The 379183-nt window shown below is 71.1% G+C and carries 367 protein-coding genes, 5 tRNA genes, 1 rRNA gene, 2 pseudogenes and 1 riboswitch; of the genes and pseudogenes, 157 read left to right on the forward strand and 218 right to left on the reverse strand.

The window, feature by feature from the left end:
* Both rrf and EUA06_RS09790 read left to right on the forward strand, forming a co-directional pair.
* Positions 1-76 (forward strand): 5S ribosomal RNA (gene rrf / locus EUA06_RS09785); the annotation flags it as partial.
* Between the two features lie 187 nt (positions 77-263).
* Positions 264-665: a single-stranded DNA-binding protein gene (locus tag EUA06_RS09790; protein WP_242498076.1), complete on the forward strand. Its 402-nt coding sequence runs from the start codon at positions 264-266 to the stop codon at positions 663-665.
* Here EUA06_RS09790 and EUA06_RS09795 read toward each other — a convergent pair.
* Positions 640-1758 carry a DUF1015 family protein gene (locus EUA06_RS09795; protein ID WP_129475091.1) on the reverse strand — a complete coding sequence of 373 codons (1119 nt, stop codon included), beginning with the start codon at positions 1756-1758 and terminating at the stop codon, positions 640-642. The two genes, EUA06_RS09790 and EUA06_RS09795, sit on opposite strands and share 26 nt — an antisense overlap.
* A 48-nt stretch (positions 1759-1806) precedes the next feature.
* On the opposite strand from EUA06_RS09795, the gene EUA06_RS09800 reads away from it, so the two are divergent.
* Genes EUA06_RS09800 through EUA06_RS09835 form a run of 8 tightly spaced genes read left to right on the forward strand, consistent with a single transcriptional unit; the run spans position 1807 to position 10461 of the window.
* On the forward strand, positions 1807-2829 hold the full coding sequence (locus EUA06_RS09800; RefSeq protein ID WP_242498077.1) for an HAD-IIA family hydrolase: 1023 nt from the start codon (positions 1807-1809) through the stop codon (positions 2827-2829).
* 10 nt (positions 2830-2839) lie between these two features.
* Positions 2840-3061: a hypothetical protein gene (locus EUA06_RS09805; RefSeq protein WP_129475093.1), complete on the forward strand. Its 222-nt coding sequence runs from the start codon at positions 2840-2842 to the stop codon at positions 3059-3061.
* Between the two features lie 7 nt (positions 3062-3068).
* Positions 3069-3908 carry a TlyA family RNA methyltransferase gene (locus EUA06_RS09810; RefSeq protein ID WP_129475094.1) on the forward strand — a complete coding sequence of 280 codons (840 nt, stop codon included), beginning with the start codon at positions 3069-3071 and terminating at the stop codon, positions 3906-3908.
* Complete coding sequence (locus EUA06_RS09815; protein ID WP_207208293.1) at positions 3905-4888, forward strand: NAD kinase; 984 nt, start codon at positions 3905-3907, stop codon at positions 4886-4888. Before EUA06_RS09810 ends, EUA06_RS09815 begins: the two co-directional genes overlap by 4 nt.
* A complete protein-coding gene (gene recN / locus EUA06_RS09820) occupies positions 4881-6653 on the forward strand; it encodes a DNA repair protein RecN (RefSeq protein WP_129475096.1) in 1773 nt (590 codons plus the stop codon). Before EUA06_RS09815 ends, recN begins: the two co-directional genes overlap by 8 nt.
* 15 nt (positions 6654-6668) lie before the next feature.
* Positions 6669-7868: a putative cytokinetic ring protein SteA gene (gene steA / locus EUA06_RS09825; protein WP_129475098.1), complete on the forward strand. Its 1200-nt coding sequence runs from the start codon at positions 6669-6671 to the stop codon at positions 7866-7868.
* Positions 7865-8758: a copper transporter gene (locus EUA06_RS09830; RefSeq protein WP_165354327.1), complete on the forward strand. Its 894-nt coding sequence runs from the start codon at positions 7865-7867 to the stop codon at positions 8756-8758. Before steA ends, EUA06_RS09830 begins: the two co-directional genes overlap by 4 nt.
* An 11-nt stretch (positions 8759-8769) precedes the next feature.
* Positions 8770-10461 (forward strand): CTP synthase, encoded by a 1692-nt coding sequence (locus tag EUA06_RS09835; RefSeq protein ID WP_129475102.1) that lies wholly within the window; start codon positions 8770-8772, stop codon positions 10459-10461.
* An 83-nt stretch (positions 10462-10544) separates the two neighbouring features.
* Here the strand turns inward: EUA06_RS09835 and pepN are convergent, their stop codons facing one another.
* A complete protein-coding gene (gene pepN / locus EUA06_RS09840) occupies positions 10545-12992 on the reverse strand; it encodes an aminopeptidase N (protein ID WP_129475104.1) in 2448 nt (815 codons plus the stop codon).
* 57 nt (positions 12993-13049) lie between these two features.
* Between pepN and EUA06_RS09845 the strand changes: the two genes are divergently transcribed.
* From EUA06_RS09845 to EUA06_RS09860, 4 genes are all read left to right on the forward strand, one after another.
* Positions 13050-13670, forward strand: coding sequence for an NUDIX domain-containing protein (locus tag EUA06_RS09845; RefSeq protein WP_129475106.1), 621 nt, complete (start codon positions 13050-13052; stop codon positions 13668-13670).
* 78 nt (positions 13671-13748) lie between these two features.
* A complete protein-coding gene (gene ald / locus EUA06_RS09850) occupies positions 13749-14864 on the forward strand; it encodes an alanine dehydrogenase (protein ID WP_129475108.1) in 1116 nt (371 codons plus the stop codon).
* Between the two features lie 18 nt (positions 14865-14882).
* On the forward strand, positions 14883-15803 hold the full coding sequence (gene xerD / locus EUA06_RS09855; RefSeq protein ID WP_207208294.1) for a site-specific tyrosine recombinase XerD: 921 nt from the start codon (positions 14883-14885) through the stop codon (positions 15801-15803).
* Between the two features lie 52 nt (positions 15804-15855).
* Positions 15856-18987 carry an AfsR/SARP family transcriptional regulator gene (locus EUA06_RS09860; RefSeq protein ID WP_129475112.1) on the forward strand — a complete coding sequence of 1044 codons (3132 nt, stop codon included), beginning with the start codon at positions 15856-15858 and terminating at the stop codon, positions 18985-18987.
* Here EUA06_RS09860 and EUA06_RS09865 read toward each other — a convergent pair.
* A complete protein-coding gene (locus EUA06_RS09865) occupies positions 18974-19777 on the reverse strand; it encodes an ABC transporter permease (protein WP_129475113.1) in 804 nt (267 codons plus the stop codon). The genes EUA06_RS09860 and EUA06_RS09865 overlap by 14 nt on opposite strands.
* Positions 19774-20781, reverse strand: a complete 1008-nt coding sequence (locus EUA06_RS09870; RefSeq protein WP_129475115.1) for an ATP-binding cassette domain-containing protein — start codon at positions 20779-20781, stop codon at positions 19774-19776. The genes EUA06_RS09865 and EUA06_RS09870 overlap by 4 nt, the downstream gene beginning before the upstream one ends.
* A gap of 94 nt (positions 20782-20875) precedes the next feature.
* On the opposite strand from EUA06_RS09870, the gene EUA06_RS09875 reads away from it, so the two are divergent.
* The 11 genes from EUA06_RS09875 to der all read left to right on the forward strand — a co-directional run bounded on the left by EUA06_RS09875 (position 20876) and on the right by der (position 31821).
* Complete coding sequence (locus EUA06_RS09875; protein ID WP_129475117.1) at positions 20876-23491, forward strand: DEAD/DEAH box helicase; 2616 nt, start codon at positions 20876-20878, stop codon at positions 23489-23491.
* 421 nt (positions 23492-23912) lie between these two features.
* Entirely contained in the window at positions 23913-24749 is an 837-nt protein-coding gene (locus EUA06_RS09880) for a ParA family protein (protein WP_242498101.1), read from the forward strand.
* Positions 24750-24751: 2 nt separating this feature from the next.
* Positions 24752-25090: a hypothetical protein gene (locus EUA06_RS09885; protein ID WP_422879749.1), complete on the forward strand. Its 339-nt coding sequence runs from the start codon at positions 24752-24754 to the stop codon at positions 25088-25090.
* A complete protein-coding gene (locus EUA06_RS09890) occupies positions 25087-25956 on the forward strand; it encodes a segregation and condensation protein A (RefSeq protein WP_129475123.1) in 870 nt (289 codons plus the stop codon). The genes EUA06_RS09885 and EUA06_RS09890 overlap by 4 nt, the downstream gene beginning before the upstream one ends.
* The gene (gene scpB / locus EUA06_RS09895) at positions 25953-26726 is read left to right on the forward strand and encodes an SMC-Scp complex subunit ScpB (protein ID WP_242498078.1); all 774 of its coding nucleotides are present in this window, start codon (positions 25953-25955) and stop codon (positions 26724-26726) included. The genes EUA06_RS09890 and scpB overlap by 4 nt, the downstream gene beginning before the upstream one ends.
* Complete coding sequence (locus tag EUA06_RS09900) at positions 26723-27526, forward strand: pseudouridine synthase (RefSeq protein ID WP_129475125.1); 804 nt, start codon at positions 26723-26725, stop codon at positions 27524-27526. Before scpB ends, EUA06_RS09900 begins: the two co-directional genes overlap by 4 nt.
* A gap of 25 nt (positions 27527-27551) precedes the next feature.
* Entirely contained in the window at positions 27552-27929 is a 378-nt protein-coding gene (gene aroH, locus EUA06_RS09905) for a chorismate mutase (RefSeq protein ID WP_129475127.1), read from the forward strand.
* The gene (locus tag EUA06_RS09910) at positions 27922-29031 is read left to right on the forward strand and encodes a prephenate dehydrogenase (RefSeq protein WP_129475129.1); all 1110 of its coding nucleotides are present in this window, start codon (positions 27922-27924) and stop codon (positions 29029-29031) included. Before aroH ends, EUA06_RS09910 begins: the two co-directional genes overlap by 8 nt.
* A gap of 11 nt (positions 29032-29042) precedes the next feature.
* A complete protein-coding gene (cmk, locus tag EUA06_RS09915) occupies positions 29043-29705 on the forward strand; it encodes a (d)CMP kinase (protein ID WP_242498079.1) in 663 nt (220 codons plus the stop codon).
* A complete protein-coding gene (locus EUA06_RS09920) occupies positions 29702-30436 on the forward strand; it encodes a lysophospholipid acyltransferase family protein (protein ID WP_207208296.1) in 735 nt (244 codons plus the stop codon). Before cmk ends, EUA06_RS09920 begins: the two co-directional genes overlap by 4 nt.
* A gap of 17 nt (positions 30437-30453) precedes the next feature.
* Positions 30454-31821 carry a ribosome biogenesis GTPase Der gene (gene der / locus EUA06_RS09925; RefSeq protein WP_129475131.1) on the forward strand — a complete coding sequence of 456 codons (1368 nt, stop codon included), beginning with the start codon at positions 30454-30456 and terminating at the stop codon, positions 31819-31821.
* Here the strand turns inward: der and EUA06_RS09930 are convergent.
* Positions 31818-32459: a M23 family metallopeptidase gene (locus EUA06_RS09930; protein WP_165354328.1), complete on the reverse strand. Its 642-nt coding sequence runs from the start codon at positions 32457-32459 to the stop codon at positions 31818-31820. The genes der and EUA06_RS09930 overlap by 4 nt on opposite strands.
* Before the next feature lie 222 nt (positions 32460-32681).
* On the opposite strand from EUA06_RS09930, the gene EUA06_RS09935 reads away from it, so the two are divergent.
* Positions 32682-32755, forward strand: a tRNA-Pro gene (locus EUA06_RS09935).
* A 99-nt stretch (positions 32756-32854) separates the two neighbouring features.
* Here EUA06_RS09935 and EUA06_RS09940 read toward each other — a convergent pair.
* Positions 32855-33220 (reverse strand): DUF5130 family protein, encoded by a 366-nt coding sequence (locus EUA06_RS09940; protein ID WP_129475135.1) that lies wholly within the window; start codon positions 33218-33220, stop codon positions 32855-32857.
* Between the two features lie 75 nt (positions 33221-33295).
* Positions 33296-33448 carry a hypothetical protein gene (locus EUA06_RS22375; protein ID WP_165354329.1) on the reverse strand — a complete coding sequence of 51 codons (153 nt, stop codon included), beginning with the start codon at positions 33446-33448 and terminating at the stop codon, positions 33296-33298.
* Positions 33449-33712: 264 nt separating this feature from the next.
* Here EUA06_RS22375 and EUA06_RS22380 point away from each other — a divergent pair, with 264 nt between their 5' ends.
* Together EUA06_RS22380 and EUA06_RS09945 are read left to right on the forward strand one after the other, a co-directional pair.
* Positions 33713-33889, forward strand: coding sequence for a hypothetical protein (locus tag EUA06_RS22380; RefSeq protein WP_165354330.1), 177 nt, complete (start codon positions 33713-33715; stop codon positions 33887-33889).
* Positions 33886-34113 (forward strand): hypothetical protein, encoded by a 228-nt coding sequence (locus tag EUA06_RS09945; protein WP_129475137.1) that lies wholly within the window; start codon positions 33886-33888, stop codon positions 34111-34113. Before EUA06_RS22380 ends, EUA06_RS09945 begins: the two co-directional genes overlap by 4 nt.
* 124 nt (positions 34114-34237) lie before the next feature.
* Here the strand turns inward: EUA06_RS09945 and EUA06_RS09950 are convergent, their stop codons facing one another.
* The 3 genes from EUA06_RS09950 to EUA06_RS09960 all read right to left on the reverse strand — a co-directional run bounded on the left by EUA06_RS09950 (position 34238) and on the right by EUA06_RS09960 (position 36551).
* On the reverse strand, positions 34238-35407 hold the full coding sequence (locus EUA06_RS09950; RefSeq protein WP_129475139.1) for a luciferase domain-containing protein: 1170 nt from the start codon (positions 35405-35407) through the stop codon (positions 34238-34240).
* Positions 35404-35913 carry a VOC family protein gene (locus EUA06_RS09955; protein WP_129475141.1) on the reverse strand — a complete coding sequence of 170 codons (510 nt, stop codon included), beginning with the start codon at positions 35911-35913 and terminating at the stop codon, positions 35404-35406. The genes EUA06_RS09950 and EUA06_RS09955 overlap by 4 nt, the downstream gene beginning before the upstream one ends.
* Positions 35914-35975: 62 nt before the next feature.
* Positions 35976-36551 carry an NADPH-dependent F420 reductase gene (locus EUA06_RS09960; protein ID WP_129475143.1) on the reverse strand — a complete coding sequence of 192 codons (576 nt, stop codon included), beginning with the start codon at positions 36549-36551 and terminating at the stop codon, positions 35976-35978.
* Positions 36552-36655: 104 nt separating this feature from the next.
* Between EUA06_RS09960 and EUA06_RS09965 the strand changes: the two genes are divergently transcribed.
* Entirely contained in the window at positions 36656-37192 is a 537-nt protein-coding gene (locus EUA06_RS09965; RefSeq protein ID WP_129475145.1) for a MarR family winged helix-turn-helix transcriptional regulator, read from the forward strand.
* Here EUA06_RS09965 and mnhG read toward each other — a convergent pair.
* The 7 genes from mnhG to EUA06_RS10000 all read right to left on the reverse strand — a co-directional run bounded on the left by mnhG (position 37168) and on the right by EUA06_RS10000 (position 44096).
* Positions 37168-37536, reverse strand: a complete 369-nt coding sequence (gene mnhG, locus EUA06_RS09970; RefSeq protein ID WP_129475147.1) for a monovalent cation/H(+) antiporter subunit G — start codon at positions 37534-37536, stop codon at positions 37168-37170. The two genes, EUA06_RS09965 and mnhG, sit on opposite strands and share 25 nt — an antisense overlap.
* Positions 37533-37811 (reverse strand): MrpF/PhaF family protein, encoded by a 279-nt coding sequence (locus tag EUA06_RS09975; RefSeq protein WP_129475149.1) that lies wholly within the window; start codon positions 37809-37811, stop codon positions 37533-37535. Before EUA06_RS09975 ends, mnhG begins: the two co-directional genes overlap by 4 nt.
* Complete coding sequence (locus tag EUA06_RS09980) at positions 37808-38398, reverse strand: Na+/H+ antiporter subunit E (protein ID WP_129475151.1); 591 nt, start codon at positions 38396-38398, stop codon at positions 37808-37810. Before EUA06_RS09980 ends, EUA06_RS09975 begins: the two co-directional genes overlap by 4 nt.
* Positions 38395-40101: a Na+/H+ antiporter subunit D gene (locus EUA06_RS09985; protein WP_242498080.1), complete on the reverse strand. Its 1707-nt coding sequence runs from the start codon at positions 40099-40101 to the stop codon at positions 38395-38397. Before EUA06_RS09985 ends, EUA06_RS09980 begins: the two co-directional genes overlap by 4 nt.
* Positions 40098-40532 (reverse strand): Na(+)/H(+) antiporter subunit C, encoded by a 435-nt coding sequence (locus tag EUA06_RS09990; RefSeq protein WP_129475153.1) that lies wholly within the window; start codon positions 40530-40532, stop codon positions 40098-40100. Before EUA06_RS09990 ends, EUA06_RS09985 begins: the two co-directional genes overlap by 4 nt.
* A complete protein-coding gene (locus EUA06_RS09995; RefSeq protein WP_129475155.1) occupies positions 40529-43411 on the reverse strand; it encodes a Na+/H+ antiporter subunit A in 2883 nt (960 codons plus the stop codon). The genes EUA06_RS09990 and EUA06_RS09995 overlap by 4 nt, the downstream gene beginning before the upstream one ends.
* An 82-nt stretch (positions 43412-43493) precedes the next feature.
* A complete protein-coding gene (locus EUA06_RS10000; RefSeq protein ID WP_129475157.1) occupies positions 43494-44096 on the reverse strand; it encodes a TetR/AcrR family transcriptional regulator in 603 nt (200 codons plus the stop codon).
* A gap of 72 nt (positions 44097-44168) precedes the next feature.
* Between EUA06_RS10000 and EUA06_RS22385 the strand changes: the two genes are divergently transcribed.
* Positions 44169-44324: a hypothetical protein gene (locus tag EUA06_RS22385; protein WP_165354331.1), complete on the forward strand. Its 156-nt coding sequence runs from the start codon at positions 44169-44171 to the stop codon at positions 44322-44324.
* Positions 44312-45010 (forward strand): DUF981 domain-containing protein, encoded by a 699-nt coding sequence (locus tag EUA06_RS10005; protein WP_207208298.1) that lies wholly within the window; start codon positions 44312-44314, stop codon positions 45008-45010. The genes EUA06_RS22385 and EUA06_RS10005 overlap by 13 nt, the downstream gene beginning before the upstream one ends.
* A gap of 472 nt (positions 45011-45482) precedes the next feature.
* Here EUA06_RS10005 and EUA06_RS10010 read toward each other — a convergent pair whose 3' ends face one another.
* From EUA06_RS10010 to EUA06_RS10030, 6 genes are all read right to left on the reverse strand, one after another.
* On the reverse strand, positions 45483-46739 hold the full coding sequence (locus EUA06_RS10010; protein ID WP_129475161.1) for an NAD(P)/FAD-dependent oxidoreductase: 1257 nt from the start codon (positions 46737-46739) through the stop codon (positions 45483-45485).
* A 29-nt stretch (positions 46740-46768) separates the two neighbouring features.
* A complete protein-coding gene (locus EUA06_RS10015) occupies positions 46769-47197 on the reverse strand; it encodes a hypothetical protein (protein WP_129475163.1) in 429 nt (142 codons plus the stop codon).
* 89 nt (positions 47198-47286) lie between these two features.
* A complete protein-coding gene (locus tag EUA06_RS22390; RefSeq protein ID WP_165354332.1) occupies positions 47287-47460 on the reverse strand; it encodes a hypothetical protein in 174 nt (57 codons plus the stop codon).
* 91 nt (positions 47461-47551) lie between these two features.
* Positions 47552-48475: a threonine/serine dehydratase gene (locus EUA06_RS10020; RefSeq protein ID WP_129475165.1), complete on the reverse strand. Its 924-nt coding sequence runs from the start codon at positions 48473-48475 to the stop codon at positions 47552-47554.
* A gap of 17 nt (positions 48476-48492) precedes the next feature.
* A complete protein-coding gene (locus EUA06_RS10025) occupies positions 48493-49590 on the reverse strand; it encodes an ArsB/NhaD family transporter (RefSeq protein WP_340640788.1) in 1098 nt (365 codons plus the stop codon).
* Between the two features lie 19 nt (positions 49591-49609).
* Positions 49610-51115 (reverse strand): sulfatase family protein, encoded by a 1506-nt coding sequence (locus EUA06_RS10030; RefSeq protein ID WP_129475169.1) that lies wholly within the window; start codon positions 51113-51115, stop codon positions 49610-49612.
* A 234-nt stretch (positions 51116-51349) separates the two neighbouring features.
* On the opposite strand from EUA06_RS10030, the gene EUA06_RS10035 reads away from it, so the two are divergent.
* The 17 genes from EUA06_RS10035 to EUA06_RS10115 all read left to right on the forward strand — a co-directional run bounded on the left by EUA06_RS10035 (position 51350) and on the right by EUA06_RS10115 (position 68256).
* Entirely contained in the window at positions 51350-52729 is a 1380-nt protein-coding gene (locus EUA06_RS10035) for a hemolysin family protein (RefSeq protein ID WP_129475171.1), read from the forward strand.
* Positions 52726-53790 carry a hemolysin family protein gene (locus tag EUA06_RS10040; RefSeq protein ID WP_129475172.1) on the forward strand — a complete coding sequence of 355 codons (1065 nt, stop codon included), beginning with the start codon at positions 52726-52728 and terminating at the stop codon, positions 53788-53790. Before EUA06_RS10035 ends, EUA06_RS10040 begins: the two co-directional genes overlap by 4 nt.
* A gap of 28 nt (positions 53791-53818) precedes the next feature.
* Positions 53819-54418, forward strand: a complete 600-nt coding sequence (clsA, locus tag EUA06_RS10045; protein ID WP_242498081.1) for a cardiolipin synthase ClsA — start codon at positions 53819-53821, stop codon at positions 54416-54418.
* A complete protein-coding gene (locus tag EUA06_RS10050; RefSeq protein ID WP_129475176.1) occupies positions 54411-55316 on the forward strand; it encodes a DUF881 domain-containing protein in 906 nt (301 codons plus the stop codon). The genes clsA and EUA06_RS10050 overlap by 8 nt, the downstream gene beginning before the upstream one ends.
* The gene (locus tag EUA06_RS10055) at positions 55313-55645 is read left to right on the forward strand and encodes a small basic family protein (protein ID WP_129475178.1); all 333 of its coding nucleotides are present in this window, start codon (positions 55313-55315) and stop codon (positions 55643-55645) included. The genes EUA06_RS10050 and EUA06_RS10055 overlap by 4 nt, the downstream gene beginning before the upstream one ends.
* Positions 55638-56423 (forward strand): DUF881 domain-containing protein, encoded by a 786-nt coding sequence (locus tag EUA06_RS10060; protein ID WP_129475180.1) that lies wholly within the window; start codon positions 55638-55640, stop codon positions 56421-56423. The genes EUA06_RS10055 and EUA06_RS10060 overlap by 8 nt, the downstream gene beginning before the upstream one ends.
* A gap of 57 nt (positions 56424-56480) precedes the next feature.
* A complete protein-coding gene (gcvH, locus tag EUA06_RS10065) occupies positions 56481-56867 on the forward strand; it encodes a glycine cleavage system protein GcvH (RefSeq protein WP_129475182.1) in 387 nt (128 codons plus the stop codon).
* 131 nt (positions 56868-56998) lie between these two features.
* The gene (locus EUA06_RS10070; RefSeq protein WP_129475184.1) at positions 56999-57526 is read left to right on the forward strand and encodes an FHA domain-containing protein; all 528 of its coding nucleotides are present in this window, start codon (positions 56999-57001) and stop codon (positions 57524-57526) included.
* Between the two features lie 4 nt (positions 57527-57530).
* Positions 57531-58271 carry a transcriptional regulator FtsR gene (ftsR, locus tag EUA06_RS10075; RefSeq protein WP_129475186.1) on the forward strand — a complete coding sequence of 247 codons (741 nt, stop codon included), beginning with the start codon at positions 57531-57533 and terminating at the stop codon, positions 58269-58271.
* A gap of 54 nt (positions 58272-58325) precedes the next feature.
* On the forward strand, positions 58326-58793 hold the full coding sequence (locus EUA06_RS10080; RefSeq protein ID WP_129475188.1) for a bifunctional nuclease family protein: 468 nt from the start codon (positions 58326-58328) through the stop codon (positions 58791-58793).
* A gap of 239 nt (positions 58794-59032) precedes the next feature.
* Positions 59033-59617 carry a MerR family transcriptional regulator gene (locus EUA06_RS10085; protein WP_129475700.1) on the forward strand — a complete coding sequence of 195 codons (585 nt, stop codon included), beginning with the start codon at positions 59033-59035 and terminating at the stop codon, positions 59615-59617.
* A 94-nt stretch (positions 59618-59711) separates the two neighbouring features.
* Positions 59712-59818: riboswitch (glycine riboswitch) on the forward strand.
* A gap of 124 nt (positions 59819-59942) precedes the next feature.
* The gene (gene gcvP, locus EUA06_RS10090) at positions 59943-62765 is read left to right on the forward strand and encodes an aminomethyl-transferring glycine dehydrogenase (protein WP_129475702.1); all 2823 of its coding nucleotides are present in this window, start codon (positions 59943-59945) and stop codon (positions 62763-62765) included.
* 19 nt (positions 62766-62784) lie between these two features.
* Positions 62785-64074, forward strand: a complete 1290-nt coding sequence (locus tag EUA06_RS10095) for a serine hydrolase domain-containing protein (protein ID WP_129475190.1) — start codon at positions 62785-62787, stop codon at positions 64072-64074.
* A gap of 35 nt (positions 64075-64109) precedes the next feature.
* A complete protein-coding gene (locus tag EUA06_RS10100; protein ID WP_129475192.1) occupies positions 64110-65435 on the forward strand; it encodes a glycoside hydrolase domain-containing protein in 1326 nt (441 codons plus the stop codon).
* 97 nt (positions 65436-65532) lie between these two features.
* On the forward strand, positions 65533-66726 hold the full coding sequence (locus EUA06_RS10105) for an SHOCT domain-containing protein (protein ID WP_129475194.1): 1194 nt from the start codon (positions 65533-65535) through the stop codon (positions 66724-66726).
* The gene (locus tag EUA06_RS10110; protein ID WP_129475196.1) at positions 66716-67987 is read left to right on the forward strand and encodes a TFIIB-type zinc ribbon-containing protein; all 1272 of its coding nucleotides are present in this window, start codon (positions 66716-66718) and stop codon (positions 67985-67987) included. Before EUA06_RS10105 ends, EUA06_RS10110 begins: the two co-directional genes overlap by 11 nt.
* The gene (locus tag EUA06_RS10115; protein ID WP_207208301.1) at positions 67984-68256 is read left to right on the forward strand and encodes a hypothetical protein; all 273 of its coding nucleotides are present in this window, start codon (positions 67984-67986) and stop codon (positions 68254-68256) included. Before EUA06_RS10110 ends, EUA06_RS10115 begins: the two co-directional genes overlap by 4 nt.
* A gap of 17 nt (positions 68257-68273) precedes the next feature.
* Here EUA06_RS10115 and EUA06_RS10120 read toward each other — a convergent pair whose 3' ends face one another.
* From EUA06_RS10120 to EUA06_RS10140, 5 genes are all read right to left on the reverse strand, one after another.
* Complete coding sequence (locus EUA06_RS10120; RefSeq protein ID WP_129475198.1) at positions 68274-69671, reverse strand: metallopeptidase TldD-related protein; 1398 nt, start codon at positions 69669-69671, stop codon at positions 68274-68276.
* Positions 69671-71188, reverse strand: coding sequence for a TldD/PmbA family protein (locus tag EUA06_RS10125; protein WP_129475200.1), 1518 nt, complete (start codon positions 71186-71188; stop codon positions 69671-69673). Before EUA06_RS10125 ends, EUA06_RS10120 begins: the two co-directional genes overlap by 1 nt.
* A 22-nt stretch (positions 71189-71210) precedes the next feature.
* Entirely contained in the window at positions 71211-74213 is a 3003-nt protein-coding gene (locus EUA06_RS10130; protein WP_129475202.1) for an AAA family ATPase, read from the reverse strand.
* Positions 74210-75403, reverse strand: a complete 1194-nt coding sequence (locus EUA06_RS10135) for an exonuclease SbcCD subunit D (protein ID WP_129475204.1) — start codon at positions 75401-75403, stop codon at positions 74210-74212. The genes EUA06_RS10130 and EUA06_RS10135 overlap by 4 nt, the downstream gene beginning before the upstream one ends.
* Before the next feature lie 75 nt (positions 75404-75478).
* Complete coding sequence (locus EUA06_RS10140) at positions 75479-76321, reverse strand: formate dehydrogenase accessory sulfurtransferase FdhD (protein WP_207208302.1); 843 nt, start codon at positions 76319-76321, stop codon at positions 75479-75481.
* Positions 76322-76492: 171 nt separating this feature from the next.
* On the opposite strand from EUA06_RS10140, the gene EUA06_RS22395 reads away from it, so the two are divergent.
* Both EUA06_RS22395 and EUA06_RS10145 read left to right on the forward strand, forming a co-directional pair.
* Positions 76493-76636, forward strand: coding sequence for a hypothetical protein (locus EUA06_RS22395; protein WP_165354333.1), 144 nt, complete (start codon positions 76493-76495; stop codon positions 76634-76636).
* A gap of 93 nt (positions 76637-76729) precedes the next feature.
* Positions 76730-77188 (forward strand): OsmC family protein, encoded by a 459-nt coding sequence (locus tag EUA06_RS10145; RefSeq protein WP_129475206.1) that lies wholly within the window; start codon positions 76730-76732, stop codon positions 77186-77188.
* 12 nt (positions 77189-77200) lie between these two features.
* On the opposite strand, the gene EUA06_RS23210 is transcribed toward EUA06_RS10145, so the two are convergent.
* Positions 77201-77923, reverse strand: a complete 723-nt coding sequence (locus tag EUA06_RS23210; protein WP_129475208.1) for a peptidylprolyl isomerase — start codon at positions 77921-77923, stop codon at positions 77201-77203.
* A gap of 25 nt (positions 77924-77948) precedes the next feature.
* Positions 77949-78788, reverse strand: coding sequence for an aldo/keto reductase (locus EUA06_RS10155; RefSeq protein WP_129475210.1), 840 nt, complete (start codon positions 78786-78788; stop codon positions 77949-77951).
* Positions 78789-78887: 99 nt separating this feature from the next.
* Between EUA06_RS10155 and EUA06_RS10160 the strand changes: the two genes are divergently transcribed.
* Genes EUA06_RS10160 through EUA06_RS10170 form a run of 3 tightly spaced genes read left to right on the forward strand, consistent with a single transcriptional unit; the run spans position 78888 to position 81081 of the window.
* Positions 78888-80165 (forward strand): calcium-binding protein, encoded by a 1278-nt coding sequence (locus EUA06_RS10160; protein WP_129475212.1) that lies wholly within the window; start codon positions 78888-78890, stop codon positions 80163-80165.
* A 59-nt stretch (positions 80166-80224) separates the two neighbouring features.
* A complete protein-coding gene (locus EUA06_RS10165; protein WP_129475214.1) occupies positions 80225-80560 on the forward strand; it encodes an ArsR/SmtB family transcription factor in 336 nt (111 codons plus the stop codon).
* Positions 80557-81081 (forward strand): SRPBCC family protein, encoded by a 525-nt coding sequence (locus EUA06_RS10170; protein ID WP_129475215.1) that lies wholly within the window; start codon positions 80557-80559, stop codon positions 81079-81081. The genes EUA06_RS10165 and EUA06_RS10170 overlap by 4 nt, the downstream gene beginning before the upstream one ends.
* 4 nt (positions 81082-81085) lie before the next feature.
* On the opposite strand, the gene EUA06_RS10175 is transcribed toward EUA06_RS10170, so the two are convergent.
* A complete protein-coding gene (locus EUA06_RS10175; protein ID WP_165354334.1) occupies positions 81086-82012 on the reverse strand; it encodes a phytanoyl-CoA dioxygenase family protein in 927 nt (308 codons plus the stop codon).
* 69 nt (positions 82013-82081) lie between these two features.
* Here EUA06_RS10175 and EUA06_RS10180 point away from each other — a divergent pair, with 69 nt between their 5' ends.
* On the forward strand, positions 82082-82840 hold the full coding sequence (locus tag EUA06_RS10180; protein ID WP_129475219.1) for a class I SAM-dependent methyltransferase: 759 nt from the start codon (positions 82082-82084) through the stop codon (positions 82838-82840).
* 129 nt (positions 82841-82969) lie between these two features.
* On the forward strand, positions 82970-83671 hold the full coding sequence (locus EUA06_RS10185; protein ID WP_129475221.1) for a VOC family protein: 702 nt from the start codon (positions 82970-82972) through the stop codon (positions 83669-83671).
* 8 nt (positions 83672-83679) lie between these two features.
* Here EUA06_RS10185 and EUA06_RS10190 read toward each other — a convergent pair whose 3' ends face one another.
* The gene (locus tag EUA06_RS10190; RefSeq protein ID WP_129475223.1) at positions 83680-84912 is read right to left on the reverse strand and encodes an MFS transporter; all 1233 of its coding nucleotides are present in this window, start codon (positions 84910-84912) and stop codon (positions 83680-83682) included.
* Between the two features lie 23 nt (positions 84913-84935).
* On the opposite strand from EUA06_RS10190, the gene EUA06_RS10195 reads away from it, so the two are divergent.
* A complete protein-coding gene (locus EUA06_RS10195; RefSeq protein ID WP_129475225.1) occupies positions 84936-85742 on the forward strand; it encodes an alpha/beta hydrolase in 807 nt (268 codons plus the stop codon).
* Positions 85743-85745: 3 nt separating this feature from the next.
* On the opposite strand, the gene EUA06_RS10200 is transcribed toward EUA06_RS10195, so the two are convergent.
* Positions 85746-86180: a PaaI family thioesterase gene (locus EUA06_RS10200; RefSeq protein ID WP_207208303.1), complete on the reverse strand. Its 435-nt coding sequence runs from the start codon at positions 86178-86180 to the stop codon at positions 85746-85748.
* Between the two features lie 67 nt (positions 86181-86247).
* Between EUA06_RS10200 and helR the strand changes: the two genes are divergently transcribed.
* Complete coding sequence (helR, locus tag EUA06_RS10205) at positions 86248-88422, forward strand: RNA polymerase recycling motor ATPase HelR (protein ID WP_129475707.1); 2175 nt, start codon at positions 86248-86250, stop codon at positions 88420-88422.
* Here the strand turns inward: helR and EUA06_RS10210 are convergent.
* Both EUA06_RS10210 and mmuM read right to left on the reverse strand, forming a co-directional pair.
* Positions 88411-88911 carry a hypothetical protein gene (locus EUA06_RS10210; protein WP_129475229.1) on the reverse strand — a complete coding sequence of 167 codons (501 nt, stop codon included), beginning with the start codon at positions 88909-88911 and terminating at the stop codon, positions 88411-88413. The two genes, helR and EUA06_RS10210, sit on opposite strands and share 12 nt — an antisense overlap.
* Positions 88912-88954: 43 nt before the next feature.
* A complete protein-coding gene (gene mmuM, locus EUA06_RS10215; protein ID WP_129475231.1) occupies positions 88955-89860 on the reverse strand; it encodes a homocysteine S-methyltransferase in 906 nt (301 codons plus the stop codon).
* A gap of 62 nt (positions 89861-89922) precedes the next feature.
* Between mmuM and EUA06_RS10220 the strand changes: the two genes are divergently transcribed.
* Positions 89923-90714, forward strand: coding sequence for an Fpg/Nei family DNA glycosylase (locus EUA06_RS10220; RefSeq protein WP_129475232.1), 792 nt, complete (start codon positions 89923-89925; stop codon positions 90712-90714).
* Between the two features lie 3 nt (positions 90715-90717).
* On the opposite strand, the gene EUA06_RS10225 is transcribed toward EUA06_RS10220, so the two are convergent.
* On the reverse strand, positions 90718-93081 hold the full coding sequence (locus tag EUA06_RS10225; RefSeq protein ID WP_129475234.1) for an ATP-binding cassette domain-containing protein: 2364 nt from the start codon (positions 93079-93081) through the stop codon (positions 90718-90720).
* Between the two features lie 153 nt (positions 93082-93234).
* On the opposite strand from EUA06_RS10225, the gene EUA06_RS10230 reads away from it, so the two are divergent.
* Together EUA06_RS10230 and EUA06_RS10235 are read left to right on the forward strand one after the other, a co-directional pair.
* Positions 93235-93714, forward strand: a complete 480-nt coding sequence (locus EUA06_RS10230; protein ID WP_129475236.1) for a pyridoxamine 5'-phosphate oxidase family protein — start codon at positions 93235-93237, stop codon at positions 93712-93714.
* Between the two features lie 10 nt (positions 93715-93724).
* The gene (locus EUA06_RS10235; protein WP_129475238.1) at positions 93725-94528 is read left to right on the forward strand and encodes an SRPBCC family protein; all 804 of its coding nucleotides are present in this window, start codon (positions 93725-93727) and stop codon (positions 94526-94528) included.
* Between the two features lie 16 nt (positions 94529-94544).
* On the opposite strand, the gene EUA06_RS10240 is transcribed toward EUA06_RS10235, so the two are convergent.
* The gene (locus tag EUA06_RS10240; RefSeq protein WP_129475240.1) at positions 94545-95138 is read right to left on the reverse strand and encodes a GNAT family N-acetyltransferase; all 594 of its coding nucleotides are present in this window, start codon (positions 95136-95138) and stop codon (positions 94545-94547) included.
* A gap of 51 nt (positions 95139-95189) precedes the next feature.
* On the opposite strand from EUA06_RS10240, the gene EUA06_RS10245 reads away from it, so the two are divergent.
* Positions 95190-95705 (forward strand): SGNH/GDSL hydrolase family protein, encoded by a 516-nt coding sequence (locus EUA06_RS10245; protein ID WP_129475242.1) that lies wholly within the window; start codon positions 95190-95192, stop codon positions 95703-95705.
* Here the strand turns inward: EUA06_RS10245 and EUA06_RS10250 are convergent.
* Complete coding sequence (locus EUA06_RS10250) at positions 95702-96829, reverse strand: DNA glycosylase AlkZ-like family protein (RefSeq protein WP_129475243.1); 1128 nt, start codon at positions 96827-96829, stop codon at positions 95702-95704. The two genes, EUA06_RS10245 and EUA06_RS10250, sit on opposite strands and share 4 nt — an antisense overlap.
* A gap of 187 nt (positions 96830-97016) precedes the next feature.
* Between EUA06_RS10250 and EUA06_RS22400 the strand changes: the two genes are divergently transcribed.
* Positions 97017-97184 (forward strand): hypothetical protein, encoded by a 168-nt coding sequence (locus EUA06_RS22400; protein ID WP_165354326.1) that lies wholly within the window; start codon positions 97017-97019, stop codon positions 97182-97184.
* Here EUA06_RS22400 and EUA06_RS10255 read toward each other — a convergent pair.
* The gene (locus EUA06_RS10255; protein ID WP_207208304.1) at positions 97171-98976 is read right to left on the reverse strand and encodes an alkaline phosphatase D family protein; all 1806 of its coding nucleotides are present in this window, start codon (positions 98974-98976) and stop codon (positions 97171-97173) included. The genes EUA06_RS22400 and EUA06_RS10255 overlap by 14 nt on opposite strands.
* Positions 98973-99989, reverse strand: a complete 1017-nt coding sequence (locus EUA06_RS10260; RefSeq protein WP_129475245.1) for a zinc-dependent alcohol dehydrogenase family protein — start codon at positions 99987-99989, stop codon at positions 98973-98975. The genes EUA06_RS10255 and EUA06_RS10260 overlap by 4 nt, the downstream gene beginning before the upstream one ends.
* Before the next feature lie 88 nt (positions 99990-100077).
* Between EUA06_RS10260 and EUA06_RS10265 the strand changes: the two genes are divergently transcribed.
* Entirely contained in the window at positions 100078-101499 is a 1422-nt protein-coding gene (locus tag EUA06_RS10265; protein WP_129475247.1) for an SGNH/GDSL hydrolase family protein, read from the forward strand.
* A 36-nt stretch (positions 101500-101535) separates the two neighbouring features.
* Positions 101536-103059: a helix-turn-helix domain-containing protein gene (locus EUA06_RS10270; RefSeq protein ID WP_129475249.1), complete on the forward strand. Its 1524-nt coding sequence runs from the start codon at positions 101536-101538 to the stop codon at positions 103057-103059.
* A gap of 6 nt (positions 103060-103065) precedes the next feature.
* Here the strand turns inward: EUA06_RS10270 and EUA06_RS10275 are convergent, their stop codons facing one another.
* Positions 103066-103326: a zf-TFIIB domain-containing protein gene (locus tag EUA06_RS10275; RefSeq protein WP_129475251.1), complete on the reverse strand. Its 261-nt coding sequence runs from the start codon at positions 103324-103326 to the stop codon at positions 103066-103068.
* A gap of 35 nt (positions 103327-103361) precedes the next feature.
* Here EUA06_RS10275 and EUA06_RS10280 point away from each other — a divergent pair, with 35 nt between their 5' ends.
* From EUA06_RS10280 to EUA06_RS10290, 3 genes are all read left to right on the forward strand, one after another.
* The gene (locus tag EUA06_RS10280) at positions 103362-104147 is read left to right on the forward strand and encodes a glycerophosphodiester phosphodiesterase family protein (protein ID WP_129475253.1); all 786 of its coding nucleotides are present in this window, start codon (positions 103362-103364) and stop codon (positions 104145-104147) included.
* A complete protein-coding gene (locus EUA06_RS10285) occupies positions 104144-105505 on the forward strand; it encodes an MFS transporter (RefSeq protein ID WP_129475255.1) in 1362 nt (453 codons plus the stop codon). The genes EUA06_RS10280 and EUA06_RS10285 overlap by 4 nt, the downstream gene beginning before the upstream one ends.
* A gap of 252 nt (positions 105506-105757) precedes the next feature.
* Entirely contained in the window at positions 105758-106138 is a 381-nt protein-coding gene (locus EUA06_RS10290; protein WP_129475257.1) for an RNA polymerase-binding protein RbpA, read from the forward strand.
* A 35-nt stretch (positions 106139-106173) separates the two neighbouring features.
* On the opposite strand, the gene EUA06_RS10295 is transcribed toward EUA06_RS10290, so the two are convergent.
* The 7 genes from EUA06_RS10295 to kdd form a co-directional block, all read right to left on the reverse strand.
* A complete protein-coding gene (locus EUA06_RS10295; protein ID WP_129475259.1) occupies positions 106174-106695 on the reverse strand; it encodes an FxsA family protein in 522 nt (173 codons plus the stop codon).
* A complete protein-coding gene (locus tag EUA06_RS10300; RefSeq protein WP_129475711.1) occupies positions 106692-107414 on the reverse strand; it encodes a polyprenol monophosphomannose synthase in 723 nt (240 codons plus the stop codon). Before EUA06_RS10300 ends, EUA06_RS10295 begins: the two co-directional genes overlap by 4 nt.
* A 26-nt stretch (positions 107415-107440) precedes the next feature.
* A complete protein-coding gene (gene lnt / locus EUA06_RS10305; protein ID WP_129475261.1) occupies positions 107441-108976 on the reverse strand; it encodes an apolipoprotein N-acyltransferase in 1536 nt (511 codons plus the stop codon).
* 442 nt (positions 108977-109418) lie between these two features.
* On the reverse strand, positions 109419-109823 hold the full coding sequence (gene kal / locus EUA06_RS10310; protein WP_129475263.1) for a 3-aminobutyryl-CoA ammonia lyase: 405 nt from the start codon (positions 109821-109823) through the stop codon (positions 109419-109421).
* Complete coding sequence (gene kamE, locus EUA06_RS10315; protein ID WP_129475265.1) at positions 109820-110575, reverse strand: lysine 5,6-aminomutase subunit beta; 756 nt, start codon at positions 110573-110575, stop codon at positions 109820-109822. Before kamE ends, kal begins: the two co-directional genes overlap by 4 nt.
* The gene (gene kamD, locus EUA06_RS10320) at positions 110572-112167 is read right to left on the reverse strand and encodes a lysine 5,6-aminomutase subunit alpha (RefSeq protein ID WP_129475267.1); all 1596 of its coding nucleotides are present in this window, start codon (positions 112165-112167) and stop codon (positions 110572-110574) included. The genes kamE and kamD overlap by 4 nt, the downstream gene beginning before the upstream one ends.
* A complete protein-coding gene (kdd, locus tag EUA06_RS10325; protein WP_129475269.1) occupies positions 112167-113249 on the reverse strand; it encodes an L-erythro-3,5-diaminohexanoate dehydrogenase in 1083 nt (360 codons plus the stop codon). The genes kamD and kdd overlap by 1 nt, the downstream gene beginning before the upstream one ends.
* A gap of 146 nt (positions 113250-113395) precedes the next feature.
* On the opposite strand from kdd, the gene EUA06_RS10330 reads away from it, so the two are divergent.
* Together EUA06_RS10330 and EUA06_RS10335 are read left to right on the forward strand one after the other, a co-directional pair.
* Entirely contained in the window at positions 113396-114862 is a 1467-nt protein-coding gene (locus tag EUA06_RS10330) for a KamA family radical SAM protein (protein WP_129475271.1), read from the forward strand.
* Between the two features lie 214 nt (positions 114863-115076).
* The gene (locus tag EUA06_RS10335; RefSeq protein ID WP_165354336.1) at positions 115077-116024 is read left to right on the forward strand and encodes a type IV toxin-antitoxin system AbiEi family antitoxin domain-containing protein; all 948 of its coding nucleotides are present in this window, start codon (positions 115077-115079) and stop codon (positions 116022-116024) included.
* A gap of 111 nt (positions 116025-116135) precedes the next feature.
* Here EUA06_RS10335 and EUA06_RS10340 read toward each other — a convergent pair whose 3' ends face one another.
* The 11 genes from EUA06_RS10340 to pafA form a co-directional block, all read right to left on the reverse strand.
* On the reverse strand, positions 116136-116588 hold the full coding sequence (locus EUA06_RS10340) for an Lrp/AsnC family transcriptional regulator (RefSeq protein WP_129475274.1): 453 nt from the start codon (positions 116586-116588) through the stop codon (positions 116136-116138).
* A 9-nt stretch (positions 116589-116597) separates the two neighbouring features.
* On the reverse strand, positions 116598-117536 hold the full coding sequence (locus EUA06_RS10345) for a 5'-3' exonuclease (RefSeq protein WP_340640789.1): 939 nt from the start codon (positions 117534-117536) through the stop codon (positions 116598-116600).
* Between the two features lie 24 nt (positions 117537-117560).
* Positions 117561-120356, reverse strand: a complete 2796-nt coding sequence (locus EUA06_RS10350) for a DEAD/DEAH box helicase (protein WP_129475276.1) — start codon at positions 120354-120356, stop codon at positions 117561-117563.
* Positions 120353-121270 (reverse strand): diacylglycerol kinase family protein, encoded by a 918-nt coding sequence (locus EUA06_RS10355; protein WP_129475277.1) that lies wholly within the window; start codon positions 121268-121270, stop codon positions 120353-120355. The genes EUA06_RS10350 and EUA06_RS10355 overlap by 4 nt, the downstream gene beginning before the upstream one ends.
* A gap of 23 nt (positions 121271-121293) precedes the next feature.
* The gene (locus EUA06_RS10360) at positions 121294-121710 is read right to left on the reverse strand and encodes a hypothetical protein (protein WP_129475279.1); all 417 of its coding nucleotides are present in this window, start codon (positions 121708-121710) and stop codon (positions 121294-121296) included.
* A gap of 34 nt (positions 121711-121744) precedes the next feature.
* A complete protein-coding gene (gene tatC / locus EUA06_RS10365) occupies positions 121745-122581 on the reverse strand; it encodes a twin-arginine translocase subunit TatC (protein WP_129475281.1) in 837 nt (278 codons plus the stop codon).
* 5 nt (positions 122582-122586) lie between these two features.
* Positions 122587-122907 (reverse strand): twin-arginine translocase TatA/TatE family subunit, encoded by a 321-nt coding sequence (tatA, locus tag EUA06_RS10370; RefSeq protein WP_129475282.1) that lies wholly within the window; start codon positions 122905-122907, stop codon positions 122587-122589.
* A 49-nt stretch (positions 122908-122956) separates the two neighbouring features.
* Positions 122957-123949, reverse strand: a complete 993-nt coding sequence (locus EUA06_RS10375; RefSeq protein WP_129475284.1) for a helix-turn-helix transcriptional regulator — start codon at positions 123947-123949, stop codon at positions 122957-122959.
* A complete protein-coding gene (locus tag EUA06_RS10380; protein ID WP_129475286.1) occupies positions 123946-124950 on the reverse strand; it encodes a helix-turn-helix transcriptional regulator in 1005 nt (334 codons plus the stop codon). Before EUA06_RS10380 ends, EUA06_RS10375 begins: the two co-directional genes overlap by 4 nt.
* 36 nt (positions 124951-124986) lie before the next feature.
* The gene (locus tag EUA06_RS10385; protein WP_129475288.1) at positions 124987-125952 is read right to left on the reverse strand and encodes an FKBP-type peptidyl-prolyl cis-trans isomerase; all 966 of its coding nucleotides are present in this window, start codon (positions 125950-125952) and stop codon (positions 124987-124989) included.
* 68 nt (positions 125953-126020) lie between these two features.
* The gene (gene pafA, locus EUA06_RS10390) at positions 126021-127382 is read right to left on the reverse strand and encodes a Pup--protein ligase (RefSeq protein ID WP_129475290.1); all 1362 of its coding nucleotides are present in this window, start codon (positions 127380-127382) and stop codon (positions 126021-126023) included.
* 96 nt (positions 127383-127478) lie between these two features.
* On the opposite strand from pafA, the gene EUA06_RS10395 reads away from it, so the two are divergent.
* Complete coding sequence (locus tag EUA06_RS10395; RefSeq protein ID WP_129475292.1) at positions 127479-127958, forward strand: alpha/beta-hydrolase N-terminal domain-containing protein; 480 nt, start codon at positions 127479-127481, stop codon at positions 127956-127958.
* 67 nt (positions 127959-128025) lie between these two features.
* Here EUA06_RS10395 and EUA06_RS10400 read toward each other — a convergent pair whose 3' ends face one another.
* A complete protein-coding gene (locus tag EUA06_RS10400; protein ID WP_129475294.1) occupies positions 128026-128619 on the reverse strand; it encodes a hypothetical protein in 594 nt (197 codons plus the stop codon).
* A 134-nt stretch (positions 128620-128753) separates the two neighbouring features.
* Here EUA06_RS10400 and EUA06_RS10405 point away from each other — a divergent pair, with 134 nt between their 5' ends.
* Positions 128754-129164, forward strand: a complete 411-nt coding sequence (locus EUA06_RS10405) for a hypothetical protein (protein ID WP_129475296.1) — start codon at positions 128754-128756, stop codon at positions 129162-129164.
* On the opposite strand, the gene prcA is transcribed toward EUA06_RS10405, so the two are convergent.
* The 4 genes from prcA to dop form a co-directional block, all read right to left on the reverse strand.
* The gene (prcA, locus tag EUA06_RS10410; RefSeq protein WP_129475297.1) at positions 129151-130140 is read right to left on the reverse strand and encodes a proteasome subunit alpha; all 990 of its coding nucleotides are present in this window, start codon (positions 130138-130140) and stop codon (positions 129151-129153) included. The genes EUA06_RS10405 and prcA overlap by 14 nt on opposite strands.
* A gap of 23 nt (positions 130141-130163) precedes the next feature.
* Positions 130164-130994: a proteasome subunit beta gene (gene prcB, locus EUA06_RS10415; protein ID WP_129475299.1), complete on the reverse strand. Its 831-nt coding sequence runs from the start codon at positions 130992-130994 to the stop codon at positions 130164-130166.
* 52 nt (positions 130995-131046) lie between these two features.
* Complete coding sequence (locus EUA06_RS10420) at positions 131047-131244, reverse strand: ubiquitin-like protein Pup (protein WP_129475301.1); 198 nt, start codon at positions 131242-131244, stop codon at positions 131047-131049.
* Between the two features lie 65 nt (positions 131245-131309).
* Complete coding sequence (dop, locus tag EUA06_RS10425) at positions 131310-132830, reverse strand: depupylase/deamidase Dop (RefSeq protein WP_129475303.1); 1521 nt, start codon at positions 132828-132830, stop codon at positions 131310-131312.
* Positions 132831-132833: 3 nt separating this feature from the next.
* Here dop and EUA06_RS10430 point away from each other — a divergent pair, with 3 nt between their 5' ends.
* Complete coding sequence (locus EUA06_RS10430; RefSeq protein WP_207208305.1) at positions 132834-133457, forward strand: class I SAM-dependent methyltransferase; 624 nt, start codon at positions 132834-132836, stop codon at positions 133455-133457.
* 157 nt (positions 133458-133614) lie between these two features.
* Here EUA06_RS10430 and EUA06_RS10435 read toward each other — a convergent pair whose 3' ends face one another.
* The 5 genes from EUA06_RS10435 to EUA06_RS10455 all read right to left on the reverse strand — a co-directional run bounded on the left by EUA06_RS10435 (position 133615) and on the right by EUA06_RS10455 (position 138581).
* A complete protein-coding gene (locus EUA06_RS10435) occupies positions 133615-133977 on the reverse strand; it encodes a hypothetical protein (protein WP_129475305.1) in 363 nt (120 codons plus the stop codon).
* Positions 133978-133982: 5 nt separating this feature from the next.
* Positions 133983-135728, reverse strand: a complete 1746-nt coding sequence (gene arc / locus EUA06_RS10440) for a proteasome ATPase (protein WP_129475307.1) — start codon at positions 135726-135728, stop codon at positions 133983-133985.
* A gap of 94 nt (positions 135729-135822) precedes the next feature.
* Positions 135823-136371, reverse strand: coding sequence for a GrpB family protein (locus tag EUA06_RS10445; RefSeq protein WP_129475308.1), 549 nt, complete (start codon positions 136369-136371; stop codon positions 135823-135825).
* On the reverse strand, positions 136371-137354 hold the full coding sequence (locus EUA06_RS10450) for a tRNA (adenine-N1)-methyltransferase (protein WP_129475310.1): 984 nt from the start codon (positions 137352-137354) through the stop codon (positions 136371-136373). The genes EUA06_RS10445 and EUA06_RS10450 overlap by 1 nt, the downstream gene beginning before the upstream one ends.
* A gap of 57 nt (positions 137355-137411) precedes the next feature.
* The gene (locus tag EUA06_RS10455; protein ID WP_242498082.1) at positions 137412-138581 is read right to left on the reverse strand and encodes a site-2 protease family protein; all 1170 of its coding nucleotides are present in this window, start codon (positions 138579-138581) and stop codon (positions 137412-137414) included.
* A 94-nt stretch (positions 138582-138675) separates the two neighbouring features.
* On the opposite strand from EUA06_RS10455, the gene EUA06_RS22995 reads away from it, so the two are divergent.
* Positions 138676-140727, forward strand: a complete 2052-nt coding sequence (locus tag EUA06_RS22995) for a PD-(D/E)XK nuclease family protein (RefSeq protein WP_242498083.1) — start codon at positions 138676-138678, stop codon at positions 140725-140727.
* A gap of 12 nt (positions 140728-140739) precedes the next feature.
* On the opposite strand, the gene EUA06_RS10475 is transcribed toward EUA06_RS22995, so the two are convergent.
* The 7 genes from EUA06_RS10475 to EUA06_RS10505 all read right to left on the reverse strand — a co-directional run bounded on the left by EUA06_RS10475 (position 140740) and on the right by EUA06_RS10505 (position 148273).
* Complete coding sequence (locus EUA06_RS10475) at positions 140740-141870, reverse strand: ABC transporter ATP-binding protein (protein WP_129475312.1); 1131 nt, start codon at positions 141868-141870, stop codon at positions 140740-140742.
* Positions 141867-142889 (reverse strand): ABC transporter ATP-binding protein, encoded by a 1023-nt coding sequence (locus EUA06_RS10480; protein ID WP_129475314.1) that lies wholly within the window; start codon positions 142887-142889, stop codon positions 141867-141869. Before EUA06_RS10480 ends, EUA06_RS10475 begins: the two co-directional genes overlap by 4 nt.
* A gap of 4 nt (positions 142890-142893) precedes the next feature.
* Entirely contained in the window at positions 142894-143865 is a 972-nt protein-coding gene (locus EUA06_RS10485; protein WP_129475316.1) for an ABC transporter permease, read from the reverse strand.
* 4 nt (positions 143866-143869) lie between these two features.
* Positions 143870-144880 carry an ABC transporter permease gene (locus EUA06_RS10490; protein ID WP_129475318.1) on the reverse strand — a complete coding sequence of 337 codons (1011 nt, stop codon included), beginning with the start codon at positions 144878-144880 and terminating at the stop codon, positions 143870-143872.
* An 88-nt stretch (positions 144881-144968) separates the two neighbouring features.
* Positions 144969-146639 (reverse strand): ABC transporter substrate-binding protein, encoded by a 1671-nt coding sequence (locus EUA06_RS10495; protein ID WP_129475320.1) that lies wholly within the window; start codon positions 146637-146639, stop codon positions 144969-144971.
* A gap of 102 nt (positions 146640-146741) precedes the next feature.
* On the reverse strand, positions 146742-147413 hold the full coding sequence (locus EUA06_RS10500; RefSeq protein ID WP_242498084.1) for an HAD family hydrolase: 672 nt from the start codon (positions 147411-147413) through the stop codon (positions 146742-146744).
* Between the two features lie 50 nt (positions 147414-147463).
* Positions 147464-148273 (reverse strand): SGNH/GDSL hydrolase family protein, encoded by an 810-nt coding sequence (locus EUA06_RS10505; protein WP_129475322.1) that lies wholly within the window; start codon positions 148271-148273, stop codon positions 147464-147466.
* Positions 148274-148504: 231 nt separating this feature from the next.
* On the opposite strand from EUA06_RS10505, the gene EUA06_RS10510 reads away from it, so the two are divergent.
* The 6 genes from EUA06_RS10510 to EUA06_RS10535 are packed head-to-tail and all read left to right on the forward strand — an operon-like array spanning position 148505 to position 154378.
* On the forward strand, positions 148505-148774 hold the full coding sequence (locus EUA06_RS10510) for an acyl carrier protein (protein WP_129475324.1): 270 nt from the start codon (positions 148505-148507) through the stop codon (positions 148772-148774).
* Positions 148771-148977, forward strand: coding sequence for a hypothetical protein (locus EUA06_RS10515; RefSeq protein WP_129475325.1), 207 nt, complete (start codon positions 148771-148773; stop codon positions 148975-148977). Before EUA06_RS10510 ends, EUA06_RS10515 begins: the two co-directional genes overlap by 4 nt.
* Entirely contained in the window at positions 148977-150962 is a 1986-nt protein-coding gene (gene asnB, locus EUA06_RS10520) for an asparagine synthase (glutamine-hydrolyzing) (RefSeq protein ID WP_129475327.1), read from the forward strand. Before EUA06_RS10515 ends, asnB begins: the two co-directional genes overlap by 1 nt.
* The gene (gene nadE / locus EUA06_RS10525; protein ID WP_129475329.1) at positions 150959-151963 is read left to right on the forward strand and encodes an NAD(+) synthase; all 1005 of its coding nucleotides are present in this window, start codon (positions 150959-150961) and stop codon (positions 151961-151963) included. Before asnB ends, nadE begins: the two co-directional genes overlap by 4 nt.
* 1 nt (position 151964) lies before the next feature.
* Positions 151965-153437: an oligosaccharide flippase family protein gene (locus EUA06_RS10530; RefSeq protein ID WP_129475331.1), complete on the forward strand. Its 1473-nt coding sequence runs from the start codon at positions 151965-151967 to the stop codon at positions 153435-153437.
* The gene (locus EUA06_RS10535) at positions 153434-154378 is read left to right on the forward strand and encodes a glycosyltransferase family 2 protein (protein WP_165354337.1); all 945 of its coding nucleotides are present in this window, start codon (positions 153434-153436) and stop codon (positions 154376-154378) included. The genes EUA06_RS10530 and EUA06_RS10535 overlap by 4 nt, the downstream gene beginning before the upstream one ends.
* Here the strand turns inward: EUA06_RS10535 and EUA06_RS10540 are convergent.
* A complete protein-coding gene (locus EUA06_RS10540) occupies positions 154375-155385 on the reverse strand; it encodes a GNAT family N-acetyltransferase (protein WP_129475335.1) in 1011 nt (336 codons plus the stop codon). The genes EUA06_RS10535 and EUA06_RS10540 overlap by 4 nt on opposite strands.
* A gap of 104 nt (positions 155386-155489) precedes the next feature.
* Here EUA06_RS10540 and EUA06_RS10545 point away from each other — a divergent pair, with 104 nt between their 5' ends.
* The 7 genes from EUA06_RS10545 (at position 155490) to EUA06_RS10575 (ending at position 165285) form a co-directional block, all read left to right on the forward strand.
* Positions 155490-157301, forward strand: a complete 1812-nt coding sequence (locus tag EUA06_RS10545) for an asparagine synthase-related protein (protein WP_129475337.1) — start codon at positions 155490-155492, stop codon at positions 157299-157301.
* The gene (locus tag EUA06_RS10550; RefSeq protein WP_165354338.1) at positions 157298-158548 is read left to right on the forward strand and encodes a Coenzyme F420 hydrogenase/dehydrogenase, beta subunit C-terminal domain; all 1251 of its coding nucleotides are present in this window, start codon (positions 157298-157300) and stop codon (positions 158546-158548) included. The genes EUA06_RS10545 and EUA06_RS10550 overlap by 4 nt, the downstream gene beginning before the upstream one ends.
* Positions 158548-159204, forward strand: coding sequence for a CatB-related O-acetyltransferase (locus tag EUA06_RS23215; RefSeq protein ID WP_129475341.1), 657 nt, complete (start codon positions 158548-158550; stop codon positions 159202-159204). Before EUA06_RS10550 ends, EUA06_RS23215 begins: the two co-directional genes overlap by 1 nt.
* Before the next feature lie 109 nt (positions 159205-159313).
* Positions 159314-160774 carry a DUF4082 domain-containing protein gene (locus EUA06_RS10560; RefSeq protein ID WP_129475343.1) on the forward strand — a complete coding sequence of 487 codons (1461 nt, stop codon included), beginning with the start codon at positions 159314-159316 and terminating at the stop codon, positions 160772-160774.
* A 100-nt stretch (positions 160775-160874) separates the two neighbouring features.
* The gene (locus EUA06_RS22405; protein ID WP_165354339.1) at positions 160875-162905 is read left to right on the forward strand and encodes a polysaccharide pyruvyl transferase family protein; all 2031 of its coding nucleotides are present in this window, start codon (positions 160875-160877) and stop codon (positions 162903-162905) included.
* 32 nt (positions 162906-162937) lie between these two features.
* A complete protein-coding gene (locus EUA06_RS10570) occupies positions 162938-163870 on the forward strand; it encodes a YveK family protein (protein WP_129475345.1) in 933 nt (310 codons plus the stop codon).
* Complete coding sequence (locus EUA06_RS10575; RefSeq protein WP_129475347.1) at positions 163867-165285, forward strand: O-antigen ligase family protein; 1419 nt, start codon at positions 163867-163869, stop codon at positions 165283-165285. The genes EUA06_RS10570 and EUA06_RS10575 overlap by 4 nt, the downstream gene beginning before the upstream one ends.
* On the opposite strand, the gene EUA06_RS10580 is transcribed toward EUA06_RS10575, so the two are convergent.
* Positions 165203-165886, reverse strand: coding sequence for a polysaccharide deacetylase family protein (locus tag EUA06_RS10580; RefSeq protein ID WP_165354340.1), 684 nt, complete (start codon positions 165884-165886; stop codon positions 165203-165205). The genes EUA06_RS10575 and EUA06_RS10580 overlap by 83 nt on opposite strands.
* A 42-nt stretch (positions 165887-165928) precedes the next feature.
* Here EUA06_RS10580 and acpS point away from each other — a divergent pair, with 42 nt between their 5' ends.
* Positions 165929-166309: a holo-ACP synthase gene (gene acpS, locus EUA06_RS22410; protein WP_165354341.1), complete on the forward strand. Its 381-nt coding sequence runs from the start codon at positions 165929-165931 to the stop codon at positions 166307-166309.
* A gap of 29 nt (positions 166310-166338) precedes the next feature.
* On the opposite strand, the gene EUA06_RS10590 is transcribed toward acpS, so the two are convergent.
* Positions 166339-167766 carry a fibronectin type III domain-containing protein gene (locus tag EUA06_RS10590; RefSeq protein WP_129475351.1) on the reverse strand — a complete coding sequence of 476 codons (1428 nt, stop codon included), beginning with the start codon at positions 167764-167766 and terminating at the stop codon, positions 166339-166341.
* A 238-nt stretch (positions 167767-168004) separates the two neighbouring features.
* On the opposite strand from EUA06_RS10590, the gene EUA06_RS10595 reads away from it, so the two are divergent.
* Positions 168005-168673, forward strand: a complete 669-nt coding sequence (locus EUA06_RS10595) for a single stranded DNA-binding domain-containing protein (protein WP_129475353.1) — start codon at positions 168005-168007, stop codon at positions 168671-168673.
* Between the two features lie 396 nt (positions 168674-169069).
* Entirely contained in the window at positions 169070-170086 is a 1017-nt protein-coding gene (locus EUA06_RS10600) for a PQQ-dependent sugar dehydrogenase (RefSeq protein ID WP_277985665.1), read from the forward strand.
* A 117-nt stretch (positions 170087-170203) separates the two neighbouring features.
* Here EUA06_RS10600 and metH read toward each other — a convergent pair whose 3' ends face one another.
* Positions 170204-173917 (reverse strand): methionine synthase, encoded by a 3714-nt coding sequence (gene metH / locus EUA06_RS10605; RefSeq protein ID WP_207208319.1) that lies wholly within the window; start codon positions 173915-173917, stop codon positions 170204-170206.
* Between the two features lie 202 nt (positions 173918-174119).
* Here metH and EUA06_RS10610 point away from each other — a divergent pair, with 202 nt between their 5' ends.
* Positions 174120-174965 carry a PAC2 family protein gene (locus EUA06_RS10610; RefSeq protein ID WP_129475357.1) on the forward strand — a complete coding sequence of 282 codons (846 nt, stop codon included), beginning with the start codon at positions 174120-174122 and terminating at the stop codon, positions 174963-174965.
* 10 nt (positions 174966-174975) lie between these two features.
* On the opposite strand, the gene mshC is transcribed toward EUA06_RS10610, so the two are convergent.
* From mshC to EUA06_RS10630, 4 genes are all read right to left on the reverse strand, one after another.
* Positions 174976-176214, reverse strand: coding sequence for a cysteine--1-D-myo-inosityl 2-amino-2-deoxy-alpha-D-glucopyranoside ligase (gene mshC, locus EUA06_RS10615; RefSeq protein WP_129475359.1), 1239 nt, complete (start codon positions 176212-176214; stop codon positions 174976-174978).
* Between the two features lie 144 nt (positions 176215-176358).
* On the reverse strand, positions 176359-177153 hold the full coding sequence (locus tag EUA06_RS10620) for an SCO1664 family protein (protein ID WP_129475361.1): 795 nt from the start codon (positions 177151-177153) through the stop codon (positions 176359-176361).
* A complete protein-coding gene (locus EUA06_RS10625) occupies positions 177143-177727 on the reverse strand; it encodes a DUF3090 domain-containing protein (protein ID WP_129475363.1) in 585 nt (194 codons plus the stop codon). The genes EUA06_RS10620 and EUA06_RS10625 overlap by 11 nt, the downstream gene beginning before the upstream one ends.
* A gap of 10 nt (positions 177728-177737) precedes the next feature.
* A complete protein-coding gene (locus EUA06_RS10630; RefSeq protein ID WP_129475364.1) occupies positions 177738-178463 on the reverse strand; it encodes a histidine phosphatase family protein in 726 nt (241 codons plus the stop codon).
* A 43-nt stretch (positions 178464-178506) separates the two neighbouring features.
* Here EUA06_RS10630 and corA point away from each other — a divergent pair, with 43 nt between their 5' ends.
* Together corA and EUA06_RS10640 are read left to right on the forward strand one after the other, a co-directional pair.
* Positions 178507-179511, forward strand: a complete 1005-nt coding sequence (gene corA / locus EUA06_RS10635; protein WP_129475366.1) for a magnesium/cobalt transporter CorA — start codon at positions 178507-178509, stop codon at positions 179509-179511.
* Positions 179508-180758 (forward strand): MFS transporter, encoded by a 1251-nt coding sequence (locus EUA06_RS10640; RefSeq protein ID WP_242498086.1) that lies wholly within the window; start codon positions 179508-179510, stop codon positions 180756-180758. Before corA ends, EUA06_RS10640 begins: the two co-directional genes overlap by 4 nt.
* Here EUA06_RS10640 and EUA06_RS10645 read toward each other — a convergent pair.
* Positions 180724-181548, reverse strand: coding sequence for an undecaprenyl-diphosphate phosphatase (locus tag EUA06_RS10645; RefSeq protein WP_129475367.1), 825 nt, complete (start codon positions 181546-181548; stop codon positions 180724-180726). The two genes, EUA06_RS10640 and EUA06_RS10645, sit on opposite strands and share 35 nt — an antisense overlap.
* A 65-nt stretch (positions 181549-181613) precedes the next feature.
* Here EUA06_RS10645 and EUA06_RS10650 point away from each other — a divergent pair, with 65 nt between their 5' ends.
* From EUA06_RS10650 to EUA06_RS10660, 3 genes are all read left to right on the forward strand, one after another.
* Positions 181614-182561, forward strand: a complete 948-nt coding sequence (locus EUA06_RS10650) for an aldo/keto reductase (RefSeq protein WP_129475369.1) — start codon at positions 181614-181616, stop codon at positions 182559-182561.
* A 17-nt stretch (positions 182562-182578) separates the two neighbouring features.
* Complete coding sequence (locus EUA06_RS10655; RefSeq protein WP_129475371.1) at positions 182579-182806, forward strand: DUF5703 family protein; 228 nt, start codon at positions 182579-182581, stop codon at positions 182804-182806.
* A gap of 95 nt (positions 182807-182901) precedes the next feature.
* Positions 182902-183276: a hypothetical protein gene (locus EUA06_RS10660; protein WP_129475373.1), complete on the forward strand. Its 375-nt coding sequence runs from the start codon at positions 182902-182904 to the stop codon at positions 183274-183276.
* Between the two features lie 16 nt (positions 183277-183292).
* On the opposite strand, the gene EUA06_RS10665 is transcribed toward EUA06_RS10660, so the two are convergent.
* From EUA06_RS10665 to EUA06_RS10690, 6 genes are all read right to left on the reverse strand, one after another.
* Positions 183293-183760 carry a DUF427 domain-containing protein gene (locus EUA06_RS10665; RefSeq protein ID WP_129475375.1) on the reverse strand — a complete coding sequence of 156 codons (468 nt, stop codon included), beginning with the start codon at positions 183758-183760 and terminating at the stop codon, positions 183293-183295.
* Positions 183761-183778: 18 nt separating this feature from the next.
* A complete protein-coding gene (locus EUA06_RS10670) occupies positions 183779-184195 on the reverse strand; it encodes an MmcQ/YjbR family DNA-binding protein (protein ID WP_129475377.1) in 417 nt (138 codons plus the stop codon).
* Positions 184192-184854, reverse strand: coding sequence for a ribulose-phosphate 3-epimerase (gene rpe / locus EUA06_RS10675; protein WP_129475379.1), 663 nt, complete (start codon positions 184852-184854; stop codon positions 184192-184194). Before rpe ends, EUA06_RS10670 begins: the two co-directional genes overlap by 4 nt.
* A gap of 9 nt (positions 184855-184863) precedes the next feature.
* The gene (locus EUA06_RS10680) at positions 184864-185808 is read right to left on the reverse strand and encodes a lipid kinase (RefSeq protein WP_129475381.1); all 945 of its coding nucleotides are present in this window, start codon (positions 185806-185808) and stop codon (positions 184864-184866) included.
* A 226-nt stretch (positions 185809-186034) separates the two neighbouring features.
* The gene (locus EUA06_RS10685) at positions 186035-187003 is read right to left on the reverse strand and encodes a DNA polymerase domain-containing protein (protein WP_129475383.1); all 969 of its coding nucleotides are present in this window, start codon (positions 187001-187003) and stop codon (positions 186035-186037) included.
* A gap of 24 nt (positions 187004-187027) precedes the next feature.
* Complete coding sequence (locus tag EUA06_RS10690; protein WP_129475385.1) at positions 187028-188014, reverse strand: hypothetical protein; 987 nt, start codon at positions 188012-188014, stop codon at positions 187028-187030.
* A 164-nt stretch (positions 188015-188178) separates the two neighbouring features.
* Here EUA06_RS10690 and EUA06_RS10695 point away from each other — a divergent pair, with 164 nt between their 5' ends.
* Positions 188179-188916, forward strand: a complete 738-nt coding sequence (locus tag EUA06_RS10695) for an AAA family ATPase (RefSeq protein ID WP_129475387.1) — start codon at positions 188179-188181, stop codon at positions 188914-188916.
* A gap of 1 nt (position 188917) precedes the next feature.
* On the opposite strand, the gene EUA06_RS10700 is transcribed toward EUA06_RS10695, so the two are convergent.
* From EUA06_RS10700 to EUA06_RS10785, 18 genes are all read right to left on the reverse strand, one after another.
* Positions 188918-190249 (reverse strand): RsmB/NOP family class I SAM-dependent RNA methyltransferase, encoded by a 1332-nt coding sequence (locus tag EUA06_RS10700; protein WP_129475389.1) that lies wholly within the window; start codon positions 190247-190249, stop codon positions 188918-188920.
* The gene (locus EUA06_RS10705) at positions 190242-190664 is read right to left on the reverse strand and encodes an MmcQ/YjbR family DNA-binding protein (protein WP_129475391.1); all 423 of its coding nucleotides are present in this window, start codon (positions 190662-190664) and stop codon (positions 190242-190244) included. The genes EUA06_RS10700 and EUA06_RS10705 overlap by 8 nt, the downstream gene beginning before the upstream one ends.
* Before the next feature lie 10 nt (positions 190665-190674).
* The gene (fmt, locus tag EUA06_RS10710; protein WP_129475393.1) at positions 190675-191601 is read right to left on the reverse strand and encodes a methionyl-tRNA formyltransferase; all 927 of its coding nucleotides are present in this window, start codon (positions 191599-191601) and stop codon (positions 190675-190677) included.
* 13 nt (positions 191602-191614) lie between these two features.
* Positions 191615-192160: a peptide deformylase gene (gene def / locus EUA06_RS10715; protein ID WP_129475395.1), complete on the reverse strand. Its 546-nt coding sequence runs from the start codon at positions 192158-192160 to the stop codon at positions 191615-191617.
* Between the two features lie 28 nt (positions 192161-192188).
* Entirely contained in the window at positions 192189-194195 is a 2007-nt protein-coding gene (locus tag EUA06_RS10720; RefSeq protein ID WP_165354342.1) for a primosomal protein N', read from the reverse strand.
* Positions 194196-194348: 153 nt separating this feature from the next.
* The gene (metK, locus tag EUA06_RS10725) at positions 194349-195551 is read right to left on the reverse strand and encodes a methionine adenosyltransferase (protein WP_129475396.1); all 1203 of its coding nucleotides are present in this window, start codon (positions 195549-195551) and stop codon (positions 194349-194351) included.
* Positions 195552-195622: 71 nt separating this feature from the next.
* A complete protein-coding gene (coaBC, locus tag EUA06_RS10730) occupies positions 195623-196840 on the reverse strand; it encodes a bifunctional phosphopantothenoylcysteine decarboxylase/phosphopantothenate--cysteine ligase CoaBC (protein ID WP_129475398.1) in 1218 nt (405 codons plus the stop codon).
* A 13-nt stretch (positions 196841-196853) separates the two neighbouring features.
* Positions 196854-197165 carry a DNA-directed RNA polymerase subunit omega gene (gene rpoZ / locus EUA06_RS10735; protein ID WP_056600245.1) on the reverse strand — a complete coding sequence of 104 codons (312 nt, stop codon included), beginning with the start codon at positions 197163-197165 and terminating at the stop codon, positions 196854-196856.
* Between the two features lie 23 nt (positions 197166-197188).
* Positions 197189-197782, reverse strand: coding sequence for a guanylate kinase (gmk, locus tag EUA06_RS10740; RefSeq protein ID WP_242498087.1), 594 nt, complete (start codon positions 197780-197782; stop codon positions 197189-197191).
* A complete protein-coding gene (mihF, locus tag EUA06_RS10745; protein WP_129475400.1) occupies positions 197779-198102 on the reverse strand; it encodes an integration host factor, actinobacterial type in 324 nt (107 codons plus the stop codon). The genes gmk and mihF overlap by 4 nt, the downstream gene beginning before the upstream one ends.
* 112 nt (positions 198103-198214) lie before the next feature.
* Positions 198215-198652, reverse strand: a complete 438-nt coding sequence (locus EUA06_RS10750; RefSeq protein ID WP_129475402.1) for a hypothetical protein — start codon at positions 198650-198652, stop codon at positions 198215-198217.
* Positions 198649-199473: an orotidine-5'-phosphate decarboxylase gene (pyrF, locus tag EUA06_RS10755; protein ID WP_129475404.1), complete on the reverse strand. Its 825-nt coding sequence runs from the start codon at positions 199471-199473 to the stop codon at positions 198649-198651. Before pyrF ends, EUA06_RS10750 begins: the two co-directional genes overlap by 4 nt.
* On the reverse strand, positions 199470-200318 hold the full coding sequence (locus EUA06_RS10760) for a nitronate monooxygenase (RefSeq protein ID WP_129475406.1): 849 nt from the start codon (positions 200316-200318) through the stop codon (positions 199470-199472). The genes pyrF and EUA06_RS10760 overlap by 4 nt, the downstream gene beginning before the upstream one ends.
* Positions 200315-201124: an iron-sulfur cluster-binding protein gene (locus EUA06_RS10765; protein ID WP_129475408.1), complete on the reverse strand. Its 810-nt coding sequence runs from the start codon at positions 201122-201124 to the stop codon at positions 200315-200317. Before EUA06_RS10765 ends, EUA06_RS10760 begins: the two co-directional genes overlap by 4 nt.
* The gene (locus EUA06_RS10770) at positions 201124-202200 is read right to left on the reverse strand and encodes a quinone-dependent dihydroorotate dehydrogenase (protein WP_129475410.1); all 1077 of its coding nucleotides are present in this window, start codon (positions 202198-202200) and stop codon (positions 201124-201126) included. The genes EUA06_RS10765 and EUA06_RS10770 overlap by 1 nt, the downstream gene beginning before the upstream one ends.
* Positions 202197-205520 (reverse strand): carbamoyl-phosphate synthase large subunit, encoded by a 3324-nt coding sequence (carB, locus tag EUA06_RS10775; protein WP_129475412.1) that lies wholly within the window; start codon positions 205518-205520, stop codon positions 202197-202199. The genes EUA06_RS10770 and carB overlap by 4 nt, the downstream gene beginning before the upstream one ends.
* A complete protein-coding gene (gene carA, locus EUA06_RS10780) occupies positions 205520-206671 on the reverse strand; it encodes a glutamine-hydrolyzing carbamoyl-phosphate synthase small subunit (RefSeq protein WP_129475414.1) in 1152 nt (383 codons plus the stop codon). The genes carB and carA overlap by 1 nt, the downstream gene beginning before the upstream one ends.
* A gap of 106 nt (positions 206672-206777) precedes the next feature.
* The gene (locus EUA06_RS10785) at positions 206778-208400 is read right to left on the reverse strand and encodes an ABC-F family ATP-binding cassette domain-containing protein (protein ID WP_129475416.1); all 1623 of its coding nucleotides are present in this window, start codon (positions 208398-208400) and stop codon (positions 206778-206780) included.
* Positions 208401-208625: 225 nt separating this feature from the next.
* Here EUA06_RS10785 and EUA06_RS10790 point away from each other — a divergent pair, with 225 nt between their 5' ends.
* Positions 208626-209810: an acetyl-CoA hydrolase/transferase family protein gene (locus tag EUA06_RS10790; protein ID WP_129475731.1), complete on the forward strand. Its 1185-nt coding sequence runs from the start codon at positions 208626-208628 to the stop codon at positions 209808-209810.
* A gap of 13 nt (positions 209811-209823) precedes the next feature.
* On the opposite strand, the gene EUA06_RS10795 is transcribed toward EUA06_RS10790, so the two are convergent.
* Positions 209824-210246, reverse strand: coding sequence for a VOC family protein (locus EUA06_RS10795; RefSeq protein WP_129475417.1), 423 nt, complete (start codon positions 210244-210246; stop codon positions 209824-209826).
* A gap of 32 nt (positions 210247-210278) precedes the next feature.
* On the opposite strand from EUA06_RS10795, the gene EUA06_RS10800 reads away from it, so the two are divergent.
* Both EUA06_RS10800 and EUA06_RS10805 read left to right on the forward strand, forming a co-directional pair.
* Positions 210279-211022 (forward strand): VOC family protein, encoded by a 744-nt coding sequence (locus tag EUA06_RS10800; protein ID WP_165354343.1) that lies wholly within the window; start codon positions 210279-210281, stop codon positions 211020-211022.
* Between the two features lie 46 nt (positions 211023-211068).
* Complete coding sequence (locus EUA06_RS10805; RefSeq protein ID WP_165354344.1) at positions 211069-211713, forward strand: DUF3060 domain-containing protein; 645 nt, start codon at positions 211069-211071, stop codon at positions 211711-211713.
* A gap of 10 nt (positions 211714-211723) precedes the next feature.
* Here EUA06_RS10805 and EUA06_RS10810 read toward each other — a convergent pair whose 3' ends face one another.
* The 3 genes from EUA06_RS10810 to pyrR all read right to left on the reverse strand — a co-directional run bounded on the left by EUA06_RS10810 (position 211724) and on the right by pyrR (position 214555).
* On the reverse strand, positions 211724-212992 hold the full coding sequence (locus tag EUA06_RS10810) for a dihydroorotase (protein WP_129475421.1): 1269 nt from the start codon (positions 212990-212992) through the stop codon (positions 211724-211726).
* Positions 212992-213918 carry an aspartate carbamoyltransferase catalytic subunit gene (locus tag EUA06_RS10815; RefSeq protein WP_129475423.1) on the reverse strand — a complete coding sequence of 309 codons (927 nt, stop codon included), beginning with the start codon at positions 213916-213918 and terminating at the stop codon, positions 212992-212994. The genes EUA06_RS10810 and EUA06_RS10815 overlap by 1 nt, the downstream gene beginning before the upstream one ends.
* An 82-nt stretch (positions 213919-214000) precedes the next feature.
* On the reverse strand, positions 214001-214555 hold the full coding sequence (pyrR, locus tag EUA06_RS10820) for a bifunctional pyr operon transcriptional regulator/uracil phosphoribosyltransferase PyrR (protein ID WP_129475424.1): 555 nt from the start codon (positions 214553-214555) through the stop codon (positions 214001-214003).
* 139 nt (positions 214556-214694) lie between these two features.
* Here pyrR and EUA06_RS10825 point away from each other — a divergent pair, with 139 nt between their 5' ends.
* Positions 214695-215306 carry a class I SAM-dependent methyltransferase gene (locus EUA06_RS10825; protein ID WP_165354345.1) on the forward strand — a complete coding sequence of 204 codons (612 nt, stop codon included), beginning with the start codon at positions 214695-214697 and terminating at the stop codon, positions 215304-215306.
* A 9-nt stretch (positions 215307-215315) separates the two neighbouring features.
* Here EUA06_RS10825 and EUA06_RS10830 read toward each other — a convergent pair whose 3' ends face one another.
* Positions 215316-216596: an acetyl-CoA C-acetyltransferase gene (locus tag EUA06_RS10830; RefSeq protein ID WP_129475428.1), complete on the reverse strand. Its 1281-nt coding sequence runs from the start codon at positions 216594-216596 to the stop codon at positions 215316-215318.
* Positions 216597-216725: 129 nt separating this feature from the next.
* Between EUA06_RS10830 and EUA06_RS10835 the strand changes: the two genes are divergently transcribed.
* A complete protein-coding gene (locus tag EUA06_RS10835; protein ID WP_129475430.1) occupies positions 216726-218066 on the forward strand; it encodes a 3-oxoacyl-ACP reductase in 1341 nt (446 codons plus the stop codon).
* Positions 218066-218941 (forward strand): MaoC/PaaZ C-terminal domain-containing protein, encoded by an 876-nt coding sequence (locus EUA06_RS10840; RefSeq protein ID WP_129475432.1) that lies wholly within the window; start codon positions 218066-218068, stop codon positions 218939-218941. Before EUA06_RS10835 ends, EUA06_RS10840 begins: the two co-directional genes overlap by 1 nt.
* Here EUA06_RS10840 and EUA06_RS10845 read toward each other — a convergent pair.
* Together EUA06_RS10845 and EUA06_RS10850 are read right to left on the reverse strand one after the other, a co-directional pair.
* On the reverse strand, positions 218938-219804 hold the full coding sequence (locus EUA06_RS10845) for an acyl-CoA thioesterase (RefSeq protein WP_129475434.1): 867 nt from the start codon (positions 219802-219804) through the stop codon (positions 218938-218940). The two genes, EUA06_RS10840 and EUA06_RS10845, sit on opposite strands and share 4 nt — an antisense overlap.
* Positions 219804-220754 carry a PAC2 family protein gene (locus tag EUA06_RS10850; RefSeq protein WP_129475436.1) on the reverse strand — a complete coding sequence of 317 codons (951 nt, stop codon included), beginning with the start codon at positions 220752-220754 and terminating at the stop codon, positions 219804-219806. Before EUA06_RS10850 ends, EUA06_RS10845 begins: the two co-directional genes overlap by 1 nt.
* A gap of 116 nt (positions 220755-220870) precedes the next feature.
* Between EUA06_RS10850 and EUA06_RS10855 the strand changes: the two genes are divergently transcribed.
* Together EUA06_RS10855 and EUA06_RS10860 are read left to right on the forward strand one after the other, a co-directional pair.
* The gene (locus EUA06_RS10855) at positions 220871-222085 is read left to right on the forward strand and encodes a thiolase family protein (RefSeq protein ID WP_129475438.1); all 1215 of its coding nucleotides are present in this window, start codon (positions 220871-220873) and stop codon (positions 222083-222085) included.
* A complete protein-coding gene (locus EUA06_RS10860) occupies positions 222082-224151 on the forward strand; it encodes a 3-hydroxyacyl-CoA dehydrogenase NAD-binding domain-containing protein (RefSeq protein ID WP_129475440.1) in 2070 nt (689 codons plus the stop codon). Before EUA06_RS10855 ends, EUA06_RS10860 begins: the two co-directional genes overlap by 4 nt.
* A 107-nt stretch (positions 224152-224258) precedes the next feature.
* Here the strand turns inward: EUA06_RS10860 and EUA06_RS10865 are convergent, their stop codons facing one another.
* The 9 genes from EUA06_RS10865 to EUA06_RS10905 all read right to left on the reverse strand — a co-directional run bounded on the left by EUA06_RS10865 (position 224259) and on the right by EUA06_RS10905 (position 231891).
* Positions 224259-225770, reverse strand: a complete 1512-nt coding sequence (locus EUA06_RS10865) for an amino acid permease (RefSeq protein WP_129475442.1) — start codon at positions 225768-225770, stop codon at positions 224259-224261.
* 68 nt (positions 225771-225838) lie between these two features.
* Complete coding sequence (gene dxs, locus EUA06_RS10870) at positions 225839-227734, reverse strand: 1-deoxy-D-xylulose-5-phosphate synthase (RefSeq protein WP_129475444.1); 1896 nt, start codon at positions 227732-227734, stop codon at positions 225839-225841.
* 16 nt (positions 227735-227750) lie between these two features.
* Positions 227751-228677, reverse strand: coding sequence for an SMP-30/gluconolactonase/LRE family protein (locus EUA06_RS10875; protein ID WP_129475446.1), 927 nt, complete (start codon positions 228675-228677; stop codon positions 227751-227753).
* Positions 228674-229552, reverse strand: a complete 879-nt coding sequence (locus EUA06_RS23005) for an NUDIX domain-containing protein (RefSeq protein ID WP_129475448.1) — start codon at positions 229550-229552, stop codon at positions 228674-228676. The genes EUA06_RS10875 and EUA06_RS23005 overlap by 4 nt, the downstream gene beginning before the upstream one ends.
* A gap of 20 nt (positions 229553-229572) precedes the next feature.
* On the reverse strand, positions 229573-229989 hold the full coding sequence (locus EUA06_RS10885) for a hypothetical protein (protein WP_207208307.1): 417 nt from the start codon (positions 229987-229989) through the stop codon (positions 229573-229575).
* Positions 229990-230017: 28 nt separating this feature from the next.
* On the reverse strand, positions 230018-230611 hold the full coding sequence (locus EUA06_RS10890) for a GNAT family N-acetyltransferase (RefSeq protein WP_165354346.1): 594 nt from the start codon (positions 230609-230611) through the stop codon (positions 230018-230020).
* Positions 230612-230621: 10 nt separating this feature from the next.
* On the reverse strand, positions 230622-231149 hold the full coding sequence (locus EUA06_RS10895; RefSeq protein WP_129475452.1) for a hypothetical protein: 528 nt from the start codon (positions 231147-231149) through the stop codon (positions 230622-230624).
* A 5-nt stretch (positions 231150-231154) separates the two neighbouring features.
* Positions 231155-231559, reverse strand: coding sequence for a YjbQ family protein (locus tag EUA06_RS10900; RefSeq protein ID WP_207208308.1), 405 nt, complete (start codon positions 231557-231559; stop codon positions 231155-231157).
* Positions 231560-231588: 29 nt separating this feature from the next.
* Entirely contained in the window at positions 231589-231891 is a 303-nt protein-coding gene (locus tag EUA06_RS10905; protein WP_129475456.1) for a thiamine-binding protein, read from the reverse strand.
* Positions 231892-232010: 119 nt separating this feature from the next.
* Between EUA06_RS10905 and EUA06_RS10910 the strand changes: the two genes are divergently transcribed.
* Entirely contained in the window at positions 232011-232847 is an 837-nt protein-coding gene (locus EUA06_RS10910; protein ID WP_129475458.1) for an alpha/beta fold hydrolase, read from the forward strand.
* Between the two features lie 60 nt (positions 232848-232907).
* Here EUA06_RS10910 and EUA06_RS10915 read toward each other — a convergent pair whose 3' ends face one another.
* The 3 genes from EUA06_RS10915 to EUA06_RS10925 are packed head-to-tail and all read right to left on the reverse strand — an operon-like array spanning position 232908 to position 237054.
* Complete coding sequence (locus tag EUA06_RS10915; protein WP_129475459.1) at positions 232908-233618, reverse strand: DUF3105 domain-containing protein; 711 nt, start codon at positions 233616-233618, stop codon at positions 232908-232910.
* Between the two features lie 24 nt (positions 233619-233642).
* Positions 233643-234215 (reverse strand): hypothetical protein, encoded by a 573-nt coding sequence (locus EUA06_RS10920; RefSeq protein ID WP_129475461.1) that lies wholly within the window; start codon positions 234213-234215, stop codon positions 233643-233645.
* A 4-nt stretch (positions 234216-234219) separates the two neighbouring features.
* On the reverse strand, positions 234220-237054 hold the full coding sequence (locus EUA06_RS10925) for an aconitate hydratase (RefSeq protein WP_129475463.1): 2835 nt from the start codon (positions 237052-237054) through the stop codon (positions 234220-234222).
* 152 nt (positions 237055-237206) lie between these two features.
* Here EUA06_RS10925 and EUA06_RS10930 point away from each other — a divergent pair, with 152 nt between their 5' ends.
* Positions 237207-237740, forward strand: coding sequence for an AAA family ATPase (locus tag EUA06_RS10930; RefSeq protein WP_165354347.1), 534 nt, complete (start codon positions 237207-237209; stop codon positions 237738-237740).
* Positions 237741-237794: 54 nt separating this feature from the next.
* Positions 237795-237962 (forward strand): hypothetical protein, encoded by a 168-nt coding sequence (locus EUA06_RS22425; protein ID WP_165354348.1) that lies wholly within the window; start codon positions 237795-237797, stop codon positions 237960-237962.
* A gap of 9 nt (positions 237963-237971) precedes the next feature.
* Here the strand turns inward: EUA06_RS22425 and EUA06_RS10935 are convergent, their stop codons facing one another.
* The 4 genes from EUA06_RS10935 to EUA06_RS10950 are packed head-to-tail and all read right to left on the reverse strand — an operon-like array spanning position 237972 to position 243147.
* Positions 237972-238328: a hypothetical protein gene (locus EUA06_RS10935; RefSeq protein WP_129475467.1), complete on the reverse strand. Its 357-nt coding sequence runs from the start codon at positions 238326-238328 to the stop codon at positions 237972-237974.
* A gap of 18 nt (positions 238329-238346) precedes the next feature.
* A complete protein-coding gene (locus EUA06_RS10940; protein ID WP_129475469.1) occupies positions 238347-239846 on the reverse strand; it encodes a hypothetical protein in 1500 nt (499 codons plus the stop codon).
* Positions 239847-239867: 21 nt separating this feature from the next.
* Complete coding sequence (locus EUA06_RS10945; RefSeq protein ID WP_129475471.1) at positions 239868-241085, reverse strand: class I SAM-dependent RNA methyltransferase; 1218 nt, start codon at positions 241083-241085, stop codon at positions 239868-239870.
* A 7-nt stretch (positions 241086-241092) separates the two neighbouring features.
* On the reverse strand, positions 241093-243147 hold the full coding sequence (locus tag EUA06_RS10950; RefSeq protein ID WP_129475473.1) for an APC family permease: 2055 nt from the start codon (positions 243145-243147) through the stop codon (positions 241093-241095).
* A gap of 56 nt (positions 243148-243203) precedes the next feature.
* Here EUA06_RS10950 and EUA06_RS10955 point away from each other — a divergent pair, with 56 nt between their 5' ends.
* Positions 243204-243866 (forward strand): potassium channel family protein, encoded by a 663-nt coding sequence (locus EUA06_RS10955; RefSeq protein WP_129475475.1) that lies wholly within the window; start codon positions 243204-243206, stop codon positions 243864-243866.
* A gap of 42 nt (positions 243867-243908) precedes the next feature.
* Positions 243909-244580: a potassium channel family protein gene (locus EUA06_RS10960; RefSeq protein WP_129475477.1), complete on the forward strand. Its 672-nt coding sequence runs from the start codon at positions 243909-243911 to the stop codon at positions 244578-244580.
* Between the two features lie 6 nt (positions 244581-244586).
* Here the strand turns inward: EUA06_RS10960 and EUA06_RS10965 are convergent, their stop codons facing one another.
* Genes EUA06_RS10965 through dut form a run of 4 tightly spaced genes read right to left on the reverse strand, consistent with a single transcriptional unit; the run spans position 244587 to position 246797 of the window.
* The gene (locus EUA06_RS10965; RefSeq protein WP_242498089.1) at positions 244587-245321 is read right to left on the reverse strand and encodes a DUF3159 domain-containing protein; all 735 of its coding nucleotides are present in this window, start codon (positions 245319-245321) and stop codon (positions 244587-244589) included.
* Positions 245318-245680, reverse strand: a complete 363-nt coding sequence (locus tag EUA06_RS10970; RefSeq protein WP_129475479.1) for an OB-fold nucleic acid binding domain-containing protein — start codon at positions 245678-245680, stop codon at positions 245318-245320. Before EUA06_RS10970 ends, EUA06_RS10965 begins: the two co-directional genes overlap by 4 nt.
* A gap of 3 nt (positions 245681-245683) precedes the next feature.
* Positions 245684-246331, reverse strand: coding sequence for a DUF3710 domain-containing protein (locus EUA06_RS10975; protein WP_129475481.1), 648 nt, complete (start codon positions 246329-246331; stop codon positions 245684-245686).
* A gap of 28 nt (positions 246332-246359) precedes the next feature.
* Positions 246360-246797 carry a dUTP diphosphatase gene (dut, locus tag EUA06_RS10980; RefSeq protein ID WP_422879750.1) on the reverse strand — a complete coding sequence of 146 codons (438 nt, stop codon included), beginning with the start codon at positions 246795-246797 and terminating at the stop codon, positions 246360-246362.
* Positions 246798-246892: 95 nt separating this feature from the next.
* On the opposite strand from dut, the gene EUA06_RS10985 reads away from it, so the two are divergent.
* The 3 genes from EUA06_RS10985 (at position 246893) to EUA06_RS10995 (ending at position 248652) form a co-directional block, all read left to right on the forward strand.
* Positions 246893-247351 (forward strand): DUF3093 domain-containing protein, encoded by a 459-nt coding sequence (locus EUA06_RS10985; RefSeq protein WP_242498090.1) that lies wholly within the window; start codon positions 246893-246895, stop codon positions 247349-247351.
* Between the two features lie 10 nt (positions 247352-247361).
* A complete protein-coding gene (locus EUA06_RS10990) occupies positions 247362-247691 on the forward strand; it encodes a DUF4235 domain-containing protein (protein WP_129475486.1) in 330 nt (109 codons plus the stop codon).
* 358 nt (positions 247692-248049) lie between these two features.
* Positions 248050-248652: a helix-turn-helix domain-containing protein gene (locus EUA06_RS10995; protein ID WP_129475488.1), complete on the forward strand. Its 603-nt coding sequence runs from the start codon at positions 248050-248052 to the stop codon at positions 248650-248652.
* A gap of 49 nt (positions 248653-248701) precedes the next feature.
* Here EUA06_RS10995 and EUA06_RS11000 read toward each other — a convergent pair whose 3' ends face one another.
* From EUA06_RS11000 to EUA06_RS11010, 3 genes are all read right to left on the reverse strand, one after another.
* Complete coding sequence (locus EUA06_RS11000) at positions 248702-248992, reverse strand: DUF4193 domain-containing protein (RefSeq protein ID WP_056600397.1); 291 nt, start codon at positions 248990-248992, stop codon at positions 248702-248704.
* A 217-nt stretch (positions 248993-249209) separates the two neighbouring features.
* The gene (locus EUA06_RS11005; RefSeq protein WP_242498091.1) at positions 249210-250022 is read right to left on the reverse strand and encodes an inositol monophosphatase family protein; all 813 of its coding nucleotides are present in this window, start codon (positions 250020-250022) and stop codon (positions 249210-249212) included.
* Entirely contained in the window at positions 250019-251143 is a 1125-nt protein-coding gene (locus tag EUA06_RS11010; RefSeq protein ID WP_129475490.1) for a ferrochelatase, read from the reverse strand. The genes EUA06_RS11005 and EUA06_RS11010 overlap by 4 nt, the downstream gene beginning before the upstream one ends.
* Before the next feature lie 33 nt (positions 251144-251176).
* On the opposite strand from EUA06_RS11010, the gene EUA06_RS11015 reads away from it, so the two are divergent.
* Together EUA06_RS11015 and EUA06_RS11020 are read left to right on the forward strand one after the other, a co-directional pair.
* A complete protein-coding gene (locus EUA06_RS11015) occupies positions 251177-252388 on the forward strand; it encodes an MFS transporter (protein WP_129475492.1) in 1212 nt (403 codons plus the stop codon).
* The gene (locus EUA06_RS11020; protein WP_129475494.1) at positions 252385-253689 is read left to right on the forward strand and encodes a D-arabinono-1,4-lactone oxidase; all 1305 of its coding nucleotides are present in this window, start codon (positions 252385-252387) and stop codon (positions 253687-253689) included. The genes EUA06_RS11015 and EUA06_RS11020 overlap by 4 nt, the downstream gene beginning before the upstream one ends.
* Positions 253690-253705: 16 nt before the next feature.
* Here EUA06_RS11020 and EUA06_RS11025 read toward each other — a convergent pair whose 3' ends face one another.
* On the reverse strand, positions 253706-254341 hold the full coding sequence (locus EUA06_RS11025; protein WP_129475496.1) for a trimeric intracellular cation channel family protein: 636 nt from the start codon (positions 254339-254341) through the stop codon (positions 253706-253708).
* Positions 254342-254516: 175 nt separating this feature from the next.
* On the opposite strand from EUA06_RS11025, the gene sepH reads away from it, so the two are divergent.
* A complete protein-coding gene (gene sepH / locus EUA06_RS11030; protein WP_165354349.1) occupies positions 254517-255497 on the forward strand; it encodes a septation protein SepH in 981 nt (326 codons plus the stop codon).
* A gap of 9 nt (positions 255498-255506) precedes the next feature.
* Positions 255507-256352, forward strand: coding sequence for an MOSC domain-containing protein (locus tag EUA06_RS11035; RefSeq protein ID WP_129475500.1), 846 nt, complete (start codon positions 255507-255509; stop codon positions 256350-256352).
* Between the two features lie 3 nt (positions 256353-256355).
* On the opposite strand, the gene EUA06_RS11040 is transcribed toward EUA06_RS11035, so the two are convergent.
* Positions 256356-257171: a sulfurtransferase gene (locus EUA06_RS11040; RefSeq protein ID WP_129475502.1), complete on the reverse strand. Its 816-nt coding sequence runs from the start codon at positions 257169-257171 to the stop codon at positions 256356-256358.
* Positions 257172-257206: 35 nt separating this feature from the next.
* Between EUA06_RS11040 and EUA06_RS11045 the strand changes: the two genes are divergently transcribed.
* Positions 257207-257668, forward strand: a complete 462-nt coding sequence (locus EUA06_RS11045; protein ID WP_129475504.1) for a hypothetical protein — start codon at positions 257207-257209, stop codon at positions 257666-257668.
* Here the strand turns inward: EUA06_RS11045 and EUA06_RS11050 are convergent.
* Positions 257648-258007: a hypothetical protein gene (locus EUA06_RS11050; RefSeq protein ID WP_207208309.1), complete on the reverse strand. Its 360-nt coding sequence runs from the start codon at positions 258005-258007 to the stop codon at positions 257648-257650. The genes EUA06_RS11045 and EUA06_RS11050 overlap by 21 nt on opposite strands.
* Positions 258008-258061: 54 nt before the next feature.
* Between EUA06_RS11050 and EUA06_RS11055 the strand changes: the two genes are divergently transcribed.
* On the forward strand, positions 258062-258715 hold the full coding sequence (locus EUA06_RS11055) for a thymidine kinase (RefSeq protein WP_129475506.1): 654 nt from the start codon (positions 258062-258064) through the stop codon (positions 258713-258715).
* Positions 258716-258831: 116 nt separating this feature from the next.
* On the forward strand, positions 258832-259086 hold the full coding sequence (locus EUA06_RS11060) for a hypothetical protein (RefSeq protein ID WP_129475508.1): 255 nt from the start codon (positions 258832-258834) through the stop codon (positions 259084-259086).
* 144 nt (positions 259087-259230) lie between these two features.
* Here EUA06_RS11060 and EUA06_RS11065 read toward each other — a convergent pair whose 3' ends face one another.
* The 4 genes from EUA06_RS11065 to EUA06_RS11080 all read right to left on the reverse strand — a co-directional run bounded on the left by EUA06_RS11065 (position 259231) and on the right by EUA06_RS11080 (position 264098).
* Positions 259231-260346 carry an alkaline phosphatase family protein gene (locus EUA06_RS11065; RefSeq protein ID WP_129475510.1) on the reverse strand — a complete coding sequence of 372 codons (1116 nt, stop codon included), beginning with the start codon at positions 260344-260346 and terminating at the stop codon, positions 259231-259233.
* A gap of 7 nt (positions 260347-260353) precedes the next feature.
* A complete protein-coding gene (locus tag EUA06_RS11070) occupies positions 260354-260935 on the reverse strand; it encodes a DUF5998 family protein (protein ID WP_129475512.1) in 582 nt (193 codons plus the stop codon).
* Positions 260936-260989: 54 nt separating this feature from the next.
* Positions 260990-263710: a bifunctional acetate--CoA ligase family protein/GNAT family N-acetyltransferase gene (locus EUA06_RS11075; protein WP_242498092.1), complete on the reverse strand. Its 2721-nt coding sequence runs from the start codon at positions 263708-263710 to the stop codon at positions 260990-260992.
* A 79-nt stretch (positions 263711-263789) separates the two neighbouring features.
* The gene (locus EUA06_RS11080; RefSeq protein ID WP_129475514.1) at positions 263790-264098 is read right to left on the reverse strand and encodes a GIY-YIG nuclease family protein; all 309 of its coding nucleotides are present in this window, start codon (positions 264096-264098) and stop codon (positions 263790-263792) included.
* A 311-nt stretch (positions 264099-264409) separates the two neighbouring features.
* Between EUA06_RS11080 and EUA06_RS11085 the strand changes: the two genes are divergently transcribed.
* Genes EUA06_RS11085 through EUA06_RS11095 form a run of 3 tightly spaced genes read left to right on the forward strand, consistent with a single transcriptional unit; the run spans position 264410 to position 269449 of the window.
* Positions 264410-266923 carry a DNA gyrase/topoisomerase IV subunit A gene (locus tag EUA06_RS11085; protein WP_129475516.1) on the forward strand — a complete coding sequence of 838 codons (2514 nt, stop codon included), beginning with the start codon at positions 264410-264412 and terminating at the stop codon, positions 266921-266923.
* A gap of 4 nt (positions 266924-266927) precedes the next feature.
* Positions 266928-267647, forward strand: coding sequence for an LppX_LprAFG lipoprotein (locus EUA06_RS11090; protein WP_129475517.1), 720 nt, complete (start codon positions 266928-266930; stop codon positions 267645-267647).
* 8 nt (positions 267648-267655) lie between these two features.
* Positions 267656-269449, forward strand: a complete 1794-nt coding sequence (locus tag EUA06_RS11095; protein ID WP_340640790.1) for an MFS transporter — start codon at positions 267656-267658, stop codon at positions 269447-269449.
* A 36-nt stretch (positions 269450-269485) separates the two neighbouring features.
* On the opposite strand, the gene EUA06_RS11100 is transcribed toward EUA06_RS11095, so the two are convergent.
* On the reverse strand, positions 269486-271321 hold the full coding sequence (locus EUA06_RS11100; RefSeq protein WP_129475519.1) for an NAD(P)-binding domain-containing protein: 1836 nt from the start codon (positions 271319-271321) through the stop codon (positions 269486-269488).
* An 88-nt stretch (positions 271322-271409) separates the two neighbouring features.
* Between EUA06_RS11100 and EUA06_RS11105 the strand changes: the two genes are divergently transcribed.
* On the forward strand, positions 271410-272639 hold the full coding sequence (locus tag EUA06_RS11105; protein ID WP_165354350.1) for a GAF domain-containing protein: 1230 nt from the start codon (positions 271410-271412) through the stop codon (positions 272637-272639).
* Positions 272640-272670: 31 nt separating this feature from the next.
* Positions 272671-273165 (forward strand): beta-class carbonic anhydrase, encoded by a 495-nt coding sequence (locus EUA06_RS11110; RefSeq protein ID WP_129475522.1) that lies wholly within the window; start codon positions 272671-272673, stop codon positions 273163-273165.
* Between the two features lie 6 nt (positions 273166-273171).
* Here EUA06_RS11110 and EUA06_RS11115 read toward each other — a convergent pair whose 3' ends face one another.
* From EUA06_RS11115 to EUA06_RS11130, 4 genes are all read right to left on the reverse strand, one after another.
* The gene (locus tag EUA06_RS11115; protein ID WP_129475524.1) at positions 273172-274662 is read right to left on the reverse strand and encodes a fused MFS/spermidine synthase; all 1491 of its coding nucleotides are present in this window, start codon (positions 274660-274662) and stop codon (positions 273172-273174) included.
* Positions 274663-274698: 36 nt separating this feature from the next.
* Complete coding sequence (locus tag EUA06_RS11120; RefSeq protein WP_129475526.1) at positions 274699-276207, reverse strand: aldehyde dehydrogenase family protein; 1509 nt, start codon at positions 276205-276207, stop codon at positions 274699-274701.
* Positions 276204-277787: a GMC family oxidoreductase gene (locus EUA06_RS11125; protein ID WP_129475528.1), complete on the reverse strand. Its 1584-nt coding sequence runs from the start codon at positions 277785-277787 to the stop codon at positions 276204-276206. The genes EUA06_RS11120 and EUA06_RS11125 overlap by 4 nt, the downstream gene beginning before the upstream one ends.
* A 223-nt stretch (positions 277788-278010) precedes the next feature.
* Positions 278011-280083: a DNA gyrase/topoisomerase IV subunit B gene (locus EUA06_RS11130; protein WP_479724671.1), complete on the reverse strand. Its 2073-nt coding sequence runs from the start codon at positions 280081-280083 to the stop codon at positions 278011-278013.
* A 295-nt stretch (positions 280084-280378) separates the two neighbouring features.
* Between EUA06_RS11130 and EUA06_RS11135 the strand changes: the two genes are divergently transcribed.
* From EUA06_RS11135 to EUA06_RS11145, 3 genes are all read left to right on the forward strand, one after another.
* Complete coding sequence (locus EUA06_RS11135) at positions 280379-280630, forward strand: DUF7455 domain-containing protein (RefSeq protein WP_207208310.1); 252 nt, start codon at positions 280379-280381, stop codon at positions 280628-280630.
* Positions 280631-280738: 108 nt separating this feature from the next.
* Positions 280739-281215, forward strand: coding sequence for a DUF456 domain-containing protein (locus EUA06_RS11140; RefSeq protein WP_242498093.1), 477 nt, complete (start codon positions 280739-280741; stop codon positions 281213-281215).
* Positions 281215-282042 carry a DMT family transporter gene (locus EUA06_RS11145; protein WP_129475533.1) on the forward strand — a complete coding sequence of 276 codons (828 nt, stop codon included), beginning with the start codon at positions 281215-281217 and terminating at the stop codon, positions 282040-282042. Before EUA06_RS11140 ends, EUA06_RS11145 begins: the two co-directional genes overlap by 1 nt.
* Here EUA06_RS11145 and EUA06_RS11150 read toward each other — a convergent pair.
* Complete coding sequence (locus EUA06_RS11150; RefSeq protein ID WP_129475535.1) at positions 282039-282593, reverse strand: hypothetical protein; 555 nt, start codon at positions 282591-282593, stop codon at positions 282039-282041. The two genes, EUA06_RS11145 and EUA06_RS11150, sit on opposite strands and share 4 nt — an antisense overlap.
* A gap of 82 nt (positions 282594-282675) precedes the next feature.
* Between EUA06_RS11150 and EUA06_RS11155 the strand changes: the two genes are divergently transcribed.
* The gene (locus tag EUA06_RS11155; protein ID WP_165354351.1) at positions 282676-283818 is read left to right on the forward strand and encodes a CapA family protein; all 1143 of its coding nucleotides are present in this window, start codon (positions 282676-282678) and stop codon (positions 283816-283818) included.
* 4 nt (positions 283819-283822) lie between these two features.
* On the opposite strand, the gene EUA06_RS11160 is transcribed toward EUA06_RS11155, so the two are convergent.
* Positions 283823-285196, reverse strand: a complete 1374-nt coding sequence (locus EUA06_RS11160) for a M28 family metallopeptidase (RefSeq protein ID WP_242498094.1) — start codon at positions 285194-285196, stop codon at positions 283823-283825.
* 208 nt (positions 285197-285404) lie between these two features.
* On the opposite strand from EUA06_RS11160, the gene EUA06_RS11165 reads away from it, so the two are divergent.
* Complete coding sequence (locus tag EUA06_RS11165; RefSeq protein ID WP_129475539.1) at positions 285405-285761, forward strand: hypothetical protein; 357 nt, start codon at positions 285405-285407, stop codon at positions 285759-285761.
* On the forward strand, positions 285758-286111 hold the full coding sequence (locus tag EUA06_RS11170; protein ID WP_129475541.1) for a hypothetical protein: 354 nt from the start codon (positions 285758-285760) through the stop codon (positions 286109-286111). The genes EUA06_RS11165 and EUA06_RS11170 overlap by 4 nt, the downstream gene beginning before the upstream one ends.
* Before the next feature lie 743 nt (positions 286112-286854).
* Here the strand turns inward: EUA06_RS11170 and EUA06_RS11175 are convergent.
* Together EUA06_RS11175 and EUA06_RS11180 are read right to left on the reverse strand one after the other, a co-directional pair.
* Entirely contained in the window at positions 286855-287859 is a 1005-nt protein-coding gene (locus tag EUA06_RS11175) for a hypothetical protein (protein WP_129475543.1), read from the reverse strand.
* The gene (locus EUA06_RS11180; RefSeq protein WP_129475545.1) at positions 287859-289550 is read right to left on the reverse strand and encodes a hypothetical protein; all 1692 of its coding nucleotides are present in this window, start codon (positions 289548-289550) and stop codon (positions 287859-287861) included. The genes EUA06_RS11175 and EUA06_RS11180 overlap by 1 nt, the downstream gene beginning before the upstream one ends.
* A gap of 60 nt (positions 289551-289610) precedes the next feature.
* Here EUA06_RS11180 and EUA06_RS11185 point away from each other — a divergent pair, with 60 nt between their 5' ends.
* A complete protein-coding gene (locus tag EUA06_RS11185) occupies positions 289611-289874 on the forward strand; it encodes a hypothetical protein (protein WP_129475546.1) in 264 nt (87 codons plus the stop codon).
* 227 nt (positions 289875-290101) lie between these two features.
* Here the strand turns inward: EUA06_RS11185 and EUA06_RS11190 are convergent, their stop codons facing one another.
* The 14 genes from EUA06_RS11190 to EUA06_RS11250 form a co-directional block, all read right to left on the reverse strand.
* Positions 290102-290311 carry a hypothetical protein gene (locus tag EUA06_RS11190; protein ID WP_129475548.1) on the reverse strand — a complete coding sequence of 70 codons (210 nt, stop codon included), beginning with the start codon at positions 290309-290311 and terminating at the stop codon, positions 290102-290104.
* Positions 290311-290646, reverse strand: coding sequence for a hypothetical protein (locus EUA06_RS11195; protein ID WP_129475550.1), 336 nt, complete (start codon positions 290644-290646; stop codon positions 290311-290313). Before EUA06_RS11195 ends, EUA06_RS11190 begins: the two co-directional genes overlap by 1 nt.
* Positions 290643-290918 (reverse strand): hypothetical protein, encoded by a 276-nt coding sequence (locus tag EUA06_RS11200; protein WP_129475552.1) that lies wholly within the window; start codon positions 290916-290918, stop codon positions 290643-290645. The genes EUA06_RS11195 and EUA06_RS11200 overlap by 4 nt, the downstream gene beginning before the upstream one ends.
* Positions 290919-291078: 160 nt before the next feature.
* A complete protein-coding gene (locus EUA06_RS22430) occupies positions 291079-291222 on the reverse strand; it encodes a hypothetical protein (RefSeq protein ID WP_165354352.1) in 144 nt (47 codons plus the stop codon).
* On the reverse strand, positions 291219-291515 hold the full coding sequence (locus EUA06_RS11205) for a WhiB family transcriptional regulator (RefSeq protein ID WP_129475554.1): 297 nt from the start codon (positions 291513-291515) through the stop codon (positions 291219-291221). Before EUA06_RS11205 ends, EUA06_RS22430 begins: the two co-directional genes overlap by 4 nt.
* On the reverse strand, positions 291512-291739 hold the full coding sequence (locus tag EUA06_RS11210; RefSeq protein WP_129475556.1) for a hypothetical protein: 228 nt from the start codon (positions 291737-291739) through the stop codon (positions 291512-291514). Before EUA06_RS11210 ends, EUA06_RS11205 begins: the two co-directional genes overlap by 4 nt.
* A 577-nt stretch (positions 291740-292316) precedes the next feature.
* Complete coding sequence (locus EUA06_RS11215; RefSeq protein WP_129475558.1) at positions 292317-292595, reverse strand: hypothetical protein; 279 nt, start codon at positions 292593-292595, stop codon at positions 292317-292319.
* Entirely contained in the window at positions 292592-292858 is a 267-nt protein-coding gene (locus EUA06_RS11220) for a hypothetical protein (protein ID WP_129475560.1), read from the reverse strand. The genes EUA06_RS11215 and EUA06_RS11220 overlap by 4 nt, the downstream gene beginning before the upstream one ends.
* 261 nt (positions 292859-293119) lie before the next feature.
* Positions 293120-293311, reverse strand: a complete 192-nt coding sequence (locus EUA06_RS11225) for a hypothetical protein (protein ID WP_129475562.1) — start codon at positions 293309-293311, stop codon at positions 293120-293122.
* A gap of 109 nt (positions 293312-293420) precedes the next feature.
* Positions 293421-293714: a hypothetical protein gene (locus EUA06_RS11230; RefSeq protein WP_129475564.1), complete on the reverse strand. Its 294-nt coding sequence runs from the start codon at positions 293712-293714 to the stop codon at positions 293421-293423.
* A 330-nt stretch (positions 293715-294044) separates the two neighbouring features.
* The gene (locus tag EUA06_RS11235; RefSeq protein WP_207208311.1) at positions 294045-294956 is read right to left on the reverse strand and encodes a tyrosine-type recombinase/integrase; all 912 of its coding nucleotides are present in this window, start codon (positions 294954-294956) and stop codon (positions 294045-294047) included.
* 122 nt (positions 294957-295078) lie between these two features.
* The gene (locus EUA06_RS11240) at positions 295079-296605 is read right to left on the reverse strand and encodes an RNA polymerase sigma factor (RefSeq protein ID WP_129475566.1); all 1527 of its coding nucleotides are present in this window, start codon (positions 296603-296605) and stop codon (positions 295079-295081) included.
* A 94-nt stretch (positions 296606-296699) separates the two neighbouring features.
* Positions 296700-297266: an HhH-GPD-type base excision DNA repair protein gene (locus EUA06_RS11245; RefSeq protein WP_129475568.1), complete on the reverse strand. Its 567-nt coding sequence runs from the start codon at positions 297264-297266 to the stop codon at positions 296700-296702.
* Positions 297267-297353: 87 nt separating this feature from the next.
* On the reverse strand, positions 297354-297752 hold the full coding sequence (locus EUA06_RS11250) for a universal stress protein (RefSeq protein WP_129475569.1): 399 nt from the start codon (positions 297750-297752) through the stop codon (positions 297354-297356).
* A 125-nt stretch (positions 297753-297877) separates the two neighbouring features.
* Between EUA06_RS11250 and EUA06_RS11255 the strand changes: the two genes are divergently transcribed.
* On the forward strand, positions 297878-298330 hold the full coding sequence (locus tag EUA06_RS11255) for a hypothetical protein (RefSeq protein WP_129475571.1): 453 nt from the start codon (positions 297878-297880) through the stop codon (positions 298328-298330).
* 6 nt (positions 298331-298336) lie between these two features.
* Here EUA06_RS11255 and EUA06_RS11260 read toward each other — a convergent pair whose 3' ends face one another.
* Positions 298337-299800 carry a glutamate-cysteine ligase family protein gene (locus EUA06_RS11260; RefSeq protein WP_129475573.1) on the reverse strand — a complete coding sequence of 488 codons (1464 nt, stop codon included), beginning with the start codon at positions 299798-299800 and terminating at the stop codon, positions 298337-298339.
* A 53-nt stretch (positions 299801-299853) separates the two neighbouring features.
* Positions 299854-300870: a DUF4192 domain-containing protein gene (locus tag EUA06_RS11265; protein ID WP_129475575.1), complete on the reverse strand. Its 1017-nt coding sequence runs from the start codon at positions 300868-300870 to the stop codon at positions 299854-299856.
* Positions 300871-301020: 150 nt separating this feature from the next.
* Here EUA06_RS11265 and EUA06_RS11270 point away from each other — a divergent pair, with 150 nt between their 5' ends.
* Both EUA06_RS11270 and EUA06_RS11275 read left to right on the forward strand, forming a co-directional pair.
* The gene (locus EUA06_RS11270; protein WP_129475577.1) at positions 301021-302322 is read left to right on the forward strand and encodes a DNA polymerase IV; all 1302 of its coding nucleotides are present in this window, start codon (positions 301021-301023) and stop codon (positions 302320-302322) included.
* 670 nt (positions 302323-302992) lie between these two features.
* Complete coding sequence (locus EUA06_RS11275; protein WP_129475579.1) at positions 302993-303955, forward strand: sigma-70 family RNA polymerase sigma factor; 963 nt, start codon at positions 302993-302995, stop codon at positions 303953-303955.
* Between the two features lie 113 nt (positions 303956-304068).
* On the opposite strand, the gene EUA06_RS11280 is transcribed toward EUA06_RS11275, so the two are convergent.
* From EUA06_RS11280 to EUA06_RS11290, 3 genes are read right to left on the reverse strand one after another with little or no spacing between them, the layout of a single operon-like run.
* Positions 304069-305388 (reverse strand): glycoside hydrolase family 3 N-terminal domain-containing protein, encoded by a 1320-nt coding sequence (locus tag EUA06_RS11280; protein WP_129475581.1) that lies wholly within the window; start codon positions 305386-305388, stop codon positions 304069-304071.
* Positions 305389-305429: 41 nt separating this feature from the next.
* A complete protein-coding gene (coaE, locus tag EUA06_RS11285; protein WP_129475583.1) occupies positions 305430-306026 on the reverse strand; it encodes a dephospho-CoA kinase in 597 nt (198 codons plus the stop codon).
* Positions 306023-306442: a MarR family winged helix-turn-helix transcriptional regulator gene (locus EUA06_RS11290; RefSeq protein ID WP_207208312.1), complete on the reverse strand. Its 420-nt coding sequence runs from the start codon at positions 306440-306442 to the stop codon at positions 306023-306025. Before EUA06_RS11290 ends, coaE begins: the two co-directional genes overlap by 4 nt.
* A gap of 87 nt (positions 306443-306529) precedes the next feature.
* Here EUA06_RS11290 and EUA06_RS11295 point away from each other — a divergent pair, with 87 nt between their 5' ends.
* Positions 306530-308377, forward strand: coding sequence for an ABC transporter ATP-binding protein (locus EUA06_RS11295; protein ID WP_129475585.1), 1848 nt, complete (start codon positions 306530-306532; stop codon positions 308375-308377).
* A gap of 7 nt (positions 308378-308384) precedes the next feature.
* On the opposite strand, the gene EUA06_RS11300 is transcribed toward EUA06_RS11295, so the two are convergent.
* Positions 308385-309659: an aspartate aminotransferase type Ic gene (locus EUA06_RS11300; protein ID WP_129475587.1), complete on the reverse strand. Its 1275-nt coding sequence runs from the start codon at positions 309657-309659 to the stop codon at positions 308385-308387.
* A 63-nt stretch (positions 309660-309722) separates the two neighbouring features.
* Positions 309723-310673 (reverse strand): GlxA family transcriptional regulator, encoded by a 951-nt coding sequence (locus EUA06_RS11305; RefSeq protein WP_129475589.1) that lies wholly within the window; start codon positions 310671-310673, stop codon positions 309723-309725.
* A 93-nt stretch (positions 310674-310766) separates the two neighbouring features.
* On the opposite strand from EUA06_RS11305, the gene EUA06_RS22435 reads away from it, so the two are divergent.
* Positions 310767-310925 (forward strand): hypothetical protein, encoded by a 159-nt coding sequence (locus tag EUA06_RS22435; RefSeq protein ID WP_165354353.1) that lies wholly within the window; start codon positions 310767-310769, stop codon positions 310923-310925.
* Positions 310926-310955: 30 nt separating this feature from the next.
* Here the strand turns inward: EUA06_RS22435 and EUA06_RS11310 are convergent, their stop codons facing one another.
* The 3 genes from EUA06_RS11310 to rpsA all read right to left on the reverse strand — a co-directional run bounded on the left by EUA06_RS11310 (position 310956) and on the right by rpsA (position 316536).
* On the reverse strand, positions 310956-314042 hold the full coding sequence (locus EUA06_RS11310) for a PQQ-dependent sugar dehydrogenase (RefSeq protein ID WP_165354354.1): 3087 nt from the start codon (positions 314040-314042) through the stop codon (positions 310956-310958).
* A gap of 37 nt (positions 314043-314079) precedes the next feature.
* Positions 314080-314922: a patatin-like phospholipase family protein gene (locus tag EUA06_RS11320; RefSeq protein WP_129475595.1), complete on the reverse strand. Its 843-nt coding sequence runs from the start codon at positions 314920-314922 to the stop codon at positions 314080-314082.
* A 123-nt stretch (positions 314923-315045) separates the two neighbouring features.
* Positions 315046-316536, reverse strand: coding sequence for a 30S ribosomal protein S1 (gene rpsA, locus EUA06_RS11325; protein WP_129475597.1), 1491 nt, complete (start codon positions 316534-316536; stop codon positions 315046-315048).
* A gap of 293 nt (positions 316537-316829) precedes the next feature.
* On the opposite strand from rpsA, the gene EUA06_RS11330 reads away from it, so the two are divergent.
* Positions 316830-317825 carry an Ig-like domain-containing protein gene (locus EUA06_RS11330; protein ID WP_165354355.1) on the forward strand — a complete coding sequence of 332 codons (996 nt, stop codon included), beginning with the start codon at positions 316830-316832 and terminating at the stop codon, positions 317823-317825.
* An 89-nt stretch (positions 317826-317914) separates the two neighbouring features.
* On the opposite strand, the gene EUA06_RS11335 is transcribed toward EUA06_RS11330, so the two are convergent.
* Entirely contained in the window at positions 317915-318799 is an 885-nt protein-coding gene (locus tag EUA06_RS11335) for a phosphotransferase family protein (RefSeq protein ID WP_129475601.1), read from the reverse strand.
* A 273-nt stretch (positions 318800-319072) separates the two neighbouring features.
* Here EUA06_RS11335 and EUA06_RS11340 point away from each other — a divergent pair, with 273 nt between their 5' ends.
* The 4 genes from EUA06_RS11340 to dprE2 all read left to right on the forward strand — a co-directional run bounded on the left by EUA06_RS11340 (position 319073) and on the right by dprE2 (position 324127).
* Complete coding sequence (locus EUA06_RS11340) at positions 319073-321004, forward strand: Ig-like domain-containing protein (RefSeq protein ID WP_129475603.1); 1932 nt, start codon at positions 319073-319075, stop codon at positions 321002-321004.
* 108 nt (positions 321005-321112) lie between these two features.
* Positions 321113-321973, forward strand: a complete 861-nt coding sequence (locus EUA06_RS11345; protein WP_242498095.1) for a class I SAM-dependent methyltransferase — start codon at positions 321113-321115, stop codon at positions 321971-321973.
* A gap of 9 nt (positions 321974-321982) precedes the next feature.
* Positions 321983-323356: a decaprenylphosphoryl-beta-D-ribose oxidase gene (dprE1, locus tag EUA06_RS11350; protein ID WP_242498096.1), complete on the forward strand. Its 1374-nt coding sequence runs from the start codon at positions 321983-321985 to the stop codon at positions 323354-323356.
* A 15-nt stretch (positions 323357-323371) separates the two neighbouring features.
* Positions 323372-324127, forward strand: a complete 756-nt coding sequence (gene dprE2, locus EUA06_RS11355) for a decaprenylphospho-beta-D-erythro-pentofuranosid-2-ulose 2-reductase (RefSeq protein WP_129475607.1) — start codon at positions 323372-323374, stop codon at positions 324125-324127.
* On the opposite strand, the gene EUA06_RS11360 is transcribed toward dprE2, so the two are convergent.
* The 4 genes from EUA06_RS11360 to pgfA are packed head-to-tail and all read right to left on the reverse strand — an operon-like array spanning position 324108 to position 329462.
* Positions 324108-326366 carry a transglutaminase TgpA family protein gene (locus EUA06_RS11360; protein ID WP_129475609.1) on the reverse strand — a complete coding sequence of 753 codons (2259 nt, stop codon included), beginning with the start codon at positions 326364-326366 and terminating at the stop codon, positions 324108-324110. The genes dprE2 and EUA06_RS11360 overlap by 20 nt on opposite strands.
* Entirely contained in the window at positions 326363-327598 is a 1236-nt protein-coding gene (locus tag EUA06_RS11365; RefSeq protein ID WP_129475611.1) for a DUF58 domain-containing protein, read from the reverse strand. Before EUA06_RS11365 ends, EUA06_RS11360 begins: the two co-directional genes overlap by 4 nt.
* Entirely contained in the window at positions 327595-328572 is a 978-nt protein-coding gene (locus tag EUA06_RS11370; RefSeq protein ID WP_129475613.1) for an AAA family ATPase, read from the reverse strand. The genes EUA06_RS11365 and EUA06_RS11370 overlap by 4 nt, the downstream gene beginning before the upstream one ends.
* A gap of 5 nt (positions 328573-328577) precedes the next feature.
* Complete coding sequence (gene pgfA, locus EUA06_RS11375; RefSeq protein ID WP_165354356.1) at positions 328578-329462, reverse strand: cell envelope lipid trafficking protein PgfA; 885 nt, start codon at positions 329460-329462, stop codon at positions 328578-328580.
* 281 nt (positions 329463-329743) lie between these two features.
* Between pgfA and EUA06_RS22440 the strand changes: the two genes are divergently transcribed.
* Both EUA06_RS22440 and EUA06_RS11385 read left to right on the forward strand, forming a co-directional pair.
* Positions 329744-331501 carry a hypothetical protein gene (locus EUA06_RS22440; protein ID WP_165354357.1) on the forward strand — a complete coding sequence of 586 codons (1758 nt, stop codon included), beginning with the start codon at positions 329744-329746 and terminating at the stop codon, positions 331499-331501.
* Positions 331498-332775, forward strand: coding sequence for an acyltransferase family protein (locus EUA06_RS11385; protein ID WP_129475616.1), 1278 nt, complete (start codon positions 331498-331500; stop codon positions 332773-332775). The genes EUA06_RS22440 and EUA06_RS11385 overlap by 4 nt, the downstream gene beginning before the upstream one ends.
* Here the strand turns inward: EUA06_RS11385 and EUA06_RS11390 are convergent.
* Positions 332679-336797, reverse strand: coding sequence for an alpha-(1->3)-arabinofuranosyltransferase domain-containing protein (locus EUA06_RS11390; RefSeq protein WP_165354358.1), 4119 nt, complete (start codon positions 336795-336797; stop codon positions 332679-332681). The two genes, EUA06_RS11385 and EUA06_RS11390, sit on opposite strands and share 97 nt — an antisense overlap.
* Complete coding sequence (locus tag EUA06_RS11395) at positions 336764-337453, reverse strand: class I SAM-dependent methyltransferase (protein WP_242498097.1); 690 nt, start codon at positions 337451-337453, stop codon at positions 336764-336766. Before EUA06_RS11395 ends, EUA06_RS11390 begins: the two co-directional genes overlap by 34 nt.
* A gap of 110 nt (positions 337454-337563) precedes the next feature.
* Here EUA06_RS11395 and EUA06_RS11400 point away from each other — a divergent pair, with 110 nt between their 5' ends.
* The gene (locus tag EUA06_RS11400) at positions 337564-338736 is read left to right on the forward strand and encodes a glycosyltransferase family 4 protein (protein ID WP_129475619.1); all 1173 of its coding nucleotides are present in this window, start codon (positions 337564-337566) and stop codon (positions 338734-338736) included.
* 34 nt (positions 338737-338770) lie between these two features.
* On the opposite strand, the gene EUA06_RS11405 is transcribed toward EUA06_RS11400, so the two are convergent.
* The 3 genes from EUA06_RS11405 to EUA06_RS11415 form a co-directional block, all read right to left on the reverse strand.
* Positions 338771-339643: a decaprenyl-phosphate phosphoribosyltransferase gene (locus EUA06_RS11405; RefSeq protein WP_129475621.1), complete on the reverse strand. Its 873-nt coding sequence runs from the start codon at positions 339641-339643 to the stop codon at positions 338771-338773.
* Positions 339644-339704: 61 nt separating this feature from the next.
* Positions 339705-339863 carry a DUF2613 family protein gene (locus tag EUA06_RS11410; protein ID WP_129475623.1) on the reverse strand — a complete coding sequence of 53 codons (159 nt, stop codon included), beginning with the start codon at positions 339861-339863 and terminating at the stop codon, positions 339705-339707.
* 36 nt (positions 339864-339899) lie between these two features.
* Positions 339900-341663, reverse strand: coding sequence for an MmpA family trehalose lipid delivery protein (locus tag EUA06_RS11415; protein WP_129475625.1), 1764 nt, complete (start codon positions 341661-341663; stop codon positions 339900-339902).
* Between the two features lie 37 nt (positions 341664-341700).
* Between EUA06_RS11415 and EUA06_RS11420 the strand changes: the two genes are divergently transcribed.
* Entirely contained in the window at positions 341701-343023 is a 1323-nt protein-coding gene (locus tag EUA06_RS11420) for a lipopolysaccharide biosynthesis protein (protein ID WP_129475627.1), read from the forward strand.
* Between the two features lie 25 nt (positions 343024-343048).
* Here the strand turns inward: EUA06_RS11420 and polA are convergent, their stop codons facing one another.
* Entirely contained in the window at positions 343049-345751 is a 2703-nt protein-coding gene (gene polA, locus EUA06_RS11425; protein WP_129475629.1) for a DNA polymerase I, read from the reverse strand.
* 42 nt (positions 345752-345793) lie between these two features.
* Here polA and EUA06_RS11430 point away from each other — a divergent pair, with 42 nt between their 5' ends.
* Entirely contained in the window at positions 345794-346249 is a 456-nt protein-coding gene (locus tag EUA06_RS11430; protein WP_129475631.1) for a hotdog fold thioesterase, read from the forward strand.
* On the opposite strand, the gene EUA06_RS11435 is transcribed toward EUA06_RS11430, so the two are convergent.
* From EUA06_RS11435 to EUA06_RS11465, 7 genes are all read right to left on the reverse strand, one after another.
* A complete protein-coding gene (locus tag EUA06_RS11435; protein ID WP_129475633.1) occupies positions 346246-346815 on the reverse strand; it encodes a GNAT family N-acetyltransferase in 570 nt (189 codons plus the stop codon). The genes EUA06_RS11430 and EUA06_RS11435 overlap by 4 nt on opposite strands.
* Before the next feature lie 90 nt (positions 346816-346905).
* Complete coding sequence (locus EUA06_RS11440) at positions 346906-347604, reverse strand: ABC transporter ATP-binding protein (protein WP_242498098.1); 699 nt, start codon at positions 347602-347604, stop codon at positions 346906-346908.
* 1 nt (position 347605) lies between these two features.
* Complete coding sequence (locus EUA06_RS11445; protein WP_242498099.1) at positions 347606-348547, reverse strand: ABC transporter ATP-binding protein; 942 nt, start codon at positions 348545-348547, stop codon at positions 347606-347608.
* Positions 348540-349679 (reverse strand): branched-chain amino acid ABC transporter permease, encoded by a 1140-nt coding sequence (locus tag EUA06_RS11450; RefSeq protein WP_129475637.1) that lies wholly within the window; start codon positions 349677-349679, stop codon positions 348540-348542. The genes EUA06_RS11445 and EUA06_RS11450 overlap by 8 nt, the downstream gene beginning before the upstream one ends.
* On the reverse strand, positions 349676-350647 hold the full coding sequence (locus tag EUA06_RS11455; protein WP_129475639.1) for a branched-chain amino acid ABC transporter permease: 972 nt from the start codon (positions 350645-350647) through the stop codon (positions 349676-349678). The genes EUA06_RS11450 and EUA06_RS11455 overlap by 4 nt, the downstream gene beginning before the upstream one ends.
* A 94-nt stretch (positions 350648-350741) precedes the next feature.
* On the reverse strand, positions 350742-351905 hold the full coding sequence (locus tag EUA06_RS11460; protein WP_129475641.1) for a branched-chain amino acid ABC transporter substrate-binding protein: 1164 nt from the start codon (positions 351903-351905) through the stop codon (positions 350742-350744).
* A gap of 170 nt (positions 351906-352075) precedes the next feature.
* The gene (locus EUA06_RS11465) at positions 352076-352744 is read right to left on the reverse strand and encodes an ANTAR domain-containing response regulator (RefSeq protein WP_129475643.1); all 669 of its coding nucleotides are present in this window, start codon (positions 352742-352744) and stop codon (positions 352076-352078) included.
* A 34-nt stretch (positions 352745-352778) separates the two neighbouring features.
* Here EUA06_RS11465 and EUA06_RS11470 point away from each other — a divergent pair.
* Positions 352779-352851: transfer RNA gene (locus EUA06_RS11470), tRNA-Leu, on the forward strand.
* Between the two features lie 171 nt (positions 352852-353022).
* On the opposite strand, the gene pyk is transcribed toward EUA06_RS11470, so the two are convergent.
* The 12 genes from pyk to EUA06_RS11530 form a co-directional block, all read right to left on the reverse strand.
* Entirely contained in the window at positions 353023-354468 is a 1446-nt protein-coding gene (gene pyk / locus EUA06_RS11475; RefSeq protein ID WP_129475645.1) for a pyruvate kinase, read from the reverse strand.
* Positions 354469-354616: 148 nt separating this feature from the next.
* A complete protein-coding gene (locus EUA06_RS11480; protein WP_129475647.1) occupies positions 354617-356077 on the reverse strand; it encodes a glutamate synthase subunit beta in 1461 nt (486 codons plus the stop codon).
* Positions 356070-360632 (reverse strand): glutamate synthase large subunit, encoded by a 4563-nt coding sequence (gltB, locus tag EUA06_RS11485; RefSeq protein ID WP_129475649.1) that lies wholly within the window; start codon positions 360630-360632, stop codon positions 356070-356072. Before gltB ends, EUA06_RS11480 begins: the two co-directional genes overlap by 8 nt.
* Positions 360633-360781: 149 nt before the next feature.
* A complete protein-coding gene (gene lgt, locus EUA06_RS11490) occupies positions 360782-361744 on the reverse strand; it encodes a prolipoprotein diacylglyceryl transferase (protein ID WP_242498100.1) in 963 nt (320 codons plus the stop codon).
* An 8-nt stretch (positions 361745-361752) separates the two neighbouring features.
* Complete coding sequence (locus EUA06_RS11495) at positions 361753-362385, reverse strand: SCO family protein (protein WP_165354360.1); 633 nt, start codon at positions 362383-362385, stop codon at positions 361753-361755.
* Entirely contained in the window at positions 362372-363178 is an 807-nt protein-coding gene (gene trpA, locus EUA06_RS11500) for a tryptophan synthase subunit alpha (protein WP_129475653.1), read from the reverse strand. The genes EUA06_RS11495 and trpA overlap by 14 nt, the downstream gene beginning before the upstream one ends.
* Entirely contained in the window at positions 363175-364458 is a 1284-nt protein-coding gene (gene trpB, locus EUA06_RS11505; protein WP_129475655.1) for a tryptophan synthase subunit beta, read from the reverse strand. Before trpB ends, trpA begins: the two co-directional genes overlap by 4 nt.
* A complete protein-coding gene (trpC, locus tag EUA06_RS11510) occupies positions 364455-365252 on the reverse strand; it encodes an indole-3-glycerol phosphate synthase TrpC (protein WP_129475657.1) in 798 nt (265 codons plus the stop codon). The genes trpB and trpC overlap by 4 nt, the downstream gene beginning before the upstream one ends.
* A gap of 78 nt (positions 365253-365330) precedes the next feature.
* Positions 365331-365531: an HGxxPAAW family protein gene (locus tag EUA06_RS11515; protein ID WP_129475658.1), complete on the reverse strand. Its 201-nt coding sequence runs from the start codon at positions 365529-365531 to the stop codon at positions 365331-365333.
* Between the two features lie 55 nt (positions 365532-365586).
* Complete coding sequence (locus EUA06_RS11520; RefSeq protein WP_129475660.1) at positions 365587-366204, reverse strand: Trp biosynthesis-associated membrane protein; 618 nt, start codon at positions 366202-366204, stop codon at positions 365587-365589.
* Entirely contained in the window at positions 366197-366547 is a 351-nt protein-coding gene (gene hisI / locus EUA06_RS11525; RefSeq protein WP_129475662.1) for a phosphoribosyl-AMP cyclohydrolase, read from the reverse strand. The genes EUA06_RS11520 and hisI overlap by 8 nt, the downstream gene beginning before the upstream one ends.
* Positions 366544-367362 carry an aminotransferase class IV gene (locus EUA06_RS11530; protein WP_129475664.1) on the reverse strand — a complete coding sequence of 273 codons (819 nt, stop codon included), beginning with the start codon at positions 367360-367362 and terminating at the stop codon, positions 366544-366546. The genes hisI and EUA06_RS11530 overlap by 4 nt, the downstream gene beginning before the upstream one ends.
* 117 nt (positions 367363-367479) lie before the next feature.
* Between EUA06_RS11530 and EUA06_RS11535 the strand changes: the two genes are divergently transcribed.
* From EUA06_RS11535 to EUA06_RS11545, 3 genes are all read left to right on the forward strand, one after another.
* Positions 367480-367552: transfer RNA gene (locus EUA06_RS11535), tRNA-Gly, on the forward strand.
* Positions 367553-367586: 34 nt separating this feature from the next.
* Positions 367587-367657 (forward strand) — tRNA-Cys (locus EUA06_RS11540).
* Between the two features lie 36 nt (positions 367658-367693).
* A tRNA-Val gene (locus EUA06_RS11545) sits at positions 367694-367765 on the forward strand.
* Between the two features lie 101 nt (positions 367766-367866).
* On the opposite strand, the gene EUA06_RS11550 is transcribed toward EUA06_RS11545, so the two are convergent.
* Together EUA06_RS11550 and EUA06_RS11555 are read right to left on the reverse strand one after the other, a co-directional pair.
* A complete protein-coding gene (locus EUA06_RS11550; RefSeq protein WP_129475666.1) occupies positions 367867-368064 on the reverse strand; it encodes a helix-turn-helix domain-containing protein in 198 nt (65 codons plus the stop codon).
* A gap of 288 nt (positions 368065-368352) precedes the next feature.
* On the reverse strand, positions 368353-369189 hold the full coding sequence (locus EUA06_RS11555; RefSeq protein ID WP_129475668.1) for an HAD family hydrolase: 837 nt from the start codon (positions 369187-369189) through the stop codon (positions 368353-368355).
* A 186-nt stretch (positions 369190-369375) separates the two neighbouring features.
* On the opposite strand from EUA06_RS11555, the gene EUA06_RS11560 reads away from it, so the two are divergent.
* From EUA06_RS11560 to gdhA, 3 genes and pseudogenes are all read left to right on the forward strand, one after another.
* Positions 369376-369672 carry an antibiotic biosynthesis monooxygenase family protein gene (locus EUA06_RS11560; RefSeq protein ID WP_129475670.1) on the forward strand — a complete coding sequence of 99 codons (297 nt, stop codon included), beginning with the start codon at positions 369376-369378 and terminating at the stop codon, positions 369670-369672.
* A gap of 34 nt (positions 369673-369706) precedes the next feature.
* A pseudogene (locus EUA06_RS23010) lies at positions 369707-369930 on the forward strand (IS481 family transposase); the annotation flags it as partial.
* A 64-nt stretch (positions 369931-369994) separates the two neighbouring features.
* On the forward strand, positions 369995-371335 hold the full coding sequence (gene gdhA, locus EUA06_RS11570) for an NADP-specific glutamate dehydrogenase (RefSeq protein ID WP_479724672.1): 1341 nt from the start codon (positions 369995-369997) through the stop codon (positions 371333-371335).
* A gap of 405 nt (positions 371336-371740) precedes the next feature.
* Here the strand turns inward: gdhA and EUA06_RS11575 are convergent, their stop codons facing one another.
* Positions 371741-372241 carry a recombinase family protein gene (locus tag EUA06_RS11575; RefSeq protein ID WP_207208313.1) on the reverse strand — a complete coding sequence of 167 codons (501 nt, stop codon included), beginning with the start codon at positions 372239-372241 and terminating at the stop codon, positions 371741-371743.
* Positions 372242-372280: 39 nt separating this feature from the next.
* Here EUA06_RS11575 and EUA06_RS11580 point away from each other — a divergent pair, with 39 nt between their 5' ends.
* The gene (locus EUA06_RS11580) at positions 372281-373492 is read left to right on the forward strand and encodes an IS4 family transposase (protein WP_129475674.1); all 1212 of its coding nucleotides are present in this window, start codon (positions 372281-372283) and stop codon (positions 373490-373492) included.
* A 180-nt stretch (positions 373493-373672) separates the two neighbouring features.
* On the opposite strand, the gene EUA06_RS23310 is transcribed toward EUA06_RS11580, so the two are convergent.
* The 5 genes from EUA06_RS23310 to EUA06_RS11605 form a co-directional block, all read right to left on the reverse strand.
* Positions 373673-373945, reverse strand: a complete 273-nt coding sequence (locus EUA06_RS23310; protein ID WP_340640791.1) for a recombinase family protein — start codon at positions 373943-373945, stop codon at positions 373673-373675.
* Between the two features lie 86 nt (positions 373946-374031).
* Positions 374032-374460 (reverse strand): type II toxin-antitoxin system VapC family toxin, encoded by a 429-nt coding sequence (locus EUA06_RS11590; RefSeq protein ID WP_129475676.1) that lies wholly within the window; start codon positions 374458-374460, stop codon positions 374032-374034.
* On the reverse strand, positions 374457-374684 hold the full coding sequence (locus tag EUA06_RS11595; RefSeq protein ID WP_129475763.1) for a FitA-like ribbon-helix-helix domain-containing protein: 228 nt from the start codon (positions 374682-374684) through the stop codon (positions 374457-374459). Before EUA06_RS11595 ends, EUA06_RS11590 begins: the two co-directional genes overlap by 4 nt.
* A 189-nt stretch (positions 374685-374873) precedes the next feature.
* Positions 374874-375380: a dihydrofolate reductase family protein gene (locus tag EUA06_RS23365; RefSeq protein ID WP_129475678.1), complete on the reverse strand. Its 507-nt coding sequence runs from the start codon at positions 375378-375380 to the stop codon at positions 374874-374876.
* 66 nt (positions 375381-375446) lie between these two features.
* On the reverse strand, positions 375447-375920 hold the full coding sequence (locus tag EUA06_RS11605; protein ID WP_129475680.1) for a MarR family winged helix-turn-helix transcriptional regulator: 474 nt from the start codon (positions 375918-375920) through the stop codon (positions 375447-375449).
* Positions 375921-375979: 59 nt separating this feature from the next.
* Between EUA06_RS11605 and EUA06_RS11610 the strand changes: the two genes are divergently transcribed.
* The 3 genes and pseudogenes from EUA06_RS11610 to EUA06_RS23370 all read left to right on the forward strand — a co-directional run.
* Positions 375980-376813, forward strand: coding sequence for a sulfurtransferase (locus EUA06_RS11610; RefSeq protein ID WP_129475681.1), 834 nt, complete (start codon positions 375980-375982; stop codon positions 376811-376813).
* Positions 376814-376851: 38 nt separating this feature from the next.
* On the forward strand, positions 376852-377217 hold the full coding sequence (locus EUA06_RS11615) for a hypothetical protein (RefSeq protein ID WP_129475683.1): 366 nt from the start codon (positions 376852-376854) through the stop codon (positions 377215-377217).
* 283 nt (positions 377218-377500) lie between these two features.
* Positions 377501-378223, forward strand: a pseudogene (locus EUA06_RS23370) (helix-turn-helix domain-containing protein); the annotation flags it as partial.
* Here the strand turns inward: EUA06_RS23370 and EUA06_RS11625 are convergent.
* Complete coding sequence (locus EUA06_RS11625; RefSeq protein ID WP_165354362.1) at positions 378196-378939, reverse strand: glycoside hydrolase family 16 protein; 744 nt, start codon at positions 378937-378939, stop codon at positions 378196-378198. The pseudogene EUA06_RS23370 and the gene EUA06_RS11625 overlap by 28 nt on opposite strands.
* Positions 378940-379183: the final 244 nt, after the last annotated feature.

Raw genomic sequence — 379183 nt, forward strand, 5'->3', positions numbered from 1 at the left:
GAACCCGGAAGTTAAGCCTTTCAGCGCCGATGGTACTGCAACCGAGAGGTTGTGGGAGAGTAGGACGCCGCCGGACATACATTGTGGAAGTGGGGTCACCTTTTGGTGGCCCCACTTCTGCATTTCCTCATGCTTCTCCACGCGCCCAGCGTGCGCCACGAATTGTCCACACGGCCGTGGATATGGGCGATCTCCACAGGCTCGGTGCCACTGACACCAGCTGTGTCGGTCGGCGTCCGCAGAGTGGTCGCAGGAGGTGCACTGTGACCACTGCACAGAAGAACAAGCCGAGCGACACCGACTCGGGCGACCTCGAGGTCGCGACCAACGACGTACGCCTGGTGGGCCGGCTGACAGGCGAGCCCGCCGTCGTGGAGCTCCCGAGCGGGGATGCGCTCGTGACGTTCCGGATCTCGGTGCCGCGTGCGGCGCCGAGGCGCGGCGCAGCGTCCGGGACGGCGAAGGGCCAACGAGTGGACTCGGTGCCGTGCACGGCCTGGAGCCCACGCGTGCGGCGGAGCATCCTCGGGTGGCGCCCCGGCGACCTGGTGGAGGTGTCGGGAGCGGTGCGGTGCCGGTTCTACCAGGCGGGTGGAGCCACCCGCTCGCGCGTGGAGGTCGAGGCGACCTCCGCGAAGATCATCCGTCGGTCATCGGCCGCATGAGAGCGCCCAGACTCGGCTTCGGCTGGAAGGAGGTCGCCTTCTCCGGCAGGAGCCCGCCGGACTCGACTAGCGCGCGGACCTGCTCGAAGTCGGGGTTCGGCAGCAGGACGGCTGGTGACGACGCGCCGGTGGCGGCGAGGGCGTCCTCGACGTTGTGGTGGTGCTCGATCCGGTGCGCCTGGCTCGGGAGGCGGGGGAGCACGCGTTGGTGCAGCCAGGACACGGCGGCATCGCGGTCCAGGTCGACGGGGCTGACGGTGTGCCACGATGCGCCGTCCGTCAGCACGAGGTGGGTGCTGTCGAGGGCACCCAGTGCTCGGAGCCGATCGTGCGCAGTCACTTGGGCCCCCGCGTCGCGAGCAGCCTGGACCAGGTCGTCGAGCGTCGCCCCGGGCAGTGTGCGGTGGATCGCACCGAGGAACAGGGGAGTGTCGACCTGGTCGACCAGCATCGCGAGCCCCGCGTCCCACGCGGTGCCCGGGTGCTCCTGCTGGAGGCGGAGGTAGGCGGCGTACCGGTGGTGTCCGTCGGCCAGGAGGCAGCGGGTGGTGCTCAGGAGAGTGCCGATCCGCGCGACCGTGTCGGCGTCCCGGATCGCCCAGATGCGCTGACGCTGCTCGCTGCGGTCGAGGTAGCGCCAGTCGGGTTGCGCACGGGTCACGTCGGAGAGCACCGCGCGCAGCTCCGGCTCGCCGTGGTGGACGAGCAGGATCGGTGCCGGGTTGAGGTCCATCTGGTGCATCCGGTCGGCGAGCTCACCTGCCTGCTCGGGATGGATCTCCTCGTGGGGCCAGACCGCGCGGTCGGCACGCGACGACGTACGCCTCGACATCCCGAGCGCGCCGACGAGCCCGCGGACGGTGAGTCCGGCTGCGGTGTACTCGTGGACGTAGAGGGCCGGCGAGGTGTCCGCGGCGGCCCGTCCCTGCTCGATCCAGGTCGTCAGGCGGGCGGTGACGTCGCGATAGGGTCGCGCGAGCGCTCGGGCGGATGCAGGGTCGCCGACCCGCCCCGGCGCGAGCATCAGTGCACGGAAGGGCAGCAGCTCGAGGGGCTTCGCGACGTACGGAGGTACGTCGGTGGCGAAGTCCATCGAAGCATCGTAGGGGGACGCTCGTCCCCAACCGGAGAGGGGTGGAGCATGCTCGAGGAGTCGACGACTCCCGTGGCGGAGGCACACGACCTGGTCATGTTCGACCTGGACGGCGTGGTCTACGTCGGGGACGCCGCGATCGACGGTGTCGCGGGCCGGATCGACCGCCTCCGGGAGACCGGCACCCACGTCGCGTTCGTCACCAACAACGCCTCTCGGACCCCCGACAAGGTCGCCGAGAAGCTGGCCAAGGTCGGCGTCACCGCGACGGCCGAGGACGTCGTGACGTCGGCGCAGGCAGCGGCGAGGGTGCTGGCCGAGGAGCACGGCGAGGGATCGCGGATCCTGCTGCTCGGGGGTGAGGGACTGCGGGTCGCGCTCGTCGAGGCCGGGCTCGAGCCCGTCGAGGACCCGGAGGGCGCGGTGGCGGTGGTGAGCGGCTACGGACCGGACGTGCGCTGGCGCGACATCATGCGGGTCTCGACGCTGGTGCGCGACGGACTTCCCTACGTCGCCAGCAACACCGACATGACCATCCCGACGCCCTACGGACTCGCGCCCGGCCACGGCGTGCTCGTGAAGACCATCTCGGGGTTCGCCGGCGTCGAGCCGACGGTGGCGGGCAAGCCGGAGAAGCCGCTGATGGAGGAGACCGTCAGGCGGGTCGGCGGGGACCGTCCGCTGATGGTCGGCGACCGCCTCGACACCGACATCGAGGGTGCGCACGCGATCGACGTACCGTCGCTGCTCGTCCTCACCGGCGTGAGCTGGCTCGAGGACCTCGCTGCGGCGACGCCCGAGCTGCGTCCCACGTACATCTCGCCGACGCTCGAGGGGCTCTTCGAACCACACCCGGTTCCCCGTCGGACCGACGGCGGCGAGGTCGAGCTCGGCGGCTGGACCGCGGCCGTCGACGACGGTCGGCTGGCTGTCAGCGGGACGGGCAGGGACGCCGACTGGTGGCGGGTGGTCGCGACCGCGTGCTGGCTCCACCTCGACGCGTCCGGGACACCCGTCGACCTCGGCGACACGACGCCGCCCGGGCCGGATCACCGGCTCGGCGCCGAGTAGGGTCGAGGCCATGGACGAGCGGCCCACGCACATCGAGGGGGACCAGGACGGCACGGCGGACGACGGTTCGACCGGCGTCGCCGCCGTCGACCAGGTCCTGGCCGACGTCGCAGCGGTGTCGGGTACGCCGGTGGCCGGGCACGTGGCCGTCTTCGAGCGCGCCCACGACCAGCTGCGGCGCGCCCTCGACGCCGTGCCGGAGCCACGCCCGGATCTCCAGCAGGGCGCCTGACCCGACCGTGCCACCTCGACGACTTCGACTCGACCAGGAGCTCGTCCGGCGCGGACTGGCCCGGTCGCGCGAGCACGCGAGCGAGCTCGTCGCCGCCGGCCGGGTGACCGTCTCGGGCGCGCCTGCGACCAAGCCCGCGACCGGGGTGACCACCGATGTGGCGATCGTCGTGCGGGAGGACCCGACCTCGGTCGACTACGTCTCGCGTGGCGGCCACAAGCTCGCCGGCGCCCTCGCGGCATTCGCCGCCCACGGGGTGAGCGTCGAGGGCAAGCGGTGCCTCGACGCGGGTGCCTCGACCGGCGGCTTCACCGACGTCCTGCTGCGTGCGGGGGCGCGAGAGGTCGTCGCCGTGGACGTCGGCTACGGCCAGCTCGCGTGGTCGCTGCAGAGCGACGACCGCGTCGAGGTGCACGACCGGACCAACATCCGCGAGCTGACGCCCGAGATCGTCGGCGAGCCGGTCGACCTCGTGGTCGGCGACCTGTCCTTCATCTCGCTCGCGCTGGTGCTCGACCCGCTGCTGTCGGTGACCCGCGAGGACGGCGAGCTGGCGCTGATGGTGAAGCCGCAGTTCGAGGTGGGCAAGGACCGGGTCGGCAAGGGCGGGGTCGTGCGCGACCTCGCGTTGCGGGCCGAGGCGGTCACGGCGATCGCGGACCTGGCGGCTGCCCGCGGGTGGGGAGCGGTGGCGGTCACCGTCAGCCCCCTGCCCGGGCCGTCGGGCAACGTCGAGTTCTTCCTGCTCCTGCGACGCGGCGCGGCCGCGATCGACGCCGAGGACATCCGCGCCGAGGTGGAGAGGGCGGCCCCACTGGGGGTGGCGTCTGACAAGGTGGAACCGTGACCACCGAGACCCCGCCACCAGCTCGTCGCCGCGTGCTGGTGCTGGCGCACACCGGCCGTGCGGAGGTGCGCGAGGTGGCCCGCACGTGCGTGCAGCGACTCACCGAGCACGGGATCGCCGTGCGTCTCCTGGCCGACGAGGCAGCCGACCTCGGGCTCGCCGCCGGACTCGGCGCCGAGGGCCTGGTCGAGACGACCCAGCCCGACGACGTACCGGGGGAGGGTTGCGAGCTGGTGCTGGTGATCGGCGGTGACGGCTCGATCCTGCGCGCCGCCGAGCTCACCCACGAGACCAGCACGCCCCTGCTCGGTGTGAACCTCGGGCACGTCGGGTTCCTCGCCGAGGCCGAGCCGGAGGACCTCGAGCTCACCATCACCGCGATCGTGGACCGCGACTACACCGCCGAGGACCGGCTGACCCTGGGTGTGCGGGTGCTGGTGGGCAAGGAGGTCCTGTTCACGACCTTCGCGCTCAACGAGGCCAGCGTCGAGAAGGCCGCCCGCGAGCGGATGCTCGAGGTCGTCGTCGAGGTCGACGGGCGACCGCTGTCGAGGTGGGGATGTGACGGCGTCGTGTGCGCCACCCCCACCGGGTCGACCGCCTACAACTTCAGCGCCGGCGGACCGGTGGTGTGGCCCGAGGTCGAGGCCCTGCTGATGGTGCCGCTCAGCGCGCACGCGCTCTTCGCACGTCCGATGGTGGTTGCGCCGACCTCGGTGCTCGCCGTGGAGGTGCTCTCCAACACCGAGGGCTCCGGCGTGCTGTGGTGCGACGGGCGCCGCACGGTCGACCTGCCGCCCGGAGCCCGCATCGAGGTCCGCCGCGGCGACCGGCCGGTGCGGCTGGTCCGCCTGCACCAGGCGCCGTTCACCGACCGGCTGGTCGCGAAGTTCGGTCTCCCGGTCGAGGGCTGGCGCGGTGCGGCCGAGCGCCGGCGACGCGACGGCGGCGACGCCGACGGGAGCGACCGGCATGCTTGAGGAGCTACGGATCAGCCAGCTCGGCGTGATCGACTCCTCCACCCTCGAACTCGGCCCCGGACTGACCGTCATCACGGGTGAGACCGGAGCGGGCAAGACCATGGTCGTCACCGCGCTGGGGCTGCTGCTCGGCGGTCGCTCCGACTCCGGAGCCGTGCGGACGGGCGCCAAGCAGGCGCGCGTCGAGGGCGTCGTGTCCACCGCCGCGCTCCCCGGCTTCCGCGAGGCCGTCGAGGACTCCGGCGGCGAGGTCGAGGACGACCTGGTCGTGCTGGCCCGCAACGTGACCGCGCAGGGCCGCTCGCGGGCCTGGATCGGCGGCGCGTCCGTCCCCGTGACCTCGCTCGCCGAGATCGCCGAGCCGCTGGTCGCGGTGCACGGCCAGTCCGACCAGCACCGGCTGCTGCGCGCGAGCGCCCAGCGGCAGTCGCTCGACCGCTTCGGTGGCGACGAGCTCGCCGCCACCGCGGAGTCGTACGCCTCCCTGTGGGCCGAGCTCGCGGCGACCGAGCGCACCCTGGCGGACGTGATCGGCTCCGCTCGCGAGCGTGCCCGCGAGGCCGACCAGCTCCGGTTCGGGCTCGGCGAGGTCGAGTCGGTCGACCCGAAGCCGGGGGAGGACCTCGAGCTCGCCGCGGAGGAGACCCGGCTCGGGTTCGCCGACACCCTGCGCACCGCCGCGGAGACCGCGCGTGAGGCCCTCTCCAGCGAGGAGGGCGCGCCTGATGCGCTGGGCACCAGCAGCGCCGCGCGGCAGGCCCTCGACGGTGTCCGCGAGCACGACGCGACGGCAGGCGAGCTCGCCGACCGGCTCGCCGAGCTCGGCCACCTGCTCGTCGACGTGGCCGGCGACGTGGCGTCGTACGCCTCGAGCCTGGAGACCGACCCGGCGCGTCTGGCCAACGTCTCCGAGCGGCGGGCGGCCCTGACGGCACTGACCAGGAAGTACGGCGAGACCATCGACGAGGTGCTCGCCTGGGCCGAGGACGGCGCCAAGCGGCTGCTCGACCTCGAGGACACCGACGGCCAGGTGGGTGAGCTCGAGGCACGGCGCGACCGCCTTCGCGGCGAGCTGGGCGGCCTCGCCGCGAGGCTCACCGCTCAGCGCAGCAAGGCCGCGACCCGGCTGGGCAAGGCGGTGAGTGCCGAGCTGACCTCGCTGGCGATGCCGCACGCCACCGTGTCGATCGCGCTCACCCAGAACCCGACACCCACGCCCGAGGTCCCCGCCGGCCCCCAGCTCCTGGTCGACGGCCGCTGGCTGCGGGCCACCTCGCACGGCGTCGACGACGTGGAGTTCCTGCTGGCGGCCAACACCGGTGCCGAGGCCCGTCCGCTGCACAAGGGCGCGTCCGGCGGCGAGCTGTCCCGCGTGATGCTCGCCCTCGAGGTGTCGCTGGCCGAGACCGGCTCGGTGCCGACCTTCGTCTTCGACGAGGTGGACGCCGGGGTGGGCGGCAAGGCGGCGATCGAGGTCGGGCGCCGGCTCGCCGTGCTGGCCCGCGGCTCGCAGGTCCTGGTCGTCACGCACCTGCCACAGGTGGCGGCCTACGCAGACCGTCACGTGGTGGTGCACAAGTCGAGCGACGGGTCGGTCACGACCTCCGGCCTGGTCACCCTCGACGAGGCCGAGCGGGAGCGCGAGCTGTCGCGGATGCTGGCCGGCGTCGAGGACTCCGACAGCGCCCGGGCGCACGCCCGCGAGCTCCTCGCGGCCGCCGCGCCCGAGCGGGCGTGCCTCCCGGAGGGGCACCCGACCGGCTGACACCATGGCGCGGTCATGAAGTTCGCAGTCCGCTCCCGCCCAGCCCCCACGCTCCCCGGTGTCCACGGCCCCGCCCGGCCCCACCGGCGCACGACCAGCCTGCTCGGCCGGCTCCAGCCCGGCGATGTCGTGGTGCTCGACCACCTCGACATGGACCGCGGCACGGCGCAGGCCCTCATCGACGCGGGCGTCGCCGCCGTGGTCAACGCGAGCCCGATGATCTCCGGCCGCTATCCCAACCTCGGTCCGGAGCTGTTGGTGCAGGCAGGCGTCACGGTCGTCGACAGCGCGGGCATCGAGGTCTTCGACCGGGTCAAGGACGGCACCGAGGTGCGCATCGATGCCGGAGTCGTACACGCCGGCGCCACCCTGGTCGCCACGGCCCGCGAGGTCACGGCCGATGTCGTCCGGCGCGAGATGGGCCAGGCGCGCAGCGGTCTCACCGCCCAGCTCGAGAGCTTCACCCACAACACCACCGAGTTCCTGCGGCGCGAGCAGGACCTGCTGCTGCACGGCCACGGCATCCCGGAGACGGCCACCGAGATCGCGGGTCGTCCGGTCGTCGTGGTGGTGAGGTCGCACGGCTGGGAGGACGAGCTGCGCGGGATCCGGGCGTTCGTCCGCGAGCAGCGCCCGGTGCTGATCGGGGTCGACCGGGGCGCGGACGCGCTCGTCGAGGCCGGCCACCGGCCCGACGTGGTCGTGCTGACGAGCGGGGGCGACGACCTGCCGAGCGCGGCGGTGCTGCGCAAGGCCCGCGACGTCGTGGTGCTCGTCGAGCAGGGGTCGCCGCGCAGCGCGATCGAGCACCTCGAACGGATGAGCATCCGGCCGCTGCGCTTCGAGACCACCGCCACCACCGAGGACGCCGCCCTCCTCCTCGCCTCGACCCACGACGCGGCGCTCATCGTCGGGGTCGGCCTGCACGCGACGCTCGCCGAGTTCCTCGACCGGCGTCGCACCGGGCTGGCGAGCACGTTCCTGACCCGCCTCAAGGTCGGGCCCGACCTCGTCGACGCGGCGGCGCTGCCGCGGCTGTACGACGGCGCGGTGCGCCCGCGACACCTGCTGGGCGCGCTCCTCGCCGGGGTGATCGCGGTAGGTGCGGCGATCAGCGTGACCCCCGTCGGCCAGCAGTGGGTCGACGAGCTCGCACCTGGCATCTCGAGCACCACCACCGACCTGATCGACGACGTCCGAGGAATCCTCCCGTGATCACCCTGCGCCACCACCTCCTGACCATCGTCGCCGTGTTCCTGGCACTGGCGGCGGGCATCGTCCTCGGCGGCGGTCCGCTGTCGGACGTCGGACCGGCCGTCACGGCAGCAAGCAAGGAGCGCGCCGAGGAGCCGGTGACGAGCAGCGCGCAGGGCGACTACAACGAGGCGTGGATCTCGACCCTGACGGCGCCGATCCTCGGCGGCAGGCTCGTGGACCGCTCGGTCGTGCTGGTGACTGTCCCGGGCGCCGACGAGCAGGTGGTCACCGACCTCGCGAGCCAGGTCGAGGCGGCAGGCGGCACCGTCGCCGGTCGGTACGCGCTGGGTGCCGACCTCGTCGACCCCGCCCAGAAGTCGCTGGTCGACACGCTCGGCAGCCAGCTGCTCACCCAGCAGGCGGAGGGCGTCGTGCCGGCGGAAGCGTCGACGTACGACCGGATCGGCCAGCTGATCGGGCTGGCCGTCGCGAGCAAGGAGGCCGACGGCGAGGACCCGACGCGCAGGACGCGCGCGATCGCCGACGCCGTCAGCGGCGCCGGCCTGATGGAGCTGCCGGACGAGGTCGACCGACGCGCCCCGTTGGTGCTGCTGGTGCTGGGCACCGACGCCGACGACGAGGGGTCCGACGCGATCCTCGCCGGCCTGGTCGACGGCCTGGCGGCCCAGGCGACGGGCGTCGTGGTCGCCGGCACGCTGGCGGACGGCGGCACCGGACAGCTCGGACGGCTCCGTGCCACGCCCACCGCGACGAGCGTCGCGACCCTCGACGGCGTCGACACCCTGGCCGGCCGGGCGGCCGCTGTGATGACCCTGGCACGCTCGCTGACGACGCCGGGCGGATCATTCGGTGCGTCGGGTGCCGACGGCCCGGTCCCTCTCGGGTAGGATCGAAGCCCGTGAAGAACCCCACGCCGACCAAGCACGTATTCGTGACCGGAGGCGTCGCCTCCTCCCTCGGCAAGGGGCTCACCGCCTCCAGCCTGGGCAACCTGCTCAAGGCGCGCGGTCTGCGCGTCACGATGCAGAAGCTCGACCCCTATCTCAACGTGGACCCGGGCACGATGAACCCGTTCCAGCACGGCGAGGTCTTCGTGACCAACGACGGGGCCGAGACCGACCTCGACATCGGTCACTACGAGCGGTTCCTCGACACCGACCTCAACCAGATCGCCAACGTGACGACCGGGCAGGTCTACTCGACCGTGATCGCCAAGGAGCGTCGCGGTGACTACCTCGGCGACACCGTGCAGGTCATCCCGCACATCACCAACGAGATCAAGGACCGCATCCTCGCGATGGGCGGCCCGGACATCGATGTGGTCATCACCGAGGTCGGCGGCACCGTCGGCGACATCGAGTCGCTGCCGTTCCTCGAGGCCGCGCGCCAGACACGGCACCAGATCGGTCGAGACAACTGCTTCTTCATTCACGTCTCGCTGGTGCCCTACATCGGTCCGTCGGGTGAGCTGAAGACCAAGCCGACCCAGCACTCGGTGGCCGCGCTGCGCTCGATCGGCATCCAGCCCGACGCGATCGTGTGTCGCGCGGACCGCGACCTGCCCGAGGGCATCAAGCGCAAGATCGCGCTGATGTGCGACGTCGACGACGAGGCCGTGGTCACCGCGGCCGACGCGCCGTCGATCTACGACATCCCGAAGGTGCTGCACCGCGAGGGCCTCGACGCCTACGTCGTACGCCGTCTCGACCTGCCGTTCCGCGACGTGGACTGGACCAACTGGGACGACCTGCTCCGCCGCGTGCACCACCCGTCCGAGGAGGTCACCGTCGCGCTGGTCGGCAAGTACATCGACCTCCCCGACGCCTACCTGTCCGTCAGCGAGGCGCTGCGGGCCGGCGGGTTCGCCCACGAGGCCAAGGTCAACATCCGCTGGGTCGCCTCCGACGAGTGCGAGACCGAGGCGGGCGCCGCGAAGCACCTCGCCGACGTCGACGCGGTGCTGGTGCCGGGCGGCTTCGGCGTCCGCGGCATCGAGGGCAAGCTCGGCGCGCTGCGCTACACCCGCACCCACGGCATCCCGACCCTCGGGCTGTGCCTGGGCCTGCAGTGCATGGTCATCGAGTACGCCCGCAACGTCGCCGGGCTCGGCAAGGCCGGGTCGACCGAGTTCGATCCCGACACGGTCGAGCCGGTCATCTCCACGATCGAGGAGCAGAAGAAGTTCGTCGACGGTGCCGGTGACCTCGGCGGCACCATGCGCCTGGGCCTGCAGAAGGCCACGCTCGCCGAGGGCAGTGTCGTGCGGGCGGCGTACGGCTCCGAGGTGGTCGAGGAGCGGCACCGCCACCGCTACGAGTTCAACGACGCCTACCGCGAGACGCTGTCGGAGGCTGGCCTGGTCTTCTCGGGGATCAACCCCGAGCTCGGGCTGGTGGAGTTCGTCGAGCTGCCGGCCGACGTGCACCCCTACTACGTCGCCACCCAGGCACACCCCGAGCTGCGCTCGCGCCCCACCCGCCCGCACCCGCTCTTCGCGGGTCTCGTCGGTGCGGCCATCGAGCGGCAGCGCTCGGAGCGGTTCCCGATCGACGAGACCGGGCTGCGCCGCAAGGACGACGCCGAGGACTGACGACCGCGAGGAACTGCCCGGTCAGCGCCTTGCAGCGCGAGGAACTGCCCGGTCAGCGCCTCCCAGCGCGAGGAACTGCCCGGTCAGAGCTGGCGGGCCTGCAGGATCCGGCGGAGGACGAAGGAGTTCGCCCCGAGCTGGTTGCGGGCGTACGAGCTGAGGTTGGTGTCCTCGACGGCCTTCTCCGCGGCGGCGAGGAAGGACGCGTCGCCGGCGCCGAGGGGGTACATCGCGCGGATCGTCAGGCCCTGGTTGAGCAGGCCGCCCTTGAGCGTGTGGAGCTCGTCGAGGTAGCGGTGGGTGAACGGTGCGAGCAGCTCGGCCTGGCCGGGGCGCCAGAAGGTCGAGCCGAGGACGAGGGTCTCGCGGCTCGCCGGCACGGAGTAGTCGACGAAGAACGCACGCCAGACCTCCTCCTTGGCCTCGACGTCGGGACGGGCGGCGAGGACCGCGAGGCGACGCATGCCGGCGTCGGGGTCGGGGTCGGACTCGAGGAGCCGCCGGACCCGGTCGTCGTCGTAGTCGCCGAGCTCGGAGCGGCGCGTGGTCATCCGCCACGCCAGGTCGAGATCGGTCGCCCGGTCGGCAGCGGCCTCCAGCACCTTCCAGTGCTCGTCGGTCGACGCCGACGCGGCCAGCGTGCGCAGCGCCGCCTGTTGCGCGTCGGGGAGCTCCACGAGCCCGAGGACCGCGTCGGCGAGTCCGCGCAGCAGGTCGGGGGACTCGGCAGCCGGCGCCCAGCGGTCGGCGACCACGAGCGCCTGCGCGAGGAACGGCTCGATGAGTGCCGGGCTGGTCTCGGACGCCAGCGCACGGGTGAGCGCCGCAGCGACGTCGCGGGGCGCCGCGTGGCCGAGCAGGAGCAGCTGGCCGGCCGTCGCGGCGACGAGCGCCCGGTCGAGCGGGTCGACGAGCTGGTCGATGCGGCTGAGCATCTGCTCCAAGGAGACGGCGTCCGGCTTCACGGCGGCGAACGTGTAGTCGCCGGCGTTGACCAGGCGCAGGTCACCGGCCGGGAGCTCGACGGGCGTGCGCGGTCCGGTGACCTCGTGCGAGGAACGTCCCACGGCGACCAGCTCGTCGCCCGAGGTGTCGAACACCGCGATGTCGAGGTTGTGCGGCCGGGGGGCGTCGCCGTTGGTCGTCTCGACGACCAGCTCGTCGCCGTCGAGCGAGATCACGTCGGTGCCCGCCTCGTCGAGCCACGCGCTCGTCCACGCCGACAGGTCGCGGCCGCTCGCGCGGGAGTAGCAGTCCATCAGGTCGTCGAGCCGGGTGTTGGAGAACGCGTAGCGGCTGAAGTAGTCGCGCAGCCCCGCCACGAAGGCCTCCTCGCCGATGTAGGCGACGAGCTGGTGCAGCACGCTCTGGCCCTTGACGTAGGTGATCGCGTCGAAGTTGGCCATCGCGGACGAGACGTCCGCGACGTCGCTGCGGATCGGGTGGCGGGCCGGGCTCATGTCCATCTCGTAGGCCGTCCGCTTCGACACGGCGAGGAACGTGGCCCACTGGTCGGTGAACTCGGAGGCGCCGGCCATGCCCCAGTTGGCCGCCCACGACGCGAAGGCCTCGTTGAGCCAGAGGTCGTCCCACCACTGCATCGTGACGAGGTCGCCGAACCACATGTGAGCCATCTCGTGGAAGACGAACTCGGCGCGGACGCTGCGCTGCGCGTGGGTCGGGGGAGTGCGGAAGAGCTGGCCGTCGCCGTAGGTCACGCAGCCCCAGTTCTCCATCGCGCCTCCGAGGTTCGGCACGAAGACCTGGTCGTAGCGCTCCTGCGGGAAGGGGTAGCCGAACTGCTCGCCGAAGAAGGCGAGGCCCTGGCGGGTCAAGGTGACCAGCTCGTCGAGGTCGCGCTCGAGGATCGGCACGAGCGACTGGCGGCAGTAGAACCCGAGGTCGTAGCCGTCGTGCTGGCGCCGCACCTCGTGGAACGGGCCGGCGTTGACCACGACGACGTAGGTCGACAGGCGCGGGGTGTCGGGGTAGGTCCAGACCCGGGCGTCGGAGCCCTCGGCGTCCTCGATCGACTCCGGCGCGCCGTTGGAGGTGACGAGCCACGACGACGGCGCGGTCACCACGAAGCGGTGCGGCGCCTTGAGGTCGGGCTGGTCGAAGCACGCCCACACGCGTCGGGCCTCGTCGGGCTCGAGGCTGGTCCAGACGTAGACGAGCTTGTCCGTGGGGTCGACGGTGCGCAGGATGCCCTCGCCCGTGCCGGTGTTGGTCGTGCTGGCCTCGACGACCAGGACGTTGTCGGCTGCCAGGGCGGGCAGCGGGAGCCGGCCGTCCGCGGCCTGCGAGACGTCGACCTCCTCGCCGTTGAGCGTGGCGCGGGCGACGTCCATCGCGACGTCGACGAACGTGGTCGCGCCGGGCTGGCTGCAGGTGAACGTGATGGTGCTGACGGAGGAGAAGATCTCGCCCTCGAGCAGTCCGGTCATGTCGACCGCGATGTCGTAGCGCTGCACCTCGAGGAGGTCGGAGCGGGTCGCGGCTTCGTGCTGGGTGAGGGTCGACAACGTCATGCGCCCGACCCTAAACGTCCCGTCCACCCGCAGTCAGTGCTGGGTTAGCGTGCGGGCATGGCCACCTCTACCGGAGATGATTCCGCCGACCTGCTCGCCGACCGGCCGATGTCCTGGCCCGTGGTCTCGAGCCACGACCTGCACCGCGACGACTGGGTGGTCGTGCTGCGCGAGGACGTGATCACCCGTCCCGGACACCCCGAGCAGTTCAGCCGGATCAGCCTGGAGCACCCGGGTGCGGTCATCGTGCTGGCCGTCGACGACGACGAGCGGGTGATGTGCCTGCGGCAGTACCGCCACACCAGCGGGCACGAGTTCGTCGAGCTGCCGGCCGGGCTCAAGGACGCCGGTGACGAGCCGCCCGTGGAGACCGCGAAGCGCGAGCTGCGCGAGGAGGTCGAGCTCGAGGCCTCGGACTGGCGGCTCCTGCTGAGCACCTACGGCAGTGCGGGGATCAGCGACGAGGTCCACGACATCTTCCTGGCGCGCGGGCTGTCGCACGCGCCGCGCGGCGACTTCGAGATGCGCCACGAGGAGGCCGAGATGGAGCACTTCTGGGTGCCCATGGCCGACCTGCTCGACGCGGTGCTCGAGCGGCGCGTGCGACAGGGCCCGCTGGCCCAGGCCGTGCTGGCGTACGCCGTGCTCCAGCAGCGCGGGACCCTCGACGGCGCCTAGGGCCTCTCGGGAGTAGTCTCGCTCCCGCTGTGAGGCGAGCCACATCCGTGGCCCCTCTTTCATCACGAGGAGCAAGGCATGAAGATCGGCGTACCCAAGGAAGTCAAGAACCGCGAGTACCGCGTGGCCCTGACCCCCATCGGCGTGCACGAGCTGGTCCAGCACGGTCACGACGTCGTGATCCAGAGGACCGCGGGCGAGGGCTCGCAGATCCCGGACGAGGAGTACGTCGCCGCCGGCGCCACGATGCTCGACACGGCCGACGACGTGTGGGGCTCGGCCGACATGATCCTCAAGGTCAAGGAGCCCGTCGCCGAGGAGTACCACCGGATGCGGGAGGGCCAGACCCTCTTCACCTACCTCCACCTCGCTGCCGACAAGCCCCTCACCGAGGAGCTGATGGCGCGCAAGGTCACCGCGATCGCGTACGAGACCGTGCAGCTGCCCTCCGGCGGCCTGCCGCTGCTCTACCCGATGTCGGAGGTCGCCGGCTGCCTGGCGCCCCAGGTCGGTGCGTACTCCCTGATGAAGGCCAACGGCGGCCGCGGCGTCCTGATGGGCGGCGTCGGTGGCGTGGCCAACGCCAAGGTCGTCATCATCGGTGCCGGCGTCTCGGGCCAGAACGCGGCGAACATCGCGCTCGGGATGGGCGCCGACGTGACGCTGCTCGACACCGACCTCGACAAGCTGCGGATGTCGTTCTGGCGCTACAACAACCGCGTCCACGGCCTCGCCTCCTCCAAGCTGGCGATCGAGCAGCAGGTGATGGAGGCCGACATGGTCATCGGCGCCGTGCTGATCCCCGGTGCGGCTGCGCCCAAGCTGGTCACGAACGACCTGGTGTCGCGGATGAAGCCCGGCTCGGTGCTCGTCGACATCGCCATCGACCAGGGCGGCTGCTTCGAGGACTCCCACGCCACGACCCACGACGACCCGACCTACCAGGTCCACGACTCGGTGTTCTACTGCGTGGCCAACATGCCCGGCGCGGTGCCGAACACGTCGACGTACGCCCTCACCAACGCGACGCTGCCCTACGCGGTGGCGCTGGCGGACAAGGGCTGGCAGCAGGCGCTCCGCGACGACGCGAGCCTGGCGCTGGGCCTCAACACCCACGCCGGCCAGCTCACCAACGGTCCGGTCGGCGACGCCGTCGGCATCGACGCGGTGGGACTCGACAGCGTCCTGGCGTGAGCTGAGGTGAGCCCTGGGGTGAGCCTGCGCCGGGCCGTCCGCACCTACCTCGACCACCTCACGGTCGAGCGTGGCCTGGCCGCCAACACCCTGAGCTCCTACCGACGCGACCTGGGCCGGTACGACGAGTTCCTCTCCGCCCAGGGGATCGACGACCTGGACGTGGTCACCGAGCAGACGGTGGCCGCGTTCCTGGTCAGCCTGCGGGAGGGGAGCGAGGGGCACCCGCCGCTCAGCGCGACGTCGGCCGCGCGCACCGTCGTGGCGGTGCGCGGCTTCCACAAGTTCGCCGTCGCCGACGGGCTGGCCGTCGCGGACCCGGCAGCCGCGGTGAAGCCTCCGACGCCGGCGAAGCGGCTGCCCAAGGCGCTGCCGCTCTCCGACGTGGAGGCGATCCTCGAGGCGGCCGGTGCGCCGGACACGGTGCTGGCGCTGCGCGACCGGGCCCTGCTCGAGCTGCTCTACGGCACCGGCGCCCGGATCTCCGAGGCGGTCGGGCTCGACGTCGACGACCTCGACGCGGTCGACGGCACGGTGCTGCTGCGGGGCAAGGGCGGCAAGGAGCGGCTCGTTCCGGTCGGTGCCTACGCCCGTGAGGCGGTGGCGGCCTACCTCGCCCGCGCCCGTCCGGAGATCGTCGGCGCCGGACGTGGCGGACCCGCGATGTTCCTCAACTCCCGCGGCGGGCGGCTGTCCCGACAGAGCGCGTGGGCGGTGCTGGTCAAGGCGGCCGAGCGCGCCGGGGTGACGGCCTCGGTGTCACCGCACACGCTCCGCCACTCCTTCGCCACACACCTCCTCGATGGCGGCGCCGACGTCCGCGTCGTGCAGGAGCTGCTCGGCCACGCGTCCGTCACGACGACGCAGGTCTACACGCTCGTCACCGTCGACAACCTGCGTGAGGTGTTCGCCACCGCGCACCCGCGAGCACGCGAATGATCAACACCCCCTTCGAATGCTCACTTCGTTCCGCTCCGAACGGGGACCCCGAATGACCATCCGCCTGCGGCTGCTCGGGCCGCCCAGCTGGGACGGCGCTCCCGTGATCGGAGCACGACCGCAGGCGTTGCTCGCGGCGCTGGTCCTCGAGCCGCGCGGACTCTCCGTGGCGCACCTGGTCGAGCAGGTCTGGGAGGACACGCCGCCGGCGAACCCCGGTAAGGCGCTGCAGGTGCTGGTGTCGCGGCTGCGCTCGGCCACGTCGCCCGACGTGATCGAGCTGACCGAGACCGGGTACCGCCTCGGGCTCCGGCCCGAGGAGGTGGACGCGCTCGCGCTCGGGCTCCACGTCACGGAGGCGCGCGACCTGCTTCGCACGGGCGACGCCGTGGGTGCGGCCGCACTCGCCGAGTCCGCCCGTGACCTGCCCGAGGCCGCTCAGGACGAGCCGTCCGGCCCGCTGGCCCGGCTCCGCGCCATGTCTGCCCGGACGCTCGCCGCCGCGGACGACGTCCTCGGTCGCGCGCTCGCGCGCCAGGGCCGGCACACCGAGGCCCTGCCGCTGCTCGAGGCGGCAGCGGCGCGCTGGGTCGACGACTCCGGCGTGCTCGTCGACCTGCTGCGCACGATGGCGGCGATCGGCGGACCGGCGGTCGCGCTCGGCCGCTACGAGGACTACCGCTCGGACCTCGCGGAGCGGCTCGGCGTGGACCCGGCACCCGAGCTCCAGCACCTGCACCGCGAGCTCCTCGCGGCCGACGACCCGGTGCGGACCGGACTGAGGTACGACGGCGGGCTGCTGCTCGGACGCGACGACGACCTCGCCCGGCTTCGGTCGGCCCTCGCCTCCTCGCGGCTGGTGACTGTCCTCGGTCCGGGCGGCATCGGCAAGACCAGCGTCGCCCAGGCGCTCGCCCGCGAGTCGGTGCTGCCCCACGTGCGGGTGGTCGAGCTCGTCGGCGTGGGGGCGGGCGACGACGTGGTGGCGGCCGTCGGCGCCGGCCTCGGCGTGCGCGGCTCGGTGACCACCCGCGCGATCCTCACGCCTGCCCAGCAGGCCGACGTACGCAGTCGCATCGCTGCCGAGCTGGACGCCGGCCCGACCCTGCTGGTGCTCGACAACTGCGAGCACGTCCTCGAGCCGGTCGCGACGCTCGTCGCCTTCCTCCTGGCCACCACGCGCGACCTCCAGGTCCTCGCGACCAGCCGGGCGCCGCTGCGGCTGGCTGCCGAGCGTGCGGTGCCGCTCACGCAGCTCTCCCCGGCCGACGCCGCGGACCTGTTCGAGCGACGGGCCACGGCGACGCGCCCCGACGCCGTCCTCGACCCCGCGGCGGTGCGTCAGGTGGTCGAGCGGCTCGACGGGCTGCCGCTGGCCGTCGAGCTCGCCGCGGCACGCATCCGCACGATGACCGTGGCCGAGGTGGCCGCGGCGCTCGAGGACCGGTTCGCCGCGCTGCGCAGCAGCGACCGCAGCACACCCGACCGGCACCGCACCCTCGAGGCCGTGATCGCGTGGTCGTGGGACCTGCTGGCGCCCGACGAGCAGCGGGCGCTCGCGTGGCTGTCGGTCTTCCAGGACGGCTTCGACCGGGCAACCGCGACCAGCGTGCTGGGCGTCCACGGCCCCGACCTGGTCGGCGTGCTGGTCGAGCAGTCGCTGATCGTGATGGTGGAGGACCGCGGTGGTGCCCGCTTCCGTGCGCTCGAGACGATCCGCGAGTACGCCGCCACCCGCCTGGCCACCGCCGACGAGCAGGACGACGCGGGTGCGGCCCAGCGCCGTTGGGCGCTCGAGCTCGCCGATCGCTCGCAGGACCTCGTCGTGGCCGCGCACCAGGTCGAGCTGCTCGACGCGCTGGTCCGCGAGCAGAACAACCTCACCGACGTGCTGCGGCACGCGCTGTCCGTCGGGGACCGCGAGGTCGTCGCCCGGCTGGTGTCGCTGCTCGGCAGCCTCTGGACGATCACCGGGGACCAGCCGCGGGTCTTCGCGGTCTGCGACCCGGCCGCCGAGCTGCTCACCGGGTGGGAGGTCCCCGCCGACCTGGTCCGCGACGCCCAGGAGGCGGCGGGCGTGCTGATGATGCACCTCAGCTGGATGCCGGGCGTCGACCTCAGCGGGCTGCGCGGCCTGCTCCTGCAGGACGAGCGGCCGGTCGGTGCCTGGGGCCTGATCGGGCACACCGTGCACGTGGCCACCGAGCCGGCCGACGTCTCCGTGCGGCTCGCGGAGGTCGCCGCCGGGCAACGGCCCGCCATGGCGGGCGCGCTCCTGATGTGGGCGGCCATCGTGGGGGAGAACGTCGGTGACGTGGCGACGGCCCGCGCCCGTGCCGAGCAGGCGCTCGCCCTCGGCCCGCTGCCGCCCTACCTCACCGCGTCGCTGCACGCCGAGCTGAGCCAGCTGGCGATGGCCGTCGGCGACCACCACCGCGCCGCCCGCCACGCCGAGATCGCGTGGCCCATGCTCGAGCGCGTCCACTCGGTGACCGACGCCTACAGCCTGCGGATGGCGACCGCGATCTCCCCACTGCTCGACGGCGACGTCGACCGGGCCGCCGCGATGCTGGAGGAGTTCGGGGAGCCCGACGGCGAGACCGCGCAGATGGGCGCCCGGCTGACGTGGCTCACCGCGCAGGCCGAGCTCGCCCTCGCGCGCGGCGACCACGCGGGCGCGATCCGGCGCTACGACGACATCGTCGAGATGGTGGTCGAGTCCGATCCCGCGTCCGGCATCAACCCGTGGCTGATGCTGGCGGCGTCGGCCGCGCTGGTGGCGCGTGCGCGGCACGGGGGGCTCGACGTCGACCCGCGGGCGAGCGAGCTGCGCGACCTGCTGCTGGGCTCGACGGCTGCGATCGACGACGGGTCGCTGTGGTTCGCCGACCTGCCGCTCAACGGCGTCATGCTGGTCGCGCTGGCCACGTGGGTGCTGCGCTTCGGGCCGCCCGACCAGCACGAGGACGGCGTACGCCTGCTCGCGGTCGCACACCGCTGGGCCTACAACCGGAGCATCCCGGTGATGGCCTGGGAGCCGATGGTCGCGCTCGCGGACGCAGCGCTGCCGGGACGGATCGATCAGCTCGTCGAGGAGCTGGCCGACCGCCCCGGCCCGGAGCTGCAGCCAGGGGCCGCAGAGGTCGTGGACCGGCTGCGGCACCTGTGGCTCACATCTTCTTGAAGCGGCGCACGGACAGCGGGGCGAAGATCGCGACGACGACCGCGCAGCCGAGGAGCGCCCAGGCCACCGCGCCGGTCACCTGGCCGTGGTTGGCGAGGTCGCGCAGCGCGGTGATCACCAGCGACACCGGGTTGACCTCGGCGAAGGCCTCGAGCGGGCGCGGCATCGTGTCGGTCGGGACGAACGCGTTGGACAGGAACGTCAGCGGGAACATCACCAGCAGGGAGATGCCCTGCACGCCCTGGGCGTTGCGGCCGACGAGGCCGAAGAAGGTGAAGATCCACGCGAGTGACCAGCCGGCGACGACCGCGAGCAGGATCGCTCCGCCGACGCCGGCGAACCCGCCGCCGGGCCGGTAGCCGATCAGGATGCCGACGCCGAAGGTGAGCACCGCTGCGATGAAGTAGCGCAGCATGTCGGCGACCATCGGCCCCGCCAGCGGCGCGATGCGCGCGATGGGCAGCACCTTGAACCGGTCGAAGACGCCGGAGTCCAGGTCGGTCCGCAGCTGTACGCCGGTCGCGACGCACGCCGTGAGCACGGTCTGGCCGATGAGGCCGGGGATGATGAGCGGCAGGTAGCTGCTGACGTCGCCGGAGATGGCGCCGCCGAAGATGTAGGCGAACATCGCGGTGAAGATCAGCGGCTGGATGGTGACGTCGAACATCACCTCCAGGCTGCGGCGCATCTTGACGGTCGCCCGCCAGGCGAGGGTCATCGTCTGGGAGACGGTGTCGGCCAGGCTCACGCGGGGAGCGAGGTCGGGGGTCTCGGGGGCGAGGGTGGTCATCGGGAGGCCTCCATGTGGGTGGGCTGGTTGTCGTCCTGGTCGGCGGCGTCCGCGCCGGTGTCGTGACCGGTCAGGGCGAGGAAGACCTCATCGAGGGACGGCTTCTGCACGGTCACCGACTCGATCGCGACGCCGCGGTCACGGAGCGCGACGAGCAGGTCGACGGACTGGTCGGTGCGCTGGAGAGCGACGGTCATGCGACGCGCCTCCGGCGTGACGGTGGGTTCCTCACCGAGGAGCTGCTCGGCGAGGGCCGTGGCCGTCGGCAGGTCGGAGGCGTCGACGAGCTGCAGCTGCAGCGTCGAGCGACCCACCGAGGTCTTGAGCTCGTCGGCGGTGCCCTCGGCGACCTTGCGGCCGTGGTCGATCACCGCGATCCGGTCGGCGAGCTGGTCGGCCTCGTCGAGGTACTGCGTGGTGAGCAGCACGGTGCTGCCCTCGGCGACGAGCTCGCGGATGGTGTCCCACATCTGGCCGCGGGTGCGGGGGTCGAGGCCGGTGGTCGGCTCGTCGAGGAAGATCAGCGGGGGACGGGTGATCAGGCTGGCCGCGAGGTCCAACCGCCGGCGCATGCCGCCCGAGAACGCGGAGATCGGCTTGGACGCCGCTTCGGTCAGGTCGAACTGCTCGAGCAGGTGGGCGCCCCGCTGCCTGGCCTCGGTGCGGCCGAGGCCCTGGAGGCGGGCGAAGAGCCAGAGGTTCTCGGTCGCGGTGAGGTTCTCGTCGACGGAGGCGAACTGCCCGGTGACGCCGATGAGCTGGCGGACCAGGTGCGGCTCGGCGCTGACGTCGTGGCCGAAGACCTGTCCGGTCCCGCCGTCGATCGGCAGGAGGGTGGCGAGCATCTTCAGCATGGTCGTCTTGCCGGCGCCGTTGGGACCGAGGACGCCGAAGACCTCGCCGCGCTGGACCTCGAGGTCGACGCCGTCGACGGCGCGCTGGTCGCCGAAGTTCTTCACGAGCCCGGTCGCCCTGACGGCGGGCTGCTGGTGGTGTGAGTTCATGGGGAGAGCGTGGGCCCGCGCGGTTTCACCGCGGTTGCGCGCCGGGTCCCACGGTGAAACTGCTGAATGGTCGGCCGGATGGTTGGATCGAGCCATGCCGGATGCCGCTGCGAGACTCGACACCCGGATCTCCACCGGCGCCGACCCGGATGCGGTGTACGACGCCTTCTCCGGCTGGGTCTCCGACCAGGGCCTCGGGCTCTACCCGCACCAGGACGAGGCGGTGATCGAGCTGCTCGGCGGCAACCACGTCATCCTCGCGACGCCGACCGGGTCCGGGAAGTCGCTGGTCGCCGTCGGCGCGCACGCCGCCGCGCTCGCCCGGGACGAGGTGAGCTTCTACACCGCCCCCATCAAGGCGCTGGTGAGCGAGAAGTTCTTCTCCCTGATCGAGGTCTTCGGCGCCGACAACGTCGGCATGCTCACCGGGGACGCGGCGGTGAACCCGGACGCGCCGATCATCTGCTGCACGGCCGAGGTGCTGGCCAACATCGCCCTGCGCGAGGGACGCGGCGCCGACGTCGGCCTCGTCGTGATGGACGAGTTCCACTTCTACGCAGAGCACGACCGCGGCTGGGCCTGGCAGGTCCCGCTGCTGGAGCTGCTCGACGCGCAGTTCCTCCTGATGTCGGCGACGCTCGGCGACGTCTCCTTCTTCGTCGACGACCTCAAGGCGCGCACCGGGCGCGACACCGCCGTCGTCGACGACGCGGAGCGCCCGGTCCCGCTCAGCTTCCGCTGGTCGATGGAGCCGCTCGACGACACCCTCGATGAGCTGGTGACGACCGGCCAGGACCCGGTGTACGTCGTCCACTTCACGCAGGCGGCAGCCGTCGAGCACGCCACCAACCTGCTGAAGTCACGGCTCGGCGCGACCGGGATCAAGGTCGACAAGGAGGCGATCGCCGACCGGATCGGGTCCTTCCGCTTCGGTGCCGGCTTCGGCAAGACGTTGTCGCGCCTGGTGCGCAACGGCATCGGCGTGCACCACGCCGGCATGCTGCCGAAGTACCGGCGCCTCGTGGAGACGCTCGCCCAGTCCGGGCTGCTCCGCGTCATCTGCGGCACCGACACCCTGGGGGTCGGGATCAACGTGCCGATCCGCACGGTCCTGTTCACCGGCCTGGCCAAGTTCGACGGGACCAAGCAGCGGGTGCTCCGGACGCGGGAGTTCCAGCAGATCGCCGGCCGGGCCGGCCGGGCGGGCTACGACACGGCCGGCTACGTCGTCGTACAGGCTCCGGAGCACGTCATCGACAACGAGCAGCAGAAGGCGAAGATCGCCGCCCGCGTGGCTGCGGGGAAGAAGAAGTCCAAGGCACAGCTGAAGAAGGCGCCCGAGGGCACGGTGGTGTGGACCGAGCAGACCTTCGACAAGCTGGTCGCGGGCGTGCCGGAGCGGCTCAGCAGCCGGATGAAGGTCGACAACGCGATGCTGGTCAACGTCGTCGCGCGCGAGGAGGACGCCTTCGCGGTGATGCGCCGGCTCCTCATGGACGGCCACGAGGAGCAGCGCGGTCGGCTCCGGCTCGCCCGACGGGCGCTGCGGCTCTCGCGCTCGCTCGTGCGTACCGGCATCGTCACCCGGCTCGACGCGCCGGACCGCTTCGGGCGCCGCTACGTCCTGGCCGTCGACCTGCCCGAGGACTTCGCGATCAACCAGCCGCTCGCGCACTTCGCGCTGGCGGCCTTCGACGTGCTGGACCCGGAGTCGGAGACCTACGGCCTCGACGTCGTGTCGATCGTCGAGTCCGTGCTCGAGGCGCCGCGCCAGATCCTGATGGCGCAGCAGCACGCCGCCCGCGGCGACGCGATCGGGGAGATGAAGGCCGACGGCCTCGAGTACGACGAGCGGATGGCGCTGCTGGAGGAGATCACCTGGCCGCAGCCGCTCCGCGAGCTCCTCGAGGCGCTCTACGAGACCTACCGCCAGACCCACCCCTGGCTCCCCGACGACGCGCTCGGGCCGAAGTCGGTCGTGCGGGAGATGTGGGAGAACGGGATGGGGTTCACCGACTTCGTCGGCCGCTACCAGCTCGCCCGGTCCGAAGGCCTGGTCCTGCGCTACCTCACCGACGCCTACAAGACCCTGCGGCACTCGGTGCCCGAGGCGCACCGGGCGCCCGAGGTCGAGGACGTCATCGAGTGGCTGGGGGAGACGGTGCGGCAGACCGACTCGTCGCTGCTCGACGAGTGGGAGGCGCTGTCGGACCCCGACCACGTCTCCAGCGCGGTCGCCCACCACGAGCCGCCACCCCCGCCGCGGCCCCTGTCGAAGCAGGAGCGGCCGTTCCGGGTGATGCTGCGCAACGCGATGTGGGCGCGCGTCGACGCGGTGGCCCGCGACGACCTCGACGTGCTCGTACGCCTCGAGCGCGCCGCCGCCGACCGCACCGATCCGCCACGCCAGGTCGTCGTCGGCCGCTCGGTGTGGGACGCGGCGATCGAGGCCTACTACGCCGAGCACGACACCGTCCTCACCGACGGCGACGCCCGCGGCCCCGACCTGCTGGTGGTGGGCGGTGAGCGCACCGGCGAGCCGGTCGGCGCCGAGGACGGTACGACGTCCCGGCTGCGCGACGTACGCCAGACGATCCACGACCCCGAGGGCCACCACGACTGGGTGATCGAGGCGGTCGTCGACTGCGACGCGACCGACGAGGCGGGCGAGCTGGTGCTCGCGACGACGGCGATGCGACGGCTCGACTGACTGCACAGAGTTGTGCACAGCGAGCGCGGTGCCTGTGCACGGGACCGGGGCGTCGTACACAGATCCAGACGGTTGCCTGTGGGACTGGCGCCAGGTCTTGGTGCGCCCCCTCCGGCGGTCCTAGAGTCCGCGCGGAGCCGGTCGGAGAACTGTCGACGTGTCGACAAAGTTCGGGGCCTCCGGCGTGATGCAATCAAGGCCAAGGTCGTCGAGCAGAGGAGCGGACATGAGTGGTGCAGGGTTCAGTGGTCCCGGGTTCGGCAGCAGTGCCTCGGAGATGCCGCCGATGTACCGACCTCGCAACTCGCCCGCACCGTCGACCTTTCCCCGTCACGATCCCTCCGCGACCCTGCCCTTCGAGCGCAGCACCGTCGAGGAACCGATCGTGACCGCGACCGACGCGACGGCGCTGGACGCCCCGATGGGTCCGACCGGCCGGCCGATGCCGCACTTCCCGGAGCCGGCCCCGGTGAAGAGCCACGGCAACGCGCGTGTGATCTCGATGTGCAACCAGAAGGGCGGCGTCGGCAAGACCACGTCGACGATCAACCTCGGCGCCTCGCTCGCCGAGCTCGGTCGCAAGGTGCTGCTCGTCGACTTCGACCCGCAGGGCTCGCTGTCGGTCGGCCTGGGGCTCAACCCCCACGAGATGGACTCGACCATCTACAACCTGCTGATGGACCGCGAGACGACGCTGGGCGACGTGATCGTCGGGTCCGGCATCGAGGGCATGGACCTGCTGCCCTCCAACATCGACCTGTCCGCAGCGGAGGTGCAGCTGGTGCACGAGGTGGCCCGCGAGCAGACCCTCCAGCGGGTGCTCGCCCCGGCGCTCGAGCACTACGACATCATCCTCATCGACTGCCAGCCCTCGCTCGGCCTGCTGACCGTCAACGCCCTGACCGCTTCCCACAGCGTGATCGTGCCGCTCGAGTGCGAGTACTTCGCGCTGCGCGGGGTGGCCCTGCTCAAGACCACGATCGACAAGGTCCGCGAGCGGCTCAACCCCAAGCTCGAGATCGACGGTGTGCTCGGGACCATGTTCGACGGGCGCACGCTCCACAGCCGTGAGGTGATGGAGCGCCTGGTCTCGGCCTGGGGGGACACCGTCTTCCACACCGTCATCCGCCGCACCGTGAAGTTCTCCGACGCCACTGTCGCCGGCGAACCGATCACGTCGTACGCCACCTCGTCGACCGGCGCCAGTGCCTACCGCCAGCTGGCCAAGGAGGTGCTCACCCGGTGGCCCGCCGAGTGAGCATGCCGGCCGCGGACGACCTGTTCCGGCCGACCTCCGACACCGAGCCGCCTGCTCCGGAGCAGCGTCCGCGCCGCGTCCGGGCCGTGGCTGACGAGACCGAGACGACCGAGCCGGGCCCCAAGCGTCCGAGTGGTCGGGTGCGCCATGACGAGAAGATGACGGTGTACGTCACCGCGGACGAGCTGCTCGACATCGAGCACGCCCGGCTGACGCTGCGCCGCCACGGCCTGGCCGTGGACCGCGGCCGCCTCGTGCGTGAGGCGCTGGCACTCGTGCTGGCCGACCTCGAGGCGCAGGGTGCCGACAGCGCCCTGGTGCAGCGGCTGCTCGACGAGTGAGCTCCGAGCCCACCGTCCTGGAGCCGGGCAGCGAGGCGCCGGCCTTCGGCGTGCACCTCGACAACTTCGAGGGCCCGTTCGACCTGCTGCTCGGCCTGATCGCCAAGCACAAGCTCGACATCACCGAGGTCGCGCTCTCGCAGGTGACCGACGAGTTCATCGCGCACGTCAAGAACCTCGGCGGCATCTACGACCTCGAGGTGACGACGTCGTTCCTCGTCGTGGCGGCGACGCTGCTCGACCTCAAGGCGGCGCGGCTGCTGCCGCAGGGCGACGTCGAGGACGAGGAGGACCTCGCCCTGCTCGAGGCCCGCGACCTGCTCTTCGCGCGCCTCATGCAGTACCGCGCGTTCAAGCAGGTGGCAGCGGTCTTCGAGGAGCGACTGGCGTCCGAGTCGCGGCGCCATCCGCGCGCGGTGGGCCTGGAGGAGCGCTTCGCGACGCTCCTGCCGGAGGTGCTGATCGGGATCGGGTTGGAGCAGTTCGCCCAGCTCGCGGCGCGGGCCATGGAGCCCAAGCCGGTGCTCGAGGTCTCGCTGCAACACATCCACGCGGCCAGGGTCAGCGTGCGCGAGCAGGCCCAGCTCGTCGCCGACCGGCTCCGGCGCAGCGGGACGATGACCTTCCGCGCGCTCTGCGGCGACTCACCCGACCGCCTCACCACGGTCGCACGGTTCCTGTCCCTGCTCGAGCTGTTCCGCGAGGGAGCGGTGTCGTTCGACCAGGTGAGCCCGCTGGGCGAGCTGACCGTCCGGTGGACGGGCGCCGAGGAGGGCGACATCGAGATCACCGACGAATTCGACGGCGCGGACCCGGCCGACGATGATGCTGCGGTGCCCACAGAAGACGGGGGAGCGGACGAGTGACCGACCAGACCCAGGTGCCTGAGGCACCCGCCGCACCCGAGACCGCCCCAGAATCCATCGACGACGTCGACACGCTGTCCGTCGCGGTGGCCGAGCTGCGCCCGGCGCTCGAGGCGATCCTCATGGTCACCGACGAGCCGCTCGACAAGGTGCGGCTGGCCTCGGTCGTCGGCCACCCGGTGAGCGACGTCGAGGCGGCGCTCGAGTCGCTCGCAGCCGAGTACGCCGAGCAGGGCCGCGGCTTCGACCTGCGCCCCGTCGCCGGAGGCTGGCGTTTCTACTCGCGTCCGGAGTTCGCCGGGGTCGTCGAGTCGTTCGTCCTCGACGGCCAGCAGGCGCGCCTGACGCAGGCGGCACTGGAGACCCTCTCGGTCGTCGCCTACAAGCAGCCCGTCTCGCGGGCACGCGTGTCCGCGATCCGCGGCGTCAACGTCGACGGCGTGATGCGCACCCTCCTGACCCGTGGGCTGGTCGAGGAGGCGGGCCAGGACGAGCAGAGCGGCGCGAACCTCTACCGGACGACCTCCTACTTCCTGGAGCGCATCGGCATCACCTCGCTCGACGAGCTGCCCGAGCTCGCGCCCTACCTGCCCGACATGGACGACCTCGAGGACGAGCTCGCGAGCGTGGCGGGCACCGAGGCGCCGCCCGCCGAGCCCGCTCCCACCGGGCAGGCCGACGACGAAGAGCCGGCTCACGCCCCCTCGCCCCACCCGTCGCCCCACAGCGGTGCGGGCACCGAGCCCCACGGCGGGACCGAGACCGCATGAGGCCGCACGACCAGCCCGACAACCCGCAGCCCGCCTCGCACCGCCCCGAGGTCGACGAGGACGGGCTGATCCGGCTCCAGAAGCTGCTCGCGCAGTCCGGCGTCGCCAGCCGCCGCAAGTGCGAGGAGCTCATGCTCGACGGCCTGGTCGAGGTGGACGGCGAGGTCGTCACGCGGCTCGGCACCAAGGTCGACCCCCGCACTGCCGTCGTACGCGTCGAGGGAAAGCGGCTGCCGCCCATCAGCGACAAGGTCTACCTCGTCCTCAACAAGCCCCGTGGGGTCGTCTCGACGATGTCGGACCCCGAGGGCCGGCGCACGCTGGGCGACCTCGTCGCGGACCGGCCGGAGCGGCTCTTCCACGTCGGTCGGCTCGACACCGACACCGAGGGCCTGATCATCCTCACCAACGACGGCGACTTCGCCCAGCACCTGGCCCACCCCTCCCACGAGGTCGACAAGACCTACGTCGCGGAGGTCGACGGCGAGGTGCACGTGCGCACGGTCCGCGAGCTGCTGGCGGGCGTGACGCTCGACGACGGCCCGGTCACCGTCAGCAAGGCGCGGGTGGTCGGCGGCGACCCGCGACGCGAGGGCAGCAACCGCTCGATCGTCGAGCTCACGATCCACGAGGGGCGCAACCGCATCGTGCGCCGGCTGCTCGACCATGTCGGCCACCCGGTCCGCCGGCTGACCCGCACCCAGATCGGTCCGGTGACCCTCGCGCGGCTGCGCTCGGGCGAGATGCGCGAGCTGACGATGGCCGAGCTGGGCGAGCTGATGGACAGCGCGCAGCTCTGACCGCTCCCGACGTTAGGGTCTCCCCGTGGCAGTGAGGGCAGTACGCGGGGCGACGCAGCTGGACCGGGACACCCGTGAGCACATGCTCGATCGGGTGGCCGAGCTCGTCACCGACGTGATGGAGGCCAACAGCCTCGACGTCGACGACTTCATCTCGATCATCTTCACCGCGACCAGCGACCTGGTCAGCGAGTTCCCGGCGTACGCCGCCCGCCAGCTCGGCTTCTCCGACGTCCCCCTGGTGTGCGCGCGCGAGCTGGAGATCGAGGGCTCGATGCCGCGGGTCGTGCGCCTGATGGCCCACGTCGAGACCGACCTCCCGCGCGCCGACATCACCCACGTCTACCTGCACGGGGCGGCCAACCTGCGGCGCGACCTCAGCCGGACCACGAGCCATGACTGACACCACAGCCGACGACGCGCTGCCGCCCCTCGTCGGCCCCGTCGAGGTCGTCGGCACCGGACTGATCGGCACCTCCATCGCCCTGGTGTGCCGTCGCCTCGGCATCGACGTCGTGCTGCGCGACACCTCGGCCAAGCACGTGCGTACGGCGACCGGGCTCGGCGCCGGCCGCGTCGCGACGGGCGTCGACCGCCCGCAGCTCGTCGTGGTGGCGGTGCCCCCGGCGGCGATCGCCGAGACGGTCGTCGAGGCGCTGCAGCGCACCGACGCGGTCGTCACCGACGTCGGTAGCGTGAAGTCGGCACCGCTGGCCGCGGTGGCCCGGCAGGTGTCCTCGGCCGACCTGGCTCGCTACGTCGGCTCGCACCCGATGGCGGGCAGCGAGCGCTCCGGCCCGCTGGCCGCGAGCGCGGCACTCTTCGACGGCCGCCCATGGGCGATCACGCCCCATGCGGGAGCGGGCGCCGCTGCGGTCGGGCTGGTGGAGTCGCTGGTCGTCGAGTGCGGTGCGGCGCCGCTGCGGATGGACCCCGCCGAGCACGACCGCGCCGTCGCGCGGATCTCGCACCTGCCCCACCTCGCCGCGGTCCTCGTCGCCGGGCGCCTCGCCGCCGCGCCGGCCGAGCACCTCGCGCTGTCGGGGCAGGGCGTCCGCGACGTCACCCGCGTCGCCGCGAGTGACCCGGCGCTCTGGCAGCAGATCCTCGAGGCCAACTCCGACGCCGTGCTCGACCTCCTGGGCGAGGTGCGCGCCGACCTCGACGCCCTCATGGCCGCGGTCTCGGCCGCCCCGTCCGGTCACGGTGGACCCGACCTGGTCGACATCCTCGCTCGCGGCAACGCGGGCACCGCAGCCATCCCCGGCAAGCACGGTGGCCCGGCCCGTCCGACGCGGTCGGTCTTCGTCTCGGTGCCCGACCACCCGGGCGAGCTGGCCCGACTGTTCGGCGACGCGGGCGAGATCGGCGTGAACATCGAGGACGTCCACATCGACCACGACCCGGGCCGCCCCGTGGGACTCACCGAGCTCGTGGTGGAGAAGGGGCGGGCCGAGCACCTGCTCGCCGCTCTCGAATCCCGCGGGTGGACGACCCACCGGTAATCTTCTCGCCCGTGAGCAGCTCCCTCGTGATCGCCGTCGACGGCACGTCAGGCTCGGGCAAGTCGAGCACCTCGCGCGGTGTCGCCGAGCGGCTGGGGCTGCGCTACCTCGACACCGGCGCGATGTTCCGGGCGATGACCTGGTGGCTGCTGAGCGAGGGCGTCGACGTCCACGACGCCGAGGCCGTGGCGGCCGTCGCAGGGCGGCCCCGCATCGAGTCGGGCACCGACCCGCTCGCCCCCACGATCACCGTCGACGGGGTCGACGTGTCGGTCGAGATCCGCAGCGCCGAGGTCAACGCCGCCGTGAGCCCGGTCAGTGCCGTGCCCGCCGTGCGCACCCGCCTGCTCGACCTGCAGCGCGAGGTCATCGGCGAGGGCGGCATCGTCGTCGAGGGCCGTGACATCGGCTCGGTCGTGTGGCCGCAGGCCGAGGTCAAGGTCTACCTGAGCGCCGACCCCGACGCCCGTGCCGAGCGCCGTGCGGCGGAGGAGGGCGGCGCCGACCTGGCGAGCACGCAGCAGTCGCTCCTCGAGCGCGACCGCATCGACTCCGGCCGCGCCACGGCGCCGCTGACCATGGCCGACGGCGCCGTGCACGTGGACAGCACGCACCTCACCCTCGACGAGGTCGTCGAGACCATCCTGGCCCTGGCCGGATCCGCGCGACCGTGACCCGGACGGACCTCCCCGCCAGCAGCGACGAGCACCCGCGCACGCGCCTGCTGGGCATCATGCGGCCGATCGCGGTCCAGGTGATGGGTCGGCGCTGGCCCGTCACCGTCCACGGTGCCGAGCACGTCCCGGCGAGCGGCGGCGTGATCCTCGCGTCCAACCACATCGGCCTGCTCGACGGCCCCCTGCTGGCGACGTACGCCCCGCGTCCGGTGCACGCGTTGACCAAGCGGGAGATGTTCGACGGCAGGTTGCGCGGCTTCCTCCGCGGCACCGGGCAGATCCCGCTCGACCGCTACGCCACCGACCCCGGCGCGATCCGGACCGGCCTCCGGGTGGTGCGCGACGGGGGAGTGCTGGGCATCTTCCCCGAGGGCACGCGGGGTGGCGGCGACTTCCGCCGCTTCCACCACGGCGCGGCCTACTTCGCGCTGGTCACGGGCGCTCCGGTCGTCCCAGTGACCCTGATCGGCACGCGGGCTCCCGGCAGCGCGCGGTCGATCCCGGAGTCGGGTGACGCGATCGACATCGTGTTCGGACGACCGTGGCACACGACACAGCAGCAGTGGCCGCGCACGCGGGAACACGTGGCGGCCACGTCGGTGTTGTTAAGGGGACACCTGCTGTCCGAGCTGGACAGCGCCCTCTCGCAGACGCGCCGATCCTTGCCCGGGCCCCTTCCTGCGGGACAATCCGAGGACGACCCCGACACCGGGCTCGTCGAGCAGTGAAATGAGCAGTGAGCAGCATGAGTGAGTACGACGCCCTCAGCGTGGAGCCGGGTGCCGACGAGCCGACCGGCCCGACCCCCGTCCTGGCCGTGGTGGGTCGCCCCAACGTCGGCAAGTCGACCCTCGTGAACCGCATCATCGGCCGCCGCGAGGCCGTGGTCGAGGACCGTCCCGGCGTCACCCGCGACCGGGTCTACTACGACGCCCACTGGGCCGGTCGTGCCTTCACCGTCGTCGACACCGGCGGCTGGGACCCCGACGCGCGCGGCATGGCCGAGGCGATCCGCGCCCAGGCCGAGGTGGCGGTGACGCTGGCCGACGCCGTGCTCTTCGTCGTCGACGCGATGGTCGGCATCACCGACGCCGACGAGGCCGTCGTACGCATCCTGCGGGCGTCGGGCAAGCCCGTCGTCCTCGCGGCCAACAAGGTCGACGACCAGCGCACCGAGGCCGAGGCCTATGGTCTCTGGAACCTCGGCCTGGGCGAGCCCTTCTGCGTCTCCGCCCTCCACGGACGCGGCTCGGGCGACATGCTCGACGCGATCCTCGCCGCGCTGCCCGAGACCCCGCAGCAGTCGTTCGAGGAGGTCGGCGGCCCGCGGCGCATCGCGATCGTGGGCAAGCCCAACGTCGGCAAGTCCTCGCTGCTCAACATGCTGGCCAAGGAGGACCGGGTCGTCGTCGACAACGCCGCCGGCACCACCGTGGACCCGGTCGACGAGCTGATCACGCTGGGCGACACGACCTGGCGCTTCATCGACACCGCCGGCATCCGCAAGCGGGTCAACCAGGCCTCCGGCCACGAGTACTACGCCTCGCTCCGCACCTCGACCGCGATCGACCGCGCGGAGGTGGCTGTCCTCGTGCTCGACGGCAGCGAGACCGTCTCCGAGCAGGACATGCGCATCATCCAGACGATCCGCGACGCGGGCCGCGCGATGGTCATCGCGTTCAACAAGTGGGACCTCGTCGACGAGGAGCGCCGCTACTACCTCGAGCGCGAGGTCGAGCGGGACCTCGTGCAGCTGAAGTGGGCGCCGCGGATCAACTTCACCGCGCGCACGGGCTGGCACGTCGACCGGCTGGTGCCGGCGATCGAGAAGGCCCTCGAGGGCTGGGAGACCCGCATCGGGACCGGCGCGCTCAACACGTTCCTCGGCCGCCTGGTGGCCGAGCACCCCCACCCCGTGCGCAGCGGCAAGCAGGCGAAGATCCTCTTCGCCACGCAGCCGTCGGTCGCGCCGCCGACCTTCGTGCTGTTCACCAGCGGCAAGCTGGACGCGTCCTACGAGCGCTTCATCGAGCGGCGCCTGCGCGAGGAGTTCGGCTTCGTCGGCACCCCGATCGTGATCGAGCAGAAGCCGCGCGAGAAGCGCAAGCGCTAAGGGGCGAGGCCGCTCGCCCGGAGCCAGTCCATCGGATCGATGGGGCTGCCGGCGGCCGGGCGCACCTCGAGGTGGAGGTGCGGGCCGGTGGAGTTGCCGGTCGAGCCGACGGTGCCGATCGGGTCGGCCACGTCGACGGCCTGGCCGGTGTAGACCGACACGTCGTCCTGGTGGCAGTACCAGACCTCGGTGCCGTCGGGCAGCGTGACGATGGTGCGCAGTCCGTAGGGGCCGGCGTACGCGATCTCGGTGACCACACCGGCGGCCACGGCGACGATCTGGTCACCGACGTACGACCCGAAGTCCTGGCCACCGTGCTCGGCCTCCCACAGCGGACCGGTGAGCCCGAAGCCTGCGGAGACGGAGTACGACGCCAGCGGCAGCACGGCGACGACCTCGGCGGGATCGCCGTGGTAGCCGTACTGCGCCAGGACCGCCTTGCGGCCGACGAGGGCGCGGTCGCGCGCGTCGGCCCGGCGGAAGAGCGAGCTGAGGCTCTGCTGGCGCTCGTGCACCTGGCGCGCGAGCTCGACGGCGTCGGCCGGGCGGCTGGTCTCGCGGACCACCGTGTCGCGCACGGCTGCATCGGCGCGCGGCGCAGCCAGGTTGAGGCTGGCGGCGACAGCAACGACTGCCACCGCCACTCCGGCACGGCGCGGTAGGAACACGGAACTAGCCCCCCACAGGTTGAGGTTTCGATCCTCCGTGGGAGTGCCGTTCGGTGCATGCGCTTTGCGGGCAAATGGCCCACTCGGGCCAGACGAGGTGACCGTTCGGCGGGTGGGGTGGGTCGATTCCATGGCCACGATGGGGCTGCGGTAGTGTTCCCCTCGCTCCACTGGCCTCGCGCCGGGGGCATTCGGGCTGTGGCGCAGCTTGGTAGCGCACTTGACTGGGGGTCAAGGGGTCGCAGGTTCAAATCCTGTCAGCCCGACCGAGCAACCGCCCCTGATCTGCGGAGACGCAGATCAGGGGCGGTTGTGCTCAACGGCTCGACTCAGAGCGCAGGCTCGCTGACTGTTCGTGCAGCGACTCAGGGGCGCCGGGCCTGTCCGGCAAGCTGGTGCAGGCCACGGACGATCGCGCTGGTGAAGCCACCGACCTCGACGTCGGTCTGCATGGCCAGCACAGCGAGACCGGCTTCGTTGTCCGTCAACGCCCGCCGCGCCGCCCGTCCGGTGACGACCTCGACTCGTCGGTCGGGAGCGTCGACCGCGATCAGGACGCTGTTGTCAGGATCGACCAACGCCGAGTGCAGTCGGTTGGCGAACTGGCGAGGATCACCGTCGGACGCCCCGACGAAGACGGAGAACGTGAATCCGGAGACAGCCTCGGCGTCGTGGATCGCGCGCTCGACGTGCTGTCGCTCTGCATCGTGGATGAGCTCACCGGCGGACATGTGTCTGACTTCCTGCTCGGGGGTGGACAAAGCGTTCCGGGCCGCTGTGTGTATGTGGGTGGTCCGGGCGGACGATCAGCCGCGCCGCCCGATCACGGGGGAGTAGCGGTAGCCGAGCTCGTCGTGGGGCTGGCTGCGGAGTGAGGCGCCGGCGAACGAGTCGCGACTGGCGAATCGGGCCAACGCAAGCAGGACGAGGAAGACGAGGAAGACGGCGACGAGGGTCATGGCAGGTCCTTCGGTGCGAGTCCCCGCCGGGAAGCGGGAAGTGGTCTCGCAATACAAAACGTTATGCGTAGCGGTTCTATTCCGACGGCGCCCGCTCTGGGACGCGAGCTTCGCGTGAGTGCGGTGGCCGCCAGGCGCAGGGCGTGGGGCGCCCCGTTGCAGCTGTCTGCTGCTGCTTTGGAACTGTCAGGAGACATGCGATACGCTGTACGTATCGAAATCAAGGACAAGGCGGTTCTACCGTCTTGGAGAGGAGTGGGTGACATGCCCAGCGGGGAGATCGTGGCGTTCATCGTGTTCGCGCTGGTGGCAGGCGGGCTGTCGATGGGAGGCGTGACCCTGGTCTACTTCCTGGACAAGTGGCGGAACGATTCGCACGAGCGCCCCGGAGTCGCCGACCACGAGAGTCGCAGGGCCAGCCCGTTCGACCAGGCAGCGTGATCGACATGCACCCCGTGATGGTTCTGGTGGCCTTTGCCATTGCAGCGGTCACCACCTACGGCCTGGTGCTGGCCGCGCTCACCGCCACGTCGGTCCTGCCGCGCGAGAGTCGGGACGACGTCCCGGACGATCCGCGTGACGAACCGGTTCCTGTTCCGGACGTGGACGCTGGCTCGCCGCTGCCGCCTTGGGTGTCCGCGAGGAACGACCTCATCCGCCACTAGGAGTGCTCCCGTCGACGTCCGCTTGCGGCCGGACGTCGCGTGCACCCTGGGGCGCTCCAGGTGACGCCCACATTCGTCCGGCCCGAGTGTGTCGCACCCGCGGATCCCGAGGCTCCACCGATGCCTATCGCACGGACGCGTCTGTGCCGGAGGCATAGGCATGGCTGGCGGTGACGATGCCCAGAACGGTGACGAACTCGTCCTCGTCCCGTGGGCCGTAGACCATCATGAAGCCGGGGGAGAGCCGGGTCCCTGCCCACATGTGGGGTCTGCCCCAGCCCTTGGCCGACACGTCGGCGGCCATGTCGGGTGGCAGCGCCACGTGCAAGGAGCCGTCGTGGTCCGGGTGCAGGTGGGCGAACTCCCCGACCTGTGGCACGAGGAAGGCCTGCTGGTCGTCGGACCCCTCGTGCAGGGCGAAGCCGCGCGCACCCGGCACCGAAATGCGAGATGGCCCCACCTCGACGCCGGCGAGGGCGCGGATCGCCTCCATGAGGCGCTCCTGCAGATGGGCGGGGGAGCTCTGGGTCTCCTGCTGCTGCGGGATCGTCCAGCTCACCTCGGGCCGCGGTCCGGACCGCTCCGGCAGCTCGCCGTCGTGCAGCGTCGGCCATGTCACCTGCGCCGTTGGTGCGGCGGGCGCAGCGCCGTGGTGGTCGATGAAGGCGAGCCGGTGGGCGATCCACTCGCCGAGGTGGCGGATGCTGGAGCGGGTGAGCTGGTGGCCGCCGGGCTGGCGCTGGACGACCGCGGGGGCGCCGGACTCGGACAGCAGGTAGTCCCAGGTCCGGTCGAGGAGCTCACGAGGGATGACGTGGTCGCCGTCGCCCTGGGCCACGAAGACGGGCAGGTGTGCAAGTCGCCCGGGACCGACGACGAGTCCGGCGTCGAAGGGAAGGGTGCCGTACAGGATGGCGGCTCCGGAGTACCGGATGGGGTCGTCGAGCACGAGGCCGCCGGCGAAGGCAGCGCCTCCGCTGAAGCCGACGAGAATCACCGGCCGCCCGGCCGGAGCGACCTCGTCGAGCCAGGTGCGGAACCAGTCCATGGTGCTGCGGAGCGATCCCGCGATCGGGCGACCGATGCCGCGGTTGGCGAACCACGCGAAGCCGCCGCCCTCGGCGATCGGCGCCCGGACCGCCGCGTACGCGGGCCCGGACGGCAGGTGCGGAGCGAGGCCGAGGATCTCGCGCTCGTCCGACCCGCGGCCGTGCAGCAGCACGACGAGCGGAGCCGTCGGGTCGGTGGAGCCGTACGTCGCGGTGATGGGCGCCGCGACGGCGGCGATCGTCATGACGCGTCCACCGGGACGAGCTCAGCCGCGGTCCGGACGCCGCCCCATCGGGCGACGTCGCCCGGGAGGTCGAGCCGGTCGATCGGAGCGGCGTTCTCGTAGTCGCCCCAGTGGGCCTTGGGCAGCATCCACATCACCTCGAACTCGTTGCCGTCGGGGTCCTTGCCGTAGATGCTCTTGGTGGCGCCGTGGCTGGACTCGCCGGTGTAGGCGTCGAGATCGGCCAGGGTGAGTCGCGCCTGTTCGAGCTCGTCGATGGTGTCGACCTGCCAGGCCAGGTGGTAGAGACCGAGGCCACCGCGGGGTCGCGGCGGCTGGTCGCCGACGCCGAAGAGGCCGAGGTCGTGGTGGTTTCCCGAGCGCGGCAACCGGAGGAATGCGGCGTTCGCACGAGGCTCACGCGCCATGACCGTCATGCCGAACGCCTGGGAGTAGAACGTGATGCTCTGCTCGAGGTCGGCAACGAACAGCACGGCATGGTTGAGACGGACGGCATTGACGGTCATGGTGCGCTTCCTTCTTCTTGGTGGGGCGGTGCAGGGGGTGGTCGGTCCGGTGGCGACGAGAGTCAGGCGATGACGCCGAAACCGCCGGTCCAGGAGACCTTCTCGTTGGCGGCGAGGGTGAGCTGCAGGAAGCCGAGGGCCTCGAGCTCGCGGGCGCGCTTGAGGGCGCCGGCGTCGATGGCGTTCAGGCCGCCGGAGGTCACGATGCCGGCCAGGACGGACTTGGCGTCGCTGTCGTCGCCGGCGATCAGGACGGTGGTGGTCAGGGGGCCGACCGTGCCGGCAGCGAGGGTTCCGGCGAACGTGGTGTTGAACGCCTTCAGCACGCGCGACTGCGGAAGAGCGGCGGCGATCTCGGCGGCGGCGGAGCTGTCGGCGGGCACGACGAGGGAGTCGAAGGTCTCGAAGTTCAGCGGGTTGGTGATGTCGACGACGATCTTGCCGGCAAGCTGGTCGCCACGCAGCGCGACGACGGCGCTGACGGCGGGGTAGGGGACTGCGAGGACGACGACGTCGCCTCTCACCGCGGTGTCGAGGTCGTTCTCGCCGAGCTGCTGGACGCTGTGGCCGCCCTTGGCCGCGACTGCGGCGATGGCCTGGCCCATGTTGCCGGTGCCGAGGATCGAGAGGTTCGTCATGGAGTGCTCCTAGGAGTTCTGTGGATCGTACGGATTGGTTGTTGCTACAAGTAACACCCTACACGGTGTAGTTGTCGCGTCAACTATTCGGCTACGCTGTGCCCATGGAAACAAGATGGCTCGACCCGACCGAGCGTGAGGCGTGGCTGCGGTTGGTGGCCGTGGTCGAGCTGTTGCCCGGTGTCCTGGACGGACAGCTGCGCTCGTCAGCCGGGTTGACGCACTTCGAGTACTTCGTGCTCGCGATGTTGTCGGAGGCGCCCGAGCGCACGATGCGGATGACGTCGCTGGCGCAGCGCACGAACGCGACCCTTCCTCGGCTGTCGCACGTCGTTCGACGGCTCGAGGAACGCCGCCTCGTCGAGCGGGTGCCGTGTCCTGAGGACGGCCGGGCTACCAACGCGCTGCTCACGGAGGCAGGATGGGATGTCGTGGTCGGCGCGGCTCCCGGGCATGTGGACACCGTGCGGGCCTCTGTCGTGGACGCCCTCTCTCGCTCGCAGCTCGAGCAGCTCCGTGACATCGGCGATGCGCTGCTGGCCAGGCTCGACCCCGACGGGCGGATGTCCGCGCTGTACGACCCCGAGCGCGACACTGAGCGCCCCGTCCCGGACCGTCACGGGGCGCCGCGCGGCTCCTGATGGTCTGACGCCACACGGTCGAGGTCGTTGACGACGAGCAGCTCTTCACGGACCTGCCCGGCACGGATCGACGCGCGCCCCATCATGTGGTTGGCGACCGGGGTGGTGAGCAGCTGGAAGAGAGCTACCAGCACGAGGATGCCGATCGCCCCAGGCTCCCGGAGTCGGAAGCCCAGTCCGATCAGGACGAGCCACAGCCCGAGCACCTGAGGCTTGGTGGCAGCGTGCATCCGGCTGAGCAGGTCGGGGAGCCGAAGGATGCCGATCGCGGCGATCAGTGCCAGGAACGCGCCGACGAGGAAGCAGGCGCCAGCGATGGCGTCGGCCGCCTGTGCCCAGCTCATGGCCGCTCCGCGTCGATGTCGTCACTGCCATGGGTGAAGCGCGCGACGCCCACGGAGCCGACGAACCCGAGGAGCGTGAGCACCAACAGGACAGGCAAGGTGTGGATGTGCCGGTTCAGTGCAGCCTCGAGCGCAAGAGCGCAGATGGCGATGGCTACGAGCATGTCGAGCGCAACTGCTCGGTCCAGCAACGTCGGACCCTTGGTCATCCGCGCGACGGTGCACACCGCCGCGACCGTCAGGATCACCGCGCAGACGAGGAGTACGACGGTCATGGATGCTCGCCTTCGCTCGAGGGGAGTGTGTGGCCGAGGTGGTCCACTCGGCTACCGAGGGCCTTGACCACTCGGGCCTCCTGGTCGAGAACGCCCTGACGGAAGCGCTCCACCCCGGCGGCGTCGCCGACGTCGAGCACGTGCAGGAACAGGGTGTGGGTGGAACGCCTGGCCTCCACGACCAGGCTGCCGGGAATCAGGCACGTCATCTCCGCCACCAGGGTCAGGACGAAGTCGGACGGTGTGCGCAGCTTCACCTCCACGACCGCGTTGCGGAGCGGACGTCCCGGGCGGAGCACCACCCACGCGACCTGGACGCTCGACGTGACGACGTCGGCGACGAACCGTGCGACCAGCCAGGAGAGGGGCAGGAGGCGGATGCGGACGTCTAGTCGCAGCGGCGGAAGCGGGAACACGAGGGAGGAGATGCAGGCGACGACGAAACCTCCCGTGATCGTCACCAGCGAGACCTGGCCCCAGAGCACGACCCAGACCACGGTGAGCCAGACCAGCATGGGTGGCTGGAGCGCTCGGTGACGCGTCGGCCGGACCTGACCGTCGCGACGTGTCCTCAGCCGGGGGCTCATCGCCTGCCTCCGTCGAGGACTGCGTCCAGGTACGGCGATCGTCGCACGAGGTCCTCGGCGGTGCGGTCGGTGTAGTCGAACAGCGGACCGGCTACGAGGGTGAACACCAGGCTGAACGCGACCAGGGCAGCTGTGGGCAGCACCATCGAGGGAGGCAGACTGTCAGGGAGCTTGTCGTCGCGCAGCAGCTGGTAGAGGTCGCGGTCGGGTTCGTCGTCGTCGCGCACGCGTCGTGCTTCCTCGAGGTCGAGGGGGGCGTACGCCGTGCCGCCGACGTGCACGTGGCCACGGTGGCCCACCATCGCGACCGAGGGGTGCTGGGTGTCGGCCTTCTCGCCCGGGTTGGGCAGCGCCTGCGCGGTCTCGTGGGCCTGTTCCGGGGTGCGCCAGAAGGCGATGGTCCACGTCTTTGCGACGGCGTAGAGGGTGAGGAGGCTGGTGACGACGCCTCCGACGACGAGGGTGACGGACAGGGGAGTGCCGACGTCGAGGCCTGCCTGCAGCAGGCCCACCTTGCCCAGGAACCCGGACATGGGTGGGATTCCTGCAAGGTTCATCGCTGGCACGAAGAACAGGATGCCGAGGACGGGCGCGAGTCGTGCCAGACCACCGAGGCGGAGCAGTGCGGTGCTGCCGGCGCGGCGCTCGACCAGGCCCACGACCAGGAAGAGCGCGGTCTGGATCGTGATGTGGTGGGCGACGTAGAAGACGGCTCCGGAGATGCCGGCCTGTGTGGCGAGACCGATGCCGAAGATCATGTAGCCGATGTGGCTGACCAGGGTGAAGGAGAGCATTCGCTTGATGTCGGACTGGGCGATGGCCCCCAGGATGCCGATGACCATCGTGATCAGGGCAGCCCACAGCAGGAGGTCGGTGAGCGGGCTGTCGGGAAACAGCAGCGTCTGCATGCGCAGGATGGCGTAGACCCCCACCTTCGTGAGCAGGCCTGCGAACACGGCCGTCACCGGTGCGGGGGCCGTCGGGTAGCTGTCGGGGAGCCACAAGGAAAGTGGGAACAGAGCCGCCTTGACCGAGAAGGTCACCAGGAGGAGGAGCTGCAGGGTCAGGCTCACGGCATCGGGAAGACCCTCGATGCGCTCGGCGAGCTGTGCGAGGTTGAGGCTCCCGGTGGCGGCGTAGACCGCTGCGATGGAGATCAGGAACAGCGACGACGACAGCATGTTCACGACGACGTAGATCGTCCCGGCCCGAATCCTCGTCGCGGTGCCGCCCAGGGTGAGCAGCACGTAGCTGGCGAAGAGCAGCATCTCGAAGCTGACGAAGAGGTTGAAGAGGTCGCCGGCGAGGAATGCGTTGGAGACGCCGGCGACCAGCACGAGGAACGTGGGGTGGTAGATCGAGACGGGGGCCTCGCTTTCGTCGCCGGTCATGTTCTGGCCGACCGAGTATGCGAACACCACGAGCGTGACCACGGCCGACACCAGCAGCATCAGGGCGGAGAGGCGGTCGGCGACCAGGCTGATGCCCAGCGGCGGGGTCCACGCCCCCAGCCACGCGACCTGGACGCCGCGGCGGTCGGCCCGGACCAGCAGGACCGCGGCAACCGTGACCACGCCGATGAGCACGGAGAAGCTGACGAGCCGCTGGGCCCGTGGACGCCCTGACAGCATGAGTGCTGCGCCGGCCCCCAGGAGGGGAAGGATCACCGGGAGCGGGACGAGGAGGCTCATCGAGCTGCTCACGCTTCCTCCTCGACGCGGGGGTCGTCGTCCCCGCCGCCGGTGGCGAGGTCGTGGCTGTCGGAGGCCTCGTCGGCCGCCGCCAGGCGGCGGATCGATGCGTCCTCCACGTCGTCCTGCACGTCGTCGTTCGAGTTGAGCTGCCAGCTGCGGTGAGCCATGGCCAGCAGGAACGCCGTCGTGCCGAGCGCGATGACGATGGCGGTCAGGACGAGGGCCTGGGGGAGGGGGTCCGACATGGTGGAAGGGGGCGTGGTCCCCTCGATCGGGGCGTTGCCGGCGCGTCCGCCGGCGATGAGGAAGAGGAGGTTGATGCCGTTGCCCATGACCAGGAGCCCGACAAGAACCCGGGTCAGGCTGCGCTCGAGGACGAGGTACACCCCGCAGCCGATCAGTGTGGAGGCAGTGACGATGAGCGTGAGGTTCGTGCTCACAGGGCGGCCGCCTGCTCTGCATCCCGCTCGTCGCGGAGGATCTGCCGGTCGATCCTGGAGCCGAGGGCGCGCAGCAGGTCCAGCACGAGTCCGACGACCACGAGGTAGACGCCGATGTCGAAGATGGTCGAGGTGACCAGGTGCAGGTTGCCCAGCAGCGGGAGAGCCACGTCGACCTGTGCGCTCTGGAAGACCGTGCCGCCGAAGGCGAGGGGAGCCAGGCCGGACAGTGCTGCGATGAACAGCCCGGTGCCCATGAGCACACCGGCGTCGATCGGCGCGGCCTCGTCGAGCTCGTAGCGGCCGCCGGCGAGGTAGCGGACCATGAGTGCCAGCCCGGTGACCATCCCTGCGGCGAACCCGCCACCGGGGTTGTTGTGCCCGGCGAGGAGCAGGTAAAGAGCGAAGACGATGAGCACGGGGAACAACAGCCTGGCCACGACCTCGAAGATGATCGATCGTCGGTCGGGTGGCAGCGTCCGGGGGCCGGGCAGCCAGACCCGTCGTCCCGCATCGGTGGAGATCTTGACCACCGACGGCGGGAGCGGAATCTCGTGGACCCGTCTGATCCCTGCGCTGCGGGTGTCGAGGAACAGCAGGCTCGCCACGCCGGTCGCGGCCGCGACGAGCACCGAGATCTCGCCGAAGGTGTCCCACGCCCTGATGTCGACCAGGATCACGTTGACGATGTTGTGGCCGCCGCCGAGCTCCACGGCTTGCTCGGGGTAGGGCGTCGAGACGGGTTCCGCCGTTCGAGCCCCGGTCGTGACCAGCATGACCAGGCCGACGACAGACCCGACGGCCGCGCCCAGCGCCATCCTCAGGTAGCGCCGGGGCGACAGCGGCCGGTCGGTGAAGTAGTCCGGGAGCCTGCGCAGCACCAGCACGAAGACGACCAGGCTGGTCGTCTCCACCAGGACCTGGGTCAGGGCCAGGTCCGGTGCGCCGTGGAGGGCGAACAACATGGCCGTCCCGTAGCCGGTGACACCGGCGAGCATCACGGCGCGCAGCCGCCTCCGTGAGCGGGTGGTGAACACGGCGGCCGCGATGATGACGGCCCCTGCTGCTGCCTGGGCCGGCGTGTCCCACAGCACGACGTCGAGAGGGCCGTCGAGTGCGGTGAACACGGCCGCGCCGGGCAGGAGCAGCACGATCGCAAGGATGACGACGAGGTAGGCGGCAACCGATCCGCGCTGGGTGAGGCCGGTCGTCTCCACCGCCAGCCGGTCGACGGTCCGCATGACCAGTCGGTAGCCGGCGTCTGCCGTCCAGGACCAGGAGGCTGCACCTTGGAGGCCAGCGACGTCCTTGCGTCGCACGAACATTCCCGAGCCGAGCAGCAGGGCAACGGCCGAGAACGCGAGCGGCAGCTCAAAGCCGTGCCACAGGGCAAGCTCGACGTCGTGCACCCCGCGCGGGAACTGAGCGGCATGCGGGGCAAGGGCGACGCTCAGCGCGCGCCCCGCGAAGCCCAGCCCCACGGTGAACACCGTCAGGACGACCGGGGCGAGCAGGAAGCCGGCCGGTGCCTGCGCGTACGGCGTGGGCTCCAGGTCGGGCTTCGAGCCGAAGGTCCCCCACAGGAAGCGCGCGGTGTAGGCGACGGTCAGCACCGAGCCGAGGATCACTCCGGCGAGGACCAGCCAGCCGACGAGGGAGGAGATGTCGGGGCGATCGCCGTCGCGAGCGACGTCGAGGAGGGACGCGAAGACACTCTCCTTGGCGACGAAGCCGAGCAGCGGCGGGAGCCCTGCCATCGACGCCCCGGCGACGAGGGCGGTGGCGAGCACCACGGGGGAGGCCCTGCCGATCCCGGAGAGGGCGCGGATGTCACGGGTGCCGGACTGGTGCTCGACGATGCCTACGACGAGGAACAGGGTCGCCTTGAACAGTGCGTGCCCGAGCAGCAGTGCCAGACCGGCGAGGGCCGTCGCCCTGGTGCCGATGCTGAACACGATGAGAAGGAATCCGAGCTGGCTCACCGTTCCGTAGGCGAGCAGCAGCTTCGCGTCGTACTGGCGCAGCGCCCGCCAGCCGCCGAGCAGCATGGTGCACACGCCGAGCGACAGCACGACCTCGTGCCAGCCCGGCGTTGCGGCGAACGCCGGTGCCAGGAGTGCGACCAGGTAGACGCCGGCCTTCACCATCGATGCCGCGTGCAGGTAGGCGCTGACCGGGGTAGGAGCCGCCATCGCACCCGGGAGCCAGAAGTGGAAGGGGACCAGGGCCGACTTGGAGAGCGCACCGACCAGGAGCAGGGCGATCGCCACCGTGACAGCCGGGCCCGCGGGCGGGTCCGCGAGCAGCTCGCTGATGCGGTACGTGCCTGCGACGTCACCGAGCACCAGCATTCCCACCAGCATGGCCAGCCCACCCAGGGTGGTCACGATCAACGCCTGCATGGCCGCCTGCCGGCTCGCGCGCCTGGTGGGATCACTGCCGATGAGGAGATAGGAGAAGACCGTGGTCAGCTCCCAGAACACATAGAGCACCAGCAGGTCGTCGCACAGCACGAGGCCGAGCATGGAGCCCGCAAAGGCGACGAAGGTCGCGGCGAAGGATGACAGGCCCACGTGGTCGTCCGGGAAGTACCAGGCGCAGTACGCCAGCACTACTGCCCCGACGCCGGTCACGATGAGTGCCATCAACCACTGCAGGGCTCCCAGCCGGAAAGCCAGATCCATGCCCAGGCTGGGAACCCACTCAACCGCCTCGACAACCGCGCTGCCCGCTCGCACCTCACCGGTGTGCCAGAGCATCCACGAGAAGCTGCCCAGGGGCACCAGCGCCAGCGCCAGGAACGCTCGCCGCCCCAGTCGCGTGACCATCGGCGCGGCCAGCAGGGCTGCGCCGACGTGCGCAGCGACGAGCGTGACCACGGGGCGCTCCTCCTCCCGGCTGTCGTACGAACCCACACTCTAGAGACATCGGGGTGTTGGCCCCCGGCGCGTCCGGCCCAGCTCAGCGTCGGGCTCTCGACCGTGCCTCGTCCTCGGTCATGGCAGCCCACATGAGGTCCACGCACCTGTCGATGAATCCGTCCGCGACGGCACCGCGTCGGACCAGCTCGCCCACGTAGGCCCCGATCAGCAGGCTGACCACCGTGTCCGGCTCCAGCCCCGGTCGGAGTGCGCCTGCGGCGATGTCGGAGCGGATCAGCTCGACCAACGCATCGGTGTAGGGAGTCAGGACGCCTCGGAACAGCTCGCTGAACTGCGGGTCGTCCTCCCTCAGGATCGTTGCCAGGCCTCCGGGGCCGAGCACGTCGGACATCTGGTGCCACGTCTGGTCCAGCGCCCACCGGATCCTGTCCCGCGGCGTCTCGCCGACCGGGTTCTCAGGAGGGACGATGACTGCCGACAGCGCCGCACGCAACACGTCCTCCCGGTCGGAGTAGCGGCGGTAGATGGTCGTCTTGGCGACGCCGGATGCCGCAGCGACGGCCTCGACGGTGACGCCGCGCGATCCTCCTGTGCGCAGGAGTCGCAGGGCAGCCTCGTGGATGCTGGCGTCCGTCTCCGCGCGACGGGGTCGCCCGGGTGCACCAGGGGTGGTGGGGGTCATGTGGCCTCTCCGTCGGAATAACTACGCTACGCGTAGCGTTATTCTACCAAACGACGGACTGAGGAGGGTGCTGTGAACGAGTTCCTGGCGTGGACGCTGCTGATCTCGCTCGTCGTCACGGTGACGGCTTTCCTGGTCGCCGGCGTCATCCACCTTGCGGTGGCGGCCGACCGATCCGACAACGAGACAGTGCCCGCGGAGGGCAGAGAAGGAGGGTGGACGACGTGATCGTCTACAACGAGCTGGTCGCACTCACAGCAGGGGCGGGCCTCCTGGGCTTCGCGGCCTTCCTGGCGCAGCTCATCAAGAACACGCGCATCGAGAGCGAGGGCTGGGCGGGATTCTTCGGGGTCACGGGTGTCCTGCTGCTCGCCCTGGGCATCCACACCACCGTGACGTGGCCGTTCGGAGGTGGCGGATTCGAGTACGCCAACATCGCCTTCGGCCAGCCCGCCGCGGCATTCGGAGCACTGCTGCTCTTCGCCGCCGTCTACCTGTGGCGCCACCGCGCGCTTTACGCGGGCGAGGTGGCGGAGGCCAACGCGGCGACCCTGGCAGCGTTCAAGCCGGTCGGGATCTTCGTCGGGGCACTCGGCTTGGCGATGGGAGTCCTGGCCATCACGTTCGTACGCTTCCAGCTCGGTGCGGCTCCGCCGGAAGAGCCGATCAGCGGTCGCTTCGGTCACCTTCCCCTCCTCGAGGCGCTGTTCCTCGGAGGCCTGTGGGGCATCGTCGCTGTCGGGGCGCTGCTGTTCGCGGGTGCACTCTGGACCGACCGGCCCCGGCTGCTCCGCTGGGCCGTGTGGGCCTGGATCATCGGCGGCACGGTGTTCCTGCTCTTCGGCGCGATGAACTTCTACACGCACATCGGCATGTACTACAACATCGAGCACGGCACCATGCACAAGTGGTGATCCGCCGGTGGCCCCGCAGCGGGTCGAGCCCCCCACCTGCACGTCAGGTGGGGGGCTCGTGGGCGTGTCGGTGCATGGCTACCGGGTACGGCGGCGAGGGAGGTTGCCGGAGGCCGCGAACGTGTACACAGCCGCGCCAGCGAGCAGTGCGATGAGCCACGTGAGCAGCACCCGAGCGGGACCGTCTTCTGTGAACCGGGCGACGACCGCGACCACGAGCGGGACGAGGATCGCGCAGGTGGCTGAGAGACGTAGGCGCCGTACCAGGGTCCGGCGACGGTCCGGTGCTCTACGGGCACGCACCTCCTGCGGCTCAGGTGCTGGGGAGCGCGTACCGCGGGGAATGAGCATGCTTGCGATGACGGTGGCTGGGTGCAGCGGACTGCTGGACATGTGTGTCTCCTTCTGTGTCCTTGCGGGTGGAACGCCGGCCTGCGCGAGGCAGGGACGCGCGGCCCGGCGCGTCGGGTGGTCAGCGCAGCGGGTCGAAGGCCAGCAGCTCCGGGGGCGTCGTGCCGGAGGCAATGCGGTGCGCGAGGAGCTTCCCGGTGAGCGGGCCGAGGGCGATGCCCCACATGCCGTGACCACCGGCAACGAACACAGCTGGGGCGTTGGTGCGCCCGATGAGGGGAAGACCATCTGCGGTGCACGGCCGAGATCCCACCCACTCGTCGCGGCGCTGATCGAGGTCGACCCCACTCAGGAGGGGTCGGGTGGCGTTGACGATCGCGTCGATGCGCCGCTGGTCGAGGGCGGCGTCCGGGGCACGGAACTCCATCATCCCGGCAACGCGCAGCCGTGGGCCCTCGGGCGACGAGATGGGAGTACAGGCCACGCGTTGGGTCGGGAAGTAGACCGGCGTCTGTGGGAGCTGGTCGCCGGTGACGCTGAACGAGTAGCCGCGGCCTGCCTGGACCGGTTGGCGTACTCCGAACCGGCGTGCCAGGTGTCCCACCCAGGCGCCGTTCGCGAGGACCACGTAGTCGAACCCGCTCTGGCCGTCGAGCGGCTCGCGGGTGGTGACGTAGGCGCCGCGGGCGGTCTCGCTGACGCGGTCGACGGTCGCGCCCTCGATGAGCCTTCCGCCGCGCGTGACGAACGAGGCGGCAAGCGCTGCGAGGAATGCGGGTGGGTCCAGGTAGCGCTGGTCGTGCAGGAGCACAGCCGAACCGACGGCATCCGACAGGGACGGCTCCACCACGCGCGCTTCGTCCCCGGACAGGAGGTCGTACTTCACGTCCTGTCCAGCGTCTCGGATGTGCTCGAGCTCCTGGACGATCGGTGCACGATCCTCGAGAGTGCGGAAACCAGCGACGAACGGGTGGGCCTCGTGGGTGGCGGACTCGACGCCGCCGGCGCTGAGCTCGTCGAATGCGGCCAGAGCGCCTCGATTCATCGGCGCGTAGGCCCGCATCCCGAGGCCCCATCGGCGGGAGGTGCTGTTGCGCGCGAACCCGGCGAGGAAGCGGAGCAGGCGCGGGTCGGGTCGCACCGGCAGGTAGACCGGTGACGAGGGGCGGCCGACCGCGCGGACGCCGTAGCCGAGGACTGCCGGCTCGGGCAGCGGGGCGGTCAGGGCGGGAGTGAGCCAGCCGGCGTTGCCCCAGGAGGACCCGGAGGCGACACGGTGGCGCTCGTAGACGGTGACGTGGAAGCCGTGCTCCTGCAGGAACCAGGCGGTGGACAGGCCCACCATTCCGGCTCCGACGACGGCGACGCGCTGAGACATGGGATCAACTTCCTGACTGGAGGGCGTGCTCAACGAGCACTGGGGTCGCAGGCCGGACAGGCCGCCTGCCAGGGCTCGCGCTGGAGGACGCCGCGGTGGATGGGCGTGCCGCAGTGGGTGCAGCGCCCGTAGGTGCCGTGGCGCACTCGGACGCGCGCGTCCCGGACCTGCTCGAGGATCCGCGCAACGATCCGTCGGTGCGCCTCGGCGACGACGTTGCTCGAGGCAACCGGAAGAGAGTCCAGCTGCGCCTGGCGTGCGTGCTCGATGCGCGCCAAGTGGTCGTCCACGCCAGCGGGAGTCGACGGCAGTCCGGAGTCGAGCTGCGGGAGTGCCACGAGCTGGGCGGTCGGGCCGGCGGCCCGGACGTCCCGGCCCGGTGCGGTCCTGGTCGCCACGGATGCGGTGGTTGCGGTGTGCGGTGGAGTCGTGAGGAGTGCAGAGATGTCAGTGGTCACGGTGCGGTCCTTGAGCGGCGCCACGCAGCCCGACGTCGGGCGCGTGAAGGAGCGGGCGCCGCTACGCGGTTCGCCCGGGGAGGGTCAGCTCAGTGGACGGGCGGGGCGCGGTCGACGCTGCGACGCAGGACGTCAAGACCACTCATGCCGCGGGCTTCCTCGCTCAGCTCGATGGCGAGCAGCGCGGCACCGGAGGGCACGTGGGAAGGCAGGTAGGAACAGTCAGCGGTCATCGCCGACCCGACCTCCATGAGTGCCTCCACGACTTTGACCCTAGCAACGTTCCTACGGAAAGCCAGTCGGCGAAGAGCTAGCCGGAACGCCGAGATCGTGCGCTGGTCCTCCGTCGTTGCGTCAGCCCATAGTCGTCGGGTCGGTGTTGGCCCCGCAGACGACGACGCACACCCGCTCGCCGTCGGCGGGTGACCAGGCACCGGACAGGAGGGCGGCGTACGCCGTCGCGGCACCGTGCTCGGAGGCGATGCGGTAGTCGGCCCAGAGCCGGCTCCGGGCCTCGAGGATCGCGTCCTCGCTGACCAGCACCGAGACCGGCGGCTCGGCCTGCTGCGCGGCGAAGGCGAGGTCGCCGACGCGGCGTGCTCCCAGCGAGTCCGCCGCGACGCCGGAGACCTCCACGTCGACGGGGTGCCCAGCCGCCATCGCGCGGTGGAGCGTCGGGCACGCCTCGGGCTCGACCGCGACGACGCGAGCGCGACCGTGTACGGCCGCAGCGACGCCCGCGTAGAGCCCACCGCCACCCACGGCGACGACGATCGTGTCGATCGACGGCTCGTCCTCGAGCACCTCCTCGGCCAGCGTCCCGGCGCCGGCCGCGACCTCGGGCTGGTCGTAGGCGTGCGCGAAGGCGGCTCCCTGCGCGTGCCCGAAGTCGACGGCGGCAGCGAGCGCCTCGGCGTACTCCGCACCCGCCCGCACGACCTCGGCACCGTAGGCGCGGATCCGCTGCACCTTGACCTCCGGTGCCGGCTCCGGCACGAAGACCGTGGCCCGGACGCCGAGTGCGCGGGCCGCGAAGGCGTGGGCGAGCCCGGCGTTGCCGCCCGACGCCACGACGATGCCGGCGACGCCCAGCTCACCGCGCTCGAGGGCCGCGAGCTGTCGGTTGAAGGCGCCGCGGGTCTTGAACACGCCGCAGTGCTGGAGGTGCTCCAGCTTGAGCCACACGTCGTCGGCTCCGAACGGGGCGAGCAGAGGAGTACGCCGGACGCGACCCTCGATGCGGTCGCGGGCGGCCAGCACGTCGTCGCGGGTGATCACGCGACCAGTATCGCCAGTCAGCGGATGGTCAGCGTCGCCGCGGTCACGCAGACGACCGCGCACATCGAGCCCCAGCCGGCGAGCTTGAGCAGGGGCACCTGCAGCCCGGCCGAGCGGCAGCGCTGGAGCCAGAGCAGGGTGGCGAGGGAGGCCCACGGCGTGACCAGGGCGCCGGTATTGACGCCGACCAGCGTCGCCACGAGGCGGCGTACGTCCCCGGCGGCGGACGGCTCGACGAGGAGGTAGGCCGGCAGGTTGTTGACGAGGTTGGCCGCCACCGCGGACGCGCCGGACAGGTGCAGCAGGTCGAGCGGACGGGTCCCGGTCCCGACGGCCGGTGCCAGCCAGTCGAGCAGTCCCTCGGCCTGGGCGGCGCGCAGCAGTCCGGCGACGAGCACGAAGGCGCCCGCCATCAGCCACGGTGGTCGCACCTCGCGCAGCAGGCCCGGCGCTCGCCACAGCGTCGCGGCGAGCAGCACCGCCGCCGCCGCCACGGACACGACGGCCGGCTCCAGCCCGACGGCGAACAGCGGACCGATTGCCAGCGACACGACGCCGGCGATGATCAGGAGCGTCCGATCGTGCGGGTCGGCGGGCGGGTCGACGGCGTACGTCCCGCGCAGCGACCTGCGCTGGAGGATCGCGATCAGCACGAGCGTCGCGACGATGGCTGTCACCGCGGGCAGGGCCGCGGTGCGGACGTAGTCGCCGTGACCGGCGCCGAGGTCCTCGAAGCGGTGCACGGCCAGGAGGTTGGTCAGGTTCGAGACGGGAAGCAGGAGCGACCCGGTGTTGGCGATCCAGAGCGTCGTGAGTGCGAAGGGCATCGGCGCGATCCCGGTCTGCTGCGCGATCGCAAGGCCGACCGGCGTGAGGAGCACGGCCGTCGTGTCGAGGCTCATCACGATCGTGCTGACGACGGCGAGGGCCGCGAAGAGCAGCCAGAGCAGCACCACGCGGTGCCGTGCCCGGCGTGCCATCGCGTGCGCGGCGACGTCGAAGACGCCGGCCAGCTGGGCGATCTCGGCCGTCACCGTGATCGCCAGCAGGAACACCGCGACCGGCAGGACCTGGACGACGACAGGGTGGAGGACCTCGGACACGCCGGACATCATGGCAAGGCAGGGCGGCGGGTCAGGGAGCGGTGTCGGTCACCGGCTCGGGCAGGGGGCCGAACTCCTGGTTGCAGGTCCAGCCGGCGCAGGTGACCAGCTCGGTCCGGCGCAGCTCGAGGGAGGAGCGCACGGCGGCGTAGGCCGGGTCGTCGATGAGGTTGAACTGCTCGTCGGGGTCGAGGAGCCGGTCGTAGAGGAAGCCGTCGGCGCCGTCGGTGCCGTAGAGGTAGCGATCGGTGCGTACGCCGCGGTGCGACCACCCGTCGCCGAGGGTCCGGCCGGTCTGGATCAGCGTCGTGTCGCGGAAGACCTGGTCCTCGCCGAACAGCGTCGGCATCAGCGACGTCCCGTCGACCTGCCACTGCGGCGAGACGCCGGTCAGCTCGGCGAACGTCACGGGGAGGTCGACCAGCGTGACCGGCAGGTCCGAGGTCGAGCCGGGCGCGATGCCGGGGCCGCGCACGAGGAGCGGGACCTGGAGGGCCTCGTCGGTCAGCACGTCCTTGCCCACGAAGCGGTGCTCGCCGAGGGAGTAGCCGTTGTCGGAGGAGAAGACGATGTAGGTGTCGTCGAGCACGCCCTGCTCGTCGAGGGTCTCGACCAGCGAGCCGACCGCCCGGTCGACCGCCTGCAGCGACTGGAGCCGCGCGGTGTTCTCCGCAGCGATCTCGCTGCGGGAGGCGGGGGAGAGGTGGCGCAGGTAGGCCGGCTGGTCGCTGACGTCGGCCTCGTTGAACGCCGGGTCGTCGAACGACGACGGCGTCTCGTCGAGAAACTTTCCCTCGTCCTGCGTGGCGGCCAGCGGAAGGCTGCGCCCACCCTCCGGCGTGATCCGGTAGTGCGGCGCGAGGTGCCAGGCGTACAGCACGAAGGGGTCGCCCGATGCGGCGAAGTCGCGCACGGCGCGGTTGGCGTGGTCCTCGATGACCGACGTGACGTAGCTGTCCGTGTAGCGCTGCGGATCGCCGTCGCCCGTCATCGAGAAGTTCACGTAGTCGTAGACGCCGTGGGTCAGGGCGTCCCAGCGCGACCAGCCGGCCGGGCGGACGTCACGCGGGCCGTAGCCGTTGAGGAACTTCCCGACGAAGCCGGTGCGGTAGCCGTTGTCACGGAACCACGCGCTGGCCTCCTCGGCGGGGTCGAGTGCCTCGAAGCCGCCGTGGACGCCACGGTTGTGCTGGACGCCGTTGTTCTGGGCGTACTGCCCGGTCGCGAGCTGGGCGCGGGCGGGGCAGCAGAGCGGGTGTGGCGAGATCGCGTCGGTGAACTCCATGCCCTGGTCGGCCAGCAGGGCCCGGGTGATCGGCATGTGGTCGAGGTCGTCGTCGCGCATGTCGTCGGTGAGGACGAAGACGAGGTTGGGACGCGTCTCCTGCGGGGCCGAGCCCGGCTGCTGCGTGCCCTGCACCATCCGCACGGAGCCCGCACCGGAGGCGATCGAGCCGCCGTCGGCGGTGACCGTGGCGAGTGCGGCCACGAGGACCACGAGCAGTGCAGCCGTGATCGACTGTGCCCACACTCGCATCTGGTGAAATTCCTCGCCCCGGGGGACCGGAGCGGCCCGGATGACTCACCCCGATGTGTGGGTCACAGTAGGTGGCCGGGGGGCCCCTTCCCAAAGCGACACGACGACTGGGGCCAACGGGGCGCCGACCGGTACGCTGTGCCTTCGCCGACCTCCAGACAAAGGAACCCCCAGCAGCGCCATGGACGGTAGTCAAAGTCCCCGCACGACCGCACTGAACACCTGGTGCGCGTCGTGACCCCCCTCCTCCTGCTGCTCGTCTCGCTGGCCCTCGTGGCCGCCTGCGGCCTCTTCGTGGCCGCCGAGTTCTCCCTCGTCACGGTCGACCGCCCGAGCGTCGAGCGTGCCGCCGCCGACGGCGACGAGGGCGCGCGCGGCGTGCAGCTCGCGCTGCGGTCGCTGTCCACCCAGCTCTCCGGCGCCCAGGTCGGCATCACCGTGACCAACCTGGCGATCGGTTTCCTCGCCGAGCCCGCGATCTCCGACCTCATCGACGGCCCGCTGGCCTCGGCGGGCGTGCCGGACGGCGTGGTCACGCCCCTGTCCCTGGCGATCGGCCTGGCCCTGGGCACCGTCGTCACGATGATCTTCGGCGAGATGGTCCCCAAGAACCTCGCCATCGCCCGCCCGCTCGAGACCGCCCGCGCGACGCAGGGCTTCATGCGCGGCTTCACAGCGCTCACCCGAGGCCCGATCCGGGCGCTCAACGGCTCGGCCAACGCGATCGTGCGGCGCCTCGGCATCGAGCCCCAGGAGGAGCTGCGCTCGGCGCGCAGCTCGCAGGAGCTCGCCTCGCTGGTGCAACGGTCCGCCGACCAGGGCACCCTCGACGCCGACACCGCGGAGCTCGTCGAGCGCTCGGTCGAGTTCGGCACCCACACCGCCGGCGAGATCATGACGCCGCGCGTGCGGACCACGACCGTCGAGGAGGCCGACCGCGTCTCGTCGGTGATCGACCTCGCCCGCCAGACCGGCCACTCCCGCTTCCCGGTGCTCGACGCCGAGGACACCGTCGTCGGCACGGTCCACGTCAAGCACGCTGTCGCGGTGCCCGTCCACGAGCGCGCGACGACCCGCATCAAGCACGTGATGGTGCGCCCCGTCGTCGTGCCCGACAGCCTCCGGCTCGACCCGCTGCTCGCGCTGCTGCGCCAGGACGGCTTCCAGATGGCCATCGTCCTCGACGAGTACGGCGGCCACGCCGGGATCGTGACCCTCGAGGACGTCGTCGAGGAGATCGTGGGCGACATCTCCGACGAGCACGACCGCCTCGGGGCACGCATCCGGCAGCGCCGCGACGGCAGCTGGACGCTCTCGGGCCTGCTGCGCCCCGACGAGGTCGAGGACGCCACCGACATCGAGCTGCCCGACCACGAGGACTACGACACCGTCGCCGGCCTGGTCATGCGCGAGCTCGGCAAGATCCCCGAGCCGGGGGACCGCGTCGAGGTCCCGGTGCCCGACCGCGCCGACCCCCACGAGGTGCGCGAGCGGCTGGTGATGCTGACCGTCGAGCGGATGGACGGCCTGCGCATCGACCGGATCGACCTGCGTCTCGTCGCACCGGGCCCCGACGCCGACGCGACCGTCACGGCAGAGGGGGCCGGCCGATGAACGGCGACCTCCTCGGCGTCGGCCTCGCGGTCGTCCTGCTCGCCCTCAACGCGTTCTTCGTCGGCTCCGAGTTCGCCCTGCTCGCGGCCCGCCGCAGCCAGATCGAGCCGCGGGCCCAGGAGGGCTCGCGCGCCGCCCGGACCACCCTGCGGGCGATGGAGAACATCTCGCTCGTGATGGCGGGCGCCCAGCTCGGCATCACCGTCTGCTCGCTCGGCCTCGGCGCCATCGGCGAGCCTGCCGTGGCGCACCTGCTCGAGCCGGTCTTCCACGCCGCGCGTCTCCCCGAGGACCTGCTCCACCCGGTCTCGTTCGTGGTCGCGATGTCGATCGTGGTCTACCTCCACGTGGTCCTCGGCGAGATGGTCCCCAAGAACATCGCCCTCGCCGGCGCGGACCGCGCGGCACTGGTGCTGAGCCCGCCGATGATGGTCATCGTCACCGTGCTGCGCCCGGTCATCGCCGGGATGAACATGGCCGCCAACGGCGTCCTGCGACTGCTGCGGATCGAGCCCAAGGACGAGGTCCACTCGAGCTTCACGCGCGAGGAGGTCGCCGCCCTGGTCGAGGAGTCGCGCGGCGAGGGACTGATCGAGGCCGACGAGTACGACCGCCTCGCAGGCGCCCTCGGCTTCACCGAGAAGTCCGTCGAGTCGATCCTGATGACGCCCGACACCCTCGCGACCGTCGCGCCCGGCTCGACCGTGGCCGACGTCGAGGCGGTGTGCGCCGCGACCGGGTTCAGCCGGTTCCCGGTCGCAGCACCCGACGGCGAGCTCCTCGGCTACCTCCACATCAAGGACGCCCTCGAGTCCGACGACGACAAGCGCTCGCGAGTCATCGAGGACAAGTGGATCCGCCCGTTCGCGACCGTCCACCCCGGTGACCTGCTCCACGACGCCCTCGAGAGCCTGCAGGTCAAGGGCGCCCACATGGCCCGGGTCGTACGCCGCGACGGTGAGGTCGTCGGTCTCGTCACCCTCGAGGACGTGCTCGAGGAGCTGGTGGGCGAGATCCGCGACGCGGCGCACCATGACGTGCCGAGCGTCGACGCACGTTGATCCCACCGGTGCTGGATAGGGTCTGGTCGTGACCGAGGAAGAGTCGCGCGTCTGGACCGTGCCCAACATCATCAGTGTGGTGCGGCTGGCCGGCGTCCCCCTCTTCCTGTGGCTGGTGCTGGGACCCGAGGCGGACGCCTGGGCCCTCGTGGTCCTGATGGTCGCCGGGTTCACCGACTACCTCGACGGCTGGCTCGCCCGACGCCTCGACCAGTTCTCCAAGCTCGGCGAGATCCTCGACCCGGTCGCCGACCGGCTCTACATCCTCGCGGTCGTCATCGGGCTCTACCTCCGCGACATCATCCCGTGGTGGGTGGCGCTCGCACTGCCGTTGCGCGACCTGCTGCTGTGGGGTCTCGTGCCCATCCTGCGCACCCGCGGGTTCTCCGCACTGCCGGTCCACTTCCTCGGCAAGGCCGCGACGTTCAACCTCCTCTACGCCTTCCCGCTCCTGCTGCTGGGCGAGGGCGACGGCATCGTCGCGAACCTGGCCCGCACCTTCGGCTGGGCCTTCGCCTGGTGGGGGATCGGGCTCTACTGGTGGGCCGGCGTGCTCTACGCCTGGCAGGTCCGCACGCTGCTGCGCGACACCCCCAGGCGTACGTCGTCCGCGGCCGACCATGGTTGAGGGCGGTGACCGGCGGGCCGGCTCGGGGACGGACACGCGCGAGCGCGAGCTGCCCGAGCACGTCACCACCCCGTTGCTGACGCTCATCACGACGCGGTCGATGGACGAGGACTACGCCCACGTCGCCCGCAAGCGTGCGGCGGCGGGCGAGGCGCCCGCGGTGCGGACGCGGCCGCACTGGGCGAGCCTCGTCGCGGTCGTGGTCCTCGGCGTGATGGCCGCCGTCGTCGCTGCGCAGACCGACCGCGAGGCGGAGGTCAACGAGCTCAGCCGGGCGGCGCTGGTGGAGCGGATCGAGGTCCAGAGCGACCGGCTCGGCGACCTGCAGCGCACCGTCGCCGAGCTCACCAGCGCCAACCAGGACGTCGCGAGCAACAGCACCACGGTGCAGGGCCAGCTGGACGGCATCGCCGCCCGCGTCGACCGGGCCGAGCTCAACACCGGGTTCGCCGCCGTGCGCGGTCCGGGCGTGCGGATCACTGTCTCCAACCGGGAGAACACCGACGTCGACAACGAGATCCGCGACGAGGACCTGGCGACCCTGGTCGACGGCCTGTGGGCCGCCGGCGCCGAGGCGGTGGCGATCAACGACCAGCGGATCAACGCCCTCGGTGGGATCCGCAACACGGGTCGTGCCGTGCACGTGAACGGACGTCCCGTCCTCGCGCCCTACGTCGTGCAGGCGATCGGGGACACCCGGTCGCTCCAGGCGAGGCTGCTGCAGACCAGCCAGGGCCGGACGTGGTTCCTGCTGGTCGACGGTCTCGACCTCCTCTACAGCGCCGAGAATGTCGAGAACATGCGCCTGCCTGCTGCCCCCGGGCCGTCGCTGCGTGATGTGATCGAGCTCAACGCCGATCCCGAAGGCGTACCGGAAGGGGAGGGGAGCGCGCCATGATCGCTGCGCTGGGTCTGCTGCTCGGCATCGTCGCCGGGCTGCTCTTCGCCCCCGACGTGCCGCTGGGCCTGCAGAACTACCTGCCGATCGCCGTGGTGGCCGCCCTCGACGCCGTGTTCGGCGGTCTCCGCGCCTATCTCGACGGCATCTTCGACGACAAGGTCTTCGTCGTCTCCTTCGTCAGCAACGTCGTGATCGCCGCCGCGATCGTCTACCTCGGCGACCAGCTCGGTGTCGGTGCCCAGCTGACGACCGGCGTGGTCGTCGTGCTCGGCATCCGGATCTTCTCCAACGTCGCAGCGATCCGCAGGCACGTGTTCCATGCCTGACCTCACGCCCGACCCCACGCCCGACCCCACGCCGGAGCACCGCGAGCCCGACCCTGAGCCGCAGGACGACAGGCTGCGCAACGCGATCACCCGCCCCTCGCGACGCCAGGCGGTGGTGGCGGTGCTGCTGGCCGTCCTGGGCTTCGCCTTCGTCGTGCAGGTGCGCGGCACCGCCGCCAACGACACCTACGCGGGGCTGCGCGAGAGGGACCTGATCCAGGTCCTCGACGGACTGACCGGCACCGCCGAGCGCGCCCGGCGCGAGGTCGACCGGCTCGACGCGCGCCGCGAGGAGCTGCTCGACGAGAGCCAGGCCCGCGCGGCGGCGCTCGACGAGGCCGAGCAGCGGGTCCGGACACTCAACATCGTCGCCGGCCTGGTGCCGGTCTCCGGCGAGGGGCTGCGCATCACGATCACCGAGTCCACCAGCCGGGTGGCGGTCGGCTCGCTCCTCGACACCATCCAGGAGCTGCGCACCGCTGGAGCCGAGGCGATGGAGTTCAACGACTCGATCCGCCTGGGCGCCGACAGCCACTTCGAGGACGCCGTCGGCGGCATCGAGCTCGACGGCCAGCTCCTCGAGTCGCCCTACGTCCTGGAGGTCATCGGTGACCGCCACCTGCTCCAGACGGCCCTGGCCTTCTCCAGCGGCCCCATCGAGACGCTGCAGACCGAGGACGGTGCCACCGTCGAGGTCGAGGAGCTCGAGACGGTGGAGATCACCAGCGTCCGGGAGTCCTCGCGACCTGAGTATGCGGAGCTCGACGACGGCCAGTAGCCTGCCGCACACCAGCTGTCACCAGAGCTGTCCCCAGCCATCTCAGGAGGAGCCACCGTGTATCCGGAGAACCTGAAGTACACCAGTGAGCACGAGTGGGTCCGCACCCCCGGCGACGCCGAGGGGTCGGTGCGCGTCGGCATCACCGACTTCGCCCAGGACGCCCTCGGCGACATCGTGTACGTCTCCCTGCCGCAGGTCGGCGACGGCGTCACGGCGGGCGACACCTGCGGCGAGCTGGAGTCGACCAAGTCGGTCAGCGACATCTACGCCCCGGTCACGGGTGAGGTCGTGGCGACCAACGCCGCCCTCGACTCGACGCCCGAGCTGGTCAACAGCGACCCCTACGAGGCCGGCTGGCTCTTCGAGGTCAGCGTCTCCGACGCCTCCCAGGTCGACGGCCTCATGGACGCCACCGCCTACCAGGCCAGCATCGCCGGCTGAACCCGCGCCCACACCGGGGTGCCTCGCGGACCGTTCGTCGCGACGCCACCTTGCGCGGCTGATAGGTTCGCTACAACCGTCAACCTCAACTCTCGGCTGAGGGTTGGGCGTCGATCCGTCGAGGAGTTTCCATGCCGTTCTGCACCGCCTGTGGCAAGCAGAACCCTGACGATGCGCGCTTCTGTGCCCAGTGCGGCACCAAGCTGCTCGCCGGGGAAGACACCGGCGCCACCCCTGTCGGGGCCAGCCAGGTCGAGTCCACTGCGACGATCACCTTCGGGGTCCCCGACCAGCGTGAGTCGTCCGACCGCCAGCTCAGCCCGGTCGACGCGGCCGCCGTGGACGCCCTCCCGGAGGGCCATGCCCTCCTGGTCGTGCAGCGCGGTCCGAGCGCGGGCAGCCGGTTCCTGCTCGACACCGACGTCGTCGGCGCGGGCCGGCACCCGGACAGCGAGATCTTCCTCGACGACGTGACGGTGTCCCGCCGCCACGCCGAGTTCCGCCGCTCGGACGGGGGCTACACGGTGGGCGACGTCGGCAGCCTCAACGGCACCTACGTCAACCGCGACCGCATCGACTCCGTCGCCCTCAACGACGGCGACGAGGTGCAGATCGGCAAGTACCGCCTGGTGTTCTTCTCCTCCCACCCGGTCAGCTGAGCCGTTGAGTGCCTCGACGCCCGCTGGCGCGAGTCGTGGCGCCCGCTACAACATCGGGCAGGTCCTCGACCAGCTGCGTCCCGATTTCCCCGGGGTGACGATCCCCAAGATCCGCTTCCTGGAGGACCAGGGCCTCGTCAAGCCCGAGCGCACTGCCGCGGGCTATCGCAAGTTCTCCGGGGACGACGTCTCCCGGCTCCGCTACATCCTGCTGATGCAGCGCGACCACTACCTCCCGCTCAAGGTGATCGGCGAGCACCTCGATGCGATCGACCGCGGGCACGAGCCTCCCGCCATCGAGTCGGTCGTGCCCACCGTTCCCAAGGTGGCGCTGAGCGCCGACGGGCTGCCCAGCCCCGAGTCGTTCCGCCGGACGAGCGACCTGCGGCTCTCGCGCCGCGAGCTGCTGAAGGTGGCGGACATCTCCGAGGAGCTCCTCACGCAGCTCGAGCAGTTCGGCCTGGTCAGCGCCCGCACCGGCACCGGTCACTTCGACAGCGACGCCCTGGTGGTCGCCCAGACCGCCCGCGAGCTCGCCGACTTCGGGTTCGAGCCGCGGCACCTGCGTGCCTTCAAGACCTCCGCCGACCGCGAGGTCGGACTCGTCCAGCAGGTTGTCGCGCCGCTCGCGCGGGGCCGTGACGCCGCCGCACGCGGCCGCGCCGAGGACGCCACCTCGGAGATCGCCGCGCTGTCCGTACGTCTCCACGCGACGCTGGTGAAGGTCGGGCTCGACCGCGGCTAGCGCCGGTAGAGGAGCGCCGCCGGCCACCTCACGCCACGTGAGTAGGGTGGAGGCATGCGCGAAATGGACGTCGTCGGAGTCCGCGTCGAGATGCCCTCGAACCAGCCGATCGTGCTGCTGCGAGAGGTGACGGGGGAGCGTTACCTCCCCATCTGGATCGGGGCCGTGGAGGCGACAGCGATCGCCTTCGCGCAGCAGGGCGTGACGCCGCCGAGGCCGCTGACCCACGACCTGATGCGCGACGTGCTGGAAGCCACCGGCCAGCGGCTCGTCGAGGTCCGCATCGTCGACATGCAGGACAGCATCTTCTTCGCCCAGCTCGTCTTCGACGGCGGCGCCGAGGTCGGCGCACGACCGTCCGACTCGATCGCCCTGGCGCTGCGCACGGGCACCCGCATCGTGTGCGCAGAGGCCGTGCTGGACGAGGCCGGCCTCGCCGTGCCGGCCGAGCAGGAGGACGAGGTCGAGCGGTTCCGGGAGTTCCTCGACCATGTCTCACCCGACGACTTCGAGTCCCCGTGAGCCTCAGCGGCCCCACGAGAAACACTCACCCTCAACCTTAGGTTGAGGGTTGCGACACGCCGTGGCGTGGATGGACAACCCGAACTCTCGGGCTTACCTTGAGATGTCTTCGTTGTAACTCCACCGTTGTCGTTGCCGGTTCGACCGGCGCCGCTCGGATCCTTCCCCCAGGAGTTGCTGCTCAGCGGAGGAACCGACGTGGAGGCTTGGCTGTGGCTAGCAACGAGAACGACCCGGGCGTGGACGCCGCCGCGGCACAGGCTGCGGCCGAGGCCGCCGGCCTCGCCGAGGAGCAGGGGCTCCTCTTCGCCGACGACGTCTCCCCGCTCCCCAGCGACACCGGCTACCGCGGGCCGACCGCGTGCAACGCCGCCGGCATCACCTACCGCCAGCTCGACTACTGGGCCCGCACCGGGCTCGTCGAGCCGAGCGTGCGTGGCGCTGCCGGGTCGGGCTCGCAGCGGCTCTACTCCTTCCGCGACATCCTGATCCTCAAGGTCGTCAAGCGTCTCCTCGACGCGGGCATCTCGCTCCAGCAGATCCGTACGGCCACCGCCCACCTGCGCGAGCGCGGCACCGACGACCTGACGCGCGTCACCCTGATGTCTGACGGCGCGTCGGTCTACGAGTGCACCAGCAACGACGAGGTGATCGACCTCCTCCAGGGCGGTCAGGGCGTCTTCGGCATCGCCATCGGCGGTGTCTGGCGCGAGATCGAGGGCACGCTCGCCGAGCTCCCCAGCGAGCGTGCGGCCGAGGAGCCGGCCGGAACGGTCGCGGGCGACGAGCTCGCCGCCCGTCGCGCCGCCCGCCAGACCGGCTGAACACTCCGGCGCACCACACGAACCTCCGACGAAGCCGCCCCGGCGAGGGCGGCTTCGTCCATTTCTGTTGCGTATCGCTAAACTGGGGGAGCCGACATCCCGTGCGGGAGAGTCGTTGCGGCAGGCCCCCGGGCAGGTCGCAGTGCGCCGAAGGGGCAAATCCTCCCGGAACCTCTCAGGCACCAGGACCGCACGGGTTGGCACTCTGGAGGCCACCTGGCCGACAGAGGGGAGGTCATCGAAGTGACCTCAAGGAGTGCCCGTGCCGGACGCCACCCCGACCCCCTCGAACGACCTCTCCACCTCGTCCGGGGCCAGCGCCACGTTGGGCGAGTTCGTCGCCCGCCACATCGGGCCTGACGACGCGGCCGTAGCCCACATGCTGGAGGCGATCGGGCACGACTCGCTCGAGGGCCTGATGACGGCAGCCGTCCCCGGCGGCATCCGCACCGCGGCGGCGCTCGACCTGCCCGAGCCGCTCGACGAGGAGGCGACGGCCCGCGCACTGCGTACGCTCGCGTCCCAGAACCGGCCGGCCGAGGCGATGATCGGGCTGGGCTACCACGCGACGATCACGCCGGCGGTCATCCGCCGCAACGTGCTCGAGGACCCGTCCTGGTACACCGCGTACACGCCCTACCAGCCCGAGATCTCGCAGGGCCGGCTCGAGGCGCTCCTCAACTTCCAGACCGTCGTCGCCGACCTCACCGGCCTGCCGACCGCCAACGCGTCGCTGCTCGACGAGGGCACCGCGGCGGCTGAGGCGATGACGCTCGTACGCCGCGCGCAGCGCAACGCCGCAGGCCCCTTCGTCATCGACTCCGACGCCCTCCCGCAGACCATCGACGTGGTCCGCACCCGCGCCGAGGGGATGGGCATCGAGGTCGTCGTCGCCGACCTTGCCGACGGATTGCCCGACGGTGACGTCAGCGGCGTCCTCGTGCAGTACCCGGGCGCCTCGGGCGCCGTGCGCGACCCGCGCCCGGTGATCGACGCGGTCCACGAGCGCGGCGGCCTCGCGGTCGTCGCCGCCGACATCCTCGCGCTCACCCTGCTCGAGGCGCCGGGCACGTTCGGCGCCGACGTGGTCGTCGGGTCGTCCCAGCGGTTCGGCGTGCCCCTCTTCTACGGCGGCCCGCACGCCGGCTTCATGTCGGTGTCCGCCGGCCTCGAGCGCCACCTGCCCGGCCGGCTCGTCGGTGTCTCGGTCGATGCGGAGGGCAAGCCGGCCTACCGACTGGCCCTCCAGACCCGCGAGCAGCACATCCGTCGCGACAAGGCGACCTCCAACATCTGCACCGCGCAGGTGCTGCTGGCCGTGGTGGCGTCGATGTACGCCGTCTACCACGGTCCCGAGGGCCTGCGCCGGATCGCACGGCGCACCCACGACCACGCCAGCCGGATCGCGGCGGCCCTGCGGGCGGGCGGGATCGACGTCGTCAACGACACCTGGTTCGACACGCTCACCGTGTCGGTGCCCGGCCGCGCCGGCGAGGTCGTCGCTGCCGCGCGCACCGTCGGCCTGCACCTCCGGGTGATCGACGAGGACCTCGTCGGGGTCTCCACCTCAGAGCGCACCAGCCCCTCGACGGTCGTCGCGGTGCTGCGCGCCTTCGGCGTGGCCACGGGCGACGACGAGGCGGCTTCGGGCCTGCCCGAGGCGCTCGGTCGCACCACGGAGTTCCTGACCCACGAGGTCTTCAACTCCCACCACAGCGAGACGCAGATGCTGCGCTACCTGCACAAGCTCTCCTCGCGCGACTACGCGCTCGACCGCGGGATGATCCCGCTCGGCTCGTGCACGATGAAGCTCAACGCGACGACCGAGATGGAGCCGGTGAGCCTGCCCGGCTTCGCCGACCTGCACCCGTTCGCGCCCGCCCAGGACGCCACCGGCTATCGCGAGCTCGTCGACGACGTCGAGCGCTGGCTCGCCGAGGTCACCGGCTACGACAAGGTCTCGGTGCAGCCCAACGCCGGCTCGCAGGGCGAGCTCGCCGGGCTGCTCGCGATCCGCGGCTACCACCGGGCCAACGGCGACACCGGCCGCAACGTGTGCCTGATCCCGTCGTCGGCCCACGGCACCAACGCCGCCTCCGCGGTGATGGCCGGCATGAAGGTCGTCGTCGTGCAGGCGTCCGACGACGGGTCGGTCGACCTCGACGACCTGCTCGCCAAGTGCGACCAGCACGCCGACACCCTCGCGGCGATCATGGTGACCTACCCCTCGACCCACGGGGCCTACGAGGACACGATCACCGACCTCTGCAAGATCGTCCACGACCACGGCGGCCAGGTCTACGTCGACGGCGCGAACCTCAACGCGCTCCTCGGCTACGCCCGGCCCGGTGAGTTCGGCGGCGACGTGTCGCACCTCAACCTGCACAAGACGTTCTGCATCCCGCACGGTGGCGGTGGCCCCGGCGTCGGTCCGGTCGCGGTCCGCGAGCACCTGGCGCCGTACCTCCCCTCCCACGCGTGGCACCCCGAGGCCGAGAAGCGCGAGGGCATCGGCCCGATCAGCGCGGCGCCCTACGGCTCCGCGGGCATCCTGCCGATCACGTGGGCCTACATGCGGATGATGGGCGGCCCCGGTCTGACCCGCGCGACAGCGATCGCGGTGCTGTCCGCCAACTACATCGCGCACCGCCTCGAGGAGCACTTCCCGGTGCTCTACCGCGGGCACGGCGACCTCGTCGCCCACGAGTGCATCCTCGACCTGCGGGGCATCTCCAAGGCGAGCGGCGTGAGCGTCGACGACGTGGCCAAGCGCCTCGTCGACTACGGCTTCCACGCGCCGACCATGTCGTTCCCGGTGGCCGGCACGCTCATGGTCGAGCCCACCGAGTCCGAGGACCTGGGCGAGATCGACCGCTTCTGCGACGCGATGATCGCCATCCGCGGCGAGATCGCCCGGGTGGAGGCGGGGGAGTGGACCCCGGAGGACTCGCCGCTGCGCCACGCGCCGCACACCGCTCGTGCGCTCGTCGGCGAGTGGGACCGCACGTACTCGCGCGAGGTCGCGGTCTTCCCGCTCGGCATCGACCCCGACAAGTACTGGCCGCCCGTGGCTCGGATCGACCAGGCCTACGGCGACCGCAACCTCGTGTGCGCCTGCCCGCCGCCGGAGGCCTTCGCCGACAGCTGACCGAGGCTAGGGTTCGTCCGTGAGTGACCAGCGCCAGCGACTGCTGGACGTCGCGCAGGCCGAGGGCCGGCTGACGTCCGTGGTCGGTGCCGTCTTCGACCGCTACGGCGCGGTCTGGGCGGGCGGCGCGGGTGACGCGCCCGGGCTCGACGGGCAGTACCGCATCGGGTCGATCACCAAGTCGGTGACCGCGGTGCTGGTCATGCAGGCGCGCGACGCGGGACTGCTCGACCTGGACGACCCGCTGTCGGCGCACCTCGGCGAGATCGGCGGCTACGGCGAGGTCACCGTGCGCGACGCGCTCGCGCACACCTCGGGCATGCAGAGTGAGCCGCGTGGTCCGTGGTGGGAGCGCACCCGCGGCAGCGACGTCGCGGCGCTGCTCGCCGCCAACGACGGGTCGGGCCGTGTCGCCGGGCCGGGGGAGTGGTTCCACTACTCGAACCTCGGCTACGGCCTGCTCGGCGAGGTCGTCGCCCGGAGGTTCGGCGGCCGGTGGCGCGACCTCGCCCACGACCGGCTGTTCCGGCCGCTCGGCATGCGCACGACGTCGTACCTCCCGCGCCCGGGCGCGCAGGCGGGCTGGAGCGTCGACCACTTCACCGGGATCCGGGTGCACGAGCCGCTGACCGAGACCGGGGCCATGGCGCCTGCCGGACAGCTGTGGTCGACGCTGGCGGACCTGGTGACGTGGGGCCAGGTGCTGGCCGGAGTGCACCCGCAGGTGATCTCGGCGGCGACGCTCGGCGAGATGGGCCGACCGGTGACGCCGACCTACGGCCTGGGGCTGATGCTCGACGTGCACCCCGGCGGCCGGCTCGTCGGGCACGACGGGTCGATGCCGGGCTTCATGGCCTCGCTGCAGGTCGACCCCGACAGCGGCATCGGCGCAGTGGTCCTCACCAACGCGACCACCGGCATCGTGCCGCGGGCGCTCGCGGTCTCGCTCATCGAGGGCGACCCGGATGCCTCGGACGAGCGCCCCGCTCCGTGGCGGCCGACGATCGCGCTGCCCACGCCCGTGCTGGGGGTGCCGGGGGTGTGGTTCTGGGGCAACACGGCCTACGAGATGCGCTGGCACAACGACGGCCTGGAGCTGCGACCGCTCGCTCTGGGCGGGACCCTGTGGGAGCGGTTCGAGATCGTCGACGGCGCACTGGTCGGCGTTCTTGGCTACCACCGCGGTGAGCGGCTCGACGTCGTACGACGGCCGGGCGGGTCGATCAGCCACCTCGAGTGCGCCACCTTCGTCTACACCCGCACGCCCTACGACCCCTACGTCGAGATCCCCGGTGGCCACCCGCGCTAGGGTCTGCGCGAACCACTCGTCTCGGGGGAGAACACATGCCTGTCGCACCCGCGCGCGCTGCCGTCGTGGCCGTCGCGCTCGCCATCGTCGCCACGCTGCTCGCAGCCGGCACCGCTCACGCAGCCGACCGTCGTCCGGACGGACTGACCGGCTATGCCTTCGACGCGCGCTGCGCGCCCACCCAGGCCGAGATGGATGCGTGGCTCACCTCGTCGCCCTTCTGGGGCGCGGGCGTCTACATCGGCGGCTCGACGGTCTCGTGCAGCACGACGGCCACCGACCCCGGTCAACCGCACCTCGACGCCACCTGGGTCGCGCGGCAGCGAGCCGCCGGCTGGCGGCTGCTGCCCATCTGGGTCGGCCCGCAGGCCGCGTGCCATCCCTCCTACAGCGACCTGATCGACCCGAACCCGGCCGGCGACTACGCCGCCGCCGACGCTCGGGGTCGCGCCGAGGCCGCTGCGGCGGTGGCCCGGGCCGGAGAGCTCGGCCTCCCGGCCTCCACGACGCTCTGGTACGACCTCGAGGGCGGGTGGGACGTGACCAGTGACGACTGCCGCCGGTCGGCGCTGCGCTTCCTCAGCGGCTGGACCTCCCAGCTCCACGCCCTCGGTCGTCGCTCCGGCGTCTACTCCAGCGTCTCGGCCGGGATCCACGCGCTCGACAACGCCGACAGCTTGTCGCCGGGGTCCTACGAGATGCCCGACCAGGTCTGGTACGCCTGGTACAACGGCCGTGCCGACGTCGACATCGCCTCGCAGTGGGTGCGTGCCGGCAGCTGGCGCGGCGAGCGCGTCCACCAGTACGAGGCACAGACGACCGTCGTCCACGGCGGCGTGCCGCTCACCATCGACCGCAACTTCCTCGAGCTCGACGGCGGCTCGCAGGCCCCTCGGAGGACGCTGGCGTGCGGCAGGACGCGGATGGACTTTCCGGCCTACCCCCGCCTCAGGCCCGGCAGCCGCGGGGACCGGGTGACCGCCCTGCAGTGCCTCCTGCGCACCAACGCGCGCTATCGCGGCAAGCTCGACGGCCACCTCGACCGTGACGTCGTGCGCGCGGTGGCAACGTTCCAGCGTCGCCACGACCTGCGGGCGACGGGCAAGCCGGACGCAGCGACCTGGACCGCGCTCTTCGCCCGCGGCTCCTCGCCGCTGATGAAGGTGGGCTCGTCGGGGAAGTCGGCGTTGCGACTGCAGCGCGCGCTCGTGGCGGCCGGCCAGCGCTTTGCCAGGCCGACGGGGATCGTCACCGACCGCACCGCGAAGGCGGTGGTCCGCTACCAGCGCCGCGTCGGGCTCGCTCCGACCGGCGTGGTCACGCCGGAGACCTGGGCGGCGCTCCAGACCGGTGCCCGCTGACCTCTCGGAGTACGTGCCCGTGCGTCGCGCCGGGCGCTAGTGTTGCCGCCGTCGGGGGCGGCTGCACCCGCATGGAGCTTTGCGGAGGGAAATCGGTATGGGACTCTTCCAGGCAGTGAGCGGTGCGATCGGCGGCACGCTGGCCGACCAGTGGCTCGACTTCTACACGGTGCCCGACGGGCTGCCCGCCACGGCAGCGGTCTTCCCGGCCGTGCGCCGGGACCAGAACGCCGGCCGCGGCGAGAACGCCGGCGCCTCCGACGGCGTGATCACCAACGGCTCCAAGATCGTCGTGCCCGAGGGCTACGGCCTGGTGCTGATCGAGGACGGCGCGTTCACCGGCTTCGCGGCGCAGCCCGGTGGCTACGTCTGGGACTCCGACGAGACGGCCTCGCAGTCGGTCTTTTCCGGCGGTGGACTCGTGGACTCGCTCATCAAGCAGAGCTGGGAGCGCTTCAAGTTCGGTGGCCGCCCGGGCAGCCAGCAGACCGCGATTTTCGTGACGCTGAAGGAGCTGCCCAACAACAAGTTCGGCACGCAGTCGGAGATCTACTGGGACGACGCGTTCCTCAACACCCAGGTCGGCGCGATCACCCGCGGCACCTACACCCTCAAGATCAGCGACCCGCTGACCTTCATCCGCAACTTCGTGTCCGCGAGCGTGATCACCGGCCGGGGAGTCTTCGACTTCACCGACATCGACAACCCCGCCGGCGAGCAGCTCTTCAACGAGGTCGTCGGCTCGCTCGCGCCGGCCTTCTCGATGTACACCAACGACCCCGCCAAGGGGAACCGGATCGCCCGCCTCCAGCAGGACTCGATCGGCTTCGCGCAGTCGCTGTCGGCCGCCGTCGAGGAGAACTACCAGTGGCGCACCGACCGCGGCCTGGAGATCGTGAAAACCGCGATCATCTCGATCGAGTACGACGAGAACACCCGCGAGCTGCTGAAGAACGTCCAGCGCGCCGACGCCCTGTCGGGCTCGCGCGGCAACTCGAACCTGCAGGCGTCGGTCGCGGCGGGCATCGAGTCGGCCGGTGAGAACGCCGGGCCCGGCGGGCTGATCGGGATGGGCATGGCTACCGGCGGCATGGGCCTCGGGGGTCTGCAGCAGCCGACCCAGCAGGCGCCCCAGCAGCCGGCCGCGCCGGCAGCCGCACCGGCGGCGCCGGCCGAGCCGGCCGCGGAGGACCCCGTCGCCGTGCTCAAGCGCGCCAAGGAGATGCTCGACGCCGGCCTGATCACGCAGGAGGACTACGACGCGGCGAAGGCCAAGGCTCTTGGCATCTGAGCCCCCGCCGGGTCCGTCGGAACGCGACCCCGACGCGCCCGTCTTCGACGGACCGCCGCTGTCCCTCGAGGAGGAGCTGGCGGCGGCCCGCGCCGAGCCCGAGCCGGGCCCGAGCATCGACATGGTCAACGAGTCGCTGGCCGACGGCGTCAACCGGTGCCCGAAGTGCGGATCGACGGACGTCCGCCAGCGGGCGTCGACCGGGCAGCTGATCTGCCTGTTCTGCCGCCACGAGTGGCAGGAGTCGCGGGTCGAGGAGGAGTTCGGCCTCGGGGTGGGCATCGACGAGCTCGAGGGCACCGTCATCGCCGGCGGCGCGGAGGAGATCTCCTCCGACGACGACGTCATCACGATGACGTGCACCGGCTGCGGCGCGGACGTCGTGGTGGACACCGCGCACGCGATGAACGCGCGCTGCCACTGGTGCCGCCACACCCTCAACGTCAACCAGCGCACGCCGAACGGCGCGGTGCCCGACGCGGTGCTGCCGTTCCGGCTGACGCACGCCGAGGCGGTCGAGAAGATCCGCGAGTTCGCCTCCAAGCGCCGGCTCTTCGCGCACCCGCGCTTCAAGAAGGAGTTCGTCCCCGAGAACGTCCTCGGCGTCTACCTGCCCTACCTCGTGATCGACGCCCGCGCCGAGGCGTCGTACGCCGGTGTGGGCGAGGTGCAGACACGGCGCTGGACCGAGAAGAGCGGTGACAACACGACGACCTACTACGCCGCCGACGTCTACCGCGTCGACAGGTCGGTCGCCTTCACGGTCGACGACCTGACGGTCGAGGGCGCTGCCGACCGCGCGAACTTCGACGGCTCGACCACCAACAACATCGTCAACACTGTCCTGCCGTTCGACACCAAGAACGCCGTGAAGTGGAACTCCAGCTACCTCGTGGGGTTCACCAGCGAGAAGCGCGACCTCGACGTCGTGGAGCTCGAGCCGGTCCTCGAGGACCAGCTGCTGTCGATCGGCCGCTCACAGGTCGAGGGATCGCTGTCGCAGTTCGACCGCGGCGTGCGGTGGGAGGGCGAGAAGGTCGACGTGGGCGGATCGCGCTGGGTGTCGATGTACCTGCCCGTGTGGCTCTACTCCTACTACCAGGAGAACACGAAGATGCTGCACTACATCGCGGTCAATGCCCGGACGGGCGAGACGATGGGCAGCGTGCCGGTCTCGCAGCCGCGGCTGATCTTCGCCGCCCTCACCGTCGGCACCTTCCTCGAGGGGATCGCCGGCTGGATCCTGGTGGCGTCCGCATGATCGCCGACATCGTGGTGATGGCCAGCGAAGGCGTGCCGGCATGGATCCTCGCCGCCGGCCCGGCCGGGGGAGCGGCGACCTACTGGGCGCTCTACCGCTACTACCGCAACACCGACAAGTCCCACGCCTACGAGCGCGACACCCTGATCACCGCCCAGCCGGTGTCGGGCAGCCAGGAGAAGGTCGACCACATCTCCCGGACCCGTGACTCCGACATCGACGGCGACAACAGCAGCAACTACCGACAACGCGTCCGGCGGATGGGCTGACGCCGGCCCAGTGAGGCTCAGACGCCCTGCGACACGCTCGACATGTTGAAGTCGGGGATCCGCAGGGCCGGGGTGGCGGTGCGGGAGAAGTAGTCGTCACCCCACTCGCGGCTGAAGCTCGGCACCGACGTGGTGGCCGCGCTGAACCGGTTGAGCAGGTCGATCGGGCTCTCGTTCCACCGGAAGTTGTTGGCCGCGCCGACGATCTCGCCGTCCTCGACGACGTACACGCCGTCGCGGGTGAGGCCGGTGAGCAGCATGGTCTGCGGGTCCACCTCGCGGATGTACCAGAGGCAGGTCAGGAGGAGGCCGCGCTGGGTGCCGGCGACCATCTCGTCGATCGTGCCGGCGCCGTCGCCGACCTCGAGGACGAGGTTGTCGATCATCGGGGTCACGGGCTGGCCGGTCATGCCGGCCGAGTGGCGGGTCTGGAGCAGGCCGGTCAGCAGGCCGTCCTGGATCCAGTCCGTGCGCTCGAGCGCCAGGCCGTTGTCGAAGACCGAGTCGGTGTTGTCCGACGCGCCCGCGATGACGAACGGCGCGCACTCGAGTCCGGCGTAGGCCGGGTCGGAGAACAGGCTGACGCCCGGGGCGGCGACCTTGTCGCCGATCCGGGTGCCGCCACCGCGGCGGCTGTAGACCGACTCGCCCTCGTGGGCGACGCGGGCGCCCGCGCCCCAGTAGGCGTCGATCATCAGGTCGGCGACCGACGACGGCGGGAGGATGGTGTCGTAGCGGCCTGCTGCCAGGTCGATGCGCCGCTCGGCCCAGCCCAGCCGCTGCTTCACCGTCGCCGCCATCGCGGCCGCGTCGACGTCGCGGAAGTCGCGGGTCGCGCCACCGGTCCAGGCGCTGCGGGTGAGGGAGGTGTCCTTGCCGGTGCACGCGTAGTGGCCGGTCGGCTGCACGTGGCGCAGCCGCAGCCCGCGTGAGGAGCCGAGGTAGACGGTGGTGACCTCGTGGTTCACGAACCCGTAGAGCAGCCGGTCCTCGGCCGTCGCCTCGCGGAACGCCTCTCCGAGCACCGGTGCGAAGGCGTCGTACACCCCGATGTCGGTGGTCTCCGGCTCGGTGTCCCAGTCGGCCGACGCCCGGTCGGCGACCAGCTCGGCGGCGTCCTCGGCGGGCGAGCCGGCACGCGCCGCCGCGTCAGCGGCCTGGACGAGTGCGGCGACCTGGTCGGTCGTCGACGCACTGCCGGAGACCGAGCCGGTGGCGGTGCCTCCGTCGACGGACGCGAAGCTGACGACGGTCATCGTGACCTCGGTCATCACGCCGTTGGTCGTGAGGGTGTTGTTGGCCCACCGGAGGTTGGCGCTGGTGGCGTCGCGGACGATCGCGATGCAGTCGTCCGCCGTCGAGGTCGCGAGGGCGTGCTCGACGAGCTGCTGGGGAGTGGTGCGGAGCGTGGTCATCAGTGTCCCGCCTCGTCGATGGTGTTGAGGATGTTGACCTCGCGGAAGAGGGCGCTCGGACAGCCGTGGCTGACGGCTGCGACCTGACCGGGTTGGGCCTTGCCGCAGTTGAACGCGCCGCCGAGCACCCAGGTGTCCGGGCCGCCGACGGCTTCCATCGACCCCCAGAAGTCCGTCGTGGTGGCCTGGTAGGCGACGTCGCGCAGCATCCCGCCGAGCCTGCCGTCCTCGATCGTGCAGAACCGCTGGCCGGTGAACTGGAAGTTGAACCGCTGCATGTCGATCGACCACGACTTGTCGCCGACCACGTAGATGCCGCGCTCGACCCGGGAGATCAGGTCGTCGGTCGACAGATCGTCGGTGCCGGGCATCAGCGACACGTTGGCCATCCGCTGGATCGGGATGTGGCCGGGGGAGTCGGCGTACGCACAGCCGTTGGAGCGAGCATCGTTGAGCTCGGGCTTGAGGTGGCCCATCGAACGGTCGAGCTGGTAGCCGACGAGCACCCCGTCGCGGACGATGTCCCACGTCTGCGTCTGCACGCCCTCGTCGTCGTAGCCGACGGTGGCCAGGCCGTGCTCCTGGGTGCGGTCGCCCTGGACGTTCATCACGGGGGAGCCGTACTGAAGGGTGCCGAGCTTGTCGTAGGTCGCGAAGGACGTGCCGGCGTAGTTGGCCTCGTAGCCGAGCGCGCGGTCGAGCTCGGTGGCGTGCCCGATGGACTCGTGGATGGTGAGCCAGAGGTTCGACGGGTCGACGACCAGGTCGTAGGACCCCGCCTCGACGCTCGGTGCCTTCAGCTTCTCGGCGAGGAGCTCGGGCACCTCGGCGATCTCGGCGTCCCAGTCCCAGTGCGACCCGTCGAGGTACTCCCAGCCGCGGCCCACCGGCGGCGCGATCGAGGCCATCGAGTCGAAGATCCCGGTGTCGGCGTCCTCGCCGGTCGCCTCGAACCCCGGCTGGAGCCGTACGCGCTGCTGCGTCGTCCGCGTGCCGGCGAGGTCGGCGTAGTACTTGTTCTCCTGCACCTGCTGCAGGAACGCCGTGGCGTGCGCGACGGCGCCGGTGCGCAGCCGCTCGGTCCAGTCGACGAGCAGCGCGGCCTTCTCGCGCGTCGGCACCTCGAGCGGGTTGACGTCGTAGCCCGAGACCCACGTGACGTCGTCGTGCACCGGCTCCGCGGCCAGCTCGACGGGTGTCGTGGTCATCGCGGCGGCGACCTTCGCCACGGCGACGGCGGTCTCCGCGATGCGACGCGCCTCGTCGTCGGTGAGGACGACGCCGGAGGCGAAGCCCCAGGCGCCGTCGTGCACGACCCGGACGGCGAAGCCGAGGTCCTCGGCGTCGCTCGCGGTCTGGAGGATGCCGTCACGCGCCCCGAGGTACTGGTACCGGTTGCGCTCGAACCGGAAGTCGGCGTGGGTCGCACCGAGCTCCTGGGCCCGGGCCAGTGCCACGTCACCGAGCCGACGGTGTGGCAGGTCGCTGAAGGTCGGGTCGAGCCCTGGCGCACTCATGCGCCCGAACCTACTGGACGCCCTAGCCGAGGCTCAGCGAGGTGTGGCTGCCGTTGCGCCCGCGGTGCACCCGGAGCTGGGTGGGGATCCGGGTCTGGAGCTCGGGGACGTGGCTGACCACGCCCACGACCCGGCCGCCGTCGCGCAGGGTGTCGAGGGTGTCCATCACGTCCTCGAGGGTCTCGGAGTCGAGGGACCCGAAGCCCTCGTCGACGAAGAGCGTGTCGAGGTCGGTGCCGCCCGCCTCGTCGGTGATCACGTCGGCCAGGCCCAGCGCCAGGGCGAGGGACACCACGAAGGTCTCGCCGCCGGACAGGGTCGCGGGGTCGCGCGTGTCACCCGTCCAGTCGTCGCGCACCAGCAGGCTGAGCCCGCCGCGGGTCTCGCCGGCGCCGCGCTGGCCGGTGTGGACCAGCGAGTAGCGCTGGCCGCTCATCGTGGCCAGCCGCACGTTGGCCGCGTCGACGACCTGGCTGAGGCGGTGGGCCAGGACGTAGGCCGACAACCGCATCTGGAAGCGGTTGTCGGGGTGCTTGCCCTCGACGAGGGCGGCGAGGTCGGCCGCGAGGTCGAAGTCGGTCCGGACGGGCGCCCACGACGACAGGGCGGCGTCGAGCTCGTCGGAGAGCCCGCGCAGGCGTCGGCCACGGTCACGCAGCCGCATGTCGGTCTGCCGGGCGAGGGCGGCGTGCTCCTTGGCCCGGTGGTGCGCCTGGGCGAGCGCCTCGAGGTCGGGCGGGTCACTGGTCGAGGAGAGCACGAGCGACTCGTCGGCCAGGAGGTCGTCGACGCGGGCGGTCTCGCGCTCGTGGCGCTCGATCTGCTGCTGGAGGTCGGCGAGCTCCTCGTCGGAGAGCCACGCGGCCGCGGCCCAGGCGGAGGAGTCGAACCCGGCCGCTGCGGCGACACCGTCGGCGGCCTCCTGCGTGCTGGCCGCGGTGGCGCGGGCGCGGGCGAGCTCGGCGGTCTGGGCGAGGCAGTCGCGCGCGAGCTCCTCGGCCCGCTGGTGGTGGGCGGTGAGGTCGTCGAGGTCGGCGTCGTCGGGGACCACCGCTCCGACCTGCTCGCGGAGCCCGTCGATGCGCGAGGTCAGCACGGCGATCTCGGTGTCGAGACCGGTGGTGGTGGCCGTGAGCTCGTCGTGCTCCTGGGTGAGGGCAGCCTGCTCGGCGTGCAGCGCCTCCACCCGGACCACCCAGGCATCCACGGTCGACGCCTCGCTGCGGGCCCGCTCGAGGTTGCCGAGGGCGGCCTCCTCCTCGACCAGCAGGTGCTCCACGGAGTCCCCGGACTCGGCCAGCGCGGCTGCGCGCTGGGTCTCCAGCCCGCGGACCTGCTGGGAGTGGGCCTCCACCACCACCTCGAGGTCGTCGACCTCGCGCCGTGCCTCGCGCTCGGTCGCGTCGTCGGGGGCGCCGGGAGCCGGTTTGGCCGGGTGGGGGTGGTCGGCCGACCCGCAGACGGGGCAGTCGGCGCCGACGGCGAGCTTGCCCGCGATCTCCGCGGCCATCCCGTCGAGCCGCTGCTCGCGGATCTCGACGAGCGTCTCGCGCGCCAGCAGCCGCGCCTGCGTCGCTTCCGCGAGCTCCTGCGAGGCGCTCATCAGCTGGGTGGTGAGCGCCTCCGCGGTGCGGGCGGCGCGGGTGCGCGAGCGCAGCACCTCGAGGTCGGCGGTCAGGGCCTCGGCGAGTGCCTTGGACTCACGTGCTGCCTGGAGGCGGGGATCGAGCGCGCCGAGGACCTGCGGGATCTCCTCCGCGCGTGCCTGCACGCGCAGCAGCTCCGCGCCGGCCTCGTCGCGCGAGCGGGTCAACCGGCCGAGCTGGCGCTCGAGGTCGGAGGCCTGCCTGCGGAAGGGCCGCACCCGGGCGATCTCGGTGAGGGTGCTCGTCGCGGTGCGCTGGTGCTCGGCGATCTCTTGGTCGTCGAGCGAGGTGACGCCGAGCATCTCGGCAAGGGACTCGCGTGCGGCGCGGCTCAGCTGGTCGAGCTCGCGGACCTCGGCGCGGGCGCTGACGGCGAGCTCGTGGAGGGGGCGTACGCCGGCGGCGCGGTGGGCCTGGGCGACCCGGTCGACGCGCGTGTCGTGCGCGGGCGTGGCGGCGTCGAGCCCGGCGCGAGCCCGGCGGGCCGCGGCGTAGGTCGATCGACGTCCGGCGAGCTCGATGCCGGCCGCGGAGTCCTCGGAGGCCGCGATCTCGGCCGACGAGGCGGCGTCGACGAGGAGGGTCTGGGCGACGGAGGCGTTGACCGCGGACGTGGTCACCTCACCGATCCAGGCGCGCAGCCCCTCGGGGTCGGCCGGCCAGTCCTCGGGAGCGGTGCCCCCGGCGACCTCGCTCACCCGGCTCACGAGGTCGGCGACCACCCCCTCGTGCTGCTGCGACGTCCGGCGCAGCTCGACCCTTCGCTCGCGCAGCCACCGCTCGATGTCGTCGAAGCGACCGGTCTGGAAGACCTGCTGGAGGAGCGCGTGCCGGTCCTCGGAGCGCGCCCGGAGGAAGGCCTGGAACCTGCCCTGCGGCAGCATCGCCACCTGGCAGAACTGGGTCAGTGTCATCCCGACCAGGCGGGTGACGAGGTGCCCGGTCTCGTCGAGGCGGGTGCTGAGGGGCTGCCACTCGCCGCCGTCGTCCTCGGCTCCACCCGCGTCGTCGCCGGAGCGCCGCTCCGCGATGACGACGCGCGCCTGCTCGGTCGTCGTGCCGGATCCGCGCTTCTTGGCGCGGGTCCAGGCCGGTGAGCGGTCGATCCGGAAGCGCCTGCCCGACAGCGTCGCCTCGAGCACGACCCGGGGCACGACGTCGTCAGCAGCGTGGTCGGAGCGGAGCCGCTTGGCGACCGCCCGGTCGCCCGGGACGTCGCCGTAGAGCGCGAAGCAGACGGCGTCGAGGACGCTCGACTTGCCGGCGCCGGTCGGCCCGCTCAGCAGGAAGAGGCCCGCGTCGGAGAGCGCGTCGAAGTCGATCTCGGTGGTCCCGGCGAAGGGCCCGAAGCCGGTGACCTCGAGGTGGTGCAGTCTCATCCGGCCCCACCGTCCGAGAGGTCGGAGCCGGTCGAGGCGCCGATGAGCACGTCCTGGTCGGGATCGTGGCAGCAGCCGTCGACGGCCTCCTGGAGGAGCGCGGTCTCGGCCTTGGTCGCCTTGCTGCCGCGCACGTGGCGCACGAAGTCGAGGGCGATCGCGTGGTCGCTGGTGCCCGACGCCGGGCGCGCGGGCGCCTTGGGGTCGACGACCGAGGGCGGGAACTGCAGCACCAAGGTGTGCGGGAACCGCCGCCGCAGCTGCTCCATGGCGCGCGCCGGTCGCGGGACGTCGGTCAGGGTGACCTGCACCCAGTCGTCCTCGCGCTCGGCCAGGGCCGGGTCCTTGAGCAGCTCCGACAGCTTGCCGGTGATCCGCGAGAGCCTCCGGGGCACCGGTGCGTCGATCCAGCTCGCGCTGCCGAAGCCCTTGGCGGTGAGCTCGACCACCCACGAACCCTTGACCTGGTCGGCCTCGGAGAAGGAGTACGCCAGGGGCGAGCCGGAGTAGCGCAGGCCGGGGGAGAGGACGTGCGATCCGTGGAGATGGCCCAGGGCGGTGTAGTCGATCCCGTCGAAGACACCGGTCGCGACGCGGGAGACGCCTCCGACGCTGATGTCGCGCTCGGACTCCGACGGCTCGGCGCCCGCGACGAAGGCGTGCGCGAGCACCACCGAGCGGGTCCTGGGGCCGCGGGCTGCGAGGTCACGGCGGACGCGGGTCATCGCCTCGGTCAGGGCCGCCTCGTGGCTGCGGTGGCCGAGCTTCCACGGGTCGAGGAGCGCGGACGGGTCGAGGTAGGGGATCGCGTGGATGGCCACGTCGCCGTGGCGGTCCTTGAGCACGACCGGGGTGCCGACCGACGCGGCGTCGGTGCGGACGTGGACGCCGGCGAAGTCCATGAGGCGCGCGCCGAAGCCGAGCCGCTGGGCACTGTCGTGGTTGCCGCTGCTGACGACGACCTTGGCGCGCGACGAGGCGAGCCGGGCGAACGTCTCGTCGGCCAGCGCGACCGCGTCGACGTGGGGCAGCGCGCGGTCGTAGACGTCTCCGGAGACGACCACCACGTCGATCTTCTCCGACTCCACGACCTCGAGCAGGTGGTCGATGAACGCACCCTGGTGGCCCAGGAGGTCCTCACGGTGGAAGGACCTCCCCAGGTGCCAGTCGGAGGTGTGGAGGATGCGCACGATGCGACCGTATGACGGCGCACCGACAGTCTCGGGCCACCACGCCGCCAGCCCGGGTCAAGCCTCGTTCAAGGCTCAGCAGTAGTTCACCGAACGACCCGGCGACGTGAAGCCCCACAGCGCGATCCCGGCCTCGCCGGCGAGCCGGGCGGCGAGGCTCGTCGGAGCCCCCACGGCGACGATCGAGCCGATCCCGCTGGCCGCGGCCTTCTGCACCAGCTCGAACCCCACCCGCCCGCTCAGCACCAGGCAGGCCGCGGCGGGGGAGTCGCCCGCCAGCACCCGCGCACCGACGACCTTGTCCACGGCGTTGTGGCGCCCGACGTCCTCGCGCACGACGAGCAGCTCGCCGGCGGCGGTCGCGAGCCCGGCCGCATGGACGCCGCCGGTGCGGGCGAAGAGGTCCTGGTGCTCGCGCAGCGCCTCCGGCAGGCGGCGTACGACGTCCGCGTCGGGGCGCTCGCCCGACCACGGTGCGGCGGACCGGACCTGCAGGGCCTCCGTGACGCTGTCCTTGCCGCACACGCCGCACGCCGAGGACCCGGCCGACGCGGCGGCGTGCCGGTGGGGCACCTCGGCCGCGCCGGCGCCCAGGGTCACCGTGACGACGTTGAACTCCTGCTCGGGGTCGAGGTCGGCGTCGGTGCAGTAGGCGACCTGGTCGAGCGAACCCGGTGTCGCGAGGCCCTCGTTGACCAGCCAGCCGGCCGCGAGCTCGAAGTCGTGCCCGGGGGTGCGCATCGTCACCCACGCGCGACGTGGCTCGAGCCCGCGCACGCGCACGCGGATCTCGAGCGGCTCCTCGGTCACGAGTCGGTCCTCGCGGGCGATCTCGGCAGCGTCCTCGTCATGCCCCTTGTGCTCCACGACCCGGGTCCGGACGGAGGGTCCGGGTCGCCTCGCGCGCTCGATCGTCACGTCCCGACCCTAGCCCGCGACGCGGCATCCCCGGTGGCCGAGATCACGTCGCCGGGAATGTCAGGGAGGGCCTTGCGGTTCACTAAGATGTAAGAGCCGCACAGGAGCGGCTATGTCTTACACATCCACCACCATCGCTGAGGGCAGGCGCCCTCGGAAGGACAGATCTCCATGACCACGCAGCTCCACCTCGCCAACAGCCTCGTCCACGCGCGGGCTCACTCGGTCGAGGACCGCGCGCTCCTGCGCAACGTGGAGATCGCCCGCAGCGAGGAGCGCCGCGCCCGCCGCGCCGCTCGTCGCGCCGTCCGCTGACGCCGCCCCGACTGCGTCCGAACCCCGCTCGCCGTCTGCGGCGCCGCAGCACTCCGACACCCTGCCAGGGGACGCTCTGGCAGGGTGTTCTGCATGAGCACCCCCATCCCAGACGACCTGCGCAGCGTCGAGCTCACCCGGATCGGACCGGCCCGCTTCAAGGCCACCAACGCCCGCGGCGGTGAGACCTTCATGGGCACCGGGGGAGAGGACCCCGACTTCACGCCGGTGGAGCTCCTCCTCGCCGCCATCGCGGGGTGCAGCGCCCTCGACGTCGAGGCGATCACGCACAAGCGCACCACCAGCACGACGTACGACGTCCACGCGGAGGGCACCAAGGTGCGCGACGAGAACGGCAACCACCTGACGGGGATGCGGGTGAGCTTCGACATCGCGTTCCCCGACGGGCCCGAGGGCGACGCCGCCCGCGAGCGCGTCCGGGGCGCGATCGAGATGTCGCGCGACCGGCTCTGCACGGTCTCGCGGACCGTGCAGCTCGGCGAGGGCGTCACCTACGTCGACGAGTCCGGCCAGGACTCGACGGCGAGCTAGCCGGCACGTGAGCTAGCCGACCGTGACCTTCTCGATGGTGACCGCCTTGTTGGGCGTGCCGCCGCCGGCGGGGTTGGCGCCGTCGTTGCCCTCAGCAGCGATGGCGTCGATCGTCGCCAGGCCGGTCTCGTCGATCGTGCCGAACACGGTGTAGCTCGGCGGGAACTGCGAGTCGCGGAAGACCAGGAAGAACTGCGAGCCGTTGGTGTCGGGGCCGGCGTTGGCCATCGCGAGCGTGCCCGCGGGGTAGGTCTCGTCGCCGGCGAGCTCGTCGGCGAAGGAGTAGCCGGCGCCGCCCGAGCCGGTGCCGGTCGGGTCGCCGCACTGGAGGATGCCGAAGCCGTCCTGGTCACCGATGCGCGGGCACGGGGTGTCGTCGTAGAAGCCCTGCTCGGCGAGGGAGACGAACGAGTTCACGGTGCACGGCGCCGCGTCGGCGTCGAGGGTGAGGCCGATGTCGCCGAAGTTGGTCGTCATCGTGGCGCTGACCTGGCCCGACGGCGCCTCGGCGTCGGGAGCCTCGACCTCGCGGGCGGGCTCCTGGCCGTCGGAGGGGTACTCACAGGTCGTCGCGCCGGCGGCGGGCTCGCTCGACTCGGAGGCCGACGGGGTCTCGCTCGAGGTGTCCGTCGCGGTCTCCGTGCCGTCGCTCTCGTTGCCGCAGCCGGCGAGCGCGAGGACGGACAGGCAGGCGGCGACGGCAGCGCCGCGCTTGAGTGCGGTGGTCTTCAGCATGCCGACGACTCTAACCAGCGCGCCGTCACCTCTCCTCGTGGGTGTCGGGGTCGCCCCCGAAGAGCCGGCCGTCGTCCTCGGCCAGGCCGCTGATGGCGTCCACCTCCTCGTCGGACAGCTCGAAGCCGAAGACGTCGAGGTTCTCCCGCTGCCGCTGCGGGTCGGCGGACTTCGGGATCGGCAGCGAGCCGAGCTGCACGTGCCACCGCAGGATCACCTGGCCGGGGGAGACGCCGTGGGCGTCCGCCGCGTCGGCGACGGCGCGCTCCTCGAGCGGTGCGCGTCGCTTGCCCATCGGGCTCCACGCCTCGGTGCGTACGCCCAGGCGCGCGTGCACCTCGCGCATCCCGGCCTGCGGGAATCGGGGGTGGAGCTCGACCTGGTTGACGGCCGGCACGACGCCGGTGTCGTCGATGATCCGGGTGAGGTGCTCCTCGGTGAAGTTGGAGACGCCGATCGAGCGGACCAGCCCGTCGCGCTGGAGCTGGACGAGCGCGCGCCACGCCTCTACGTACGTCCCCTGCGACGGGTTCGGCCAGTGGATGAGGTGGAGGTCGGTGCGCTCCACGCCGAGGCGCTCGAGGGAGCCACGCACCGACGCGATCGCGGCGTCGTACGCGTGGTGGCGTCCGGGGATCTTGCTCGCGACCACGACCTCGTCGCGCGGCAGGCTGGAGCGGCGCAGCGCCTCGCCGACCTCGGCCTCGTTCTCGTAGTTCACGGCTGTGTCGAGCATCCGGTAGCCCGCCTCGAGGGCGGAGACCATCGCGGCCGTGCCGTCCTCGCCGCGCAGGGGATAGGTGCCGAACCCGATCGCGGGGAGCGTGGTGCCGTCGTTGAGGTCGTACGTAGGGATGCGCGCCATGTGCCCAACCTAGGACGCGTCGCCACACAACTTCCGTCCCGGTCGGTGCGTCAGACTGTCACGGCCCGCCCTCGGCGGCCGACCACCTGGAGGAGAGCCATGCGACGCATCACTGCAACCGTCTCGTTGATCGTCCTGGCGCCGCTCGGCGTCGTGTGGCTGGGTGCCGGCCCGGCGACGGCCGAGACGACCTGCGACGGGAAGGTGCCCACGATCGTCGTGGTGCCCGGCGAGGCGACCACGGGTACGCCGGGTGACGACGTCATCCTCGGATCGTTCGCCGGCGACCGGATCGACGGCGGCGCGGGCAACGACACGATCTGCGGCTTCGGCAACGCCGACACGCTCGTCGGCGGACCCGGCAACGATCGTCTCTTCGGCGGCCTCGACGGCTTCTACGTCCCGGACGACGGTTATGGCGGCGACATCATCGTGCCCGGGCCCGGCAACGACCACATCGACCTGGGCGATGACCCGGCGTCCGCGTCCGTCGACGAGATCGACCGGCCGGCCAGGTACGACACGGTGTGGTTCGACGGCGCGCCGGGTCCGGTCACCGTCGACCTCTCGGCCGGCACTGCGACCGGCGAGGGGACCGACACGATCGCGGTGCCCGCCTTCTCGGGCGGGATCGTGGGCTCGGCCTTCGACGACGAGCTGACCGGCTCGAACGGCCCGGACCGCTTCGACGCAGGCACGGGCGACGACCTGATCCGAGCGCTGGGTGGCGACGACGAGATCCAGCCGGGGAAGGGAGACGACGTCGTGCGCGGCGGTGACGGCGACGACTTCATCATGTCCCCGGACAAGGGCCGTGACCGGCTCTACGGCGACGGCGGCGATGACGGCGTGGAGGCGCGCGGGCTGGGGAGCGCGATCGGCGGCGGTGCCGGCGACGACTTCCTCTACGCCCGCGACGGTGCCGACGTCCACGGCGGCGACGGCAACGACGAGATCGACGCCGACCTGGTGCGTGGGACCCGCACCGAGGTGGACGGCGGCGGCGGGCGCGACATCGTCCGGCTACGGGCGCCGAAGTCGGAGTTCCCGCGCGGTTCGACGTACGTCGTCGACGTGCGGCGCAAGCGGGTGACGGTCGGTGCCAGGTGGGCGCGCTACGAGGGCGTCGAGGACCTCCGGTTCTCGGGGCGTCCGGGCTTCCTGCGCTACATCGGCGGCGCAGGGCGCGACCGCCTGTCGGTGACCGGGGGCATGCAGGTGACGGCGTACGGCCGCCGCGGGTCCGACATCCTCGTAGGAGGTGGGCGCAACGACCTCCTCGTCGGCGGTCCGGGTCGCGACCAGCTCGTCGGCGGTGCCGGTCGCGACCGCTGCCTCAGCGGCGAGCAGCTGCGGCAGTGCGAGGTGCGTCGCTGAGGCGACGCACCGTCATGCGTACCCTTGCGGGTACGTAACAGATCGGGTACGTTCGATCCATGGATGCAGTTCTGCAGGCACTGGGGGACGGGAGCCGGCGCGCGATGCTGGAGATGCTCCGCGACCACCCGGCCACCGTCACCGAGCTGGCCGACGCGCTGCCGATCGCGCGCCCGGGCGTCTCGCGGCACCTGAGGGTGCTGCGGGAGGCAGGCCTGGTGACGGTCGAGCAGGACGCGCAGCGACGCATCTACAGCCTCCGGCCGGAGGCGTTGGTCGAGGTCGACGAGTGGCTGGAGTCCTACCGGGACCTCTGGCAGCACCGCCTCGATGCGCTGCACACCGAGGTCGCGCGCGGCAAGCGTGCGCGGCGGGACACGAAGGACAGGTCATGAACCTCCTGGGGACGCTCCACCAGCTCGACGACTCGCGCGGCGCGGTCCGCGTCGAGAACGTCTACGACACCGACATCGACGACCTGTGGGAGTCGTGCACCGATCCCGACCGTCTGGCGCGGTGGATCGCCGAGGGGTCGGGGGACCTGCGCGAGGGTGGGACCGTGGAGGTCGTCTTCACCAGCACGTGGGCCGGTCCCGCACGGATCGACGCCTGCGACGCACCGCGCCACCTGCTGATGACCATGCAGCCTGGCACGGACGAGGAGACCCAGGTCGAGGCCTGGCTCACTGCCGAGGGTTCGCGGTGCCGGCTCGTGGTGGAGGAGCGAGGTCTTCCGGTCGGTCAGCTGCACTTCTACGGGTCGGGTTGGCAGGCCCACCTCGAGGACCTCCGCGCCTCCCTGGCGGGGGAGGACCCGGTCCACCCCGACGGGTTCAGCGCCGAGCGCGCGGCCACTGCGTGGCACGCACGGTGGACCGAGCTCACAGCGACGTACGAGCACGCGCCGGTGGCGTGAGCCGTCAGTGGGCCGCTCGCCAGGGAGACATGTCGAGCCCGGGGTAGCGCTGAGCGACGCCGGCCAGGGTCTGCTCGGTCCAGTACGCGTGGCCCGGGGGAGGGAAGCCGAACAGCTCGAGCTGTCGAGGTCCTGCCTGCTCGACGAAGCGGTACCAGTGGGGGTCGTGGCTGCGGTCGGCCCAGGCGTGGCGGTGCGCCCACTCGGCGGCGGCAGTCCGGTAGTTCAGGTGCATCGTGAAGCGCGCGCCACGTGGCTCGGTCATGGCCGCGCCGCGGTGCACGGTCTGTGGCTGGAAGGCGACCACGCTGCCGGCCGGTCCGGTCGCGGGCGCTTCCGTCTCGAAGAGGTCGGGCCGTCCCTCGGCTGCGATGAAGCTGTCGTCGTCATCGATCGCGCGACGCGGGAAGAAGTTGGGCCTGGCCGGCAGGGCGTCGGTGACAGGGGAGCGACGCACCATCCGTGGCGCGCCCAGCTCGGCGGTGACGTCGCAGAGGAACACGAACATCTCGACCTGACCGAAGGCCGGATCGCTCGACGGCACGAGGATCGTGTGGTTGAGGTAGTCGCGGTGGAGGTCCTGGTCGTAGTCGGCCGCTCCCGCGTACTTCGCCCAGGCCTCGGCGGAGTAGAGGCGTACGTCGGTCGTCCCCAGCAGCGTCGTCGCCAGCGTCACCAGCGCGTCGGACACCGGTACGCGGTTCAGGGCGAGGCTGGCGAACGGGAAGCCATCGATGCCGTCGAACTCGTCACCGATGAACCGCGCGTTGCGGCCGGGATCGACGTCGTCGTGGAAGTCGTCGGCCGACGGGAACATCTCGCCGAGCTCGCGCTGCGCCGCTACGAGGTCGTCTGCCGGCAGGTAGCCCGGCAGCACGACGTACCCGTCCTCGAGCCAGGTGGTGCGCGCAGCGGCCAGATCAGGGTCCATGCAGGGGAGTATTGCGGTCCGGCACGAGTCGCTCACCTGACTTTCTGTCGGGTCCGGCATCATCGACCCATGGACGAGGCGGGGTCGGACGCGAGCCAGCCGTGGCCCCAGCTCGCGTCGGGCTTCGAGCAGGCCCGGGCTCGCGAGGACTCGCTGGACCGGCTCGTGGAGTGGCCGGCGCAGCGGGAGCTGCTGGGGGACGTCACCGGGCTCGCCGTCCTGGACGCGGGCTGTGGCAACGGGTCGAAGGTCGCCCAGCTGGCCGCGGAGGGTGCCGTGGAGGCAGTCGGCGTGGACATCAGCGGGAACTTCATCGAGGCCCCGCCGGGCGTCGAGCTCGTCGAGGGTGACCTCTCGGACCTGGCGGCGGTGCCGGGGCTCGCGGGCCGGCGGTTCGACCGGATCCTGTTCCTCCAGTCCTTCGGCTATGCCGCGGACGGCGTCCGGGCGCTGCAGGTCGCGCGCGACATGCTCAGCGAGGACGGCTTCATCCTGCTGACCCGCACGCAGCCCGTGCGCTACGCGATCGAGCGGGCCGAGCAGAACGGGACCTCGCTGGGACAGGAGTACTTCGCCACGGAGTCGTTCGACTACCGCCACAGCAACTGGGACGACCGGGTGACGCTGACGAAGCGGCCGTACACGATGTCGGACCTGCTGAACACGTTCAGCGCCGCCGGTCTGTGGATCGAGGCGACGCGGGAGCCGCAGATGCCCGCAGAGGCGCGGGTGCGCTATCCCCACAAGCAGGCGGTGATGGACGCCTACCTCGGGATCCTGATGTTCCGGCTGCGCCCGCTGGGGAGTGGTTCCGCCCACACTATCTGACATAATGTCAGTTATCGGCGGTTTATCCACGTTCACGGAGCCCCGCTCGAGCGTTGTGCGGTGATCTCGGTGCGAGTGGCGCACCACGGTCACCACACACTGTCACCCCTGGGCATTAGGTTGCGACGCATGGACATGTTGCGGGGGAACAAGATCGCCGAGGCCGACCTGACCGAGTGGCGCAAGCTCGCCCAGGGAATCCACGCGAGGTACGTCGTCGACGACTTCGGCGGTGCCGCCAGGTTCGTGGCGGCGATCGGTGAGGCCGGCGACGAGATCAGCCACCATCCGAAGGTCTCGATCGGCACCGGGCACGTGGACCTCAAGCTGAGCAGCGACGATGCGATCTACCGCGAGGACGACGGCACCGAGCACGTCGTCGAGTGGGTCACCCAGCAGGACGTCGACCTCGCTCGCCGGATCACCGCGATCGCCGCCGACCACGGGCTGACCGCAGATCCGGCTGCCGTCAGCGTCGTCGAGCTCGGGCTCGACACACCCGACCCGGCCACCATCGCTCCCGTGTGGGCGGCGCTGCTGACCGGCAACCCCGAGGACCAGGGCCGCGGCACGCCCGGTGACGAGATCCGCGACGGCGGCGGACGCGTGCCGAACCTGTGGTTCGGCGACGCCGAGCGGGACGATCGCAGGCGACAGCTGTTCCACGTCGAGGTCTACGTCGCGCCCGAGGTCGCCGAGGCGCGCATCGCCGCTGTCGTCGCGGCCGGTGGCACGGTCGTCGAGAGCAACGACGGGCTCACCGTGGTCGCCGACCAGGACGGCAACAAGGGCGTGCTCTGCGTCGACATGAGCGCCCTGGCACAGGGCTGAACGACTGGTCAGACCGGGGCGCGCACGTTGCGGAACGACGTCGCGGCGAGCCCGGACGCCACCAGGGCGAAGGTGACGGCGGCGACGACCAGCATCGGACGTATGCCGACGGCATCGGCCAGCAGGCCCGCGATCGGTGCGACCACGACGATGACGGCGCGGTTGATCGCCCGCAGCGTCGTGTTGGTGCGCGCCTGGAGCTCGTCGGGCGTGACCAGCTGTCGATAGCTCATCTCGTGGGAGTTGCTCATGCCCATCGCGAGGCCGTACAGCCCCTGGCCGAGCATCAGCAGCGCGATGGCACCAGCGAACGACGCGGGCTCCCCCGCCACCACCATCGCCACGACGCCGCAGGTGATGATCGAGTGGCACAGGATGATCGTGCGGCCGGTGCCGAGCCGCCTGCCCACCGCAGTGGTGATCGTGGCTCCCACCACGGCCCCCACTCCCCCGACCGCCCCGACCAGGCCGAACTGGTAGGGCGACAGCTCGAGCGCGCGGGCGTACGGCGCCAGCACGACGCCGACGACGGCATTGCCGACGAACCAGCCGTGCGTCGCGATCGCGAGGGTCCGCAGCCCTGATCGGCCGTAGGCCCAGCGCACTCCCTCGATGATGTCGCCGAGGAGCCCGCGGACGGTGACCCCGGTCCTGGCCGGCGGTTCGTCGGTGTCGATCCGCCGGAGGGTGAGCGCGGAGTAGAGGTAGGTCAGCGAGTCGACGAGGACGGCGAGGGGCGCACCGATGGTGCTGGCCAGGACGCCGCCGATGGCCGGTCCGGCCATCGAGCCGACAGCGTCCGCGCCGTCGATGCGGGCGTGCGCCGGCTGCAGCTGGTCGCGCGGGACGAGCCGCGGCAGGAACGACATCGTCGCCGCCATGTTCACGACCGCGGCCGTGCCGTAGAGGAAGACGATGACCAGCAGCGGGCCCAGCGACAGCGCGTCGAGCCACCAGAGCAGTGGCACGCTCAGCAGCAGCACGGCCTGCACGAGGTCGGTGCCGATCATCAGCGGCAGCCGTCGTCGACCGTCCACGAGGGCGCCGATGACCAGGCCGAACACCAGGTAGGGCAGCCACCTCGACGCGTTGAGCCAGCCGACGTCGGACGGGGTCCCCTCGAGGGTGAACACGACCAGCGCCTGCAGCGAGAAGAGGGTGACGTAGGTCCCCAGCACCGACACCGCATCGGCACGCCAGTAGTGGGAGAACGACCGGGAGATGAAGAAGCCGTCGCTCACGCGCGCAGTCTAGGTTCGACGGCATGACTCACCGCGTGCCGCACTCGCCGTTGCCCATCGACCAGTCGGAGGTGACCTACGAGCACGGGCCGGACTCGACGGCCGTGGCTTCCGTCGCGGGTGGTCGTACGACCCGGCTCGAGATCGCGGACTCGCAGGCGTTCCCCGGCACCACCCGCACCGTCTGGGTGCACGAGCCCGCTGAACCGTCCGACGCACCGCTGCCGGTGGTCGTGTTCCAGGACGGCGCCGGGTTCCTCGACCCCGACGACGAGATGCGGGCCGCCGTGGTGCTCGACAACCTCGTCGCCTCCGGCGCGATCCCGGCGACGGTCGGGGTGTTCGTCGACCCCGGTGAAGATCACCGCAACGCCGAGTACGACGCCGCGGACGCGACGTACGCCGGCTTTCTCGTCGATGAGGTCCTCCCCCGCGTCTCGGAGGTCGTCCGGGTCAGCGAGCGGCCGGAGGACCGCGCTCTCTGCGGCTTCAGCAGCGGCGGCAACGCGTCCTTCACCGCCGCGTGGCACCGGCCGGACGCGTTCGGCAGGGTCATCGGGCTCTCGTCGAGCTTCCCGCAGGTCGCGGCCGACTACCCGAGGCTGATCGCCGAGGAGGACGCCCGGCCGCTGCGGATCCTCCTCCAGGTCGGCCACCGCGACCTCGGCTGGGACGAGGCGGAGGACAACTGGGTGGCCGCGAACCTCGAGGTCGGTGCGGCCCTGCTGCGCCGCGGCTACGACGTACGCCTCGTGGTCGGCGACGGCGGGCACGACGGCAACCACGGCGGGGTCCTGCTCCCGGATGCGCTCCGCTGGCTGTGGCGCTGAACGTCAGCCGAGGCGACGGACCTGGTAGGTCCCGACGGTCGACGCGACCACCTCACCGCCCGCGTCGGTGAGCGTCGCCTCCAGCACGAACTCGCCCTTGCCCGTTGCGAGCGCGTCGTCACGCACCCGTGCGACCTCGTCGTGGCTCATCGACGCCTCGGCGCGTACGACGCCCATCGCTGGTCGCCGGAACCGGATCGTCGACTCCTTGACGAGCGGCACGAAACCCGCGAGCTCGCCCTCCAGGTCGAAGGTCGCGAGGCACAGCACGCCACCGAGCATCTCGGCCACGCTGAACAGCGAGCCTGCGTAGGTGACGCCGAAGTGGTTGACGTTGGGCTCGGGCGGGAGCTCCGCGACGGCGCGCCCCGGGACGACCTCGACGACGCGGATGCCCATGGCAGCGAGGATCGGCACCGACCCCACCAATGCCTCCACTCTCAACGTATAGGCCATCCGGGGGCTTGCCGCAAGGCCCCCTGGGTCCCTCACACTGCACGGCGTGATGCAGCCCGACCCCTCACCGGACACCCATCCCTTCGCCCTTCCCGACGCCCTGTCCGCCAAGAACGACCCCATCCTCATCGACACCGACCGCGTCCACTTCGCCGCCATCGCGACCAGCCTCGAGCGCGCGATCGCCGACCTCGAGCACAGCCTCGCCGAGACGAGGAAGGGCACCGCGCGCTACGGCACCGCCGCCCTCGAGCGTGACCAGGAGGTGCACCGGCTGACCGCCCGCCTGCGTGCCCTGCGCCGCTTCGACCTCGACCTCTGCCTCGGCAGGATCGTCCACGAGGACCGTGCAGAGCCCACCTACATCGGACGCTTCGGCCTCGCCGACCCCGACGGTCGCCGCCTGCTGGTCGACTGGCGCTCGCCCGCCGCCGAGCCGTTCTTCGCCGCCACGCACGCGCATCCGCAGGGCCTCGTCAGCCGCCGTCGCTATCGCTGGAACAACGGCCGGGTCGTCGACTACTGGGACGAGGCCTTCACCGAGGAGGGGCTCACCCACACGGCCGCGCTCGACGACCAGTCCGCCTTCGTCGCCACCCTCGGCGGCAGCCGCACCGAGCGGATGCGCGACGTGCTCGGCACCATCCAGTCCGACCAGGACGCGATCGTCCGCGCGGGGTCGCGTGGCGCGCTCGTCGTCGACGGAGGCCCCGGCACCGGCAAGACCGTCGTCGCGCTGCACCGCACCGCCTACCTGCTGTACGCCGACCCACGGCTCGGCCACCGCCGCGGCGGCGTCCTCTTCGTCGGCCCCCACCAGCCCTACCTCGCCTACGTCGGCGACGTCCTGCCGAGCCTGGGTGAGGAGGGCGTGCAGACCTGCACGATCCGCGACCTGGTGCCGGAGACGGCCGTCGCGGTCGAGGACGACCGGATCGCCGCGCTCAAGGCAGACGTCCGGATGGTCGCCGCGATCGAGCCGGCGGTCGCGCTCTACGAGGAGCCGCCGACCGAGCCCCTGCTGGTCGAGACGCCGTGGGGCGACGTCCTGATCACGACGGCCGAGTGGGCCGAGGCGTTCGACTCCCCCGACCCCGGCACGCCCCACAATCTCGCGCGCGACGACGTGTGGGACGAGGTCCTGACGATCCTCGCCGACAAGCTCGACTCCGACGAGCTGACCAGCGACGACTGCAGGCGGGTGCTCGACCGGCACCGCGACCTGCGCGACACGTTCGACCGCGCGTGGCCGCTCATCGAGCACACCGACCTCGTCGGCGACCTCTGGACGGTCCCGGCCTACCTGCGCCGCTGCGCGCCCTGGCTCGAGCCCGACGAGGTGCAGGCGCTGCGCCGGTCGGACGCCGAGGCATGGACGGACGCAGACCTGCCGCTGCTCGACGCCGCGCGCCTGCGGCTCGGCGATCCGGAGGAGTCGCGGCGCCGTCGTCGTACGCAGGCAGCGGAGGCGCGCGAACGGGCGCGGATGTCCGAGGTGATCGACGACCTCCGCACGACGGCGCGCGAGTCGGGTGCCGACGGGCTCGGCGACGGCCTCGTGTCGATGCTGGTGCACGACGACCTGCAGACCGCGCTGGTCGACGACGGCGCGCTGCCGACGGCGGACGCCGACCTGCTGGCGGGACCCTTCGCGCACGTCGTGGTCGACGAGGCGCAGGAGCTCACCGACGCCGAGTGGCAGATGCTGCTGCGCCGTTGCCCGTCGCGCAGCCTGACGATCGTCGGCGACCGGGCCCAGGCCCGGCACGGCTTCACCGAGTCGTGGACCGAGCGGCTGGTGCGCATCGGCCTCCCGGGCGCGACCGTCGCACCGCTGACGGTGAACTACCGCACGCCCGCCGAGGTGATGGCCGAGGCCGAGCCCGTCATCCGCGCGGTGCTGCCCGAGGCCAACGTGCCGACCTCGATCCGCGAGAGCGGCATCCCGGTGCTCCACTCCCCCACCTCCGAGCGCGACGCGATCATCGAGGGCTGGCTGGACGAGCACGCCGAAGGCACCGCGGTGGTGATCGGTGACGTGTCGTACGCCGGGAGGGAACGGGTCCGCTCGCTGACGCCGGAGCTGGCGAAGGGCCTGGAGTTCGACCTCGTCGTGCTCGTCGATCCGGACCGCTTCGGCGAGGGCGTCACCGGCGCGGTCGACCGCTACGTCGCGATGACGAGGGCGACCCAGCGGCTGGTCGTGCTCACCTCAGGCCGGTGACTCGTCCTCGTCGGCGGCGGAGACCATGAACTCCCAGACCAGTCCGTGCGCGATCAGCACCAGCAGGATCAGCAGGACCGCCTCCGCCTGGATCGGGGTGACCTGCAGCGGTGTGGCGAGCTCGGGGACCGCGCCGATGACGGCCACGAGCGCGTACACCACGACCACGACCCACTGGTGGCGCATCAGCGGCCCCTGCGGTGCCGTTCCGTTGCGCGAGCGGCGCAGCAGCCGCATCGTCGACACACCGCCGACGACGGCGATCGCCACGAAGCTCACCCGCCAGATCGCCGGTGTCTCGGTGCCGCCGACCTGGGCGAAGAGGCCCATCAGGGCGGGCAGGAGGAAGGAGAGGTAGACGCCGCCCACGACCGCGCGCTGGTCGGGGTTGCGCAGCCACTCCTCGTGGCGCTGCACGACCGACCACCAGAGTCCGAGCAGCGTGAAGCACGTGGCGGAGAACAGTGCGTAGAAGGTCGAGACATCCATGGCGCTCCCAGGGTCGAGACCATGCTAGGGCCAGGACGACGCGTCAGGAGCGGGTGATTTCGCGCAGTGCGGTGATGTCCTCCGGCCCGACGCGGCAGCACCCGCCGACCAGTCGGGCGCCCGAGGTGACCCACGCGGCCACGTCTTCGGCGTGAAAGGCGGACTGCCCCTCCCACTCGCGGGTCGCGGCGTTCCACGCCTGACCGGAGTTGGGGTAGACGACGGCGGTGCCGAAGGCCGCACCTGCAGTGGGTACGGCGTCGCGCGCGTCCACCGGGGTCGTGCAGTTGATCCCGACGGCGATCACCTCCGCCACGTCCGCGGCCATCGCGAACGCCTCCCACAGGTGCTCGCCCTGGCGCGTACGCCCGTCGGCCGCGGTCAGCGACAGCCAGGCCGGCACGCCGGTGCCGTCGAGCTCGGCGAGCACCGCCTCGACCTCGGCGAGGCACGGGATCGTCTCGATCGCCAGCACGTCGGCGCCCTCGCCGACCGTCGAGGCGAGGACGTCGAGACGTGGGCGGTGGAAGGCGCGCAGGCCGGCGACGTCGAGGTCGTAGTCGCCGCGGTACTCCGAGCCGTCGGCCAGCACCGCGCCGTACGGCCCCACCGACGCCGCCACCCAGCCGTCAGGGGCGGCCGCGTCGCGTGCTGCGGCAGCGAGCGACACGCTGCGACGCAGCAGCTGCTCGACCTCGTCCCGGTCGACGCCGGTGGCCCCGAAGCCCTCGAAGGAGACCTGGTACGACGCCGTGGTGGCGACCTCGGCGCCGGCCTCGAAGAACTCGCGGTGCGCGCGCTCGATCGCGGCGGGGTCGTCGCGCAGGAGGCGGGCGGACCAGAGGTCGGAGGAGAGGTCGTGGCCGTGCCGCTCGAGGAGGGTGGCGAGGCCGCCGTCGAGGACGACGGGACGCGAGGCGACGGTGTCTCTGAGGCTGGTGCGGGTCACGGCACGAGTCTGGCACCCGAGGGGTGTGCCCGCCGCTTGGTCTCGTCGGCGACGATCGCCGCGTGCCAGAGGGACACACGATCCACCGACTCGCGCGCCGCCATGCCCGACTGCTGGTGGGCCAGCACGTCTCGGCCGACAGCCCGCAGGGTCGGTTCGAGGACGGCGCCCGGCTGCTCGACGGCCGCGTGCTCGGCGCGACGGACGCATGGGGCAAGCACCTCTTGCACCGCTACGACGACCTGTGGCTGCACGTCCACCTCGGGCTCTACGGCAAGTTCCGCGACGGCGTCCTCCCCGCACCTCCGGCCCGCGGGGCGCTCCGGCTGCGGCTGGTCGGTGCCGGTCACTGGCTCGAGCTGCGCGGCCCGACGGCCTGCGAGGTGCTCACCGCGGCCGAGCGGACGACCGTCCTCGCGCGCCTCGGCCCCGACCCGCTGCGTCGCCGGCCCGACGTCGAGGCGTTCGTCGGCCGGGTGCTGCGCAGCCGTGCGCCGATCGCGACGCTCCTGATGGACCAGTCGGTCGTCGCAGGGGTCGGCAACGTCTACCGGGCCGAGGTGCTGTTCCGGCACCGCCTCGACCCCTACCGCGCCGGTCGCGACCACGACGCGGCCGTCCTCCACGCGCTCTGGGACGACCTGGTCGTGCTGCTGCGCGCGGGCGTCCGCGCCGGGCGGATCATCACGACCCGCCCCGAGGACCGCGAGCGCCCGGCCGGGCGGCCGCGGCGCGTCGACGCCCACTACGTCTACGGTCGCGCCGGACTGCCCTGCCGGGTCTGCGGCACGCCGGTCCTCGACGCGGCGATCGCCGCGCGCCGGCTCTTCTGGTGCCCGGTCTGCCAGGTGTGAGGCTCAGCGACCGACGTACGCCGCGAGGTGCTTGGCGGTGAGCGTCGGCTTCTTCGCCGCGACCATGTCGGCCGGTGGACCCTCGAACACGATCGTGCCGCCGTCGTGGCCGGCGCCCGGGCCGATGTCGATGATCCAGTCGGCGTGGGCCATCACGGCCTGGTGGTGCTCGATCACGATGACGGACTTGCCGGAGTCGACGAGGCGGTCGAGCAGTCCCAGGAGGTTCTCGACGTCGGCGAGGTGGAGGCCCGTCGTGGGCTCGTCGAGGATGTAGACGTCGCCCTTGTCCCCCATCTGCGTCGCCAGCTTGAGCCGCTGGCGCTCGCCGCCCGACAGCGTCGTGAGCGGCTGACCGATCGACAGGTAGCCGAGGCCGACGTCGACGAGCCGCTCGAGGATCTTCGCCGCGGCCGGGATCTTGGCCGCGCCGTCGCTGAAGTGCTCGAGCGCGCCGACCACCGACATCTCGTGCACCTCGGCGATGTCCTTGCCGCCCAGGGTGTAGTCGAGCACCTCCGCCTTGAAGCGGCGTCCCTCGCACTCCTCGCAGGGCGACTCGACGGTGGCCATCGGGCCGAGCTCGGTGAAGATCACGCCCGCGCCGTTGCAGGTCGAGCAGGCGCCCTCGGAGTTCGCGCTGAAGAGCGCGGGCTTGACGCCGTTGGCCTTCGCGAACGCCTTGCGGATCGGCTCGAGCAGACCGGTGTAGGTCGCAGGGTTGCTGCGTCGCGAACCCTTGATCGCGCCCTGGTCGATCACGATCACCTCGTCGCGACCGGCCAGCGAGCCGTGGATCAGTGAGCTCTTGCCCGAGCCGGCCACACCGGTGACGACGGTCAGCAGGCCGAGCGGGACGTCGACGTCGACGTCCTTGAGGTTGTGCGTGGACGCGCCGCGCACCTCCATCTTCCCGGTCGACTCGCGCACGGACTCCTTGAGCCGGGCCCGGTCGTCGAGGTGCGTGCCGGTGATCGTCCCGCTCGCGCGGAGGCCGTCGATGTCGCCCTCGAAGCAGATCGTGCCACCGGCGGCACCCGCGCCCGGGCCGATGTCGACGACGTGGTCGGCGATCGCGATGGTCTCCGGCTTGTGCTCCACGACGAGCACCGTGTTGCCCTTGTCGCGCAGCTGGAGGAGCAGGTTGTTCATCCGCTCGATGTCGTGCGGGTGGAGCCCGATGGTGGGCTCGTCGAAGACGTACGTGACGTCGGTCAGCGACGACCCGAGGTGCCGGATCATCTTGGTCCGCTGGGCCTCCCCGCCCGACAGCGTGCCCGCCGGTCGGTCGAGGGAGAGGTAGCCCAGGCCGATCTCGGAGAACGCGTCGAGCAGGTGCTGCAGGCCCTTGAGGAGCGGCGCCACCGAGGGCTCCTCGAGGTCACGCACCCAGTCGGCGAGGTCGCTGATCTGCATCTCGCACAGGTCTGCGATCGACTTGCCGCCGATCTTGGACTTCCGCGCCTCGGGCGTGAGGCGTGTGCCGTCGCACTCGGGACAGGTCTGGAAGGTCACCGCCCGGTCCACGAAGCGCCGGATGTGCGGCTGCATCGCCTCGGGGTCCTTGGACAGGATGGACTTCTGGATCTGCGGGATCATCCCGGTGAAGGTGAGGTTGATGCCCTCGACCTTGAGCTTGGTCGGCTCGGACCACAGCATCGTCTCGAGCTGCTTCTTGGTGAAGCTCTTGATGGGCTTGTCCATCGGCAGGCCCATGCCCTCGAAGAGCCGGCCGTACCACCCGTCCATGGAGTAGCCGGGGACCGTCAGCGCGCCGTCGTTCAGCGACTTCTCGTCGTCGTAGAGCGCGGTCAGGTCGATGTCGTTGACCTTGCCCATGCCCTCGCAGCGCGGGCACATGCCGCCGAGGTAGACCTCCTGCTTGACGGTCTTCCGCTCGGTGTGACCAGCTTTCTCGGTGGTCATTATCCCGCTGGCCTTGCGGGTCGGGACGTTGAAGGAGTACGCCGTCGGCGGCCCGACGAACGGGTCGCCGAGCCGGCTGAAGAGGATCCGCAGCATCGCGTTGGCGTCGGTCGCGGTGCCGACGGTCGAGCGCGGGTTGGCGCCCATCCGCTCCTGGTCGACGATGATCGCCGTCGTCAGGCCCTCCAGGTGATCCACGTTGGGGCGGGCCAGCGACGGCATGAACCCCTGCACGAAGGCGCTGTAGGTCTCGTTGATCATCCGCTGCGACTCCGCGGCGATCGTGGCGAACACCAGCGAGCTCTTCCCCGAGCCGGACACGCCGGTGAAGACCGTGAGCCGACGCTTCGGCAGGTCGACGGAGACGTCCTTGAGGTTGTTCTCGCGGGCCCCCTCGACCCGGATCAGCGCGTGGTCGTCGGCTGGGTGTGTGGTCGTCATGCTGCGCTCTCCCCTGTGCTGTGGCGACTGTCCCGTCCGTGTCCGTGGCGGTGCCTGTCGCATCCTGCCAGTACGACGTACGACAGCGCGCGGATGTGACCGACCGCCTTCGGGATGGGGTGGAGGGTTTGTCCAGCGTGCGACTGTCGAGCCATGACGACCAACGACGACCGCGGGACCGTTGCCGAGATCATGAAGGAGACACGCATCGCCGTGCTGACCTACCAGTCGCTCGCCGGTGCCCTGGTCTCGACGCCAATGGGGATGCAGGACTTCGAGGACCCGGGCACGACGTGGTTCATCACCGAGCGCAGCAGCGACAAGGTGCAGGCCCTCGAGGCCGACCCGCGGGTCAACGTCTCCTACAGCAGCAAGGCGGGCTGGGTCTCGCTCGCCGGCACGGCCCACGTCAGCGACGACACGGCCAAGCTCAAGGAGCTGTGGGACGCCTCTGCCGGCGCCTTCATGTCGGGCGGTCCCGAGGACCCCGACAACGTGCTGCTGCGCATCGACGGCGACACCGCGGAGTTCTGGGAGTCGCCCGGCAAGGTCGGCGTCGCCATCCAGATGGCCAAGGGGCTGATCACGGACAGCGAGCCCGACCTGGGCGACAACGACACCGTGACGCTCTAGGTTCGTCACTGTGCTCGTCGAAGCTCGCGGGATCGCCTCTGCCGATGAGGCCTGGCTCCGCTTCACCACGCCTGCCACCTGGTCCGTCTGGGCGCCGCTGATCCGCTCGGTCGAGTCCTCCGACGACGAGCTGGTCGTCGGCACCACGGGTCGCGTGCACGGCCCGCCGGGCGTGGCCGTCGACTTCGAGGTGACCGCCGTCGACCCCGCGCAGCGCACGTGGTCGTGGCGCGCCGGCCGTGGTCCGGCCGAGGTCGAGATGGACCACCACGTCGTACCCGCCGCCGGTGGCGGCAGCCGCGCCTTCCTCCGCGTGCCCGGACGCTCCGCTCCCCTGCTCCAGCCCTATCGCGTCCCGGCAGGCGCTGCGCTCCGCGGGCTCGTCCGCGACCGCAGCGGGCTCGGCGGCGAGGCGGAGCCCGTGGAGGTGTTCGACTTCGCGTTCGCGCGGTCGTACGCCCTCGCGGCCCGCCCCTTCGGCATCACGCCGAAGACCACCTCGGTCGAGCTCGGCCCGCAGTGGCTCTACGTCCGCTACGGCCCGTGGCGGCTGCTCACCCCGCGCAGCAACATCGCCTCGGCCCAGGCCACGGGCGGCTTCTCGTTCGTGAAGACCGCCGGACCGCCCCACCTGTCCTTCAGCGACCGGGGCGTCTCCTTCACCACCAACGGTGACCGCGCGCTGTGCCTGAGGTTCCACGAGCCGGTCCCCGGCATCGACCCGACTGCCACGATCACGCACCCGGGAGCGACGCTGTCGGTGGCGGACCCTGAAGCTCTGGCAGCCGCGCTCGACCTCTCGTACGACGTCTAGCCGACCTGTACGACGCCTACGCCCCGTCGGCCAGCACCCGGCGCACGACCCGCCGGCGCAGCGTCGGCGAGGCGACGACCTCGTAGCCCGCCTCGAGGAACACCTGCAGCAGGCCGACCGAGGCCTCGTCCCAGATCACGGTCTTCCCGGGCGCGGGCTCCATCGGATAACCCTCCAGCACCCGCGCACCCACCCGGTCGCCGTACTCGACCGTGGCCTGGGCGAGCTCGTAGGTGAGCCCTGCCTTGCGGTGCCCGGTGCGCACCACGAAGCACGTGACCGACCAGACGCCCTCGAGCTCGGGGTCCTGGCGCATCCACGGCTGCTTGCGGTTCCAGATCCGCCAGTAGTTCTCGCGAGGCTCGACCGCGACCCAGCCCGCGGCCTCCCCGTCGACGTACCCGATCAACCCGGACGTCGGCCCCGCGGTGCCACACGCGGTCTGCTCGACCAGCGCTGCCTCACGTTCGCCCTGCGTGCTGTCGGTCCAGATCCAGCCCTCGACCTTCAACGCCTGACAGCGACACTTCCGCGCGCCACCCGCTCCGAAGACGGCCTCGACGTCCTCGATCGACGCCTCGTTGGCCGGGAGCCAGGTGAAGTCGGGCATGGGCCGACAGTAGGCGAACCTCACGCCACCCGTCGCCGCTAGCGTGACGTCGTGCGCATCGTGCTTCTCGGGGACAGCCACCTCGCGCGGGTCCGGCGCGACCTGGCCGCCATCGGGCCGGACGTCACCAACGCGGCCGGGGGCGGTGCCTCGTCGCTGGACCTCCTCCAGCAGGCGCGACGCGCGGGCGTCCGCGGGCAGGACGTGGTCGTGGTGTCGGTGGGCACCAACGACGCGGCGCCGTGGTCGCAGGTCCCGCTCGACGAGTTCGCAGCCGCCCTCACCGACTGCCTCGGCTCCGTCCCCGCCGGGAGCGGGGTGTACGTCGCCCCGCCGGGCGTCGACGAGTCCCGCCTGGCAGGGACCGGCGATCGCACCAACGCGGTCCTCGACCGCTATCGCGACGCTGCGCTGGCTGTCTGCGAGCAGGCCGGCGCACGCATCGTGCGCGCGGACCACGTCATCGCACCCCTCGGACCGGGCGCCTTCGCCGACGACGGCCTCCACCTCGGCGGTCGCGCCTACGACCTGCTCCTCCCCGCCATCGCCGAGGCTGTCCGCACCTAGGACGACCTGACGACCTCGAGTCCCAGCCACTCGCCCAGTGCGCCGAGCTCGGCGTCGACGCGCCTGCGGCGGGCGGCCGACCAGTCGCCGTCCTCGTGGACCGCGTCGACGATCAGCATGCCGCCCTCGCGGTCGGCGGTCGCGTCGACCTTGCCCACCAGCTCGTCGCCGTCGAGGACGGGCATCGCCCAGTATCCCCACTGCCGCTTCGCGACCGGCTTGTACATCTCCAGCTGGTAGTCGAAGCCGAAGACGTCCTCCATCCGCTTGCGGTCGAAGATCAGCCGGTCGAGCGGCGACAGGATCGCGGTCCGCCCCTCGAAGTCGTCGTCGAGGCTGGCGTCGTCGAGGTAGGCAGGGTCGACGCGCCACACTCCGCGCACGCCCTCGATGCGGGCCGCCTCGCCGACACCGCGCACGTCGTGCTTCTCCTCCCAGGCCTCCAGCGCCCGCGGCCGGGCGATGCCGAGCGCGCGCAGCCGTCGCGCCGCCAGCTGGAGGTGGGCCTCGGCGACCGGCACGGGAGCATCGCCGGGGTGGATCCGCTCGGCCAGGTCCCAGCGCCGCTCGCGGCCCTCGCGGGAGGCGACCGCGACCTCGCCGCGTGACTCCATGCACTCGAGCAGCTTCATCACGTTCTTGTCGTTGGTCCACCCGCTCGAGCGCCACGGCACGTCGCACGTGTCCGGGATGTCGCGCGCTGCGGTCGGACCCTCGGCGCGCAGCAGCGCCAGCACGTCACGCCGGCAGCCGTCGTTGGCCGCCACCCAGTCGCGTACGTCCTCCTGCCACTCCTTGAGCGGCGGCTCCCCCGGCCAGAGCGCCATGTCGGCGGCGAAGAGGGCGATGTCCTCGCTGGGGACCAGGTGCGCCTTGTGCTCGACGAGGGCGCCGTCGCCGACGAGCTCCTCGAGGTCTTCGGGGTCGTAGGAGCCGCCAAGCCGGGTCCACAGGACCAGGTCGCCGTGCTCGGCGACCACTCGCGTGAGGTCGACCTGCAGGAAGCCGAGGTGCCGCACCACGTCGAGCACGTCGGTCGGACGCCCTGCAGAGAGCAGCTGCGCACGTACGGCGATGCGGCGGGCCTGTCGCGGCGTGAGCTCGTGCGCCGTCCCCGATGCCATGCCGCGATCCTAGGTGGCGCGGTCTGGACAGGCAGTGGCGATCGGGCCATGCCGGGCGTGGTCCGATCGGGTCATTCCTCACCGATATCGGCCAGATCTCGTCAATCCGCCCGATTCCGCCGTCATGCGGTGTCACCGTCGACGTCTCAGCATGCGTGGGGCGACCGCCCCGCCGAGACGACAGCAAGTGGGGAGCACGATCATGTGGGACACCGTCGAGACCAACACCGGTCGGGGCTCGGTGCACCTGTCGCACGACCTTCCGTGCACGGACTGCGGGCACGCCCGGCACACCTACCTGCCGTGCTCCGACACGTGCGCCTGCGCGCACGAGCGCATGCTCAGCGCTGTCTGACCCGGTCCTTCACCTTGTCGCGGTAGCGCCGCCGGATCCCGCGGACGAACCGCTCCCGCACCCGCTCATGGGCCGGTGGGTTCCCGTGCTCGTCCAGCTCGTAGCTGGCGACCTTGGCCAGTCGCGGCCGTTCGTGGTCGTCGATCACCTCGCCGGTGACCCACCACATCTTGAGGCTCGGTCCGTCGACCTGCAGGCAGGCCAGGTTGTTGTCGAACCACGGCCCCTCCGCGTAGCGCCAGGTGAGCGGGGCGTCCGCCACGTGCACCGACTTCGACGCCAGCCGCCCGACTGGCCCGGCCACCCCGTAGGACAGGACGGCCGTCGCGAACCGCATGTTGCGCGAGAGCGGGTTGCGGATCGGGGAGCACACGGCCTGCAGCACCGTGGACCGGAGCGGGCGGCCACCCTCGGCGGGCTCCGCCTCGCTGACGTAGCTGTGGTGGACGTCGCCGGACAGGAAGGTCACCGTCGAGGGTGCCCGTCCACGCTCCCCCGCCGCCACCTCCATCGCCTGGCGTGCGACCGCCTGGAAGCTGCTCTGGAAGGCACCCCAGTGCTCGAGGTCGACGAGCGTGCGCAGCCGCTCGCCGACGCGACCGCCGCGCTCGCCCCACGCGCCCCCGGCGAGGGCCTCGCTGAAGGCCTCGAGGTGGTGCAGCCCGCGGGCCAGCAGGAAGGGCAGCGACGTGCCGACGAGGAGGTGGTCGACGTCGCCGCGCAGCTGCTCGTCGAGCCACGCCGCCTCGTCGGGGTCGAGCAGCGCCCGGTCGTCGGGGTCGAGCTGTCGGGCCGCGCGCGAGTCGACGACCACCAGCCGCACCTGGGTGTCGTACTCGCGCGTGTAGCTCCATCGGTACGTCTGGGGGTGCTGGTCGACGCGCTCGGCGAAGGCGTCGATGGTCGGACCGAAGTCGTGCTCGTCGTCGCCCTCGTGGGCGAGCACGGTGGCGTACAGCTCGTCGGCCCGACGCTCGGCCGGCGACATGTTGCCGAGGTGCTGGTAGACCCAGTAGGAGCCCAGTCCCGCGACGATGCGGCCGTGCCACCACGAGGTCGCCTCCATCTCGCGGCGCCAGTCGTCTGAGGTGTTCCAGTCGTCGCGGATGTCGTGGTCGTCGAAGATCATCGCGCTCGGCACCGTCGACAGCAGCCAGCGGTTCGCAGGGTCCGACCAGGCGAGGGCGTAGAGGTGGGCGTACTCCTCGTAGTCCTGGAGCTCGGTCCACGGCGCCTGCTCGATGTCGCGACGCGACTCGATGAAGGCGCGCATCTCGTCGGTGGTCTCGTCGGCGTAGACCTGGTCGCCGAGGAACAGCATGAGGTCGGGCAGCCGGTCGGGCGCGAGGTCTGGGTCGTCCGCGTCCGCGGGGTCGACCTGGTCGGCGAGCCGCAGCGCCCACGCGCGTAGCGCGTCCACCCCGTGCGTCTTGTTGCCTGCCTCGTCGTGGCTGACCGACGTGCGGCACGAGCCGAAGGCCATGCTCAGCGGCCGGCCTTCCTCGAGCGTTGCGATGACGGGGACCGGGAAGGGTGAGCCGACCTCCGGCCACACCTGCTCGCCGTCCACCGAGACCGTGTAGGTGTCGGTGCTTCCCGGCTCGAGCCCGTCGAGCTCGACGAGGGCGTAGTGGTGACCGTGCACGACGAACGTGCGGGCGCTCGCCGACGCGTCGCCCCGGCGTACGTCGACCGTTGCCGCACCGCGGGTCTCGACCCAGACGGATGCGGAGGTCGTGTCGACGTAGCGGAGCAGCGGGCCCAGGACCAGGAGGTCGTCAGTGGCGCTCACGGCTGGAGCAGCACCTTGATCGCGCGGCGCTCGTCCATCGCCCGGTAGCCCTCGGGCGACTCCGACATCGGCAGGGTGAGGTCGAAGACCTTCCCCGGGTCGATGGCTCCCGACAGCACCCGGTCGAGGAGGTCGGGGAGGTAGCGGCGCACGGGTGCCATCCCGCCGGCCAGGCCGACGTTCTTCTGGAACATCCGCCGCACCGGCAGCTCGACGCCATGGGGAACGCCGACGAAGCCCACCGTCGAGCCGGGCCGGGCGATCGCGAAGGCGGTCTTCATCGACTCGTCGGTCCCCACGCACTCGAGCACCGCATCTGCGCCGATCCCCTTCGTCAGCTCGGCGATCCGCTCGCCGCCCTCCTTGCCGCGCTCGGCGACGATGTCGGTCGCACCGAACGCGCGGGCGATCTCCTGGCGCGGCTCGTGGCGCGACATCGCGATCACGCGCTCGGCGCCGAGCTGGGCAGCGGCGAGCACGCCGCACAGGCCGACCGCGCCGTCACCGATGACGACGGCGGTGCCGCCCTGCTTCACGCCGGCGGCGACGGCGGCGTGCCACCCGGTGGCCATCACGTCCGACAGCGTCAGCAGCGACGGGATCAGCGAGTCGTCGGGCATGCCGTCGGTCTTCACCAGGCTGCCGTCGGCCTGGGTGACGCGGGAGTACTCCCCCTGCCCGCTCGCGGTGAAGCCGAGGTTGTCGCACACCGACTGGACGCCGGCCGCGCAGTGCGCGCACGTGTTGTCGCAGTGGCAGAACGGCACGATGACGAAGTCGCCGGGCGCGAAGTCCTTGACGGCGCTGCCGACCTCCTCGACCACGCCGACGCACTCGTGGCCGATCGTCGAGCCGGCGTCGATGTCGTTGGCACCGCGGTAGGGCCAGAGGTCGGAGCCGCAGATGCAGCCCGCGACCACCTTGACGATGGCGTCGGTCGGCTCCTCGATCACGGGATCGGGGACCTCCTCGAAGCGGATGTCGCCCGGCGCGTGGATCGTCGTTGCTCGCATGATCGCGATCCTGCCACGCGACCCGAAGGCCGCGAACCCACCCCTGCGGGGTCGTGACGGGGAGGCTCGGGCGTCGTTGACTGTCGATGTGACCCGCTTCCTCACCGCGCTCGCCCTGGCCGTCGCCGCCCTGTCCGTCCCGGCCGCCCCCGCGGCGCCGGCCGCAGCCGGCCAGACACTCGACGTGCTGGTGGTCGGCGACTCCTACTCCGCCGGCAACGGCGCCACCGGGACGACCTACGGCCCGGCCGACTGCTACCGCAACACCACGCACTGGAGCGAGAGGTACGCCGCGGGGATGCGCACCCAGGGCGTGACGGTCAACCTGGCCAACCACGCCTGCAGCGGCGGTCGTACGCCGGACGTGCACACGCCGCGTGCGATGGACACCCAGACGGGCCGGATCACTCCGACGCCCGCGGGCGTCACCACCACGGACCAGGCCGATGCCCACCTCCGCAGCGCGGACCCCTGCAACACCGGGACGTTCCCGGCCGAGGAGTTCTGGACCTACCGGGCCACAGCGGTCAACGTCGCGACCATCACCTACGACTGCACGCGCACCCTGCGGCCCCAGGCGGACTTCGTCACCGCCGACACCGACCTCGTCGTCTTCACCATGGGTGGCAACGACGCGGGCTTCAGCACGATCGTCCAGGGCTGCTTCGTCCTCGGGACCCGCTCCGCCGCCACGTGCCGGGCAGCCGTGGACACCGCCCGCGCCCGGATCCCGGCCATCAAGCAGGGCCTGCTCGCCGACGTCGCCGCACTGCGCGCCCGCGGCCTGCGCGAGGACTCGAAGATCGTCCAGCTGGGCTACCCCTGGCTCCAGGTCGACAACGGCTTCACCCTCACCGACCTGTCGGGCTCCTACCCCGCGGGCGACGCCGTCCGCAGCCTCATCAACGACGCCACCGCCGAGCTCGCGACGGTCCCGGCGGCGGCCAACGTCGGCCACCCGGGGCAGATGAGCTTCGTCGGCGGCGTCACCACGAAGTTCTCCGGCCACGAGCCCGATGCCCAGCTGACGAACCCGCAGACCTGGATCCACCAGGCGTTCAGCGGTCCCGACACCAACATCTGGTACCACCCCAACGACCTCGGACAGATCGCCTACTCCGAGCTCCTGCTCGCCGGCGGCACCTACGGCGCGGGCACGGGCACTCCCCCGACGACGACCCCGACGACGCCGACGACCCCGGCGGCGTTGAGGGCGACCCTGCGGGTCCGTCCGACCGAGCGCCGGTTCGAGCGGTCCGAGCCGGTGACGCTCCGCGTCCGGGTCCGCCGCTCGGACGGCACGACCCCCCGCGGCAAGGTCGTCGTGCGTCGTGCGCAGCGCGGCAAGGTCCTCGAGGCCAAGCGCCTGCGTGAGTCGGCCGACGGCCGGCTGCGGCTGCGGGTGCGCGGCCTCGGAGGTGGTCGCAGCCGGCTCGTCGTGACCTACCGCGACCGCCTCGCGCCGACGGTCAAGCAGCGCGTCGTGGTGCGGGTCTCACGATCGGCCTGAGTGGCTTTATCTCATATCTGAGATACCGTTGTCGGCATGGCTGACTACAAGGGTCGTATCGGGAACCTGATCCGCGACGCACGCAAGCACCGCGGCCTCACCCAGCACCAGCTCGCGGAGCTGCTCGGCACCAGCCAGAGCGCGATCAACCGCATCGAGAAGGGCCACCAGAACCTCTCCCTCGAGATGCTCGCCCGCATCGGCGCGGCCCTCGACTCCGAGATCGTCGCCCTCGGCGCCGGCCCGACGCACCTGCGCGTCGACGGCCCCACCACGCTGTCGGGCTCCATCGACGTGAAGACCTCCAAGAACGCCGGCGTCGCGCTGCTGTGCGCCTCGCTGCTCAACAAGGGGCGTACGACGCTGCGCAAGGTCGCGCGCATCGAGGAGGTCAACCGACTGCTCGAGGTGCTCAACTCCCTCGGCGTCGCGACCCGCTGGGTGGGCGACGAGAACGACCTCGAGATCATCCCGCCCGCCGAGCTCGACCTCTCGCAGATCGACGAGGGCGCCGCCCGCCGCACCCGTTCGGTCATCATGTTCCTCGGGCCACTGCTGCACCGGGTCGACGAGTTCGAGCTCCCCTACGCCGGCGGCTGCAACCTCGGCGAGCGCACGGTGGAGCCGCACATGTCGGCCCTGCGGCCCTTCGGCCTGGAGGTCAAGGCCACCGACGGCGCCTACCACGCGAGCGTCAACCGGACCATCGAGCCGACGCGCCCGATCGTGCTGACCGAGCGCGGCGACACCGTCACCGAGAACGCGCTGATGGCGGCTGCCCTGCACCCGGGCACCACGGTGATCCGCAACGCCTCGTCCAACTACATGGTCCAGGACCTCTGCTTCTACCTGCAGAAGCTGGGCGTCGAGGTCGAGGGCATCGGCACGACCACCCTCAAGGTCACCGGCAGGTCCTCGATCGACGTCGACGTCGACTACTCGCCGTCCGAGGACCCGATCGAGGCGATGTCGCTGCTGGCCGCGGCGATCGTGACGAAGTCCGAGATCACCATCCGCCGGGTGCCGATCGAGTTCCTCGAGATCGAGCTGGCGACGCTGGAGGAGATGGGCTTCCGCTACGACCGCTCCGACGAGTACGTCGCCAACAACGGCGAGACGCGGCTCGTGGACATCACCACGCACCCCTCCGACCTGCGGGCCCCCCTCGACAAGATCCACCCGATGCCGTTCCCCGGCCTCAACATCGACAACCTGCCGTTCTTCGCAGTCATCGCGGCGGTCGCCGAGGGGCAGACCCTGCTCCACGACTGGGTCTACGAGAACCGCGCCATCTACCTCACCGAGCTCAACAAGCTCGGCGCCCAGGTCAAGCTGCTCGACCCGCACCGCGTGCTCGTCGAGGGACCGACGCACTTCTCCGGCGCGGAGATCGTCTGCCCGCCGGCGCTGCGCCCGGCCGTCGTCCTGCTGATCGCGATGCTCGCCTCGAAGGGCCGCAGCGTGCTGCGGTCGACGTACGTCATCCACCGTGGCTACGAGGACCTCGCCGAGCGCCTCAACGAGCTCGGCGCCAACATCGAGACCTTCCGGGACATCTAGTCCGAGTCAGCTGAACAGCGTCTCCACCCAGGCGCGGGACACCTTGCCGGTGGACGGCGGCGCCGTCATGTCGGCGGTGATCCGCGGCATCGGGGCAGTGTGCTGGCCGGCGTTGCGGTGCCAGTCGGTCTCGGCCTCGATCAGCACGCCGAGGTCGGCGCGCGAGAGGAAGACGCCATGGCCCTCGGGGCACTGGTTGACGGTGGCCTCACCCAGGTTGCGCTCGTCCATCTCGGCACGGCATTGGGGACACGTCATGCTCTCCATCCCCTGAAGGTACTCCTCAGCCCCATACTTCTCGCGTGAACGCACCGGGATACCTCGACCACCCCCTCCCGCTCGCCTTCGCCCACCGGGGAGGCGCCTACCACCCGGAGATCGAGGGCCTCGAGAACACGATGGCTGCGTTCGCGCACGCCGTCGAGCTCGGCTACCGCTACCTCGAGACCGACGTGCACGTCACCAGCGACGGCGTGCTGCTCGCCTTCCACGACACCGTCCTGGACCGCGTGACCGACCGCACCGGGAGCATCGCGGAGACGACGTACGCCGAGGTGCAGCAGGCCTCGATCGGTGGCCGTGAGCCGGTGCCGACGCTGGCGGAGCTGTTCGACGCCTTCCCGGGCGCGAGGTTCAACATCGACCTGAAGTCCGAGGGCTCGGTCGAGGCGCTCGCCGCCTTCATCGAGGAGCGAGGAGCCTGGGACCGGGTGCTCGTCGGGTCGTTCTCACGGCGCCGGATGGGCGCCTTCCGGCGGCGTACGGCCGGCCGGGTCGCGACGTCCGCCCACCCGCTCGAGGTAGTGGCGTACCGCGTCCTCGGCAGCGGCCGGCTGGCGCGGTGGCTGACCCGCGGCAGGCCGCTCGCGCTCCAGGTGCCGCACCGGCAGGGCCGCCTGGTGGTGGTCACGCCCGGTCTCGTACGCCGGGCGCACGCCGCCGGTGTCCAGGTTCACGTCTGGACCATCGACGACCCAATCGAGATGAACACCCTCCTCGACCGTGGTGTCGACGGCATCATGACCGATCGCACGGACATACTCAGGGACGTGCTCCGCGCGCGCGGGCAGTGGAGGGATGACGCATGAGCCACGTGGACAGTGGGATCGCGAACCTGGCGCCGTTGGAGCAGGCCCGGGAGCAGAAGGCCTGGTACTGGTACGACTGGGCCAACAGCGCCTACACGACCACCATCGGCACCGTCTTCTTCGGTCCCTACTTCATCAACCTGGCCGAGAACGCCGTCGGCGGCGAGGACGGCAGGTTCGAGGTCGCCGGGTTCTCGCTGCCGCCCGACTCGCTCTTCTTCTGGCTCATCACGCTGTCGACGATCCTGTCCGCGCTGGTCCTCCCGCCCCTCGGTGCGTACGCCGACCGCGTGGCGAACAAGAAGCGCCTCCTGGCCATCCTGGCGTGGACCGGCTCGTTCTTCGCGGCACTCATCTTCTTCGCCACGGGCGACAACTGGCTGCTCGCCGCCGTCGGCATCGTCCTGGGCAACCTGTTCTTCGGCGCGGCCGGCGTCGTCAACGACTCGATCCTCCCGCTGATCTCGGACGAGGACGACCGGGATCGCGTGTCCTCGCGCGGCTGGGCCTTCGGCTACCTCGGCGGCGGCCTGCTGCTCGTGCTCAACCTCGGGGTCTACCTCGGGCACGAGGCGATCGGCCTCGACGAAGGCCTCGCGGCGCGGCTGTGCATGCTCTCCGCGGCCGTCTGGTGGGCCGGCTTCACCTTCATCCCCTACCTCCGGCTCAACGATCACCCGCCGGTCGAGGTCGCGCACGTCGAGGGCAACGCCCTGCGACGCAGCTTCGGCCAGCTGGCGGAGACCCTGCGCGACATGCGCAAGTACCCGATGGCGCTGACCTTCCTCATCGCCTACCTCTTCTTCAACGACGGCATCCAGACGGTCATCGCGTCCGCGTCGGTGTTCGGCGCCGAAGAGCTCGGGCACTCGCAGACGGTCCTGATCGCAACGATCCTGATGGTGCAGTTCGTCGCCTTCGGCGGCGCGCTGGTCTTCGGGCGGCTCGCCGGCAGGCTGGGCGCCAAGCGGACGATCCTCATCGGCCTGGTCATCTGGATGGTCATCGTGACCGTCGGCCTGGTCATCCCGGCCGGCAACGTGCCGTTCTTCCTGGCCCTGGGTGCCGCCATCGGCGTCGTCCTGGGTGGCACCCAGGCGCTGGCCCGGTCGTACTTCTCCCTGCTGATCCCGCGGGGCAAGGAGGCGGAGTACTTCAGCTTCTACCACGCGATGGATCGCGGCACGTCCTGGTTCGGCACGGCGACGTTCGGCATCGTCCTCGCCGTGACGGACTCCTACCGGCCGGCGATCTTCGCGTTGATCGCGTTCTTCGTCATCGGCGGCCTCCTCCTGACGCGGGTCGACACCGAGCGCGGCATCCGCGAGGCCGGGAACGACGTCCCCCGCGTGATCTGACCCATGTGATCCGCGTCACCCTTGTGACGGGCCATAACCACAGGAGGCTGCACCCCTAGGGGTGCAGCCTTCCTCGCCTGAGCGCCCGATCCACGCTCAGCGAATCAGCGGAATGTGGGCTCCCCCGCTACGGTTGAAAGATCACGGAGGCGGGCCGCGCCGTCACGAGCGGCGTCACGGACCACGAGTTCGCCCGTCTCATTCACAACCCGGACAAAAACGGGGTCAGCAACTCATTTGGAGGTGGGCACGGTGGCGGAGCGCACACTGCGTGGCGCGAGGCTCGGTGGCCAGAGCTTTGAGGACGAGCGCGGCATCGAGTTCGCAGCTCGTCAGCAGGTCGGCTATCAGTGCAAGCAGGGACACGAGTTCGAGGTGACGATGTCGGTCGAGGCCGACATCCCGGCGGTCTGGGAGTGTCCCCGTTGTGGGGCGGAGGCACTCAGCACGGCGGGCATCCTGCCCGAGGCCAAGGTCGAGAAGCCCGCTCGTACGCACTGGGACATGCTCCTGGAGCGCCGCTCGGAGAAGGAGCTCGAGGACATCCTCAAGGAGCGCCTCGAGCTGTTGCGCGGCGGAGAGATCGGTCCCGCGCACCTGCACCGGGCGAACCGCAAGAAGCGGGTCAGCTGAGGACTGGGCCTGACAGGTCTCGACCTGGACCAGGGTCAGTCGACCACGTCGCCCCGGACGACCGGGCCCTCGGGCCCGGCTCCGGGGCGTCGGCCATTTCCCGGTCCGAACGGACCGCCGAGGCCGGGGCCGAAGGTGGTCCCGACGACGAGGCGGCGCTCGAAGAACCTCGTGAGGATCCGCCGCGCGACGGGTCGGGTGACGGGCAGGAGCAGCAGCAGCCCGACGAGGTCGAGCACGAACCCGGGGCTCAGCATCAGGGTGCCTGCGATGAGGATCAGCGCGCCGTCGGCGATCTCCTTCGCCGGCATCCGGCCGCCGTGGAGGGCGTCCCGCAGTGCCTTCCACGCCCGGCCGCCCTCGCGCTTGATGAGCCAGGCGCCGACCATCGAGTCGAGGACGAGCAGCGCGATGGTCCACCACGGCCCGACGAGCTGGCCGACCTGGAGGATCGCCCAGATCTCCACGAGCGGCACGACCACGAAGGCGAGCACGAGGACGGGACGCAGCCACCGGCGTCGGCTGGCCGGCGTACGAGGTGCCGAGGGGTGGCTCATGACCGACCCCGACGGCTGCGGAGCTGCGCGAGCCGCTCGGACAGTCCCCAGCGGGTGATGAGCTTGAGGGACTCGCTCGCGACCTGTCCGCTCATCTTGGAGTCGCCGCGCACGCGCTCGATGAACTCGATCGGCACCTCGGTGACACGCATGCCACGGGTGACGGTGCGGTAGGCGAGATCGGTCTGGAACACGTACCCAGTAGACAGCACCGAGGCAAGGTCGATCGCCTCCAGGGTCGTGCGGCGGAAGAGGCGGAATCCGGCGGTGGCGTCCTTGACCTTGATCCCGAGCAGCAGCCGGACGTAGAGGTTCCCGCCGCGGGACAGCGCGAGGCGCTGCAGCGGCCAGTTGACCACCGAGCCGCCCGGCACGTAGCGCGAGCCGATCACCAGGTCGGCGCTGTGGAGGGCGTCGAGGAGCCGGTGCAGCTGCTCGGGCTGGTGGGAGCCGTCGGCGTCCATCTCCCCGATCACGTCGTAGCCGGCCTCGAGCGCGACTGCGAACCCGTTGAGGTACGCCGCGCCGAGCCCGGCCTTCTCGGTGCGGTGCACCACCGAGACCGCCGGGTCCTGCGAGGCCATCCGGTCCGCGATCTCGCCGGTGCCGTCAGGGCTGTTGTCGTCGACGACCATCACGTCGACACCCGGCTGGGCCTCGCGGAGCCGGCCCACGATCCACTCCAGGTTCTCCGACTCGTTGTAGGTCGGGACCACCATCACGACTCGCCCGAGCCCGTCCACGCTCACGTCGCGGCACTCCGCTCCTCGACCGGGCCGACAGCGTGGTCGCCTCGGCGGCGACGACGATAGGTGATCGCGACGAGTGCCGTGTGCAGGACCAGGAATCCGAGCACCAGCCGCCCCGGCCAGACGCCGATGCGGACAGCTGGCGTGATGGTCGTGCTGAGCCCCACCGTCTCCACCAGCACACCCGCCTCGCGCGCCCCGACGGAGTCCGCGACCGTCCCGTCGGGGCGGACCACCCCGGACACGCCGTTGATCGCCGCGACCACGACCCAGCGCCCGGTCTCGAGTGCACGCAGCCGGCTGATCTCGAACTGCTGCTCCAGCTGCGCGGTCTTGCTGAAGAGGACGTTGCTGGTCTGCACGGTGACGAGCTCGGCGCCGCGGGCGACCTGGCCGCCGATCCCCTCGTCGTAGGCCACGTCGAAGCAGATGGCGTCCGCGACCAGGACATCGGCGATCCGGATCGGCTCGAGACCGGTCCCGCGGACCATGTCACGAGGGATCATGCGGAGCTGGCCGTAGGTGTCCGGGATCAGGCTGCCCCGGAACGGGATGTACTCGCCGTAGGGCACCGGGTGCCGCTTGGTGTAGCGGTCACCACCGCCCAGGCCGGGCTCGTGGACGATCCCCTGGTTGAGCACCTGACTGTCGTCGCCGGGGACGTCGGCGATGGCGCCGACGAGGATCGGCACGCCGATGGCGTCGGAGGCTGCCTCGATGCCTGTGCGCGCGCGGGCGTCGAGGAAGGGGTCGACCGCCGTGGAGTTCTCGGGCCACACGACGAAGTCGGGACCCGGGACCAGGCCGGCAGCCACGTCAGCGGCGAGCTGCTCGGTGGCGCGGACGTGGTTGTCGGTGACCTCGCGGTGCACCGCGACGATGTCGGTCCCGTCTCCCGGGATGTTGCCCTGGATCGCCGCGACCGTCGTAGTCCCCGTCTCGTCCAGCTGGAAGGGCACGAGGACCGGAGCCACGGTGACGACCGCCAGACCCGCCACCACGGCGAGGGACAGTCGTCGAGCGTCGCGCAGGTGCAGCACCACCCAGGCCAGCGACGTACCGGTGAGGGCGACGAGGAGGCTCACGCCCGTCACCCCGATCCACGGCAGCGCGTCCGCCCACGGCGTGTCCGCGGTGGCGAAGGCGAGACGGCCGAAGGGCATCCCGCTGAAGGGGAAGCCACTGCGCCAGACCTCGATGCCGACCCACCACAGGGCCGCCCAGACCGGCCATGCGCGGAGCCGGGTGGCCCACGCGAGCCCGATGCCGAGCGGCACGAAGAACGACGCCTCGAGCGCGCACATCGCGATCCAGGCGTCGGTGCCGACCGAGCGCATCCACACCATCACCGCATAGGAGAAGGTGATGCCGAAGAGCAGGGTCGGGAGCCACGCCCGGCCGGGCCGCAGGCCGCGCACCGAGAGGACCAGCGCTGCGATCGCCGGCGGCATCAACCACGCGTACCCGACGGGCTCGAAGGCCGCCGCGAGCACGAGTCCGCCGACGAGGGCGACGAGGCAGCGGAGCGGCACGTCCCAGACCGTAGCCGACGCGCCTCGACGGCCCGTCGGCCAGTGGGACCTGCAGGGTGCGGGAGGAGCGCCGCGGCTTCGGACCGACACGCGACCACCTGGCTGGTGATCACGCGAAGTTGTCTACGGCCGCGTGGCTCCTCCCGCATCCGGCTCCCGCGGAGCGCAGACGACCAGAAGCGAGACGGTGGGCATCGCTGGCTTCGCGTACCCCACGTCTGACCTCTCACTGCCGACGGCGCCACCCACGAGCTGCACAGGCGGACCTCGGAACGATCCCTCCACGCGGCGATGCTGTCAACACGCGTCTGACCTGCGACGACGCGCGAAACCGCAGGTCAGCGCGTCGTGCTCGGCACCGGATTGTTTCGTTCAAATCTGGCCGCCATCGGCGTGTCGCCGAGGACACGCCGAGGCCGTGTGCATCGGCGGCGAAAGCGGTCTAGGACGACGGCGGTACGACGACCGTGCCGGTCGCCGTGGTCGCCACGACCGGCGGGTCGAGGACCTCCGCCGCGCCCGGAGCGGCGTCGGTCGGAGCACCTCGGCTGACGACGTGGACGGCGAAGTCCATCACTCGGCTCCGGGTGCCCTCCTTGACCAGGGTCGCCGTGATCTCGAGGACGTCGCCGGCCCGCACCGGGGCCCTGAACTGGACGTCGGAGTAGGACGCGAACAGTCCCTCGTCGCCGTCCAGGACGATGCACATCTCGGTGGCGACGTCGCCGAAGAGACCGAGGCTGTAGGCCCCGTCGACCAGGTTGCCGGCGTAGTGCGCGTGGGAGTAGGGCACGTAGCGGCGATGGGTGACGACGGTTCCGACGCGGGCTTGATCGGTCGCGCTCATGAGGCCTTCTCTCCGCTGGTGGGTCTGGTGAGTCGGTGCACGATGAAGGACGCGACCTCGCCCGGCGTCGTACCCCTCGTGAAGACGCGGTCCACGCCGAGCTCGCCTGCCATGGTCTCGTCGAAGCGGGGCCCACCGACGACGAGCAGCGGCCGCTTGGCCGCGGGGTAGGCCTCGCGGAACGCTGCCGACATCTCCCGGGTGTTGAGCAGGTGCGCGTCGCGCTGGGTGACGACCTGGGAGACGAGGACGGCGTCGGCCTTCTCCTCGCGTGCGGCCTCGACGAGCTGCGGCACGGACACCTGGGCCCCGAGGTTGACCACCTTGAGCTCGCGGTAGTACTCCAGGCCCTTCTCGCCGGCGAAGCCCTTGATGTTGAGGATCGCGTCGATGCCGACGGTGTGGGCGTCGGTGCCGATGCACCCGCCCACGACGACCAGCCGGCGGCGCAGCGAGCTCTTGATGGCGGCGTTGGCCTCCTTGGGCGTGAGCAGCGGGTAGTCGCGCTCGACGACCTCGACGGTGCTGGGGTCGACGAGGTGGTTGACCCGGCCGTAGACCACGAAGAAGGTGAAGCCCTCCCCCATCGGCTTGGCGTGCACGACGAGCGCGGGGTCCATGCCCATCTTGTTGGCGAGCTGCGCCGCGGCGCCCTCGGCCACCTTGGAGTGCGCGATCGGGAGGGTGAAGGACAGCTGCACCATCCCGTCGCCGGTGGTGTCGCCGTAGGGCCGGATGAGGCCGGTGCTCATGGGGTCTCCAGGATCTCGGTCGCCGGGTTGTAGTAGTCGGCCGCCTTCTTCGCGACCCCGTCGAGACCGCGGCCCTTGTCGGCCGGCCGCTTCATCAGGCCGAACGTGCCGTCGGCGATGGCGGCGAGCAACGGCGGGTCGCCGGCGGCGTCGCGGTCGTCCTTGATGTCCTGCAGCAAGGTGATGGCCTCCCCCAGCACCTCGCGGGCGCGGCTGGCGATGAAGCCGTCGGGAGACGGGTGGAAGTCCTCGTGCAGGTTGCCGGCGGCGTTCATGACGTAGCGGACGTTCTGCAGGGCGAGGTCGCGGTCGGAGATCCACGGGGTCACGACGGCCTCGGTCATCATCCCGACGAGGAGGATGCCCTGCCCGGTCATCGCTCCGACGAGGTTGAAGAACCCGTCGAGGAGGTAGCCCTTGAAGATGTCGCCGGTCATGTGGCGCGTCGGCGGCATCCACTTGAGCGGCGCGTCGGGGAAGAGCTCCCGGGCGAGCATCGCGTGGGCTAGCTCGAGGCGGAACGAGTCCGGCACTTCTGGGTCGATCTCGAACGCGTGGCCCAGGCCGAGCTGCCAGTCCTCGAGGCCGGCCTCCTTGGCGAAGTACTCGTTGAGCAGCTGGCTCGTCGTCACCGTGTGCGCGGCCTCGACCGCGTCGGCAGTGGTGAGGTAGTTGTCCTCGCCGGTGTTGATGATGATGCCGGCGCGGGCGTGGACCTGGCGGCTGAAGCGCTGGTCCACGAACGTGCGGATCGGGTTGATGTCGCGGAAGAGGATCCCGTACATCGAGTCGTTGAGCATCATGTCGAGCCGCTCGAGACCGGCCAGCGCCGCGATCTCCGGCATGCAGAGGCCGGAGGCGTAGTTGGTGAGCCGGACGTATCGGCCGAGCTCCCGCGACGTCTCGTCGAGGGCCGCGCGCATCAGGCGGAAGTTCTCCTGGGTGGCGTAGGTGCCGGCGAAACCCTCGCGCGTGGCGCCCTCGGGCACGAAGTCGAGCAGCGACTGCCCGGTGGAGCGGATCACCGCGATCACGTCGGCGCCCTCGCGAGCGGCGGCCTGGGCCTGCGGGATGTCCTCCATGATGTCGCCGGTCGCGACGATGAGGTAGATCCAGGGCTTGCTCGGGGCGTCGCCGACCTTCGCGATCATCCTTTCGCGGGCGGTGCGCTGCCGGTCGATCTGCTTGATGCCGGCGGCGACCGCCTTGCGCGAGGCCGCGCGGGCGCGCGTCGCGTCCTTGCCCGCCGGGATCCGGAACGTGACCGAACCGGCGGCTGCCTTCTGGGCCAGGGTGAGCAGGTCGTCGCCCTCCCCGCGCAGCAGGGCGTCCCAGACCGGGAGGCTGACGCCGTGCTCGAGCTCGACGTCGGCGCGTACGGCGTCGGCGAGACGGTTGACCCACGGTGTGCCGTCGGGGTCCGCGCCACCGAGGCCGGCCAGGCGCAGCGTGGCCCGCTCGACACTCACCGTCGTGTGCTGCGTCGCGAGGTCGACGATCGGCTTGCCGACCTGGCGGGCGAGCGTCCTCGCCTTGCGGACGTCGGCCTTGTCGATGCCGAGCTGGCTGGTCCTCTTCTTCGTGAGCGCCATCAGAGCCTCCGCTCGAAGAGTCCGCGGACGCCGGCATCGGCCCGCAACAGCTCCATGGCGTACGCCGCGTGGCCGGGGACGTAGCCGTTGCCGACGAGCATGCGCACGTCGGCCGCGAGGCCCTCGGCGCCGAGCGCGGCCGCACTGAAGCTCGTGGCCATCGAGAAGAAGATCACGGTGCCGCCCTCGGCGGTCGCGAGGATCGCGCCGCCCTCGCAGCCGGGCACGTCGACGCAGACGACCGTCACGTCGGCGGGACCACCGGCCTCGGTGACCGCGTCGCGCAGGGCGATCGGGTCGCGGGCGTCGGCGATCGCGACCACGTCGGCGACACCTGCCCCGGTGAGGAGCTCGTGCTCACCGGCGTGCGGGACGACGCCGATCGTGCGCGCCGCGCCTGCGGCGCGCGCAGCCGCGAGGCTCAGGGAGCCGGACTTGCCCGCTCCACCGATGACCGCGATGGTCGGCGCGCTGGCCCCGTCCTGCTGGGCGCGGTCGACGTACTCCCCCACGACGCGGGCGGTGAGGGCCGGTGCGCCGCAGACGTCCATCACGCTGAGCGACAGGGCGGGGTCGAGGTCGTCGGGGATGACGGCGGCGATCGAGCGGCCGAAGAGCACGGCGTAGCCGTCGCACGGCACCTGCTCGCTGCGGCCGTCCCAGGCGGCGAGGCCGTCCTCGATGACCAGCGGGGTGAGGGTGAGGCTGACGAGGGTGGCGACCCGGTCGCCCACCGCCAGGCCGAGGGGCGACTCCGGGCCGACCTCTTCGACGGTGCCGACGAGCATGCCGCCGGAGCCGGTCACGGGGTTCTGCATCTTGCCCCGCGTGGCGACGATGTCGAGCACCTCCGCGCGGACGGCGTCACCGTCGGTCTCGCCGTACTTCGTGTGGGCCCGCTCGAGCTGGCGGAAGGACGCGGCGTCGAGGTTGAGCCGCTCGACGCGCACGCGGACCTCGTCGGGCCACAGCTCGGCGCGGGGGTCGAGGCGTTGGGCGGCCTGCGGGAGCACGACGCCGTCGTCGAGGACGCGGTGCAGGCCGGTGGGATCGCCGGTGCGGATGCCCGTCGACGCATTCATAACAGGTAGTCCTTCTCGTCAAGCACCAAGTACACAGCAAATCTTGCGGCGCGGCATTGGACTGGCCGCAGGAACTCCGCGTAGCATTCCAGATGTGTCGCCGCACACACAACCGGCGCGCCGTCATGCCCTTGCAAGGAGACCCCATGAGCATCGAGACCGCCACCCAGCTGGACGGCGCCCTCTCCACCGGACAGCCCTACCCCTACCAGCGGGTGGAGCTCGTCGAGCCCGACTGGAGGCGCTTCCCGGGCTGGAAGGACGTCACCGCCGAGGAGTGGGCCTCCGTGCAGTGGCAGCGTGCCCACTGCATCAAGAACGTCAAGCAGCTGCGCGAGCTGATGGGTGATCTCCTCGACGAGCGGTTCTACGCCGACCTCGAGCGCGACCAGGCCGAGCGTGCCACCATGTCGATGCTCGTGCCGCCGCAGATGATGAACACCATGGCGCCGGCCGTCGAGCCGCACGGGCCGGGCTCGCTCACCGACGACTTCTACGTCGACCCGATCCGGCACTACATGATCCCCGTGTTCTCCGACCGCCGCACCGACTGGTCCTCCCACCCGCACGCCGCGCGCGACTCGCTCCACGAGCACGACATGTGGGCGACGGAAGGGCTGACGCACCGCTACCCGACGAAGGTGCTCGCCGAGCTCCTGCCGACCTGCCCGCAGTACTGCGGCCACTGCACCCGGATGGACCTCGTCGGCAACTCGACGCCGGTGATCGAGAAGCTGAAGTTCGGCGGCAAGCCCAACGACCGCATCGGCGACATGCTCGACTACCTCCGTCGTACGCCCTCGGTGCGCGACGTCGTGGTCTCCGGCGGCGACGTGGCCAACATGCCGTGGCCGCGCCTCGAGGCCTTCCTCACCGAGGTGATGGAGATCGAGAACATCCGCGACATCCGGCTCGCGACCAAGGCGCTCATCGGCCTCCCGCAGCACTGGCTGCAGCCCGACGTCGTCGAGGGCGTCAACCGCGTCGCCACGATCGCCCGCTCGCGCGGCGTCTCGCTCGCGATGCACACCCACACCAACCACGCGAACTCCGTGACGCCGATCGTCGCCGAGGCGACCCGGGCGATGCTCGACGCCGGCCTGCGCGACGTACGCAACCAGGGGGTGCTGCTCGACGGCGTCAACGCCGACCCGCACGCCCTCCTCGACCTGTGCTTCCGCCTGCTCGACGGCGCGCAGATCATGCCCTACTACTTCTACATGTGCGACATGATCCCGTTCTCGGAGCACTGGCGAGTCTCGGTCGCCGACGCGCAGCGGCTGCAGCACCACATCATGGGCTACCTGCCCGGTTTCGCCACGCCGCGCATCGTGTGCGACGTGCCGTTCGTCGGCAAGCGCTGGGTGCACCAGCTCGCCGACTACGACACCGAGCGCGGCATCTCCTACTGGACGAAGAACTACCGCACGTCCATCGAGGCCACCGACGACGAGGCCCTCTCGCGCTACTACGAGTACTACGACCCGATCCACACGCTGCCCGAGTCCGGCCAGCAGTGGTGGGAGCAGCACGGCCGCCTCGACGAGGCCTCGCTCAAGGCCGCGGAGATGGCCGAGGCCTCCCGGCGTACTGCCGCCCTCCAGGCCTACTGAGGCGGGGCTTTTCAGTGATCCCCGGTCAGCCGGGGATCACTGAACATGTCGGCCCGTGCACGGCCTGACAAGTTCAGCGGACCCCTATCAAGTAGGCCGCGGCCACGCCTCAAGGTAGCCATTCGGTGTCCACAGGCGCATGGCCGCGGCACTTGTCCCCAGGGCGCCGCTATGTCGCTCGCACGCTCGGATTGCACCGGCCATGGTCAGTTCCATGGAGGCACGACTGCGAGCACTGGTGGCGGAGCACGGGGTGTTCACGCGCAAAGAGGCCCTGGCCGCCGGCTACCACGACCACGCGATCCAAGGATTGGTCCGGAATGGCGCGTGGGTGCGCGTGCGGCGTGGAGCGTACGTCTTCGGTGACGGCTGGGCAGGGCTGAGCGACAACCAGAGGTACGCGATCCTGTGCCGCGCCGCCGTACGACAGGCGCGGACTCACGTGATCCTCAGCCACACGAGCTCAGCCGGCGAGTACGACGCTCCGCTGTGGGAGTGCGACCTGTCCACGGTGCACCTGACGCGGTCCGACGAGCGTGCCGGGCGAGCGGAGGCCGGCATCGTCCAGCACCGGGGCGTCCTGGAAGAGGGCGACACGGTCCAGCGCAACGGACGGGAGGTGATGAGCGCGACGCGCACAGCGCTCGAGCTCACTCTGGTGCTCGACGTCGAGCACGCCCTGGTCGAGATCGACCACCTGCTCCACCGTGGTCTGACGACCATCGAAGAGCTGAGGACGCGCTACGAGTCGATGACGCACTGGCCGCGGAGCCTTGCCACTGACCTCGTCCTTCGTCTTGCCGACGGGCGTTCGGAGTCCGTGGGCGAGACCCGAGCGCGCTTCCTGTGCTGGGCGCAACACCTCCCGGCGCCGATCCCCAACTATCCGATCCATGACGAGCGCGGTGTGGAGATCGCGCGGGTCGACCTGGCGTGGCCGCACCTGGGCGTGTTCCTCGAGTTCGACGGCAAGGTGAAGTACCTGGCGTACCGGCGCGAGGGAGAGTCCGTCGTGGACTGCGTTCTTCGCGAGAAGCAGCGCGAGTCACGAATCTGCGAGATCACCGGGTGGAGGTGCATCCGCATCGTCTGGGCTGACCTCTACAAGCCGGCCGCCACCGCGTCGCGCATCCGCACGTTGTTCCTGCGCCCGGCCGCGTGAGGCCACCTGTCGGCCGCTCGCTGAACCTGTCGGCCCGTGCACGGCCTGACAAGTTCAGCGATCCCCGGTCAGCCGGGGATCACTAAGTAGGTCTGCGGAGGGCAGACACGGCTATTCCACCGGGCGGTTCTCGTAGGGCGTCGAGAGCACGATCGTCGTCCGGGTCGAGACACCGGCGGCACCGCGGATGCGGGCGAGCAGGTCCTCGAGGTCGCGAGGGGTGGCGACGCGGATCTTGAGGATGTAGGACTCGTCCCCCGCCACCGACCAGCAGGACTCGATCTCCGGGATGCTCCGCAGCCGGTCGGGATAGTCGTCGGGCTGCGAGGGATCGATCGGGGTGATCGAGATGAACGCCGTCAGCGGACGGCCGAGCTGGTCGTGGTCGACGGTGGCGCCGTAACCCGTGATGAGGCCGCGCTGCTCGAGCCGCTTGACCCGCTGGTGCACGGCCGAGGTGGACAGGTCGGTCGCCTTGCCGAGGTCGGTGTAGGACATGCGGCCGTCGACCGCCAGCAGGGACAGGATCTGCCGGTCCTTGGACTCGACCTCGGAAGCACTCACCTCGCCAGACTAGTGCGAGCCCGACAGTGCCTGCACCAGCCGCACGGCTGACGAACCGAGGTCCCACTTCTCGTCCAGGGCCATGACAGCGTCGTGGTCGGCGGGCGTCCGCGGCCGGGTGGTGTCCGGCGAGCCGAGGTCCAGGTCGCGGCGTACGGCGACCACCTCGGGTGCGACGTCGAGGTAGTCGAGCGCCTCCTTGATCTTCCCGCGCGGACCGGGCCCCATGTCCGAGTCGGGATCGCTGGCGGCGGCGACCACCGCGTCGATCGTCCCGAACCGGTTGAGCAGGGTCGCGGCGGTCTTGTCGCCCACGCCCGCGACGCCGGGCAGGCCGTCGGACGCGTCGCCGCGCAGCGTCGCGAGGTCGGCGTACTGGCGGGCGTCTACGCCGTACTTGTTGCGCACCCAGGCGTTGTCGACGCGCTCGTGCTTGCTGACGCCGCGGGCGACGTAGAGCACCCGCACCTCGGCCTCGTCGTCGACGAGCTGGAACAGGTCGCGGTCGCCGGTGACGATGTCGACGGGCATCCCGGCGCCGGTGGCCAGGGTGCCGATCACGTCGTCGGCCTCCATCTCGGGGTGGCCGACGACGGCGATGCCGTAGGCCTCGAGCACCGACAGGATGATCGGGATCTGGGTCTCGAGGGGATCCGGCACCTCCTCGACGTCGGGTGTCGAGCCCGGCCGCGCGGCCACCACGCGGTGCGACTTGTAGGACGGGATCAGGTCGACGCGCCACTGCGGACGCCAGTCGTCGTCCCAGCAGCAGACCAGATGGGTCGGGTCGTACTCCCCCACCAGCCGGCTGATGAAGTCCATCAGCCCGCGCACCGCGTTGACGGGTGTGCCGTCGGGCGCCTTCATCGAGTCGGGCACGCCGAAGAACGCGCGGAAGTAGAGCGAGGCGGTGTCGAGCAGCATCAGGCGGCCAGATGGAGTGGTCACGTCAGGGAGCCTGCCACAGCGCGATCACTCCGCCAGCACGCTGTAGGCGATCACGCCACGCTTGAGCGACTTCGCCGCGGCCCTTGCCGTGGTGCGCACGGCGCTGTCACCGGCCGCGTCGGCGACCTGGCCGCAGAGGTCGAGCAGCTGCTTCATCCAGCGCACAAAGTCACCGGCGGACAAACCCGTCACCATCAGCACGTCGTCGAGGTCGTCGCCCTCGGCCCAGCGCCACGCCGCCCAGGCGAATCCCATGTCGGGCTCGCGGAGGAAGTCGAGCTTGTGGTCGCGCTCGAGTGCGTCGAGCTGTGCCCACACGCGGACCAGCTCCGCGAGCACCGGACGCACCTGGCCGCCGGGGATCTTCGGCGACGACGCGTCGTCGGCGCGCCGTGCCTCGAAGACGAGCGCCGACAGGACCGCGGCGAGCTCGGAGGACGTGAGGTCCTCGAACAGCCCGGCCCGGATCGCCTCGGCCGCGACGAGGTCCATGTCGGTGTAGATGCGCCGCAGGTGGGACCCCTCCTCGGTGACCTTGTCTCCGTCGAGGTAGCCGAGCGCGGTCAGCACGTCGCAGACCCGGTCGAACGTGCGCGCGACGGTGTTGGTGCGCGTCTCGACACGGCGCCTGAGCGTCTCGGTGTCGCGCTCGAGCTTGAAGTAGCGCTCGGCCCACCGCGCGTGGTCCTCGCGCTCGGGGCACTGGTGGCAGGGGTGCGCCTTGAGGTCGGCGCGCAGCCGCCCGATCTCGCGGTCGGCCGGTGTGTCCGCGAAGGAGTCCTGCTTCGTACGACGCGGGGCTGGGGCGTCGTCGTCGCGGGCCCGGGCACGCAGCTGGGTCGCCAGGTCGCGCCGCATGGCCGGGTTGCGGCCGTTGAAGCTCTTCGGGATCCGCATCCGCCCGATGGCCTCGACCGGGACCGGGAAGTCCATCGCCGCCAGCCGTCGGGCCTGGCGGTCCGCCGTCACGACGTAGGGACGCGGCTCGTCCCCGGAGTGACCCGGGTCGATCACGACCGCGAGGCCGCTGAACTTGCCGGCCGGGACCTTGATCACGTCACCGGGTCGCAGCCGCCCCAGGGACGCCACGGCCTCGGCCCGTCGGTCCTGACGGCGGTCGCGGGCCGCGCCCTTCTCGAGGTCGGTGATCCTGCGGCGCATGGCGGCGTACTCCATGAAGTCGCCGACGTGGCAGTGCGCCGCGTCCCGGTAGCCCTCGAGGGCCTCCTCCGCCTTGTGCACCTGGCGGGCGAGGCCGACGACGGCCTTGTCGGCCTGGTACTGCGCGAACGACTGCTCCAGCAGCTCGCGCGAGCGGGCACGGCCGAACTGGTGCACGAGGTTGACCGCCATGTTGTAGGACGGCCGGAACGACGAGCGGAGCGGATACGTACGTGTCGAGGCCAGGCCGGCGACCTCGCGGGGGTTCATCCCGGGCTGGTAGAGCACGACGCCGTGGCCCTCGATGTCCAGGCCGCGACGACCGGCCCGACCCGTGAGCTGGGTGTACTCCCCCGGGGTCAGGTCGGCGTGCGTCTCGCCGTTCCACTTCGACAGCTTCTCGATGACCACCGTGCGGGCGGGCATGTTGATGCCGAGGGCGAGGGTCTCGGTCGCGAAGACGACCTTGACCATCCCTTCCTGGAACAGCTCCTCCACCACGTGCTTGAAGGCGGGCAGGATGCCGGCGTGGTGCGCCGCGATGCCGCGCGTCAGCCCGTCGAGGAACTCGTGGTAGCCGAGAACCTGGAGGTCCTCCTCGGGCAGGGTGCGCGAAGCCTCCTCGACGCGCGCAAAGATCTCGTCCCGCTCGGCGGCAGTCGTCAGCCGCACGTTGGCACCGACGAGCTGGCTGACGGCGGCGTCGCACCCGGCCCGGCTGAAGATGAACATGATCGCGGGCAGGAGGCCCTCGCGGTCGAGCCGCTCGACGACCTCGACCCGGCTCGGGATCCACACGCGGCGGCCGTTGCCGACGGCGCGCGGGTTCTTCGACGAGCCCGGCTTGCCCTTGCGCGGTGACTTGCGGTCCCGCATCAGCCGGGTGCTGGCCCAGTCGTCGCGCGCGATGCGGGTGAGCTCGTCGTTGACCGGCGCGCCCTCCTTCACGAACCCCGCACTCGCATCGACGTCGGAGGAAGCGAACAGGTCGAGCAGCCGGCGACCGACCATGACGTGCTGGAAGAGCGGGACGGGCCGCTTCTCCTCGAGGATCGTGGTGGTCTCGCCCCGGACGGTCGCCAGCCACTCGCCGAACTCCTCGGCGTTGGAGACGGTGGCCGACAGCGACACCAGCGTGACCGACTCCGGGAGGTGGATGATGACCTCCTCCCAGACCGCACCGCGCATCCGGTCGGCGAGGTAGTGCACCTCGTCCATCACGACGTAGCCCAGGCCGAGCAGCGTGCGCGAGCTGGCGTAGAGCATGTTGCGCAGCACCTCGGTGGTCATCACGACGACCGGTGCCTCGCCGTTGACGACGTTGTCGCCGGTGAGCAGGCCGACGTTGTCCGCGCCGTAGCGCTTCACCAGGTCGTGGTACTTCTGGTTCGACAGTGCCTTGATCGGCGTCGTGTAGAACGCCTTGCGCCCGGTCTGCAGCGCGAGGTGGATCGCGAACTCGCCGACGATCGTCTTGCCGGAGCCGGTGGGCGCGGCGACGAGCACGCCCCGGCCCTCCTCGATCTCCTGGCACGCGCGCACCTGGAAGTCGTCGAGCTCGAAGCCGTAGAGGCCGGAGAACTCCTTGAGCATCGGGTAGGGCTTCTCGCGCTGGAACGCGGCATAGCGCTCGGCGGGCGTCAGGTCCTGGTCACTCATGCGATGACCTCCAGTGCGCCGGGGTCGCACGTCACGGTGAGGGGCAGCGGGCCGAAGCGCTCGCCGTCGGCGTACGCCACGATGCCGGGCGCGGCGACGGTGACCGAGCGCACCCGCCGGTGGACGTACTCCGCGACGCCACCGATCTTGCCGGTGAACAGGCGGGGATAGGACCGCACCAGCTTGGGCTTGCTCATCCGGGTGATCACCACGACGTCGAGCAGGCCGTCGTCGAGCAGGGCACCCTCGGTGATCCGCAGGCCGCCGCCGAACGACGGGCCGTTGCCGACGGCGACGAGCATGGCCTCGTGCTCGACCGTCTCGACCCCCTCGTCGCTCTCGAGCTGGAGGACATAGGGCAGCGGCCGGAACGTGCGCAGCTCGGCGAGCGTGGCGAGGTTGTAGCGCATCTGTCCCCTGGGCCAGGTCATCGCGTTCGCGCGCTCGTTGACGATCGCGTCGAATCCCGCGGCCAGCACGGTGACGAACCAGCGGTCGCCACTGCGGGCCAGGTCGATGGTGCGCCGCCGCGAGGCGATCACCCGGTCGGCGGCAGCAAGCGGGTCGGTGCGCGGCAGGCCGAGGTAGCGGGCGACGTCGTTGCCCGTGCCGCTGGGGATCAGGCCGAGGGGTACGCCGGTGCCGGCGACTGCCTGCACGCCGAGGTGCACGAGGCCGTCGCCACCACAGAGCACGAGCGCCTCGACACCGTCGGCGACGCAACCGCGGGCGAGGTCGAGCGCCTCGTCGCCGTCGCGGCCCTGGAGGTTGCGCACCACGAACCCGCTCTCCCGCAGCCGGGCCAGGGCCACGTCACGGTTGCGCGCGCCCTTCCCCTTGCCGGACGTCGGATTGGTCAACAGGGCGATCTCGCGACCCCGGACGGAGCCGTCCGAACGTGACGGATCGAGCATGAGCGCGACCCTATCCCCCAGTCCTAGGTGCTCAGCCGCAGCAACGCGGCGTAGCGCTCGGCGCGTGCGCCCACGGCTCGCGCGAGCCGTCCGAGGGCGTCCAGGACGAGGTCCGGACCGAAGCCCGTGCCGGGCACCGCGAGCACCAGGCGGGGACCGTCGGCGGTGCCGAGGCTGCCGATCACGACCTGTCCGTGCCGCCAGGCCTGGTGCACCCGCAGGCGGGTCGCGTCGTCGACCACCGGCTCCGGGTACGCCTCGTCGACCGCCAGGAGGTCGCACACGATCTCGGCCGCCTCGCCTGCGTCGTCGCCGGTGGTCAACCGCCCGCGCACGTGGTGGCCGGTGCGCAGACCGGCCTCGGCGCGCCAGACGACGTCACGGGTGCCGAGCCACTCGGGCAGGTCGAACGGATCGATGTCGGTCATCGCGGCCTGCATGCGCCCCACCCTGTCAGAGGCGGCCGTGCTGTCGTCAGAGTGGGGACAGCTCGTCAGGCCCGAGCCCGGCGTTCGGCGCCCTGCTGGCGCGGCGCCGGTCATTGATCCGGGCGATCGCCTCGGAGGCGAAGAAGAGCAGCACCATGGGCCCGGCCATGAGGGTCATCGTGAACGGATCGGCGGACGGCGTCGCGACGGCCGCGAAGACGAAGGTGCCGATGATGATCCAGGGCCGGTAGGCCTTGAGCGAAGCGCCCTTCACCACGCCCGCGAAGTTGAGCAGGACCACGAACACGGGGATGTTGAACGACAGACCGAACACGAAGAGCGTGCGCGTGAAGAACTGCAGGTAGTCGTTGAAATCGATCAGGTTCGTCACGTTGTCGGGGTTGAAGCCGATCAGCACCTTGAGCGCCACCGGCAACGTCACGTAGCCCAGGACGACCCCGCCCAGGAAGAGGGGGCCGGCGACGCCGGCGAAGATCCGGCTCATCTTGCGCTCCTGCGCATAGAGCCCGGGCAGCACGAAGGCCCAGATCTGGTAGAGCCAGTAGGGAGCGGTGACGGTCGCTGAGGTGAAGCCGCAGAGGGTGAGCCACAGCAGCAGGCCGGCACCCGCCCCGCTCGTGGTCGCCTCGGTCGTGCCGTCCGGGAGCTGCTCCTGCGCATCTAGGTAGGGGCCGTAGACGAGGTCGATGAGGGTGTGGCGGAACACCAGCGCCACAACGAGCACCACGACGAAGGCCACCAGGCAGCGCATGAGCCGCGCGCGGAACTCGCGGAAGTGGTCGGAGAGCGCCATCCGCCCGTCCGGGCCGACAGGATGCTGGGGTCCGCCGCGGAACAGGCCGGCGAGGCCGGCGATTCTCACCCGGGTCAGGCGGTGGTGTCGTCGCGCCGCTCGCGGACCACGTCACCGGCGGCGTCCGGGCGGGTCTCGGGGCGCGCGTCGAGGTTGCGGGCCTCGAGCTCGCGGGCCTCGATCTCGCGCTGCTCCGGCGTCGCCTTGGGGTCGGGACCGGTCCCGTCCTTGTCGCCGTCGCGCAGGTCCTTGGTCTCGGTCTTGAAGATCCGCAGCGCCTGGCCCGAGCTGCGGGCGAGGTCGGGCAGCTTGGCGGCACCGAACACGAGGACGACGATCGCGAGAATCACCAGCCACTCCAGCCCCTGGGGCATGCCGACCAGTGGGTTGATCATGAGGTCTCTCCAAGCGTGGGATTGCGGAATGAGGGCCCTGCAGTGTGCGTCACGAGTCTACGCCGTCCACCTGATAGAGGCGGAGGGTTGCCCGCGCTGTGGCGGTGAACGTTTCGGCGTAGTCGTCGGGGGCGAGCAGGGTCGCGTGCGGCGCGAGGCGCAGCAGGAGCGTGCGGACCCACTGCTCGCTGGCGACCTGGAGGTCGACGTCGACCGTGCCGTCGGGGCCGGGGCGCTGGTCGCTCACCTGGTAGTACTCGGTGACCCACCGCGCCGGCGGGGCGAGCCGCAGCGTGACGGTGCGCGTCTCGGAGTCGGTGAACCAGCCGCCGGTGAGGTCACGGGCGCGGGCACCCGGGTCGGCGACCGCCGACTCCAGCTCGGTCGCGGCGACGATGCGGTCGACCCGGAACGCCCGGTCGCCCTGTGCCGTGTGGCACCACGCGTCGAGGTAGAGCAGGTCCTCGACGCGGGCGAGTCCCCGCGGGTCGACGACCCGGCGGGACTCCTCGTCGCGCGACGGCACGTGGTAGGTGATCTCGGCCTGGTGGCCGTGCGCGATGGCGGACTCCAGGACGGGTACGACGGCGCTCGCCTCCAGCGCGGTCGGGTCGACGTGCAGCTTGAGCAGCCCCTCACCGTCCTGTCCGGCCGCCTCCTCGAGCTTGGCCAGTGTCCGCTGGATGACGTCGCGGGCCTCCTCCGGCGCGGCCTCGACCATCGTCCGGAGCGCCACGACGAGCGAGGTCGCCTCCGCGGGCGAGAAGCGCACGGGGCGCGCGAGGTAGTCGGCGTTGTCGACACGGATGATCCGGTCGCCCTCGAGCGCCTCGAGGTCCACCTCGATCAGGTCGCCCGGCAGCCCGGGCGAGACGCCGGTCATGAAGAGCAGGCGCAGGTCGCGCTCGATCTGGTCGGCATCGGTGCCGAAGTGAGCAGCGGCGTCGTCGAGGCGCACCTCTCCGCGGGCGAGCAGGTAGGGCACCAGCGCCAGGAGGCGCGCGACCTGGTCGGGTGCGGTGTCGGCGGGCTGCGTCGTCACCGGGCGCTCCCATCAACATCGGATCCCACGTCGGCTCCCACGCCGGCCACGGCACGCAGCCGCGCCACCACCTCGTCGCGCAGCGCGTCCGGGCCTTCGACGACGACGTCGGTGCCGTAGGTCAGCACCTCGTCGGACAGCTCGTGCACCGGACCTGACACCACCACGGCGTCCCAGCCGGGCTCGTCGTGCGGCTCGACCGACTCGGCCCGTCGGCGCAGTGCCACGCCTGTCCCGCGGCGCACCCGGAGCTCGGCCCGCACCGACGGGAACGACGGCGACAGGCGGCGCGCCACGGCTCGTACGTCGGTGCCGGCCGGCACGTCGTACGCACCGGACTTGCCGCTCGCCCGCACCGGGCCGACGATCCGCGAGAGCCGGAACACGCGCTCGGCGCCGCGGTCGACGTCGAACCCGACGACGTACCAGCGACCCGAGGAGCGGGCCAGGCCCCACGGCTGCACGCGCCGGGTGGTCGGCTCGGACTCGCTGGCGCGCTGGTAGGGGAAGCTGACCTGGCGGCGCTTGCCGACCGCGTCCCACAGCGGCTCGAAGGCCGGCTCCTCAGCGGTGATCGCCGGCGCGACGACCCCCAGCCGGGCGGGGTCGATCTCGACGCCCTGCCCCTTGAGCTTGGCGAGCGCGCGGGCCGTCGCCTTGGCGAGCGTCGCCTGCTGCCACACCTTCGCGGCCAGGCCGAGCACCGCGGCCTCGTCGGACTCGAAGCGGATCTCGGGCAGCGAGGTCTGCTCGGTGGGGATGCGATAGCCGATCTCGTCGTCGAAGAACGCGTCCGCGCTGCCGACCTCGATCATCGCGCCGATCTGGCGCAGCGCGTCCTTGTCGCGCTCGAAGGCGCGCTCGAACGCCTCGTCGCCGGCCGGACCACGGGCGTGCTCGGCGTAGACGGCATCACGGATGGCGTCCTTGCCGATGAAACGCTTCGCCCCGAGCAGCAGGATGTGCAGGTTCATCAGCCGCTCTGCTCGAGGCTGCGCCATGCCCTCTCCCCTGCCCTTCCCGGACCGACCGCGCGACTAGCTCGCGCCGAGGATGTCGATCACGAAGTAGAGCGTGTCGGTGCCCTTGATGCCGGCGGCCTCGTTGCCCTCCTCGCCGTAGCCGTCGGCCGGCGGGATCTCGAGGATCACCCGCGACCCCACGGTGCGACCGACGAGCCGCTCGTCCCAGCCCTTGATGACGCTGCCGGTGCCGATCGGGAACTCCGCCGGCTCCTTGGAGTACGACTCGTCGAACGGCGCGTCCGCGTCGTAGACCTGGCCGAGGTAGTCCACCGTGAGGGTCTGGCCCGTCTTCACGACCGCGCCGTCACCCTTGATGAGCGTCGTGGCGAGCAGGTTGCCGCTGGGCTCGCGTGCATCGGTGAAGTCGAGCCCGGTGATGACGCCGTCCTGCTCGATGAGCGTCGGTGCCCACTTGGCGGGTGTCTTCTCCTCGCCCTGCGGGCCGTCGAGGGCCGGGACGGTGTCCTTGCGGCCCAGGATGTCGACCACGATGAGCGCGGCGTCGCGGTTGCCGAGGTTGAACTGGGCACCGCCACCCTCGCCGAACGCCTCGTCCGACGGCGTCATCAGCACCACCCGGTCGCCGACGTTGTTGCCGACCATCGTCTCGGCGAGGAACGGGAGCACCTCGTCGCCGACCTCGAGGGACTGCGGCTCTCCCTTGCCGTCCTCGCCCCAGGTGCTCTGCGTCTCCTCCTCGGTGAATCCGTTGCCGATCCACCACTGGGCCTCGACGGTGTCGCCCTCGGCGACCTCCTCGCCGTCACCCTCGATGAGTACCTCGGTCTCGGTCTTCGTGCCGTCGAGCCGGCCGTCGAAGGTCACCTCGGGCGCCTTGCCATGCTCGCCCTCGATCGTGACCGAGCTCAGCGAGGCGCCTCCCTCGTCGGAGTCGCTCGAGTCGGAGCCGCACGCGGCGAGCCCGAGCAGGCTGAGGGCGAGGACACCGCTGAGGGCAGCGGAACGGACACGGGACACAGGTTCAACCTCATCAATTCGTCACGGCGTGGGTCGCGATGGTGCCGGGTCACCCTATCGAGCGATCCCTACATCCCGTCGATCAGCCTCTGCACCCGCTCGTCGTAGGCCTTGAACGGGTCCTTGCACAGCACCGTGCGCTGGGCCTGGTCGTTGAGCTTGAGGTGCACCCAGTCGACCGTGAAGTCGCGGCGGCGCTCCTGTGCCTTGCGGATGAACTCGCCGCGCAGCCGCGCGCGGGTGTTCTGCGGCGGCACGCTCTTGGCCTCGAAGATCTTGAGGTCGGTGGTCACCCGGGCGACCGCTCCCCGCTTCTCCAGCAGGTAGTAGAGGCCGCGACCGCGGTGGATGTCGTGGTAGGCCAGGTCGAGCTGGGCGATGCGCGCGTCACCGAGGGAGAGGCCGTTCTTCGCGCGGTAGCGCTCGATCAGCTTGTACTTGATGACCCAGTCGATCTCCCGGTCGACGAGTCCCAGGTCGTCGGACTCGACCGCCTTCAGCCCGCGCTCCCAGAGGTCGAGGGCCCGCTCGATGGTGGGTGTGGAGATCTGGCGGCGGTCGACGTAGTCGCGGGCCTTGCCGAGGTACTCCGCCTGGATCTCGAGCGCGCTCGCCTCACGGCCGTTGGCCAGGCGCACCTTGCGCCGACCGGTGGGGTCGTGGCTGATCTCCCGGATCGCGCGGATCGGGTTCTCCATGGTGAGGTCGCGCATCACCACGCCGTCCTCGATCATCCGCAGCACCAGGTCGCACGACGCGACCTTGAGCATGGTGGTGGTCTCGCTCATGTTGGAGTCGCCGACGATGACGTGGAGCCGGCGGAACCGCTCCGCGTCGGCGTGCGGCTCGTCGCGGGTGTTGATGATCGGGCGGCTGCGCGTGGTGGCGCTGCTGACGCCCTCCCAGATGTGCTCGGCACGCTGACTGACGCTGTACGACGCTCCGCGGGGCGTCATGACGACCTTGCCGGCGCCGACGACGATCTGCCGGGTCACCAGGAACGGGATCAGCACCTCGGCCAGCTTGCTGAACTCCCCTGCCCGGCCGACCAGGTAGTTCTCGTGGCAGCCGTAGGAGTTGCCGGCCGAGTCGGTGTTGTTCTTGAAGAGGTAGATGTCGCCGGAGATGCCCTCCTCGTGGAGGCGGTTCTCGGCGTCGAGCAGCAGTCCCTCGAGGATCCGCTCGCCGGCCTTGTCGTGCGTGACCAGGTCGACGATGTCGTCGCACTCGGGGGTCGCGTACTCCGGGTGGCTGCCGACGTCGAGGTAGAGCCGGGCCCCGTTGCGGAGGAAGACGTTGGACGAGCGCCCCCAGCTGACGACCTTGCGGAACAGGTAGCGGGCGACCTCATCGGGGCTCAGGCGGCGCTGGCCCTTGAACGTGCACGTGACGCCGTACTCGTTCTCGATCCCGAAGATCCGCCGGTCCATGTGCCCACCCTAGGCGCGTGGACCACGCCGGGCTGCTGCACTCGCCGCGGAAACCTGCCCGGCGAGCGCCTTGCCGCGCCCGTCTAGGTTGCGGACATGGCTGAGCCCGATCCCCGGACCCGCGCGACACCCGACTCCGCTCTCGACTCCTGGCCGTCCCACGTCGCCATGGCGGTGGCCACCGGGCTGGTCACGACGTACCTGCCGGTGCAGCGGTGGAGGCGCCCGGCCCGCTGGGCGCTGCACGGCGGCATGGCCGTCGCGGCCGGCGGAACCATGGCCCTGGCCCTCCGCCGTCCGGACAAGCTGCGGCGCGAGGGCGGCGGGCCGCGCGAGCCGCTGGAGCCACTGCCGACCGCAGTCCTCGCGACGGGGATCGCCGCGCTGGTGCTCGGTGCGAGCCGGGGCGGTCAGGCAGCCGACGAGTGGGCCGAGCGGAAGCTCGCTGCCCGGGGCGTACGCCGTCCGCGCGTGTGGATGGGTGCCGTCGCCGCGGCCGCCTCGCTCGCGATGAGTGCCTCCGACAAGCGTCGCGCCGCGCCGACGGCCACGGACCTCTCGTCGGAACCGGGCTGACTGCTCCCCGAGTGCCGACGGACCTCCCGGCCTTGGGGTCCGGGAGGTCCGTCGGTGGTCCGTCAGGTCAGCCGGCGCAGACCACCATCACCTTGAAGGTGTAGTTGGTGTCCGGGCTGTCGTTGCGCATCTGGACCCTCCATCCGGTGGCGGGACCGTGCTGGCCGTTGACCAGGTTGAGCGGGCGCGTGTTGTCGACCATGGGGTGTGAGGCGGTGACCGTCATGCGAAGCACGTTGGCCGGGTCCGGACCTCCGCCAACGGCTTCCATGCCGGCCGGGCAGTTGGCGGTGGCCGAGTTGAAGTCGTCCGGCGCCGTCGAGACGGACGACGCGACCACCGTCACGGTGTTGGTCGGTCCGGGGATGCCCTGGGCTCCGGCGGGACCAGCGGGACCGGCCGGACCTGCCGGACCGGCGGGCAGCTGTCCGGCGGCGAAGTCGCCGGCTGCCAGCGACCCGTCCTTGACCTTGGCGCCGGTGACGGCCCCGTCCTTGACGTCGGCGGTCTTCACCTGACCGTTCTTGATGTGCTTGGAGAGCACGCTGTTCTTGGCGAGCGTCACGGCTGCGTAGGACGTGCCGCCAGTCGCCACGACCAGGGCGAGGAGGGCGACGACGAGGGCGAGCGAGGGGCGCGGGAGACGGCGGCTGGTGGACATGTGGATCCTCTCGAGACGGTGCTGGAGACCTCAACGTAGAAGTCCGCGAGCGCCGCGTCGGTAGTGCCAGCCACACCCTTGGGGAGGTACGGGTGACCTTGACGTCCGGCACCGGCTCGGGTGAGCGTTGCCCCATGCAGGCCCGCCACCTCGTCGCCACAGTGCTCGTCGAGCCTGGCGCCGTGGAGGACCTCGAGCTGCGGGTGATGACCGACGACATGTGGCTGTGGCCGGTCCGCACGGCACCCGTGGTCGTCGACGGGGCCCGGATGGAGTTCCAGCTGCGGCGCCGGCTGGTCGAGCAACGGCAGGGCACGTGGGACGACGCCGCGGCGTGGACGCCGGCCTGGATCGGCTTCGGTGACGCCTGGCACGAGTTCGGCCCGGACGGCAACGTCCAGCCGTCGGGCCCGCTCCCCTGGGCCGCCCACCAGCGGCTCTGGAGCGCGCTGGAGGAGTTCGGCCCGCTCGTGCGCTACCGGCGACGGCTCAGCGGAATCCCGACGGTCGCCACCGATCAGTGGCCGGGGCTCAACGTCCGCTGACCGGCGGATCGCCAGGGTCGGGCGTCGGGGGCTGCGGTGCGGGCGGCTGGGGCTCGCCCGGCGCGACGGGGTCCGACGGCTCCACGGGGGTCGGGTCCTCCGGGGTGGCAGGCGCCGGGTGCACCGGCGGCGCGACCGGGGGCTCGCCCGTCACCGGGTCCTCCAGGGGCGGGACGTTGCCCGAGACCTGGTCGGTCGGGTCCTGCGGGTCGTCGACGCCGGTGTGGCGCGGCGCGGCGCCGGCGAGCACGTCCTCGGGCGAGGGCGCATCGGCGGTGCCCGCATCGCCGAGGATCTCGGTGAGGCGTGCCGCCCTCAGCCGCAGGAACTTCCGCGGCTGCGAGCGCGTGCGGTCGAGCGCGGCCACCTCGAGGGCGCTCGCCGGGATGACGCGGTCCTCGGTCTCGGAGTGCCCCAGTGCTGCGACGGCCACGCGGAGCGTGTCCTCCAGCGAGCTGCCGGCGACGTAGTGCTCGCGCAGGTGGCCCGCGACGACGTCGGCGGCACCGCCCATCACGGCGAAGCCGTGCTCGTCGGCAACCTGGCCGTCGTAGGTGAGGCGGTAGAGCTGGTCGTCCGCGGCGACGTCGCCGATCTCGGCGACGAAGATCTCCACCTCGTAGGGCTTCTCGCCGCCCGAGGAGAAGATCGTGCCGAGCGTCTGGGCGTAGGCGTTGGCCAGTCCCCGGCCGGTCACGTCGCGCCGGTCGTAGGCGTAGCCGCGCATGTCGGCGAGGCGGACGCCGGCGATGCGGAGGTTCTCGAACTCGTTGTAGCGACCCACCGCCGCAAAGGCGATCCGGTCGTAGATCTCGCTGACCTTGTGGAGCGCCTGCGACGGGTTCTCGGAGACGAACAGGATCCCGTCGGCGTACTGGACCGCGACGACGGACCGACCGCGGGCGATGCCCTTGCGGGCGAAGTCGGCCCGGTCCTTCATCATCTGCTCGGGCGAGACGTAGAACGGCATGGACATGTGAGCTGGCTCCTACGACTGCATCAGGTGAGAGGGGCGGCGGGACCGTCGGGGCGCTGCATCCGCGAGGCGAGCATCCGGTCCGCGATGACCGCGACCTCCTCGTCGGGCATCCGCCGACCGCCGTCGGGCGTGATCACGTGGACGACCGGGAAGATCCGCCGGGTCAGGTCGGGGCCGCCGGTCGCGGAGTCGTCGTCGGCGGCGTCGTAGAGCGCCTGGATGACCGCAGTCACCGTGCCCTCCTCGTCGAGGTCCTCGCGGTAGAGCTTCTTGAGCGAGCCGCGGGCGAAGAGCGATCCGGAGCCGACGGAGTGGAACGCGGTCTCCTCGTAGCGCCCGCCGGTGACGTCGTAGCTGAAGATGCGGCCCTGGTCGGCCACCAGGTCGTAGCCGGCGAAGAGCGGGACGACGGCGAGCCCCTGCATCGCGAGGCCGAGGTTGGCGCGGATCAGCGCCGAGAGCCGGTTGGCCTTGCCGTCGATCGACAGCGTCATCCCCTCGATCTTCTCGTAGTGCTCGAGCTCGGTCTGGAAGAGCCGGACCATCTCGACGGCGAGCCCCGCGGTGCCGGCGATGCCGACCACGGAGAACTCGTCGGCCGGGAAGACCTTCTGGATGTCGCGCTGGGCGATGATGTTGCCCATCGTGGCGCGGCGGTCACCCGCCATCACCACGCCGCCGCTGAAGGTGGCGGCCACGATCGTGGTGCCGTGCGGAGCCAGGTCGGCGGCGTCACCGCTGGGCAGCGCCCGGCGCGACGGCAGGAGTTGGGGTGCCTGGGCCCCCAGGAAGTCGGCGAAGCTCGACGTGCCGGGGGTCATGTAGGACATCGGCAGTCGCGATCCGCTCATCCGGGGTCCCTGTCGGAACCGCAGCGCAGCGAGGATTTCGATGGGGTGGTCATCACTGTCCGCCCTTCTGGATGAACGACTTCACGAAGTCCTCGGCGTTGGACTCGAGGACCTCGTCGATCTCGTCGAGGATCGCGTCGACGTCCTCGTCGATCATCTCCTTGCGCTCGGCGACGTCGCTTTCGACGACCTCCTCGGTCGCCGTCTCCTCCTGCGAGGACTTGCGCGGCTGCTTCTGCTCCTGGGCCATGTCACGACCCTATCCACTCGCACCGACGCCACAAGGAGGTTCACCGTCGACGGACGGCGCGAGTCTCAGCGAGTGATGGCCGCGACCAGCGCCTGGGCGGTGTCCGAGCGGTCGATCAGCTCGCCGACGTGGGCCTTCGTGCCCCGCAGCGGGTCGATCGTCGGCACCCGCTGGAGCGACTCGCGGCCCGGCAGGTCGAAGATCACGGAGTCCCACGACGCGGCCGCCACCGAGTCGGCGTACTTGTCGAGGCAGCGGCCGCGGAAGTAGGCGCGGGTGTCGGTCGGCGGCTCGTGCATCGCGTGCTCGATCGTGTCGTCGTCGAGCAGCCGCTGGATCCGTCCCGACCCGGCGAGCCGGTGGTAGAGGCCCTTGTCGGGACGTACGTCGGCGTACTGCAGGTCGATGAGGTGCAGCTTGGCGTCGTCCCAGTCGAGGGAGTCGCGGTCGCGGTACTGCTGGAGCAGCTTGAGCTTGGCGACCCAGTCGAGCTCGGTGGCGCACTCCATGGGGTCGCGCTCGAGGCGGGTGAGCACCGACTCCCAGCGGGCGAGCACGTCGAGCGTCTGGTCGTCGGCGTCGGACCCGAGCCGGTCCTCGACGTGCTTGCGGGCGAGCTCGAGGTACTCCATCTGGAGCTGGACGGCGGTGAGCCGGCGTCCGTCGCGCAGCGTGACCAGGTGCTTCAGGGTCGGGTCGTGGGAGACGTCGCGCAGCGTGCGGACCGCGCCCTCCACCGTGAGGTCGCGGTCGATGAAGCCGTCCTCGATCATCGCCAGCACGAGGGCGGTGGTGCCGGCCTTGAGGTAGATCGAGATCTCCGCAAGGTTGGCGTCCCCGAGGATCACGTGGAGGCGCCGGTAGACCGCGGGATCGGCGTGGGGCTCGTCGCGGGTGTTGATGATCGGCCGCTTGAGGGTGGTCTCGAGCCCGACCTCGACCTCGAAGTAGTCGGAGCGCTGGCTGATCTGGAAGCCGCGCTCGGGCGTGGTGTCGCGCCCGTCCTGGCCGATCCCGACCCGGCCGGCGCCGGTGACGACCTGGCGGGACACGAAGAACGGCGTCAGGTGGCGCACGATCTCGGCGAACTGCGTCGAGCGCCGCATCAGGTAGTTCTCGTGGGCGCCGTAGGACGCACCCTTGTTGTCGGTGTTGTTCTTGTAGAGCACGATCGGCACGCTGCCGGGCACCTGCGCCGCCATCCGGGAGGCGTCGAGCATGACCTGCTCCCCCGCCTTCTCCCACCGCACCACGTCGAGCGGCGTCGTCACCTCGGGCGAGGAGTACTCCGGGTGCGCGTGGTCGACGTAGAGCCGGGCTCCGTTGGTGAGGATCACGTTGGCGAGGCCGAGATCCTCGTCGGTGAGCTGGGTCGGGTCGGCGATCTGGCGGGCCATGTCGAAGCCGCGGGCGTCGCGCAGCGGCGACTCCTCCTCGAAGTCCCACCGGGCGCGACGTGCACGGACGGTGGAGGAGGCGTACGCGTTGACGATCTGGGACGACGCGACCATCGGGTTGGCCGCGGGCTGGCCCTGCACCGAGATGCCGTACTCGACCTCGGTGCCCATCACCCGTCGTACGCTCATGGCATGAGCCTACGGGTGTGGGACGAGCGGGTCGTGCCGCGGCTGACGGACCTGAGCCTGCGCGGTCACGAGGTCGGCGAGATGCGCGAGACGACCTGCGCCGGGCTCACCGGGCGCGTGCTCGAGATCGGCTTCGGCAGCGGGCTCAACGTCCGGTGGTACCCGCCCGAGGTCACCTCGGTCACCGCGATCGAGCCCTCCGACCTCGGGTGGCAGCTCTCCGAGCGCCGCCGGGTGCGGAGCGCGCTGACCGTCGAGCGTGCGGGTCTCGACGGGCAGCGGCTCGACCTGCCGGACGACTCGCACGACAGCGCGCTGATCACCTTCAGCCTGTGCACCATCCCCGACCCGCTCCTGGCGCTGCGCGAGGCACGCCGGGTGGTGCGGCCGGGCGGGCGGCTGCACGTCCTCGAGCACGGGCTGGCGCCCGACGAGTCCGTACGCCGCTGGCAGCACCGGATGGAGCCGCTGCAGCGTGCGGTCGCCGGTGGGTGCCACCTCACGCGCGACACCCCGTCCCTCGTGGAGGAGACGGGATGGCGCATCGAGGACTCCGAGCAGGCCTACCTGCCCGGACCGGCCGTGTCACGGCCGTGGACCTACGGGTACCGGCTGCTGGCCGGCTGACGGGTCGCGCGGATCAGCGGCCCCGGCGGAGGAAGCCCGCGAGGAAGAGGACGACCAGGACGATGACGACGATGATCAGAATGGTTCGCATACGCTCAACCTAGTGGTTGCGGGACTTCGCACACACCCTCCGAAGGGTGTCCGGGGTGTCGCTCGATCAGTCGCGACGGTTGCCGTTGACGGCGGCCGCGTGCGCGGCATTGACGCCGACGATGCCGAGCCAGGCGACCACGACCGCGGGAAGCCCGTTGTCGGCTGCGACCATCGGCACGATCGTGATGGGGATGCCCACGCCGACAAAGATGATGCCGAGGACGAACTGGCGGATCCGCCCGCCCTCGCTTCCTGCCGTACGGCCCTGCACGAGCGCCACCTGGTCGGCCACGCGACGCTCGACCGTGCGCTCGATCCGCTCGGCGAAGCCGTCCACCAGCTCCGCGTCGTAGCGCGCGCCGAGCTCGCGACGGGTCGCCAGCGCGGCCTCGATGTCGCCGTGCCCGAGCTCCTCCTCGCGGTTCATCGCGGTCAGAGGTACTGGCCGGTGTTGGCCACGGTGTCGATGGAGCGACCCGGCTCGGTGCCCTGCTTGCCGGTGATGAGCGTGCGGATGAAGACGATGCGCTCACCCTTCTTGCCCGAGATCCGCGCCCAGTCGTCGGGGTTGGTGGTGTTGGGCAGGTCCTCGTTCTCCTTGAACTCGTCCACGCACGCCTGGAGCATGTGCTGCACGCGGAGACCACGCTGGGCGGGGTTGAGGTCGCTGTCGAGGAAGTCCTTGATCGCCATCTTCTTGGCCCGGTCGACGATGTTCTGGATCATCGCGCCGGAGTTGAAGTCCTTGAAGTAGAGGACCTCCTTGTCGCCGTTGGCGTAGGTGACCTCGAGGAAGCGGTTCTCCTCCGACTCGGTGTACATCCGCTCGACCGTCGCACGGATCATCGCCGCCACCGTCGCCTCGCGGTCGTCGTTGAACTCGGCCAGGTCGACCGTGTGCAGCGGCAGCGACGACGTGAGGTACTTGGAGAAGATGTCGCGCGCCGACTCGGCGTCGGGTCGCTCGATCTTGATCTTCACGTCGAGGCGGCCAGGACGCAGGATCGCGGGGTCGATCATGTCCTCGCGGTTGGACGCACCGATGACCAGCACGTTCTCCAGCGCCTCGACGCCGTCGATCTCGCTGAGCAGCTGCGGCACGATGGTGTTCTCCACGTCGGAGGAGACACCCGAGCCGCGCGTGCGGAAGAGCGAGTCCATCTCGTCGAAGAACACGATGACGGGCGTGCCCATCGACGCCTTCTCACGCGCCCGCTGGAAGACCAGCCGGATGTGGCGCTCGGTCTCGCCGACGTACTTGTTGAGCAGCTCGGGACCCTTGATGTTGAGGAAGTAGGACTTCCCCGACGCTCCGGTGCGCTCGGAGACCTTCTTGGCCAGCGAGTTGGCGACCGCCTTGGCGATCAGCGTCTTCCCGCAGCCGGGCGGGCCGTAGAGCAGCACGCCCTTCGGCGGCTTGAGCTGGTGGTCCTTGAAGAGCTCGGGGTGGAGGTAGGGCAGCTCGACGGCATCGCGGATCGCGTCGATCTGCGCGACCAGGCCACCGATCTGCGAGTAGTCGATGTCGGGGACCTCCTCGAGGACGAGCTCCTCGACCTCCGACTTCGGCACGACCTCGTAGACGTAGCCCGCCCGGGTGTCGAGCAGCAGCGAGTCGCCGGCGCGGATCGTCACGTCCTCGGCGCGCAGCGGCTCCGCGAGGCGGACGACCCGCTCCTCGTCGGCGTTGGCGATCACCAGCGCCCGCTCGCCGTCGGCGAGGATCTCCTTGAGCATCACGACCTCGCCGACCTGCTCGAAGTCGAGCGCCGCGACGACGTTGAGGGCCTCGTTGAGCATGACCTCCTGGCCGCGCACGAGGTCGTCCATGTCGACAGCAGGGCTCACGCTCACGCGCAGCTTGCGGCCGCCCGTGAACACGTCCACGGAGTCGTCGTCGTTGCGTGCGAGGAACGTGCCGAAGCCGGCGGGCGGCTGCGCCAGCCGGTCGACCTCCTCCTTGAGCGTGGTGATCTGGTCGCGGGCGTCGCGCAGGGTCTGTGCGAGTCGCTCGTTCTGGCTCGAGACGGCGGCCAGCGACCGCTGCGCGTCGGCCAGCCTGCTCTCGAGGCCGCGGGCCTGACCCGGCACGTCGTCGAGGCGGCGTCGCAGGTCGGTGACCTCGGCCTCCAGATAGCGCACCTGAGTGGCAAGTTGCTCGCGTGTCGGCTCGGACATGGGCACCTCCTCCGTCGATTGCGACACTACCCACTCACCCGTGGGACGGAAGTGAATATCCAGCCGTGTTGGTCACCGTTTCGCAACGGCGGCGTCAGGCGGTGGCGTCGTTGAGCCGCCCGATCGCGGCGAGCTCGTCGTCGGTGAACTCGCCCGACACCTCGAGCACCCGCTGCAGCACCGCGGACTTGCCGGCGATGTAGGTCTCGATGTCCATCGCGGGGTCGGCTGCGAGCGCCAGCTTGACCGCGGCGTACGCGTCGCGGAGGTCGTCGCGGGCGCGGAGCACGTCGCGGACCGCCAGGTGGTTGCGGACGTTCGTCGTGCCCGCGGTGCAGACGTAGACGTGGCGTCGCGGCTCGTCGGGGGCGTAGAAGGCCTCGCGACCGGTGACGCCGAGGTCGCCCCGGTGGACGTAGCCGACCGACTCCAGCGCGGTCACCGCACCCGTCACGTCGGCGGCGTCCACGACCACGTCGATGTCGAGGATCGGCTTGGCGGCCAGCCCGGGCACCGAGGTGGAGCCGACGTGCTCGACGCGCGCCGAGCCGATCCCGGCCAGCGCGTCCCGCAGGACCGCGGCCACGGCCTCGAACTGCTCGGCCCACCCGGGCGACCAGTCGACGACGCGAATCTCGCTCACTAGTCCGCTTCGACGGTCTCGACGGTCTCGACCGGCGGCAGGTCGGCCGGCCGCGGTCCGGTGTAGTCGGGGCCGTACGCCCCGGGCGCGGGCCGGCGGGTCTTGCGCGGCGGCTTTTCCCCCGGTGCCATCCGGCGGGCGGTGACCAGGAACGCGGTGTGCCCGATCATCTTGTGGCCCGGTCGCACGGCCAGGCCCTCCACGTGCCAGTCGCGCACGAGCGACTCCCACGGCTGCGGCTCGGTGAAGCCACCGTGGACGCGCAGGGTCTCGACCACCCGGGAGAGCTGGGTGGTCGTCGCGACGTAGGCGCAGACGATCCCCCCGGGCACCAGCGCGTCGGCGACGACGTCGACGCAGTTCCACGGGTCGAGCATGTCGAGGATGATCCGGTCGACCTGGTGGCGACCGTGGTCGGCCAGACCTTCCTTCAGGTCGCCGAGGCGCAGGTCCCACGCGGGATGGGTCTGGCCGTCCGGGGCGGAGAAGAACTGGTTCACGTTGCGGCGGGCGACGTCGGCGAACTCCTCACGCAGCTCGTACGACGTCACGCTCCCCCACGGCCCGACGGCCCGGAGCAGCGAACAGGTCAGTGCGCCCGACCCGGCGCCGGCCTCGACCACCCGGGCACCCGGGTAGATGTCGGCGAGGGCGACGATCTGCGCGGCGTCCTTCGGGTAGACCACGGCCGCTCCGCGCGGCATCGAGACGACGAACTCGTTGAGCAGCGGCCGGAAGACGAGGTACTGCCCGCCCGCGGACGAGACGAGGGTGAAGCCCTCGTCGCGGCCGATCATGTCGTCGTGGTCGAGATGGCCCTTGTTGGAGAAGAACCGCTTGCCGGCGACCAGCTCGAAGTTGTGCTTGCGGCCCTTCTGGTCGACGAGCCGCACCCACTCGCCCTCGCGCAGGGGGCCGCGGTGGACGCCGGACCAAGCCTCGGCGGGGACGTCAGCTCTGTCGACTGTGGGGGGCTCGGACATGGCCGGAAGACTAGTGGCGCGGGTGCCGATTCACTCAGCCGACGAAGCCTCCCGGGCTCAGCGCGCGGCGTTCTCGCGGAAGGCCCGGTCGACGTCAGCAGTGGCGAGCACGCCGTAGATGCGGCCGTCGGCCTCGACCAGGAGGTACTCCTCGGCAGGGCGCCGGCTGATCGCGAGCACCAGCTCCTCGCCGGCCACCGTCGCCGGCAGGGTGAGACCCTCCTCGATCGCCCGCGCCACGGTCGAGACGGGCACCCACGGGCGCCGGTCCTCGGGCATCGCGGTCACGGCCGCCTCGCTGACGATGCCGAGCGGCCTGCCGTCGGGCGCGACGGTCACGATGCTGCCGGCCTGCGCCTCCTGCGCCCGCCGGACGGCCTCGCCCAGCGGCAGGTCCGAGGGGACGGTGAGGGTACGACGCGCGAGCGGGCGCGCGACCAGGGCCGGCAACCGCTCACGCAGCTTGGCGTGGGCCATCGCGGCGGTGGCGCCGGTCCAGAGGAACAGCCCGAGGATGAAGACCAGGACGATGTCGATGATCTGCGGCTCCGTGCCGATCAGGGGCCTTTGCACGACGGGCCACAGCAGCAGGGCGAGGGCCGTGATCCGGCCGCCCCACCCGGCGACGATCGTGGCGCGGTACTGGTTGCCGGAGGCTCGCCACACCGCCGACTTGAGCACGCGGCCGCCGTCGAGCGGGAGGCCGGGGACCAGGTTGAGCACGCCGATCACGAGGTTGGCGCTCGCCAGGCCGCCGACGGCCAGGCGGACGAGGCCGTCGGGCATCACGAGGTAGCCCCCCAGCGCCACTGCGCCCACCGCGATCGAGGTGAGCGGGCCGACCACGGCGATCCAGAACTCGTCGCGCGGCTTGCGGGACTGGCCGTCGATCTCGGTCATGCCGCCGAGGAAGTGGAGGGTGATCGAGTTGACGCCGTAGCCCAGGCGCTTGGCCACCACGGCGTGCGACGCCTCGTGGAGGAGCACCGACAGGTAGAGCACGACCGCGAAGACGAAGCCGGCGACGTACTTCAGGAACCCCAGTCCGGCCTGCTCCTGCTCGATCCGCGGGGCGAACGTCACCGCGATCAGGAGCGCGACGATGAACCACGAGCTCGTGATGAGCACGTCGATGCCCACGATCGACCCGACCCGGAACGTGCCTGGAGGGCGCGGCGAGGGCGCTCTGTGGCGCTCGCCGTCGGCTGGATCGGTGGGGTCGGGCACGCCACGAGCCTAGCCAACGGCCCCGACAGCGGCGCGCTCGGCAGACCCGCCCTCGACGGGACTGTCGGAGTGCTCGCCTAGGGTGAGCCGCGCCATGACGATCCCGACCGCAGCGCAGGGCGCGCCACCTGTCGTCGAGTCCCCCGCCGAGCGGGTCTCGACGCCGGTCGACGGCGTCGACGTGCTGGGTGCGATCTCACCGAGCCGCGCGGGCGACTTCATGGCGTGCCCGCTGATGTACCGGTTCCGCACCATCGACCGGCTGCCCGAGGCGCCCTCCCCCGACGCCGCCCGCGGGAGCCTGGTCCACAAGGTGCTGGAGGACCTCTTCGACCTGCCCGCCCCGGACCGGACGCCCGAGCGCGCCGGCGGGATGCTGGAGCCGAGCTGGGACGCGCTCGTCGAGGCGGAGCCGGGGCTCGAGGAGATGTTCGGCGAGGCCGGCCCCGACTTCACCGCCTGGCTCGCGTCCTGCCGCACGGTGCTCGAGCGCTACTTCGACCTCGAGGACCCGCGCCGCCTCGAGCCAGCGGACCGCGAGCTCTACGTCGAGGCGCTCCTCGACTCCAAGCTGCTGCTCCGCGGCTTCGTCGACCGGGTCGACGTCGCGCCCGACGGCCGGATCCGAGTGGTGGACTACAAGGGTCTCGCACTGGACACCCGGCTTCCAACACCCACGGGTTGGACCACGATGGGTGATGTCGTGGTCGGAGACCGGTTGATTGGGAGGGACGGACGGCCGACCACAGTGACCCTGAAGTCCGAGGTCCACTCCCGCCCGTGCTTTCGAGTGTCCTTCCGCGACGGCTCGTCCGTCATCGCGGACAACGTGCACCTCTGGCGTGTCGTCACCAGCCACCGGCAGCACCGCACAGAACACGTCATCTCGACGGAGCAGATGATCGACGAGCTGGCCGCGTTGCGCGAGCAAGGGCGACCGAACTCGATGTGGGTGGAGGCGGCAGATCGGGTCGACCTGCCACCGGGCAACCCCTTGTTGATTCCGCCGTGGCTGCTCGGCGCTTGGTTGGGGGACGGCGACACTCGTGCGGGATCGCTGACGGTCGGCCGCGAGGACGTCGCCGACATGAGCACGCTGGTGAAGGCGGTATGGCTGGGTGACGTGCTCATCCGGGAGGAGCCAACGGCATTCCGAATGACGCCGAGCAAGAGGGCAGACGAGTGCACCTACGGACATGCCGAGTTCCGACCGGCGACTCCAGGTCATCCCATTCGTCGTTGTGCACGCGAGAGCGAGCACTCCAGCATGCAGCAGACCAACACTCCGCTCTCCGGACTGCTGCGCCGTGAGGGGGTGCTCGGGCGCAAGCGCATCCCGCAGCACTACCTCCGCGCGTCCAACGACGAGCGTGTGGAGCTCTTGCGCGGACTCATGGACACCGACGGCTGGTGGAACACCGTCCGCAGACGGGCGGGATTCACCACCACCGACGACCAGTTGGCGCTCGATGTCGTGGAGCTCTTGCACACGTTGGGAATCAACCCGTGTCACTTCCAGAAGCCATACGTGAACACGGTCCGGCAGGACCGCACGTGGCACGTCATCGAATTCACGCCCGTCCATTTCAATCCGTTCTCGCTGCCGCGCAAGGCAACTGCGTGCGAAGGTGCCATCACGTCCGTGCAGCGTGCCCTGGCGACGCGACGCGTCGTGGCACGGGTCGATCCTGTGCCGTCGGTACCGACGCAGTGCGTGGCTGTCGACGCACCTGACTCCATGTACCTGTGTGGCGACGGTTTCATCCCCACGCACAACACGGGCAAGAGCCCGAGCGAGGGCTACGAAGCCAAGGCGCTCTTCCAGATGAAGTTCTACGCCCTCGTCATCTGGAAGCTGCGCGGCGTCGTCCCGTCGATGCTGCAGCTGATCTACCTCGGCAACGGCGAGATCCTGCGCTATGAGCCCGACGAGGACGACCTGCGCGCGACCGCGCGGAAGGTCGAGGCGGTCTGGGCTGCGATCCGCCTCGCGCAGGAGACCGGCGACTGGCAACCGAACCCGTCCCGCCTCTGCGACTGGTGCTCGTTCCACGCGTTCTGCCCCACCAAGGGCGGCACGATCCCGCCCCTTCCCGAGCCGACGCCCGCAGCCGTCGACGTCTCGACCGACGAGTCGGAGGACTGACCGCCCGGGAGGTCAGACCCCGATGTACGCCTCGGGCGGGGCGGTCGGTCCGGCGTCGGGTCCGCCGAAGCCGGGCGTCGTGATCGTGGCCTCGACCTCGTGGCGCTGGATCTCGCCCGAGGCGATCTTCTCGGCGAAGTGGCACGCGACCCGGTGGCTGTCCGAGGCGCCCGACACCTCCACGACCCGCAGCTGGGGTCGCTCGGTGTCGCAGAGCGTCTCCTGCTTCCACGGGCACCGGGTGTGGAAGCGGCAGCCGCTCGGCGGGTTGGCGGGCGAGGGCAGGTCGCCGGTCAGCAGGATCTGCTCGCGCGTGTCCTCGACCTGGGGGTCGGGCACGGGCACCGCAGACATGAGCGCCCTCGTGTAGGGGTGGAGCGGTACGTCGTACAGCTCCGCTCCGCCGGACTCCTCGACGAGCGCCCCGAGGTACATCACGCCGATGCGGTCGCTGATGTGGCGCACGACGGCAAGGTCGTGGGCGACGACGAGGTAGGTCAGGCCGAGCTTGTCCTGGAGGTCCTGGAGCAGGTTGATCACCTGCGCCTGGATCGACACGTCGAGGGCGCTCACCGGCTCGTCGGCCACGATCAGGTCCGGCCCGACGGAGAGGGCGCGGGCGATGCCGATGCGTTGGCGCTGGCCGCCCGAGAACTCGTGCGGGTACTTGCTGAGTGCTGCCACCGGCAGCCCGACGTCCGACATCAGCTCGCGCAAGCGCGCCCGGGTCGCGTCTGTGTCGGTGTCGAGGCCGTGGGCGCGGAGGCCCTCGAGCAGCAGGGACTCCACGGTCTGGCGCGGGTCGAGGCTGGACATCGGGTCCTGGAAGACCATCTGGAAGCGCTTGCGCGCATGCCTCAGGTCCTCGCCCTTCAGCGAGGCGATGTCGGTGCCGTCGAAGACGACCGACCCGGCGGTGGGCGGCTCGAGGTTGAGGATCGCCTTGCCGAGGGTGGACTTGCCGCACCCCGACTCCCCCACCAGCCCGTAGGTCTCGCCGCGGCGGATGCTCAGGTCGACGCCGTCGACGGCGCGCACATGGCCGACGGTGCGGTCGAAGATGATGCCGCTCTTGATCGGGAAGTACACCTCGAGGTCGGTGACCTCGACCAGCACGTCCGGAGCGTCGGAGGTCTGCGTCATCGGGTGCCTCCCATGGGGTTGAAGCACCGGAAGCCGACGACCTGGTCGCCCTCCCACTGCGGCGTCTCCGCGGTGCACGGGTCGATCGCGTTCGAGCAGCGGGGTGCGAAGGCGCAGGCTGCGGTCCACGGCAGGTTGTCCGCCACCGAGCCCGGCACCGGCGACAGCTTGTCGCCGCGTGCCGCGTCGAGGCGCGGGATCGAGTTCAGCAGGCCCACCGTGTAGGGGTGGCGCGGGTCGCGGAAGAGGCCGTGGCGGCCACCGCGCTCGACGACCTTGCCGCCGTAGAGCACGTTCACCTCGTCGCACAGCCCGGCGACGACACCGAGGTCGTGGGTGATCATCACGAGCGCCGTGCCGGTGTCGACGACGAGCTCCTTGAGCAGGGCCAGGATCTGCGCCTGGATCGTCACGTCGAGGGCCGTGGTGGGCTCGTCGGCGATGAGCAGCCGCGGGTTGCAGGCCAGCGCCATGGCGATGAGCGCCCGCTGGCGCATGCCGCCGCTGAGCTGGTGGGGGTAGTTCAGCAGCCGGGCCTTCGGGTCCGGGATGCCCACGCGCTCGAGGAGGTCGGCCGCCTTCGGCGTCGCCTGCTTGCGGCTCAGGCCCTGGTGGCGCTCCATCACCTCAGTGACCTGGCGCCCGATCGAGATCACCGGGTTCAGCGACGACAGCGGGTCCTGGAAGATCATCGCGATCTCCGACCCGCGCCGGTCGCGCATCGCCGACGGCGACAGCGTCAGCAGGTCCTCGCCGTCGAAGATCGCGCTGCCCGACACCCGGTTGCCGCGTCCGGGGAGCAGCCCCATGATCGCCAGCGACGTGACGGACTTGCCGCAGCCGGACTCGCCGACGAGCCCGACGGTCTGCCCCGGACGCACGTCGAAGCTGACGCCGTCGACGGCGTGGAACTCCTCCTCGCCCTGGCGCTGGAACGTCACGCGCAGGTCGCGCACGGAGAGCAGCGGCTCGGACGAGCCTGCTCCGGGACGGCTGCTGTGCTGGGTGGCCTGGGTCATCTCGTCACCTCCTGGACTTCGGGTCGAGGGCCTCGCGGAGCGACTCCCCCATCAACGTGAAACCGAGGGCCACGACGATGATGCAGCCGGCCGGGTAGAAGGCCAGGTGCGGCGCCTCGGAGATGTAGCGCTGGGCCAGGCCGAGCATCTGCCCCCACTCGGGCTGCCGCTGGTCGGGGTTGCCGAGGCCGAGGAACGACAGCGCGGCCGCCTCGATGATGGCGGTCGCCAGCGACAGCGTGGCCTGCACGATCACCGGGCCCATCGCGTTGGGCAGCATGTGCCGGAACACGATCGCCCGGGGTCGTACGCCGAGGGAGCGGGCCGCCAGGACGTGGTCGCTCGAGCGCTGCGCGAGCATCGACCCACGCAGCAGCCGCGCGAAGATCGGCACCTGCGTCGTCGCGATCGCGATGATCAGCGTCCACTGGCTCGGCTCCCGTGCCAGCGAGGCGATCGTGAAGGCCAGGAGGAGGGCCGGGAAGGACAGCATCACGTCGACGATGCGCATCACGACGGTGTCGACGAAGCCGCCGATCGCGCCGGCGAGCGCACCCAGGGTGATGCCCCCCAGCAGACCCAGAAGGGTGGCGAACACACCGACCACGAGGGTCTGCCGGCTGCCGACCAGGAGCCGCGAGAACAGGTCGCGCCCGCGGTCGTCGGCGCCGAGCAGGTGGCCGGGCTCCGGACCCGGCACGGGGTTGGACTGGGGCCGGACCTTGTCGATGAGGGGGTTGGCGGTGACGTCCCACGGCGCGATCCACGGCGAGATGATCGCCAGCACGACGAAGACGAGGGTGATGGCGGCACCGACCAGGAAGACCGGGTCGCGGCGCAGCCGCTCCCAGGCGCTGCGCAGCAGGGACTTGCCCGGCTCGTCGACCACGGTGCCTGCGGTGGCGAGCGCGTCGATGCGCTCCTTGCGACGGTCGCCGAGCGTCGGCCGCCGGGAGGGTCCGGTGTTGTCGTCCATCACGTCACCTCGTCCTGATCCGTGGGTCGATCAGCGCGTAGGCGATGTCGACCAGCAGGTTGACGAGCACGAAGATGACGGCCCCCATCAGGATCAGCACCTGGAGGACCGCGTAGTCCTTCTCGCGGAACGCGGTGGCGAGGGCGTCGCCGATCCCGCGGTAGGAGAAGACGGACTCGGTCAGCACGGCGCCAGCGAGGAGCCCGCCGACCTGGAGGCCGATGGTGGTGACGACGGGAAGCATGGCGTTGCGCAGCACGTGGCGACCGCGCACCACCCGGGCGGTGAGTCCCTTCGCCTCGGCGGTGCGCACGTAGTCCTCGTCGAGGACGTCGAGCACCGAGGCGCGGGTGATGCGGAAGATCACCGCGAACGGGATGCTCGCCAGGGCGACGGCCGGGAGGATGAGGTGCTTGAAGGCGTCCCACGACGCGTCCCACTCGCGGGTCAGGATGCCGTCGAGGACGAACATCCCGGTCACCCGGGTGGCGTCGAGACCGGTGGTCTGCCGCCCCGAGACCGGGAGCAGGTTCCACTCGACGGCGAAGAAGTACTTGAGCAGGAACGCGAGGAAGAACACCGGGACCGCGACGCCGACGAGCGAGAAGATCACCGCTCCGGTGTCGACGGCCGACCCGTGGCGACGGGCCGCCATGTAGCCCAGCGGGATGCCGAGCGCGATCGCCAGGAACAGCGCGAGCAGCGAGAGCTCGACGGTGGCGGGCAGCCGGTCGAGGAAGACCTGCAGGGCGTCCTCACCGGGGAGGACCTTGGTGGAGACGCCGAACTTGCCCTGGGACGCGCGCTCGAGGAACCGCAGGTACTGCACGTGGAGCGGCTGGTCGAGGCCGAGCGCGGCCTCGAGTGCTGCCCTGCGCGCCGGGGTCTGGCGCTCCCCGAGGATCGCCGACACCGGGCCGCCGGGCAGCGAGCGCAGCCACACGAAGATGAGCATCGACAGCACGAAGGCCACCAGGCACATCTGCAGGATGCGACGTACGACGAAGCGAAGCAATGGAACTCCTCACGCAGGCGCGGGTCCGGGGGCCGTCGCTGGGACGGCCCCCGGACCTCACACCGATCGGTCGGTCACCGGGCGGGAGTCACTCCCCTCCGACGCTGACGCTGTCGAACTCCTCGGCCGTCAGCGGGCTCGGGACGACGCCCTCGACACCCGGACCGACCACGAGGGCCGGCGGCGAGTGGCTGATCGGCAGGCCCGGGAGGTACTCGTCCATGATCTGCTGGTTGATCGTCTCGAAGGCGGCACCACGCTCGGCGTCGTCGACGACGGCGTCGGCGGCCTTCAGGTCGTCGGCCAGCTGCTTGCCCCACGGGTACGCCTCGGTGCCGAAGTCGTTCTCCTTGAGGTTGCCGAAGAACGTCCCGACGAAGTTGAACGGCGAGTCGTAGTCACCGGTCCAGCCGAGGATGTACGCGTCGTACTTGCCGGCCGTGACGTTGTCGAGGTAGCCACCGTTCCAGGAGGCCGTCTTGACGTTGACCGTGATGCCCACGGCCTCGAGGTCGGTGCGCAGCGCCTCGTAGATCTTCTCCGGGTCCGGCATGTAGGGCCGGCTGACCTCGGTCGGGTAGGCGAAGTTGAGCGTCAGGTCCTCGGCGCCGGCCTCGGCCAGGAGTCGCTTGGCCTCTTCGGGGTCGTAGGCGTAGGGCTCAAGCTCGGTGTTGTAGCCGCTGACCGTGTCGGGCATGAACTGCGTCGCCACGGCGGCACCCTCGGGCAGTTGCGTGGAGACGAGCTGGTCGCGGTTGAGCGTGTGGTAGAGCGCCTTTCGGACGTTGAGGTCCTTCAGCGCAGGGTTGCCCTCGCCGTTCAGGCCGAGGTAGAGGATGTTGAACGGGTCGCGCACCTCGACGCTGTTGCCGTCCTCCTCCAGGCCGGCCCAGTCGACCGGGTTGGGGAGGTCATAGCCGTTGATGCTGCCGGCCTCGAGCTCCTGGCGTCGCGTGCTCTCGTCGGGGATCACCCGGAAGACGAGCTCGCTCGTCTGGGCCGCGTCGCCCCAGTAGTCGTCGTTGCGCGCGAGCGAGATCGTGCCGTTGGCCTCGTCGTACTCACCGAAGGTGAACGGGCCGGTGCCGACGGGGGCATTGGCGTACGCCGGGAAGCTGAAGCCCTCACCCTCGGCGGCGATGCCGTTGGCATCACCCTCCTCGAGCGCCTTGGGCGACTGCATCGAGAGCGACTCGAGCGAGAGCATCGTCGGGAAGCCGGACGTCGGGCCGCTGATCGAGACCGTGGCCTCGAACTCACCGGTGGCCTCGCAGCCCTGGTAGAGCGAGTTCTCGGCGTCGTTGGAGAACGCGCCCATGACGTAGCCCCAGTACTCGCCGGCGGTCTGGCCGGCCTCGTTCTGGTCGAACATCCGCTCGAAGTTGTAGCAGACCGCCTCGGCGTTGAAGGCCTCGCCGTCATGGAAGGTCACGTCGTCGCGGAGCGTGAAGGTCCACTCGGTGCCGTCGTCGTTGGGGGTCCACTCGGTGGCGAGCTCGGGGACGACCTCGGCGGTGCCGGGCTCGATGCCCACCAGGCCCTCGAACATCTGCCGGGTGACGCGGAACGTCTCGCCGTCGGTGGCGTAGAAGGGGTCGAACATCTCGGGAGCGCCGGCGGCACCGAAGACGAACGTGCCGTCGCCGCCGCCTCCCTCGCCGCCGCCGTCGTCGCTGCGCTCACTGTCGGCGCAGCTCGCGAGTGTGGCGGCCGCCAGAACTGCTGCGGTGAGTGTGGCCGCGTTGCGTCTCAAAGACATCCGTTGTCCTTCCGAAAGGGTGGTGCGATCGAGTTGTTCCCGCACCCTAGACCGGTCGATGTGACCCGGGCCACCGCGACATGGTCACGGTCGCATCACGTGTCAGGCGCGGACCAGTCTCGCGAGACCAGCAGCGCCGAGGCCGACGAGGGTGTCGACGAAGACGCGGCCCTCGCCCTCGAGGATCGGCACGTGGTGGGGCACGCAGAGGGTCGTGCAGCCGGCCGCGACGGCCGACTTGGCGCCGGTGTTGGAGTCCTCGATGGCCACGCAGTCCTCGGGGGCGAGCCCGAGCTCGGCGGCCGCGGTCAGGTAGGGCTCGGGGTGGGGCTTGCCGAACTCGACCCGGTCCCCGGTGACGATGCTGGCGAAGATCCCGTCCGGGAGGCGAGCCAGGATCGGGTCGACGAAGCGCTGCCACGACATCGTGACGAGCGCGCACGGGATGCCCTGGGCATGCAGGTCCGCGAGGAGCTCTCGGGCGCCGGGGCGCCACGGCACCTCGACCTCCACCCGCGCCACCACGCCGTCGAGGAGCTCGTCGACGATCTGCTGCGGCGTGCGGTCGATCCCCATGTGCACGCGGATGTAGTCGCCGGAGTCGAGGAGGGCACTGCCGACGAGGTTCATCGCGTGCTCGTGCGACCAGATGCCGCCGTACTTCTCTGCCAGCGCGTACTCGGTGTCGATCCAGTAGGGCTCGGTGTCGACGAGGGTCCCGTCCATGTCCCAGAGCACGGCGGACATCGAGCGAGGCGTCACCGGTGCAGGCACGCCGAGGACCCTACCCACGCGAGGTGACCGTCGACGGACCGGGCGGGTCGTCAGCCTCGGCTGACGAAGTCGACGAGCTCCGCCGCCACGCGAGAGGCGCCCGCGGCGTTGAGGTGGGCTCCGTCGGAGGTGTAACCGCCGAACAGCGCCTGATCGCCTGTTGCCCCGTCCGGCCCCTGCGCCTCGATCGAGGCGATGTCGAACAGCTGGTCGGGTCCGTACGCCGCGCGCATCAGGTCGTTGTAGCGCTCCCGCGCTGCGTTGTCGTCGCGGCCGAGCACCACCTTGACGCGGTCCTTGATCCCGCGTGGCCCGGTCGTCAGCGGGACGGTCATGTGGACGAAGCGGACGTCCGGGAAGTCCGCCTCGAGGCGGTCCATCGTCTGCCGGTAGGTCTCGAACAGGTCCTCGACGTCGGTGTACCAGCTGACGTCGACGTAGCAGAACTTCAGTGCGGCCAGGTCGACCTGGTCGCCCAGGCCGCCTCGCACCAGGGCCTCGAAGTTCTCCAGCTTGCCGACTGGGTGCCGGTTCTCACCGATGAGGGCGTGCGCCAGCACGCCACCGGCCGGCAGGTCGGGCACCTCGGTGGCGGCCACCTCGACCTCCACCTCGGCCACCGGTCCGACGCCGTGCGCCGCGCCGACCTCCCGGAGCCCCGACAGGATGTTCTTGCCCACCGACATGTGGCCGAAGAAGATGCGGCGCTCCGAGAACGCCTGCAGGTCACTGGCCTCCACGAGCGTCGCCCCTTCGTCAGCCGCCGGCTCGAACCTGGGTGTCGGGTCCCAGAACGTCAGCAACGTCACCGCGGCGGCCAGGCCGACCACGACCGCCGCCGCTGCCAGTCGAACGAACACTCGAGCCCCCTGTCTCCGGTGACGCGACCACCTTCTCCCCAGCGCTCCTCACTGGTGGCCCGTCGTGCACGGACGTCCCCAAGCGAGGGGATATCCACGCTCATCCGGCACCGCCCCGGTGGCTGCGTGACTGACTCGGCGGGTGGGGAGTTGCGTGGTCGCAGCAGCGACGGCGCGCGCACCGTCATCGGGGCTCCGCTGCGGAGTTCCAGTCATCATGGGGAGACGCAGATGCAGGCGCACGTGGAGGATCAGCTCAAGCAGTTCATCGTGGACTCGTACCTGTTCGGGGACACGACGCGGATGCCAGGGGACTCGGAGTCGCTCCTGCGGGCCGGGGTCCTGGACTCCACCGGGGTGCTCGAGCTGATCGAGTTCCTGGAGGCCGAGTTCTCGATCACGGTCGAGGACGTCGAGACCGTTCCCGACAACCTGGACAGCATCGCCGGTGTCGTCCGGTTCGTCGCGGCCAAGCGCCACGCAGGTGAAGGGGCGGCGTGACCGCCGACCTGGTGGCCCGCCTCCTCGCCGAGTCCGTCCACCTGCCCCCTGAGGGGGACCCCGCGCAGGCAGCCCTGCGCTGGGCGATCCTGATCGAGGACTCCCTCGGTGTCGTCCTGTCGGACGAGCAGATCGGTTCGGTGTCGCTCGCGGACCCCGAGCACCTCAGGGCGCTCGTGACCGCCGCCCCTCGCTCCCGCTGATGTGCGGCATCTGCGGCATCGTCAGCTTCGACCGGAGCGTCGACGCTGACCTCGTGGCCGACATGGTCACCAGCCTCGAGCACCGCGGTCCGGACGACTCCGCCGTGGTCGTGGACCACGGTGCCGTCCTGGGGCACTCCCGGCTGGCGCTGATCGACGTCGCCGGAGGTGCGCAGCCGCTCGGCAGCGCCGACGGCACGCTCTGGGTGACGTTCAACGGCGAGGTGTTCAACTACGTCGAGCTGCGGGAGGAGCTGCGGTCGCTCGGCCACCACTTCACGACGGTCAGTGACACCGAGGTGGTCGTCCACGCCTACGAGCAATGGGGGGCGTCCTGCGTCGAGCGCTTCAACGGTCAGTGGGCCCTCGCCGTGTGGGACCGCAGGCGACGACGACTGGTGCTCGCCCGTGACCGCATGGGCGTACGCCCCCTCTACTACCGCGTCCTGGGGCGCGAGCTGGCCTTCGCCTCCGAGGTCAAGACCCTCTTCACCGACCGCAGCGTGACCCGCGAGCTCGACCCGGCGGGCCTGAAGCAGGTGTGGACCTACTGGTCCTGCGTGGCCCCGAGCACCGTGTTCACCGACATCCGGCAGCTGGCGCCCGGTCACGTGGCGACGTTCGACGACACGGGTCTGCGCGTGGACCCGTACTGGTCCCAGGACTTCCCCGAACGAGGACGCGAGGCCTCCCAGGACCTGGAGGAGAACGCCGCGGCGCTCCGCGAGGCCGTGACGAGGGCGACGCGGCTGCGGTTCGAGCGGAGCGACTTCCCGGTCGGCGCCTACCTCTCGGGCGGACTCGACTCGGCGGTCACCGCGGCGACCATCCGCCATGCCACGTCGGCGGACCTCACGACCTTCTCGGTCCGGTTCACCGACGACGAGTTCGACGAGGGCCCCTACCAGCGGTTGATGGTCGAGCGCCTCGGCACGACGCACCACACTGTCGACGTGTCCCACCGCGACATCGCCGAGGTCTTCCCGGAGGTGGTCCGCCAGGCGGAGTCCCCGCTGCTCCGCAGCGCGCCCGCCCCGCTGTTCCTGCTCTCCCGGCTCGTGCGGGAGAACGGCTACAAGGTGGTGGTCACCGGGGAGGGCGCCGACGAAGTCCTCGGGGGGTACGACATCTACCGCGAGGCGCGGGTGCGCCAGTTCTGGGCACGCGACCCGGGCTCGACGATGCGCGACGGAGCCGTCGGCCTCCTGTACCCCTGGCTGGCGCGCAACCCGGGCAAGGCCCCGGCCTTCGCCCGCAGCTTCTTCGGCGCCGGCGCCGACCCGACCGACCGGGCCATGTCGCACCACCCGCGGTGGAGCAGCACGTCCGCCCTCACCGCCATGCTCTCGCCTGCGCTGCAGAGCAGCATGGCCGCGACGGCGGTCGCCGACCCGGCCGAGCGGATGCCGGCCGCGGCGGAGGACTGGGACCCGCTGAGCCGGGCCCAGTGGCTGGAGATCGCCACGCTGCTGCCCGGCTACATCCTGGCCTCGCAGGGCGACCGGATGCTCATGGCCAACTCCGTCGAGGGTCGCTTCCCGTTCCTCGACCGCGAGGTCGTCGAGCTGGCCTCCCAGCTGCCGGCCCGGCACAAGCTGTTCGGCCTCGAGGAGAAGTTCGTGCTGAAGCGGGCGTTCGCCGACCTGGTGCCGCCGGAGATCCTGGCCAGGCCCAAGCAGCCCTACCGCGCCCCGGACGCGCCCAGCTTCTTCGCAGACGGAGTTCCCGACTGGGTCGCGGAGGTGACCTCGCCGCGCGCGCTGGCCGCCGCTGGCGTCTTCGACCCCCGCCAGGTCGCCGGCCTGGTGGAGAAGGCACGCCGGCGCAGCCGGAGCTTCGGCAACACCGACAACATGAGGATGGTCTCCGTCCTCTCCACCCAGCTGCTCCACGAGCAGCTCGTCGTCGGTTCAGGCCTGGACCGGCCCGGACGGCTCGCTCCCAGGCGGGTCGTCGACATCCGCGACACCGAGGAGGACGCATGACCACCACTGCCGAGACGACTACTGCCGGGACGAGCAGCGCACTCGACATCGACTGCGAGGCCGAGACCCAGCGCATCGTCGTCGTGCTGCGGCGCTACCTCGTCGACGTACGGAGGAAGGGCTACGTCGTGGCCCTCTCGGGAGGCATCGACTCCAGCGTCACCGCCGCGCTGTGCGTGGCGGCCGTCGGCCCCGGCCGCGTCTTCGGGCTCCACATGCCCGAGCGGGCCTCGGCCCCCGAGACGCTGCGGCTGAGCCGCGAGGTCTCGGACACGTTCGGCTTCGACTCGGAGGTCGAGGAGATCGCGGACACCCTCGAGGCGGTCGGTTGCTACCGCCGGTACGACGAGGCGGTGCGCCGCGTGGTCCCGGACTACGGGTCCGGCTGGCGCTCGAAGATCGTGCTGCCGAGCGTGACGGAGGACGACGCCCTGCGCATCTTCTCGATCGTCGTGGAGGACCCGGACGGGGTCCGCAGCCGGCACCGGCTGACGACCGAGGCCTACCTGGGCGTCCTGGCGGCCACCAACTTCAAGCAGCGGGTGCGCAAGATGCTCGAGTACCACCACGCGGACCGCCTCAACTACGCCACCACCGGCACCCCGAACCGGCTGGAGTACGACCAGGGATTCTTCGTCAAGCTCGGCGACGGTGCCGCCGACGTGAAGCCGATCGCCCACCTCTACAAGACGCAGGTCTACGCGTTGGCCGCGTACCTGGGCGTGCCGGCCGAGATCCGCGCGCGTCCCTCCACGACCGACACCTACTCCTTGGCCCAGTCGCAGGAGGAGTTCTACTTCTCGCTCCCCCACCACCTCATGGACCTGTGCCTCCACGCCCGCGACCACGACGTGCCGGTGCACGAGCTGGCCGCCTCCGTGGGCCTGGACGTCCCCTCGGTCGAGCGCGTGCTGCGCGACATCGACCAGAAGCGCCGCACCACCACCTACCTCCACCAAGCACCCGTGCTGGTCGAGCCGATCGCGGCGGTCGACGGTTGAGATGACCACGCAGCAGGCGGAGGAGGTCCGGACGGCGTCCCGCGGACGAGTCGTCCGGGGCGGGTCGGCGCTCGCGGCCGCGTCGGCCGTCGAACGCCTGGCGCGGCTCGGTCGCAACATGCTGCTCGCGCGCGTCATCGCGCCGGACCAGTTCGGCCTCATGGCCGTGGTCCTGGCCGTCCTGGCCCTGTTCGAGGCTCTCACCGAGGTCGGCGTCGCCCAGGCCGTCATCCAGAACGCGCGCGGCTCGACACCGGCGTTCCTCAACGTCGCGTGGTGGTTCGGCGTGGCGCGCGGGGTCGTGGTCGCCGTGGCGACCCTCGTGCTGGCGGGCCCGATCGCCAGCTTCTACGACATGCCCGACCTCGAGCCGCTGCTCATGGTCGCCGGGCTCAGCGTCGTCTTCACCGGGCTCGTCAGCCCGCGGGTGTACGCCCTGCAGCGTGAGCTCCGCTTCGGCGCCACCCTCGTCGCCTTCCAGGGCGCAGCAATGCTGGCGACCCTGGCCACGCTGGCGCTGGGGCTGTGGATGCAGAACGTGTGGGCGTTGCTGTGGGGCGCCGTGCTCGAGTCCCTGCTCCGGTTCCTCCTCTCGTTCGTGGTTGCCCCGTTCCGGCCGGGCCTGCACTGGGACCGCGAGTCCCGGCGGGACCTGTTCCGCTTCACTCGCGGCATGGCCGGACTGTCCCTGCTCACCTTCCTCGTCATGCAGGCCGACACGTTCGTCCTGGCCAAGGTCGTCACCGTGGAGGAGGTCGGCGTCTACGCCATGGCGATCGCCCTGGCCGCCGTCCCGCTGACGATCTTCAGCAAGGCCGTCCAGCCGCTGGTCGTGCCGGTGCTGGCACGGCTGCAGGCGGACCCGGTCGAGATGCGCCGCGCGGTGCTGCACATGTCCCGCCTGGTGTGGCTGTTCGGCCTCCCCCTGGTGGCCGTCCTTGCCTCCGCCGCGGAGCCGCTCCTCGTCCTGGTCTACGGCCGGGAGGAGTTCGGTCGTGCCGCAGCGGCCTTCGCGGTCTACTCGCTCTTCGTCGTGGTCTACATGGCCTCGATGGTGACGTTCTCGGTCTACCTCGCGCTCGGTCGGCCTGAGCTGCAACGGCGCTTCACCGTGGTCAGGGCAGGGCTCGTCGTGGTGCTGGTCTACCCGCTCACCGCGGCACTCGGCGGCACCGGGGCTGCGCTCGCCCTCCTCGTCTCGATGATCGGGGCGATGGCCGTGCAGCTGACGAGCCTGCGACGGGTGATCGGCCTGGGCGTCGCCGACTACCTGCGCACCGTGCCGCCGGGGGTCCTCGCCGCCACGCCGGCGCTCCTCGTCGTGCTCACCGTGTGGGCGTCCGGTCGCCCGGGCTGGCTCGTGGTGGCGGTGGCTGCGGCAGCCGGTGCCGCGACCTGGGTCGTGCTCGCGCTCCTGGAGCGCCACCCCCGCCCGCTGCCCATCCTGCGCACGGCCGTCGGAGGACCGTCGTGAGCGCCCCGGTCGACGTGTCCGTGGTCATCGTCAGCTGGAACACGCGCGACCTCCTCCTCGAGGTCGTCGACTCCCTGAGGTCGACCACCCACCGGACGTCCTACGAGGTGATCGTCGTCGACAACGCCTCCAGCGACGGGTCGGTCGAGGCGCTCACCGAGCGGCACCCCGACGTGACCGTGATCGTCAACCCCGACAACTACGGCTTCGCGAGGGCGAACAACATCGGCTTCGCCGTGGCCCGGGGCGCGGCGTACTGCCTGGTCAACACCGACGTGGTCGCGCACGACGGCGTGATCGACGAGCTGTGGTCCTACCTGGAGCAGCACCCCGGCGTCGGCGCCGTGGCGCCGATGACGCTGCACGCCGACGGCCGCGTCCGCGCGAACGTGCGCCGCTTCCCGGACCTGCGCAACGCCCTGGGCGACCACCTGTGGCTCAAGCGGTTGCTCCCGAGCGTCTTCCCCGGCCGGTCGACGCCGCTGGACACCCTCCGCTCGACCCACTCGGCGGAGGTCCTCTCCGGCTGCTTCCTCATGGTGCGCCGCGGCGCGGTCGACGAGGTCGGCCCCCTCGACGAGGGGTTCTTCTTCTACGGCGAGGACACCGACTGGGCCCGTCGGCTGCGCGACGGCGGGTGGGACTGCGTCTACCACCCGGCGGCGACCGCCACCCACCTCGGCGGCGGCTCCACGGCGGCGCACCCCGTGACGTACTACCTGGCGATGGAGAAGTCGGACCTGCGCTACTGGAACAAGCACCAGTCCCCCAGGGCCCGCGACGCCTACGTCGCCATCCGGCTGCTCCACAACCTCGCGTCGATCGCGGTCTGGGCCCTCGTGTGGGTCGGGCGACCGCGCCAGCGCGACCGCGCGGGGCTGAAGGTGCGTGGCAACGCACGGAACACGGGGTGGCTGCTCACCCACCTGGAGAGGGGCTAGACATCGTTACCGTCACCCTGCGAGAGCAACCACGCGTCCGGGTCGGCCGCCGAGGTGCCGGGGAAGCCGGGGCTGAGGAGGAACTTGACCTCGCCGCGACGCCAGCGCAGTCCCGCGCGGCGCAGGCGCGCGTCCAGCCGGGTGCCGGGCACCGACCAGGCCTGCAGCAGCCGGCAGCCGTTCCGCTCCGCTCGGGCCGCCGCTGCACGGACCAGGTGTCGCAGCGCGGCCCGGTCGTCGACCTCGTGCACCAGCTCCATCAGCTCACCCACGCCGATGCCACGCCGACGGGTGCGTCCCAGCACCGCGATGCCGACGAGCCGTCCTTCCCTCCGCAGCTCGAGCAGGTCGTAGTGATCGGGGTTCGCGACGTAGCGCCAGTTCAGGTACGTCGCGTCGCGGACCTGTGCGACCCGGTGGGCCGGCGCGACCCGCGCCCACAGCTTGTCCGCCTCCTCGTCGAAGCGGTCCACCTCCCTGCACTCGACCCCGGTGGGGAGCCGCGCGCGGCCGCCCAGCGGGCCCGGCCGCAGGACACGGAGCCGGTAGACCAGCGAGAACTCCTCGCGATAGCCCCAGCGGCCCGTGAAGATCGGGTAGGAGTTCACCGAGGGGGTCACGTACCAACCGGCCACACCGGCGCCGGCGGCCTCGTCGAACACCGAGTCGGTGCACCGGCGCATGAGGCCACGGCCCTGCCACTCCGGGTCGGTGAACATGTCCATGGTCTTGCCGACCAGCACCCGCTCCCCGTCGACGAGGAAGACCTTGGGTGCGAGGGCGAAGCTGGCCACGATCCGGTCGCCGAGCCGCGCGGAGTGCACGAAGGCGCGCCCCGCCGGGTTCTGCTCGTACATCCACCGGTAGTAGTCGGCCGACTTGTCGCGCAGTCGCAGACGTGCCCCGTCCCCGCTCATGCGGGTGACGAGGTCGGAGACCAGCTCGGCGTCGCCGTCGCGGAGCGGTCCGTACGCCGGCTCGGCCGCCGAGTGGTCTGCCGGGTCCACGCCGTCTCCCTTCGCGAGCCACACCAGTCGTCGAGTGCGAGCCGGGGCCCGCAGGCGTGGGATGGGCCTCAGGGTAGTACGACCGAGCGGGGGTGGCGGGTCTCATGAGTCAGCGAGCGGGCACCGGGATCCTGGCGGTCGTCACGGCACGGCCGGGCGAGCCGCCGTGCGAGGTGGGGCGCGCCGTCGCCGGAGCCGGGTTGACGCCGCTGCGGGCGGTCGGCGGGACCTGGCTGACGTCGTGGGGACACGAGTCCGCACTCCCCACGACGACACGTCCGCTGCTGCTGTCCGGCCGGGCCCGACGGCGTGGCGCACGGGTCGCGGACGACGACGTGGCCCGGTTGATCCGCGCCGGTGACGTGGTGGAGGTCGGACGGTTCGACCCGCCCTTCGCGGCCCTCGGACTCACGGAGGACGGGGTCCGGGTCGCCACCGACCGGATGGGCTTCTCGCAGGTGTTCTGGTGCCGAGGTCCGGGGTGGGACGCCGTGTCCACGTCGGCCCGGCTCCTCGGACGCCTGCTGGGCGGGGCGCTCGACGACGAGGGCGTGCTGGTGCAGAGCCAGGTCGGGTGGCAGCTCGGGTGTCGCACGCTCTACCGGGGCGTCACCAAGCTCGCGCCCGGCGAGTCGGCGACCCTCGATGGTGCGGGGTTGCTGATCTTGCGCAGTGCCGACGACGTCGTGGACCCCGGCTCGATCCGTCTCGACGACGCCGTGACGGCCGCAGCGACCGCGTTGCGCAGGTCGATGGCCGGCTACCTGCGGGAGGTGGAGCACCCGGTGCTCCAGCTCACCGGCGGGATGGACTCCCGCGCCGTGCTGAGCTCGGTGCCGGCCCGGTCACGAGCCGGCCTGCCGGCGTTCACGCTCGACGTCCCGGGTTCGTCCGACGCGACGGTGGCCCGCTCCCTGGCCGAGCTGACCGGGCTCGAGCACCGCGTGTACTCCCTCGCCGGGCTCACGACCGTGCCGCCCGACGAGTGGTTCGCCCGGGTGCTGGCGGCGGCCGAGGACCACGACGCGATGGTGAACCCGATCGCCAAGGCCGCCACGGGCTGGGCCGAAGCGTCGATCGACCAGGGTGACCGCCTCGGCGGGATGGGCGGCGAGGTCGCGCGTGGGTTCTTCTACGCCGGTGCCGTGCGTCCATCCGCGGTGACGCGACACCGCAGCGAGCGGCTCGCCCGGTGGCGCCTCATGGCCAACGAGGCCGTCGAGCCCGCCGCGCTGCACGTCCGGCACCGGTCGGCCGCAGCCGTCACGGCCGTCGACGCGGTGCACGCCGCGCTCGTCCAGGCAGGTGACGAGTGGTTCAGCGCGACCGACGACCTCTACTACCGGCACCGCCTGCCTCGCTGGGCCGGCCCGGACCAGACGACCGCGTCGCACCGCCGCCGGATCATGAACGTGATGCTGGACCCGGACTTCATGGGCGTCGTGCGGAGCGTGGCCCCCACGGACAAGAACCGTGCCCGGTTCTGGGGATGCCTCCAGATGCAGCTCGACCAGGACCTTGGCAGGCTACCGCTGGAGGGACGGCCGTCCCCGGAACACTATGCGCGCGGCGGGCGCAGCGCCTGGGCGCGACACGGCGTTCGCCAGCTCGACAAGGCGGTGCACAAGGCGCGACAGCGCGTGATCGGTGCGCGGCGGCCGCCCGTCGGGGGCACGACCGTCGCCGCCGGGGTGGTGGACCACCTCCGTGCCCGGGCGGTGGTGCTCGACCCGCTGCGGGACTCCGGGTGGTTCGACGACGGATGGCTCGACGCCGTGCGCGACGGCAGCGTCCGGCCGCAGCCCAGCACGGTGGCGTTCATGGTCAACATGCTCGTCGCCCTCGACCCCACGCCCGATCCCACGCTCGACTCCACGCTCGACTCGACGCTCGACTCGACGGAGGTACTCCCATGACGGCCCACCGACTCGACCGCGTGCTGCAGCAGGACCTGTGCTCCGGTTGCGGCGCGTGCGCGTTCGTCGGGCGTGACCACGGCGTGGTCATGCTGGACATCCCGACCGTCGGCAGGCGGCCCGTCGGCACGGAAGGGTTGCCGACCGCGCTCAAGGACGAGATCGTCCGGGCCTGCCCGGGCTCCCAGGTGACCTCCCCCGGCTGGCCGGCCACGCCCGACCCCTCCGCGCTGCTGGTGGGTCCCACCGAGGCCATCTGGGAGGGATGGGCGACCGACCCCGTGCTGCGCTGGGCCGGCTCCTCAGGAGGAGTGGTGACCGCCCTGGCGACGTACGCCTTGGAGGAGCTCGAGATGGCGCTGGTCGTGCACACGGGGATGGACGACACCATGCCGTGGGGCAACCGCACCGTGGTCAGCCGCGACCGCGCCTCGCTCCTGCACAACAGCGGCTCGCGCTACACCACCTCCTCGCCCGTCGAGGCGCTCGACCTCATCGAGTCCGCCGACCGTCCGTGCGTCTTCGTCGGCAAGCCGTGCGACGTCGCGGCGGTGCGCGAGCTGCGCCGCGAGCGACCCGCGCTGGACCGCAACCTGGGACTGGTGCTCAGCTTCTTCTGCGCCGGGACCCCACCGTCCGACGCCAGCCTGCGGCTGGCCGCCGAGCTGGGGTTCGGTGAGCCGGCCGCCATCTCCCAGGTCCGCTACCGCGGTGAGGGGTGGCCGGGCAGCTTCGTGGTCGGGTCGACCGACGGGCACCGGTCCGAGCTGACCTACGACGAGTCGTGGGGTCGTCTGGCGAGCACGCCCCGCCAGCTGCGGTGCACCCTGTGCGCCGACGGCCTCGGTGAGCTCGCCGACGTGACCGGCGGGGACGCGTGGCACCGGCACAGCGACGAGCCCGGCGGGGCCTCCGACGGCGTGTCGCTGATCCTGGCCCGGACCACCAGGGGCCGCACCGTCGTCGAGGGCGCGATCGAGGCCGGCTACCTCACCGCGACAGTCAGTGACGCGAGCGACGTGGTGCTCGCCCAACCGCTCACCCGGCGCCGCATGCTCGTGCCCGCGCGCACGGCTGCCCTGCGCACGGCCGGTCTCGCGGCGCCCCGCTACCCGGGGTTCCGGCTGGGCGCTGCCGCGCGCCTGCTCGGGCCGAGGGCCTGGGCCAAGGAGTACGCCGGAATGGTGCGGCGCATCGTGACCCGAGGCCTCTGGCGCCGAGGCCGGCACATGGGAAGGACCCGTTGATGAGACACCCGACGAGCAGCGCGATGCTGCGCCTCTACGGCCGTGGGACCGCAGGCCGGGCCGTCGTCCGGCGGATGGTCAACCGGTTCGAGGGCGGCGAGATCTACTCGGACACGCTGCGCGACATCTTCCGGCAGTACCACCGCGTCGACGTCGGCGCGTACACCCACGGCGGCTGCTTCGTGCCCCACGCGTTCGGTCCGGGCACGACGATCGGGCGCTACACCTCCATCGCCCGCTCCGCGTTCGCCGCCACCCTCGACCACCCGACCCACCTCAAGGGGATGCACGGCTTCTTCTTCAACCCCGAGCTGGGCCTCACCGACGCCGAACGGCACTACAGCCCGCTGGAGATCGGGAGCGACGTCTGGCTCGGGCACAACTCCGTCATCAGCGCGAGCGTCTCCACGATCGGGCACGGGGCGGTCATCGGCGCCGGGGCGGTGGTCTTCAAGGACGTCCCGCCGTACGCCGTGGTCGTCGGCAACCCCGGTCGGGTCGTGCGGTACCGCTGTGAGCCGGAGACCATCGCGGAGCTGCTCGCCGAACGGTGGTGGGAACGGGACGTCACAGACCTGGGACGCGACCTCGACGCGTTCAGCGAGCCGTTCGCACCGGCGCGCGACGCCGGTGTCCAGCACCTCCGGTCGTCCTAGATTTACCGAATTTTTGACCGGGTCCCCATCGTCTCCGCGCCTAGAGTGGCGACCGACCGCCCGGCTCTCCCCCACGACGTGCCGGGCTCCCCTGCCTGAGGAACCCCCCGTGATCCGTGTCATCCCCCTGCTCCGCCGACGCCGCCCCCGCTGGCTCCAGCTGCGCGTCGTCGCCACCCTCCTGATCGGCCTCGGCACTGTCGTGCCGCTCGCGGTCCTCCCCCTCGCCGAGCCGGCGGACGCCGCGTCGACCACCGGCATCCTGGGCTCGAAGATGCGGCCGACGACACGTGCCGTGCCCCAGAAGACGTCGGTCAACCTCGGCGTGAAGTTCACCTCCCGCCGGGCCGGCCAGGTGACGGCGCTGCAGTTCTACCGCAGCCCACGCCAGACCAAGTCCTACGTCGCCTCCCTGTGGGACAACGACGGCACGCTCCTGGGGCGGACGAGGTTCCGGGCCTCCGACCGTTCCGGCTGGCAGACCGCGAAGCTGCGGTCCCCGGTGCGCCTGCTCGAGGGCCGCGTCTACGTCGCGTCCTACCTCGCGTCCCACGGCCAACACGCCGTGAAGCGCGGTGGGTTCGCCCGCAAGCGCACCGTCAACGGGTTCACGGTGAACCCGGGCGGAGGGGTGCGGACGCGCAGCAACAAGTCCCGTGCTCCACGCAACTCGGCGGGCGGCGCGAACTTCTTGGTGGACGTCGTGTTCACGCCCCAGCGCTCGGCTCCGACGGCCACGCCCACCCCCACAACCACGCCGACGCCGATCCCCGGAGGTTGGCCAGGTCCGGACAACACCGGCGTGCCCAACGGCACCACCCTCTCGCCGTACTCCGGGCCGCTCACCGTCACCACCGCAAACACGGTGATCCAGAACGTGGTGGTGAACGGGACGCTCGAGATCGCAGCGCCCGGCGTACGGATCGTGAACACGCGCGTCAACGGGCACGTGGACCTGCGCGACCCCCGGACCTCCGGGGCGTCGTTCACGATCACCGACTCGGAGATCCATGTCGGCGCGACTCTCACCACGGGCCTGTTGCGTGGCAACTTCACCGCGACGCGCATCGAGGTCACGGGTGGCATGCGCTCGATCTACTGCGAGATCAACTGCGTGGTCGAGGACTCCTGGGTGCACGCGCAGGGCGGCGATCCCGGCGGCAGCACCCACTTCGGTGGCATCCGGATGGGCGAGAGCACCACGTTGCGTCACAACACCATCACCTGCGAGGCGATGCGCGGACCCGGTACGGGGTGCTCCGCCGGGCTGACCGGCTACGGCGACTTCGGCCCCATCCAGAACAACCTCATCGAGCGCAACATCTTCCTCGGTGGTGGTGGCGGCGGATCGACCGTGTGTGCGTACGGCGGCTCGTCGGGTGACGACGGCAGCAAGCCCTACGGTCATCTGGCCAACAACGTGCGTTTCGTGGGCAACGTGTTCGTCCGGGGCGCATCCGGGACGTGCGGCAACATTCGGGCGGTGAGCGGCTTCGATCCGACCCGACCGGGCAATCTCTGGTCCGGCAACACCTGGGACGACGGGACACCGGTCAACTACACCGACTGAGGCGGCGACGGGCGGCGTCACCCTGCACGAACATCCCCCATTCTCGGGCCGCGGAGCGCAGCGGCGCGCTTCTACGCTGGCGGCGAGGGAATGGGGGCCCATGGTCAGCGTCATCATCGCCGCGTACGACGAGGCAGTCGTCCTGGGCGCAACACTGGACGCGCTCCGCGCGGATGCTCCCGAAGCCGAGGTGGTGGTCGTCGCCAACGGCTGCCACGACGACACAGCCGAGGTGGCGAGACGCCGGCCCGGAGTGCGGGTCGTCGAGCTGCCGGACGGCGGCAAGCCGCGCGCCCTCGATGCTGGTGAAGCCGTGGCCACGTCGTTCCCGAGGATCTACCTCGACGCCGACATGCGGGTGCCGCGCGGAGCGGTGGGCGCGCTCTGCCGAGCGCTCGAGCAGCCCGGGGTGCTCGCGGCCGTGCCGGCACGCCGCCTCGACGTGGCTGGTCGACCGTGGCCCGTCCGCGCCCACTCACAGGTCCACGAACGACTCCCCCTGTTCCGCGATGCCCTCTTCGGGCGCGGACTGGTGGCCCTGTCCGAAATCGGCCGGGCGCGCTTCGGCTCCTTTCCCGACATGGTGGCGGACGACCTCTTCCTGGACTCGCTCTTCAGGGCAGAGGAGAAGGTGCTCGTGGACGACGTGGTGATGACAGTGGCCACGCCGCCGACGACCCGCGAGCTCGTGCGACGGCTCGCCCGGGTCCGACGGGGCTCGGCGGCCATGCGCAAGGCAGCCACGTCGCTGCAGGCCCACGCCTCCGTGCGGCGTCCGGACCGGTGGTCCTGGCTGCGTGACGTCGTCGCCCGCGACCCGCACCTGCTGCCCGCCGGTGCGGCGTACGCCACCCTCACCGTGAGCGCCGCGCTGCTGGCCCGCCGCTCACCGGCGGACTCCCTCGCCTGGGGCCGGGTGGCGTCGCGCGGTCACCGCGGCCGCGTCGGTCTTCTCGGCGTGCAGTACGACACGGCGAACCTGGGGTTGGCGGCGCTGGCCTACTCGTTGACGGCGATCGTCGACTCCGTCGCCGACGAGGACACCGAGGTCGTCGTCTTCTCGATCAACTCCGAGGAGTCGGTCGCCACCATGCGTCGCTCGCTGGGCACGACCCGTCCCGTGCGCACCGTGCCGCTCCGGCACAGGAGCCCGCGCTCCCTGCTGCGAGCGCTGGGCGAGATGAGGCGCTGCGACGTCGTGGTCGACCTGACCGGTGGCGACAGCTTCTCCGACATCTACGGCGGCAAGCGGTTGCTGCGCAAGCTGCTGCACAAGCAGATGGTGCTTGCGGCGGGCACTCCGCTCGTCCTCGGGCCCCAGACGTACGGTCCGCTGCGTCGTCCGGTCTGGCGCCCGTGGTACCGGCACGTGGTCGAGCGTGCAGCCCTCGTCGCCACGCGGGACGGCCTCTCGGCCGAGTTCCTGTCCACCCTGACGTCCGCGCCCGTGGTCCGGAGCACGGATGTGGCCGTGCTCCTGCCGACGTCGGGCACCGAGCCACGCAGTGGCAGACGTATCGGGCTCAACGTGTCGGGGCTGCTCTGGAACGGCGGGTACACCGGATCGAACCAGTTCTCGCTGACTGCCGACTACCGCGCCTGGTGCGACGGAGTGGTCCGGGGGCTGGTTGCGAACGGGTACGAGGTCCATCTGGTCCCCCACGTGATCGCCCGGGCGACGGCTGACGCCCTCGAGGACGACGTCGCGGCGGCGCAGGCACTCATGAGGGACCACCCAGGATGCACGCTCGCTCCGACCTTCGACTCGCCGGTCGCGGCCAAGTCGCACATCGCCGGCCTCGACGTGTTCATCGGCTCGCGCATGCACGCCACCATTGCCGCGTTCACTGCCGGCGTGCCCACCGTCCCGGTTGCCTACAGCCGCAAGTTCGCCGGGTTCTTCGGGAGCCTCGGCTACGGCGCCCTGGTCGACCTGACCGACGCAAGCACCGAGGAGGCCGTGGCGCACACGCTGGCCCTGGTCGAGGACCGCGACCGGCTCGCTCAGCTCGCCGTACCCGCCCTCGGACTCGCCGAGCGTGCGGTCGACGCCTTCGTTGACGCACTCGTCGACGTGCTTCCGGCCACCGTCCGCGAACCGGGCCACGACGTCCCTGTCCCCCGCCGATGAGCACGGGACCGGCGCTACCACCTGGAGGATCCATGGAGCTGGGAAGCTCACTGAGACTGCTGCTCCGACAGTGGATCGTCGTCGTCCTCGGCGGACTACTGACAGCGGGAGCAGCTGCCTACCTCTACACCTCAACGCCACCGACCTATCGCGCGACGGCCCAGCTGTTGCTCCTGCTGCCGTCGACCGCCGGGGACCCGGAGCAGCGGAACAGCGCGTTCCTCTACCTCCCGAACGAGCTCAACATCCTGGCCCGGGTGGTCGCCTCGGTCCCGTCCTCACGCGACTTCGCCGTGGACCTGGCGGACAGGGGGCTCACCTCGTCCTACGAGGTGGGCGTGGAGCCCACCAGTCCGGTGATCAACGTGGGCGCAGAGGGGGACGACCCGGTCAACGTCCTCGCGACACGGGACGGGCTGGTCGAGGCGGTCGGTGACGAGCTCGCGCGGGTGCAGAGGGAGGAGCGGGTGCCGACCGACCAGACAGCGCGCATCCGCGTCTTCGCCGCCGAGACGACACCGGTCGAGCTGGGCGGCAGCGGACTGCGCGGGGTGATCGCCGTCCTCGCCGCCGGCGGGCTCCTGACGCTGTTGACGGCCTTCGCCACGGACTGGCTGGCCGAGGTCCGCCGTCGCCGCCGGGTGACCAGCACATCTCGCACCTCGCCACCACTCACGTCGCCCCCACCCACGTCGCCTCCTACCACGGCCCCCGTCGCCGCTCGAGCCTCCTCTGGCCCTGTCGACCAGCGTCCAGTTCTTGCGGCGACCTCCCCGGCCCCGAGAAACGGGTCGGCGCCGGGGAAGCGGCCCCCGGCCAAGGGAGCTCCGCGCAAACGGACACCCAGCAAGAAGGGCTCGCCACGAGCGAGCAAGCAGGCGCCCGCCGAGCGCGAGCCGGGTGACCGGGCACCGAGCGTGGGTGACGGGGCGTTCGCGTCGGCTCGGGGCGCGGATCGCCCGTGACCGTCGGTCGTCGGGGCCGCATCCTGCCGGCGTGGGTGTTCGTCGCCGCGTACGCCGTGCTGCTCCTGTGCGTGCCGACCCGGCTGATCGTCGGCCCGATAGGTGCGCCGGGAACTCCGGCCAACCTGCTGGCGATCGCGGGTCTCCTCTGGTGGTTGTGCTCCCTCGTCGGCGGCCTCGGACAGGCGCACGGGGCGACGCTCGTGCGCAGCGCCTTCGCGATCTTCGCCGCCGCCTGCCTGGTGAGCTATGCCTCGGGGCACCTGGGCGGCTGGTCACAGCCCGCCGACATCCACCAGCGCTCGGACCGCCTCTGGGAGCGTGCCGACGTGCACCAGGTGACCGAGGTCATCGCGAGCGCGTCCGACCGCGGTTTGCTGGCCCTCGCCGGGTGGGCCGGGATCCTCCTCGTCACGGCGGACGGCATCCGGTCGTGGGAGCAGCTGGACCGGCTGGTGGACTGGATCGTGCACGCAGCGGGTGCCGTCGCAGCGATGGCGGTGGCCCAGTACTTCACCGGCATCAATCTCGCGGCGTACCTCCACGTCCCCGGCCTGGTCGGCCTGGTCGACTTCGGCAACGCCCTGTCGCGATCCGACCTCAACCGCGTCGTCGCGACCTCGGCCCACCCGATCGAGCTCGGTGTCGTCATGGCAGCTCTGCTTCCCCTCGCGTCGTACCGCGCCCTGCGCGAACCACGGCGTCCCGGACCCTGGATCCCGGTCGCTCTGGTCGGGGTGGCAGCGCTCATGTCGGTGTCACGCTCCGCCGTGGTGGTGCTGGGGGTCGCCTCGGTCGTCCTCTTCGTGGGGTGGCCGACGAGGACCAGGCTCGTCGCCATGGTTGCGGCGGTCCCGCTCGCGCTCGCACTCCGGGTGGCGCTCCCGGGCCTGCTCGGCACCATCCGTTCGCTCTTCACAGGGCTCGCGGGCGACCCGAGCGTTGCGGGCCGCACGGACGACTACCCCCTGGTCTTCCGCCTGGTCGAGATGCGTCCGCTGACCGGCCAGGGCCTGTTCACCTTCGTCCCGATGGTCTACCGGACGGTCGACAACCAGCTCCTGATCCTGCTGCTCGAGCTCGGTGTGCTGGGCACGCTCGCCTTCGCCGTCCTCTTCCTCGCGGCCCAGGTCGCGGCGTGGACGCCGCGTCGTCTCGGCCTGCCGCACCAGCAGTGCCAGCTCGGGTACGCGGTGTCGGCGTCGATGGTGGGGATCGTGGCCAGCTATGCCACCTTCGACGCCCTGAGCTTTCGGCAGGTGGCCGGCCTCACGTTCCTCTTCTTCGGCCTGGCGGGAGCGGTGCACCATCTCTCGCGCGCCACCGCGCGCGTCACCGTCGGCGCTTCACCGCCATCGACGTCCGTTGGCGCCACCGGTGCCGACGCGACTCCCCGCCGCGTGCCAGCGACCTGACGCGGGCGGCGTCCCAGCCCCGGACGTACGACCAGCGAGGCACGATCCAGTCGGTGCCGTCCCAGGTCGTCGCGTCGCTCGTGAGGACGGTCCGGTAGTCCCGCAGGTGCCCCAGGACGCGACGGTCGTAGCTCCCGAGCGGGACAGCGAAGCTGGTGACGGGCTCACCGCACACCTCGCCCAGCCGCTGCCGGGAGTCCCGGCCGGCACGCACGAGGTCGGGATCCGACAGCGCCCGCAGGTCCACGTGGTCCCAGCCGTGGCTGCCGATGGACATGCCGCTGCTCCGCAGGTGCTGCACCGCGGACCCGTCCACGTAGGCGGGCAGGTCCAGGCGACCCGCGCAGACGTGGAACGTGGCGGTGAGGTCCCGCTCGGCGAGCACCGGCAACGCGTGCTCCACGTCGCTGGAGTTGCCGTCGTCGAAGGTGATGGCGACCGCGGCTCCCCCAGCGACCTCCACCGCCAGCACGTCGGCGATGCGGTGCCAGTCGTCGAGAGGGCACCAGAAGGGCACCTCGTCCGGCGGCACGTGCGCGGGCGGCTCACCGATCCCGTGGAAGTTGACGACCGTCGGGCGCCCGGCCCGCGGGGCGTTCACGCGGCCCTCCGCACAGCCGTGCTGCTCGCTAGGGTGGGGATCGTGAGCGTCGTGGGGGTCGGCACGGACGTGCTCGAGGAGGCGCGCATCGCGCGACTCGTCGACTCCGGCGGCAGCCGCTTCCTGGCCCACTGGTACACCGCCGCCGAGGTCGAGATGTGCTTCACGTCGGCGCGCCCCTCGCGCGTCGCCGCGACCTGCTTCGCCGTGAAGGAGGCGGCGCTGAAGGCGATCGGGATCTCGTTCCCCGGTCCCCTGATGTGGCGGGAGATCGAGGTCAGCCTCGACGACGCGGGCAGCGTCACCGTCCGGCTCGCCGGTGATGCGGCCGTCCAGGCGACGCGGTCGGGCGTGGTCCGGCTGCATGCCTCGACGGCCCGGACCGCAGGCTGGCTGGCGGCGGTGGTCGTCGCCGAAGGGTGACCCCCTGCCCCCATCGTCAGCTGCTGTCGCTAGGCGACGGGTGGGAGGGTGGCGGCGGCGATGCTGGAGACGGCGGAGTACTCCTTGACACCGTTGGTCGTCCGGTAGGCGCGGATGCTGAGCGTGTAGACGGAGCCGGCCGCCAGCCCGCCGAACTTGTACCCGATGTCGGGGTCCGTGCACGGGGCGTTCGGGAAGCCGCCGACGTCGCGCCAGTCGGTGAAGGTGCCACCGAGGACCTCGTAGCCGATGTCCGGCTTGCACACGAGGTCAGGGGCTGCGGAGCGCACGAACCTGATGCTGATCGAGCTGGTCGTGCGGGCCGTCGGGGTGGGCGACATCGCGGCCGGGTTGACGGACCCCGTCGGGGTCCCGGAGCCGCCACCGGCCGTCGTGTAGTCCAGGCTGCGCGTCGGGGAGTACTCCTTGACGCCGTTGGTGATCCGGTACGCCCTGATGCTGACGGTGTACGTGGTGGCCGGGGCGAGCCCGGTGAACTTGTAGCCGATGTCGGGATCCGTGCACGGCGCGTTCGGGAAGCCGCCGACGTCGACCCAGCTGGCGGACGATCCGCCGAGGACCTCGTAGCCGATGTCGGGCTTGCACACCAGGTCCGGGGCCCCGGAGCGCACGAAGCGGATGCTGAGGGAGGTGGTGGTGACCGCGATCGGGGTGGCGCTCAACGTCGGCGGGTTGACGCCCTTGGTGACGAACGTCCCGCTCGACACCGCTGAGTACTCCTTGACGCCGTTGGCGATGCGGTACGCCCTGATGCTGAGCACGTAGCTCGTGTTCACGGCCAGCCCACTGAACTTGTAGCCCGGGTCCGGGTCGTCGCAGGGCGCGTTCGGGAAGCCGCCGACGTCGCGCCAGGTCGTGAAGGTCCCACCGAGGACCTCGTAGCCGATGTCCGGCTTGCACACGCGGTCCGGTGCGGGCGACCGGAGGAACCGGACGCTGATCGTGCTCGTCGTCGCGGCCGTCGGTGTGGCATACATCGACGGCGCGTCGGGTGCACCCGCACCGGGCGCCGGGGGCGACGTACCGGTCGTCGTGGCGGTCATCTGGGACGCACCGGAGTACTCCTTGACGCCGTCGGTGATCCGGTAGGCGCGGACGCTGAAGGTGTACACAGTGCCCGCGGCGAGGCCGTTGAACTTGTAGCCCGGGTCGGGGTCGTCGCAGGGCGCGTTCGGGAAGCCGCCGACGTCGCGCCAGTCCGCGAACGTGCCGCCGAGGACCTCGTAGCCGATGTCCGGCTTGCACACGCGGTCCGGTGCGGGCGACCGGAGGAACCGGACGCTGATCGTGCTCGTCGTCACGGCTGTCGGCGTCGCGTACATCGACGGCGCAGCAGGCGCCGCGGCCACGGCGGCGCCCGCGGACGCCGCCAGCATCGCCACCGTCACCCCCATCGTCGCCAACGCGGCTCCCCACCGGCGTCCAGCAGTCCTCATGTCCCCATCGCCTTCCCACTGTGCACAGCAATTCGAAGCCCACTGGCCACTCATCTCGGTGGGGTGTCGCGATCGTGGCACCACCCACCCGCACGGCCCGTCCGCGTGGCGGCAACTCCCCACAAATGGGGACACGTGTGCGTCGTGGAGCACCATGCGGACGAAGTCGCGACACTCGGGGCACACGGGTGCAGGACTGGGACGGTCCAGCGCGTGCTCGCAGTGGGGAGGGGTTGACATGGGTGTGGCCCAGAAGGTCCGCCGGACGCTGGTTGAGGACCCGCGGTCCCTGGGCGCGGGGTTCAGGTCGCGCAGATGGGCGCTGGTCCAGGAGCTGTTCCCCGACCTGTCCTCGATGGACGTCGTCGACCTCGGCGGGACGGTCGAGGCGTGGGAGCGCGCGCCGGTCCGGCCGGCGCGCGTCACTGTGCTCAACCTGACCGAGCCCGGCATCTCGCGCTCGGACGACATCGTGCCGGTGCTCGGCGACGCCTGCGATGCCGGGGCGGCGCTCGCCGCGGCGACTGGCCGAACCCGCTTCGACCTCGTCTTCTCGAACTCGGTGCTGGAGCACCTCGGAGGTCATGCGAACCGCGCGCGCTTCGCCGAGACGGTCCACGCCCTCGCACCGCTGCACTGGGTCCAGACGCCCTACCGCTACTTCCCGATCGAGCCGCACTGGCTCTTTCCCGGCATGCAGTTCCTGCCGATCACCGCGCGAGCCCGCGTCGCCGAGAGGTGGCCCCTTTCGCACAGCCGGTCACCCGACCGCGAGCGCGCCACGTCGTCGGCGCTCTGGACCGAGCTCATCAGTGTGACCGAGCTGCGGCACTACTTCCCGGGGTCCGAGGTCGTGCACGAGCGGTTTCTCGGCCTGACCAAGTCGATCATCGCAGTCCGGCGTTGACGCGGACGGTTCAGGCCTCCGCTCGTTGTCGAGGTTTGACGAGAGCCACCGCAGGCCTCCGGGGCAGGACGGGTCGGCAGGGACGGGCACGAGAGGGGCCAGCCAGGGCCCCCGGGTCCTCGGGACCTCGGCCGAGATACCTCCCACGGAAACCGCACCTCGTGGCGCGTACCCGATTCTGGGGTTGTCCGCCGCCGCAGACGTGCCGATAGCGTCGATGAGGTGCGCCTACCTCTCCGGTCCACCCCACTGACGCTCGCGCTCGCACTCTCGTTCGCACTGACCGCGTGCTCAACCACCGAGGCAAACGACCCCGAGCCTGCGTACGACCCCGCCGCCGACACGGCGGATTCGCCCGACCCAGCACGCGAGGTGGTCGCGGCACCCCGCCTGAGGGTGCGGATCCTCGCCCGCGGTCTCGACAAGCCGTGGGACGTCCAACAGGCGCCGGGTGGCCGGCTCGTCGTGAGCGAGCGCAACAAGGCACTGATCAGCGTCGTCCGCGACGGAGAGGTCCGGACCCTCGCCGACATGTCCAACCAGGTGTGGGTCTCCGGGGAGACCGGCCTGATGTCGCTTGCCGTAGACCGCAAGCGGCGCGTGGTCTGGGCCTGCCATGGTGACGATTCGACCGGGACGGAGGACGTGCGGGTGACTCGCATGCAGGTCGACCGGAGCTGGACGCTGGTGCAGAGCGCACGAACGCTCATCGCCGGCTTCCCGACCTCGACCGGCCGCCATGGCGGTTGCCGACTGCTGCTGGCTCGCTCCGGACCGGACCTGTACATCGGCACGGGCGACGCGGCCATCGGCACCAACCCGCAGGACCTCGACTCGCTGGGCGGCAAAGTGCTGCGGGTCCACCGCGACTCCGGCACGGCGATGCGCGACAACCCCTGGGCCTCGGCCCCGACCGAGCGCCGCTTCGTCTGGACCTACGGGCACCGCAACGTACAGGGCCTCGCCCAGCGCGCTGACGGCTCCGTCTGGTCGGTCGAGCACGGTCCGACAGTGGATGACGAGGTCAACCGCCTCGTGCCGGGCGGCAACTATGGCTGGAACCCGGTCCCCGGATACGAGGAGTCGGTGCCCATGACCGACGATTCCCTGCCGGGCCACCAGATGGACGCCCAATGGAGCTCCGGCGACTCGACCCGGGCGACCTCCGGTGCCGCTTGGGTGGAGGGCTCGCAGTGGGGATCGCTCGAGGGCACGCTCGCCGTCGCGGCCCTCGAGGACGAGCAGATGATGTTTCTTCGCTTCGACCGTCGCGGCCGCTTCGTGTCGATTCTGACTCCCCCGGCGTTGACCAAGTTCGGCCGCCTGCGGTCGGTCACGTCCGCCCGGAACGGCGATCTTCTGGTCACTACCGACAATGGCACGGATCAGGTGCTGCGGGTCTCGCCGCGATAGTCGGCGCTTGCACCAGGCCCCGAGCGATCGGTACTTCGTGTCCTGGCTGCGACCCCTCGAGCCACAGCAGCTGCGCGACCGGCCCGCTGCCCATCGCCGAGCGAGGCCGCGCTGGGCTCAGTCCTCCGGGTCGTAGCCGAGGTTGGGCGAGAGCCACCGCTCCGCCTCGGCGAGGGTCCAGCCCTTGCGCTCGGCGTAGTCGGCGACCTGGTCGCGCGCCAGCCGGCCCACCACGAAGTACTGCGACTGCGGGTGGGAGTAGTAGAAGCCGCTGACCGAGGCACCCGGCCACATGGCCATCGACTCGGTGAGCTTGATGCCGGTGTGCTCCTCGACGTCGAGGAGCTCCCAGAGGGTCTGCTTCTCGGTGTGCTCGGGGCACGCGGGGTAGCCCGGCGCGGGCCGGATGCCGTCGTACAGCTCCTTGATGAGCCCGACGTTGTCGAGGTGCTCGTCGGGTGCGTAGCCCCAGATGTCCTTGCGGACCCGCTCGTGGAGCCGCTCGGCGAAGGCCTCGGCCAGCCGGTCGGCCAGCGACTCCAGCAGGATCGCGTTGTAGTCGTCGAGCTCCTCGCGGAAGGCGGCCACCCGCTCCGTCACACCGTCGCCCGCGGTCACCGCGAAGGCGCCCACGTGGTCGCGGAGGCCGGAGTCCTTGGGCGCGACGTAGTCGGCCAGGCTCCGGTTGGGTACGCCGTCGCGGTGCTGGCCCTGCTGCCGCAGGTGGTGCAGCGTCGCGTGCACCTCACTGCGGTCGTTGCCGAGGTAGAGCTCGACGTCGTCGCCGACCGATGCCGCCGGGAAGAAGCCGACCACGCCGTGGGCGCGGATCCACTTCTCCTCGATCATCGTGTCGAGCATCTCCTGCGCGTCGTCGTACAGCTTGCGAGCGGCGGGGCCGGAGCTGGGGTTGTTGAGGATGTCGGGGAAGGCGCCCTTCATCTCCCAGGCGTTGAAGAACGGCTGCCAGTCGATGTAGGTGCGGAGCACGGAGAGGTCGACGTCGCGCAACACCCGGACGTGCTGGGTGACCGGCGTGCCCACGAGGGTGGACACCGCGTGGTCCTGCTGCAGCAGCATCTTGGGCTTGGGCGGGTGGTAGTCGGACCAGTCGATCGGGCTCGCGTTGGCGCGCGCCTGCTCGAGGGTCACCATCGGCCGGTCGTTCTTGGTCGCGTGGCGCGTGCGCAGGGAGTCGAAGTCGGCCTTGACGTCGGCCATCAGCGTGGCGCGCCCGGTCTCGTGGAGCAGGGCCGCAGCAGTGGGCACCGAGCGCGACGCGTCCTTGACCCACACGACCGGCCCGTCGTACTTCGGGTCGACCTTGACCGCGGTGTGGGCCCGGGAGGTGGTCGCACCGCCGATGAGCAGCGGGATCTCCAGCCCCTGGCGCTGCATCTCGGAGGCGAAGTTGACCATCTCGTCGAGCGACGGCGTGATCAGGCCGGAGAGCCCGATGATGTCCGCGCCCACCTCGGCCGCGGTGTCGAGGATCTTCTGCGCCGGCACCATCACGCCGAGGTCGATGACCTCGTAGTTGTTGCACTGGAGCACCACGCCGACGATGTTCTTGCCGATGTCGTGGACGTCGCCCTTCACCGTCGCCATGACGATGGTGCCGTTGGTGTCCTTCGCGGTCGCGAGCTCGGGGTTGTCGAGCTTCTCCTGCTCGATGAAGGGGATGAGGTAGGCGACGGCCTTCTTCATCACGCGGGCGCTCTTGACCACCTGCGGGAGGAACATCTTGCCGGCCCCGAAGAGGTCGCCGACGACGTTCATGCCGTCCATCAGCGGGCCCTCGATGACCTCGATCGGGCGACCGCCGCGCTCGGCGATCTCCTGGCGCAGGAGCTCGGTGTCGGACTCGACGTGCGCGTCGATCCCCTTCACGAGCGCGTGGGTGATCCGCTCGCCGATGGGCAGCGCACGCCACTCCTCCTCGGTCACCTCGACCTCGCCGGCGGTGACGTTGTAGCGCTCAGCGATCTCGAGCAGCCGCTCGGCGGCGTCGGGACGGCGGTTGAGCACGACGTCCTCGATCCGGTCGCGCAGCTCGGCGTCGACCTCGTCGTAGACGACCAGGGCGCCCGCGTTGACGATGCCCATGTCGAGCCCGGCACGGATCGCGTGGAAGAGGAAGACGGCGTGGATCGCCTCGCGCACCGGGTTGTTGCCGCGGAACGAGAACGAGACGTTGGAGATGCCGCCGCTGACCTTGGCGCCGGGCAGGTTGGCCTTGATCCAGCGGGTGGCCTCGATGAAGTCCTCGCCGTAGGTGGCGTGCTCCTCGATGCCCGTCGCGACGGCGAACACATTGGGGTCGAAGATGATGTCCTCGGGCGGGAAGCCGACCTCGTCGACGAGGATCCGGTAGGCCCGCTCGCAGATCGCCTTGCGACGCTCGAGGTTGTCGGCCTGGCCGTCCTCGTCGAACGCCATCACCACGACAGCGGCGCCGTACTTGCGGCACAGGCGAGCGTGGGCGCGGAACGCCTCCTCGCCCTCCTTCATCGAGATGGAGTTGACGATCGGCTTGCCCTGCACGCACTTGAGCCCGGCCTCGATCACCTCCCACTTCGAGGAGTCGACCATCACCGGCACCCGGCTGATGTCGGGCTCGGCGGCGATGAGCTTGAGGAAGCGGTCCATCGCCGCGACGCCGTCGATCATGCCTTCGTCCATGTTGACGTCGATGACCTGCGCGCCCGACTCGACCTGCTGCGCCGCGACGCTCAGTGCGGTGTCGTAGTCGCCGTCCTTGATGAGCTTGCGGAACCGGGCGGAGCCGGTGATGTTGGTGCGCTCGCCGACGTTGACGAACAGGCTCTCCTCGGTGATCTTCAGCGGCTCGAGGCCGGACAGGCGCATCACCGGCTGGTGCTCGACCGGCTCGCGCCGCTCCTTGCCGTCGACCGCCCCGGCGATGGCCGCGATGTGGTCGGGCGTGGTGCCGCAGCAGCCGCCGACGAAGTTGAGGAACCCGGCGTCGGCGAACTCGGCGAGGACGCCGGCCGTCTGGTCCGGCGTCTCGTCGTACTCCCCGAAGGCGTTGGGCAGGCCGGCGTTGGGATACACGCTGACGAACGAGTCGGCGAGGCGCGAGAGCTCGGCGACGTAGGGGCGCATGTCGCGCGCGCCCAGGGCGCAGTTGAGGCCGACCGCCAGCGGGCGCGCATGGCGTACGGAGTCCCAGAAGGCCTCGGTGACCTGGCCCGACAGCGTGCGCCCGGAGGCGTCGGTGATGGTCCCGGAGATGATGACCGGCCAGCGACGCTCCTGCTCCTCGAAGAGCGTCTCGACCGCGAAGATCGCGGCCTTCGCGTTGAGCGTGTCGAAGATCGTCTCGATCATCAGCAGGTCGGCGCCGCCGTCGACGAGGCCGCGGGCGGCCGTCAGGTAGGCCTCTGCGAGCTGGTCGAAGGAGACGTTGCGGGCGCCGGGGTCGTTGACGTCGGGCGAGATCGACGCGGTGCGCGTCGTCGGGCCGAGCGCGCCGGCGACCCAGCGCGGTCGGTCGTCGGTCGCGACCGCGTCGGCGGCCGCGCGGGCGAGCCGGGCGGACTCGAAGTTGAGCTCGTAGTCGAGGTCCTCGAGGCCGTAGTCGGCGAGCGAGACCGAGTTGGCGTTGAAGGTGTTGGTCTCGATGATGTCCGCACCCGCGCGGAGGTACTCCTCGTGGATCGCCCGGATGATCTGCGGCTGGGTGATCGTCAGCAGGTCGTTGTTGCCGACGAGGTCGCTCGGGTGGTCGGCGAAGCGCTCGCCGCGGTAGCCGGCCTCGTCGGGACGGTCGCGCTGGATGGCCGTGCCCATCGCTCCGTCGAGCACCATGATCCGCCGGCCCAGGATGTCCGTGAGGGCGTCGGTGGCGTCGGGGCGGTGCTGCGGCTTCACAGGCGGCCTTCCGTGCTGGTGGAGATCCAGCCTAGGAACGTTGTCCGACACGCGGACCTGGTTCCCACATCGTGGCACCGGCCGACACCCCTCACGAAATCACGGCAGTTCGCTGGGCTGAGTCTCCTAGGGTGGGGTGGTGATCGAGTTCGACGACGTGCAGGACCTCGTCTCCCCCGTGGTGATCGCCGCTTTCGAGGGATGGAACGACGCCGCCGACGCGGCGTCCGGCCTCGTCGACCACCTGATGGAGCAGTGGAAGGCCGAGGTCATCGGCGCGATCGACCCGGAGGAGTTCTACGACTTCCAGGTCAACCGCCCGGTCATCAGCACCGACGTCAACGGCCACCGGCGACTCGCCTGGCCCACCACCCGGATCGCCGTCGCCCGCCCCGCCGAGCTCGACCGCGACGTGATCCTGGTCCGCGGCATCGAGCCCAGCATGAAGTGGCGCCAGTTCTGCGCCGAGCTGCTCGCCGCGTGCGACGACCTCGGTGCCGAGCTCGTGGTGACCCTCGGTGCGCTCCTCGCGGACACCCCGCACACCCGCCCCATCCCGGTCAGCGGCACCGCCACCGAGCCGGAGCTCGTCGACCGGCTCGACGTCGAGCAGTCGACCTACGAAGGCCCCACGGGGATCGTCGGCGTGTTCAACGACGCGTGCACCCAGCTCGACATCCCGGCCGTGTCCTACTGGGCCGCGGTCCCCCACTACGTCGCGCAGCCGCCGTGCCCCAAGGCGACGCTCGCCCTCCTCGGCCAGCTCGAGGAGCTGCTCCAGGCGCCGATGCCGCTGGGCGACCTCGTCGACGACTCCAAGGCATGGGAGCGCGGGGTGGACGAGCTCGCCGCCGAGGACGAGGACGTCGCCGACTACGTCCGCGCGCTCGAGGAGACCCGCGACACCGCCGACCTCCCCGAGGCCTCCGGCGAGGCCATCGCGCGGGAGTTCGAGCGCTACCTCAAGCGCCGCGACACCGACTGACGGGCGTAGGTCAGAGCGACAGGCCGAGGGCTGCGTCGAGCAGCCGGTGGACCGACGCCGCCGCCTCGTGGTCCGAGGTGTCCGCGAGCCCGGTCGTGCCGAGCGTGGCCTCGACCCACTCCTGGACGGCCGCGACGGCCGTCGGGGCGTCGAGGTCGTCGGCGAGCGCGGCCAACACCCGCTCGACCACCGGTGCGGCGGGTGCGCCGTGGCCCAGCGCGAGCGCCCGGCGCCAGTCGGCGAGGGTGTCGACGGCGGCCCAGAGCTGGTCGTCGGTCCACTCCCAGTCGCTGCGGTAGTGGTGGCGCAGCAGCACCAGGCGGATGGCCATCGGGTCGACCTCGCTCATCCGCAGCGCGGAGACGAAGACGAGGTTGCCCTTGGACTTCGACATCTTCTCGCCGTCGTAGGCCACCATCCCGGCGTGGGCGTACGCCCGCGCGAACCGCTCGCCGGGGTGCGCGACCTGCGCCTCGCCGGCGGACATCTCGTGGTGCGGGAAGACCAGGTCGCTGCCGCCGCCCTGGACGTCGAAGGACGTGCCGAGGTGGTCGAGCGCGATGGCGGAGCACTCGATGTGCCAGCCGGGGCGGCCGGGTCCCCACGGGCTGGGCCACGACGGCTCGCCCGGGCGCTCGGCGCGCCAGAGCAGGCAGTCGAGCGGGTCCTTCTTGCCCTCGCGGTCGGGGTCGCCGCCGCGCTCACCGAAGATCTCCAGCATCGCGTCACGGTCGAGGCCGGACACCGCGCCGAAGTCGTCGTCGGCAGTGACGGAGAAGTAGAGGTCGTCCTCGACCGTGTAGACCGCGCCGGCCTCGTCGAGACGCTCGATGAGCTCGATCACCTGCGGGATCGACTCGACGGCGCCGATGTAGTGGGCCGGCGGCAGGACGCGCAGCGCCTCCATGTCGTCTCGGAAGAGCTGCGTCTCCCGCTCGGCCAGCTCCGCCCAGTCGACCTTGACCTTCGCGGCCCGCTCGAGCAGCGGGTCGTCGACGTCGGTGACGTTCTGGACATAGGTGACCTCGTGCCCGGCGTTGCGCCACGCACGGTTGAGCAGGTCGAAGCCGACGTAGGTCGCGGCATGCCCGATGTGGGTCGCGTCGTAGGGCGTGATGCCGCAGACGTACATCCGTGCCGGGCCCTCGGGACGGGTCTCGACGACCCCGCCGCCGGCGGTGTCGTGGACCCGCACCGTCGGGCCCGCGACGGGCAGTCGGGGAACGTCGGGGGACGACCAAGAACGCATGACGGGCAGCCTATCCGTGCGTCGGCTGACTCCTGGCGGGAGATCTCGATACGCCCTGGTCGCGGCTTCGTTCCTCAGCCGCGGGGCTACTCGATCTGGCCCGGCCCACGCCGCCGGCTCGTTCCTCGCCGACGACTGTCGGTCTCAGAACGGCGGCCACGGGATCACGGGGTACGCCGACGAGGCTGGCGCGGGGAACACACCGCGGTCCAGCAGCCGCCTGACCCGCCGCGTGGTGACCGCGAGCTCTTCGCGGGTCACGAGCCCGGCGAGCGTCGTGCCGAGCTCGCCGTCGAGTGCCACGGCGAGTCGGCGCAGGCCCTCGGACTCCTCGTCGGTGAGCGCCTCGCCGACGAAGCCCCACAGGACCGTGCGCAGCTTGTTCTCGACGTGGAAGGTCAGGCCGTGGTCGACGCCGTGGCGGTGGCCGTCGGCCATCGGCAGGACGTGCCCGCCCTTGCGGTCGGCGTTGTTGACCACGACGTCGAAGAGCGCCATCCGGCGCAGCTCCGGGGAGTCCTCGTGCACCAGCGACACCGGCTGGTCGTGGGCGTCGAGCCCGTCGAAGACGTGGCGGAAGCCGGCAGGCACCTCGCCCTCGCCGACGATGTCGACGGGGTCCTGGTCCTCGACCTCGTCGCGCCACAGCTGCACCATGCCCGGCCCGTGCGGCCCGTCACCGAGCACCGTCAGCGGCACGATGTCCCAGCCGAGCGCCTCCGAGACGGTGTACGCCGCGACCTCGCGGTTAGCGAGCGTGCCGTCGGGGAAGTCCCACAGCGGCCGCTCCCCCGCGACCGGCTTGTAGACGACGCGGACGCCGCCGATCTCGCCGACGAACGTGGCGTTGGAGGCCGGCAGCACCCGACCGTGCAGGGTCAGCTCGCCGGACGGGAACCCACCCGGGAGGTCCGGGACAGGGGTCGGCTCAGGGGTCACGACGCCGGAAGCCGTTGGCGCGGACGCACAGGTGGCCGTCGGGGTCGATGGGCTCACCGCAGAACGGGCAGTCGGGCCGGCCGGCCCCGACGACGTTGCGCGAACGCTCGACGAACGAGCGGGCGGCGGCCGCCGTCAGGCGGACCAGGAAGATCTCCTCGGGCTCCGGCTCGAGCAGGTCCTCGAGGTCCTCCTGGAGCTGCTCGGGCGACACCACGGCCGCCTCGGTGAACGGGAAGACCTCGATGACGAGGCGCTCGTCGCTGCTGTCCCACGACAGCGTCATCGTGCCGGCGCGGAACTCCTCCTCGATCGGCTGCTCCAGCGGCTGGCCGTCGACCATGTCGCGGGGGGCGATCGCGGGGATGAGCACGTCGTCGCCGGCGGCACCCATCAGCTCGTCGAGGAGCTCGTCGATGCGCTCGGCCAGGGCGGACACCTGCTGCTTCTCCAGCGAGACGCTGACGATGCGGGCGCCCTCGCGTGCCTGGAGGAAGAACGTCCGCGATCCGGGCTCGCCGACGGTGCCGGCGACGAAGCGCTCGGGAGGGTCGAAACGGTGCACGACAGGCATGTCACTCACCCTAGGACCCGGCTGGCTGGGCCGGTCCCGCTCCCCCGCCGACTGCCGCATCGCGCGCCGCGCGCGACGAACGACGCCGCGTCTTGGCGGGGGCGTTCAGCCACGAGAGGTCGCCGCCGTGGGTGTTGGTGCCGAGGACGAAGGGGCGCGAGTCGGTGTAGCTCACGATCGACACCGACGCAGGGTCGACGTGGATGCGCTGGAAGAGGTCGAGGTGGGTGCCGAGGGCGTCGGCGAGGATCGACTTGATGACGTCGCCGTGGCTCACGGCGAGCCAGACCGCGTCGTCCCCGTGCTCGGCGGCGATCCGCGCGTCGTGGCGGCGGATCGCTGCGACGGCCCGGTCCTGCATGGCCCGCATCGACTCCCCACCGGGGAAGGTCGCCGCGGACGGCTGGGCCTGGACGGTCTTCCACAGCTTCTCCTTGGCCAGGTCCTTCAGCGGCCGACCCTGCCACTCCCCGTAGTCGCACTCCGAGAGCTGCTTGTCGGTGCTCGCGCGCAACGCGGCGCCCTGCCGGCCGGTGATCTCCTTGGACGTCTCGCGGCAGCGCTCCAGCGGGCTGGTGACGGCGGCAGCGAGGCGTACGCCGGCCAGGCGCTCGCCGACGGCGACGGCCTGCTTCACACCGGTGTCGTCGAGGTGGACGCCCGGGGCGCGGCCGGCGAGGACGCCTGCCGTGTTGGCGGTCGAACGGCCGTGTCGGACGAGGATGACGGTGGGCACGACAGCGACCCTAGCCAAGGCGGGGTGGGACTAGCCTGACCCGGTGATCGTGGACAACGCCCTCTACCACCGGGGCAAGAGGGTGCCGCTCGGCGACGGCGACGACCAGAGCCTCGGCCATGCGCGGGTGCCGTGCGACCCGGGCGACTTCCAGTGGATCGGGATCCACGACCCCAGCCCCGACGAGCTCGACCTCATCGCGCGCACCTTCGACCTGCACCCGCTCGCGGTCGAGGACGCCGGCGACTCCCACCAGCGGCCCAAGCTCGAGCACTACGGCAACACGCTCTTCCTCGTGCTGAAGACGCTCTGGTACGTCGACGAGGAGGACGCCGTCGAGACCGGGGAGATCAACATGTTCGTGGGGTCCGACTTCGTGGTGACGGTCCGCCACGGCGCCGGCATCGACCTCGCCGACTCCCGCCGCGACCTCGAGGCCCGGGCGAAGGTCCTCGAGCACGGGCCGATGGGCGTCATGTACGCGATCTGCGACCGGGTGGTCGACGAGTACGAGAGGGTCGGCGCGGCCCTCGAGGAGGACGTCGACGAGGTCGAGGAGTCCGTCTTCTCCCAGGCCCGCACCAACGACTCCAACCGGATCTACGTCCTCAAGCGCGAGATCGCTGAGGTGCGGCGCGCGGTGATGCCGCTGCGCGAGCCGATGCGCAAGTTCTCCCTCCACTCCGACACGGTGCCGACGATCCGCACGCCGATCCCGATCACGGCCGAGACCGCGACCTACTTCCGCGACGTGGCCGACCACCTGCAGCGCGTCTCCGAGGTCATCGACAGCCTCGACATCCTGCTGTCGACCGCGTTCGACGCGCACCTCGCACGCATCTCGGTCCAGCAGAACGACGACATGCGCAAGATCTCCGCCGGTGCCGCCCTCGTCGTCGTGCCCACCCTCATCGCCGGGGTCTACGGCATGAACTTCGACCACATGCCCGAGCTGCACTGGACCTATGGCTACGCGTTCGCGCTGGCGCTGATGGTCGGTGCGTCCGCGGGACTGCTCTGGTTCTTCAAGAAGTCCGGGTGGCTGTGACCCGTCCTGCCCCCTCGGCATGGCGGGTGGTGTGGTGGTTCGGGTTCGTCAGCCTGTTCGCCGACATGGTCTACGAGGGCGCCCGCTCGGTCTACGGCCCGCTGCTCGCCGCGCTCGGCGCCTCGGCCGTGGTCGTCGGACTCGTCACCGGCGCCGGTGAGGCCGTCGCCCTGGTCCTGCGGCTCGCCTTCGGCCCGATCGCGGACCGCACGGGGCGCTACTGGTCGCTGACGATCCTCGGCTACGGGCTGACCGCGGTCTGCGTGCCGCTGCTGGCGCTGGCGCCGCGGCTCGGCGTCGCCGGGCTCGCCTTCGGTGCGACGATGATCCTGCTCGAGCGGCTCGGCAAGGCGATCCGCTCGCCGTCGAAGTCCGCCCTGCTGGCCCACGTCGCGTCGGCGGTGGGTCGCGGCCGTGGGTTCGGCGTGCACAAGGCGCTCGACCAGGTGGGCGCGTTCGCCGGGCCGCTGCTCGTCGCCGGTGTCGTCGCGATCAGCTCGCTGTGGACGGGGATGGCGGTGCTGGCCGTGCCCGGCGCCATCGCGATGCTGCTGCTGGTCACCCTGCGGCGGCGCGTGCCTGACCCGGCGGCGTACGACGAGACGACCACCGTGAGTCCTGCGGACGACGCCGCCGAGCGGCGCGGCTGGTGGGCCGAGGCCGTCGGCGCGGGACTGTCGGGCGACTTCTTCCGATACGCGATCGCCGCGTCCCTGACCACGGGTGCGCTCGTGACCTTCGGCATCATCGGCTACCACCTCACCGTCGAGGGACTGCTGCCCGTGGCCGCAGTCCCGGTCGTGTACGCCGCGGCGATGGCCGTCGAGGCGGTCGCGGCCCTCGCCGTTGGGTCGGTCTACGACCGGACCGGACCGCGGGTGCTCCTCGTCGTGCCGGTGCTCGTGGCGCTCGTGCCTGCGCTGGCCCTCGGGTCCGCGCTCACGGCCGTCCTGGTCGGCGTCGTCGCGTGGGGCTTCGCCCAGGGCGTGCAGGACTCGACGATCAAGGCGGTGGTCGCCGACCTGGTGGAGGCGCCGCGGCGGGCGACGGCGTACGGCGTGTTCGCGGGCATCCAGGGGCTGCTCGCGATCGTCGGCGGCGTGGGCGCGGGCTGGCTCTACGAGCGGTCGCTGGTCGCGCTGGTGGTGGTGGTCGCGATCACGCAGGTCGTGGCGCTCGCCCTGCTGGTGAACACGCTTGGAAACGGCACCGTCAGGCGGTCAGCACGCCGGCGCCGAGCAGGATGAGCGTGCCGGCGCCGAGCAGGATCCGGTAGACGACGAACGGCGTGTAGGAGCGGGTGCTGACGTAGCGCAGCAGCCACGCGATGGCGGCGTACCCCACGACGAAGGAGACGATCGTCGCGGTGATCGTCGGTCCCCAGCCGAAGTCGTTGTGGCCGTTGGGGATCTCCTTGAGCTCGAAGATCCCGGCGCCGACGACGGCGGGGATCGCGAGCAGGAAGGCGAAGCGCGTCGCGGCCTCACGGTCGAAGCCGAGGAAGCGGCCCATCGAGATCGTGGCGCCGGAGCGGGAGACACCGGGGATCAGTGCGAGCGCCTGCGCGGCCCCCATCAGCACGGCGTCCTTGAGGGTGATCCTGCCCAGCGGGCGGTCGGTGCGGCCGACGCGGTCGGCGACGCCGAGCACGATGCCCATCACGATGAGCGTGGTGCCGATGATCCAGAGGTTGCGGAAGTCGCGCTCGATGAGGTCCTTGAGCAGGACGCCCAGCACGACGATCGGCAGCGAGCCGACGATGATGTACCAGCCCATGCGGGAGTCCAGCGTGCCGCGGTGCTCGGGGCGGAAGAGCGACTTCACCCAGGCGCTGCCGATGCGCCAGATGTCCTTGCGGAAGTAGATCAGCACCGCGAGCTCGGTGCCGATCTGGATGACGGCCGTGAACGCGGCGCCCGGGTCGCCCCACCCGAAGAGCTCCGGGAAGATCCGCAGGTGCGCGCTGCTGGAGATCGGCAGGAACTCGGTGAGCCCCTGGATGATGCCCAGGACGACTGCCTTGAGGAGATCCGTCACAGGTGGTGAGCCTACGGGCGCGTCCCTGCCGCTCGCGCGCAGGACCCGTGGCTACGCTCGCCTCCATGCAGCAGCGTTCGCTCGGCGCCACCGGCCTGAAGGTCTCCCGGCTGGGCCTGGGCACCATGACCTGGGGTCGCGACACCGACGAGCACGAGGCCCGTGACCAGCTGATCGCCTTCGCCGAGGCGGGCGGCACGCTCGTCGACACGGCGGCGGGGTACGGCGACGGGGCGAGCGAGGAGCTGATCGGCACCCTGCTCGGTGACGTGGTCGCCCGCGACGAGGTGGTCCTCGCGACCAAGGCGGGCATCTCACGGCGTATGGGCGAGCGGGTCACCAACACCTCGCGCGGCACCTTGCTCACCACGCTCGACGCGTCGCTGAAGCGGCTCGGCGTGGACCACGTCGACCTGTGGCAGGTGCACGTGTGGACCGACGAGACCCCGGTCGAGGAGACGCTCACCGCCCTCGATCTGGCCGTCACCTCCGGGCGCGTGTCCTACGTCGGCATCTCCAACTACACCGGGTGGCAGACCGCGCAGGCCGCGACCTGGCAGCGCGCGGTGCCCGGCCGCACTCCCCTGGCCTCGACACAGGTGGAGTACTCCCTGCTCAACCGCCACGTCGAGCACGAGGTCATCCCGGCCGCGCAGGCCCTCGGCCTTGGCGTGCTGCCGTGGTCACCGTTGGGACGCGGCGTGCTGACGGGCAAGTACCGCACCGGTACGCCGTCCGACTCACGCGCGGCGAGCGAGCACTTCGCCGGCTTCGTCGGCGCCTACCTCGACGAGCGCGGCCGCGGGATCGTCGAGGCCGTCGCGCGTGCCGCCGACGGGCTGGGCTGGACCCCGCTGGAGGTCGCCCTGGTGTGGGTGCGCGACCGTCCCGGCGTCACCGCCCCGATCGTCGGTGCTCGCACCGCCGCCCAGCTCGACGGGGCGCTCGGCATCGAGGAGCTGACCCTGCCCGCCGAGATCGTCGAGGCGCTCGACGACGTGTCCGCCGAGTAGACCCGAGGGGAGACCCCATGGCCAGGATCCAGCGACGCCCACCCGGGCGCGGTGTCGAGTGGGAGTTCGAGACGCTCGTCCTTCCCCAGGACTTCTCCCGCAACGTCGTCACGCGCGTGCTCGTCGACCGCGCGGAGCACGGAGGCTGGGAGCTCGACCGCCTCCGGATCGGCAACGACGGAAAGCGCCGCGTCGTGCTGCGGCGCAAGATCATCCGCCAGCGTCTGACGCTCTTCGCCGGCTGAGCTCGTCGACATGGGGTGCGGACCCCATGGCCCTTCCGGGCGCCCGGTGATCGACTCCTCGGAACGGGGCCGCCGGTCCCACGGAGGAGGACCCCATGCCGTCACGGCGTACGCGCAAGGTGGAGCTCGCGATCGTGGAGCTCGCCGTCGACCCCTCGGACGTGGACGCCGAGACCTATCCCGTCCGGATCCGGCTCACCCGCCCGTTGACGACGTACGAGGCCGAGGGGCTCGCGATGATCGAGCCGGGCCTGCGGTGCGAGGGCGACGCGATCGTCGTGCAGAGTGCGACGCTCGACGACGTCGCTCGTGCCCACGACACGTGGGCGGCCCGCCTCGAGCGGGTCCAGACCCGCGCCGGCGAGCTCGAGGGTGCGACCCTGGTCGCCGACCACCGACGGATCGACGCGCAGACCCGCCACGGCTCGCACCTGCTGAGCCAGTCGGCCGACGACCGCGGGATGCACTGAGCACGCGGCCCGGAGCTCACCAGCCCTGGGTGCCCGGCGCTCCCTTGAACGGGCCCGCGACGCGCGAGGTGATCCAGCCGCCGTAGAAGCTGCCCGGCTGTGGCTCCACTCGCTCGCCGTCGACCGTGCAGCGGTCGACGCGGCCGGGGTAGAGCGCGACGTGGTCGAGCAGTGCCTCGAAGCCCGCGGACGGCGTCGGGTAGGCCCACGCGATCGACCGCAGCACCTCGTCACCGACGACGAGGTCGAAGTAGTCGGCCGCGCCCTTCCACTCGCACCAGCTCGCGCCCTTCTGGGCCTCCCGGAGCACGCCGTCGGCGAAGGCGCTGCGCGGCAGGTAGTAAGTGGGCGGGTGGCTGGTCTCGAGCACGCGCAGGCTCTGCGTCGTGTCAGCGAGCACCAGTCCCCCGTGCTCGACGACGACGTGCTCGGTGCTCGGGTCGACCCGCGGCGGGCGCGGGTAGTCCCACACGGACTCGGTCATGTCGTCGAGCCTACGACCTCACTCCGACAACCCACGCGACTCGAGCCACGCTGTGCGCCGGCGGGCCGAGGCCTGGGCGAGCCATGCCTCTTGGACGATCTCGACCAGCTCGTCGCGGTCGACCTCGGCGACCCGCGAGGCCCGGAGCAGGACCGACGGGTGGCTGTCGAAGTGGGGCGTGGTGAAGAACGGCAGCCGCTCGTCCTGCACCAGCGCCTGCTTGTCGCCCTCGGAGCCGACCCAGAGGACGATCACGTCGTCGTAGCGCTCCCCCGTCTCCGGGTCCACCGCGTCGGGCCGGGGCGTCCGGAAGAACACGAAGGACTTGCTGCCGACCTGGTAGACGGGCCGGGCGGTGTCCGGGCGGTACGCCGTGACGTGCGGCATCGCCCGCGCCGTGGCGTGGATGTCGTCGACCGACGCCGGCCGGCTCACGCGGTCGCGGCCTCCGCCTTCGCCTTCAGCTCGCGCACCATCGCGTCCGGGTCGTCGGCGGAGTAGACGGCAGAGCCCGCGACGAAGACGTCGGCGCCGGCCTCGGCGCACCGCTCGATCGTCTCCAGGGAGACCCCGCCGTCGACCTGGAGCCAGGTCTCGACGTCGTGCTTGCGCATCAGCTCGCGTGCGGTGCGGATCTTCGGCAGGCACAGGTCCAGGAACTTCTGGCCGCCGAACCCCGGCTCCACGGTCATGATCAGCAGCATGTCGAGCTCCGGCAGGAGCGACTCGTAGGGCTCGATGGGTGTGGCCGGCTTGAGCGCCATCGACGCCCGCGCGCCCTGGTTGCGGATCTCGCGCGCCAGCCGCACCGGTGCCTTCGCCGCCTCGGCGTGGAACGTCACCGACCCGCACCCGGCCTCGGCGTACGCCGGTGCCCACCGATCGGCGTCCTCGATCATGAGGTGGACGTCGATCGGCTGCGTGGCGTGCTTGCTGAGCGCCTCGATCACCGGGAGCCCGAGGGTCAGGTTGGGGACGAAGTGGTTGTCCATCACGTCGACGTGCACCCAGTCCGCACTGGGGATCCGGGCGACCTCGTCGGCCAGGCGCGACAGGTCGGCGTTGAGGATGCTCGGCGTGATCTGGATGCCCACGGGTCGATCCTAGGGAATCGTGAGCCCGTCCATCCGCGCGGCACGACTGTTCGCGGGCACGACGACGTGCAGCGCGTTGCGGTCGACCTCGAACGTCGCCGTCGTGGACGCGGCGATCTCGCCGTCGACGTTGACCGGGAGCGGCTCGTCGGTGACCAGTCGGAGCCGGCGGGTGCTGACGTGGTGGACGCGCTCGTGGTCGACGAGGTGGCCGGTGCGGAGCAGGCGGGCAACCGACACATGGTCGCGCAGCCGCCCCTGCTCGACGGCGTACACGTCGAGGAGGTGGTCGTCGATCGACGCGTTCGGCGCGACGGTGAGCCCGCCGCCGTAGTGCCGGCCGTTGCCGATCGCGACCTGCATGAGGTCGGCCAGCTCCAGGACGCTGCCGTCGTCGAGCTCGAGGCGCGCAGCGAAGGGCCGGTGGTCGCGGTAGGCCGCCAGGGTGGCCGCCGGGTAGGCGAACCTCCCGAGCCGGCGCTTCAGTCCGGGCGTGAGGCGCTGGGTGACGGCGACCGAGAGGCCGACCGAGGCGACGTTGAGGTACGCGCGCCCGTCGACGCGGCCGAGGTCGACGTCCACGACTCGGCCAGTGACGAGCGTGTCGATCGCGCTCGCCAGCACCGACGGGATCTCCAAGGTGCGGGCGAAGTCGTTGGCCGTCCCCAGGGGCAGCACGCCGAGGGCCGAGCCGGTGTGCGCGACCATGCCGGCCGCGAAGCCAATGGTGCCGTCACCGCCACCGACGACGAGCAGGTCGGGCCCCGTCCCGAGCGCTGCGTCGAGCGCCTGCGCGAGCTCCGCCCCGCCGTCGACCGCGTGCACGGTCACCTGGTCCGCGACGCCCCTCAGCGCCCGCTCGACCAGCGGCAGGGCGCGAGCGCCGCTGCGGGCGCGGGTGTTGACGACGACGGCGACGCGGTCGGTACGGCGCAAGGCCGGGGTCTGCTGCATGTCTCGACGCTAGGTGGGCCACGTGAGAGGAGGGTGAGGACGACCTGTGCGCGCGCTGTGTCCGCGTCCCCCGGGGGTGGCGGCACATCGCAGTTGGCGGGCACCGAACAGCGCAATGTGCCGCCACCCCCGCCGGCGGGTCGGCCCGGGGTGGCGGCACATCGCGAATCGCGAATCTTCAACATTGCAATCTGCCGCCACCCCAACGACGGAGCGGGGCACAGAATCAGTCCTCGGGCTCCGGCGGGGCCTCCGCGCCTTCGGAGTCGTCGCGGTCGGCCCACGCGAGGAGGGGCGCGATGTCGAAGGGGTGGTCGTCGATGTCGGCGTGGAGGTCGCCGAGGTCCGCGAAGCGCGCCGGCATCGTGAAGATCGTGAAGTCGTCGGGTGTGCAGCCGTCCACCTCCTCCCAGCGGATCGGCGCGGAGACGCGGGCCTGCGGCACGCCGCGCACGGAGTACGCCGCTGCGATCGTGTGGTCGCGGGCGTTCTGGTTGTAGTCGACGAAGAGCTGCGACGGGTCGCGGTCCTTGCGCCACCAGGCCGTCGTGACGTCGCCGTCGGAGCGGCGTTCGACCTCGCGGGCGAAGGCCAGCGCGCCACGGCGTACGTCCTGGAAGCCGTGGTCGGGCGGGATCCGGACGTAGATGTGCAGCCCCGAGCCGCCACTGGTCTTGGGGAAGCCGACAGCGCCGAGCTCGTCGAGCACCTCGTGGGCGACGTGCGCGACCCGCTGGACGGTGGCCCAGTCGCACTCCGGACCGGGGTCGAGGTCGATGCGCCACTCGTCGGGCTTCTCGGTGTCGGCGCGGCGGCTGTTCCACGGGTGGAACTCGACGGTCGACATCTGCACGGCCCAGATCACGCTGCCGAGCTCGGTGACGCACAGCTCGTCGGCGGTGCGCTTCCACCGCGGGAAGAACAGCTGCACCGTCTCGACCCACTCGGGCGCGCCCGCGGGCAGGCGCTTCTGGTGGACCTTGTCGCCGGCCAGCCCCTTCGGGAACCGGTGCAGCATGCACGGTCGCTCGTAGAGCGCGTTGACGATGCCGTCGCCGACCGACAGGTAGTACTCGACCAGGTCGAGCTTGGTGGCTCCGGGGCGACCGTCGAGCGGCGGGAAGTACTCCCGGTCGGGGTTCGTCACCTTGACGACGCGGTCGTCGACCTCGATCTCGGTGAACGGCGACGCCATGATCAAGGACCCTAGCCGGGTCGGCTACTTGCTCGTCGCAACCTCAGCGGCGACAGGCACCTCGGCGACGGTGACCGTCACCGGCTCGGACCAGCCCTCGTCGGCGTACTGGCTCTCGGGGCGGTGCCAACGGAACTCGGTGGTCTCCGTGAGGGGTACGTCGACGCGCGCCAGGCCGCCCGGCCCGCCGAGCACCAGGTCGCCGACCGCGCCCCACTCGCCGCCCGGGCGCCGGGACTCGAGGACGAGCGGGTCGCCCGTGACGCGACCGCCCGGGTCGGTCACCCGGCCGGTCAGCGAGACCGACTGGCCGGCGTCGACCGACGTGCGGTTGACGTCGACCGCGGTGGCGAGGGTCGTGCCCTCGAAGTCGAACGTCGAGCCCGACCCGCGGACCTCGTCGATGTTGAAGGACGAGCCGTCGCAGCCGAAGCCGATGATCGAGAAGCCGGCGCCGTCGCCGTGCGCAGCGGCGAAGGCGGCAGTGGTCGCGGTCTCCGCGGGGCCGAGCGGTGAGAGCGTCGCCAGGTCGACGAGCGTCCAGTCGTACGCCGTCGCGGCCGTCGACACCGTCGTCCACGAGCCCGGCGGCGCCGAGAGCGCGGCGCGCCCACGCCAGGCGGTGCCGGGGACGTTGTCGGGGGTGATGCTCATGACGTAGGAGACGCCCTGGCTGCCCGAGGTCGACGCGACGGCGACCGTCGAGTCGAACGAGGCCAGTGAGTCGAAGCGGGTGAACGGGCCGGAGGCGGTGCCGGACGCCGCCGGCACCAGGCCGAGCGAGCGGCGACCCATGGGTGCCGTGTAGGGACCGAGGTTGAGCCGCGACTGGGGAGGCTGCGCGGCGCCGAAGAGGTTGTCGCAGCCGACATAGGTCAGGAAGACGTCGGGGTCGCCGGTGCTGGGGCCGGACAGCCGGTTGGCGCCCTCGGCAGCTTGTGCCGGAGCGGTGCCGAGCGCAGCCAGCGTCGTCGCAGACGCAACCAGCGCCATGGTGGTCCGCAACCGCATCCGTGTCCTGCTCCCCGATCACGCCACGCCTCGTGCGCCGCGCTTCACCACATCATGCTCGGCTGACCAAGCGATGTGAACAGATGTCTAGCAGGTGAATCCCCAAACTTTTCCCGGACTCACCTGTGCGGGTGATGGTCGGTGCCGTGACCTAGGTTGTCGTCATGCCGCTCCGGGGTGACGACGTCCCGCGCCATCCAGTGCGCCGGATCGAGGCGCGCACCGGGCACGACCTCAGCCCGACGTCGTACCCCGCGTCCATCCCGGCGGTCGCGCAGGTCCTGGCCGACGGGCTCGACCTCGGTCCGGGGGTGACCTTCCTCGTCGGTGAGAACGGCTCCGGCAAGTCCACGATCGTCGAGGCGGTCGCCACCTCGTTCGGGCTGTCGCCGGAGGGCGGGAGCACTCACAGCCAGCACTCGACCCGGCCCACGGAGTCGTCGCTCGCGGACGCGCTGCAGCTGGTGCGCGGAGCGGGGTCGACGAAGTGGGGCTTCTTCCTGCGCGCCGAGACGATGCACGGCTGGTACTCCTACATGGAGGGCATCGGCGGGGACGACCACGCCTTCCACGAGATGAGCCACGGCGAGTCGTTCCTCGCCGTGCTCGAGTCGCGGTTCACCGGCGCGGGCTTCTTCTGCCTCGACGAGCCGGAGGCGGCCCTCTCGTTCTCCTCCACGCTCGGCCTGGTCGCGGCCCTGCAGCGGGTGGTGGCCCGCAAGGGGCAGGTGCTGTGCGCGACCCACTCCCCCGTCCTCGCGGCGATGCCGGGTGCGCGGATCCTCGAGGCAGGTCCGTGGGGGCTGCGAGAGGCGGCGTGGGCCGACCTCGACCTCGTGGACCACTGGCGGCGCTACCTCGCCGAACCGTGGGCCTACCTGCGGCACCTGCAGGACGACTGAGTCAGCCGAGCGGCCGCCGGCGCAGGGTCGCGGCGAACATCGCGTCGGTCCCGTCACGGTGCGGCCACAGCTGGAAGCGGTCGACCTCGTCGGTGTCACCTCGCCGGCCCAGCACGGCGGAGACGACGGCGGTCGTCTCGGCGAGCACCGGTGAGCACGTCGCATAGACCACGACCCCGCCCGGACGCACCGAGTCGATCGCCACGTCGAGCAGCACCTGCTGCAGGCCGACGAGCACGTCGACGTCCTCGGGCGTACGCCGCCAGCGCGACTCGGCGCGTCGCCGCAGGGCTCCCAGGCCCGAGCACGGCGCGTCGACGAGCACGCGGTCGAAGGTGCCCGGCACCCACGGCGGTCGGGTGCCGTCACCGGCCAGCACGTGCGCCGTGCCGGGCGGCACAGCGCGCATCGCGGACGAGACGAGCGCGGCTCGGTGCGGCTGACGCTCGTTGGCGACGAGCCGGGCGCCGCGCTGCGCAGCGAGGGCGGCCAGGAGGGCCGCCTTGCCGCCCGGACCGGCGCAGAGGTCGAGCCACAGCTCGTCTCGCCCGTCGAGCTCGGCGTCGGCCGTCGCGAGGGCGACGAGCTGCGAGCCCTCGTCCTGCACGCCCGCGCGACCCTCGGCCACGGCCGGGATGCCCGCCGGGTCGCCGCCGGCCAGCACGACGCCGTACGGCGACCGGCTGGTGCGGGTGCCACCGGCGGCCTCCAGCTCGGCCACGTCGGCGAGCCCCGGCCGGGCGGCGAGCGTGACGCGGGGTGGCGCGTTGTCGGCCTCGAGCAACGCGTCGAGCTCGTCGGCGGAGCCCCCGTCGGACGCCAGCGCCTCGGCCAGGGCGTCGACCACCCAGCGCGGATGCGAGCGAGCCACCGCGAGGTGGCCGTGGAGGTCGCCGGACCGGTCGGGGGCGACCTCGGCGATCCAGTCGGCGGCCGAGCGCCTGCTCATCTTGCGGAGCACGGCGTTGACCAGCCCGGACGGACCGCGGCCGACGCTCTGGTGGACGAGGTCGACGCTCGTGGAGATCGCTGCGTGGTCGGGCACCCGCATCGATAGCAGCTGGTGGGCACCGAGCCGGAGCACGTCACGCACCTCGTCCTGCAGCTTCGGCTTCGTCAGGCACGCGTCGATCACCGGGTCGTAGAGCCCCTGCATCCGGATCGCACCGGACGCCAGCTCGGTGGCCAGGGCAGCGTCGCGACCCTCCAGCCCGTGCTTGCGCAGCACCTGCGGCAGCACGAGGTTGGCGTACGCCCGGTCGGCGCGCACGGCGGTCAGGACGTCGAGGGCCGCGCGCCGGGGGCGGTCGACCGGCCGGCGGCGCTCACTCACCGAGGTGCTCCCGCACCAGCTTCTTGGGGGCCTTGGTGGCCCACGCGTCGGTGATCACCTCGAGGAGCTCCTGGCGGCTGATCTCGCCGAGCTGCGACTGCCGGACCAGGACGGCCGAGTAGCCCCGGAAGTGGTCGATGGTGAAGAACGGCGTCGACCGGTCCTCGACTAGTGCGTTCTTCTCGACCTCGGTCGGCGTCATGATCACCACGACGTCGTCGTACATCTCCCCCGTGTCGGGGTCGACCGCGGTCTTGTGGGGCATGCGGTAGAGCACGAACCCCTTGCCCTTGTCGCCGCGTGGCACCTTCCACGTCGGCCGGTCGCCCCAAGAGGTGCCGAGCTCTGTCTCGGGCAGCGACCGGCAGATCTCGTCAATGTCCTCGGGCCGGGCCTGGCGACTGGCGCTGCTCATGCCCTCGACCCTAGTCACCGAAGCGGACGCCCGACTCGAGGCGTACGCCCCGGGCCCAGTCGGCTGCGGGCATCTGCTTCTTGCCGAAGGCCTTCACGTCGCCGAGCAGCACGGGTGTGGTGGCGGTGCCGACGACGACGGCGTTCTTGGTGGCCGCTAGGACGCCCGGCGCCACAGGCTCGTGGTCCACGTGCCGCACCGGTCCGATCTTGATCCGCTCGCCCTCGAAGGTGCTCCACGCACCGGGACCGGGTGTGCACGCGCGGACCTGTCGGTCGATCGCGACCGCGGGGGTGTTCCAGTCGATGCGCGCGTCGTCGACCAGGATCTTCGGCGCGAACGACACTCCGTCCTCCGGCTGCTCGCGCGCCTCCAGCGTGCCGTCCTCGATCCCGTCGAGCGTCTGCACGAGGAGTCCCGCCCCACCCTCGGCAAGGCGCTCGAGGAGGTCGCCCGCGGTGTCGTCGGGTCGGACGCGCTCGGTCATGATCCCGAACACCGGTCCGGCGTCGAGCGCCTTCACGATGCGGAAGGTCGTCGCACCGGTGACCTCGTCGCCCGCCCACAGCGCGTGCTGGACGGGCGCGGCCCCGCGCCACGACGGCAGCACCGAGAAGTGCAGGTTGATCCAGCCGTGCGGCACCAGGTCGAGCGCCGACTGCGGCAGCAGGGCGCCATAGGCCACGACGGGGCACGCGTCGGGATGCAGCGCCGAGAGAGCGGCCTGGAAGTCGGGGTCGCGGGGGTGCTCGGGCTTGAGGACTGGTACGCCGAGCTCCTCCGCACGCTGCGCTACCGGGCTCGCGACCAGCTTGCGGCCCCGACCGCTCGGGGCGTCGGGACGCGTCACGACGCCGACGAGCTCGTGCCGACTGGCGGCGACGGCGTCGAGCGCGGGGACGGCGACCTCGGGGGTGCCGGCGAAGACGACGCGCATCAGCGAGCCCCCCTCATCGGCCGAGCCCGCCCGTGGCGTGCGGACTGACCCGCACGGTGGGCTGCTCGAGCCCGAACCACTCCGACTCCCTGATCTCCTTCATCGCCGCCTTGCGGGCGTCGGTGTCGAGCTTGTCGATGAAGAGGATGCCGTCGAGGTGGTCGGTCTCGTGCTGCATGGCGCGGGCCAACAGCTCGGACGCCTCGATGCGCAGCGGCTCGCCGTGCATGTCGAAGCCGGTGGCGATCACGCGGAGCGCGCGCAGGCAGTCGTAGGTGAGCTCCGGGAGCGAGAGGCAGCCCTCGGCCCCGTCCTGCGTCTCGTCGGACAGCTCGAGCGACGGGTTCACCAGGTGGCCGAGCTCGCCCTCGACGTGCCACGTGAAGACCCTCAGGCCGACCCCGATCTGGGGTGCCGCGAGCCCGGCACCCGGCGCCGCGACCATCGTGTCGGTGAGGTCGGTGACGAGCTGGCGCAGCTCGCGGTCGAAGCTGTCGACCTCGATCGCGCGCTGGCGGAGCACGGGGTCACCGAAGAGTCGGATGGGCTGGACTGCCATGGCGCGCAGTCTAGGTAGGAGCCGCGTGTCAGATCGTGAGCGGGTCGACCTGGATCCGGACCGGGTCGAGCTTGCGGGCCGAGCGCACCCGCTGCAGGTCACCGAGGGCTGCGGACAGGTCCGCACCGCTGGTCCGTGGCACCCGGAGCACCACCCGGTGCTCGTCCTCGAGCGGGACCGGGCCCAGCACCTCGGCGCCCTCGGGGAGGTCGAGCAGGTGCAGGACGTCGTCGAGCGCACCCAGCTCGCCGGTGACGGTGGCCATCCGCGCGGCGGGCGGCAGGTGCGCCTGCGAGCGCTCCTCGACCTCGCGTCGCGCGAAGCCGGCCGGGTCCCAGCGCACGAGCGCCTGGAGCGCCGGGTGGGCAGGATCGCCGACCGCCACGACGTGGCCGCCGCGGCGTACGAGCGCTCCGGCGTTGAGCCAGCGACGCAGTGCCTCCTCGGAGGCCCGCAGGTCGTCACGCGCGAGCGTCAGGTATGTGTCGAGCAGGACGACCGCGGCGTAGCCCTCGGCGGCCACCGGCTCGGCGCCGACCGTCGCCACGACCACGTCGGCGGCGGCCCCCACCCGGGCGAGCACCCGATCGCCCGAGCTGCTGCGCACGGTTGTGCCGGGGAACATCCGCCCGAGCTCCTCGGCGGTGCGAGCCTCGCCCCGGACCGGCGCGCGGAGGCCACGACCACCGCAGGACCCGCAGGCCCACGCCCGCTCGGCGTGGCCGCACCAGCGGCACTGGGGCGGGACGGCCGGCCCCGGCTGCGCCAGCGGTCCGGTGCACACGGTGCAGCGGGCGGGCGCGCGGCAGGTGTCGCAGGCGAGCGACGCGGCGTAGCCCGCGCGCGGCGTCTGGACGAGCACGGGACCGGTCTCGAGACCACGGCGGATGGCGTCGTAGGCCGTCCGCGGGATGCGGGTGCCGACCTGCCGGTCCTCCGCGGGCACCACCTCGGCGCGCACCCTGGCGCGGAGCACGTCGCGCGGCACGGCCAGCTCGTGGGCCCAGCCCGACGCGAGCAGCTGCTGCGCCTCGGGAGTGCGGGCGACGCCGCCGAGCAGGGCCGCCGTCGCCTGCTGCTCGGCCCGGGCGAGGAGCACCTCGCGCGTGTGGGGGTAAGGGGCGCGCGGCTCGGCGTGGAGGTCGTCGCCGTCGTCCCACAGCACGACGAGCCCGAGGTCGTGCACGGGGGCGAAGGCCGCCGAGCGAGTGCCCACGACGACGCGCCGCGCGCCTCGGGAGACGGCCAGGAAGTCGCGGTAGCGCTTCGCCGGGCCGCCGTCCGCCGTCAGGCAGACGTGGTGGCCGTCGCCCAGCACCTCGGTGAGGGCCGCGTCGACCCGGTCGACGTCACGGCCGTCGGGCACGCAGACCAGCGCGCCCCGCCCGGCGGCGTACGTCGTCGCCACCGCCTCGGCCACCATCCGCGGCCAGTCGTCGGCGGGCGCGGCGGACCACACCGCGCGCGGATTCTCGCCTGATGCCAGGCGACGGAGGAAGGCGCCGGCGTGCTCGACCTCGTCCCACGCGCCGGGCGTCACCGAGGGCGGAGCGGGGGCGGGCGTCGAGGTTGCCTTCTCGGCGGTCGCGTGCCGGGGCGGGACAGCCAGCCTGAGGATGTCGGACCGGGCACCGGCGTACCTCGTGGCGAGCGTCGCGCTGAGCTCGGCGATCTCGGGGGCGAGCACCGGCTCGGCGCTCACCACCCGCCGCAGCGGCTGAAGGGACCCGGTGTGGTCGGTCTCGGTGCCGCGCTCGACGACGTAGCCCTGGACCTCCTGGCCGGCGAAGCGCACCTTGACCCGGGCGCCGGGGACGGCGGTCTCGGCCATGCCCGTGGGGACGGCGTAGTCGAACGGCCGGTCGAGGTGGGCGAGCGCGATGTCGACGAGCACCCGGGCGACGGGGTCGACCGCCGCCGGCTCCCAGGACGCGGCGGTGCGGCGCCGGGTCGCCGCCGCCTTGGCCTTGGCGTCGTCCACGGCAGCACGAAGCCCCGGGAGCATGTCTGCTTCCGGGGCGTCGTGTGTGGTCATGCGGGCGATTGTGTCAGCGACTTCCGACAGCTCGATCGCGCCATCGAGCCGCTCTGGGGTTGTCAGGCTCTCGCTGAACTTGTCGGCCCGTGCACGGCCTGACAACTTCAGCGATCCCCGGTCAGCCGGGGATCACTGAGACAACACGCCCGATCAGATGCCGGCGGCGGCCTTCAGCTTGTCGGCGCGGTCGGTGCTCTCCCAGGTGAACTCGGGCAGCTCGCGGCCGAAGTGGCCGTAGGCCGAGGTCTGCGCGTAGATCGGGCGCAGCAGGTCGAGGTCACGGATGATCGCGGCCGGACGCAGGTCGAAGACCTCGAGCACGGCCTCCTGGATCTTCTCGTCGGTCACGACGCCGGTGCCGAAGGTCTCGATGAAGACACCGACCGGGGCGGCCTTGCCGATGGCGTAGGCGACCTGAGCCTCGCAGCGGCGCGCGAGGCCCGCGGCGACGACGTTCTTGGCGACCCAGCGCATGGCGTACGCGGCCGAGCGGTCGACCTTCGACGGGTCCTTGCCCGAGAAGGCGCCGCCGCCGTGGCGGGCCATGCCGCCGTAGGTGTCGACGATGATCTTGCGGCCGGTGAGGCCGGCGTCGCCCATCGGGCCGCCGATCACGAACGTGCCGGTCGGGTTGACCAGCATGCGGTAGCCCTCGGAGGGCAGCTCGAACTTGGCGAGCACCGGGTCGATGACGTGCTGCTTGATGTCGGCCTCGAGCTGGGCGTGCTCGACCTCAGGGCCGTGCTGGGTCGAGAGGACGACGGTGTCGATGCGCACGGGGCGGTCGTCCTCGTCGTACTCGATCGTGACCTGGGTCTTGCCGTCGGGACGCAGGTAGGCGAGCGTGCCGTCCTTGCGGACCTCGGTGAGCCGCTGCGCGAGCCGCTGGGCGATCGTGATCGGGAGCGGCATGAGCTCCGGAGTGTCGTCGCAGGCGTAGCCGAACATCAGGCCCTGGTCGCCGGCGCCGCGCTTGTCGAGCTCGTCGTCCGACGACCCGACGCGCGACTCGTGACCGGCGTCGACACCGGCGGCGATGTCGCTCGACTGGGCGCCGATGGCGACCTGCACGCCGCAGGACGCGCCGTCGAAGCCCTTCTCCGAGGAGTCGTAGCCGATCTCGAGGATGGCCTTGCGGACGATGTCCGCCACGGGGGCGTACGCCGTGGTGCGCACCTCGCCGGCGACGACGACAAGGCCGGTGGTCAGCAGGGTCTCGACCGCGACGCGCAGGTTGGCGCGGTCGCCGTCCTCGCTCATCAGGTAGTCGAGGACCGAGTCGCTGATCCGGTCGGCGATCTTGTCGGGGTGACCCTCGGTCACGGACTCCGAGGTGAAGAGGCGTCCTGCCACGTTGCTCTCAATTCTTGTCTGGAACGGTGAGTGAAAAACGTACCTGCTGCCCAGCATCCGGGACTGATGTCTCAGTCGGCGAATCGCCGGACGACCTCGTCCCAGATGACGTGGGAGAGGGCGGTCTTGCTGCCGTGGGGCACCTCGACGGAGGCGCCGTCGGAGCCGAGGACCACTGCCTCGTTGTCGCTGCTCCCGAAGACCGCTCCCCCGCTGACGTCGTTGACGACGAGCAGGTCGCAGCCCTTGCGGGCCAGCTTGGCGCGACCGAGGTCGAGCACCGAGCCGGTCGCGTCGCCGGTCTCGGCTGCGAAGCCGACGATCACCGCCTCCGCGCGGGCCCGGTCGTGGGAGATCTCGGCGAGGATGTCGGGGTTCTGCTCGAGCTCGATCGCGGGTGCGGACCCGTCGGCGGCCTTCTTGATCTTCGCGTGGCTGACCGCGGTCGGCCGGAAGTCGGCCGGCGCAGCCGCCATGACCACGGCGTCGGCGGTCGCAGTCGCGGCGACGACGGCGTCGCGCAGCTGGGCGGTCGTCTCGACGCGTACGACGCTGACGCCGGCGGGGTCGGGCAGCGACACGTTGGCACTGATCAGCGTGACGTGCGCTCCCCGCGACGCGGCGGCCCGGGCGAGGGCGTAGCCCTGGAGGCCGGAGGACCGGTTGCCGAGGAACCGGACCGGGTCGAGGTACTCCCGGGTGCCGCCGGCGGAGACGACCACCGTGCGGCCGGCGAGGTCGAGGGACGCGTCGGCGCCGCGGTCGAGGACGCCGCGGACCAGCTCGAAGATCTCGGCGGGGTCGGGGAGCCGGCCCTTCCCCGTGTCGGCGCCGGTGAGGCGACCCTCGGCGGGCTCGATCACGACCGCGCCGCGCTGGCGCAGGGTCGCGACGTTGGCCCGGGTGGCCGGGTGCTCCCACATCTCGGTGTGCATCGCCGGCGCGAAGACGACCGGGCAGCGCGCCGTCAGGAGCGTGTTGGTGAGCAGGTCGTCGGCCAGGCCGTGGGCGGCCTTCGCCAGCAGGTCGGCGGTCGCCGGGGCGACCACCACGACGTCGGCGTGCTGGCCGATCTGCACGTGCGGCACGGCGTGGACGTCGTGCCACACCTCCGAGGAGACCGGCTTGCCGGACAGGGCCGCCCACGTGGGGGTGCCGACGAACTCCAGGGCGGAGGCCGTCGGCACCACGGTCACGTCGTGGCCGGACTCGGTGAACCGGCGCAGCAGCTCGCAGGCCTTGTAGGCCGCGATGCCACCGGAGACACCGAGCACCACACGAGTGGTCATCGCGAGGCTCGCGTCACTCCGTGGCGTCGCCCGCAGCGGCCTCGGCGGCAGCGGCCTCGGCGGCGGGGTCGATGTCCTCGCAGGTCAGGAGGTCGTCGTTGATCTCGCGGAGCGCGATCGAGAGCGGCTTCTCCTGCACGTGGGTGTCGACGAGCGGGCCGACGTACTCCAGCAGGCCCTCACCGAGCTGGGAGTAGTAGGCGTTGATCTGGCGAGCACGCTGGGCGCTGTAGAGCACCAGCTTGTACTTGCTGTCGGTCTTGCTGAGCAGGTCGTCGATCGAGGGGTTGGTGACGCCCTCGGCGGCGATGGTGGGAGAAGCCACGGTGATGGTGCCTCGCAATGCAGCTAGGAGGAATTGGATCCAACCATCAAGGCTACCAACTGCTCGGCCGCAGCGTGAACTTCGTGGTTGACGATGGTCACGTCGAACTCGCTCTCGGCGGCCAGCTCCGCCCGTGCGGTCTCCAGCCTGCGCTCGCGCTCGGCCTCGCTCTCGGTGCCGCGGCCGACGAGGCGGCGTACGAGCTCGTCCCACGACGGCGGCTTCAGGAAGACGAACAGCGCGTCCGGCATCGTCTCGCGCACCTGGCGCGCACCCTGCAGGTCGATCTCCAGCATCGCCGGGTGGCCCGAGGCCAGCGCGAGGTCGACCGGACCGCGGGGCGTGCCGTAGCGGGCGGCCTTGTGCACCACCGCCCACTCGAGCAGGTCGCCCTTCTCGATCATCGCGTCGAACTCCTGGTCGGAGACGAACCAGTAGTGGACGCCGTTCTCCTCGCCCGGTCGCGGCGGGCGGGTGGTCGCCGAGACGGACAGCCAGACCTCGGGGTGCGTACGTCGTACGTCCGCGGCGACGGTGCCCTTGCCGACCGCGGTCGGGCCGGCGAGCACGATCAGGCGGGAGCGGCGGGTGGGGTTGCTGGTTCCCGACTCGATCACGACGCGTCGGGGCCGAACTCGCGCTCGAGCGCGGCGACCTGCTTCACACCCAGGCCGCGGACCCGGCGGCTCTCGGCGATGCCGAGGCGCTGCATGACCTGGCGGGCGCGCACGCGGCCGAGGCCGGGCACCGACTGGAGCAGCTCGACCACGCGCATCTTGCCGATGACCTCGTTGGTGCGACCCTCCACGAGGACGTCGAGGATCGAGCCCCCGGAGTTCTTCAGGCGGTTCTTCACCTCGGCACGCTCGCGGCGGGAGGCCGCAGCCTTGTCGAGGGCTGCCTGGCGCTGCTCGGGCGTCAGTGGGGGCAAGGCCACGAAGAAGGTCCTTCTGGTGCGTGAGAACGGGTCCGGTCGGTGCGGGTCAATCTAGTCAGAGGCCGACGCGAGGGGCAATCGGGGCAAGGCCTGTCCAGCCCTGCCCGTCCGCTCAGCGTGACAGTGGCGTCCCGCAGACGTCGAGGGCGTGCTGCTCGACGGCGGCCATCGCGGTGACGGTCTGCTCGGAGCCGACCTCGCGGGCCGCGGCCTCGATCTCCTGTCGGCCCTCGGCGTCGAGGTCCGCAGGCGGTTCGTCGGAGGTGTACGACGACGCATCCACGCCGTTGTCGGCCAGGACCTCGTCGAGCCTGCGCAACGGGTCGATGACCGCGTCCCAGTCGTCGGCGATGTCCCGGGGTGCCTGCTCGCGCAGGTCGTCGTACACATCGAGGGCGTCGAACAGCGCGCCGGTGTCCTCCGACGCAGCGATCTCGGTCAGCTCCTCCTGGTGGTCGGTGACCGTCTCGCAGTACTGCTCCTGTGGGTCTCCCGAGCAGCCCGTCAGGGCCAGGGTCACCAGGAGCAGCAGGAGGGGGGCACGCGTCACGCGCCCAACCCTCGCACGGAGTCGTTGCCGCGCAGGGCGGCGTCGCGGAGCGCCGTCACGTCGGGCCCGGCGGCCAGGACCTCGCGCGAGGAGCTCGGCAGCGCCCATCGGGCGGCGGCGCCGAAGATCCGCCGGAGGTCGTCGGTGGTGCCACCCTGCGCGCCGTAGCCGGGCACGAGGAACGGGCCGTTGATGTCGAGGTCCTCGTCGGTCGAGCCGATGGTGGCACCGACCACCGCACCGAAGGACCCGATCGGGTCGGCGCCGTCGTTGAGCCGGCGCAGGTGGCCGAGCATCGTGCCTGCGACGGTCGCGTCCGAGCTGCGGGCGTGCTGCACCTCGGGGCCCTCCTTGTTGGAGGTCAGCGCGAGGACGAAGAGGCCGGCGTCGTGGACGCGGCACGCCTCCACCATCGGGTCGAGCGAGCCGAAGCCGAGGTAGGGGCTGGCGGTGATCGCGTCGACGGCGAGCGGCGAGGTGGGGTCGAGGTACGCATCGGCGTAGGCCTGGCTCGTCGATCCGATGTCGCCACGCTTCACGTCGAGCAGGACCAGCGCGCCTGCGGCCCGGGACTCCGCGATCACCCGCTCGAGCACGGCGATGCCGCGACTGCCGAAGCGCTCGTAGAAGGCGCTCTGCGGCTTCACGACGCCCACCACCGGCGCGACCGCCTCGACGACCGTCAGGGCGAACCTCTCCAGTGACGCGACGTCGTCGGACAGGCCCCACTGCTGGAGCAGCCCGACGTGCGGGTCGATGCCGACGCAGAAGCGGCCTCGCTCCTCGATGGCGTGGGCGAGACGGGTGCCGAAGGTGGTCATCGGTCCTCCTGGGTCGATACGTGTCGGGGCGTGGCGAAGTGGGCCCGGAGCCGGGCAACGGTCGTGGGGTCGTGGAGCAGTGCGGTGCCGACCTGGACGCTGGTCGCGCCTGCGTCGAGGTACGCATTGGCCGAGCGGACGTCGTGCACGCCTCCGCAGCCGATGACGGGGAGCTCGGGCAGCGCGCGGTGCACCTCGGTGACGCAGCGCAACGCGACCGGCGCGACCGCGGGACCGCTCAGGCCGCCGGAGCGTCCGTCGGTGAAGGCCGCCGGCACGGCGTTGCCGACGACGACCGCGGTGGCACCGGCCTCGTGGCACGAGCGGGCGCCCTCGACGATGCGGGACACGTCGGGCCGCAGCTTGGCCAGCACCGGCCGGTCCACGGGGAACTCACGGCGCACGGCCGCGATGACGCTGGCGGAGTGGTAGGGCTCGCGGACCTCGAACAGGCCGACCCCCACCTCGTCGGGCGCACCGACATTGACCTCCAGCCCCGCGACCCCCGGCGCGCGGCTGAGCCGCCGCGCCAGGTCGGCGTACTCCCCCATCGTCGCGCCGGCGATCGACACGATGACGCGGGCGCCGGCACGCACCAGCCACGGCAGCTCGGTGGCGAGGAAGTGCTCGAGGCCGGGGTTGGGCAGGCCGACGGCGTTGACCAGACCGCCGGGGACCTCCTCGATGCGTGGCCCGGGTCCGCCGGCACGGGCGTCGAGGGTGATCGAGCGGGTGACGAGGTCGAGGCCGTCGAGGCCGTCGGGTCCGCAGTACGCCGCCAGCTCGCGGCCGGTGCCCCCGCACCCGGCGGCGACCATGACGGGCCCGAGGTCGAAGGCGCTCACACGGCACCCCAGCGCACGCGGTCGCCGCGGACGACGGGGCCGTCGGCGCAGGCGCGGACCACGCGGTCCACGCCGTCCTCCCCCACCACCGGGAGCGGGCAGCCGTGGCAGAGGCCGGTGCCGCACGGCGTGGGCACCTCCACCGCGACCTGGCTCCACGCGCCCGCCCGCTCGGCGGCGCCCGCCGCGGCACGCAGGACGGCCGTGGGGCCGGCGGCGTAGACAACGTCGGCGTCGCTGCGCCGGAGCAGGTCGTCGACGTGGTCGGCGACGGTGCCGCGCTGGCCGACGGAGCCGTCAGCAGTGATCACCGTGACGGAGCGCGCCGACCGCCGGGCCTCGAGGGCGGCGAGCAGTCGCGCCTCGTCGGGAGCGGAGACGACGAGCGAGACACCGCAGCCGCGCTCGCGCAGTCGCTCGGCCAGCGGGAAGAGGGGTGCGGCGGCGTACCCCTCGCCGACGAGCAGGCAGGACACGGCGTCCTTCGGCAGCGCGAAGGGGCGGCCGAGCGGCCCGGTCAGGGCGAGGCGGGTGCCGACCGGCTGGGCGGCCAGCCAGGCCGTCCCGGCACCGCGGCTCTCGACCACCACGTCGAGGGTCGGGCCGAAGGAGCTGGACGCGCGCACCCGGTGCACCCACAGCGCGCGGCGCGCGACGTGGCCCTCGACGGTGACCGCGACAAAGTTGCCCGCACGGAACCGCTCCGGCACGCCCGGCGCGGTGAGGGTGAGGTGGCGGTAGCCGCCGATCCGCTTGGTGGCGACCACCTCGGCCTCGACGTGCACGGGCCCCTGCACCTCAGCCATCAGTCGGCCAGACCCCGCACGATCCGCTGCGGCCACAGCGGGCCCTCGTAGACGAACGCCGTGTAGCCCTGGAGCAGGTCCGCACCCGCCGCGAGCCGCCGGCGGGCGTCGTCGACGGTCGAGATGCCGCCGACCCCGACCAGGGTGAGGTCGGGACCGACGCGACCCCGCAGGAGTCGTACGACGTCCTCCGAGCGCTGCGTCAGCGGCTGCCCGCTGAGCCCTCCCGCACCGATCTCGTCGACCGCAGCGGCCGGGCTGGCCAGCCCCTCGCGACTGATCGTGGTGTTGGTGGCGATGATCCCGTCGAGGCCGGACGCCAGGGCCAGGTCGGCCACGGCGAGCACGTCATCGTCGCTGAGGTCGGGCGCGATCTTCACCAGCAGCGGCACCCGGCGGTCGGGGGTCGCCTCGTCGGCACGACGGCGTACGGCAGCCAGCAGGGGCTCGAGCTTCTCGACGGCCTGGAGGTCACGCAGCCCGGGCGTGTTGGGCGAGGAGACGTTGACGACGAGGTAGTCGGCGTAGCGGGCGAGCAGCCCGGTCGACTTCTCGTAGTCGCGGACAGCCTCCTCCTCGGGCACGACCTTGGTCTTGCCGATGTTGACACCGAGGATTGGAACGGTCCCGCCGAGGGACGAGGCGGGGCCTGTCCGTCGAACACCTTCGGATGTGGCGTGGCCTCGTCTCCATTTCTCTAAACGTCTTCCGACGACCTCGGCGCCGTCGTTGTTGAAGCCCATCCGGTTCACGATCGCGCGGTCGGCCTTGAGCCGGAACAACCGCGGCTGCGGGTTGCCCGGCTGCGGCTCCCCCGTCACGGTCCCGATCTCGACGTGGCCGAAGCCGAGGGCGGCGAGGCCGTCGATGCCGACGGCGTTCTTGTCGAAGCCGGCCGCGAGGCCGAGCGGGTGCGGGAACGTCAGGCCGAGCGCCTGCACGGGGGCGGACGACACCCGCACCGCGCGGCCGGTCACCGGCGTCGCCACCCGGATCGCGCGGAACGCGGCGTGGTGGATCCGCTCGGCGTCGACCCGGGTCAACGCCCGGTCGAAGAGGAGGTCGTAGGGCCTCACGCGGTGCGGTCTCCGGCGAGCTTGGCCCAGTCCTGCAGCGACCTGACGCCGATCTCGCCGCGCCGCATCGCCTCCAGCCCCTGCACCGCGGCGCCGAGTCCCTGGATCGTGGTGATGCACGGAATGTCGGTCGACACGGCCGCGGTCCGGATGTCGTAGCCGTCGGCGCGCGGCGAGCCGCCGCTGGTCGCGCCGTGTGGGGTGTTGATCACCAGGTCGACCTCACGCGCCCAGATCCGCCCGACGATCGTCGGCTCCCCGTCGGGGCCCTCGCCCTCGGAGTGCTTGCGCACCACCGTCGACTGCACGCCGTTGCGCCGCAGCACCTCGGCCGTTCCGGCGGTCGCGAGGATCTCGAAGCCCATGTCGGCGATCTGCTTGACCGGGAAGATCATGTGGCGCTTGTCGCGGTTGGCGACGGACACGAAGACCTTGCCCGTCAGTGGGAGCGAGCCGTAGGCCGCCGCCTGGGCCTTGGCGAACGCGGTGCCGAAGGTCGCGTCGAAGCCCATCACCTCGCCGGTCGAGCGCATCTCCGGTCCGAGCAGCGAGTCGACGGTGCGGCCGTCGGCCGTCTTGAAGCGGTCGAAGGGCATGACCGCCTCCTTCACCGCGATCGGCGAGCCGTCGGGCAGGTGGCCGCCGTCGCCCTCGGCCGGCAGCACACCCGCCGTGCGCAGCTCGGCGATCGACTCCCCCAGCATCACCCGCGCGGCCGCCTTGGCGAGCGGCGTCGCGGTGGCCTTGGAGACGAACGGCACGGTCCGCGAGGCACGCGGGTTGGCCTCGAGGACGTAGAGCACGTCGGAGGCCAGGGCGAACTGGATGTTCAGAAGCCCCCGCACGTCGAGCCCGCGGGCGATCGCCTCGGTGGAGCGGCGGATCCGGTCGATCTCCTCGCGCCCGAGGGTGATCGGCGGCAGGGCGCACGACGAGTCGCCGGAGTGGATGCCGGCCTCCTCGATGTGCTCCATCACGCCGCCGAGGAAGAGCTCCTCGCCGTCGAAGAGCGCGTCGACGTCGATCTCGACCGCGTCGTCGAGGAACCGGTCGACCAGCACCGGCTGGCGCTCGTTGATCAGCCCGTTGGCGACGTACTTCTCGAGGTACGCCTCGAGCGCGCCGTCGTCGTACACGATCTCCATGCCGCGCCCGCCGAGGACGTACGAAGGCCGCACGAGCACCGGGTAGCCGATCTCGTGGGCGATCCGCTGCGCCTGGGGGTACGACGTCGCGGTGCCGTGCTTGGGCGCCGGCAGGCCCGCGTCCGCGAGGACGCGACCGAAGGCGCCGCGCTCCTCGGCGAGGTGGATCGACTCGGGCGACGTGCCGACGATCTTCACGCCCGCGTCGGCGAGGCCCTGCGCAAGGCCGAGCGGCGTCTGGCCGCCGAGCTGGCACACGACACCCGCGATCGGGCCGGCGAGCTGCTCGGCGTGGACGATCTCGAGCACGTCCTCCAGCGTGAGCGGCTCGAAGTAGAGCCGGTCGGAGGTGTCGTAGTCGGTGCTCACCGTCTCCGGGTTGCAGTTGACCATGATCGTCTCGTAGCCCGCCTCGGCGAGCGCGAGCGACGCGTGCACGCAGCTGTAGTCGAACTCGATGCCCTGCCCGATGCGGTTGGGCCCGGAGCCGAGGATGATCACGGCCTCCTTGCCCTCCGCGCGCGGCTGCACCTCGGTCTCCTCGTCGTAGGACGAGTAGTGGTACGGCGTCTGGGCGGCGAACTCGGCCGCGCAGGTGTCGACGGTCTTGTAGACCGGCCGGATGCCGAGGGCGTGGCGCACGCCGCGGACGACGTCGGCGCTGAGTCCGCGGATCTTGCCGATCTGCTCGTCCGAGAAGCCGTGCCGCTTGGCCAGGCGCAGCAGGTCGGGCGTCAGCTCGACCGCGTCGATGAGCTGGACCGCGACCTCGTTGATCAGCGCGAGCTGGTCGAGGAACCACGGGTCGATCTTGGTGGCCTCGAAGACCTCCTCGGGCGTCGCGCCCGCGCGGATCGCGTCCATGACCTTCTTGAGCCGGCCGTCGTGCGGGACGGCGACCTCGGCGAGCAGCGCGTCCTTGTCGAGCTCGACGAACTCCTTGTGCCAGTCGAAGGGCGCGTGCTTGCTCTCCAGCGAGCGCAGCGCCTTCTGCAGCGCCTCGGTGAAGTTGCGGCCGATGGCCATCGCCTCGCCGACCGACTTCATGTGGGTCGTCAGCGTCGGGTCGGCCTCGGGGAACTTCTCGAAGGCGAACCGCGGCACCTTCACCACGACGTAGTCGAGCGTCGGCTCGAAGGACGCCGGCGTCTCCCGGGTGATGTCGTTGGTGATCTCGTCGAGGGTGTAGCCGATGGCGACCTTGGCGGCGATCTTGGCGATCGGGAAGCCGGTCGCCTTCGACGCCAGGGCGGAGGACCGCGAGACGCGCGGGTTCATCTCGATGACGATGAGGCGGCCGTCCGCCGGGTTGACGGCGTACTGGATGTTGCAGCCACCGGTGTCGACGCCGACCGCGCGGATGATGGCGATCGCGAGGTCGCGCATCTTCTGGTACTCGCGGTCGGTCAGGGTCAGGGCCGGCGCGACGGTGATCGAGTCGCCGGTGTGGACGCCCATCGGGTCGAGGTTCTCGATCGAGCAGACGATCACGCTGTTGTCCATGCGGTCGCGCATGACCTCGAGCTCGTACTCCTTCCAGCCGATGATCGACTCCTCGAGGAGCACCTCGGTGGTCGGGCTGGCGGAGAGGCCGGCACCGCCGATGCGGCGCAGATCGGCCTCGTCGTAGGCCATCCCGGAGCCGGTGCCGCCCATCGTGAAGGACGGGCGCACGACCATCGGGTAGCCGAGGTCCTCGGCGGCCGCGAGCAGGTCGTCCATGGAGTGGCAGATCGTGCTGCGGGCGCTCTCGCCGCCGAGCGACTCGACGATCTTCTTGAACTGCTGGCGGTTCTCGCCGCGCTCGATCGCCTCGATGGACGCCCCGATCAGCTCGACGCCGTACTTCTCGAGGACGCCGGCCTTGTCGAGGGCCATCGCGCAGTTGAGCGCGGTCTGGCCGCCGAGGGTGGCGAGGAGGGCGTCGGGGCGCTCGTGGGCGATGACCTTCTCGACGTACTCCGGGGTGATCGGCTCGACGTAGGTCGCGTCGGCGAACTCGGGGTCGGTCATGATCGTGGCCGGGTTGGAGTTCACCAGGACGACCCGCAGGCCCTCCTCGCGCAGCACGCGGCACGCCTGGGTGCCCGAGTAGTCGAACTCGCAGGCCTGGCCGATGATGATCGGCCCGGAGCCGATGACCAGGACGCTCTTGATGTCGGTGCGCTTCGGCATCAGAGGGTGCCTCCCATCAGGTCGGAGAAGCGGTCGAAGAGGTACGCCGCATCGTGCGGGCCGGCCGCGGCCTCCGGGTGGTACTGCACGGAGAACGACGTGAGGCGCCCGTCGGCGTCATGGAGCTCGAGGCCCTCGACCACGTCGTCGTTCAGGCAGACGTGGCTGACGGTGACCTCGCCGAACTCGGTGGTCGTCGACCCCTCGAGCGGGGCGTCGACGGCGAAGCCGTGGTTGTGGGCGGTGACCTCGACCTTGCCGGTGGTGCGGTCCATCACGGGCTGGTTGATGCCGCGGTGGCCGTACTTCAGCTTGTAGGTGCCGAAGCCGAGCGCGCGACCGAAGAGCTGGTTGCCGAAGCAGATCCCGAAGTAGGGGATCCCGGCGCGCAGGGCGCCCTGGAGCAGCTCGACCTGGGCGGTGGTGGCGGCCGGGTCACCGGGTCCGTTGGAGAAGAAGAGGCCGTCGGGGCTGACTGCCTGGACGTCGTCGAGCGAGGCGGTCGCCGGGAGCACGTGCACCTCGATGCCGCGCTCGCTCATCATCCGCGGGGTGTTGGCCTTGATGCCGAGGTCGATCGCCGCGACGGTGAAGCGCTTGTCGCCGACAGCCGGGACGACGTAGGCCTCCTGCGTGCTGACGGCCTCGCTGAGGTTGGCACCCGACATCTCACCGGACTCCAGCACCCGCTGCAGCAGCCGGGTGGGGTCGCTCTCGGTGGTGGAGATCCCGACGCGCATCGCGCCGCGCTCGCGCAGGTGGCGGGTCAGCGCGCGGGTGTCGACGCCGCTGATGCCGACGACGCCCTGGTCGCGCAGCTCGTCGCCGAGCCCGCGGACGCTGCGCCAGTTGCTGGGCACCCGGGCGGGGTCGCGGACGACGTAGCCGGCCACCCAGATGCGCGAGGACTCCGGGTCCTCGTCGTTCATGCCGGTGTTGCCGACGTGCGGGGCCGTCATCACGACGACCTGGCGGTGATAGCTGGGGTCCGTCAGCGTCTCCTGGTAGCCGGACATGCCGGTCGAGAAGACTGCTTCGCCGAAGGTCTCGCCCTCGGCACCGAAGGACTCACCGCGGAAGGTGCGACCGTCCTCGAGGACCATGATCGCTGCGGTCTGATTCCTGGGGTGATTCCTGGCAGGCAGAGCCATGCCGTACCTCCTTCTCCGCCTCACGGGACGGATCGTTAAAGGATGTTCGAGCCGCCGCCGACCCTACCAGCGGCGAGGCCCGGATCGGCATCGCGTCCACGGCCTGTCACCACGGCGCGAGTGCCAGCTCCGGCCCCTCCCAGCGGCGCCGCAGCCACCGGTCGTGGGAGGCCAGGACGATGCCGCCGGGGGCCGTCGCGAGCGCCTCCTCGAGCTCGCCGGCGAGGGCGAGCGAGACGTGGTTGGTGGGCTCGTCGAGGAGCAGCAGGTCGGGAGCGGCAGCGATCGCGACGGCCAGGCCGAGCCGCCGCCGCTGGCCGACCGACAGGCTGCCGACCGGGGTGCGGTGGTCGCGCGGGTGCAGCAGGCCCAGCTCTCGGAGCGCAGGCGGGGCCGCGAGGTCGCGCACGGCAGCGTCGTACGTCGCCAGCGCGGAGCGCGACGGATCGGTGACCCGCGGGTCCTGGGTGAGCTCGCGGACGGTGCGCGCCGACACGTCGACCGAGCCGCTGGTCGCCTCGAGACGACCGGAGAGCACCCCGAGCAGCGTCGACTTGCCGGACCCGTTGGGGCCGGTGAGCAGCACGTGCTCCCCCGCAGCGACGTCGAGGCGCGGGACGCGCACCCGACCCTCGACCTCGACGTCGCGCAGCTGCGCGAGCCGCCCGGACGTCACCGTCGTGAGGTCGCCGCGGAACCGCAGGGGCACCGGCGGCTTGCGCACCTGCTCGCGCTCCGCGAGGTCGAGCCGCCGCTGCGCGTCCTTCTTGCGGCGCGCGAGCGTCTGGTCGACCCGGCCGCCCTTGAAGGAGTAGATGTACTTGTCGCCGTCGGTCGGGCCGCGGTCATGGGCGATCGCGCCGGTGCCGATCCGGGTGGCGTCGCGCAGCCGGGCGAGCTCCTCCTGCTGGAGGACGTACGTCTCCTCCCAGCGACGGCGGGCGTCCGCCCGCGCCGCCTCGTACGCCGTCCAGCCGCCGCCGAACCGCCGCCCGCCGCTCCCGTCGGTGCCGAGCTCGCCGGCGTCGAGGTCGACCAGGTCGGTGCACACGTCGTCGAGCAGCACCCGGTCGTGGCTGGCCAGCACGACGACGCCCGGCAGGTCGCGGAGGAAGCCGGAGAGCACCTCGATCGCGTCGTCGTCGAGGTGGTTGGTCGGCTCGTCGAGCAGGAGGCACGCGGGCCGCGTGGTCATGATCGTCGCGAGCGCGAGCCTCGTGCGCTGGCCGCCGGAGAGCGTGCCGACGCGGCGCTGCGGGTCGATCCCGTCGAGCCCGAGGCGCGCCGCTGCCACGGTCGCGCGCCGGTCGGCGTCCCAGGCGTCGTGGGCGAGCGCGGTCTCCAGTGCGAGCTCGTAGGCCGCATCCCCCTCTGCCGTGCCGAGTGAGCCGGCCAGTCGCTCGACGTCGACGACGGCGGTCCGGAGCGGGGCCAGCGTCATGGCGAGCACCTCGGCGACCGTGGCCCGGTCGCGGAACGGCGGCTCCTGCCCGAGGAGCACGAGGTCGTCGGGCGCCTCGATGCACCCGGACACCCGGGCGCGCGACGGGAGCCGTCCGGCGACGGCGCGCAGCAGCGTGGACTTGCCGACGCCGTTCTCCCCGACGAGGCCGATGCGTCGGCCGGGCTGGGCGAGCAGGTCGATGCCGGACAGGACGGTGCGGTCGGGGAAGGAGACCGAGAGGCCGGTGACGACGAGCGGGGCGAGCGCGGTGGAAGAGGCAGGCATGCGTGGTCCTCTAGGAGCAACAGGTGAGGGACTCGCCGGGCCAGAGGGCGCACGGGTGCGCTGCCGCGGACGCGAGTCGGGTCAGTCCTGGATCCACATGATGACCAAAGCCTACGCAGGCAGGGCCGGACGGCCCAACGCCTTTTCGGGCCCGACTGTCAGTGTGGGTGCATGCACGTCGTCGAGCTCGACCAGGCCGTCCGGGCAGTGCGTGCGCACTGCGACATGATCGGCAGCGCACCGCGGGTGGTGATCAGCGGCAACTTCGCCTCCCCGGTCACGATCCTGGGACCGCTGCTGGCCGAGCTCCCCGACGTGCGCCTGCACGCCCTCAACGCCCAGACGGACCTGCCGATGCACGACGGGGTCGTGCCGGAGACCTGCTTCGTCGGCCCCGGCTTCCGGCGGCACCCGCGCCTGTCCTACGTCCCCTGCCGCCTGTCGATGGTGCCGCGGCTCTTCCACGGTCCGCTCGCTCCCGACGTGGTCGTCGTGCACACCACCACACCGCGCGACGGCCGGGTGTCCCTCGGGCTCGAGGTCAACGTGCTGCCCGCCGCCATCGAGGCCGCCCGGGCACGCGGCGCGCTGGTGGTCGCCCAGCTGAACCCGCGGATGCCCTGGACCTTCGGCGACGCGGAGGTCTCTGTGGACGACATCGACCTCGGCGTCGAGGTCGACGCGCCCCTCGCCACCCACGTCACCCGGTCCCCCTCCGACGACGCCCGGTCGATCGGCGCGCGCGTGGCCGCCGAGATCGCCGACGGCGCCACCCTGCAGGCGGGCATCGGCGAGGTGCCGGACGCCACCGTCGCGGGCGTGCTCGACCGCCGGGGCCTGCGCATCTGGACGGAGATGTTCAGCGACGGTGTCCTCGCCCTCGAGCAGGCGGGCGCCCTCGACCGCGGCACCCCGGTGCGTACGTCGTTCGTGTTCGGCAGCCAGGAGCTCTACGACTGGGTCGACGACAACCCGCGGGTGCGGATGCTGCGGACCGAGACGACCAACTCCCCGGCCGAGATCGCCCGGCAGCCGGCGATGACGTCGATCAACACCGCGCTCCAGGTCGACCTCTTCGACCAGGCCAACGCCTCGCGGATCGACGCACGGATCTACAGCGGGTTCGGCGGCCAGACCGACTTCACGGTGGGCGCGAGCCACTCGCCGGGAGGCCGGGCCTTCATGGCGCTGCGCAGCTGGCACCCCCGGGCCGACGTCTCGACGATCGTCCCGCTGGTCGACGAGCCGGTCACGTCCTTCCAGCACAGCGCGGTCGTCACCGACCAGGGGGTCGCGTGGATGTGGGGTCGCAGCGAGCGGGAGCAGGCGCGCAACCTCATCGAGCACGCCGCCCACCCGAGCGTGCGCGACGACCTGTGGGAGGAGGCGCGGGCCCTCGGGCTCGCGTGAGCCCGTCGCCCCGTCAGTCCACGAAGACGCAGAACACGTGACCGGCCGGGCTCGCATAGGCGCGCAACGGCTCGTCGGGGTCGTCCGTGCGGTCGAACCGTGCCTCACCACCCAGCGCCAGCACGCGCTCGTGGACGGCGTCGAGCGCGCTGCGGGAGGGGACGGTCGTGTCGAGGTGCGACACCGACGGGTGGCCGGGCTCGGGCCAGCGGCTCCCGGGCAGCGACTCGACCTCCTGGATCGCGAGGCAGCGCCGGCCGTCGGGGTGGGTGAGCACCAGCCAGTCCGAGTCGTCCGCCCCGTCCTCCGGGACCTCGTCACCGGCGCGGTAGGCGAGGCCCAGCAGGTCACGCCAGAACTCTGCCTCGCGGCGGACGTCTACGGCGTCGAGCACCGTGTGCAGGAGCTGGGGGACGACGGGCGGGAAGTCGCTCATCCCGGGACTGTACGACCTGTCAGGATCGGTCCATGCCCGCAGCGACCCCTGCCGTGAGTCCCGCCTGGATCCAGGTGTTCCTCGACGTCCCGGTGGCCGAGCTGGAGCCGGCGGTCACGTTCTGGTCCGCCGTCACCGGGTGGCAGCCCTCGGAGCGACGCGGAGAGGACGGCCAGTTCCTCACGCTGCTGCCTGCGGCAGGGTCGGCGTACGTCAAGGTGCAGGCGGTCGACGGCCCGGCGGGCCTCCACCTCGACCTCGACTCGACCGACCGGCCGGCGGCCGTCGACCGGGCGGACGAGCTCGGCGCAACCCACGCCTGGACCTACCACGACGTCGAGGTGATGCGCTCCCCCGGCGGCTTCACGTTCTGCCAGACACTGGTGGACGGCGCTCCGTCCCTGGCGCGCGACGGGTCGACGATCCTCGACCAGGTCTGCCTCGACATCCCGGCGGCGCACTGGGACGCGGAGGTCGCCTTCTGGGCCGCGCTCACCGGGCGTGAGCCGCAGGTCGGTGCGTTGCCGCAGTTCGTCCGACTCGTCGAGGACGGTCGCCTTCGCCTCCTGCTCCAGCGGCTCGACGAGCCCGACGGACCGGTCCGCGCCCACCCCGACCTCGCCACCGCCGACCGCGCCGCCGACACGGCCCGGCACGTGGATCTCGGTGCCGTGGTGCGCGGGGTGCACGACTTCTGGACCGTCCTCACCGCTCCCGGCGGTCAGGTCTACTGCCTGACCGATCGCGACCCCACGACCGGTACGCGCGCGGTGTGACGAGACCCACCGCCCACGAACCGGTGCACATGCGTACTCTCGGTATGTGACCTTCCTCCGGAATGCCCTGTCCACCGCCGTCGTCCTGGCAGCGGCCACCACGGTCGTCGCGCCCGCACCGGCCACCGCCGGCGGGATCACCCTCCCGGTGCAGTGCGAGGTCGGGACGGAGACCGTGCTGCCGTGGGACGACGTCGCCTACGACCTGCGCGGCACGTGCGGGGTCGTCAGGCTCTCCGGAGACCGCACGACCGTCACCATGCCCTCGGCCACGCGTCTGGTCATCGAGGGCGCCGGCAACACCGTGACCGCGAAGCCCGTCTACGACGTCGAGGTCGTCGGCGCGGACAACTCGCTCACCACCCCGTCCCTCACCTCCCTGGTCCTGACGGGCACCGGGTCGACGGTCGCCGTGTCCGGGCTGGTCGAACGAGCCGAGCTGCTCGGCGCCGGCTCGTCGTTGAGCGCCGACACGATCAACGTCCTCCGGCTGCGCGGCACCGACACGGTCACGGCCCGCAAGGCCTACCGCACCCGGATCATCGGCTCGGACAACTCCCTCGTCCTGGCCCGCGCCGACCGCCTCGTGCTCACCGGCGACCGCAATTCCGTCACCGTCGCGCGAGGTCGTACGACGCTCCGCGACCGTGGCGACGCCAACGTGCTCGACCTGCGCCCGCGCAGGCGCTGACCGGCGTCGGTCAGGCGAGCGCGCCGTCGCGGACGGTCACCCGGCCGACGTACACCGTGTGCACGACGCGCGAGGTCAGGCCGCGACCGTGCCACGGGTTGTTGCGCGACAGCGAGGCCGACGTGTCCCGGTCGACGGTGACGCTGGCGTCCGGGTCGACGAGCACGACGTTGGCGGGCGAGCCCGGGGCGAGCGACTGCCCCTGGCCGGTCAGTCCCGCGATCCGCGCCGGCGTCACCGACATCACGCGCGCGACGTCGCTCCAGGAGAGGTCCGGGAGCGCCGTGCGCACCACACCGAGCGAGGTCTCGAGGCCGACCATCCCAAAGGCCGCGTCGACGAAGGCGTGCTCCTTGTCGTGGCGGGCGTGCGGTGCGTGGTCGGTCGCAACCGCGTCGATGGTGCCGTCGCGCAGCGCCTCGCGCAGGGCGTCGACGTCCTCCTGCGGGCGCAGCGGCGGGTTGACCTTGTAGGTCGGGTCGTAGCCCGTGAGCAGGTCGGTGGTGAGGAGCAGGTGGTGGGGCGTGACCTCGGCGGTGACGTCGATGCTCTGGGCCTTGGCCCAGCGGAGCACCTCGACCGAACCGGCCGTCGAGACGTGGGCGACGTGGACGCGCGAGCCGGTGTGGCGCCCGAGCATCACGTCGCGGGCGACGATCACCTCCTCTGCGATCCCGGGCCAGCCGGGCAGGCCGAGGCGACCGGACAGCTCGCCCTCGTGGCAGCACGCAGCCGGTCCGGCCAGCGCCGGGTCCTGGGAGTGCTGGGAGACGACCCCACCGAACGCCTTGACGTACTCCAGCGCGCGTCGCATGACGCGTGCGTCGTGGACGCACTTCCCGTCGTCGGAGAAGACGGTGACGCCCGCGCGCGAGCGATGCATCAGCCCGAGCTCGGCGAGCTCCTCGCCGCCGAGACCGCGGGTCACGGCGCCGACCGGCTGCACGTGCACGAGCCCGGCCTCCCGACCCAGCTCCCACACGCGGGTGGCAGCCTCGGCGGTGTCGGTGACGGGACTCGTGTTGGCCATCGCGAGGATCGCGGTGTAGCCACCGAGGGCGGCGGCCTGGGAGCCGGTCAGCACGGTCTCCGCGTCCTCCCGGCCGGGCTCGCGCAGGTGGGTGTGCAGGTCGACGAGCCCGGGCAGCGCGACGAGCCCGTCGGCGTCGAGGGTCTCCGCGCCGCTCGGGGCCTCGTCGACGAACATCCCCGAGTCGTCGACGTAGAGGTCTCCGGTCTTCTCGCCGAGCAGCGAGGCTCCGGTGATCACGAGGGACATCAGGCTTCTTCTCCTGCCAGCAGGTGGTAGAGCACGGCCATCCGGATCGCGAGCCCGCTGGAGACCTGCTCCAGCACGACCGACTGGGTTGCATCGGCAGCGTCAGCGGCGATCTCGAGGCCGCGGTTCATCGGACCGGGGTGGCAGATCGGCACGTCCGGCTTGAGCAGCGCCAGCCGGTTGCGGGTCAGGCCGTAGCCGACGGTGTACTCCCGCGGGCTCGGGAAGAACGCCCCCGACATCCGTTCCCGCTGCACCCGCAGCATCATCACCGCGTCCGCCTCCGGCAGCACGGCGTCGACGTCGTACGACGTCTCGAAGCCGGCAGCGGCCGACCACGACGCGATGCCGCTGGGCATCAGCGTCGGCGGCGCGACGACGGTGACCCGGGCGCCGAGCTTGGTCAAGCACTGCACGTTGGAGCGGAAGACCCGGCTGTGGGTCAGGTCGCCGATGATCGCGACGTGCCGGCCCTCGAGCGAGCCGAGGTGGCGCTGGAGCGTGTAGGCGTCGAGGAGCGCCTGGGTCGGGTGCTCGTGCATCCCGTCACCGGCGTTGACGACCGACGCGTCGACCCACTGGCTGACCTGGAGCGCCGCGCCGCTGGCCGGGTGGCGGATGACGAGGCCGTCGACACCCATCGCGCAGACGGTGAGCACGGTGTCGCGCAGGCTCTCGCCCTTCGACGTGCTCGAGCCCTTGGCGCTGACGTTGATCACGTCGGCGGAGAGCCACTTGCCGGCGATCTCGAAGGACGAGCGGGTGCGCGTCGAGTCCTCGAAGAACATGTTCACGACCGTGCGACCACGCAGCGCGGGCAGCTTCTTGACCTCGCGCTTCTGCACGTCGTGCATGTCGGCGGCGGTCTCGAAGAGCTGGCCGATCTCGTCGGTGCTGAGGTCGTCGATGGAGAGCAGGTGCTTCACGAGATGGTCACCTCGTCGGTGCCGTCGACCTCGGCGAGGCGCACGCTGACGCGCTCGGCGAAATGGGTTGAGCGGAGGTTCTTCACGAGATCGTCACCTCGTCGGTGCCGTCGACCTCGGCCAGGCGCACGCTGACGCGCTCGGCGAGGGCGGAGGGCAGGTTCTTGCCGACGTGGTCGGCGCGGATCGGGAGCTCGCGGTGGCCGCGGTCGACCAGCACGGCGAGGCGTACGGCGCTCGGCCGGCCGAGGTCGGCGAGCGCGTCGAGGGCGGCGCGGATCGTCCGGCCGGAGAAGAGCACGTCGTCGACCAGGACGACCACCTTGCGGTCGATGCCGCCCGCGGGCAGCGCGGTCTTGTGCGCGCGGCGGGTGGGCTGCGAGCGCAGGTCGTCGCGGTACATCGTCACGTCGAGCTCGCCGACCGCGACGGGCGCACCCTCGACCGCGGCGATCTTCTCGGCGATGCGCCTCGCGAGTGGTACGCCGCGGGTGTGCAGGCCGAGCAGCACCAGGTCGGTGGCGCCCTTGTTGCGCTCGAGCAGCTCGTGCGAGATCCGGGTCAGCGCCCGGGAGATGTCACGGGCGTCGAGGACGGTGCGGTCCGACCTGGTCGGGTCGGTGTCAGGGTCAGCCATCTGCTCGCCGGACCTCCTTCTCCGCCTCACGGGACGGCTCGTTAAAGGATGTCGATCGCCGCAGACCCTAGCAGTGGAGCCCGACGGGAGTACCGTCGAAGTGGACGGTACTTTCCGTCTCGCAGGTCAGGAACTGAACATGGGCATCGGATACGCCACCGCTTACCGCGCAGGGATCACCCCGTGGGAGAAGGCGGGCCGCGAGGACCAGCCCACGCTCATCCACCTCCTCGAGCGCGAGGAGGCCGACCGGCCCGACCGCGTACGCCGCGCCATCGACCTCGGCTGCGGCCGGGGTGAGAACACCAAGCTGCTGCTCGACCGCGGCTGGGACGCGATGGGCGTGGACAACGTCCGCCAGGCCGTCGACGTCGCGGTCCGCCGCAACGGGCTCGAGGACGCCCGGTTCGTCATCGGCGACGTCCGCCACCTCGTGCACTCGGGCGTCGGCACGGGCTTCGACCTGTTCCTCGACATGGGGTGCTTCCAGAGCCTCGACGACGTGGGGCGCACCCTGATGGCCGGCGGGGTCACAGAGCTCGCCGAGCCCGACGCGACCATCCTCATCCGCACGGGCGGCGCGCGGGCGTGGCCGGTCAGACCGAAGGACGCCATCCGGCGCGACATCCAACGCGCCTACCGCGGCTGGGACGTCGCCGCCGTGACCGGCGTCGGCGCGCCGACCTCGTCCTCGCCCACACGTTCCTCCGGCGGCAACCGCGGCGAGTGGTTCCGCCTCACCCGCCCCTGAGCGAGCGGGTCAGCGCTCGAGGATCGCCACGACGCCCTGGCCACCGGCGGCGCAGATGGAGATCAGCGCCCGACCCGAGCCCTTGGCCGCCAGCAGCTTCGCGGCGACCGGGATGATCCGGCCGCCGGTCGCGGCGAAGGGGTGCGCCGCGGCGAGCGAGGAGCCGTTGACGTTGAGCTTGTCACGGTCGATCGCGCCGAGCGGGCCTTCGAGGCCGAGGCGCTCCTGGCAGAACACCGGGTCCTCCCAGGCGGCGAGCGTCGAGAGCACCTGCGAGGCGAAGGCCTCGTGGATCTCGTAGTAGTCGAAGTCCTGCAGCGTCAGCCCGTTGCGCTCCAGCATCCGCGGGACGGCGTACGCCGGTGCCATCAGCAGGCCCTCGTGCCCGTTGACGTAGTCGACCGCAGCGGTCTCGGCGTCGACGAGGTGGGCGAGGACAGGCAGCCCGCGCTCCTCGGCCCACTCGTCGCTCGAGAGCAGCACGGCCGACGCGCCGTCGGAGAGCGGCGTGCTGTTGCCGGCAGTCATGGTGGCCGACGCGCCCTTGCCGAAGACCGGCTTGAGGGTCGCCAGCTTCTCGACCGAGGAGTCCGGCCGCATGTTGTTGTCGCGCTCGACGCCGCGGAACGGCGTGATCAGGTCGTCCTGGAAGCCCTCGTCGTAGGACCGGGCGAGGTTGTGGTGCGAGCGGGCCGCCAGCTCGTCCTGCGCCTCACGGCTGATCCGCCACTCGACCGCGGTGAGGGCGGCGTGCTCGCCCATCGACAGGCGGGTGCGGGGCTCGCCGTTCTGCGGGATGTCGAGGCCGATGTCACCCGGGCGGATGGCGCCGAGCGCCTTGAGCCGGCTCGCGGTGTCCTTGGCGGAGTTGACCCTCATCAGCTTCTTGCGGAGCTTGTCGCTGATCGCCACGGGAGCGTCCGACGTGGTGTCGGTGCCACCGGCCACGCCGGCGTCGATCACGCCGAGTGCGATCTTGTTGGCCACCTGGATCGCCGCCTGGAGGCCGGTGCCGCACGCCTGCTGGATGTCGGTCGCCGCGGTCTCGGGGGCGAGCTTGGAGCCCAGCACCGACTCGCGGGTGAGGTTGAAGTCGCGCGAGTGCTTGAGCACCGCACCGGCCACGACCTCGCCGAGCCGCTCGCCCTGCAGGTCGAAGCGGTCCACGAGTCCGTCGATGGCGGCCGTGAGCATCTCCTGGTTGGAGACACCGGCGTAGACCGTGTTGGACCGGGCGAACGGGATGCGGTTGCCGCCGACGACGGCGACGGGACGAGTGGTCTTCTGCATGTTCCTATCCTTGCCTGAGTGGTGCCGCTCGCCAACGGGGTGAGGGGCACGTCACGAAAAGTGGACTCCGAGTAGCACTCCGAGTTACATGATCCAGAACTCACACACCACCAGCGCAGAGGGACCTCCATGAGCGACCGCTACCAGGGCTTCGTGTCCACCTCGATCGGCCAGCTGTTCGTCAAGAACCTCGGCCTGCCCAACCCCACCGAGCTGGAGCGCTGGACCGACGGCGCCGCGCTGGTCGACGGCGTGGTCGTCCTCGGCGGCGAGGGCCGCCTCACCGAGGTGCTGCCCACCACCCTCGACGGGCTCGGCATCGCCTCGACCACCGAGCTCGACGAGGGTGCCCGCGCGAAGGCACTCGTCTTCGACGCCACCGGCATCACCGACACCGCCGGACTCGTCGCGCTCCAGGAGTTCTTCACCCCGCTGATGCGCCGCCTCGAGACCTGCCCGCGCGTCGTCGTGCTGGGCACGCCGCCGGAGACGGTCACCGGCTCGGAGCGGATCGCCCAGCGCGCGCTCGAGGGCTTCACCCGCTCGCTCGGCAAGGAGATCGGCCGCGGCGGTGCCGTCCAGCTCGTGTACGTCGCCCCTGCCGCCGACGGCGCGACCGGCTCGACGCTCGCGTTCCTCCTGTCCCCCAAGTCGGCCTACGTCTCGGGCCAGGTCGTGCGCATCGGCGCCCACGGCGCGACCGCCGCCGGAAGCGATCAGGTCGAGGACTGGTCGCGGCCGCTGGCCGGCAAGGTCGCGCTCGTCACCGGCGCCAGCCGCGGCATCGGCGAGGAGATCGCCCGGGTGCTGCACCGCGACGGCGCGACGGTCGTCGGCGTCGATGTCCCGCAGGCCGCGAGCGAGCTCCAGACCCTCATGGCCGAGCTCGAGGGCGACCACCTCGTCCTCGACATCACCGCCAAGGACGCCCCCCAGCGGATCGCCCACCACCTGCGCGAGCACCACGGCGGCGTCGACGTCGTGGTCCACAACGCCGGCATCACGCGCGACAAGAAGCTCGCCAACATGGCCGAGGACCGCTGGAGCAGCGTGATCGCGGTCAACCTGACCGCCCCCGAGCTGATCACCCGAGAGCTCCTCGACGCAGGCGTCATCAACGAGGGCGGCCGGATCGTCGGCGTCGCCTCGATCGCGGGCATCGCCGGCAACGTCGGCCAAACCAACTACGCGACCTCGAAGGCCGGCGTCATCGGCTTCGTGGAGAGCCTGCGCGACGAGCTCGACAACGGCATCACCGTGAACGCCGTCGCTCCGGGCTTCATCATCACGCAGATGACCGCGGCCGTGCCGTTCGCGACCCGCGAGGTCGGCCAGCGGCTCAACGCGATGTCGCAGGGCGGCCTGCCGGTCGACGTCGCCGAGACCATCGCCTGGTTCGCCAGCGCCGGATCGGGTGCGGTCAACGGCAACGTCGTCCGCGTCTGCGGCCAGATGATGCTGGGCGCCTGATGCCCGAGCCGAAGCACCTCGACGGCGAGCCCGGCAGCCTCGGCACCCTGCTGAGGGCGGCCCTCCCCGTCGTCCCGGGCGTCAACCAGCTGCCCGGGATCCGCAAGGGCCCGGCGAGCGCGTTCACCGGCCTGGCCTACGCCCGCGAGGGCGTCGTCGCCGAGCGCTCCCGCGTCGACGCGTACGCCGCCGTGTGCGGCTTCCCCCGCAAGGACGTCGTACCCCTCACGTATCCGCACATGCTGGCGTTCCCGCTGCACATGGCGATCATGAGCGACGCGGACTTCCCCTACCCCGCCATCGGGATGGTGCACGTCGAGAACACGATCACCGCCCACCGGGCGATCGCGGTCGGCGAGGCGCTGGACGTGACCACGTCGGTCGGTGCGCCGCGACCGCACGCCAAGGGTGTCCTGCTCGACTTCGTCACCACCGTCACCGGTGAGGGCGCGACCGCCTGGGAGTCGACCTCGATCTACCTCCGGCGGGGCCGCACGATCGACGGCGACCCCGCGCCCGGTCTGATGGTCCCCGACGCACCCACGGGTGGCGTCGAGTGGCGGCTGCCCGCCGACCTCGGCCGGACGTACGCCGCGGTGTCGGGCGACGCGAACCCGATCCACCTCTACCCGCTGACCGCGAAGGCGCTGGGCTTCCCGCGCCAGATCGCGCACGGGATGTGGACGAAGGCACGCTCGATCGCGGCGATCGAGAACCGGCTGCCCGCGGCCGTCACGGTCGAGGTCGCCTTCAAGAAGCCCGTCTTCCTGCCGGGCACGGTGGCCTACGCCGCCCGCCGGGACGACGCCGGCTGGACCTTCGCCCTCACCAGCCCGAAGGACGGCTCGCCCCACCTGCTGGGTCGTACGCGCTAGTCCCGGGACTCGCGGACCCGGATCAGCCCCTCCTGGGCGACCGTCGCCACCAGCTCGCCCGACTGCGAGAACACCCGCGCGAGCGCGAGACCACGCCCGCCACCGGCGAACGGCGAGAACTGGTCGTAGAGCCACCAGTCGTCCGCGCGGAACGGCCGGTGGAACCAGATGGTGTGGTCGAGCGACGCCGGCTGGAGCCGCGGCGAGGCGATGTGGATGCCGTGCGGCACCAGCGCTGCGCCCAGCAGGGTCAGGTCGCTGGCGTAGGTGAACGCCGCGGTCTGGAGCGTCGGGTCGGCCGGGATCACCCCGTCCACCTTGATCCAGAGGCGGGCCCGGGCCGCGTGCTCGGGGTCCTCGGCGATGCCACGGCCGGTCACGCCCACATGGCGGATGTCGAGCGCGGCCCACTCGCGCTCCCAGTGCTCGGCCGCCTCGGGACCGCGCTCGCGCGCGAGCTCGACCAGCGGCATGCCCTGCTCGGGCGGCACCACCTCGGGCATCCGGTCCTGGTGCTCGAGCCCCGGCTCGGGGATCTGGAAGTTGGCCGTCAGGTAGTAGATCGGCCGCCCGTGCTGGCGCGCGGCGACGCGACGCGTCGCGAACGAGCGCCCGTCGCGGATCCGCTCGACGTCGTAGACGATCGGCACGGTCGTGTCACCGGGCCGGAGGAAGTAGGAGTGCAGCGAGTGCAGCACGAACTGCTCCTCCACGCTGCGGGTCGCAGCCACCACCGACTGGGCGGCGACCTGGCCGCCGAACACGCGCTGGCGCTCGGTGCGGGCCTGGGTCCCGCGGAAGAGGTCGACCTCGAGCTGCTCGAGGTCGAGGAGCGTGAGCAGCTCCTCGGCGCTGCCGGCCATCAGCGGCCGTCCCAGCCGGGGTCGTCGGTGTCCTTGGGGTCGCCCTGGTCCTCCAGGTCGGCCAGGAATGCCTCGAAGGCGCTGCCGATCTCCTCACCCGTGGGCAGCGGCTCGTCGCCCGCCAGCAGCGACGTGCCGGCGGCCTCGGCCTCGCGGAAGGAGTCGTACTGCTGCTCGAGGCCGCGCACGACGTCGCCCACCTCGACGTTCTGCGAGAGGTAGCGGTCGACCTCGGCCTCCGTGATCTCGGCCGACTCCCGCAGGTCGGCGAGGTCGATGGTGAGCCGGGCGCCGATCTCGAGGTGCTCGAGCAGCACGAGCGCTGCCTGCGGGTACTCCATCTGAGCGAGGTAGTGCGGGATGTGGGCGACGAAGCCCAGTGCGTCGTGCCCCCACTCCCCCAGCCTGATCTCGAGCAGCGCCTGCGCGCTGGCCGGGACCCGCAGCTCGCCCTGCCACGGGCTCTCGCCGGGCACCAGCTCGGGACGGTTGGCGTGCGGGGTGATCGCGATCGGTCGGGTGTGCGGGACCGCCATCGGTACGGCACCCAGGCCGACCACGCGCGAGACGCCGAAGTGCTCGATGACCTCGCGCACCGCGCGGGCGAAGGCCTCCCAGCGGATGTCGGGCTCGGGACCGGCGAGGAGCAGATAGGGCGTACCGCCGGTGTCGCGCAGCGCGCGCACCACCAGCCGGGGTGCCTCGTAGTCGGTGTAGTGGTCGCGCACGAAGGTCATCGGCGGGCGGCGGGCGCGGTAGTCGTGGAGCGAGTCGACGTCGAAGGTCGCCACGACCTTGCCGCCGTCGGACAGGTCGGCGAGGTGCCCCGCGGCGAGCTCGGCGGACTTGCCCGCGTCGAGGAATCCGGTGAGCACGCAGACCAGCGTCAGGTCGCCCGCGTCGGCAAGCACCTCGGCGTCGTCGACGATGTGCACGAGTCTGTCGGCCATGGCCCAACCCTAGTGACTGCACGCCAGTGACCCGACACACACCCGCCATGCTGGGCAGGCGTTGTTACTGAGGGGTAACGTGGCGCCACCCGAGTCCCCGAGATGCAGGAGCACCCGTGTCCGCAAACCCATCCAACAGGGTCCAGCGTGAGGTCGTCTTCGTCGACGGCGTGCGCACCCCGTTCGGCAAGGCCAAGGGCCAGTACGCCGAGACGCGTGCCGACGACCTCGTCATCAAGTGCATCACCGACCTCATGCGACGCAACCCGTCGCTGCCCCCCGAGCGCGTGGACGAGGTCGCCCTCGCGGCCACGACCCAGATCGGCGACCAGGGCCTGACCCTCGGCCGCACCGCCGCACTGCTCTCCGGCCTGCCGCAGAGCGTCCCCGGCTACTCGATCGACCGCATGTGCGCGGGCGCGATGACCGCGGTCACCAACGTCGCGTCGGGCATCGCCTTCGGGGCGTACGACGTCGCCATCGCCGGCGGCGTCGAGCACATGGGCCGCCACCCGATGGGCGAGGGCGTCGACCCCAACCCGCGGATCCTGTCCGAGCGGATCGTCAACCCGGACGCGCTCGTGATGGGCAAGACCGCGGAGAACCTCCACGACCGCTACCCCACGATCACCAAGCAGCGCGTGGACGCGTACGCCGTCCGCAGCCAGCAGAAGACCAAGGCTGCCTACGACGCGGGCAAGATCCAGCCCGACCTCGTCCCGGTCGCCACCCGCTCCGCCGAGGCGGGCTGGGGCCTGGCCACGCTCGACGAGCCGATGCGTCCCGAGACGACGATGGAGTCGCTCGCCGGGCTCAAGACGCCGTTCCGCTCGCACGGCAACGTGACCGCGGGCAACGCCGCCGGCATCAACGACGGCGCCACCGCCGCGCTGCTCGCCGACGAGGAGACCGCGCGCGAGCTCGGCCTCCCGGTGAAGATGCGCCTGGTGACCTACGCCTTCGTCGGCGTCGAGCCCGAGGTGATGGGCGCCGGACCGATCCCCGCGACCGAGAAGGCGCTGCGCCTGGCCGGACTGACGATCGACGACATCGAGGCCTTCGAGGTCAACGAGGCGTTCGCCGTCCAGGTCCTGGCGTTCCTCGAGCACTACGGCATCGCCGACGACGACGAGCGCGTGAACCCCTACGGCGGTGCGATCGCGATGGGCCACCCGCTGGCCTCGTCCGGCGTACGCCTGATGAACCAGCTGGCGCGCCAGTTCGAGGAGCGGCCCGAGGTCCGCTACGGCCTCACCACCATGTGCATCGGCATCGGCATGGGCGGCACCGTCATCTGGGAGAACCCGCACTGGACTGGAGAAGACAAGTGAACGACATCTTCGAGCGCGCCGAGGCGATCGTCTCCGACGCCGAGCGCGTGACGCAGGCCCACCTGCGCCGGGTCAGCCTCCCCGGCGTGACGATCGGGCTGATCACCCTCGACAACGGCGAGGACCACACCAAGCCCAACACGTTCGGCCCGGCCGGGCTCCTGTCGCTCAACACGGCGATCGACGCCGCGCTGGCTGACGACTCGGTCGACGCGATCGCGGTGACCGGGAAGCCGTTCATCCTGGCCGCCGGTGCCGACCTCACCTCGATCCAGGGAGGCGGTCCCGATGCCGTGCGCGTCGTGGCCGAGCTCGGGCACGCGGTGTTCCGCAAGCTCACCGACGGTGGCAAGCCGTCGTTCGGCTTCGTCAACGGCCTCGCCCTCGGCGGTGGCCTCGAGGTCGCGCTGCACTGCACCTACCGCACGGTCATGGACTCCGCTCCTGCGCTGGGCCTGCCCGAGGTCATGCTCGGCCTGGTCCCCGGCTGGGGTGGCGCGTGGCTGGTGCCGAACCTCGTCGGCGCCGACAAGGCGGTGACGCTGATCCTCGAGAACCCGCTCAACCAGGGCAAGACGCTCGGTGGGCAGGCGGCGTACGACTTCGGGCTGGCCGACGCCGTCTTCGGCGGAGCCGACTACCTCGAGCAGTCCCTGCTCTGGGCGGCCTCCGTGGTGCGCGGCGACGTGGTCGTCGAGCGCGCTGAGGTCGACCGCGGCGCCTGGGACGCCGCGATCGCCCGCGCCGAGGGCATCGTCGCTGCGAAGACCGGTGGCGGCTCGCCTGCGGCGAAGAAGGCCGTCGAGCTGATCGCCGCGGCCCGCGACACCGACCGGAATGCAGGCTTCGCGGCCGAGGACGACGCCCTCCACGCGCTGTCGCAGACGGCCGAGCTGCTTGCCTCGCTCTACTCCTTCGACCTGGTCCAGAAGCGGGCCAAGCGTCCCGCAGGTGCACCCGACACGTCGCTCGCCCGGCCGGTGACCAAGGTGGGCATCGTGGGGGCCGGCCTGATGGCGAGCCAGCTCGCGCTGCTCTTCGTACGCCGTCTCGAGGTCCCGGTCGTGCTCACCGACCTCGACCAGGAGCGGGCCGACAAGGGCGTGGCCTACGTGCACGCCGAGATCGACAAGCTGCTCGCCAAGGGCCGGATCAACCAGGACAAGGCCAACCGCCACAAGGCGCTGGTGTCCGGTGCGACCGACAAGCAGGGCGCCTTCGGCGACGCCGACTTCGTCATCGAGGCCGTCTTCGAGGAGATGTCGGTCAAGAAGACGGTCTTCGCCGACGTGGAGAAGGTCGTGTCGCCCGAGTGCGTGCTCGCGACGAACACCTCGTCGCTGTCGATCACCGAGATGGCAGCCGACCTCGAGCACCCCGAGCGGGTCGTCGGCTTCCACTTCTTCAACCCGGTCGCGGTCATGCCGCTGCTGGAGATCGTCCGCGGTGACGCCACCGACGACGCGACGCTCGCGACGGCGTTCGCCACCGGCAAGGCGCTGAAGAAGACCTCCATCCTCGTGAAGGACAGCCCGTCCTTCATCGTGAACCGCCTCCTCGGCCGCTTCATGAGCGAGGTCGGCCGCATCGTCGACGAGGGCACTCCGGTGCAGGTCGCCGACAACGCCTTCGCCGGGATCGCGCCGATGCCGCCGTTCGTCCTGCTCTCGCTGGTCGGTCCGGCCATCGCGCTGCACAACAACGAGACGCTGAAGGGCGCGTTCCCCGACCGCTTCTACGTCTCCCCCGCCCTCGAGCGGATCGTGGCGGCGCGCAAGGGTGCCTACTACGGCCCGGACGGTGCCCTCGACCCCGAGGTCGAGGCGATGCTCGAGAAGCCGGAGTCGCCCGTCGTGCTGACGGCCGAGGAGGTCCGCGAGAAGACGCTCGCCGGGCTGGCCGAGGAGGCCCGCCTGATGCTCGACGAGGGTGTCGTCGCCGCGCCGCAGGACATCGACCTGGCGATGATCACCGGAGCCGGGTTCTCCTTCTGGAACGGCGGGCTGACCTTCATGCTCGACGTCGCCGGGATCTCGGAGAAGGCGACGGGGCGCCGCTTCCACTGATCGGCAACCCGTTGATGGTCGAGTAGCTCGCGAGCGCAGCGAGCGGCGTATCGAGACCCCATCCGAAAGGGACGGGTCTCGATACGCCTCGCTCGTTCCTCGCTCGGCTACTCGACCGCCGAGGTGCTCGCGGGGATGTGCTTGTCGTACTCCCCGCGACCGAGGCGGCTGTGCGAGCGGCCGTAGAGGAAGTAGACGGCCAGGCCGATCAGCATCCACACCATGAAGCGGACCCAGGTCTCGCCGATCAGGTTGAGCATCAGGTAGAAGCACAGCAGGACCGAGAGCGTCGCGACGACGGGCACGGCCGGCGTACGGAAGGCGCGTGGCAGGTCCGGGCGCGTACGCCGCAGCACGAGCACGCCGACGCTCACGAGGACGAACGCGAAGAGGGTGCCGATGCTGACGAGGTCACCGAGGGTGGCGAAGTCGACGAAGCCCGACAGCAGCGCGACGCCGATGCCGGTGATCGCCGTCAGCCGGTAGGGCGTCCCGAAGGTCGGGTGCACCTTGGCGAGCGAGGTCGGCAGCAGGCCGTCGCGGGCCATCGCGAAGGCGACGCGGGTCTGCCCCATCATCAGGATCAGCACGACGACCGTCAGCCCGATGGTCGCCCCGACGGCGATGATGTTGCCGATCCACTCGACGCCAGCCTTGTCGAAGGCCGTGGCGAGCGGAGCCGGGTCACTGGGGTCGATCGTGTCGTAGGACTGCATCCCGGTGATGACCAGGCACACGGCGATGTAGAGGACGGTGACGATCGCCAGCGACCCGAGGATGCCGATCGGGACGTCGCGCTGGGGGTTCTTCGTCTCCTCGGCGGTGGTCGCGACGACGTCGAAGCCGATGAACGCGAAGAAGACGATCGCCGCGCCCGCGATGACGCCGCCGATGCCGAAGACCGCGGGCTCGAGGCCGAAGATCGAGCTGATGAGCGGCGACTTCCAGAAGCCACCCTCCGCGCCGCCGGTCGGCTGGCTCGGCGGGATGAACGGCGTGTAGTTGGCGACCTTGATGTAGCCGATCCCCATCACGATGACGAGCCCGACCACGCCGAGCTTGATCGCGACGATCACCTGGTTGATCCGGCTGGAGAGCTTGATGCCACCGATCAGCACGGCCGCCACCAGCAGCGAGATGACCACAGCGGGCAGGTTGACGATCCCGTCGCCGGCCGATGCCAGGGACGCCGGGATCTCCAGGGGCGTGCCCTCGAGGACGTTCTGCAGGTAGCCCGAGAACCCGGCGGCAAGCGCGGACGCACCGACGGTGAACTCGAGCACGAGGTCCCAGCCGATGATCCAGGCGACCAGCTCGCCGAAGGTGGCGTAGGAGAACGTGTACGCGCTGCCGGCGACCGGCACCGTCGAGGCGAACTCGGCGTAGCAGAGCGCGGCGAGCGCGCAGGCGAGGCCGGCGATCAGGAACGACAGGGCGATGGCCGGTCCGGCGTTGGTCGCGGCCACCAGCCCCGTGTAGACGAAGATGCCGGCGCCGATGATCACGCCGACCCCGAAGATGGTGAGGTCGAGGGCCCCGAGGTTCTTCTTCAGCCGGTGCTCCGGCTCCTCCGTCTCGGCGATCGACTGCTCGACTGACTTGGTGCGGAAGACGCTCATCCCGGCAACGTAGACCGGCTCCCGGCCTACCCGCGAGTCACGTCCGGTGCTCGGTCACGTCGGCTGCGTCAGCCCACGGACGCCGAGCGCGGCTCATCGTCGAGGGCGGTGACGTCCTCGACGATCTGGCGCGCGAGCGTCTGGGCGTCGAGGCCGATGCGGGCGAGGATCGCGTCGCGCTTGGCGTGGTCGAGGAACTCCTGCGGGATCCCGTGGAGGCGGAACGGCGTGTGGACACCGGCGTCGTTGAGGGTCTGGAGCAGCACGGCTCCGCACCCGCCGACGCGGCCGTTGTCCTCGATGCTGACGACGAGCCGGTGCTGGCGTGCCAGCTCGACGACCGCGGGGTCGACCGGCTTGACCCAGCGCGGGTCGACGACGGTCACGCCGATGCCCTGGTCGGTCAACCGCGAGGCGACCTCGACCGCGGTCGTGGCCATCGAGCCCACGGCGACGACGAGCACGTCGCGGTCGCCCTCGCGCACGAGCACGTCGGCGCCGCCGGCCCGGTCGATCGCGGGCACGTCGGCAGGGGGCGGGCCCTTCGGGAAGCGGACGACCGTCGGCGCGTCGTCGACCTGGACGGCCTCGTCGAGCAGCTCGCGCAGCCGGGTGACGTCGCGCGGCGCGGCGAGGCGCAGGCCGGGCACCACCTGGAGGATCGACATGTCCCACATGCCGTTGTGGCTCGCGCCGTCGTCGCCGGTGACGCCGGAGCGGTCGAGCACGAAGGTGACGCCGCACCTGTGCAGCGCGACGTCCATCAGGACCTGGTCGAAGGCACGGTTGAGGAAGGTCGCGTAGACGGCGAAGACCGGGTGCATCCCACCCATCGCAAGGCCGGCGGCGGACGTGACCGCGTGCTGCTCGGCGATGCCGACGTCGAAGGTGCGCTCGGGGAACTTCTCGGCGAACACGTCGAGGCCCACCGGGTGCATCATCGCCGCGGTGATCGCCACGACGTCCTCGCGGCGCTCGCCGAGCTCGACGATCGCCTCGGAGAAGTGGTCGGTCCAGATCTTGCCCTTGGGCTTCTCGGCGCCGGTCTGCACGTCGAACGGACCGGGCGCGTGGAACTGGTCGGCCTCGTGGCGCAGCGCGGGGTCGTACCCCTGTCCCTTGCGGGTGATGGCGTGCACGATGACCGGGCCGCCGAAGCGCTTGGCCTGCGCCAGCGCCTGCTCCATGGCTGCGCGGTCGTGGCCGTCGACGGGGCCGACGTACTTCAGGCCCAGGTCCTCGAAGAGGCCCTGCGGGGCGAGGGCGTCCTTCATGCCCTTCTTCACCGCGTGGAGCGCGTCGTAGGCCGCGTGCCCGACGCCGGGCACGGCGTTGAGGCGCTTCTTCACGAGGTCGAGCACCTGCTCGTAGCGCGGATTCGTGCGCAGCGCTGTCAGCGCGGTCGCGAGCCCGCCGATCGTCGGCGTGTAGGACCGCTCGTTGTCGTTCACGACGATCACCAGTCGGCTCGACCTCGCGATCGCGATGTTGTTGAGCGCCTCCCAGGCCATCCCCCCGGTCAGTGCGCCGTCCCCGATCACGGCGACGACGTGGCGGTCCTCGCCCTTGATGGCGTACGCCTTCGCAAGCCCGTCGGCGTACGACAGCGAGGTGCTGGCGTGCGAGTTCTCGACGATGTCGTGCTCGGACTCGGCCTGGCTGGGGTAGCCGCTGACGCCGCCCTCCTTGCGGAGCGTGTCGAAGCTGGCGTGACGCCCGGTGACGAGCTTGTGCACGTAGGACTGGTGGCCCGTGTCGAACACGACGCGGTCGTGCGGGGAGTCGAAGACGCGGTGGATCGCCAGCGTCAGCTCGACCACGCCGAGGTTGGGGCCGAGGTGCCCGGTGTTGGTCGCGACGGTGCGGATCATCAGGTCGCGGATCTCGGCGGCCAGCTCGTCCAGCTGCCCCTCGGACAGCCCGCGGAGGTCGCGCGGGGAAGAGATCGAGTCGAGGAGTGCCATGTCGACCGAGTCTATTTCATGGCAGTTCGTGGACGGCCACCGCAGCCTCGTGGAGGCTGCCCAGCCACACCCGGCCCTCGTGCTCGCGGACCCCGGTGACCATGTGGAAGCCGGAGTGGTCGACGTCGACGTCGTGCACGAGCCTCCCGTCGGCGTCGTACGCCTGCGCGCGGATGGTGCGCTTCGGCGCCGGCTGGAGCCGCTCGGGGATCCTGGTGGCGAGCCTGCGCACCGCGAGCGGCGCCGCCCCGATCCGCTCCACGACGGGGTCGTACGGGCTCCCGATGGTCACCCACACGAGGCCGTCGCTGCCGCGGCTGATGTTGTCGGGGTAGCCGGGGAGGTCGGTGACGAGGTGGTCCTGCTCCCCCGCCCGCTCACCGGTGAGCCAGAGGCGTACGACGGTGCGGGCCCGGGTCTCGGCCACGCAGACGAAGGATCCGTCCTCGGCGAGCGCGACCCCGTTGGCGAACGCGAGCCCGTCGACGAGGACGGTGACGGTGCCGTCGGGGTCGCGGCGGGCCAGCCGACCCGACCGGGTGTCCTGGAGGAAGTCGTCCTTCCACCGCTCGATGCCGTAGTGGCGCGAGGAGTCGCTGAACCAGATGGTGCCGTCGGACGCCACCGCCGCGTTGTTGCAGAAGCGCATCGGCTCGCCCTCGATCCGGTCGAGCAGCACCTCGACCGCCCTCGACACTGGTTCGACCGCGAGCAGGCCCCTCCTCGCGTCACAGACCAGCAGCCGCCCGTCGGGCAGCAGCTCGAGGCCGAGGGGACGGCCGTCAGTGTCGGCGACGCGTCGCGTGCTCCCGTCGGTCGGGTCGATCGCCCAGATGGCGCCGTCCTCGGTGCCGGTCCAGACGGTGCCGTCGGGCCCGACGAGCACGTCCTCCGCGCCCATCGACGGAACGGGATGGACGGTGAGCGAGGTCGAGGTGGTCATGGCGCCATGCTGGCGTACAGGGGACTGTCGAGGAAGGCGGGCAGGACGTCGGCGGCAGCGGAGGTCAGGTCGAGGCCGCGGGCGACGTCGGGCTCGACGAACACGATCTGCCGGCCCTCGCGGCAGTCGATGTCGGCGTCGGTGAGGTCGGTGGCCGCCACGAACACCTGCATCCGGTCCCACGTGCCGTGCGCCCGCGTGTGGTCGACGACGAACTCCCCGAAGAGCGCGAGGGTTCCAGGCGTGAGGCGTAGGCCGGTCTCCTCCTCGAGCTCGCGGTAGGCCGCCGGCTCGAAGTCCTCGCCGGGCTCGACGTGGCCGCCGGCGAGGCCCCACGACTCCGGGTCGATCGGCGCGTGCTCGTCGCGCTCCTGCAGCAGGATGCGGCCCTCGCGGTCGACCAGCACGATGCTGGCGAAGGTGCGGGCGCCCGGGTCCGGGACGAACGGGTGGTCCGCGATCCACTGGCGCAGCACCGGTGCGACGAGCGCCGTGGACGGCACGAGGTCGACATCGGGCAGGGGGTCGGAGTCGACGAACACCATCTGGCGGCCCTCGTGGCACTCGACCTCGCGCAGCGCCGTGCGCGCGACGAAGGCGTGGAAGTAGAAGGTGCCGCGGTCTGCGGTGACCAGCTCGAAGCGGCCGAGGTCGGCGAGGTCCTCGGGGGCGAGCTCGACTCCGGACTCCTCGGCCAGCTCACGCACAGCACCGACGACGGGCTCCTCACCGTCCTCGAGCCCGCCACCCGGGAAGCACCACATCTCCGGCCACACCGGCGCGTGCTCGTCGCGCTCCTGCATCAGCACGCGCCCGCGCGGGTCGACCAGCGTGACCTGGACGAAGTCGGTGCGGACGGGGGCGGGCTCGGGCATCCGTCGACCCTAGCCAGACCTCACATCCGGACGCGGTAGCGGCGCCCGCGCAGCGCCTCCTCGACCAGGCCCACCTCACGGCGTACGGCGAGCAGGCGCGCGTCCTCGAGCTGGAAGGTCTGGACCGCAGCGGTCACCACGGCCTCGTCGGCGACGTCCCTCAGGTCGCCGCGGATCTCGCTCAGCCCGCGCCTGGTCGCGAGCTGCTGGGCCTCGACGTGGAGCACGGCGAACCTCGCGAGGACCACCACGTGGCGGCGCAGGCCCGGGAAGCGCCGGTAGTCGGGCGGGCACAGGTCGAGCAGCCAGCCGGCCGCGGTCGCCTCCCAGTCGGGGGCATCGGGCGGGCGCACCTGGCGGGGCCAGCCGGGCGGCGCGACGCCGCGGTGTCCCTGCGGCGGGGTCGGTCGCTGCCGGGGTTGTGGGGTCGGGAACACCGGTCCAGTGTATCGAACATCTGTTCGATCAGCGGCGTAGAGCCGCCTCCACCTCGGCGAGGTCGGGGTCGCGCATGCCCGTCGAGTCGTGGCGCCACCACACCTCCGGGTAGACCACGCGTCCGGTCATCCAGTCCTCGAGCGCGTACGCCACGACCTGGAACGCCGGCGGTGGCACTCGCACGGTCGGTGCCTCGATGCCGTGGTCCGACGCCGGGCGGAAGCCGCGAGTGGAGTAGAACGTCGGGCTCCCCTCGAGGACGAGCGCGGGCCGACCCGTGTCGCGGCCCGCCTCGATCGCGGCCGCGACCAGGGCGCTCCCGATCCCCTGACGCTCCCGGTCAGGCACCGTGCTCAGCGGCGACAGCATGGCCATCGGCACCAGCTCGCGGCGCGCGTCCAGCCAGCAGTGGCTCACCCCGACGTGCCCGACCACCTCGCCGTCGACGACGGCGACGCGCTCGGCGAGCAGGTGCTCCCCGGCGCGGACCTCGGCCCACAGGCCGGCGACCTGGTCCCCGTGCGCGGACCCGCCGGCACCGAAGGCCGACCGGATCACCTCCAGCACCACGTCGGCGTCCCCGGGCTCGACGTCCCGGACCTCGAAGGGCTGGTCGCTCACCGGCGCCACGCTAGCCCGCCACCCGCTCGCGCAGGCCCGCGGCGAGACCGATGATCGACAGCGCGTCGAACAGTCCACCTGCCGCCTCGGCGAGCCGCCGGTGCCGCACCGGCCCGAGCCGCAGCCTCAGGTGGACCCGCGTGCCGCCCGTCCCGACAGGCGCCAGGTGCAGGCACCAGGTCAGGTCGGTGCGGCCGCGCCGCGAGGTGTAGAGGAGGTGGCGGGGGTGCTCGATCCCGGCCAGCGTGAACGTCGCGTCGGCACCGCCCCAGTCGGGGATCACGTCGCCGACGTCGTGCGCGAGCCAGCGCGGCTCGAGGCGTCGCAGCGCCCGGCGCGACGGCGGGACGAACCGCTCGACGGAGACCGGGAGGTACCACCCCGCACGCCGCTTGCCGAGCTGCACCAGCCACGGCCACACCACGTCGGGCGGGGCCGGCACGTCGAAGCCGCGGTCCATCACGACGTCGGCGTCGACGAGGTCGTCGCCGGGCAGGGGCGTACGCCGTTCGGCCGGGGTCGCTCTCGCCAGGTCCACCGGCGTCAGCCCGCCAGGAAGGACCAGCGAACCTCGCGGCTGGCGTTGTCGACGTTGAGGTCCACCAGGCAGATGCTCTGCCACGTGCCGAGCGCCAGCCGACCGGCGAGCACCGGCACGGTGCAGTGCGGCGGCACGATCGCCGGCATCACGTGCGAGCGACCGTGGCCGGGTGATCCGTGGCGGTGCCGCCAGCGGTCGTCGGCGGGCAGCAGGTCGCCCAGGGCGGCGAGCAGGTCGTCGTCGGAGCCTGCCCCGGTCTCGATGATCGCCAGCCCCGCGGTCGCGTGGGGAACGAACACGTGCAGCAGCCCGTCCCCGCGGTCGGCCACGAAGTCGGCGGCCTCCTCCGTCAGGTCGAGCACCACCTCCTCGCCGCCGGTGCGGTAGGTGCGCGTCTCGGAGTCCATGCGCGCCACGCTAGCCCGCTCCGAAGCGATCAGTCCTCGGCGAGTGCCTGCTCGATGCGCTCGACCTTGGCCGTGAGCTGGCCCGTGAAACCCGGCCGGATGTCGGCCTTGAGCACGAGGCCGACGCGCGGCGACACCTGGGCCACCGCGTCGACGGCCTGCTTCACGACGGCCATCACCTCGTCCCACTCCCCCTCGATCGTGGTGAACATCGAGGTGGTCTCGTGGGGCAGCCCGGACGCACGGACGACGCGTACGGCCTCGGCGACGGCCTCGGTGACGGACCCGGTCGGGTCGCTGGACATGGGCGAGATCGAGAAGGCGGCGAGCATGGTGGGGAGGTTATCGGGACGGCCACCCCGGCGGGTGGGACGACCCATCCGGCGGCGTGCCTACGGTCGAAGTACCAGTCGAACGGTCTCCACAAGAGGCCCCATGAAGGGATCACCGCGTGCCTGACGTCACCGCAAGCTCCGGCCTGCTGAGCTCCACCAAGGTCCACGTCGAGGACTCCGGCGGCTCCGGCCGTCCCGTCGTCCTCATCCACGGATGGCCGCTGTCCGGTGAGTCGTGGAGCGAGCAGGTCGGGCCGCTGAGCGCCGCCGGCCACCGCGTCGTCGCCTACGACCGCCGCGGCTTCGGTCGCAGCGACAAGCCCTCCAAGGGCTACGACTACGACACGCTCGCCGACGACCTCGACGGCGTGCTCAAGGAGCTCGACCTGACCGACGTGACGCTCGTCGGGTTCTCGATGGGCGGTGGCGAGGTGGCTCGCTACATCGCCCGCCACGGCGAGGACCGGATCCACTCCGTGGTCTTCGCGGCCGCCGTGCCGCCCTACCTGCTGAAGTCCGACGACAACCCGGACGGGCCGCTGACCGAGGAGGCGGCTGCCGAGATGACGAAGGGGCTGGAGTCCGACCGGACGACCTTCTTCGACGGCTTCACGCAGGACTTCTTCTCCGCCAAGGGCGAGCTCAAGGTCACCGAGGAGCAACGCCAGGAGGCGATCGTCCTGTGCCACCAGAGTGACCAGACGGCCGCGCTCGGCTGCATGGAGGCCTTCGGCACGACGGACTTCCGCGACGACCTCGCCAAGGTCACCGTCCCGACGCTCGTCATCCACGGCGACAGCGACGCCACGGTCCCGTTCGAGGGATCGGGCAAGCGCACCCACGAGGCGATCGCCGGCTCCGAGCTGGTGGTCGTCCAGGACGCGCCCCACGGCTTCAACGTGAGCCACGCCGACGAGTTCAACCGGGCGCTGCTCAGCTTCCTGCAGCACTGATCCGACGACATCGTGGAGGATCCGAGCCGCATCCCGGCACGGATCCTCCACGGTCTCGTTTCAGGCGTTGACGCCTTCTCCCGGCAGCGCGCCGGTGGGGTCGGGGGTGCCGCCCTGGCAGCTCACCCCGAACTCCGGCGCGGTGTGCCCGTCGCCGTACTCCTCCAGGAACAGCCCGAGCCGTTCGTCGTCCGCCCCGTCGAGCTGGAGCTGCGCACCCCAGACGGTGACGACGACCGGTGAAGGCAGATCCGAGCGCGGCGACATGATCCCGTTGTCGGGCAGCTGTGTGGCGAGCTCCTCGACGTCGTCCGCGGACAGATCGGGGTCGTGGGTGATCCACACGGTGCCGTGCTCGAGGTCGTGGACCGCGTTCTCGTCCCGCACCGGCTCGTCGTACACGCCGCAGTCGAGCCAGATCGGCGCGTGCGCGCCACCCGCCGGCGGGTTCTGCGGATAGGTCACGTCGTCCGTCGTGTGCGCACGGTCCGTGATGTCCCACGTCTCGACCAGGGTCAGGTCGAGCGCCCGCTGCACCTCCTCCTCGCCGCGCAGTGCCTGGTCGACGAGCGGTGCGGCCAGCGCCGCCCCGAGCACCAGCACGGCACCGACAGTGGCCAGCACGAGCGGCAGCCGGCTCGAGCGCTGCTCCTCGACCACGGGCGCCGGCTCGTACGACATCGCGGCGGGTGCCTGGTCGGGCGACTCGCTCGGCGGCAGGTCAGGCGATGCGTGCGGCGCGGGATCGGGCGTCTGGTCGGCGTCGCTCACCGCGTCAGGCTACCGGCGCAGTCCTCAGGCCAGCGCAGCCCGTACGACGTCCGCGCGGGCGTCGTACTCGTCCTGCGGGACGTTCGGGAGCATGTCCGCCCAGACGGGCAGGTTCGAGCCGCGCAGCTGGAGCACGCCGAGGGGACGGGCGAGCAGGGTCACCGAGAGGTGGCCGGTGCCGTTCTCCCACTTGTTGACGTGCACGTTCCCGACACCGTCGAGGGCGCGCAGGGCGCCGTAGGTGCGACCGATCAGCCGGCCCAGCTCGACGTGCCCGTCGTCGTCGAGGTCGTCGAGCACCTCGTGGGTGCGGGACACGATGTTGGCCACGAACGGCAGCGACGTGCGCGCCGGGCGGATCACCGCCAGGCGCTCGCCGGTGTGCAGGACCAGGTCGTCGCGACCGAGCGCCACACAGGTCTTGCACTCCTCCGGAGGCTTGCGGCGGTCGGGCTCCGGGTCGGCGTACTCGACCAGCGGACGCACCCGCAGGCCGTCACGGTCGAACGGGAAGACCTCCCAGTCGACCATCCCGCCGAGCGGGAGGCGGCCGTCGTCGCCGACGGCCGCCACCGCGCGCTCGAGGAACTCGCGCAAGGCCTCAGCCCCGCAGCAGGTTGCGCAGGACGTACTGCATGATCCCGCCGTTGCGGTAGTAGTTCGCCTCGCCCGGGGTGTCGATGCGGACCGTCGCCTCGAACTCGCTCGTCTCGCCGTGCGCCATGTCGGTGCCGGGAGCGGGCTCGACCTTGACCGTGACGGTCTTCGGGGTCGTGCCGTCGTTGAGCTCGGTGATCCCGCTGATGCTGATGATCTCCGCGCCGGTGAGGCCGAGGTCGTCAGCCGTCTTGCCGTCGGGGAACTGCAGCGGGATGACGCCCATGCCGATGAGGTTCGAGCGGTGGATGCGCTCGTAGGACTCGGCGATGACGGCCTTGACGCCCAGGAGGGCCGTGCCCTTGGCCGCCCAGTCGCGCGACGAGCCCGAGCCGTACTCCTTGCCCGCGAGCACGACCAGCGGCGTGCCGGCCTCCTGGTAGCTCGCGCTCGCCTCGTAGACGCTGGTGACCTCGCCGTCCTTCGTGAAGTCCTTGGTCACACCGCCCTCGGTGCCCGGCGCGAGTTGGTTGCGCAGGCGGATGTTGGCGAACGTGCCGCGGATCATGACCTCGTGATTGCCGCGGCGCGAGCCGTAGGAGTTGAAGTCGCGCTGCTCGACGCCGTGCTCGGCGAGGTAGTGGCCGGCCGGGCTGTCCTTCTTGATCGCGCCGGCCGGGCTGATGTGGTCGGTCGTGACCGAGTCACCCAGCTTGAGCAGCACGCGGGCGCCGACGATGTCGGTGACCGCCTCCGGCTCGTCGGGCATGCCGTCGAAGTAGGGAGGACGGCGGACGTAGGTCGAGTCCTCGTCCCACTCGAAGGTGTTGCCCTCCGGGGTGGGGAGCGACTGCCAGCGCTCGTCGCCCTTGAAGACGTCGGCGTAGGACTCGCCGAACATGTCGGAGGTGATCGCGCTCGCGATCGTCTCCTCGATCTCTTGCGGGCTCGGCCAGATGTCCTCAAGGAACACGTCGTTGCCGTCCTGGTCCTGGCCCAGCGGGTCGCCGAACAGGTCGACGTCCATGGAGCCGGCCAGGGCGTAGGCCACGACGAGCGGCGGGGACGCGAGGTAGTTCATCTTCACGTCGGGGTTGATCCGGCCCTCGAAGTTGCGGTTGCCCGACAGCACCGAGACGACCGCCAGATCGGCCTCGTTGACGGCCGCGGACACCTCGGGGATGAGGGGGCCGGAGTTGCCGATGCAGGTCGTGCAGCCGTAGCCGACGAGGTTGAAGCCGAGCTTGTCGAGGTACGGCGTGAGGCCGGAGCGGTCGTAGTAGTCCGAGACGACCTTGGAGCCCGGTGCGAGCGAGGTCTTGACCCACGGCTTGCGGGTCAGGCCCTTCTCGACGGCCTTCTTGGCCAGCAGGGCGGCACCGATCATCACGCTCGGGTTCGAGGTGTTGGTGCACGAGGTGATCGCGGCGATCACGACGGCGCCGTGGTCGATCTCGACCTCCTGGCCGTCGAGCGAGATCTTCGTCTTCTTCATCGGACGACCGGCGTCGTGCGGCGCGTCGGCGTGCACGGGCTTGCCGTTGCCGCCCTCGTGGCTCGGCGAGTCGGAGGCCGGGAAGGACTCCTCGACCGCCTCGTCGTAGCCCGAGGCCTTGGCGGCGTCGTCGGGGTCGCTGTCGCCCTCGTCGACGTAGTCCTTCAGTGCCGCCCGGAAGGAGTCCTTCGCGGCCGAGACCTCGACACGGTCCTGCGGACGCTTCGGGCCGGCGAGCGACGGCACCACGGTGGAGACGTCGAGCTCGAGCCGCTCGCTGTAGCGGGGCTCGGCGCTCGGGTCGTGCCACAGCCCCTGCTCCTTGGCGTACGCCTCGACGAGAGCGAGCTGCTCGTCGGTGCGGCCGGTGAGGCGGAGGTAGTCGATGGTCTGGTCGTCGATCGGGAAAACGGCGATCGTGGAGCCGAACTCCGGGCTCATGTTGCCGATCGTGGCGCGGTTGGCGAGCGGCAGCGCGGAGACGCCCTCGCCGTAGAACTCGACGAACTTGCCGACCACGCCGTGCTCGCGGAGCATCTCGGTGATGGTGAGCACCAGGTCGGTCGCGGTCGAGCCGGCAGGCAGCTCGCCGGACAGCTTGAAGCCGACCACCCGCGGGATGAGCATGGAGACCGGCTGGCCGAGCATCGCGGCCTCGGCCTCGATGCCGCCGACGCCCCAGCCGACCACGCCGATGCCGTTGACCATCGTGGTGTGGGAGTCGGTGCCGACGCAGGTGTCGGGGTAGGCCACGCCGTCGCGCACCATCACGACGCGCGCGAGGTGCTCGATGTTGACCTGGTGCACAATGCCGGTGCCGGGCGGGACGACCTTGAAGTCGTCGAACGCGCCCTGGCCCCAGCGCAGGAACTGGTAGCGCTCGCGGTTGCGCTCGTACTCGATCTCGACGTTGCGCTCGAACGCGTCGGCGGAGCCGAACACGTCGGCGATCACCGAGTGGTCGATGACCATCTCGGCCGGGGCGAGCGGGTTGATCTTGGTCGCGTCGCCGCCGAGCTCGGCCATCGCCTCGCGCATGGTGGCGAGGTCGACGACGCAGGGCACGCCGGTGAAGTCCTGCATGATCACGCGCGCCGGCGTGAACTGGATCTCCTGGTCGGGAGCGGCGCTCGCGTCCCAGCCGGCGATCGCCTTGATGTGGTCCTCGGTGATGTCCGCGCCGTCCTCGGTGCGGAGCAGGTTCTCCAGCAGCACCTTCAGCGAGAAGGGCAAGCTCTCGACGTCGAGGCCCTCACCCTTCACCGCATCGAGGCGGTAGATCTCGTAGGACTGTCCGTCCACGTCCAGGGTGCCCTTGGCACCGAAGCTGTCCTGACTGGCCATCAGCCACATCTCCTCGGGGAGTTCGCGGGTTCACCACCATCTTGCCGTCGCCCCCACGGGGGCGGGAAGACAGGCAACCCTTACTTCTGACAAGTATTATCTTGACGTCAAGATATCACAGAGGTCCCGCCCTCTCCGTTAGCCTCCCCCGCGTGCCGACCCTCCTCCACCTCAACGGTCCTTCGGGCGTCGGCAAGTCGACGCTCGCCCGCGAGCACGCAGCCGCCCACCCCGGGACGCTGGTCTGCGACATCGATGACCTGCGGTCGTCGGTGTCGGGGTGGGAGGACGACTTCGTCGGCACCGGCGAGGCCGTTCGGCATACCGCGCTCGCGCTGATGACGGCCTACCTGCGCACCGGTCGCGACGTGGTCCTCCCCCAGCTCATCGTCACGCCGAGCCAGGCCGAGAGGTTCGAGGCGGCCGCTGCCGAGGCGGGAGCGACGTACGTCGGTGTCGTCCTCGACGTGGCGCCCGACGTCCTCCTCGATCGGCTGCACCAGCGCACCGAGACACCCGTCACCGCGGTGATCTCGCGGATCATCGAGGAGCGCGGCGGCGACCCGCTGGTCCTCGAGGGGCGGCAGCAGCTGCTCGACCTCGCGCCGGAGCACGGCTGGACGGTGGTCGACGCCACCGACCGATCGGCAGCGCTCGCGGCGTTGGCGGCGCTCGCGACGCGCTGACCACGATCCCCGCGGTCCTCTACGCTGGTGGTCCACGTCCGAGGGGAGTTCGGGATGTCCGACGGAGTTCAGATCTTGCTGTTCTGCCTGGGGTTGACAGCGCTGGTCGCGCTGGTGGTCGGCCCGCTGATGTACTTCAGCCGCAACGCCAAGGGCAAGGGACGGGGCCGCAGCAACGTGAGCGTGTCGGACTCGATGAACGACATCAACAACGCTCTCTGACCCACTGACCTACTCGATCCCGGCCATCTGGTCGAGGCGCTGCAGCAGGTCGTGCGCCGCGAGCTCGACCTTCTTGTGCCGCCACTCCGCGGCACGGTAGACGCACGCGATCAGGCCGCTGCGGTGCACCCGGCGCAGGTCGCCGTACACGAACGCGTGGCGTGCCTTGGTGCCGTCGTTCGCGCCCTCGGTGAGGCCGAGGTGCCATGCGGCGTAGTCCTCGAAGGGGTGCTTCTCGAGGTAGGCGTTCTCCGCCTCCGCGTGGGGCTGGACCTCGCCCCAGTCGCTGTCGAGGACGTACTGCCGAGCGTCGATCAGCCGGCGTGCGTGGGCGACGGCGTCCTGGTTGACCTCGTAGGTGGCCATGTCCCCACCCTGCCAGAATCAGAAACCGAGCAGCTTTCCGAACGCTGAGAAGAAGGCACCGAAGGCGCGCGCGAGCGGGTTGCGGGGACCCTCCGAGCTGGCTTTTTGCCAATAGAGCGGGTGGGAGCCGGTGAACTCGTCGTCGACCAGTGGCGTCCTGCCCCACAAGTAGGGCCAGAACACCTCGGTCCGGTTGACGCCCACGTGCAGCCGGGAGTCGAAGCCCATCAAGAGGTGCTGCTCCATCCGGGTGGTGCCACCGAAAGGGTTCGTCGCCACCACGTCGCCATGTCCTTGGACGACAAGGCTGCCGGTGCCGGTGAACAGGATGTAACGCACCTGCCAAGTGGCGAATGCCTGTATCCCCCAGCGCCACCGCGTCTCGAGGCGGGGCGAGCCGACGACGCCCACCACATGCCGCGGACGCATCACAAGACCGGGGTGATCGGTGAAGTCGATACGCATCAGGTATGAGTCGGGATCGTTCGGTGTGGACAGAGTCGCGGCGGTGACGCGCTCGTCGCCCGTGACGCGGCTCAGGCCGTACAGCCCGGCAGCGAAGCTGACGAACGGAGACGACCAGTCGTAGAGCAAGTGGCTGCGGATTCGGCCCTGCACTGGCCGCACGTGCTCCGACCGCGCGGCCAACACCTCGCCGGGGCCGAGCTCCACTGTCAGTGTCCGCTCGGCTGGCACGCTACGGACTGCCCCCTCTTCGCCCATCGCACCGGCCAGGTGCATCCGCCGGTGTATGCGATGAACCAGAGGCATCAGGACGAAATAACTGACGATTCTCCCGACAGGCGGCAGCACCAGCACGAGGAGCGCGACGGCGGCCAGCCAGCGCCAGGACCGCGCCCACTGGTCGACGACCCAGCCGACGCCTGACCCTTGGGCTTGCTCCAAGCTGCGCTCCTCCGCCTGCTTCTGGGCTAGCTCCGACTCGGCGGCTTCAATCTCTCTCTCGGAGGAGGCAAAGGTGCCGTCCGCGCCGACCTGTTCGAGCTTCTGTTGAGGCGTCAGGTCTGGGTCGCGCAGAACCGATGCCGTGGCCTCGGCCTGGTCGAGGCTCGACTCGAGAGTCGCGAGCGTCTCCTGAGCCGACGCGGCAGCCTGCTCCTTGAGGTCGCACGTATTGGGCACCAGGGGCAGGTTCTCCACCGCATCCCGTATGGCACCGCACTCCTCGCTCTCCGCCACCTTCTCTGCAACCTCGGCCCGCTGGTCCGTCACCCGGTCGCCGAGCCCCTCGACCTCGTCATCGATGCTGCCCAATCGCGAAGCGACCTCCCCGCGCTGCGCTTGCGCGACGTCCGCACGCAGCCGGCCGAGATCTTCCTCGAGGGCGGCTCGATCCTTGCCCACTTGCTGAAGGCGCTCGCGATCGGTCACCGCGTCCTTGACCGCTGGGACAGCGGCTTGGACGAGCAGGAGTCCCACGAACATGGCCAGCACCACAGCAAGGAGGGCACCCACCTTCTTCAGGACGAAGCGCAGAACCGCCGAGATGAGACCCACGGGCGCGATCGTAGTTCTGACTTACGACATTGCGGGCCGGATTCGCTCGAGGAGCGCCACGCACTCGACGTGGTGGGTCATCGGGAAGAGGTCGAAGGCGCGGATCGCGGTGAGCTCGTAGCCGTGCTCGGCGAAGATCGCTACGTCGCGGGCGAGCGCAGCGGGGTCGCAGGCGACGTACGCCACCGCGCGGGGGCGCCGGTCGACGACCTGCTCCACGACCGCGCGCTTGGCACCCTCGCGAGGCGGGTCGAGGACGACGAGGTCGAAGGGCTCGTCCAGCCCTGAGCGGAGGACGCGGTCGGTGGGGCCGCACTCGACGGTGGCGCTCCTCAACGCAGCGAGGTTGCCGCGGGCGTGCTGGCAGGCCGCCCGGTCGGCCTCGACCGCCACCACGCGCGCGCCGGTCACCTCGCCGACGAACCGCGCGAACAGGCCCACCCCGGCGTAGAGGTCGAGGGTCCGCTCCTCCGGCGCCGGCGCGAGCAGGTCCAGGACGGCCTCGACGAGCACCCGCGGAGCCTCGGGGTGGACCTGCCAGAAACCGTCGGCCGCGACGCTGAAGGGATGCACCTGCCCGGACGCGGTCACCTCATGGGTGACGGGGCCTCCTCGTGACAGGTGCTCGTCGCCTTCCTCGACCGACGCGTCCGTCGGGCGCGCGCCGTCGGCGGCGATCAGGCAGTCGTCGACGGGCACCAGGTCGTGGGAGCGGTGCTGGCGCATGGCGGGGCGGCCGTCGGGGGTCATCGCGTAGCGCTGCCGCGTGCGCCAGCGCAGCCCGTCGTCGTCGCGGCCGGGCACCGGCACGGCCTCCACCTGCAGCCCGGAGACGAGGTCGGAGCCAGGCTCGAGGCGGCCGAGCCGCACGAGCTGCTCGCGCACGACCGCAGTCTTCAGGCCGCGCTGGGCGGGCACCGTGACGTGCTGGAAGTCGCAGCCCCCGCACAGACCGGGACCGGCGTACGGGCAGGGCGCGTCGACTCGGTCGGGCGAGGCCTGCACGACCGACACGGCGTCGCCGCGCCAGAACCGGTCTCCGTCCGTGCCCTCGGTGATCTCGACGACGACCCGCTCGCCGGGCAGCGCATGGCGCACGAACACCACCCGCGCCTCCGGCTCGGGGAGGCGTACGACGCAGTGGCCACCGTGGGCGATCGCACCGACCTCGGCCTCGAAGCGCTCCCCGACCCGCGAGCGTCCGCGGGGCTTGCGGACCCGGGTCGTACGTCGACTCATCCGGCCCTCACAGGTCGTCGATCTGGCCGGGGCGGCTGTTGCGCGACGTGACGCGTCCGCGGCGCAGGTCACCGGCGTGCACCCGTTCCTCGTCGCGTCGCTCGCGCTCCTGGGCGACCTGCGAGGACCGCAGCTGGTAGGGCACGGAGATGACCATGACGCCGGGGGTGAAGAGGAGGCGGCCCTTGAGGCGCAGCGCCGTCTGGTTGTGCAGCAGCTGCTCCCACCAGCGGCCGACGACGTACTCCGGGATGTAGACCGCGACGACGCCGCGCGGGCTGGCCCGGCGGATCTCCTGGGTGTACTCGACGATCGGCCGGACGACCTCGCGGTAGGGCGAGTGGAGCACCTTGAGCGGGATGTCGAGTCGTCGTTCGTCCCAGTCCTCGAGGAGCCGGTTGGTGGCCTTGGGGTCGATGCTGACGTAGATCGCCTCGAGCACGTTGGGGCGGGTCGCGCGGGCGAAGGCGAGAGCGCGCAGGGTGGGCTTGTGCAGCTTGGACGCCAGCACGATCGCGTGCACGCGGGTCGGCATCACCTTGTCCTGCTCGTCGGCCGCCAGCTCGAGCTCGACGCGGGCGTAGTGACGACCGATCGCCCGCATCACCAGGAAGAAGAAGCCCATCGCGAGGATCGTGATCCAGGCGCCTGCGAGGAACTTGGTGATCAGCACGATCACCAGCACCACGGCTGTCATGCCCAGGCCGAAGGTGTTGATCGCTCGCGAGCGCAGCATCCGGCGGCGGGCCGCCGGGTCGGTCTCGGTCCTGAGGTGACGGGTCCAGTGGCGGATCATGCCGAGCTGGCTGAGGTTGAAGGACACGAAGACGCCGACGATGTAGAGCTGGATCAGCTTGGTCGTCTCGGCGTCGAAGACCCAGATCAGCAGCATCGACAGGGCCGCCAGGAAGACGATGCCGTTGCTGTAGGCGAGCCGGTCGCCGCGCGACCCGAGGGACCGGGGCGCCAACCCGTCCTGGGCGAGGATCGAGCCGAGCACGGGGAAGCCGTTGAAGGCGGTGTTCGCCGCGAGCACCAGGATGATGCCGGTGACGGTGATGACGAAGTAGAAGCCCGGCGAGAAGTGGTCGAACACGCCCGCCGCGATCTGGGCGATCACCGGGTGCTGGTCGTAGTCCGCGGGGACCGCGCCTCCCCCGGCGCTGCGCAGCCGGTCCAGCTCGTGGGGATCGACGTAGCGGATCGTCATCTGCTTGGCGAGCACGATGACGCTCATCATCATCGTGATGGCGATCAGGGCCAGCAGCAGGAGGGTCGTCGCCGCGTTGCGGCTCTTGGGTTTGCGGAACGCGGGGACGCCGTTGCTGATCGCCTCGACGCCGGTCAGTGCCGCACAACCCGAGGAGAAGGCCCGCGCGAGCAGGAACATCAGTCCGACCTGCGTCAGGGGCTCCTCCCAACCCGGCGAGGGCTGGATCGTCAGCCCGGCGCTCTCCGCGTCGGGGAGGTCACCGACCAGCAGGCGCAGCAGGCCGTAGCCGCACATGCCGAGGATCGCGACCATGAAGAGGTAGGTCGGCACGGCGAAGAATCCGCCCGACTCCCTCACGCCGCGCAGGTTCATCGCGGTGAGGATCGCCACGGCGACCACGCCGACCGTCGCCTCGTGGTCGATGAGCGGCGGGATCGCGCCAGCGGCGTACTGGGCGGCGGACGAGATCGACACCGCCACCGTCAGGACGTAGTCGACGATCAGCGCGCTGGCCACCGTGATCCCGGCGTTGCGGCCGAGGTTGACGGTCGCGACCTCGTAGTCGCCGCCACCCGACGGGTAGGCGTGCACGGTCTGGCGGTAGCTCGCGACGACGGTGAGCATCACCAGTGCCACCACGAGGCCGATCTTCCACGACCAGACGTAGGTGGACGTGCCCGCGATCGCCAGCATGATGAAGATCTCGTCCGGGGCGTACGCCACCGACGACAGCGCGTCGCTGGCGAACACGGGTAGGGCGATGCGCTTCGGCAGCAGCGTCTCTCCGAGCTGGCTGCTGCGGAGCTTGCGGCCCAGCAGGATCCGCTTGGACACGTCGCCGACACTCACAGGCGGGAAGCCTAGACCCGCGCGCGCCCGAAACCACGCTGGGCTACGGTTCGGGGGTGCACGTCGTGATCATGGGTTGTGGCCGCGTCGGTTCGACGCTCGCCCGCAGCCTCGAGGACCGCAACCACACCGTGTCGATCATCGACAGCGAGCCCGACTCGTTCCGACGGCTCGGCCCGGAGTTCAACGGCGACAAGATCACCGGCTACGGCTTCGACCAGCAGGTGCTCGAGAAGGCCGGCATCCGCCGTGCCGACGCCTTCGCGGCGGTCTCGAGCGGAGACAACTCCAACATCATCGCCGCGCGGGTCGCGCGGGAGACGTTCGGGATCCAGCAGGTCGTCGCCCGCATCTACGACCCCGGTCGGGCCGAGGTCTACCAGCGCCTCGGCATCACGACGGTCGCGACGGTGAAGTGGACGGCCGACCAGGTGCTGCGCCGGATCCTCCCGGCCGGTGCCGAGCCCGACTTCCGCGACCCGTCAGGCACCATCCGCGTCGACCACGTCCAGGTGCCCGAGGAGTGGATCGGCAACCGCACGGTCGAGTTCCAGATGCAGTCCCGCAGCCGGATCGCGTGGATCGACCGCCTCGGCGAGGGCATGCTGCCGACCCGCGAGACGGTCCTCCAGGAGGGCGACATGCTGCACCTCGTGATGCGCGAGGAGCACGCCGCGCACGCCTACTCGGTGCTCGACTCCGGGCCCGAGGACGACTGACCGTGATCGAGAGCCCCACCGGAACACAGGAGCACTGCTGACATGCGCGTCGCCATCGCCGGAGCCGGAGCCGTGGGTCGCTCGATCGCGCGCGAGCTGATCGACAACGGCCACCAGGTCCTGCTCATCGACAAGAACCCGTCCTCGATCCGGCCCGAGCGCGTCCCCAACGCCGAGTGGCTGCTGGCCGACTCGTGCGAGCTGTCGTCGCTGTCCGAGGCCCAGCTGGGCAAGTGCGACGTGGTGATCGCCGCCACCGGGGACGACAAGGCCAACCTGGTCACCTCGCTGCTGGCGAAGACCGAGTTCGGCGTGCCGCGCACCGTCGGCCGGGTCAACCACCCCAACAACGAGTGGCTCTTCACCGAGGCCTGGGGCGTCGACGTCAACGTCTCGACCCCGCGCATCATGTCGGCGCTGGTCGAGGAGGCCGTCTCGATCGGCGACCTGGTGCGGCTCTTCACCTTCCGCCAGGGCAACGCCAACCTCGTCGAGCTCACCCTGTCCGCGGACTCCCCCTTCGTCGGTACGCCGGCCGGGCTGGTGCCGTTCCCCGACAACTGCGCGCTCGTCACGATCCTGCGCGATGGCCAGGTCTACACGCCCGAGGCCGAGCAGCCGCTCGAGTCCGGCGACGAGCTCCTGTTCGTCGTGCCTGCCGAGGTCGAGGCCGAGCTCGAGCGCCTGCTCTCCCCCGGCAGCCACCCGGGCTGATCCGGCTCAGGCCGGAGCGGCGTCGGGCGAGACGGGTGTGCGGTTGCGCGAGAGCAGCCACACCATCGAGCCGAGTGCCGCGAGCTGGAGCGGCCAGCCCAGCACGATCTTCGACACGCCCAGGATCGCCACGGCCGTGTCGGGGTCCATCGACGCCGCGCTGCCGGCGAGCCAGATCGGAGCCTGGATCGCGACGCGCAGCAGGCACGGCGCGACCAGCAGCCAGGTGAGCCGGGTGCAGAGCTTGACGATCTGCTTGTCCTGGTGCCAGGCGGTCGGGTCGCCGGTGATGCTGCCGACCATGAACCCCACCAGCGGCCATCCGATGAGGCAGGTGAACGCCAGCACGACGGCGTACCCGCCGTTGTAGAGGATGCCGGGCAGGAAGTAGGCGAGCGCCTGGTCCTGCTCGGAGCCACCTGCAGCTGCCGAGCGGTGCACGAAGTACCACCCGATCGCGATCCCGAAGAGCGCGTTGACGACGAACTGGACCGTCGAGCGCTGCACCAGACGGACGGCGAGCAGCACCAGCGCCGCTCCCACACTGACCATCAGCGCGAGGTCGAGGTCGCGCTGGGTCAGCCACGTCACGGTGAAGAGGATGGTCGGCACGGCCGCCTCGGCCATGCCACGCCGACCTCCGAGCGCCTTGGAGAGCTGCTGGCGCACGACCGCCTCGACGGTCTCGGTCTCGACCTTCTCCGTGCCGCCCTCCCGGGGCGTGGGGGTCCCCTCCGTCACGGGCGCAGCTCGTAGCGAGGGTTGAACATCAGTGGGACGCCGCCCTGGCGCCCGATGCAGCCCGCCACCGTCACCGAGCGGCCGGGGTCGACCCCGGTGATCCGCCGGCGGCCGAGCCACACGACGGTGATCACGCCGGAGCCGTCGTCGAGGTCGGCCTCGAGGGCCGGGACGCCGCCGCGCGGGCGCAGGGTGACGGTGCGCAGGACGCCGCTGACGACCACCTGCTCGCGCTCGGGGGCGTCGGCGATGGCCACCGCCTCCTCGGTCGCGTAGGACTGGCGCAGGTCGCGCTGGTGCGCCTCACCGCTGTCGGCCCACTTGGACAGCGCCTGCCGCAGCCGGCTCTTCTCCGCCACGGGTCACCGCACCCGGCGGGCGTCGTCCGGCAGCCGGACCGGGAGGGGCTCACCGACGGGCATGGCCTGCTCACCGCGTCGTACGACGACCTGGGCGAGCGCGTCCTCCCACTCCGCGGTGTTGTCGGGGTCGAGCGCCGGACGGCCGAGGAACGAGGCGCGCAGCATCCAGCGGTCACCGTTGATGCCGATGATCCGCGACGGCTGGGTGGCGTCACTGCCGTCGGGGCGCTTCACCGGCATCTGGCACACCAGCTCGGTGCCCCAGCGACCCTCGCGCTCGGTGGTCTGGCCGCCGCGACGCGCCATGTCCTCGGCGATCTGCGGCCGCACGTCGGACCAGAGGTCGCCGTTGCGGGGGGCCGCGAAGGCCTGGAACTCGCACGCTCCGTCCGAACCGGCGAGCATCACCGAACGCACCTGTCCGCTCTGCTCGTCGACCTGGAGCCGCAGCTCTCGGTCGGCGATCGCCGGCACGAGCACGGACCCGAGGTCGGCGCGGTCGATGCCGTCGCCCTCGACCTGCGACACGTCGAAGGGGCCGGTGCGGGGGTCGGGCGTCTCGGCGGCCCCCTCGGTCGGGGTGTCAGCGGTCGCGGTGCCCGCGTCCTCGACGGTGTCGGTGGCCTGTGCCTTGCGGCGGAACTTCACGTCAACATCTCCTTGCTAGCGAACCGGCTCATGGTCGCGCGCCGGTACCTGTAGAACCGTAGCCCCCGGCGCCCCGCACCGAGTCCGGCAGCACCCCCACCTCGACGAACCGGGCGCGCTCGAACTTCTGGATCACCAGCTGGGCGATCCGGTCGCCGCGCGCGAGCGTGACCGACTCGGTCGGGTCGTGGTTGATCAGCAGGACCTTGATCTCGCCGCGGTAGCCCGCGTCGACCGTGCCGGGGCTGTTCACGATCGAGATCCCGTGGCGCGCCGCGAGGCCCGACCGCGGGTGCACGAGCGCGACGTAGCCGTCCGGCAGGGCGATCGACAGCCCCGTCGGCACCATCGCCCGCTCCCCCGGTCCCAGCGTGATGTCCACCGTCGTGTGGAGGTCGGCGCCGGCGTCGCCGGGGTGGGCGTAGGTCGGCAGGGGCAGGTCCGGGTCGAGGCGGACGACGGCGATGTCGAGGTCGCTGTCGAGGTCGCTGTCGAGGTCGCTGTCGAGGTCGCTGTCGGGCACGAGGGAGGAATCTATCGGCCATCTATAGGATCTGGGCCGTGGACTACGCCGAACGCCTCACCGTTCCGCTGCGCTGGTGGGTGCAGGGCACGATGCTGGTGGCCTCGCTGTGGCTCGCGTTCATCGTGGCCGTCCCCGAGCCCCTGGCGTGGTCGATCGCCGCCGGCGCGCTGGTGGCGATGGTGGCGCTCTTCGTGAGCTACGGCCGCCCGCGGGTCGCCGTGGAGAACGGCACCTTCAGCGCCGGTCGCGCCCACATCGGCCTCGAGCACGTCGGCGAGGTGACCGCACTGGACGCCGACGGCGTACGCCGGCAAGCGGGCGTCGACGCGGACGCACGGGCGTATCTCCTGCTGCGTCCCTACCTCAAGCGCGGGGTGCGGGTCGACATCACGGACCCGGCCGACCCGGCGCCGTACTGGCTCGTGAGCTGCCGTCGACCGGAGGCCGTCGTCACGGCCGTCAGGGTGGGCCGGACCGCGGGACGCTCTGGGTAGGGTTGCCGTCATGGCCTCCCAGGAACCCTCGAACAGCAAGTTCTTCTCGGCGTTCTCCCTCGTCGCCGCCGTCGGTGCCGCCGCCGTGGCCAAGAAGGTGCTCACCACCTCGTGGCGCGCAGCGACGGGCAAGAATCCGCCCGCCAACCCCGCCGACCCCGACGTGGGCATGGGCGAGGCGGTCATGTTCGCCGCGGTCAGCGGCACCCTCATCGGAGTGGCCCGGATGCTGGCCGCCCGTCGCGCGGCCGACTACTACGCCAAGTCGACCGGTCACCTGCCGCCGCAGTTGAAGAAGGACGGCCAGGACGCGTCGAAGGCCTCCGCACCCCAGTCCTGAGCCGCCTGCACTGACGCCCGAGGCCCCTCGCCGCTGCGGAGGCGGGCGTCTGCCTGCGTCGTCGTACGCCCCACCACTGTCACCTCCCCGCCGGCACTGGCCAGTGAGTCTCTGAGCGACTCAACACCTGTGCGTGAGGAGCTGCCGCGCTCAGTGGCCCGTGAGTCTCTCAGCGACTCGTTGGCCAGTGCCGAGGCGCGAGCGGGCCCACCGCCGAGACCGGCCCAGGGCGGGCCAGGAACCGTCCACAGGTACCGCACATGCTGTGCGGACGGCTCGATTGTGGATGACCGACCTGCACTGTCCTACCGCCGCTCTGTGATGAAACGGACACGACATCACTCGAAGGGGCAGGCAGATGGTGGGGACGATTCACCCGCTCAGGACGACGGACCTGACGGAGGAGGAACGGGACTGGATGCTGATGGGGCCGTTCGATGGTGGGGTGCCGGGCCTCGTGCGTCGGGTACGTCGCATCCTCGACGTCTCGCAGCGGGGGCTGGCCGCGATCCTCGAGGTCTCCCAGTCGGTCGTCGCACGCTGGGAGACCGGGAGGACCAGTCCGCGAGTCAGCGTCGTCCAGCGGCTGCTCACGCTGGCCGGGATCAGGGTCGAGCTCAGGGACGAGGACACCGGCGAGGAGGTCGGTGCGATGCGGGCCGACGGAGCCCGTAACCGGGGCGGCAACCGGTATCCCGCTCACGTCGACCTCGAGGTGACCGGGTGGTGGGTGCCACGCCAGGACCGGCGGATGACGACGATCGGCTACATCGTGAACCTGAGGCGCTCACGTGAGCTGGGAAGGCCGGCCGTGCACTACCGGGTCTGTCCGCGCTTCAAGGAGATCCAACGGATGCTCTTCGGCACACCGGACGACCACCCGGCCCGCCACCAGCTCCATGCCGAGGCCGAGCACCTCCAGGACCTGCACGATGACCGCAGGCGAGCCCGCACCGCATGAGCAACGCCCGCCCCCCACGAGAGGGACGGGCGCTGTGTGAGACCGCGGATCAGATGCAGTCGCGGCAGATGAGCTTCTTCTCGTCCGCGAGCTGCGAGCGGTGGTGAACCAGGAAGCAGCTCATGCAGGTGAACTCGTCGTCCTGCCGCGGCATGACCTCGACCGCCAGCTCCTCGTGCGAGAGATCGGCGCCGGGCAGCTCGAATGACTCGGCCGCCTCGGTCTCGTCCTCGTCGACCTTGCCGGAGTTCTTGTCGTGACGTCGGGCCTTGAGCTCCTCGATGCTCTCCTCGCTCTGGTCCTCCTCGGACTTGCGCGGCGCGTCGTAGTCGGTGGCCATCGATTCCTCTCCCCATACGGTGGTCCCTGGCCGGCCGGTTCGCGGCGCGGGGGTGGGACCCAGTTGTGCTCGTCGTCGGCGCCAGATTGTGCACCATGGAACAGCCCTGTGGTGAGCCGGTCCGCAACGTGTCGCCTGAACAGTGGAGTACGTCTCCCTATTCCCGCAATCCCGGGCAGGACCAGTCACCTGTTCGAGCGGGTTGCGCAGCGTTGCCTCAGGCGAGGAAGCCGGCGGTCCCGAGGGCCTCGACGAAGCTGTCCCAGCCGTCGGCCGTGGTGCCCACGACGACGTTGCGCAGGTCACCCGAGTCGAGGGGCGCACTGCCGTCGAGGAGGTCGAACCGGCCTCCCGACTCGAGCAGCACGAGCCCGCCCGCCGACCAGTCCCACGGCTTCGGCCCCGCCTCGACGTAGGCGTCCGCGCTGCCGTCGGCGACGTGGCACAGGTCCAGCGCGCACGACCCCATCCGGCGGATGTCGCGGACCTCCGGCAGGAGCCGGGCGACGCAGGCGGCCTGGTGCTCGCGGACGGCCCGCTGGTAGCCGAAGCCCGTGAGGACGAGCCGCTCCTGCAGCGGCGGGGTGGGACGTACGCCGATGGGGCGGCCGCTGCGGGTGGCACCGTGGCCCAGCGCGGCGGCGTACACGACCTCGGACAGGATCCCGACCACGGCACCCGCCACCACCGTGCCGTCGACCTCGGCGGCGACCGAGACCGCGCAGTCGGGCAGGCCGTAGAGGTAGTTCACGGTGCCGTCGATCGGGTCGAGGATCCACCGCACGCCGCTCGTGCCCTCGTGGTCGTCGCCCTCCTCGCCCCGGATCGAGTCGTCCGGCCGGATCTCCAGCAGGCGCTCGCGCAGCAGGTCCTCCGTCGCCCGGTCGGCGCGGGTCACGACGTCGGTCGAGCTGGACTTGGTGTCGGCCACCTCGACGCCGTCGTGCCGCATCCGGCGCGCCAGGGTGGCGGCCTCGCGCCCGACGGTGAGGGCGACCTCGCGCAGCGCCACCGCGCCCCTGTCGCTCACGAGTCGCGCCCGCACAGGGCCGGTCGCGACCCCCGCGGGTTGGGGCAGCAGCCGACGCCACACACGTCCGGTCCGGCCGGCAAGGAGCCCACGGCCACCCGCGCAGGCTGCTCGCCGCGCTCAGCAGCCGCGCGCTCGACGACCAGCTCCCGCACCATCGCCACGAAGCGCGGGTCGGTGCCGGCCGAGTCGGCACGCACCGCCCGGATGCCGACCCGCTTGGCGGTCGCCATCGCCTCGGTGTCGAGGTCGTAGATGACCTCCATGTGGTCGGACACGAACCCGATCGGTACCAGCACGACGTCGGACACGCCGTCCGTGGCCAGCTCCTCGAGGTGGTCGTTGACGTCGGGCTCGAGCCACGGCGTCGACGGGGCCCCGGAGCGCGAGCAGTAGACGAGGTCGTGCCGGTGGCTGCGCCCGGTGACCTTCTTCACCCGGGCCGCGACCTCGTCGGCGGCGCTGCGGTGCTGGCGGACGTACGCCGGACGTGGCTGCCCAGCGGGGTCCTCCGAGCCGCTGCTCTCGCCCATCTCGGTCGGGATGGAGTGCGTGACGAAGACGAGCCGCGCGCGGTCGCCGCGATCGGGCAGCTCGGCCAGCGCGGCGACGACCGCGTCGACGGCAGGCTCGATGAAGCCCGGGTGGTTGTAGTACTGCCGCAGCTTGTCGAGGCGCGGCGCACCCGGGACCTGCTCGACGGCGTCGAAGAGGTTCTCGCGGTACTGCCGGCACGAGGACCACGAGGAGTACGCCGACGTGGCGAAGACCGCGGCCCGGGTGATGCCGTCTTCCTTCATCGTCGCGAGCGTGTCGGCGAGGTAGGGGTCCCAGTTGCGGTTGCCGAAGTAGACCGGCAGGTCGATGCCCTGGTCGGCGAAGTCCTTCTCGAGCGCGGCGATCAGCGCCCGGTTCTGGTCGTTGATCGGGCTACGCCCGCCGAAGAGGAAGTAGTGCTCCCCCACCTGCTCGAGACGCTCGCGCGGGATCCCCCTCCCGCGGGTGACGTTCTCCAGGAACGGCACCACGTCCTCGGGCTTCTCGGGTCCCCCGAAGGAGAGCACCAGCAGTGCGTCGTACGGCCTCACGTCAGTCACATCGGGGGTGCCCGCGGGATTCATGAACTCAGCGTAGACAGACCTACCATCGCCTCGATGCTCGACTCCTACCGCCGGGTGCTGTCCCGCCCCGGCGCCCTCCGCTTCAGCAGCGCGGCGCTCGTCGCCCGGCTGCCCATCTCCATGGTGGGTCTGGGGATCGTCCTGCTCGTCGAGGAGCGGACCGGCTCCTACGGGATCGCGGGCACGGTCTCCGCGGTGTTCGTGCTCGCGGAGGCGGCGTTCGCGGTGCTGCACGGCCGGTGGGTCGACCACTTCGGGCAGTTCCGCGTGCTGCCGATCGCGATCTCGATCTTCGGTGCGGGGCTGGCGTTGATGATGCTCGCGGTCGAGCAGGACTGGCCCCGCGCCCTGACGTACGTCTTCGCGGCCGTCTCCGGTGCCGCCCTCCCCCAGGTCGGGGCGAGCGTCCGGACCCGTTGGTCCCACCTGCTCGACGAGCCCGGCGAGAAGCAGACCGCCTTCGCCCTCGAGGCGGTCCTCGACGAGGTCGTGTTCGTCGTCGGGCCGGTCGTCGTGACCCTGCTGGCGACGAGCTGGCACCCCGTCGCGGGCCTGACCTTCGCGCTCGTCACCGGAGTGCTCGGCACGTTCGCCTTCGCGGTGCAGCGCGGGACCGAGCCGCCCGCCGGGATCGGCACGACGACCGACGGCGTGAGGCCAACGATGCCGTGGCGGATCGTGCTGCCGCTGGCGCTGGTGTGCCTCACCCTCGGCGCGCTGTTCGGCGCTGCCGAGGTCACCACGGTCGCGTTCGCGGAGGAGCAGGGCAAGCGGTGGCTCGCGGGGTGGCTGCTCGCGGCCTGGTCGTTCGGCAGCCTCGTCGCGGGCCTCGTGACCGGCGCCGTCGCCTGGCGGAGCGGACCGGACGTGCGGCTGCGGTGGGGCTCGGCGGCGATGGCTCTGGCGATGGCTCCGCTGATGTTCATCCACTCCATCCCGCTGATGGCGTTGGTGCTCCTCGTCGGCGGGATGGCGATCGCACCCACGATGATCGGTGCGATGACGATGGTCGAGCAGGGGGTGCCGTCGGGCCGGCTCACCGAGGGCATGGCGATCCTGCACACCGGGATCGTCGCCGGGGTCGCGCCGGGCGCGGCCGTCGCCGGCTACGTCGTCGACCACAGCGGCGCCTCGGCGGCGTACGCCGTCGCGCTCGTCGGCGGCGTCCTGGGTGCTCTCGCCGCCCAGACCGCCCGGCCGAAGCGGGTCGCATCCCGGGCGGGATCCCCTAGCCTGCGGGCATGACGACCTGGCGCAACTGGTCCGGCCTCGAGGAGGCGACCCCACGTGAGGTGGAGACGCCGCGGTCGGTGGACGCCGTGGTCGACGTCGTACGCCGTGCACGCGAGGCCCGCACCACGGTCAAGATGACCGGCACCGGGCACAGCTTCACCGCGATCGCCGCCCCCGAGCACACCCTGCTGCTGCCCCCCGGGCTCGACGGCGTCCTCGCCGTCGACCGCGCCGCGATGACCGTGACGGTCCGCGCAGGCACCGTGCTCAAGGACCTCAACCTCGCACTCGAACGGCTGGGCCTGTCGCTGCACAACATGGGCGACATCGCCGAGCAGACCATGGCCGGCGCCACCTCGACCGGCACCCATGGCACCGGCGGGACCGCCGCCGGGCTGGCCGCGCAGCTCGCCGGGCTGGAGCTGGTGACCGGCACCGGCGAGGTCGTCCGGGCATCGGCCGAGGAGAACCCCGACGTCTTCGAGACGGCCCGTGTCGGCCTCGGCGCGCTCGGCATCCTGACCAGCCTCACCTTCCACGTCGAGCCGCTCTTCGTCATCGAGGCGCACGAGCAGCCGATGTCGTGGGACGAGGCGCTGACGTCGTACGACGACATGGTCGAGGCGGCCCACCACGTCGACATGTACTGGTTCCCGCACACCGACCGGATGGTGGTGAAGCAGAACGTCCGCACCGACCTCGCCCCCGGGGAACAGGAGCCGCCGTCGCGGCTGGCCGCGTGGTGGGAGGACGACTTCGTGTCCAACACCGTCTTCGGCGGGCTGTGCCGCATCGGGTCGCGGGCGCCGGGGCTCGTCCCGCGGATCAACCGGGTCGCAGGACGCGCGCTCTCCGAGCGCCGCTACAGCGACCTCGCCCACCGGGTCTTCGTCAGCCCGCGACGGGTGCGCTTCCGCGAGATGGAGTACGCCGTCCCACGTGAGGTGGGCCTCGACGTGCTGCGCGAGTGCCGCCGGGCGATCGAGGCGAGCGACTGGCGGATCGCCTTCCCGGTCGAGATCCGCACCGCGCCCGCGGACGACGTGCCGATGTCCACCTCCTACGGCCGCGACAGCTTCTACCTCGCCTTCCACGTGCCGCACGACACCGACCACCGCGCCTACTTCGGCGGGCTCGAGCCGATCCTGCGCGAGGCCGGTGGGCGACCCCACTGGGGCAAGGTCCACACGCGGTCGGCCGCGGACCTGGCACCGGCGTACGACCGGTTCGAGGACTTCCTCGCGATGCGCGACCGGCTGGACCCCGACCGGGTCTTCGCCAACCCCTACCTCCGGCGCGTGCTGGGGCCCTGAGCTCCGACGCTGCACCTCAGACGTTGGCAGGCCCCTTGGGCAGCGGCGCGCGCCAGCCGCGCACCAGCGCGAGCAGCCGGAAGCCGAGGCAGGTGCTGAACCCGGCCGCCGCCACGACGACGAGCGGTAGGTCGGTCCGGTCGAGCAGGACCGCGACAGCGGCACCCACCAGCGCGGGCGTGGCGTACACGACGCCCTCGAAGATGACCGGGACGTTCCCGGCGAGCACGTCGCGGATCATCCCGCCCCCGATCCCGGTGACCATCCCGAGGAGGGCGGCCGGCAGCGGCTCGAGGCCGTAGTCGACGGCCTTGAGGGCGCCGGTCACGCAGAAGAGCGCGAGCCCGAAGGCGTCGAACAGCGTGATCACCCGCTCGAGACGGCCGATGGACGCGTGGAAGAAGAAGGTCAGCAGGCCGGCCGCGATCGGGACGAGCAGGTAGCGCCAATCCGCGAGCGCCGCGGGCGGCGTGGCCCCGATCAGCACATCGCGGATGAAGCCGCCGCCGAGCCCCGTGACGCCGCCGAGGACGAGCGCCGCGAAGAGGTCGAGGTTCTTGCGCACGGCGACCAGGGCGCCCGACACCGCGAAGACGAAGATACCGGTCAGGTCGAGCACGACCAGGGTCGTGGCGAACTCCGTCTCGGGCACCTCCGAAGGCTAGGGGCAGACTCCTGCGGGGCGCGAAATGACCGTGACTTCCACCGCTCGGCGCGCCGCAGGTGCAACCGGTCGTGAGCGTGCCGCTGGCGTAGGCTCGAGCGAAGGGATGCGCACGGCGCATCCACGCCCACCAGAGAGCAATCCAGGCAGGAGCCCGCCGTCCATGGACAAGCTGACGTTCACCGGACGCAGCGGGGACGGCAAGCGCCTGCTGCTGGTGGACGAGTCGGGCCAGGAACACTCCCTGGCGATCGACGCCCGGCTCCGTCGCGCCCTCTCGGCGCCCGCAAGCGGCCCGAACACCACAGGCCAGTTGGAGATCCCGATGGAATCAAGCCTCCGTCCCCGCGACATCCAGACCCGCATCCGTGCAGGTGAGACGCCCGAGGCGGTGGCCCACGCCGCCGGGACGTCGGTCGAGAAGATCATGCCGTTCGCCGCACCCGTGATGGCCGAGCGCGCCCACGTCGCCGAGCGCGCCCAGCTCGCCTCCGTCCGTCGTCGCGCGGCCGAGTCCGGTGCCCGCACGCTCGGCGAGGCCGTCAGCGCGCACCTGCGCGCGCACAACGTCGACCCCGGTGCCGTCGAGTGGGACGCCTGGCGGCGCGAGGACGGCCGCTGGACCCTGACCGCGTTGTACGACGTCGCCGGCCGCACCGGCACCGGCACCTTCTCCCACGACCCCCGCGGCAACTTCGTGACCGTCGACGACGACGACGCGCGCTGGCTGGTCGGCGACGGCGCACCCGCCGCCGCCAGCACCGAGCCCGCCGCCGACGACCTGGCTGCTGCCCGCCAGCGCCGCCTCAGCTCGGTCGACGAGCCCGCCTTCGGCGACGACGCGATCGAGATGGTCTCCGACAGCGAGACGCAGGCCGAGTCGTCCGCCGAGTCGTCCGCCGAGTCGGACACGGAGACGACGATGGAGATCGGCGGGGCGGCCCTGGGCACCGAGCAGCCCGTCGAGGCCTACCTCGACGACGAGCCCTCCGAGAGCCACGCCCAGGACGACCGGCCCGCAAGCTCGGCCGAGGACGAGTCGGCCGCCGAGGTCCCGGAGCCGCGACGCCCCGCGAAGAAGCGTGGTCGGGCGTCGGTGCCGAGCTGGGACGAGATCATGTTCGGCGGCGGCAAGAACGACTGAGCCGCCTGCATGCCGAAGCTCCTCGGGCTCAACGTCCATCCCCTGAAGTCGGGTGCCATCCGGCCCGTCCGTTCGATCGGCGTGCTTCCTGGCGGGCTGCGCGGCGACCGGACGTGGATGGTCGTCGACGGCGCCGGGCGGCTGGTGTCGGCGCGTGACGTGCACGGGCTGTTCCACGTCGTGGCCGACACCCCCGACACCGACGCTGCGGTCACGTCCGCCCTGCGGCTCCGAAAGCCCGGCCTCCCCGACCTCCACCTCGACGAGCCGGCCGGTGAGCCCGAGCCGGTCCGGCTCTTCTCGCTCGACCTGCTGGCGGTGCCCGCCAGGGCCGACGCCGACGCCTGGATCCGTGCGGCGCTCGACCGCGACGACGTACGCCTCGTGTGGTGCGACGACCCGACCCGCCGCACGCTCCAGCCGGGCTTCTCGCAGCCGGGCGACCACGCCGCCTTTCCCGACTCGTTCCCGGTCACCGTCGCGTCGACGGCATCGCTGCGGCAGCTGAACGACTGGATCGCCGAGCACGCGCTTGAGCTCGGCGAGGAGCCGGCCGCGCCGCTGCCGATGGAGCGGTTCCGCCCCAACCTCGTGGTCGATGCCGACGAGCCCTTCGCCGAGGACCGGTGGGAGGCGCTGACCATCGGCGGGGTGCGGTTCCGGGTGGGCAAGCCAGTCGGCCGCTGCGCGATGACCACGATCGACCCGGCCTCCCTGACCACCGCCAAGGAGCCGATCCGCACCCTGGCCCGGCACCGCCGGTGGGACGGCAAGACCTTGTTCGCCGTGCACCTGGTGCCGGAGGGTTCCGGGATCGTCTCGGTCGGCGACGAGGTCGAGGTCGAGGTCTCCTGACGCTCAGTCCCGCTCGACCGGGCGGTCGGGGTCGGTGATCCAGCCGCTCCAGCTGCCCGGGTAGAGCGCGGCGCTGATGCCGGCGACCTCCATCGCGAGGATGTCGTGCGCCGCCGTGACGCCGGAGCCGCAGTAGGCCGCGACGGACGCTGCAGTGTCGGCCCCGCCGCGGGCGTACGTCTCCCGCAGCGCGGCCGCCGACCGGAAGCGGCCGCTCTCGTCGACGTTGGACGTGGTCGGCACGTTGACCGCACCGGGGATGCGACCGGCCACCGGATCGACGGGCTCGACCAGGCCGGCGAAGCGCTCGGCCGCGCGGGCGTCGACGAGCACGTCGACGCCCATCACGTCGTCGGGCCGCACGACGGGCATCTGCTTGGCGGCGGCGATCGCGAAGTCGCCCCGCTCGGTCTCGACCTCGCCGCTCTCGACCGGGAGCCCGGCCGCGACCCACGCCGACCAGCCGCCGTCGAGGACCCGAACGTCCGGGTGGCCGTGGAAGCGCAGCAACCACCACGCACGCGCTGCCCCGCGGCCTTGCCAGTCGTCGTAGGCCACCACGGTCCGGTCGCCGCGCACGCCGGCGCGACGCATCGCGTCCTCGAAGCGCGCCTCGTCGGGCAGCGGGTGACGACCGCCCTCGCCCGGCGGGTCGGCGAGGTCGCGGTCCATGTCGACGTACGCCGCTCCCGGGACGTGGCCCTCGCGGTGCTGCGCCTCGCCCGGGGGGCCGCCCATGAGGTAGCGCACGTCCAGCACGGTCACCTCGCCGAGGAGGGCAGCGAGCTCGTCCGGGCGGATGAGTGGTCCGTCGGTCATGGAGGCACCCTGCCACGACGTGGCACCCTGACGGCATGGAGCTCGACTGGGCGAGCGGCGACGTCATCCTCGCCGACGGGGTGGAGGTGGCGCGGGCCGACCGGTCGTGGTTCCGCGAGCGCGCCGAGGTGCAGATCGGCTCGCAGCTGTGGGAGTTCCGCTCCAACGGCTGGGGTGGGAGCGAGCTGACCGCGTCGCTGGACGGGACCGTCCACTTCGGCGCGCGGCGCTCGGGCTTCCTCAGCTCGACCTGGACGCTCGACGTGGGTGAGTCGCTCGAGCTGAAGCAGGCCGGCTGGTTCGGGTCCCGCCTCACCCTGTCCCGTGCGGGATCGCCCGTCGGTGAGGCGGCCAGGACCGGGATGTTCACGAGCCGTCCGCGGCTCGGGCTGGTCGAGCCGCTCGAGACCCGGGCGGCGGTGTTCGTCCTGTGGGTCGCCTACGTCGAGCTCAACCGCCAGTCGAGCGACGGCGGTTCAGCGGGCGCCGCCGGCTGACGTTGCGGCGGCCCGGTCGATCGCCTCGATCTCCGCCGCGGCGACGGCCGCGACCTGGACCAGCTCGGCCCGACGACGTGCGGGATCGGACTCGACCAGCGCCTCGAAGACCTCCTCCAGCAGGATCGCGTCCCACGAGTGGGCGCCCGAATCCATCCGCGCGTCGTTCACTGCACGCCACCGCTCGACGACCGGGCGGAACGGCTCGGTCCCGGCCGGCCCGACCGACGGATGGTCCTGGCGACCCCAGCGCGTGACCTGACGCCTGCGCTCGGCGGCGATCTCTCCGGCGATGGCGTCGATCCGCGCGACGTCATCCATCTCGACGGCCTCGTCCATGACCGGCACGGTAGCCGTCGGTGCGGGCCCGCGCTGTGGCAGGATCGCCGGGTCATGGCTGAACTGCACTTCTTCACGGGCACGATGGACTCCGGCAAGTCCACGCTGGCGCTCCAGACCAACCACAACCACGCCGCCCGCGGACGCGTCGGCCGGATCTTCACCACCCACGACCGCTCGGGCACCGCCACGGTGTCCAGCCGGCTGGGGCTCACCCACGAGGCGCTCGAGGTCGAGTCGGACTTCGACTTCTGGCGCTACGTCGTCGACACGCTCACCCGCGGCGGCCGCATCGACTACCTCATCTGCGACGAGGCCCAGTTCTACTCCGCCGACCAGATCGACCAGCTCGCCAAGATCGTCGACGAGCTCCAGATCGACGTCTTCGCCTTCGGCATCCTCACCGACTTCCGCTCGATCCTGTTCCCGGGCAGCGCCCGCCTCGTCGAGCTCGCCGACCGGATGAACGTCCTCCAGGTCGAGGCGCTCTGCTGGTGTGGCAAGCGCGCCACCCACAACGCCCGCACCGAGAACGGCGCGATGGTCGTGGAGGGCGAGGTGATCGTCGTCGGTGACGTCGAGCAGGCCGACGAGCCGCCCGCCGACGTGGCCTACGAGGTCCTCTGCCGCCAGCACTTCCGCCGCCGGCTCACCGCCGACCGCGCCAAGGCCGTCAGCCTCGCCCCGGAGCCGCTCCCCTTCGGCTGACCCGCACCAGCACCTACGATCGAGGCGCGGACGAAGACAGCGCGCTCGGCGCCGCCCGGACTGCCGGGCTGGCGACCCTGGTCATCGGTACGTCGCTCCTGCTGGCGCCGCGACGGGTGGGATCGCTCCGCGGGATCGACTCCGAGCGCACGGCCCGCGCCATCGGCATGGTCGACCTCGCCCTCTCCCCGGGTCTGCTCGTCGGCAACCCGCGCTGGCCCTGGCTGGCCGCCCGAACTCTGGCCAACGTCGCGACCGCAGCCGTCGTCGCGCCTGGCGGCTGGTCGGGCCGGGTGACGGCCGCCTCGCTGCTCGCTCTCACAGCCGTGGACGGGTCGGCCGCTCGGACCCTCCAGCGCCTCGGCCGCTGACCGACTCGCCGCGCACTGGACCTTGAGTCCCTCAGAGACTCAAGGTCCAGGATGACCGACCGACTCGCCCGCAACTGAGCGTTGAGTCCCCCAAAGACTCAAGGTCCAGCAGCGGACCGAGCCACGAGATTCGCCCTCGGGAACTCAGCCCACCAGGATCGGGATCAACATCTCCGTCGAGGTCAGCGAGCCGTGCAGGCCGACGAGCGTGTCCTCGTAGGCGAAGTCGCGCGACGACATGACGCCGAGGTCGTCGTGGCAGGCGACCATCACGTCGCCGAGGCGCGGCAGCACGCCGTGGTCGACGGCGCCGAACCACCCGCGGCCGATCGCGGCCTCCCGGGTCAGCACGGTCGCCCGGTCCCCCAGCACCTCGCCCCACGTGGCGACGACGTCGTCGACGGCCCCGGAGGCGCAGTAGAGGTGTCGGAAGCGCGCCTCGCCACCCAGGAGTGACACCCCGTCGCGCATGCCGTCTACCTCGTCGACGTCGATCCGTGCCTCGCGCGGGCTGTCGACCATGCCGTGGTCGGCGACCACCAGGAGCCGCGTCGACGCAGGGAGCGCCTCACGCATCTGCTCCGCCTCGGCATCGACCATGGCGAGCTGCTGGAGCCACTGGGTCGAGGCCACGCCGAACTTGTGGCCGGTCCAGTCGAGGTCGGAGTCGTAGACGTAGGTCAGCGACGGGTGGTGCGCCGAGGCGCTCACGGTCGCGGCGATCCGCTCGCCGACGCGGTCGGCACCGACGTACGTCGCCCCGCGCTGTGACGCCACGGTCAGGCCGGAGCCGGCGAAGTCGCGCTTGTTGACCGACGTGACGTGCACCCCCGCCCGCGCCAGCCGGCTGAACGCCGTCGGGTGCGGCTGCCAGTCCAGCGGGTCCACGGGCCGGTCCCACGAGAGGTGGTTGAGCAGCTGGTCCGTGCCGGGGATGCGGGCGGTGAAGCCGACGAGCCCGTGGGCCCCCGGCGCCAGGCCGGTGCCGAGCGAGGTCAGCGAGGTCGCGGTGGTCGACGGCACGCCGGCGGTGCCCGTGGCACCGCCCGCCACGAGTGAGGCGAGGTAGGGCGCGGAGTGGCTGTAGCGCTCGAGCAGCTCGGCGCCGAGCCCGTCGACGAGGAAGACGACGTACGACGGCGCAGTGGGCAGCTCGAGCCCCACCGGGTGGCCCTCGAGGTCGGCGCCGAGCGCACGGGCGACGGACGGGATGACGTCCGCGAGCGACCGGTCGCCGTAGGCCGGCGGTGTCAGGGTCACGCGGGTTTCAGCCGCGCGTCCGCGCGGAGAGCGAGTCCGAGAAGGCCAGGAGCGCGCTGACCGCGTCGGCGCCCTCGGCCGCGGCGGAGACCCGCAGCGTGTAGTCGTCGCCGGCGATCGTCCCGGTGTAGCCGTGGTCGGCGTCGCAGCTGGGGTCCGAGCACGCGGCGGGCTCGAGGTCGACCCGTCCCACACCGCCCCACCCGATGGTCAGCACGGCCTCGGCCGGCGGTGCCACGCCCTTCGTCGGGTTGGCGATCATCCGGGTCACGACGACGGTGCGGATGGACGTGAGGGTGACGGCCTCGGTCGTCGTGGACGTGTAGGGCTCGGGCAGCATGTCGTCGCCCGGGTGCTCGTCGGTGTGCGCGATGACGAGGCGGGTCGGCGTCAGGAGGAGCGCGGTCAGGTGCCGGCGTACCTCCTCGTGGTCGAACGTCGTCTCGTGGTGCACGAAGTAGGACAGGACCTCCTCGCCGCCGGCCGCCGAGAACACGCCGTCAGCCACCACCTCGGGGTAGTAGCCGGTGCGGTGGATCGCCTGGCGGAGGTCCTGGGAGACGTCCGCGTCACGGGTCGAGCGGGGCATGCGTGCAGTCTGCCACGCGGCGGCGCGCCCGGATGAGTCCTGCCCGGATCAGGGCTAGTCGGGGATCGTGTCCCCGGGCATCGTGGAGAGCCGTCGGACGAACCAGTCCGAGCGCGGGTCCTTCACCGGCTCCACGCGCACGCTGGCGCCGAGCACGGTCACCCCGCCCGCGCCGGCCAGGACGAGCGGCAGCTGCAGCGCACGCACCTGCGGCAGGTCGTGCTGGAGCTGGGCGACCCGGCGGACCAGGCGCTCGATCTCCTCCACGTCGACGATCTCGCTGCCGCGGTAGCCGAAGAGCAGTGGTGAGGCCTTGATCTCGCGCACCATGTCCTGGGCGTCGTGGTCGGCGAGCGGTGGGATCCGGTAGGACCGGTCGCCCAGCAGCTCGGTCAGCGGCCCGCCGATCCCGAACGACAGCACCGGCCCGAAGAGCGGGTCCTCCATCGTCGCGATGGTGATCGGGACGCCCGGCGGGGCGTTGCGCTGCACCACGAAGCCGGCGCGGTCGGGATCGGTGATGAGCTCGTTGAGCGAGCGCCACGCAGCGGCCATGTCGTCGGCCGAGTCGATGTTGCGCCACACGTGCGCGAGGTCCGGGCGGTCGCGCAGGTGTTCGGCGGTCGCCTTCAGCACGACGTCCCAGCCGAGCGTCTCCCCCGCCGTCGTCGCCTCGTCGAGGCTCTCGACGGCATAGGTGTCCCAGAGGTCGATGCCGTAGGCCTTGAGCAACCGGTGCTGCTCGGGGAAGTCGAGGTCGCGGCCCTCGGGGTGGTTCATCAGCAGCTCGTTGACGAGGTGGCGGGCGCTGTCGCGGTCGACCGGGTCGCTCTCGAGCGGTTCGACGTCGGAGACCGACGTCTGCGGGACGCGGAGCCAGACGGCGTACTCGACGACGTGGGCGAGCGCGCGCACGGCGGCCTCGACGGCGGGGTACGACGGCACGGAGCCGCGGCCGGCCGACGACCCGGCGACGTCGGGCACGCGCAGCAGCTCGGGGACGCCCTCGGTGCCGAGGAACGTGGAGACGATCGGCTTGTCGGACTGCTCGCCGACGGCGGCGAGCACGTTGGCGACCTCCTCGCGGGCGCCCGGGACGTTGAGCGGCGGGATGAAGATCGCGACGACCGCGTCGACCTCGGGGTCGTCGATCGCACCGTCGAGGGCGTCCTCGAAGTCGTCGGACGTCGCGTCGGCGCCGAGCGGCACCTGCTTGTTGACGACCAGGCCGACGGAGTTCGCGGCGTCGGCCGCGAGCAGGCCGAGTGCGTCGGAGTTGCCGACGATCGCGACCCGGCGCCCTCGTGGCAGCGGCTGGTGGGCGAGCAGCTGGGCGACGTCAAACATCTCCTCCAGCGACTCCACCTGGATGATCCCGGCCTGGCGGAACATCGCGTCGACCGCCTCCGCGGGGGCGGCGATCTTCCGGACGGCGTGGCCCATCGGGACGCCCTGCGAGCTGCGACCCGAGCGCACCGCGACGATCGGCTTGCGCCGGCTGACACGCCGGGCGACCCGGGAGAACTTGCGCGGGTTGCCGATCGACTCGAGGTAGAGCAGGACCACCTCGGTGGCGTCGTCCTCCTCCCAGTACTGCAGGAGGTCGTTGCCGGAGACGTCGGCACGGTTGCCCGCGCTGACGAACGTCGTCAGACCGAGGCCGCGATTCTGGACCTTCTCCAAGATGGCCGTGCCGAGCGCGCCGGACTGGCAGAAGAAGCCCGCGCGACCGCGCGGGGGCATCACCGACGACAGAGAGGCGTTGAGCGACACGTCGGGGTCGGTGTTGATGACGCCGAGCGCGTTGGGGCCGATCAGGCGCAGGCCGTAGGACCGGGCGAGCCCGACGAGGCGGCGCTGGCGCATCCGCCCCTCATCCCCCGTCTCGGCGAAGCCCGAGGAGATGACGACGAGGCCGTGGACGCCCTTGGCGGCGCAGTCGAGCACGACGTCCTGAACGGACTCGGCCGGCACGGCGACGATCGCCACGTCCACGTCGCCGGGGATCTCGGCGACGGTCTTCCACGCCGGCATCCCGGCGACCGAGTCGGCGCTCGGGTTGACCACGTGGATGCGGCCCGCGAAGTTGCCCAGCACCATGTGGCGCACCAGCGCGCGCCCGATCGTGTCCTGGCGGCGGCTGGCGCCGATGATCGCGACCGACTTCGGGGAGAAGAAGCGCTCGATGGAGGCGTACTCCGCGCGGTGCTCGCGCTGCTCCATCACGCCGATCGCGGTGTCCGTGGGGTCGATCCGGAAGACCAGCTCCATCACGCCGTCCTCGAACGCGCTCTTCACCTGGTAGCCGGCGTCGCGGAACGTGTGGATCATCGCCTGGTTGTCGGGCAGCACCTCGGCGACGAACTCCTCGACCCCGCGCTCCCGCCCGGCCTGGGCCAGGTGTTCGAGCAGCAGCTGCCCGATCCCGCGGCCCTGGTGCGCGTCCTCGACGAGGAACGCCACCTCGGCGTACCCCGGGCGGATCGTGTCGTAGCGGCCCACCGCGATCATGTGACCGGCGACGAGCAGGATCAGCGCGACCCGGTCGCGGTGGTCCACCTGTGTGAACCGGTCGAGGTCGCGGTCGGAGAGCTCGGGCATCGGCGAGAAGAAGCGGTAGTACTTCGACTGGTCGGAGACCCGGGCGTAGAAGTCGATGAGCAGGTCGCGGTCCTCGGGCTGCATCGGCCTGATGTGCGCCGTACGCCCGTCGCGCAGCAGCACGTCCGCCTCCCAGTGGCGGGGCGGCGTCGGCTCGGCCTCGACATCGGTCACGGCAGCAATGTATCGGCCACGCCCACCCCTTGTTGGTCGAGTAGCCGAGCGAGGAACGAGCCAGGCGTATCGAGACCCCTCAGCCCGGCGGCTCGATCCTGCGGCGCGAGAAGTCCTTCCTGGCCAGGGCGGGCAGCCCCTCGTAGTCCCCTGCGATCAACGCCAGCCGCTTCGCCCGACTCCAGTTCTGGACCTGCTTCTCCCTCGCGAAGGCCTCGGACACGCGTTCGTACTCCTCGTGCCAGACCAGCTCGACCGGCAGCCGCTTCCGCGTGTAGGCCGCACCCATGCCGAGCTGGTGCTGGAACTCGCGCGCGTGCAGGAGGCGGGTGCTGCCGACATAGAAGGAGCCGTCCGAGCAACGGAGCATGTAGACGTAGGCGACCATCGGTCAAGGTTCTCCGTTCGCAGCGAGGCACGACAGCCCGGTCACCGGATCTGTGGACAGGTCTCGATACGCCGCTCGTTCCTCGCGGCTACTCGACCAGCGAGGATCCACACAGCCGGTCGAGTAGTCGAGCGAGGAACGAGCGAGGCGTATCGAGACCCGACGCGACCCGAGTGAGGTCTCGATACGCCGCTCGTTCCTCGCGGCTACTCGACCAACAGGGGCTTGCCCGTGGCTACTCGACCAACGAGGGCGCCCCGCCCGGCGTGCCCCTGCACCGGTGCGGAGGACCACCGGGGAGAATGACGCACATGGCACGACGTACGACGAAGCAGGAGCTCCCGGACGACTTCGAGGAGCACATCCTCGACACCGACATCCGCGACGAGATGCAGACGTCGTTCCTGGAGTACGCCTACTCCGTCATCTACTCCCGGGCGCTGCCCGACGCGCGCGACGGCCTCAAGCCGGTCCAGCGCCGGATCCTCTACACGATGGACGACATGTCGCTGCGTCCCGACCGCGGGCACGTCAAGAGCGCCCGCGTCGTCGGCGAGGTGATGGGCCGGCTGCACCCGCACGGCGACGGCGCGATCTACGACGCCCTGGTGCGGATGGCGCAGTCGTGGTCGATGCGGCTGCCCACTGTCGACGGCCACGGCAACTTCGGCTCGCCCGACGACCCGCCCGCCGCGATGCGCTACACCGAGTGCCGGATGGCGCCAGCCGCGGTCGCGATGACGACGTCGATCCATGAGGACACCGTCGACTTCAAGCCCAACTACGACTCCCGCGAGATGGAGCCGGTGGTCCTGCCATCGGCGATCCCGCACCTGCTGGTCAACGGCTCGGCGGGCATCGCGGTCGGCATGGCCACCAACATCGCCCCCCACAACCTCGTCGAGGTGGTCCAGGCGCTCAAGCACCTGATCAGCCACCCGAAGGCGACCCTCGACGACCTGATGCGCTTCATCCCCGGCCCCGACCTGCCGACCGGCGGCAAGATCGTCGGGCTCGACGGCGTCCGCGACGCCTACGAGACCGGCCGCGGCACCTTCCGGATGCGCGCGACGGCCCGCATCGAGTCGGTCACGCCGCGCCGCAAGGGGATCGTGGTCACCGAGCTGCCCTACGGCGTCGGCGAGGAGCGCGTCGTCGAGCAGGTCAAGAAGCTTGTGCTCGCCAAGAAGCTCCAGGGCATCGCCGACATCAAGCAGCTCGGCGACCGGCACCAGGGCCTCCGCCTGGTGATCGAGGTCAAGAACGGCTTCGTCCCCGAGGCCATCCTCGAGCAGCTCTACCGCCAGACCGCGCTCGAGGACACCTTCGGCATCAACGCGGTCGCACTGGTCGACGGCCAGCCGCGCACGCTGAGCCTCCGCGAGATGCTCGACGTCTTCCTCGGCCACCGCTTCGACGTCGTACGCCGTCGCTCCGCGTTCCGCCGCGGCAAGGCCGCCGACCGGCTGCACCTCGTCGACGGCCTCCTGATCGCCATCCTCGACATCGACGAGGTCATCCAGGTGATCCGCGGCTCCGACAACGCGGCGGCCGCCAAGGAGCGGCTGATCTCGGTCTTCGACCTCTCCGAGCTCCAGGCCGACTACATCCTCGACATGCCGCTGCGCCGGCTCACGAAGTTCTCCAAGCTCGAGCTCGACAAGGAGAAGGAGGAGCTCGAGCGCACGATCGAGCACCTCGACGCGATCCTCGCCGACGAGAAGCTGCTCCGGAAGGTCGTCTCGGACGAACTCACCGAGGTCGCCAAGGAGCACGGCACCCCGCGGCGAACGGTCCTGCTGGGAGCGGCCCCGGCCATCAAGGCGGACACGTCCGTCGAGGTCACGGACGACCCGTGCTTCGTCCTCCTGTCCTCGACCGGGCTCATCGCGCGCACCAGGGACGCGGAGCAGCCGAGCACGGGCGGCGACCGGAGCAACCACGACGTGGTCGTCGCGGCGACCCTCACCACCCGGCGCGGTGACATCGGCCTGGTGACCAACCGAGGTCGCATGGTCAGGATCCCCGTCATCGACATCGCCCCAGAGCTGCCGACCACCGCGAACGACCCCCACGTCGCCGGTGGCGTCCCGCTCAGCGAGCTGGTCGCGCTGGAGGCCGACGAACGGGTCCTCGCCCTCTCGTCGCTGCCCACCGGGGGACCCGGCCTCGCCCTCGGCACCCGCGACGGCATCGTCAAGCGGGTCAACCCCGAGGCCCTCAACCGCGACGAGTGGGAGGTCATCGGGCTCAAGGACGGCGACGAGGTCGTCGGCGCGGTCGAGCTGGCGACCGGCGAGGAGGAGCTCTGCTTCATCTCCACCGATGCCCAGCTGCTCCACTTCTCCGCCTCGGGCGTCCGGCCCCAGGGCAGATCAGGCGGCGGCATGGCGGGCATCAAGCTCGGCGCCGGCGAGAAGGTCGCGTTCTTCGGGGCGTTCGACCCGGCCGATGCCGTCGTGGTGACCGCGTCGGGCTCGTCGACCGCCCTGCCCGGCACCGAGGCCGGGGCCGTCAAGGTCACGCCGTTCGCGGAGTATCCCGGCAAGGGTCGCGCCACCGGCGGCGTCCGCAGCCACCGGTTCCTCAAGGGCGAGGACACCCTCGTCGCGGCCTGGGCCGGCCCCGGTCCGGCCCGCGCCGCGGCCGCCAGCGGCGCCCCCGTCGACCTGCCGGAGGCCAACGGAAGGCGGGACGGTTCCGGCGTACCCGCTGCGCAGCCGATCGCCGCCGTCGCCTCGCCGGTCGCCCTGCAAGTCGCCGGTCAGGTCGACGGGCGCGCGGCCGGATCGACCGACTCCGCGACCGACCCTGTGGAAGGCTGACGCCATGCCCGTTCGCTCCCGCTCCGTCGCTGCCGCCACGGCCGTCCTCTTCGTCGTGCCCGGCCTCGCCGCCTGCTCGGGCGACGAGCCCGATGCCGCGGAGAGCGCGGCCCCCGAGGAGGTGCTCGCCCAGGCCTCCGACACGCTGGTGCAGACCGAGGGCGTGCAGCTCACGCTCAGTGCGGGCACTCTCCCCGAGGGCGTCTCCGGCATCGCGAGGGCCTCGGGCCTCATCACCAGCGCACCGGCCTTCGACGGCTCGCTCACCGTCGTGTTCGCCGGCCAGACCGTGGACGTGCCGGTCATCGCGGTCGACGACAAGGTCTTCGCCCAGCTGCCCTTCACCGGCGGGGCGTGGGACACGGTCAACCCCAAGGAGTACGGCGCTCCCGACCCGACCGACCTGATCGGCCCCGACGGCTTCCCCGGTCTCCTCACGCTGACCGAGTCGCCCGAGGCCGGCGAGAGCGTGCGCGGCGGCTCCGACAACTCCGACATCCTCACGACCTACTCCGGCACCGTCCCCGGCGACGCGATGGACGCGATCATCCCGTCGTCGTCGGGCGACTCGTTCGACGTCGAGTGGCAGGTCAACGACGACGGTGAGCTCACGAAGGCCACGATGGAGGGCGTGTTCTACCCCCGCACCGACCCGATGACCTACACGGTCGAGTTCAGCGACTACGGCACCACCAAGGACATCACGGCGCCGGCACCGAAGTGAGTGACGGCGTGAGCGACGTCGCTGGGCAGGTCGAGGTCTCGCGCGCCTCGCGCGTCCTCCTCGCGATGGCGGCCGTCGCCGTCGCGTTCGCCGCTGCCGACACCTACGTCGTGGTGCTGGCATTGCCCGACATGATGACCGGCGTCGGGGTGCCGATCGACCAGCTCCAGCGCGCCGCCCCGATCGTCAGCGGCTTCCTGCTCGGCTACGTCGCGATGCTGCCGCTGATCGGGCGGATCGCCGACCTGCGTGGGCGGGTGCCGGTGCTCGTGATGTCGCTCGTGCTGTTCGCGCTCGGCTCCCTCATCACCACGCTCGCCTACGACATGCCCAGCATCGTCGGCGGCCGCTTCCTGCAGGGCGTCGGGGGTGGCGGGCTGGTGCCCGCGACCCTCGCGCTCGTCGCCGACCTCTACCCGGTCGATCGCCGCGGCATCCCGCTCGGCGTGGTCTCCGCCGTGCAGGAGATCGGCTCCGTGCTCGGCCCGCTCTTCGGCGCCGCGGTCCTCGCCGTGTCGGACTGGCGGGCGATCTTCGCGATCAACCTCGCCGTCGGGCTGGTCCTCGCCGCGGCGATCCGCGCCCTCGCACCCCGTGCCTCCGCTTCGACGGGTGAGGAGCCAGAACAACGAGCCTCGAGACCACGCGTCCCCGACCTCGTCGGCGTGCTCCTGCTCCTCGCCACCTTCGCCGCGGGCGCCATCGTCTTCCTGCGGCCCTCAGGCCTCATGCGCGACCTGACCTGGGGCCAGCTCTTCATCCCCTACGCCGGCGACGGCCGATGGCTGACGCCGATCGGCACGATCACGGTCGCGGTGCTCGTGCTGCTCCTCGCCTGGTGCTGGTTCGCCCCGCGTCCGCTGCTCGACCTCCGGGGCTGGGTGCGGGTGCTGGTCGAGGCCGACCTCGTCGGCGCCCTGCTCCTCGCCCTGGCGCTCGGCGGCGTGATCCTCGCCTTCGCCACCGCCGATCCCAAGATCGAGGTGTTCTCGCCCCGCGGCCGGTGGTACCTCCTCGGCGCCGTCGTCGCCGCCGCGGCCTTCGCCTGGCACGTCCGTCGCGCGGCCAACCCGCTCGTGCCGCGGGGCGCCCTGCGTCGTACGCCGGCGTGGGGGGCGCTGCTCGTCAGCTTCTTCGTCGGCGCCGCGCTCATCGCGGCGCTGATCGACATCCCGCTGTTCGCGCGGACGACGGTCTACCCCGACGACCAGCTCCCGGCGGCGCTCGTGCTCGTGCGCTTCCTGCTCGCCCTGCCGGTCGGTGCGGTGGCGGGCGGGTACCTGATCCGCTTCCTCTCCCCCGGCGTCGTCACCGCGGTCGGGATGCTGATGGCAGCGGCCGGTTTCGTGCTGATGACCCGCTGGGGGCTGACCACGCTCGAGGAGCCGATCGCCAACGTCGCGCTCGTCGTCGGCGGGCTGGGCTTCGGCCTCGCCCTGGCGCCGGTCAACGCCGCCCTGCTCGCCTTCACCGACGACGACGTGCACGGCGTCGCCACCGCCTTCGTCGTCGTCTCGCGGATGGTCGGGATGCTCATCGGCATCTCGGCACTCACCACGATCGGGCTCCGGCGCTACTACGCCGAGCAGAAGGTCGTCCCTCCCGTCCAGGAGGTGTGCGACGGCAGGAGCAGGTGCAAGGAGTTCTCCGACCTGCTGCGCGTCGCGGGCATCGCCCAGGAGCACGCGGTCTTCTGGGGGGCCGCGGGCTGCGCAGTGGTCGCCGCGGTGCTGGCGCTCGTGCTGTTCCGCGGCGTGCGCGTCGACCGGGTCAGCACCCGCGAGGTCATCTCGACCCACTGACCCCGCGGGCACCGCCCGGCCGGTCGCGCCGGGTGCTCACGAGGTGTGATGGACCTCCTGGAGGCCATGGACCGGTGTCTCGATCCCCTCGAACCGCGCCTTGAGCTGTAGCGCGAGGTAGAGCGAGTAGTGGCGCGACTGGTGCAGGTTGCCGCCGTGCATCCACAGGTGGTCCACCTGCGTGGGCTTCCACATGTTGCGCTGCTCGCCCTCCCAGGGACCGGGGTCCTTGGTGGTGTCGGAACCCAGGCCCCACACCTTGCCCAGCCGGTCGGCGGTCTCCTGGTCGACGAGGTCGGCCACCCACCCGTTCATCGAGCCGTAGCCGGTGGCGAAGACGACCACGTCGGCGGGCAGCTCCGTGCCGTCGGCCAGCACCACCGCGTCCTCGGTGAGGTGGTCGATCTGACCCTTGACCAGCTTCACGTCGCCGTTCGCCACCAGCTCGGCGGCGCCGACGTCGATGTAGTAGCCCGAGCCGCGCCGGAGGTACTTCATGAACAGCCCCGAGCCGTCGTCACCCCAGTCGTGGTCGAAGCCGGACGCCTCGAGCCGCTCGTAGAAGTCCTTGTCGCGCTCCGCCATCGCCTCGTAGGCCGGGATCTGGAACGTGTGCAGGATCCGGTAGGGCAAGGAGGCGAAGATCAGGTCCGCCTTCTCGGTGGTCACCCCGGCCGCCACGGCGCGCTCGGAGTAGAGATCGCCCAGCCCGATGTCCATCAGGCTGTCGCTCTTGACGATGTGCGTCGAGCTGCGCTGGACCATCGTCACGTCGACGTCGTTCTCCCACAGCGCGCCACAGATGTCGAAGGCGGAGTTGTTGCTGCCGATCACCACGACCTTCTGCCCGGTGTAGGCGTCCGGGCCGGGGTGGGCCGACGAGTGGTGGGTGTCGCCGCGGAAGACGTCGAGGCCGGGGACGTCGGGGACGTTGGGCTTGCCGGACATGCCCGTCGCGAAGACCAGGTGGGTCGGACGCAGCGTCAACGGCTTGCCCTCGCGCTCGACCTCGACGGTCCACTCCTCCGTCTCCTCGCTGTAGGACGCACTGGTGGCGGTCGTGCTCGACCAGTACGGCACCTCCATCACCTTCGTGTACGCCTCGAGCCAGTCACCGACCTTGTCCTTGGGTGCGAAGACCGGCCAGTTGTCGGGGAACTTCAGGTAGGGCAGGTGGTCGTACCAGACCGGGTCGTGCAGGCACAGCGACTTGTAGCGGTTGCGCCACTGGTCGCCGGGCCGCGGGTGCTTGTCGATCACCAGGCTCGGTACGCCGAGCTGGCGCAGTCGCGCGCCGAGGGCGATGCCGCCCTGGCCGCCCCCGATCACCAGGACGTAGGGCTGGGTCGTGGTGCCGAGACTCTCCGCCTCCTGCTGCCGGCGCTCGAGCCACGTCTGCCGGCTCTTGTCCGCGCCGTGCTCAGCGCCGCGGGGTCGGTGCTCGTTGCGCGGCTCCTCATGGCCCTTCAGCTCGTAGAGCGTGGTGAGGAAGGTGAACGCGCGGTGCTCGCCCTCCTCCTCGACCAGGCGCAGCAACCCGCGTCCGCGCCCGACCCCCGTCTCGAAGACGAACCACGCCGTCACGACGCCGTCGGCCTCGTCCGCCGGCTCGTCGAGGGCGAAGCCGGACGGGTCGGTCCCAGCGAGGGTGCCGGAGAGCAGGTCGGTGACTCCCCCGCGCCCCTCCACCGTGGTGAGGTTCCAGCTGAAGGCCACCAGGTCGCGCCACCAGGACTCGGTGGCGAACATGCCGGCTGCCGCCGGCACGTCGCGGGCCTCGAGGGCGGCCTCGAAGGCGTCGAGCCAGGCGGTGGCGACCTCGCTCGGGTCGCCGGCGGTGGGGGTGGCGGGGGCATCGATGGTCTGGGTCATGGCGTCTCCTTCCGACGTGACCCACGACACACCCGCCAGTAGGATCGGCGGAAGGGTTGCACGGGGTTGCAAACGGACGGGAGTCGACATGGGCGCGGACGCTCGAGCCGCTCGCCCCACCCGCGACCAGGCCCTCGCCGGACGACCCGACGCGGCCGCCCGGCCCGAGATCAGCGCGTCGTGGCGCCGGGTGCGTGCCGGCGGTCTCGCCCCCGGCGCCGAGCCGGCCGTGGCCCCGCTCTCGGAGGCGGAGATCGCCACCCGGCGCACGTCGAGCGCACTGGCACCCCTGATGCCCAGCATCACCGCGTCCCTGGAGCCCGTCGTCGACGACGGCCTGCTCCTGGTCCTGACCGACGTCGACGGCCGCGTGCTGTGGCAGCGCGGTCGCGCCGGCGTACGCCGTCTCGCCGACACCCTCGGCTTCGTGCCGGGCTCGGCGTGGACCGAGGTCAACGTCGGCACCAACGCCATCGGCACCTGCTTGGTGGTCGGCGAGCCCGTCCACATCCGCGGACCGGAGCACTACGTCGAGTCGCACACGCGGTGGAGCTGTGCGGCGGCGCCCGTCCTGGACCCGTGGACCGGGGAGACGCTGGGCGCGATCGACATCAGCGGTCCGGCACAGTCGGTGCAGCGCTCGGTGCTGGCCCTCGTCGGCGTCACGGCCCGGCTCGCGGCCGCCGAGGTGCGCGCCGACCACGCCCGCGCCCTGGAGCGGCTACGTGCCCACGCCGCACCCGTGGTCGCGCGGGTCGGCGGACGCGCGCTGGCCATCGATCCGGCCGGCCACGTCGCCGCCGCCACCGGCTTCAGCGCACCCGAGCGGCTGGTGCTCCCTGCCGACCTCTCCACGTCGTGCACCTGGCTGCCGACCCTCGGAGCGGTGAGCGTCGAGCCGCTGCCGGGTGGGTGGCTGGTGCGGCTCGGCGGCGAGACGGCGCAGGCGACCGAGCTCGTGCTGGACCTTTGCGGACAGCCGGTCCTGCGCGTCCGGACGACGAGCCACACCTGGGAGTACCGGCCCAGCCCCCGGCACGCCGAGATCCTGCTGGCGCTGGTCCGAGCGCCGGAGGGACGGACCGCGGCCGAGCTGGCGGCGGACCTCTTCGCCGACCCGACCCGCCTGGTCACGGTCCGCGCGGAGGTGTCGCGACTGCGCCGCACCCTCGGCTCGGTGCTGGAGGCCCGCCCCTACCGGATCGCGCCCGGTGTCCGGGCCACCGTGCTGCTCCCGGTCGACGGCCCGGCGATCGTCGGCTCGAGCGCCCCGGTGGTGTGGTCCACCGGAGCGTCCGCGGTGCGAGGCCCCTCGTGAGGAGTCCCGCCCGAGCGCTAACCTGCGATCCGTGGACGACTTCGACGACCTGATCGCGGCCAACAAGGACTTCGCCGAGCACTTCGACCTCGGCGGCTTCGACGGCAAGGCGCATGCCGGCATCGCGCTCGTGACGTGCATGGACTCGCGCATCGACCCGCTGCGGATGCTCGGGCTCGAGCACGGCGACGCCAAGATCTTCCGCAACCCCGGTGGTCGCGTGACGCCCCAGGCGCTCGAGGCGCTGGTGCTCGGCGTCCACCTCCTCAACGTCCAGCGCATCCTGGTCGTCCCGCACACCCGGTGCGCGATGGCGTCGGCGTCCGAGGCGGACCTGCGCGTCAAGGTCGGCAAGTCGGCCGGCGTCGATGCCAGCTGGCAGTCCTTCGACGTGGTCACCGACCAGCTCGACCAGCTGCGCCAGGACGTCGCCAAGGTGCGTACGCACCCGCTGATCGGCGAGCGCGCCCAGGTCGGCGGGTTCCTCTACGACGTCGACACGGGGCTGCTGACCCAGCACGCCTGACTCGCGTCAGCTCACGTAGGGCTGCAGCAGCTGGTCCACCGGTGCGTGGTCGTCGGTGAGCACCTCGGCGTCACCGACCCAGCTGTCGAGGCCCGGGCCCGTGAGCACGGTCCACCCCGTCCCGCGCTCGGACAGCCGCTCCTGCAGGGCGTCGAGGTCGACCGGTCGGTCGCCCGCGAGCGCCACCAGGTTCCCGCCGCGTCCGGGGGCGGGCTCGCCGAGGTCGACCGGTTCGCCGAGCACCGCGACGTGCTCGAACGCCTCGCGGAGCGTGGCGACCTCGGCGCGGGCGAAGGCCAGGTCGCCGTAGTCGATCAGGTTCGCCACGTAGAGGCCGTCGTCGTCGAGCACCCGCTCGATCCCGGCGACCGCCTCCCGCGTGGTGAGGTGCCACGGCACGCTGACGCCGCCGAAGGCGTCGCCGACGACGAGGTCCCGGCTCGCCTCCTCGAGCCTCGCGAGCCCGAGGCGGCCGTCCTCGACGCGCACCTCCGCCACCGCCTCGTCGAGCGCGAGGAGCTGCCGGTCGACCCGCACCACCCCGCCGTCGATCTCCGAGACCACGCTGTCCGTGCCCGGCCGGACGGCGGCCAGGTAGCGCGGCAGCGTCAAGCCACCGCCACCCAGGTGGTACGCCCGCAGGGGCTCGTCCGGCGCGAACGCCACGTCGCTGACCGAGGCGATGGCGCGCACGTAGGCGAACTCGAGGTGTGTGGGGTCCTCGAGGTCGACGTAGGAGTGACGCAACCCGTCGAGCACGAGCGTGCGACCCGACTCGCGACCGGGATCGGCCACGACCTCCGCGCAGTGGTACGTCGTCTCGGCATCGCACCCGCCCGGGCCCAGCGCGGCCGCGAGGCCACCGACGACCACCACCGCAGCCGCAGTCCCGGTCCCGCGGCCGACGCGCCTACGCAGCAGCACCTCGATGACGACGGCGCCGATCACGAGCAGCAGGCCGAGCGCCAACAGGATCGTGCTGACCCGCAGGCGCGAGACGAGGACGAAGCCCGTCACGACCGTTCCGGCGATCGCCCCGACGGTGCCGATGCCCGACAACCGGCCCACGACCGTGCCCGTCCGGTCGAGGGACTGCAGCTGGAGCTTGGTGACCATCGGTGTCACTGCCGAGAGCAGGGCTCCGGGAACCAGGATCGTCACCGCAGCGACGAGCAGCACTGCGCCCCCACCGGAGGCTGACGCAGACTCACCCGCCCCGCGGACCGCGAACGGCGTCACGGCCACCACCGCCCCGGACACCCCGAGGAGCGGGGCGAGCACGCGACGCGGGTCGACGAGGTCGGCGTAGGTCCCACCGGCCCACGATCCGGCCGCGATGGCGGCGAGTGCGATGCCGATCACCATGGTGCTCGTCTCGAGCGTCAGCCCCAGGTACGGAGCGAGCAGGCGGAGCGCGGTGAGCTCGACCACCAGCACGGCTGCCGACGACAGGAACACCAGCGCCGCAGCCGTCCGCTCACCCAGGTCCGCACGCATGGTGGCGAGCCTAGGGCGTGGGCACTGGCGACTCGGTCACCGCAGGGTCTGCTTGCCCCCGTGCAGGAGCGTGATGAGCTGGGCGACCTTGCCGTCCGTGGCGGAGTCGCGCGCGAACGACGTCAGGTTCATCACCGGTGCGAACTTCTGCCGCGTGATCGCCTTGGCGTACGTGAACTCGCGGAGGCCGTCGGGACCGTGGATCCGGCCGAAGCCCGATTGCCCGACGCCGCCGAAGGGCAGGCCCGGGACCGCGGCGAAGGCGATGACACTGTTGACCGACGTCATCCCGGAGCGGATCCGCCGAGCGATCGACAGGCCGTTGGCCTTGGAGAACACCGCGCCGGCGAGGCCGTACTCGGTCGCGTTGGTGAGGCGCACGGCCTCATCCATGCTGGCGACGGGATTGATCGCCAGCGTCGGGCCGAAGGTCTCCTCGGTGATCTCCGTGGAGTCCTCGGGGACGTGGGTCAGGATCGTGGGCTGGACGAAGCGCTCCCCCACGGCGTCGGACCCGCCGAGCGCGACCTTCGCCCCGCGGGCGATCGCGTCGTCGATGTGGCTCTTGATGACGCCCAGCTGCGACGGCATCGTGATCGGCCCGATCTTGGCACCGGAGTCGGACCCGGCTCGCAGGCCGTCGGCCTGCGCCAGGATCTCGGTCATGAAGGCGTCGAAGACGTTCTGGTGGACGTAGACGCGCTCGGTGCCGATGCAGGTCTGCCCGGCGTTGGACATCCCGCCCCACAGGGCTGCCTCGGCCGCCTTGGACAGGTCTGCGTCCTCGTCGACGATCAGTGAGTCCTTGCCGCCGGCCTCGATCACGACGGGGGTGAGGTTCTCGGCACAGGCCGCCATGACCAGCTTGCCGGTGCGGCCGGAGCCGGTGAACGCGAGCTTGTCGATCCTGGCCCGGCACAGGGCGTTGCCGGTGTCGCCGAGGCCGGTCACCACCTGCAGGACGTCACGGCCGTGCACCACCTCGCGGAAGGAGTCAGCCAGCCACTGGCCGACGCCGGGGGTGTACTCGCTGGGCTTGAACACCACGGCGTTGCCGGCGGCGAGGGCGTACGCGATCGATCCCATCGGAGTGAAGACCGGGTAGTTCCACGGGCCGATCACGCCGACCACGCCGAGCGGGTGGTACGCCACGGTGGCCGCCTGGTTGGCCATCAGCAGGCCGGACGAGACCTTGCGGGGGCCGAGCACCTTCTTGGCGTTCTTGGCCGCCCACGCGATGTGGTCGATGGCGAGGACGATCTCGAGCTGCGCATCACCGTGGGGCTTCCCGGTCTCGCGGTGGGAGATGTCGGCCAGCTGGGCGATGCGGCGGGTGATGACCGAACGCCAGGTGAGCAGGAAGTCCGCGCGCTCGTCGAACGACAGGTTCCCCCACCAGTTCACCGCCTCGCGCGCCCGGGCCACGGCGGCGTCGACCTCCTCCGCGCCCATGACGGGGTGTGTGCCGACCACGTCACCGTTGGCCGGGTCGAGCGAGTCGAAGGTCTCGGCGGACGTGACGGTGGGGTCGAGCGTGGCGGTCATCGTGACTCCTTGATGAGGTCGGCGCACTTCTCGCCGATCATGACAGTGGGGGCGTTGGTGTTGCCGCGCGGGACGCGAGGCATGACGGAGGCGTCGGCGACCCGGAGGCCCTCGACGCCGTGGACCCGGAGCTCGGGATCCACGACGCTGCCCTCGACCGTGCCCATCGCGCAGGTCGCCACCGGGTGGTAGAGCGTCTGCCCGAGGCGGCCGATCCCCTCGATGATGTCGTCGTCGGAGGGGTCGGCGGAGGCCGGGATCCAGGGCTCGTCGACGTACTTCGCGATCGGTCCCTGGCGGAGGATCTCGAGGGCGGTGCGGAAGCCCCCGATCATCGCCTCGAGGTCGGCGCGGTCGTCGAAGTAGCCGGGGTCGATCTCGGGATGCCAGGTCGGGTCGGCCGAGCGCAGCTTGACGTGGCCCGAGCTCTGCACGTTGACCAGCGTGACCGCCGTCGTCAGGGCACGGCGTACGGGCTCGTGCATGCCGTTGTCGTAGAAGCCGGTGGGCGCGACGTGGAGCTGGATGTCGGGGAGCTCGAGGTCGTCGCGGGAGGCGTAGAAGGCTCCTGTCTCCGCGACGTTGGAGCTCAGCGGCCCCTTGCCTGTCGCCTTCCACTTGATCAGGTTGCCGACCCCGAGCATCTCGGCGACGTCGGTGGTGTCCTTGGTGTAGCTGAGAACACCGCCCACGGGGTGGTCCTGCAGGTTCTGGCCCACGCCGGAGGACTCGACGGCGACGTCGATGCCCATGTCGCGCAGGTGGGATCCGGGACCGATTCCCGACAGCATCAGCAGCTGCGGGCTGTTGATCGCGCCGCCGCTCAGGACGACCTCGGCGTTCGCGCGTACGACGTGGTGCTCGCCGCCGCGGGTGTAGGCGACACCGACGGCCCGGGTGCCCTCCAGGACGATCCGCGTGACGAAGGCCTCGGTGCGGACCGTGAGGTTGGGGCGGCACTCGGCCGGGTGGATGTAGGCGTCGGCGACGGACCAGCGGCGGCCCTTCTTGCACGTCACCTGGTAGAGGCCGATCCCCTCCTGCTCGGCTCCGTTGAAGTCGTCGTTGCGCTTGAGCCCGGCCGCGACGCCGGCCTCGATGAACGACGTGCTGAGCTCGTGGTTGTAGGTCCGGTCCTCCACGTGGAGCGGGCCGTCGGTGCCGTGGAAGCGACCCCCGAGGCGGGTGTTGCCCTCGGCCTTGACGAAGTAGGGCAGGACGTCGTCGAAGCCCCACCCGGTCGCGCCGTAGGCGTCGCGCCACTCGTCGTAGTCGGCGTGGTTGCCGCGGATGTAGATCATCGCGTTCATCGAGGAACAGCCGCCGAGGGCCTTCATCCGCGGCCAGTAGGCCCGGCGTCCGTCGAGGTGCTTCTGCGGCGTCGTCTCGTAGTTCCAGTCCCACTTGGTCTTGAAGAGCGCCGAGAACGCCAGCGGGATGTGGATGTTGTCGTCGTCGTCGGCCGGACCGGCCTCCAGCAGGAGCACGGAGACGTCCGGGTCCTCGGTCAGCCGCGCGGCGACGACGCCCCCGGCGCTGCCCGATCCGATGACGACGTAGTCGAACTTCTCGTCGGGCATGTGCTCCCTCTCGACCTGCTATGACGCGGGCCACAAACCTACTGAGAGGCAGACCGCGCCACAACCACTGTCACGGTCGGGTCCGCCCGACGCTGACGTCCGGTCGACCTCCAGGAGGACGCGTCAAACGTGCGTGATCGCAAGGCGGAGGAGGAAGCGCGATCTTGGAGCGAAGCGATCGCGCGACGACGACAACGCAGCGAGCGCGTGCATTTCACGCGTCCTACGCGTCGATGGAGTCCGCGTCGACCTCATAGGCGCCCTGGACGATGAACTCCTTGCGCGGCGCCACGTCGGAGCCCATCAGCAGCTCGAAGACCCGGCTGGCCTCGTCGACGTCGTCGATCGTCAGCTTGCGCAGCGTGCGGTGGCGCGGGTCCATCGTGGTCTCGGCCAGCTGGTCGGCATCCATCTCACCGAGGCCCTTGTAGCGCTGGATCGGCTCCTTCCAGCGGACGTTCTTCTTCTTCAGCTCCGCCAGCCGGCGCTGCAGCTCGCCGTCGGAGTAGGTGTAGATGTACTTGTCCATGCCCTTCTTGGGGTTGGACAGCTCGATGCGGTGGAGCGGCGGCACGGCCGAGTAGAGCCGCCCGTCGGCCACCAGCTCGGGCATGTACTTGAAGAACAGGGTCGCGAGCAGGCAGCGGATGTGGGCGCCGTCCGAGTCGGCGTCGGCCATGAGGATGATCCGGCCGTAGCGCGCGGCCTCGAGCTCGAACGTACGCCCCGAGCCGGCCCCGACGACCTGGATGATCGAGGCGCACTCGGTGTTCTTGAGCATGTCGCCGACGGTGGCCTTCTGGACGTTGAGGATCTTGCCGCGGATCGGCAGCAGCGCCTGGAACTCGCTGCTGCGCGCCGCCTTGGCGGTCCCCATCGCCGAGTCACCCTCGACGATGAAGAGCTCGGTGCGCTCGGTGTCGGTGCTGCGGCAGTCGAAGAGCTTGGCGGGCAGCGCCGACGACTCGAGCGCGGTCTTGCGGCGCTGGTTCTCCTTGTGCTGCCGGGCCGCGAGCCGGGTCTTGGAGGCCCCCGCGACCTTCTCCATCAGCACCTTGGCCTGGGCCTTCTCGGCGCGCTTGGTGGAGGTCAGGAACGACTTCAGCTCGGCGGCCACCACCTTGCGCACGACGCTGCGGGCGGCCGGCGTGCCGAGGATCTCCTTGGTCTGCCCCTCGAACTGCGGCTCGGCGAGCCGCACGGTCACGACTGCGGTGAGGCCCTCCAGCACGTCGTCCTTGATCACGTCGGTGTCGGCGGCCTTGAGCACCTTGGCGCCGCGCATCGCGTCGTTGAAGGTCTTGGTCAGCGCCGCGTCGAAGCCGCTGACGTGGGTGCCGCCCTTCGGCGTGGCGATCACGTTGACGAAGGAGCGCACCTCGGTGTCGTAGGCGGTGTCCCACCGCACGGCGACGTCGACGGTGAGCTCGCGCTCGATCTCCTGCGGCGTCATGTGCCCCTTGTCGTCGAGCAGCGGCACGGTCTCGGTGAACGTGTCAGTGCCCTGCAGCCGCAGGATGTCGGTGACGGGCTCGCCGTGGGAGAGGAACTCGACGAACTCCGCGATGCCGCCGTCGTGGCGGAAGCGCTCCTCGACCACCTCGCTCGTGCGCTGGTCACGGATCACCAGCTCGAGACCCGGCACGATGTACGACGTCTGGCGGGCGCGGCCGATGAGGTGCTCCATCTCGACGCGCGCGTCCTTGGTGAAGACCTGGCGGTCGGGCCAGAACCGGATCCGGGTGCCGCTCTTCCCCTTCGCCACGCGCTTGCCCTTGCGGGTCAGCCCGGACTGGGGCGTGAAGGAGGCGCCGGGGCCGTCGCCGTCGAACACTCCCGGCACGCCGCGCTGGAACGACAGACCCTGCTGCGACGGGGAACGGTCGACGTCGATGTCCATCCGGGAGCTCAGCGCGTTGACCACGGAGAGGCCGACGCCGTGCAGGCCGCCCGTCGCGACGTAGGAGCCGCCGCCGAACTTGCCGCCGGCGTGCAGCTTGGTCGCCACGACCTCGACACCGGGCAGCCCCGTCTTGGGCTCCTTGTCGGTCGGGATGCCGCGCCCGTCGTCGTACACCTCGACCGATCCGTCGGCGTGCAGCGTGATCTCGACGAGGTGCGCGACGCCCGCCAGGGCCTCGTCCACGCCGTTGTCGATGATCTCCCACAGGCAGTGCATGAGGCCGCGCGTGTCGGTGGACCCGATGTACATGCCCGGTCGCTTGCGTACGGCGTCGAGGCCCTCGAGGACCAGGAGGTGTGCTGCGTTGTAGGTGTTGTCCGCGGGTGCTGCCACAGGGGTCCTGTTCGTGCGTGAAATCCGGCCGGTGCGTGTGCTTCGAACCACTGGTGTGGATCACGCCGACACTACCCGCGACACGCCGTGCGCCGACGGAGGCACGCCTGCCTGCCGGGACGCATGGGCGGGGCTAGCGTGGGGCACAGGTCAGGTCTCACTTCGACAACGTCTGGTCCACGGTTGCGGACAACGCCAGCGGAGCGGGGTGTGACGTGATTGACTCCAAGAGTTCTCGATCCGGAAACAGCAGCAGGGAATCTTTGTCCCACTGGCTACGTTGGGCCAGACACCGATGAACAGAAATGAGGCTGACGTGACCACTGCCACCGCACCCTCCCAGGCCGTCCTGACGGCCGGTGACCGCTGCGACCGCTGCGGTGCCCAGGCCTACCTCCGAGTGGAGATCAAGACCGGCGGCGAGCTGCTCTTCTGCGCGCACCACGCTCGTGAGCACGGCGAGAAGCTCCGCGAGGTCGCTGCCACCGTGCACGACGAGACGCACAAGCTGGACCCCGCCGCCCCGGCTGCGGGCAGCGACGCCTGACACCCGGCACCACACCGAACTTCCAGAACGGCCCCGGACACGCTCTCCGGGGCCGTTCTGCGTCCCCGGACGGGCGCCATGCCCGCCTGCGTCTGGGAGGCTGACCCCGTGACCGTCACCGAGCTCCTCGCCGCCGTCGCGATCGCTGTCGGCATCGCCGGCATCATCGTCCCGGTGCTGCCCGGCACCATCCTCGTCCTCGGCGCGATCCTGGTCTGGGCACTCGAGATCGGCACCGCGACCGCATGGCTGGTGTTCGCCTTCGCCACGACGTTCCTGGTCCTCGGCACGATCGTGAAGTACCTCGTGCCCGGCCGCCAGCTGAAGGCGTCGGGCGTGCCCAACCGCACGCTGCTCGCGGGGGCGCTCCTCGCCTTCGTCGGCTTCTTCGTCGTCCCGGTCGTCGGGATGTTCATCGGCTTCGTCGTTGGCGTGTACGCCGCCGAGCGGGCGCGGGTGGGTGCGGCGGGCGCCTGGCCGTCGACGAAGGCGGCGCTGCGAGCAGTCGGGGTCTCGATCCTGGTCGAGCTCGTCGCGGCGTTCCTTGCCGTCGCCACCTGGGTCGTGGGCGTGGTCCTCACCTGATGGTGGTCGTGCTCTCGCTCGTGGCGGCTGTCGCCTACGGGCTCTCGGACTTCGTCGGCGGCCTGGTGTCGCGTCGTACGTCTGCATGGGCCGTGGCCTTCACCGGCAACGCGGCCGCCTTCGCCGGGGCCGTGGTGCTCGCGCTCGCCGTCGGCGGCTCGCCGACCCGCTCCGACCTCTTGTGGGGCGCGCTCGCCGGCGTCGGAACCGGCGCGGGTGGCGCCTTCCTCTACCGCGGCCTCGCAGCCGGACGGATGGGCGTGGTCGCACCGATCTCCGCCGTCGGCGCGGCGCTCCTGCCCGTCTGCGTCGGCGTCGCGACCGGCGAACGGCCGGCGCTGCTCGTGTGGCTGGGCATCGCTGCGGCCGTGCCCGGCATCTGGCTGGTCAGCCGTGAGCCGGGCGGCTCCGGCGACCTGGCCGCAGGGATCCTCGACGGGGTCCTTGCAGGGCTCGGCTTCGGCTTGCTCTTCGCGGCCATGGGCCAGGTGCCCGAGGAGGCGGGCTTCGCGCCGCTCGCCCTCTCGCAGGCGGTGGCGATGGTCTGCGTCGCCCTCACCGCTGCCGCCCTCGGCGGGCGCTGGCTGCCGTACGAGCGCTCGCAGGCGTGGGGCGTCGTCGCCGGGCTCCTCGCGACCGCCGCGGTGGTCGCCTTCCTGCTCGCCACCCAGACCGGACTCCTCACGGTCGCCTCGGTCGTGACCTCGCTCTACCCCGCGATCACGATCGCCCTGGCCGCCGTGGTCGTGCGCGAGCGGATCCACGCCTCGCAGGCCATCGGGCTGGTGCTCTGCGGCGTGGCCGTCGGCCTGGTCGCCGCGGGCTAGACGGGGTCGGCGCCCAGACCGGGCTCGATCGGCTCGCTCCAGCGACGACGCTCCGGCGACCAGTCGACCACGCGGGTGGACCCGTCGGTGGGGTCCACCATCTTGACCGCGACCCTGACCGAGTCGGGCTCGTCGAGGCACTCGCGGCCGATGCGCACGCGGACCGAGTCCCTGGCGCCCCAGCGGTACGTGGCCTCGTAGTCGCACTCGACGCGGGCAACGGTGCCGCGCCATCCGGCGGCCTCGGTGAGGACATAGTCGGTGCCGTCGTTCAGGCCGGTGCTGAGGACGTACTCGGCTCCCTTGGCTCCACGATCGGTGTCGAGGAAGATCGACAGACCGGCGGCGCTCGAGCGCATCAGCTCCTGGAACCGCACCTTCACCACCACGTTCGCGGTGCCGTGCTTGGCACGCACGGCGCGGATGTCGGTGAGCGACCCGCTCGCATCGGCCGGGTCCGACGTGCTGAAGTACTCCGCCTGAGCGGGCGCAGCGGCGAGCGTCGCGAGTGCGAGAACGGAGCCGGCGGCCACAACGATCCGAGATCTCATGCTCCCGAGTGTGGCAACCCGCACCAGCCGCGTCCACCCACTTCTGGGGGGTGTGCGCCACCCACGATGGCACGATGGCGCCATGAGGACCCGGGGGCGGAGGTGCGTCCTCCTCGTGCCTGCCGTGCTCGCGCTGATGGCCTGCTCGACCTCGCCGACGGCTCCGCCGCCCAGCCCGTCGACGTCATCCACCGCAACGCCGTCCGCCGAGTCGACCACGGACCAGCCCGCACCTGCCCCGGACGGGTACCCCGGTCCGGTCCGGATCGCGGTGGTCGGCGACATCCACTTCGAAGGTCCGCTCGCCCCACGACTCCGTGACCCGGCCAGAGCGCTGGCCCCGGTGTCCGACGGCCTCTCCGTCGCCGACCTCACGATCGCGAACCTGGAGACCTCGATCGGCACCGGCGGGCAACCTGAGGCAGGCAAGCGCTTCACGTTCTCCGCGGGGCCGGAGGCGTTCACCGCGCTCGCCGCGGCCGGCATCGATGTCGCGACCATGGCCAACAACCACGCCCTCGACTACGGCCGCGCCCGGCTCCCGAGCACGTTCCGGGCGATCCGCCGTGCCTCCCGGGCGGACACACCTCTCGAGGTGGTCGGGATCGGCCGCGACGCCGACGAGGCGTTCGCGCCGGTGGTCCACGACGTCCGCGGCACCCGCATCGCCACGCTCGGGGCGTCCGTCGCCGACCAGGACCCGACGGCCGATCCGACGCGCGACTGGGCGGCCACCGACGACCGGGCCGGCATCGCCGTCGCCCTCGACCCGACCCGGCTCCTCCAGGAGGTACGCCGCACCCGCCGGAGCGCCGACGTGGTCGTGGTCTACCTCCACTGGGGCATCCAGGGGCAGCGCTGCCCGAGCCAGGACCAGCGGACGCTGGCGACGGACCTAGTCGGTGCCGGGGCCGACATCGTCGTCGGGTCGCACGCACACCGGCTGCAGGGCGACGGGCGGCTCGGCAGCGGCTACGTCGCCTACGGCCTGGGCAACTACGCGTGGTACTCCCCCGGCGACTCCACCACGTCGCGCACCGGTGTCCTCAACCTCACTGTCCGACCCCGTGCTGCGGGCCCGCGGCCGCCCCACGTCGTACGCGCCGCGTGGCTGCCGCAGCGCATCGGTGCCGACGGGCTGGCAGCCACGGCGACGCCGCGGGACGCCACTGCCTTCCGGGCCGACCGCGAGTCGCTCCGTGCGTGCTCGGGGCTCCGTCCCTGAGCGGTCAGCGCGGCGCGAGCCACTCCAGCAGGAGCCGGCCGGTGCGCTCGAGCTGGGCCGGCGACACGACGGACGGCACGTCGCTGGCGTCGTGGTAGGCCGCGTAGGACGTCGACCCCAGGCGCGCCCCGGGCAGCCCCGCCCGCACGAACGACCAGTGGTCGCTGCTCCTCTGGTCTTGGTCCGCGATCGTCGCGACGCCCGCCCGCCGACCCGCCGCGAGCAGGCTGCGCTGCACCGGATCGGAGTCGTCCGCGGAGCCGACCGGCACCCGGGCGCCGACACCGACGCGATCGAGGGAGACCATCGCGCGGACGGCTCGGCTTTCTGCGGGCCCCAGCGCGGCGACGTAGGACCGTGAGCCGAAGTGGTGGTCGTCGTCACCCGGGCCGCGCGGCTCCTCCGCGCCGAAGGCGACGAACACGACGGGCAGCCGCGTGCTCCGGACGGCCGCTGCCTCGGCGGTCGCGAGGAGCACACCGACGCCCGACGCGTTGTCCTCGGCGCCCGGCGCCTGCGCCACCGTGTCGAGGTGGGCACCCACCACGAGGTGCGGCTCGGTCGCGTCGAAGCCGGCCGGCGTCGCGACGACGTTGACCGACCGGCCCGCCGGGACGGCGTCACCCAGCCACGACACCCCGGCAGGGACGCCGACGGGCCGGAGGTCCGCGTTGTAGCCGAGCCGGGTGAAGCAGCGTGCGACCCATCGGGCCGCACGGTCGTGGGCAGCACTCGTGGCCTCGCGCGGACCGACCCGACCGGCCAGGAAGCGGACCGTGGCCACGGCGGTCGCGACGTCGAGGTCGTCGGGCGCCAGCGGCTCGTCCACCGGATCCTCGTCCGGAGGTTCGGTCTGGGTGGGCTCCTGCTCCGGGGCCACGGGCGTCGTCGTCGCCGAGGTGACGTCGCCGAGGTCGTCGCCCGACGCCGCCGGCGCCTCGCGCAGCGCTCGGATGGCGCGCTCCACGAGCTCCGGGTCGGCCTCCGTCACCAGGCCGCTCCAGTAGAGCAGCGTCCCGTCGCGCACGAGGCCGACTCCGCCCATCTCCTCCATCGACGTCGTCACCGAGTCGCGGTCAGCCTCGCAGGTGTCGCCGGCTAGGCGGACGTCCACAAGGGCAGCGCACAGGTCATCGTCCGGCTCGGCGAGCTGCACCAGCGTGCGGTCGTCGCCGTAGTCGGAGGTCACCCGGTCGGGCGAGAGGGTGCTCGACGCCGCCTTCGCCCCGTCGAGCACCGGCGCGAACACCGGGAAGCCCGCGTCGGCCAGGGCGTCCCCCGGGGTGCGCGGGCTCCGGGTGTCGCCGTCACCGGAGCAGCCCGCCAGCAGCGCGGCGACGAGGAGCACCTGCGCACCGCTCCCCCGTCCTACCCTCACGCGCTCAGCCTGACAGGCGGTCGGTGAGGTATGCGCGCAGCAGCGCCGCCCCCGGAGGGCGACGCTGCTCGGTCGCGCACGTGCTCGGTGCTGCTCAGTCGAGGTAGTCGCGCACTACGGACGCATGAACGCTGTGCGGTCAAGCCGTAGTGGCGGGCGGGCCATGAGCGCTGTGGGTGGAAATATCACCGACTGAGAAGGAAGCGACATGACCACCACTGCACAGTTCACCGTCGACAACCCGTGCCCCGACTGGTGCACGCTCGAGCCCGGACACCCGGTAGACAGCATCCACGACGACGACAGGCGCTCACGAGGGCACAGCGGCCCAAACTTTGGCGCTCACCTGACCGTCTGCTCGGTCGAGTACACCGACGTCCCGGGAGTGCACGTTCCGTTCGTGGAGCTCTACAGCGAGTCCGAAGACCTTGACATGGTCGGACTCCTGCTCTTCGCGAGGCACGCGCTCGAGGCCGCGGCGTGGCTGGAGATCGAGCGGGACAAGGCCGGCCTGGCCTGCCTCGCCACGGGTCGGGCAGACGCATGGCTGGCGGCGCACCAGTGAGCGCGCTGCGAGTCGTTCCTACGACCCTCGAGATCACGTGCCCGCACTGGTGCAACTCGGATCCGCAGCGCCATGCCGACGACCTTTGGAATCAGGGCGGCTGCGTCATCCACACCCTTGAGGAGATCCGGATCGGAGACGCGGACGGGTTCGACCAGGGGGCATTTGAGGACCCGCGGGAGGCGGAGCCGATCGAGGTCGGCCTCAGTGCCCTGACGACCCCCAGCAACAAGCCCCAAGCGTCCCCGGTCATCTTCATCAACGGCACAGAGGTGACGGTCGCTCAGGCCGAGCTGCTCGCGGGCGCCCTCCTTGAGGTCGTCGCGCTGACGAAGGAAGTGACGTCGTGATCCGTGCTGGAGAGACCGGAACCATGGTTCCGGTCAGGCTCGCAGGTGAGTCAGATGACTCACCTCACCACCACGCCCCGATCCACAAGTTCCACAAGGGCACCGACCGGTACCTCTGTGGCGTTCGCAGACAGGACGCCGGCCCGCCGCGGGGCCTCGCCACGACGTGCGCTCGACTCGGCTGCACACCGCCCCCGTGTGGTGTCTGTGAGGCGGTGATGCTCAACCTGACGCTGACCTGAGCCACCGTCAGTCGCGGACTTATGCAAATGCATAGGACAGACAGAACCACCCCCGGCGCGGATATCGCCGGGGGTGGTTGCACGTCCTAGTCGTCTGGGTTCGTGACGCGCAAGGTGAAAGGTAGGGAAGGGTCGTATTCGCTGACGCCATCTGGCATGAACCCAAGGCTGCGGCTCCCAGATACGAAGGCAGAAGGGCGACTCGAAGGCGGGCGGGTCGTCTGTCAGTGACCATGCGAGCAGAACAGGCTGCTTGATGAACGCAGCACCGTCGACAATCGGACCATCCTTCATCGCTCCGTATTGCCCTCTCGGGTAGACCAGGATCGCGAAGCGCTTTCCTGCGATGAAGGTCCCGTGATGTTCAAACCACATGCGGAACAACCTCGGCAGGGTGACCTCCATTCGAACCACGAGATCGTCTTTAGTCGGCACGCGGGAGACGCCCTCCACGATCGTCACGATTCCCATGCCACTGACGTTACGCGCCGTCACCGACACTCACCGCCAACCCGAAGCGATGACGTCGGCGAGGTTTCGCGGTGCCGTCCTCGTTGGCTCGATGTAGATCGAGTCCTCGCCAGCTGTGTACCGGGTCTTCCCGATTACGAAGTCGAGCACCGGAGTCTGCACGTTCGCACGCGCCGAGATGAGTCCGTGCGCGCGCATCATCACGCCAGCTCGGATGCTGGGCAGGAATGCGCTCGAGCCCCCGAGCGTGGTGATCTGCTCACTGGTCAACGTCATACCGTTCGTGAAGCCGATCTGACCGGCCAGTTCGAGAGCCCCGTCAAGGATCGCGTTCGCCTGACCCAGGCTCAGCACCCCGCGGTCGGTCAGATCGATGGGCTCCTCGGCACGGTGCTGCACGACCGAACCCAAGGCGGGCCGGATCGTCTTGAGGTTGTTCGTCCCGTCGAAGTAGACGCCCACGACATGAGTGATCGTGCCCTCGTCCGTGGTGCCGAACACCGCCGAATCAGGGGTGGCGTGCCACCACGGGGTGGTGGGGTCAGACCGCACGTAGATGTTGCCGAGCGGGTCCACGCCCCACCGCTGACCCTGTGCAGCCTCAGTGAGCAGCGAGCCGATGCTTTGAGGTTCCGTCGAGTCTCCGGGCACTGTGTATCCGGTCCCGTGGCCGACAGGGTTAGCCACCCGCCAGCCGCGAGCGATGGCCTGGTCGATCGCCACGCCGAGGTTGCGGGTCACGTTGCCGGATGAATCCAAGGCTAGGAATCGGTCGCTGTGGTCGCCTACGGCCCAGCAATCCCAGGATGTGCGGTCGGGGTCGACCATCGGAGCCCGTGCTACTGGCATCCCGCCGACCTTGACGACGGCCATCGAGCCGGGTCGGAGTGCCGGATGCTGCGAGCGAGGAGTCAGCGCGAACGACCACGAAATCTCGGCCGTACCGCCATCCGCAACCGTCTCCCATGTCGGCGGGGTGTGCGGCGCGATCTCAGTTGCTGGGTATCCACCGACCCAGAGCGTCACGTCGTCCATCACTCGGCCCCGGCCGCGTTCGAGTGCCAGCGCGGGAAGTAGGTCAGAGACGCTTCTGGGTTCTCAGTCCCAGAGGTGCCCACGAACACCGCCATCGCGTCAGGGGTGAAGGTGTGGTTGCCGTGGGTGTACAGGTTCGCGCCGGGGTGTGAGGCGTCGACGCGGCCGGCGTCGTTGCCGATCCAGATCCGCGGCACCCGTGAAGCCACGTCGGGCGAGTCCAGCCACAGACGCGGCTTCACGGCGTTGTGGAGCACCGTGAGCGCACACCCGTCGTCGACCCGGAACAGCCACGCCTCGTCAAGCTCGGCCGTCATGGAGGAGAGGTTGATCCGCACCTTCCCCGAGTAAGAGCGGACGGACGGGAGGGTGAGAACCGCGATCGGCACGAAGTACCAGTTGCCCGAGCTCGGGAAGTTGGTCGTCGCATAGTCCGTGACGTAGCCCTCCGCGACGCCGTCGATGCGCGTATCGGTTGCCCAGTTGATCGTCGCGCTACCAACAACCGACGCCCGCATACGAGCAGCCAGCAGATACCCGCCTTCGGGCAGCGCCGGATTTGGAATCTCCGCGATGAACGGGTTCGCGGGGAGGATGGGCTCACGGGCACCGGACATCGTGGCCGCATCCGTGGTCGGCGACGCGGCACCAGAGACCCGCCAGCGACGCAGCGGGGGCGAGTACCCGGAACCGTCCTCGGGCGACGTGTGCACAACGGTCATATTGAGGTTGCTTGTCCCGTTTGCGGACTTGATCGCAAGGCTCGCGGGGGTGCGCTCCGTCCCTGCCACCGACACGATGCGCGCAACCTGACGGGCAGTGATCTGCGGGATCGTGTCCGTCCGCTTCACGTCGCGGATGCGGTACTGACCACTAGTGCCGCGCAGCACGGCCCGGAAGGTCAGGGACGCGTACGACAGACCCGTTGTGTCATAAACCGTCTTGGTCCAGCCGTCCGGCAGGTTCAGCGTCTGCACCACCGGAGCAGCCAGGAGCGTCGGGGTGAACAGCGTCGGATAGGTCGCTTGCCACTCCACCACCACATACGGGGTCGCCGGAACGGTTGCGGCGGCGAAGAACAGGTAGTGCTCACCCTCGCCGAAGAACGCCGAAGTCTGAGTCGAGTAGACGTAGCCGCCCGTCTGACCGAGCGTCGCCGGCGCGACGGTGGTCCAACCCGTCGTGGAGTCCGCGGTGCTCACGGTCACGGTCGTCGGAGTCGGGCCGACAGCCAGCGCGGGCACCGTCACCAGATCCCTGGACCTGGCGAACGGCGCGCACGTCAGCGTCACATGGAACACACGCCGCGTCCGCAGCTCGTCGATGTCGTCGAACTTCGGCGCCATCTCCGACGTCACAACCTCGAACACGGTCGGCGCAGAGAAGTCAGCGGGCGGCGTCCACGTCACCACGTTCGGGCGATACAACTCCCGACGCAGAGCCACTTCCCCAGCCTGCAACGCCGCACCGTCCGCGCCCTCAATCAGGACGTCGAACTCGGCCACACGGTTACCCGCACGGTCATACGACACCAGGTCACCGTCAGCGAGCATCGACACGATCTGACGCACCACCGCCTGCGACTGACCGAATGTTGCGCCACTGCCGAGGACCGACAGCGTGTAGCCGTCGCCGTGGGGCAGACCCGACGCCAGGTCAAGGGTGCCGAGGTCGAAACCATGGGTACTCATGACGCCTCCCCATCGCCGGCGTAAACATTGATGTCGGGACCCGCCTCTAGCGTGGGCGGCATGAGCACTCCCACGCCGAAGCAGACGACCATCGAAGGACCGTCGGACGACGACCTCGCCCGGATCAACTCCCTGCTCCACCGCATCGGTGGCCAGAACGTCTCGTGGGGAGCGGTGAACAAGCTCGAGGTCTGGCTGACCGAGACACGTCTCGAGTCCGAGCGCCTCGCGAGCAAGCGCCTACTGGTCGCGACGTGGGTGCTGGCAGCCGCCACGCTCGCCCTCGTTCTGGCAACCGTAGGGCTGATCGTCGTGGCGCCGTGACCCGAGCTTGTGCGCTTGTGAACGTTTGAACCCTCCGCACGTTTTTCGAGCCTCATTCCCGGTTTCTTTGGGCGAGGCGTCCCGGCCCTACCCCCAGGGGGTGCCGCGGCGCGACGCAGGCCGGTCTGTGCGGGAGAAAGGATGACCTCGCTCGCGGCCTTCGATCCTCTGTCCGAGCCCTTGCTGTCTCGGTGGGGTGACGTTGACGTCGGCGCGGCAGTCATGGGTCAGTCCTCCTGGTTCGCGGGCACTGCGTCAGTGACGCGGCGGCCGTCGAGCAGCGTGGGCTCAACATCGATGAGCACGGTGTCGCCCTCGGGTGTGCGCTGGCGTCGCAGTCCAATGGGCATCCGCGCGGTGTCGAGAGAGCCGTCGGGGTTGCGCGGCATGTGCGGGTAGTTGCCGTCTGGTCCGGGGTCAAGTGCGTCGGTGGTCATCAGGCGCTCGCCTCCCACTCGCCGGCATTGATCGCGGCACTGCGTCGGGTCTCGTAGTCGGCGACCTGCACGCGGCGCTGTCCGAACGCCAGTCGCTCGTAGGTCTCGCGCTGCTCCCGCTTGTCGCTGTCACGAAGTCGGAGCATCTGCTCGAGCTCGGGGTTGGGCTTGAACGTCTTTCGTCCCCAGCTCGCCACCTCGTCGCGCTGGCCTTGGGTGGGCGTCGGTGCGGGTGTGCTGGTCGGCGTGAGCTTGCCGGGGTCGCTGACCCATCCCTTGAGGCTGCGGTCGTAGAAGCCGCGTCCGGGCTGGTACTCGCCGTGCTGGTGCGTCATGAGTTGGTCCCTTCGTAGGTGTTGCTCGGGTGGTTGTGTCGCTTGGGGTCGATGCGGCCCTCGGTGGGTCGCAGGAGGCCGATGCCGTCATGCCAGGTGCGTCCGGTTGGTGCGAGTGCCCCGGTGGTCGGCCGGGCGGTGCCTGCGGGCGGGTGGTGTGCGCCGCAGTCGAGGCAGTGGGTTGTGGTGATGCCGGCCGCGGGGTGGTCGGTCACGTCCAGGCGGGCGGGGTCTTGGGGGCAGCCGGCAGCGTGAGTGAGTGGTGAGGTCATCGGTCGACCGCCGGCCGGTTGCGGGGGCGGTTCGCGCGCTCTTCTTCGTTGCGCTCTTGCCACCACGGACGACGGCGCGCGAACTCAAGGGAAAGACGCTGAATGAGGGCGTCGTTGGTGTGGGGTCGGCGGCGATTCGGGCCGTAGGTGTGTCGGGGCATCAGGCAGCCCGTCCTTCGTGATTGGGGCAGCTCCAGCCGCCCGAGGCGTTGAGGTTGTCCAGGTGGCGGCTGTCGAAGGTGCGGCCCTCCGGGCAGCCGGGGTGGCTACAGCCGACCCAGGCAAGTTGTTCGAGGTACTTCATGCGGCGCTCTCCTTACGCTTCGGGATGGGTGTGAAGTCCTGTCCGCCCCACACGCCCGCGGGCTCGCGCTGGGCGAGTGCGAAGGCGAGGCAGGCGGGTTGTGCTGGGCAGAAGCCGCAAGCTGCTGCGGCGTCCTGTCGCGCTGGCGGCGTAGCGTCGCTGCTCCACTGCTCGGGGCGCTGCTCGCAGACCGCGCGGCGGTTGTCGTCGCCCATGCGGTTGAGCACGTCAGCGAGGGCCAGGAACGCGTTGACCGCCTCAGGACGAACGCCGAATGACGCGGCGGTCCTCACGGGTTGGTCCTCTCGGTGGGCGGCGTGCTGTCCAGCACGGCGGCTGTCGTGCGGGTGATGTCGGCTAGGACTGCCTCGAGCACGTCGCGCGGGATGAGCAGGTCGTGCCCGTCGAGGTGGTCACGGGTCCGGGAGGCGAGGGCGTCGAGCTGGTGCCGCGTGCACCGACAGGCCGCCTGTGGTGCCGGTCGTCGGCTATCGAGGGAAACGATGGTGGCGGTCATGCGCTCTCCTGACGGTTGGTCGGGTGTCCCGCACAGTCCTCAGGGCACGCAACGTGCTCATGCCACTGACAGCCCTCGTGCTCGTTGCTGCCATCCACGCCCGCCAGTGACTGCGGGGAGTCGCCAACGGCGGGTGCCGGGCTGAGGCCGGTAGGCGTCCTATAGGGAAGGGGGGACGTGGTGTCCCCCCTTACGTGGAGGGCGTACAGGTCGTAAGGGGGGACAAATCGTCCAGTCGTAACCCGGTTGCTCATGTCCCCCCTTACGTCGAGGGCCTGCCATCCCGCGGGGCGTCCGAAAGTGCCCGGATGACGCTTGAACAGCCACCCCTTCGCGGCCAGGCGCTGCGCTGCCTTCTTGACGCTCTCGGGCGACGTGTGGAGGTGCCGCGCGAGGTAGTCGTAGTGCAGGGAGAACCGGCCTCTGGCGTCCATTCCGACGCTTCCTGCGCGGCGCTGCCCGTCGACGTGCTCGGCCGGCAACATGCTTGCCACGATGAGAAACACACGCTCGGCGTGTCCGAGGTCGGGGCTGCGAAGGGCGTTCACCATGAGCTGCTGACGCATGTCTGCCCGACTCACCACAGACCCTCCTGACGCATCGAGGGCGTGTTGGCCGACACCGTCTCCGTGAGGTCGAAGACGGCCTGGTCGGCGTTCTCCACGATGACGGGCACACGACGGGCCTCGAGCTGGTCGACGACGGCACTCGCTGCCCTGGTCGACGTCGCCCACGCCCCGCGGCGCTGGGTCCAGATCGGCGCACTGTCACCACAGGCTGCGAGGCGACGACGGGCCTCAGCCTTCGGGCCGACGACAAACGCCGTCCCGCGGTCGAACTCCACGCGCCACGTCATGCGGCACCCCTGGTCGCGTCGACTGTGTAGTTCTGCACGGTCGGCTGGTCGCCCCGGACCCAGTCCCAGAACTCAGCCTCGATCTCGGCCTTCGGCTGTCGTCGGTCGTAGTAGCGGGCACCGGTTCGGATGCGCGCGACGTACTCGGCGTCTTCCTCGCGCTTGTTGGCACGAGACAGAGCCATGACCTCCGTGCGCAACCGCTCCTCAAGCTCGTCACCATCGACGGCCCAGCACTCAGCAGCGCGCACGACAGCGGCCACCTTGGCGGGAGATCCCTCGGGCAGCGCAAGCCACTCAGGAGAGCCGTAGGACGGCGCATCCGGGGCAGCGGCAAGAAGGTGCCGCGCCCACTCCGTACGGGCGTTCACAACGGCCCCACGGTGTGCATCGGGCAGCCAAACCCAAGGCGCAGTTCGTCGATAGAAAACGAACCACAGCAGTGCGCGTCTACAATGGGAGCAGTCGCCAGCCAGCGAGCAACAGGGCCTCGAGTTTCGCCACTCGGGGCCGTTCGCATTTCGTCATGCAATGCGACCACCCCGCACGGCGTTGCGCACGGCCGACTCCCCAGTGGGGTCGGCGATGCCGTGCCAGTTGCGGAGCCACATGCTCCAGCCGTCCAACTCGGGGCCGTGGTCTAAGGCGTAGGCCAGGACGATCGCCCGCGCGGCCTTCCGGCGCAGCGGCACTCCCTTGGCTGCCGAGAGGGACACGAGCCCATCCGTCGTACGCCGCACAAGGGCAGGGTCGATCCCTAGTGCGCTGGTCCCCTTCTCGGTGGGACGGGCCGTCGTGCTGAGTGCGGGCTCGTGGCCCGTGGCGCTACCCGGCAAGGCGCTCACCCGCCTCGGTCAGCTCAGCCTCGGCCTGGTCCGCGGCCTCGGTCAGCTCACGAGCCTTGCGGCGTGACTGAGCACTCTTGAGGGCAAGGCGCGCGAAGTGGGCCTTGCGGAGGTGCGCGGCGCGGACGGGGTCGCCGTCGGCTGCGTCGAGGAACTTCTGATCGAGCGCAGCGCGCGCGGGGGCGGTGCGGGCCGTGCGGTTCTCGGTGTTGGCCCAGGACTCGTGGGCGGCGATGCTGGCAGAAAGCTGCCGTTCCGTGGCGGTGAGTGCCATCGCGGTTCCCTTTCGGAAATCACGAACGCCGAGCAAACAACCAATCCACGATGGTGGACTCTTGGTTGTTGCTCGGCGTGGGCAATCGCGCGCAGGCCGTTGGCTCGTCGGGTGTGACTACTCAGGGCATCGCGCCCTTTTCGCTTCCCGCTTCATTGCCGATCCGAGGGGGCTGAGCATCGCGCTCAGGCCGCAGGGACGCAGACTCGGTGTTCTCGAATGAATGGTTTGGCGGGCAGTGGTAACCCGCTAACGCTAGTCTGCCCCACTCGCTGCGGTGTGCGCAAGGGAATGCTCACACCGCTGTAGTTATTGGCAGATATTGCCCTATCAAAGCTCTCCGAGGTTCAAGGTTCGTGCCTCGTCGGCCGCTCGAGCGGATGCTTGAGCCTTGGTGTAGCGCATGAGCATGTCTGGTCGGGTCCAGCCGCCGACCGCCATCGCACCCGACTCGCTCCCCCCTGCGGACAGCCAGCGGTGCGCCCAGGTGTGCCGCATCTTGTGCGGATGGAAGCCGACGATGCCCGCGGCGTCGGCGCGTTCCCTCAGCGTCTTGTGGAGCGCGTCGTAGGTGAATCCCTTGCCCCGGTCCCCCAGCCAGAGAGCCGAGCGGTCAGCGAGCCTGTGGCCGCGCCTGAGCCGCAGGTAGCGGTCGAGCGCCAAGGCTGCCTCTGGTCCGACTGGGACGGTGCGGCCCTTGCCGCCCTTGCCCCGTCTGACGATCGCAGAGCCGCCCGAGAGGTCGAGGTCGTCCAGCTCGAGCGCGACCACCTCGCCAGCGCGCAGGCCGGCGTCGATCATCAGGCGCACGATCGCCTCGTCACGGCGGTAGCGCAACGCGACCTTCGGATCGGCGCCCTTGGGTGGCTGGCACGCCTTGAGCAGCGACCTGAGCTCGTCCTCAGTCATCGGCTCGATGATCCGCTCGTCGAGCTTGGGCGCCTTGACTCCGAGGAACGGATCGACGGCCAACTCCCCCTCGTCGGCGAGCCAGGACGAGAAGCGCCGCACGGCCAACTGGCGAGATCGGGCCGTAGAAGCCGCCGATCCCCCGTCGAGCAGTTGGGCCACCCAGAGGTTGAGCGCGGCCCGTGTGAACGGCTCTACGTCCCTCTCGGTGCACCACGCGAGGAACTGCCGCACGCCCTCGCCGTACGCCTTGAGGGTCTGAGGGCTCTTCCGCTCTGCACGCAAGGCCAGTTGCCACGACTCAGCAAGCAGTGCGGCGTCGGCCGTCGTCAAGGTCACGACACGCAGTCTAGCCTGATATCTGGACTAGAAGCGCTGTGCTGAGTTAGCGTGTCGCCAGAAGCACCCCAAAAGCGCTCCTGACCTGCACCGGAGCAACTTCCCGGACTGGAACCTCAGTCCAGGTAGTCGCGCAGGACCTGCGAGCGGCTCGGGTGGCGCAGCTTCGACATCGTCTTCGACTCGATCTGGCGGATCCGCTCGCGGGTCACGCCGTAGACCTTGCCGATCTCGTCGAGGGTCTTCGGCTGGCCGTCGGTGAGGCCGAAGCGCATCGAGACCACACCGGCCTCGCGCTCGGACAGCGTGTCGAGCACCGCGTGCAGCTGCTCCTGGAGGAGCGTGAACGACACGGCGTCGGCCGGGACGATCGCCTCGGAGTCCTCGATGAGGTCACCGAACTCGGAGTCGCCGTCCTCGCCGAGGGGCGTGTGGAGCGAGATCGGCTCGCGGCCGTACTTCTGGACCTCGATGACCTTCTCGGGGGTCATGTCGAGCTCCTTGGCCAGCTCCTCCGGCGTGGGCTCGCGGCCCAGGTCCTGGAGCATCTGGCGCTGGACGCGCGCGAGCTTGTTGATGACCTCGACCATGTGCACCGGGATGCGGATGGTGCGGGCCTGGTCGGCCATGGCGCGGGTGATCGCCTGACGGATCCACCAGGTCGCGTAGGTCGAGAACTTGTAGCCCTTGGTGTAGTCGAACTTCTCGACCGCGCGGATCAGGCCGAGGTTGCCCTCCTGGATCAAGTCGAGGAAGAGCATGCCGCGACCGGTGTAGCGCTTGGCGAGCGAGACGACGAGTCGCAGGTTGGCCTCGAGGAGGTGGTTCTTGGCGCGACGGCCGTCCTCCGAGATCCACTCGTACTCCTCGAGCATCTTCGGGCTGATCCGGCCGCCCTTGGCGAGCTTCTCCTCGGAGAACAGGCCGGCCTCGATCCGCTTGGCGAGCTCGACCTCCATCTCGGCGTTGAGGAGCGGCACCTTGCCGATCTGCTTGAGGTAGTCCTTGACCGGGTCGGCGGTGGCGCCGGCCACCATGACCTGCTGCTCGGGCTCGTCGGTCTCGTCGGCCGCGGAGACGGTGAAGGCCTGCTTCTCGTCTTCCTTGATCGTCGGGTCCTTGGCGACGTCCTTCTCGAAGACCTCGTCGGGGATGTCCGGGAGCAGCTTCTTGCCGTCGGGGCCGACTGCCGGCGTCGGGACGACCGCACCGAGGTCGACGGCCTCGTCGGCGGTCTTCTTCGCGGCGGTCTTCTTCGCGGCCGTCTTCTTGGCGGGAGCCTCCGCCGTCTTGCTGGCAGCAGCCTTCTTCGCCGGCGCCTTGGCAGCGGCGGTCTTCGTCGCGGTGGCCGCCTTCTTGGCAGGCGCCTTCTTCGCCGTCGACGTGGTGGCCGCGCGCTTGCTCGTCGCGGCAACGGCACGGAGGCCCGTCGCGTCGATCTGGACCGAGATGCCGAGGCCGCTCAGGTGCACCAGCAGCGCCTTCAGGTGACGGGGCTCGACACCGGCGTCGTCACTGGCACGTCGTACGTCCTCGGGGGACACGGTGCCCGTGGGGGTCGCGGCGGCGACCAGGGAGGTGATGGAGGGGTGCGTGAGCACCTCGGCGGGGAGCAACTTGCGTGCGTGTGAAGACACGAACACCTCTCGTCAAACGACTTCGGGGCGCGGCGAGGCCCGGTGACGTCAAGAGCCGCGTCGTCATTCTGCCACGGCTGACCTGAGGGACCGAACCGGGTCAGTCCGACCCGCGTGCCGCGGCCTTCTTGGCCTTCTTGAAGTCGCGCACCTTCTGCAGCGACTCGGCGTCGACGACGTCCGCGACCGAGCGGTGACCCTCGAGGGCGTAGTCACCGACGGCGGCCTCCCACCCCTCCGGTCGTACGTCGAGCTGCTTGGCCAGCAGCGCCACGAAGATCTGGGCCTTCTGCTTGCCGAAGCCCGGCAGGGACATCACGCGCTTCAGCAGGTCCTTGCCGTCTCTGGCCTCGGTCCACAGCCGCGAGGCGTCACCGCCGTAGGTCTCCTCCACGATCCGGGCGAGTTCCTGCAGGCGCGCGGCCATCGACCCCGGGAAGCGGTGGATGGCCGGCGGCGTGGACGCCATCGCTGCGAACTGCTCGGGGTCTGCGGACGCGATCGCGTCGGGGGCGAACGTGCCGAACCGGTCGACCACCTTCGCCGGGCCGCGGAAGGCGTGCTCCATCGGGTACTGCTGGTCGAGCATCATCCCGGCCAGCAGCGCGAAGCTGGAGTCGTCGAGAACCTTGTCGGCGGCCGGGTCGCCGGTGATCTGGAAGCCCATGCGCCCATCATCGCGCACCCAGCCGCAACGTCATACGGAGAGAGCAAGCGGATGCCCCGTCCGTATGACGTCCGGGGTCGCGCGTGACTAGGCCTTGACCGCCAGGACGGGGCAGGGGGCGTCGAGGAGGACGCGCTGGGCGTTGCTGCCGAGGATGAGCTTGCCGACGGGCGAGCGGCGGCGCAGGCCGATCACGAGGAGCTCGGCGTTGTTGGCCTCGGCGATGCTGATCAGGTCCTCGGCAGGCTCGAAGCCGCGCACGAGCTGGCGGATGTCGTGCTCGACACCGGCCTCCTCGAGGCGGGTCTTGATGCCCGCCATGTCGTCCTCGGCCGCCTGGGCCTTGGTCCGGTCGAACTCCTGGCCACCCCGGTGGGAATTCACCACGACGAGCTTGCTGCCCCGCAGCTTCGCCTCGTTGATGCCGGCAGCGAGGGCGGCTTCGCCCTCCGGCTTGGGGACGTATCCGACGACGACGGTGCCCATGGTGTCTCCTCTCGAGGGCCACCGCGCGTCGCGGTCGGCCTGTGGGCACCGTAACGGAAACGAGCGGGGTTGGGCAGCCTGTGGAGAGCCGCACCGCAGCGTCGTACCTCCGGCAGGGTGAGGCCATGCCCCACCTCGCGGCACCGCACCTCGCCCTGCGCGCACCCATCGACCGGCACACCCACGTCGCGCTGCGCTCCGCCGTGCTCGAGCTCGTCGAGGGCGAGCACCGCCGTCGCTTCCCTGCCGCCCTGCACGCGGGAGTGCCGGGTCGCAGCGTCGTCCACCTCGAGGACCCTCCACTCGCCGACGCGGGGGCGCGAGCGGACCTCGTGCTCGCCCTCGTCGTCCGGGCCAGGGCGATGGTGCCGCGACCGGTCGTCTGGCTGACCCGGCCCGGCGAGCTCAGCACGCACGACGACGACCTCCTGTGGCTGGGACCGGTCGCCTGGGCGTGCAGCAGCATCGGAGAGCCGGTCGGGCTGGTCGTGGTGACGCGTCGCGGGTGGTTCGACCCGGTCAGCGGCGTACGGCGTGAGTGGCGCCGGCTGCGTCCGCGTCACCGGCCGGCGTCGTGAGGCGCCTCAGTCCCAGAGGTGCACCGGCTCGTTGCTGTGCATCCGCTCGCGGTACTCGAGGAGCGTGGCGCGCAGCGCGTCGAAGCGATCCTCTCCCCCACGCTCGCGCACCCGCTCGACGAACCACGCGGCGCCGCTGGTCCCGGCCTGGCAGCGCTGCTCGATGATCCCGAGGTAGCGGTCGCTCTCCTCGGCCGGCACGCCCCACGAGTCGAGCCCGGCGCGCGCCATCGGCAGCAGTCGGCGCAGCACCAGCTCGGTGGCGCGGACCTGGCCGATACCCGGCCAGTAGATCTGCGCGTCGACGCCCATCTGGGCGGCGACCTGGAAGTTCTCCTCGGCCGCGGAGAACGACATCTGCGACCACAGGGGCCGCTCGCTCTCGGCGAGGAACCGGATCAGGCCGAACCACAGGGCGGCGTTGGCGATGGTGTCGGCGACGGTCGGGCCGGCCGCGAGGAGCCGGTTCTCCACCCGCAGGTGGGGCATGCCGTCGGCGATGTCGTAGACGGGGCGGTTCCAGCGGTAGATCGTGCCGTTGTGGAGGCGCAGCTCGTGGAGCGCGGGCGTGCCACCGGACTCGAGCACCTCGAGCGGGTCCTCCTCGTCGGTGACCGGGAGGAGGGCCGGGAAGTAGCGGACGTTCTCCTCGAAGAGGTCGAAGACCGAGGTGATCCACCGCTCGCCGAACCACACCCGCGGTCGGACGCCCTGCGCCTTGAGCTCCTCGCTGCGGGTGTCGGTCGCCTGCTCGAAGAGCGGGATGCGCGTCTCGCGCCACAGCTCCTTGCCGAGCAGGAAGGGCGAGTTCGCCGACACCGCGAGCTGGACGCCCGCGATCGCCTGGGCGGCGTTCCAGTAGTCAGCGAACTGGTCGGGCGAGGTCTGCACGTGGAACTGGGTGCTGGTGCACGCGGCCTCGGGGACGATCGAGTCCGCGGTCGTGGTGAGGCGCTCGCGACCCGAGATGCTGATCGTGATGTCCTCGCCGCGGGCGGCGAGGATCTGCTCGGACAGCAGCTTGTAGCGCGGGTTGGCGCTGAGGCTCGAGGGATCCATGTGTCCCTCGGCGAGAGTCGGCAGGATGCCGATCATCACCTGGTGGGCGCCGACCTTGGCGGCCTTCTCCTCGGCGTCGTTGAGCGAGCGGCGCAGGCTCTCCTCGAACGTCGTCAGCCCGCCGTCGCGCAGCTTCGCCGGCGCGAGGTTGATCTCGATGTTGAACTGGCCGAGCTCCGTCTGGAAGTCGGGGTCGGCGATCGCCTCGAGCACCTCGGCGTTCTTCAGCGCCGGGTCGCCGACGTCGTCGATGAGGTTGAGCTCCATCTCCAGCCCGGTCATCGGGTCGTCGGTGTCGAAACGCGCCTCACGGAGCATCCGGGCGAACACGTCGAGGTTGCGACGCACCTTCTCCCGGTGGCGCGTCCGGTCCGCCCTGCTGAACTCCTGCTGGTCGACCTCTTCTCCCATGTCCGCACCCTAGTCACCCCCCACGTCGGCGGGAACCGTCCCGAAGGGCGGTCTCACGCCGCCGGATCGGACGTCCGGCACGAGGACGAGCCGAGCCGTGGACGCAGCTCCTCCCAGAGGTCGGGCGAGGTCGCCGAGTCGAGCAGCTGGGCGACCAGCGACGCGAGCGAGTGCGTCGGATCGGCCTCGCGGCACCGGTCGACCGCGCACCAGGCGAGGGCGCCGTCGCCGACGAGCCAGGCGACGAACGCCAGCACCGCCGCCGGCCCCGCGACGTGGCTCGTCGGCAGGCGCCGTACGGCGTCCGACCACAGGTCGACGGCCCGTCGGGCGTCGGCGCGATCGAGCCACGTCCACGCCTCGTCGCGCAGGTCACCTCGCGGGAGCGACACCGCGACGGCTGCCAGCTCCGTCGGCGTGAAGGTCGACCCCGCCGTGCCCTGGTGGCCGCGCACCAACGTCGCCAGGCACCCGGTCGGCAGGGCGGTCGCCCCTGCGAGGAGGGGCTCGAGGGTGCGGGCCGCGTCGTGGTCCTGGTCGATGGTCGCGCGCAGCGCCTCGCGGCTGGCGTGGGTGACCCGGCCGTCGAAGACGCCCTGGGCGGTGAAGGCGTGCTCGGCGAGCACGAACGGCACCCCCCGGTAGGCGGCGAGCGGCGCGCCGGGGAGGACGGCGTACCAGTGGTCGTCGTGGACGCGCAGCACCTCGCGCACGCTGATGCCCGCGGCGGTGAGCTCCTCGTGGAGCGCCCACGCGGCCTCGTCGGCGACGGTCGTGTCGTCGTCGTAGACCATCACGACCACCTCGCGGACGCCGTTGCTGCGCGCGGGTCGCAGCAGCGCCTCGACCACGTCGTCGACGTCGTCAGGGTCGTGGGGCAGGTCGACGCGGGCGTGCATGCCGCCCGGGGAGCCGACGCTGATCATCACCACCGACCGCTCGGGCACGAACCCGAGGGCCAGCGGGACGAAGGCAGCGAGGTCGTCGGGGGTGCGTGCCCGGAGCCGGGTCGCGGGAGCAGCGGTGGTCGAGGTGGGTTCGGGTGAGCGTCGGGGTGAGGTGGAGTCCATGACGAGGACGCTTCCCGCGGCCACCGACGTCCCACGCCCCTAGCGCCGACCCCCTGTGGAGAAGCCGCTCCCCACGCGACCTGTGGACGCTTGATGGCCCGTTCGTCGGCCCGCAACGGCACGCGACCGTCCGACTGAGAGGATGGAGCGGTGCGTGCGACCGCGTCGATCCTCCACCTCGACCTGGACGCCTTCTTCGCCGCCGTCGAGCAGCGCGACAAGCCGTCACTGCGGGGCAAGCCGGTCATCGTCGGGGGAACCGGGGGTCGCGGCGTGGTGTCCACCGCGTCGTACGAAGCCAGGAAGTTCGGCGTCGGGTCGGCGATGTCGGGCCGGGAGGCGCGGGCCCGGTGCCCGCACGCGGCCTTCCTGAGCGGCCGGTTCCACGCCTACCGCGAGACGAGCAAGCTGGTGATGCAGGCGCTGCGCGACCTGTCCCCGCTCGTCGAGCCGCTCTCGCTCGACGAGGCCTTCGTCGACCTGGCGGCCGCCGGGCTGGACGACCTCGACGTCGCGACGGTGACCGAGGTCGGGACGGAGCTGCGCCGCCGGGTGCACGAGGTCACGGGCGGACTCACCGCGACCGTCGGGATCGCCTCGTCCAAGTTCCTCGCCAAGGTCGCGAGCGAGCTCGACAAGCCCGACGGGATGACGGTCGTGCCGCCGGGCAGCGAGCTCGAGCTGCTGCGGCCGATGGACGTCAAGGTGATCCCCGGCGTCGGCCCGGCGACCAGGGAACGGCTCCGCCGGGCCGGGATCCACACCATCGCCGAGCTTGAGCTGGTCAGCGAGGACGAGCTCGTCAGCCTGCTGGGCCAGGCACAGGGGCACGGGTTGTGGCGGCTCGCCCGCGCGCAGGACTCCCGCCCCGTCGTCGCCGAGCGCGAGGCGAAGTCGATCAGCGTCGAGGGCACCTACGACGCCGACCTCAACGACCGCAAGCTGATGGCGGGCCTGCTCACCCGCCAGGCCAAGGAGGTCGGCACCCGGATGCGCAAGAACGGCTTCTCCGGGCGCACCGTGTCGATCAAGGTGCGGCTGCACGACTTCACGACCCTGAGCCGCTCCAGCACGCTGTCCAGCCCCACCGACGACGGCACCACGATCGCCCGGATCGCCCGCGCGCTCCTCGGCGACCTCGACACCACCGGCGGCGTCCGCCTCCTCGGCGTCGGCGTCTCGGGGCTGGCGGACTGGGTGCAGGAGGACCTCTTCGGCGACGCACCTGACGAGGAGGAGGTGGAGGTCACCCTCCCCGAGCCGCCGCGCCGCTCCTGGCCGCCCGGCGCCGATGTCGTGCACGACGAGATGGGGCCGGGCTGGGTGTGGGGGTCGGGGTCCGGCGTGGTCACCGTCCGCTTCGAGACCGCCGAGACGCCACCCGGACCGGTTCGCAGCTTCCGGATGGACGACCCTGCCCTCCACCGCTGGGAGCCTCCGCCGGAGGAGTAAGCCTCAGGTCGTCTGCAGCACCACGGGCCCCCGGACGACACCCGTTGTTCACTGGGCCCGACTTGCACCGCGCCCGGTCGAGCGGGCAGCCTAGCGGCGCAAATGTGGTGAGGGGCTCCAGATGGTATGAGCATCAGGAGCCCCTCGGTTTGCCCGGGATGGTGACGTCCGAGCCACCGCACCGGCGTCCGGCTCCCACAGTCCCCGTCACCGGGCCTGCGCGGCGAGCAAGTCGCCGGGTGGAGCTGTTCTTCCGATCCGATCCCCGGCCCCGCCGAAGCGGTTCCGGTAGGGAGAGTTCTATGTCCCCCGGGGATCTGGCCGCAAGGGTTTCGTCGACAAACTTCGGGTCCCACAGGGTTCCCCACAGAAGTCGTGCCGTGCTCCACAGGCAACGCGTCGTTCGTGCACAGGTTCTCCACCGACACGACCAGGGCGCCGAGGTCCACCCCTCGGACCATGCCTGCATGCCCCCACCGCTTGAGGGGAACCCCCTGAGAAGTCCCTGAGAGTTGGCGGATCGTGCAACTCCTCGGGTCACTGGCTCGTCATGGCAGGTGAAGGCACCGAAATCCGCCAACTGAAATCCGCAAGGGAATCTCGCAACGGACACGGGTGTTGGACCAGATGTGCGACACGGGGTGATCGCACGAGAAGCAGGAGGACGGACATGAGCACTGCACAGGCCAAGCGCACCAGCACCACCCGTGAGATCGAGGGCCGCGACAGCGTCGGGCTCTACCTGGACGAGATCGCCCGCACCCCGCTGCTCGACGCCGAGACCGAGGTCGAGCTCTCCAAGACCATCGAGGCAGGCCTGCTGGCCCAGCACCTGCTCGACACCGGCCGCATCGGCCGCCGCAAGGGCGGTGCTCCGATGACCGCCAACGAGGAGGAGCTCGAGTGGCTCGCCGAGCAGGGTCGGCTCGCCGTCGACCGGTTCATCGAGGCCAACCTCCGGCTCGTGGTGTCCATCGCCCGCAAGTACGGCCGCTCCCAGATGCCGATGCTCGACCTGATCCAGGAGGGCAACACCGGCCTGATCCGTGCGGTCGAGAAGTTCGACTACACCAAGGGCTACAAGTTCTCGACCTACGCCACGTGGTGGGTCCGGCAGGCGATCACGCGCGGCATCGCGCAGCAGGCCCGCGTCGTACGCCTCCCCGTGCACGTGGTCGAGGAGCTCAACCAGGTCGGCAGCGCGCGTCGCACGCTCGAGCGCCAGCTCGGCCGCGATCCGGAGCCGCACGAGATCGCCACCGAGCTCGGCATGGACATCGACCGGGTCCTCGACCTGATGAGCTGGGGCCGCGAGCACGTCTCGCTGGACACCCCGGTCGACGAGGACGGCGACACCTCGCTGGGTGACCTGATGGCCCAGGAGACCGCTCCCGGTCCGGACCTCAACTTCCTCGACGCCGAGGCCAAGCAGCGGCTCGAGGACCTGGTCGGGATCCTCGACCCGCGGTCCGCCGACATCGTCCGGGCCCGCTACGGCCTGGCCGACGGCCGCCAGCACAAGCTCGCCGACATCGGTGCCCGCCACGGCATCTCCGCCGAGCGGGTCCGCCAGCTCGAGCGGGAGGCCCTCCAAAAGCTGCGCCGCGCCGGAGACCCCGACCTCGCAGCCTGATAGCACGCACCTGGCAGCGTTCTCGGCGCTCGACGACCCGCTCCGCTCCAAGGTCGCCTTCGCTTCTCGGCCTTGCCAGGCACGCACTCTCAGGCCGCGACCAGCCTGATTGATCAGTACGCCGCGGACTCCAGGTCCGCGCTCGCGGCCCGTGCCTTCTCGACCACGTCAGGGGGCACGGGCCGTTCTGCTGCCAGCCGGGCCTGCCACATCTGGACGGCGACGACGCGGGCGGCGGCCTCCTCGACGCGCTCGCGGGAGACGGCGCCCGACGTGATCGCGTCCACCACGATCTGGTGGGTGACTGCGGTGTCGACCGGCATCAGCAGCAGGTCGGCGCCGGCCTCGAGCGCCTGCAGTGCCGGGGTCGGCCGTCCACCGACCGCGCCCATGCCGAGGGAGTCGGTGATCGTCACGCCCTCGAAGCCGAGGTCGTCGCGGAGCAGGTCGTACACCTCGGGTGCCATGCTCGCGGGCACGTCGGGGGCGATCGAGGTCAGGTCGAGGTGGCTCATCATCACGGCGGGCGCTGCGTTGACGATCGCCGAGGCGAAGGGCGGCAGGTCGTGCGCCTCGATCTCGGCGAGCGTCGAGCCGACGACCGGCAGCGTGTCGTGGCTGTCGCTGGTGGCGGTGCCGTGGCCCGGGAAGTGCTTGACGGTCGAGACGATGCCCGCGTCGTCGTAGCCCTTGATCGCCGCGCCGATCGCCGCGGCGGCGACGTTCGGGTCCTCGGACGGCGACCGTGCGCCGATGGTGGGGTCGGCCGCACCGATGGTGACGTCGGCGACCGGCGCGAAGACCCAGGTGAAGCCGAGGCCGCGCAGCTCGAGCCCGGTCGTCAGGGCCGCCTCGCGGATCACCCGTCGGCCGAGGCGGGGGTCGGCCTGGATCGCGAGGCCGGCGGTCTGGAAGTGCGGGAACTCGGTGGCGATGCCGCGCAGGTGGGAGACGTAGCCGCCCTCCTGGTCGACGCCGATCACCGGGGGGAAGTCGCGACCGTCCGCGGCGGCCGCGTCGGCCAGTGCGGAGGTCATGGCAAGCACCTGGTCGCGGTCCACGACATTGGCGGTGGTGACCGAGACGCCGGCGAGGTGCAGGTCGCGCACCATCGCTGCCGGCTCGGCGGGGTCGCTGCCGTGGAAGCGCCCGACGATCACGCCGCCGGCGAGCTGCTCGGGCGTCCAGCCGCTGACGAGCTCCTGCGCCTCCTCGAGCTCGCCGATCGTCGGCCCCCACGAGGTCGGGGTGTCAGGGTCCTCGGGCGTCTCCGAGGCTGTCGGCGTCTCCGCAGGAGCAGTGGACTCCGACGGGGTCGCCGTCGAGGTCGCGGGCGAGGCGTCACCGGAGGGTTCCGCCCCGAGGCCGGCGCAGCCGCTGACCAGCAGGGCTCCGGCGGCGATCACGGCCAGGCGGGGACGGATCGAGGACACGTCCGGGACGTTACCGGCCGCACCCCGGCGAGGAAGAAACGTCAGGCGCGCGCCGCGAGGACGGCGTAGATCTCCTCCACGCGGGCACGGAGGTCGGAGAGGGTCCCGGTGTTCTCGATCACGTGGGTGGCGATGGCCAGCCGGTCCTCCCGCGTCGCCTGGGCAGCGATCCGGGACTCGGCGTCCTCGCGGGTCCACCCGCGGTCCTCCACCATCCGGGAGACCTGCAGGTCGGCCGGCGCATCCACCACGATCACCTCGTCGAACGACCCGGCGCGTCCGACCTCGGCGAGCAGCGGGATGTCGTGCACGACGACGGCGTGGTCGCCCGCCTCTGCCTCGAGCTCGGCGCTCCGGGCGTGCACCAGCGGGTGGATGATCGCCTCGAGCCGCTTGCGTTCGGCCGCGTCACCGAACACCAGCGCGCCCATGGCGGGCCGGTCGAGGTCCCCCTCGGACGTGAGCAGCTCCGGCCCGAACTCCGCGACCACCGCGTCGAGCCCGGGGGTGCCCCGCGCCACCACCTCGCGCGCAATCAGGTCGGCGTCGATCACGACCGCCCCCAGCTCGGCGAGGATCGCCGACACGCTGCTCTTGCCGGAGGCGATGCCGCCGGTCAGGCCCACACGAACGGTCACTGGCGCTCCCCCACGACGACGGTCAGGATCTCGTGGAGCGTACGACGCTGCGCATCCGTGAGCACGTCCAGCACCCGCTCCGACGCGAGACGTCGTACTCCCTCGATCCGCTCGACCAGCTCGCGACCGTCAGTGGTGAGACTCAGCACGGTCGCCCGGCGGTCGCTCGGGTCGGCCGCTCGCGAGACCCACCCGCGCGCCTCCAGCCCGTCGACCACGTCGGTGGCCGAGCGCGGAGCGATCCGCAGCTCGTCGGCGAGGGCCGAGGGCCGCATCCCCTCGTCGCGTGACGACAGCACCCGCAGGGCCCGGGCCTGGGAGGGCGTGACGTCCCATTCGGCGAGCGACTCCGCGTGCTCGCGCCGCACGCGCCGCGCCAGCGCCATCACCAGGTCGCCGGTCGGGTGCTCGGCCACGGGAATACCTCCGCTCGGTGTCGCGTTGCTACCTCATAGTGAGGTTACCTCACATTCCACTGCCTCCCAACGAGAGGAGCTGGTCGCATGGCTGACCACTCGGACTCCCACACCGGAGATCGACGCTCGCGCGGCTCCCGCGCCGGCCGCCCCGATCCTGCCGACCTCCGCCAGCTGGCGGACTCCCCCGTGTCGCTGCGCCGCATCGCGCGGCTCTTCGCGCCGCACCGCGCCACCCTCGCCGTCGTCGTCGCACTCATCGTGCTCAGCTCTGCCGTCGGCCTGGCCCAGCCGTTCCTCGTGCGCCACGTCATCGACGAGGCGCTCCCCCGCCAGGACGTACGACTCCTGCTGCTCCTCGTCGGCGCGATGCTCGGTGTCGCCGTCGCGACCGCCGTGATCGGCGTCGTCCAGACCTGGCTCTCGACCGCCGTGGGCCAGCGCGTGATGCACCGGCTACGCAGCGACCTCTTCGCCCACCTCCAGCGCCAGTCGCTCGGCTTCTTCACCCGCACGCGCGGCGGTGAGGTGCAGTCGCGCCTGGTCAACGACATCGGCAGCATGCAGGGCGTCGTGACCCAGACCGCCACCTCGATCGCCGCCAACCTCACCGTCGTCGTCGGCACCGCCGTCGCGATGGTCGCCCTGAGCTGGCGCCTCGCGCTGCTCTCCCTCGTCGTGCTCCCGCCGGCCGTCCTCCTCACGCGCCAGGTCGCGCGGATGCGCCACCGGGTGACGGGCGAGCGCCAGCGCCGCCTCGCCGACCTGCACGTCCAGATCGAGGAGGGACTCTCGGTGAGCGGCGTGCTGCTCACCAAGACCCTCGGCGCCTCCCCGCGGCTCACCGCGAGGTTCGAGGAGACCTCGGCCGACCTCGTCGGCCTCGAGATCCGCTCGCGCCTGGCCGGCCGCTGGCGGATGGCGACGATGAACGTCGTCTTCGCAGCCGTCCCCGCCGCGATCTACCTCGCCGCCGGCTTCCCGGCGACGTCCGGCGGGATGACCATCGGCACGCTCGTCGCCTTCATCGCCCTCCAGGGCAACCTCTTTCGCCCGCTGATGGGCCTGCTCAACGTCGGCGTCGACCTCACCGCGTCGATGGCGCTCTTCAGCAGGATCTTCGAGTACTCCGACCTCCCCGTCGAGATCGACGAGCCCGCCACGCCGTCACGACTGTCCCGCGACGAAGCCGCGGGCGAGGTGCGGTTCGAGGCCGTCGGTTTCGCGTACGACGCCGGGCGGCCCGTGCTGTCCGGCATCGACCTCCACGTCCCCGCGGGCAGCACGCTGGCACTGGTCGGCGAGACCGGCAGCGGCAAGTCGACGCTGGCCTCGCTGGTGCCGCGCCTGCACGACGCGACGACCGGCCGGGTCACCATCGACGGCGTGGACGTCCGCGACCTCGCCCTCACCGACCTGGCCGACCTCGTCGGCGTGGTCACCCAGGAGACGTACCTGATGCACGCGAGCGTGCGCGACAACCTGCGCCACGCCCGGCCCGACGCCACCGACGAGCAGATCGAGCAGGCAGCCCGCGAGGCCCGCATCCACGACCTGATCTCGTCGCTGCCCGAGGGCTACGACACGGTCGTCGGCTCCCGCGGCCACCGCTTCTCCGGCGGTGAGCAGCAGCGCCTGGCCATCGCCCGCACGCTCCTGCGCGACCCGGCCGTCCTCGTGCTCGACGAGGCGACGAGCGCCCTCGACAACGAGACCGAGCGGTCGATCCTCGCCACGCTCGACGACGTGACCCGCACCCGCACGACCATCACGATCGCGCACCGGCTGTCCACGGTGCGCAACGCGGACCGGATCGCGGTGCTGCACCGCGGCCGCGTCGTCGAGACCGGCACCCACGAGGAGCTGCTCCTCCTCGGTGGGCGGTACGCCGACCTGGTCCGCGGCGGGCTGCAGCGCGAGCGCGTCGCCGCGTGAGCGGACCTCAGGCTTGCTTCTCGAGCGCGGCCAGGAGCACGCACGTCGCCACGCCCTCCATCGCCGACGTGACCTCGACGAGCGGGGGCATGGTCGGCGCGAGCCGGATGTTGGTGTCGTCGGGGTCCTGCTTGTAGGGGTACGACGACCCGGCGGGCGTCAGCGCGATGCCGGCCTCCTTGGCCAACGCCACCACGCGCGACGCCGTGCCGGGCACCACGTCGAGGTTGACGAAGTAGCCGCCGGACGGGGTGTTCCACGTCGCGACACCGCGGCCGCCGAGGCGCTCGGTCAGGACCCGGTCGACCTCGGCGAACTTCGGCGCGATGATCGCGCGGTGCTTGGCCATGTGGTCTCGCACGCCCTGCGGCGAGCCGAAGAACTCGACGTGGCGCAGGTGGTTGACCTTGTCGGGGCCGATCGAGCCGTTGCCGAGGTGCCCGAGGTACCACGCGACGTTGTCGGTCGAGGCGGCCAGGAAGGCGACGCCGGCGCCGGCGTAGGTGATCTTCGAGGTCGAGGCGAACATGATCGGCCGGTGCGGGTGCCCCGCCGCCGAGGCGAGGGTGAGGATGTCCGCGCTCTTCGCCTCCTCCTCGGTGAGGTGGTGCAGCGCGTAGGCGTTGTCCCAGAAGATCTTGAAGTCCGGCGCCGCGGTCGGCATGGCGGCCAACCGGGCGGCGACATCCTGGCTGCAGATCGCGCCCGACGGGTTGGCGTAGGTCGGCACGATCCAGATGCCCTTGATGCTCGGGTCGTCGGCGACCAGGGCGGCGACGGCATCGACGTCGGGACCGTCGTCGTTCATCGGGACGCTCACCATCTCGATGCCGAGGCTCTCGAGCAGGGTGAAGTGGCGGTCGTAGCCCGGCACCGGGCACACGAAGCGGACCTTCTCCTCCTGGCCCCACGGCCGCTCGGAGTCCACTCCGCCGAACAGCGTCAGGTAGAAGAGGCAGTCGCGCATCATCGTCAGGCTCGAGCTGCCGCCGGCCACCACCTGCTCGGGCTCGACCCACAGCAGCTCGGCGAACATCTCCCGCAGCTCGCGCAGGCCCTCGAGCCCTCCGTAGTTGCGTACGTCGACGCCCGCCGCGTCCTTGGTCGTGGTGGGCAGCCGGAGCAGGTCGTCGGCGAGGTCGAGCTGCTGGGACGACGGCTTGCCGCGCGTGAGATCGAGCTTGAGACCGCGTTCCTTGAGCTCCTCGTAGGCCGCCCGCTGCTCCTCGAGCAGGGTGGCGAGGTCGTCGGCGGACAGGTCGGCCAGCGCAGTCGCGTTCACGCGGCCAAGGCTACCGAGGCCACCGACCGCACCACGCACGCGTCCGTTGCTCGCCGAGACGGGTCAGGCGGACATCCGGAACGTACGCCGGTACTCCTGGGGGCTGACGCCGCGCGATCGGCCGAAGTGGTGGCGCAGGGTGGCGGCGTTGCCGAAGCCCACCTCGCCGGCGATCCAGTCGATCGAGTGGTCGGTCTGCTCGAGCAGCTCCTCCGCGGCGCGCACCCGCTCCCCCAGGATCCAGCTGTAGGGGGTCGTGCCGGTCTCCTCCTTGAAGCGGCGGGCGAAGGTGCGCGCCGACATGTGCATGTGGCGGGCGAGGGTCTCGACGTCGAGCTCGTCGCCGAGGTTCTCGGAGATCCAGGCCAGCAGCGGCGCGAGCGCCTCGGACTCGCAGACCGGCACGGCGCGGGCGATGTACTGGGCCTGACCGCCGTCGCGGTGGGGCGGCACGACCATCCGGCGAGCGGTGGTGGCTGCGACCTGCGCGCCGAAGTGCTGGCGCATGACGTGCAGCGACGCATCCAGGCCGGCGGCGGAACCCGCGCCGGTCACGATGGAACCGTCCTGGACGTAGAGCACGTTGCCGTCGACGGTGGCCTCGGGGAACCGCGCCGCCAGCTCGTCGACGTGGCGCCAGTGCGTGGTGGCGCGACGACCGTCGAGCAGGCCGGCCTCGCCGATCATGAAGGCGGCCGAGCAGTGGCCGAACACCAGGCCGCCCCGGTCGTGGACGGAGCGAACCAGCTCGACCACCTCGGGGGACGGCTCGCGATAACCGCGCTTGGGGACCAGGCAGACCAGGTCGGCGTCGGCGGCGGCGTCGAGCGCGTGGTCGACGTGCAGGTCATAGCCCGTCGCGCCCTTCACCCGGCCCGGACGGGGCGTCGCGACGAGGAAGTCGAAGACCGGGTTGTCGTCCTCGGGGTGGTAGGGCTCGCCCCACACCTCACACATCGAGCCGAGCCCGAACGGCTCGGCCCCGTCCTGCACCACGGCGACGACCTTCTTCATGGGGACAGCGTGCACCACCAGTGGCAGTAAATCAACTAACACTGTCATTCCTGCCACTGGTGGCAGGATCGATGTGGGAGCAGAATTACTGCCATGACCACATTCATCGCCCTCGTCGTCCTCACCGCCCTGGCCTCGCTGCTCGTCAGCTACGCCCGCCACGACCGCTTCGCCGGCCCCGCCTCCACCAGCCACCCCTTCGACGAGCTCGGCCTCATCGAGGAGCGTCGCCACCTCGTCCCCCGCGCCTGACGCCATTCCGCCGGTGGTGCCGTACAGGGATCAGTCCGCGCACGGGCCGACGTCACCGTCGGAGAAGCAGGCGTACGACGGCGCAGACCGTCCGGTTGCGCCACTCCCGTCCACGGACTCGGCCCACAGCCGGATGAGTCCGCTGCCCGCGCCATGCCCGTCATCGACGTGCATCGTCCCCGACCGGGCTCCCGACACCTGTCGGTACGGGTGCACGTGGAAGCCCACACCGTTGTAGTGCAGGAACTCGGCCACCACGCGTGTGCGCTCCAGGAGCTCGGCCTCGCTGTCGCCGTCGGCGTCGCGTACGCCGACCTCCCATGACAGGCTGCCGTCGGGGGCGACCTCGGTCCGGCCCGTGACCAGGACGACCTCGGGGGGCACGCCGATCCTCTCCCACGTCGCGCTGGCGTAGGCGAGGTCCTGGTCACCGTGGAGGTACTCCACGCCCACCGAGTGGACCCCGGCCTGGAGGACCACGTCGTGATGGCGGGCGTCGGTCCAGAAGTCGTTCGAGTAGAAGTCGTGGACGAGCTCGTCGTCGACGCGCAGCCGCATCCACTCGCTCCCCCGCACCGCGAACCGGTAGGTGCCGCCCTCGAGCTCGACGCGGCCGCGCCATGACACACCGAAGCGGTCGCCGGGGTGGTCCCGGACGTCCGGCGCGTCGTCGGTCGCCCACGGCGACCCCGACGTCGGCTCCAGTCGCACCTCGGACACGCACTCCGTGGATCCCATCGTCGCGGTCGGCAGATGGGTGTCGCTGTAGGGCTGCAGCCACGACCAGGGGCCGTCGGGATAGTCGCGGTCGAACGTGGAGTCGGGGCCGTCGAGGTCGTGGTACGCGCGTCGGAGCTGTCCGACGGCACACACGTCCCCCGGCGTGTCCGCGGACCACGTCAGCCGCTGCAGGGCGCCGGCGTATATGGAGATCGACCACACCCAGCCGTCGGGGCCCTCGAAGATCTTCACTGGGCCGCCCGCCGCCCGGGACTCGGCGATCGGCGGACCAGGGTTGCCCTCGCCACCGTGCGGCAGGGACACCGTGCGCAAGTGGTTCTGGGAGTAGTCGCCGTAGAGGAACAGGTCACGGACGGCGGGCGGGTACCGGTTGCCGGTCATGGGGACGCCGGCCGTGATGGACCCACCCTCGGACGTGTGCGCGTAGGCGTAGGCCGGGGCCTCCGTGCCGGACGCCCGCACCGAGGCGCACGCATGCCACGGGCTGCCGGGGTCACTGACGTCCCCGAGCGGGCTGGGGCCGCTGCCCTCCAGGCACGGCCATCCGTAGTTGGCGGGCGGTCCGGCGGGCTGATCGAGGTGGACGATGTCGATCTCCTCGTAGGCCTCCTCGCCGACGTCACCGACGACCAGGTGATCACCGTCCACCACGAACCGGAACGGGTTGCGCAGTCCCATGACGAGCACGCGGGAGGAGTTCGCGCTGCCGTCCCCCGCGTACATCGGGTTGCCCGGCACTCCGTGCCCGGTCCGCGGGTCCACCCGCAGGATCTTGCCGACGAGCACCTCCGGGTCCTGCGACCAGAGGGTCTCGTGACGGTCCTTCAGGGGGACCGGCACCAGCGCGCTGTCGCCCACACCGACGAGCAGGTTCCCGGCGGCGTCGAAAGCCAGGTCGCCCACCGTGTGGGCGGCGCCGTACAACGGGATGCAGTCCGGAGTCCGCACCCGGTCCCGGTCGTGGCAGTCCGGTCCCGTCACGGAGCCGACCACCACGTGCCGCGAGGCGGGGTCGAGCCGGGTGCCGTCCCAGCGGTAGCGGACGACCTGCTGCGACCGTCGGTCTCCGTCGCCGCCCTCGTCGACGGCATGGGACAGGTAGGTGTAGCCGTTCTCGGCGAAGCCCGGGTCCACGGCAATGCCGTTGAGTCCGGAATCGGCCTCGTCGAAGACGAGGTCGCGGAGGTCCAGGACCTCGCGCGGGAGAGCCCATTCACCGCCTTCCTCTCGCGAGATCGCCTGCACCCCACCGTCCTTCTCCGAGACCAGGACGAGGTCGGGTCCTGCCACGGCGGCCGACGTGGGCAGGACGAGGCCGCTCTGGACCGTCTCCAGACGGAATCCGGCAGCCACCCCCGTGTCCGAGTCGACGGCGCCGACGGGCACCACCACGTCCACCGCACGCGACAGCACGCTCTCCACCGGGCCGACCGCGCGCGCCACGACGTCGTGGCGACCACTCCCCCACGACGCGTCGAGCTCCCAGGGCGGCACTGCGTCCACGCCCGCGACGACGCCGTCGACGAAGAAGCGCACCGCGTCGACCTGACCCTCCGTCTGCGCCACGGCCGTGTACGCCCCCTGCTCCGGTCGCACCAGCAACGAGACGCGCGGCGGTTGCAGCACGGCCGTGGCGATCGGGTCGAGCCCGTCGTACGCGCTCAGGTGCACGCGCAGCTCCTGCCCGCGCACCTCGCTCGCCGGCAGCACTGCCGGAAAGGTGGTCGAGGTGCCTGCTGGCAGGGTGAGGGAGGCCATGGGGCGCCACTCGCCCGAACCGTCTCGGGCCTGCAGGGTCGCGACGCGACCGGGCGTGCTCTCGGACGTGGAGATGTCGAGCCTCACCTGCCCCTGCGCATCACGCCCGGCGACGAACGACGCGGTCTGCGGTCGGGGCGTCGGCGTGGGGGTGGGCGTGGGGGTGGGCGTCGGTGTGGGCGTCGGGGTGGGTGTCGTGGTCGGGACCGCGCGCGTGGAGAGGGTCATCGCCCGCGTGAGGACCAGGCGGTACACGTCGCCGGAACGACGAACGCGTGGGGCACGGAGGCGCAGCCGGACGGACGGACTGGTGGTCGACCAGGTCACGTGCGCGACACCGCGCCGGTTCGTCCGCTCACGCGCGACCGTCGTCCAGCGCCCGGCCAGCCGCTGTTGCAGCTGCACCGGTCGGGCGATGCGGGTGCCGAGCCGCGAGCTGACCACGAAGGGAGATCCCCGCATCGGATCGGCGGTCGAGACGGTGATCGCGGGACGCGTGTCTCCGGGTCGCTCGTTCCCCGCGGAGCTCGCCGTCCCGGGCAGCGCAGCAAGGGCGGCGACGAGGGCGACCGAGGCGACCACGACAGCGTGACGTCTGGTTCCCCCTCGGGTGCTCACCGGGCCGAGTGTGCCACGACTGCCCTGCCGGGACGCCTCACGCGGCCCAGACCCCACGCACCTGGTCCACCAGGTCGCGGGACTGGCGAAGTCCCGCCTCGGCCGCGACCTTCCGCTTCGCCGGGTCGAGCAGGTTGCGGCCGAAGACAGCGAGCGACTCGGGATCGGGCGTGACCACGGACCACGCCCGCGGCGCGATCTTCTCCATCTGCGCTCGGATGGACGTGTTCTTGCTGAATGCCCTCGGCAGCGGCGCCAGCACCACCACCCGGTCCGCCCCTGCCGCGACGTCGACGTTGGCGGTCGAGCGCATCCCGCCGTCCATGTAGGTGCGTCCCGCGATCTCCACCGGCGGCCACACCGTCGGCACGGCGCAGCTGGCCGCCACCGCCGAGACCAGGTCCACACCCGAGTCGCGGGTGAACACGGTGAACTCGCCGCTCTCGGTGTCCACAGCGGTGATCCGCAGGTCGCGCTCCGGCCAGTCCTGGACCGGGAGTCGCGAGCGGATCACTCCCTCACGGTCGACGCTCCCGGGCTCGTGCGCCGCGCGTGCGACGCGACCGACGCGAGCGAGCTTGTCTCGACCGCTGCCCGGCAGGAGGTAGGGCGGAACCAGCTTGAGGGCGGCGATGCGGGAGAGCCTGCCGCCCAGCTCGGCGTCCGGGGGCTCGAGCTGTGAGGCATACAGGTCGGCGAGCGAGAGTCCGCTGCCCAGCTGCGCGCCGACCACCGACCCCGCCGACGTACCCACGACCGTGTCGGCCCCGGTCAGGTCGATGCCGGCCTCGGCCAGTCCGTGCAGGATGCCGAGCTCCCAGGCGATGCCGGTGATGCCGCCTCCGCCGAGGACCAGCGCCGAGGTTCCGCGATCAGTCATGCGTCAGTTCTAGCCGACGTCCCTGACGGTCCGCGCGCCTGCCCGCCCTCGACCTACGACGAAGGCCCGCCGGGGATCCCGGCGGGCCAACGTGGTGTTCAGTGCTGCGTGAGCGTCAGCCGATCAGGCCTGGCCGCCCGTGAGCTTCTCGCGGAGCGCCTGGAGCGCCTCGTCCGAGGCGAGCGAGCCGCCGGTGTCGGCAGCGGTCTCGCCGTCCTCGGTGGCGGTGTCGCCGCCCGAGGAGTAGGACGTGGCCTCGCCGGCCTCGGCCTCGGCGACCTTGGCGTCAGCCTGCTGCTTCACGTGCTGCTCCCAGCGGGCGTGCGCCTTGGCGTACTGGTCCTCCCAGACCGCGCGCTGGTCGTCGAAGCCCTCGAGCCACTCGCCGGTGTCGGGGTCGAAGCCCTCGGGGTAGACGTAGTTGCCCTGGTCGTCGTAGGTCGCGGTCATGCCGTAGAGCGTGGGGTCGAACTCCTCCACGTCGGCGGCGGCTGCGGTCTCGTTGGCCTGCTTGAGCGACAGCGAGATCCGGCGACGCTCGAGGTCGATGTCGATGATCTTGACCATGACGTCGTCGTTGACCTGGACGACCTGCTCGGGGATCTCGACGTGACGCTCGGCGAGCTCGGAGATGTGCACGAGGCCCTCGATGCCCTCCTCGACACGGACGAACGAACCGAAGGGCACCAGCTTGGTGACCTTGCCCGGGACGATCTGGCCGATCTGGTGGGTGCGGGCGAAGTGCTGCCACGGGTCCTCCTGCGTCGCCTTCAGCGACAGGGAGACACGCTCACGGTCCATGTCCACGTCGAGGACCTCGACGGTGACCTCGTCGCCCACGGCGACGACCTCGGACGGGTGGTCGATGTGCTTCCACGACAGCTCGGAGACGTGGACGAGGCCGTCGACGCCGCCGAGGTCCACGAACGCACCGAAGTTGACGATCGAGGAGACGACACCCTTGCGGATCTGGCCCTTCTGGAGCTGGGTCAGGAAGCCGTGGCGGACCTCCGACTGGGTCTGCTCGAGCCAGGCGCGACGCGACAGGACCACGTTGTTGCGGTTCTTGTCGAGCTCGATGATCTTCGCCTCGAGCGTCTGGCCGACGTAGGGCTGCAGGTCGCGGACGCGACGCATCTCCACGAGCGAGGCCGGCAGGAAGCCGCGCAGGCCGATGTCGAGGATGAGGCCGCCCTTGACGACCTCGATGACGGTGCCCTCGACGACGCCGTCCTCCTCCTTGACCTGCTCGATGGTGCCCCAGGCGCGCTCGTACTGGGCGCGCTTCTTGGACAGGATCAGACGGCCTTCCTTGTCCTCCTTCTGGAGGACGAGGGCCTCGACCTTGTCGCCCACGGAAACGACCTCGTTGGGGTCGACGTCGTGCTTGATGGACAGCTCGCGCGAGGGGATGACGCCCTCGGTCTTGTAGCCGATGTCGAGGAGTACCTCGTCGCGGTCCACCTTGACGATGGTGCCCTCGACGATGTCGCCGTCGTTGAAGTACTTGATGGTCGCGTCGATTGCCGCGAGGAAGTCTTCTTCGGACCCGATGTCGTTGACCGCCACCTGGGGCGCGTCGTAGTCCGGAAGAGTGGAGAGCAGGGCTGTCATATGGGAAGTGATTCCTTGGATGGGTGGAGTCGTACGGACGCACTCAGCTGTCGGTTTCACTGGCCCACGTCAGGACGGGGCACGGCGAGCCTCGCTTCGCTCGGTATGGAAGCCGGGCAGACGACTGGCGCAACTCCGAAGACTACGCGCCCGCGAAGGCGTACGTCCAACCGGCGGGCCACGCTCAGCCCACGCTCAGCCGCCCACTGCTCCCGAAGCACACCACGGGTGTCCGCGACCGTCCGGATCGAGCGGCACCTCATTCTTTAGGACGACTTTGCATCACCAGCACCGTGCAGCCCAACGGCACCTGGACCTGCAGCCCCACGGAGGCCCAGGCCCCCGGCGTACACACCTACGACGTCACCGCCGAGGACGAGGCCGGCAACACCGACACCGCCACCACCACCTTCACCATCGCGCTGGCCCCGACCCCGGGTGACACCGCCGCGCCTGCGGCCCCGGACATCACCTCACCCGCCCAGGGTGCCTCGGTCGCGGACCAGACCCCGCTGATCACCGGCACCGGTGAGGCCGGAGCGACAGTCACGGTGCGCGAGGGCTCGACGGTGCTCTGCACGGCCGTGGTCCGTGCCGACAACACGTGGTCGTGCTCCTCCACCGTCACCCTCGCACCCGGTGCGCACACTGTGACCGCCACGCAGACCGACCCCAGCGGCAACACGAGTGATGCGGACTCGGTGACGTTCTCGATCCCGGCCGCACCTGACGACCCCGACGGTGACGGGCTCGCCAACGTCGAGGAATCGAACTACGGCACCAACCCGAACGACCCGGACACCGACGGCGACGGCGACGGCCTCACCGACGGCCAGGAGGTCAAGGGCGTCAAGATCCGCGAGCGCTTCGAGGTCTGCGGCAAGAAGGTCAAGAAGTCGATCACCGTGACCACCAACCCGCTCGTCAAGGACACCGACAAGGACGGCCTGAGCGACGGCAAGGAGGTCAAGGGCTACCAGATCAAGCAGAAGGTGAAGACCCGCAAGGGCTCCTTCGTCATCGGCAGGACCCGGTCCAACCCCACCAAGAAGGACACCGACCGCGACGGCCTGAAGGACAAGATCGAGGTCACCGGCAAGGCCAACAAGCGCTACGGCAAGGCCAAGACCGACCCCACGAAGTGCGACACCGACCAGGGCGGCATCCGCGACGGCATGGAGGTCAAGGCCAGGGCCAACCCGGCCGACTGGCGCTCCGGTCCCCGCAACCCCGGGGGACGGAATGGTCGGTTCGGTCCGCCCGAGGGCAGGACCTTCGGGATCGGTTGACGCCTTCCTGACGCACGCCCCTGAGGTGCCGGCGCACCGGACGACCACCGTCCGGTGCGCCGGCACTGCCGCGTCGGGGTCCGGGCCCCTCAGGTGCCGAACGGCCAGGCGTGCAGGTCGCCCGTCTCGGCGACTGCCCGCAACAGCACCTCCGCGCGGTCGGAGACCGGGTTGCTGCCGGCGCGGGAGGCGAGGTCGACCAGGGCCCAGAGGTCGGCCGCCCGAGCCCCGTCGAGCAGCGCGGCCGCAGACCCTCCGTGCCGCTCGGTCCATGCGCGCAGCACTGCCTCGACGTACGCCGGCTGCCGCTCGAAGCGGACCAGGTTGCCCACGTCGGTCCACGGGTGGCCGGCATGGGCGAACTCCCAGTCGAGGACCGCTGTCAGCTCGAGGGTGGCCGGGTCGACCACCACGTTCTTGGGGTTGAGGTCGCTGTGCACGAGGCAGGCACGTCCGACTCCGTCCAGCAGGACCTGGGCATCCTCGGCGACCGGCAGGAGCCGCTCACGGTCGGAGGCGGACCAGGTCACGAGGCGCTCCTCCACCCACTCGGCCAGCCCGCCCTCGGGAAAGGCGCCGATGCGCAGGTCGGCGTCGACGAAGGGACCCGGACGCACCATCGGCATCCCGGCCAGCGTCGCCGCCACCGCGCCCATCGCGCCGCCGAGCCCGGCCAGCCCTTCCCCGTCGAGCCCAGCGACGACGCGGTCCCCCGGCTCCCCCGGCACCCATGCAGTGACCAGAAGACCCGGCTGGTCGCTGTCACCGCGTCGCACCTCCAGCACGTCCGCCACGGGCACCAGGCCGCGTACGAGGTGGAGGACGGCTTCGTCGACCTGCGGGGCGTCCGCCCCGCGCGGGTCCCCGGGCGGGTAGATCCGGACGACCGAGCGCGAGCCTGCGACCTCGCTGAGGAAGGACCGTCCGGAGTGCCCGCCCGTGAGCGGAGTCAGCGAGGCAGCGAGGTCGGACATGGGCCGCATCGTGGCACGCGGTACGGCCGCGGGCGGTCACGTTGATGCCGTGTGCACCCCTTTGGGTAAAGAAAGTGTTACCTCTTCGTAGGTGTCTCGTTGAGTCAGATACATCACGAGTAGCTGCGACGTGGGTCGTTTGAGGGTTCACGCGTGGTCAACACACCTGGGGGTACGAAGATGGGTTCCAAGACTCGCGGCCGGTCGACCAACCGGTTCACGAAGGGAGCGGCCGTTGCGGTCGCTCTCGCACTGCCAGGGTCGTTCCTGGCCATGACACAGACCTCGGCCTCGGCGGCACCCGTGCCGACGAGCGCCACCGGGTCCACGTCGGCTGGCCTGCTGGGAGTCGACGTGCTCGACGCAGTCGTGCCCGTCGTCGGCAGCTTCACCGCCGCCTCGGTGGACGTCGCGCCCGTCAGCGGCTCCCTCTCGGCTGCCTCGCCCCGCGTCGGCGCCAAGGCTGCCAACCTGGGCGCCATCCTGCTCAACCAGACGCTTCCGCCGCTGCTCACCGAGGCCTCGCAGACGGCTCCGCCCACGAACGCTGCGCCGAGCGTCGCGAACGGCCCGGTCATCCCAGCCGGCCCGCTCCTGACCGCGGGCATCTCCACGTCCACAGCGCACGCGCGGTTCACCGACGGTTCGTGCCTCCCTGCGGCGACGCCGCTGAGCTCCTCGTCCACGACGACGCTGAACGCTGCCGTCCTCGACGTCCCGGTGACCGGAGCACTGGTCCGCGCCCCGGGTGAGGTCACCACGAGCCAGGACGTCAGCCTCGTCTCGACCGGAGGGACGAACGACGAGCGCAAGGTCGTCGCCACCTCCGCGAGCACGCTGGCCGACCTCGACCTCTTCGGCTCCGTCGACATCGGCGTGAGCAAGCGACCCACGCTCACCGCCACCGCCACCGGAAAGCCAGGCGGTGCGGATGTCAGCTACAACGAGCCCGTCGTGACGGTGACCGTCCCGAACCGTCCGGAGCCGTTCGTGCTGGACGTGGCCAACGAGACGGCCACGTTCGTCCTGCCCGAGAACCCGCTCCTCACCGTCGAGCTGTCCCTGGGCACCGCGACGAACGTCACCGAGGCTGCTGACGGCACCAGCGCCTCCGGCCAGGCATCGCTGCTCCGCCTGAAGCTGGCGACGACCGCGGCGCCCCTGACCATCGCCAACGTCGACATCGTCCCGCTCTCGGCGTCCGCCGGCGCTCCGGCCGGTGGCATCCAGTGCGGTGACGGCGGAGGCAACCCGCAGCCGGGCGCGATCGCTGCACCCGACATCACCTCGCCGGCCTCTGGCGCGACGGTGACCGACTCGACGCCCGTGATCTCGGGAACCGGTCTGCCCGGCGCCGTGGTCACCGTGACCGAGGGTGGCACCGTGATCTGCACCGCGACCGTGCGCGCCAACGGCACGTGGAGCTGCGAGCCCGGTACGCCGCTGACGGCTGGCCCGCACACCGTGACGGCGACGCAGACCCTGGACGGCCAGACGAGTCCTGCCGACTCGACCACGTTCACGGTCGTCCCTGACCCGAACGACCCGGACGGCGACGGCCTGCCGACCGGCCAGGAGGGTCCGATCGGCACCAACGCGAACGACCCCGACTCCGACGACGACGGCCTGTCGGACGGCGCCGAGGTCAACACGCACGGCACGCTCCCGCTGAACCCGGACACCGACGGTGACGGCCTGCTCGACGGCGCCGAGGTCAACACCCACGGCACCGACCCGCTGGACGCCGACACCGACAACGACGGACTCACCGACGGCCAGGAGGTCAAGGGCGTCAAGATCCGCGAGCGCTTCGAGGTCTGCGGCAAGAAGGTCAAGAAATCGATCACCGTGACCACCAACCCGCTCGTCAAGGACACCGACAAGGACGGTCTGAGCGACGGTAAGGAGGTCAAGGGCTACAAGATCAAGCAGAAGGTGAAGACCCGGAAGGGGTCCTTCGTGATCGGCAAGACCCGCTCGAACCCGAAGAAGCAGGACACCGACCGCGACGGCCTGAAGGACAAGGCCGAGGTCACCGGCAAGGCCAACAAGCGCTACAAGAAGGCCAAGACCGACCCGACCAAGTGCGACACCGACAAGGGTGGCGTCCGCGACGGCATGGAGGTCCGTGCCAAGGCCAACCCGGCCGACTGGCGTTCGGGCCCGCGTGACCCGGGCGTGAAGAACGGTCGCAGGCGGGGCTGAACCTCGCACCCCTGAGGGACCGGCGCACCGGGCAGTCACTGCCCGGTGCGCCGGTTTGCGCGTGCGCGAGACCTGATGTCACGAGGAGGGCCGACTAGGCTCCTCGGCGTGGAGGACCACCTGCCGCAGTCCGTGCGGGTCGAGCGACGGGCCGTCTCCGAGCGTGAGTCGCGCGACGCCAACGGCCCCGACTGGGACCGCTACGCCGACGAGTACCAGGCCACCCACGGCGCCTTCCTCGGGGACGCCGGCTTCGTGTGGGGTCCCGAGGGCCACCGCGAGGACGACCTCGCGATCCTCGGCGAGGTCGCTGGCCTCGACGTCCTCGAGGTCGGCAGCGGCGCCGGCCAGTGCTCGCGCTGGGTCCGCACCCACGGTGGGCGCGGCATCGGTCTCGATCTCTCCCACCGCCAGCTCCAGCACTCGCTCCGCCTCGACGCCGAGACCGGGGTGACCGTCCCGTCGGTGCGCGGCACCGCGACCGACCTGCCCTTCGGTGCGTCGAGCTTCGACGTGGTCTTCTGCTCCTTCGGGGCCCTCCAGTTCGTCAGCGACATCGAGCGGGCCCTGGCGGAGGTCGCGCGCGTGCTGCGCCCGGGCGGCCGTTTCGCCTTCTCGATCACCCACCCGACCCGGTGGATGTTCCCCGACGACCCGGGCGAGGCCGGGCTGACCGCCAGCCAGTCCTACTGGGACCGCACGCCCTACGTCGAGGTGGACGACGTGACCGGCGTCGTGTCCTACGTCGAGCACCATCGCACGCTGGGCGACTGGGTGCGCCTGCTGAGCGCGAGCGACTTCGTGCTCTCCGACCTCGTCGAGCCCGAGTGGCCCGAGCAGCACGACCGTGTCTGGGGCGGGTGGTCACGCGCCCGCGGGCTGCTGACCCCCGGCACGGCGATCTTCGTGGCGCACTCGAGCGGCGCGTCCGCACCGGTCGGTGGGCCCGGCGGCGCGGACGGCCAGTAGCGTGACTGCGTGACCGAGCACCCCCGAAGGCAGCCGGCCGTGGCAGTGGACCGGCGGCTGACGGGCTGGGGCCAGACCAGCCCGAGCGTCGCGTCGTGGGTGCGAGCGACGACTGTGGACGAGGTCCGCGCAGCGGTCCGCGGCGGACAGCACCGGGGTGTGCTCGCGCGGGGACTCGGTCGCTCCTACGGCGACGCTGCGCAGAACGCCGGCGGCCTCGTCGTCGACGTGACGGGCCTCGACCGCATCCTGTCCATCGACGCGGACGTGCCCAGTGTGGTCGTCGAGGCCGGAGTCAGCCTCGACGTCCTGATGAGGGCGGTCCTGCCTCTTCGGTTGTGGGTACCGGTCCTTCCGGGCACCCGCCACGTGACCGTCGGGGGTGCGATCGCCTCGGACGTGCACGGCAAGAACCACCACGTGGCCGGCTCGTTCGGGCACCACGTGCTTGCCCTCTGGCTGGTGACCGCCGACGGCGACGAGCACCGGCTGACACCGGACGATCCCCTGTTCTGGGCGACCGTGGGCGGGATGGGTCTCACGGGCATCATCACCCGGGCGCACCTGAGCCTGACCCGCACGGAGACGGCCTACGTCAGCGTCAGCACCGAGCGCGCGCCAGACCTCGCGTCGACGATGCGGCTGCTCGAGGCGAGCGACGACGACGCCCCCTACACCGTGGCCTGGTTCGACTCGATGAGCTCACGCCCACAGGTGGGGCGCGGGGTCGTGCACCGGGGACGACTGTCGTCGTGGGAGGAGCTGTCCCCGCGCCAGCGTCGCAGCGCGCTGGTCCTGCCGGCGGGACGGGCAGTGCGGGTCCCGGACGTCGTCCCCCGCAGTGCCCTGAACCGTGTCAGCGGCCGCGCCTTCAACGAGGTCTGGTTCCGCAAGGCCCCGCGCCAGCGGGTGGACGGCATCCAGTCGGCGTCCGCGTTCTTCCATCCCCTCGACGGGATCACCGACTGGAACCGGCTGTACGGCCCACGGGGCTTCTGCCAGTACCAGTTCGTCGTGCCCTTCTCCGCAGCCGACAGCGTCCACGAGTGCGTCGAGCTCATCGTCGCCTCCGGCCACGTGTCGTGCCTCAACGTGCTCAAGCGTCTGGGACCGGGCAATCGCGGCCTCCTGTCCTTCCCGATGCCTGGATGGACCTTGGCGGCCGACTTCCCTGTCCGCGAGGGCCTGGACGAGCTGCTCGACGCCCTGGACGGCATCGTCCTGCGTGCGGGAGGCCGTCTCTACCTCACCAAGGACAGTCGGATGACCGAGCAGACCTTGCACGCGTCCTACCCGGGACTCGACGAGTTCCGGCGCATCAGGCAGCAGGTGGATCCCGCCGGGGTCTTCACTTCGGACCTCGCCCGCCGGCTCCACCTCTAGGAAGGACCACGACCCATGATCGACGCGACGGGGCGACCCCAGAAGCTGCTCCTGCTGGGAGGCACGTCCGACATCGGCCTGGCGATCGCTCGCGCCTACGTGCAGCCGGGCTCCACGGAGGTCGTCCTGGCTGCTCGTCCCGGTCCACGGCGTGACGCGGCCGAGGCGGACCTGTCGGCGATGGGCGCGAGGGTCCGGCTCCTCGACTTCGACGCTCACGACACGACCGCCCACCGGGAGGTGGTCGCGCGCGCGTGGCAGGGCGGCGACGTGGACATCTCGGTGGTCGCGTTCGGGGTGCTGGCCGACAACGAGACAGCGTGGCAGGACGCGTCCGTCGCCGAGGACATGGCCAGCATCAACTACACCGCCGCCGTGACCGTCGGCGTGGCGCTCGGCGAGCGGATCGTGCAACAGGGCCACGGCGTCATCGTCGCCCTGTCGAGCGTGGCCGGCGAGCGCGCCCGCCGGTCCAACTTCGTCTACGGCTCCACGAAGGCGGGGTTCGACGCCTTCTACACCGGACTGGGCGAGACGCTGCGTGAGCACGGCGGCCGGGTCCTGGTGGTCCGTCCGGGGTTCGTGAGGTCCAAGATGACCGCCGGACTGGATCCTGCCCCGCTCTCGGTCACGCCCGAGCAGGTGGCGGAGGCGGTGCGGGCCGCCGTGCTCGCGGGACGTGAGCAGGTCTGGGTCCCGTCGAGCATGAGGTACGTCATGTCGGTGCTGCGCCACGTGCCACGACCGCTCTTCAGGCGTCTCCCGCTCTGACCGGTCGGCGCTGCACGGGCAGCGGGTGCTCCGTACCGCCGTGACCGGCTCGGACGGGCGGACCGATCGCGCGTCGGCGGGCCCACCCGGCGAGGAGCGAGGCGGGGGTGAGCTGCGCCCACACCCGGCGACGGCCCGTCACCTCGGCGAGCAGGGCACGGCGTACGCCCTCGCACGAGCGCCAGAAGTCCTCGGCGTCCTCGGTCGTGCCGGGGCCGGGAGCGAACACGGCAGCGTCGGCCCGCCGTGCCAGGTCCATGCCCGCCCCGAGCTGACGGGCCTGGGCGACGCGGCTCCACGTGTCCGGGACCGGTGTCCCGCGGTCGCGCGCCGCATCGAGGACCTCCTGCCAGCCGTTGACGTAGGGTCCCGACCAGCCTCCGGCGGACCTGCGGCGACGACGGCGCAGGACCTTGACGACGGGCACGAGCAGGAGCGCCACGACGACGACAGAGGTCGTGATGACGGCGACGGCGGTGAGGACCTGTCCCGGCGAGGGCGGGGGGTCGACGACGGTGCCGTCCGGGTTCCTCGACCCGCGGGGCGGACGGATGTCGTCGTCGCGCCCCTTCGCGGCGTTGTCGAGCTGCTCGGCGACGAAGGTGTCCGGGGGCGGAGCATCCACCTGTTCGTCCCCCTCGGCCGGCAGGTACGTACCGAGGTAGCGCTCGAGCTTGAGGGGGCGCCAGGTTCCGTCGTCCATCTGCAGCTCCACCCACGACGTCACGTCGGCGTAGTCGACGCGGCCGCCCGGCCCGGGCTCGGCTCCTGTCACCATCCGTGCCGGCACCCCGAGCCGGGAGGCGCCGAGGGCCATCAGCGCGCTGTACTGGAACGCCGAACCGCTCGGTCGCCGGAGGCCGAGCATGCGCCGCCCGAGGGCATCGGCCGACTGGTCGAACGCCTCCGTCCGGCGGACGGTGCCGTTGAGCGAGAGATAGCGGGCGAGGAGGAGCACCTTCTCGAGCGGGAGCAGGTCGTCATGGTCGAACGGCTCGAGGTAGGAGTCGAGGAACGCCCCCTCCGGCTGCCGCTGCTCGTCGCTCGGCTCGCGGGTGGCGCCACGCCGAGGAAGGGTGTCCTTGCCGGGGACGGCCTCGAAGGCGTACTCGTCGCGAGGGTCGATGCCGCCCACCACGAGCGCGGTGCCGGTCGCCTGGTTGTACCGGACGTCGTCGACCTCGGTACGGCCCGGGTTCCAGGCGAAGTCCAGGCGGGTCAGCTCCCCGAGCAGGGGGAGCCAGTCGCTCGACCAGCCAGGGAGGAACCGCACACGCACGACGATCGTGGGTCCGGGGTGCAGCGCGGCCACCTCCTCCCCGATCCGCTTGTAGGTGCCGTAGCCGCCGGAGCCGGGCGACTGCTCGGCCGGCACCCAGGCGTCGCCGTCGTAGCGGTCGAGGACGGCGAGGCGCAGGCGCCGGCCGTCCGGAACGCCGGTCACTCTCAGCAACCGGGTGTCGTCGCGCCTCGGCTCGAACGGCATCGTCGATCGCGCGGCTGCCGAGAGCAGCGGGCTGTTCCCCTCGCCGCTCAGCAGCACCCGGTCCGACTCGTCGTCGTCCGGCACCAGGAGGAGTGCCAGCCCTGACACGGACGCGACCGTCACCGCCATGGTCACCGCCGCCGCCACAGACCCGCGCGAGCCCTCCACGACGGCCTCCCGCCTGCGAGCGCGGTGGGCCGCCCAGACCAGCAGGGTGAGGGCGACCAGGATCCCGCGCGGCACGAGCAGGGTCGGCACCAGCACGCCCAGCGGGATGGTCGCTCCGAGCGCGAGGAGGAGGGGGACCACCGGGGCGAGCGCACGGGTCGTCCCGAGCGCCAGCCAGGCGGCGGCCGCGGTGGCCAGGAAACCGATCAGGAACGGCACCAGCAGGGCCTGACCGCTCGGGGCCACCGGCGGAACCGTGCTCACCAGTGTCGTCGGGGCATGGACGCTCTGCACGAGCACCCGGGTCATGCTGTCGAGCGTCGGCACGAGGAAGGGGCCCGGATCTCGCAGCGCGGCGACGGCGCCGACGGGAGCGAGGAGGACCAGCGCGCCGAGGAAGTACCACCAACCGCCTTCAGCCGTGCGGCGCGCGAGCAGCGCCAGGACGACCAGCAGCACCACCGGCACCAGACCGGCCGTGAGATAGCTGCGGTCCGCGAAGGTGTCCTCGAAGATCGACAGGATGGCGGCCATCACGCCGACGACGACCACCGCGTCGACGAACGTCCCACGTCGCCTGGTCACCGCAGGCCCCGCGCCAGAAGCTCGGCGAGCCGAGCGAGGTCCGGGACGGACAGCTCGCGCAACGTACCGCTGTCGCGGAGGAAGGGCTCCGCGGCGCTGTCGGCCCGCACGACCAGCCAGTCCGCCTCCCGGCTGAACAGCCGGGCGGCCGCATCCAGGTCCGGCAGCGGTCGTTGGCCTCCGGTCACCTGCACGACCAGGCCCGTGCCGTGGACCGCCTGGGCGGCATCCGCGGCGTGCTCGAGGTGGTCGTCACCACCGAGGGCGAACCGGCACGCCGCGTCCGTCATCGCCACCGGGGCCCGGCTGCGAGACAGGTGGGGTCCGCACCGCAGGTAGGTGTCGAAGTCGTCGCGGACGGCCCGCAGCGCGATCGAGGTGGCCACGGAGACCGCCAGCTCGAAGTCGGCCTGCCTCGGGTAGGACTGCCGGGCACCGTCGAGCAGCACGGTGACGTGACCGCGCCGCGTCTCGTGGTACTGACGGACCAGCAGCTCGCCCGCCTTCGCCGACGATCTCCAGTGCACGTGCCGCAGGTCGTCACCCGGGACGTACTCGCGCAGCGCGTGGAAGGCGAGGTCGCTCATCGAGAGCTGCTGGCTGGTGGCCCCGTCGAGGTCGTTGGTCAGTCCGCCGGCGAACACGGACAGGTCGGTCACCCGGGGCGACACGCGCAGCTCGACGGCCGGACCGGTGCTGAACGTGCGACTGACGAGGCCGACCGGGTCGATCTTCTCGTAGGTCACTGGCCCGACCGTGTGCACGCCGCGTGCCAGCTCGGGCAGGTGGAGCTCCTCGGTGTGACGTGAGAAGGGCGCCAGGAACGGCAGCCGGAGCCCCACCCCACGACGCCCGACGGGGACGAGCACGCGGGGGAACAGCATGGGCACCGCGCCAGCCTGCACCTCGAGGCTCGCGGCGGGCGCCGGAGCGCCTTCGACGATGCGCTCGTGGCGGAGCCGCAGCCCGACCACCAGGCCGCCCGGCAACAGCTGCCAGAGCAGTCCCAGGACCAACAGCCCCAGGGCCACCGCCGCCAGCTGGGTGAACTCCTGCCAGTGGAACCTCGCTGACAGCCCGCTCGCGACCAGACCGGTCACGAGCACGCCTCGGCCCAGAGGGGTCAGCAGGCGCAGCGGCGCGGTCAACCGGTACGCCCGGGACGACCTGGACAGCAGCCGGCCGCCGCGCAGCCTGGCGGCGATGGAGGTCGAGCGGGGTGCGCCGCTCACGCCCGGTCGCGGGGCACCGGCACCTGCACGAGCAGGTCGTCGATCACCTCCGCGGAGGTCGTCCCCCCGAACGTGGCACTCGAGGCCATCAACAGCCGGTGGCCCAGCACCGGGTGCGCCAACGTCGCGACGTCCTCCGGCACGACGTGGCCGCGGCCCTCGGACAAGGCCCACGCCTTCGACGCCCGCACCCATGCCAGGCACCCGCGGGTGGAGAGACCGAGCCGCACGCCGGTGAACTCGCGCGAGGCCTCGGCGAGCACGCGCACGTAGCGGATGATCGCCGGGTCGACGTGGACCTGGTCGGCCAGCTGCGACATCCGCAGCACGTCAGCGGCGTCGACCACCGGCGCGAGGCCGGCCGCCCGGTCGCGGACGCTCGACTGCGCGAGGAGGGCTTCCGTCGACTCGGCATCGGGGTGGCCGACGCTCGAGCGCATCAGGAAGCGGTCGAGCTGTGCCTCGGGGAGCTGGTAGGTGCCGGCCTGCTCGATCGGGTTCTGGGTGGCGATCACCATGAAGGGACGTCCGACCTCGTGCGTATGGCCGTCGACGGTGACGTGCCCCTCCTCCATCACCTCGAGCAGGGCCGACTGGGTCTTGGGCGAGGCCCGGTTGATCTCGTCGGCGAGCACGACGCTGTGGAAGATCGGTCCCGGATGGAAGGAGAACTCGCCCTGGGACTGGTCGTAGACGGTGACCCCGGTGACGTCGGAGGGCAGCAGGTCGGGCGTGAACTGGATGCGGGCGAACGAGCAGTCCAGCGAGTTTGCGAGCGAGCGCGCCAGCATCGTCTTGCCCGTGCCCGGGAGGTCCTCCAGCAGCAGGTGGCCGCCGGAGACCAGGCACGTCAGGCCCAGGCGGACGATCTGCCGCTTTCCCAGCACCGCCGATCCCACGTTGCGCACGACCCGCTCGAACGTGTCGGCGTACCACCGGACGTCGTCGTGGCGCACGGTCGCGAGGTCGGGCACGGCGGTCAGGCTGAGGCCGTCTTCTTCTCGCGCCGGGCGCCCGCCCAGAGGAGGAAGCCGCCGGCGAGGAGGGCCACGATGCCACCGATGATGCCGATGAGCGGCACGGTGCGGGTCAGGAGACCGAGCGTGCCGCCGTTCTCGTCGGCGTCCGCGGCGTTGGCCGAGACCTGGTCGTCGGTGAACGCGAGCTGCAGGTCGAGGATGGTCGAGCCGTCCTCGAGCTCGCGGAGCTCGTCCTGCGTCTGGTTGATGATGGAGCCGGTGACGGGGTCGATCCAGATGTACTTGTCCTGGGAGTAGACACCCTCGACACCGCTGAGGATCTCGGTGGCGGCGTCCTCGACCAGGACGTGGTAGCGGTAGGTCTCCAGCCCGTCGATCGTCTCGGTGCCGTCGTACGTCGCGTCCACCGGCTCACCCAGGAGGCCGTCCCAGTAGGGGTAGGTCTTCTTCTCGGCGTCGAAGGGCCACTTGTTGACCAGGCCCTCCTTCTCCTCGGCGCTCGGCGGGAGGTAGGACGAGCCGTTGACCGCCATCGCGTCGCCGCGGTCGGTGGCGAACACGTCGGTCGATGCCGTGACCAGGCGCTCGTCCTCGCCGTCCACACAGTCGGGCACCTCGCCGCTGCCGTCGTTGATCACCAGGCAGGTGGAGTTGACGAAGACCACGACGTCGTCGTCGGAGAGCTCGGAGTCGGCCTTGGTGATGCTGGTGGCCTGGACGTCGATGTTCTCGACCTCGCCGGTCGCCGGGTTGAGCTTGTCGGCGTTGCCCGACAGCCGTGTGACGCTGTCGGTGTCGAGCGGGGTCCGCTTGACCTGACCGGGCGCCCAGAGGGCAGCCATCAGGCCGACGACGACCAGGAAGGCTCCGAGTGCCAGCAGCACCCAACCAATAATCTTGCGCACGACGATGTTCCCTCCACAGTACGACGAGTCGCCGCAGGCTACCAACAAGTAGTCACGCTGTCTGCTCTATCCGTTCCTCGCGACGCGGGCGGCCTTTCGCCGACCCCGAGGAGCGCGCGCGGCTGTGCGATAGTGCCCCGGTGACGAACCAGCGCGAACGGGCGCGGCGCCGCGCTGCCCGTGCCGCTGGACGACTACGAGCCTCACTCCCGGTCCGGTCGGGTGAACCGCTCCTCCTCGCGGTCTGTGCACTGTTGGTCGTGGTGCACACGGCGTTCCGGGCGTGGGCGGTCCTGGGTGCGTGGTTCCAGGAGGACGACTTCGAGCTGCTGCGCCTCAGCGTGCAGGAGCCCCTCACCGTGGACTACCTGATGACGCCGCACAGCGGGCACCTGATGCCCCTCGGGCGTCTGCTGATCGACCTGTCGGTGGCGGGAGGGCTGTTCAGCTGGCCCGCGACGGCGGCCGTCACCATCGCCTTCCAGGCCGCGATCGCGCTGGCTGCCGTCTTGATGCTCCGCACCCTGTTCGGCCTGCGGTGGGGCATCGTGCCGCCGCTCCTCGTGTTCCTCTTCTCCCCCATGACCATGCCCGCCACGGTGTGGTGGGCGGCTGCCCTCAACCAGCTCGGCCAGCAGATCGGCCTCCTGTGCGCCGTGACCTGCTGGGTGCTCTACGAGCGCCACGGGCGCCGGCGCTGGAGCGCGCTGACGCTCGCGAGCGTCGGCCTCGCACTCGCGGCCGACATCCGCGGGCTCGCGATCCTCCCCGTCCTGGCCGCGATCTCCTACGGCTGGTTCGAGTCGGGCGGGCCTCTCGAGCGGCTGCGGTCCCTCACCCGGCGTCGCAGCGCCGCCGCCGTGGTCACCGGCGTGGTCGCGCTGGTCACCATCGCCTACTACTCCGCCTACGTCCCGCTCATCACCCCCGAGCCCGACTGGGGTCTCCTCGGTCCCTTGGCCAGCAGCATGCTCGGCACGTCGTACGCCACCGGTGTGATCGGCGGGCCCTTCCAGTGGCTCACGCCCCAAGCGCCGGCAGCCTTCGCCGACCCTCCGGCGTGGTTCACGCACCTGGCCTGGGTGGTCATCGCCGGTGTGGTGGCGCACGCCTGCCTCACCCGTCGGCGGGCCGGACGCGCCTGGGCCCTGCTGCTCGGCTACCTCGTCGTCCTGCTCCTCCTGCTGTGGTCGAGCCGGGCGCCGTTCGTCGGCGCGGTGGCCGGTACGGAGTACCGCTACATGACGGACGCCGCCGCCATGACGGCGCTCGCCCTCGCGCTGGCCTACCTGCCGCTCGCCGGCGCGCCGGGGACGAGCGAGCCGCGCCCGGCGCCGTACTTCACCCCGCGCGTCCCGGTCGCCGTTCCCCTCGCCCTGGCTCTCGCCGTCGCCGTCGGCGGGATCTTCTCCTCGATCACCTTCACCCGGATCTGGCACGACTTCACCCCTCCGCGCGACTACGTCGGTGCGCTCAGCACGAGGCTCGCCCAGACCGGACCGGTCGCGTTGGCGGACACGGGGCTTCCCCTCGACGTCGTGGCGCCGATCATCTGGTCGCAGGACCGGCTCCCCCGCCTGGTGGGGATGCTCTCCCCCGGATCGCGCTTCCTCGACGCGGCCCACGACCTGGCGATGGTCGACGACAGCGGCCGACTCACCTACGCGGAGGTGAGACCCGTGAGCAGGGCACGACCCGGCACGGTCCGTGACTGTGGCTGGCGTGTCCGCGACGGCTCCGTCCGGGTCCGCCTCGACGGCCCCGTGCCGGAGCGGAGCTGGTGGATGCGCATCAGCTACCTCGCCCCTCGTGAGAGCCCGGTGACGATCAGGGCGGGAAGCACCCAGTCCCCCGGCGCCTCGGTGTCGACCGTGCTGCGTCCTGGCCTGCACCAGCTCTACGCTCGGGTCGAGGCCGGCTTCGACTCGGTCCTCCTGTTCGGCATCGACCCCTCGATCACTGTCTGCGTCGACTCCATCGACGTGGGCGACCTCGTACCCGGAGCGCCCCTGACATGAGCCACGACACCAGCCACGACACGGTGGCCGCCGGGCCGCACGACGGTGACTCCGTCCAGCTCCGGGACGACCGACGCCACGAGCCGGGCGGCGGACCCACCGTCTTCGCGGTGCTCGACCCGCTGCGCGCCGTCGGTGCCCTCGCGGTGGTCCTCACCCACGTCACCTTCTGGACCGGTGACTACCTGCGGCACGGCATCATCGGCCGGGTGCTGCCCCGGCTGGACGTCGGCGTGGCCCTCTTCTTCGTCCTGTCCGGGTTCCTGCTCGCACACCAGTACCTCGCCGCCGCCTCGGCCGGCCGGCCCCACGACTCGACCGGGCGCTACTACTGGAAGCGATTCCTCCGGATCTACCCGTTGTACGTCATCGGAGTGGTTCCGGCCCTGCTCTTCGTCGGCGGCAACGAGGGCGCCGGTCTCGGGGACTGGGTGAAGGTGCTGACGATGACCGACATCTACCTCAGCGACTCGCTGCGACCTGGCCAGACCCAGATGTGGAGCCTCGCGACCGAGGTCTCGTTCTACGCGCTGCTGCCGCTCCTCATGCTGGCCGTCGGCGCGCTCGGCGGACGGCGTCCGACTACGCGGCGCATGGTGTTGCTGTTCGTGGCACTGCTGACGGTCAACGTGGTGTGGACACTCTTCCTCAACGAGCCCGTGCGCGACGCCGGTGCCGTCCTCGTCTCGCAGTGGCTCCCGAATTACCTCATGTGGTTCACCGCCGGCATGGCCCTCGCGTGGGCACACGTCCTCGTGAGCCGGCCCGGTGGGGCGCCCCGGTTGCGGTGGCTGGTGGCCCTGGCACGCCAGCCCGGTGTCTGCTGGGTCCTGGCGGTCAGCCTGCTGGTCGTCGCCGCCACCCCGGTCAGTGGCCCGATGATCTTCGACCCCTCCACGCCGGCCGAGAACCTGACCCGCCAGGTGCTCTACACGTCGGTCGGCGCGCTGCTGGTCCTCACCGGCGTCTTCGCCGACCCGCGCTCCGGCTACGCACGGGTGATGTCGCACCGGTGGGCACGTCGCCTCGGCCACATCTCCTACGGCATCTTCTGCCTGCACCTCGTGGTGCTGCACTTCGTCTACTGGGCCACCCCCTACGCGATGTTCGAGGGCAACGACCTGTTCCCGGTGCTGGGGCTCACGCTGCTCATCACGGTGCCGCTCGCCGAGCTGCTCTACCGCTTCGTGGAGTCGCCGTTCATGCGGCTGCGCCACCTGGGCTCGGCCACACCCAGCAAGACGCCGCAGAGCGCGACCACGCACAACAGCTGAGGCCACGCGCTCGCTCCGGCCCAGTCGTTGCCCCACGGTCGGACTGCGTAGAAGAAGGCCGCAGCGACCACCGTGGTCGCGAGGAGCGCCTCCACCACGTCCGGGTACCTGCGCCCGAGGGGGATGGCGACGACGTAGGTCCCCACCAGCACCGCCACGCCTGCCCAGCCGGTCAGGAGCCCGACGACCAGCGCAGCCCCAGCGGTCCACAGGACGGGACGGATGCGCGCCGGTCCCACGGGCCGCGGGTCGTCCGCGGGCGGACGTCGCCACCAGAGCAGCGCGAGCAGGAGCAGGGCGATGCCCGTGATCAACCCGGCCAGCAGGCCCCACCGGTACGCCGCCTCGGGCGCGTAGCGTTCCACGACCGGACCTGTGGCCTCGCTGTCGGGGTCGAGCACCCATCCCTGCTGCCACCCGTCCACGCGCACCGCCTCCAGCGACTCACCGTCGCGCGACGCCGTCCAGCCCCGGTTCCCGTTCTCGCGGAAGGCGAGGACCGCCGCCCCGGCGGGCGCCTCGGCGGCCCGGGAGTCGGCGTCGTGCTCGGCCCACGGGACCGGCGTGGAGCCGGAGGGGTCGAAGTCCGGGTCACGCAGCACCACTCGGGTGGCGCTGAAGGTGTCACTGCTCTCGACGGAGACCTCGTGTGTCCCCTCGTCCAGTGACAGCGCGGTCGTCGAACCGCACAGCGTGGCCGGCACCTCCTCACCGTCGAAGATGCGAGCCGAGGAGGTCGTGACACGGCTGCGGAACACCTGTCCGTCGACCCGCACGTCGGGACCGGATCCACACCCCAGGTCACGCTCGTCCTCCGGCGGCGACAGCGCCTCGAACGGTGCCCCCTGGATGCGGAGCTCACCGATGGCGGCCGCCAGCGGGGTGACGAACCGGTCGAAGCCGATGCTGCTGGTGAGGTCGGTCTGCAGGACCTCGACGTCGAGGAAGTCCGTCCGCACCGGCGGGAACGTGGCCCGCCCCGATTCGTCGACCTCCACCTCGGTGGACCCGCCGCGGTAGGTGAGCCCCAGCCGGGTGGGCAGGCGCCCGCCCGTGCTCGGGTCGATGCTCACGCTCACCCCACGGACCTTCGTGCGTCCGACCCACCGCACCCGGAGCGTCGGGCGGAAGTCACCGCTGCTCGCCATCCACGCCGTCCCGATGTCGCCGTCCAGCGCCGCCAGGGCCGAGGCGCGCACGTCCGGCACCGCCTGGCTCGACGACGTGACGCTCACCGGCAGGTCCTCGAGCAGGGCCTCCTCGACCGCGGTGCCGGCGCGGGGCCGCACCCACACCTCGGCGTCGTACGACGCGTCCCCGGTCAGGTCGAACTCGCGGCGGAAGCCGGTGTCCTCCTCACCCGCGACGTCGCGCCCGGGCAGGCAGCGCACGTCGCCGTCGACCTGCACGCAGCCGGTCCGGGCGTCCTGCGCCGCGGTGAGCAGGATCGCGGCGGGAGTCCCCCACGCCGCCGGGGTGGTCGGTAGTCGCAGCCGCTTCTCCACGGTCAGTCCCGGCACGTCGACCTCGGCCAGCGCGGCCCGGACGTCGGCCGCCTGGCCCACGGTCTCGATCCGCAGCCACGAGGTGGGGCCTTCCGGGACCGCCACCGTGGCCCGCTCGGCGGGCCCGAGATCCACGGGCTCGCTGGCGCCGTTGGCGGTCACGACCCGCACGCTCTGGAAGGTCGGTGCACTCACCCCGCCCACCAGGTCCACGCTGGCGATCGTGCGCTCGGACTCGAGGCCGAGGGTCCAGGTCGGTCGCTCGGCGCTGCCGGGGTTGGACGCCCACTGCGTCGTGTCGTCGCCGTCGAGGGCGGCGATCGCCGAGTACGCCGGACGCGCGCCTCCTGCTCCGGTGGCGTCACCCAGCGAGCTCGACGCGACCAGCGAACGGGCGCCCGAGAGCAGGGCCCGGGTGCGCCAGCGCTCGTCGCCCTCGGTGACGTAGAAGTCCTTCGTCGGATGACTGCTGTGGCGCGGCTCGCCCGGCAGGGTCGTCGCGGAGTACCCGTCGTGGAGCTGGCCGAAGAAGCGCTCACGGTCGCGGTAGCCGTCGGTGAGGATGAGCGGTCCGCTCGGCGCGACGTCGGGGTCGGCGTCCATGGCGAGCACCGTCGGCTCCTCGCCGACGATGCCGGCGTCGGCGAGGTCGAGGAGCGACTCCGGCCCTCCGACGACGATCGGCAGCTCGTCCGCTGCCACGGCACCGGGGCCGCCCGCCTCCACCTCGTAGATCTCGATCGCCCGGTAGTTGGTCTGCCAGCCACCGTTGACGACGTTGCGGTCGCCGTCGCGGAGCAGGTACGCCGATCCCCCGAGCTCGGGCCCGAAGCTGACCAGGCGGCGCAGACCCGCTGAGCCGTCGAGAGCCTGGTGCAGCAGGACGGTGTCCGGGATGTCCGGCGCCTTGATGACGTCGTTGCGCACGACCAGGTACTGGACGCCCGAGCGGGCGAGGAACGGCGCGAGCCCACGTGAAGGTCGTCCCTGCGTGAGGCGCTCCTCGATGGCGTCGAGGGCCCGGATGTTGCCGGGTGGCACGAACGGGATGTTCGATCTCACCCCGAACCGGCCCTCCTCCACCAGGAACTCGAGCGGCTCGTCGTTGGTCGAGCCCCAGACGAACTGGGCCACCCCGATCCCGGGCGACATGAGGGCCGCGCCCTCCTCGCCACGGTCGTCGAGCCACGCTCCGGCCTCCTCCCAGTAGCCGGGCACCTCGAGGACCTGGCCCGCGGGCGCCATCCGACCCACGATCCCGGGGATCGCGGCACCCAGCACCGCCACGATCGCGAGCCAGGACACGGACCGGAACGCGAGGGGAGACGGAGCCGACGGCGTCGACGTCCCTGCGACCGGCCTCGGTGCCCGGAGCGAGTCCAGCAGGAGGGCGAGGCCCAGCACCAGGGGCAGCCGGATGACCGGGTCGAACTTGTGCACGTTGCGTGCGGCCGCGAGGACGCCGTCCAGCGCCTCGTTGAGCTGGGGCGCGAACCAGCCCTGGACGGGACCGAGGTGGCCCATCCCGACCATCATCAGGCCGACCAGGAGGGACACGCCGAGGAACAGCCGGTGCTCGTTGTCGCGGCGCATCAGGCCGAGCAGCCCCAGCATGAGCACGACCCCGCTGTTCAGGGCGAGGTAGCCCTCGCGCACCAGGTCGCCGCCGGCCCGCCACCGCGTGTCGATGTAGGGCAGCCAGTGCGACGTTCCGCGCAGCGAGTCGAACAGGGTCGTCGGGGTGGTCGTGAGCGACGCGGACTCGATGAAGTCCAGGAAGGGGGGGCTGTACGCCCCGAGCAGGAAGAGCGGGGCGAGCCACCACAGCGTGCCGAGCGCGGTGAGCGCCGGCCACCACAGCATCATGCTGCGCCTGCGCGGACCGCCGCTGCGGGTCAGCAACCAGATCGCGGCCACGGGGATCACGGCGAAGCTGGCGGTGGCGTTGACACCACCGACCATGGCCACGGCCAGCGCGGCCAGCGCCGCGGCGCGGCGCGGTGAGCCGCGCGACGCCCCCACCACCAGTGGCAGCAACACCCAGGGGGCCAGGGCCGAGGGCCAGGCCTCGATCGAGATGGTGCCGACCGTGGTCAGCATGCGGGGCGAGAGGGCGTACGCGAACCCCGCCACGAGGCACGCCAGGTGGGACCTGACCCCGAGCGCGCGAGCGACGTACGCCGTCCCGCTGAACCCGACCGCGAGGACCAGCGCCATGAAGAGGCGCTGCACCGCCCAGCCGGGGATGCCCAGGGATGAGCCGACGGCGAAGAAGGGGCCCATCGGCCACAAGTAGCCGTAGGCCTGGTTCTGCAGCTGCCCGATCGCACCGTTGGAGTCCCAGAGGTGCAGGCCACGCTCGAGGTAGTGCCAGGGGTCCACGACGAGGTCGAACTTGGTGTCGAAGGTCAGCAGCCCGGGAGCCTGTGAGAACGCGAGGGCGATCAGCGCCAGGGCGCCGGCCAGGACCCGCAGCCGGAACCTCAGTGCTTCCTGACCACGATCACGAGGTTCCACGTCGCCACCTCCCTCAGAAGGGGGACACGGAGCAGGAAGCGCGCCCACCGGGGGTTGTAGCGCGGGGTGAGGTCGAGCAGCTCACCGCGGCCCTCGCCGCGGGCCCAGTCCATGCCGTCGCGGACCGTGACCGCGAACAGGCTCTCGCCGAACCGGTTCTTGGGCTCGACCCCGTGCCGGCGCACGTACCGTCGACGGGCCCGGTGGCCCCCGAGGAAGTGCCAGGGCGCGGTCTCGTGGCCACCCCAGGGGCCGTACCAGACGGTGTAGCTGATGAAGGCCAGCCCGCCCGGCCGCACCACTCGCAGCATCTCCTCCGCCACGCGCCACGGGTCGGAGACGTGCTCGAGCACGTTCGAGGAGTACGCGACGTCGAACGCGCCGGTCCGGAAGGGCAGCTCGGTGCCGGATCCGACGACCCTCCGGCGACGGCCCGTGTCGTCGGCGAGGTCGGAGTCCACGTCCACCGAGTAGTAGGTCGCGCCGGCCCGTGCGAAGGCGTCGGCGAAGTAGCCGGGACCACCTCCGACGTCGAGCATCAGTGAGCCCTGGAGCGGGACGTAGCTGGCCAGCATGTCGGCAGAGTCCTGCGCCAGGACACGGTAGAACCGAGCCGGGTCGGGCTGCTCGTGACGGAACTCCCGGAGCAGGTGCACCGACCTCCTGAGGGTTGGCGCCCATGCTCCGGACGACGCTCCCCTCAGTGGCACGCGCAGGACCCTACCCGACAGTCACTTGCCGGTCCCGGGGCGATACCGTCCCGCGCATGGCTCCCAACCCCGACCTCCGGGGCAGGCACGTGGTCTGCTTCAGCTGGCGCGACACCAGCAACCCCGAGGGCGGCGGCGCGGAGCTCTACCTCGAACGGATTGCGGCCGGACTCGTCGAGGCCGGCGCCCGGGTCACCATCTACTGCGCCGAGCACGGGCTCGCACCGAGGGACGAGGTGCGCGACGGCATCCGGTACGTCCGGCGGGGCTCGAAGATGGGCATCTACGCCCGTGGCCTGCTCTTGCTGCTGACCCGGCGCTTCGGCGCGGTGGACGCCGTGGTGGACGTCCAGAACGGCCTCCCGTTCTTCACCAGGCTCGGCACCCACGCCCCGATCATCGTCCTGGTCCACCACGTGCACCGCGAGCAGTGGCCGGTGGTCTACCCCGGCCTCGTGGGCCGCATCGGGTGGTTCATCGAGCGGCGCGTGGCGCCCCGCCTCTACCGCGGCTGCCAGTACGTCGCCGTGTCGACGGCGACGCGCGACGAGCTCGTCGAGCAGGGCGTCGTGCCGGACTACCTCGCAGTGGTGCACAACGGCACGGACCCGGCCCCGGCGCTGGTCGGGATGCGGACCGCACACCCGTCGCTCTGCGTGGTCGGCCGGCTGGTGCCGCACAAACGCGTCGAGCACGCCATCGACGCTTGGGACGAGCTGCGGCGCAGCATTCCCGACCTGACGCTCACCGTCGCCGGGTCGGGCTGGTGGGAGCACGAGCTCACCGACCACGCTGCGGCTGCCCTCGCCCGCCACGGCCTCACCCCGGACGACGGAGCGATCACCTTCGAAGGTCACGTCACCGAGGAGCGCAAGCACGAGATCTACGCGTCGGCCTGGGCGATGGCGCTCCCGTCGCTGAAGGAGGGCTGGGGTCTCGTCGTGGGTGAGGCCGGCATGCACGGCACCCCCACCGTGGCCTACCACGCGGCCGGTGGCACCCGGGAGTCCATCGCCCACGACGTGTCCGGCCTGCTGGCGCGGGACCGGGCCGACTTCACCGCCTCGCTGGGTCGCGTCCTGCAGGACCGGGAGCTGTGGGACCGGCTGTCCGAGGGATCACGCGAGATGAGTCACCGCTTCACGTGGGGGCGCGCGCAACGGTCCTTCGCAACGGTGGTGAGCGAGGTGCTCGCCCGACACCACCTGGCCGGCCAGGATCCCCAGTGATCGGGGCAACCGAGGCCCGCTCCCCGCGCGGCCCTCAGAGGCCGAGGACGCCGAGCACCACGGTGAGCAGCCAGACCGCGCCGATGGCCTGCAGGACCCGGTCGGCCCAGATGATGTCCTCGGGCTCCGCTGCTGTGCCCGCGTCGATGTCCACGGCGTAGCGCAGCACCCCGGCCACGAACGGGGCGATGGAGATCGTCGCCCACGGCAACGACCCCGACGACGGGTTCTCGAAGGCCCACAACGAGAACGCCAGCAGGGTGGCGGCGGCGGCGACGCCCCACACGAAGCGCAAGTAGGTCGCCGAGTAGCGCACGAGTGCCTGACGCGTGCCAGACTCGGCTCCGAGCGTGTGAAGCTCGGAGTAGCGCTTCCCGGCGACGATGAAGAGTGAACCGAACCCCGCCACCAGCAGGAACCACTGCGAGACGTAGAGGTCCGACGCGACGCCACCGGCCACCGCGCGGAGCACGAAGCCACTGGTCACGAGCAGGATGTCGAGAACGGGCTCGTGCTTGAACCACAGCGAGTAGCCGAGCTGGAGGACGAGGTAGCCCAGCATCACGGCCAGCAGCTGCCACGCCGTGGCCGCGGCAACGGCCAGCCCCAGCAAGGCCAGCACGCCGCTGACGACGCGCGCCGTGCGCACGGACACCTCGCCGGAGGCGATGGGCCGCGACTTCTTGCGCGGGTGCCGCCGGTCGGCCTCCACGTCGACGCTGTCGTTGAGCAGGTAGACGGCCGAGGAGAGGAGGCAGAAGGACAACCCGGCGAGAAGTGTGCTCAGCAGCACGCCGGGGTCGGTCAGGTCACCCGAGGCGAGCGGAACCGCCAGCACCAGCAGGTTCTTGACCCACTGCTTGGGTCGCGCGGCCCGGAGCAGGGCCGGGGCGCGGACGGTCGTCACGTGATCGGGACGGGGAGCGCGGGCACGAACGGAGGACGGCGCGCGCGGACGCACTCCGACGTCACTCGGTCGTGGTGCCGTACTCCAACGTGGGCACCTCGGCGTTGCCGGGCGACGTCTCAGGCGCGCCCGTCTGCGAGGAGACGACGCCCATGATCGTGGTGATCCCGAGAACAGCGCCCGCGACAATGCTCACGATCGGTGCAACAGCGTTACCCATGGTGCGAAGACCCTTCTCGATGACGTCGCGGCGATGCTACCAGTCAGTTGGACGCTGAGTGACAATTCCGGCCGCGTCGTCCACCGGCTCTCCGTCGTCCGCGATCACCCCCGTTGCCCCACCACGAGCCTCGACCGGTCCGCGACGGCCCCTCACCAAGGCTGCGAGTGTCGCGAGGAGCACGGCGAGCCAGGCCGCCCACGCGAGCGCCATCGCAGCGGTGCGTCCAGTGGGCGCGGACGGCGCGGCGGCCGGTCCCAGCACCGTGACGGAGAGGTCACCGTCGACGACCTGCTCCCCCACCAGGTCCACGTCGGGGTACCCCACGATCGACTCGGCGACGACGACCGAGATGCCGGCGGCCCGCAGTGCCGCCGATCGCTCGCGTGCGCCGCCCGCCTCGAGGGCGCGGCGCACGACGGCTGCGCGCGGGTCCTCCCCCGCCACGCTGCGTCCGGAGACGATGAGGACGTCGTTGACCACCGTGTCGCGACCGAGGTAGCGCCCCAACGGGTCGAGGACCCGGCGGTCACCGTTCCAGGCAGGTGTCCGGTAGGACTCGAACGGCAGCGACAACGCGTCGCCGGCGGGGGCTCGGGCCACCGCCCGGCGCGCGTCGACGTAGGCGTCGGGATAGTCCACCGCGACAAGCCGTCCCTGCATGCCCCAGATCGCGTCCGGCATGAGCGTCAGGGGCACCAGTGCCAGGACGCCGGCGACCACGACACGTGACGCGCTGTCCGGCAGCCGCTCGAGCACGCCGTCCACTGCGACCGCGACGAGCACCACCACCAGCGGCACCGCGAGCCCGAGCAGCCGGGAGCCGTCGCGCACCAGGCCACCGCCGGGGAAGTGCTCGCCCAGCCAGCCGAGCGCCTCGGGCGCGGCCCAGCTCAGGACGGCAGAGCCCCAGCCCACGGTCCAGCACACGGCGAGCGCCCCCAGGTGGGGTACGTGCGTGCCGCGCCGGACTCGAACGATGCCGGCTGCAGCCGCAGAGACGAGGATGAACGTGAGCACCAGACCAGCGATGCCCAGGCGCGAGCCGGGCACCACGTCGGCGTTCCACACCCCGCCGAACGAGAGGGCTGCGACGGGCCCGCTCATCAAGCCCTCGTCCGCGGTCGCGAAGACCACCGCACCGACCGGGTCCGATGAGGAGCTCGCGGGAGTGGACATCCCGGCCACCACCCACGGGGCGTTGGCCCCGAGGAGCCCGGCGAGCAGCAGGACCGTATGCCGCCGTGGCCGGCGCCCGGCGACGGACAGCGCGACCAGCGCCGTCATCAGGCCCGCGCTGGCGCTCAGGCTCCCGAGGACGAGCAGGGGCAGCACCCGGCGCGGCAGACGCGCCGGATCACCGCCGCCCCGCAGCGCCACCACGAGCCACGGGAGGACGGCGTACCCGATGAGCAACGGCCAGTGCCCGAGCAGCAGCCGCTCCGCGACGTACGGGTTCCACATGCCCACGGTCACCGCGACGAGTCGGGCACCGAGACTGCGCTCGCCGACAAGCGCTGCAAAGCCGCAGCCGGCGCCCACCAGCATCCCGAGCAGCACCAGCTTCTGGAGCAGCGACCCACCGACCACCTCGTCCAGCGCGGCGACGACGGCGTCGGAGGGAAGAGCGCGCGGCTGGGCCGTGCCGAGCCCGAGCACGTCGCGGGAAATAGCGAGGTCCGGCACCCACACCATGTCGTAGCTCAGGGCGTAGCCGGGGCCGAGTGCACCACCCAGCAGGAGCACCGCCAGGACCAGGGCCCACGCCACAGGTGTGGCGCGCCTCAGGGACCCGCGCATCCGACCTCCCACGGGACGACAGCCTAGGGTGTCCGGCATGTCCACACCGCGCGACGAGGTGCGCGACCACGCCGGCATCACCGGCAGGGCGAGCGATCTCCTCAGCGGCAGCGGGCAGATAGCGGTCGCGATGATGGTCATGAACGTCGCGACCTACGCCTACACGATGTCGGCGGCCCGGATCATCGGCCCCACGCAGTACGGCGCGTTCTTCGCCCTGATGAACCTCCTGCTGATCGTCAGCGTCGTACAGCTCGGCCTGCAGGCCACGGCCGCCCGTCGCATCAGTGCGGAGCCGGGGCACGTGGGTCAGATCGAGCGCGAGATCCTGCGGGTCTCGTTCCGGTCGGCGCTGGCGCTCGGCGTGGTCCTGCTGGTCAGTGCCCCCTTGGTGAACCGGGTGCTCGACCTCGACAGCCTGCCGACGGCGGCGCTCGCTGCCTTCGCGGCGATGCCGCTGACGCTCATGGGGGCCCAGGCGGGGATCCTCCAGGGCGAGCGCAGGTGGCGGCAGCTGGCCGTCCTCTACGTCTTGTCCGGGGTGCCGCGACTCGTGGTGGGTCTGGCGCTGATCCTGTGGCAGCCGACCGAGTTCATGGCGCTGTTGGGCGTGACGATCGGGTTCTACGCCCCGGTCCTCTACGGGATGGCGGTGCTGCGGCACCCGCGGGACACCGGTGAGACCGACGCCCGTCACGGCCTGCTGCCCATCGTCCGGGAGACGGTCCTGAACTCTCAGGCGCTCTTCGCCTACTTCGCCCTCACCAACAGCGACATGCTCGTCGCCCGGTCGGTCCTCGACGCCCACGACTCCGGTCTGTACGCCGCCGGCCTGATCGTGACCCGCACGGTGATGTTCCTGCCGCAGTTCGTCATCGTGATCGCCTTCCCGTCCCTGTCGTCGGAGGTGAACCGCGGCCGCGCGCTCGTGGCGAGCCTGAGCATCGTGGCCGGGCTAGGCGCTGCCTGCGTGGTCGGCACCGCGCTGCTGCCCGACCTCGCCCTGGTCTTCGCCGGCGGTCGGGAGTACGACGAGGTCCGCGACATCCTGTGGCTCTTCGCGTTGCTCGGCACCACGATGGCGATCCTGCAGCTGCTGGTCTACTCGGTCCTCGCGCGTCAGGGCACTGCGTCGATCGTCCTGGTGTGGGCGGCCCTGGCCGCGCTGGTGGGCATCGCCACCACGATGATCTCGACCGTCGCGGCCCTGCTCGCCACCGTGCTCGTCGTCGACGCCGTCCTGCTGGTCGTGCTCCTGGTGATCAGTGCGGTGATGTTGCGTCGACCGCGCGCCGCCGGCACTGCCAGCGACGCCGACGGCGCGAGCAGCCCCGACGAGCCGGGCCCGAGCATCGGGTGAGCGGGGCAGCCTGACGCCTTCGGCGTCAGTGAGCCGCGTCGTGCCAGCTGCGGCCGGTGCCGATCGACACGTCGAGCGGGACGGTCAGGTCGGCCGCTCCACCCATCTCGGTGCGGACCAGCTCGGCGAGCGCGTCGCCCTCGCCGGGCGCCACCTCGAAGACGAGCTCGTCGTGGACCTGCAGCAGCATCCGTGAGCGCAGCCCCTGCTCGGTCAGGGCGCGCTCGACGCCGAGCATCGCGACCTTGACCAGGTCGGCGGCCGAGCCCTGGATCGGCGCGTTGAGGGCCATCCGCTCGGCGGTGTCGCGTCGCTGCCGGTTGTCGCTGGTGAGGTCGGGCAGGTAGCGGCGGCGACCGAGGATGGTCTCGGTGAACCCGGACTTGCGGGCCTCGTCGACGATGCCGCCGAGGTAGTCGCGGACGCCGCCGAAGGTCTCGAAGTACTCCTCCATCAGCCTCGCCGCCTCGCTGGTGCTGATGCGCAGCTGCTGCGACAGGCCGAACGCGGACAGCCCGTAGGCCAGGCCGTAGTTCATCGCCTTGATCTTCGCGCGCTGCTCGACGCTCACGTCCGCGGCGTCGACACCGAACACCTTGGCTGCGGTGATCGAGTGGAAGTCCTGCCCCGACCGGAACGCCTCGATGAGCAGGGCGTCCTCGGACAGGTGGGCCATGATCCGCATCTCCACCTGGCTGTAGTCGGCCGTCAGCAGCGACTCGTTGCCCTCGCCGACCACGAACGCCTCCCGGATCCGGCGACCGGCCTCGGTGCGGATCGGGATGTTCTGCAGGTTGGGGTCGGTGCTGGAGAGCCGACCCGTCGCGGCGATGATCTGGTTGTAGGTCGTGTGGATGCGGCCGTCCGAGGCGACGGTCTTGAGCAGCCCCTCGACCGTCTGGCGCAGCCGGATCACGTCGCGGTGGCGCAGCAGGTGCTGGAGGAACGGGTGCTCGGTCTTCTCGAACAGCACCTGCAGGGCGTCGGCGTCGGTCGTGTATCCCGTCTTCGTGCGCTTGGTCTTGGGCATGTCGAGCTCGTCGAAGAGCACCACCTGCAGCTGCTTGGGCGAGCCGAGGTTGATCTCCTTGCCGATCACGTCGTAGGCGTCGTTGGCCGCGGTGCGGACCTGGTCCCCGAAGTCGGACTCGAGACCCTCGAGGTAGTCGGTGTCGACAGCGATGCCGACCTGCTCCATCCGCACCAGCGTGCCGATCAGCGGCAGCTCGACGTCGCTCAGGAGCTGGGTGCCGCCGTGCTCCTCCACCGCCCCGTCGAGCGCGTCGGCCAGGTCGAGGACGGCGCGCGCGGTGAGCATCGCCGCGTCGCTCGCGGTCGTGTCGTCGAGCGCGTCGAAGCTGAGCTGGTCGGCGTCGGTCGTGTCCTGGCGCAGCTCGCGCTTGAGGTAGCGCAGGGTGAGGTCGGCGAGGTCGTAGGACCGCTGGTCGGGCTGGACGAGGTAGGCGGCGAGCGCGGTGTCGACGACGAGCCCGGCGAGCTCCCAGCCGCGAGCGGCGAGCGCGAGGCTCGGGCCGTTGGCGTCGTGGAGGGCCTTCGGCCGCGCCGGGTCCGCCAGCCAGGCGGCCACGGCCGCGTCGTCGTCGGGACTGATGTCGGCGACGTCGATCCACGCGGCCTGGCCCTCGCTGGTCGCGACGGCGACGGACACGACCTCGCCGGTGCCGGCTCGCCAGCTGCCCTGGACCGCCACCCCGACGCGCTCACCGGCGGGCGCGTGCTCCTCCAGCCAGGCAGCCGCCTCGCCGAACGCGAGCCGCCGGCCGTCGAGCTCGAAGCCCGACTCCGCCTCGAGACTCTCGGTGGGGTCGGGATCGATCGTCTCGAGCAGCCGGCCCCGCAGCTCGCCGCGGAACTCCAGCTCGTCGAGCAGCGCGAGGCCCTCGGTGCGGTCCCACGGCTGGCGTGCCAGGCCGTCCGGACGGATCGGGAGGGTGAGGTCGCGGACGAGAGCATTGAGGCGCCGGTTGCGGATCACGTCGCCGAGGTGGGCGCGCAGTGCCTCGCCCTTCTTGCCGGTGATCTCGTCGGCGCGGGCGATCACGTTGTCGAGGCCGTCGAACTGGTTGATCCACTTCGCGGCGTAGCCCTGACCGACGCCGGGGACGCCCGGGAGGTTGTCGGAGGTCTCCCCCACGATCGCTGCGAGCTCGGGGTAGCGGTGCGGCGGGACGCCGTACTTCTCCTCCACCGCTGCGGGTGTGAACCGCGCCAGCTCGCTGACGCCGCGCAACGTGTAGAGCACGGTGGAGTCCTCGGTGACGAGCTGGATGGAGTCGCGGTCACCGGTCATGATCAGGACCTGCATGCCCTCGGCCAGCCCCTGCGTGGCCAGCGTCGCGATGATGTCGTCGGCCTCGAAGCCGTCCATCGAGAGGTGCTGGATCCGCAGCGCGTCGAGCAGCCGTCGGATCAGCGGCAGCTGGCTGCCGAACTCGTCGGGGGTCTTGTTGCGCTTGGCCTTGTACTCGCTGTACTCCTCCAGCCGGAAGGTCTGGCGCGACTTGTCGAAGGCGACCGCGACGTGGGTCGGCTGCTCGTCGCGCAGGACGTTGACCAGCATCGAGGTGAACCCGTAGACCGCGTTGGTGTGCTGCCCGTCGGCCGTCGCGAAGTTCTCGACAGGGAGCGCGAAGAACGCCCGGTAGGCCAGCGAGTGCCCGTCGAGCAGGAGGAGGCGGGGACGGGTCTGGTCGGTCGTCTCAGGCACCCGCCGACTCTATCCGTCGCCACCGACAGCAGAATGGGCCCCATGAGCGAGACCCCTGACTCCCCTCCGCAGAGCCTGGCCGGCCTCAGCATCGAGGACCTCCTCGCGTTCCTCCCCGAGGGCAACGGCCGCCTCAACGACAAGATGGGCGTGCAGCTCGTCGAGGTCTCCGCCGAGCGCGTGGTGGCGACGATGCCGGTCGACGGCAACACCCAGCCGTTCGGCCTGCTCCACGGTGGGGCGTCGGTCGTGCTGGCCGAGACCCTGGGCTCCATCGGGTCGGCGATCCACGCCTACCCGCAGAAGATCGCCGTGGGTGTCGACATCAACGCCACCCACCACCGCTCGGCCACCTCGGGGATCGTCACGGGCGTCGCGACCGCGATCCACCTGGGCCGGTCGTCGACGTCGTACGACATCGTCATCACCGACGATCGCGGCAAGCGCGTCTGCACCTCGCGGATCACCTGCGCCCTGCTGGACGCACCGAAGGCCTAGCCCGGGACGCGCTCGCGACGCACCCGACGGGCCGCGAGGACCCGGTCGATGCGCTGGCGATGAGGCGCCGCCTGGGTCACCTGGCGCCCCTGCGGGAGCCGGGCTCGTACGGCGCTGGTGGTCGCCGCGCGCAGCATGGCCTGCGGGGCGAAGGACAGCCGCGCCATGAACCGGTTGGCGTCACGCGCCTCCGCCGCGGCCGCCGTCTGCACGTGCGTGATGCCGCGTTGCTCGGCGAAGCGGCAGGCCGCCTCCATGAGCGCACTGCCCACGCCCTTGCGGCGGAACCGCGGCAGGACGTGCGGCGACACGGCCAGCACGGCCGGCTCGAGGTTGAGCGGCGTGAAGGTCGTGGCCTCGAGGTAGACCGCTCCCGCGACCTCCCCGTCGATCTCGGCCACGGCGATGCAGTGGTCCTCGCGCTCGGACGCCGTCGCGATGACGGTGGAGACGTCGGCGAGCTGCTCGTCGAGCCCTCCGCGCCTGAGGATGTCGCCCCACAGCTCGCGCAGCGAGGCGGCGTCAGAGGGCTCTGCTGCGCGTACGGTCACCGGCGTCCGGCTCATCGACCCACCACTTCCTCGAGCACCGACAGTGGCCCCCTGCCGTCCTTTCACGGCACCACATCCGGGCGACCCTATCGCCCGGCCATGCGATCAGGCTACGCCGAGGTAGGCCTCGCGCACCGACGGATCGTCGAGGAGCTCGGCACCCGTGCCGGTCTTGACGATGTTCCCCGTCTCCAGCACGTAGGCACGGTCGCTGCGCGAGAGCGCCTGCTTGGCGTTCTGCTCGACCACGAGGATCGTCGTGCCCTGCTGCGAGATCTCGGTGATGATGTCGAAGATCTGCTGGATCAGCATCGGCGCCAGGCCCATCGACGGCTCGTCGAGCATCAGCAGCTTGGGACGCGACATGAGGGCGCGGCCGATGGCCAGCATCTGCTGCTCACCGCCCGACATCGTGCCGGCGACCTGCTTCTTGCGCTCCAGCAGTCGCGGGAACAGCCCGAACACGCGGTCGTAGTCCTCGTCGATGGCCGCCTTGTCCTTGCGGGTGTAGGCGCCCATGTTGAGGTTCTCGGTGACCGTCATGCCGGGGAAGATCCCGCGACCCTCGGGGCACAGCACGAGTCCCAGGCGCAGGCGCTGGTCGGCGCGCAGCTTGGTGACGTCCTCGCCGTTGAACACGACCGAGCCCGCCGACAGTCCGCGTACGCCGGAGAGCGCGCGCATCGTGGAGGTCTTGCCGGCCCCGTTGGCTCCGATCAGCGAGACGACCTCGCCCTCCTTGACCTGCACGCTGATCCCGTGGAGGGCCTCGATCTTGCCGTAGCTGAGAACGGCGTCCTTCATCTCAAGCAGCATCGTCGGGCTCTCCCAGGTAGGCGGCGATGACCTTCGGGTTGCGGGCGACCTCGTCGGGAGTGCCCTCTGCGATCTTCGAGCCGAACTCCAGCACGACGATCCGGTCGGTGACCCCGAGCACGAGCTTCATGTCGTGCTCGATGACCAGGACGGTGTGCCCCAGGTCGCGGATCCGGCGGATGAGGCCCATGAGGTCCTCCTTCTCCGCCGGGTTGAAGCCGGCAGCCGGCTCGTCGAGGCAGATCAGCTCGGGCTCCGTGGCCAGGGCGCGGGCGATCTCCAGACGACGCTGGTAGCCGTAGGGCAGGTTGCGCGCGAGCTCGTGGGCCCGGTCGGCGATGCCGACGAAGCGCAGCAGCTCCATGGAGCGGCGCCGTCCGGCGCGCTCCTCCAGGGTGTGGCGGCTGACGCCGAACACCTTGGCGAGACTCCGACGGATGCCGCTCTCCGGGAGCTCGTCCTCCGCGGGGCGCACCCGGTAGGTGCGGAAGAGGACGCCCACGACGCTCGACTTGTGGCGGGCGTCGCAGCCGACCATGACGTTCTCGAGCGCCGACATCTCCGGGAAGAGACGGATGTTCTGGAACGTGCGCGCGATGCCGAGGTGGTTGATCTTGTGCGGCTTGGTGCCCGCGATCTCCTTGCCCTTGAACCGGATCTTGCCCTCGGTGGGGGTGTAGACGCCGGTCATCGCGTTGAAGCACGTCGTCTTGCCGGCCCCGTTGGGACCGATCAGGCCGAGGATCTCACCGCGGCGGATCTCGAAGTTGACGTCGTTGAGCGCCACCACGCCGCCGAAGCGCAACGTGACGTGGTCGACCTCGAGCAGCGTCTCCCCCACCTCGCCCGAGGTGTGCATCTCGATGAGGTCGTGGTCCGAGGTGTCCTTGAGCTCCTCGGCCATGTCCTGCGTCATGCGCTGCTCAGACATCTGCCGCAGCCTCCTCTGCCTCGTGTCGTCGATCCTCGAACTCCCTGGCCCTTCGTCTGCTGGGCACGAGGCCCTGCGGGCGCAGGATCATCACGGCCACCAGTGCGACACCGAAGGCGAAGGGACGCCAGTCGACGAACTCGCGGAACCGCTCCGGCAGGTAGGTGAGCAGGAAGGCGCCGAGGAGTGCGCCGAAGATGTTGCCCGACCCACCGATGACCACCATGGCCACGAAGAGGAAGGACAGGTTGACCATGAACGCGTTGGGCTCGACGTACTGCTGCTTCGAGCCGAACAGCAGTCCGGCCAGGCCGCCGAGGGTCGCGCCGATGGCGAAGGCCCACAGCTTGAACTTGAAGCCGGCGACTCCCATGACGGCGGCGGCGTCCTCGTCCTCGCGGATCGCCAGCCAGGCACGGCCGACACGGCTGTGCTCGAGGCGGCGGGCCAGGAAGATGAGGAGGATGAGGATGGCCAGCGCCAGCCAGTACCACCGCTCGGCGTCGATCGTGTTGAAGAACGCACGGCCGTCGGTCTCGGGCCCGGGCGGGACCGGCACCCCGGTGATGCCCGCGGCGCCGTTGGAGATGCCGTCGAGGTTGCGGAACGTGATGCGGATGATCTCGCCGAAGCCGAGCGTCACGATGGCGAGGTAGTCACCGCGCAGCCGCAGCGTCGGGGCGCCGAGGATCACACCGGCCACGAGGGAGACCAGGATGGCGATCGGGATGCAGACCGCGAACGGAACGGCCCAGTCCTCCGACAACCCGAACCGGCTCTGGAGCGCCTGGACGACCGGCGAGTTGGTCGATCCGAAGATCGCCACCGAGTAGGCGCCGAGCGCGTAGAAGCCGACGTAGCCGAGGTCGAGGAGCCCGGCCAGGCCGATGACGACGTTGAGCCCCACGGCCACGATCATGTAGACGACGATCAGGAACAGCACGCTGGCCCAGTCGGACCCGCTCGCCGTGAGGTCGGTGCGGATGTAGGCGAACGGCAGGATGTTGAGGTAGGGCAGGTAGAACGCGAACGCGATCACCAGCAGCATCACGGCCCACCGGACGACCTTGGGGGCGTGGTTCCAGCGCTCGCCGAGGGCGAGGCCACGAACGGCGTCGAGGATCTGGCTCATGCGCGTGCCTTTCCGAGCGATTCACCGAGGATGCCGGTGGGGCGGAACATCAGGACGACGACCAGGACCACGAACGCGTACACGTTGGTCCAGCTGGAGTCCCAGACGGCCGAGGCGTAGACCTCGACGATGCCGAGGAACAGGCCGCCGACGAGGGCTCCGCGGAGGTTGCCGATGCCGCCCAGGACAGCGGCCGTGAAGGCCTTGAGCCCGATGATGAAGCCGATGTCGAACTTCGTGATGTCGTACTGGACGGTGTAGAGCAACGCAGCCACACCGGCCATCGCGCCGCCCAGGACGAAGACCAGCATGATCACGCGCTCCTGGTTGACGCCCATGAGCGAGGCGGTGTCGGGGTCCTGCGCCACGGCGCGGACGCCGCGGCCGAGCCGGCTCCGGTTCACGAAGGCGTCGAGCGCGAGCATCATGACGATGGCGCCGACGATGATGAGGATGCGGGTGTTGCTCACCGCGAGGTCGACGCCCGGGATGGTGAAGACGGTCTTGGTCTCCAGCACGGCCGGGATGTTCACGGTCACGCGGCCGAAGGGGCGTCCGAAGAACACCCGCAGCACCTGGCCGAAGACCTCGACGAGGACCATCGAGCAGCCGATGCCGGTGATCAGGAAGATGAGGGCCGGCGCGCCCTTCTTGCGAAGGGGCCGGTAGGCGATCCGCTCGACGGCGAGCGCGGTGCCTGCGGACGCCAGCATCGCCGCGATGAGGGCGAGGAGCGTGGCGCCGATGACCATCGCGAGGCCCGAGCCGCTCGTCGCCCCGATGGCGGTGTAGACACCCAGGACGGTCCAGGTGCCCACCATGAACACCTCGGAGTGGGCGAAGTTGATGAGCTTCATCACGCCGTACACCATGGTGTAGCCGAGCGCGACGAGCGCGTAGATGGATCCGCGGGTGATGCCGTCCAACGTGTGTCGGTCCAACCCGCTGATCAGGGCGTCGAAGTCCACTCAGGACCCTCCCAGACTGAGCCCCTGCCGGGGCCATGGAGCGGGGGCGGCCAGGATCGGCCGCCCCCGCGATGGTTCATGCAAGTGGTGCGAACTACTCGGCCGGCTTGACCTCGACCTCGGGCTGCAGCGTGCCGCCCGTGTTCTTGTAGGCCCAGTAGGAGACCTGGTCCTGCGGGACGTCGCCGTTCTCGTCGAACGCGATGGACTTGCTGAGGCCGTCGCCGGTGTAGCCGGTGACGAACTCCTGCATCGCCGCGCGGTCACGCGCGCCGTCCTCGAGGCCCTTGAGGAACACGGTCATGGCGTCGTAGCCCTCGGCCGCGTAGGCGCCGGGGGCGCCGCCGTAGGCCTCCTCGAAGTCAGCAGCGAACGTGCTGGACTCGTCGATCGGGGCACAGGGGCACATCACGACCGCACCCTCGCCGGCCTCGCCCACGGCGTTGCCGAAGTCGGCACCGTAGAGGCCGTCACCACCGATGAACGGGACGTCGATGCCCGCGTCACGGATCTGCTTGAGCAGCGGGGCCGCCTCGGCGATGTAGCCGCCGTACATGATCGCGTCGGGCTGGGCCGACTCGATCTTCGAGATGGTCGGCGCGAAGTCGGTCTGGCCGACCTCGGTCTTGTCGCGCTGGATCATCGCGTCGCCGAGGGTCTCCTCGACGCGGTCGGCCAGCGGCTCGCCGTAGGCCTCGGCGTTGTCGATGACGAACACCTTGGTGGCGCCGACCTCGTCGGTGAGGTACTTGGCGATCGCCGCGCCCTGGTAGTCGTCGTACGGCACGAGGCGGTGGAACACCTCGACCGGGTCCTCCTGCGTCAGGTCGGTCGCAGTGGCCGACTGGCTGATCATCGGGATGCCGCCATCCTGGTAGATGGTCTTGGTCGCGCGGGTCTCACCGGAGAACGCGCCACCGATGACACCGATGAACGACTCGTCACCGGCGATCTGGGTCGCGACCGGCGTGGCCTTGGCCGGGTCACCCTCGGTGTCGAAGCGCTCCATCTCGACGGTGCAGTCCCCGCCGTCCCACTGGTCGAGCGCAAGCTGCGCGCCGTCGACGGACGGGACGACGATGCTGGCGTTGGGGCCCGACAGGGCGCCCATCGCGGCGATCTTGAAGTTGCAGTCGCCGCCTTCGTCGCCGCCACCGCTGCTGCCGCCACCGGTGTCGGTGGTGCCACAGGCGCTGAGCGCGAGCCCGGCGACCGCGGTCAGCGCGACTGCCTGCCACGTCTTGGTTGAGCGGATCATTGATCCCTCCACAGTTCTGGGTATTAGGGCTGTCCACCTCGGCAGCCTCGTGGCGTGGAACCTAACACCCGGAATGTGGCGCGGGACACGATTGACGCCCGCTAAAGGTGTGCCGTTGCAGTTTCGTGACCAACCGGTCTGTACCGGAAACGCGTCCGTCACATCCGGTGCTATGAGGGGGGCTGCTCCGAGGTGTCCTCCGCGGGCTCGCCGGCGGCACGCCCGAGCCCCGACACACCGTGCTCGACGACCCCGTCGGCGACCTGCTTCATCGACAGCCGGAGGTCCATCGCGGTCTTCTGGATCCACCGGAACGCCTCGGTCTCGCTGAGCCCGAGCTTCTCCTGCAGCACGCCCTTGGCGCGGTCGACGGACTTGCGGGTCGCGAGCGACTCCTGCAGGTCGCTGACCTCGCGCTCGAGGACGGCGATCTCGCTGTATCGGCTCACGGCCATCTCGATGGCGGGCACGAGGTCGCCCCTCTGGAACGGCTTCACGAGGTACGCCATCGCGCCGGCGTCGCGGGCCCGCGAGACGAGGTCGCGCTGGGAGAACGCCGTCAGGATCACCACCGGCGCGATCCGCTCGGCCGCGATGGTCTCCGCGGCGGCGATGCCGTCGAGGACCGGCATCTTCACGTCGAGGATGACGAGGTCGGGTCGCAGCTCGCGCGCCAGCTCGATGGCCTTCTGACCGTCGCCGGCCTGGCCCACGACGTCGTACCCCTCCTCCCCCAGCATCTCGGCGAGGTCCATGCGGATCAGGGCCTCGTCCTCCGCGATCACGACACGGCGTACGTCGTCCGGGGCGGGGCTTGCGTCAGGCTGCGTCACGGGCATGAGGCTAGTCGGATAGGGTTCCGACGCCGATTCAGCCCCGGTAGCCCAACGGCAGAGGCGATGCTCTCAAACAGCATTCAGTGTGAGTTCGAATCTCACCCGGGGCACCGAGTTCCACCGCCCGAGCGGTGGTCCACCCACATTCTCGGCGAGCGGAATGTGGCTCCACCACCGCCCCTCGGCGTACGCCGGCGTGTTGCCGTCGGCAGCGGTGGCCCACCCACATTCTCGGCGAGGGGAATGTGGCTCCACCACCGCTCGCGTGCTGGCGGGAGGCGTCAGGTCCGGCGGTAGGCCGGTGCGGCGCCGTTGATGGCGTCGCCCATCCGGTGGATGCGGAGCGCGTTGGTCGAGCCGGGGATGCCCGGCGGGCTGCCGGCGATGATCACCACGAGGTCGCCCTCCTTGACCCGGCCGATGTCGAGCAGGGCCTCGTCGACCTGGCGCACCATCTCGTCGGTGTGCTCGACGTCGGCGCCGAGGAAGGTCTCCACGCCCCACGTCAGCGCCAGCTGGGAGCGCGTGCGCGGGAGGGGGGTGAAGGCGAGGACCGGGATCGGGCCGCGGTAGCGCGAGAGCCGCTTGGCCGAGTCGCCGCTGACGGTGAAGGCGACGACGTACTTGGCCTCGACGCGCTCGGCGACCTCGGCGGCCGCCTTGGCGATGATGCCGCCGCGGGTGTGCGGCTGCCACTCGACCTCGGCCATGTGGCTCAGCCCGTGCTCCTCGGTGGACTGCACGATCCGAGCCATCGTCTCCACGGCCACGATGGGGTACTCCCCCACGCTCGTCTCGCCCGAGAGCATGACCGCGTCAGCGCCGTCGAGCACAGCGTTGGCGACGTCGCTGGCCTCGGCCCTGGTCGGCGCCGGGGCACTGATCATCGACTCGAGCATCTGGGTGGCGACGATGACGGGCTTCGCGTTGCGACGCGCCTTGTCGATGATCAGCTTCTGGTGGATCGGCACGTCCTCGAGCGGGCACTCCACGCCGAGGTCACCGCGCGCGACCATGACGCCGTCGAAGGCGTCGACGATCTCGTCGATGTTCTCGATCGCCTGCGGCTTCTCGATCTTCGCGATGACGGGCACGAAGATGCCGACCTCCTCCATCACGGCGCGCACGTCGGCGGCGTCCTTGGCGTTGCGCACGAAGCTCAGCGCGATGAAGTCGACGCCGAGGCGCAGCGCCCAGCGGAGGTCCTCGGTGTCCTTGTCCGACAGCGCCGGCACGGAGACCGCGACACCGGGCAGGTTGATCCCCTTGTTGTTGGAGACCTTGCCCGGCACGACGACCTCGGTGACCACGTCGGTGTCGTCGACCGACGTCACCTTGAGCCGGACCTTGCCGTCGTCGATCAGCAGCGGGTCGCCCGGCTTCACGTCGCCCGGTAGGCCCTTGTAGGTCGTCCCGCACTGGTCGACGTCGCCCACCACGTCGCGGGTGGTGATCGTGAAGGTGGCGCCCTTCTTGAGCTTCACCGGTCCGTCGCCGAAGGTCTCCAGACGGATCTTCGGGCCCTGCAGGTCGGCGAAGATGCCGATCGCGTGCCCGGTGTCGTCGGAGGCCTGACGCACCAGGCGGTAGACCGCCTCGTGGTCGGCGTACGCGCCGTGGCTCATGTTGAGGCGGGCAACATCCATGCCCGCCTCGACGAGGGCTCGGATCCCCTCCGGGGTGTTCACCGCGGGGCCGAGGGTGCAGACGATCTTGGCTCTACGCACGGGCCCAGCCTAGCGGGTCTTGGATCGTTCCAAGCAAGGCCGCTCCGGCCCGTGGACACCCTGTAACGCCGGGTTACGTGCTGTACCCACCCCCGAGGAAGGGGGTGGGTACAAGCACTAACCCGGCGTTACAGCGGGTTTCGCGGACTCAGACGACGAGCGGGCGCTCGTGCGGCTTGATCGGAGAGGGCAGCGTGGTCGAGCCGGTGAGGTACGCATCCACCGACGCGGCGGCGCTGCGGCCCTCCGCGATCGCCCATACGATGAGCGACTGGCCGCGGCCCACGTCGCCGGCGACGAAGACGCCGGGCACCGAGGCGGCGTACGACTCGTCGCGCTTCACGTTGCCGCGCTCGTCCAGCTCCACCTCGAGCTGCTCGATCAGGCCGGGCTGCTCGGGGCCGACGAAGCCCATCGCGAGCAGCACCAGCTGCGCGGGGATCTCGCGCTCGGTGCCCTCGACCGGCTGGAACTTCGCGTCGACCTCGACCAGGCGCAGCGCGGCGACGTTGCCGTCGGCGTCGCCCACGAACTCCTGGGTCGAGACGGCGTACATCCGGTCGCCGCCCTCCTCGTGGGCCGAGGAGACCTTGAAGGTCATGGGGTACGTCGGCCACGGCTGGCCGGCGGGCCGGTCCTCGCCGGGGCGGGGCATGATCTCCAGCTGCGTGATCGACCGGGCTCCCTGGCGGATCGAGGTGCCCAGGCAGTCGGCGCCGGTGTCGCCACCGCCGATGATCACGACGTCCTTGTCGGTCGCGACGATCTGGTCCGGCACCTCCTCGCCGAGCGAGGCACGGTTGCCCTGCGGCAGGAACTCCATCGCCTGGTGGATGCCACCGAGCTCGCGTCCCGTGGCCGGCAGGTCGCGGGCCTGGGTCGCACCCATCGCCAGCACCACCGCGTCGTAGCGGGCCAGCAGCTGGGGTCCGGTGAGGGTGTCGGCGCCGACATTGACGCCGGCGCGGAAGACGGTGCCCTCGCGGCGCATCTGGTCGAGGCGCCGGTCGAGGTGCTTCTTCTCCATCTTGAACTCGGGGATGCCGTAGCGCAGCAGCCCGCCGATCTTGTCGGCGCGCTCGTAGACCGCGACGGTGTGCCCGGCGCGGGTCAGCTGCTGGGCGGCGGCCAGCCCGGCGGGGCCGGAGCCGATCACGGCGACGGTCTTGCCCGAGAGCCACTCCGGCGGCTGCGGCCGGACGTAGCCCGAGCCCCACGCACGGTCGATGATCGAGACCTCGACGTTCTTGATCGTCACCGGGTCCTGGTTGATGCCCAGGACGCAGGCGGTCTCGCACGGCGCGGGGCACAGCCGCCCGGTGAACTCCGGGAAGTTGTTGGTCGCGTGGAGCCGGTCCATCGCGCCGTCCCAGTCGTCGCGCCAGACGAGGTCGTTCCACTCGGGGATGATGTTGCCGAGCGGGCAGCCCTGGTGGCAGAACGGGATGCCGCAGTCCATGCAGCGACCGGCCTGCGTGTTGATGATCGGCAGCAGCGCCCGGCCGATGCCGTCGGGGTAGACCTCGTCCCAGTCGTTGACGCGTTCGGCGACCTCACGGCGCGAGGCGACCTCGCGACCGTTCTTGAGGAAGCCCTTCGGGTCAGCCATGCAGCACCTCCATGATGCGGGCGTTGGCCTCGTCCTCGTCGAGGCCCTCCTCGAGGGCCTCCTCACGAGCCTCGAGGACGCGCTTGAAGTCGCTCGGCATCGCCTCGGTGAAGCGCGCGAGCGACGAGTCCCAGTCGGCGAGCAGGGTCGCCGCGACCTCGGAGCCGGTCTCCTCGGCGTGCTGCTCGACGAGCGACCTGAGCTCGTCGACAGCCTTGCCGGTCACCGGCGCGAGCTCGACGAGCTCGGGGTTGACCCGGTCCTCGTCGAGGTCGAGCACGAACGCGTAGCCACCCGACATGCCGGCCGCGAAGTTGCGCCCCGTGGGGCCGAGCACGACGACGACGCCGCCGGTCATGTACTCGCAGCCGTGGTCGCCCACACCCTCGACGACCGCGCTGGCACCGGAGTTGCGCACGCAGAACCGCTCCCCCGCACGACCGCTCAGGAAGATCTGCCCCGACGTGGCGCCGTAGCCGATCGTGTTGCCGGCGATGATCTGCTCGGCCGCGTCGAAGGTCGCCGCCCGGTCTGGCCGCACGATGATCCGGCCTCCGGAGAGGCCCTTGCCGACGTAGTCGTTGGCGTCGCCCTCGAGCCGCAGGGTCATCCCCCTCGGGACGAAGGCGCCGAACGACTGGCCCGCCGACCCGGTGAGGGTGATGTCGATGGTGCCCTCGGGCAGCCCCTCGCCGCGGTAGCGCTTGGTGACCTCGTGGCCGAGCATCGTGCCGACCGTGCGGTTCACGTTGCGGATCGTCACCTGGGCGCGGACCGGCTCGCCCGACTCCAGCGCGGGCCGGGCGATCGCGATCAGCTCGTTGTCGAGCGCCTTGTCGAGGCCGTGGTCCTGCGTCTTGGTGTTGCGCAGGTCCTGGTCCTCGAACTGGCCGAACTCACCGTGCCGCGAGGCCTGGTGGAGGATCGGCGCGAGGTCGAGCCCGGAGGCCTTCCAGTGGTCGATCGCCTCGGCGACGTCGAGCGTGCCGACCTGGCCGATCGCCTCGTCGAGGCTGCGGAAGCCCAGCTGCGCCAGCAGCTCGCGCACCTCCTGGCCGATGAACTCGAAGAAGTTCACGACGTGCTCGGCCTGGCCGCTGTAGCGCTCGCGGAGCACCGGGTTCTGCGTGGCCACGCCCACCGGACAGGTGTCGAGGTGGCAGACCCGCATCATGATGCAGCCGCTGACGACGAGCGGCGCGGTGGCGAAGCCGAACTCCTCCGCACCGAGCAGCGCCGCGACCATCACGTCGCGACCGGTCTTGAGCTGGCCGTCGGCCTGCACCACGATCCGGTCGCGCAGGCCGTTGAGCAGCAGGGTCTGCTGGGTCTCGGCGAGGCCGAGCTCCCACGGGCCGCCGGCGTGCTTGAGCGACGTCAGCGGCGAGGCTCCCGTGCCGCCGTCGTGACCGGAGACGAGCACCACGTCGGCATGTGCCTTGGAGACGCCGGCCGCGACCGTGCCGATGCCGACCTCGGAGACGAGCTTCACGTGGATGCGCGCCGCCGGGTTGGCGTTCTTGAGGTCGTGGATCAGCTGCGCGAGGTCCTCGATGGAGTAGATGTCGTGGTGCGGCGGCGGGCTGATCAGGCCGACGCCGGGCGTCGAGTACCGGGTCTTGGCCACCCACGGGTAGACCTTGTGGCCGGGCAGCTGGCCGCCCTCGCCGGGCTTGGCGCCCTGCGCCATCTTGATCTGGATGTCGTCGGCGTTGGTGAGGTACTCCGAGGTCACGCCGAAGCGGCCCGAGGCGACCTGCTTGATCGACGAGCGCCGCTCGGGGTCGTACAACCGGTCGGCGTCCTCGCCGCCCTCACCGGTGTTGGACTTGCCGCCCAGCCGGTTCATCGCGATCGCGAGGGTCTCGTGCGCCTCCTGGCTGATGGAGCCGTAGGACATGGCCCCGGTCGAGAAGCGCTTGACGATCTCGGAGACCGGCTCGACCTCCTCGATGTCGATCGGCTCGCGGACGCCTTCCTTGAACTCGAAGAGGCCGCGCAGCGTCATCAGTCGCTGCGACTGCTGGTTGACCCGGTCGGTGTACTGCTTGAAGACGTCGTAGCTGCCGGTGCGGGTCGAGTGCTGCAGCCGGAAGACCGTCTCGGGGTCGAAGAGGTGCGGCTCGCCCTCGCGACGCCACTGGTACTCGCCGCCGATCGTGAGCTCGCGGTGCGCCGGCGAGATGCCACCGCGGGGGTACGCCACCGCGTGCCGGCGCGCGACCTCCTCGGCGATCGTCGCGAGCTCGATGCCGCCGAGCTTGGACGTCGTACCGGTGAAGTAGCGGTCGATGACCGACTGGGACAGGCCGACGGACTCGAAGATCTTGGCCCCGGTGTAGGACGCGACGGTCGAGACGCCCATCTTCGACATCACCTTGAGCACGCCCTTGCCGAGCGCCTTGATGAGGTTGGCGACGGCCTTCTCGGGGTCGACCTTGACGTAGTAGGCCTCGCGGGCGAGGTCCTCGACGGACTCCATCGCGAGGTAGGGGTTGACCGCGGCCGCGCCGTAGCCGACGAGCAGCGCGACGTGGTGCACCTCGCGGACGTCGCCGGCCTCGACCAGCAGCCCGACCTGGGTGCGGGTCTTCTCGCGGACGAGGTGGTGGTGGACCGCACCGGTGAGCAGCAGCGACGGGATCGGCGCCAGGTCGGCGGTGGCGTGGCGGTCGGACAGCACGATGATCCGGGCGCCTTCGGCGATCGCGGCCGACACCTCGGCGCACAGCTCGTCGAGCCGGTCGGCGAGCGCCTCGCCGCCTCCCGCGACGTCGTACAGCCCACGGACGATGTGGACCTGGAACCCCGGCATGTCGCCGTTGCGGTTGATGTGGCGGATCTTGGCCAGGTCGTCGTTGGAGAAGACCGGGAACGGCAGCACGATCTGGCGGCACGACGCGGGCGTCGGGTCGAGCAGGTTGGCCTCGGGGCCGATCGAGCCGCTCAGCGACGTGACGAGCTCCTCGCGGATCGCGTCGAGCGGCGGGTTCGTCACCTGGGCGAACAGCTGGGAGAAGTAGTCGAAGAGCAGTCGCGGCTTGTCGCTCAGCGCGGCGATGGGCGTGTCGGTGCCCATCGAGCCGAGCGCTTCACCGCCCGTGTTGGCCATCGGGCTCAGCAGGACCCGCAGCTCCTCCTCGGTGTAGCCGAAGATCTGCTGGCGGCGGGTCACCGAGGCGTGCGTGTGCACGATGTGCTCGAGGTCGTCGATGTCGTCGAGGTGGATCAGGCCGGCGTGCAGCCACTCGTCGTAGGGGTGCTCCGCGGCGAGCTGGCTCTTGACCTCCTCGTCCTCGATGATCCGGTGCTCCTCGGTGTCGACGAGGAACATCCGGCCCGGCTGGAGGCGACCCTTGCGCACGATCGTCGCGGGGTCGAGGTCGAGCACACCGACCTCGGAGGCCAGCACGACGAGGCCGTCGTCGGTGACCCAGTAGCGCGAGGGACGCAGGCCGTTGCGGTCGAGCACCGCACCGATCTGGGTGCCGTCGGTGAAGACGACGCACGCGGGGCCGTCCCACGGCTCCATCAGCGTCGAGTGGAACGAGTAGAAGGCCCGGCGCTTGGCGTCCATCTCCCGGTGGTTCTCCCACGCCTCGGGGATCATCATCAGCACCGCGTGCGGCAGCGAGCGCCCTCCGAGGTGCAGCAGCTCGAGCACCTCGTCGAACGACGCGGAGTCCGAGGCGCCGGGCGTGCAGATCGGGAAGAGCCGCTCGAGGTCGCCCGGGATCAGGTCGCTCTCCAGGAGCGCCTCGCGGGCGCGCATCCAGTTGCGGTTGCCCATCACGGTGTTGATCTCGCCGTTGTGCGCGATGAACCGGAACGGGTGCGCCAGCGGCCAGCTCGGGAACGTGTTGGTGGAGAAGCGCGAGTGCACCACGGCCATCGCCGAGGCGACGCGCTCGTCGGTGAGGTCGGGGAAGACCCGGTCGAGCTGGTCGGTCGTGAGCATGCCCTTGTAGGCCAGCGTGCGCGAGGACAGCGAGGGGAAGTAGACGCGCGTGGCCGACTCGGCGCGCTTGCGCAGGCAGAACGCCATCCGCTCGAGGGCCATCCCGCTGACCCGCGAGGCCTTGCCGGCCACGAAGAGCTGGGCGAAGGTCGGCATCACGCTGCGCGCGGTCGCGCCGAGCGTGGAGTCGTCGACCGGCACGTCGCGCCAGCCGAGGACGGCGAGGCCCTCCTCCTCGGCGATCTCCTCGATGCGACGGCGGGTGTCGGCGACCTCGTCGGCGTCACCCGGCAGGAAGGCGGTGCCGACGGCGTACGCCCGGGCGCTGGGCAGGTCGAAGTCGACGACCTCGCGCAGGAACGCGTCGGGGACCTGGAGCAGGATGCCCGCGCCGTCGCCCGAGTTGACCTCGGCGCCGGCGGCGCCGCGGTGGTCGAGGTTGCGGAGCGCCGTGAGCGCCTTGGCCACGATGTCGTGGCTCGCCTCGCCGGTCAGCGTGGCCACCATCGCGACGCCACAGGCGTCCTTCTCGTGGCGCGGGTCGTAGAGCCCCTGCGGAGCAGGGAAGCCAGGCGGGAACTCGTGTGTCGAGGACACTGGTTCTCCCGTCGTCGTCTCCGCCGCTCGCGAGTCCCAATCACGCTGGGCTCGTGGGCAGACGAGGTGGTGGGCGGATCCGCTGGGGACGACGTTGGCCCGAGCACGACGGAACCTATCACCGGCGAAAGCCGCCGGGGAGCACCGTTTCAGGCCGTGGGACCGGCCGTCTCGTGCTTGTCGGCGCGGTCCTCGGACGCGTCCGCGTCGTCGTCGTCGGCACTGCCCTCGTCACTGTCCTCGACGGGCTTGGTGCGCACGACCTCCTCGCGCCCCGGGTGCCGGCGCGACGACCAGGCGTAGAAGGCGGCGGCCAGCACGAAGAGCACGATCGAGGTCCACACGTTGAGCCGCAGGCCCAGCACGTCGTTCATCTGGACGGTGTCGATGCGGAGGTACTCGATCCAGCCGCGACCGGCGGTGTAGAGCATCACGTAGAGGGCGGCGACCCGGCCGTGGCCGAGCTTGTAGCGGCGGTCGAGCCAGATCAGGACGGCGAACGCCGCCAGGTTCCACAGGCACTCGTAGAGGAACGTCGGGTGGAAGAGGACGTCAGGACCGAACTGCGAACGCACGCCGTCGTCGAGGTTCGGGTCGATCTCGAGCCCCCACGGCAGGTCGGTGGGTCGGCCGTAGAGCTCCTGGTTGAACCAGTTGCCCCACCGGCCGAACGCCTGCGCGACCAGCACGCCCGGCGCCAGGGCGTCGAGCATCGGCAGCAGCTTGATCCCCTGCACCCGTGCGCCGATCCACACCCCGACGATGCCCAGGGCGATCGCGCCCCAGATGCCGAGACCGCCGCGCCAGACGTACAGCGCCGTGATCGGGTTCTGGTCCTCGCCGAAGTAGAGCTGCCAGTCGGTGATGACGTGGTAGAGCCGGCCACCGACGAGGCCGAACGGCACCGCCCAGATCGCGAGGTCGCTGACCTCGCCGGGCTGCCCGCCGCGCGCGACCCACCGGCGCTCGCCGAGCCAGATGGCGAAGACGATGCCGGCGATGATGCAGAGGGCATAGGCCCGGATCGGCACGGGGCCGAGGTGCCACACGCCCTCCGACGGGCTCGGGATGGACATCAGCGTCACCATCGGCGACTGCAGCACGTCAAGCATGGGCAGCATCATCCCTCCTCCAGCAACCCGTCGAGAATGGCGGTGACGTCGTGGGCGAGCTGGGCCTGCGAGACGTCGGCCTTCCAGTAGGCCGGGGCCTCGTCGTCGGAGTCGATCGCGATGACCTGCGTGCCGTGGGTGACCTCGTAGCCGCCGCTGGGGAGCTTCTCGCCCTGGTCGACCCCGACGGCCATGCTCCGGCCGACCTCGATGATGTCGTCGAGGTCTCCGGTGAGGCCGATGATGCTGGGGTCGAAGGCGTCGACGTACTTCGCCACCGTCGCCTCGTCGTCGCGCGCGGGATCGGTCGTCACGAAGACGACGTCGAGCCGCTCCTTCTGCCCGTCGTCGAGGCGGGCGAGGGTGCCGGCGAGCGTCGCCATCACCTGACCGCAGATGTCCGGGCAGTTGGTGTAGCCGAAGAAGACCAGGGTGAGGTCCTTGTCGGTGTCCTCGGTGAGGCTGTACGCCGTCCCCTCGGTGTCGACCAGCGGTGTCGAGGAGACCACGAACGGGTCGGGGTCCAGACGGGTGCCCGTGAAGTCCGCCGAGCCGGCACTCCCGGAGCCGCCGCACCCGGCCAGCAGCACCAGGAGGGCAGCAGGGACGAGTGCCCTGCCGCTGCGCCTACGTCCGGGCACGCCGGACGCCCTCGGCGAGGTCGGTGGTGAGCGCACGCAGCGCGTCGAGGCCGCCAGCCTCGTCGCCCGGGTGGTCGAGCAGCGCGCGCACGAACGCGGACCCGACGATGACGCCGTCGGCGAAGCCCGCCACCTCGGCGGCCTGGTCGCCGGTGCTGACGCCGATGCCCACCGCGACCGGGACGTCGCCGGTCGCGCGGACGCGCCGCACGAGCGGACCGGCGAGGTCGGAGGTGGCCTCGCGGGCGCCCGTGACGCCCATGACGGCGGCTGCGTAGACGAACCCGCGGCTCTCGCGCGCGGTCATCGCGATGCGGTCGTCGGTCGAGCTCGGCGCGACCAGGAAGACCTTGTCGAGGTCGTGGGCGTCGGCGGCGGCGATCCACTCCGCGCCGTGGTCGGGGGTGATGTCGGGCGTGATCATGCCCGCTCCCCCGGCGGCCGCGAGGTCGGTGGCCCAGCGCTCCACGCCGTAGCGCTCGATGGGGTTCCAGTAGGTCATCACGAGGGTCGGCACGCCGGTGCCGGCGACGGCCTCGACCACGCGCAGCACGTCGGCCGTGCGCACGCCGCCGTCGAGCGCTGCCTGCGCGGCGGCCTGGATCGTCGGTCCGTCCATCACCGGGTCGCTGTAGGGCAGGCCGATCTCGATGGCGTCGCAGCCGGCCTCGACCATGACCTGCATGGCCCTGATCGAGCCGTCGACCGTGGGATAGCCGGCCGGGAGGTAGCCGATGAGGGCCGCGCGATCCTCTGCCCGTGCCTTCTCGAAGGCGGTGCTCGTCGAGGTCACTGCTGGGTCACCGTCTCGGTCTGGTCGAGGTCGGCCTCCGGGCCCTCGTCGGCGTCGCCCAGCCCGAACCACTCGATGGCCGTGCCCATGTCCTTGTCGCCCCGGCCGCTCAGGTTGACGATGATCGTCGCGTCGGGGCCCTTCTCGGCACCGAGCCGCTTGGCGACCTCGATCGCACCGTGGATCGCGTGGGCCGACTCGATGGCCGGGATGATCCCCTCGGTGCGGCTGAGCAGGGCCATCGCGTCCATCGCCTCGGCGTCCGTCACGGGCGTGTACGTCGCTCGGCCGGTCGCCGCGAGCAGCGAGTGCTGCGGTCCGACGCCCGGGTAGTCGAGGCCCGCGGAGATCGAGTGCGACTCGACCGTCTGGCCGTCCGCGTCCTGGAGGACGAAGGTGCGGGCGCCGTGGAGCACGCCTGCCTCGCCGGCGTGGATGGTGGCCGCGTGGCGGCCGGTCTCGACGCCGTCGCCGCCGGGTTCGAAGCCGTGGATCTCCACGCCCTCGTCCTCGAGGAACGCGGTGAAGATGCCGATGGCGTTGGAGCCGCCGCCGACACAGGCCGCGACCGCGTCCGGCAGGACGCCGTACTGCTCGAGGCACTGCGCACGCGCCTCGTCGCCGATGCCGCGGCAGAAGTCGCGCACCATGCTGGGGAACGGGTGCGGCCCGGCCGCGGTGCCGAAGAGGTAGGCCGTGTGGTCCACGCTGGCGACCCAGTCGCGCAGCGCCTCGTTGATGGCGTCCTTGAGCGTCGCGCTGCCGGACTCGACCGGGATGACCTTGGCGCCGAGCAGCTGCATGCGCGCGACGTTGAGCGCCTGGCGGCGGGTGTCGACGGCGCCCATGTAGACGGTGCAGTCGAGGTCGAAGTAGGCCGCAGCCGTCGCGCTCGCGACACCGTGTTGGCCCGCACCGGTCTCGGCGATGACGCGCGTCTTGCCCATCCGCTTGGTCAGCAGCGCCTGGCCCATCACGTTGCGGATCTTGTGGGCACCGGTGTGGTTGAGGTCCTCGCGCTTGAGCAGCACGCGGGCGCCGACCTTCTTCGACAGCCGCTCCGCGTGGTAGAGCCGGCTCGGCGTGCCGGCGTAGTCACGCAGCACCCGCTCGAACTCGCCGACGAACGCCTCGTCGGCCATCGCCTCGTGCCAGGCGTCGGTCAGCTCGTCGAGGGCGGCGACGAGGGCCTCGGGCATGAAGCGCCCGCCCCACGTGCCGCCGAAGTAGCCGCGCTCGTCCGCGTCGTACCGTCCCTGCTGCTGGACCTGCTGGCTCACGGTGCTGTCACTCCTGTCATTGCGCGTACGGCGGCCTCGGGGTCGCCGTCCTTGACCAGTGCCTCGCCGACCAGGACCACGCCGGCGCCCTCGCCGACGAAGCGCTCCACGTCGGCGACGCCGGTGATGCCGCTCTCGGCCACCTTGACCACGTCGGCGTGGATCTGCGGGGCGAGGCGCCCGAACACGTCGGGGTCGACCTCGAGGGTCTTGAGGTTGCGGCTGTTGACGCCGATCAGCTCGGCGTCGAGCGCCTGGGCCCGCTCCGCCTCGTCCTCGTCGTGCACCTCGACCAGGACGGTGAGGCCGAGCTCGGAGGCCTCGTCGTGCAGGCGGCGCAGGGTGTCGTCGTCGAGAGCCGCGACGATCAGCAGGGCCAGGTCGGCGCCGGCGGCGCGGGCCTCGACGAGCTGGTAGGTCTCGACGATGAAGTCCTTGCGCAGCAGCGGGGTGTCGACGGCGGCCCGCACGGTGCGCAGGTCGTCGAGGCTGCCACCGAAACGGCGCTCCTCGGTGAGCACCGAGATCGCGGCTGCGCCGCCCCGGGCGTACGCCGTCGCGAGCGCCGCGGGGTCCGGGATGTCGGCCAGGTCGCCCTTGCTGGGGCTGCGTCGCTTCACCTCGGCGATGACGCTCGAGCCGCGGGCGCGGAAGTGCGGCATCGGGTCGCGGGGCGCGGGCGCCTCGGCGAGGTGGGCCAGCAGCTCGTTGAGCGGGAGCGCGGCCTCGCGGCGGGCGAGGTCCTCGCGCACCCCGGCGACGATGTCGTCGAGCACGGAACCGGTCGCAGGCATGCGTTCAGCCTCTCACCCGGCACCAGCCCGCCCGGGGGCGGTGCCCAGCGGTCGGACTGGGCGCGGTGGCGCCGGAGATCAGTGCTCGGAGGTGTTGAAGCCGAGCTTCGACAGCACGAGGAAGAGCGGGAAGGCGACGACGGCGATGATGATGCCGATCCAGAGCAGGGTCATCTGGGCCGGGGTCTGCAGCAGCGCGATGCTGCCCACGACGAATCCGAGCATCGCGACGCCGACGGCGGTCCATGCAGCGGGGGTGTTGCCGTGGCCTGCAGCCATCGTGGGGCTCCTTCGTCTACCGAGTACATCCGTGGGGCGAGTGCTGCGCGGAAGTCTAGGCGGTCGGGTCGCGTCCCTCGTCGAGGGCCTTCCAGATGTCGATGTTCTCCGTCGGCGGCTCCTCGGTCGCCGTGTCGTCGGCACCCGGCGCGCCCGTCGGGGCGTCGTACTTCGTGCCCATCTCGGGCCACGACCCGACCAGCCGGACGGCGGCCAGCGAGGTGGCGACGCTTGCGAGTGCGGCCAGCAGCGCGACGGGGTACCACGCGGTGAGGCTGGTCGACACCGTGTCGACACCGGAGACCTCGAGCAGTGCGTCGGCCAGTGCGTCGGGGAGGTTGGAGAACGCCTCCACCGTGGCAGCCACCAGTCCCAGCGCGGCGATCAGGGCCAGCACCGCGATCGCCTTGCGGAAGCGGCCGCGGGTGACGAGGAGGACGCCCCAGCACGCGAGCACCACCAGGGAGAGGGCTGCTGCGAGCGGCGACTCCGCCACGCTGTCGAGGGCCAGGATCGAGTTCATCGCGCCACCGTCGTCGGAACGGACGCCCCCGGACTCCCCCGAGACCCACGGCTTGCTCCCGGCCACGGCAGCGAGACCGGCCGAGGCGAGGCCGACGAGCACGACGGGCCCGAAGCTGCTCCGCCGCCTGTCGGGAGCGGGCTCAGCCATCGACGCGGTGCACGACGTCGGCGTCGAAGCAGGTGTGGTCTCCGGTGTGGCACGCCGCGCCGACCTGGTCGACCACGAACAGCAGGGTGTCGCCGTCGCAGTCGAGGCGGATCTCCTTCACGTGCTGCTCGTGCCCCGACGTGTCGCCCTTGACCCAGTACTCCCGGCGCGAGCGCGACCAGTAGGTCGCCCGCCCGGTGTCGATGGTGCGGACGAGCGCCTCGTCGTCGACCCACGCGAGCATCAGCACCTCGCCGGATCCCTGCTGCTGGACGACGACCGGCACCAGGCCTTCGGCCGTGTGGCGCAGGCGGTCGTGGATGGCCGGGTCGAGCTGACTCATGGGTCCATGCTCTCAGCCTCGCGGGCGCGCCACGTCTCCGCACACTGCGCGGTGACCGGACCCGGCGACGGGAGGTCGCGGTCGTCCCAGCGGGCGATCGCCTGGACGTCGCGGGTGGTCGACGCCAGGAACGCCTCGCTCGCCGTCGCCAGGACCTCGGTCAGCGGCTCGTCCACCTCGCGGGCACCGCACCAGTCGATGACCAGCGCGCGCGTGACGCCGGCCAGGCAGCCCGACGCGAGGGTGGGTGTGCGCAGCTCGCCGTCGACGACGTAGAAGACGTTGGTGCCGGTTCCTTCGCAGAGGTTGCCGGCGGTGTTGGCGAAGACCGCCTCGCTCCCGCCCCGCTCGACCGCGTGGGCGAGCGCGATCACGTTGTCGGCGTACGACGTCGTCTTGAGGCCGGCGGTCGCGCCGTGCTCGTTGCGGGTCCACGGGACGGTGACGACCGTCGTCTCGCTGGGCGCCACGTCGATGGCACTCCAGGCCACGACCAGCGTCGGCGGACCGCCGCCGCGACCCGACCCCATCGGGTGCGGCCCGGCGCTGTAGGTGATCCGGAGCCGACCGATGGGATCGTCCCCGGTGACCGCCTCCACCCCCCGTCGTACGTCGTGGAGGTCGGGCGCGGGCAGCCCGAGGCCGGCGGCGCTGCGCTCGAGCCGCTCGAGGTGGCGGGTCAGCGCGAACGGAGTGCCGGCCAGCGTCTTGACGGCCTCGAAGACCCCGTCGCCGACGGTGAAGCCGTGGTCGGTGACCGCGACCGCCCCCTGGGTCGGATCGGCCAGCAGGTCACCGTTGAGCCATGCGCGCATGGAGTCACTCTAGGGGCGCGAGTGACACCCGGAGCGGGGGGCGATTTTGGCCCCGCCGAAGCCATGTACTACTGTTCCACTCGCACTTGAGGCCGCACGAACGGGCCGAAAATGCAGGCGGACATAGCTCAGTTGGTAGAGCGCAACCTTGCCAAGGTTGAGGTCGCGAGTTCGAGTCTCGTTGTCCGCTCGGAAGGTCTCCCCCGTCAAGACGGAACCTCCACGGTGGGTTGGCCGAGAGGCGAGGCAACGGACTGCAAATCCGTCTACACGGGTTCAAATCCCGTACCCACCTCGCACGCAGTCACAACAGCACTGAAACTCAAGACCTGGGCGATTGGCGCAGCGGTAGCGCGCTTCCTTGACACGGAAGAGGTCACTGGTTCAAACCCAGTATCGCCCACAGAGAAACCGCAGGTCAGAGCCCCTTTTGAGGGGCTCTTTCCGTTTCGGGGAACATGCGTGGAACAAGGAATCGCCCCTTCTGGCCCGTTCTGTCACAGCTCACCGCCAGTTCCCGATCGGCCGGGCGTCGATGAAGCGCTCGATGGAGTCGACCTTGATCCGCAGCGTCTTGCGGCCGAGTCGTACGGCGTCGAGCTGGCCGTCGGCGATGTAGCGGCGGACCGTCCGCGTCGAGACGGCGAGTGCATCGGCGGCATCGTTGATCGAGACGAGTCTTCGGGTGATGGTGGCGGACATGGTGACCCTCCTGGGGTTTGTGGCGGTCTCCTGTCGTCCGCCCTCACTCCCCAAGGCGGCAGTCTGGCCGCGAGTGGCCACGGCTGGCGCGATGTTCAGTTCCCGCGTGCGCCGGGCCGGCTCCAGCCCGACGGCGACAATCACCACAGCCAGTCCGTCACGATTGGGGATCGGCTCGCGGGATGCGGACGCACTTCATGTCTGGAAGAGCCGCGCACCTTTGACAGCTATGCGGGGCGGCTGTCCGAGTTGGGGTCTGCACAATCCGCCGACAGTCAGGCGGATCGCCTACGCCGTCGGTATCACGACCGACTGCTGGAGCAGCAGCTTCTCGAGCACCTGAGCCACCCCGTCCTCCTCGTTGGAGGGACTGATCTCGTCTGCGGCCGCCAGCGCTGCAGCGCTCGCGTTGGCCACAGCCACTCCGCGGCCGGCCCACGCGAGCAGCTCGGCGTCGTTGGGTGCGTCGCCGAAGGCCAGCACCTCTTCGGCTGTGATGCCTAACCGGTCGCAGAGGCGGGCGATGCCCCACGCCTTGCTGATCCCCTCTGCCATGACCTCCACGAAGGGCGCACCGGAGTGGGTCGCAGCAAAGCCCGCTACCCCTGCCCCGCGGACGATGTCGAGGAGTTCGTCGACCGGACGGTCCGGGTGCCGCACGATCAATTTTAGGCTCGGTTCGGCCAGCACCTCCTCCAGCGTGTGGCTGCCCATGGTCGCAACGTCTCGTTTGTGGTCACGATCGGCGGCGATCGCGGTGTATCCCTGTTGCGGCACGAACCCTTCGCCCCCGTCGCGGACGCTCACAAACAACAGGCCATCCACCAGCGGCTTCAACGCCGACGCGAGCCGGCGCTGCACCGCCACTCCAACGGTCTGCTCGAAGATGACCTCGCCACTTGTCAGGTGCACACCCAGGGCGCCGTTGGAGCACACCGCCCACTCATCGAACCCGGCTTCCTCGGCGATCTGACGAAGTCCGATCGGCTGTCGCGCAGTCACCGGGACAACCTGAACGCCCGCGGCCCGTGCAGCATCAAGCGCGGCTCGAGTGCGGGGACTCACACTGAGGTCGTCGTGCAGCAACGTGCCGTCGAGATCGGTGGCGACGAGACGGATCGGCATGGACGCGAGCGTAGGGGAACGGCAGGACAGGGCACATGCCGCGCCTGGGGTTGGTCCGGTCGAGACCCTGGCTTGCCGAGCACAGCGTGCCAGTGCGGGATCCCTCTGTGAGACGGGAGTGTTGACGTCGCGCGGGGCCGCACCCCTGACCGCTGGGCCTACGGCGACGGCTGCGACCATTGCAAAGTGACTCTCGAGCATGCGCTCCTGCCGGTCAGACCGGGCCACGAGGATGACTTCGAGGCCGCCTTCAGGCAAGCCAAGAAGATCATTGTGCGCATGCCCGGCTTCAGGAGCCTGACATTGTCGCGGTGCCTGGAGCGCCCGAGCACCTACTTGCTGCTCGTGGAATGGGACAGCCTGGAGGACCACACCGTGGGCTTTCGCGGTTCGCAGGACTACCAGCAGTGGCGCCAGTTGCTGCACCACTTCTATGAGCCCTTTCCCACCGTCGAGCATTACGAGCAGGTCCTGACCGCTTGACGATTTTCGGGCGGAGCGTGACCAGCGCGGGAGGGCCGATCGGTCCAGCCGTCCTCACCGCAGCACGAACAAGACCCCCGATCGACTGACGCAAGAAATCGTTCGGTTGCGATGGCGGTACAGGCTCGGGCCGGTTCAGATCGGCGGACGACTCGGCCTCCCGCCATCCACAGTCCACGGGTCCTGGTGCGCTGCCGAGTCAATCGGCTCAGCCACATCGACCGGGCAACCGGGGAGCCCATCCGCTACGAGCACCCCCGGGTGGTCGGCGTGCTGACCTAGGGTGAGGCTTCATCTGAAGGAGGGACGATCTATGGAGACGTTGCACGCTGCGCTTCAACCTGTGTACGCCGACGTTTTGCGCCGTAACCAGGGAGAGACTGAGTTCCATCAAGCGGTCTTCGAGGTGCTCAGCTGCCTGAGCCCCGTGGTGGAGAAGCGTCCTGAGTACGTTGATGCCTCGATCATCGAGCGCATCTGCGAGCCTGAGCGCCAGATCATCTTCCGCGTCCCGTGGGTCGACGACTCCGGTGAGGTGCAGATCAACCGCGGCTTCCGCGTCGAGTTCAACTCCGCGCTCGGGCCGTACAAGGGCGGGCTGCGCTTCCACCCCAGCGTCTACCTCGGGATCGTGAAGTTCCTCGGCTTCGAGCAGATCTTCAAGAACGCTCTCACCGGTATGCCGATCGGCGGCGGCAAGGGAGGCTCGGACTTCGACCCGAAGGGACGCTCCGATGGCGAGGTCATGCGCTTCTGCCAGTCCTTCATGACCGAGCTGTACCGTCACATCGGCGAGTACACCGATGTGCCGGCCGGTGATATCGGTGTCGGCGGTCGTGAGATCGGTTACCTGTTCGGACAGTACAAGCGGATCACTAACCGCTACGAGGCCGGCGTACTCACCGGCAAGGGGATCACCTGGGGCGGCTCCCACGCCCGTACCGAAGCGACCGGGTACGGCACCGTCTTCTTCGTCAACGAGATGCTCGCCGCCAGAGGAGACTCCTTCGACGGCAAACGTGTCGTCGTGTCCGGCTCCGGCAACGTGGCTATCTACGCCACCGAGAAGGTGCACCAACTCGGGGGTACCGTGGTCGCGGCCTCCGACTCCTCCGGTTACGTCGTCGATGAGGCCGGAGTCGATGTCGGCCTGCTGCGCGAGATCAAGGAGGTCCGCCGCGGTCGAATTAGCGAGTACGCCGACATCAAGGGCAGCGCCGTCTCGTTCGTGTCCGGCGGATCGATCTGGGACGTCCCCTGCAGCGTCGCCTTGCCCTGTGCCACCGAGAACGAGCTGCCGGTGGACGCGGCGAAGGCCCTCGTCGGCAACGGCGTCCAGGTGGTCGCCGAGGGGGCCAACATGCCGACCACGCCGGATGCGGTGGACCTACTCACCGAAGCCGGCGTGCTCTTCGCCCCTGGCAAGGCCGCGAACGCAGGCGGTGTCGCGACGAGTGCGCTGGAGATGCAGCAGAACGCGTCCCGCGACTCGTGGACCTTCGAGCACACCGAGCAGCGGCTGGCTGAGATCATGGCAGGCATCCACGAGCGCTGCGTCATGACGGCCGAGGAGTACGGCGTACCGGGCGACTACGTGGCCGGCGCCAACATCAGTGGCTTCACCCAGGTCGCCGACGCAATGCTCGCCCTCGGCGTGGTCTGACCCCCCGGCCGGGTTGCCGGCGGACTTTCGACGGGTGTGCACCACCACAGTGCGACGAAGATGGTGCACACCATCGAACTCGAAACCGGTAGCGCCGCCGGGGCTAGGCGGCCGGGATGTCGAGAGTGCCTCGTAGGCACCACCCATGCCGACACGTCAGCGGCTTGCCACTCCAAGCTGAACGCTGGCCGTGTCGATATTGGTGGTGAGGTCCGTATTCCGATCTGAGAGGCTGGGCTCACGGACTGAGATACGGACATCGGCTGAGAGTGCGCCGGGAGAGGACGACACGTCCCCCAAGCGGAACCCCCTCTGGGGAGACTGCTGTTCGAAGCCAACCCTGGTCAGTTCGGCTCGTCGGCGTCCCGCTTAGGTGTCGATAGCGGGACGCCAACGAACTGGGAATCACCGTCTTGTGGACGTGTCAGCAAGATCGGCCTTCGCCGCGACGCGTTGGCGCTCGATGGCGCGGTACACGGTCGACCGTCCAATGCCGAACAGTTCGGCTACCTCGAGGGTGCTGTAGTCGCCGCTGTGCACGAGTGACACGAGGTGCGCCTCCTGCTTGCGGCTCAGCTTTGGCTGCTTGCCCTTGAGTCGGCCCTTCGCTTTGGCGACCTTCATGCCTTCGACGGTGCGAAGCCGGATGAGGTCGGACTCGAACTCCGCGACCATGGCCAGGACGTTGAACAGCAGCTTCCCGACCGCATCGGTCGGGTCATAGACAGACCCGCCCAGACTCAAACTGATCTGCCGGGCGGTGAGCTCGTCAGCGATCGCGCGAGCATCGGGCAGGGACCTGGCCAATCGGTCCAGCTTGGTGACGACCAACGTGTCCCCCGCCCGGCAGGCGGCGAGCGCCTCGCGTAAGCCGGGGCGTTCGCGGTTGGTACCAGTTAGTCCCAATACCGTTCAATTAGGGTTACAGGCGTGTAGTTTGGGGGTATGCCCCGTTCTGGTTGGAGGAAGCCCGAGTCGGATCGCAGGTTGCCGGATCTGGTGTCGGTGGGTTTGTTGATGAAGGTCTTCCCCGCCGAGGTGGTGGACGCTGTGATCGCGGAATGTGGCCGTACCGAGCAGCGGCGGCGGTCGTTGCCGGCCCGCTCGATGGCGTACTTCGCGATGGGGATGGCGTTGCATTCGGAAGGCTCCTATGAGGACGTGCTGGCGTTGATCTCGGATGGGATCGCGTGGGCGCACCGCGAGGAGGGTTCGGCCAGGTTGGCCAACAAGGCGGCGATCTCCCATGCTCGGGACCGGCTGGGATCCGAGCCCATGGCGTTGCTCTTCGACAGGGTCGCCGAACCGCTGGCCGAGCAGGACACGCCGGGCTGTTGGCTGGCCGGTCGGCGGCTGGTCGCGATCGACGGGACGTGTCTGGACCTGGCTGACACGCCCGCCAACGACTCTCACTTCGGTCGTCCCGGGGTGATGAAGGGCGAACGCTCGGCGTTCCCTCAGGCGCGGGTGGTCGCGTTGGCTGAGTGCGGCACCCATGCGATGTTCGAGGCCGTGATCGGGCCGTACACGACTTCGGAGAACGCCTTGTCGGGCGACCTGTTGCCCAGGCTGACCCCGGGGATGTTGTGCCTGGCAGATCGGGGCTTCTACAGCTTCACCGCCTGGCACAACGCCCGTGCCACCGGGGCGGATCTGCTGTGGCGGGTCAAGGACAACCTGAAGCTCGAGCCCGTGGAGGACCTCTTTGACGGGTCCTGGCTGGCCGAGGTCTTCGACTCGGTCGCCGACCGACGACGCCAGCACCCGCTCCAGGTCCGGGTCATCGAGTACACGATCCAGGACGGCCGCGAACCCAAGGGCCCCTACCGGTTGCTCACCACGATCCTCGACCCCGCCCAGGCGCCGGCCGCGGAACTGGCCGCGGCCTACGCGCAGCGCTGGGAGATCGAGACTGCCTTCGACGAGCTCAAGACCCACCAACGCGGGCCGCGTGCGGTGCTGCGCTCGAAGTCACCCGACCTGGTGACCCAGGAGATCTGGGGGCACCTGTGCTGCCACTACGCGATCCGGACCCTGATGCTCCACGCCGCCGACCACGCCGGCCGCGACCCCGACCGCGTCTCGTTCGTCGCCGCGCTGCGGATCTCACGCAGATCGATCGCCCAGCAGGGCGCTTTTTCCCCCTCACGCGCCTGACGCCCTCGCGCGGCTGTGGCGCCACGCCATCGGCGAACTGGTCCGCCGACTCCTCCCCAGGCGGCGACCCCGAGCCAACCCCCGCGTCATCAAACGCAAGTACACCCGCTGGCACGTCAAACGATGCCGCCACCGCGATTGGCCCCAACCGGACCGACGACCCGACCAGGCAGCCAGGATCTAATTGAACGGTATTGCAGTTAGTCCGTGGTCGACGTAGATCCGTTCAGCCTCGACACCGAGGGCGAGGAGCCCGTCTCGTTGGGCGGTCAGGTCTTGTTGATCGGTGGAGCATCGGGCGTACCCGACAAGTAGGGCGCTCATGGCGCACCTCCCGTGATGGACCCGGCCGGACGCCGGCTGCGGCCCGGCTCGGGCATCGAGCAGCGCAGAACGCACAGCACGACCCCTCAGCCAGCGCCTCTCCCCCAACGTCCGCAAGACCCTGATCATCACTCACCACGACCAGGGCCGCTCCGAACGTTTCGAGGCCTACTGCTCGCGGCAAGTCCCGTTGTTGCTGCCTGCGGGCCCCGTGGTCAGTCCTCGGGTGGCGGCGGGTGCCACGGATCGAGGACTGGCACCCCGAGGGGCTCGAAGTGTCGGACGTTGCGCGTCACCACCGACATCCCCGCCGATTGCGCAATCGCCGCGATGAGAGCGTCGTCGCATGGCGCGTGTTCGGGAACGCGATAGCCAGCAAGGATCCGCGCCGCAGGCAAGTCGAACGGCAGCACCCGGTCCGCGAACGCGGGCAGCACGTTGTCCTCAAACCAGCGGCGCAGGACCGCGCCTTGACTCTCGTCGGTGCGTTCCTTCGCGACAACGCCGCGCTCGATCTCAGCGACGGTGAACGCCGAGACGAACTGGTCGCCGATCGGCACCGACGTGGCCCAGGCTTCTACCGCGGGGTTTCGCCCGCGGACCCGAAGCGCGGACACCACGTTGGTGTCCAGCAGGTACCTCACAGGCGCGCTGAGCGAGCCGTCAGCCCCAGCCGTGCGGGCTCGAAGTCAATGTCAGCACCCTCGTCCGTGCCCAGCAGGTCGACGATCGTGACGGGCTCGTCGACCAGTGCCTTGGTCAACGCGTCGCGCGCCTCGGCTTCCACAGACCGGTGGCTCTGCTTGGCACGCTTGCGCAGCGCCGCCTTGGTCCCCGCAGGAAGGTTGCGGATCAGAATTTGCTCCATCACGATCACCTCCGATATCGCCACAACGATATCATCGCTGGAGAACTACGTCTTCGATGTCAGCTCGACGACGCCTCACGAGCGTCAGGGACCAACTACGCGGCGTTCGAAGATCCGAGGAGAGCTTCTGCATCGCTCTACGGATTGGCCGAACCGTAACGAAACGTAAAGCCACCGACACGCCGGGGGTCAGATCCCGCAACGGGATGGGCTCGCGGAGCGACCCGGTGCGGGATCGTCATGGGGCGCTCCGTTTCGGAGCATCGCAGACCGTTCGTGTTGTGCACCCCGCGCTCGCGCCACCAATGGTGCGGCGTCGGTGCGCAAGGTCGGCCTCGTGGGATGTCGTTTCCCGTCGGGTGGTAGGTCGTGACCAGAATCTGACCGTCGAGGACCTTGTGGTCGATGAGGTCGAGGTCGGTGGAGGCGATGTCGGTGAAGGCCCAACTCCCGACCCGCAGGTCCGGGGAACAAGGGGAAGGTGACCAGCAGCAGGTTGTCGACGAGGGATGCGTCGATCAGTTGGCGCACAAGCGTCGGACTGCCCACGGTGCGCAGTGGAGCCGACGACGTCTCCTTGAGTCGTTGGATTTCGCCTCTGAGGTCGTCGGCGACTCGTGCGGTGGGCCAATCGAGGTTGGTCAAACGTTCGGGAGAACACCACGGTCTCTCGGTTGACCATCTTTTCGTACTCATCGTCCTTGGCCTCGCCAGGACGCTCGTTCAACGTCTCGTAGGTCGTTCGTCCGGGGCAAGTCGCGGCTAGGACGCGGCGAGTTTCGCTGCTGCGATCACGCCAGTGAGCTGGGCATGCATGGCGTGGAGGTCATCGAGGCTCATGCCGAGACGTTGGACGACCTCGATGGGCACCTTGAGCGCTTGTTGCCGCAGCGACGTCCCCTTCGAGGTCAGCGTGACGGCCAGCGACCGCTCGTCTGCGGGGTCGCGCCGGCGGACGATGAGGTCTGCTGCCTCGAGGCGCTTGAGGAGACGAGACAGGGTGCCGGCATCGACATCGAGCAGGCGGCTCAAGTCGGTCACCGACAGCGGTTGCTCACCCCACAGCGCCAGCATCACCAGGTACTGCGGGTGGGTGAGCCCCAATGGTTCAAGGACCGGTCGGTACACCGAGATGACGGTTCGAGAGGCGACTGCCAGCGCGAAGCAGACCTGACGTTCCAGCGCCAGGGGGTCGAGGTCCTCAATGTGAGATGGATTGCATGCAGCTTCGGGCATACCCGTAGCCTACCAACCGTTGTTCTAGCAAGGGATGTCCCACCAAGCATTGGAGAAGCATGAGCCGCGCTACCGCCCTGGTCACCCCCGACTGGCTCGAGCCGCGCCTCGGCGACGACGGCATCGTCGTCATCGAGGTCGACGAGGAGACCAACGCCTACGACGTCGACCACATCGCCGGCGCCATCGCGTTGAACTGGCGCACCGAACTGCAGCACCCGCACAGCCGCGACGTTATCGACCGGGTAGGCTTCGAGAAGCTCCTGAGCGACAAGGGTGTCGCCACCGACGACACCGTGGTCCTGTACGGCGGCAACAACAACTGGTTCGCCGCCTACGCGTACTGGTACTTCAAGCTCTACGGCCATTCCGACGTCAAGCTGCTCGACGGCGGCCGCAAGACCTGGGAGCTGCAGGGCCGACCCCTGGTCGCCGATGAGGTGACCCGACCGGCCACCCACTACGTCGCCCGCGACGCCGACCAGAGCCTGCGGGCCTACCGCGACGACGTGGTGGCGGCTCTCGGCACGGGTACCACCATCGTCGACGTGCGGTCCCCGCAGGAGTTCTCCGGTGAGATCCTCGCGCCGGCGCACATGCCCCAAGAGCAGCCACAGCGCCGAGGACGCGTCCCCGGCGCACTCAATGTCCCGTGGTCGCAGGCAGCCAACGACGACGGCACGTTCAAGTCCGACGACGAACTGCGGACCCTCTACGGCTCCGCCGGCGCCCCGCTGGACGGCACCGAGACGATCGTCTACTGCCGCATCGGCGAACGCAGCGCTCACACCTGGTTCGTCCTTCACGAGCTGCTCGAGCAGCCTGCGGTGCGCAACTACGACGGTTCCTGGGTCGAGTACGGCTCCCTCATCGGCGTACCGATCGAGATCTGATCGCCACCACCGACTACCCACTGGGAAGAAACCCCGCCATGAGCAGCTCCACCCCGCAAGAGTCGCGGCCCGCCAAGCGCCGCAGCCACCTCCTGGACCCCAATGCACCCCGTCCCGTCTACGACCCCGACGCCGAACGCAAGCTGATCCACGTACAGCAGTGGGTCATGTCTACGCTGGCCGTTATCACGTTCCTGCACCTGGCGGCCGGCTTCATCCTCGGCGCCTGGGCACTCGACGACCCGGGGCCGGGCGCCGTCATCGGCCTCAACGTCCTCGCCGGGATCGTCGGAGTCATCTCGATCGCAGCCGCGCGGGCGATCCACCACCGCCGCATCCTGTCGTGGTGGCTCCTCCTCGGTGCGCTCATCACGCCCCTAGGGCTGTGGCTGACCGGGTCCTGAACTCACGAGCCGTTGCTAGGGCGCGGCCCGCCGCGCCATGGACCCTTGATGAATCCCGCCGCCTCGGGCGGTCATAGAAAGTGAACCCCATCTTGGGAGGGTGGCGTGAGCATGGACTGGGTACCTCTTCACAGCGCTGGCGAGCCCCAGCTGGCGACTCAACCAAAGGCTTCTCGTCCTCTTGGCGCTTCGGGTGCGGAGGTCAACACATGCAGACGGTGAGCGGGGTACAGCACGCCGGCGAGGTGCTTGCCCTCTTCACCAGTGACGCCCCGAATGGGGTGCCGCCGGTGTCGGGCGAGCGCTCGGAATGTCGAAGTCTCATGCCCATCGGCTCCTCGCGACGCTGGCTGGGATCGGGCTCCTCGACAGGGTGAACTCGAGTGGCCGCTTCCGGTTGAGTTGGGTATGGCTCTCCTACGCATCTGCGGTGCTCGCCTCGGACCGGCTCGTGACCGCGGGGATGCCCGTCCTGCGCAGGCTGGACCAAAGCTTTGGGGCCGAGTCGATGATGGCCGTGTGGCGCGATGGTGCGGTCTTCGGCCTGCGGTCACGAGGCATGCGAATGGTGACCAGGATCGAGCTCAAGGACTGCCCGTTGGTGGGGTTGGTGCTGATGGCAGGCTTGACCGACGACGAGGTAGACGCAGTTGTGGCCTCAGAGCACGTCCGCAACGGATTGTTCGGCCGCGCAGATGTGCACTCCTGGGTGCGTCATGTCCGCTCCGGAGGGGTACTTACCAGGACCGCCGTGCAGGATGGCGGCGACTGGGTCTGCGCCGCCCCCGTCCTGGACGGCGGGCAGGTGGTCGCCGTCGTCGCTGCGTCATGGCCTGCAACATCCCTTGCATCGGACCACCTGGCCGCGCTGGCAGTGAAGAAGGCGGCGCTCAGCGTCACGTCGTCTCTCGGACGCGGCGCGAGCCGACCCAGAGTCGACCTCACGCCCCCGGGTCGGAACGGGAGATCGCCGTGCCATCAACTCGGGTCTCCCGACGCCCGGTAGACACGAACATGGTCGATGGTGAACGAGACCGGGAACACCACGTCGGCCGCGAGGGCGCCTCCGAAGTTGCCGCCGACGGCGAGGTTCGCCAGCAAGAAGAACGGGTGGTCGAAAACCCACTCATGGGGCGCGACATCGGTCGGTGAAGCTTGATGAAATACTGCGCCGTCGACCGCCCAGACGATCTTCTGCGGTGACCACTCCACCGTGAACTCGTGCCAGTCCTCGGCCACGGGGCGGCCGATGTCGAGGAAGCCGTTGAACGACTCCCCACCTGCGTAGCCGGGGCCGTGAATCGTCCCGAAAACTTGGTCCGGCTCCCGACCGACGAACTCCATGATGTCGATTTCGCCAGTCTGGGGCCACCCGACCTCACCGAAGTCGGCGCCGAGCATCCACAGTGCCGGCCACGAGCCGGACCCAGCGGGCACTTTGACTCGGGACTCGATACGCCCGTAGGTGAACTCCTGCTTGCCCGCTGTGATCAGCCGCGCCGAGGTGACGGTGCACGGGCCGTACCAGCATTTCAGGTCGGTCGTGGCCGGGTCGACCTCTCGCGCCGTGATGACCAGGTGGCCCTCCCCGTCGAGGGCGGCGTTGTCTGCGCTGTCGGTGTAGTACTGCAACTCCTCATTGCCCCACCCGCTACCGCCGATCTCGTGGCTCCAATACTCACCATTTGGGCGGCGTGCCAGCGTCCCCCTCGAAATCGTCACTCCACAACAGGGTCCACGGGTCCTGGGCCGAGCCGGAAGTTGAGGCCGAGCCGGAAGTTGGGTCGGGCTCGTCTTCAGTCGTGGCGTGCACAACAAGTGAGCTCACCAGAGCCACCAGCACCGCCAGGAACTGCCACAGTCGGCGCGCACGGGTGCCACGACCTAGATGTTCTGACCACGGACGTTAGGTACGGCGTTTCTGCTTGGCGATGACGAAGACCTCCGAGTGAGGTGTGGAGCTACC

The sequence above is a fragment of the Nocardioides glacieisoli genome (assembly GCF_004137245.1).
GTDB lineage: Bacteria > Actinomycetota > Actinomycetes > Propionibacteriales > Nocardioidaceae > Nocardioides > Nocardioides glacieisoli.

Coding starts and splice junctions, on each gene's coding strand:
- EUA06_RS09795 (WP_129475091.1), bottom strand. CDS start 1,758: ATGGACTTCGCCACCGACGTACCTCCGTACGTCGCGAAGCCCCTCGAG.
- EUA06_RS09800 (WP_242498077.1), top strand. CDS start 1,807: ATGCTCGAGGAGTCGACGACTCCCGTGGCGGAGGCACACGACCTGGTC.
- EUA06_RS09805 (WP_129475093.1), top strand. CDS start 2,840: ATGGACGAGCGGCCCACGCACATCGAGGGGGACCAGGACGGCACGGCG.
- recN (WP_129475096.1), top strand. CDS start 4,881: ATGCTTGAGGAGCTACGGATCAGCCAGCTCGGCGTGATCGACTCCTCC.
- steA (WP_129475098.1), top strand. CDS start 6,669: ATGAAGTTCGCAGTCCGCTCCCGCCCAGCCCCCACGCTCCCCGGTGTC.
- pepN (WP_129475104.1), bottom strand. CDS start 12,992: ATGACGTTGTCGACCCTCACCCAGCACGAAGCCGCGACCCGCTCCGAC.
- EUA06_RS09845 (WP_129475106.1), top strand. CDS start 13,050: ATGGCCACCTCTACCGGAGATGATTCCGCCGACCTGCTCGCCGACCGG.
- ald (WP_129475108.1), top strand. CDS start 13,749: ATGAAGATCGGCGTACCCAAGGAAGTCAAGAACCGCGAGTACCGCGTG.
- EUA06_RS09860 (WP_129475112.1), top strand. CDS start 15,856: ATGACCATCCGCCTGCGGCTGCTCGGGCCGCCCAGCTGGGACGGCGCT.
- EUA06_RS09865 (WP_129475113.1), bottom strand. CDS start 19,777: ATGACCACCCTCGCCCCCGAGACCCCCGACCTCGCTCCCCGCGTGAGC.
- EUA06_RS09870 (WP_129475115.1), bottom strand. CDS start 20,781: ATGAACTCACACCACCAGCAGCCCGCCGTCAGGGCGACCGGGCTCGTG.
- EUA06_RS09875 (WP_129475117.1), top strand. CDS start 20,876: ATGCCGGATGCCGCTGCGAGACTCGACACCCGGATCTCCACCGGCGCC.
- EUA06_RS09880 (WP_242498101.1), top strand. CDS start 23,913: ATGGGTCCGACCGGCCGGCCGATGCCGCACTTCCCGGAGCCGGCCCCG.
- EUA06_RS09885 (WP_422879749.1), top strand. CDS start 24,752: ATGCCGGCCGCGGACGACCTGTTCCGGCCGACCTCCGACACCGAGCCG.
- EUA06_RS09900 (WP_129475125.1), top strand. CDS start 26,723: ATGAGGCCGCACGACCAGCCCGACAACCCGCAGCCCGCCTCGCACCGC.
- EUA06_RS09910 (WP_129475129.1), top strand. CDS start 27,922: ATGACTGACACCACAGCCGACGACGCGCTGCCGCCCCTCGTCGGCCCC.
- der (WP_129475131.1), top strand. CDS start 30,454: ATGAGTGAGTACGACGCCCTCAGCGTGGAGCCGGGTGCCGACGAGCCG.
- EUA06_RS09940 (WP_129475135.1), bottom strand. CDS start 33,220: ATGTCCGCCGGTGAGCTCATCCACGATGCAGAGCGACAGCACGTCGAG.
- EUA06_RS22375 (WP_165354329.1), bottom strand. CDS start 33,448: ATGACCCTCGTCGCCGTCTTCCTCGTCTTCCTCGTCCTGCTTGCGTTG.
- EUA06_RS22380 (WP_165354330.1), top strand. CDS start 33,713: ATGCCCAGCGGGGAGATCGTGGCGTTCATCGTGTTCGCGCTGGTGGCA.
- EUA06_RS09950 (WP_129475139.1), bottom strand. CDS start 35,407: ATGACGATCGCCGCCGTCGCGGCGCCCATCACCGCGACGTACGGCTCC.
- EUA06_RS09955 (WP_129475141.1), bottom strand. CDS start 35,913: ATGACCGTCAATGCCGTCCGTCTCAACCATGCCGTGCTGTTCGTTGCC.
- EUA06_RS09960 (WP_129475143.1), bottom strand. CDS start 36,551: ATGACGAACCTCTCGATCCTCGGCACCGGCAACATGGGCCAGGCCATC.
- EUA06_RS09965 (WP_129475145.1), top strand. CDS start 36,656: ATGGAAACAAGATGGCTCGACCCGACCGAGCGTGAGGCGTGGCTGCGG.
- mnhG (WP_129475147.1), bottom strand. CDS start 37,536: ATGAGCTGGGCACAGGCGGCCGACGCCATCGCTGGCGCCTGCTTCCTC.
- EUA06_RS09975 (WP_129475149.1), bottom strand. CDS start 37,811: ATGACCGTCGTACTCCTCGTCTGCGCGGTGATCCTGACGGTCGCGGCG.
- EUA06_RS09980 (WP_129475151.1), bottom strand. CDS start 38,398: ATGAGCCCCCGGCTGAGGACACGTCGCGACGGTCAGGTCCGGCCGACG.
- EUA06_RS10000 (WP_129475157.1), bottom strand. CDS start 44,096: ATGACCCCCACCACCCCTGGTGCACCCGGGCGACCCCGTCGCGCGGAG.
- EUA06_RS10010 (WP_129475161.1), bottom strand. CDS start 46,739: ATGTCTCAGCGCGTCGCCGTCGTCGGAGCCGGAATGGTGGGCCTGTCC.
- EUA06_RS10025 (WP_340640788.1), bottom strand. CDS start 49,590: ATGATGTCCGGCGTGTCCGAGGTCCTCCACCCTGTCGTCGTCCAGGTC.
- EUA06_RS10030 (WP_129475169.1), bottom strand. CDS start 51,115: ATGCGAGTGTGGGCACAGTCGATCACGGCTGCACTGCTCGTGGTCCTC.
- EUA06_RS10040 (WP_129475172.1), top strand. CDS start 52,726: ATGAACGGCGACCTCCTCGGCGTCGGCCTCGCGGTCGTCCTGCTCGCC.
- EUA06_RS10050 (WP_129475176.1), top strand. CDS start 54,411: ATGGTTGAGGGCGGTGACCGGCGGGCCGGCTCGGGGACGGACACGCGC.
- EUA06_RS10055 (WP_129475178.1), top strand. CDS start 55,313: ATGATCGCTGCGCTGGGTCTGCTGCTCGGCATCGTCGCCGGGCTGCTC.
- EUA06_RS10060 (WP_129475180.1), top strand. CDS start 55,638: ATGCCTGACCTCACGCCCGACCCCACGCCCGACCCCACGCCGGAGCAC.
- EUA06_RS10070 (WP_129475184.1), top strand. CDS start 56,999: ATGCCGTTCTGCACCGCCTGTGGCAAGCAGAACCCTGACGATGCGCGC.
- EUA06_RS10080 (WP_129475188.1), top strand. CDS start 58,326: ATGCGCGAAATGGACGTCGTCGGAGTCCGCGTCGAGATGCCCTCGAAC.
- EUA06_RS10100 (WP_129475192.1), top strand. CDS start 64,110: ATGCCTGTCGCACCCGCGCGCGCTGCCGTCGTGGCCGTCGCGCTCGCC.
- EUA06_RS10105 (WP_129475194.1), top strand. CDS start 65,533: ATGGGACTCTTCCAGGCAGTGAGCGGTGCGATCGGCGGCACGCTGGCC.
- EUA06_RS10115 (WP_207208301.1), top strand. CDS start 67,984: ATGATCGCCGACATCGTGGTGATGGCCAGCGAAGGCGTGCCGGCATGG.
- EUA06_RS10120 (WP_129475198.1), bottom strand. CDS start 69,671: ATGACCACGCTCCGCACCACTCCCCAGCAGCTCGTCGAGCACGCCCTC.
- EUA06_RS10125 (WP_129475200.1), bottom strand. CDS start 71,188: ATGAGTGCGCCAGGGCTCGACCCGACCTTCAGCGACCTGCCACACCGT.
- EUA06_RS10130 (WP_129475202.1), bottom strand. CDS start 74,213: ATGAGACTGCACCACCTCGAGGTCACCGGCTTCGGGCCCTTCGCCGGG.
- EUA06_RS22395 (WP_165354333.1), top strand. CDS start 76,493: ATGACCACGCAGCTCCACCTCGCCAACAGCCTCGTCCACGCGCGGGCT.
- EUA06_RS10145 (WP_129475206.1), top strand. CDS start 76,730: ATGAGCACCCCCATCCCAGACGACCTGCGCAGCGTCGAGCTCACCCGG.
- EUA06_RS23210 (WP_129475208.1), bottom strand. CDS start 77,923: ATGCTGAAGACCACCGCACTCAAGCGCGGCGCTGCCGTCGCCGCCTGC.
- EUA06_RS10155 (WP_129475210.1), bottom strand. CDS start 78,788: ATGGCGCGCATCCCTACGTACGACCTCAACGACGGCACCACGCTCCCC.
- EUA06_RS10160 (WP_129475212.1), top strand. CDS start 78,888: ATGCGACGCATCACTGCAACCGTCTCGTTGATCGTCCTGGCGCCGCTC.
- EUA06_RS10165 (WP_129475214.1), top strand. CDS start 80,225: ATGGATGCAGTTCTGCAGGCACTGGGGGACGGGAGCCGGCGCGCGATG.
- EUA06_RS10170 (WP_129475215.1), top strand. CDS start 80,557: ATGAACCTCCTGGGGACGCTCCACCAGCTCGACGACTCGCGCGGCGCG.
- EUA06_RS10175 (WP_165354334.1), bottom strand. CDS start 82,012: ATGGACCCTGATCTGGCCGCTGCGCGCACCACCTGGCTCGAGGACGGG.
- EUA06_RS10180 (WP_129475219.1), top strand. CDS start 82,082: ATGGACGAGGCGGGGTCGGACGCGAGCCAGCCGTGGCCCCAGCTCGCG.
- EUA06_RS10185 (WP_129475221.1), top strand. CDS start 82,970: ATGGACATGTTGCGGGGGAACAAGATCGCCGAGGCCGACCTGACCGAG.
- EUA06_RS10195 (WP_129475225.1), top strand. CDS start 84,936: ATGACTCACCGCGTGCCGCACTCGCCGTTGCCCATCGACCAGTCGGAG.
- helR (WP_129475707.1), top strand. CDS start 86,248: ATGCAGCCCGACCCCTCACCGGACACCCATCCCTTCGCCCTTCCCGAC.
- EUA06_RS10210 (WP_129475229.1), bottom strand. CDS start 88,911: ATGGATGTCTCGACCTTCTACGCACTGTTCTCCGCCACGTGCTTCACG.
- EUA06_RS10225 (WP_129475234.1), bottom strand. CDS start 93,081: ATGACGACCACACACCCAGCCGACGACCACGCGCTGATCCGGGTCGAG.
- EUA06_RS10230 (WP_129475236.1), top strand. CDS start 93,235: ATGACGACCAACGACGACCGCGGGACCGTTGCCGAGATCATGAAGGAG.
- EUA06_RS10240 (WP_129475240.1), bottom strand. CDS start 95,138: ATGCCCGACTTCACCTGGCTCCCGGCCAACGAGGCGTCGATCGAGGAC.
- EUA06_RS10250 (WP_129475243.1), bottom strand. CDS start 96,829: ATGGCATCGGGGACGGCGCACGAGCTCACGCCGCGACAGGCCCGCCGC.
- EUA06_RS10260 (WP_129475245.1), bottom strand. CDS start 99,989: ATGCGAGCAACGACGATCCACGCGCCGGGCGACATCCGCTTCGAGGAG.
- EUA06_RS10270 (WP_129475249.1), top strand. CDS start 101,536: ATGGCTGACTACAAGGGTCGTATCGGGAACCTGATCCGCGACGCACGC.
- EUA06_RS10275 (WP_129475251.1), bottom strand. CDS start 103,326: ATGGAGAGCATGACGTGTCCCCAATGCCGTGCCGAGATGGACGAGCGC.
- EUA06_RS10285 (WP_129475255.1), top strand. CDS start 104,144: ATGAGCCACGTGGACAGTGGGATCGCGAACCTGGCGCCGTTGGAGCAG.
- EUA06_RS10295 (WP_129475259.1), bottom strand. CDS start 106,695: ATGAGCCACCCCTCGGCACCTCGTACGCCGGCCAGCCGACGCCGGTGG.
- EUA06_RS10300 (WP_129475711.1), bottom strand. CDS start 107,414: ATGGTGGTCCCGACCTACAACGAGTCGGAGAACCTGGAGTGGATCGTG.
- kal (WP_129475263.1), bottom strand. CDS start 109,823: ATGAGCGCGACCGATCAAGCCCGCGTCGGAACCGTCGTCACCCATCGC.
- kamE (WP_129475265.1), bottom strand. CDS start 110,575: ATGAGCACCGGCCTCATCCGGCCCTACGGCGACACCACCGGCGACGGG.
- kamD (WP_129475267.1), bottom strand. CDS start 112,167: ATGGCGCTCACGAAGAAGAGGACCAGCCAGCTCGGCATCGACAAGGCC.
- kdd (WP_129475269.1), bottom strand. CDS start 113,249: ATGAATGCGTCGACGGGCATCCGCACCGGCGATCCCACCGGCCTGCAC.
- EUA06_RS10330 (WP_129475271.1), top strand. CDS start 113,396: ATGAGCATCGAGACCGCCACCCAGCTGGACGGCGCCCTCTCCACCGGA.
- EUA06_RS10335 (WP_165354336.1), top strand. CDS start 115,077: ATGGAGGCACGACTGCGAGCACTGGTGGCGGAGCACGGGGTGTTCACG.
- EUA06_RS10350 (WP_129475276.1), bottom strand. CDS start 120,356: ATGAGTGACCAGGACCTGACGCCCGCCGAGCGCTATGCCGCGTTCCAG.
- EUA06_RS10355 (WP_129475277.1), bottom strand. CDS start 121,270: ATGCTCGATCCGTCACGTTCGGACGGCTCCGTCCGGGGTCGCGAGATC.
- EUA06_RS10360 (WP_129475279.1), bottom strand. CDS start 121,710: ATGCAGGCCGCGATGACCGACATCGATCCGTTCGACCTGCCCGAGTGG.
- tatA (WP_129475282.1), bottom strand. CDS start 122,907: ATGATCAACCCACTGGTCGGCATGCCCCAGGGGCTGGAGTGGCTGGTG.
- EUA06_RS10380 (WP_129475286.1), bottom strand. CDS start 124,950: ATGGCGCAGCCTCGAGCAGAGCGGCTGATGAACCTGCACATCCTGCTG.
- pafA (WP_129475290.1), bottom strand. CDS start 127,382: ATGGACCGGCGGATCTTCGGGATCGAGAACGAGTACGGCGTCACGTGC.
- EUA06_RS10395 (WP_129475292.1), top strand. CDS start 127,479: ATGGCTGAGCCCGATCCCCGGACCCGCGCGACACCCGACTCCGCTCTC.
- EUA06_RS10400 (WP_129475294.1), bottom strand. CDS start 128,619: ATGTCCACCAGCCGCCGTCTCCCGCGCCCCTCGCTCGCCCTCGTCGTC.
- EUA06_RS10405 (WP_129475296.1), top strand. CDS start 128,754: ATGCAGGCCCGCCACCTCGTCGCCACAGTGCTCGTCGAGCCTGGCGCC.
- prcA (WP_129475297.1), bottom strand. CDS start 130,140: ATGTCCATGCCGTTCTACGTCTCGCCCGAGCAGATGATGAAGGACCGG.
- prcB (WP_129475299.1), bottom strand. CDS start 130,994: ATGAGCGGATCGCGACTGCCGATGTCCTACATGACCCCCGGCACGTCG.
- EUA06_RS10420 (WP_129475301.1), bottom strand. CDS start 131,244: ATGGCCCAGGAGCAGAAGCAGCCGCGCAAGTCCTCGCAGGAGGAGACG.
- dop (WP_129475303.1), bottom strand. CDS start 132,830: ATGAGCGTACGACGGGTGATGGGCACCGAGGTCGAGTACGGCATCTCG.
- EUA06_RS10430 (WP_207208305.1), top strand. CDS start 132,834: ATGAGCCTACGGGTGTGGGACGAGCGGGTCGTGCCGCGGCTGACGGAC.
- EUA06_RS10435 (WP_129475305.1), bottom strand. CDS start 133,977: ATGAACCGCGAGGAGGAGCTCGGGCACGGCGACATCGAGGCCGCGCTG.
- arc (WP_129475307.1), bottom strand. CDS start 135,728: ATGTCCGAGCCGACACGCGAGCAACTTGCCACTCAGGTGCGCTATCTG.
- EUA06_RS10450 (WP_129475310.1), bottom strand. CDS start 137,354: ATGTCCGAGCCCCCCACAGTCGACAGAGCTGACGTCCCCGCCGAGGCT.
- EUA06_RS22995 (WP_242498083.1), top strand. CDS start 138,676: ATGACGATCCCGACCGCAGCGCAGGGCGCGCCACCTGTCGTCGAGTCC.
- EUA06_RS10475 (WP_129475312.1), bottom strand. CDS start 141,870: ATGACGCAGACCTCCGACGCTCCGGACGTGCTGGTCGAGGTCACCGAC.
- EUA06_RS10480 (WP_129475314.1), bottom strand. CDS start 142,889: ATGACCCAGGCCACCCAGCACAGCAGCCGTCCCGGAGCAGGCTCGTCC.
- EUA06_RS10485 (WP_129475316.1), bottom strand. CDS start 143,865: ATGGACGACAACACCGGACCCTCCCGGCGGCCGACGCTCGGCGACCGT.
- EUA06_RS10495 (WP_129475320.1), bottom strand. CDS start 146,639: ATGTCTTTGAGACGCAACGCGGCCACACTCACCGCAGCAGTTCTGGCG.
- EUA06_RS10510 (WP_129475324.1), top strand. CDS start 148,505: ATGCAGGCGCACGTGGAGGATCAGCTCAAGCAGTTCATCGTGGACTCG.
- asnB (WP_129475327.1), top strand. CDS start 148,977: ATGTGCGGCATCTGCGGCATCGTCAGCTTCGACCGGAGCGTCGACGCT.
- nadE (WP_129475329.1), top strand. CDS start 150,959: ATGACCACCACTGCCGAGACGACTACTGCCGGGACGAGCAGCGCACTC.
- EUA06_RS10530 (WP_129475331.1), top strand. CDS start 151,965: ATGACCACGCAGCAGGCGGAGGAGGTCCGGACGGCGTCCCGCGGACGA.
- EUA06_RS10545 (WP_129475337.1), top strand. CDS start 155,490: ATGAGTCAGCGAGCGGGCACCGGGATCCTGGCGGTCGTCACGGCACGG.
- EUA06_RS10550 (WP_165354338.1), top strand. CDS start 157,298: ATGACGGCCCACCGACTCGACCGCGTGCTGCAGCAGGACCTGTGCTCC.
- EUA06_RS23215 (WP_129475341.1), top strand. CDS start 158,548: ATGAGACACCCGACGAGCAGCGCGATGCTGCGCCTCTACGGCCGTGGG.
- EUA06_RS22405 (WP_165354339.1), top strand. CDS start 160,875: ATGGTCAGCGTCATCATCGCCGCGTACGACGAGGCAGTCGTCCTGGGC.
- EUA06_RS10570 (WP_129475345.1), top strand. CDS start 162,938: ATGGAGCTGGGAAGCTCACTGAGACTGCTGCTCCGACAGTGGATCGTC.
- EUA06_RS10590 (WP_129475351.1), bottom strand. CDS start 167,766: ATGAGGACTGCTGGACGCCGGTGGGGAGCCGCGTTGGCGACGATGGGG.
- EUA06_RS10595 (WP_129475353.1), top strand. CDS start 168,005: ATGGGTGTGGCCCAGAAGGTCCGCCGGACGCTGGTTGAGGACCCGCGG.
- metH (WP_207208319.1), bottom strand. CDS start 173,917: ATGGTGCTCGACGGAGCGATGGGCACGGCCATCCAGCGCGACCGTCCC.
- mshC (WP_129475359.1), bottom strand. CDS start 176,214: ATGCGTTCTTGGTCGTCCCCCGACGTTCCCCGACTGCCCGTCGCGGGC.
- EUA06_RS10625 (WP_129475363.1), bottom strand. CDS start 177,727: ATGCCTGTCGTGCACCGTTTCGACCCTCCCGAGCGCTTCGTCGCCGGC.
- EUA06_RS10650 (WP_129475369.1), top strand. CDS start 181,614: ATGCAGCAGCGTTCGCTCGGCGCCACCGGCCTGAAGGTCTCCCGGCTG.
- EUA06_RS10655 (WP_129475371.1), top strand. CDS start 182,579: ATGGCCAGGATCCAGCGACGCCCACCCGGGCGCGGTGTCGAGTGGGAG.
- EUA06_RS10660 (WP_129475373.1), top strand. CDS start 182,902: ATGCCGTCACGGCGTACGCGCAAGGTGGAGCTCGCGATCGTGGAGCTC.
- EUA06_RS10665 (WP_129475375.1), bottom strand. CDS start 183,760: ATGACCGAGTCCGTGTGGGACTACCCGCGCCCGCCGCGGGTCGACCCG.
- EUA06_RS10680 (WP_129475381.1), bottom strand. CDS start 185,808: ATGCAGCAGACCCCGGCCTTGCGCCGTACCGACCGCGTCGCCGTCGTC.
- EUA06_RS10685 (WP_129475383.1), bottom strand. CDS start 187,003: ATGGCGTCGCCGTTCACCGAGATCGAGGTCGACGACCGCGTCGTCAAG.
- EUA06_RS10690 (WP_129475385.1), bottom strand. CDS start 188,014: ATGCGGTTGCGGACCACCATGGCGCTGGTTGCGTCTGCGACGACGCTG.
- EUA06_RS10695 (WP_129475387.1), top strand. CDS start 188,179: ATGCCGCTCCGGGGTGACGACGTCCCGCGCCATCCAGTGCGCCGGATC.
- EUA06_RS10705 (WP_129475391.1), bottom strand. CDS start 190,664: ATGAGCAGCGCCAGTCGCCAGGCCCGGCCCGAGGACATTGACGAGATC.
- fmt (WP_129475393.1), bottom strand. CDS start 191,601: ATGCGCGTCGTCTTCGCCGGCACCCCCGAGGTCGCCGTCCCCGCGCTC.
- def (WP_129475395.1), bottom strand. CDS start 192,160: ATGGCAGTCCAGCCCATCCGACTCTTCGGTGACCCCGTGCTCCGCCAG.
- EUA06_RS10720 (WP_165354342.1), bottom strand. CDS start 194,195: ATGACCACACACGACGCCCCGGAAGCAGACATGCTCCCGGGGCTTCGT.
- coaBC (WP_129475398.1), bottom strand. CDS start 196,840: ATGACCACTCGTGTGGTGCTCGGTGTCTCCGGTGGCATCGCGGCCTAC.
- pyrF (WP_129475404.1), bottom strand. CDS start 199,473: ATGACCACCTTCGGCACCCGTCTCGCCCACGCCATCGAGGAGCGAGGC.
- EUA06_RS10765 (WP_129475408.1), bottom strand. CDS start 201,124: ATGGCTGAGGTGCAGGGGCCCGTGCACGTCGAGGCCGAGGTGGTCGCC.
- carB (WP_129475412.1), bottom strand. CDS start 205,520: ATGCCGAAGCGCACCGACATCAAGAGCGTCCTGGTCATCGGCTCCGGG.
- carA (WP_129475414.1), bottom strand. CDS start 206,671: ATGGCTCTGCCTGCCAGGAATCACCCCAGGAATCAGACCGCAGCGATC.
- EUA06_RS10785 (WP_129475416.1), bottom strand. CDS start 208,400: ATGCCTGCCTCTTCCACCGCGCTCGCCCCGCTCGTCGTCACCGGCCTC.
- EUA06_RS10790 (WP_129475731.1), top strand. CDS start 208,626: ATGATCGGCAGCGCACCGCGGGTGGTGATCAGCGGCAACTTCGCCTCC.
- EUA06_RS10795 (WP_129475417.1), bottom strand. CDS start 210,246: ATGAGCGACTTCCCGCCCGTCGTCCCCCAGCTCCTGCACACGGTGCTC.
- EUA06_RS10800 (WP_165354343.1), top strand. CDS start 210,279: ATGCCCGCAGCGACCCCTGCCGTGAGTCCCGCCTGGATCCAGGTGTTC.
- EUA06_RS10810 (WP_129475421.1), bottom strand. CDS start 212,992: ATGTCCCTCGTGATCACCGGAGCCTCGCTGCTCGGCGAGAAGACCGGA.
- pyrR (WP_129475424.1), bottom strand. CDS start 214,555: ATGGCTGACCCTGACACCGACCCGACCAGGTCGGACCGCACCGTCCTC.
- EUA06_RS10825 (WP_165354345.1), top strand. CDS start 214,695: ATGGGCATCGGATACGCCACCGCTTACCGCGCAGGGATCACCCCGTGG.
- EUA06_RS10830 (WP_129475428.1), bottom strand. CDS start 216,596: ATGCAGAAGACCACTCGTCCCGTCGCCGTCGTCGGCGGCAACCGCATC.
- EUA06_RS10835 (WP_129475430.1), top strand. CDS start 216,726: ATGAGCGACCGCTACCAGGGCTTCGTGTCCACCTCGATCGGCCAGCTG.
- EUA06_RS10840 (WP_129475432.1), top strand. CDS start 218,066: ATGCCCGAGCCGAAGCACCTCGACGGCGAGCCCGGCAGCCTCGGCACC.
- EUA06_RS10845 (WP_129475434.1), bottom strand. CDS start 219,804: ATGGCCGGCAGCGCCGAGGAGCTGCTCACGCTCCTCGACCTCGAGCAG.
- EUA06_RS10850 (WP_129475436.1), bottom strand. CDS start 220,754: ATGGCCGACAGACTCGTGCACATCGTCGACGACGCCGAGGTGCTTGCC.
- EUA06_RS10865 (WP_129475442.1), bottom strand. CDS start 225,770: ATGAGCGTCTTCCGCACCAAGTCAGTCGAGCAGTCGATCGCCGAGACG.
- dxs (WP_129475444.1), bottom strand. CDS start 227,734: ATGGCACTCCTCGACTCGATCTCTTCCCCGCGCGACCTCCGCGGGCTG.
- EUA06_RS10875 (WP_129475446.1), bottom strand. CDS start 228,677: ATGACCACCTCGACCTCGCTCACCGTCCATCCCGTTCCGTCGATGGGC.
- EUA06_RS23005 (WP_129475448.1), bottom strand. CDS start 229,552: ATGCCCGAGCCCGCCCCCGTCCGCACCGACTTCGTCCAGGTCACGCTG.
- EUA06_RS10900 (WP_207208308.1), bottom strand. CDS start 231,559: ATGGACTCCGAGACGCGCACCTACCGCACCGGCGGCGAGGAGGTGGTG.
- EUA06_RS10905 (WP_129475456.1), bottom strand. CDS start 231,891: ATGCTCGCCGCCTTCTCGATCTCGCCCATGTCCAGCGACCCGACCGGG.
- EUA06_RS10925 (WP_129475463.1), bottom strand. CDS start 237,054: ATGGCCAGTCAGGACAGCTTCGGTGCCAAGGGCACCCTGGACGTGGAC.
- EUA06_RS22425 (WP_165354348.1), top strand. CDS start 237,795: ATGTCCGACGGAGTTCAGATCTTGCTGTTCTGCCTGGGGTTGACAGCG.
- EUA06_RS10935 (WP_129475467.1), bottom strand. CDS start 238,328: ATGGCCACCTACGAGGTCAACCAGGACGCCGTCGCCCACGCACGCCGG.
- EUA06_RS10945 (WP_129475471.1), bottom strand. CDS start 241,085: ATGAGTCGACGTACGACCCGGGTCCGCAAGCCCCGCGGACGCTCGCGG.
- EUA06_RS10960 (WP_129475477.1), top strand. CDS start 243,909: ATGCGCGTCGCCATCGCCGGAGCCGGAGCCGTGGGTCGCTCGATCGCG.
- EUA06_RS10990 (WP_129475486.1), top strand. CDS start 247,362: ATGGCCTCCCAGGAACCCTCGAACAGCAAGTTCTTCTCGGCGTTCTCC.
- EUA06_RS10995 (WP_129475488.1), top strand. CDS start 248,050: ATGGTGGGGACGATTCACCCGCTCAGGACGACGGACCTGACGGAGGAG.
- EUA06_RS11000 (WP_056600397.1), bottom strand. CDS start 248,992: ATGGCCACCGACTACGACGCGCCGCGCAAGTCCGAGGAGGACCAGAGC.
- EUA06_RS11010 (WP_129475490.1), bottom strand. CDS start 251,143: ATGAATCCCGCGGGCACCCCCGATGTGACTGACGTGAGGCCGTACGAC.
- EUA06_RS11015 (WP_129475492.1), top strand. CDS start 251,177: ATGCTCGACTCCTACCGCCGGGTGCTGTCCCGCCCCGGCGCCCTCCGC.
- EUA06_RS11020 (WP_129475494.1), top strand. CDS start 252,385: ATGACGACCTGGCGCAACTGGTCCGGCCTCGAGGAGGCGACCCCACGT.
- sepH (WP_165354349.1), top strand. CDS start 254,517: ATGGACAAGCTGACGTTCACCGGACGCAGCGGGGACGGCAAGCGCCTG.
- EUA06_RS11035 (WP_129475500.1), top strand. CDS start 255,507: ATGCCGAAGCTCCTCGGGCTCAACGTCCATCCCCTGAAGTCGGGTGCC.
- EUA06_RS11040 (WP_129475502.1), bottom strand. CDS start 257,171: ATGACCGACGGACCACTCATCCGCCCGGACGAGCTCGCTGCCCTCCTC.
- EUA06_RS11045 (WP_129475504.1), top strand. CDS start 257,207: ATGGAGCTCGACTGGGCGAGCGGCGACGTCATCCTCGCCGACGGGGTG.
- EUA06_RS11050 (WP_207208309.1), bottom strand. CDS start 258,007: ATGGACGAGGCCGTCGAGATGGATGACGTCGCGCGGATCGACGCCATC.
- EUA06_RS11055 (WP_129475506.1), top strand. CDS start 258,062: ATGGCTGAACTGCACTTCTTCACGGGCACGATGGACTCCGGCAAGTCC.
- EUA06_RS11070 (WP_129475512.1), bottom strand. CDS start 260,935: ATGCCCCGCTCGACCCGTGACGCGGACGTCTCCCAGGACCTCCGCCAG.
- EUA06_RS11080 (WP_129475514.1), bottom strand. CDS start 264,098: ATGGTCGCCTACGTCTACATGCTCCGTTGCTCGGACGGCTCCTTCTAT.
- EUA06_RS11085 (WP_129475516.1), top strand. CDS start 264,410: ATGGCACGACGTACGACGAAGCAGGAGCTCCCGGACGACTTCGAGGAG.
- EUA06_RS11090 (WP_129475517.1), top strand. CDS start 266,928: ATGCCCGTTCGCTCCCGCTCCGTCGCTGCCGCCACGGCCGTCCTCTTC.
- EUA06_RS11100 (WP_129475519.1), bottom strand. CDS start 271,321: ATGACCCAGACCATCGATGCCCCCGCCACCCCCACCGCCGGCGACCCG.
- EUA06_RS11105 (WP_165354350.1), top strand. CDS start 271,410: ATGGGCGCGGACGCTCGAGCCGCTCGCCCCACCCGCGACCAGGCCCTC.
- EUA06_RS11115 (WP_129475524.1), bottom strand. CDS start 274,662: ATGCGTGCGGACCTGGGTGAGCGGACGGCTGCGGCGCTGGTGTTCCTG.
- EUA06_RS11120 (WP_129475526.1), bottom strand. CDS start 276,207: ATGACCGCCACGCTCGACCCCACCGTCACGTCCGCCGAGACCTTCGAC.
- EUA06_RS11125 (WP_129475528.1), bottom strand. CDS start 277,787: ATGCCCGACGAGAAGTTCGACTACGTCGTCATCGGATCGGGCAGCGCC.
- EUA06_RS11135 (WP_207208310.1), top strand. CDS start 280,379: ATGAACAGAAATGAGGCTGACGTGACCACTGCCACCGCACCCTCCCAG.
- EUA06_RS11145 (WP_129475533.1), top strand. CDS start 281,215: ATGGTGGTCGTGCTCTCGCTCGTGGCGGCTGTCGCCTACGGGCTCTCG.
- EUA06_RS11150 (WP_129475535.1), bottom strand. CDS start 282,593: ATGAGATCTCGGATCGTTGTGGCCGCCGGCTCCGTTCTCGCACTCGCG.
- EUA06_RS11155 (WP_165354351.1), top strand. CDS start 282,676: ATGAGGACCCGGGGGCGGAGGTGCGTCCTCCTCGTGCCTGCCGTGCTC.
- EUA06_RS11165 (WP_129475539.1), top strand. CDS start 285,405: ATGACCACCACTGCACAGTTCACCGTCGACAACCCGTGCCCCGACTGG.
- EUA06_RS11175 (WP_129475543.1), bottom strand. CDS start 287,859: ATGGACGACGTGACGCTCTGGGTCGGTGGATACCCAGCAACTGAGATC.
- EUA06_RS11180 (WP_129475545.1), bottom strand. CDS start 289,550: ATGAGTACCCATGGTTTCGACCTCGGCACCCTTGACCTGGCGTCGGGT.
- EUA06_RS11185 (WP_129475546.1), top strand. CDS start 289,611: ATGAGCACTCCCACGCCGAAGCAGACGACCATCGAAGGACCGTCGGAC.
- EUA06_RS11190 (WP_129475548.1), bottom strand. CDS start 290,311: ATGACCACCGACGCACTTGACCCCGGACCAGACGGCAACTACCCGCAC.
- EUA06_RS11195 (WP_129475550.1), bottom strand. CDS start 290,646: ATGACGCACCAGCACGGCGAGTACCAGCCCGGACGCGGCTTCTACGAC.
- EUA06_RS11200 (WP_129475552.1), bottom strand. CDS start 290,918: ATGACCTCACCACTCACTCACGCTGCCGGCTGCCCCCAAGACCCCGCC.
- EUA06_RS22430 (WP_165354352.1), bottom strand. CDS start 291,222: ATGAAGTACCTCGAACAACTTGCCTGGGTCGGCTGTAGCCACCCCGGC.
- EUA06_RS11210 (WP_129475556.1), bottom strand. CDS start 291,739: ATGACCGCCACCATCGTTTCCCTCGATAGCCGACGACCGGCACCACAG.
- EUA06_RS11215 (WP_129475558.1), bottom strand. CDS start 292,595: ATGACGTGGCGCGTGGAGTTCGACCGCGGGACGGCGTTTGTCGTCGGC.
- EUA06_RS11230 (WP_129475564.1), bottom strand. CDS start 293,714: ATGGCACTCACCGCCACGGAACGGCAGCTTTCTGCCAGCATCGCCGCC.
- EUA06_RS11245 (WP_129475568.1), bottom strand. CDS start 297,266: ATGGGCTTCCAGATCACCGGCGACCCGGCCGCCGACAAGGTTCTCGAC.
- EUA06_RS11250 (WP_129475569.1), bottom strand. CDS start 297,752: ATGGGCACCGTCGTCGTCGGATACGTCCCCAAGCCGGAGGGCGAAGCC.
- EUA06_RS11255 (WP_129475571.1), top strand. CDS start 297,878: ATGCCCCACCTCGCGGCACCGCACCTCGCCCTGCGCGCACCCATCGAC.
- EUA06_RS11260 (WP_129475573.1), bottom strand. CDS start 299,800: ATGGGAGAAGAGGTCGACCAGCAGGAGTTCAGCAGGGCGGACCGGACG.
- EUA06_RS11265 (WP_129475575.1), bottom strand. CDS start 300,870: ATGGACTCCACCTCACCCCGACGCTCACCCGAACCCACCTCGACCACC.
- EUA06_RS11275 (WP_129475579.1), top strand. CDS start 302,993: ATGAGCACTGCACAGGCCAAGCGCACCAGCACCACCCGTGAGATCGAG.
- EUA06_RS11295 (WP_129475585.1), top strand. CDS start 306,530: ATGGCTGACCACTCGGACTCCCACACCGGAGATCGACGCTCGCGCGGC.
- EUA06_RS11305 (WP_129475589.1), bottom strand. CDS start 310,673: ATGAAGAAGGTCGTCGCCGTGGTGCAGGACGGGGCCGAGCCGTTCGGG.
- EUA06_RS22435 (WP_165354353.1), top strand. CDS start 310,767: ATGACCACATTCATCGCCCTCGTCGTCCTCACCGCCCTGGCCTCGCTG.
- EUA06_RS11320 (WP_129475595.1), bottom strand. CDS start 314,922: ATGACTGATCGCGGAACCTCGGCGCTGGTCCTCGGCGGAGGCGGCATC.
- rpsA (WP_129475597.1), bottom strand. CDS start 316,536: ATGACAGCCCTGCTCTCCACTCTTCCGGACTACGACGCGCCCCAGGTG.
- EUA06_RS11335 (WP_129475601.1), bottom strand. CDS start 318,799: ATGTCCGACCTCGCTGCCTCGCTGACTCCGCTCACGGGCGGGCACTCC.
- EUA06_RS11340 (WP_129475603.1), top strand. CDS start 319,073: ATGACACAGACCTCGGCCTCGGCGGCACCCGTGCCGACGAGCGCCACC.
- dprE2 (WP_129475607.1), top strand. CDS start 323,372: ATGATCGACGCGACGGGGCGACCCCAGAAGCTGCTCCTGCTGGGAGGC.
- EUA06_RS11385 (WP_129475616.1), top strand. CDS start 331,498: ATGAGCCACGACACCAGCCACGACACGGTGGCCGCCGGGCCGCACGAC.
- EUA06_RS11400 (WP_129475619.1), top strand. CDS start 337,564: ATGGCTCCCAACCCCGACCTCCGGGGCAGGCACGTGGTCTGCTTCAGC.
- EUA06_RS11410 (WP_129475623.1), bottom strand. CDS start 339,863: ATGGGTAACGCTGTTGCACCGATCGTGAGCATTGTCGCGGGCGCTGTT.
- EUA06_RS11415 (WP_129475625.1), bottom strand. CDS start 341,663: ATGCGCGGGTCCCTGAGGCGCGCCACACCTGTGGCGTGGGCCCTGGTC.
- EUA06_RS11420 (WP_129475627.1), top strand. CDS start 341,701: ATGTCCACACCGCGCGACGAGGTGCGCGACCACGCCGGCATCACCGGC.
- EUA06_RS11430 (WP_129475631.1), top strand. CDS start 345,794: ATGAGCGAGACCCCTGACTCCCCTCCGCAGAGCCTGGCCGGCCTCAGC.
- EUA06_RS11435 (WP_129475633.1), bottom strand. CDS start 346,815: ATGAGCCGGACGCCGGTGACCGTACGCGCAGCAGAGCCCTCTGACGCC.
- EUA06_RS11440 (WP_242498098.1), bottom strand. CDS start 347,604: ATGAAGGACGCCGTTCTCAGCTACGGCAAGATCGAGGCCCTCCACGGG.
- EUA06_RS11445 (WP_242498099.1), bottom strand. CDS start 348,547: ATGTCTGAGCAGCGCATGACGCAGGACATGGCCGAGGAGCTCAAGGAC.
- EUA06_RS11450 (WP_129475637.1), bottom strand. CDS start 349,679: ATGAGCCAGATCCTCGACGCCGTTCGTGGCCTCGCCCTCGGCGAGCGC.
- EUA06_RS11460 (WP_129475641.1), bottom strand. CDS start 351,905: ATGATCCGCTCAACCAAGACGTGGCAGGCAGTCGCGCTGACCGCGGTC.
- EUA06_RS11465 (WP_129475643.1), bottom strand. CDS start 352,744: ATGCCCGTGACGCAGCCTGACGCAAGCCCCGCCCCGGACGACGTACGC.
- EUA06_RS11480 (WP_129475647.1), bottom strand. CDS start 356,077: ATGGCTGACCCGAAGGGCTTCCTCAAGAACGGTCGCGAGGTCGCCTCG.
- lgt (WP_242498100.1), bottom strand. CDS start 361,744: ATGCTTGACGTGCTGCAGTCGCCGATGGTGACGCTGATGTCCATCCCG.
- trpC (WP_129475657.1), bottom strand. CDS start 365,252: ATGCCTGCGACCGGTTCCGTGCTCGACGACATCGTCGCCGGGGTGCGC.
- EUA06_RS11515 (WP_129475658.1), bottom strand. CDS start 365,531: ATGGCTGCAGGCCACGGCAACACCCCCGCTGCATGGACCGCCGTCGGC.
- EUA06_RS11520 (WP_129475660.1), bottom strand. CDS start 366,204: ATGGCTGAGCCCGCTCCCGACAGGCGGCGGAGCAGCTTCGGGCCCGTC.
- hisI (WP_129475662.1), bottom strand. CDS start 366,547: ATGAGTCAGCTCGACCCGGCCATCCACGACCGCCTGCGCCACACGGCC.
- EUA06_RS11530 (WP_129475664.1), bottom strand. CDS start 367,362: ATGCGCGCATGGCTCAACGGTGACCTGCTGGCCGATCCGACCCAGGGG.
- EUA06_RS11550 (WP_129475666.1), bottom strand. CDS start 368,064: ATGTCCGCCACCATCACCCGAAGACTCGTCTCGATCAACGATGCCGCC.
- EUA06_RS11555 (WP_129475668.1), bottom strand. CDS start 369,189: ATGCCGATCCGTCTCGTCGCCACCGATCTCGACGGCACGTTGCTGCAC.
- EUA06_RS11580 (WP_129475674.1), top strand. CDS start 372,281: ATGCCCCGTTCTGGTTGGAGGAAGCCCGAGTCGGATCGCAGGTTGCCG.
- EUA06_RS23310 (WP_340640791.1), bottom strand. CDS start 373,945: ATGATCAGGGTCTTGCGGACGTTGGGGGAGAGGCGCTGGCTGAGGGGT.
- EUA06_RS11595 (WP_129475763.1), bottom strand. CDS start 374,684: ATGGAGCAAATTCTGATCCGCAACCTTCCTGCGGGGACCAAGGCGGCG.
- EUA06_RS23365 (WP_129475678.1), bottom strand. CDS start 375,380: ATGAGTACGAAAAGATGGTCAACCGAGAGACCGTGGTGTTCTCCCGAA.
- EUA06_RS11605 (WP_129475680.1), bottom strand. CDS start 375,920: ATGCCCGAAGCTGCATGCAATCCATCTCACATTGAGGACCTCGACCCC.
- EUA06_RS11610 (WP_129475681.1), top strand. CDS start 375,980: ATGAGCCGCGCTACCGCCCTGGTCACCCCCGACTGGCTCGAGCCGCGC.
- EUA06_RS11615 (WP_129475683.1), top strand. CDS start 376,852: ATGAGCAGCTCCACCCCGCAAGAGTCGCGGCCCGCCAAGCGCCGCAGC.